Source organism: Kitasatospora sp. NBC_01246, assembly GCF_036226505.1.
Lineage (GTDB): Bacteria > Actinomycetota > Actinomycetes > Streptomycetales > Streptomycetaceae > Kitasatospora.
The window spans coordinates 4,046,487-4,507,859 of record NZ_CP108484.1; the positions used below are offsets into that span (position 1 = coordinate 4,046,487).

The window sequence follows — 461,373 nt, forward strand, 5'->3', positions numbered from 1 at the left end:
AGCAGCCGGGTGCCTTCGCGGACCGCCCGCCCGCCGCCGGCCGTCGTGGCCGGGCGCGCCGGGCGGGCCAGAGCGCGCAGGTGCGCGGCCTCCACGTCGTCCAGCCGCAACACCCGGGCCACCGCGGCCAGTACCGCGTCGGAGGCGCTGCCGCCCCGGCCCTGCTCCAGCCGGACGTAGTAGTCGACGCTGACCCCGGCGAGCTGCGCGACCTCCTCGCGGCGCAGGCCCTGCACCCGGCGGCGGCCGTGCGAGGGCAGGCCCACCTCCTCGGGCTGGATCCGGGCCCGGCGCGAGCGGAGGAAGTCCCCGACGGTGTTCTCCATGCCCGCAGCGTAGCCGCGGCCGCGCGCCGCGAGGGTGGTACGGCCTTACCCAGGAAAGGCGGTACCAGGAACCGCGGTCCCGGGAAAGGCTGTCCCCGGGCTGCGCTTTCCCAGGACATCGGTGGCCCTGGATGGCCCGCCCGGGCCCGCGCAGAGTGGTCCCGTCAGCCCGACCGCAAGGACCACGAAGGCAGGACCTCATGAGCTACGCCGCCCTGGCCACCCGTACCGCCGTCGTCACCGGAGCCGCCAGCGGCATCGGTGAGGCCACCGCCCGCCTGCTCGCCGCGGGCGGCGCCCGGGTCGCCCTGCTGGCCCGCCGCACGGAGCGGCTGGACGCGCTCGCCGCCGAGATCGCCTCGGCCGGCGGCCAGGCGCTCGCCGTCACCACCGACCTCACCGACCAGGCCTCGGTGGACGCCGCCGTCAAGGCCGTCCACGACGCCTACGGCGCGGTCGACCTGGTCGTCAACAACGCGGGCGTGATGCTGCCCAACCCCGTCGCCGACGGCCGGCTCGACGAGTGGACCCGCATGATCGACACCAACCTCACCGGTGTGCTGCGGATCCTGCGCGCCTTCACCGCGGACCTCACCGCGGCCGCCGGCGAGGGCCGCACCGCCGACCTCGTCAACGTCTCCTCCATCGCCTCGCACGTCGTCTTCCCCGACTACGCCGTGTACGGGGCCACCAAGGCCGCCGTCACCCAGCTCTCCGCCGCGCTCCGCACCGAGCTGGGCCCGCGCGACGTCCGGGTCAGCACCGTCGAGCCCGGGCTGACCGACACCGAGCTGGCCGGGCACATCGACAACCCGGCGCTGCGCGAGCAGCTGGGCGGGATGTTCGCCGCGATCCCGGCGATGACCTCCGAGGACATCGCCGACCTGATCGCCTACACCGTCACCCGCCCCCGGCACGTCAACCTCCGCCACCTGGTCGCCCTGCCGACCCGGCAGGCCTGAGCCGTCGGCGGCCCCGCCCGGGTTCCCCCACCGGGCGGCGGGCCGCCGTGGGAGCATGCCAACCGTGGCGATCGTGGCGGGGAGTACGAACAGCGACACCGGCGGTGCCCGGGCGGGCGGCCCGCCCGGGCCCCCCGGTACGCCGGGGCCGGACCGTGCCCCGGGGCAGGCCGGGGTCACCGAGCCCGCCGTCCCCGGACCGACCGCTCTCCCCGAGCAGGCCGCCGCGCCCGGCCCCGCCGGCGCCCCCCGCCACGCCGGCACCCCCGAACGCCCCGGCGCACCCGGGCAGGCCGCCGCGCCCGGCCCCGCCGGTCCCGCGTTCCCGCCGGACCTACCGGCGGCCCGGCCCGGCACGCCCGGCCCCGCCGCCGCCGGCCGGGTCCGCCAGCCGGTGGCGCTGATCCGGCTGCTCGTCGGCCTCGCCACGATCGCGCTGACCCTGCTGCTCGCCGACTACGCCCGCGCCACCACCAGCGGTATCGCCGCCGACGTCGCCCAGGCCGCCCGGCTGGTGCCCCGCCCGCTGTCGGCGCTGGCGGGCGGGCTCTCCACCGCCGCCCTGCTGCTGGTACCGGTCTGGTCGGCGGTCCGCCGGCTGCTCTCGGCGGTGCCCGACCGCCGGCGCATCCTCCAGCACCTCTCGGACGGACTGCTGGCCGCCGTCCTCGCCTACGGCGCCTGCGTCGCCATGGACCTCGGGCTCGACGAGCTCGCCCCCGCCTCGCTGGTCGCCGCCCTCACCCAGCCGCTGCCCGGCGCCGGCCTCGCCCACACCGAACCGGTCTACGGCTACCTCGCCCCCGTCTTCGCCTTCATGACCGCCTCGGCCGCCCGCGAGCACCGGGTCCCCCGGATCGTCCTGTCGGTCTCCGCCCTCGCCGGACTGGCCGCCGGGTACGCCACGCCGACCGCCCTGCTGCTCGGCCTGCTGCTCGGCTGGACGGCCGCGCACGGCACCCTCTACGCCGTCGGCACCCCCGACCCCCGGCCCCGGCCCGCCCAGCTCCTGCAGAGCCTGCGCGAGGCGGGCCTGCGCCCCGTCGCCGCCCACCCCGCCGGGCCGGACCGCTACCTGGTCCGCCAGGAGGCCGGCCGCCCCGACCTCGACGTCCAGCTGCTCGACCGGCAGGCCGTCACCGCCGCCCTGGTCCAGCGCGCCTGGCGCCGGCTACGGCTGCGCACCGCCCCGCACCCCCGCGCGCTGCGCTCGCTGCGCACCGGGCTGGAGCACGAGGCCCTGGTCTCCTACGCCGCCGTCGCCGCCGGCGTCCGCACCCGTCGGATCGCCGCCACCGCCGGGCTCGGCCGGGACAGCGCCCTGGTCGCGTACGAGTACCTGCCCGGCCGCACCCTGGACCAGCTCGCCACCGACGAGCTGACCGACCCGCTGCTCGCCGACGCCTGGTCCCAGCTCGCCCTGCTCCAGCGGCGGGAGATCTCGCACCGGGCCCTCGTCCCCTCCTCGCTCCTGGTCGACCGGGCCGGCGCGGTGCACCTGGTGGACCTCGCGGACGGCGACATCGCGGCGAGCGAGCTGGTGCTGCGCTGCGACATCGCCCAGCTGCTCACCACGCTCGCCCTGCGGGTCGGTGCCGAGCGGTCGGTGCGCAGCGCGGTGGCGGTGCTCGGGCCGGACGCCGTCGGCGCGGCCCTGCCGCTGCTGCAGCCGATCGCCCTGGCCCGCACCACCCGGACCGCGCTCAAGCAGACCTCCCGGGCGCACTGCGCCGCCCTCGCCCCGGCAGCCCCCGGCGCTCCCGGCGCTCCCGGCGCTCCCGGGGCGACCGCCGCCGGCCGGGCGGCCGCGCCCGCGCCGCCCGGCGAGCTGCTGGACGCGATCCGCGCCGAAGTCCTGCGGACCCAGCCGCAGGCACCTGTCCGAGCGGTGAAGGTGGAGCGCCTGCGGCCCCGGACGCTGCTGGCCGTGGGCGGCGGCGTGGTCGCCGGCTGGCTGCTGCTGCCGCAGCTCTTCGCCTCCGAGCAGAACCCGATCGCCGCGCTGGGCGACGCCGACCCGCTCTGGCTGGCCCTCGCCGTGCTGACCGCGGCCGCCAGCCACTTCACCGCCGCGATGGGCTTCGTCGGCTTCGTCCCCGAGCGGCTGGACTTCCGCCACGCCGTGCTCGCCCAGCTGGCCGGCTCCTTCGTCAAGCTGGTCTCGCCGGGCGGCGTCGGCGGGGTCGCCCTGAACACCCGCTTCCTCCAGCGGGCCGGCATCCCGACCGCCCAGGCGCTGTCCAGCGTCGGCGTCGGCCAGCTCTTCGGCCTGGTGCTGCACCTGCTCCAGCTCGGTGCCTTCGTCTACCTGCTGGACCTGGAGCCCGGTGGCTCCGAGCTGGACGCGCTGCCGGCCGTGGTGAGCGGCCTGGCCGGCGCGGCGGTGCTGCTGGCCGGGGTCTCCGCCGTGCCGCCGGCCCGCCGCTGGCTGGCCGCCCGGCTGCGGCCGCTGACCTCCGAGGTGCTGCCCCGACTGCTGGAGCTGCTGCGCAGCCCGGGCCGGCTGGCCGTCGGCGTGACCGGGCAGCTGCTGGTCTCGCTCTGTCTGGTCGCCTGCCTGTACTGCTGCGTCCGGGCGGTCGGCCGGGAGCCTGCCTTCGCCTCGGTCGCGGTGGTCTTCCTGATCGGCAACGCGGTCGGCAACGCGGCGCCGACCCCGGGCGGGGCCGGCGCCGTGGACAGCGCGCTGGTGACGCTGCTGGAGCACACCGCCTCGATGGAGGAGGGCGGCGCGCTGGCGGCCGTCGCGCTCTACCGCCTGCTCACCCTGGTGCTGCCGGTGCTCCCGGGCTGGGCGGCCTTCGCCTGGCTGCAACGGCGCGGGGCGCTGTAGCCGCCGTAGCGGCGGGGAGCGCCCTAAGCGCCGTAGCGGCGGAGCGCTGTGGCGGCGGAGCGCTGTGGCGGCGGGGCGCTGTGGCGCCGGGGCAGTGGCGCCGGGGCAGTGGCGCCGGCAGGGGCGCGGTGCCGCTACTCCCGGTACTCGTCCTCGTCGAGCTCGACGACCCGGCTCTGCTCGGCGACGTCCGCGACCTCGGTGGCCGGATCGGCGCCGAGCGCCCGCCGCTCGGCCAGCTCGTCGTACTCGTCGCCCTCGTCCGCCTCGTCGTCCGGCTCGACCGCCTCGGCGACCTCGTCCAGGTAGTCCTCGTGATTCTGCGGCATGGCGTCCGTCCTTGCTGCTCGGAGGCTCCCACGGGGCCCGTTGGGGTACTGGAAGTATCCGCCGAGGGCCGCCCGGACGCGATGCGCCACCGGGCCTTCGGCGTGTTGTCCGGTCCCGGTCCGCGGCCTGCGGACCGGCCTCCCGCCTGCCCGGCCACCGGCGCGCAAAACGGATGCCCGGCCGCCGGGGGTACGATCAGTGCCGTACCAGCAGGGCTTACCCTCACCCACCCGGTGGCCCCGAAGCCCTTACGAACGACGGGGAAATCATGTCCGGCTCGCACTACTTCACCGGTGCACCCGAGGTCGCCAGCGAGCGCCGTCCGATCACGGTCAGCCTGCCGGACGTCACCCTGGAACTGACCACCGACGCCGGTGTGTTCTCCCGCAGCCGGCTCGACCCGGGCACCCGGATCTTGCTGGAGCACGCGCCGCCGCCCCGGGTCCGCGGCCCGATCCTGGACGTCGGCTGCGGCTACGGCCCGATCGCGCTGACCTGGGCGACCAGGCGCAAGCGGCTGCCGGTCTGGGCGGTGGACGTGAACACCCGCGCGCTGGAGCTGGTCCGGCTCAACGCGGAGGCGCTCGGCCTGGGCAACGTGCAGGCCGCGCTGCCGGAGGACGTCCCCGAGGACCAGCGGTTCGCGGCGATCTACTCCAACCCGCCGATCCGGGTCGGCAAGGGCGAACTGCGCCGGCTGCTGCACCAGTGGCTCGGCCGGCTCACCCCGGACGGCTCGGCGTTCCTGGTGGTCCAGAAGCACCTGGGCTCGGACTCGCTGCAGAAGTGGCTGAACGACCAGGGCTACCCGACCACCCGCGTGACGTCGGTCAACGGGTTCCGGATTCTGGAAGCGCGGCCCCGCCCGGAGGGCGAGGGCCCCGAGAGTGGACGAGGTACGACGTCGTGAAGCAGCTCCGCGGGACCGAACTGAAGCGCTTGCACCGCCAGTGGCGGCGCAGCAACGAGTTCCGGCTCGCGCTGATCCTGGAGAACCTCCAGTCGCCGTTCAACGTCGGCTCGGTCGTCCGGACCGGTGCCGCGATGGGCGCGGAGAAGCTGTACCTGACCGGCGACACCCCGTCGGTCCGCTCCTCCGGCGCCCAGAAGGCCGCGATGGGCACCGACAAGTACCTCAAGGTGGAGCACTTCCCCACCGTCGCCGAGGCCGTCGCCGCCGCCAAGGCGGACGGCTTCAAGGTGGTCGGCCTGGAGCTGGCGGACGAGGCGGTGCCGATGTTCGCCGCCGAGCTGACCCCGGCCGTGGCCTTCGTGCTGGGCCACGAGGACCGCGGCATCACCCCCGACGCGCTCGCGCTCTGCGACCAGGTGGTGTTCGTCCCGCAGCTCGGCCGCGTCGGCTCGCTCAACGTCTCCGCCGCCGCCACGGTGGCCTGCTACGAGGCGCGCCGCCAGGGGTACGCGCTCAGCGGCACCCCGGACGGCAGCGACCCGGGCGGCCTGGACCTCGACGACGAGTGACCCCGGAGTGATCGCCGGGTGAGCCCGGTGGGGCTCACCCGGCGGGGCTCACCCGGCCGGGGCCCTCACACCTCGACCAGCACCTTGCCCCGGTTCGCCTCCCGGTCGACGTAGAGGCTCCGGTAGGCCTTCGGGATCTCGTCGAAGCCCTTGTGCACGGTCTCGTGGTAGCGGATCTCGCCGCGCCGGACCAGCTCGCCGAGGTCCGCGTGCATCGCCGTCAACTGCGGCTCGTCGAACCACTCCTGGGCGAAGATCCCGCGGATGGTGGTGCGCGGGAACATGATGTACGGCAGCAGCCGGGGCCCGGTCAGCTCACCGTTCACCGTGGTCGCCCACTGCCAGCAGACCGCCACCCGGCTGTCCACGTTGAGCATGGTGAACACCGCGTCGGTGACGCTGCCGCCGAGGTTGTCGAAGTAGCGGTCGACCCCGTCCGGGGCGGCGAGCAGCAGCGCCGCGCGGACCTTCTCGGCGTCGTCCGCCTGGTCGTAGAGCACCACGTCGTCGAAGCCGAGCTCCTTCAGGTACGCGGCCTTGCCCGCCGAGGCGGTGGTGCCGACCACCCGGCCGGCGCCCGCGCGCCTGGCCAACTGGCCCACCAGGGTGCCGATCGCGCCGGAGGCACCGCTGATCACCACGGTGTCGCCCGGCCGCACCTCCAGGAACTTCGTCAGCGTGCCCCAGGCCGTCATCCCGGGCGCGCCCATGACGCCGAGCGCCGTGGAGAGCGGCAGCCGCTCGTCGTACCGGGCCGGGTCGAGCCGGCGGTAGGCGGGGAAGAGCATCGGGAAGACGCCGGTCTTCCACAGCTCCTCGACGCCGTTGTGGACGACGTGGCTGCGCCAGCCGCCGAAGCCCTGGACGAGGTCGCCGACCTGGAAGGCCGCCTCCGGACCGGCCTCCAGCACCTCCATGATCGAGTCCGCGCCCATGTGGTGGCCGATCGGCGTCTCCAGCGCGAGGCCGTTCTGGTACGGGTCGACCGAGACGTACCTGGTCCGGAAGAGCATCTCGTCGGGCCGGAGGCTGACGTCGACCTCCTCGACCACCTTCCGGTAGATCCGGTTGACGTCCGGCACCCCGTCGAGGTGCTCGCGGACCACCCACTTCTCGATCTTCATGCCAGGGCCCCTGTCGAAACGGTACTGGTGGACGGGATCTCCTCGACCGGCCCGGTCTGCTGCTTCGGCGGCCGGCCGACGGGGAGGATCAGATGGGTGGGCGGCGGCGCGCTCAGGTCGATCTCGGCGCGGAACTCCCGCCCGTCGTCCCGGCAGATGAACTGCATCACGTGCCGGCCGGCGGCGGCCGCCCGGATCAGGCCGCCGATGGTGGCCCAGACGCCGGAGAGGTAGAAGTCGGAGAGCCCGGGGAGCACCGGACCGTTCTTCTTGATCTCCTCCTCCACCGTCTCGCTGCCCTCGACGAAGGGGTTCCAGCCCGGGAACGTCCCGTCGTAGACCCCGGTGTAGCGGACCTGGGTGAGCGGGGTCGAGACGTCCGCCACCGCGACGGCGCTCTTGAAACCGGGGAAGCGCTCGTCCAGGAAGGCCACGATGCCGTTGCGGACCTTGCGCTTGGCCGCCATGTACTCCCGGCCGTGCTTGACCGGCAGGGTGTGCAGTTCCTCGCCGCGCCGCACCCGGGAGGACTGCTCCGGACCGTCGTGCAGCGCCCGCCAGGGGTCGATGTCGGAGAAGTAGGTGGCGAACACCACGGTGGACTCCCGTGGCGCCAGCTCCGGGTAGTGCCGGGTGCGGAACTGCACGTTCATGCTCGGGCAGCGGATGCCGGTGAGCTCGGCGGCCCGCTGCTCGTCCAGCAGGTAGGTGGTGCACGGGTCGCCCTCCGGGAAGGGCCGGCGCAGGCCCAGGAAGAGCGCGACGTAGCCGGGCGACAACTGACCCGGCTCGTCGATCAGCGAGGTGTAGAGCCTGCGGTAGGTGTCGTTCAGATAGCGGCCCTTGAGCAGCTTCATCACCGTGGTGTGGCCGTCGGCGGCGGAGACCACGATGTCGGAGCGGAACTCCCGCCCGTCGCTCAGCCGGACGCCCACCGCCCGGTCGTCCTCGACCAGGATCTCCTCGACCTTGGCGTTGTACGTCACCTCGCCGCCGAGCTTCCGGTACCGCTGCTCGATCGAGCGGGCCAGCGCGAGCGAACCGCCCTCCGGCACCCCGGCGGCCTGGTTGGCGTGCGAGGCCAGCTGGAAGTAGAAGGGCAGCACCGGGAAGGCCGGGTGCTTCTCGTAGAGGATGAAGTTGAACGCCTCGCGCAGCAGCGGGTCCTGGAAGCGCTGCGAGTAGTCGGTCATCAGGACGGTGATCGACTTCCGGATGGTGTTGAAGTACGGGAGGAAGGAGGCCAGCATCCGCCAGCGCTCGATCCGCCCCATCAGCCCGACCGGCTTGAGGAACGGGTAGACCGCCAGCGCCTTGCGGAACGTCCGGATGCCGTCGCAGAACTCCCGGACCGGCTTCGCGTCGGCCGGCGAGATGCCCAGCAGATGGGCCTCCAGCCGGTCCGGGTCGGAGTAGAAGTGCACCGCCCGGCCGTCCCGGCCGCGGACGATGTTGAACACGTCGAAGTGCCGCATCTCCTTGCCCTGGAGGGCGCCGAGCTCCAACCAGATCTGGTACATCTCGTTGCCCGGCCCGTTGCCGAGCAGCCAGCTGATGCACCAGTCGAAGGTGAAGTCACTGCGGTCCCAGCCGGTGCAGGAGCCGCCGGGGATCTCGTGCATCTCGAAGACCTGGGTGCGGTACCCGTTCATCTGGGCGTAGCACCCGGTGGAGAGGCCGCCGAGGCCTCCGCCCACGATGATCATCGTTTCTCGTCTGCGCGCTGGCGCCTTGTGCCGTGCCAATTCCCTGGCCTTCCTCGTGGTCATGCCGGTGTGCCGAGTGCCGTGTGCCGCGTACTTGTTCGCTGCTCGCTGTGCGCTGCGTGCCGGGCGCTGTGTCACCAGGCGATCGGGAGCGCCTGCAGTCCGTTCACCATCGCGTCCGCCTTCCAGCGCAGTTCGTCCTCGGGGACGGCCAGCCGCAGGCCGGGCAGGCGGTCCAGCACCGTCTCGATCGCCACCTGGAGCTCCAGCCGGGCCAGATGGGCGCCGATGCAGTAGTGCACGCCGTGGCCGAAGCCGATGTGCGGATTGCCCTGGCGGTCCAGCACGAGGCGCTCCGGCTCCTCGAAGACCTCCGGATCGCGGTTGGCCGCGGCGGTGGCGATCATCACCGCGTCACCGGCCCGGATCGTCACCCCGCCCAGCTCGACGTCGGCCGTGGCGTAGCGCGGCAGGCTGAAGCCGGTGAGCAGCGGCACGTACCGCATCAGCTCCTCGACGGCCTTCGGGATCAGTTCGGGCTTCGCCCTAAGGCGGCGCAACTCCTCCGGATTGACAAGGAGTTGGTGGAAGAAGTTGCCGATCTGGTTGGTGGTGGAGACGAAGCCGGCGATCAGCAGGTCACAGGCGATCGAGAGCAGCTCGTCCTCGCTGATCAGCCCCTGCTCGCGGCAGGCCCGGACCAGGACGGTCAGCAGGTCCTCGCCGGGTTCGCGTCCGCGCAGGTCCAGCACGCCGGCCATGTACTCGATGAACGCCTGGCCCTCGACGGCGAGGACCTCGCCGGGGGTGACGGCGGAGAGCACCGTCTCCGCCCACTGCCAGAGCATCCGGTGGTCCTCGGCGGGGATGCCGAGGACCTCGCAGATGATGGTGGTCGGCATCGGGATCGCGAAGTCCTCGACCAGGTCGGCCGGCGCACCCGCCGCGAGCAGGCCGTCGACCAGCTCGTCGGCCAGCTCCCTGGCCCGGACGCGCAGCCGCTCGACCCGTCGGGCGCTGAACTCCTTGGCCACCAGCGAGCGCAGCCGGGTGTGCTCCGGCGGCTCGGTGGAGAACAGCCCGGCGCCGCTGCGGGCGACCGGACGCATCCGGGGCTGGTCGTGGCCCATCGCCTCGGCGAGGCTGAAGCGCGGGTCGGCCAGCACCGTCCGGACGTCCTCGTAGCGGGTGACCAGCCAGGCGCCGTCACCGTAGGGCAGCCGGATCCGGGCCAGCGGCTGCTCGCGCAGCTCGGCGTACCGGGGGTGGAGGTCGAGGCCGAGCGACGCGAACGGGTAGGACAGCGGCGGCTGCTGCCTGAGCATGAGGTGGTCCACCTCTCGTGAGGGACTTCCATGGCCATGGGGGCTACTGGGACTGCCGGGGTGGCGGGCCGGGTCGCCGGACCCGGGCCGCGGGGAGGTGCACGGCTCAGGACGCATCGGCGGTGGCCCCGGCGAGGATCTCCCTGGCCAGCCCGGCGTTGCGCGCGATGTACTCGTGGCCGAGCATCTCGGCGTGGGTACCGAAGCCGCGGAACACCGCCGTACCGGTGGCCGAACTGCCGTGCCAGGCACCGTGCTCGCCGGCCGCGTAGAGGGCCACCTTCACGTCGTCGGAGATCACGCTGACCGGTGCGGCGATCACCCCCAGGTTGGGCGTACGGCTGCAGAACTGCAGGTAGTCCCTGGCCTGTTCGCGGGTCTCCTGGGCGACGATCTCCGAACCGGTGTGCCGCTGCAGGTGCTCGGCCAGCTCCTGCTCGAAGGCCTGGACGTGCTCGTCGCCGAGGGTGAAGAACTCCGGGATCCGGTGCGAGTCCATGATCACCACATTGGGCACCGCCCGGCCGCGCCGCTCCAGCTCCTTGGCGACCTCGAAGGCGAGGTTCCCGCCGAGCGAGTAGCCGAGCAGCGCGCACGGCCCGTCCGGCTGGATGGTGTCGATCAGATCGGCGTAGCGGGTGACCTTGTCGTCCCCCGCGACGTAGTTGAACGCGACCATCCGGTACTCCGGCAGGTGCGCCGCGAACTGCCGGTAGACCAGGCCGTGGCCACCGGCCGGCGGGAAGCAGAAGATGGTCTGCTGCTGCTCCTGGTTGAACCAGAGGTAGGGCTGGGCGCCCTCCAGCCGGCCGGTGATGATGTGCTCCAGCGTCCTGGCCATCCCGTGCAGGGTGGTGACCTTGAACAGCTGGCTGACCGGGATCCTGATGTTGAACTCGCCCTGCAGCCCGTGGATCAGCTCGATCAGCTTGATCGAACTGCCCCCGCACTCGAAGAAGTCGTGCTCCAGGCCGAGCCCCTCGACGCCGAGCAACGCCCGCCAGTGCTCGGCCATCCGGACCTCGTAGAGGGTGACCGGCGGTTCGGCGGCCCGGTCCTCGGCCTCCGCCCGGGGCGCGGGCAGGGCGGCGACGTCCACCTTGCCGTTGGCGGTGAGCGGCAGCGCGGGCAGCTCGGCGAAGTACGTCGGGATCATGAAGGTCGGCAGGTAGCCCGCCAGGTGGCGACGGAGCTCCCGGCGGTCGACCGTCCGCCCGGGGGCGGGGACGCAGTAGGCGCAGAGCACGTTCTCGCCGCTGCGGTCCGGCCGGACGGTCACCACCGCCTGGGCCAGCTCGGGCCACTCGGCGAGCTGGGTCTCGATCTCGCCCAGCTCGATCCGGTGACCGCGCACCTTGATCTGCGAGTCGGCCCGGCCGAGCAGGTGCACCCCGCCGTCGGCGTCCCAGCGGGCGAGGTCGCCGGTACGGTAGAGCCGGACCGGCTCGGTACCGTCGGCCCCGCCGAGCGGCAGGGTGGCGAAGCGGCGCGCGGTCTGCTCCTCGTCGCCGACGTAGCCGAGGGCCACTCCGGAGCCCCCGATCCACAGCTCCGCCGGCACACCCGGCGGGACGGGCCGGCCCTGCTCGTCCAGCAGGTAGAAGGCGCTGTTCGGGAACGGCCGCCCGATCGGGACCATCCGGCTGGGCTCCAGACCGTCCGCCGGGCCCTCGAAGTAGGCGCTGTCGATGGTGGCCTCGGTGAGGCCGTAGGAGTTGATCAGGCGGGTCCGCGGGCCGCACAGCGCGCGCAGCCGCTCGTACTCCTCGACCTTCCAGACGTCCGAGCCGACCACCAGCAGCCGCATGAAGTCCAGCCGCAGGCCGGACCGCTCGCAGTGGCCGATCACGGTCCGGACCACCGCGGGCACGAACTCCCCGGCGTCCACCCGCTCGGTCCGCATCACCTCGTAGAGCCGCGCGGTGTTGAACAGCAGTTCCCGGCCGACCAGCACCAGGGTGGCCCCCGAGCAGAGCGCGCGGACGTAGTCGCCGGTGAAGACGTCGAAGGACGGGCCGGCCATCTGGAGGTGGACCCTGGCGTCGGTGTCCAGCCGGTACTCGGCGCGCCAGGCCTGGTAGGCCGAGGCGAGGTTGCGGTGCGAGACCCGGACGGCCTTGGGCCGGCCGGTGGAGCCGGAGGTGTAGATGACGTACGCGGGGCTGTCGAGGTCCACCGGCTCGTCGGTGAACCCGCCGGCGGAGCCCCCGGACGCCTCGGACCCCGCGGACCCCGCGGACCCCGCGGACCCGCCGGTGGTGCCGGTCCCGCCGGGCTCGTCCGCTCCGGTGAACTCCGCCGGTGCGACGATCCGGACCGGCAGCCCGCCGAGCCGCTCCGGGTCACCGACCAGCAGCCCGGCGCCGGCGTGCTCGATCATGTAAGCCAGCCGGTCGGCCGGGTGCCCCGGATCCAGCGGGAGGTAGGCCGCCCCGGTGCGGAGCACGGCCAGCAGGGCGACGACCAGCTCCGGCGACTTGTCCAGGCAGAGCGCCACCACCGAGCCCGGCCCGGCGCCGAGGGCCCTCAGCCGGGCCGCCGCGCTCCGGGAGCGGCGCGCCAGCTCGCCGTAGTTCAGCCGGGCGGTCGGGCCGGACTCCGCCGGAGCGGCCACCGCCCGGGCGTCCGGATCGGCGGCGGCCGCCCGGAGGATCAGCTCGTGCACCGGCTCCTCGTGGGCCACCCGCCGCTCGGCACCGCTCCACCGCTGGATCACCCGGGCCCGCTCCACCGGACCGAGCAGCTCCAGCCCGGTGGCCGGCTGCTCGGCGCCGGCCCCGGTCAGCCCCTCCAGCAGGTTGGTGTAGTGCCCGGCGAGGCGGGCCATCGTCTCCGGCAGGAAGAGGTCGGTGTTGTACTTGAAGACGCAGTGGAAGCGACGCTCCGCCTCGTCCTCGTAGGCGGACAGTGTGAGGTCGAACTGCCCTTCCTCCTCCGGGAGTTCGATGTACTCCAGGTGATAGCCGTACTTCTCGGTGGCCACCTTGTGGTGCAGCAGGATGAACATCGCCTGGAAGACGGCCGAGCGGCTCGGGTCGTGCTGCAGTCCGAGCTTCTCCACCAGCAGCACGAACGGGTACTCCTGGTTGTCCAGCCCGCCCAGCACGGTGGTGCGCACCTGGGCCAGCAGCTCCGCCACGGTCGGCGCCCCGGCCAGCGAGACGTGCAACGGCAGCGGATTGACGAAGTAGCCGTAGACCGAGCCGAACTCCTCGTCCGTGCGGCCGGTCACCGGGCTGCCGACGATGATGTCGTCCTGGCCCGAATAGGCGTGCAGCAGCAGGTAGTAGGCGCTGAGCAGCACCATGAAGACGGTGACGTTGTGCTCCCGGGCCAGCGCGTGCACCCGGGCGCTGAGCCGCTCGTCCAGCACGAAGAACTCGGAGGCGCCGTTGTGCGTCTGCACCGCCGGGCGCGGCTTGTCGGTGGGCAGGCTGAGGATCGGCACCTCGGCGGGCAGGTGCGAGCGCCAGTAGTCGAGCATCCGCGGCGCCTCGCGGCCGGCCAGGAACTCGTTCTGCCGGTTGAGGAAGTCCAGGTAGCGGGCGGTGACCGGGGGCAGTTCCGGCGCCCGGCCCTGCCGCAGCCCCTCGTAGACGGCGAGCAGTTCCTCGATGAAGGTGAAGGTGGAGATCGCGTCCGAGATGATGTGGTGGACGGCCTTCATGATCACCCACTGCTCCGGCCCGCGCTTGAACAGCCGGAACCGCACCAGCGGATCGCGCTCCAGGTCGTACGGCTTGCGGTACTCGCGGACGATCAGGTCGTGGACCTCCGCCCACTCCAGCCCCTGGACGTCGAAGACCCCGAAGTCCGGCTCGACCTCTGCGCGGACCCGCTGCACGGCGTGGCCGCCGTCCAGCACGAAGTTGGCCCGCAGGCTGGGGTGGCGCCCGACCATCGTCCGGAAGGCGGCGGCCATCAGCTCCGGCTCCAGCTCCACCCGGACCTCGACCGCGCCGCCGATGTTGTAGGCGAAGCCGTCCGGGTTGAGCTGCTTGAGGAACCAGAGCGCCTTCTGGTTATGCGTCAGCGGGTGCTGCGACTCGTCCTCGTACCGCTCGACCTCGGCCGCGCCGGCGCCGGTGCCGTCGTCCTCGATCAGCTCGGCCAGACCGGCGTACAGCTGGGCGACCAGCTCGGTCACCGGGGCGTTGGAGAGCAGCGCCACCACCGGGAGGGCGGTGCCCAGCTCGGTGTTGAGCCGGGCCCGCAGCTCCATCGCGAGCAGCGAGTCCAGTCCGAGCCCGCTCAGGCCGGTACCGGGCTCGATCTGCTCCGCCGGCACCCCGAGCACGGTCGCGGCGAGCGCGACGAAGCGCTCGGTGAGCAGCTCCCGGCGCTCCTCCTCGCCTGCCGCCCGCAGCACCTCCAGCAGGCTGCTCCGCCGCGGCGCCGGCGCGTTCTCCCGGGCTGCGGCGGCCAGACCGGCGACCAGCGGCGGCGGGGCCGGGTACCAGGACAGGAAGAGCGGCCAGTCGATCACGGTGGCGACCAGCAACTGGGCGCGGTCCTGGCCCAGTACCCGCTCCAGCACGGCCATCCCGCTCTCGGGCGCGAGGGAGCTCATGCCGCGGCTGTTGCGGTAGTGCTCGACCAGGCCGAGCTCCTCGATCATGCCGGTCGCCCAGGGGCCCCAGTCCAGGCTGAGGGCGGGCAGGCCGAGGGCGCGGCGGTGGTGCGCCAGCGCGTCCAGGAAGGCGTTCCCGGCCGCGTAGTTGGTCTGGCCGGCGGTGGTCAGCAACGAGGCGATCGAGGCGAACAGCACGAAGTGGTCGAGCGGCTCGCCGGCCAGCTGCCGGTGCAGGGCGAAGGCGCCCAGCACCTTGGGGCCGTGGACGGCGTCGAACACCTCGCGGTCAAGCTCCGCCACCAGGGTGTCGCGGACCTGCCCGGCCAGGTGGAAGACGCCCCGGACGGGTGGCGACTCCAGCGCCCGGTACTCCGCGAGCCAGTCCGCGAGGGCGCGTTCGTCGGTGATGTCCAGCGACACCGGAACGGGCTGGGCGCCGAGCGACTCCAGCTCGCGCAGGAAGGCGACACCGCGACCGGCCCGGCTCTCCGGGTCGAGGCCGCGCCACCGCTCGCGCGGGGGCAGCGGGCTGCGGCCGACCAGGATCAGCCGGCGGGCGCCCCGACGGACCAGGGTGCGGCAGAGCAGCCGGCCGAGGGCGCCGAACGCTCCGGTCACCAGGTAGCTGCCGTCCGCGCGCAGGCTGGGCGGCAGCGGACCGGTCAGCCCTTCGGCGGGGCGCAGCCGGTTGGTCAGCCGGCGCCCGCCGCGCAGCGCGATCTCGTCCTCGTCGGCCAGCGCGAACTCGCGCAGCAGTGCGGCCGCCTCCGCTCCGGCCGGGCCGGCCGGACCGAGGTCGATCAGCTTGCCGGGGTGGCCGGGCAGCTCCTGGTGGCGCAGCACCCGGCCGATCCCCCAGGCGGGCGCGCCGAGCGGCTCGACCGGCTCGTCGGGGGCGGTGGCCTGGGCGGCCCGGGTGACGATGTGCAGTCTGCAGTCGGGCAGTTCGGCGGAGAGCAGGGCGGCCAGCGTGACCAGGCTGTAGGCGCCGGCGCCGGTGTGACCCGCCACCGTGGCGTGGTCGGCGCCCGCCAGCGCGGGCCGGTCGAGGTTCCACAGGTGGACGACGGCGGCCGGATCGGCGGCCCCGGCGGCCCGCCGGTCGGCCAGCAGCCGGCCGAGGTCCGCTGCGGAGCCGGGATCCACGGTGGACTCCCGCCCGTCCGCGGCGGTCCGGTAGCAGCTGCCCGGGCGGACGAGGTGGCAGCTGCCACCGCACCCGGTGATCCGGTCGGCCAGCTCCTCGGCGACGCCGCCGGCATCGGCGAACAGCAGCCAGTGGTCCGGGTGCTCGGCCAGCAGGTCGGGGGCGTCCGAGGCGCCCGGCAGCTCCGACCACGAGGACTCCACCAGCCAGCCGTCGATGGTGGCGAGGCCGACCGCGGTGGAGGCCTTCTCCACGTCGGCGGCCCGGAACCCGGTGATCCCGCCGAGCGGGGTGCCGCTCCCGTCGTAGACGGCGATGTCCCCGACGAGCTCGTCGCCGCCGTCCCGGGTCACCGTGGCGTGTACCCAGAGCGGCTGCTCCCCGACCGGGTCCAGCCGGACCTCGTCGATGGCGAGCGGCAGCTTGATGCCGGTGCCGGTAGGACCGGCCGCCACCAGGAGCTGGGGGGTCAGCAGGGTCTGGAAGAAGGCGTCCATCAGCACCGGGTGCACCTGGTGGCCGGCGCCCTGCCCTGCGATCGCCGCCGTCGGCCGGACGACGGCCAGCGCCTCGCCGGGGCCGATCCAGACCTCGTCGATGCCCTGGAAGGCCGGCCCGTAGTGGTAGCCGAGACCGGCCAGCTCGCGGTAGCAGTCGGGGCCGGCCAGGTGGCGGGCGGCGCGCTCACGGATCGGCTCGGCGTCCAGCCGGTGGCCGGGCCGCCGGCGCTGGCCGGGGCGGACGGTGCCGACGGCGTGGACGGTGCGGTCCGGCCCGGCCCCGCCGGGGCCGTCGGCGTCGCCGTCCGTCCCGGCCGAGCCGGTGGTGACGGCCGTGCCGGTGGTGATCGTGAACGAGCCGTTCTCGGCGGAGAGGGTGAGCTGGACGGCGCGGCTCTCCTCGTCGGGCAGGAAGAGCGCCTTGCGCAGCTCGATCCCGGCCAGCGCCGCGTCCGCCCCGCCGGTCAGCGCGCGGACCGCCTGGACGGCCATCTCCAGGTACCCCGCGGCAGGGAAGAGCACCCGGCCCTGGATCCGGTGGTCCTCCAGGTACGGCAGCACCTCGGCGTCCAGCCGGGCCTCCCAGGCGGGCTCGCCCCCCGCGAGGCGGCGGCCGAGCAGCGGGTGGTCCTGCCGGCCCCGGCGGACCTGCTCCACCGCCCGGGGCTCGACCCAGTGCCGGTCCCGCTTGAACGGGTAGCGCGGCAGCGGGACCGGGCGCCCGGTCGGCTGCAGCACCGACCAGTCGACCTCGACCCCGAGGTTGTGCAGGGCGGCCAGCGAGGCGGTGAACGTGGTCCGCTCGTCCTCCTGGCGGCGGATCGAGGGCAGCGTCCGGACGTCGGGGTGGTCGGCGCCGCCGGGCCGGGCCTCCAGCGTCTCCTGGATCGAGCGGCCCAGCACCGGGTGCGGTCCGACCTCCAGGAAGAGGCTGTACCCGTCGTCCCCGAGCCGCTGCACGGCCTGCTGGAAGCGGACACTGTCGCGGACGTTGTGCCACCAGTAGCCGGCGTCCAGCTCGGTGCCGTGCGCGGTGCCCTCCCGGCCGGTGAGGTAGAGCGGCACCTGGGCGGGGCGGGCCTTGAGGTCGGCGAGCGACTCCAGCAGCTCGTCCTTGATCAACTCCATCCGGGCGCTGTGGTACGGCACTTCGACGGTCAACGGGCGGGCGAAGACCTGCTCCGCGGTGAGCGCGGCGGCCAGCTCGGCGAGCACCGTCTCGTCCCCGGCGAGGGTGAGCGAGGTCGGACTGTTGATCGCGGCCACCGACACCGCGTCACCGTACGGGCGGATCCGGCGGACCGCCTCGGCCTCGGTGAGGGAGACCGCCAGCATGCCGCCGGTACCGGCCAGCCGCTGCTGGAGCCGGCTGCGGTGCACCACCACCTTGACCGCGTCGGCCAGGTCGTAGACCCCGGCCTCGTGGAAGGCGGCCACCTCCCCGGTGCTGTGGCCGACCACGGCGTCCGGACGCACCCCGCGGCTGCGCCAGAGCGCGGCGAGGCCGATCTGGACGGCGAAGTTGGCGGGCTGGGCGAGCCAGGTCTCGGCCATCCGGGAGTGCGCCTCGTCGGCGGCCAGCTCGTCGGTCAGCGACCAGCCGGTGAGCTCGGCGAGGTGCTCGGCGCAGCGCTCGACGGCCTCGCGGTAGACCGGCTCGGTCGCGAAGAGCCGGCGGCCCATCCCCCACCACTGCGGACCCATGCCGGTGAAGACCCAGGCCAGCCGGCGGTGCCGAGCCTCGCGCCGCTGGCCGGTCAGCACCCGGGGGTGCGGTTCGCCCCGCAGGTACGCGGTGAGCGCCTCGTCCAGCGATTCGCGCGAGTCGTAGACCACGGAGAGCCGGGAGTCGAGGTGCTGGCGGCGGTGGGCCAGGGTGTGCCCGAGGTCGGCCGGTCGGGCGGGGGCGCCGCCGCGCGCACCGGCCAGCTCGCCCTGGATACCGGCGGCCAGCTCGGGCAGGGCGGCGGCGTCGCGGGCGGTGAGCGGCAGGACGGTGAGCGGGAGGACGGCCGGGCCCTCCGGCGGCTCGGACGGCTCCTCGGCCGGTGCCGGCTCGGGAGCGGCCTCCAGCAGGACGTGGGCGTTGGTGCCGCCGAAGCCGAAGGAGTTGACCCCGGCCCTGGCCGGGCCCCGGTGGTCCGGCCAGGGGGTCGGCTCGGACGGGATCTCGAACGGCAGGGTGGCAGGGTCGATCGCCGGGTTGAGCCGCTCCAGGTTGATGTGCGGCGGGATCAGGCGGTGCTTCAGCGCCAGCGCCGACTTGATCAGCCCGGCCAGGCCCGAGGCGGACTCGGTGTGCCCGATGTTGGTCTTGACCGAGCCCACGTAGCACCTGTCGCCGGGGCGGCGGCCGACCGCCAGCGCCCGCGCCAGGGCGTTCGCCTCGATCGGGTCGCCGACCGGGGTGGAGGTGCCGTGCGCCTCGACGTACTGGAGGCTGCCGGGCGTGATGCCGGCTTCGGCACAGACCCGCTCGATCAGGCTCACCTGGGCGTCCGGGTTGGGCACCGTGATCCCGTTGGTGCGGCCGTCCTGGTTGACCCCGCTGCCGATGATCACGGCGTGGATCGGGTCGCCGTCGCGCACGGCGTCGGAGAGCCGCTTGAGCGCGACGACCGCGACTCCCTCGGCCCGGACGTAGCCGTCCGCCGAGGCGTCGAAGGTGCGCGAGCGGCCCTCCGGCGAGAGGAAACCGCCCTTGGTCTCGGCGATGGTGTACTGCGGCGCGATGTGCAGCAGGGTGCCGCCGGCCAGCGCGAGGTCGGTCTCGCCGCGCAGCAGGCTCTGGGCGGCGAGGTGGACGGCGACCAGCGAGGAACTGCAGGCGGTGTCCAGCGAGACGCTGGGCCCCCGGAAGTCGAAGCAGTGCGAGATCCGGTTCGACACCATCGTCATCATGGTGCCGGTGGCGGTGTGCGCGGCCAGGGTCTCGAAGGAGAGGTCCGAGAACTGGACGATCTTGTAGTCCAGGGTGAACGCGCCGACGTAGACCCCGACGTCACGCCCCGCCAGCTCACCCGGCTTCTGCCCGCCGTCCTCCAGCGCCTCCCAGGCCACCTCCAGCAGCTTCCGCTGCTGCGGGTCCATGTGGTCGGCCTCCCGGCCGCTGATCCCGAAGAACGCCGGGTCGAACTCGTCGAAGCCGTCGATGTAGCCTCCCCGGCCGCCGACCAGTCGGCCTGGCTTGGCCTTGTCCCGGCTGCCGAGGGTGGCCACGTCGTACCGGCTGCGCGGCGTCGGCGTGATGCAGTCCTTGCCGTCGACCAGGTTCTGCCAGAACGACCGGTGGTCACTGGCACCGCCCGGGAACCGGCAGCCGATCCCGATGATCGCGATCCGCTCCGGTCCGTCGATCCGCTCCGGTCCGTCGGCAGGCCCGGCGGGAGCGGGCACGACGGCGGTCGTGCCCGAAGCGGCGGCGGGCACGGAGGCGGCGGTAGCGGCGGCGGTGGCGTAGCGGGTGTCGGAGGCGGTCGGGGAATCAGAGGGATCGGGAACTGCGGCGAGGCATGAATCCGTCATGGTCGAGTCCTTGTGTCGCTGCGTTCGCGCGCGCGGCACGGGCGTGGGAGCACCGCACGGGCGTGGGGACGGCGGCTGCGGACCGGTTCCAGGCAGGCCGGAGACCGGACCGGCCGAAGGGGACAGGCCGAGGGCCGGCGAGGAGTGCGAGCGGGGAATGGGCGGCGGGCGGTGGGCGCGAAGCAAGGGACTACGGGGTCGCGGGGCAACGCCACCGGAACGGGTTCGGGATCGCAGCGGACAAGAGGAGGCAGCGGTCGGCGAGAAGTCGGAACGGACGGACAGGGGCGCCGGGCGGGCGGACCGGCCGGGCCGGCGGGGCGTCAGGCCGGGAAGTCGTCGGCCTGCACCGGCCTTCGCCAGGGCTGGAGGTGACTGGCGAGCACCTCGCGCGTCCGGGGGAAGTCGGACGGGCGCAGCAGCCCCACCGCGGCCGGCCGACGGCCCGGTTGCCAGGTGAAACTCCCGAAGGCGTGGTCCCAGATCGAGAGGTCGGACCCATAGTGCCCGGCCTCCGCCAGATCGACGCTGTGGTGCAGCCGGTGTTGCTCCGGGCCGGCGAAGACGTGGTTGAGCGCACCGATCCGGACATCGACGTTCGCGTGCACGAAATAGCCCTGGGCGACCACGAACAGGCCCACCACGAACACCGATTCGGCCGAGAACCCCGCCAACGCGAGCGAGAGCTGCACGGCGCCCTGGGTGAGCACCACGTCGACGATGTGGTTGACCCCGTTGTTGGCGACATTGACCTTGTCGGGCACGTGGTGCACCCCGTGCAGGCGCCAGAGCCAGCGATTGGTGTGGCTCCAGCGGTGCATCAGGTAGTTGGCCAGCGAACCGAGCAGCAGCGCCGCCGGGATCTCCGCCCAGAGCGGCAGCACCGGATGCGGCGGCGCCGCCCACCCGACCATGGCCGACACCGGCACCTGCGACAGTGCCCCACCGATCATCGTCAGCACGAAGTAGGCGCCGTACCAGCCCCACTCGCCGACGCTCGGCCGCCATTCCGGTTCGTAGGGGATCAGCCATTCCAGAACCGTCAGATAGCCGATCGTGCCGAGCAGGAAGAACTGGCTCACCCGCCCGAGGTCCCAGCGCCAGCGCAGGGCCGCGACCGCTATCGACACGAGCGTGACCAGCAGGAACGGGTAGGCGACGTGACGCAGCGCGGAGCGCAACCGCTCACCCATGGCTACCCCCTTCGCGAGCCGGCTCGAACGATCACCGAAAGCATTCGTTCCGATACTAACGGTGCACGGAAGGGGATGCGAGGCATTTTTGGAAAGAATCACAAGCGCCGCAATTTGTCAGATAATAGATGGCCAAACGATTCTTCCGCCCGTCATAAAGATCCCGGAAATGCGAACCGCCCGCCCCTCCGGAGAGGGACGGGCGGGCGGACGATCAGTGGCCCACGGCCCAGGTCAACCGAGCCGGGCCGGAAGGTGCCGACCGGCGGCGAATCCGCTGATCGCCGAGATCACCGACAGCGCGTGGTCGTCGAGGAAGAAGTGCCCGCCCGAGAAGGTCCGCACCGAGCAGCCCGCCGTGGTGTGCTCGGCCCACGCCTCCGCCTCCGCCGCGGTGACCTGCGGATCCGCGTCCCCGGTCAGCACCAGGACGGGCTGCCCGATGCGGTCCCGGCCGGGCCGGCTGCGGTACGTCTCGGCGGCCTTGTAGTCGCTGCGGACCGACGGCAGCACCATCTCCAGGAACTCCGGGTCCCGCAGCATCAACGGATCCGTACCGCTCAACCGCTCCAGGGACCGGATCAGCGCCCGGTCGTCCGACCGGTGCACGTCCTGCGCCGTGTCCCGCGGCCGCGACGGCGCCCGCCGCCCGGAGACCACCACCCCCTGCAACGCCATCCCGGCCCGCTCCATCCGGACCGCCACCTCGAACGCCACCGACGCCCCGAGGCTGTGCCCGAACAGCGTGAACGGCCGGTCCGCCCACACCAGCAACTCCCGCACCACGTGGTCCGCGAGCGCGTGCACGTCCTCGACACAGGCCTCCCCGGCCCGGTCCTGCCGCCCCGGGTACTGCACCGCGAGCACGTCCACCGAGGTGGGCATCGCCCGCGCCACCGGCAGGAAGTACCCCGCCGACCCCCCGGCGTGCGGAAAGCAGACCAACTGCGCCGGTGCGGCGGGCGCCGGCTGGAACCGCCGGATCCAGAGACTGCTCCGCTCCGGCGCTGCTGCGTACCGTGGCATTCCCATCCCCTCCCCCTCCCCGGGGCCACCCACGACGGCCCACCCTGGCTGCCATTCAAGCCCCGCCGCCCCACCACGACCAGATGCCCGTCCCCCCTCTCGCACCCCCACCCCACCCCTACCCACCCCCTACCGCCACCCCGGGACAACGCGAAGGGCCCGGTCGCTCCAAGCGACCGGGCCCCACCGCAACGTTCACCCGTGGCCATCCGAACCCACGCCCGGCCGCCGGCCGACACCTCCGACCCGGGACCACAGCACACCCGATCGCGGGCATCCGCCGACGCGAGGGCATCCGCCTACGCAAAAGCCCCAGGTCACGGCGAGTGAGTCCTGGGGCTTCTACAGAGCCGCCTATGGGATTCGAACCCATGACCTACGCATTACGAGTGCGTTGCTCTGGCCAACTGAGCTAAGGCGGCACCGTTGCCGCACGTGGTGGCAACGCGGGCCAGTCTACACAGGTTCGCGGGTGATCCGTAACGGGGTTCCGCGGCGGTGGATCAGGCGGAGGAGACGGCCAGTTTGGCGGCGAAGCCCGCGAAGAGGACGGCGACGCCGCTGGTGAGGCCGGCGGAGAGGCGCTTGCGGCGGCGGAAGGCGGTGGCGAGGGTGGTGCCCGCGAAGATCAGCATGGAGAGGTAGAGCAGGCTGAAGGTCTGCAGGATGCCGCCGAGCAGGGCGAAGGAGAGGGCCGGCTGTCCGTAGGACGGGTCCACGAACTGGGTGAAGAAGGAGAGCAGGAAGAGGATCGCCTTCGGGTTCAGCAGGCTGATCACCAGGGCGCGGCGGAACGGGCGCTCGGTGGAGTCCGGGACGGCGGCCGCAGCGGTGTCGGGGGCGGCCGCGGCGGCGCGGTGCTCGCGCCAGAGCTGGCGGGCGGCGCGGAGCATGCCGACGCCGATCCAGAGCAGGTAGGCGGCGCCGCCGAACTTCACCACGGCGAAGACCGCGGGGTTGGCCTCCAGCAGCGAGGCGGCGCCCAGCGAGGTGAGGCTGATCAGGGTGAAGTCACCGACGAAGACGCCGGCGGCGGCGGTGTAACCGGTCCGGACGCCCTTGCGGGCGGCGACGGACAGCACGTACAGGGAGTTGGGGCCGGGGAGGAGGATGATCACGAGGGCGCCGAGGATGTACGTCGCCAGGTCGTTGACTCCGAGCACGGTGGGCTCCGGTGGGGGTGGCAGGGGCTGCGGGGCGCTCATCGTAACGTCGCACCGGTCGGCGGTTGAAGCCGAAATTACCCGCCGCTCCTCTCCCCCTCTACGCGCCGCAGCGCTTGCCCTGCTCCGGCGCCGGACCGCCCAGCAGGTACGCGTTGACCGCCCCGTCGACGCACTCGTCGTGCCGTCCGTACGCGGTGTGGCCGTCGCCGTCGAAGGTCAGCAGCCGCCCGGACTCCAGCTGCCCGGCGAGGGACCGCGCCCAGGCGTACGGGGTGGCCGGATCGCGGGTGGTGCCGATGACCACGATCGGAGCGGCGCCGGCGGCCCGGACGGTGTGCGCGGCGCCGGTGGCCCGGACCGGCCAGTAGCTGCAGGTCAGCGCCATCCAGGCCATGTCGCGGCCGAACCGGGGCGAGGTCCGCTCGAAGTCCGGCACGGCCCGCTGGACGTCGGCCGGGCCGGTGAACGGCGCGGGCAGGTCCAGGCAGTTCACCGCCATGTTGGCGAACATGAGGTTCGGGTACGAGCCGTCCGGACCGCGTTCGTAGTACGAGTCCGACAGCTTGAGCAGGCCGGTGCCGTCACCGGCCTTGGCATCGGCGAGCGAGGTGCGCAGCTTGGGCCAGAGGAAGTCGGCGTACATGGCCTGGATGACGCCGGTCGTCGCCTGGGACTCGGTGAGCCGGCGGGCGCCGTCGACGGTGGTCAGCGGCTTGGCGTCGATGGCCGCGAACAGGGCGCTGAGCTGCTCGCCCGCCTGCTGCTCGGTGCGGCCGAGCGGGCAGTCCTCGCGCTTGACGCAGTCCTTGGCGAAGGCCGCCCAGGCGGTTTCGAAGCCGCCGGCCTGGGTGCGGTTGCCGCTGATCGAGTCGAGTGACGGGTCCATCGCGCCGTCCAGCACGATCCGGCCGGTCCGGCCGGGGAAGAGACCGGCGTAGGTCGCGCCGAGGAAGGTGCCGTAGGACTTGCCCACGTAGTTGAGCCGTTCGTCGCCGAGCAGCGCCCGCAGGACGTCCATGTCGCGGGCCGCCTCGACGGTGCCGAGGTGGCCGAGCCGGTCGCCGGCCTGCTGCCGGCAGCCCTCCGCGAACTCCCGGTCCGCGGCCACCAGGGCGTCGATCTCGGCCTGGTCGTCGGGGGTGATGTCGGCGGCGGTGTACGCGTCCATCCGCTCCCCGGTCAGACAGGTCACCGGGCTGCTTCGGCCGACGCCGCGCGGGTCGAGCCCGACCAGGTCGTACCGGGCGCGCACGGCACTGTCGTAGCTCTTCGCGACGGCCTCCACGTACTCGATCGCCGAGCCGCCGGGGCCGCCGGGGTTGAGCAGCAGCGACCCGAGCCGGCCGCCGGCCGCGCCGGGGGCCCCGCCCTGGTCCGGGTCCGCCGGGACGGCGACGGCCCGGACCGCCGAGAGGGTGAGGTCGCCGCCGCCCGGGCGGTCGTAGTCCAGCGGCACCGTGAAGGTGGTGCACTCGAAGCCGTCGTCGCAGGGATGCCAGGCGGGCCGCTGGCCGTAGTACGGCGCCAGCGCGGCGGGAAAGGCGGCCGGGAGCGGCTCCAGCGGTGTGACACCGGGACGGGCGTCGGCCGCCGCCGGCCCCCCGGAGGCGAGGGACCCGGACGGGGCGGCGCCGGGCGCGGTGGTGTCCGAGGAGGCCGCCCCGGGGGTGGACGAGGAGGAGCTGCACCCGCCGACCAACAACCCCGCGACCGCCAGTGCCGCGGCCACCACTCGCGCCCGCATGCCCCGCTCCGACCTCATCCGGTCCCTCTCAGGTGCTGGGGCGCGGCCGCTGCCGGCGCCCTGGGTACCGCGAAGCGTAGCCTTCGCGGACACCCTGGTCAGGACGCCTTCGCCAGCGTCTCGGCCAGGTACTGGACCGCCTGGCGGACCAGCCGCAGCCGCTCCCGGTCGGCCGTGTAGTCCTGCACGTTCTCGGAGATCCGGACGTCGGCACGGGCTGACGCGCCGGCGCCGCCGTGCAGCGCGGTCTGCAGCTTGCGGGCCGCGTCCAGGCCCGCGGCGTCGGCCTTGGCGGCGGCCAGGAGCAGCTTCGGGGCGGCGTTGGCGGGGGCCTCGGCCCCCGTGCGGGTCAGCGCGACGGTGTCGTACCGGCCGGAGACCGCGGCGGCCGCGCCGTACAGGTCGGGGCGGGCCAGCCCGGCGGCCACCGCGCAGGGCGCGCCCGCCTCGACGCCCAGCGTGCCCCAGGAGGCCGGACCGGGCGGCAGGGTGCGGAAGGTGGCCGCGATGGTGGTGCGCAGCGCGGCGTCGTCGGCGATGGCCTGGGGGGCGGCGGCGACCAGCTCGCACGGGTGCGCGGTGCCGTTCGGCGCCTCGGGGGCCACCAGGATGAACGGGCGGGCCTTGCCGGTCTGGACGGCGGAGCCGAGGCCCTCGAAGACGTCCGGGACTTCGGTGTCGGCGGTCATCCGGGGAGTGGCCGCGTGCATCACGACCACCGGGAAGCGGGCGTTCGGGTCCTTGGCGTACTGGGCGGGCAGCCAGACCCGGACGTTGCGGGGGTGGCCGTCCGGGCCGGGGACGGCGGACTGCAGCAGCTCGCCGCCGCCCGGGTGGCCGACGCTGTCGAACCGGCTGGCGGCCGGCGCGGGGGCGGGGGCTGGAGCAGGAGCGGGCGCGGGCGCGGGCGCGACAGCCGGGGCGACCGGAGCGGGTGCCTCGTCGGCGGGCGGCGCGGCCTGCCGGCTCCCGCCCTGGCCCGTGCTGTCGGCGGTGAGCTCCGCGGAGTCGGACCGCGAGGCCGGTCCGCCGAAGGTGCCGAAGGTGCCCAGGGCCGTCAACACGGTCAGTGCCGTCACGCAGATGCCGCAGACCATCGCGCCGGCCGCGCGCAGCAGCATCGGCCGCTGATCACCGGTCAGCTCGTAGGTCTCGGCGGACCGCAGGTCGCGCCAGCGCAGCAGGGCGCCTCGGGCGAGCCAGATCCCGCCCGAGGCGGCTGCCAGCAGGGGGACGACGAGGAGCGAACGGACCATGGGACGCACCGCCTCGGGAGGAGGGCCGGACGACCGGTGGGGGCCGGTGCCGGACGGGACGCGACGGCCCCGGCGTCGGGGCGCAGTCGGCCCCAGCGTGCAGGGCGATCCGGCCGTCACACGCAGGTGTCCCCGGCGCGTACGGCCCGTTCACTCGAAGGTGGGACACCCGGGTAGCGCGGGAGGCCCTACCGGCGGCCCCCGGCGGTCCTACCGGTGACGGCCCCGCCCCGGGCCGCCATCCGCGTCCGCCGACTCAGCCCGCGCGCAGGGCGACGGTCATCGCCTCGACGGCGAGCAGCGGGTCGACGTTGCGGTCCAGCGCCTGCCGGCAGGCGAGCACCGCCTCGATCCGCCGCAGCGTGCCCTCCGGCGGGCCAGCCTGGGCGACGCGGTTCAGGGCCTGCCGCTGGTCCTCGTTGGAGAGCGCGCCGGTGGAGCCCAGCTGGAGGGCGAGCACGTCCCGGTAGAAGCTCAGCAGGTCGAGCAGGGCGACGCCGAGCGTCTCCCGGCGGGTCCGGGTGGCCCGGCTCTTCTGCCGCTTCTCCAGTTCCTTGACCGCGCCGGCCATGCCCCGCGGAGCCTTGCTGCCCTCGGCCGCGCCGTACGCGGCCCTGAGGTCGCCGGTCTCCTTGGCGTCCTGGGTCTCGGCGAGCGCCTCGGCATCGGCCTTCGCCGTGTCGACCAGCCGCTGGGCGGCGGCCAGGCAACCACCGATGTCACCGACCTCCAGCGGGATCCGCAGCACGTCCGTGCGCCGGGTGCGGGCCTGGTCGTCGACGGCCAGCCGACGGGAGCGCTCGATGTCCCCCTGGCCGGCGAGCGCGGCCATCCGGGCCGTCGTGGGGTCGACACCGTCGCGGTTCACCAGCATGTCGGCGACGGCCTCGGCGGCGGGCTGGCGCAGCACCAGCAGCCGGCAGCGCGAGCGGATGGTGGGCAGGACGTCCTGCACGGAGGGCGCGCAGAGCAGCCAGACGGTGCGCGGGGAGGGCTCCTCCACTCCCTTGAGCAGGGCGTTGGCGGCGGCCTCGGTGAGCCGGTGGGCGGCGTCGACCAGGATCACCGACCAGCGGCCGCCGGTCGGGTAGCTGGACGCCCGCAGTACGAGGGCGCGCATGTCGCCGACGCCGATCGACAGGCCGTCGGTGCGCACGTACTTCACGTCCGCGTGGCTGCCCGCGAGCACGGTGTGGCAGCCGTCGCAGAACCCGCAGCCGGGCGTACCGCCGAGCGCGAGATCCGGGCTGGTGCACTGGAGGGCGGCGGCGAAGGCGCGGGCCGCAGTGATCTGGCCGGCTCCGGGGGGACCGGTGAACAGCCAGGCGTGCGTCATCAGCGAGGCGTTGCCGCCCGGCTCCGGCGCGGCCCCGCGACCGGCGGCGGCCGTCGCCCAGGCCGCCCGGGCCGCGGCGCTCAGCTGCTCGACCACCCGCTCCTGGCCCACCAGGTCGTCCCAGACGGCCACTGCTGCTCCCAAGCTCGGTACGGACTGCGCCGGCGTCCGTCACCCGGGCGGCGGACGGCGCCCCGGGCACGGTTTCCCGGAGTCGAGCATACGTGCCCGGTACGACGGTGGGCGGTGCCGCCGGAGCACCGCCCCGGCCGCACCGCCCACCGTCCTTCAGGCCCCTGCCCCGCCCCGGCCGAGTCGGCCCACCAGGCCGAGTGGGCCACGTGGACCGCGTGGGCCGCGTGGGACCGCGCGGGCCGGGACCGAGTCAGCTCCGGCGCCCCCAGCGCCGGCCCTTGCCCTTGCCGTCGCCCCGGTCGTCCGACCCGCCTTGGGCGTCCGTCCTGCCACGGCCCTCCGGCCCGCCGGGGCCGGCCGGAGGAGCGGCCGCGCCACCGCGCGGGTCCTGCGGCGCCGGGTCGGCGGGGCCGCCCTGCTCCCAGCGGGCCCACTCGTCGCGCGAGCCCAGCAGGGTGTCGGTGAGGCTCGGCAGGTCGTCCATCGGCGTCTCCTCGGCCCAGGAGGGCCGGGGGCGCGGTTCGGCGGCGGGCTGCTCCTCCACCGCCGGGAGCTCGCGGGTGCTGTCGACCGGCGTCTCCCGTCCGGCCGGTCCGGCCGGACGGGTCGGCTCGACCCGCGGCAGCACCTCGGTCCGGTCCGCCGGACGGGTCGGCTCCACCCGCGGCAGCACCTCCGTCCGGTCGGCGTGGTCGCGCCGCCCGGCACCCGACCGGTCGGGGTCCGCCGAAGGGACTCGGGGCAGCACCGCCGTCTCGTCCGCCGGAGCGGTGGGGACGACCGGCAGCTTCGCCGTCGCGTCGGCCTCCGGAGCCCGGGACGCGGAAGCGCCACCGGCCCCCGCGGCGCCGGCCGCCTCGGCCGCCCGGACGGCCGCCCGGCGGTCCCGCTCGGAGATCTCCTGGGTCGCGTCCTCGGGCTCCGGCACGATCCGCAGCTCGGTGGTCACGTCGTCGGCCGGCGGAGCGGGCCGGTCCGCCCGGTCCGCCGCGCTCTCGGCGGCGGCAGCGGCCGCGGCGAGCGCGGCGGCCTGCGCCAGCCGGGCCTCCTCGGCCCGCTGCAGCGCCTCCTCCGCGCGCCGGCGCTGCTCCTCGCGCTGCAGCTCACGCTGCCGCTGGAGCTCCGCCTGGGCGGCCGCCTCCTCGGCGAGCCGCCGGCGCTCGGCGGCCTCGGCGGCGAGCCGGGCCTCCTCAGCCGCACGCTGCCTGGCCTCCTCCTCGGCCCGCCGGCGGGCTTCCTCCTCCGCCTTGCGCCGGGCCTCCTCGGCCGCCTTGCGCGCCGCCTCGGCGGCGACCCGCTCGGCCTCCTCCTTGGCCAGCCGCACCTTCTCCGCCTGTTCGGCGCGGAGCTGCTCCAGCAGCTCCAACCGCTTGCGCTCCGCCTCCGCCTCGGCCGCGCGCCGGCGGGCCTCCTCGGCGGCGCGGCGCTCGGCCTCCTCGCGGGCCAGCCGCTCCTGCTCGACCCGGGCGGCCTTCTCCTGCTCGGAGAGCGGCAGCTCGCGGTCGAGCCGGTGGCGGATCGCGGTGGTGACGAAGCCGGGCTGCTGGCTGCCGTCCACGACCAGGTACCGGGCCGGGTCGGCGGCGGCCAGCGAGAGGAAGCCGGACCGGACCCGCTGGTGGAACTCGGTCGGCTCGGACTCCAGCCGGTCCAGCGCCTCGGTGAACCGCTCCCGGGCCCTGGTCGGGTCGACGTCGAGGACGACGGTCAGGTCGGGCACCAGCCCGCCGGTCGCCCAGCGCGAGATCCGGGCCACCTCGGTGGCGGCCAGGTCGCGCCCGGCGCCCTGGTAGGCGATCGAGGAGTCCATGTAGCGGTCGGTGATGACCACCGCGCCGCGGGCCAGCGCCGGGCGGATGACGTTCTCGACGTGCTCGGCCCGGTCGGCGGCGTAGATCAGCGCCTCGGCGCGATGCGACAGACCGGTGTTGCCGACGTCCAGGACGAGGCCGCGCAGCCGCTGCCCGACCGGGCTGCCGCCGGGCTCACGGGTGAGCACCACCTCGTGGCCCTTGCCCCGGATCCACTCGGCGAGCGCCCGGGCCTGGGTGGACTTGCCGGCGCCGTCGCCGCCCTCCAGGGCGATGAAGAAGCCGGTACCGGTGGTGCGGTGCGGGGCCGGACCGGCGGCGCCGCGCACGGCGTCGACGAGGTCCCGGCCGAACGGGGCGGTGCCCCGCCGGTCGTCGGTCTTGAGCAGCACGACGGCCGCGAGCACCAGCGTCAGCAGCCCGGCGGTGGCCACCGCGAGGGCCGCGCCGCCGTGGATGAAGGTGAACGAGCCGGGCTCGACCGTGCCGTACTCGACCTCGCCGTAGGCCGCGGCGATCAGCGGGACGACGATCAGCGCGCCGCCCACCACGGCCCGCAGCACCGCGTACAGGTGCTCGTCGACCTTCGGGAGCCGCGCCTCCTCGACCTCCTGGGCGAGCAGCGAGCGCCCGGCCGAGACGACGATCCCGGCGGCCAGGCCGGCCAGCACGGTCAGCAGCAGCACCAGGACGAAGTCCAGCACCAGGCCGGCCAGGATCAGCGCGACGCCCTCGGTCAGCAGCGCCAGTGCGAGCAGCCGGCGGCGGGAGAGCGCGGGCAGGGTGGCCCGGGTGAGCCGGGAGCCGAGCGCCGGGGTGCCGACGGCGGCGAGCACCAGCAGGCCGTAGCCGATCGGCCCGGCCCGGTGCTCGGCGGCGGTCAGCAGCGCGAGCGCCGCGACGCCCGCCATCGAGGCGAAGGCGGCGGCGACCGAGAAGGTGAAGTAGGGGGCGGCGCCGGTGCGGCCCTTGCTCAGCGCGGGGCCGGGCGTGGCGTCGGTCGGCGCGCGCAGGCTCCGCAGCGGGGAGTGCGGAGGGGCCACCGTCGGACCGCCGGGCAGCTGCTGGAGGTACGCCCGGACGGCCGAGACCGTGAACAGGGCGGCCGCGCCGAGCGCCGCGAAGGTGGTCTGGTGGACGCGCAGCCAGTCCGAGCCGAGGGCCGCGAAGACGTTGTTGACCAGGGTGAGCGCGACCAGCGCGGCTGCCGCGAGCGGCACGGTGGCCCAGCCGGTGCGGCGGTCCAGCGTCCGCACGCTCTCCAGGTTGGCCGCGGACGGACGCTGCTCCCCGGGGGGCGCGAAGGGGTTGGCCGGCGGCAGCAGGCCGGGTACGGCGGCACCCTTGGCGATCGCCCAGACCCGCTCGGCCGCACCGGTCACGAAGACGGTGGCGAGCAGTACGTAGGTCGCGGCGGCGGAGGGCCCGGCGTCGGAGCCCAGCCAGACGATCCACCAGGGCGCGACGCCGATCAGCACGGCCCGCAGCGCGTCGGCGCCGAGCAGCGTCCAGCGCCGGTCCAGGCGGCCGCTGAGCAGCCCGTGCACCGGGCCGAGCAGGGCGGCGCCGACCAGCAGGGTGGCGGCCAGCCGGGCCGCGAAGACCGCGGCGACGGCGAAGGCGAGGCTGCGCGGCAGGTCGCCGAACTGCCCGCCGAGGGCGGCCGCGATCACCGTCAGCGCGAGCAGCACCAGCAGCCCGAGCCGGTCGGCGGTGCCGCCGATCAGCTGGGTGGTCCAGAGGCGGCGGTAGGGGCGCAGCCGCAACAGTGCCCGGGCGCGCTCACCGGGGGTTCCGGCGGGCGCGACCTCCGGCAGGTCGGGCGTGCCGGCTCTGGCGGCACCGCCGGTGCCGGGGGTGGGCTGCTCCTCGCTCGTCATACGGTCAGCGTAGCGGTCGGCACCGGTCGGAAAAGAGGGGTGCGGGCTTCCGGATGCCCGTCATTGCAGGGTTGTGACGCGCCGCGCACACGCTCGCCACCCCGCGCCGGAGGTGCTCGCGCACCGCGCCGCGCACCGGTCGTCCACAGACCTCGGGCCCGCGCCTCCGAAGAGGGCGCGGGCCCGGTGCCGCTGGTGGAGGGTCAGCCCTCGTCGACGGCGGCGGTCTTGCTCGCGGCGGCCTTCTTGGTCGCCGTCTTCTTCGCGGCGGCCTTGGTCGTCGTCTTCTTGGCCGTGGTCTTGGCCGCGGCCGTCTTGGTGGTGGTGGTCTTCTTGGCGGCGGTCTTCTTGGCCGCCGCCTTCTTCGCCGGGGCCTTCTTGGCCGTCTTCTTCACCGGCCCGCGGGCCCGCTTCTCCGCCAGCAGCTCGTAGCCGCGTTCGGGAGTGATGGTCTCGACCTCGTCGTCCTTGCGCAGCGTCGCGTTGGTCTCGCCGTCGGTGACGTACGGGCCGAACCGGCCGTCCTTGACCACCACCGGACGCTCGCTGACCGGGTCGGTGCCCAGCTCCTTGAGCGGCGGCGCGGCCGCGGCCCGGCCGCGCTGCTTGGGCTGGGCGTAGATGGCCAGGGCCTCCTCCAGGGTGACCGTGAACATCTGCTCCTCGCTGGTGAGCGAGCGGGAGTCGGTGCCGCGCTTGAGGTACGGCCCGTAGCGGCCGTTCTGCGCGGTGATCTCCACGCCCTCCTGGTCGAGACCGACCACGCGCGGCAGGGACAGCAGCTTCAGCGCGTCGTCGAGCGTGACGGTGTCCAGCGACATCGACTGGAGCAGCGACGCGGTCCGCGGCTTCACGGCGTTCTTGCCGGTCTTCGGCGTGCCCTCGGGCAGGATCTCGGTCACGTAGGGGCCGTACCGGCCGTCCTTGGCGACCAGCTGGTTGCCGCTGACCGGGTCCTGGCCGAGCTCGAAGTCGCCGCTGGGCTTGGCCAGCAGCTCCTCGGCCAGCTCGACGGTGAGCTCGTCCGGCGGCAGCTCGTCCGGGATGTCGGCGCGCCGGCCGGGCTCGCCCTCCACGGTGGAGGCGCGCTCGACGTACGGGCCGTAACGGCCGACCCGCAGGGTGAGGTCGTCGCTGATCCGGAACGAGCTGATCTCCCGGGCGTCGATCGCGCCGAGGTCGGTGACCAGTTCCTTCAGACCGCCCAGGTGGTCGCCGTCGCCGTTGCCGGCCTCGGCGGCGCCGCCGGTGGCGTGGCCCTCGCCCTCACCGAAGTAGAAGCGCTTCAGCCACGGCACGGACTGCGCCTCGCCCGCGGCGATGCGGTCGAGGTCGTCCTCCATCCGCGCGGTGAAGTCGTAGTCGACCAGCCGGCCGAAGTGCTTCTCCAGCAGGTTGACCACGGCGAAGGAGAGGAACGACGGCACCAGTGCCGTCCCCTTCTTGAAGACGTAGCGGCGCCCGATGATGGTGTCGATGATCGAGGCGTAGGTGGACGGGCGGCCGATCTCCCGGTCCTCCAGCTCCTTGACCAGCGAGGCCTCGGTGTAGCGGGCCGGCGGCTTGGTGGCGTGGCCCTCCGGGGTGAGCTGCTCGGCGGACAGCGGGTCGCCCTCGGTCACCTGCGGCAGCCGGCGCTCGCGGTCGTCCAGCTCGGCGTTCGGGTCGTCGGCGCCCTCGACGTAGGCCTTGAGGAAGCCGTGGAAGGTGATGATCTTGCCCGAGGCGGAGAACTCGGCGTCCCGGCCGTCCGCGGAACGGCCGCCGACCTTCACGGTCACCGACTGACCGACCGCGTCCTTCATCTGGGAGGCGACGGTGCGCATCCAGATCAGCTCGTAGAGCCGGAAGTCGTCGCCGCTCAGGCCGGTCTCGGCCGGGGTGCGGAAGCGGTCGCCGGAGGGGCGGACGGCCTCGTGCGCCTCCTGGGCGTTCTTGACCTTGCTGGCGTACGTGCGCGGCGCGTCCGGCAGGTAGTCGGCCCCGTAGAGCTGGGTGACCTGCGCCCGGGCGGCCGAGATCGCGGTCTCCGACAGCGTGGTGGAGTCGGTACGCATATAGGTGATGAAGCCGTTCTCGTACAGCTTCTGGGCCACCTGCATGGTCCGCTTGGCACCGAAGCCCAGCTTGCGGCTGGCCTCCTGCTGGAGCGTGGTGGTGCGGAACGGCGCGTACGGCGAGCGGCGGTACGGCTTGGACTCGACGCTGCGGACACCGAACGAGGTCTGCTCCAGGGCGGCGGCCAGCGCGCGGGCGGCCTGCTCGTCCAGGTGCAGGGTGTTGACGCTGCCGGCCTTCAGCCGGCCGTCCGAACCGAAGTCGCGGCCGCTGGCGATCCGCTTGCCGTCGACGGCCGAGAGCCGGGCGCCGAAGGTCTCCGGGTTGGCGGCGTCGGCCGGGGTGCGGCCGGTGCCGAAGGTGGCGACCAGGTCCCAGTAGGAGGCGCTGCGGAAGGCGATCCGCTCGCGCTCCCGCTCGACCACCAGGCGGGTCGCGACGGACTGGACGCGGCCGGCCGACAGCTTCGGCATGACCTTCTTCCAGAGCACCGGCGAGACCTCGAAGCCGTAGAGGCGGTCGAGGATGCGGCGGGTCTCCTGGGCGTCGACCAGGCGCTGGTTCAGCTCGCGCGGGTTGGCCACCGCCTCCTGGATCGCGGTCTTGGTGATCTCGTGGAACACCATCCGGTGCACCGGCACCTTGGGCTTCAGGACCTGCTGGAGGTGCCACGCGATGGCCTCGCCCTCGCGGTCCTCATCAGTGGCGAGGAAGAGTTCGTCGGACTCGGCCAGCAGCGACTTCAACTTGCTGACCTGGGACTTCTTGTCCGCGTTCACCACGTAGATGGGCGCGAAGTCGTGGTCGACATCGACGCCGAGGCGGCGCACCTCGCCGGTGTACTTGTCCGGGACCTCGGCCGCTGTGCTGGGCAGGTCCCGGATGTGCCCGACGCTCGCCTCGACGATGTAGCCGGGGCCAAGGTAGCCCTTGATCGTCTTCGCCTTGGCCGGCGACTCGACAATGACGAGTCGCTGTCCGTGCGCGGTCTCGCTGCTCGGGGACACCTTCGCTCTTCTCTCCCGGTCGTTACGTGAGCTGGTCGGCGCCGGCAGCACAGGCTGCGCTCCGCCCGACCCCTCCACCGTCCCGGGGGCGCCGCTGCACGACGACCCCACCAGCGGAGTGTGACCGTACCCCGGCCACCCTTGTCAAACGGAAGGATCCTGCTTTTTCACCGGCAAGGCCGACCGACGCCACTCGAACGGTAACCCGATGATGGAGGATCGCGCCCCGTGGAGGGGGGCTTCGGCGGGTTTCGAAGGATGGAATGACGGATTTCAAAATCTGTCAACGGAAAATCGACACCTCGCGGCGGGCGGAGCGGCGGTGGGACGGGGCTCAGCCCGCGAGGCCGGCGGCGATCAGTGCCGCCCCCGCGGCCACGCAGCCGGTGCCGAGCGAGGTCCAGAGCAGATCGGCCACCGCCGCCCGGCCGGTTTCCGCCGCCGCCAGGACCGCGCGGCTCGGCCGCCGAGGATCGTAGGAGATACGGACGGACGCGCCGGGCGCGAAGCGGGCCGGCCGGCGCAGCGGGGTGTGGCCGCGCGGGCGGGTGATCACCAGCTCGGCGCATCGTCCCGGGCCGGCGGCGCCCGTCACGGCCGGCGCGGAGAAGGAGAGCAGCGGTGCGCTGTCCAGCTCACCGTGGGCGTCGGCCTCGGCGACCACCGTGGCCACCGCCGGCACGCCACGGCGTCGCACCAGGTGGCGAAGGCGCACTTCGGACGCGCACCAGAGCAGCAGTGCGCCGCCGAAGAGCGCGAGCACCGCGCCGCCCGCCGTGGCCGTCGTCGTGTCCACCTCTTGCCCCCAGCTCTGTCCACAGCCTGTGGACAGAGCTTCACAGTCCGGGGCCAACGCGGGACAGCCGTTCGGCGACCGGCGGGCGAACCAGGAGGCACCGGGAGATGAACCGGCAGGGGCTCGAGCCGGCCCGTTCGGACCGAATCGGGTCATGGCGGACCGAGCCGTGGCGGACCGTCGGACCGCGCCGGGCCGTGCCGGGTCACGGCAGGCCGTTTCGAGCCACGGCAGGTCGCGGCGGGGCCGCCTTCGGGCTTCGACGCGAGCCGAACGAACGAGGGCACCGGCGGGTGGCGGACGGACACCGGGTGTCGGCCGCGGGTGGGCGGCCGACCGGGCGCCGGGGGGCGGCGGACCCGCAGGGCGGCCGGCCTCCGGGGCAGCGGGGCAGCAGGCCCGCGGGGCAGCTCCGGGGCCGTTACTCGACCGGTCGGATGAACCCCTGCTCGGTGAGGAGCCGCAACGACTCCGGCACCCGGTCCCGCAGGACCACCCGGTCCTCGCCGAGCAGCTGCGCGATGGCGTCCACGATCTCGCCGGCCGACAGCGTCCCGTCGCAGACCCCGGCGAACCCGGCTCCCACCGTGTCCACCTTGGTGGCCCGCCGCATGCCGCGGTTGTGGCGCAGGATCACGTGCTCCGGGTCCTCCGCCCCGGGTGCGCCGACCTGCTCCTGGACCACCTCGTCGGCCAGCACGTACCGGGCCGCGAGCAGCCCCGCGTCGTCATGCGTGCGCAGGTAGTCCTGCCGGTCGAACCACTCCTCGATGTGCGGGCCGAGCGGCTGCTCGACCGGGTGCGGCCACTCCTCCACCCGGACGGTCGGCCGCTCGGCGCCGCTCGCCCGCAGCGTGATCCAGCCGAAGCCGATGCCCTCGACCCGGCCCGCCTCGAAGGCATCCAGCCACTCGCCGTACCGGGCCTGGTAGTCACCGCCGGCGCCGCGGTGGTCACCGCCGTCGCGCAGCCACAACTCGGCGTACTGGGCGACGTCCTGGACCTCCCGCTGGACGACCCAGGCGTCCAGGCCGGTGCCCGCCACCCAGCCGGCCAGCCGGTCATGCCAGTCCTCGCCCTTGACGTGCTGCCAGTTCGCGAGCAACTGGCAGTAGCCGCCCGGCTCCAGGTGCGCGGCGGCGGAGCGGACCAGGCTGCGGCAGAGGTCGTCGCCGGCCATGCCGCCGTCGCGGTAGGTGAAGCGGCCGGTGGGCGAGATCACGAACGGCGGGTTGGAGACGATCAGGTCGAACTTCCGCTCCCCGACCGGCTCGAAGAGGCTGCCGGCGGCGGCGTCGGTGTTGTCGAAGCCGGAGAGCGCGAGCGTCAGCTCGGTGAACCTCAGCGCCCGCGGATTGAGGTCGGTGGCGGTGACCCGCTGCGCGTGCCGGGCGGCGTGCAGGGCCTGCACCCCGGAGCCCGAGCCGAGGTCCAGGGCGGCCCGGACCGGGCGGCGCACCGTGATGTTGGCCAGCGTCGTGGAGGCGCCCCCCACCCCGAGCACCAGGTCCTTGCGGGCCACGCCGTGCGCGGTCTCGCCGGAGCCGATCCCGCCCGCGCCGCCGACCGCGCAGCCCAGGTCGGAGACCACCCAGGCGTCCGAACTGGGCAGACCGGAGACCTCGTTGGCATACGGGCGGACGTCCACGGTGGCGCGCACCTGGTCCCCGTCCGCGCGCAGCCAGCCGTCGGTCAGACAGTCCTCGACCGGCAGCGCGGCGGCGGCCGCCTGGTACGGCACGGGCTGCTGCAGCAGGAACAGCCGCACCAGCGTCTCCAGCGGGCTGCCGCCACGGGTGGCGCGCAGCGCCGGGACGGCCTCGCTGCGCGCCAGCGCCGCGTAGCCGGTGGGCCCGAGCAGGTCGAGGCAGCCGTCGGCGGTGTACGCGGCGGCGAGCAGCGCCTCACGGAACTTGGGGAGGCGGGTCGGGTCGAGAACGGGGCTACTGATCACCCCGCCATTGTCCCCCCGGCCGCCGGGCCCGCTTCCCCGCCGGGGCCGCTTCCCCGCCCGGGCCGGGGCCGGGCCGCCGACCCGCCCGCGCCGAGCACGGCCGGGCGGGACCGGCTCCGGACGGGATCGGCTCCGGACCGGTCGGGTCAGCTCGCCGAGGGCGCGGGGCTGGACGCGGCGGGGGCGGGCGGGGCCGAGGTCGCGGCCGGGTCCGTCGCGGCCTGGCTGCCCGCCGGGCTCGCGCCGTCGGTCGCGCCGGGCGCGGGGGTGCCGGTGCTGCCGCCGGCCGTCGGCGTCCCGCTCGCTCCGGCGGTCGGCGCCGCGGCGGCCGAGCCTGGCTTGCAGCCCTCCTGCTTGGCCATCGCGGCACCGAGGTCGCCGCGCTGCAGCTTGGCCTGTGCCTGGGTGGAGAGCGAGGCCAGCTTCTGCACCTGGTCGGCGACGCTGCGCAGCCCGTCGGCGAACTTCGCCTGTTCGTCGTTCGGCAGCGCGTCCAGCTTCTTCTGGACGTCGAGGTACAGGTCGGCCGCCTTGTTGAGCTCGGAGACGGTGTCCTTCTGGAGGTTCCCGCCCTCGTCGACCTTGGGCGCACCGGCGGAGTCGATGGCGGCGGCGATCTCCTGGTTGGTCTTGGCCAGCCGCCCGATGTCGGCGGAGAGGCGCTTCTGCAGATCGGCCGGGGCCTCACCGGTCTTCACCTGGCCGGTGTCCGCCAGAGCGGTCTGCGCCTGGGCGATCGGGTCCTTGGCCGCGCCGCAGACGTTCGCCGCCCAGGACTCCAGCTGCTTGCTGTTGTCGTCGCCGCAGCCGACGGCGCCGAACGCCAGCAGCGCGCCGAGCGCGGGTACGGCCAGCAGTCGCTTGTTCACCGGGAGAAGCCCTTTCGGTTTCGGTCGTCGAACTGCGAACCTACACGGCCGCCACCCGGCCCCCGGTTCCCGCCCGTACCGGCTCCGATCGGTCTCCCCGGCCTGGATCGGTCGCTCCCCTCCTTCGGACGGCTTTCCCCGGCCTCGGGGCCCTCACGGCGGGAGGCGTACCGGGCCCGGGCGCACCGGCCCCGGGATATGGACTCAGGCCGACCGAACCCAGGCCGACCCGAAGCCAGGCCGACCGAAGCCAGGCGGACCTGGTTCAGGCCCGCTCGACCCTGACCGGGTCGTTCGGGCGGACGGTGCGCAGCACTTCGGGATCCCCGTCCAGGGAGCCGAGGATGTTGCAGGGGCTGGCCAGCCGGCACTCGCCGTCCCGGGAGATCGGCGTCGGCCCGAAGGGCAGCGCGAGGCTGTCACCGTCCGTCCAGAACGCCACGGTGCCCGGCTCGACGACCTGCCGGGCGTCGTCCTCCCTGGGCACGCTGACCGGCGTCCCGAAGTACACCTCCTCGCCCCAGGTACTGGCCGACGAGCTGATCGGCAACGCACCCCAGAGCGCCTGGGCGGTGGGGGTGGCCGTGAGCGTGGCGAGCGCCTGACCGGACCGGCGGGCCACAGGATGCGAATCCGCATGGGTTCCCTCTTCTACGACCTTCTACGACAGACCCGATCACCGATCGGGGCCGGTCGTGCCGAGAGCAGGGAACCGCTGGATTCAACAGTTTGTCAATGCACTCCCGCCAGGTGGACTCCCCGGCTGCGGCCGTGGCGTGGCGCGAGGGACGTGTGCGGCAACCGGTCGGCCGTCACGACGGCGACGCGGCCGCAACGGCGCGCGAGCGACCACGACAGCGGCCACCGCCGTAGTCGGCGGGCAGCAGGAACCGGCCGGACGGGAGGGCCCGGTCGGCCGTCGGCAGTCGCCGGTCAGAGTGCCATCGCGTCGACCGAGACCGGCCAGCTCATCCGGATCAGGCCACCGCTCGCTCCGCTGGTGACCTCCAGCTCCTCCACCAGTCCGGTGATCACGGCGAGACCCAGGGTGTCCTCGTCCGGATCGCCTTCGGCAGCACCCGGGGCCGGCACGGTGGCGGGGCCCGCCTCGTCCTCGACCTCGATGAGGAAACGCTTCTCCTGGTCCGTGAGAGCGACCCTGACCGCACCGGTGATGCCACCGCGCTGGTGCAGGCCGACCGCACGGGAGCACGCCTCGCCCACGGCGAGCCGGACCTCGTCGAGCACCGACTCGTCGACCCCGGCTCGTCTTGCCACAGCCGCGGCGACCAGCCGGGCCGTACGGACATGCTCGGGAAGCGCGCTGAATCGAAGTTCGACGGTTGCCATCTCTCCCCCTCGGGGTGTCCGGCCGAGACCGGGCATGCGGGCCCCTGCGAACCGGTCCCACCGGCTCCGGGGCGGGCCCGGACGGGCCGGGGCCACACGGGGCCCCGGCACGCCGGACACGTGGATCGGACGGGTCGACACGAGGCCGACCCGGCCTGGTCAGTCGGTCGAGTTGACCGCGTCGTCCACCGAGGTGTGGATCGGGAAGACCTTGGTCAGGCCGGTGATACGGAAGATCTTCAGAATGCGCTCCTGGTTGCACACCAGGCGCAGCGAGCCCTCATGGGCCCGCACTCGCTTCAGACCGCCCACCAGCACACCCAGACCGGTCGAGTCGAGGAAGTCCACGCCCTCCATGTCGACGACGAGGTGGTAGTTGCCGTCGTTGACGAGCTCGACCAACTGCTCACGCAGCTTCGGGGCGGTGTACACATCGATCTCGCCGCCAACCTCGACGACCGTGCGATCGCCGACTGTACGGGTCGACAGGGACAGGTCCACGGAACCTCCAGCACCTTGCCTTGCTACGTCATTGCGATCTTCGGCCGGACGGCCGTCACCGCATGGTCGCGTACCCCGGACGCGCCCAATCACGCGTGGCGAGCCTCAGCGCTGCGACCCCCGGCCGTACGGCCGTCACGGCCACATTCAACCACCTGCGACCATGACCGCACGATGGCTTACGACGATTCTCCGTCACGCCGGTGACACACTGGGTCCTCATGCCGCCCCGTCACAGCCTGCCCGAGGCACTGCTCACGACCCTGTCCACCACCCGGGGGCGGTCGGACCGGCTCACCCATACGGAGCACCTTCCCGCCCGACCAGCACGTTATTCACCCTGGCCCGACTCGATCCGACCCGAGATCGTCGCCTCCGCCCGGGAGCTGGGCGTGGAACGTCCTTGGGCCCATCAGGCAGAAGCGATGAACCTGGCCAAAAGCGGCCATACTGTGGTGATCGCCACAGGAACCGCCTCGGGCAAGTCACTCGGCTATCTGGCGCCGGTGCTCAGCGACCTGCTGGACGGGACCGAGGCCCGCAACGGCCGTGGCGCCACCGCGCTCTACCTGGCCCCGACGAAGGCGCTCGCCGCCGACCAGCGGCGACGGGCCGCCGAACTCGCCCCGCCCAGGGTCCGGCCCGCCCTCTACGACGGCGACACCCCGCCCGAGGAACGCGAGTGGGTCCGCCAGTACGCCTCCTACGTGCTCACCAATCCCGACATGCTGCACCGCGGCATCCTGCCCGCGCACGCGCGCTGGTCCTCCTTCCTCAAGACGCTGCGCTACGTGGTGGTCGACGAGTGCCACAGCTACCGGGGCGTGTTCGGCTCGCACGTCGCCCAGGTGCTGCGCCGACTGCGCCGGATCTGTGCCCGGTACGGCTCCTCCCCGACCTTCCTGCTCGCCTCGGCCACCACCGCCGACCCGGGCGCCACCGCCCGGCTGCTCACCGGGCTGCCCGCCGAAGCCGTCACCGAGGACGCCTCGCCGCGCGGTCCGATGGTGTTCGGGCTCTGGGAACCGCCGCTCACCGAGAACGTCGGCGAGCACGGGGCCCCGGTCCGCAGGACGGCCACCGCCGAGGCCGCCCACCTGCTGACCGACCTCGTCGAACGGCAGACCCGCACCGTCGTGTTCGTCCGCTCCCGCCGGGCGGCCGAACTCGTCGCGCTCCAGGCCCAGGACCAGCTCGGCCGACCGCTCGCCGACCGGGTCGCCGCCTACCGCGGCGGCTACCTCGCCGACGAGCGCCGGGCCCTCGAACGCGATCTGCAGTCCGGCCGGCTGCTCGGCGTCGCCTCCACCTCCGCTCTCGAACTGGGCGTCGACATCTCGGGTCTGGACGCCGTCCTGATGGCCGGGTACCCCGGCACCCGGGCCTCGCTCTGGCAGCAGGCCGGGCGGGCCGGACGCGAGGCCCAGGGCGCCCTGGCCGTCCTGATCGCCCGCGACGACCCGCTGGACACCTACCTGGTGCACCACCCGGAGGCGCTCTTCGCCACGCCCGTCGAAGCCACCGTGCTCGACCCCGACAATCCGCACGTCCTCGCCCCGCACCTGTGCGCGGCGGCCGCCGAACTCCCACTCACGGACAGCGACCTGGACCTGTTCGGCCCCTCCGCGGGCCCGCTGCTGCCCGTCCTGGAGCGGCGCGGGCTGCTCCGCCGCCGCGGTGGCGGTTGGTACTGGACCCGCCGCGAACGCGCCGCCGACGCCGTCGACCTGCGTGGCAGCGGTGGCAGCCCGGTGCAGATCGTCGAGGCCCCGACCGGCCGGCTGCTGGGCACCGTGGACGCCTCCGCCGCCCACACCACCGTCCACACCGGGGCCGTCCACATCCACCGGGGACGCAGCTACCTCGTCCGGGACTTCGACCTGGACAGCTCCGTCGCCCTGGTCGAGCCGGCCGACCCGCCGTACACGACGGCCGCCCGGGACATCACCTCCATCTCGGTGCTCTCCACCGACACCTCCCTCGCCTGGGGCGAGGGCCGGCTCAGCTTCGGTTCGGTGGAGGTCGTCAACCAGGTGGTCGGCTACCTCCGCAAACGGATCTCCACCGGGGAGATCATGGGCGAGACCAAACTCGACCTGCCGCCCCGGACCCTGCGGACCCGGGCGGTCTGGTGGTCCGTCACCGAGGACCAGCTGCTCGACGCGGACATCCCGCTCGACCAGTTGCCCGGGGCCGCCCACGCCGCCGAACACGCCTCCATCGGCCTGCTGCCGCTCTTCGCCACCTGCGACCGCTGGGACATCGGCGGTGTCTCGGTGCCGCTGCACCCCGACACCGAGCTGCCGACGGTCTTCGTCTACGACGGCCACGCGGGCGGGGCCGGGTTCGCCGAACGCGGCTTCCAGCGCGCCGTCCAGTGGCTGACGGCCACCCGGGAGGCGATCGCCGCCTGCGAGTGCGAACGCGGCTGCCCGTCCTGCGTGCAGTCGCCCAAGTGCGGCAACGGCAACGAACCGCTGGACAAGGCGGCCGCCGTCCGACTGCTGGACATCCTGCTCGCCGGAGCACCGGTGGCCGACGGGGCCGGGGCCCCAAGCGGGGACGGAGACGGGGACGGGGACCGAGACGGGGACGGGGGCCGGACGCCTCACGAGCCTCAGGGCGACGGCGGCCCGGAGGCCGGGGCCGGGGCGGCCGAGCCGTCCGCCGGGGGCTCATGAGCCGCCTGCCGTCGCACCGACGCCCTCGTCCGCGGCAGCAGCCGTAACAGCAGCCGCGGCACGGATCGGCCCGGCTCGGGAACGGGCCCGCGCCGGCCCGATCGGCAGATCCACCGGAAGGCGGCCGATCAACACCTCCGCCACCACCTCGACGGCGTCCGCCTCCCGGTCCACCGTGCAGGACACCAGGGCGGCCGCCTGTGCCCGTGCGATCCCGGCGGCCCGGGCGCACCCGCCGTCCAGGTCCAGCAGCAGCCGGTCGGCCGCCGCGAGGGCCGCCAGGTCGGCGGCGGACTCGGCGCGGTGGCGGGCGCCCACCACCGCGCCGACCGAGAGGACCGCGGCGAACGTCGTGCAGCCGAGCACCGCGAACGCGACCAGCCAGACCGTCGCGGATCCGCCGTCGGTCGGGCGCCCGACCGCCGCACGGGCGCCCCGGGCCCTGGCCACCCTGCCCATCACGGCCGCCCCAGGGGTCAGGAGGGCCATGGACCCGCACCCCCGCCGCCCGTCAGGGTGTCCTCCCGCGCCGCCACCGCGGCCGCGCCGAGCCGTACCGAGAGCAGGCCGGCGAGCCGGCCCGGGGCCGCCGAGGGCGCGTCCACCGTGACCCGAACCGTGTCCGCCTCGACGGCCACCCGCACAGCCGCCCCGGGCGGGGCCGCCGCCTGGGCGATCGCGGCAGCGTCCACCTCGCCACGTGCGGCCGCCCGGGCGCCCACCCGCGCCGCGTCGACGCAGCGGATCTGCGCGGCCGCCGCGAGCACTCCCCAGATCAGCATCACGGCGAGCAGGACCAGGGCCGGCATCGCCACCGCCGTCTCGGCGGTGACGAAGCCCGCGTCCCGGCGACGGAGCCGGGTCACCCCGGCTGCCCCGGACGTCCTGGCTGCCCCGAATGCCCCGGGAGGCCTGCCGGCCCACCGGCCGTCACGACGCATGGAGCGCCCGGGTGATGACCTCGGTCAGCGCTTCGACGATGGCCGTGCTGGTCACCACCTTGTACAGGACGGCGGCCAGCGCGCACGCGGCGACCGTGCCCACGGCGTATTCGGCGGTGGTCATTCCGGCGTCCGACCTGCCCCGGGCGCGAGCTGCCCGTCGGATCCGGACGGCCGCCCAGCGACTCCGCCGGCGACACACCCCGAGCAGGCGCCGGTACGGTCGGCCGTTGTCGGCGGGCCGGTGCGCGATCAATGCAGTCATGGACTCTCTCCTTGGGTTCCTTGCCGCTCAGGACCGACTCGCGGCCCGGGCGGTGCTTCGAGTTCGACAGCGGAGGTTTTGAGGTCGTCGATTCAGATCGACCGGGCGAAGCCGGCGGTGAGCCCCATGACCACCGGGACGACGCTGATCAGTACGAACGCGGGGAGGAAGCAGAGCCCCAGCGGCGCCGTGGCGAGCACGCCGGCACGGCGGACGCTGGCGTGCGCCGTGCGGGCGGCGGCGGTCCGACGGGCCTGCGCCAGCCCGACCAGCGGCCCGGCCGCCGGGGTTCCGCTCAGACTCGTCCGGATCAGGCAGCGCGCCAGCGGCGCCAGGGCCGGGTGCTCCTCACCCAATCGTCTCCAGCAGAGCTCCGGCGGTGCCCCCAGAGCCAGTTCGGCCGCGATCGTCACCAACCGTGGCCCCATCGGCGCGGCGACGCTCCGGCCGACCGCCGCCACCGCCGCGGCGGGCGAGGCGGCCGACCCGAGGCAGGCCGCGAGCAGCTCCGCGGCGAACGGGAGTTGCCGGGCGAGCTGTTCCTCCTCCCACGCGGACCGCCGCTCCGCCGGGGACCGCGCCCTGGTCAGCCACCGGTGCAGACCGACGGCCAGCAGCACGCCCGTCCCCAGGCCTGGCCCACCGCCGAGCACGGCGGCCGCGGCCGCCCCGGCGCAGGCCGCCACCGCGGCCCGTCGCGCACGCCCCATCGCGGCGATGCCCGGTGCGGCGATGCCCGGTGCGGCGGACCCGGCGCGCCGGAGGTGGCCCTCTCCCCCGCCGGCCGGCCGCCCGGCCCAGGTCGGCCGACGCCCCCGCGCCGTGGGCCGGCCCGGCCGACGGGGCCGGGAGCGAGCACTGGACCGGAAGCCGCCGGAACGGAGCAGCGCGACCGCCCTCCGGCGGCCGGTCCGTCCCCTCGACCACCGCCGCAGGAACAGCGCTCCCGCTCCCAGCCCTGCCAGGAGGGCGAGCCGCTCGGTACCGGGCGTCACGCCGAAGCCGCCTCGGCACGGAACGAACCGCTCGGGCGACCGGGCCGGGCCCGCGTGCGGGAGATGCCGCACCGCCACCCACCGTCCGGCCGGTCGCCGACTGCGCCGCCGCCTCCGGGCTCGGCCGCGACCCCGGACCCGACCGTGGCCCCGGCGGCCGTCCCTCCGTCGCCCAGCGGACCCTCCAGGGCGCCCCGGGAGGCAGCCCGGACGATCCGGGCCGTCCAGGCCGCGCCGAGCCCCTCCAGCGCCGCTCCGCCCGCCAGGCAGGCGAGCCCGGCCGGAGTGTGCAGCAGGACGGTCAGCGGCCGGGCCCCGAGCGCCGCGCCGAGCAGCAGCCCGGCGACGGGCAGCGCCGCCAGGACGGCGATCGTCGTCCTCGGCGCGGCCAGCTCGGCCGCGATCTCCTCCGCCAGCGCCCGTTCGGCCCGCAGTGCCTCGGCGACCCCGTCCAGCCCGGCGGCCAGCCCCGCGCCGCCGTCGGACGTGACGCGCCAGCAGGCGGCGATCGCGGTCGCCCCGCGGCCACCCGGCAACTCCGCCAGCGACTCGAAGGCACCGGGCACATCTCCGCCGTACCGGCCGGCCGCGAGCCGGGCCACCGGCTCCAGGCCGATCCGGTGCAGGGCCTCGTCATCCTCGGCGATTCGCGTGGTCACCAGGTGGAGCGCCTGCTCGGGCGTGGCGCCGCTGCGCAACTCCCCGGCCAGTGCCGCGCAGAGGTCCACCACTGCGGCGGCCCGCCGACCGGCCTCCGCCTCCACCGCGCGACGCCGCCGTCGGCGCCGCAAGGGAAGGAAGGCCAAGCCCGCGACCAGCACCGGCACGGGCGAAGCCGTCACCTGGGCGACTCCCAGCCCGCCGGGCAGGAGGAGCAACTCCGGCGTCAGCCACTCCGGCCGTCGCGGCCGCGCGGCCGAACCGGATCCGACCGCCTCGGGGCTCGACCAGGGCCACCGCCACCGGGGCATCGGCACGCCATCGCTCCCACCCCCTCCCCCACCCGTCCCACCGACGAACAGGAGCCTGGACCGCCTGACTCCCACCACCTGGCGCTGGAGAGCGCTCCACCCCACCGTGGCCACCACACAGAGCATCGCCACCCAGCACAGCTCGACCTGATCTCTCGTCATCCCGCTCACTCCTTTCGCCGTTCACCCTTGCCGCGCCACAACCCCAGCAGCCCGGCCGCACCCACCGCGCACCCGCAGACCAGCAGGCCGAACGCCACCTCGACCGCCCCCGGGATCACGACGGTCCGCCCGCGAGCGCCGCGCCCACCGCCACCCCGCGGGCCGCGAGCAGCCGCAGAAGCCGCTCCCGGCCGGCTCCGGGCACGGTGGCCCCGCCCGCCGTGAACGCCACCGCCGCAGTCGTGACGGCCAGCCCGTCGCGGTCACCGGACAGCGTGTGGATCTCGGCGACCCGGCGCCTCCCGGAGGCCGGATCCCGCACCAGGTGCACCACCACGTCCAGCGCCGCCCGGAGTTGGCTGTGCAGCGCCGCCCGGTCCAGCCCCGCGAGCGAGCCGAGCGCCTCCAGCCTGACCGGGACGTCCGCCGCGGCGTTCGCGTGCACAGTGCCGCAGCCACCTTCGTGTCCGGTGTTCAAGGCGGCCAGCAGGTCGGATACTTCGGCTCCGCGCACCTCCCCCACCACCAGTCGGTCGGGCCGCATCCGCAACGCCTGGCGGACCAGATCCCGCAGGGTCAGCTCACCGAGGCCCTCCTGGTTGGGCGGTCGGCTCTGCAGCCGGACCACATGCGGATGGGCCGGTCGCAGCTCGGCGGAGTCCTCGACGACGACGATGCGCTCGCCGGGCCCGGCCAGCCCGAGCAACGCCGCCAACAGCGTGGTCTTGCCCGTGCCGGTTCCGCCGCTGATCAGCAGGGAGAGCCGGGCCCGCAGGATGCCTGCCAGCAGTTCGGCCCCGGCGGCGGGAAGCGCGCCACCGGCCACCAACTCGTCGAGCGTGAAAGGGCGGGGCCGGCAGACCCGCAGCGAGATGTGGGTGCACCCGGCCGCGATCGGCGGCAGCACCGCGTGCAACCGGGTGCCGTCCGGCAAGCGGGCGTCCACCCAGGGCCGCGCGTCGTCGAGCCTGCGCCCGGCCGCCGTGGCGAGCCGGTGGGCCAGCCGACGGACCGCTTCGGCGTCGGCGAAGCGGACACCGGTGGCCCTGCGCAGACCGCCGCCCCGGTCGACCCAGACCTCGTCCGGCCCGTTGACGAGTACGTCCGTGACATCGGGCGCCGACAGCAGCCGGTCCAGCGGGCCCGCACCCACCAGCTCGGCGCGCAGCGAGCGCACGGTGTCGAGGACTTCGTCTCCGCCGAGCGGCGGCCGGGTCGCCCGGAGCGCCGCCGCGACGGACCCGGCGGTCGGCGCGGCGCCCGACTCGGCCAACCTGAGCCGCACCGCGTCGACCAGCGCCGCCGTCCGCTCCTCCCGAGCCGTCCGCCCGTAGGGGGGCGGCTCGGGCCGCCGGCCGGACTCCGCCGGCCCGGCCGCCGTCACCACGCTTCGCAGCGGCCGGCGCTCCCGCGCACCGAGGCTCCGCCCGGTGGCGTTCGCCCTTCCCGTACCTCCGAGACGAACCATCAGTACACACCTCCGCCCACCGCCGGCACCGGCGGCAGCACCTCGTCCAGGAAGGTCTCGCAGAAACGCGCCAGCGGGCCCTCCGTACGGATCCCCGGCGGTACGCCCTGCTCGGCGTCGGCGGCCAGCCCGGGCTCCGGCTCCAACTCCCCCGCCAGGTGGAGCCGCAGCCCCTGCGCGATCCGGTGGGCCGGGAGCCCGAAGGGCCGCAGCGGGCGCACCACGGCCCGTACGTCGTGGAGCCGCATCCGGACGGATGCCGCGACCCGGTCGGCGGCCGCGACCGCGCGCAGTTCGGCCGGCACCACCAGGAGTGCCAGGTCGGACTGCTCCAGCGCCTGGCCGGCGGCCGGGTCGAGCCGGCGCGGCACGTCGACCACGACCAGCCCGCCCCTGCGCCGGGCGGCGGCCAGCACGCTGCGCATGGCTTCGGGCGGCACGGCGAGCGTGTCGCCGCGGTCCCAGGACAGGCAGGAGAGCGAGGTCAGCCGTTTGAGCACCGGAAGCGCCTTCGCGAGTTCGGCGCCGCTGACCCGGCCCCGCGAACCGGCCAGGTCGGGCCAGCGCAGGCCGCCGGCCGTCTCACCGCCGAGCAGGATGTCGAGGCCGCCGCCCAGCGGATCGCCGTCGACGAGCATGGTCCGCCGGCCCGTGCGGGCGGCCGTGACCGCGAGCGCGCAGGCCAGGGTGGAGGCACCGGCCCCACCCCGGCCGCCGAGGACGGCGACGGTGAGCGCCGAGGTGCCGATGCCCTCGGTGGCGTCCGCGATCCGGTCGAGCAGCCAGGCCTCGGCGTCCGGCAGGAACAGCACGTGCTCGGCGCCGAGTTGGACGGCCCTGACCCAGATGCCCGGGTCGTCCAGGTCCAGCCCGAGCAGCAGTACCCCGGTGCGGCGGGGGAGCCCGGCACAGCGCTCGGCCTGGTCGTCCCCGACGAGTACGAGCGGTGTGCTCTCCCAGAGCCCGCGCGTCGGCGGGGCACCCCGGATCAGCTGCGGCTCGGTACCTGCGGCCGCGCACAGCCGCAGCAGGTGCTCGGCCAGGCCGTCGTCCTCGGTGACGACGAGCGGGCCGGTGGTCGCCGGGCCGTCCGCGGCGGCGTGGTCGGTGAGTGGTGTCGACATGACGGTCTCCCCTGTACGGCGCCCGTACCGCTCGCGCTGAGCGGTACGGGCGCGCATCCGGATGGACGCGGCGGGCGACCGCGCGGCCGGCCCCATGGGGCCCGACCGGCAACCGCTGCCGTGCATCACGGTGGGGGGTGATCCGGATTCCGTCAGCCCCGTTCCGATTCCCTGTGGACAACTCGGGGCTGTGGATAACTTCGTTCACTCGGACAGGGGGCTATTGAGCAATGAATTGACGAAACGGGCTCACCGAGAAGAGTCGGAACATCACGCCGAGGCTGATCGGCCCGGCCTCCACCGAGGCCTCCCGAACACGCTCCGGGGTTCTTCGCGCGCTCTTCGAAGCATCCCGAGGGTGTCTTCGTAGGCAGGGGGCCCGGCGCACGGCAACCCGAGCAACTGGCTACCGAGAGTGATGAAAGCGGACCGGTACACCCTCGATCCGACACCCCTTGTAGATCGCCACCGGGCCGGGCGCGGAATCCTCCGCAGCAGCCGTTCAAGCCCTGAAAATGGCCCCGGACGTGCGACGACCCCCGCCGGGGGGGAGAGCGGGGGTCGTCTATCCACAGCCCGACTCGGGGGGGAGGAGCCGGACCGGGTTAGCACGGTCGCGAACGATCCGTGACTTCCATGGTGTACCCGAGCGGCCAGAAACACAAACCCGCGCGGCCATGAGTACGCCGAATGGCGGGCTGTTTTCCAGCGCCCTCTATCCTCGGTTCCCGTGGACACCACCGAGAACGCCGACGAGTACGCCGACGAGTCCCCGGACTCCACCGCCGAGACTGCCGAGATCGCCGAGACCATCGAGACCGCGGAGGCCGCGGAGTCCGCCGGGACGACCGGGACGACCGGGACCGCGGCGTCCTCGAAGTCCTCGGCGGCCACCGGGACCAAGGGGGCGGCTGTCGAGAACAGCGACAACCCCGCGGCGGACGGGAAGGCGGCGGAGGGGGAGCGCGGGAACTCCGGCGCCGTCCCGGATTCCGCGGCGGCCGAGCAGGACGGCGCCACCGCGGCCGAGGAGCCCGGCGCTCCCGCGGCGGCCGGCCTGCCTGTCACCCGCACGCGCCCGACAGGCCCCAGGACTGCCGCCTTCTTCGACCTCGACAAGACCATCATCGCCAAGTCGAGCGCCCTGGCCTTCAGCCGGCCCTTCTACCAGGGCGGTCTGATCAACCGTCGGGCCGTCCTGCGCAGTGCTTACGCCCAGTTCGTCTTCCTGGTCGGCGGCGCGGACCACGACCAGATGGAGAAGATGCGCGAGTACCTCTCCGCGCTCACCCGGGGCTGGAACGTCCAGCAGGTCCGCGAGATCGTCGCCGAGACCCTGCACAACCTCATCGACCCGATCATCTACGACGAGGCCGCCTCGCTGATCGAGCAGCACCATGCCGCCGGGCGCGACGTGGTCATCGTCAGCAGCTCCGGCTCCGAGGTGGTCGAGCCGATCGGCGCACTTCTCGGCGCGGACCACGTGATCGCCACCCGGCTGAAGATCGAGGACGGCCGGTACACCGGCGAGATCGACTACTACGCCTATGCCGAGAACAAGGCCGCCGCCATCCGGGAGTTGGCCGAGGTCGAGGGGTACGACCTCGCCCAGTGCTACGCCTACAGCGACTCCTCGACGGACCTGCCGCTGTTGGAGGCCGTGGGCCACCCGTCCGCCGTCAACCCGGACCGGGCACTGCGCAAGGAGGCGGTGGCCCGCGAGTGGCCGGTGCTGGTCTTCGACCGTCCGGTGGAACTGCGGCGCCGGCTCCCGGAATTCTCCGCGCCGAGCGGCTCGGTACTGACGGCGGTGGCGTTCGGCGCCGCGGCACTGACCGCCGGTGTGATCTGGTACGTGGCGCGCCGCCGCCGTCCGGCGGCCTGAGGGCGCGTGGCCGGCGGCCGGCGCACCGGGTGGGCTGACACTCGGCCCGTGCGCCGGGCGCCTGCCGCTCGCGCCGTCCCGGCCTGCCGAAAGCAGCTCCCCCAAAGAGGTACTTACCCAGGCCCTTCGGATAGAACGGGCAAAAGCCGAAGACTTCTCGATTCGGGTTCCCCTTTCCCCCGAAACGCGATACAAAGGAAGCACGGCCCGCGAGACCCGGTACAGGACCGAAGAGGTCAAACCGACAACGCAGTTCAGGCCCCACGGACCGCACGTACAGATAGTCGAGCACCCACATGCAGCCGACCCGCTGTCGGGCCGCCGCACCAGACGAACGGGCAGGATCCCCGTCTGATGGGCACTTCCGGTGCATGCATGGTCACCCGGCACCTGTACCAGCGGCGGCACCCAGGCAGGATCGGGTGCCGCCGCATCCTCGCTCTCACCGCCCGACGAACCGCCCGCGTCGCCGAAGCCGGCCGACCCCGCCGGGTCCGGCCGGGCGCGCGCCCGGCCGGACCGCGCCCCCGGACCGGTCAGACCATGCCGCGCTGCATCGCCTCGCAGACCGCCGTGCTCTCCCGCACGCCCAGCCGCAACGCCCGGCCGCAGTGGCCGATCCAGGCCGCCAGGCCGTCCGGTGTGCCCGCCAGGTAGCCGGCCAGCGCGCGCCGGTAGGTGTCCGTGCCGAGTTCCGCGAAACCGACCTCGGCCGGGCAGATCGACTTCGGGTCGAGCCCCTCGGCGATCAGGACGATCCGCTGCGCGGCGCGCGCGATCACACCGTTGTATGAGCCGAACGGACGCAGCGCCAACAGCTCCCCGTGCACCACCGAGGCCACCACCAGGGCCGGCGTCCCGACGCCCTGGCCCTCGGCGCGGGCGATCAGCAGCCGGGAGAGCTGGTCCAGCCGGGCGGCGACCTCCTCGGCCCCGGGCGCCGGTGGCGGTTCGACCGCCGGCCCGGCCGGAGCCGCCTCCACCTCGACGCTCTCCACCGGCTTGAGTTCCAGCGGGAACAGGTCTTCCACACCCTCCCCGGCCCGCCTCGGCCGACCCGCCGCGGGGTCGGCGTCCCCGACCGCCAGCAGGTGCAGCCGGGCCAGCACCTGGAGCGGCGAGTGCCGCCAGACGCTCAGCAGCTGACCGGCCTCGGCCGCGATCCGCAGCGCGGCGCCGACGGTGCGGGACTCCTCGTCGGCGCTGAAGTCGCTGCGGCGCCGGACCTCCTCCAGCGGCCAGTCCGCCCCGGCCAGCGCCGCCGAGGCGCGGGCCCCGCGCAGCGCGGCTTCGGAGGTGACCTCGGCCGCGCGGCGGCGCATCACCCGGTGGCCGTAGAGCCGGTCGACGGCCTTGCGCACCTCGGCCACCGCGTCGGGCACCCCGGGGAGCTGGGCCAGCGGGGCGAGGGGATCTGTTCCTGTGCTCACCTACCCGAGAGTAATGAACGAGGGCCCCCTCCCGGAACAGCAACCCCGCATCACCCGTTCGAGGCAATCCTCACTTCCCTCCGCCGGTGAACCCGAAACCACGGATAGCATGGCCACTATCGGAGACGATAACGATTTCCAATTCAGGAAATCGTCGGCCTCGGCGCAGTGCGGACGCGACCCGGAAGGGACGCGCGGAGCGGCCCGGCAGAGGCCCCGAGCAGGCGGCCCCGAGATCGGGCCCCAGAGCGAGAGCGGGAGTCCCAGTTGAAGATCGCCTTCGTCGGCAAGGGCGGCAGCGGCAAGACCACGCTGTCCTCGCTGTTCATCCGCCACCTGGCCGCCGCGGGGCGCCCGGTCATCGCCGTCGACGCCGACATCAACCAGCACCTCGGCCCCGCGCTCGGCCTGACGGACGCTCAGGCGGCGGAGCTGCCGTCGCTCGGCGCCCACCTGCCGGAGATCAAGGAGTACCTGCGCGGCGACAATCCGCTGATCCGGTCCGCCGAGGAGATGATCAAGACCACGCCGCCCGGCCGCGGTTCGCGCCTGCTGCGGATCGTCGAGGAGAACCCGGTGTACGCGGCCTGCGCCCGTCCGATCGCGCTCGACGAGGGGTCCGTACGACTGCTGGCCACCGGCGCCTTCACGGAGGAGGACCTCGGGGTGGCCTGCTACCACTCCAAGGTCGGCGCGGTCGAGCTGCTGCTCAACCACCTGGTGGACGGCCGGGACGAGTACCTGGTCACCGATATGACGGCGGGCTCGGACTCGTTCGCCTCCGGGCTGTTCACCCGCTTCGACCTGACCTTCCTGGTGGCCGAGCCGACCCGCAAGGGCGTCTCGGTGTACCGCCAGTACAAGGACTACGCCCGGGACTTCGGCGTCCGGCTGCGCGTGGTCGGCAACAAGGTGCAGAGCGCCGAGGACCTGGAGTTCCTGCGCGCCGAGGTCGGCGACGACCTGCTGACCACCTTCGGGCAGTCCGACTGGGTGCGCCGGCTGGAGCGCGGCGCCGAGCCTCCGCTGCGCGCCCTGGAGCCGGGCAACCGCGCCGTGCTGGAGCAGCTGCGCGCCGAGGCCGACGCCGCTCACGAGCGGCGGGACGCCCTCCGCTACACCGAGCAGGCCGTCCTCTTCCACCTCCGCAACGCGGAGAGCTGGGCCAACGCCAAGGTCGGCATCGACCTCGCCACCCAGGTGGACGGCGACTTCGTGCTCGGCGGCCAGCGGCCCGCCCCGGCGGGCGCCCACGCCTGAAGGCTGATCCCGCCCCACCCTCGGACGCCGCGCCGGAGCGCGTCCCGGTCGCACGCCCGCCCCGCCGCCGCCCATGGGCCATGGCTTCCCCCGCCCCCGGGGAAGCCACGGCCCATTTGCGCGTGTTCGACGCCGCCACGGGCGCCACCAGCAGATTTCCGTCCGTTCGAACACCACCCAATGGGGTGAATCAAGGGCGCTGGACCTACCGCCCGAGATGACGCTGTGCAAAGCTTTCATTACCCTCGGTTTACCGAGTCTTGATGGTCCTCTCTGCGGCCTGGTCCTCCCCGGCTTCTTCGAGGCCCCTTGATGGTCCACGGCCCGGCCGGTGACACCCGCAATCCCCGCCGCGCCCCACGCCATCCCGCCACACCGTCGCGACCCACGACAGCCGATCCGACTCCCCGAGCCCCCACAACCGGACTCACCACCGGACCTGACTGCGTTCGTTCCCCCGGACAGACGGGAAGACAATGACCCTCGACATCTCCAGCGCACCCATCGCCTCCGACACCAAGGACCACGCCCCGCCCGGACCGCCCTCTCGCGGTCACTGGGCGCAGGACCTCTCCGCCTCCCTGGTGGTCTTCCTGATCGCGGTGCCGTTCTCCCTCGGCATCGCCCTGGCCACCGGCGCCCCGCTCACCGCCGGGCTCGCCGCGGCCGCCGTCGGCGGCATCGTGGTCGGCTTCTTCGGCGGCACTCCCCTCCAGGTCAGCGGCCCCTCCGCCGCGCTGACCGTGATCACCGCCGGGCTGATCACCCAGTACGGCTGGCAGGCCACCTGCGCCATCACGCTCGCCGCCGGGCTGCTCCAGCTCCTGCTCGGCGTCCGCCGGGTGGCCCGGACGGCGCTCGCCGTCTCGCCCGCCATCGTGCACGGCATGCTGGCCGGCGTCGGCCTCACCATCGCCATCGCCCAGTTGCACGTCGTCCTCGGGGGATCCCCGCAGAGCTCCGCACTGGCCAATCTGCGCGCGCTGCCGAGCCAGTTGGCGGGCCCGCACCCGTCCGCGCTGGTCGTCGGCACGGTCACCGCCGCCGTCCTGCTCGGCTGGCCCAGGCTCGGCCGACTCCCCGGCAGGGCCGGGGCGTTCGGTGCCCGGCTGACCAAGGTGCCGGGCCCGCTGGTCGCCGTCGGCGCCGCCACCGCGCTCGCGATTGCCCTCGGGCTGCAGCTCGCCCGGGTCGAACTGCCCGCCTGGGAGCCGCACGACCTCGTCCCCGACCTGCCGCACGGGCCGATCGCCGCGATCCTGGCCGCCGTGCTGACCGTCACCGCCGTGGCGAGCGTCGAGTCGCTGCTCTCCGCCGTCGCCATCGACCGGATGGCCCACCGCACGGGGGACCTCGACCGCGAGCTGCGGGGCCAGGGCCTCGCCAACGTGATCAGCGGCCTGCTCGGCGGGCTGCCGATCGCCGGCGGCGCGGTGCGCAGCACGGCCAACGTCCGGGCCGGCGCACAGACCAGGTGGTCCTCGATCCTGCACGGCGTCTGGGTGCTCGCGGCCGCGCTGGCGCTCACCGGCGGGCTCCGCCGGATCCCGCTCGCCGCGCTGGCCGCGCTCGTGCTGGTGGTCGGCCTGCAGATGGTCAGCTTCGCGCACATCCGCAAGGTGCACCGGCACCGCGAGTTCCCGGTCTACCTCGCCACCGTGCTCGGCGTGGTGCTGCTCGGCGTCCTGCCCGGGGTGGCGCTGGGCGCCGCGACGGCCGTCCTGCTCGCGCTCTACCGCCTGACCCGCGCCCATGTGGACGTCCTGGCCGGCCCCGACGGCTCCTTCACGGTGCAGACGCACGGGCCGCTCACCTTCACCGCCGTGCCCCGGCTGAGCCGCGCGCTGGCCGGCATCCCCGCCGCCGCCGACGTGGCGGTCGTCCACGACGGCTCCTTCCTGGACCACGCCGCGTACGAGACGCTGCACAGCTGGCGGACGGGCCGCCAGGCGGCCGGCGGCCAGGTGTCCATGGTGACGCGGCGCCAGGACGACGAGGTCCTCGATCCCGACGGCACCGTCCGGGCGGGCAGTTCCTCCGGCCCGCACCGCTGCCGCGCCTGGACGCCCTGGGTCGGCCACCACTGCATCGACCAGCAGGAGGATCCGCACGGCCGGCTCCTGGACGGCGTCCGGGTGTTCCAGCTGCACACCGCTCCGCTGGTCCGCCCCGAGCTCGCCCGGCTCGCCCGGGAAGGACAGACGCCCTCCCAGCTGTTCCTGACCTGCTCCGACTCGCGCCTGGTCACCAGCATGATCACCAACAGTGGGCCCGGTGACCTGTTCACCGTTCGCAACGTGGGCAACCTCGTACCGGCGCCGTTCGAGCCGGGCGCCGCCGACGACTCGGTGGCCGCCGCGGTGCAGTACGCCGTCGAGGTACTGGAGGTGCGCTCCATCACGATCTGCGGGCACTCCGGCTGCGGGGCCATGAAGGCCCTGCTGGACGGCGTCCACGACCGCCCCGGGCCGCCGACCGCGCTCACCCGCTGGCTGCGCAACGGCCGCGGCTCGCTCGACCGGCTGCGCCGCGTGCCCGCCGAGTTCGCCACCCGCCCGGCGGCCGACGTGGTGGAGCAGCTCTGCATCACCAACGTGGTCCAGCAGCTGGACCAGCTGATGGCGAACCCCGCAGTGGAGCGCCGGGTCGCCGAGGGGAGCCTGCGGCTGGTGGGGATGTACTTCGACTTCGCCACCGCCCAGGCCTACGTGCTCGACCGGGAGAGTGGCCGGTTCAGTCCGGTCGAGGCCCTGGGTGGCACGGCGGGCCCGGCACCCTGCGACACGCGCGGGCGAATGAGTGAAATCGAAGAGGTCTCCGCCGCCGGCGCGGACCTCGCCACGGCAGCCGTCACCGGGGGCGACCCCCGGCTGGCCGCCTGAGAGCCGGGCCCGTGTCCCGCCGGGGCGGACCGGGGCACGGGCCCAGTTCTCCGTACCGCCACCGAGGCTCTCCTCCCTCGGCCTGCCGTTCGACTCTCGGTCAAAGGTCTACACCAATTACCCGGCGCCTCTTGTCAACCGACCACTTCGCCTGGTGAGCTGTGCGCTGGGACACACGGGACAATCCCCACGCACGGGATTGACCCCGATCATGACTCGATGAGGAGTGCGCGTTGAGCAACGAGAGCCTGGCCAACCTGCTCAAGGAGGAGCGGCGCTTCGCCCCGCCGGCAGAGCTCGCCGCAGCCGCCAACGTCACCGCGGCCGCGTACGCGCAGGCCTCCGAGGACCGCCTGGGCTTCTGGGCCGAGCAGGCCCGCCGCCTCACCTGGGCCGTGGAGCCCACCGAGACGCTCGACTGGTCCAACCCGCCGTTCGCCAAGTGGTTCGCGGACGGCAAGCTCAACGTCGCGTACAACTGCGTCGACCGCCACGTCGAGGCGGGCAACGGCGACCGGGTCGCGATCCACTTCGAGGGCGAGCCCGGCGACAGCCGCTCGATCACCTACGCCCAGCTCAAGGACGAGGTCTCGCAGGCCGCCAACGCGCTGCTGGAGCTCGGCGTCGCCAAGGGCGACCGGGTGGCGATCTACCTGCCGATGATCGCCGAGGCGGTCGTCGCGATCCTGGCCTGCGCCCGGATCGGCGCCACCCACTCCGTGGTCTTCGGCGGCTTCTCGGCCGACGCCGTCGCCTCCCGGATCCAGGACGCCCAGGCCAAGCTGGTCATCACCGCCGACGGCGGCTACCGCCGCGGCAAGCCGTCCGCGCTCAAGCCCGCCATCGACGAGGCGCTGACCAAGGCCGACGGCGTCGAGCACGTCCTGGTGATCCGCCGCACCGGCCAGGAGGTCTCCTGGACCGAGGGCCGCGACGTCTGGTGGCACGAGATCACCGGGCGTCAGTCCACCGAGCACACCCCCGAGGCGCACGACGCCGAGCACCCGCTCTTCATCCTCTACACCTCGGGCACCACCGGGAAGCCCAAGGGCATCCTGCACACCTCGGGCGGCTACCTCACCCAGGCCAGCTACACCCACCACGCCGTCTTCGACCTCAAGCCGGAGACCGACGTCTACTGGTGCACCGCCGACATCGGCTGGGTCACCGGACACTCCTACATCGTCTACGGCCCGCTCTCCAACGGCGCCACCCAGGTCATCTACGAGGGCACCCCGGACACCCCCCACCAGGGCCGGTTCTGGGAGATCGTCCAGAAGTACGGCGTGACCATCCTCTACACCGCGCCCACCGCGATCCGCACCTTCATGAAGTGGGGCGACGACATCCCCGCGAAGTTCGACCTCTCCTCGCTGCGGGTGCTGGGCAGCGTCGGCGAGCCGATCAACCCCGAGGCCTGGATCTGGTACCGCGAGCACATCGGCGCCGGCAAGGCCCCCATCGTGGACACCTGGTGGCAGACCGAGACCGGCGCCATGATGATCAGCCCGCTGCCGGGCGTCACCGAGACCAAGCCGGGCTCCGCCCAGCGCGCCCTGCCGGGCATCGCCGCCACCGTCGTCGACGACGAGGCCAACGAGGTCCCCAACGGCTCCGGCGGCTACCTCGTCCTCACCGAGCCGTGGCCGTCCATGCTGCGCACCATCTGGGGCGACGACCAGCGCTACATCGACACCTACTGGTCGCGCTTCCAGGGCCGGTACTTCGCCGGTGACGGCGCCAAGAAGGACGAGGACGGCGACATCTGGCTGCTCGGCCGGGTCGACGACGTCATGCTCGTCTCCGGCCACAACATCTCGACCACCGAGGTCGAGTCGGCCCTGGTCGGCCACCCGGCCGTCGCCGAGTCCGCCGTGGTCGGCGCCGCCGACGCCACCACCGGCCAGGCCATCGTCGCCTTCGTCATCCTGCGCGGCACCGCCACCGACAGCCCCGAACTGGTCGAGGAACTGCGCGCGCACGTCGGCCGCACGCTCGGCCCGATCGCCAAGCCGAAGCAGATCAAGGTCGTCGGCGAGCTGCCGAAGACCCGCTCCGGCAAGATCATGCGCCGCCTGCTGCGCGACATCGCCGAGGGCCGCGACATCGGCGACACCACCACGCTGGCCGACAGCTCGGTGATGAGCCTGATCCAGTCCCAGCTGCCCCCCGCGGGCAGCGAGGGCTGACACCCCGTCGAACGACGCGGTGCCCCGGGCGGTCGTGACCGCCCGGGGCACCGCTGTCCGCTACCGGCGGCGCGGAACCTCCCGCACCTCACGGCGCTTCGCGCGGATCCGCTTCGGCAGGATCACTCCCCCTGCGACCGGCGCTCGGTGACCAGCGTGCGCAGGGTGTCGTACGCGCTCTGGGCGAAGCTCCGGCTGCGCAGCGGCAGCGTGCCGGCCATCACCGCCAGCCCCACCTGCGCACGCGGGCTGAATCCGACGAAGGTGGTGAACCCCCGGGTGACTCCGGCGTGGTAGACCACCTCGTCGTCGAACTCCCGGTCGGTGCCACCCGAAGCAGCAGCCCCCATGGCACCGATACCGTCGGCGACACCACCGACACCACCGACACCACCGACGCCACCACCCGTGACGCCGCGCAGACCGTCACGCAGGTCGTCGCCCGAACCGCCACGTGGGTCGTCGCCCAGCGGGCTGCCGGCCGGTTCGGCCGCCGGGCGGCCCGCTTCCGGAGCCGTCGGGACCGAGCGGTGGTTCCAGCCCAGGCAGATCCGTGCCCCTCCCCGCCGCCGATCCACTCGCGGGCGCCGGACCTCGCCCAGCGCCGTCCGCAGCACCGAAGCGTCGGCCCGGGCGGGCAGCGGGACGGCGTCCAGCGCCAGATGCGCCTGCAGATAGCGGAGCATGTCGTCCGCCGTGGAGCGCAGCGCCGAGGCGCCGGGCAGCGCGGGCAGCCGGAAGGACGGGACGCGCCGGCCGCGCCGGTATCCGGCGGCGTCCTCGCGGCCCGGGCCGCAGGAGGTGTCCACCAGGCCGAGCGGCCCGCAGACCCTGGCCTCCAGCAGGTCCTCGTAGCGCTGCCCGGCCGCGTTGGCCAGCAGCAGTCCGAGCAGCCCGAAGCCGAGGTTCGAGTAGCGCACCTGCGCGCCCGGAGTACCGCGGACCGGGGTGCGGGGCAGCGCCCCGAGCAGGTGGGCCGGGCCGAACGTGGCGTAGGGGCTGGTGAACCACCGGGGGGCCACCGCCGGCAGCAGTCCGACCGGCAGCCGGGGCAGTCCCGAGGTGTGGGTGGCCAGGTGGAGCAGGGTGATCGGTCGCTCGCGCGGGTACCCGGGCGCGGCGCCGGCGGGGAGGTAACGGTCGATCGGGTCGTCGTAGCCGACCTCGCCGCGGGCGGCCATCTCGGCGAGCAGCAGTCCGGTGAAGGTCTTGGTGACGGAGCCGAGCGCGAACCGGGTGTCGGCGCGGACGGGGCGCTCGCTGGAGCGGTCGGAGTGGCCGCGGCAGGCGACGGTCCGTTCATCGCCGCGGATCACCACGACGGCTGAGCCGCTGCCCGGAGCGGCGGCACGGAACAACGGGCGGAGCAGACGACCAAGTTCGGGGCCGGGCTCGGTGGCGGTGGCGGTGGCCGGAGCAGCGGCGGCGACAACGGGGTCGGCGGCGACGGGGGCGTACGTGGAGCCGTTCACCGGTCAGCGCTCCCGCGGAGCGGTCGGTCGGACGGCAGGGGCCAGTAAGAGGGGCGGTCTGGGCATCGTCAGGTCTCCACAGGAGGGCAACGGGGAATCGTGCCACCCGATCGGGTGGCACTGCGATCGACGATAGGGAGGCGTTCACCCGTCTGCATGCGGCCGACTCCATTCGGGTGCCGCGGCCGAGTGCAGCACGGGACACCAAGGCCTACGTCCTGAATTATGACAATGCGGATATCCCACTCCGGTTCCGGCTAGACTGTCAAAGACGCAACAAGATCTCCTCCGGGAATCGGTCGCGTCACAGGGCGCGCCGGGAAGTCTGGTCGGCACTGCACCACAGGTGCATCCGTACACCGTTCCCCCGCCCGAGGAGGTCCCTGCGTGACCGACCAGCAGCCCGTCAACGAGCCGACCCGGCGACGCCAGTTCCTCGGCAGACTTCCCCTCCCCGAGCGGACCTACATCGCCGACGCCCTGCGCACCGAGACCGTCGGTGGCGTGCTGCTGCTGATCGCTGCCGTCGTCGCACTGATCTGGGCCAACGTCTGGCCGGCCGCGTACGAGAGCGTCCTCGACTACACGATCGGGCCGTCCACGCCGCTCCACCTGGACCTCAGCCTGGGTTCCTGGGCCAAGGACGGTCTGCTGACCATCTTCTTCTTCGTCGCCGGCATCGAGCTCAAGCGCGAGTTCGTGGCTGGCGAGCTGCGCAGTCCCAGTGCCGCGATGCTGCCGGTCATAGCCGCGGTCTGCGGCGTCGCCCTGCCCGCGATCATCTTCGCCCTCGCCAACTCCGGCAGTGGCGGCCACCCGGGCGGCTGGGCGATCCCGACCGCGACCGACATCGCCTTCGCACTCGGCGTGCTGGCCGTGGTCGGCACCCATCTGCCCTCCGCGCTGCGGGCCTTCCTGCTCACCCTCGCCGTGGTGGACGACCTGATCGCGATCCTGATCATCGCCGTCTTCTACAGCTCCGGCATCAAGTTCTGGGCGCTGGGGCTGGCCTTCGCCGGCCTGGTCCTGTTCTGGTTCCTGCACCGGCGCGGTGTGCACGGCTGGTACCTGTTCGTCCCGCTCGCCTTCGTGATCTGGGCGCTGATGCACGAGAGCGGCGTGCACGCCACGGTGGCGGGCGTCGCGATGGGCCTGATCCTGCGCTGCCACCGGGTGGGCGACGAGAAGTACTCCCCCGGCGAGCACATCGAGCACCTCGTCCGACCGCTCTCGGCCGGGTTCGCCGTTCCCGTGTTCGCGCTGTTCGCGGCCGGGGTGGCGATCTCCGGGCCGGCCCTCGCCGACGTGTTCACGCAGGCCACCCCGCTCGGGATCGTCCTCGGTCTGCTGGTCGGCAAGACCGTCGGCATCTTCGGCGGCACCTGGCTGGCCGCCCGCTTCACCCGGGCCGAGCTGAATCCGCAGCTCAAGTGGGCCGACATGTTCGCGGTCTCGGTGCTCGCGGGGATCGGCTTCACCGTGTCCCTGCTGATCAGCGAGTTGGCCTTCCCCGACGACGCCGACCTCGCCGACCTCTCCAAGGCCGCCGTGCTGGTGGGCTCGCTGCTCTGCGCGCTGGTCGCCACCGTGCTGCTGAAGCTGCGCAACCGGCACTACCGGGAGCTCTGCGAGGAGGAGGACCGCGACGTGGACGGCGACGGCATCCCCGACGTCTACCAGCAGGACGATCCGGCCTGGCAGGCCCGGGTGGCGGAGGCGGCCCGCCGGTCGGCCGAGAGCGGCCCCGGCGGCACCGGACCGGGACCCGGCTCCGGGCCCGCCCGCTGACGGTCCGCCGACGGGTGCGAGGCGACGGGCGGCCGAAGTCGGTGGCCCCCGGCATCACCCCGGCGGCCCGCCCGGCCCGACGGAACGCGCCCGCCACGGCCGGGCGCGCTCCCCCCGAACGGGACACGTACCCCGGGCGGGGCCCCGGAGTGGTGTGCGACTGACCGGTAGGGGCATGATTCTGAGCTGTCGACAGTCCACAGACGCCGCCGGCCGCCCCGATCCCCGGAGCGGTCCCCGATGACGGCCCCCGGAACGACCGGGAGCCGCACCGCCCGGCGGCGTCGTGCCGCACAGCCGCAGAGGAGAACCGCTGATGCCCGCAGGAGCCGCAGACCCGTCCAGCAACGGCCGGGCGCCCTACGAGGGCGAGCGTTCGGTGGGGCAGCTGTTCGCGGCGGCCACCACCGACCTGTCCGCCCTGGTCCACGACGAGATCGCGCTCGCGAAAGCGGAGCTCCGTGCGGACGTCAAGCGCGGCGTCTCCGGGGGTGTGTCGCTGACGGTCGCCGGCGTGGTGGCGCTGGCCGCGGTGCCGATGCTGAGCGCGGCGGCGGCGTACGGGATCCACGCCCTGGGCCTCTCGCTCGGCTGGTCGTTCCTGATCGTGGCCGGCGCGTACCTGCTGCTGGCGCTGCTGCTCGGGCTGCTGGCGCTGCGTTCGTTCAAGCGGATCGAGAAGCCGCACCGCACCATCGAGGGCGCCCAGAAGACCGCGGACGTGCTCAAGAACGCCCGCCCCCGCCCGGCCACCCAGGAGGAGATCGACCGGGCCCTCGGCCGCATCCCGTAGGCGCCGACCGAAACGCCCCGCGCCCCCGGCCACCTCGCGCTCATCCACCCCGCGCCCGGTGGCCGGGGCGCGTCCGGTGCGGCCCGCTCCGGTCCCGTCCGGTGCGGTCGGGACGCCCCGGGAGCGAGTGCCGACCACGTACCCGGCGCGCCGATGTGACACGCTCTCGGTATGCCGCTCGACCAGAAGCCCGTGCCCGCGCAGCCGTCCGCCAGCTCCGGACCCGACCGCACGCCCGGTCAGGACGGCGTCGACCACGGTCAGGACGCCGCCGAGGAGGCGGTCGAGGCGCCAGGGGCGGGCGAGGACGGCCCCACCGGGGCCGTGCCAGCGGCGCCCTGGGACGTCCGGCAGGCGGGTCCGTGGAAGCACCGCGACCTGGCGGCCAACGGCGCCCGGTTCCACATCGCCGAGCTGGGCGAGGGCCCGCTGGTCCTGCTGGTGCACGGCTGGCCCGAGTACTGGTGGGCCTGGCGCCACCAGCTGACCGCGCTCGCCGAGGCCGGCTACCGGGCCGTCGCGCTGGACCTGCGGGGCATCGGCGGCAGCGACCGCACCCCCCGCGGCTACGACCCGGGCAACCTCGCGCTGGACATCACCGGCGTGATCCGCTCGCTCGGCGAGCGCCGGGCGCACCTGGTGGGCCACGCCTCCGGCGGCACGCTGTCCTGGGTGGCGGCGGTGATGCGGCCGTCGGTGATCCAGAGCCTCACCGTGGTCTCGGCCGCGCACCCCCGGGACCTCCGCCGGGCGCTGCTGACGGACCGCCGCCAGATGGCCGCCTTCGAGCACGTGCTGGGCTTCCAGCGGCCGTGGATACCGGAACGCCGCCTGGTCGCCGACGACGCCGCGCTGGTGGGCCGCTACCTGGACGCCTGGACGGGACCGAACCAGCTGGACCGGACGGCGGTGGCCGCGTACCGGCAGGCGATCCAGATCCCCAGCACCGCGCACTGCTCGATCGAGCCGTACCGCTGGCTGCTGCGGTCGATGGCCCGCCCGGACGGCATCCAGTTCGCCCGCCGGATGAAGAAGCCGATCACCGCGCCCACCCTGCACGTCCAGGGCGCCGCCGACCCGGTGCTGCTGTCGCACACCGCGCTGGGCGGCGGCGAGTACGTGGCCGCTCCGTACCGGTGGCGGCTGCTGCCCGGGATCGGGCACTTCCCGCACGAGGAGGCGCCGGAGCAGTTCACCGCCGAGCTGCTGGACTGGATCGGCCGCCACAAGGACTGAGAGCCTCCGCATCCGGACACGGAAGCGGAGCCCAACTCCCTTCATATTGCGCTCATATGACAAACGCATAGGCCATGTTGACGACACCCCGGGCGGTTATCCCGGCCGACCCAGGGGCATCCATTCCGGTATGACCTGGATGCCCGATCACGGCAGCGCTCCGCGCAGCCGACGCCACAACAGCTCGCAGAGGTCCGGCCACCGCCCCGACTGGGCGGACGACCTGGGTCACGACGGCACCGACCGCCGCCGGAGCACGGCGCAGCGGCAGCTCGGCATCCCGCGCATCCTCGGCCGCCGCGCCCGCTGGGTGGGCGCGCGGCTACGGCGCGAGAGCTGAGCCTCCGCGCCGGGGCGGCGCGAACGAGAACCGGGGCCGGACGCGGCCCGACCCTACCCGACAGTCCGAGCGACCGGCGACCCCGCGGCCGGTCCGGTTCAGCGACCGGACCGGCGCGGCGGTCGGCCCACCCGGGTCAGTTCACCCACGTCGGTGACACCGCGGTGAACCAGAGCAGCACGAAGGTCGCCACCGACATGATCGGCACCAACACCTTCGTCTCGACGCTGTTGCCGCTGCGCTTGATCAGCACCACCTCGTAGCGCTCCTTGTGCGGCCAGAGCAGCGGCGCGCCCTTCTTCGTCAGGCAGTCGCCCAGCAGGTGCGCCAGCGCGCCCAGCGCCACCGCGTACGGCAGCCAGCCGGGGGCGTTCGGCATCCAGCTGTTCATCCCGGCGGTGCCCAGCGCGGCGAGGCCGATGATGGTGATCCACGCCGTCGGGCCGTCGCCCGGCGGGTGCAGCCGCAGGGCGCGGATCGCGAGCGCCAGGAGGAAGAACGTCATGCCCAGGGTGAAGTTCCGGCCCAGGTAGGTGACGCCGGCCCAGGTGCCGCCCCCCATCAGCGCGACGAACAGCAGCGAGTGGGTGGCGTGCCGGTGTCCGCCGGAGATCCAGGCCACGAGGCGGCAGAGCAGCCGGGAGACCGGGCCGAGGAAGTTGGCGATCGTCCCGTCGTGGTGGTCGAGGTCCGGGAGCAGGGCGGCGCCGGCGCAGAGCGCCGTGCCCATCAGGATGTCCGCCGGCTGCAGGGTGGTGTCGAGCAGCAGCGGCGGCAGGAACGGTGCCGAGGCCGCGTACAGCATCGCCCCGCTGACCGCGTGCGAGTGACCCATCATCGGACGCCGCCGACCTCCGCTCGGCCCACCCCGGGACGGCACCCGGTTGAGCCGAACGGGTGAGCGCGGCCGACGCTACCAGCCGGGGCCGACGACGCGGCGGACATCGGACACACCGGTGGCCCACAGCCAGGTCGGGTCGGGCGGGTCGACCAAGTCGGGCGGGGCGGGCCGGCCGAGTCCGCGCGGCCAGGTCGGAGCGGCCGGATCGGATCGGCCAGGTCGGAGCGGCCGGATCGGAGCGGGCAGGTCCTGACCGGCCGACACGAGGGCGACGGCCGGCCGCGTCAGAGCGCGCAGCCCTGGGTGTCCACCCGGGTCGCCGCGGTGCTGCCCTTCTCGGCGTCCTCGCGCACCTCGGCCGCGGTCAGCACGTACCCGGTGTCCGCGCTGTCCAGCGACTTGGCGAAGACCACGCCGAAGACCTGGCCGTCCGGGGTGAGCAGCGGGCCGCCGCTGTTGCCCTGGCGGACCAGCGAGCGCACCGAGTAGACGTCGCGGACGACCTGGCCGCGGTGGTAGATGTCCGGGCCGTTGGCCTGGATCCGGCCGCGGATACGGGCCGGCTGGACGTTGAAGGCGCCGTTCTCGGGGAAGCCGGCCACGATCGCGTTGTCGTTGGTCTTCGCCTCGCCCGCGAAGGAGAGCGCGGGAGCGTTCAGCTTCGGCACGTCCAGGATCGCGATGTCGCGCTGCCAGTCGTAGCGGACGACGGTGGCGTCGTAGAGCTGGCCGACGCCGCCGATCTGCACGGTGGGCTCGTCGACCCCGCCGACCACGTGGGCGTTGGTCATCACCCGGTGCGGCGCGAACACGAAGCCGCTGCCCTCCAGGGTCTTGCTGCAGGCGGTGGCGGTGCCGACCACCTTGACCAGGCTCTGCTTGGCCTTGGCCACGGCCGGGCTGGCGGCCAGCGCCGGATCGGGGGTGTCGACCTGGGTGATCGGCTCGTGCTCGAAGGGGTTGAAGACCTGCGGGAAGCCGTTGCGGGCGAGCACCTTGGAGAAGTCGGAGAACCAGTTCGGCGCGTCCGAGGGCAGCGTGTCCTGGACGCCGCCGAGGATCGCCGAGGTGCGGACCTGCTTGGAGACCGTGGGCAGGGAGGTGCCGGCGAGCGCCGAGCCGATCAGCCAGGCCACCAGCAGCATCGAGATCACGTTGACCACCGCGCCGCCGGCGGCGTCCAGCGCCTTCGCCGGCCGGCGGTCGATGTGGCCGCGCAGCTTCCAGCCGAAGTGGGTGGTGACCGCCTGGCCGACCGCCGCGAGCACGATGACCACCACGACGGCCACCACCGAGGCGGTGGTGCCGGGGCTGAGGTGGTCGAGCAGCAGCGGGAGCAGCTGGACGGCGATCAGGCCGCCGCCGAGGAAGCCGAGGACCGACATCACGCCGACCACGAAGCCCTGCCGGTAGCCCGACACGGCGAATCCCACGGCGGCGGCGATCAGCAGCAGATCCAGGACGTTCACTCCGACACCCTCCCACGGCGGGCGCCGGGGCCACACAGTCGGGCGTTCACGTGGTCCTGGCGTCGCCGCTCAGCAGCGCACGGGAGCGGTCGCGGTCACCCTGCACCAGCGCCAGCGCCTCGTCCGAGAGGTCGACGATCCGGGTCTGGTCCCAGGGCAGCTCCAGGCCGCTGTGGTGCAGCACCCGGTCGATCACCCCGGCGGTGAAGCCCCAGACCAGCCGGCCGCCGACCGCGAAGGCCGGCCCCAGGTGTCCGGACGGGTGGCGCAGCCGGACCCGGTTGGCCGGGTCGGTCAGCTCGGCGATCGGCACCCGGAACACCGCGCCGGTCTCGCCCGCGTCCACCGGACGGACCGGTGACTCTTCGCGCCACCAGCCGAGCACGGGGGTGACCACGAAGCGGCTGACCGGGATGTAGAGGGCGGGCAGGACGGCGAAGACCTGCACCCCGGCCGGGTCCAGGCCGGTCTCCTCCCAGGCCTCCCGCAGCGCCGCCGCCACCGGGCCGGAGCCCTCGGGGTCGCCGTCCTCCGGGTCCAGCGCGCCCCCGGGGAAGGAGGGCTGCCCGGCGTGCGAGCGCAGCGACCGGGCCCGTTCGATCAGCAGCACGTCGGGGCCGGTCCCGCCCTCGCCGAAGAGCATCAGGACGGCCGCGGCGCGACCGCCCTCGGCGGGCGGCAGGAAGCGGCTCAGCTGCTCGGGCAGGACCCGCTCGGCGGCGTCCCGGACCGGCTCCAGCCAGGACGGCAGGCCGTCCCGCTCGATCCGTCCCGGCAGGGCCTGCCCGGGCCCCCGGTCGTGGCCGTGCGCCGTCACTCGGCCACCGCCAGGTCCGCGACCTTGCCCTGGTGGGCGACGGCGTCGGCCCGCGCCGCCGCCTCGCCCGGGTAGTCCGCGGGCGGCCTCAGCCGCTGGCCGGGGTGGCCGCCCATCTCGTACTTGAGCAGCTTCTTCGCCTTCTCCGGATCCGTCTCGCCCTCCCCGTAGGAGGGGCAGAGCGGCGCGATCGGGCAGGCCCCGCAGGCCGGCTTCTGGGAGTGGCAGATCCGCCGCCCGTGGAAGACCACCCGGTGCGAGAGCATCGTCCACTCCGACTTCGGGAAGATCTCCGCGACGGCCGCCTCGACCTTGACCGGATCCTCCTCCGCCGTCCACCCGAACCGCCGGGCCAGCCGCCCGAAGTGGGTGTCCACGGTGATCCCGGGCACGCCGAACGCGTTGCCGAGCACCACGTTCGCCGTCTTGCGCCCCACCCCGGGGAGGGTGACCAGGTCGGCCAGCCGGCCCGGGACCTCGCCGCCGAACTCGTCCCGCAGCGCGATCGAGAGCCCGATCAGCGACTTCGCCTTGTTGCGGAAGAACCCGGTCGGCCGGATGACCTCCTCCAGCTCCTCCGGCACCGCCGCCGCCATGTCCTCCGGCGTCGGGTACTTCGCGAACAGCGCGGGCGTCGTCTGGTTCACCCGCAGGTCCGTCGTCTGCGCCGACAGCACGGTGGCCACCAGCAGCTCGAACGGGTTGTCGAAGTCCAGCTCAGGGTGCGCGTAGGGGTACAGCTCCGCCAGTTCCCGGTTGATCCTCCGGGCCCGCCGCACCATCGCCAGCTGCGACTCCGGCTTCCTCGGCTTCACAGCCACCTTCACCGCCGGCTTGGCTGCGGCCTTCCGGACCTTGCTCTCTGCCATGCAGGAAGGCTACGCCGAACAGCCCTGACCCCGCGGGCGATCAGCCATCGACGCGGGGCCGCGGACGATCAGCCATCGACGCAGGGCCGCGGACGGTTCGGACGCCCCCTGCGCGGCGCCCGGTCAGGACGGCCCGCAGGGCTGGTCCGCCGGCGTGCGCGGCGCCGGCGACGCCGTGGGCGCGGGAGGCACCGCGGGCCCCGCCGGTGCGGCCGCCACGGCCGGTGCGGCGCGGCGGTCGCGGCGGGCGGGGGCGAGGGCGCCGAGCATCACCACGGCCGTCACGGCGAAGGCGGACGGGTAGCCCAGCGGACCGGCGAGGACGCCGAAGGCCACCGCGCCGACGCCCATCCCCGCGTCGAAGGCGACGTTCCACAACGCGGTGACGGCGCCGAAGCCGGCCTTGGAGACTCTCGCGTACATCATGGTCAGGGTGGCGTTCTGGGCCGCGCCGAAGCCGATGCCGAACACCGCCGCGCCGGCCACCACGGCGACCGCGCTGCCGGTCAGCGCGATCAGCAGGGTGCCCGCGGCGCAGAGCAGCAGCGCGGGCAGCACGAGCCGCTCCGGTCCGTGCCGGTCGCCGTACCGGCCCGCCGCCCAGCGGGCCGCCGTCGCCGAGGCCGGCTGGACGAACAGGGCCACCGCGGCGAGGCCCGCGGACCCGGCCGGGACGGCCAGCGGCAGGAAGGTCACGATGATCCCGGCGGCCAGCGCGGTGGCGCCGAAGACCACGGTCGGGCGGCGAAGCCCGGCCGACCGGAAGCCGGCCACCACCCCCACCGCCGGCTCGGCGGACGGTTCGCGGTCCGGCAGCCCGGGGACGGCGGCGATCGCGGCCAGCGCCACGGCGCCGGCGGTCACGGCCACCGGGGTGTACCCCACGTGGGCCGCCAGCCAGACGCCCAGCGGCAGGCCCAGCAGCGAGGGCACGCCCGAGACCACGCCGACCAGCGCCAGCCCCTCACCGCGCCGCTCGGCCGGGATCAGGGCCGCCGTCAGCGCGCCGCCGGCGACGATGGTGAAGGCGAAGCCCAGCCCGCGCACCAGGCAGACCGCCGTGATCCAGACGAGGCCGCCGTCGACGGCGGTCAGCACCAGCGCGGGCGCCCCGAGCAGCAACAGGCCGACCGCCAGCACCGAGCGGTAGCCGAAGCGGACCACCAGCCGGGGCGTGGCCAGTTCGCCCAGGACGGTCGTCAGCATCAGCGCGCCGGTCGCGAGCCCGGCCGCGTTGCCGCCCCCGGTGGACTCCTCGGCGTAGAGCGGGACGACGGAGAGCAGCAGGTTGAACCCGGTCGAAGCGCCGAGGATCGACACGAAGCGCAGCAGCAGCGGCCGGGTGACCAGCCGGGGGCGGGTGCCGGGCGCGGTCCGGGAGGGTGCCGTCGAGGTCATATGACGGACCGTAGGCCCGAACCGGCCCGTTCGTAAGATCCGTATCGGCCGCTCCGGACGGCCGCCACCATCGCGGTCAGGGGCAGCCGACGACCTGGCCGGCCCAGGAGAGGCCGCCGCCGAAACCGAGCAGCAGGGTGGGGGTGCCCGCGGGCACCTCGCCGCGCTCGACCAGCTTGGACAGCGCGAGCGGGACGGAGGCGGCCGAGGTGTTGCCGGACTCGACGACGTCGCGGGCGACCACCGCGCCGGGCACGCCGAGCCGGTCCACCACCGCCTCGATGATGCGCAGGTTGGCCTGGTGGGTGACCACCGCGCCGAGGTCCGCGGGGGTGATCCCGGCCCGCCGGCAGGCCTCCTCGGCGATCGGGGCCAGCGCGGTGGTGGCCCAGCGGTAGACGGTCTGGCCCTCCTGACGGAACTTCGGCTGCCAGCCGTCGTCCAGCCGGACGGCGTGGCCCCGGGTCGGGTCGGAGCCCCAGACCACCGGCCCGACGCCCCGACCGGTCGGATCGTGGCTGAGGACCGCCGCACCGGCGCCGTCGCCGAGCAGGACGCAGCTGGAGCGGTCCGTCCAGTCGGTGACGTCGCTCATCCGCTCGGCGCCGATCACCAGTGCGTGCCGGGCGGCCCCGGCCCGGACGGCGTGGTCGGCGGTGGCCAGCGCGGTGCAGAAGCCCGCGCAGCCGTTGTTGACGTCGAAGCCGACGGCCGAGGGGATGCCCAGCCGGCCGGCGACCTGGGTGGCGATGCTCGGGCAGCGGTCCCTGGCCGAGCAGGTGGCGACCACCACCATGTCGATCTCCTCCGGCGCCAGGCCCGCCGAGGCGAGGGCCTTGCCGGCGGCGGCGGAGGCGAGGTCGGTGACGGACTCCGTGTCGGCGATGCGCCGGGTGACGATGCCGGTGCGCTGCCGGATCCATGCGTCGCTGGTGTCGACCAGTTGGGCGAGGTCGTCGTTGGTGAGGACTCGGGCGGGCTGGTGGTGGCCCAGGGCCGCGATCCGGGATCCCGACATGTCTGCTCCTCCGTGAGGGGGTGTCACGCCGGGACTATAGCGTCCGAACGATCGGACTCTAAAGGCCCGGGGCTGGCTACACTGGCCCGGTGAGCCCGAGAAGATCCGTCGCCGACGCCCGCCGGACCCGCACCGCGATCCTGCGCCGGGGGCTGGACCTCGCCTCGGTCGAGGGCCTGGAGGGGCTGACCATCGGCCGACTCGCCACCGACCTGTCGATGAGCAAGTCCGGCGTCCTCGGCCACTTCGGCACCAAGGAGACCCTGCAGCTCGCCGTGGTCGACGAGGCCGTCGCCCTGTTCGTCCGCGAGGTGGTGCAGCGCGCGGCGGCCGCCGGCGCGGAGCCCGGGCTGCCGCGGCTGCTCGTCCAGTGCGAGGCCTGGGTCTCCTACCTGGAGCGCGACCTGCTGCCCGGCGGGTGCTTCTTCACCGCCGTGACCTCCGAGTTCGACGACCGGGAGCGCGGGCCGGTCCGGTCGGCGGTGGCCGCCCGGAACGCCGTCTGGCAGCGCGAGCTGCGCCGGCAGACCGAGCTGGCGATCGCCGCCGGTCAGCTGCCCGCCGAGCCGGACGCCGAGCAGGTGGTCTTCGAACTGACCGGGCAGGTCCTGGCGCTCAACCACGCCCGCCGGCTCTACCGGGACGCGGCCGCGGCCGCCCGCACCCGGCGGGCGATGCAGCGCCTGCTCGGGCTGCCCGCCGCGGTCGACGGGCCGCCCGAGCTGGCCCCGCTCCCGGAGCCGGACGACCACTGAGGCCGCCCGGCCCGGGCCACCGGCACCTCCCCTGTGCGTGCCGGTGAGCTCCTGCCGGTCAGCGCCGGTACAGCGCGTCCAGCTCCCCGTAGCCCAGCGCGCCGGGCGCCCCGGTCACGGCGCCCGTACCGAGCAGTTCGGCGGCGGCGCGGTGGGCGGCGCTGTACGCGGCCTCGGCCAGCCCGGTGCCGACGCTGATCCGCCGGACGCCGGTGGCGGCGAGCTCGGCGACCGTCGGCCCGCCCGGCCCCGTCATCGCGTTCACCGGCAGCGGGGACGCGGCGCAGAGCCGGGCCAGCACGTCGAGGTCCAGCAGGCCGGGGACGAAGAGGCCGTCCGCACCCGCCCGCGCGTACGCCGCCGCGCGAACCAGCACCTCGTCCAGCCGGCCCTCCTCCGGGCCGATCCCGAACAGGAAGACGTCCGTCCGGGCGTTGACCAGCAGCTCGGGCAGGCCCGCCGCCGCGGCCGCCGCCCGGGCGGCGGCCAGCCGCGCGGCCTGCTCGGCCACCGGGAAGAGCGGGCCGCCGGCCGCCGCCGAGTCCTCCAGGTTGATCCCGGCCGCGCTGGCCCCGACCAGCGCCCGCACCGTTTCGGCCACCTCGGCGGGGGCCGCCCCGTAGCCGCCCTCGGCGTCGACCGTGACCGGCAGGTCGACGACGGAGGCGATCCGGCGGGCGGCCTCGGCCATGTCCGCCCGGCCGAGCTGCTGGCCGTCGCCGCGACCGAGCGACCAGGAGACGCCGCCGCTGGTGGTGGCGATCGCCGCGGCTCCGGCGGAGGCGATCACGGCGGCGCTGCCGGCGTCCCAGGCGTTCGGCAGGACGAGCACCCCGTCGGCCACGAGCGCCCGCAGCCGCAGGGCCCGCTCGCGAAGCTCGGGGGTGGGGGTGCCGGTGGACTGGGAGGCGGACATACGGGGTCACCGTCTTTCGGGCCGTGGACTCGTGGACTCATGGACTCATGGACTTGTCAGGACCGGATCCTGCGCCCCCGGCCGCCCGCGCTCCACTGATTAAGCCGGAGCCGAATCCTGGCGGCCCGCGACCGCCCCGACCTCCTCATGGACCTCGGCGCCCCCGTCCCGGGCGTCCCCGCGCACCGGACCGCGCGCGTCCCGGCTGACCTGCGAACACCGCGAGAACACCGCGCCGGACCCGGACACCGGCCGCACGCGTCGCCGGCACCGCCCGCCACGCCGCTCCGCGCGCCCGCACGAGCCGCCCGCAGGCCGCTCCGGCGGTACGAATGGCCCCGCGCAGCACACCTCGGCGCACCCCCTCCTCATATGATCGGAGCGACATGCGCCATGCTTGGTGATGCAGAGCACTGTACGGAACTTGCGCCGACCGGCTTGATCGCCGGGCGGCCGAGAAGGAGGAAGCACGTGGACGACGTTCTGCGGCGCGCCGCACTCTTCGCGGCACTCGACGACGAACAGGCCGGCGAGCTGCGCGCTTCCATGACCGAGGTGACCCTCGCCCGCGGTGAGTCGCTGTTCCACGAGGGCGACCCGGGCGACCGGCTGTACGTCGTCGCCGAGGGCAAGGTCAAGCTGCACCGCGCCTCGCCGGACGGCCGCGAGAACATGCTCGCCGTCCTCGGCCCCAGCGAGATGATCGGCGAACTGTCGCTCTTCGACCCGGGCCCGCGCACCGCCACCGCGAGCGCGCTGACCGAGGTCAAGCTGCTGGGCCTCGGCCACGGCGACCTCCAGCCCTGGCTGCACGCCCGCCCCGAGGTCTCGATCGCGCTCCTGCGCGCCATCGCCCGCCGGCTGCGCCGGACCAACGACGTGATGTCCGACCTGGTCTTCTCCGACGTGCCCGGGCGCGTCGCCAAGGCCCTGCTGGACCTCTCGCGCCGCTTCGGCGTGCAGTCCGACGAAGGCATCCACGTCGCCCACGACCTCACCCAGGAGGAGCTGGCCCAGCTGGTCGGCGCCTCCCGCGAGACGGTCAACAAGGCGCTCGCCGACTTCGCCGGCCGCGGCTGGCTGAAGCTGGAGGCCCGCGCCGTGGTCCTGATGGACGTCGAGCGGCTCTCCCGCCGCTCGCGCTGACCCGGCCGGCCGGAGCTCCGCTCCGGCCCGCCCGGCGCGCCGTCGGTCCCACCGACGACGAGGGCCCGTCCACCGATGCGGTGGACGGGCCCTCGCGCGTGTCCGGTGCGGCTCCGGGCGGTCGGCCCGGCCGGCGGTCAGATCAGCCCGTGGTCCTCCAGGTACTGGAGCTGGGCCCGGACCGACAGCTCGGCCGCGGGCCAGAGCGCGCGGTCCACGTCCGCGTAGACCCGGGCCACCACCTCGTCCGCCGTCCGGCAGCCGGCCTCGACCGCGGTCTCCACCTGGGCGAGCCGCCCGGCCCGGTGCGCCAGGTAGTACTCGACGGCGCCGAGCGCGTCCGCGAGCACCGGCCCGTGGCCGGGCAGCACCGTGCGCACGCCGTGCTCGGTCGCCATGTTCTGCAGGTGGCGCAGCGAGTCCAGGTAGTCGCCGAGCCTGCCGTCGGGGTGGGCCACCATCGTGGTGCCCCGGCCGAGGACGGTGTCGCCGGTGAGGACCGCGCCGTCGGCCGGCAGGTGGAAGGTCAGCGAGTCCGAGGTGTGCCCGGGGGTGGCGACCACCCGCAGGTCGAGGCCGCCGATCTCCAGCCGCTGGCCGTGCGTCAGGCCCTCGGAGCCGAGCCGGTACGCCGGGTCCAGGGCGCGGACGTCGGTACCGGTCAGCTCGGCGAACCGCGCGGCGCCCTCGGAGTGGTCGGCGTGGCCGTGGGTGAGCAGGGTGAGCGCGACGCGCTTGCCCTGCTGCTCGACGGTGTCGATCACCCGGCGCAGGTGCCCCTCGTGCAGCGGGCCCGGGTCGACGACCACCGCGAGGTCCGAGCCGGGCTCGGAGAGCAGCCAGGTGTTGGTGCCGTCCAGCGTCATCGGCGACGGGTTGGGCGCCAGCACGCAGACTGCCCGGGGGGTGGCCTCGCCGCCGATGCCGGCGGCGGGGTCACCCGGGAGGATTCCGCTCACCGGCCGCTCCCGCCGAGTCGGCCGCCCTCGCAGGTCCGCTCGAGCACGCGTCCGGGCAGTGTCCGGACGAGGGCGCGCAGCCCCGGTATGCCGTCGTCGACGAGCGCGCCCTCGCAGGCGAGCGGGCGGGGGGTCAGGCTGCGGGCGGGCATCTCGCGCGCCGTCCGGCGAGCCACGTCGTTGTGGGTCATCGGGCGTCGATCCTTCCTCGGGCGGTGTCGGTTCATCGGATGTATCGGTTCATCGGCTCGGAGGGTCGGGAGGCCGGGGATCCGGGGGCCGGGCCCCGGGTGCCCCGAGTCCGGGACATCAGCGGTCTTCGGGAAAGTCTCCATCGATGGTCAGCTCTTCATACCCCGACCATCGAACCGTCATTCGATCCCCCCGGACCTCGGCGGTGCCGAGGATCGGCTGCAGCGAACGCCCCGCCGCGGCCTCCAGCGCCTGCGCGGCGCTGCGCACCGGCAGCAGCTCCCGCAGCACGGTCACGGTGGGCGGCAGCATCCCGAACACGCCGTCCTCGTGGCCCCGGACGGCCTCGGCCGGAGAGAGCCAGGCGACCCGGTCGGCCTCGCCGACCTCCAGCGCGGCCCGCTGACCGGGCGGCAGGGCCGCGACGAAGAACCAGGTGTCGTACCGGCGCTCCTCGAACGCCGGGGTGACCCAGCGGGCCCAGCCGGCCAGCAGGTCGCTGCGGAGCAGCAGGCCGTGCTCACGGAGGAAGTCGGCGAAGGAGAACTCGTGGGCCTCCAGGGCGGCGCGCTCCGCGCTCCAGTCCCGGGGTTCGGCGGTGCTGTCGGCGTCCGGGCCGGCCAGCAGGACGCCAGCCTCCTCGAAGGTCTCACGGACGGCGGCGCAGACCACCGCCTGCGCGGTCCGGGCGTCCACACCGAGCCGCTCGGCCCACTCCTGCGGGCCGGGCCCGGCCCAGCCGAGCTCGGCCTCGGCGTCGCGCGGGTCCACCCCGCCACCTGGATAGGCGTACATGCCCGCCGCGAACGCCATCGAGCTGCGCCTGCGCAGCAGATAGGCCTCCGGCCCGGTCGCCGTGTCCCTCAGCAGCACCACGGTGGCGGAGGGCCGGGGCTCCGGCGGGATCACCTCGCCGGACTCGACCGCCCGGATCCGGGCAGGCCAGCCGGGCGGCATCGGGAGCGTCGTTGCTCGCTGGTCCATGCCCGGATGCTAAGCGCACGAGGGCGGGGTTGGACAGGGCCGACCCCACCCTCGTGATCGGTCTCAGGCCTTGACCCGGACCTGCAGCTCGACCTCGACCGGGGCGTCCAGCGGCAGGACGGTGACGCCGACCGCGCTGCGGGCGTGCACACCGGCCTCGCCGAGCACCTGGCCGAGCAGCTCGCTGGCGCCGTTGATGACGCCGGGCTGGCCGGTGAAGTCGGCGGCGGAGGCGACGAAGCCGACCACCTTCACGACCCGCTCGATCAGGTCCAGGTCACCGACCACCGACTTCACCGCGGCCAGCGCGTTGAGCGCGCAGATCTGCGCGAGCTCCTTGGCCTCCTCCGGGGTGACCTCGGCGCCGACCTTGCCGGTGGTCGGCAGCTTGCCGCCCACCATCGGCAGCTGGCCGGAGGTGAAGACGAACTCGCCCGAGCGCAGGGCCGGCACGTAGGCGGCGACCGGCGCGGCCACCGGCGGCAGGGTCAGACCGAGCTCGGCGAGCTTCTCCTCGACCTTGCTCATGCGTTCTTCTCCCGCTTGAAGTAGGCCACCAGCTGCTCCGGGTTCGGGCCGGGCACGACCTGGACGAGCTCCCAGCCGTCCTCGCCGAAGTTGTCCAGGATCTGCTTGGTGGCGTGCACGAGCAGGGGCGCCGTCATGTATTCCCACTTGGTCATGGCCAGACTCTAGACGAGCGGCGGGGGCGAACGGGGCGGCCTGCGGACCGGCGTGTGAGGTGGCCCACAATCCGGGCATGATTCAGGCCCGGCCTCCCCGATGCTCCCGGCATCCGGCGCGGTCCCTGGTTACCCTCGCGGGAGGGCACCTGCGCGGTGGCGGCCCTCGGAACGGCCCTCGGCCCTCGGAGACGGACGGAGACGGAGCGTGGCACGCACCCCCGGCCAGGCGGCCCGGCGTGATCCCGACTGGGAGGGCGTCCGGCTGCACGTGGTCAGCGGCAAGGGCGGCACCGGGAAGACCAGCCTCGCCGCGGCGTTGGCGCTGGCCCTCGCGGCCGAGGGGCGGCGGACGCTGCTGATCGAAGTGGAGGGCCGGCAGGGGATCGCCGAACTGTTCGGGATCGCCGCACTGCCGTACGAGGAACGCCGGATCGCGTCCGTCACGCGCGCCCAGCTGGGGCTGCCCGGCAGGGGCGGCGCCGGGTCCGGCAGCGGCGAGGTGTACGCGCTGGCCATCGACACCGAGCAGGCGCTGCTGGAGTACCTCGACATGTTCTACAAGCTCGGACGGGCCGGGAAGGCGCTCCAGAAGGTCGGCTTCGTCGACTTCGCCACCACCGTCGCCCCCGGCGTCCGGGACGTGCTGCTCACCGGCAAGGCCTGCGAGGCGGCCCGGCGCAAGGCACCGGACGGGCGCCGCACGTACGACGCGGTGGTGATGGACGCGCCGCCGACCGGCCGGCTCACCCGCTTCCTGAACGTGAACTCCGAGGTGGCCGGACTGGCCCGGTTCGGGCCGATCCACACCCAGGCACAGGCCGTGATGCGAGTGCTGAAGTCGCCGGAGACCGCAGTGCACCTGGTCACCCTGCTGGAGGAGATGCCGGTGCAGGAGACCGTGGACGGCTTCACCGAGCTGCGCGAGGCCGGCCTCCCGGTCGGCGGGGTGATGGTGAACATGGTCCGGCCGCCGGTGCTGGACGCGGCGGCCGTGGCCGCGGTGGACGGGGACCACCGCGAGGAGGTCGCGCTGGCCCTCGGCGAGGCGGGCCTCGGCGGGCGCTCGCGCAAGCCGGAGACCGTCCGGGCGGCGGTCGACCCGCTGCTCGACCCGCTGCTGGAACAGGCCCGGGAGCACGCCGAGCGGGTGGAGCTGGAGCGCGAGCAGCGCGCCGACCTGCAGCAGCTGAAGCTCCCGAGCTACGAACTCCCGCTGCTGGGCGAGGGTGTGGACCTCGCCGGGCTGTACCGGCTGGCGGGCGAACTGAAGCGTCAGGGGGCGGCGTGAGCGGGAACGGGAGTGCGAGCGGGATTGCTGGCGGGAGTGCTAGCGGGAACGGGAGTGCGAGCGGCGGTGCGAGCGGGAACGGTGGGCAGGACGGGCAGGGCGTGGGTGACAAGCACGGCGCGGGCAGCGGGCAGGACACCGGCACCGAGCGGGGCAGCCACCTCGACATGGACCGGCTGATCGACGACCCGGGGACCAGGATCATCGTCTGCTGCGGCTCGGGCGGCGTCGGCAAGACCACCACCGCCGCGGCGCTCGGACTGCGGGCGGCCGAGCGCGGCCGCAAGGTCGTCGTACTGACCATCGACCCGGCCCGCCGGCTGGCCCAGTCGATGGGCCTGACCGAGCTCGACAACACCCCCCGCGTCGTCAAGGGCGTCACGGGCGAGGGCGAGCTCCAGGCCATGATGCTCGACATGAAGCGGACCTTCGACGAGGTCGTGCTGGCCCACGCCGAGCCCGAGCGGGCCCGGGCGATCATGGAGAACCCGTTCTACCAGTCCCTGTCGGCCGGCTTCGCGGGTACGCAGGAGTACATGGCGATGGAGAAGCTCGGCCAGCTCCGCGCTGCCGAGGAGTGGGACCTCATCATCGTCGACACCCCGCCGTCCCGCTCCGCGCTGGACTTCCTGGACGCGCCGAACCGGCTCGGGTCCTTCCTCGACGGCAAGGTGATCCGGATCCTGACCGCCCCGGCCAAGGTCGGCGGACGCAGCGCGATGAAGTTCCTCAACGTCGGGATGGGCCTGCTCACCGGCACCCTGGGCAAGATCTTCGGCGCCCAGCTGCTGACCGACGTACAGACCTTCGTCAGTGCGATGGACTCGATGTTCGGCGGCTTCCGCGAGCGCGCCGACCGGACGTACCAGCTGCTCAAGGCGCCGGGGACGGCGTTCCTGGTGGTGGCCGCGCCGGAGCGGGACGCGCTGCGCGAGGCGGCCTACTTCGTCGACCGGCTGGCCGCCGACCGGATGCCGCTGGCCGGGCTGGTCCTCAACCGGGTGCACCGCACGGGCGCCCCGCAGCTCACCGCCGAACGTGCGCTGGCGGCGGCCGAGGCCCTGGAGGAGAACGGCTCGGAGCACACGTCACCCGAGGCGGAGCTGCTCGCGGCCGGACTGCTGCGGCTGCACGCCGAGCGGATGCAGATCATGTCGCGGGAGCGCCGCACCCGTGACCGCTTCGTCTCGGTCTACCCGGACGTGCCGATCGTCGAGGTCGCCGCGCTGCCCGGGGACGTGCACGACCTGGACGGGCTGCGCGCGATCGGCGACCGCCTCAGCGGCGCCGTGTAGCGCTCCGGCACCGGCCCCCGCGACGCCGCTCCCCCGTGGCGTCGCTCCCGGACCGTTGCCGTCCAGCTCGTGAACCGCCGTCGGGTGGCTGTCGCGCCCGTCGGCTCCGTGACCTGCCGGCCCCCGTGGGGCGCCGGCGCCGTACCCGGCCGTGCGGGCCGCTCAGCACCGTGCTGGCCGCTCAGCGCCGGGTGGGCCGCTCAGCACCAGGCAGGTCGCTCAGCCCGCCTGGGCGTAGTCCGTCAGTATCACACCGGTGGCGAGGGACTCCTCGTACTCGGTGCGGGCCGTCTCCAGCAGCCGCCGCCACGACATCACGGTCGGCCGCCGGCGCAGCAGCGCCCGCCGCTCGCGCTCCGTCATCCCGCCCCAGACCCCGAACTCCACCCGGTTGTCCAGTGCGTCCGCCAGGCACTCCGTGCGAACGGGACACCCGCTGCACACCGCCTTGGCGCGGTTCTGCGCCGCCCCCTGGACGAACAGTTCGTCCGGATCACTAGTGCGGCAGGCGGCCTGCGCACTCCAGTCGTCTACCCAGCCCATGCCGGCGCCGTCCTCTCCCGAATCGAGGCTCCCCCACGGCGGCAACGGCATATTCACCGTTGCCAGTTGAGGACGTTACGGAAGAACGACAGCTTGCAACAGCCCCTTCGGGCTCAATCTCGAATGACCCGATCGGACTATGGGTATCGGTCAGCTCACTCGTTGGAGTGATCGCAGGTCGCAAGCCTTGCCAAGAAACCCGGGGGAACTCTCGCCACGCGAGCCGTTACGGAGAGCCACCAAAAGGAGGTGGACAGCTGCCAACAGCTGCCTCAAAAACCGGCCAGAGAGGGGCAATTCGGGCAATCCTCATCACTCACAAGAGTGAGTGACGTTGACGCACCGAAGCTGTCGCAAGCTTGTGACAAGCCTAGGCGAACACCTGCCCCTATGTACGGGATTCGGCGACGTAGGGTTCTCCCCATGGCACCGAAGCGCCCCCAGGCACCCCAGCCCCCAGGCAACCCCGGAGCTCCGAGCGGCCGGCGCCGCGGGTCACCGCTCGACTTCGCGGGACACGGAGTGAAGTTCCTGGGCGTCAGCGTGCTCTCCGGAGTACTGCTGGCCGGCATGGCCCTGCCCGCCGTCGGCGCGCTCGGGCTGACCGCCAAGAGCACGGCGGAGAGCTTCGACGACATCCCCGACGACTTCAAGACCCCGCCGCTGACGCAGGCCACGCAGATCTTCGACGCCAAGGGCGGGCTGATCGCCAAGGTCTACGAGCGCGACCGCACGGTCCTCACGGCGGACCAGATGTCCCCCTACATGCGCCAGGCGCAGGTCGACATCGAGGACGCGCGCTTCTACGAGCACGGCGCCGTCGACCTCAAGGGCGTGCTGCGCGCGGTCAGCAAGAACGCGGAGAGCGGCACCGCCTCCCAGGGCGCCTCGACGCTGACCCAGCAGTACGTGAAGAACGTCAACGTGGAGAAGGCCGGCGACGACCAGGCCGCCGTCCTGGACGCGCAGCGCAAGACGCTCGGGCGCAAGGTCCAGGAGCTGAAGGTCGCGATCAAGTTGGAGGAGGACCTGACCAAGGACCAGATCCTCACCAACTACCTCAACATCACCTTCTACGGCCACCAGGCCTACGGGGTCGAGGCCGCGGCCCAGCGCTACTTCAGCAAGAACAACAAGGACCTCACCGTCGCCGAGGCCGCCACGCTGGCCGGCATGGTGCAGAACCCGTCGCAGTACGACCCGGTGCGCTACCCCGAGAACACGGTGAAGCGCCGGAACGTGGTGCTCGACAAGATGGTCGAGAACAAGCACCTCACCGCGGACCAGGCCAAGGAGGCCAAGGCCGCGCCGCTGGGTCTGAAGTACAAGGACCCGCAGAACGGCTGCATCACCGCCCAGGCGGGCATGGGCTTCTTCTGCGACTACGTCCGGCACGTGGTCAAGCAGGACCCGGCGTTCGGCAAGAGCGTCGCGGACCGGAAGAAGTTCTGGGACCAGGGCGGACTGAACATCTACACCACCCTGGACCCGGACAAGCAGGCCGCCGCCCAGAACGCGGTGACCTCCAAGGTCAAGGTCACCGACTCGGTGTCGGCCGCCGCGACCATGATGGAGCCGGGCAGCGGCAAGATCCTGGCGATGGCCCAGACCCGCCCCTACGGCCTGGACCCCAACAAGAACCAGACCGTCGTCAACCTCAACGTCGACGCGGCGATGGGCGGCGGCAACGGCTTCCAGACCGGATCGACCTTCAAGCCGATCCTGGCCGCGGCCGCGCTGGAGTCGGGGATGTCCCCCACCCAGCCGTTCCCGTCCGAGAACAAGATCGACTACCCGTCGATGTCCACCTGCGCGGGCACCTGGAAGAACACCGACAAGCCCAAGGCGACGGTGAAGAACGAGTCCACCTCCGAGGTAGGCCCGTACGAGCTCAAGCAGGCCATGGCACTGTCGGTGAACACCTACTTCGTGCAGATGGAGCAGCAGGTCGGCCTCTGCGCGATGAAGCAGATGGCCAACAAGCTCGGCATCACCCAGTCCGCGAAGGGCGACGCGTTCCAGGAGGTGCCCTCGATGGTCCTCGGCACCCAGGAGCTCTCGCCGCTGACCATGGCGAACGTCTACGCGACCTTCGCCGCGCGCGGCAAGTACTGCACCCCGATCGCGATCAACAAGATCAGCACGGTCGACGGGAAGGACGTCAAGGTCCCGCAGTCCACCTGCAGCCAGGCCTTCTCCGAGCAGACCGCGGACGCCCTCAACACCGTCCTGCTCAACGTGACCGAGAAGGGCACCGCGGCCGCCCTCGGCCTGGAGGACGGCCGCCAGATCGCCGGCAAGACCGGTACCACCGACGAGAAGAAGGCCGCCTGGTTCAGCGGCTACACCCCGTCCCTCGCCACCTCGGTCTGGCTCGGCGGCCCGGCCGGCGGCGTGAAGATGAAGAACATCACCATCGGCGGCAAGTACTTCCCCGAGGTCTTCGGCGCCGACGGCCCCGGCCCGATCTGGCAGCTGGCGATGAACCAGGCGCTCAAGGGCTCGCCGAAGGACCAGATCCAGACCATCAACATCCCGGACCCGGCGCCCAAGCCCGACCCGAACGCGACCGCGCCGGCCACGCCGCCGGCGGGCGACGCCGCCGCGGCCGGTGGCGGCACCCCGGGCGGGAACCCCGGCGGCCAGCCGGGCGGCAACCCCGGCGGCGCCACCAACGCCGGCGGGATGATCGGCGGCGGCTTCACCTTCCCGCCGGGGATCATCGGCGGCGGGAACGGCAATGGCAACGGGAACGGGAACGGCGGCCGGCACTGACCGGCCCGCACTGACCGGCCCGCACTGACCGGCCGACAGCCTGGGACACCGAGAGGGGCGCCCTCCGAGCGATCTGCTCGGAGGGCGCCCCTCTTGTTGGTGCGGGTGGTGCGGCGGCGTCTTCGCGCGGCGCGTCCGTGCGGCGCGTCGCGGGGGCCGTGTCCGTGCGGCGCGTGCGCCGTGTCGCCGGCGCCCGCCCGGCCGGTCGGCCGTCGGGGCCGTCGAGGCCGTCGAGGCCGTCAGCCGGTGAGGCCGTCAGCCGGTGAGCGCGGCCTTGACCGCGGCGGCGACGCGGCCGCCCTCGGCCAGGCCGTCCACCTTCGGCTTCACCAGCTTCATCACGGCGCCCATGCCCTGCGGGCCGGTCGCGCCGCTCTCCGCGACGGCGGCGGCCACGATCGCCGTCAGCTCCTCGTCGGACAGCTGCTTGGGCAGGTACCCCGCCAGCAACTCCCCCTCGGCCCGCTCCCGCGCGGCCTGCTCCGTCCGGTCGGCGGCGTCGAACGCCTCGGCCGCCTCCCGGCGCTTCTTCGCCTCGCGAGCCAGCACCTTCAGCACCTCGGCGTCCGAGAGCTCCCGCTTCTCCTTGCCGGCCACCTCCTCGCTGGTGATGGCGGAGAGCGTCAGCCGGATGGTGGCCGAGCGCAGCTCGTCCCGGTCCCGGATCGCGGCCGTGAGGTCCTGGTGCAACTGCTCCTTGAGCGTGGTCATGGCCCAGAGTCTCCCACCTGCGGCGATCGGCTGCCCGCCATTAACGCCGGAGCATCGGCGGTGGAGCGCGCACGGGCCGCGGTCGCGGGAGACTCCTCGCACCTCATGGTAACTCTTTATAGTGGTTACATGACTGACGAACGGGCGACCGGACTGGTGCTGCACACTCCCGGAGGTGCGCGCTACCTCTTCGACCCCGGCGCGCTCTGCCTGGAGCTCCTCACCACCGGCGGCCCGGGCGACTACGCCCGGTACGAGGTGCTGCACCGCCCCGAGGACCTCACCCGGTGGCTGGAGCTGTCCCGGCTGGAACTCCCCGAGGAGGGCGTCCGCGTCGACGTGGGGCAGCTGACCGCCACCCGGACCCTGCGGGACGCGCTCTGGCGCCTCGCGGCGGCCCGGGCACACGGCGAGGCGGGCGCCGGGGCGGACTACGCCGTACTCAACCGCGCCGCCGCCCACCCGCCGCTCGTCCCGCAGATCGGCCCGGACGGCGCGGCCGCCGCCCCGCTGCCGGCCGACGGCGACCAGGTCCTCTCCGCCCTCGCCCGTGACGCCATCACCCTGCTCACCGGCCCCTACGCGGACCGGGTCCGGGAGTGCGGCGGCCACAACTGCCGCCTGATCTTCGTCGACACCTCGCGGCCCGGCCGACGGCGCTGGTGCTCGATGGAGCACTGCGGCAACCTGCACAAGGTCCGCGCCCTCCGGGCCCGACGCGACGAGGCCGAGCGGACGGACCCCGCCACCGGGTCGGCCTGACCGGCCGGGGCCGACCGGGGCGGCGGCACGGTCCGGCGCAGGTGGCGGCACGGGCATTCGGACCACAGCGGCGTGTCCTCCCCGGCCCACCGGACGTTCACCGGCTGATCCACCGTCTGAGAGCATGGAGCGATGCGACCGCTGTACTCCGTCCCCCTCGGAATCGCCGCCACCGGCGCCGCCTGCCTCGCCTACTCCGCCGGGTACGAGGTCCGTTCCTTCCGGCTCCGCCGGGTCGAGGTCCCCGTCCTGCCCAAGGGCGCCCGCCCCCTCCGGGTACTGCAGGTCTCGGACATCCACATGGTGAGCGGCCAGGGCAAGAAGCAGCGCTGGCTGCAGAGCCTCGCCGGACTCCGGCCCGACCTGGTGGTCAACACCGGCGACAACCTCTCCGACCCGCTCGGCGTCCCCGCCACGCTCGACGCGCTCGGGCCACTGATGGACTTCCCCGGGGTCTACGTCTTCGGCTCGAACGACTACTACGGCCCGGCCCGCAAGAACCCGGCCCGCTACCTCCAGGCGATGCGCAGCGGCGCCCACGGGATGAACAACCCCGACGGCACCGCGCGGCGCGGCATCACCGGCGCCGTGCACAACCCGTGGGAGAAGCTGCGCGACGGCTTCGACGCGGCCGGCTGGCTCGACCTCACCAACACCCGCGGCCGGCTGAACATCGGCGGCCTCGACCTCGAGTTCACCGGCCTGGACGACCCGCACATCCGCCGCGACCGCTACAGCGAGGTCACCGGCGGCCCGTCCGCCGACGCCGACCTCTCGCTGGGCATCGTGCACGCGCCCTACCTGCGCGTCCTGGACGCCTTCACCGCCGACCGCTACCCGCTGATCCTGGCCGGCCACACCCACGGCGGCCAGCTCTGCGTCCCCTTCTACGGCGCCCTGGTCACCAACTGCGACATCGACTCCAAGCGGGTCAAGGGCCTCTCCACCCACCAGGCCGGCGGCCGCCGCGCCTTCCTCCACGTCTCGGCCGGCTGCGGCACCAACCGCTACACCCCCGTCCGCTTCGCCTGCCCGCCCGAGGCCACCCTCCTCACCCTCACCCCCTCCCGCTGACCTGCGGCGGAGCCCCCCGGGGAATCGGATTTCGTCTCTCGGCAAGCGTCCGGTAGAGTTCTACTCGTTGCGAAGGAGACGGAGCAACAAACCGCAGGACCGGGGTGTGGCGCAGCTTGGTAGCGCGCTTCGTTCGGGACGAAGAGGCCGTGGGTTCAAATCCCGCCACCCCGACCCAGTAAGACCAGCTCAGGGCCGGTCTCCCGCAAGGGAGACCGGCCCTGACTGGCTTTCCGGGGTCTCTCTGGAGAAATCCTGGAGAAGATCTTGGAATCCGTCTCCAGAACTGCGCCTACTGGCGGCCCCTCAGCAGAGCGTCCAGCGCAGCCACCGGCGAGCCGGATCCCATCGCCCGGCGCTTCTCCAACGCCTCCTCCCACATCTCAGTGAGCGCGGCCATGAGCGACTTCCGCATCCCCGAAGTGATGTGGTCGTAGCGGGCCTGCACCGAACCGTCCTCGTGCCCCATCCGCTCGTCCATGAGCTTCGGTGGCGTCCCCGCTTCCCGCATCAGGGTCTTGTGCGTGTGCCGCAGCCCGTGCGGCGTCAGCCCCGGCGCGATCGGCAGCCAGCACATTTCCGATCGCCCCGCCGCTCCGCGCCCGCGCGCCGGAATGCCCGGCCACGGGTCGGCGACCAGCGGCACCGGGTGGGCATCGTGTCGGCCTCGCCTGGGGTAGACGCCCGTGGCCGCCGGCTGGAACAGCCACGTGGCGAACCCCGAGCGCCGCCAGTGCGCCGCCAGCTCCCCCGACGCCGCGTTTCGGACGTAGCCGAGTTCGGAGATGGCCGCCAACACCTTGAGCCGGGTCGGGTCCGCCACGGCATGGGGGCGGTTGAGCACGTTGGAGACCGTGCCGGTCGAGACCCCGGAGCGGCGGGCAACATCGACAAGCTTCGCCCCCGGGCGGCTCGCGGACCCGTTGGCGGCGCCGTGGCCGCTGAAGGCGTAGGTCAGACCGTGGCACCCGCAGGGCTTCGGCCGGGCGCGGGCGATGTGCCCGGCGACCAGTGCGCCGAGGAACCCGGGGCTGTCGATGTCCCGGTAGGAGTCATCCTTGGGCGGGCAACGGTGCAGCTCCCCCGAGTCCAGCTCGTAAAGCTGCCACTCGATCCGGATGCCCTTGGCCCGGACGAACTCAGTCTCAAGGCCGACGATCTCGCCCCAGCGCATGCCCGTGTAGCCCTTGAGGACGAGCGCGACGAACTCGTCGTCCCGGCCGGACAGCAGCGCGGCCCGCTCCGCGAGCAGCAGGATCCCCAGTGCCGTGGTGACCACCTTCTCCGGCCCCCGGTTGCGGGCACGGCCGGCCCGCTTGCCCCGGCCGCGCCGCTTGGTCGCCGGATTGGAGTCCCGCAGACCCTCTTCCACCGCGTCGGCGAGGATCAGATGCAGTGTCGCCCGCCACGTCTTGACGCTGGTCGCCGCATACGGAACCGCCCGTTCGCGCTTCTCCCACGCCGCGATGTCCGTCTTCAGGATGTCCGCAATCGCGACGTCCTCGAACGCGGGGAGCAGGTGCTCCTCAATGTGCCGCCGGTAGTTCTGCATGGTCGAGGCCGCCAGATCCTGGGCTTCGTACCAGCGGCTGGCGTAGGCCCCGAAGGTGATCCGCTCCGGTTTCGGCTCCAGTGCCGCCGCCTTCAGCCCCGCAAGCAGCTTCGCTTCCTCGGCATCAGCGGCCTTCTTCGCGGCGGCCTTGGTACGGAAGCGGATGGCGTCGCCGCTGTCGTCGCGCACCGTGGAGTACTTCCCGGGCGCGGCCTTGTACCGGCCCCGCCAGTAGGTCCCGAGGTTCTCGGCGTATCCCAACTTGCTCTCCCTGCGGACGGCGTGCCGCCCGGCGCAATCGCCGGGCGGCACGCGGTGGGGTGATCAGGCGGCGTCCTGCTGCTGGTGAAGCGCGGCCCGGCGCGGCACCCGCGCGCGCAGACGCACTGGGTCCTCAACCGGCTGCGGGGGCCGGGTCGGCTTGCTTGGGGCAGGCTCGGTCCCGGCGGGGCGGGGCGCCGGCGCCAGGACCGGGCGGCTCTCGTAGAGCCGAAGGATCTCTGCGAACTGCTCGGCCGTGAAGCGGTACGACCGGCCGGGCTTGGTGAACGGAATGCGGCCGCGTCGGGCCTGCTCCTTCACCCACCACTCGGACACATCGAGGGCTTTGGCGATGTCGGCCGGATGGAGGAGGGTCGGCAGCGCGCCCCGGTTCTGGGCCAAGGTCAAGCCTCCAGATCGTCGGTGCGAAGCAGGGGCAGGGGCTCGCCCCCGCCCCCCTTCTCAGGGATCCGCTACTGCCGCTACTGCCGCTACCTCCCTGGTCAGAGGCATGTTTTCGGTAGCGGATTCGGTAGCGGTAGCGGATTGGTGCCGCTCCCGGCGGGTGGCCGGGAGCGGCGGACGGCCTACAGCTGGGCGGCGGCCGGGGCGGCGGGTAGCGGATCGGTATCCGCTACCTCGGGCGTATCCGCTACCGGAAACAGGGCCCTGACCTGCGCGGTAGCGGCAGTAGCGGCAGTAGCGGATCCCTGGGGAGCAGGGGGACGGCAGTACCGCAGCCACGCATCGGCGAGGTCGGAGGCGTAATACCCCTTCGCCGAACTCTTCGAGCCGGTCTTGATGTTGCGGGGCTTGATCGGGTCGTTGTCGGCGGTGACGTAGTCGCCGAGCATGCGGGCGAGGGCGCGGGCGGTGATGGGCTTGCCGTCGAGATCGGCCCACGGGGCGTCGTCCAGCTCGGCGAGCCTGCCCAGGAGTTCGGCGCTGAGCATGCGCTCGGCGCCGTCGAAGATGTCGCGCAGGTCCGACAGGAGGCGGATGCCGACGGAGCCCTTGTCGTTGGCCTTGGCGGCGGTGACGAGCTGGACGCAGGCGGCGCGGGCGCGCTCGGGCCAGTGCCCGCCGGCCGCGTCGGCGACGGCGAGCAGGGGCTCCCACACGTCGGCGGGCCGGTCGGTGACACCGTCGGGCATCTCGGGGAGGCTGTCCTGAAGGGTGCCCCGGACGGAGTCGGCCCAGGCGGCGAGCCGCTTGCGCAGGGCGTGCCCCTCGGGGGCGGTGGTCCGCTCACGGAAGGGCTCCACCTCTTCGTTGGGTGCCCGGCGGCGCATCCGGATGATGATCGAGCGGCTCATGATGGTGTCGGGCAGGTCCCCGAGGCCGCCCATGGCGAGAGCGGCGTAGACGGGGAACGCCTGGACCGTCTGGGTGCTGCCGTCGCCGACACAGCGGTGGACGACGCCGGAGCGACGGTGGCCGGAGTTGATGAGGCCGCGCAGGTCCTCGTTGCCGCCTGCCTTCGGCCCGAAGGTGGTGTCCACCTCGTCGAACAGCACGGTGGGCCGGGCATCGGGGTCGCACACGGACCGGAACAGGGCGGCCGGGGAGACATCGGTGGTGAACATCGACCGGGGGGTGAGGGTGTCGATGATCTCCAGCGCGCGGGTCTTGCCGGAGCCGGGCTCCGGGGAGAGGAACGCGATGCGCGGGGTGGACTCGAAGACGTCGAGGAGGTGGGTGTGGGCGTCCCACAGGACGACGGCGGTGTAGGCGGCCTCGCTGGGGAAGACGTTGAAGCGGCGGTGGAAGGCTTCGACGGCGTCGAGCACGGTGGCGCCCTCCTCGGGGCCCGGCTGGCCGGGGGTCTCATTGCTCTTAAGGGGGGAGCTGGGGGGCGTCATGCGGCGTCTCCGGCCGGGTTGTTGGCGATGGACCAGTTCAGGGCGTTGGTGATGGTCGCGTCGGCCTCGCGTGCGGTGAGGCCGGCCTGCTCTGCCGCCCCCTTAAGAGCGTTCTCGACCTCGGTGCGGCCGAGCTTGCCGTTGGCGACGAAGCGGCCCAGCGCGCGGGCCGCTCGGGTGAGGGTCCAGTTGCGGGTTCCCTCGGGGGCGTTGGCGACATTGGCCGTTTCGTTGTGCAGGGCGGCGTCCACGTAGGCGGGCCGGGTTCCGGGGGTGCGCTGGCAGGCCCGGAGCACCGGGGCGGCGGGCCTCGGTGCAGGGGTGAGGAGGCGTGCGATCCAGTCGGGCAGCGGCGCCGGGGCGGTGTCGAGGACGACGTCGTAGCGGCGGTCGGCGACACTGCTGCCTGCGGCGACGACGTAGCCGCCGCTGGCCCGGGTGTCGATCAGCCAGCCCAGTCCGGAGCCGTGCTGACCGGCGGTGTTGCGCAGGGCCGACCCGGTGGGGGCGGTGAAGTAGAGGTGGAGACCACCGCTGGGGGTGGCAACGGTGTAGGTGTCGGAGGGGAACGGTTGCTCGTTGCGCTCGCACAGCGCGGTGAGGACGTCGTATCCGCCCGTGATCCACGGGGCTTCGGCCCACTGCGCAGGCACTGCGGAGCCGGGCTTGTAGGTGTCGAGGTCGACGACGACCAGCCCGGACGGCCCGGTGGCCAGGCCGATCCCGTAGGGCCCGTGCGACCAGGTGCGGCGCACGGTGTCGGGGTCGAGGGTTGCGCGCTGCTCCCAGCCCCGGTGGCCGGCGGTGCAACTGCCGGTGCGGGGGCATGCGGTGGCGGCGTGCAGAGCGGGACGCTTGGTGCGGGGCACCAACGGGAAGACGTGCCAGTCGCGTTCGACGGCGGCGAGGGCGGCGGTGAGCAGGGGGTTGCCGGTCACGGCGAATCCCTTCGGCAGGTCGGGCCCGGGGCCGCATAGGGCGGCCCCGGGACGGCAGAGCGGGCTAGAACAGGGAGTCGGCGGGCCCGGTGGCGCCCCGGCCGGTCTTGGCGGCGGTGCGGCGGGTGGAGTCGTGGCAGGCCGGGCACCACGCGGCCAGTTCCCGCTTGGGCAGGGCGGCGGCGCGGTGCGCGGGCAGCAGCAGGCCGTCGGGGTCGGCCGGGGCGGCGAGCAGGCGGACGGGGCCGGCATTGTGGCGGGCGTAGCCGCCGTGCCGGACGGGGCAGCGGCCGCCGTCCTTGGCGTGGGTCTTGCCGCAGGTGCCGCGGCACTGGCAGCGTCCGGCCGCGGCCGAGAGGACGGCCTGCCACAGGCCGGTGGTGTCGCCGAGCGGCGGGATGCGGCCGCTCACAGGCCCTCCCGGGCGGGTCGGCTGTGCGCGGGGCACAGGTCCCTGCGGCCGCGCCGGGTCCAGCCCCGTGCGGCCAGCCAGGCGCGCAGGGCGTCGAACGTCGGCGCGGGGAGGGGGCTGCCCCACTCGGTGTCGCAATCCGGGGCGTCGCAGTTCAGCACCCGGTAGGTGAACCCGCTCATGCCGCCACCGCCCGGGCCGCGGCCTGGTGGCCGATGAGTTCGGTGTAGGCCGGGGGGATGGCTTCGCGCAGGCCGTCGCGGGTGGCCCAGGGCATGCCCATCACCGTCTCGGAGCGGGCGAGGGGGACGTTGGAGAAGTTGCCGACGACGTGCATGAACTCGCCGTCGGCGACGGGGCGGCCCATCTTCGCGAGCGGCGCCGCGTGCACGGGGTGCTGGGGCGGGGTGATGGTGAGGCCGCCGCCGGTCTCGAAGAGGCGGTGGCGGTAGGTGCGCAGGCGGAACGCGGCCCCGCACAGCATCACCGGGTCCTGCAGTTCGGGTGCGGCTTCTTCGACGTTCTCGATCACCCACGGCTGCCCGGTGGACTGCATGGCGGTGCGGGTGGGGGCGATCAGGTCCGGGTGCTCGCGGCCCCGGATCTTCTGGCAGCGGGTGTAGCGCTGGCAGGGCGGGGATGCGTGCAGGAGGGCGAAGAGGTGCCCGTACTCGGTGATGAAGGAGACGGCGTCGGCCTGGACGAACGCGAGTGGGTTCCTGGGCTGCGGGGCGTTGTCGAGACTGAGGACGCGGTATCCGGCAAGGTGGTAGCCCATGCCGGCGCCGCCCTGGCACCCGTAGGTATCCAGGACGGTGAGGCCGTTCCAGCGGCGGGCGGGCAGCCAGGCGGCGGGCGGGCGGGCCGCCCGGAACAGGTCGGCCAGGGCGGCGGGGGTGCTCACCGGGCACCGCCGAGCAGGTCGTCCACCAGCGGCGACAGGTGGGCGTTGGCGTGGGCGGCAAGTGCGGCGATGACGTGCTTGGCCTCGTGGGTGAGGGTGCGTCCGGGCCTGGCGGCGGTGGGCCGCAGCAGGATGCCGTCCGGGATCGGGACGAGCAGGGTGGCTGCGACCAGGACCGCCGGGCGGTCGGTGCGCTCGGGGCTGATCAGCACGGGCCACGGCTCGTCGTGGCGGCCCCACGGGTCGCGCTCCCAGTCCCGGGCACGCAGGCGGTCGCCGGGGCGGCGGGCGAGGTCGCTGTGCCGCAGGCCGACCTTGGCGCAGAACCCGGCGTTGCCGTGATGGTCGCGGTAGACGTCGAGGGGGTAGACGTCGGGGCGCACGGCGACGTACCCGGGGGCCATCACCGGGACGGTGGCCGTGCGCCACGCGGCGATCGCGAACTCCACCGGGTGGAGCGGCTGCCCGCCCTCGTGGAAGTCGTCGGCGTGCTGGGCGAGGTAGGCGCCGTAGCGGGAGCGGCCGTCGCTGGCCTGCTCCCGGTCGCGGATGTCGTCCACGATCGCGAGCGTGGAGCGGTCGAACTCGGGCATGCTGGTCCCATCTCTGAGAAGGGGATGCACAGCCCCGCACCGGCCGTTTCTCTGCCAAGATTCGGCGGCTGGTGTGGGGCTTTGTGCTGGGCGGGAGCGGGTCTGTCCGGTCCCCCGCACCGTCCGGGTCCCGGCCGCTGGCTGCGGCGGGTTCGGGCGGAACGGCCGGTCGGGCAGGTCGGTCAGTGGTGCGGGCCGTCGCAGTACGAGTCCTCGCAGGAGCAGCCGTCGCACTCGGTGCAGATGTCGTCGGAACAGTCCTGGCACAGCTCGTGGCCGGGGCAGTCCTCCTCGGCGCATTCGTCGCAGAAGTGACCAGGGCAGCCCCAGTCGTCGCATTCGTCGCAGTAAGACACGGTGATCTCCAGGGGTCAGCGGTTGCGGTTGGTGACGTTGACGTGCACGTTCACGGCGCCCTGCCCGGTCCGGCCGCCTCCGCCGCTGCTGTTCTTGAGCAGGTAGACGACGCCGAGGGCGGCGACGAGCAGGCCGAGACCGGTCGTGGCGGCGGCGAGGGTCTGGAGCAGGAAGCCGACGCCGAGCCCGGCGCCGCCGATGCCGATGCCGCCGGCGAGCAGGCGGGCGGGCCACGGGTCGCGCGCAGGGGCGGCGGGCAGGTACTGCGGCAGCGGGGCGGGGGCGTGGACGGTGGGCAGGACCGGGTGCTGGGCGGGGACGGGCAGCGGGGCGCCGGGGTGGTAGAGCACGGGCGGGGCGGTGAGCGGGGCGGGGTGGGCGTAGTAGGGGGTGCCGTCCGGGGTGTAGAGCACCGGGGCGGCGTAGGGCTGCGGGGTGGTGGTGTGGTCCACGGTGCTTCTCCTGTCGGCGGTGCTGGCGGGTGGTCAGTGGATGGTGGAGACGTAGTTGGCGAGGGCGGTGAGGCCGTCGTTGACGGGGTCGGCGAGGCCGGTGCCGGCGACGGTGAAGCCGGACATCCACACCAGGACGGCGCTGCCGGCGCTGACGCGCTGGGCGCGGACGAGCAGGACGGTGATGACGCCGAACAGCAGGGCGGCGGAGACGGAGACGATCACGGCGAGGGGTCCTTCCGGGTGCCCCGGGGAGTGGTTCCGGGGGCGTGGTCGATCGGGAGTGGAGGGGGTGTCAGGAGCGTCAGGGAGGGGTGTCAGACGCGTCTGACACCCCTCGCGCGCACGCGTTACCTGGGGAAATGGGCCTGTCGGCGTCAGGTGTGTCTGACGCGTCAGACGCGTCGGGGCCGGGCCGGGGTGGTCAGGCGGCAGCGTGGTGGAGCGGGACGATCCGGTAGCGGCCGGCGTCGCCGGTCTCGGCGAGGCGGCCGTTGGCGACCATGTCGGAGACCTGTCCGGACACCCAGCTGCGGGTGCGGTGGAAGCGGTCGCAGTGCTCCATGAAGTCGGCCGGGCCAACCTCGGTGAGGCCGGCGGCCTCGAACTCGGCGAGGATCTCGGCCATGATGCGCTGGGCCTCGGACTTGCCGACCTTGGCGCGCGGCGGGATCTCCGGCGGGGCGATCTGCACCACCCCCTCCACCGCCGGGAGTTCGGCCTCCGGGTCGATCCACCCGTCGGCGCCGTCGGCGGTGAGGTCGTAGTCGTAGTCCACGGCGCCGGTCTCCTGCTCGTAGATGCTGTCGTCCTCGCCGTCCACGGCGGGCAGGGCGGGGAGCGGGTGGCGGGTGCGCTGGGTGAAGGCGGGGCCGACCGCGTTGGCGGCGGCCTTGGCGGTGACCGGGTCGCAGGCGGCACGGATGCCGGCGAACTCGGCGACGGCCCGCGTCATGTCGTCGACCGGGGTGAGGTAGGCGCGGCCCGGGGTGGCCCACACGCCCTCGGGGATGCCGTTGGCGACCAGGTAGGAGTAGCCGGGCCTCTTGTCCCGCCATGCCTGCGGCGCCGCCCCGGCGTCGAGCGCTTCGTCCGGCAGGGCGAACATGGCGTCGCGGTCGTCGCGCAGGCCGAACACCCACGACGAGCCGAGGGAGGCGCGGGTGTCGGTGCTGATCTGGGAGCCGGAGGCGCGCTGGAGCGAGACGACCAGGGTGATGCCGGCGGAGCGTGCTTCCTGGGCGATGCCGGTGAAGACGTCGTCGTCGGTCTCGCGGATGGTCTTGGCGGCCTCCTCGAACCATGCGAGCAGGTACGGCATGCCCGGGGACCCGTCGGCCTGCGTCTCGGCGCAGGCCGGTTCCCACTGCTTGTAGCCGTACCGGGCGAGCCAGGACGTACGGGCGGGGATGACGGCGCGCAGGGCGGTGATCATGGCCTTGGTGTCGTCCACGGTCAGCGCGGCCCAGTCGATCGCGGGCAGCAGCGGGCCGAGGGTCTGCTCCGCCTTGGCCGGGTCGGACGCCCACACGATCACGTCCCGGCGGGTGACGGCCTCGGTGAGGGCGGTCAGTCCGCCCTCGGACTTGCCCGATCCGGTCATCCCCATGATCAGCAGGTGCATGGCGTTGCGCCCGGCCTGCGGGTCGCCGGGGAAGAACATGGCCATCCAGCCGCCGTCCTCGTAGATGCCGAGGTGGACGGGGTCGGCGATCGACCCGCCGGGGTGTGAGGGCCCGGGGTAGGGGACACCGGCCTTGAGCAGGTCGTTCGGCACGACGGTGAGCGTCGCCCGGGAGGAGTCGTCCGCGTCCGGGGTGAGGCGCACGGCGTTCTTCGCGACCTTCAGCGCCCCGGCGAGGCGGGGCAGGGCCTTGGACACGTCGTCGGGCGTCAGCTCCCCGCCGGGCAGCTGGAGCCCGAAGACCGCCTTGTTGGGCTGGACCTCAGCCGAGGTGACCATGGTCTTGGCCAGTCCGACCTTTTCCAGCAGGCCGCCGTCGGTGCTGGCCGGGGTGCCGTCGGCGTTGACCCGCAGCAGCTGCCGCACGTTCCAGCTGCCGGCGAGGGCGGCGCCCCCTATGAAATACAGGCCCGGCAGGGGACCGGCGAGCGGCCCGGCGAGGGAAGCCGCGGTGAACCACGACGTGCCGGCCGCGACCGTGATCGCGGAGTGGAGACGGCGCTGCGGGCTGGTGTTCTTCCCCGCCCACCAGGTCGCCGAGGTGAGGCCAAGAGAGGCGAGGGTGAGGCCGACGGCGCCGGCCGCCGACGACCCCCACGCCATGGTGGCGGGGACGGAGAGGATGCCGGTGCCGGCGGTGACGAGCCACGGCGGCAGGTAGGGCTTGACCCGGTGAAGCAGGTACTCGCCGACGCCGCCGGAGTGCTGGTTGGGGTCGAGCTGGAGATAGCCGATCTGGCCGCCGTCGAGCTGGACGGCGGGCTGCTGCTGGCGTGGCACGGTGCCTCCCTGAAGGCCGAGGTGTGGGGGGGAGGGCCCGGTGCTGGGGCGGGAGCGCGCACAGCTCACCCGGCCGGGAGGCGGGCGAGGGGAACGCGCCCCTCGCCCCGGACAGCCGGGCTGGGAGGGGTCAGCCGCCGAAGTCGAACTTGCGGCGCGGGGCCTGGCGGGGGCGGGCGACGCGCGAGATCTCCGGGTCGAACTCGCGCTGGAAGCTCGCGTAGGTGCGGGCGATCTCGGCGGCGCAGTCCTTCGCGTCGTCGGCGGCCTTCTTGAAGTGCTTCGAGACCCGGCGGGCACGCGCCTGCGCGCCGAACGGCCGACCGTCCGCGTCCGGGACCTCCTTGAGCACCGCGTTCAGGATCTCGTGCGCCATCGACAGCTCGAAGCAGATCTGCATCAGCGCCGAGCGCCCGCGCTCGCAGAACGCGCGCACGTCCGCGTTGGTGAAGAACTCCGGGTCACCGAGCGGCGAGTAGCCGCCCCGCCCGGCGCCCGTGCCACCGCCGGGGCCCTGCTGCTGTCCGCCGCGCGGCCCGGCGCCGATGCCGCCGCCCGCACCGGGGCCCGGGCCCGGGCTGCCGGGAGCGCCCTGCCCGCCCCACCCGCCGCTGCTGCGGGTGCGGTTGTAGGTGAAGTGGTAGGAGTTGCCCCCCGGGCCGGCGCCGGCCGGGCCGGGGTTCCCGGCCGGCTGACGGGAGCCGGACGGGCCGCTCGCCGGACCGGCGGGGCCGGAGCGACGCGGCGGCGGGAACGGACTGTCGAAGCTGGGAGTGCTCATCTGTGCTTCTCCTTAGGGGAGTTCAGTCCGAGAGGGCGGTGCCGGCGGGCGTGATCGGGATGGCGGCGAGGGCCTTTCGGCGCCGCGACCAGAACGCCTGGACGGTCGCGGTGCCGACGAGCCACGCGGCGGCGAGCGGGCCGTTCCACGGTCCGAACCACACCGCCAGCGCCAACCAGGCGAGGCCGGCCGACCAGGCGGTGCCGGAGCTGGTGCGGGCACGGTTCTTCCGGCGGACCGCCGCGCTCGGGTGGCGGCGCGCCATGAACAGCCGTCCGGCGGGCAGCAGCACGGCCGGGACGGCGAAGGCGAACGCGACGGCCGGGACGGCGGACAGTGCACCGGCCGCCCCGAACACGCCGACCCCGGCCCAGAGGGGCGCCCACGCGACGCGGCGGCGCCACAGCGCCCGGCCGGTCGCGCCGGCCACCCGGCCGGCCAGGGAAGGACGGTGGGGGACGACCAGGACGACCGGGGCGGCACCCCGGCCGAGGTCGACCACATGCGCGGTGGGCCGGTGGCCGCGACGCTGTCCGCGCTGCTGCGGGATCACGATCTTCGTGGTGCGGGGGCGAGCCATGACGGACCTCCGGGTCGGTCAGATGGAAGCGATGAGGGCGGCGGCCGTCTCCCAACCGTGGTGCCACGCCTGGTCCAGCGCGTAGGCGCCGTTCATGCCGTGGTCGGCGAGCCGCACGAACCGCCCCTTGCCGGTGGCGTCCGCGAGGCGCCGCAGGGGCTCGCGCCGGTCGGCGACGTAGTGCGTGGTCGCGGAGAGGGCGAGGCCGGCGGCGACCGGACCGGGCCGCAGGCGGATGCCGAGCAGCTGGGCGCCGCCGAGCAGCACGCCGGCCTGGACGGCGGTGTAGGCGGCGACGTGGGACGCGCAGGCCCGGCGGCCGGCCTCCCCGCGCTGGCCCTTGGTGGTGGCCTGGTGGTCGCTCTGGACCCAGTGGTCCGCCACGTCCGCCGCCGACCGCAGCAGGGCGTAGGCGGCGGCGAAGCGGGCCGCACGGATGCTGGTCATGCTGGCTCCGTTCATGGTCAGCGGTTCTGCTGGAGGAGGGAGCCGATCAGCTCGGGGTGGTTGGTGGCGCCGATCGAGCGGCCGGCGGTGGTGAACAGGTGCCACCAGTGGGCGGTGCCGTCGTCGTTGCTGGTGTGGGCGCAGGTGAAGCCGTGGAGGGGGAAGACGTCCACGACGCGGGTCTGGGCGAGCTCCGGCGGCGGGGCCGGGATGTGGTTGGCGCTCATAGCGGTCTCCTTGGGGTTCAGGCTGCGAGGGCGGTGGTGCCGGCGCAGGCCAGGCAGGTGCCGAGGTGTGCGGGGAGCACGTAGCCGGCGTCGTGCCCGCAGGCGGGGCAGGTGCGGCGGGCCCGGTTGGCCTTTTCGAGGGCGGCAGCCCGGGCGGGGGTCATCGGCCGCACCGGGCGGGCCAGCGTGATCCGGTAGAGGCATGCGAGCCGGGCACCCCCGTAGCGGGAGCGCCACATGACCTGCGCGGCGACGTCCTGGCCTCCGGGGCGAAGACCCTTCGCCCGCAGCTGGCGGCGGGTGAAGAGGCCACGCGGCGCCATGCGCCACGGGTAGGTGGGCATGCCGCCGTGCCGGTCGCCGGACGGGTCCCAGTGCCTCGGGCGGCTCATGCGGCGACCGCCCCGGCGTCACCGTCGTCCTGCTCGCCGAGCCGCTTGTAGACGGCGCTCACGTAGGCCGGGGATCGGGTGGCGCGGCGGGCGGCCTCGCGCTGCGGGACGCGCTGGCGCCAGCACTCTTCGATCACGCGGGCGGCTTCGGCCCCGTCCAGCCGCTCCGGCTCCGGCGGGTCGGTGTCCACCCGGTCGGTGTCGGCGTTCACCTCCTGCTCGGGGGTGAACGGTTCGGGCTCCGGGGTGTTCACCGGGTCCGGCTCGTCGGTGTACACCGGGCCGTCGACCACGTCCTCGGCGGTCGTCGGGACCGGGTCGGCGGTCGGCCCGGCGGGGTCGGCCGGGGCGGGGTGAACGGGCTCGGGCGCCGGGTGAACGGGGCCGGTGTTCACCGCGTTCACCGGAGCCGCCGGGAGCGCTTCCCGCGCGCCCGCAAGGGGGCCGGAGGGCAGCGCCCCGGCGGGCGGCGGGGGCGGGGTGAACGGCACGGCCGGGAGGGTGAACAGCGGCGCGTTCACCACCTGCCGGGCCGCCTTCGGGACGCGCGCCGGGCGGGCGGCGAGCGGCGGTTGGGGCCGGTTCGCGAGTCGGGCGAGGGCCCGGCGGTAGGCCGGTCCGGCCTCCGCGACGAGCAGCAGCAGAAGCGGCGGGATCAGGTGGATCACGACGCCGACCAGGTCTTTTTCCAGGGCTGCGGCCCCGATGTTGAGCCACACTGTGGCGAGGCCGGTCACCCACCGGAAGACGGCCGGCCAGCGCCCGGCGCTCACGCCAAAGCGGGACAGGGTGCTGTCCGCCTGAAGGCTCAGGATGAAGCACCCGTCCCCGGCGACCGCCATGACCGGACCGGTCCCGTACCCGGGTGAATGGGCGTCGATGAACGGAGCGGCGGTGGACATGCTCACCGCGACCACCGCCCCCGTCAGCACCCACGTACCGGCACTGATCACCCGCGACGTACGGCGGATCTGCGCCTCGGTGGGCACCTCGGTGAGCGCCGGGTGAACGGGCACGGTGTTCACCCGGCGACCCCGGCGTTCACCCGGGCCCGGGCCCGGGCCGCCCGCCGCAGCAGGGGCCGACGCTCGTGCTCGTTCAGACCGCCGAAGATCCCGGCCGGCTCCCGGCGGTCCAGCGCGTCCGCCAGGCACATCGCGCGGACCGGGCACCCGGCACAGATCATCTTCGCGCGGCGCTCGGCCCACTCGGCGGCGGGCCCGATCTCCTCGGGGTCCGGGTAGAACAGGTCGGTGTCGACCCCCTTGCACGCGGCGCCGCGCAGGCCACCGTCGGCCGCCGGGCGAATCTCGGCAAGCGCGGTGGCCGCCGGGCGGGCCGTCAGGTGCGGGGTGCGGGTCGCGGCCCCGTTCAGGAGGCTGTGGAGCTGTGCCATCACGCGGCCGCCTTCCACGTCTCGGCCCGGCGGCGGGCGGCGGTGCGCATCAGCGCGGAAGCGAAGCGGGCGGCCGGCGGGTCCAGGTCCCGCAGGATGTCCCGCGCGGCGTCCAGCCGGATCCGCCGCTGCTCGGCGGTCTCCGCCTCCGAGCCGGTGAACAGTTCGGCGTCGATGCCGAAGCCGAGCGCAAGTTCCGCGAACTCGTCCGGCGTCGCCGCATCCTGGCCTGCGACAATCAGTTTCATGGGTCGTGTTCCTCTACTCAGGACGGCCCTGAGCGGTCCCGGTGTTGCAGCACCGGGACCGCAGCCGTGAAAGGGGATCGGGTGCTCAACGAGCAGCCGCGAAACCCGGCGTGCCGCACCGCTGGTGAAGCGAGCGGTGCGGCACGCCGGAAATCGTGAACGCTGGTGGAGCAGCCTCACCGGCCGGCGCAGGCCCGGCGAGGCGACCTATGTCTCACGCGGATGATCAAGCGCATCGGGCACCTCCTTCGGTTCGAACGGTCAAGGGACACACACTGCAAGGGGGCCACTCATGCCCCACTCTCCGGCCGTTGCTCGCGGTCGCCGGGCCACCTCGCCAGTCAGGGCCGGACCTAGCCGGACCCCTACCCCCTGGCCTTTGCGGAGATTGCAGCGTCCTCCGCCTAAGCATTTGTGCAGGTCAGAGAAGCGAGAAACCCACCCCTTTTAGTGCTTAGGGGGGCTTTCGCTCTTGCCTGATACCCAAGGTAGGCAGCACCTGCCTGGGCGTCAAGTCCCCCTCGCGGTATCCTTGCCTCGCCCCCCTAGGCAGTGAAGGGATGACCATGCACGAGGAACTGGAGCGGGTGGCCAACGTCGCCGTCCCGATCGAACGGGCCAAGGCGGCAATCTCGCTGATGGCGGACTATCAGAACCGGGTCGTCGAGCTGTCCCGCGTCCGGCGTGAGGCCATCGAAGAGGCATCGGCGTCGGGCATGTCGCAGACGGAGATCGCCGCCCTGCTTGGCGTCAGTCGTGGGCGTGTCGGTCAGCTCGCGTCCGCCGGCCCCGCCCCGGAGCGCGCGTTCTTCGGCTTGGGCCCGATGACGGTGGCACTCGGCGGCAAGTACGAGGCCGGTAAGTCGCAGGACGAGAACCCCAGCGAGGTCGTGACCAGGGAAGACCTCAGCAACTACGAACACCTGCGCAAGCTATTCGCCAGCCTGAAGCTGGACTCAGACTCGGAGGTGATCGCGCCGTCCGGCATCGTGAACCTGAACCGCGACCACCTGGTGGTTGTCTGCGGGCCACGGTTGTCGCCGATCGTGGCCCAGGTGCTCGAAGGGGATGACAACCTGCGCTTCCGCAAGGACAGCGCCTGGCACCTCGTGGACCTGCGTACCGAAACCGAGTACCGCTCGCCGCTGGATGAGGACGGAACGGCCGGGGATGTCGGCTACCTGGCCCGGTTGCCCCGACTCGACGGCAAGGGCACGTTCCTTTACATCGCTGGCATCCACGCGATCGGCGCGAACGGCGTCGTCCACTTCCTGGAGAACCACCTGGGCGAGCTGTACCGAGAGGTGAGGACGAAGCGCTTCTCGACGCTCATCTCGTGCCGTTACGACCCGAAGACCCTGGAAGTCTTGGAGAGCAACAGGGTTACTCCGATCTACCCACACGAGGCCTGACATGCGCGTCTCTCTTGCCACCGGTCCCGGCGGTCCGGGGGCCAACGAGGACTGGGTGGGTGCTACCCCGTCGCTGGCCATAGTCCTGGACGGGCTCAGCACGGTCGGACTCGACACCGGCTGCAAGCATGGCGTTCCCTGGTACGTCGCCCACCTCGGTGGCCAGCTGATGGCCGCACTGGCGGACACCGAACGCCCGCTGACCGATGGGCTGGCCCAAGCCCTGGAGCAGGTGGCGGCGCTTCACTCCACCTGCGACCTAGCCAACCCCGGGACCCCGTCAGCGACGGTATCGATCCTCCGGGCCGCCGGTGAGCAGTTCGACTACCTGGTGCTCGCCGACTCGCCCATCGTCTTTGAGCGGAACGGCGAGTACCTGTTGAAGACGGATCTACGGGTGGACGCCGTAGTACCGGAGCTGCGGGCAGAGACCGGGCGCTTCGCCACCGGAACGCCGGAGCACACGGAGAGCGTGCGTCGGATGGTCACGGCGCAGAGGCTCACGCGCAACACGGCGGGCGGCTACTGGGTAGCAGCGTCCAACGGGGAGGCGGCCGGGTACGCGGTCACGGGGGCGGTGCCGACCGCCGGTGTCAGCGCGGTCGCGGTTATGTCGGACGGCGCTTCCAACCTGGTGACCGACTATGGTGCGGCTTCTTGGTCGGAGGTCTTCGCGACCCTAAGGACGGGCGGTGCCGATGGGCTGATTTCCGCCGTGCGTGAGGTCGAGGCCACCGACCCGGATGGCGTCCGCTGGCCGCGCTACAAGCGAGGCGACGACGCGGCGGTAGCGTTCTGTCAGATCTCGTGAGCGTGAGCCAGTTATGGGCCAGCGGCGCCGGAGGGTTCGAAGTGGGAGTGCTTCGTCCAAGGTAGGAGGGACTTACTCACCGCGAGGCGGCTCTGATCTTGAAAACTGTCGTGGCCTCTGGTTGCTGCTGGCTGGGCAGTTGCCCAGCCAGCAGCGTTCCGTCAGGAGGACGATTCCACTGCGTCCTCTCCGGTCCTCAGTAGCTCGCGGAGCTGAGCCGGTGTCGGCCACGGCGCCTGGCGATGGATCATGCGGTGACAGTTGGAGCAGATGAGGGCGAGGTCGGAGAGCCGGGTGGTGCTCTCCCCGGCCACGTGGAGGGGCACGATGTGGTGGCACTCGATGTAGCCGGCACCGCGTTCCCCGTACACCGCCCCAAAGTTGAAGGTGCAGACCTCGCAGGCGAGGCTTCCACCTGCCTTTAGCACCGCTTTGATCTTCTGCCCCTTCAGCTTGCCATCCCGCTCCCGGCGCAGGTGCTCGCGTGCGATCACGCGGCCTTCCCTGGCTTCGAACTCTTCCGTGTCGGCGTCGTCTGCGGAGACCGGGACGAAACCAGGCTCTGCGACCAGACCGCGGATTCGCCGGGCGACTTCGAGCATCCCGGTCTCATCATCGAGGAACGCCTTGATGACCTCGTGGTCGTTCTTGGCAGCGTTGGTCGGCTTGCCGGCGTAGCCGGGCCGGTTGGTGGCGAGGTCGTACGTCTTGCGGGCCACGCTGTTGGGGCTGCGGAATGCCTCGCCGCGGGGCGCGGCGGCATGCGCGGTCATCGTCTGCAGCAGGGCTGACAGGGTGCGGACGTCCTCGTGCTCGGCGGGCAGTCCCCGCCAGTCGTTCTGCACCACGAGCGCGCAGGCCAGCACGGCTTCGTCCCAGGTCCATGCCGGGTTACGGACCTGCTTGACCGTGAAGCCCACGGCCTTCAGCCATGCGGCAGCACCGGTTCTGCCGCCGGAGAACTCCTTGTGCAACAGGGCCCGGCCGTACTCGTATTTGTGGGCCACGCCGGCCACGGCCTTCGAGTGGTACTCGCGGCCGTCGACCACTAGCACGTAGTCCAGTGCCTTGCCGTACCCGTATTCGGCGAGGAACGGCTCCTCCCCCTTCGCGTTGCACTCGGCAACCGCGCGGAGGACCGACTCGCGGCTCAGCTTCCCCTTCTGCATGAGCGGATCGTACGGGCGCCGACTGACGTCGCGAAGCGGATATTCCGGGGTCAGCTCTTCGGCACCACCGGGGCAGGCACAGGCGGATCGCTCTGCTCGTCCCCGCGGGCCAGGACCCAGGATGCGCCGCCGATGACGGCGACCGGGCGCCCGTCGGGTGTATCCGGCGCGGGGACGACCCGGGCCGAGATGAACTGGCCCTTCAACGGGACATCGAGCCCGAGGCTCACGGCAACCTCAGGATCGCGGTCCTGGTGGCCCAGTACCAGGATGCCCTTCGGCCTGAGGTAGTCACGCGCGCCGCCGTTGGCGCGGGCCCGCTTCAGGGGGTCGTCCAGGCCATGGCCCACGGTCTCAAGCGTCACACGCCTGACGACCTCCCCCTGGAACAGTTCGAAGAGCTTGTTGATCCGCGCCTGTCCAGCCGGCCCGTGCTTGCCGGGGGCACCCATGATCTGGGTGCGTACGCTGTCGCTCATGCCGAGGAGCTGGTTGGGTTCGAGCTGGTTCTCGCCACCCCACAGCCAGGTGATCGCCTGCACGCCCGCGGCGTTGAGCTTCCGCTTGCTGTCGCGGTTCGTGCTCGTCCTCAGGTGTTCCTCGGACGCCCGGACCAGACCCGCCTGCCAGGTGCTCTTCTTTTCGCTGTCGCTGGCCGTAATGACCAGGCAGAGGCACCCTACGAGTTCGGGGCCTATCTCCCACCCGCCCAGTGCGTTGGCGTACTTGCAGTCGACCTCGATGCCCTCGATGAGGTAGTCGGCCTTCTCCCCCTCTTCGAGACGCAAGTCCTTGTAGAGGTTGATCTCAAGAAGCGTCCCGAGATGGGTCTTCTCCGTCTTGTGCAGCTGCTTGTAGCTCCACCGGCCCATCCGGCGCCCGTCCAGGAGCTGGTCGATCGTCGACCGGATCACACCCGCGGTCCGCCTGCCGTCCGGGTCCAGCGCGTACAGGGCGGCTTGGACAGCGGCAACGTCCGGATCGTCCACAGGGGAATCATCGAAACCGAAGAGAGGCAGGGTCATGCCCGGGAGTGTAGCCAGCCCCGCCCACAGCCCGGCAGGAGGTGGTCAGGAGCTGTCCTGCGGTCCGGCAGCAGGGTCCGCTCTGGAGAAATCCTGGAGATGATCTTGGATTCGAGACCTCCCGTGGGCGACCCAACCCAACGTAGACCGATGCGCTGACCTGCACCGATAGATCAATTCCCAGGTGGGCGATCTTCCAGGGCCTAATTCGGGACGAAGAGGCCGTGGGTTCAAATCCCGCCACCCCGACCCAGTAGTACAAGGCAAGGGCCCTACCGGAGAGATCCAGTAGGGCCCTTCCTCGTTGTGCGTGACCAACTGCGTGACTATGGCTCAGGACCCTGCGCGAACAGATCGTCCATGACGACGGCGCCGGTCTGGATCACTGGGCGGATCTGCTTCCGGTAGACCTCTTCGGTCACCGCAGTGCTGGAGTGGCCGACCAGCCGGGAGATCTCCTCCAGGGGTACGCCCTTGTCCGACAGTAGGGACACGAAGCTGTGCCGCAGCTCACGTGGCGTCCAGTCGGCGGCGGTGACGCCCTCGGCCTTGGCGATGGCGGTACGGAACGCCCGGCGGACGTGGGACGGGTCCAGCTCGGTGCCCACGGCAGAGTGGAAGACGAGGTTGTTCTCCTCCCACTTGTCGCCGGCCGCGAGGCGGTCCCAGCCCTGATCGACCCAGTGGTCCCAGAGCGCTTCGACGCACCGGGCCGGGAGCGCGAGCGTGCGGCGGGACTTCTGAGTCTTGGTGTCGCCGCCGGCTCGGACCGAGCGCCACACGGCGATGTGCGGCGGGATCGGCGGGTTCGCGCCGGGCTGGCCCTTCAGGAACACGTGGTCCCAGGTCAGTGCCCGCAGTTCCTCGGTGCGCGCTCCGGTGAGCAGGGACACGACGACGTAGGCGTACATCGAGGTCTTCTCCGCCGACTTCAGCACGGCCTCGGCCTGAGCGAACGTCAGCGCCTTGGACGGCCGTCCGGGCTGGCCGGTGGGGACGGAGCACAGCTCCACGACGTTGCGCTTCACCTTGTCCCGGGCCATGGCGCGCTTGACAGCCCGGTTCAGGCAGGAGTGGAGGCCCTGCAAGGTGCGGGTGCTCAGGGTCTTGGCCTTGGTGGCCAACCAGCGGTCCACATCCTCGGCGCTGAGGTCCCGGAGCTTGCGGGCGCCGAGTGCCGGAATCACGTGGGTACGGCTCAGGATGGTGCAGGTATCCAGGGTCTTCTGATCCCGGCCGGCGAGGCCGTATGTCAGCCAGTCGTTGACCGCGTTCTCCACCGTGTAGTTGGTGGGCGCGATGGCGAGACCGTCCTCGTGGTCCCGAAGGACTTCCTTCAGCTTGTTCTTGGCCTCGGTCTTGGTCTTGCCGCTGCCGCGCTTCACGATGCGCTTGCCGCTCGGGTCGTAGCCGAGACTGGCCGTGGCAATCCAGCGCTGCCGCTTCTCGTCCCAGTGGAGACCGCCGTCCCCCCTGCTGCGACGGGTGGTCACTGCTTCCCCCCTGCTTCGCGCTCCAGCAGCGCAACGTAGTCAGTGATGGCGGACGCCGGAATGCGGCGGGAACGGCCCTCGCAGACCGTGCGCAGGCGCCCCGTGCGGATCAGGTCGTAGATGACGGTTCGACTCATGCTCAAGACGTTCATGGCGTCGGCCACGCGGTAGAGAACCGGACCGGTGAATGCCTCACCCTCGGAGCGCCTGTGCGGACGACGGATCATGGTCATCGCTGCGTCAGCCATGTGTCGGTTCTCCTTCCGTTCCAGCTGCGGGTTGTAGTGCGGCGGTGAGCCAGGTCTCGCCGGGGGTGAGGCCGGTGCCGGCGAAGGCCCAGTGGGCGAGGACGAGGGTGGTCTCCTCGGTGGGCGGGGTGTCGGGGCCGTGGATCTGTTCGAGGGTCTGGGCGCGGCGCCAGGCGGCGCGGGCGGTGCGGAGTGCGCCGAGGGTGGTGGAGTACTTGCGGGTCTTGGTGGAGAAGTGGCCCCGGAAGCCGAGCATGTGGGCCCAGGCGCGGAGGCGGAGTTCTGCCAGTTCGGGGTCGGCACCGAGGTCCCAGCAGGTGCGGATGAGCCGGCGGGCGTGGTCGGGGATGTCGAGGTGGCCGATCTCGGCAAGGAACCGCACGGGGCGGTCGAGAGAGCCGGTGGCGGTCTCGGCGCCCTTGGTCGCGTACTTGGCGATGTAGGCGGCGACGGCCCGTTCGGTGATCTGGACCGGGCCGGTGAAGTCGGCGCTGCGGATGGTGCGGATGTCGAGCTGGGTGCCGAAGGCGAAGCGGTGCTCCCGGCTGCTGAGGAGCGGGCCGGGGATTTCGGTGCGGCGGGCGGCGGCGCGGATCGCGTCGGTGAGCAGTTCGGCCGACGCCCAGGACGGCGGGAGGGTGTCGCCGCCCTCGGGGCCGTCCAGGCGGATCACGGCGTGGAAGTGGATTGCACCGCGCTTCTGGTACTCGGCGACCTTGCCGAAGGAGATCCGGGCGAAGTCCTTGAACTCCCGCTGTGTCAGTCCGGCGCGCTTGGCAACTTCGCGGCGCAGGTGGATGGAGAAGCGGGCCCAGATCTTCCCGGCATGGGCGTTCCAGAGAACCGCGGCTTCGTAGTCGTAGGTGTCGGGGTTGATGGGCGAGCCGAGGGCCGGGGCATCGGCGGGGTGGGTGGTGCCGCAGCGGCAGGGGCCGGCGGTGGGACGGTTGTGGACGGGGCCGAAGCTGGGGGCGGTGAAGGTGGCGAAGACCCGGGGGTGCGTGGCGACGGCTTCCGGGGTGCCCTTGCCGCCGATGAGCCCGGCGGTTATCAGGTGGTAGGTGTCGCGGCGGTAGGTCTCTGCGCAGGACGGGCAGCGGGTGACGCGCCGGTTGCCGCAGCGGAGCAGGAGGTTGCCCGCGGGCAGTTCGGCGGACTCCAGGTGGTGCAGGACCTGGCCGGTGCTTTCGTTGATCTCGGTGCGCCAACCGTCGAGGCGGATGGGAGTGGTGCAGCCGGCGAGGCCGGAGAGCTGTCGCATGAGGGCGGGCATGGTGCCGAGTTGGGCGATGGCGAGCAGGTCCGCGGCCGGGGGCGCGGTAGTGGTGGGCATCAGGCGGCCACCACCGTGCGGCCGGCGAGGTAAGCGGCGGCGATGTGGGCGGTGTAGGCCGGGGGGATCGCTTCGCGCAGGCCATCACGGCTAGCCCAGGGCATGCCCATCACGTCACGGGCAAGGGGGACGTTCGAGAAGTTGCCGACGATGTGCATGAACTCCCCGTCGCCAACGGGGCGGCCCATCTTGGCGTTGGGTGCGAGGTGGCGTGGGTGATGGCGGGCGGGGACAGCGAACGAGGTCTCGAAGAGACGGTGCCGGTAGGTGCGCAGGCCGAACATGGATCCGCACAGCTCCACCGGGCTGAGAAGCGGGGCGCCGGGGACGTTCTCGATCACGTAGGGACGGCCAAGGGCAGTCAGCAGCTCACGCAGCGGGGCGACGAGGTCGGGGTGCTGGTTTCCCCGGATCTTCTGGGCGTTGGTGTAGCGCTGGCAGGGTGGGGAGGCGTGGACCAGGTCGAATCCGGCGCCGTACTCGGCGAGGTAGGCCAGGGCGTCGCCCTGGTGGAAGGCGAAGGGGTAGCGGGGCTGCGGGGCGAGGTCGACGCCGGTGACGTCGAACCCGGCGAGGTGGTAGCCCATGGCGGCGCCGCCCTGGCAGCAGAAGAGGTCCAGGACGCGCAAGCCGTTCGCGGGGCGGGCGGGAAGCTGGGAGAACACGGGGACACCTCCGGTGGAGCCCCGGAACCAGCAGGCGGCGGTTCCGGGGCTGGGCTGTCAGGACGGCTTGACCAACTTGGAGTGCTTCTCGATCCACTCCTCGGCGCACACCTTGTGGACGGGCTTGCCGAGGTCCGAGCGGAGGTTGGTGGGCTTGTCGCAGATGCCGCAGGGGGCGGGCTTCTTGGCCCAGTGGCGGGAGTGGCGCCAGTCGAGGGGAGCCATGTCAGACGGCCTGCACGGCGCTGGCCAGCGGGCGGGTGGCGGTGCCGGTGCCGTGGCAGGTGCGGCAGTTGACCCGGACGGTGGCGCGGGAACCGTCACGCAGACGCAGACCGGTGGCGATGGCCACGGCGGCGAAGCCGGAGCAGTCGGGGCAGATCCGGGGCTGGGCGTGGCTGTGCTGGGGCATGATGAAGGTCTCCTTCGTGGGCTTCGGTTCGGGGAGGGGTTGCGGTCTCCGGGGCGGCGGGATGCTTGGCGGTGTCGAGCCGCCCCGGAGACCGGTCTTGCTAGCGGCGGCGGGAGGTCCGGCCGTCGGGCTTGTGGGAGTACATGTCGCGGTCGGCGGCGGCGAGCGCGTCCGTGAGCGAGGGCACCGGCAGTTCTGCGAGATGACAGTGGCCGATGGAGGCGCCCACCGGGGGCAGGCCGTCGAGGTGCGACACCGGCTTTAGGAGAGCCGTGCTCAGGGCTTCCAGGCGCTCGGCGGTGGCGTCCAGGACGACGGCGGCGAATTCGTCTCCGCCGAGGCGGGCGGCGAGGCCTTGGGACCCGCACCAAGCGGAGATCCGGGCGGCGGTGGCCGCGAGGACGGTGTCGCCGGCGGCGTGGCCGTGGGTGTCGTTGACAGCCTTGAAGTCGTCCAGGTCGATGAGCAGGACCGTGGTGCGGGCCGGGTGGGAGCGGATCAGGTGCTCGGCGCGGATGGTGAAGCCGTCGCGGGTGTGCAGGCCGGTGAGCGGGTCGCGGCGGGCGATGGCGAGGCGGCGGTAGAGCCAGGTGCTGTGGGTGCTCCAGCCGACCAGGGGGACGCCGGCGGCGGCGAGGATCGGGGCGAGGTCCATCGTGCGAGTCCTTCCGGGCGATTCCGGGCACCGGGGTGACTGACGGGTTCAAGTCCCGTCACTCACTCCGAGTGCGGTGAGGGTTGCGGGCCCCGGGGCGGCGGGATGCTTGGCGGTGTCGGGCCACCCCGGGGACCGGTCAGAGACCGAGGGAGAGTGCGCGGGCCGAGGCTCGGTCGAGCAGCTGGTGAATGTCGGCCTGGCGGGTGGCGGGGCGGTCGTTGTACTCGTCCGGGGAGCGCACGGGGCGGCCGGTGGAGTGCAGGACCTCCATGAGCTGGACCCGCGCGGTCTGGACGGTCAGCGGAGTGCCGTACCCGTGGGCGAGGACGGCAGCCTGAGCGCCGAGGAGGCAGACCCGGCCGGCGGTGTCCCACATGGCTCCCTGGAGCCAGCCGAAGGTGCTGATGTAGCGGGACGCGAGCCGCAGGTGATCGGCGGCGGTCACCGGAACCGGGCGGGCCGGGCGGTGAGCGAGGCGGTCGAGCAGCGTCGGGCGGGGCAGCGGGTGACCGGCGTTCCAGAGCTGCACCGTGGAGCCGAGCGGCGAGAGGTACGGGACCGGGACACGTGCCGGGGCGGGCAGGGAGGCGAGGTATGCCTCGATCTCCGCGACCAGGCCGGAGGCGTCCGGGGTGAGGACGAGCGGCGGAGGGAAGCCGAGCGCGGTGACGGTCGTCATGGCGGGGCTCACTTGGGGTTGACGGCGGTGACGCCGGTGCGGGTGGTCTCCTCGATGACCGGGGCGAGGAAGGTCCCGGCGAGGTAGAAGCCGAAGAGGGCGATCAGGGCGGCGACCCAGAGGCGGATGCCGAGGAGCTTGATGGCGGTCCAGACGCCGGCGCCGAGGACGACGACCAGGGGCAGGGTGACGTTCATGGGTTCGGTCTCCTGTCAGCGGACGGTGCAGCGGTGGGTACGGGCGGCGATCTCGGCGGCCGGGCGGGAGTCGTAGTCGGCGGAGAAGCCGCAGCGCGGGGCGGTGCAGACGGCGGTGTGCTTCTCACGGCCGCGGCCGTCGTAGTAGGTGGCGACCTGCACGGGGCCGATACGGATGCTGTTGCGCGGGCGGATCGGGCGGGGCATGGCGGGACCTCCGGTCGGACGAGCTGGGCGGTGATGGCCGCGGCGAGTTCGGGCGGGACACCGAGCCGGGCACGAAGGGTGTCGGGGTCGATCGGCGTGCCGGTGCGGGCCTGGTGATCGTCGGCGACCTTGCGGGCGTGGTCGACCAGGGCGGCCGGGACCGAGACGGCCGCGACCGGGGTGGACAGAGGCGGCATGGGCGGGTTCGGCGGGGGTGGAGCAGGAGGCAGGGCCGGCGTGGTTTCGGGGGCTTCGACGGCCTCCGGCCCGGGCCCGATGGTCGGGGCGACCGACGGTGCAGCCGGCTCCGGCTCGTAGACCGGCGGTTCGGGCGCGGGATCGGGGCGATTGCCGGTGGTGGCGTGGGCCAGCAGCGTGCCGCCGAAGAAGGCGAGGGCGGGCCAGCCGGCGACGAGGATGCGGAGCCAGGCCGGAACGGCGCCCAGGTCGAGGAGCCCGGCGGTGGCCACGTTGGCGCCGAGGGAGGCCGCCAGGGCGATGGCGAACCAGGTCCAGGCGGCTGGAGCCGGGGTGCCGGCGGCGCGCAGGGTCCGCATACGGTGCCAGGCGGCGACGAGGAGAAGGTCGACGGAGACCGGGTAGGCCCAGGCCTTCCAACCGTTCTGTCCGGCCGCGGCGGCGAGGTCGTGGAGGTGGGCGAAGGACAGGGCGCCGGCGATGGCGGCTTGCACGAGTACGGCGTCCGGGCGGGGAAGGCGCATCAGTCGGTCCTCCTTCCTGGGGTAGGGCCGGAACCGGGTGGGTCGGGGGTTCTCCCCGGCCCCGGCGGTCGGGTGGCTACTCGGCGGCCGCGCCGGTACCGAGGCAGGTGGGGCAGAGAACTTCGACCTCTCCGGCCGGGCGGGACCTCTTGCCCCGACCGACGGTGTGGGTTTCGCGCACCCAGCCCTCACCGGCGCAACCGGGGCACTTGGGTCGGGCGGGCACTCGGCGCTTGCGGGTAGTGGGCACAGGCCGTCCTTCGGTGTCGGTGATCAGATGGGTCGGCCGTCGCAGGTGCGGTAGTCACCGTCCGGCGCCCGGTCGATGCCGTAGCACTCGTCTCCGTGGGTGTCGGGCTCGGTGTCCTGCTGCTCGCCGCCGTTCTGCGGGTCGCTCACGGGTCTTCCTTCCAGGGCTGGTTCGGGCATGGCGGGGTAGGGACGTGGCGCGTGGCGGTCGCGCCGACCGGAGTGGGAGACGGGTCAGCCGGTGACGGTTCGGGGCTTGACCAGCGACGGGCCGTCGGGGGCCGGGGCCTGGACCGGCACGACCGGACGGAAGGCCGCGAGGGTGGGCAGGTCGGGTGTCAGGTGGGCGGTCTCCTGGCAGACGCGGGCCGCGTCGGCGAGGGACAGGTACGGGGTGCGGATGCGGGACCAGCCGCCGGAGGAGTCACCGGCCACCGCCGTCCCGGGCATCTCGGGGGCGATCGAGGTCGCGGCGAAGACCGCTTCGGGGGCGATGTCGCCGAGGCCCATTTCGGCGGTCGGCCGGTCGTTGACGCGGTGCACGACCCGGCCGGTGAGCTGGGCGCGGAGCATCGTGGCGCCCTTGCCCAGCTCGGAGCCGAACCGCTGGCCGCACACCTCCAGGAAGATCCCGGCGGCGCGGCCCAGCTGGGCGAGGCGGATCAGCTGGGTGACCATGTGGTCCCGGCGGTCCTCGTCCTTGCGGGTGGCGACGAGGAACAGCTCCGCGACCTCGTCCACGATCAGGACCAGCGGCACCGGGCGAGCCTCCGCCGGCAGGCCCCAGATGTCCGAGGTGATCTCGTGGTTCGGGACCGAACCGGGTACGCCCTGGTGGGAGCGGATCAGGTCGTACCGTGCGTCCATCTCGGCGATCAGGCTGTCCAGCAGCGCACTGGCTTGCACCGGGTCGGTGGCGAGCGCGGACAGCCGCGGGGCGAACGGTGCCTGTTCGACGCCGAGCTTGCAGTCGATCCCCACCAGCGCGACCCGGCGTCGGGCGAGGCCGGTCACCAGGTTTCGCATGTAGACGGACTTGCCGGTCAGTGTCGTACCCAGGGTCAGGCAGTGCGGGACAACCCGGTAGTCACGGACGAAAGCCGTACCGTCGTCCCGCAGCGCCACCGGGACGAGCAGTTCACCGGACGGCGGCCGGCGCGGCATGCGTACCTTGCGAAGCACGTCGTAGCCGGTCATCCGCAGTTCCACCACACCGGGCTTCACCACGGACACGTGCACGGCGTGCACACCCCAGGCGTGCCGGAGGCGTTCGGCCGAGGCTGCCACGTCCGCCGGTTCCTGGCCGGGCGCCAGCCGCAGCCGGACCCGCAGGCCGGTGGAGGTCGGCCGGACCCGGCGGATCCGCGGCGGTACCGGGCGGATCTCCCGACGGCTGGTCGCCCGGGTGACCAGCACGCGCAACCGGGACGGCGCCACCGTCAGCCCACAGGCATCCATCGTGCTGTTGTAGGTCGCGGAGAACCGAACCGCCGTGACCGGCAGACCGACCACCGACCAGTACACCGCCGGCGCCTTGACCCGGGCGTACGCCGCACCACCGGCGACGGCCACCACCGGCCCGCTCATCTCGGTGAGCGTCAGTAGCTGCGACACCGCACTCAGCCCTTCGTCGCGGCCGGCACGAGGGACGTGATGGCCGCGGCGCGGAACGAGATGCCGTGCCGCTTCTGACCGTTGAACTCGTTCTCCCAGTCACGAGCCTTGAGCCCGGTCACCGCCACCGGCATGCCCACGGCCAGGCCGTCCGAGATACCGGTCGCCGGCACGGTCACGGTGTAGAGGTTGGCTTCGCCCTCGTCGGCGACCGTCAGGCCCACGGTCAGCAGCCGAGCCCCCGTCTCGCGGTCCGTCGCGATCTCGCCGGTCTGCTTGTTCACCAGCTTCGGGGACGGCGGGACCACCACGAACACGAAGGCGGTCGAGAGGTCGATCTTGAACACGGCCACAGTGAATCTCCTCTAGCGGAGCTAAGCTCATGCACTCATGTACATGAGCTGATGGATAGAAGAGTGCCTGACTCCTGTACATGAGTCAACCCGCCGCGAGAAGGAATCTTGCGGCGGGCTGAGGAAGTTGAGCGAGCGTCAGTCGCGGGCGGCGAAGCGGTAGTCCAGAACGAACTGGTCAGCGGCCATGATCGTGTCGCAGACTTCCACCACGCGGCCGGCATCCGTGATCGCGTCCCGGACGAGATGGATCACCGGGGAACCCGGGCTCAGGGCGAGCGCGGCCGTCTCGGCCTTTGTAGCAAGCCGAGCGCGGACCGTCTCAACGAACTCGGCCAGGGTGTGACCGTGCTCCTCCAGACGGGCGTAGATCCCACCGCCGCCGGGGTTCTCGGCGAAGGTCTCCGGGATGTCCTTGACCACATCCCAGGGGAGGTAGGACGTCGCCTCCTCGGTCGGCGTTCCGTCGCGGAAGTACCGCCGCTTGCGGGCCAACACCTTGGACCCGGCGGGGACATTCAGACGCTCCGCGATTTCTGCAGGAGCGTCTACGGGGCCGACGAAGAGCACGTTCACGGACGGCTTGCCGCCGGACTGCTCGGCTTCGGCCAGGTACGCCGCCTTGCCGGCGAGCCGGTGGGCTCGGCGGAACCGGTCCGAGGACTTCCGCTGCACCGGGGGCCGTGACCGGACGAAGGAGCCGCGGCCGTGGTGGGTCTCGATCAGCTGTGTCGTCCGCAGCTCCGCGACTGCCTTGCGGACGGTGCCGGAGGCCACGCCGTACCGCTCCATGAGTTCGGCTTCGCTGGGGATCGCCGCGCCGGGAGGCAGGACCCCGGATCGGATCTGGGACGCCAGGTCGTCCGCGATCTGCTGGTACTTCGCCTTCGCCGTCGATGCGGCCTCGCCACTCGCCATGGGGATGAAAGGTCTCCTATTCTCCTGTACATGAGTACCAACACCCCACTTCAGCCGTCAACGCCGCTCCACTCCGTGTCGGTGGCCGGCGCGGTCGTGCGCGAGGACGGCCGAGTGCTGGCCATCCGCCGCGCCGACAACGGCACCTGGGAGCCGCCCGGCGGCGTGCTGGAACTCTCGGAGACGGTCGAGGACGGCGTGCGCCGCGAGGTGTACGAGGAGACCGGCATCAAGGTCTCGGTGGAACGGCTCACCGGCGTGTACAAGAACGTGAACCGGGGCGTCGTCGCCCTGGTCTTCCGGTGCCACCCCGAGGGCGGAAGCGAGCAGCTCTCCGACGAGTCGACGGCGGTGGCATGGCTGACCCCGGAGGAGGTCACCGACCGGATGGGTGAGGTCTACGCCGTCCGCTTGCTCGACGCTCTCCAGGGCGAAGCAGCGCCGCACGTCCGCACGCACGACGGCCGGGCACTCATCGACTTGCCGCGGGCGAGCTGACCCGGCTGACACTCCAGCGGAGTTGGGCGAAGCCGGACGGATCGAGGGGTGCGTAAAAACCTTCTCTACGGGTTCAAGGGCGCGCGCAGCGCGCCGAGGCGCTGGCCTTGCCGCTCGCCCCGCCCCCTGTCTTCGCCCGGGGCGGGCGGCGGCCGGCCGCGCCAGGCGTCGGACCGGAGGGGATGGGGTGCAGGCCACTACCGGCCGTGGCTGATGACGGGCGGCTCCACGGTTTTACCCACCTGCCAGGACCGGGACCCTCGTCGAGCAAGACCGGGGGGCCACTCGGCCAAATTGCGGTCAGGCCCAAAAGCCCTGACCGAGTCGCAACAGCTTACGGCCCCCCGATCATGCTCGACCCCAGACCAGACAGGACACCGGCCAAAACCGCTCCGCCGCCCGAGTGAACAGGCTCAGCCGGCCAGGGATCCCCATGAGCCGCCCGCCAGCTCCTCACGCAGTGCATCATGACTACAGATGACTACAGACAACTACAGATAGACTCTGTAGCTGCAAGACGGACGCGAGCAGGGAGCTTCAGATGGACTCGGCGGAACTCCACGCCCTGCTAGATGATCTTCGCCAGCTCGGCGGAGACCACAGCACGTGCGAGGTAAAGAAGTCCCAGGGCGGAATGCCCGTGACGATGTGGGAGAGCATCAGCGCGCTAGCAAACGCCCAGGGCGGCTGGGTGATTCTCGGCGTAGATGAAAAGAACGACTTCAGAATTGTTGGCGTCAACGACCCTTCCACAATCGAAGCACAGCTGGGTGGAATCTGCTCCGAGCTCGAACCCCCAATTCGCGCCGAGATTGTCACCGTCCAGGTCGATGGGAAATCGGTAGTCACCAGTTATATCCCTGCAATTCCGCGCGAGCAGCGCCCTTGCCACAAGAAGAATCTTGGCCCGTATGCAGGATCCAGAATCCGAGTAGCTGACGGAGATCGCAAGTTTACCGACTACGAGGTCTCGGTACTGCTATCGAATCGCAGCGAGCCGCGCCATGACGTTTCTCCCGTTATTGACGCATCCCCCGACGATCTCAATGCGGATCTCATCGCCAGCTATCTTCGAAGAATCCGTGAGACAAAAGGAGACATCTTCAGGAGAGTCGACGACGAGCGCGCGCTAACGATGCTCAATGTCCTAACTCGCCATGATGGAAATGTCGTCCCGACGCTCGCGGGACTACTTACGTTTGCCGACTACCCGCAAACCCACGAGCCACAATTGGATCTGACTTTCGTTTCCTACCCCGCGAATGACCCCGGCATTCCGGGGCCAGCCGGAGAAAGGTTCACCGAAAATCGATCTATCGACGGTCCGATCCCCTTGATGGTAACGGAGTGCATCCGGGTCTTGAAGCGCAATATGAAGCGCCGAAGCATCGTCACGGGAATCTACCGGGTCGATGAATGGGAGTATCCGGAGGAGGTCCTCAGGGAGGCCCTGGTGAATGCACTGGTCCACCGGGACTACTCCGAGCATTCACGTGGCATGCAGGTTCAGGTCGAGATGTATCCAGATCGACTAGTCATCAGGAACCCCGGCGGGCTTTATGGCCCGGTAGAGGTCAGCTCGCTCGGAACTAGCACGATCTCTTCTTCTCGCAACAAGGCTCTGCTCAAGATCCTCGAAGATACGCCCTATGGTGATGGCCACATGGTTTGCGAAAATCGCGGCAGCGGGATCGCAAGGATGCGCATTGCGCTAGCAGCTGCATGGATGGAACAGCCGAACTTCATCGATGACGTCGCCTCCTTCACAGCAGAGTTTCCGAATCACACCCTGCTGGACGAGGAAGCACTTGCCTGGCTGCAAGAACTCGACGGCAATCCACTGACGCGGTCCCAGATGACGGCACTAGTGATGATGCGCAACGGTGCAACCATGACCAATAGCTCCTACAGGGCCGCCACTGGAATCCAAGACAGCCGAGTGGCAAGCCGCGAGCTCAAGGAGCTAGTTGACAGGGAGATCATCGTTCAGCTCGGCACTCGCGGCGGGGCCACCTATAAGCTGCGTACAGACGATGATGAACCTCAAATGGACGAGCTCGACCTGATCAGTAGGGAACCGTCGAGCGCCAGCTCCATCGAGAACGCGATTATGATTGATGCGCCGATCTCCGACCTCCAACAGAGAGTCCTGGATGCGATGGGGACTGCGGACGTAGCGCGCTCCGAGATCGAGCAGGCTACGGGTCTTGCGCAGCATCAAGTAATCAGTGCCCTTCAGACCCTTCGTGGTCGTGGTCGTGTCGTGATGCTAGGTCAGCCCCGGTCCAGGCATGTCCGGTGGCGAGCAGTCTCCGTCACGCCGGCCGAGTAGGCGCGCTGCCCTGAGTGTCTAACTGCGCTACAACGGCCCCGGACTCCGGCGGACAATCACGGATGCCTGGAGCCTGTGTGCACAGGTCAGCGGCAGCCCGGCCCCAGGTCAGACTGGTATCCAGGTTGCTTCGGGACGAAGAGGCCGTGGGTTCAAATCCCGCCACCCCGACCCAGTAACACCAGCTCAGGGCCGGTGACCCGTAAGGGTCACCGGCCCTGACTGCTTTTTCCGGGGGCTGGAGAGGCCGCCGGCCGGGGCGACTCCCGGTGGGCGGTGGCTGACCCGCCCTCAGGAGTGGAATCGAGGGCGGGACTCCCGTGACGTGCGCCACGGACGGGGTGGCCGTCGAGTGGATCGTCGCCGTGGGTGCGGGGCCGGGTGGGCCCGTTCGTTCTCCGTGGCGGTGGTGATCTGCTCGACGGCGCCGGCCGCGCGGGTCAGTGGGTGGGGGCGTCGGGGTGGGGGACGACGGTGACGACGGTGGAGCAGGAGGTGGCGCCGTCGGGGCCCTGGTGGAGGGTCACGCCGATGCGGTCGCGGCCGGCCGGGTCGCGGGCCAGGCGGGCGGCCTCGACCAGGCAGGGCTCGTCGAGTTCGACGTAGCTGGTGAAGACGCACTCCATGGCGACCGCCAGGACGGGGGCCGGGGAGCAGAGGGCCTGGGCGGCCTGGCGGCAGGCGTCGAGGAGCAGGGCGCCGGGCGCGTGGTCGACGGGGTGGTCGAAGTACACCGGGTGGGAGGTGTCGACCCGCAGCTGCCAGCGCCGGGCGTGGTCGGTGGCGGAGAGGGCGACGTCCTGCGAGGTGGTGGCATCGGGTCTCGCGGTGCGTATCGGGGGCCCGGGCGGCACGGCGCGTGCCATCGCCGTGGCGGCGTCGGCGTGGTCCCCGCGCAGCCGCCGGTAGATGGCGGGGGCCTGGACGGTGAAGCGGGTCTGGGCGGTGGCGAGCGGCTCGCCGGCCCGGCTCACCATGTAGGAGAGGGTGAGGGCGCAGACCCGGTTGCCGCGGCGGACCACGTCCTGGCAGACCACGTCCAGCTGGACCTCGTCGCCGTCCCGCTCGGCGGGGCGGTCGGCCAGGAGCAGCTCGGGGACCAGTGCGAAGCTGAACCGGTCCCAGACGAGGTGGTGCCCGAGCGGGACGTCGAAGGCGGCGTGGGAGAGCAGCGGGAAGCTCTGCCGGACCGTCTCGACCAGCAGCATCGGGTCGTAGAGCCCGCTGTCGGCGCGATCGCGGGGCCAGCGGGCGGTCACCCGGTAGGCGTCCGGACCGGTGGCCTCCCAGCCGGTCAGCAGCACTTCTTCGGCCGCGCGCTTGTGGACGAGTTCCTTGGGCACGGTGGTCGCAGCAGTCATGGTGCTGCCGTGGTCTGTGCGATACATGTGTGCACTCCCCCAGAATGGCCACTGGCGTGGTTGGTGGAGCCTCCGTTGTGTACGCCGGGCCCCGCTGCAAATAACGTAGAGGTCGTTCTTTTTGTTTGTCGAGGAGTTTGGAGCCACTGTGACGCGAGCGAAGCAGGACCGAGCCGTACGCACCCGCGGGACGATCCTGAGGGCCGCCGCACAGGTCTTCGACGAGTACGGTTTCAGCGGCTCAAGCGTCAATAAGATCATCACACAGGCGGGCACCACCCAAGGCGCAATGTACTTCCACTTCCGGTCGAAGGAGGAACTGGCCAAGGCGGTGATGGACGAGCAGGCCGCCGACCTGGAACTGCCGGACCGGCCGGCCGGTCTGCGTCAGCTCCTCGACCTCAACCTGTACCTGGCCGACGAGCTGCGGGAGAACGTGCTGCTGCGCGCGGGCGTCACGCTCGCCGTCGAGCAGGGCCAGCTCGGCCTGCGGGACGTCCGGCCGTACGAGATGTGGGCCGAGCAGTTCTGCGCCGAGCTGGAGGAGGCCCGCAAGGCCGGTGAGCTGCTGCCCGACGTCGACTCGGCGGAGTTCTCCCAGGTCCTGGTCGGGGCCTACACCGGCACCCAGGTCATGTCCCACCTGCGCAGCAACCGCGCCGACCTGCCGGAGCGGATCGCCCGGCTCTGGTGGTACCTGCTGCCCGGGATCGCGACCGCGCCGGTCGTGAAGACCCTGCGGGGCGTCCTCGCGGAGCGCGGGCACCGGGCGTGACGCGCATCCTGCTGACCGGGGCCGGCGGCTTCATCGGCTCCGCGGTGCTCGCCGCGCTGCGCGCCCGGCCGGAGACCGGCGTGATCCGGGCCGTCGCCCGCTCCGCCGCGCCGCCCGGGACGGTCCGGGTCGCGGCGGACCTCACCGACCCGGCGACCCTGCGCGGCGCGGCCGACGGCGCCGACGTCCTGGTCCACCTCGCCGCCGCCGTCTCCGGTGACGAGGACGCCTGCGCGGCGGTCAACGTGCTCGGCACCCGGGCGCTGCTCGCGGAGGCCGCCCGGGCGGGCGTGGGGCGGATCCTCCACCTCTCCACCACCGCCGTGTACGGCCCCGGCCCGCACCGGGGCATCGACGTGGACGGGGTGACGCCGGCGCCCGTCTCGGCGGCCAGCCGGACCAGACTGATCGGGGAGCGCGCGGCGCTCGACGCCGGCGCGGTGGTGCTGCGCGCGCCGCTGGTGCTGGGTGCCGGGGACCGCTGGGTCGTGCCCTGCCTGGCCGAACTCACCCGGCGGGTGCCGGCCCGGTGGGACGGCGGCGCGGCCCTGCTCTCGCTGGTCGCGGTGGAGGACCTGGCCCGGCTAGTCGCCGGGCTGGCGCTCGGGCCGGAACGGCCACCGAGCGGGGTCCACCACGCCGGCCACCCCGAACCCGTCCGCAGCGGCGCCCTGTTGGACGCCCTGGCCGAGCACGGGGTACTGCCGCCGACCCCCGGTCAGGACTGGCCCTGGGAGCGCTGCCTGGCCGAACTGCGGCGGGTGCCCGGGGTGTTCAGCGAGCGGCAGTTCGCGCTGCTGGCCCAGGACCACTGGTACCGCAGCACGGAGATCTGGCGGTCGACCGGCACCGATCCCGGGCCGGGACCGCTGCACCGGCTCGCCGCGGCCGCGCCCTGGTACCGGGACCACCTCGCGCGGACGGACGCCACGGCCACCGAACGGAGTTCCGAGGGAGTTGCCAAAGCTGCAAGCGGATGACGGCCGAGCGGTGTGTATGCGGCCCGCTCCGCGTAGCGTCGGGACTCCGTCGGATCGGCTCGGACCGACGCAGGGGTCCCGGCCTTCCGCCCGCCCCGCTCCGTCTGCTCGAAGGAGCCACTCCCGCTCATGCGGTTCGTCAGTCCCCCGCTCCAGGCCGTGGAGCCGGTGCCGACGCTCGGCCGGTGCGCCAGAGCAGCCCTCCCCGACGGCGGTGGGCGATGAAACAGGAACGCGCCCAGCACACCCGACGGGCCCTGCTGCGGGCCGCCGCGGGCGAGTTCGACCAGCACGGCTATGCCGGCACCTCGCTCTCCCGGGTCAGCCGGGCGGCCGGGGTCACGATGGGCGCGCTGACCTTCCACTTCCCCACCAAGGCCAGCCTGGCGGACGCCGTCCGCGCGGACGCCGTCGAGCTCACCCGGGCCGCCCTCGGGGGCCCGGCGGAGGGCGGCATAACGGCGGAGGACGGGGCCCCGGCGGGTGTCGCGAGAACGGACGGCGGCCCTCCGGCCCGCGACAGCCCCGGCGGGGCCGACAGCGCCCCGTCGGGCTGCGGCACCGGCGAGGTGGCGCGGCTGACCGACGTGCTCACCCGGCTGCTCCAGGACGAGCCCAGCGTCAGCGCGGCGGCCAGACTGGCCTGGGAGCAGCCCGGCTCGGCCGACAACTGGTACGCCAGCTGGATCCCCGTCCTGCGAGGGCACCTGACGCGGCACCGGCCGGGCGTCCCCGGACTTCGGGCCGACGGGTCGAACGGCCCCGGGCCGCAGGACTCTGCGGCACAGCACGACCTCGCAGCCCAGGGCCCCGCAGCACAGGGCCCCGCAACACAGGGCCTCGCAGCACAGGGCGACCCCGACGGACAGCGCCCCGCAGCACAGCGCACCCCCCACGGGCAGGGTCCCGGGGACCGGATGGCCCCGGCGGCGGCCGCCGATGCGCAGGACCTCGAAATCCTGGTGCACTGCCTCGTGGTGGGCTCGGAGGCCCTGCGGCGCGGCGTCGTGCCGGTGGGCGGGGCGACCGCCCCCACCGGGGACGAGCTCCGGCAGCGGCTCCGCAGGCTCTGGCACCGCACGCTGGCCGGCCCCTCGGCCTGACGCCGTCCCTCCGTATGCGCCCCGCGGCCGGGCTGGACACCAGCGCGGTACCGGCGCGGTACCGGCGCAGGAGCAGCGCACCCCCATGCTCCGCGCCCTGCGATGGCAGGTGTGCGCCGGGGCGCACACACCCCGGCATACGAACTTGTCAGAATCGTGCCAGCGCTCACCTCGACCCCCAAAACAAAGCGATCGTTCGCTATTCTTCCCGGGACGGCACTCACGGCACCTCACGATCCCGGGGAGCTCACATGGACGCGCAACACCTGCCGCCGGCCGGCGAAGCATCGGTCTCCCGGTTCGCCGAGCAGGTCTTCGCCCACCTGCCCCGGATAGACCAACGCCGCTGGGCCCACGCCTATCTACGCGGCCTGCTCGCCGCACCGGGCCGCAAGTCGTTGTCGAACATGGCCACCAGCCTGACCACGAGCCGGACCGCCGCGCTCTCGCTGCAGCAGTTCATCAACGGCAGCCCGTGGGACTGGCGGCCGGCCCGCCGCACCCTGGCTCGCCTCACCGCCACCGGCCCGCGCCCGGTACGGGCCTGGACGGCCACCCTGGCGGTCATCCCCAAGCGGGGCGACCAGGCGGTCGGCGTCCACCGCCGCTTCGTCCCGGAGTTCGGCCGCACCATCAAGTGCCAGGCCGCGGCCGGGATGTTCATCGCCACCGACCGGCACGCCGTACCGGTCGACTGGTCGCTGCTGCTCGACGCCGACTGGACGGAGGACCGGGACCGCCGGGTCCGCGCCCGGATCCCGGACTCCGTCACCCCGCGTCCGGCCGACCGGACGGTGCTCGACATGGTCGACCGGCTGGCCGCCCACCTCCCCGTCGCCCCGCTGGTCGCGGACCTCACGGTGGTCGACGACCTGCCGCCGCTGATGTCGGCGCTCGCCCGCCGGGGCGTCCCGTACCTGCTGGAGGCCCGGCCGCACCAGGCCGTCCGCCCCGTCCTACAGGCCACCACCGGGCGGTTCGGCCGGATCCAGCAGGACGCCGTGCCGGTCGAGTCGCTCCTCCCGCGCCAGCGGCCGCGCACGCCCGGCACCCCGCAGCCGACGCTGCGCTGCGTCCCGGTCCTGACGCCCGGCGTCCAGGGCGCGCCCGTCCACCGGCTCTGGGTGCAGGACGCCCGCGGCGGCAGGGACCGGCGGTACTGGCTGACCAACCTCAGCGAGGACGCTCCCGCCGTGCTCGCCCTGCTCGGCACCGTAGCGACCACCCGGGACGCCGTGGACCGGCTGGGCGCCGACTTCGGCCTGCTGGACTTCTCGGGCCGTTCCTACCTCGGCTGGCACCACCACATGACGATGATCTCGGCCGCGTACGCGCTCGGCCACGACCGGCCGGACCTGACCGGGACGCCGACTCGCGAGGTGTTCCGCACCTCCGCCTGACCCCCGCCCGACCGCCGCCCACCCGGGGCCGGCCGCCCGCGCGGCAGCGGGCCGGCCCCGGGAGCGCCGGCGCCCTACGCCACCAGCGCCGCGGCCTCCGCCTCCCGGGCCGCCGCGACCATGCCCGCCAGGGCGGCCCGGCTCGCCCCGAGGACCAGCAACTGCCGGTCGAGCGCCGCCAGCCGGTCTTCGAGCACCTCCAGCACGCACGAGTCCACCGTGTTCTCACCGCTCACACAGGGCAGCACATCGCGGATGGCACTGGTCGAGAGCCCCGCGCCCAGCAGGGCCCGGATCCGGCGCACGACCCCCGGCGCGTCGGCGCCGTACCGGCGGTGGCCGCCGTCGCGCCGGCTGCTCTCCAGCAGACCCTGCTCCTCGTAGTACCGCAGCAGGCGGACGCTGACCCCGGTCTGCGCCGACAGTTCACCGATCCGCATGTGACCCTCCGAACGCGCGGCCGCGCATCGCCCACCGACGGTGATTGTAACGCCGAAGGGAACACCCGGTCGGGCGCGGAGCGAGTCACCGACTCCGCTGCACCACGCATGATTTGACGAACCGTCGGACCCATGGGGGGGTTGGCGGCCGGACAGCGGAGAGGACCGGGTGGCCGGGACGGGCACCGCTCTCCGTCCCGGTCGCCCGGCCCACCGTTCGCGCCTGCGCCGATCCGTCAGCCGAGGATCCGGAACACCGAATCCGCCTGCCCCGCGTACGCGTTGCTCAGCGCGAAGGTCCGGCTGCTGGGGCGGAAGATCCCCACCGGCTCCGCGTTGCCGAGCCGGGAGCGGCAGCGCCGACGAGTTGCCGGCACGTCGGCCGTCGCCGGCCCGTGGGGGCAGCGTCAGAGGAGGTCCGGGAGGTCGGTGCGGGCGGTGACGCCGAGCTTGGGGTAGGCCTTGTAGAGGTGGTGGCCGACCGTGCGCGGGCTGAGGAAGAGCTGGGCCGCGATGTCGCGGTTGGTGAGCCCCCGCGCCGCCAGCCGGACGATCTGCAGTTCCTGCGGGGTGAGGGTGGCCAGGGGCCCCACCGGGGCGTCGGCGGGGGCCGGGGCGCCGGCTCCGGTGGCGGTGAGTTCGGTGCGGGCGCGGTCGGCCCACGGGTGGGCGGCGAGCAGTTCGAAGGTCTCCAGGGCGGCGCGCAGGTGCGGGCGGGCGTCCGTGCGTCGGCGTTCGCGGCGCAGCCACTCGCCGTAGAGCAGCGCGGTGCGGGCCTGCTCGAAGGGGCGATGGGTGCCGTCGTGGAGGTCGAGGGCCGCGCGGTAGGCGGACTCGGCGAGTTCGTCCGGCCCGAGCAGTGCCTGGCAGCGCAGCCGCAGCGCCTCGGCCCACGGCACGGCGGTGGCGCCGGCCCAGCGGGCGAAGCGCTCGTACGGTTCGGCGGCCCGCTCCGGGGTGCCCAGCCGGACGGCGGCCTCGACCAGGTCGGGGACGGCCCGGGTGGCGCCCACGTGGTGGCGGTAGGGGCCGGTGGTGAGCGCCTGGAGGCGCTCGGCGGCGTCGGCGGCGCGGCCCCGGCCGAGGTCGAGCAGGGCGAGCGCCCACTGGGCCCAGGGCTCCCCGGGCGCGGGCGCGGGTTCGCCGCCGCCGGGCCCCGTCCCGGTGTTGGTATGGGTGAGCGCCGTCGCCGTCCGCGCGGTCGCGGTGAGCGCGGCGCACTCCTGCTCCGCGCCGCGCAGCGCGGCCAGGAAGCCGAGCAGGGCGCTGAGTTGGCTGACCCACTGGTGCTGGCCGGTGTCCCGGGCCAGGGCCAGGGCCTCGGTGGCGGTGACCTCGGCGTCGCGGTGCCGCCCGTGGAACAGCTCCGCCTCGGCGAGGAAGAACTGCAGCGTGGGCAGCACCCCGACGGTGCCCTTGGCCCGGGCCTCGGCGACGAGTTCGGCGCCGAGTTCCACCGTTTCGGCGTCCCGGCCGAGGACCAGCGTCACCCCGCAGAGCTGGACCAGGTCGCTCGGCGTCTCGGCGCCCGCCCGACGGGCCGCCGCCGCGGTGTCGCGGGCGGCCGGCAGCGGCGGGGCCGGGCGGCCCAGCGCGGGCAGGACGGCCGCCGACAGGTGGCGGGCGAGCGGGGTGAGCGGATCCCCCTCCGCCAGCGGGAGCGCGGCGAGCCGGTCGAGCACGGCGACCACCGGCTCCTCGCCGGCGTACCAGGCCGCGTGGAAGGCCTGGAGCAGCATCCGGGCGGCGTGCGGCGCCTCGATGTCCGTACCGGCCGCGTCCAGCAGCAGCCGGTAGGCCGCCGGGTAGGAGCCGCGCCAGAAGTGCGCGGTGGCCCGGACCTGGTCCAGCAGGGCGTGCGCGAAGACGCTGTCCGTCCGGACTCCGGCCTGCTCGGCGAGCGCCTCGGCCTGTGCCAGCTTGCCCTCCTCGGTGGCGGCCTCGGCCGCCAGCACCAGGCGCCGGGTGGCGCCGTCGCGGTCGGGGGTGAGCCGGGCGGCGCGCTCGTACGCGGCGGCGGCGCCGCCGTGCGCGCCCCTGGTCTCCGCGCTGACGGCGGTGCGCTCCAGGGCGTCGGCGAGGTCGGCGTCGGGCGCGGTGGCGGCGAGGGCCAGGTGCCAGGTCCGGCGGTCGCCGTTCTCCAGGGCTCCGCCGATGGCCCGGTGGACCGTCAGACGCTGTTGTGTCGGCGCGCGTTGCAGGATTGCGGCGCGCAGCAGCGGGTGCCGGAACGCGAGGCGGCGGTCGGCGCCCAGGGCGACCAGGCCCGCCTCCTCGGCGGGGGCGAGGTGGTCGGCGCCCACGCCGAGGGCGGCCGCGGCCGCCAGCACGACGTCGAGGTCACCGTTCTCCTCGGCGGCGGCGACCAGCAGCAGGGTCTGGGTGGCCGGCGGCAGACCGGTGACCTGGCCGTGGAAGGCGATCTGCAGACGGCTGGTGAGCGCCAGCCCGCCGGAGGCCGCCCCCGCCCGGTCGGCGGCGGATCCCTCGACCGGGACGGGCAGTTCGGTGAGCGCCAGCGGGTTGCCCGCGGACTCGGCGAGCATCCTGCGGCGGACGTCGCCGGTCAGCGCCGACGCGGTGCGGGAGTCGAGCAGCAGGGCGGCGGCGGGCTCGGCGAGCCCGGCCAGCCGGAGTTCGGGCAGGCCGGTCGGCGGCAGACCGTCGCCGGAGGTGCCGGAGGCGCCCGCGTCCCGGGTGGCGAGCAGGAGGGCGACGCCCTCCGCCTGGAGCCTGCGGGCGGCGAGCAGCAGGGCGTCCAGCGAGGCCCGGTCCAGCCACTGCACATCGTCGACGACACACAACAGGGGCTGGTCGGAGGCGAGTTCGGCGAGCAGGCCGAGCGTCGCGAGACCGGTGAGCAGCCGGTCGCCGCCCGGCTGCGCCGGTGCGGCGGCGTCCCCCAGGCCGAACGCGCCCTCCAGGGAACGCCGTTGCGGGCCAGGCAGGGCGGCGAGCCGGTCCAGCCCGGAGGCGAGCAGCAGACTGAGCCCGGCGAAAGGGAGTTCGGCCTCGTACTCGACGCCGGTCGCCCGGATCACCCGGAACGCGCCGCCGCCCGCCGCCACCGCGTACTCCAGCAGCGCGGTCTTGCCGATCCCCGGCTCGCCGCGCAGCACCAGCACCCCGCTGCGGCCCGCCTTCGCGCCGTCGAGCAGCGCGTCGACGACGGCCTGCTCCTGTTCCCGCCCGTAGAGCATCCCCATCCTCCGACCCTACTGGCGTGGCCTACCTACGGCCCCGGCGGTGCGCCCGCTCCCCTACCCATCCGTGACGGATTCGCCGACCGGGCGTCGTCCGTACCTTCATGAGCAGCGGGAACGACCCGCCGAACCACCCAGCAGGACACGGGAGAAGACGATGAACGACATTCAGGTGACCGACCTCCACCGGCTCGCCGAGCGCTACCTCGCCGCCTGGAACGAGACCGACCCGGCCGCCCGCCGCAAGCTGGTCGACGAGGCGTGGGCCGAGGACGGCAGCTACACCGACCCGCTGGCCGCCGTCACCGGCCGGGACGGCGTCGACGCCCTGATCGGCGCGGCCCAGGCGCAGTTCCCCGGCCTGGAGTTCACCCTCGGTCCGGTCGACGCGCACCACGACATCGCCCGGTTCACCTGGAACCTCGGACCGGCGGGCGGGGAGGCGCTGGTGGTCGGGTTCGACGTGCTGGTCGCCGGTCCGAACGGCCGGATCGCCTCGGTGTACGGCTTCCTGGACCGCGTCCCGGGCGCCTGAGCCGCCGGAGGAGGCAACGGGGGCGGGCGACGCACCCGCCCCCTCGCCCGGCCGACCCCGTGCGCACCCACGCCCGACCCCCGCCCCGCTCCCGAAACCGCTCCCGACTCCGCCGAGGAGAGCCCGCGATGAGCACCGCCCCGCCCACGCGTACCGACCTGCTTACGAGCACCGCCCCGCCCACCCGCACCGCCCTGCTTACGAGCACCGCCCCGCCCACCCGCACCGCCCTGCCCACGAGCCCGGTCACGGTCACGGCCGGGGCTGCGGCCGGGGCCGCGGCGCCCGCCACCCGGGGCCTGCTGCCGGTCGTCCTGACCGCCACCTTCATGACCGCCCTCGACGTCTTCGTGGTGAACGTCGCCGTCCCGTCCGTCCAGGCCGACCTGGGCGCCGGCCCAGCCGCCGTCCAGTGGGTGATCGCCGGTTTCGCCCTGGCGCTGGCCGCCGGGCTGATCACCGCCGGCCGGCTGGGCGACCGCTACGGGCGGCGCCGGGTGTTCGCCCTCGGCCTGGCCCTGTTCACGCTCGCCTCGGCCGGCTGCGGCCTGGCCCCGACCGCCGCCGCCCTGGTCGGCGCCCGGATCGCGCAGGGGCTGGCGGCGGCGCTGATGGGCCCGCAGGTGCTGGCCATCCTGCGCACCGCGTTCAGCGGTGCGGCGCAGGCCCGGGCGTTCGCGATGTACGGGCTGACGATGGGCGTGGGCGCGGTGTTCGGCCAGCTGATCGGCGGCGCGCTGATCCGCGCGGACCTCTTCGGCCTGGACTGGCGCAGCTGCTTCCTGCTCAACCTGCCGGTCGGCCTGGTCGCGCTGGGCCTGGTCCGCCGCTGCTTGCCGGAGTCCCGCGCCCCGCACCGCCCCGGGCTGGACCCGGTGGGCGTCCTGCTCGTCACCGTCGCGCTGACCGGCCTGGTGCTGCCGCTGATCCAGGGCCGCGAGGCCGGCTGGCCGCTCTGGACCTGGCTCTGCCTGGGCGCCGCCCTCGCCCTGCTCGCCGGCTTCGCCGTCCACCAGCACCGGCACACCGGGACGCCGCTGGTCGACACCGGTCTCTTCCGGAGCCGGGCCTTCGCCGCCGGGCTGCTCGCCCAACTCGCCTTCTGGCTCGGCCAGGCGTCGTTCTTCCTGGTGCTCGCCCTGCACCTGCAGCAGGGCCGCGGCCTGGACGCCCTCGGCTCCGGCCTGGTCTTCACCGCGATCGGCGCCGGCTACCTGCTCACCTCCACCACGGCGCACCGCGTCGCCGCCCGCCTCGGCCGCCAGGCGATCGCGCTCGGCGGGCTGCTGATGGCCGGCGGGCTGGGCCTGCTCGGCCTCGCCGTCCACGCCGGTGGGACGACCGGCGGCGTCTGGTGGCTGGCGCCGGGCCTGTTCGTGGACGGTCTCGGGATGGGGCTGGTGATAGCTCCGGTGACCAGCGTCGTGCTGGCCTCGGTCGAGCCCCGGCTGGTCGGGTCGGCCGCGGGGCTGTTGGCCACCGTGCAGCAGGTCGCCGGGGCGCTCGGGATCGCGCTGATCGGGATCGTCCACTACGGCGCCGGCGACCCGGTCACCGCCCTGGAGCGCAGCGTCGCCGCGCTGGCGGTGCTGGAGTTGCTGCTGGTGGGCCTGGTGCAGCTGCTGCCCCGCCGGACGCCCTGAGGGGAGCGCGGCAGGGCGGGTGGACCGGTCCCGGTCCACCCGCCCGTTCCGTTCACTCCCCCCGATCGGGTTGGATGGGTGGATGAGCGAGGAGAAGAGCGCCGTACCGGCGTGGGAGCAGCGGTTCAGGGCAGCCAGGGTTTCCCTCCCGGACTGGGCGGAGGACGCCCCCGACCGGTCGCTGTACGTGTCCAACGCGACCGGTACCTACGAGGTGTACGCCTGGGACCGCGCCACCGACACCCACCGGCAGGTCACCGACCGGCCGAACGGCACCACCGACGCCGAGCTGTCGCCCGACGGCGCGTGGATCTGGTGGTTCGACGACAACGACGGCGACGAGTTCGGGATCTGGCGCCGCCAGCCGTTCGCCGGCCGCCCGGAGGACGGCGCCGGCTCTCCCGACGAGGAGGCCGTGCCCGGCCTGGCCGCCTCCTACTCCGCGGGCCTCGCCCTCGGCCGGGACGGCACGGTGGTGGTCGGCCGCTCCACCGACGAGCACGGCACCACCCTCCACCTGCGCCGCCCGGGCGCGGCCGAGGCGGTGGAGATCTACCGCCACGAGGAGTACGGCGGCATCGGCGACCTCAGCTACGACAGCACGCTGCTCGCCATCGACCACACCGAGCACGGCGACGCGATGCACTCGGCGCTGCGGGTCGTCCGGCTCGCCGACGGCGCGACCGTCGCCGAGCTGGACGAGGTCACCGGGCACCCGGAGCCGCGCGGCATCGCCTGCCTCGGCTTCGCACCGGTCGACGGCGACACCCGGCTGCTGGTCGCCCACCAGCGCACCGGCCGCTGGGAGCCGATGATCTGGGACGTGGCCACGGGGGCCGAGACCGCGCTGGCGCTCCGCGACGAGCAGGGCCGCGAGCTGCCCGGCGACGTCTCCGCCCAGTGGCGCCCCGACGCCCGCGCGCTGCTGGTCGAGCACGAGTACGAGGCACGCAGCGAGCTGTTCTCGTACGCCCTCGACACCGGGGTACTGACCCGGCTGGAGACCCCGCGCGGCACCGTCGGCGGCGCGACCGCCCGCCCGGACGGCACGGTGGAGTTCCTCTGGTCCTCCGCCGCCGAGCCGTCCGCCGTCCGGTCCACCGCCGGCACGGTCGTCCTGCGGGCGCCGGGCCCGGTGCCGCCGGGCTCGGTACCGGTCGAGGACGTCTGGGTGGACGGCCCGGGCGGCCGGGTGCACGCGCTGGTCCAGCGCCCGGTCGGCGACGGCCCGTTCCCGACCGTCTTCGACGTCCACGGCGGGCCGACCCACCACGACAGCGACTCCTTCGCCGCCGGCCCGGCCGCCTGGCTGGACCACGGCTTCGCGGTGGTCCGGGTCAACTACCGCGGCTCCACCGGCTACGGCCAGGCCTGGACGGACGCGCTGCACGAGCGGGTCGGCCTGATCGAGCTGGAGGACATCGCCGCCGTCCGCGCCTGGGCGGTCGCGAGCGGGCTCGCCGACCCGGAGCGGCTGGTGCTCACCGGCGGCTCGTGGGGCGGCTACCTCACCCTGCTCGGCCTCGGCGTGCAGCCGGAGAACTGGACCCTCGGCGTCGCCGCCGTCCCGGTCGCCGACTACCTGACGGCGTACGACGACGAGATGGAGGCGCTGAAGTCCTTGGACCGCACGCTCTTCGGCGGCACACCGACCGAGGTGCCCGAGCGCTGGACCGCCTCCTCGCCGCTGACCTACGTCGAGCGGGTCCGGGTGCCGGTCTACATCAGCGCCGGGGTGAACGACCCGCGCTGCCCGATCCGGCAGATCGAGAACTACGTGGAGCGGCTGGAGCAGCTGGGCCGGCCGCACGAGGTCTACCGGTACGACGCCGGGCACGGCTCGCTGGTGGTGGAGGAGCGGATCAAGCAGCTGCGGCTGGAGATCGACTTCGTCCGGCGGCACCTGGGCGCGGGGAGCGCCGGGGCGGGTCAGGGCGAGCCGAGCGACGGGGGCAAGGGGTGAGACGTCGGCTGACGCTCATGGGGGTGGGGGTGGCCGGGGCGCTCGCGCTCACCGGCTGCTCGGGTCAGGACGGCAGCGACGCGGCCTGCCCGCCGCCGCTGCCGCCGTCCAGCCGGCCGACGGCGACCGCCACGGCGACGGCCACCGCGACGACGGCCGCGGCCGGGGCGGCGGGGGGCCCGGCCGTCCGGGCGGTCTTCCGCGCGGCCGACGTCGCGGTGGGCGTGTCAGGTGCATCGGGTGCCTCAGGTGCGTCAGGTGCGTCAGGTGCGTCAGGTGCGTCAGGTGCGGACGTCACGGACGTCACGCGGGCCGACGCCGGTGACGGGGCGGTCGTGCTCGCCTCGTCCAAGTCGTCCGGGTCGAAGTCGTCCGGGTCCAAGGGGTCGAAGAGCTCCAAGAGCGGGCGCAGCACCCGCCACCACACCGACCACTACGACTCGGACGACGACAGCGGCAGCGGGAGCGGGAGCGGCGGCAGCCGGTGCGGCAACCCGCCCCCGACGGTCTCGCCGTCCTCGACCCCGTCCGGCACACCCTGGTCCCCGCCCGCGGCGACCCCGCACCCGACGCCGGCCGTGCCGACGGCGCCCGTTCTGCCGTCCAAGCCGGCCGTCCCGCCGGCGAAGCCCTCACGCTGAGCCCGGCGTCCGGAGCGCTCAGCCCCGCGTCCGGCGAGCTGGGTCCGGAGGGCTGAGCCCGGCGTCCGGAGCGCCGAACCCGCCCCGGGCGGCCGCTCGCACCCCGGCCGGGGCTACTCCAGGACCGGGTCCAGCCCGAGGGCCCGGTCCTGCTCGGCCTCCGCCTCGCGTCGCACCAGGCGGAACCACATGAAGACGACGAAGCCGCCGAAGACGAACCACTCCAGGGTGTACCCGAGGTTCTGGAACGCCCGGAGGCTGAGGCCGTCGCCGCCCTGCGGCTGCACGGTCGGCACCGGGGTCAGCCCCGCCGGCACGGTGTCCGAGGACACCCAGCCGTCGTACCAGCCGTCGTAGGAGAGCTTGTTGACGAGCGAGGCCTTGTTGATCGTGCCGAGCTGTCCGGTCGGGAGCCCGCCGGCCACGGCGCCGCCGCTGCCGCTGCTCTCGCCGGCCTGCAACCGCCCGGCCACCGTGACCTCGCCGGCCGGCGGCAGCGCCGTGGCGGCCGCGTCCTCGGCGGGCGTGCCCGGCGCCCAGCCGCGAACCACCGCGACGATCCGGCCGTCGTCGGTGCGCAGCGGGGTGAGCACGTAGTAGCCCTGCTTGCCGTCCAGCACCCGGTTGGGCACGAGCAGCTGGTGTTCCTGGTCGAAGGTCCCGGACACCGTCACGGCCCGGCCGACGGTGTCGGTGGTGACCTGCGGCCGGTCGGGGCCGAGCAGTTCGCCGAGCGGCGCGGCCGTGCCGGCGTCGTCCACCGCCTTGCTGATCTCCTGGTGCGAGGAGACCTTGTCCTCGAACCGGCCGAGCTGCCAGGAGCCGAGCCAGACGCACACCGCCACGGCCGCGACGGCCAGCGCGGTGCCGCTCAGCCAGCGCGGAGTGAGGAGGAACCGGTACACACCCCCCACGGTAACCAGTCCTCACACCCCGCCCGACCACAGGGGCCCCCGCCACGCCCGCCCGGACCGGGGCCGGGCACCGCGGCCGGGGCCCGCCCGAGCGGGCCGGCACCCGGCGGCGGGGTCAGTCGGAGGACGGCGAGGTGGACGGCGCCGAGGTCCCGGTCGGGGCGGGCGCCACGACGGCCTGCGGCGCCGTGCGGTAGACCGTGCCCGAGCAGGCCCCCGGCAGGACGACGGAGGCGGCGCTCGGGCTGCCCGGCGCCGGGGTGTGCGCGAGGGTGACGCCGGCCGGCGGCGCGGTGGGGCCGGAGGTCGGGGTGGCCGAGGGGCTCGGCGCCGTGGTCGGGCCCGCCGTCGGGGTGGCGGATGCCGGGGGCGCCCCGGTCGGTGCCGCCGAGGCTCCGATCGCCGGGGCGACGGCGCCCGTGCCGGAGCCCGCGGCCGAGCCGCCCGGTCCGCCGGACCGCAACGCCTGGGCGCCGCCCGAACCGGAGCTGCCCGGACCGCTCTGGCCGGCCGTCGCACTGGGCGAGACGCCGCCCGCGGTCCGGCAGCCGCCGCCGTCCGGCACCCAGCCGAAGTCCACCCGGTAGGCGGCCTGCGGTGCAAGGAGCAACCCGGGGCCGTCGCCGCCGCCCGGTCGCGGGGCGGGCAGGTCGGTCGCCGGATCGTCCGCCGTGTGGTCGGTCACCCGGATCCGGGACTGGTCCGTCCCGGTGGCCCCGGTCACCGCGACCGAGCCCGGCCCGCCGAGCCGGCAGGTGTGCGCGGAGGTGTTGACCACCGTGAAGTACCCGTAGATCCGCCCGTCGCCGTCGGCCGCGCCGACCCTGGCCGTCCCCTGCCCGAGGTCGCCCCGGAGGCAGAGCGGTACGGGCGCGTCGTCGCCCCCGCCGGTGCTGGAGGCGCTGGGCCGGGCGGACGCGCCCGCCCCGGCGTCGGCGCTGCTGGCTCCCGGGCGCGGCGGTGTGCTCGCCGAGCCGGACGGGCTGCCGGCGCCCGGTGAACCACTGGCCTCGGGGTGCGGCAGCGCGTTCGGGCCCGCGGCGTCGGTGCCGGCCGTACCCTCGACGGTGGCCGAGGGCGTCGCGCCGGACGCGCCGGGGGTGCCGGGGCCGCCGGAGAGTCCGAGGTGGTCGTCGTCGTGCAGGGCCGGCAGGCCGATCGCCACCGCGACCGCCAGTGCGGCGGCCGCCGTCCAGGCGCCGCGCCGGGCGGCCCGCCGCCGGGGTACCGCACGGCGGATCCGGTGCAGTCCGGCGGGGTCGGGCTGCACCTCGGCCACGGCGCGCTGCAGCAGCACGCGGACCAGCAGCTCGTCGGTGTCGAGCCCGTCGGTGGGCGGCCCGTCGGTGGGCGGCACGTCGGGCTTCGGGGCGAGCGCGTCGGGGCCCAGCGCCTTCGGACCGAATGCGTCAGGACCGAATGCGTCAGGACCGGGTGCGTCAGGACCGGGCGTCTTCGGACCGGGCGCCTTCGGACCGCGCATGTCAGGGCCGTCCGCTCTCGGGCCCTTCGCCGTCGGGCCGTTCCCGTCCGGGCCACCGCCCGTACCGATCCGGTCGTCAGCCATGCCCGGCCTCCATCTGGACCCGCAGCGCGGCGATCCCTCGCGAGCCGTAGGCCTTCACCGAGCCGAGCGAGATGCCCAAGGTATCCGCGACCTGTGCCTCCGTCATGTCCACGAAGTAACGGAGCACCAGAACCTCCCGCTGACGACGTTGCAGACCACGCAGCGCGGCCTTCAACTGGTCGCGCTCCAGCGCATCGTAGGCTCCTTCTTCTGCACTGGCCATGTCAGGCATCGGCTTCGGCAGCAGCCGCAGGCCGAGGATCCGCCGTCGCAGCGTGGAGCGGGACAGGTTGACCACGGTCTGCCGCAGGTAGGCGAGCGTCTTCTCCGGCTCGCGCACCCTGCGGCGTGCCGAATGCACCCGGATGAACGCCTCCTGGACCACATCCTCGCAGGTCGAGAGGTCGTCGAGGAGCAGCGCCGCCAGCCGCAACAGGGAGCGGTAGTGGGCCTGGTACGTCTCGGTGAGCAGGTCCTCGCTGGTACCCGCGCCGGTACCGGCGCCGGAGCCCGCCGTGCCGGGTGCGACCGCCGTCATCTGGCTGTCTTCCGGCCTATCCGCAGGTCGCTGGGCACGCGGCGAGAACGTCATCACGGCCGCTGCCGAGATGCCCGCCCCTGCCCCCACCATCACGTTCGCCACGCCCGTTGGACACTCGATCCCCTGTCATGGTTGCCCCAGCCCACGGAACATTCTCGCGTACGGGCGGCGGCCCGCTCCAGGGGATTCCGGCGGATTGGGCAAGTGACCTCCGAAGGACCGCAGAAGGCGCACGGAATCTCACGACGTCTCACGGTTCTCGCCGCTTTCGGAGCCCGTCCGGTCCCGCCCCGGTCCCGCTCCGATCCTTGGAGCCTTACGGAGGGACACGATCCATTCCCGTCCCCGGCCCCTACCGGTCTCACGGTCGGTTCCGTTCCGACGGTTCATCCGGCCCCCGCGTCGTCCGACGCCACCCGGCCCCCGCCCGTCAGGAGCCTCGCGCCCCGCCCCGGCCCACGGCGCGTCAGACGAGGAGTTCGCCCGCCACCAGCTCGGCGATCTGCAGGGCGTTGAGCGCCGCGCCCTTGCGCAGGTTGTCACCGCAGAGGAACAGGTCCAGCGCCGCCGGGTCGTCCAGCGCCCGCCGCACCCGCCCGACCCAGACCGGATCGGTGCCGACCACGTCGTTCGGGGTGGGGAACTCGCCGGCCGCCGGATCGTCGTACAGCACCACGCCGGGGGCGTCACGGAGGATCTGCTGGGCGTGCTCCTGGGTGACCTCGCGCTCGAAGACCGCGTGCACGGCCAGCGCGTGGGTGCGCACCACCGGGATGCGGACGCAGGTCGCGGAGACCCGCAGGGCCGGCAGGCCGAGGATCTTACGCGACTCGTCGCGGAGCTTCAGCTCCTCGGACGACCAGCCGCCGTCCATCAGCGCGCCCGCCCAGGGCACCGCGTTGAGCGCCAGCGGGGCGGCGAACGGGCCGTTGTCGGCGATCACGGCACGCAGGTCGCCGGTCTGCTCGCCGACCTCGGTGCCCGCCACCAGCGCGACCTGGGCGCGCAGCGCGTCCACCCCGGAGCGGCCCTCACCGGAGGCCGCCTGGTAGGAGGCGACCACCAGTTCGCTGAGCCCGTACTCGGCGTGCAGCGCGCCGATCGCGGCGATCATCGCCAGCGTGGAGCAGTTGGGACCGGCCACGATGCCGCGCGGCCGCATCCTGGCCGCCGCCGCGTTGACCTCGGGGACGACCAGCGGGACGTCCCCGTCCATCCGGAAAGCGCCGGAGTTGTCGACCACCACGACGCCCTTGGCGGCGGCGATCGGTGCCCACCGGGCGGAGACCTCGTCGGGCACGTCGAACAGCGCGACGTCGATCCCCTCGAAGGCCTCCTCGGTGAGCGGGAGCACCTCGACGGACTCCCCGCGCACGGTCAGCTTGCGGCCGGCCGAGCGCGGGGAGGCGACGAGGCGCACCTCGCCCCAGATGTCCTGACGGAGGGAGAGCAGGCCGAGCAGCACCTCGCCGACCGCGCCGGTGGCGCCGACGACGGCGAGGTTCGGCCGGCGGGTCATCGCCCGGTGCCTCCGTAGACGACCGCCTCGTCCGACTCGCTGTCCAGCCCGAAGGCGCTGTGGACGGCGCGCACGGCCTCGTTGACGTCGTCGGCCCGGGTGACGACCGAGATGCGGATCTCCGAGGTGGAGATCAGCTCGATGTTGACGCCGGCCTCGGAGAGCGCCTCGAAGAAGGTCGCGGTGACCCCCGGGTTGGAGCGCATGCCGGCGCCGACCAGGGAGATCTTGCCGATCGCGTCGTCGTAGCGCAGCGACTCGTAGCCGATGCCCTCCTTGACCCGGCCGAGCGCGTCGATGGCCTTCTGGCCCTCGGTCTTCGGCAGCGTGAAGGAGATGTCGGTCAGCCCGGTCGCGGCGGCCGAGACGTTCTGCACCACCATGTCGATGTTGACCTCGGCGTCGGCGATGGCGCGGAAGATGCGCGCCGCCTCCCCCGGCTTGTCCGGCACGCCGACGACCGTGACCTTGGCCTCGGAAGTGTCGTGGGCGACTCCGGAGATGATGGCCTGCTCCATCTCGCCCCCTTCGGGCTGGTTCGGGTTGTCGTTGCTGACGATCGTCCCGGGAAGACCCGAGAAGGACGAGCGTACGTGAATCGGGATGTTGTAGCGCCGCGCGTACTCCACGCAGCGGTCGAGCAGCACCTTGGAGCCGGACGAGGCCAGCTCCAGCATGTCCTCGTAGGCGATCCAGTCGATCTTGCGGGCCTTCTTCACCACGCGCGGGTCGGCGGTGAACACGCCGTCCACGTCGGTGTAGATCTCGCAGACCTCGGCCCGGAGGGCCGCGGCGAGGGCGACGGCGGTGGTGTCCGAGCCCCCGCGACCGAGCGTGGTGATGTCCTTGCCGGTCTGCGAGACGCCCTGGAAACCGGCCACGATCGCGATGTTGCCCTCGTCCAGGGCGGTGCGGATGCGGCCCGGCGTCACGTCGATGATGCGCGCCTTGTTGTGGACGGAGTCGGTGATGACACCGGCCTGGCTGCCCGTGAAGGACTGGGCCTCGTGACCCAGGGATTTGATCGCCATGGCCAGCAGCGCCATGGAGATGCGCTCTCCAGCGGTCAGCAGCATGTCGAACTCACGGCCGGCAGGGAGGGGTGACACCTGCTCCGCGAGTTCGATGAGCTCGTCCGTCGTGTCGCCCATCGCGGACACCACGACGACGACCTCATGGCCGGCCTTCTTGGCGTCAACGATTCGACGGGCCACGCGCTTGATGCCCTCGGCATCCGCAACGGATGAGCCGCCGTACTTCTGCACGACAAGGCCCACGTGCGCTCCTCGACTTGTGTCGTTTCCGGGGGCTCTGGGCCCCCGCACCCCCGGGTGGCGGGGGTTGTGCGGTCCGCGCCAGTCTACCGAGCGGGGGTGCCGCGACTGCCGCTTTCCACATGATGAGACGCCCGTTTCAGCAGGTGGGCGGCGGTTCGGAGGTGGCGACCGGCAGGTCTGCGGGCTTTCCGGTGCGGCCCCGGAGAATCGGCGGACGAACGGACGGCGGCCCCGGGGTTTTCCCTTCCACCGGAATCCCTGAGGCGTCCGTCACAGTCCGTTCCCGCCCGTTCCCGCCTCCGGGGCTGCCCGTCACCGTGCGCCTGTGCTGCCCGCACTGCTCGTGCCGCCCGTCGTACGGCTGCCCGGTCTGCTACCGGCCCAGGCCCAGCTCGGCCGCCATCAGGTCGCCGGCCTGCTGCTCCAGCTGCTCGTCGGTGAGCCCGTCGTCGTCGGTGTCCGCACCGTCCGGCACCGCCCCGATCGGGCTGTCCAGCCGGACGTGGGCGATCAGCGACTGCAGCGCCCGCAGCACCGCCGAGCAGGTCGTGCCCCAGTTGGAGAGGTACGAGAACTGCCACCACCAGAGCGCCTCGCTGACCCGCCCCTCGCGGTAGTGGGTGAGCCCGTGCTGGAGCTCGCTGACCACGCCGGCCAGGTCGTCCGAGATCCGGAAGGCGTTCGGCTTCTCCGGCGGCCCGTACGGGTCGAAGACCTCGTGGTAGACGTCGATCGGCGCGAGGAGCACGGCCAGCCGCTCGCGCAGCTGCTCGCTGTCAGGCTCCGGACCGGTGTCGGGCTCGAAGCGGTCCTCCGGGACGACGTCCTCGATCGCGCCGAGCCGACCGCCGGCCAGCAGCAGCTGCGAGACCTCCAGGAGGAGCAGCGAGACGGCGCTGCCGGGCTCGTCGCCCTTGGCGACCTCGGTGACGGCGAGTACGAAGCTCTCCACCGAGTCCGCGATCTGCACCGCGAAGTCGTCCGGCTCCGAGCCGTGCGCATGGACGTGCGGGGCGGGCCGGTCCTGCTGCGGGCCTGCCTGATGGGGCGTGTGGGGCTGCTGGTTGATCGTCCGGTCAGACATCGAGCAGTCGTCTCCCTTCGAAGGCGCGGCCGAGGGTCACTTCGTCCGCGTACTCCAGATCCCCGCCGACGGGCAGACCGCTCGCCAGCCGGGTCACCTTCAGGCCCATCGGCTTGCAGAGCCGGGCCAGATAGGTGGCGGTCGCCTCCCCCTCCAGGTTGGGGTCGGTGGCCAGGATCAGCTCGGTGACCGTGCCGTCCGCGAGGCGCGCCAGCAGCTCGCGGATCCGCAGGTCGTCCGGGCCGACGCCCTCGATCGGGCTGATCGCGCCGCCCAGTACGTGGTACCGGCCGCGGAACTCGCGGGTGCGCTCGATCGCGACGACGTCCTTGGGCTCCTCGACCACGCAGATCACCGCGAGGTCGCGGCGCGGGTCGAGACAGACCCGGCACTGCTCGGCCTCCGCGACATTGCCGCAGGTCGCGCAGAACCGGACCTTGTCCTTGACCTCCAGCAACGAGTGCGCCAGCCGTCGGACGTCGGTGGGGTCTGCCTGCAGGATGTGGAAGGCGATCCGCTGCGCGCTCTTGGGCCCGACGCCGGGCAGCCTGCCCAGTTCGTCGATCAGGTCCTGAACCACGCCCTCGTACACGTCGCGCCTTCCCTCAGGGGTCTGTGGTGCACCGGTTGCCCGATGTCCCGGTGCCATCATCCAACGAATCGGGCGCCGGGCACACCGCCCGACGCCCTACTCCCGCATAAATCACACAGGTCTGTTATCCGAACTTCAGACCTTCATGACTTCGGTCTTTCCGCCCCGATTCGGCCATCCGACCAGGTCAGAACGGCAGACCGGGGATTCCGCCGCCGCCCAGGCCCTGGGTCAGCGGGCCCATCCGCTCGGCCTGCAGCTTCTGCGCCGCCTGGTTGGCGTCCCGGACGGCCGCGAGGATCAGGTCGGCCAGGGTCTCGGTGTCCTCCGGGTCGACGGCGGCCGGCGCGATGGCCAGGGCCACCAGCTCACCGGCGCCGGTCACGGTGGCCTCGACCAGGCCACCGCCCGCCGAACCGTTCACCTTCGTCTCGGCCAGCTCCTGCTGCGCCTGGGCGAGGTCCTGCTGCATCTTCTGCGCCTGCTTGAGCAGCTGCTGCATGTTGGGCTGGCCACCACCGGGGAACACGGCTCACTCCTTGCGTTCTGCGTCCGTCGTGCTTCGCTTCGTCCTGGTACGCCTGCGCCGACCGCGCCGCCGGCCGTGCCTGCCCGGCGTCGCGCGGACGTCGCCGCGTCGTCGCACCGAGCCTACGTGCTACCGGTGCCGGTCGTCCGATCGGTCACCGGCCGGGTCCCGATCGGGCCGCCGACTCGCCGGCCGCCCCCTGCCAGCGCGCCGCCCGTCCGCCGGTCAGTTCCCGCCGTGGCGGATCTCCTGCAGCACCGTCGCGCCCAGCTCGCGGATGATCAGCTCCTGGCCGGAGAACGTCTCCTCCTTGAGCTCCGGGTCGTCCTCCTCCGGGATGTCGTCCTCCAGCGCGACCGACTGCGCCGGGCGCCCGGCCGGCGGCGCCGACGGGGCCTGCACCGGCGGAGGTACCGGCGCGGGCGGCATCGCGGGGGGCGTGGCCATCGGCGCGGGCGCCGGTACGGGCGCCGGGGCGGCGGCCTGAACCGCAGGCGCGGGCGCCGCCGGACGCGCCGGTGGGGCGCCCCAGCCGCCGGTGGAACCACCGGGGCTGCCCGGGTTGCCGGAGCCGCTGCCGCCGGGATTCCCGCCCCCGGCGCCGCCGGTCCCGCCGGAGCCGCCCGACGGGTCGATGATGCACTCGATCCGCCAGTCCACACCGAGCGCGTCCGCCAGCGCCTGGCGCAGTACGTCGTCGCTGTTGCTGCTGACGAAGCTGTCCCGCGCGCCCGCGTTGATGAAGGACACCTGGAGCACGCTGCCGTCGAACCCGGCCACCTGGCCGTTCTGGCTGAGCAGGATCCAGGTGAAGCGGCGGCGGTTCTTCACCGCCTCCAGGATCTGCGGCCACATCTGCCGGACCTGCCCGGCCCCCTGCTGGGCGGCGCCCGACGGCTGCCCGCCGCCGGCCGCGGCGGCCGGAGCGGGGGCGGGCGCGGCCACCGGGGCGGCCTGGACGGGCGCGGGAGCCTGCTGCACGGGCGGCGCCGCCACCGGGGCGGGCGCACCCCCGCCCGGGGAGAAGCTGCGCGGGATCGGCCACGCACCCGGCGCGGGCGCTGCCGGAGCGGCGGCCTCCTGCGCCGGGGCCGCGGGCGCTGCCGGCGCCTGCACCGGGACGGCCTCCGCCTGGGGGGCCTGTACGGCGGGAGCCTGCAGGGCAGGCGCGTGCATCACAGGGGTCTGCATCGGGGTCTGCATCGGGGGCTGCATGGCGGGAGCCTGCATGGCGGGAGTTTGCATGGCGGGAGCCTGCATCGGGGCCGCGAAGCCGCCGGTGGCCGCCCGGCGCTCCAGCTTGTCCAGCCGCGCCTGCAACGACAGCTCGTCGCTGTACGCGCCCGGCAGCATCACCCGGGCGCAGATCAGCTCCAGCTGCAGCCGGGGCGCCGCGTTCCCGCGCATCTCGGTCAGCCCGGTGTTGACGATGTCCGCGGCCCGGCTGAGCTCGGCCGCGCCGAACGCGTCCGCCTGCGCCTGCATCACCGCGACCCGGTCCGCCGGGGCGTCGATCAGCCCCTTCTCCCCGGCGTCCGGCACCGTGGCCAGGATCACCAGGTCCCGGAGCCGCTCCAGCAGGTCCGTCACGAACCGGCGCGGGTCGTGCCCGCCCTCGACCACCCGGTCGATCACCTGGAACACCGTCGCGCCGTCCTGCCCCGCGAAGGCGTCCACCACCTCGTCCAACAGCGCGGAGTCCGTGTACCCGAGCAGCGCGGTGGCCATCTGGTAGGTCACACCGCCCTCGGTCGCACCCGCGAGCAGCTGGTCCATCACCGACATCGAGTCACGCACCGACCCGGCCCCGGCCCGGACCACCAGCGGGAAGACGGAGTCCTCCACCTGGATCTGCTCCCGGCCGCAGACCTCCGCCAGGTAGTCGCGCAGCGTGCCGGGCGGCACCAGCCGGAACGGGTAGTGGTGCGTCCGGGAGCGGATCGTCCCGATCACCTTCTCCGGCTCCGTGGTCGCGAAGATGAACTTGAGGTGCTCCGGCGGCTCCTCCACCACCTTCAGCAGCGCGTTGAAGCCGGCCGAGGTCACCATGTGCGCCTCGTCCAGGATGAAGATCTTGTACCTGCTGTGCACCGGCGCGAAGAACGCGCGCTCCCGCAGCTCACGGGCATCGTCCACACCACCGTGCGAGGCGGCGTCGATCTCGATGACGTCGATCGAACCGGGCCCGCCCGTCGCCAGGTCACGGCAGGACTGGCACTCACCGCACGGCGTCGGCGTCGGCCCCTGCGCGCAGTTCAGGCAGCGGGCCAGGATGCGCGCGCTCGTCGTCTTCCCGCAGCCGCGCGGGCCGCTGAACAGGTAGGCGTGGTTGACCCTGTTGTTGCGCAGGGCCTGCTGGAGCGGAGCGGTCACGTGCTCCTGCCCGATGACCTCGGCGAAAGTCTCGGGGCGATAGCGGCGGTACAGGGCTAGGGACACACCACCGACGATATCGGGACGAGCCGACAAACGCGTCGCCCCTCAACGGCCCCCGCCCGCCCCCGGGAACGCAAAGACCCCCCGCGCACCCGCCAGAGCCCTCCTACCCTTGCTGCCTTCCGGCCCTGGGGGGGTTCAGAGAGATAACGCCACACGAGGGGCTGACACCCACAGTACCGGATCAGGGCCCCCGTCCTCCACCACCCACCCTCCCCACCCCCGCTCCGCGATCCGCAGGCCACACCCCCGGACCACCCTCGACATACGTGGTCGCAACCACCCCCGAACATGTACTAAGCTCTCCCACGGAGGATTCGCCTAGAGGCCTAGGGCGCACGCTTGGAAAGCGTGTTGGGGGCAACCCCTCACGAGTTCGAATCTCGTATCCTCCGCCTCTGCCAGCCATGGCAGCACGAAGGCCCGGACCGCTCAAGCGGCCCGGGCCTTCGTCGTTCCGTGGTTGCGGTTTTGGTTGCAGTCGCCGAGACCCGCCATGTTTCCTCTTCTGGGCGAGCCGCCCAGCTAGAAGAACAGGAGTTGTCCGCCCGTGTCCTCCCCCACCCCGACCGAGACCTCCTCGCGTCCTGCCCGTGTTCTGCTGGTGGAGGACGACGATCTGATGCGCCGCGCCTTCAGCACCGCGCTGGAGCGCTACGGCTACGAGATGACGGCCGCCGCGGACGGCCTCACCGGCCTGGAGCTGTTCCGCGACGAGCCGTTCGACCTGCTGATCCTGGACGTGATGCTGCCCGGCCTGGACGGGATCGGCCTGTGCCGCCGGGTCCGGGAGACCAGCCTCGTGCCGGTGCTGATGATGTCCGCGCGCGGCGACGGGCTGGACGTGGTCGCCGGGCTGGAGGCCGGGGCGGACGACTACGTGGTCAAGCCGGTGGACACGTACGTGCTGGTGGCCCGCATCCGCTCGCTCCTGAGGCGGGCGACGTACGCGCCCGCTCCGGAGCCCCCGTCCACAGGACCGGCGGGCGACGTGTTGGTGTTCGGGGACCTGGCCGTCGACACCGCCGGCATGGAGGTGTCCGTCGGCGGGCAGCCGGTGGCGCTGACCCCGACCGAGCTCAAGCTGCTGCTGGAGTTCGCCGCCCACCCGGGGGTGGTGCTGGAGCGGCACACCCTGCTGCGCAACGTCTGGGACTACGGCTGGGATGGCGACAGCCGGGTCGTCGACCTGTGCGTGCAGCGGCTGCGCCGCAAGCTCGGCCGGGACCGGATCGAGACCGTGCGCGGCTTCGGCTACAAGCTCAGGCGCTGAACATGCCGCGTACATTCCTTCGGCGCTGGGCCTCACTGCGATGGAAGATCGCCGCACTGGCCGCTGCCACCGCCTGCCTGGTCGCGGTGGCGGTCGGAGTGCTGGTGCACCTGTGGACCGCGCAGGACGTCCGGAGCCGGGCCGAGGCACGGGCCTTCAACGCGGTGTACTCGGCCATGGACGTCTACCGGCGCACGGGCACCCTGGCGGACGGGGCCGAGCTCGACCCGGCCGAGCTGCCCGTCGGCCTGCGCCACCCCGCCGACGGCGAGCGGCACACCGCCTACGACGGGCTGGTCGAGGGGAACGTCGGCCCGAGCTACTGGGCCGCCCAGCGGACCGGCGGGCCGGGCAGCCCTGTGCTGGCCGTACGGGTCAACCTGGGCCCGGAGCTGTCCGATGTGCCCCGGCTGGACGTGGCCATGGCCGGCGCCTCGCTGCTCGCCCTCGCGCTCGCCGTACCACTGGCCGGGTACGGCGCCTCACTGCTCGCCCGTCGGCTGGGGCGGGTCGCCGAAACGGCGGGGCGGATCTCCGCCGGTGACCTCGACGCCCGCACCGGGCCGGCCAAGGGCGGCGACGAGGTCGCGGAGATCGCGGCGACGGTGGATGCCATGGCCGACAGCCTCAGCCAACGCCTTCGCGCCGAAAGGCAGTTCACGGCGGACGTGGCGCACGAGCTGCGCACCCCGGTGGGCGGGCTGCTGGCTGCCGTCGACCTGCTCCCGGAGGGCGAGACGGAGGACCTGATCCGGCGCCGGGTGCGGGACCTGCGAGGGCTGGTCGAGGACCTGCTGGAGGTCTCCCGCCTGGATGCCGGGGCCGAGCAGCCCTTGCGGGCCCGGGTGCCGCTGGGCGACGTCGTCCGGGAGGCGGTGGCGCGTACCGGGTTCACGGCCGAGGTCTCCGTCCGGGACGCGGCGTCGGTGGAGACCGACCCCCGACGGCTGGAGCGGATCGTCGGGAACCTGGTGGTGAACGCCCACCGGCACGGGGCCGCCCCGGTGCTGGTCCGCGTCGAGGGCCGCACGGTCGTCGTACGCGACCACGGCCGCGGCTTCCCCGCAGATCTGCTGCGGGAGGGCCCGCGCCGTTTCCGGACGGGGGCCGCCGAGCGGGGCACCGGGCACGGTCTGGGGCTGACCATCGCGGCGGGGCAGGCGCGGGTGCTGGGCGCGGAGTTGAGCTTCGCCAACGCGAACGACACAGGGGCGGACGACGCCGGGGCTGTGGTCACGCTGCGGCTGCCGGGCTGAGCGATCCGGCCGCTACCGGACTGCTGCGAAGCGGAGCGGGCGTTGATAGGCGGTGGCGACGGCGACCGATACGTTGCCCCGACACCCTTCGAAGTGCAGTCGTTCCGCACCGATGAAGAGGAGACCACCATGAGCAACTCCGACACCGCAGCCGTTGTGCGGCCGAGCCGCGGCGAGGTCGCCCTGGTCAGGGGAGCGTGGGGCGTGGGCACCCTCACCGTGGTCGCCTCCGTGCTGTTGATCGTCGGTGCCTTCGCGGCGGACTCGGCGGCGGGGGAGACGGGACAGCCAGCCGGGGTCCTCGGCGCGATCGGGCTGTTCGTCGGCGGGACGATCCTGGCGGTCGGCCTGCTGGCCCGGTCGGTCGTGGCAAGGTCCGGGCGCCAGTAGGCGCATGGCGGAACAGGCCCCCTCGGCGAAGACCCGCCGAGGGGTCCTGCCCTCGTCGCAGGTGCTACAGAACCGCCGCACAGTGGATCGGGCACTGATACACGGCGGGCCAGGACGCCGATACATCGGTTGGAGACCCTTCGGAGTGCAGTGATCCGCACTTCGGACAGGAGCCCCAACGTGACCGCCAACGCCCTCGCCCCGCAAACGACACCGGGGATCGCCGCCGCCACCACCGACCTGACCAAGGTCTACGGCAGCGGCGACACCCGGGTCACCGCCCTGAACGGGGTCAGCGTCGCCTTCCGGGAGGGCGAGTTCACCGCGATCATGGGCCCGTCCGGCTGCGGCAAGTCCACCCTGATGCACTGCGCGGCCGGGCTGGATACCCCCACCTCGGGTTCGGTGCGGATCGGGACGACGGAGCTGGGCGGCCTAGGGGACCGGCAGCTCACCCAACTGCGGCGCGACCGGGTCGGGTTCATCTTCCAGGCGTTCAACCTGCTGCCCACGCTGACCGCGCTGGAGAACATCACGCTCCCGCTGGCGCTGGCCGGACGCAAGCCCGATCAGCAGTGGCTGGACCGGGTGGTGGCCATGGTCGGGCTCTCCGACCGGCTCGGCCACCGCCCGGCCGAGCTGTCCGGCGGGCAGCAGCAGCGCGTCGCGGTCGCCCGGGCGCTGGTGGCTCGCCCCGCGATCGTGTTCGGCGACGAGCCGACCGGCAACCTCGACTCCCGGGCCGGCGCCGAGGTGCTCGGCTTCCTGCGGGACTCCGTGAGGGAGTTGGGGCAGACGGTGGTCATGGTCACCCACGACCCGGTCGCCGCCGGATATGCGGACCGGGTGGTGTTCCTGGCCGACGGGCGGCTGGTCGACGAGATGGGGAACCCGACGCCGGACCGGGTGCTGGACGCCATGCGGCGCTTCTCCGGCGGGAACCCGCAGTACCCCGCCTTCGCCTGAGTCCGCGCCCCTTCAACTCCTCGAAAGCTGCTCATGCTGACCACAGCCTTGCGCAACGTGCTGGCGCACAAGGCGCGCCTGCTGATGACCGTCCTCGCGGTCTGCCTCGGTGTCGCCTTCGTCTCCGGCACCCTCGTCTTCGCGGACTCCACCGCCGCCGCCTACCGGGCCTCCGCGTCAAGGAACTTCGCCGACATCGCGGCGAGCGTCACCGCGAAGGAGTCGCCATCCGACCCTGACCGGCCGAGCGTGCTGACGGACGCGCTCGCGCGCCGGCTCGCCGACGTACCCGGGGTGGCGGCGGTGCATCCGTCGGTCGACGGCAGCGCCGTGCTGAAAGCCGCTGACGGCACGCCGCTTCGGGTCAAGCAGGGGACGAACCTCGCGGCCGCGTACGACCCGGCGCGATACCCGTTGGTCGAGGGCCGCGCGCCGGCCGCCGGGGGCGAGATCGCCGTCGACCGGGGCACGGCGACGGCCGGCGGCTTCCACCTGGGCGACAGGGTCACTCTGGCCACGGACGGTCCCGCGCTCACCGCCCGGCTGGTCGGCATCGCGACCACCCAGGACACCCGGGTCACCGCCGGTGGCACGCTCACCCTCCTCGACCGGGCGACGGCGCAGAAGCTGTTCTCAACTTCCGGGAGCTACACCAGCATTGACGTGTCCGCCAATCCTGGGACCAGTCAGTACGAGCTGGCGCAGCGGATCGAGGGCATGCTCCCGGCCGACCAGGCCGAGGTCACCACCGGGCAGGCTCAGGCCGAGCAACAGGCCATCTACGTAAGCACGTTGACCCGCGGCTACCAGAAGATGCCGATGGTCTTCGCCGGCGTGGCGCTGTTCATCGGTTCGTTCCTGGTGATCAACACCTTCACCATGCTGGTCGCCCGGCGGACCCGGGAGATCGCGCTGCTCCGGGCGGTCGGCGCGACCCGGCGTCAGGTGGTGCGCTCGCTGCTGGCCGAAGCCGTGGTGGTCGGCGTCGTCGCGTCCGTGCTGGGGTTCGTCCTCGGACTCGGCATCGCCTCCGTGATGCCCGAGCTGCTGAGCACCGACGGTAACCGGCTGCCGAGCGGCCCGCTGGAGATCGGGATCCGGTCGATCGCGGCGGCGCTGTTCGTCGGGGTGGGGGTGACGGTCCTGGCCGCCTGGCTGCCAGCGCGCCGGGCCGCGCGGATCGCCCCGGTCGAGGCGCTGCGCTCGGTGACCCGGCCCGCTGAGCGCTCGCGGCTGCGGACGGCCGCCGGGCTGGGGATGCTGCTGCTCGGCGTCGGCCTGCTGGTCTCGCTCGCGGGCTCGGCCGAGGACGCCTCGGAGGAGAACCTGCGCAGCGCGATGCTCGGCTGCGGTGTCCTGGTGGTGGCCCTGATCCTGCTGTCGCCGGTGGTCGCGCCGCCGGTGATCCGGCTGACGGGCCGCCTCTCCCGCCGCTTCGGCATCGCCGGCCGCCTCGCCCAGCAGAACGCGCTGCGCGACCCCCGGCGTACGGCGGCGACCGCCGCGACGCTTCTGATCAGCACGGCGCTGGTCAGCGGCCTCGCCACCATCGGCGCCTCGACCGGGCAGGCGCTGGACCGGCAGACGGCGGACGGACTCGGGGCCGACTACGTGATCAGCACCGGCAGCACCATGACTGGCATAGACCCGGCGGCCGTCCAGCGGGTGGCCACCACGCCCGGCGTGCGGACGGCGAGCGAGGTCGCGGACTCCACGGCGGTCATCGGCGGCAAGGTTCGGGAAATCTCCGGCGTCGACCCCGGCTCCGTCGGCCAGAGCATGAAGCTCGACTTCGTCAGCGGTTCGCTCAAGGACCTCGGACCCGGCCGGATCGCCGTCTCCAGCAGCGTCGCCCGGGAGGCCGGGGTGCGTGCCGGTGGCCAGATCAACGCCCAGACGGGACGGCGCGAGGGGTTCACCCAGTACACCGTGGTGGGCGTCTATCGGGACAACCCCACCGCTCGGGACGCGGTCGGCACCCGCGAGGAGGTGCAGCGCAACAGCTTCAAGCCCGGCTCCGTCCAGCGAATCCTGGTGCGGGGAGACGGCGTCTCCGAGGGCGCGCTGCGCACGGCGGTGAGCGACAACCCGCTGCTGAAGGTCCAGGACCGGGCCGCGCTGGTGCGCGAGGCCGCCGGGACGATGGGCGACCTGCTCGCCCTGATGTACGGTCTGCTCGCGATCGGCGTCGTGATCTCCGCGCTCGGCATCGTGAACACCCTCGCCATGTCGGTCACCGAGCGGACCCGGGAGATCGGTGCGCTGCGGGCCCTCGGCATGGACCGCCCCGGCATCCGCCGGATGATCCGCCTGGAAGCCGTGACGGTCGCCGCGTTCGGCACCCTGCTCGGCCTGGCGGGCGGGCTGTTCGGCTCCTGGGCCGTCGGCGCGCTGGCCGGCGGCGCGCTGGAGCAGTACGCCCTGGTGCTGCCCTGGGGGACGCTCGCCCTCGTCTGCCTGCTCTCCCTGGCGATCGGCGCACTGGCAGCAGCCGTCCCGGCGCGCCGGGCAGCCGCCCTCAGCCCGCTGGAAGCCGTCGCGGAGGCATAACCGGCGAGCCCGGGCTCGGGCGGACGCTGTTGAAAATAGGACGAGGACGCGTTGGGCCATCCCCCACGAGTTCGACTCCCACAGCCACCCTCTCCGCCCACGGCGGTGGGCGTTTGGCCCGCGCAGCATGCCTGCCCGGGCCAAACGCCCACCGTTCTTGCGCTGCCCCGCCTACCAGTCGCTGGCGTCACCGTACTTGCCCGGACTCTGGGCCCGGTCGACCGCTTGGGCCATCGCCTCGGCGTATCCGTCAGCAACCGCGTCCGAGCCCACCCGGTGGCGAGCCACGGCGAGACTCAGTCCGACGCCTCCGAATTCGACTCCGCGGCGGTGGCGGCTCCGGAACCCGGTCCGGGCTCCTCCGGGTGTTGCGGACATGCTCAACGCGCCCATAACGTGAGTGACCGTTGATCCATTCACGTGGAGAGGCTCGCCTTGATGATCCGTCATGTCAGAACTGCGGCGCGAGCGATAGTCGCAGCCGGCCTGCTCATCACCGGCACGCTCGTCGGCGCATCGCCGGCGGCGGCAGCTGCGGCACCGACGACCCTGAGCGCGTCCGAGTACACCCTCACCGCGAACTACCACCAGTTCGACACGCTCAACTCGGCCCTCGTCACGGCGCTGGGGACGTCTGCCGTGCACACGGTGATGGAGAACGCGAACCACGACCGGCAGGCGCTCCCCGCGTCCTTCTCCGTCGGCGGCCTGTCCACCGGCTTCCGGTTCGACGACGGCGACAACTCCGACTGCCAGAGCTTCCCGCAGGGCATCACGACGAGCCGGGACGCCGTGGGGACCGCGGACAGCGGCAACTACGACGGCCATCAGCTCGTGCTGGTGAGCTGGTACACCAAGGACGGCTGCGGCGGCGCCCAGCAGCGCAGTCGGATCACCCTGGTCGACTGGGACGCCACCTACCCCAACACCTACCGCAAGATCCTCCTGGTGGAGCCGACCGGCACCGCGGCGGCGCCGGACTTCAAGGACATCCCGATCCACGCCGGCGGCGTCTCGTGGAACGGCGACTACCTCTACGTCGCCGACACCGGGCGCGGCATGCGCGTCTTCGACATGCGCAAGATCCTCAATACCGACTCCGGTGGCACCGCCGACCAGATCGGCCGCCAGTCCGAGACTGTCTACTACGCCCACAACTACGCCTACGTGCTGCCTCAGATCGGTACGGTCACGTCGCAGACGACCTCCGGCAACAACCTGGTGTGGTCGTCGGTCTCCCTCGACCGGGTCAGCAAGTCGATCGTGATGACGGAGTACACCTGCCAGTCGGGCTGCACCGACTACCCCAACCGCCCGCCCAGGGCCGTCCGCTTCCCGTTCGCGACCGGGGCGACGACGTTCGCCGCGACGACGACCGCCAGTCAGGCCCTCCAATTGCCCTGGTACAACCTCAACGGCGTGGCTTCCCACAACGGCCGGTGGTGGTTCAACTCCTCGGGGCAGAAGAAGCTCTACTACTGGACCCCGGCCGCGGGCCCCTCCACCTTCGCCTGGGTGGGCGGCGGCGAGAGCCTCTCCTACTGGGAGGACACCACCAACCCCGACCTGCTGTGGTCGCTGCAGGAGACCACGGGCGGACGCAACGTCTTCGCGGTCACCCAGGCCACCTACGGCGGCGGCTGAGCACAGGACCTGTGTCCGCGTACGCGACCACCGCGGCCCGCAGGGTCGACCCTCCCGCCCGCGTCCTCCCGCGCTGGCGCCCAGGACCCCAGCAAGCCGCGTGGTCTCGGTTCTGCTCTCGTTCAGCACCAGGAGACGTGCGCGGACCGCGGTGGACTTCCCCGGAGAGAATGGGAAAGCGTGTTGGGGGCAACCCCTCACGAGTTCGAATCCCGTATCCTCCGCCTTGATCGACGGCCCGGACCGCATCGCGGTCCGGGCCGTCGTCGTTCATCGTGTCCTCCGCCCCGCCGCCGCGGTGAGGGGACGAAGGGCCCCGACCGCTGTGCGGTCGGGGCCCTCGTCATGTCGCGGCTACCGTCGTCCACCGGCGGACTGGCCCGGGAATTGACCCATGGAATGGGTGGTGGAGTGCACCATATGAGCGGTCTCTGGGGGACCTAGATTCGTTGGTGTGAGCAGCACGAGGCGCCCGGAGGTGTGGGTGGCGGCCGTGCTGTCGTTCTTCCGGCCCCCTACTCGAAAGCAGGCTTCGCCATGCCTTCGTCCAGCCCCGCGCCCACGTCCGCGCGTCTCGGTCTCACGCTGGCGCTGCTCGCGTTCGCCCAGCTGATCATCTCGATCGACTACAACATCGTGTACGTCGCCCTGCCGGACATCGGCTCCTCGCTCGGCTTCTCGCCGCAGAGCCTGCAGTGGGTGGTCAGCGGATACGCCGTCGCGTTCGGCGGGTTCCTGCTGCTCGGCGGGCGGGCGAGCGACCTGTTCGGGCCGCGCCGGATGTTCGCGCTCGGGCTCGCGCTGTACGCCGGGGCCTCCCTGCTCGGCGGGCTCGCGACCGGGCCCGGCCTGCTCGTCGCCGCGCGGGCGGTCCAGGGGGCCGGGGGCGCGTTCCTCTTCCCCGCCACGCTCACCCTGGTGTCCACGAGCTTCGCCGAAGGCCGGGACCGCAACCGGGCGTTCGCCGTCTGGGGCACCGCCGGCGGCAGCGGGATGATCCTCGGGTCGCTGCTCGGGGGCGTCCTGACGGAGTCGTTCGGCTGGGCCTCGGTGTTCTTCGTCAACGTCCCGCTGGCGGGCGCCGCCGCCCTGCTGGCCTTCGTGCTGATCGCTCCCGACCTGCCCCGCGCCGCCGGCCGCTCGTTCGACCTGGCCGGTGCGGCCACCTCGACCGTCGGCAGTACCGCCCTGGTCTTCGCGCTCGTCCAGGGCCCGGAGGCCGGCTGGACCTCCGCGGTCGTGCTGACCGCCACGGCGGTGGGCGCCGCCCTGGTCGCGGCCTTCGTCGCGATCGAGCGCCGCAGTGCCGATCCGCTGCTGCCGCTGCGCCTGCTCGGCAACCGGAACCTGGCGACCGGCACCCTGGTGACCTTCCTCTACATGGCGACGTTCGGCACCCTGCTGTACTTCCTCACCGTGTACTTCCAGACCGTGCACGGCTACGACGCGCTGAGCACCGGCCTCGCCTTCCTCGTCCCGATGGCCGCCATCGCCGTGGGGTCGCAGACCGCCGGGCGGCTGGCGACCCGGTTCGGCATCCGTCCCGTCCTCGTCGCGGCCCTGCTCCTCGGCGGTGGGGGTGCCGTGCTCGTCGGGGCCACCATGTCCACCGGCGGCTCGTACGGGACACTCGTCCCCGGGCTGGTCGTTCTGGGCCTCGGCCAGGGTGCCGGGTACACCCTGATGTTCGGCGCTGCCGCGCTCGGGGTCCCGGCGCGGGAGCAGGGCATCGCCTCGGGTGTCGCCTCCACGAGCCAGCAGGTCGGCGGGGCGGTCGGCCTCGCGCTCCTGGTGGCCGTCGCCAACTCCCCCGTCGCCGAGGGACTTTCGGGCGACGCACTGCGCGCCGCCAGTGCCGACGGGCTGCGTACCGCGGTGTACCTGGCCGCGGCCGGGATCGCGCTCACCGCGCTCGTGGCGCTGCGGTTGGAGAAGCCGGCGACGGCACCGAAGGCAACCGGGGCAGCGGCCGCCGGCCCGACCCCCGTCGTGCACGTCTGACCTCCATAGGAGCAGCACCTCCGGCACCTCTGACGGACACCCCGGTACTTCGCGCGGTGCCGCCCTCCCGGGGCGGCACCGCGCGTTTCCGCCCTCCGGCCAGGCACGCCGGACGAGCCCGGCGCTCCGGTCGCACCGGGCAACGCAGTGGCCCGGATCACAGGAACGCTTGCCGGGCGGGCGAAATGGAGGGACCCGCGCAGTGGTTGACACCTGAACATCGCACCCGCCGTCCGACCACGAGGGAACCCCATGACCAGCACCGCGTCCTCCGCCTCCCGTGCGGCCGAGCTGCTCGCGCGGCCCGTCGAGCTGAACGGGCTGACCGTCCCCAACCGCATCGTGATGGCGCCGATGACGCGCCAGTTCTCGCCGGGCGGCGTGCCCGGCGAGGACGTACGGGCGTACTACGCCCGGCGGGCCGCCGCCGGGGTGGGGCTGATCCTCACCGAGGGGACGTACATCGGCCACGAGTCGGCCGGGCAGAGCGACCGGGTGCCCCGCTTCCACGGGGAGGAGCAGCTGGCGGGGTGGGCCGAGGTCGCCGCGGCCGTGCACGCGGCGGGCGGCACGATCATGCCGCAGCTGTGGCACATCGGCATGGTGCGCAAGCAGGGCGAGCCGCCGTTCGCCGACGCCCCCGCCATAGGCCCCTCCGGCCTTCGGATCGACGGTACCGAGGGCACCGGCAGGGCGATGACCAGGAGCGACCTGGACGACGTCATCGGCGCCTTCGCCGAGGCCGCCGCGGCCGCCGAGCGGATCGGCTTCGACGGCATCGAGCTGCACGGCGCCCACGGCTACCTGCTCGACCAGTTCCTCTGGGCGGGGACGAACCGGCGGACGGACGCCTACGGCGGCGACCCGGTCGCCCGGACGAAGTTCGCGGCCGAGATCGTGGCCGCCGTCCGGGAGGTGGTGTCGCCGGAGTTCCCGGTGGTCTTCCGCTACTCGCAGTGGAAGCAGGAGGCCTACGAGGCCAGGCTCGCGGAGAGCCCGGAGGAGCTGGCGGACATCCTGACCCCGCTCGCCGAGGCCGGCGTCGACGTCTTCCACGCCTCCACCCGCCGCTACTGGCTGCCGGAGTTCGAGGGCTCGGACCTGAACCTGGCGGGCTGGACCAGGAAGCTCACCGGGCGGCCCGCGATCACCGTCGGCTCGGTCGGCCTCGACGGCGACGTCATCCGCAGCTTCGCGGGTGAGGGCGCCACCGTGCAGGGCATCGACAACCTCCTCGACCGTCTGGAGCGCGACGAGTTCGACCTGGTCGCCGTCGGCCGGGCGCTGCTCCAGGACCCGCAGTGGGCGGCGAAGGTCCTCGCCGGCCGCTTCGACGAGCTGAAGCCGTACGACGTGTCGGCCCTGGCGACGCTGAGCTGACGTCCAGTCATGCCCCGTGCCCGCCGCCCGCCGCCCGCGCCGGCGGCGGGTGGCGGGCACGGCCGTGGCGGCCGCCGGCCTCACGCGGCGCGGGCGGTGCGCCGGTAACTGCCGGGCGGCTGCCCGTACTCGCGCTTGAAGGCCTTGGCGAAGGCGTACTCGGAGCCGTAGCCGGTCCGGGCGGCGACGGTGGTCAGCGGGGCCTCGGACTCGCGCAGCAGGGTCGCCGCCGTGGTCAGGCGCCAGCGGGTCAGATAGGCCATCGGCGGTTCGCCGACGAGCGTGCTGAAGCGGCGGGCGAAGGCCGCGCGCGAGAGTCCGGCCCGGTCGGCCAGCGACTCGACGGTCCACGGCGCCGCGGGGGCCTCGTGGATGGCGGTCAGCGCCGGGGCGACGGCGGAGTCGCCGAGCGCGGCGGCCCAGCCGGCGGCCGCCGCGGGGGGCTGGTCCTCGAACCAGGCGCGCAGGATGTAGAGGAGCAGCGAGTCGATCAGGGCGGGGACGATCCCGGCCGAACCGATCCGCGGCTTCTCCAGCTCGGTGCCGAGGAGTTGGACCGCCGCGCTGAGCTCGGGGTGGCGGCCGTGCCGGGTGGGCAGGTGGATGACCGCCGGCAGCTGGCGGACCAGCGGGTGCGGACGCCCCTGGTCGAGGTGGTAGTTGCCGCACAGCAGGTTGGTGCGGGGGCCGTCGCCGCCCAGGGTGACCATGCCGATCGGTGAACCCGGCCGGTACTGGTCGGGCCGCTCGGTCTCGGCCGGGGTGGCGGGGTGGTCGGCGAGGATGTGGCCGCGGCCGTCGCGCAGGAAGACCACGTCGCCGGGGCTGAGCGCGATCGGCTCCGCGCCGGGCGCGTCCTCCAGCGGGACCAGCCAGCACGTCCCGTACAGCACCACGTGGAACCCGGCCCCGGCGACCGGGGGGAGGCGCAGGCCCCAGGGGGCGCGGCCCTCGGTGCGTACGGAGGTGGGCTGCCCCGTCCGCATCGAGCTCAGCGCCTCGGTCAGGATGTCCAACGCCTTCCCCCCGCTTCCCCGTTCGTCCGACGTGTCCGGCCCATCCGGCCCATCCCGAATATCCGGCACGTCCGGCCCTCCACTGTAGGACCGCGCTCAGGCGACGGTGAGGACGACCTTGCCCTGCACCCGGCCGGACCCGACCAGCTCGTGGGCCTTGGCGGCCTCGTCGAGCGGAAAGGTCTCGCTGACGTGCGGGCGGACGCGGCCCGCGTCGACGAGTGCGGCGATGGCCTCCAGCGAGGCGTAGTCGGGCTCGACCGAGATGCCCGCGAAGTGCCGGCCGGCGGCCTCGATCCGGGCGGCGAGCTCCTGGTTCCAGTGCTCCATGATGCTGACCAGGGTGCCGCCGGGGCGCAGGACGGCCAGGGCGCGGTCGCCCTCGGAGGAGGAGTCGAAGACGACGTCGACGTCGCGGACCGCCTCGGTGTAGTCGGTGGTCCGGTAGTCGATCACCTCGTCGGCGCCCAGGCCGCGAACGAACGCGTGCTTGGCCTCGCTCGCCAGGGCGATCACATGGGCTCCCCGGGCCTTGGCGATCTGCACGGCGAAGTGACCGACGCCACCGGCCGCGCGGTGGATCAGCACCCGCCGGCCCTCGGTCACCCCGGCCGCGTCGACCAGGCCCTGCCAGGCGGTCAGGGCGGCGAGCGGGAGGGCGGCGGCGTGCACGTGGTCGATCGTCGCGGGCTTGCGGGCCACCTGACGCGAGGGGACGGCGATGTACTCGGCGTACCCGGTGGCGGCGCGGGGGAAGAACGGCATGCCGTACACCTCGTCGCCCGCCTTGAACCGGGCGCCCGGGCCGGCCTCCTCGACGACGCCCGAGATGTCCCAGCCGACACCGAACGGCGGCTCGCCCAGCAGCGGGTAGGCCCCCGACCGGACGGCCACGTCGACCGGGTTGACCCCGCTCGCGTGGACCCGGACGAGGACCTCGCCGCCGAGCGGGGCGGGGCGGTCGATCTCGACGGTCTCCAGGACCTCGGGGCCGCCGAAGGACTGCTGGGTGACTGCGCGCATGGGAGGACTGCCTTCCTGGCTCGCCCGGCCCTCGTGCGGACCGGTTCTCGTTGTCCCCAACCCTAGGAAGGTCCGACGAGCCGATGAATATCCTTCAGTCTTCGGAAGATGTCCCAGCGTCTCTCGCGGCGGGCGCTCCGCTCCACGGCGCCCGGATCAGCCCGCGGCTGGTGAGACCACAGCAATTGACCCGCCATCATGCTGCTGGAATGCACTGCTCCACCGGTCTTCCGAATCGCTAGATTCATGGTCATGACGAACGCCGCCGCAGCCGCGCCGACCACCACGCCCACCGCCGCCCCCCACACCCCCGGCACCCCCGCCGCCCGGTCTCCCCGGATCAACTTCGCCAAGGCCGCCCCGGCCGCCTTCAAGGCCCTGATCGGCTTCGACGCCGCCGCCCGCGAGGGCCTCGACCCGGCGCTCGTCGAGCTGGTCCAGATCCGCGCCTCGCAGCTCAACGGCTGCGCGTACTGCCTGCACCTGCACACCTCGGACGCCCGCAAGGCCGGCGAGACCGAGGAGCGGCTGCACCTGGTCGCCGTCTGGCGGGACGCCGCGCACTTCTTCACCGCGCAGGAGCAGGCCGCCCTCGCGCTGACCGAGGCCGTCACGCTGATCGGCCAGGCCGGCCTGCCCGACGACGTCTACGCCCGGGCCGCCGCGCAGTTCACCGAGGAGGAGCTGGCCCGGCTGCTGGCCCTGGTCCTCACCATCAACACCTGGAACCGGATCGCGCTCAGCACCGCCAAGGTCCCCGGTACCGACGAGCGGGCGGCGCACTGACCGCCCCGTCGCGGCGAGCGGCCGTCGACCCGAGGGCCCGGCCCCACCCCCGCCGGGGCCGGGCCCTCGGCCGCACCCGGCCCGGTGACCGGGCGGAACGGGCGGCACCTGGCTCAGAGGTGCCCGAGGACGGAGCGGACGGCCTGCTCGACGGCCGCGCGCGACTCGTCCGTCGGGTCGACGGTGTCGAACCCGTGGTGGCCGTGCGGGACGTCGATCACCTGGAGGTCCGTGCCCCGTGCCTCGGCGGCGGCCACGAACTCCTCGACCGTCGCGGCGATCTCCGTGACCTCCAGGCCCACCCGGGTCAGGACGACGGGCAGCCGCCCGGCCCCGGCCAGCGCGTCCACCGGGCGGAACCGGCTGTCCACGCCCTGCCAGCCGGGCAGCGGCGCGAGGATCGGGTAGGTCACGGCGAGGCAGCGCAGCCAGGACGGGGGCGCGGAGAGCCAGTCCGCCGAGAGCGGGCCGCCGCCGGAGAAGAACCAGAGGGCGATGCGGTCGCCGTCGACGCGCGGGTCGGCGCGGAGCAGTTCGACGGCCTCGGCGACGTCCGCCGCGGCGAGCGGGTAGTCGGCGAGCGAGTGCAGGCGGTGGTCCAGGGTCGCGCCGATCACGCCCTGGCTCGCCGCGTACCGGCCGTAGCCGACGTAGGTCGTCCAGTCCCGTGGGGTGGGCCGCACGGTCTCGGGGACGGGGCCGCCGTGGACGAACAGCACCGCCGGACGCGGTGCGGCGGCCGTGTCAGCCGCACCGGCCGCACCGGCCGCACCGGCCAGGTTGGCGCCGGCCGCATCGACCGGGTTGGCACCGGCCGCATCGGCCGGGTTGGCGCCGGCCGCACCGGCGCCGTCCGGGTCCGCCGGCAGGTAGAGGTCGACCCGGCCGATCCGCTCGCGGGTCTGCTCGGGCACGTCCAGCACGAACGGGCGCAGGTAGCCCGGCAGTTCCTGGGCGGGCGCCGCCGCCAGCCGGTGCCCCTCGCCGGCCGCGGCGCCGAGCAGGAGCTCGGCCAGCTCGTCCGGACGGGAGAGCATCGGCCAGTGGCCGGTGTCCAGGTCGAAGAAGCTCACCCGGGGGTCGGCGAGGGCCTTGAACTGCGGCATGCCCAGCGTCATCAGGCCCTCCAGCTTGGCGATGCTCATCCCGCTCTCCGTGCAGAAGATGCCGGAGGTCGGCACGGTGGCGAGGGCCCCCGAGAGCCTGAGCGGCTGGGTGAAGGTGGCGCTCGGCTGCGGCGAGGCGAGACCGGTCAGCCGGGCCAGCGCCTCCTCCGAGAGCCCGGCGGTGCTGCCCCAGCGCTGCCACCCGTCGGCGGCCGGCGGGTCGATCCACCCGGTCCCGCCGTCCCGGTCCGCCGGGTCGAGCAGCCGCCGGCGGACCTCCTCGTCCGGGACCAGCTGAACGGCGGCGTCACCGTCCTGGGGCAGGCCGGCGTCCAGGTAGACGATCCGGGCGATCCGCTCCGGGCGCCGGTCGGCCGCGCCCAGCACGGGGTGGATGCCGTAGTCGTGGCCAACGATCACCAGCTCCGTCCCCTCCACCCCGTCGATCAGCCGCACCACGTCCTCGATGTGCGTCTCCAGCCCGGTGTCCGGACCGCCCGCCTCGCGGCGCTCCCCCAGCCCGGTGAGCGTCGCCGGGTACACCTCGGCCCCGGACTCCTCCAGCCTGGCGGCCACCTCCCGCCACACCTCTCCACCGGTGAAGGGCCCCGACACCAGCACGAACGCCGTCATGATCGTCTCCTTGCGCGGATCGTCCCCGCAGGCGGCCCGCCGGCCGCCCGCGCACACCGGTACGGTAGGAACTCCCCCTGAGGGAGGTTCAAGCCTTGCTGTCGTCAGACGTCATGTGGAGCATCGGCGAACTCGCGGAGCAGGCGAGCGTCACGGTCAAGACCGTCCGGTACTACTCGGACCGCGGCCTGCTGCCCGAAGCCGGCCGCAGCTCCGGCGGCCACCGCCGGTACGGCCCGGAGGCGCTCGACCGGCTCCGGCTGATCCGCTCCCTGCGCGCGCTCGACCTGCCCGTCCCGGAGGTCGGCCGGGCCCTGGAGGACGAGTCGGCACTGGAGGGCGCCGTCGCCCGGCAGTTGCGCGAGCTCGGGTCCCAGCTGGCCGCCCTGCGCTGGCGCGAGGCCGCCCTCCAGCTGCTCCAGGACTGCACCGCCGCCGAGCGCGCCGACCGGCTGCGTCTGATCGGCGCGGTGACCAGTCCGCCCGACACCACCGTGCTGGCCCGCTTCTGGCGCCGGGTGCTGCCCCCGCGGCTGCCCGCCCCGTTGCTCACGGCGGTCGTCGACGCGGCCGTCCCGCAGCTCCCCGACGATCCGACCCCGGCCCAGGTACTGACCTTCGCCCGGCTGCACGCGCTCACCGCCCCCGGCCGGCTCAGCATCGACGTCTGCCGGCCCGACCTCCGCGAGCCCGACGAGGACTACCGGCCGGCGGTGCTCTACCAGGGCCTCGGCACGGCGTACGAGCTGGCGGCGGCGGAGATGGCGGACGGGGCGGGGCGGCCCGGCGAGGCGCTGGACTGCTTCGTCGCCGCGCACGCCGACTCGCGCGGGCTGCGCGACACCCCGGAGTTCCGCCGCCGGCTCGGGTACGTCCTCGACCAGACCGCCGACCCGGTGATCCTCCGCTACTGGCAGCTCGCCGCGGAGCTCGCCACCCCGGTCGGCGGCCCGCCCGCCGTCACGGCCGGCGCCGCCCACGAATGGCTCCGCGCCGGGCTGGGCACCACCGCGCCGGGCGCCTCCATCCCGGGCACCACCGCGCCGGGCACCACCGCGCCGGGCACCACCACGCCGGGCGCCTTCACCCCGGATGTCCGACGCCCCGAAGCCGCCTGAGCGCCCGCCGCCCTCGCAGCCCCCGCTCCGGCGCAGCCCTCAGGGCCGAGGCCCTCAGCCCATCGTCTTCGCCCCGTCCAGCGACTCCCGGATGATGTCCGCGTGCCCGGCGTGCTGCGCGGTCTCCGCGATGATGTGCAGCAGCACCCGGCGCACCGACCAGCCGGCGCCCGGCTCGAACCACGGCGCCTCCGGCAGCGGGTGGACGAGGTCCAGATCGGGCAGCGTCGAGACCAGCTCGTCCGTCTCGCGCGCCACCCGTTCGTACGCGGCGAGCAGGCCCGCCAGCGTCTCGCCGTCCGTCATCCGGAACTGGCCCTCCCAGTCGATCGAGCCCCGTTCCATCGCCTCCGCACCGCCGACCGCGAACCGCGACCAGCGTTCCTCGACGCCCATGACGTGCTTGATCAGACCACCCAGGCACAGCTCGCTCGCCGTGGTGCGCCGGGCGGCCTGCTCGTCGTCGAGGTCACGCACGGTGTACCGGAGGAAGCCGCGGTGCTTGTCCAGCGTCTGGAGCAGGTCGGCACGCTCGCCGCCCGCCGGTGCGCCGGCAGCCATCAGGCGTCCGCCATGGTCGGCATGGGCCCGGAGGTCGTGCCCAGGTCGATGACGCCGAAGGCCGCGCCCTGCGGGTCACCGACGGCGGCGAACCGGCCGAACGGGCTGTCCATCGGCCCGAAGAACAGCTGTCCGCCGTGCTCGGTCACCTTGGCGATGGCGGCGTCGCAGTCGTCCACCGAGAAGTAGACGCTCACGTACGAGGGCGCCTCGGGGGGCATGTCGTCCGGTCCGACCTTCATCCGGCCGAGCGCGGGCCGGTCGGCGACCTGGAAGATCTTGTAGTCGACCTGGTCGGTGTCGATCCGCTTGGTGCTGTAGGGGAAGACCGCGGGGAAGAAGGCGTCGGCCTTGCCCGGCTCACGCGTGAGCACCTCGGCCCAGGTGTACGAACCCGGCTCGTTCTGCTTCTCGAAGCCCTCGTGGCTGCCGGCCTGCCAGACGCCGAAGGTGACGCCGCCCGGGTCCTTGGCGATCGCCATCGAACCGAAGTCGCCGACCTGCATCGGCTCCATCAGCACCTCGCCGCCCGCGGCGCGGATCTTCTCGACGGTCGCGGCGGTGTCCGGCGAGGCGAGGTACAGGCACCAGGCCGACGGCACGTCGTCCCCGGGCATCGGCGGGACGACGGCGGCCACCGCCTTGCCGTCCGAGTACGCCGTCGTGTAGTTGCCGAACTCCGACGCGCTCTCGCCGAAGGTCCAGCCCAGCACCGACCCGTAGAAGGCCTTGGCGCCGTCCAGATCCTTGAACATGGCGTCGGCCCAACAGGGTGTGCCCTCAGGTAGCACGGTCATGATCCTGCCCTCCATGTAACGGTTTGCCCCGATTCGTCACAGTAGCCAGTCCCCCGTCGGACCGCGCCCCGAGTACCCGCACCGCGCTGCCCGTGCCCTCCGCACCCGCCCTCCCCGGCCCCTGCCCTTCCCGGCATCCCCGGCCTCCCCGGCCGGACACGGCGACGGCCCGCCGGAGCACCCCGGCGGGCCGTCGCGAGAACCGGTCACCGCTACACGTCGGCCGCACCCGCCGGAAGGGTCACCGGAAGGGCCGCCGCGAAGGCGAACCGCGACGCCGCCGTCCCCAGTCCGGGCGCGCCGAACGGGAGCGCGCCCCCGGCACCGACCGGGGCGCCCTCCGGCACGGCCGTGGCCGGGGCACCCACGCCGTCGGCCGGCACCTCCGCCGCCGGCGCCGCGTCCGCCTTCGGCACCTCATGGGCCGCCGGCCCGGCCGGGAGCTCGGCCGCCCTGCCATCCGCCCCCGACCCGCGCCCGAAGTGCCGCCGAAGGTCCGCCTCGCCGTACCGGTGGCAGTCCCGGTGCCAGACGTGGATGCCCGCGAGCCAGTTCTCCAGCTCCTTGACGTACCCGTCCAGCAGTTCCCGGGCCTCCGACTCCAGCCCGAAGTCGTCGTACAGCACCGGGAACTCGTTCTGCGCCACGTGCTCGAACTGCCGCAGCCGCGAGTGCATCAGGTCGTCGACGATGCCGACGGCCGAGGGGTAGTCGCAGTTGAAGAAGTTCTGCACCACCAGGACGGCGTTGTGCACCTCACCCTCGTACTCGACCTCCTTCTGGTACGAGAAGAGGTCGTTCATCATGCACGCGTAGTCGGCGGCCGCGCTCTCCAGCGAGCGCATCGGCCCGCTCTCGTAGATCTCCGGCGGGACGGCCTGGCCGTGCGCCAGCCGGCACAGGCTCATGGTGAGGTCGGAGCCGAAGGTCTTCCGGCGCATCTCGATGTAGTCCACCGGGTCGGGGATCCGGTGCTGCGCCTGGTTGTTGAGCTCCCAGACCCAGCTCAGGGTCATGTCCTCGATCGCGGCGCGGAACTTCCGCCGGGCGTCCGGCGTCATCGGGGCGCTGGTCCGCTCCCAGAGGTCGGCCAGGCCCCGCTCCAGGGCGTTGACCGGCACCGGCGCCGGGCTGTCGTCGACGGGCATGAACGTCGAGAAGCGCTCGGTGAGCAGCTTGGCGCCGACCAGGTCGCGGGTCCGCCCGTAGACCACCGGGTAGTAGTCGTCGCCGTAGGTCCCCCACGTCAACCACGCCGAGGTGAGGTCGAGTTGCTCGGGGGTGGCGTCCGGGTGGATGCCGGCCGAGCAGAGCGGGAAGTCGTAGTCGGCGAGCTTCTCGGCCGTCCAGATGCCCGAGCCCGGTACGCCCGGCTGCGCCTCCAGCATGCCCATCCGGGCGGCCCACGCCACGGTGTTGAGCCGGGAGGCGTCCAGGTGCGGGCTGAGTTCGACGGTGTACGGGAGCCTGAACTCCGGCAGCCTGGAGGCCCCGACCCGCTGGAACGGCACATGGCCGTGCGAGCGCGCCCGCCGCACCGCCGGGTCGACGCCACCGGGCGAACCGGGCGTCCCGTTCAGCGTGTTCACCCCACTCAGCGAGCCCAACTCACCCAAGCCGCCGGGAAGTCCGCGCCCCGACCCGGCCCGCAGCACGTCCAGCGCCGACGTCCCGACCCCGCCGATCGCGTACTGGTCCCACCAACGGGCCGGCGCGGCGGACGCGCCGCCGCCGTTCATGTACCGGCTGGACCGCATGTGCCACTCGTGGCCGCCCGACTGCCAGTCCTGCAGGCCCTTGACGTACGCCATCACCCGCGCGACCCCCGCCGGGTCCAGCCCGGTCTCGGTGAACAGCCAGGGCAGCTCGGCGAACACGGTGTTCTCGAATTGCTGGAGCCGCGAGGTGAGCAGGTCGTTGACGGCGTCCGCGGCTTCCTGCGTCGTGCAGCCCAGGAAGGTCTCCAGCACGAGGATGCCGTTGCTCAGCTCGCCCTCGTCCTCGACCTCCCGCTGGTAGGAGAAGATGTCGTTGCGCAGGTGGACGCCGTCCGAGAAGGCGTCCATCAGCACCCGCAGCGGCCGCGAACCCGAAACCTCCTTCGGCACTTCGGCGTTGGCGGCGTACTCGATCAGACCGGCCGACCAGGGCGCGCCGCCGACCTTGCGGCGCATCTCGATGTACTCGACCGGGTTGGCGATCCGGCCGGCGTTGATGTTGGCGAGTTCCCAGAGCGACTCGTTGAGCAGGTTCCGGGTGCTCTCGGCGAACCGGATCCGCCAGTCCTCCCCCATCGAGGGCACCGTGCGCCGCCACAGATCGGCCAGGCCCGCCTCGACCGGGTTGGTGGGCTCGGGCACCGGGGTCGCCGGGTCGGCCGGCATGAACAGCGGCAGCCGGTCCAGATAGGCCTTGCCGCCCTCGCGGTCGTTGCTGCGCTTGAAGATCTCCAGGAAGTGGTCGTCGAAGAAGAAGACCCACACGTACCAGTCGGTGACCAGCGACAACGCCTCGGCAGAGGCGTCCGGGTGGGTGTACGCGCAGAGCAGGCCGTAGTCGTGCGCCTCCAGATCGGCCTGGTCCCAGATGCCCGACCCCTCCAGCATCCCCATCTCCCGGGCCCACGCGGTGGAGTGGGCCCGGGCGCCTTCGAGATGGGGATTCAGGCGCGCCGGGTGCGGCACGTAGAAGGAGGGCAGTTCGAACGGCTGAGTCACCGGGCGAGCCTTTCTGGACGCGTCGAGGAGGCCGACCGGCCCGGCGGAGCGGAGCCGGTCGGTCCGCTGCCCCACGACCCGGTCGGCTCAGCATTACCCCTCGCCGACGATCTCCACCGGACAACCGCAACAGTCGTATGAGATAACCCACTTCCCCCGAACACCCGCCCGATAGAACGCACGCTTCTCGTTCACCTGTGCGGACGGAACAACCCGGCGCCCACCCTCGGGGCGAGCCGTTCTGCGGAAAAGGATGTTGACGGCGGGTCACCGATCCGGACGGATTACCCGGGCCATTCCGACCGCGCGACGATACGCCAACGAACTACCCAAGCGGGCCAAGGGCGGCCAACTCAAGCAATCCGTTCCGACGGGCGTGTTGACCCGCTCCCCTCATCCCCCGTCCACCAGACTGGGCGACGATCCGAGTCTCCACGATCCGAGGAGGGCCTGCCCATGAACGTCACCGTCCGGCTCGCGCAGCAGCCCGAGGCCGACGACCTGCTCGGGCGCAGCGCGCTCGCCGCGCTCGTCGGGATGCTTCTCGACCAGCAGGTGCCCATGGAGTGGGCGTTCACCGGCCCGCTCACCATCGCGCAGCGTCTGGGCCGGGACGACCTGGACGCGCACGAGATCGCCGTCCACAACCCCGAGGCGTTCGTCGCCCTGCTCTCCGAGAAGCCGGCCGTGCACCGCTACCCGGCCGCGATGGCCAAGCGGGTGCAGCAGCTCTGCCAGTTCGTGGTGGCGCAGTACGACGGCGACGCGGCAGCGCTCTGGCGCGACGTCGCGACCGGCCGGGAGCTGCTCAGCCGCCTCAACGCCCTGCCCGGCTTCGGGAAGCAGAAGTCGCAGATCTTCCTCGCGCTGCTCGGCAAGCAGTACGGCGTGCGGCCCGAGGGCTGGCGCGAGGCGGCGGGCCTGTACGGCGAGGAGGGGGCCTACCGGTCGGTCGCGGACATCACCGGCCCGGAGTCGCTGGAAAAGGTGCGCGCCCACAAGCAGGAGGTGAAGCGCGCCGCCAAGGAGGCCAAGACCGCCAAGGTCTGATGACCGATCACTCCGGCTGCCCGGCACTCCCGAGGAGTGCCGGGCAGCGGCGCGTGGCGCCCGCGCCGGCGTCCGCCCCGAAAACGGGTTGCCCGCCCAGCCCCGCCGGGTGAGGCTCGACGGATGACCGAGACCGACAGCCAGGACAGCCCCGGCGTGCGTTCCCTCTTCTCCGGCGACGGCCGGCTGACCACGATCCCCCGCAAGGCGGCCCGCCGCGAGCAGCTGCTCGCCCACCTCGCCGGCACTCTCTTCGAACCGGGCCGCTCCTACAGCGAGCGCGAGGTCAACGAGACGCTGCGGGCGGTGCACGACGACTACCCGGCCCTGCGCCGCTTCCTGGTCGAGGCCGGCCACCTGGCGCGTCCCCAGGACGGCAGCAGCTACCGCCGCGCCGCCTGAACCCCGCCCCCGGGGAGGCGAGGGCCTCAGCGCACCCGCCGGTACGCGTACCGCCCGCGGATCCTCCGGGCGAAGTACCGTCCGTGGCTCTCCGCCGCCATCAGCTCCCGGTGCACCCGCCCGGGGACCGCGTCGTACCGGTAGACGCTCCCGCCGGTGAACTCCAGCTCCAGTACCCGCCGCGCCGCGTCGTAGCCGACCGAGCGCAGCGCCGAGGAGTCCACCGCCAGCCGCTCCATGCTCCCAGTGTGCGCGCGAGGGCCCCGGCCGCGCATCGCGGCCGGGGCCCTCCACCCACCGTCAGACGAGGACGGGCTCCTGCTCCTGCTCCCGCTCGGGCTCGTCGGCAGAGGACGCGGAGGAGGTACCGGTGGCGACCGCCGCCTTCCGCCTCGGCAGCGCGAACATCAGCAGGAACACCGCCGCCAGCACCGCGACGACCCACCACATCGCGTGGACGAAGGCCCCGCCGAACGCCGTCCCGACCGCCTCGGGGGCGACCACGTCGTCCATCGCCCCGAAGAACGCCACCGACACCAGCCCCAGCCCCAGCGCCGTCCCGAGCTGGTTCACCGTGTTGATCAGGCCCGACGCCGAACCGGCGTGCTCACGCGGCACCTCGGCCAGCACCGCGTCGGTGATCGGCGCCACGATCAGGCCCATTCCCAGGCCCATCACCACCAGCGGCAGCGCCATCTGCCAGGACGTGATCGCCGTGCCGTACCGGTCGGCCTCCCAGATGTAGGTCAGCGCGCCGACCGCCATCACCAGCGCGCCGGCCTGGAGCACCTTGCGTCCGAAGCGCGGCACCAGCTGCTGGACCGAGAGTCCGGCCGCCACCGAGACCGCGATCGAGAAGGGGATGCCCGTGGTCCCGGCCTTGAGCGGGCTCCAGCCCAGCCCGATCTGCATGTAGAGCGTCCAGACCAGGAAGAAGATCCCGGTGACCACGCCGAAGGTCAGCTGGACGCCGATGCCGGCCGCGAAGCTCTTCACCCGGAACAGCGACAGCTCGACCAGCGGCGAACCGTCCCGCCGCGTCTTCACCTTCTCGTACGCGACGAACAGGGCGAACACCGGCAGGCTGCCGGCCATCGAGAGGTGGCCCCAGAGCGGCCAGCCGGCCTCCCGGCCGTGGGTGAGCGGGTAGAGCAGCATCAGCAGGCCGACGCTGGCCAGCAGCACGCCCACGAGGTCCAGCTTGAGCGCCTTCTCCGCCCGCGACTCGCCGATGAACGCCCGGCCGAGCAGCAGCCCGGCGATGCCGACCGGCAGGTTGATCAGGAAGATCGGCCGCCAGGCCAGCCCGAAGAGGTCCCACTCCGTCAGCAGCGCGCCGATCAGCGGCCCGGAGACGGCGCCCAGACCGACCACCGCGCCGAACAGGCCGAACACCTTGCCGCGCTCCTCCGCCGGGAAGGAGGCGTGGATGATCGACAGCACCTGCGGCACCATCAGCGCCGCCGTCCCGCCCTGGAGGATCCGGGTCGCGACCAGCATCTCGGCGCCGGTCGCCAGACCGCAGAGCGCCGAGGCGACGGTGAAGCCGCCGATTCCGATCAGGAACAGTCGCTTCCGGCCGTAGATGTCGCCCAGTCGACCGCCGGTGATCAGCCCGATCGCGAAGGCCAGGGCGTAGCCGCCGGTCACCCACTGGACGGCACTGAACGAGGCGCCGGTGTCCTCCTGGATGCTGGGGATGGCGATGTTCACGATGGTGACGTCCACCAGGTCCATGAACGAGGCCGTCATCACGATCGCCAGCGCGATCCACCTCCGCCGGTCGGACACCACACCGGAGCCCGCTCCGGAGCCCTCCCCGGAATCCGCTGTCATCGTCTTCTCCTCTACCTCGCTCTTCGGCACGTCTGCGACAGTAGAGAGGATGTAGGTCAGCTCTTGTCCTCGTTGTCCGGCATCCTGGGTGCCATGACGGACACTCCGGCGCGGCTGCTGAACCTGCTCTCCCTCCTCCAGACCCCGCGCGAGTGGCCGGGCAGCGAACTGGCCGAACGCCTCCAGGTCAGCTCCCGGACGATCCGCCGCGACATCGACCGGCTGCGCGCCCTGGGGTACCCGGTCGAGGCGACGATGGGCGCGATCGGCGGCTACCGGCTGGTGGCCGGGACGGCGATGCCGCCGCTGCTGCTGGACGACGAGGAGGCGGTGGCCATCGCGGTGGGCCTGCGGGCGGCCGCCGGGCACGCCGTGGTCGGCATCGAGGAGGCGTCCGTCCGGGCGCTCGGCAAACTGCTCCAGGTGCTGCCGGGGCGCCTGCGCCACCGGGTCGGCGCGCTGAACACGGCCACCGTGCCGCTGCTCACCGGCGACGGACCGACCGTCGACCCCGAGGACCTCACCGTGCTCGCGGGCGCCGTCACCAACCGGGAGCGGCTGCGCTTCCACTACCGGGCGGGTGACGGCGCCGAGACCCGGCGCCAGGTCGAGCCCAACCGCCTGGTCTCGACCGGTCGGCGCTGGTACCTGGTCGGCTACGACCTCGACCGCGACGACTGGCGGCTCTTCCGGGTGGACCGGATCAGCGAGCCCTTCCCGACCGGCGCCCGCTTCACTCCGCGCGAACTCCCCGCCGAGGACGCGGCCGCGTACGTGGCGAGCAAGCTCCGCCGGCCGGCGGCCACCCACACCCTGGTGGCGACGCTGCACATGCCCGCCTCCGAGGTGGAGAGCTGGATCAGCCGCGCCGCCGACACCACGGTCGAGCCGGTCGACGACCGGAGCTGCCGGCTCCGCTCGCGGTCCGACTCGCTGGGGTACCTGGCGATGCGGCTCCTCATGCTGGGCTGCGAGTTCGAGGTCCACGAGCCCCCGGAGATGAACGCCCACCTGCGCGCCCTCGCCGCCCGCGCCGCCCGGGCCGCCGACAGCGGGGGTCCGGTCCACCCCGCCGCCGACAGTGGGGGTCCGGTCCACCCCGCCGTAGACAGCGGGGGTCCGGTCCGCCCGACCGCCGACAGCGGGGGTCCGGTCCGCCCCTGAGCCGCCCGCGCTACGCCGCCACCCGGTACCAGGCGTCCCCCGAACGGAACCGGAGCACGCCGTCCCGCCCGTAGGCCCGCTCCCGGTCCAGCTCCCCGGGCAGCCGGAGCCGGCGCCGCCCGGTCTCCTTCCACTCCTTGCCGACCAGCAGGCACCGGACCAGCTCACCCGCGTGCGTCAGGAAGATCCCCTGCCGACCGCCGACGGCGAAGCCGAGCGGCAGCCGGACCGGGGACCGCCGACTCACGGACCCCCCGGCCGGGTCGATCCGGGTCAGGTAACTCGCCGTACTGCCCGGGTACCAGGCCAGCCAGACGGCGCGGCCCTCGGTCGCCCCGGCCAGGCCCTCCAGCGGGTAGCCGGGCAGTTCGTCCCGCCCCGGTCGCCAGACCATCCGCCCGGCCGGGTCCGCCCCGACCAGACCGGGGTGGGCCATCGGGTGGTCCCCGTAGATGCCCTCGTCCCCGAAGGCCATCCAGATCCGGCCGTCCCGGTCGGCGACCAGCGTCCGGATGTCGTCGCCGAGCACCAGCTCGTGGGAGGGCTCGCCGTCGGGCCCGAACACGACCGCGTTGGGCGCCCATCCGCCCGGCTCCTCGTCGGCCCGGTAGCTCGCCACCAGCAGCCGGCCACCGGGCAGCAGCGCCAGGTGGTCCGGGTCGACGGCGAGCCCGCGCAGCGCCGTCCGCCGCTCCCCCTCCGGTGTCACCGTCACCAACTCGGCGTCCGGGGGCGGGTCGGGGCACGTCCGGCCGGAGGCGCCGGACGGCTTCTCCCCGGGCACCAGCAGCACGACCAGTTCGCCGTCCGGTCCGACCGTCCAGCCGGAGGCCCGGCGGCCCGCCCCGGCATCGTGCTCGGGCAGCCGCCAGACCTCCACCGGTTCGTTCATCCAACGAGGATCTCAGACCCCGTACTCGGCGGTGATCACCGCACGGGCCAGCGTGTGGAAGGTGATGTGGAAGCCGATCTGGGCCGCCGGCGTCTCCGGGGTGACGTCCAGCGCGTCCACGTCCAGCGCGTGCACGGCGAAGGCGTACCGGTGCGGGGCGCCGGGCGGCGGGGCCGCGCCGTCGTACTTGTTGCCGGGGAAGTCGTTGCGGCCGTGGAACGAGGCCGCCCCGGGCAGGTCCGCGTCGGACGAACCGGCGCCGCGCGCCAGGCCGGCGGTGTCACCGGGCAGGTTGAGGGCGAGCCAGTGCCACCAGCCGGAGCCGGTCGGGGCGTCCGGGTCGTAGCAGGTGACGGCGACGGACCGGGTGCCCTCCGGCAGGCCCGACCAGGCCAGCTGCGGCGACAGGTTGCCGCCCGCGTGGACGAACTCCTCGGCCAGCTTGCCGCCTTCGGCGAGGTCATCACTGGTCAGCTCGAAGGACGGCACCTGCGGCAGGAACTCGTAGGGCAGCGGCGGACGAACGCTCATGAAACGGTCACCTCTCGACAAGCCAGGACAGCCCGGACCAGGCTGAATGACGCGATTCACTGTAGTGGGGTGCCACCGTTCACGGGCCCCCTCTACAGTCGGGTCATGGCTTCCACACCCGCCCGACTGCTGGCCGACTCCCGACGAGCCCTCCTCACCATGGTCGGCCTGCTCGCCGTCATCTGGCTGGTGCAGTTGGTGAACTGGATGGACGACTACGGCCTCACCTACGAACACGGCCTGATGCCGCGCCGGCTCGACGAGCTGCCGGACGTGTTCGCCATGCCGCTGCTGCACTTCAGTTGGGAGCACATCGAGGCCAACTCCTGGCCGCTGTTCGCCTTCGGCTTCCTCTCCGCCTACCGGGGCATGAAGCGGTTCCTCTGGGCGACCCTGATGATCGTCGTGGTCGGCGGCCTCACCGTCTGGCTGTGCGAGCGCCCCGAGACGGTCACCGCCGGGGCCAGCGGCCTGGTCTACGGCTACTTCGGCTACCTGGTGCTGCGCGGCGTGCTCGACCGCAACCTGCTGGACGCGGTGATCGCCGTCGTCGTCGCGGCGGTGTACTCCTACCTCCTGATCGGCGTCCTGCCGGTGACCCAGGGGGTCAGCTGGCTGGGCCACCTCGGCGGTCTGATCGGCGGGCTCACCGCCGCCTGGCTGCTCCGCAACCGCGGACCGAAGACGGCCGCCGCCCCGGCGTCCGAGCCCGCCGCCGGCCCCCGGTCCGCCCTGCACAAGGAGCTGGACGACCTCGGCCTCTGAGCGCCGGAGGAGCAAGCCAGGAGCACGCCAGGAGCACGGCGAGGGGCCCCGCGAGCGCGCCGCCGGCCAGGTATAGACCAATCCCGGACCTGCGACTAGCGTGGGAGAGCCCTGCCCTCTGCCTTCTGCCTTCTGCCTTCTGCCTTCTGCCTTCTGCCTTCTGCCCTCTGCCCTCTGCCCTCTCCCCCCTGCCCCCTGCTCCGGAGCCGCACCGTGGAGTCGTCCGTCCTCGCCTTCGCCACCGACCTGCTGGACGAGGGCACCGACACCTTCTTCGGCAACCTCGCCGACCGGGCCGGGGTCGGCGGCGTCACCCTCGCCTCGGTCTACCACGAGGCCCGGGACGTCTTCCCGCACAACCCGCGCCAGGTGATCCGCTACCTGGAGCCGGGCGCCGCCTACTTCCGCCCCGACCCGGCGCGCTGGGCCGGGCGGCGGCTGCGGCCCACCCCCTCCACCGCGATCGGCGACCGCGACCCCTTCGCCGAGGCCGCCGCCGAGGCGCGGCGCCGCGGGATGAAGCTGCACGCCTGGACGGTGTTCTGCCACAACGACCGGCTCGGCTTCGACCACCCCGACTGCGCCCCCGCCAACGCCTTCGGCGACCGCCACCTCACCGAACTCTGCCCGGCCGCCCCGGAGGTCCGCGAGTACGCGGTGACGCTGGTCGCCGAGCTGGCCCGGTACGGCGTGGACGCGATCCGCGCCGAGTCGCTGCACTTCCACGGGCTGCGCCACGGCTACCACCACGAGCGCTACTTCGAGGAGCTGGGCCCGGTCGCCGAGGCGCTGCTCGGGATCTGCTTCTGCGAGCACTGCCGCGCCGCCGCCGTCCGGGCGGGCGTCCCGGCCGACGAGGTGGCGGCGACCGTCCGCGCCGAGCTGCGCCGCCGGCTGGCCGACGACACGGCCGCCGCCGAGCCCGCCGCCCTCGACGAGCTGGCCGACGGCGCCCTGGCGGCCTACGTCGACGCCTCCGCCGCGACCGTGACCTCACTCGCCGCCGAGGTGGCCGAGGAGGCGCGACGGCACGGCATGCGGCTGAGCTTCATGGACGGCGGCGGCCCGGGCCGGGGCTGGCTCGCCGGCATCGATCTGCCCGCGCTCGCCGGGGTCGCCGACCAGATCGAGACGCTCGGCTACGCGCGGACCCCGGAGGCCGTCCGGGAGAAGATCGCCGCGTTCGCCCTGCACGGCGTCCGCCCGCGCGACATGGCGGTGATCCTGCGCCCGATGGCCTCGGACTGCGACGGCCCGGCCAACCTCGCCGCCAAGATCGCCACACTCCGTGAGCTCGGCGTGCCGGAGGTCGAGTTCTACCACTACGGCCTGATGCGGCTCTCCTCGCTGGACCGGATCGGCACCGCGCTCACCGGCTGAGCGGAGCCGGGCCGAGCCCAGCCGGGCCGGGCCGGGCCGGGCCGGTCGACCACACTCCCGGCACCACGGCCCGGCTCACCGCCGCCGCCGGGACGTCCCGAACAGGCTGCGCGAGATCTCCCGCCCGAGCTGCGTCCCGGCCGAGCGGGCGAAGGACTTGAGCGTCGGGTTGCTCAGCAGCGACCCGAGCAGCCCACCACCGTCCCCGGCCCCTTCCCCCGACCCCGCCTCGGACCTCCGACGCGGTTCGGGCGCCGGCCGCGGCGCGGCGGGCTCCCCGGCCGGCACCGACTCCGGCACCGACTCCGGGACCGGCTCGGGCACCGGTGCCGGCTCCGGCCGCGCCGCCCGGGCGGCCAGCTTCTCGTAGGCCGACTCCCGGTCGATCGCGTCCCGGTAGCGGGCCGCCAGCGGCGAGGCGTCCACCGCCGCCCGCAGCGCGGCCGGTTCGACCGGACCCATCAGCGACCGCGGCGCCCGCAGCCTGGTCGCCGCCACCGGCGTCGGCGCGCCCCGCTCGGAGAGCACCGTGACCACCGCCTCGCCGGTGCCGAGCGAGGTCAGCACCTCGCTCAGGTCGTACGAGGACCGGGGGAAGGTCGAGACCGTCGCCTTGAGCGCCTTGGCGTCGTCCGGGGTGAAGGCGCGCAGCGCGTGCTGCACCCGGTTGCCCAGCTGGGCGAGCACCTCGGCCGGGACGTCCTTCGGCGTCTGGGTGACGAAGAAGATCCCGACGCCCTTGGAGCGGATCAGCCGGACGGTCTGGGTGATCGCCTCCCGGAACGCCTTGGAGGCCCCGTTGAAGAGCAGGTGCGCCTCGTCGAAGAAGAACACCAGCTTGGGCTTGTCGAGGTCCCCCACCTCGGGCAGCTCCTGGTAGAGGTCGGCCAGCAGCCACATCAGGAAGGTGGAGAAGAGCCGCGGCCGGTCCTGCACCGCGGGCAGTTCCAGCGCCGAGACGAGGCCCCGCCCGTCCGGGGCGGTCCGCAGCAGCTCGGCGGTGTCGAACTCCGGCTCTCCGAAGAACGCCCCGGCGCCCTCGTTCTCCAGCATGGTGAGCGAGCGCAGGATCACTCCTGCGGTGGCGGCCGACAGCCCGCCGATGCCCTTCAGCTCCTCCTTGCCCTCGGGCGAGGTGAGGAAGGTGATGACGGCGGTGAGGTCCTTGAGGTCGTACAGCTCCAGGCCGTTGCGGTCGGCGTAGTGGAAGACCAGCCCGAGCGAGGACTCCTGGGTCTCGTTCAGGTCGAGCACCTTGGCGAGCAGCAGCGGGCCGAAGCTGGTGACGGTGGCTCGGATCGGAATGCCCGTGCCCAGGCCGCCCAAGGCGTAGAACTCGGTCGGGCAGCCCTGCGCCGACCAGTCCTGGCCGACCTCGGCGGCCCGGGCGGCGGTCCGCTCGCCGGGTGCGCCGGGCGCGGAGATCCCGGAGACGTCGCCCTTGATGTCGGCCAGGAACACCGGCACCCCCTGGGCGGAGAGCTGTTCGGCGATCAGCTGGAGGGTCTTGGTCTTGCCGGTGCCGGTGGCGCCCGCGACCAGCCCGTGCCGGTTGAGCACCCCGAGCGGGATGCGCACCTGGGCGTCCCGGTAGGCGGTGCCGTCCAGCAGCACCGCCCCGAGGTCGAGGGCGGGCCCGGCGAAGGCGTACCCCTCGGCGATCTCCCGCACCGCGGGCGGGACGACTTCCGGGACGACCTCGGTGCCGGAGGGGGCGGACGGCGGCTCGGCGGTGGACATCGGTGCACACTCCAGGGCACGACTGAGGGGCGACGTTCACGACATTTCCCATGAAACAGCCGCAATCGTCCGCCCGCAGCTCGCGCCGGTGCGCGTGGCGCGGTCGCGGCTGCTGCGCCATCCGCCGCCCAAACGGTAGGCTTTCCGTGTGATCTTCAAGCGCATCGGCAATGGGCGGCCGTACCCGGATCACGGCCGGACCAGCACCCGCCAGTGGGCGGACGTCGCCCCGCGTCCGGTGCGGCTGGACCAGCTGGTGACCACCAAGGGCCAACTCGACCTGGAGACCCTCCTCGCGGAGGACTCCACCTTCTACGGCGATCTCTTCGCCCACGTCGTGAAGTGGCACGGCGACCTCTACCTGGAGGACGGGCTGCACCGCGCCGTACGCGCCGCGCTCCAGCAGCGCCAGGTGCTGCACGCCCGCGTCCTCGAAATGGAGTGACGGGCCCGTCCCGCACCCCGCGACCCGTGTGGACACCGCCCTCCGGCCACCTCCGGAGGGCGGTCCGCGCATGCACCGGTACCCCCGTTCGGGTGCCGGCGTACTCCAGATGATGATCATTTAGTACCTTCGCAGCCGTCCGGCACTAATCTGCTGACTACGGCCGCAGTCCGTGGCGTACGCCGCCCACCCAGGCCGTTTCCGTCACCCGATCCCCGCCCTGGCACGAGGGGGAGACAAACCGTGAGCATGTTGACTCCCCAAGGCCTGAAGGGGAAGCAGTACCGCGTCACCGGCAACAGCTATCCACGGCTGGGCCGGCCGCCGAAGAAGAGCCGCAAGGTCCTCGCCCTGATCGGCTCACTGCTCGCCCTGGCCCTGATCGGCCTCGGCGGCGTGCAGCTCTGGGACATCTTCACCGGCAAGGGCAAGAACGCCTCCGCCCAGGCCTGCGCGTCGCCCTCGGGCAAACCGCTGGCCGCCCCCACCCCGGACGGCTCGGCCCCGCCCTCCGGCGCCCCCACCGATCCGAACGCCATCCCGCAGCCGGCCTCGATCACGGTGAACGTCTACAACGCCACCGCCAAGTCCGGGCTGGCCGCGCGGACCGCCGAGGAGCTAAAGAAGCGCGGCTTCACCATCGGCAAGGTCGGCAACGCGCCCGCCGAGCTGGACAAGAAGGTGCCCGGCACCGCCCAGGTGGTCGCCGGCCCGGCCGGCGCCGGGGCGTCCACCCTGCTCGGCTCCCAGATCGCCGGGGCCCTCACCACGGCGGACGCCCGGACCGACACCACCGTCGACTTCGTGATCGGCGACAGCTACAACGCCCTGCTGGACGAGACCCAGGCCGCCGCCGCGCTGGCCCTGGCTACCAAACCCACCCCGACCCCGAGCACCACCGGCAGCTGCTGAGCCGGCCCCCGGGCACAACGGAGCCCCCCGGCACCGCCGGGGGGCTCCGTTCGTCCGTTCGTGGCGCGCGGGCTCAGCCCGCGGTGCCGTACAGGCGGTCGCCCGCGTCGCCGAGGCCCGGGACGATGTAGCCGTTCTCGTTCAGCCGCTCGTCGACGGCGGCGGTCACCACGGTGACGGGCAGCCCGGCAAGTTCCTTCTCCATCACCGCGACGCCCTCGGGCGCGGCCAGCAGCACCACGGCGGTGACGTCGGTGGCGCCCCGCTCGATCAGCATCCTGATCGCGGCGACCAGCGTGCCGCCGGTGGCCAGCATCGGGTCGAGCACGTAGACCTGGCGGCCGGAGAGGTCGTCCGGCATCCGGGTGGCGTAGGTGGAGGCCTCCAGGGTCTCCTCGTTGCGCACCATGCCGAGGAAGCCCACCTCGGCGGTCGGCAGCAGCCGGGTCATCCCGTCCAGCATGCCCAGGCCGGCCCGCAGGATCGGGACGACCAGCGGCCGGGGGTAGCTCAGCCGGGTGCCGGTGGTGACCGCCACGGGGGTGGTGATCTCCACCTCCTCGGTGCGGACGTCCCTCGTCGCCTCGTACGCGAGGAGGGTCACCAGCTCGTCGGTCAGGCGACGGAAGGTCGGCGAGTCGGTGCGCTCGTCGCGCAGGGTGGAGAGCTTGTGGGCGACCAGGGGGTGGTCGACGACGTGGATCCGCATACGTCGAGGTTAGCCCGGCCCCGGACGCCCGTACGCCACCCGGTGGCCCACCGGGCCGGCGCCGCGTCCCGGCGCGGAGCCGACCGGGGTCACCCAGCGATGACGCGCCGTGACGCACCGCGAATGTCGGGGCGGAACGTCCTCCTGTGGTATCAATCCGGCCGATCTGGGAAAGTCAGGTCCTATGACGAGCAACCCGAAGAACGGGGACGGCTCGGCGGACGGGTCCACGGGCCCGTCGGGCGGGCGCTCGGGCCTGCCCCCGGACCACCCGGAGACCGAGGCGGAGCGCCGCAAACGGCGGACGGTGTTCCTGCGCGAACTCGCCGAGGCGCGCGAACTGCGGGAGCGGGTCCAGCCCCGGCGCACCAAGGAGCGCCGGATGCGCGAAGCGATGCGGATGCGAACCTTCCGGTTCTGACGGGCCCGCGGCGCGCCCACCGGGATTCGACGGCGCGCACCCGGCGCACCCGGCGCCCGTTCACCGGCTCCGGGCCGGCCCTTCCGACACGACCTGCAAAGACGCGCTGCCGAACACTCCCCGCAAAGCCGGGCTTTCTGTCACGATTCCGAGGGGACGGTCCGAACAGCGGGCCGCCTCTGGCGCGGGGGCGGCCAGATTCCGCGTTGCCCGGAGCGCCGAGCCGAGACCGATGATCTTGGGAGTGTCCCTGGTGGCGTACTTCGCTGCAGTGCTTGCTCGCACCGAGGACGGGTGGGATGTGAGCGAGACGGAACTCGACGACGTCGAAACCCTGGCGGACCTGGCCGATCTGGCCCGCGAAGCCGCCCAGGACGACGACAGCGTCCTGGTCTTCATCGAACAGGAGGACGTCTGGTTCGCCATCGTCCGGGTCGACGGTGAGGAGGACCCGCGGATCTTCGTGTCGGACGGCGCCGCCGCCGCCCGCAGCAGCTACGGCTCCGTCCTCACCGACGAGCTGGTCGACCAGGCCGGCGAGAGCGAGTTCGGCGACCTCGACAACCTGGTCGCCGAGCTGGAGGACGAGGAGGCGCAGGCCTCGGCCGGGCAGGAGGACGAGGACGGCGACGCGGACGCCCGCGGCGGCGTCCCGGTCGGCCCGCTCGGCGACGCCCACCTGCTCACCGAGTTCGGCCTGCCGTCCGAGGAGCTGCTCGCCCTCAGCGGCGAGGGCGCGGTGCCGGGCGACGCCCTGGAGGAGATCGCCGAGGCCCTCGGCTGCGGCGAGGTCCTGGAGGCCGTCCGGTAACGGGCCGGTGCCCCTCGCCGAATGCCGGACACTGGATGCCATGCCGTCCGCGTCCACCCGCCAGATAGCCCCGCTCCCCGCCCCCGTCCGCCCCGACCCGGTCCGCGACCGCTGGGCGGCGCCGATGCGCCTCGCCATCGCCGAGGCCGCCCTGGCGCCGGCCACCGGGGACGTCCCGGTCGGGGCGCTCGTCCTGGGCCCGGACGGCGAGGTGATCGGACGCGGCCACAACGCGCGCGAGGCGGTCGGCGACCCGACCGCCCACGCCGAGGTGGTCGCCGTCCGGGAGGCCGCAGCCGCGCTCGGGGAGTGGCGGCTCGTCGGCTGCACCCTCGTCGTCACCCTGGAGCCCTGCACCATGTGCGCGGGCGCCCTCGTGCTCTCCCGGATCGACCGGGTGGTCTACGGCGCCCTCGACGAGAAGGCCGGCGCCGCCGGCTCGCTCTTCGACGTGATGCGCGACCGCCGGCTCAACCACCGCCCCGAGGTGATCCCGGGCGTCCTCGCCGACGAGTGCGGCGAGCAGCTCCGCGCGTTCTTCGAGAACCACCGCTGAACGCGGCCGCCGGCCGCCGTCCCGATACGGATTTCGTGACCTCGCCACCCGTCCGGTAGAGTTCCCCTCGGTAGCGTGTCCGAGCGGCCAAAGGAGCACGCCTCGAAAGCGTGTGTGGGGGCAACTTCACCGTGGGTTCGAATCCCACCGCTACCGCCAGCAGCACGAGGGCCCCGACCGGAGACGGTCGGGGCCCTCGTCGTTCCCGCGCACCCTCGGGCGCGGAAGGGCTCCGCACCCGGGGCCGATGACCACCAACGCCCGGCGAGTACGGAGCCTGGAGGGGGAGCGGCTCGGGGGACCAACCGCTCCCCCGGCGGAGTCCCACAACCGGCGCCGCGTCGGGGGGAAGTCGCGGCGACCGGTCCCACAGCGGGGAGCTCCGGATCCACATGCCGGGGGATTCCTGCCAGATCCGCGGCACACCACCCATCCTGCGCGACGGTCCGCCCCCGGGCACCCGGAGAAAGGCCCCACTCCCGGGGACCTTCGTCCCGCCGGGTGAACGCGTCGCACACTTGATGGGCCGTCCGGTGGATAAGCTGCGCTCTGCAGAGGGCCGCTCGGGGACCGAATGGCGGCGGCCCACAGCAGGGAGGAAGGTCACCGGATGGCGCAGGCGAAGAAGATCGGCATGGTCCTCCTGCTCATCTTCGTGCTCTACACGATCATCACCTCGCCCGCCCGCGCGGCCGAGCTGGTCCAGCTGGGGTTCGAGGGCATCTCGAACGCCGCCAAAGCGGTCGGCACCTTCATGACCGGGCTGGTGAAGTAGCGGACCAGGGGGCGGTCCTCCGGCCCCGGCTGCTCCGGCTACGGTGTGCGGGACCCTCAGTCCCCCGTCCGCGAGGAGCGGCATCGTGATCCGGCACCTGGTCCTGTTCAAGCTCAACGAAGGCGTCAGCAAGGACGACGAGCGGGCGCTCGCCGGCGCCGAGGCCTTCGAGGCGCTCGGCCCGGTCATCCCCGAGCTGCGCGAGTGGGAGTGCGGCTGGAACACCACCGAGCGCGACATCGCCCACGACTACGCGATCAACAGCCTGGTCGAGGACCGTGCGGCGCTGCAGGCCTACCTCACCCACCCGGCCCACCAGGCCGCGGCCGGTCAGTGGCGGGAGTTCGCCACCTGGGTGATCGCCGACATCGAGGTCTGACCCCGGGCCGTCCCCCGGACGGCCGCAGGCGCCCCGCCCGGGGGCCGGGCGGGGCGCCTTGCGCTGTCCGGAAACCGCCCCCGGCCCCGCGCCACCCCGGGGGCCGGGTGGCGCACCGGCGCAGCACCAACACACCTCCCCTCGGTACTTGCCCGACCTGCGCCCGGCTTGTGATGCTATGACCGGTTTTGCCGGACACGGCGAGGTGGTGAATCGAGCCGCGACACCCGATCCGCAAGTCCCACCGTTTGTCGACTTTGGGAGGGGTGACGTGTCCGTGCGGACACCAGGGAGTGCGCCGGACACCGGCACCGGCCAAGCCGCCGGGCAGATCACCGCGGAGACCGTCGTCCAGGCCGTCGTCCAGACCGCCGGACCGACCACCGCCCAGGCCCCGATGCAGGCCCCGGCCCAGGCCCCGGCCCCGGCGCAGGCGCAGGCGCAGGCGCAGGCGCAGGCCGCCGCACCGGACGCCGGTCGCCCGGCGCCCCCGCCCGGGGACGAGGTCCTGGCCACCGTCATCGGCCCGGCCGGCGAGCTCCGCCCGGACGGCCTGCGCGGCCCCGGCGGCCGCCCGGTGGTGGACGTCCGGACGCTCACCCGGGTGCTGTTCGAGCGGCTCGCCGAACTGCCCCCGGACGCCCCCGAGCGGGAGCGGGTCCGGGCGGCGCTGATCGAGGTCAACATCCCGCTGGTGCGCTACGCGGCCACCCGCTTCCGCAGCCGCAGCGAGCCGATGGAGGACGTCGTCCAGGTCGGCACGATCGGCCTGATCAACGCGATCGACCGGTTCGACCCGAACCGCGGCGTGCAGTTCCCGACCTACGCGCTGCCGACCATCCTGGGCGAGATCAAGCGCTACTTCCGCGACAACGTCCGCACCATGCACGTCCCGCGCCGGCTCCAGGAGCTCTGGGTCCAGGTCAGCGGCGCGATGGAGGAGCTGACGGTGGTGCACGGACGGGCCCCCAAGGTGCCCGAGATCGCCGCCAGCCTGCGCATCCCGGAGGAGGACGTCCGGGCCTGCCTGGACGCCGGCCGGGCCTACAACGCGGCCTCCCTGGAGGCGGCCCAGGAGCACGAGGGCGGGCTCGCCCTGCTGGACCGGCTCGGCTACGAGGACTCGGCGCTGGCCGAGGTCGAGCACCGGGACATGGTCCGCCACCTGCTGGTCCAGCTGCCCGAGCGGGAGCGGCGGATCGTCATGCTGCGGTTCTTCGCCAATCTGACGCAGTCCCAGATCAGCACCGAGCTGGGAATGTCGCAGATGCACGTCTCGCGCCTGCTCTCGCGGATCCTGACCAGGCTTCGGACCGGCAATTCCTGGGAAGACTGACCTTCACAATCCCGGACAGAACACCGCGAACCACTGGGCCCGCCCGGGATTGCTGCGCGTTACCGCCGCGTGACGTCTTGCGACCTTCGGGTTTGCCGGGGACCGTGTTCCGGTATGCAGGGGGAGGGCGTCCTCGGGAACCACCGCGCGACGGAATCCGTTCAACTGTCAGTCACAAGGGGGTGGGTGCATGTCCGGAGACCTGGGCACTGCGGAGATCCACGCTGGTCAGGCCCATGGCACCGCGGTCGCCGTCGACCGGATCCCGCTCCAGCGGGGCCCGGACGCACCGTCCGTCGCCGAGATCGACCCCGCGGAGGCCGCCGCCGCCGCGCCGCAGGCGCCGCCGGGCCCCGGGCTGGACACCCGGACGCTCTCGCGCTCGCTCTTCCAGCGGCTCGCCGCCCTGGAGGCCGACAGCGCCGAGCACACCTACGTCCGTGACACCCTGATCGAGCTCAACCTGCCGCTGGTCCGGTACGCCTCCGCGCGCTTCCGCAGCCGCAACGAGCCGATGGAGGACATCGTCCAGGTCGGCACGATCGGCCTGATCAAGGCGATCGACCGGTTCGACCCGAACCGCGGGGTGGAGTTCCCCACCTTCGCGATGCCGACGGTGGTCGGCGAGATCAAGCGCTTCTTCCGGGACACCAGCTGGTCGGTCCGGGTGCCCCGGCGACTGCAGGAGCTGCGGCTGGCGCTCACCAAGGCCGGTGACGACCTGGCCCAGAAGCTGGACCGCTCCCCCACCGTCGCCGAGCTGGCCGTCTGCCTCGGCGTCAGCGAGGAGGACGTGGTCGAGGGGCTCGCGGTGGGCAACGCCTACACCGCCAGCTCCCTGGACTCCAGCCCCGGCGAGGAGGACGGCGACGGCCCGCTGGCCGAGCGGCTCGGCTACGAGGACCTCGCGCTGGAAGGCGTGGAGTACCGCGAGTCGCTGAAGCCGCTGCTGGCCAAGCTCCCGCCGCGCGAGCGCCGGATCATCATGCTGCGGTTCTTCGGCAACCTCACCCAGTCGCAGATCGGCGAGGAGATCGGCATCTCCCAGATGCACGTCTCCCGACTGCTGACCAGGACCCTCACACAGCTGCGCGAGGGCCTGATCAGCGAGGGGTGAGCCGGGGCCCGGGCCGGGCCGGGGCGACTCAGGGTACGAGCAGGTTGGCCCGCAGGCCCGCCAGCACGGCGTCGTCCAGGCCCAGGCCGTCCCGCCAGAACGACGCGAAGTCGGGCCAGCCGGCCTCGACCTCCTCGAAGGCCGCCTCCAGGTAGTCACGCTCCGCCCGGAACACCGGGAGCAGCAGCTCCGGCTCCTGCATCAGGCCGCGGGTGCCGAAGCTGTCCACGATGGTCTCGACGATCGCGGCGGAGCGCTCGTTGGTGAGCAGGTAGTCGGCGAAGACCGTCTCGCGGTCCACCCCGAGGGCGGTGAGCAGGACGGCCGCCGTCCACCCGGTGCGGTCCTTGCCGGCCGAACAGTGGAACAGCAGCGGCGCGCCGTCCGGCGCGGCCAGCAGGCGCAGCACGGTGGCGAACCGCTCGCGGGCCACCGGGTCGGTCACGAACCACCGGTAGAGGCCGGTCATCATCGCGGCGGCCCGGCCGTCACCGAGCAGGGCGCGCTGCTTCTCCGGGCTGCGGTCGGCCAGGGCGTCGCGCAACGCGACGTAGATGTCGAAATCCGCGGCGAAGACCGGCAGGTGGTGCAGGGTCACGCCGTCCGGGGCGGTGCGCTCGACGGTGATGGGCGCGGCGGACAGCTCAGCGGCCGCGATCACGGCCACCGGCAGGCCGCGGACCCGGTCGGGGCCGGCCTCGCGGACCTCGTCGAGGCTGCGGAGGTCGACGACCTGGCGCAGGCCGAGCGCCGCGAGCAGGTCGAGGTCCTCGTCGGTGAGGCGGTTGAGGCCGTCGCTGCGCAGCACGGCGCCGTGCTTCAGCACCCGTCCGTCGGCCGTCCGGTAGCCACCGAGATCGCGGGCGTTGACGGCGCCCCGCAGGCCGAGGCTCCGGGCCTGCTGGGCGGCTTCCGGAGCGGGCTCCAGGACCTCTTCCCGGGCACCGTCCCGGTCGCCCTCCACCGACGTCCCCACGGCATTCCGCAGGGCCTCGATTGCGGCGGTCTCGGTCTGCTGCTCGGTCACGCGGCGGCCTCCATTGGATATTCGAGCGGTGCCGTGGCACAACCCGACGCGATATTGCATGAACCTGCCCGACGGAACAGGGGGATGTGCAAGAGTGTCATGCGCAACGCCGCCAGTGTAGGGCGCGGCATACATGTCATCACCGCACGGTCGGTGACCAGCGGTAACGCTCCGGCGCCGTTTTTAATTCTCAATTCATTATTTGCGCAACAGGCGCTCTTCCGGTCACAATCAGCGCCTTCATGGCATCGCCATGAACGTTGGTAACAGATTCGCTGCACTCCTGCCCATTTGGTCCCAATCGGTGCGGAGTCTCCACCAGGATGGGCGCCGGGCAGCCTGCTGCCCGCGAACAGCGACCGGGCAGGCGAGCGTCGAGCAGCGAAAGCGCCCTGCCCAGGGGAGGAACACACATGGGTCGAGCGACCCGAAGAGTTGCCGCCTGCGCGGCAGCAGTCCTGCTGGCCGGCGGCCTGCAGTCATCCCTCGCACACGGTGCCACCGCAGCACCCAGGATCGACCTCACGGTCCTGGTGATCAGCGACGGCGGCCCCGCCTCGGCGGCCATCGCGGCCGAGCTGAAGAGCCAGGGCACCCCGTACAAGTTGGTCGACCTCAACGACGCCGGACGCCCGGTGATCAATGCGGCCTTCCTCAGCGACAGCCTCAACGGCCAGCCGCGCGGCAAGTTCCAGGGCATCGTGCTGCCCAACGACAACCCGTTCGCGGCCGGCTCCGCCGAGATGGCCGCGATCGCCGCCTACGAGGCGGCGTTCGGCGTGCGCCAGGTCGACGCGTACACCTACGCCAGGCCGGAGGTCGGCCTGAACTACGCCGCCGACCCGGGTTACATGGGCAGCCTCGACGGCTTCCAGGGCCAGGTCTCCACGGCCGGTCTCGCGGGTCCGTTCGGCTACCTCAAGGGCAGCGTCCCGTTCGAGGACAACGACCCGGCGGTCGGCGAGAGCTACGGCTTCCTCGCCACCCCGCTGACCACCCTGCCGGCCGGTGCGAGCTTCACCCCGCTGGTCGAGACGACCATCCCGGGCACCACCACCAAGGGCTCGCTGGTCGGCGAGTACAGCCACGACGGCCGCAAGGAGCTGGTCGTCACCTTCGTCTACAACCAGTACCAGCAGCAGTACCGCCTGCTGGCGCGCGGCATAGTCGACTGGATAACCCAGGGCGTCCACCTCGGCTACGACCGCAACTACTTCGCGGCCCACGTGGACGACGTCTTCCTGGCGGACGACCGCTGGGACACCGTGCTGAAGTGCACCCCCGGTGACGTCACCTGCCCGCCCGGCACCCCGGAGACGGCCGACCCGATCCGGATGACGGTCGCCGACGCGCAGTACGCCAAGCAGTGGCAGACCGCCAACAACTTCACCATGGACATGGTGTTCAACGGCGGCGGCAGCGAGGACTGGAAGGCCGACCACTCCGTCACCACCGACCCGGTGGTGGACCAGATGGTCGCCGACCAGACCAGCTACCGGTGGGTCAACCACACCTACACCCACCCGTACCTGGGCTGCCTCCAGGACGTCTCGGTGGTGCCGTGGAAGTGCACCAAGGACACCGCCGGCAACACCGTCTGGGTCGACCAGGCCACCATCACGTCCCAGATCAAGAACAACATCGACTGGGCCGCGGCGCGCAACCTGCACATCGACAAGACCGAGCTGGTCACCGGTGAGCACTCGGGCCTGCTGACCGCTCCGCAGGAGACCAGCGACAACCCGTACCTGGCTCCCTCGCTGGTCGCCAACGGCGTGAAGTGGACGGCCAGCGACGCCTCCCGCGAGACCGGCCAGCGGGCCGTCGGCTCGTCGGTGCTGACCGTGCCGCGGTACCCGATGAACGTCTTCTACAACGCCGCCACGGCGAAGGAGGAGACGGACGAGTACAACTGGATCTACACCAGCGTGGCCAACGGCGGCAGCGGGGTCTGCGAGAACAACGCCAACTCCACCTGCCTGCCGACGCCGCTGGACGTGAACACCGGCTACCAGTCGTACATCGTGCCGCTGGAGGCCCGGATCGACCTCGGCCACGTGCTGAGCAACGACCCGCGACCGCACTTCATCCACCAGTCGAACCTGTCCGAGGACCGGATCGTCTACCCGGTGCTGGAGAAGATCCTCTCCACCTACCGCGCGCTGCACGCCGACAACGCGCCGATCGTGAACCTGGCGCAGAAGGACCTCGGCGCCGAGTTCCAGCGCCGCGCGGCCTGGAACGCGGCGCTCACCGCCGGCCAGGTCACCGCCTACCGGGTCGGCGACACCGTCACGGTGAGCGCTCCGGCCGGCGTCCAGGTGCAGGCCACCATGCCGACCGGCACCACCCAGAAGCTCGCGATCGGCTCGGGTGCGTTCGGCACCGCCTACGCCGGTACGCTGTCCGGCTGGGTGAAGCCCGGAGCGCTCCAGAGCAGCGTCCAGCTCAAGCTGGCCGCGGCGGTCACCCCGGCGGCTCCGGCCGCCGCGCCGAACACCGCCAAGACGCTGACCGCTCCGGCTCCGGCCGACAAGAAGGTCGTGCCCCAGGGCACCGCCGACGCCGTCCCGGCCGGCCCGGGCGACACCGCCCGGACCGACGCCCCGACGCTGGTCCCCGGTAGCGGGGTCCCGGTGCCGGGCAAGGGCGTCACGGCCGGCAAGAGCAGCACCAAGGGCAACGCCAAGGGCGGCGCCCAGACCGGCAAGGCCTCCGGGGGGAAGGCCGACCCGACCAAGAAGACCGCCGGCCAGTCCGGCACCCGCTAACAGGTGACACCGGTGGTGGGACGGGCGACGGCCCGCCCCACCACCGGCCACCGGGCCCGGCCGTCGAGGCCGGCCGCTTGACGCAAGGACAGGAGGGGGGACAGGAATGCGCGTCACCCTGCTCACCGAGGGGACGTACCCGCACCAGCACGGCGGCGTGAGCGTCTGGTGCGACCAGCTCGTCCAGGGCATGCCGGACGTCGACTTCGACGTCATCGCCGTCACCGGGACCGGCCACGAACCGCTGGCCTGGGAGCTGCCCGCCAACGTGCGGTCCGTCACGACCGCACCGCTCTGGGGCCCTGCCGCCGACGGCAGAGCACCCCGCGGCCGCGAGATGCGCCGCTTCCTCAACGCGTACGAGCGCTTCCTGCACTCCATCCTGGACCCCGTCTACACCACCCACTTCGGCACCGAGCTGTACGGCTTCGCCGACCTCGCCCGGCGCGGGCTGCTCAGCCCGGCGCTGCGCAGCGAGCGCGCCCTGCGCACCCTCCAGCACGTCTGGACCCGCGACTACCTCTCCACCGGCGTCTCCCGGCCCACCCTGCACGACGCGCTCAACGCCACCGACCTGCTGGAGCACGCGCTGCGCCCGCTGTCGGTCGAGCCGCCCCAGGACGGCGTCGCGCACGCGGCGAGCGGCGGCCTCGCCACCCTGCCCGGACTGATCGCCTCGCAGCAGTACGGCGTACCGTTTCTCCTCACCGAGCACGGCATCTACCTGCGCGAGCGCTACCTCGGCTACCGCACCGGCCCCTACCGCTGGCCGGTCAAGGCGCTGCTGCTGGGCTTCTACCGGATGCTCGCCGAGGAGAGCTACCGGCGGGCCGCGCTGGTCACTCCCGGCAACCGGTACAACCGGCGCTGGGAGGAGCGCGGCGGCACGCCGTCCGCGCACATCCGCACCGTCTACAACGGCGTGGACCCGGCGGCCTTCCCGCCCGCCGGGCCGGAGCCCGAGACGCCCACCCTCAGCTGGGCCGGCCGGGTCGACCCGATCAAGGACCTGGAGACGCTGATCCGCGCCTTCGCGATCGTCCGCGACGAGATACCCGACGCGCGGCTGCGGCTGTTCGGCGGCACGCCCAAGGGCGGCGAGGCCTACCGCGACCGCTGCATAGCCCTGGCCGCCGAGCTCGGCGTCGCCGACTCGGTGGCCTTCGAAGGCCGCGTCGCGGACATCACCGACGCGTACGCGGCGGGGAACGTGGTGATGCTCTCCAGCATCAGCGAGGGCTTCCCGTTCACCCTGATCGAAGCGATGTCCTGCGGCCGCTCCACGGTCTCGACCGACGTGGGCGGCGTGCGCGAGGCCGTCGGCGACACCGGTCTGGTCGTCCCGCCGCGCGAACCCGAACCGATGGCGGCCGCCGCCGTCGAGCTGCTGCGCGACCCGGAGCGCCGGGCCCGGCTCGGCGAGCAGGCCCGGCTGCGGGTGATCGAGCAGTTCACGCTCCGCCAGAACATCGACGGCTTCCGCGGCATCTACACCGAGCTGCTGGGCACCTCCCGCTGGCTGCCGAACGGCGTCGTCGCCGTCACCGACGGCGCGTCCGACGCGGACTGGGACGACCCGGTGCCCCTCGAAGCGGCTGCCGAGCGAAGCGAGGTGGGCGCGTGAACGACCGCAGGGAGCGAACCATCACAAGCTGCGCGTCCCGCGAAGCGGCCGCCGAGCGAAGCGAGGTGGGCGCATGAGCGGCCCGCTCCGCCTGGTGCCCGACGAGGCCGGCCCCGACTGGGCCGAGCAGACCGTACAGCTGCGCACCCTCCCGAGGGGGCGCCGCCGGCCCGTACTGCCCGCGCAGCGGCCCGTCCCCGAGCCCGAGGAGCAGCTGGAACTCTCCCCGGACCCGCTGGACGAGCTCGCCGAGCGGCTCGCCGACGTCTGCGCCGACGCCGTCCACCCCTACGAGATCGCGGCCTTCCTGGAGTCCGACGGCCTCTCCGACGAGCAGGCCGGGCTGCTGTACGGCCGCCCCGACGCGTTCACCGTCGCCGAGGAGCTGTTCGAGAAGGTCGAGCGCCGCTACCCGGGCCCGAGCTCCGAGTTCGCCAACCCCTGGCGGGCCGACCCCTGGCGGTGCGTCGTGCGCGGCCTGGTGTTCGCCCTGCCCGGCCTCGGCTACCTGCTCGGCGCCAACCTGTTCGCGGCCACCCGGATGCGCTTCGGCCTCCCCTCGGGGATGCTCGCGCTCTCCGTCGCCACCCTGGTCAGCTGGTCGTGGAACCAGGCGCTGGCGCACCGCTCGTACGCCTGGCTGGGCCGCGGCCGGCGGCGTGCGGCCGGCGTCTGCCTGGCGGTCGGCGCACCGCTGGGCGCACTGGTCGCCGCCGTCGCCGGGTACGTGATCGGCGGTCCGCTCGGTGCGCTCTGCTTCGCCGCCGGGCAGTCCGGCTACCTGGCGGCGGCCACCGTCCTGCTGGTGCTCGGGCGGGAGAAGTTCCTGCTGGTGGCACTGGCACCGTCGGCGATCGGGGCCGGCGTGGTGCTGGCCGTGGACGTGCCGCAACTCGTCCGGACGGTCGTGCTGCTGGCCTCGCTCGCGCTCGCGGTGGGCCTGGCCGGCCGGGAGATCGTCCGCTGTCTGCGCAGCGAGCAGGACACCACGGTGCTCGGGCTCCCGCTCCGCAAGGAGGTGCCGCACCTGCTGTTCGGCCTGGCCGTCGGCACCCTGACCATGATCGCCGGCCTCGGCACGACCGTCCACCAGGCGGTCCGCACCGGGGCCGCGGAAGGCGCGTCCGCCAGCCCGACGGGGCCGGCCATGATCGCGCTGACGCTCAGCCTCGGGCTCGCCGAGTGGCTGCTGTTCCGCTACCGGGCGATGGCCGTGGCCGGGCTGCGGACCAGCCACACCCCGGCCGCGTTCGCCCGCCGCACCGCCGGCGTGCTGCTCGGCTGCCTGTTCATCTACCTCACCACCGTGGCCGCGCTGGACGCCGCCGCCACCGTGCTCTGGCCCGGCGCCCCGGCGCTCGGGGTCCCGGAGCTCGGTGCGCTGCTGCTGCTCGGCGGCTCCCTCTGGCTGGCGCTGCTGCTGAACGCCTTCGGGTTCAGCTGGAGCACCGCCCTGATCTGTCTGGCAGCCGCGGGCGCCGAGTGCGCCGGACTGCTGACCGGTGTCGACCCGACCGTCCTGCAGCTGATCGGCTGCGGGGCCGCGGCCGCGGTCCTCACCGCCATCGCCGGGCCCGTGCTCGGCCGCACCACCAGGCACCGCTGAACCACCCCAGTGCTGGGTCACCACCGTTCCGCGCCCAGCCGTCCCCACCCGTACCAGAGCAGAAAGCGATCTACCGGATGAGCAACGTCGCCGTTACCGGAGCCGAGGGCTTCATCGGCTCCCACCTCGTCGAGACCCTGGTCGCGGACGGCCATCAGGTCCGCGCCATGGTGCAGTACAACTCCTTCTCCTCCTTCGGATGGCTGGAGACCCTCCCCAAGGAGGTGCTGGACTCCGTCGAGATCGTCCTCGGCGACGTCCGGGACCCGGGCTCCGTCACCGGCCTGGTCAAGGGCACCGAGGCGGTCTACCACCTGGCCGCCCTGATCGCGATCCCGTACTCCTACCGGGCTCCGCACTCCTACGTCGACACCAACGTCACCGGCACCCTCAACGTGCTGGAGGCGGTGCGCCACCTCGACGTGCCGCGCCTGGTGCACACCTCCACCAGCGAGACCTACGGGACCGCGCAGACCGTGCCGATCACCGAGGACCACCCGATCAACACCCAGTCCCCGTACGCCGCCTCCAAGGCCGGCGGGGACCGGCTCGCCGACAGCTACTACGCGAGCTTCGAGACCCCGGTCGTCACGCTGCGCCCGTTCAACACCTTCGGCCCGCGCCAGTCGATGCGCGCCGTCATCCCCACCGTGATCGCCCAGGTGGCCGCCGGCGAGCGCGAGATCACCCTGGGCGACCTGCGCCCGACCCGTGACTTCACCTTCGTGAAGGACACCGCCAACGCCTTCCGCACGGTCGGCACCGCCCCGGCCGAGACCGTGGTCGGCAGGACCTTCAACGCCGGCACCGGCGGCGAGATCTCGGTCGGCGACCTGGTCGTCCTGATCGGCAAGCTGATGGGCGCCGACCTCACGGTGAAGGAGGACGAGCAGCGCATCCGTCCGGCCAACTCCGAGGTGATGCGCCTGGTCGCCGACGCGACCCGGCTGCGCACGGCCACCGGCTGGGCCCCGGAGTTCTCCCTGGAGCAGGGCCTTGAGCAGACCATCGAGTTCTTCCGTGACCCCGCCAACCTGGCGCGCTACAAGACCGACATCTACAACGTCTGACCTGCCGCACCTCACTGGCAGCACCGGCAACCACAAGGCTCCTGTCGCACCATACTTCCGTGGGGGAAACACCATGCACGCAGTGATCCTGGCCGGTGGCAAGGGCGTTCGCCTTCGTCCCTACACCACCGCCCTCCCCAAGCCGCTCGTCCCGATCGGCGACCAGCACGCGATCCTGGAGATCGTGATGCGCCAGCTCGCCGCGGCGGGCTTCACCTCCGTCACCCTGGCCATCGGCCACCTCGGCCACATCATCCGCGCCTACGTCGGCAACGGCTCCCAGTGGGGGCTCAGGGTCGGCTACGCCGTCGAGGACAGCCCGCTCGGCACCATGGGCCCGCTGCTCACCATGCAGGACCGGCTGCCCGAGCACTTCCTGGTGATGAACGGCGACATCCTCACCGACCTGGACTTCGCCGGGGTGCTCAAGCACCACGAGTCCTCCGGGGCGCCGCTCACCATCGCCACCTACGCCCGCCAGGTCAAGATCGACTTCGGTGTGCTGACCACCGAGTCCGGCTCGATCACCGGCTTCCAGGAGAAGCCGACCATCGACTACCGGGTCTCGATGGGTGTCTACGGCGTGTCGCGCTCGGCGCTCGCCGCCTACACCCCGGGCCTGCCGCTGGGCTTCGACGAGCTGGTGCTCGACCTGCTCGCCGCGCAGACCCCGCCGGCCGCCTACGAGTTCGGCGGCTACTGGCTCGACATCGGCCGCCCGGACGACTACGACCGGGCCAACGCCGAGTTCGCGCTCAACCGCTCGGTGCTGCTCCCCGGCGAGCCCGAGGGCCTGTACGCCGTGCCGAACAGCCCGGGAGCGGCGGTCCCGGCCGCCCGCACCGCGGCGGACGCCGCCGACGGGCAGCCGACGGCCTCGGCCGCGACGGGCCCCGAGAACGACGGACGGGCCGCGTGAGAATCCTGCTGCTCGGCGTGGACGGCTTCCTCGGCCGGCACGCCGCCACCGTCCTGCGGTCACTGCCCGGAGCCACCGTGCTGACCGCCGGGCGGCGGCCCGACCACGACCTGCGCCTGGACCTCGCCACCGCGCAGGCCGGTCCGCTCGGCGAGGAACTGGCCGCGCTCGCCCCGGACGCGGTGGTGAACTTCGCCGGCGCGGTGTCCGGCAGCGCGGTCACGCTCGCCGAGGTCAACGCGCGCGGCCCGGCCGTGCTCTGCGAGGCCCTGGCCCAGGGCGCGCCGAAGGCCCGGCTGGTGCACATCGGCTCGGCCGGCGAGTACGGCGTCTGCGAGCCCGGCAGCTCCCTCGCCGAGGACGCCGACGCCCGCCCGGTCGGCGTCTACGGCGCGACCAAGCTGGCCGGCTCCCTCGCGGTGGCCGGCTCGCCGCTGGACGCCGTGGTGCTGCGGGTGTTCAACCCGGTCGGACCGGGCGCACCGGCCGGCTCGCTGCCTGGCCGGCTCGCCGCCGAGCTGCGCCGGGCCGCGCCGCAGGGCGCCGACGGCGTGGTGCAGGTCGGGGACCTCTCGGCCCACCGCGACTTCGTCGACGCCCGGGACGTCGCCCGCGCGGTCGGCCTGGCCGTCGCCGCCGAGCACCCGCTGCCCCGGGTGCTCAACCTCGCCTCCGGGCGGGCGAAGCCGGTCCGGGCGATCGCGGACGGCCTGGCCGCCGCGGCCGGGTTCACCGGCCGGATCGACGAGAGCGGCGCCGGCTCCGAGCGCTCGGCCGCCGTCTCCTGGCAGCAGGCCGAGGTCTCGGCGGCCGCCCGGGAGCTCGGCTGGCACCCGGAGACGGACCTCGCCGACACCCTGCGCGACCTCTGGCTCAGCACCGATCCCCTGGTCACCGGATGACCGGCGCGAGCCCTGTCGACGGCCGCCTGCTGGTGCCGCTGTACGTCCACCCCGCAGTGGACCCGGCGGCCTGGCAGGCGGTCGCCGCCGCCGACCCGGGCCGGATCGCCGCCGTCGTGCTGAACCTGGCCGACGGCCCCGGCGCCGTCCCCGACAACGTCTTCGCCGAGGCCGCCGACGAGCTGCGCAAGGCGGGCCTCCCGCTGCTCGGCTACGCCGACACCGACTACGGCCGACGACCCCACGCCGCCGTGGTCGACGACATCCTGACGTACCGTCAGCGACACGGCATCACCGGCGTCTACCTCGACCAGGTCGCCACCCACCCGGGTGCGCTGGCGCACTACCGGCGGCTCGCCACCGCGGCCCGCGCCGCCGGTTGCGCGACCGTGGTGTTCGGCCACGGCGACCACCCCGATCCCGGCTACGCCGAGGTCGGACTCGCCGACCTGCTCGTCACCTTCGAGGGGGACTGGGAGGCGTACCGCGCGATGACCCTGCCGGTCTGGACCGGCCGGCACGCCGCCGCCCGGTTCTGCCACCTGGTGTACGACGTCCCCGCCGAGGAGGCCGGGGAGGCCGCCGCGCTGATCACCGCCCGCCGGGCCGGCGTCGGCTGCGCGGTCCCGGGCGCCGGGGAGAACCCCTGGAGCACCCTGCCGCATGCCCTGGCCGTCACCGAACCGACCTGACCCCACCCGGAGTTCGAGTACCGTGACCCGTCCCACCCGGCCCCTGCTGGCCGCCCTCGCCCTGACCACCGCCCTGGTGCTGACCTCGTGCAGCAGCTCGGGCCAGGAGGACGAGGACGACACCTCGGCCGACGCCACCGGCTCCCAGCCGCCCGCGGCCACCGCCGCACCCGTCCCGGGCACCCCGTCCGCACCCGCGACGACCGACCCCGGGACACCGAGCGCCCCCGGCACACCCGGCACCCCGGCGCCCGCGACCACCCCGGGCACGCCGAGCGACCCGGGAACACCGGGCACGCCGCCGGCCCCGGGCACCCCCTCGGTGCCCGGCACCCCGGGCACGCCGGCGCAGCCCGCCGGCGCCCGCTGGCAGCCCACCCCCGGCCTCGCCTGGCAGTGGCAACTCGGCGGCGGGGTCGACCAGTCGGTGGACGTCCCGGTCTACGACGTGGACGGCTTCGAGACCGACGCCGCCGTGGTCGCGGCCCTGCACGCCAAGGGCCGGAAGGTGATCTGCTACATCAACGCCGGCTCCTGGGAGGACTTCCGCCCCGACGCCGCCGCCTTCACCAAGGCCCTCCAGGGCTCCGGCAACGGCTGGAAGGGCGAGAAGTGGTTCGACATCCGCAAGCTGGACCAGCTGAAGCCGCTGATGGCGGCCCGATTCGACATGTGCCGGAGCAAGGGCTTCGACGCCGTCGAACCGGACACCATCGAGGCCTACAACCAGAACAGCGGCTTCCCGCTGACCGCCGAGGACCAGCTGCGGTACAACCGCATGCTGGCCTCGCTCGCCCATGAGCGCGGCATGGCGATCGGCCTGAAGAACGACCTGGACCAGATCCCCGCCCTGCTGCCCGACTTCGACTTCGCCGTGAACGAGGAGTGCGCGCAGTTCGACGAGTGCGCCCGGCTCTCGCCCTTCATCCAGGCGGGCAAGGCGGTCTTCCACGTCGAGTACAAGCTCGGCACGGAGAAGTTCTGTGCCCGGACCAAGTCGCTGGGCCTCAGCTCTATGCAGAAGAAGTTGGAGCTGGACGCCTGGCGGAAGCCCTGCTGAGGCCCCGTCGGGGCAGCAGGGCGTACCGGCCCGCCAGGCACTCCGTCGGACGGATTACTTGACAGCCAGCCAGATGACGGCGCCCACCACGACCAGCGCGACGACGGCGATCACGGCGATCAGACCGGTCCGGTTGCCGCCGCTGCTGCTGCCATAGGTGGAGACGGAGCCCGGAGCCTGGGGTGCCGGGGTCTCGTCGACGAACGCCCGGAACATCTGGGTGTTGCCGGCGGGGTCGTAGTCGTTGTCAGCCATGGCACGGACTCTAACGAATCCGCCGACCCCGCCGACACCCCGGACCCTCCTCCGGCGCCCCGCCCCGGCCGCCCGCCCGCCCGGCCGGGCGGGCGGGCGGGCGGGCGGCCGGGGCGGGGCGAGTACGACAGGCACGTGAACTCTGCCGCGACCACGGAATGCCGGTCCGGGCGATCCGGTTGACTCGAGTCATGACCGGAATCCACAGTGACGCCCCCGGCCGGGTCCGGCTCGGCACCTCCGACCTCGCCGTCCACCCCCTCTCCCTGGGCGGCAACGTCTTCGGCTGGACGGCCGACGAACAGCAGTCGTTCGCCGTCCTGGACGCCTACACCGCCGCCGGCGGCAACTTCGTCGACACCGCCGACACCTACTCCTCCTGGGTGCCCGGCAACACCGGCGGCGAGTCCGAGAGCATCATCGGCGACTGGCTGCGCAGCCGCGGCAACCGCGACGACCTGGTGATCGCCACCAAGGTCGGCCTCCACCCCGAGGCGCGCGGCCTGAGCGCGGCCACCATCAAGTCCTCGGTCGAGGGCTCACTGCGCCGGCTCGGCATCGAGCACATCGACCTCTACTACACCCACCAGGACGACGACACCCCGGTGGAGGAGTTCATCACCGCGCTGGACGACCTGGTGAAGGAGGGCAAGGTCCGCGAGATCGCCGCCTCCAACATCGGCGCCGAGCGGCTCGCCGAGGCGCTGGCCTTCTCCGAGCGCGAGGGCCTGGCCGCGTACGTCGCCGTCCAGCCGCACTACAACCTGGTCTCCCGCGCCACCTTCGAGGGCCCGCTCGCCGACGTGGTCGCCGCGCACGGCCTGGCCACGGTGCCCTACTACGCCCTAGCCTCCGGCTTCCTGACCGGCAAGTACCGCCTCGGCGGCGGTGAGGTGGCCAGCGCCCGCTCCGAGGGCGCCTCCCGCTACCTGGCCGACCCGCGCGGCACCAAGGTGCTGGAGGCGCTGGACACCGTCGCCGCCGAGCACGAGGCGGAAATCGCCACGGTGGCCCTGGCCTGGCTGACCACCCGCCCGACGGTCGCCGCGCCGATCGCCAGCGCCCGTCGGGTCGAGCAGCTGCCGCCGCTGCTGGCCGCCGCCTCGCTGCGCCTCACCCCGGAGCAGCTCGCCCTGCTGGACGCCGCCTCCGCCTGACCCCGGCGCGCGGCGGCCCCCGGCGGAATCGATCCGCTCGGGGGCCGCCGCGCCGGACGCGCCGTTACGGGCGCCCGAAATGGGTCGGGTAGAAGCCGCTGCTGAGGGTGGAGACCCGCACCGTCTTCCCCGGCCGGGGCGCCTCGACGAACTTCCCGCCGCCGAGGTAGATCCCCACGTGGTGGATCCCGGAAGCCCGGCCGCTGTCCGACCAGAACAGCAGGTCACCGCGGTGCAGCTGTCCGGCGGTGATCGGGGTGGTGGCCGCGTACTGGTCGTCCGCCACCCGCGGCAGGCTGATGCCGCTGCGCCGGTAGGCCTGCTGGACCAGCCCCGAGCAGTCGAAGCCCGACGGGCCGTCACCGCCCCAGACGTAGGGCTTGCCGAGCTGGGCGAGTGCGTAGTCGATCGCCGACTGCGTGCTGCGGGAGGACGGCCCGCTCCCGGCGGCCGGCCGGTCGGGCGCCGGGTCCGACCCGCCGCCGGTCCCGCCGGTGCGGCTGAGGTAGATGTCGTAGTGGCTGGTGTACCGCCACTCGCCGCTGCCGTTCTTGAACCAGTACTTCGAGCCGTCCCAGCCCTGCCGCAGACCCGAGGACGACCCGCTCGACGACCCGCTCGACGAGGTGGGCGCCGGCGTGGACGCGGCGCCGTTGGAGACGGCCGCCTTGCCGGATCCCCCGGATCCCCCGGACGCGCCGGTCGCGCCGGTACGGGCGGCGTAGACGTCGTAGTGGCCGGTCCAACGCCAGGCGCCGTTCGCGGCCTTGAACCAGTACTTCGAGCCGTCCCAGCCCTGCTTGCCGGGCGCGGCGTGCGCGGACCCGGCACCGGCCGTCAGACCGACCACACCGGCTCCCGCCAGCACGGTGGTGGCCAGGCAGGTGGTCCGCACGGCGCGGTGTATTCGCGCGCCACCGGACGTCCCGGCCGCCGGGCGGGCGGTGCGCGGCCGGGCCGCGCAGTTCGGGCAGCCGCAGCCCGCCACGGCGGGGATGCTGCCGAGCGTCTCCTCGAAACCGATCAGCGCGGCGCCGGCACCGGCGAACTCCGCCTCGAACTCGGCTTCGAACTCGGCCTCGACGTCGGTCTCGAAACCGCTCTCCGTGCCGATGGCTATCCTCATGCCGGTCGTCCTTCCTTCCGCCCGGCCCGGGCGGCCGGGGACGGTACCGAAGCGGCCACTCCGGCCGGGGCGACGAAGGCGACCAGCAACTGCTCCATCAGAGCGCTGCGGGCGGCCTCGTCCAGCTCGTGCGCGGTCGCGCGCTCCAGCCGGCGGACGGCGAGCGCCGCCGCCTCGACCGCGTCGTCCACCAGCACCGTGCGCAGGCCCGCGTCCAGGTCGGCCAGCCGGCGCCGGCGCATCGACTCGGCGACCTCGGGCGCGTAGTCCAGCGCGAGCGGCTGCGCCGAGTAGACCTCCAGCCCGGCCGGGGCGACCTCGGCGGCCAGCGCCCTGGTCAGCTCGTCGGCGAACCACTGGCCGTCGCGCAGCGCCGGGCCGGGGGCCGCGTTGCTGTCGCACGGCAGCATGGACGCCGTCCGGGTCAGCACCGCCTGCACCTGCTCGCGCAGGTAGTGCTCGTGGTCCTCGATCGCCAGCAGCGCCCGGGCGGTGTCCTTGACCCGCCAGACGATCAGCAGCCGCACGACGATCGGCGTACCGGTCCGGTCGACCACCTTGACCGGCTCGCTGCGCCAGTGCCGCAGCCGCACGTCCACCCGGCGCCGGCGCAGCAGCGGGTTGACCCAGACCAGACCGGTGCGCCGGACGGTGCCGCGGTAGCGGCCCCAGCGGCTGAGCACCCGGGTCTCACCGCCCGCGTTGGCCAGCAGCCCGGCCAGCGCGAGGACGATCAGCAGACCGGCCGCGCTGACCGCGATGCCGGACCGCACCGTCACCTCCACCCCGCCGGTGGCTCGCGCGGCGGCACCGCGCAGATCGGGCAGCGCCTCCCAGGACGGGATGACGCCGTCGTTCAGCAGGACCAGCACGACGGCGGTCACCCCCGCCAGCAGCGCCAGCAGCGCGATCCAGCCGGGCAGCACCGCGGCTCCGTGCTCGCGCAGCGCCTGGTCGGCGCGCGGGGGCCGGCGGGAGGTGGTCGCGGTGACCGCGCCGGCCGGGGTGGCCTCCGGCAGCTCCACCGCCTCCAGGACCGCCGTCTCCAGCGGGTCGCGCAGGTCGACCGGCGTGACCGCCGGACCGGGGACGACCGCCAGCGGCGTGGTCGCCGGCCCGTTGTCGACGGGTTTGCCCGTCTTGGGCGCCCTCGCCATCGGGCTGGAGCCGGAGGCGGAACGTTCCCGCAGGGTCGGCGGCAACGCCTTGGGCAGATTGTCGGGTCGCTGCGAAGAATCGCGGGTGACGTCCATGCACGGATCCTCGGGTTCGGTGTGTCGCGCAACGGGCGGCCCGGATCTGACGGGCAGTGCCAGAGTCAGGCTAAGTTCATACGTCATCAAATGCGACATTTGCGATAGAGCGTGTCGACATTTACTGACGAATCATCCGTAGCCGATCTGACGCGCAGGCACATGAGCGGATGGTCGGAGCGGTTCAGCGTCGTCGGGCGCCGGGGCCTCGGGCGAGGACCCGGCGGGTGATCAGGCCGACCCCGGTGAGCAGCAGCAGGAGACCTGCGAGCCCAGCGCGCCAGCCCTCCGACCGGGAGTGGTCGGACGCGGGCTGCGCCTGCGTCGCCCCGCTCTCCGGGGAGGGCTCCGCGGACTGCTCGGCCGGGGGTGCGGCCAGGGCCCGGGAGGTCTCGGGCGAGACCTGCCCGGCGGGCACCGCCGGCGCGACCCCGGCGGTCGGGGTGGCGGCGGCGGCGGCTGTGGGGACGGCCGCGGTGGGGGCGGTCGACGGGGCGGCCGAAGTGGCTGGAGTTGCCGAAGCGGCCGGTGAGGTCGGCGTCGCCGGGGCTGCCGGGATGGCCGTGCCGGTCGCACCGGAGGCGGACGCCCCGGCACTCGGGCTCGGGGCCGGTCCGGCGCTCGGGCCCGCACTCGCACTGGCCGGGGGCACCGTCCCGGCGGCGGGCGGGACGACGATCGGCAGCAACCCGGGCAGGACGGGCTCCGGGACGGCCTCGGCGGCGGGGGCGGTCGGGGCAGCGGGGACGGACGGGCTCGGCGGGGCGGGCACCGACGGCGAGACCGTCGGCACGGGCACGGCGGGGGCCGTCGCCGCAGGCCGGTCGGCCGACGGCGAGACGGCGGGCCCGGGCGGTGTGGGAGCCGCCGCCGGAGCCGGAGCCGCCGCGGACGCGGACGGCGCCACCACGGCGGGCGCGGAGGACGGCACCACCGGCGACGGCACCGCGACCGCCGGCCCCGACGCCAAGGGAACGGACGGCGAGGGAACGGACGGCGAGGGAACAGATGGTGAGGGAGCGGACGGTGACGGCGCGCCGGGCCCCGGAACCGCCGGGGCGGTCGCCGCCGCCGCAGGAGCGGACGCCGGTGCCGAGGGCGACGGCGAGGCCACCGAAGGGGACGGCGAAGGGGACGGCGTCCCCGGCGCGGGCGGGACGGCCGCCGCGACCCGGACGGTGACCGCGTCCGCCGCCGTCCCGTTGCCCGCCAGGTCGGTCGCCGTGACGACCAGCCACTGCTCGCCGTCCGTCAGGTCACGGTTGGCCGCGCAGGTCCAGCTGCCGTCGACGGCGGCGGTGACACCGCAGGCCACGATCCGCTCCGCCGAGGCCGAGCTGCCGGCCCGGGCGGTGACGATCACCCGGGCCCCGGGCTCGGCCCGGCCGCCCAGCTTCGGGCGCGCCACCCGGACCGTCTCGCCCGCCGCCGGCGTGGTCAGCACCGGCCGGTCCGGCGGCACGGTGTCGACGACCAGCGTGAAGACCTGGCCCGGCGTCCGGTTCCCGGCGGCGTCGACGGCGTTCGGCGTCAGCTGGTGGCGCCCGTCCGGCAGGTTCTCCACCGGCAGGCAGGACCACCCGCCGTCGGACCGCACCGCCGTACTGCACAGCTCGCCGCCCGTACCGCCGCCGGCGCCGCCTCGTGCCCCGGCCGGCCGGTCGGTGACCGAGACGGTGCTGCCCGGCTCCCCCGTGCCGGTCAGCTGGAGGCCGGGGTCGTTGGTGTACTCGGGGAGGGTGAGCACGGGAGCCGTGGGCGGGGCGGTCTTCACGGTGATCCGGACCGGATCGCCCCGCAGCACCAGCCCGCCACTGGTGGTCTCGACCGGGGTGAGGGTGTGCGCGCCCGCGGTCAGCGGCCCGCTCGGCCGGCAGGACCAGTCGCCGCCCTTCTCGACCCGGGTCTTGCAGACCACCGCGTCCCCGTCGCGCACCTCGACCGTCGCTCCGGCCACCGCCCCCTCACCGCGCACCTGCGGGCGGGCGTCCGCGACGACGGTGCCGTCGACCGGGGTGGCGATCTCCGGCCGGGCGGCGCCGACCGTCAACCTGATCCGCTGGTCCGAGACCTGCCCTGAGTCGGCGAAGCCGCCGGCCGACACCAACTGGGCCGCGTCGCGGCCGATCCGCAGCCGGGCCCAGGTCTCCCCCGACGACGCGTTGGCGGGGACGGTCCACTCCAGGGTCGCGCTGTCCGCCGTGGCCGGGACCTCGGTCTGCACCCGCTCGGCGGGGTCGAACCGGCCGTTGCGGTCGAAGTCGATCCAGCCGGCCAGGGTGGCGGGGGCGCCGCCCACCGCGACCGGGACGGTGACCCGGTAGTACCGGCCGATCGCGGCCTCGGCCGGGTAGCCGACGGCCGGGTCGCCGCCCTGGTACTCGCCGCGCCCGGGCTGGAGCCGGGGCGGTGCCGGGCTGGAGAAGACGCTGCGCCGGCCGGCGCCGTGGTCGAGCTGGACCACCGGCTCGCCTGCCGCGTCCGTGCTCCCGGCCGGGGTGGCGGGCGGCACCAGCGGGGTCGTGCCGGTGGTGGCGGCCCGCCGGCCGAGCCGGGCGGCGCCGCCGGCGTCCGCTCCGAGGAAGAGGTCGGAGAGCAGGTGGGAGGCGTTGTCGTAGCCCTGCGGGGCGGTGCCGACGCCCTCGTCCAGGGTGACGGTGTAGGCCTGGAGGAGCGGCGCCGGCGCGGGCGCGGCGGTGGAGTCGGCCCGGGCGGTGGAGCGCTGCTCGACCCGGAAGACGGCGGTGCGGAAGGTCCCGGCCAGCTCCAGGCTGCCCTCGGCGGCGGATCCGGCCTCGGCCTCGGCGGCGGCGCCCGCCCCGGCGGGGGCCAGGCTGTTGCCGTCGACCGTCCAGCCCGGCCAGTCGGTCCGGTTGACCAGGGCGGGTGCGCCCGGTGAGCCACCGGTGAGCGACAGACGCGAGACGGTGCTGGTGGCCCCGCCCTTTCCGGTGGCGACGGCGGAGAGTCCACTCACGTGCAGGCGGGGATTGCGGACCGGCCGGGAAAAGGCGATGCCGAGTGTTCCGACCGTGCGCCAGGAACCGTCCGTCTGCGGACGGTTGTCGGTGATCCGGAAGGTCTGCGCGGGATCTCCGGGCCGCAGTCCGTCCGTATAGAGGGCGGCCGCCCGACCGCCGCCGAACCGCTCGGCCAATTCCCCCGGCTCGGCCGCGACGTCGAATCCCGGGGCGGCGGAGAAATCGATGTGGACGGTGAGGCCGGAGGGAAGGACGGCGCTCCGGTCCCCCGACCAGGTGTCGGGGGACTGCTGGGCGGCGGAGGTGGGCGGGTTCCAGCCGATCAGCAGTGCGGCCGCCAGAGCCGCCGAGGCACCGGCCGCCACCAGACGCGGCCGCCGCATTCCTCCCGTCCGGTACGCGGGCCGGGCCGGGGCCGGGGCGGACAGGGCGGCATCGCGGGGGAACTGTCGGCTCATCCGGCTCTCCTTCGGTATCGGCTGCCGGGGTGGCCGGGCAGTCTGGGCACAAGATCTGACAAAACGGAATCACGATCCTGGGCCGGTCATACTGCGACACCTGCGCTATCGGCCGGGTCCCACCCGTTCGGCGGTCATCCGACCGACAGGAAAGGATGTACCCGAAGGGAATGGATTTCATCCATTAGCGGCGTATCGCGGGGAATCCGGGGGATTCCGATCGGGTGCCGCGGACCGGTACCTGACCGTGCGTCGAGCGCTCCCGTTGCGCACCACCGGTGCGAACGATCAGCGCGAACGCCCGGTGCGAACGATCGGTGCGAACGACCGGTGCGCCCGGCGGAGCCGGCGCCCGCACCTATCCACGCCGCCAGCGACTTCGCGACCGTTCGACCACGGGGCCGGCTTCGCCGAGGGGCTCCACCGGCAGCCGTCCGAGCCCGGCCGTGGCGCCCTCGGCCCGGCCGCCCGGAAGCCGGAACCCGGAGCCCACAGTCCGGCCGCGGCGGACGGCCGGGCGGTTCGGAGCCGGGCCGAGCGCCCGGGCCGCGCGGGACCGACGGCCGACACGCGCCCGGAAACGGAGAAGCCCCCGGCCGGTGGCCGGGGGCTTCTCGCTGGTGCGCTCAGCAGGATTCGAACCTGCAACCTCTTGATCCGTAGTCAAGTGCTCTATCCGTTGAGCTATGAGCGCAAGTGCCGGGCGGAACCCGGTCTTGCGAAGGTTTGGTGCGCTCAGCAGGATTCGAACCTGCAACCTCTTGATCCGTAGTCAAGTGCTCTATCCGTTGAGCTATGAGCGCTCGCCCTGGTGAACGTGCCAGCGGGGCGTTGCGGGGACAACATTACATGACCTGCGACGCGGGGCGAAATCGATTGATCCGGGCCCCGGAACGACCGGGCGGCGGCCCGATCCCCCGGCCCTCCGCGACCGGGCGCGCTCGGCGTCCGGCCCGGCCCCGACCGGGCCCCGGACATGCGAGAAGCCCCGCCGACGTGATCGTCGACGGGGCTCCCGACTGGCGGAGGCTGAGGGATTTGAACCCTCGATGGGCTTTAAGACCCAAACCGCATTAGCAGTGCGGCGCCATAGACCGGACTAGGCGAAGCCTCCCCACATGGATCGCGCCCGCGTGGCGGACTCGCTCCGTGTGCCAGTGATGATGCCACAACCCGAGGGCCCGGCACCAACCACCGCCAACGTTACTAGGCGGGTCGTCCCCGCCGCAAAGAAGAATGAGATACTGCCTTCTCCGGAGGAGCTGCCCTGAGCCGAGGAGACCTGTCGACGTGAGCAGCAGGCCGATCCGAGGCGCTGCTCGCCTCGCCGCCATACTCGACGCCCTGCCCGACGCGTTGTTGCTGGTGAACAGCAACGGCACGGTCGTCGATGCCAACAGCGCAGCGGTCCAGGCGCTCCAGACACCCGGCACCTCACTGGTCGGCATGGGCGTACTGGACCTGCTGCCGGAGTTCGACCCGAGCCGGATCCCCGGCTCGATGCGGCCGAAACCGCGCGAGGACGACGCCCTCGACCGCCCGGTCCGGATGACCGCCCGCCGTACCGACGGCAGCACGTTCCCGGTCGAGGTCTCGGGCAACGACTTCGCCGACGACGGCGCGAGCGAGGGGCGGGGCTACGCGCTCTCCCCGCTCGTCCCCTACGACCCGTACCGCGAGGGCTCCCGGCCCTCCGGCAGCGACCTGCTCCTGCTGCTGGTCCGCGACCTCTCCAGCCGGCTCGGCGTCGAGGCGGAGCTGCGCCGTCAGCACAAGCAGACCGAGATGATCCTGCGGGCCGCCGCCGAGGGCGTGCTGGGCGTGGACCTCGAAGGCCGCTGCGTGCTGGTCAACCCGGCTGCCGCGCACATCCTGGAGTACCGGGCGAGCGAGCTGGGCGGGCGCGAGCTGCACCCGCTGATCCAGCACTCCCGGGCCGACGGCACCCCGCTGGCGCTGGAGGAGTCCGCGCTGCTGGACACCCTGACCTCCGGGCGCAAGCACCGGGTGCGCGGCACCGTGCTCTGGCGCAAGGACGGCCGTCCGGTCACCGTCGACCTCACCACCGCCCCGGTGCGCGACGGCGACCAGCTCGTCGGCGCGGTGATGACCTTCACCGACCGCAGCCGCGAGCTGGCCCTCGTCGCCCGCAACGAACACCTCACCGCCGTCCTGGAGAGCGAGCTGGGCGGCGCCCTGACCGCGCTGCACCGGCGGATCGACGCGCTCGCCGCCGACCCGGCCGGCCAGCTCTGGCCGGAGGCCAACTGGACGCTGCGACGGCTGGCCGACGAGTGCCGGCGGTTCGGCAAGCTGATCGACGGCGTCCTGGCCCACCAGCGCTCCGAGGCCGAGAACGCGGCCGGCGGCCCGGCCGACGACAAGGACGGCGCGAAGCCCGCCGCCGACCGGGTGCCGGTCGGCCTGGACAAGGTGATCCGCAAGGCCGTCGAGCACGCGGGCGAGCTGGTCGGCGCGGGTCGGGTGCGGTTCTCCGTGCACGCCGCCGCCGTCGAGGTGATCGCCGACCGGGAGCGGCTCGCCCAGGCGCTGGCCCACCTGGTCGCCGACGTCAGCGGGGTGGCGCTCTCGCTCGACGCCCCGCCCGCCGTCGGCTCCCCCGGACTGAACCCCGCCGGGACGGCCGCGCCGGCCCCGGCCGACGGCGACGCCCCGATGGTGGTGCTCGCGGCCGCCCAGCGCGGCGACGTCGCCCGGGTGGAGATCCGCGGCCCCGGACGCGGCGGCAGCCCCGTCCACCTGCCGATAGCCCGCACGGTGGTCGAGCGCCACGGCGGCGTGCTCCAGCCGCACGAGCTGCCCGGCAAGGCCGGCACCACGTACGTCGTCGAGCTGCCGCTGGACCCGGTCGCGGCGAAGGCCGCCGCCGAACGCGCCTCGGCCGAGGGCCGGTCGGACCGGCCCAAGGAGGGCGACAGCGCGGTGCTGCCCGACCTGCCGGGCATCCCGCAGCTGCCCGCGGCCCGGCGCCCCGAGGACGACACCGAGAAGGCAGCGGCCGACGGCCCGGCACCCGCCGGGGCGTCCGACCCGGCCCCCGGACCGGAGCAGGCCGTGAACGAGGAGCCGGCGCAGCCGCCGGTGGCCGAGCGGCGCGGGCGCCGGGGCCGGCCGGCGGCCGAACCCGAGGCCGTGCCCGAGGCCGACGCGGCGGCCGCCGCCGACCGTTGGCCGAACGCCCCGGCACGGGTCGAGCGGGCCGTCCCCGAGCAGTGGAACGGCACCGGCAACGACCCCGCCTACGGGCGCCAGGGCGTGGGCGCCACCACCGCCCAGCCGAGCGACCCGTGGGGCAAGGACGACGGCCGGTCCGGCACGGCGTACGCGGTGCCGGTCGACGGCCTCCCGGAGGAGCCCGCCGCGGCCGCTCCGGCGGCGCCGCGCGGCCCGTTCGCGCTCGGGCCCGGCACCGCACCCGCCGACCCCGCCCCTCCGGCTCCGGCCGACACCCCCGCCGCCGGTACGCCGGCCGGCGGCACCCCGGCGACCGGCGTACCGGTCGGCCCGGCCGAGGGCGTTCCGGCCGAGGGCATTCCGGCCGGAGCCGAGGCCTTCGGCCGGCCAGGCGCGGAGGGCGACGGCGCGGAGGCGCCGAAGCCGTCCCGGCGGCGCCGCGCGCTGCCGGCCAACGAGGACTCGTCGGGCGGGTTCGCGCTGCCCGGCATGCCCGAGTCCGCCCCGGTCTACCCCGGGCTGGAGCACGCGCTGCCCGCCGGTCCCGCGCCGGCCCCGCCCCAGCCGCCCGCCGCCCCACCCACCGGCCGGCGCCGCCGGCTGGCCGTTCCGCCCGGCCCCGACACCGACACCGAGGCGCGGGAGGCCGCCGCGCAGCCGCCGTCGGCGCACGGATCGGCCGAGGGCGCTCCCGGCGCCCTGGAGCTCGCCCGGCCCGCGCTGCCCGCCGCCGGCTCGGACGGACCGGCCACGACCGGCCCGGACGGCCCGCAGCCGGTCGGCACCGGCCTGGCCGAGCTCGCTCCGCCACGCCCGCTCGGCGCCCCCGGTGCTCCGGGCGGCTCCGGTACGGGCGTTCCGGCCGGAGCGGCCGAGGCCTTCCAGGCCGCCCCGGCGGCGCCGGCCGCCGCACCGCAGCTGCCCGCCGCGCCCGAGGCCAGGACGGCGCCGCGCCCGATGGCCGAACTGCCCGCCGCCGGTCACGACGACCCCGTCGAGCACCCCGCACGCCCCGTCCCGGCCGGGGACGGCGGCCCGCGCCGGCTGCTGGTCTGGCCAGAGCCCGACCCGGCCACCCGGCAGGCCCTCCAGGACCGCGGCTACCGGCCGGTGATCGTCCGCTCCCGCGAGGAGGTGGACGCCCAGATCGCCGGCTTCCCCGCCGCGCTCTTCGTCGACCCGCTGACCGGCCCGATCACCCGGACCGCCCTGCAGTCGCTGCGCACCGCCGCCCTCAACAGCAGGGTCCCGGTCCTGGTCACCGCGGGCCTCGGCCAGGCCACCCGGGACGCCGCGTACGGCGCCGACCCCGCCGTGCTGCTGCGCGCCCTCGCCCCCCGGGACGGCGAGAACCACGCCCCCCGGGTGCTGCTGGTCGAGGGCGATCCGGACATCGCCGCCGCCATGATCAGCAGCCTGGAGCGGCGCGGCATGCACGTCGAGCACGCGGTGGACGAGACCGACGCCGTCGCCCGCGCCAGCAGCGTGCAGCCGAACCTGGTGGTGATGGACCTCTTCCAGATCCGCCGCCGCCGGGTCGGCCTGCTGGACTGGCTGCGCACCAACGACCGGCTGCACCGCACCCCGCTGGTCGTCTACACCTCGGTCGACCTCGACCCGCGCGAACTGCCCCGGCTGCGCACCGGCGAGACGGTGCTGTTCCTCGCCGAGCGCTCCACCAGTGCCGACGTCCAGTCCCGGATCGTCGACCTGCTCGGGCGGATCGGCGCGATGGGCGAGGCGGGCGTCGCGGCCGCCGGCTGACACGACCGGGGGCCGGCCACCCGTGGTGGCCGGCCCCCGGGCCCGGCTGTTCCCGCCGCTGTCCGCTACTCCTTGCCGAGCACCGTGACGTCCAGCTCGTCGGCCGCGTAGCCGGCCCGGATGACCTTCTTGTCGAACTTGCCGACCGAGGTCTTCGGCACCGCGTCGACGATCGCCCAGCGCTCCGGCAGCTGCCAGGAGGCGATCCGCTCGGCCAGGAACGCGCGCAGCTCCCGCAGTCCGGCCGTGGCGCCCGGCCGCAGCACCACGGTGGCCAGCGGGCGCTCGCCCCACTTCTCGTCCGGGACGGCGACCACGGCGGCCTCGGCCACCTCCGGGTGGGCCATCAGATGGTTCTCCAGGTCCACCGAGGAGATCCACTCGCCGCCGGACTTGATGACGTCCTTGGCGCGGTCGGTCAGGGTCAGGTAGCCGTCCGGGGTGATGGTGCCGACATCGCCGGTGCGCAGCCAGCCGTCCTCGGAGAACTTGTCGTCGGGGCGCTCCGGGTCGTGGCCGGCGCCGCCGTAGTACGCGCCGGCGATCCACGGCCCGCGCACCTCCAACTCGCCCGCCGAGACGCCGTCGTGCGGCATCCGCTCGCCGCCCGGACCGGTCAGCCGGGCCTCGACGGAGGCCGGGAAGACGCCCTGGGTGACCCGGTACGGCCACTCCTCCTCGGGGGTGAGGCCGCCGGGGGCCTGGGCGAAGGCGCCGAGCGGCGAGGTCTCGGTCATCCCCCAGGCGTGCACGACCCGGATGCCGTGCCGCTCATCGAAGGCCTTCATCAGGGCGGGCGGGCAGGCGGAGCCGCCGATGACCACCATGCGCAGGCTGGAGGTGTCGTAGTCGCCCGCGTCCAGCTCGTCGAGCAGACCGCTCCAGATCGTCGGCACCGCGGCGCTGACGGTGGGCCGCACCCGGGCGATCATCTCGGCCAGCGGCTTCGGCTGGAGGAAGCGGTCCGGCATCAGCATGCCGGCACCGGACATGAAGGCGCCGTGCGGGATGCCCCAGGCGTTGACGTGGAACATCGGGACGACCGGCAGCGCGATGTCGCGCGGGGTGAAGGCGAAGTTGTCGCCGGTGTTGACCTGGAGGGCGTGCAGGTAGACCGAGCGGTGGCTGTAGAGCACGCCCTTCGGGTCACCGGTGGTGCCGGAGGTGTAGCAGAGCACGGCTGCCTGGCGCTCGTCGATGTCGGTCCGCCACGGGAACGTGGTGGGCCGTCCGGCGATCAGGTCCTCGTAGTCGTGCACGGCGCCGGTGAAGCCGGCCAGCACGGACCGGTCGCCGGGGCCGCTGACCACGATGTGCTTGAGGGTGGGGGCGAGTTCCGGCAGGACGGCCGCCAACAGCGGGAGCACGGTGCCGTTGACGATGATCACGCGGTCGGCGGCGTGGTTGACGATGAACGACAGCTGGCCCGGCGGGAGCCGCAGGTTGAGCGTGTGCAGCACCGCTCCCATGGACGGCGCCGCGAGGTACGCCTCCAGGTGCTCGGCGTTGTTCCACATCAGCGTGGCCACCCGGTCGTCCCCGGTCACCCCGAGCTCGTCCCGCAGCGCGTGGGCGAGCCGCGCGGCGCGCGCGCCGACCTCCGCGTACGTCCGGACGACCGGGCCGGTGCCGTCCCAGGTCGTGACGGTCGACCGCCCGTGGATGGTCGACCCGTGCTCCAGGATCCTGGCGACGGTGAGCGGGATGTCCTGCATCGTGCTGAACACGGGTCCTCCTTGACCGGGCGGCACTGCGGCGGCGACTGCGACGGTCACCGGGCGGCTACTGGGCGGTAATAGCGGCAGTCGAGCCCGATTGTGCCTCTCCACCTGCCCGCTGTCAGCATTCCGGCGCCGTTGCACGGGTCACGGATTCGCCGCGTCGGCCGGGGGCGGGGCCTCGGGCCGCGTCGGCCGGGGGCGAGGTCCTCGGGCCGTGCCCGCCGCCCGTGACGCTACGGGGCCAGTCCGTCCCGCTCGAGCTCGCGGGCCAGGGCCGCCAGGTCGTCGAAGGTCCGCAGCAGGACGGCCCGCCGCTCCTCCTTGTGCCCGGGCGCGGGCTCCAGCCCGTCGATGCTCTGCTCCCAGACCGCCATGAAGTCCGCCTTCCAGCCCTCGATCGTGGCCGCGGCGGGCAGACCGGCGCCGACGTAGTGGCGGGAGGCGATCAGGTGGAGCAGTTCGAGGTTGCACGGGACGGCCGTGCCCCAGTACTCGTCCGCCTCCAGCTCGACCCGGTCACCGGCCATCGCCTGCTCGACCTCGCCGATCAGCCGGGCCGTGAACTCGCCGAGGTGATCGGCGGCCGCGTCGCTGTCGAAGTTGCCGCTGCCCCAGGTGCCCATGAGTCCTCCGTGATCGGGTCGATCGGTCAGCCCTGTTGTAGCGGGCCGCACTGACACTGCCGCGGCCGGTCGCACCGACAGCGGCACGCGATACTGGGCGGCATGAGCGACAGTCATGACGATCGCCGGGTACAGCCCGAGCCGGCCGGGTTCCGCGTGCCGTGCCCGTGCTGTTCCGACGGGGTGCGGACGCGGGCGCGGCTGGGCGTCCGGGCCGACCGCTCGGGTACCGGGCACATCCCGGAGACCTGCCGGGACTGCGACGGGCGCGGCTGGCTCTCCCTCGGCCTCCGGGACTGAGGCGCGCCCGCCGGCCCGAGCCGCGGAACCGCACCGGGTGGCCGGGCGGGGCCGGCGGGTGAGCCGTACCCGCGCGGGCGGGCGAGGGCAGCGACCGGTCAGACCTGCCGGTCGGGGCGGTACAGGCGGACGCAGACCCCGGGGTCCGGCAGGTAGGCCGGGTCCAGGACGTACCCCTGCTCGGCGGCGACCCGCAGGACGTGCTGGGCGCCCGCGCCGCGATAGGTCGCGAGGTTGACCCGGATCCGCCGGGGCGCCTCGGCGCCCTTGCCGTTGCCCGGGCAGACCTCGCGCGCGACGATGCGGCGGACGTGGCGGTCCCAGGCGGCGGCGCTGCCGGTGAACTCCGCCCGGAAGGCGCGCGGCCCGACCGCCCAGCGGGCGCCCCAGCGGTCCCAGTAGTCGGGCTCGGGGTGCTTCACCCAGAAGGCCAGCAGGCTGAGCACCCCGCAGACGGGGACGTAGGCGATCTGCAGCACGAGCATGAACGGCAGCAGGAACGCGGACCGGCCCGGCCGGGCGCCCCACGGCGTGCCCGGGGCGGCCGGCGGATCCTGCGGGCCGGGTGCGGACACCCGGGGCGGGGCGGGGTACCGGCGGCTCAGCCGGACACGCGCCAGGTCGCCGCCGGCGGGCACGCCCTGCCAGCCGTAGCGCTCCGCGAGCCGGACCACCCCGGCCGCGCCCAGGCCCCGGTAGAGGCGGACCGCCAGCTTGACCCCGACGGTGCGGCCGAAGTCGGCCCCGACGTCGCCGTCACCGGCGGCGTACCCCGCCTCGGCGAGCCGGATCCGGCGCTCCAGGATCGGGCCGACGTACCGCTCCCAGTCCTCCGGGCGGCCGGTGAGCTCGGCCTTGAGGCGGCGCGGTGGGACGAAGGTGCGGTTGACCTTCAGCCAGGAGTCGGACTCGGGGCCGGACGGGCCGCTGGCACCGGTCCAGAGCAGGATCGCGAACAGGGCGACCAGGGCGGCGATCCAGACCGGTGCGTAGATCCACTGGAGGGTGAACTGCAGCAGCACGGAGATCCGGCTGCGGCGCGGCCGGGGGCCGGGGAAGCCGCCGTCGAAGGACGCGGCGGCGGGTGCGGCGAGCCCGGCGGGCGCTGGTTGCGGTGGGAGCGGCTGGGCGTACGGGTTCGGCCCGGCGTACGGCTGGGGCTGGGGCTGGGGGTACGGCTGGGGCTGGGCGTACGGGTTCGGGCCGGTGTACGGGCCGCTCTGCGGGTACGGCCCTGGCGGTGGGATCGCGCCCTGCCCACCGGCTCCGGCGTAGTGCCCCTGACCCTCCGACATGCCCGTCCCCCTCCGTGCGGCCGATCGACGGGACACCCTATCCGGCCCGGGTGCCCGGCCCGTCAGCCCGCCAGCGGCGCGTCCACCTGGTTGCGGTCGACGGTGAGCGTGGCGCCGCCGTACGTCTCCGTCACGTTGCCCCGGTACTGGTGGACGCGCTGGCGGTCGGCCCAGAGGTCGGAGGTGAGGGCGCCACTGTCGGCGGTGTCCGCGTGGTCGTCCCAGCGGGCGTACCAGAGCGTGTCGGGCAGCGGGGAGCTGCCCGCGCGGGCGGCCGCGGCGAGGTCGGCGACGCCGGAGTCGAGGCTGGAGTAGAAGCCGGACCGGTAGCCGACCGCGTGCAGCCCCTGGGTCCAGCCGAGCGCGAAGTCGACGACGGCCTGGCCACAGGCCGGGTCCTGCATCGGGTACGCCTCGATGTCCAGGAACACCGGGCTGCCCTTGCCGAGTCCGACGGCCGTGAGGCTGCGGACCGCCTCGGCCGCTTCGGCCCGCCCCTGCTGGGCCGCGCGGGCCGGGTCGATCCGCTGCGGCTTGCCCTTGAGCTCACTGCACGGCGCCTGCAGCCCGACGTGGACGGGGAGGAAGCGCCAGCCCATCGCCCGCGCCTGGCGGACCCAGTCGGCGGTGAGCCCCGGCTGGGCGCAGCCGCGCTGGGACCCGCTGGTGTAGATGCCGACCGCGCCGTAGGGGGAGGTGCCGTGCCAGGCCCGGAGGGTGTCGAGCGGGGGTGCGGTGCAGGCGTCGAAGGCCGCGCCGCTGTAGAGGTCGCGGACCCGCTGGGCGGGCGGGCCGGACCGGTCGGGCAGGACGGTGGCCCGGATGCGGGGTGCCGCGGCGGCCACCGGAGCGGTCGCCCCGGCGCTCACGCCTGCCCCGTCGATCGCGAGCAGGAGCACGAGGGAGGCGGCGGCCAGGGCCGCGGGGCGGAGATAGCGCACCCCGCCTTGATACTGACGGGCCATCGGACGAATAGGGCAACCGCGCCGCACGCTCCGGCGAAGCTCACCCTTTCGGACGCACCCGTCCGCATCCGTCCGCATTTTGGTAACGAGCTTGCCCCCAAGTCACTCCTTACGGCAAACTCGCTACTATGCCCACGTCCCACACCGGCCAAACCACCTCCCCGACGCCGGCCGCCGCCGTCGCCGAGGCCCTTGCCATGCCGCCCGCCCCCAAGGGCGAGCCCGCCGGCGAGCGCGGTGGTTGGCGACGAGGCGGGGCCCCGGGCCAAGGGCTGTCACCGGGCAGGCGACCCGCCGAGCCGTCCGGCCGGCGGTACTCGAAGCTCGTGCGGCGCCCGGAGCGAATCCCGGCGCCGTTCCTGTGTCTGGCCGCGATGTTCCTGGTGCAGCTCGGCATCGCGCTGTCCAAGCCGCTCTTCGACCCGCTCGGGGTGAGCGGCACGACCTTCCTGCGGCTCGGGTTCGCGGCAGTGATCCTGCTCGCCGTCACCCGCCCCAGGCTGCGGGGCCGGCGGCCGCGCGACCTCGCCGCCGCCGGTCTGCTCGGGGTGGCGTCCGCCGGGATGACGCTGCTCTTCGCCGGAGCGATCGACCGGCTGCCGATGGGCACCGCCGCGACGATCGAGTTCCTCGGCCCGCTCGCGGTCGCGCTGATCTTCGCCCGCCGGGCCAGCCATCTGGTCTGGGCGCTGCTCGCGGCCGGCGGAGTGGCCCTGCTGACGCTGCTCGGCGAGGGCGGCGGCGGATCGTCGCTCGACCCGGTCGGCCTGGCCTACGCCTTCGGCGCGGCCGCCTGCTACGCGGCGTACATCCTGTTCACGGACAAGGTCGGCGCCGCGTTCCAGGGGTTCCAGGGGCTGGCGGTGTCGATGACGGTCGGCGCCCTGACCCTGGCGCCGTTCGGGCTCGGCCAGGCCTGGGACGGGCTGACCGCGCCCGGCGCCTCGCCGTTGACCCTGCTGCTCGCGGTGGCCGGGGTCTCGCTGCTGCTGCCGGTGATCCCGTACGCGCTGGAGATGACCGCGCTGCGACGGATGCCGCAGCGGGTGTTCAGCGTCCTGGTCAGCCTGGAGCCGGCGGTCAGCGCGCTGGTCGGGCTGGTGGTGCTGGGCCAGCTGCTCGGCGCGGTGCAGCTGGCCGGTATCGGCTGCGTGGTGGCCGCCAGCGTGGGGGCCACGCTCACCGGGCGGCGATGACGGGGGCGGAGTGACGGGGGGCGGAGTGACGGGGGCGGCGATGACGGGGGCGGAGTGACGGGGCAGCCTCCTGCACGGAGGGGGCCCCGTCGGGCAGCCGTTACGGCCAGAGCAGGGTCCGCGACCACTCCGGGGTTCGGACCGGGCCCGTCCGGGTGTAGCGCAGCCGGACGTGGCGGCGGTTGGCGTCGCCCTGCCAGTACTCCACCTCGTGCGCCCAGAGCGTGTAGACGGCATGCCCGGCCGCGACGGTGTCAGGAGTCGTCTCCAGCCGGCGGCGGGCGACCGCCTCCGCCTCGTCGTACTCGGCCAGCGAGGCCAGCGGCTCACTCTGCCGGCCGACCAGCGCACCGACCCGGGCGGCCGGGGAGCGGGTGGCGAACTCGGCGGCCGCGACCTGGTCGGCGGCCCGCTCGACCGTGCCGCGGACCCGGACCTGACGGCCCAGCGGCGGCCAGTAGAGGGTGAGCGCGGCGGCCGGGTGATCGGCGAGCTGGCGGCCCTTGGGGCTGTCCGCGGCGGCCGAGAAGACCCAGCCGGTGCCGGAGGCGTCGACATCGCGCAGCACCAGCACCCGGGCGTCCGGCAGACCGTCGGCGTCCACCGTGGAGAGCGTAGCCACCTGCGGGTCCAGCACACCGGCCGCGAGCGCGGTCGCCAGCCACTCGGCGAAGAGCAGGCCGGGCTCGGCCGGTGCCGACTCGGCGTCGAAGGACGGCAGCGGGCGGGCCATCGGCGGGCGGCCGAGCAACAGCTCGGGTACGGACCTGGGCGCGGGCCTCGACTCGGGCCTCGATTCCGATCCCGGGGCAGGCCTGGCCTCGCCCGGGCCGCTCAGGCCCTCCTCCTCCGCTGCCATCGCGCCCTTCCTTCCGGTTGCCGCGGACGCAGCCCCTCGCCGGCGGGGCCGTCGGGGCCCCGGGCGCGAGGTGCGCTGTCGGAGCGCAACCGTACCGCCGACGGGTGACCGCTCGGTGCGCGCCCTCGTCGGGAGCGGGCGTAGGGCCCGGCGCGAGCCGGCCGCAGGCGGCTTCCGGCGCGCGTGGGTGGCGGCCGCGCTCCGTCCGGGGCTCCGGGGCGCGGCGCTCCGGGCACGGCGCTCCGGGGCCGCGCCTTTCGGGGCCGCGCCTTCCGGGCTGGGTGCGTGAACGCACTCGTGGGCGGTGCCGATCGACGGCACCGCCCACGAGGCCGGTTTGCGGTGACCCTTTCCGCTACCCGGTTCCCTGCATCGAGGTGTCTCACTTCGAGCCCCACCGCGAGCGCTCGACCCACTCGCGGTCACCCACCTCCGGCGCCCCCGCCGGCGGTGGCACCCGTTCCCGTCAGTTGAAGACCGGTGCAAAGACGATGTTGAAGTTCTTGTTGGACTGACCGGCCAGGATGGTGCCCGAGTTGTCCTTCACCGCGAGGGTGTTGGCCTGGTTCGAGGCACCGGACCCGGTCGCCGTCTGCTGGGTGGACACGTAATTGCCGTCGACGGAGCCGAAGACGTTGCCCGTGCCGACGTTGGACACCACCCCACTGTTGGAACCGTCGTTGGCCAGCGCGCCGTTGTCGGCGGCGGCGGCGCCGGCGCCCGCCAGCAGCAGACCGGCCGCGAGCGGGGCCGCGACCAGAAGACCGGCCAGCCGGCGGTGGCGAGTGCGAACCATGAGAGCCTCCAAGAAAGCTGTAAATCGTGCATTGTGTGCGGGAGTTCGTCGGCCAGACGAACTCCTGCGGGCTGCGACGCCGAGAGACAGACTTCCGCAACAAATCGACAAAGCACCACCTAGCGCCCCCGTTTTCGCCCGTTAGCGTGATATCCAGGGCGACGGTGAATAACGAGCGCTCCAGCGGACAGTGCGCCGACACACCGGCACTCACCTGGTATTTCGCCCGAACGGTGGCGCCTGGCACGACGTTTGGGAGCGGCGCGCGGGGAGCACACGAAGAACCAGGCGCACCACCCTGGCGCACGACATAGGCGAACGCGCCCCCTTTGCGGAGAGCCACTCGACCTTGTCGATACATCCAGCCATCCTGCGACTATTCCACCATCCTACTTAGCCCATGGGAATGCGGCGGCCGAAGGCCCTGGAAAGACGCTCAGGGCTGATTATCAGACCGCCTTGCCGGGGTTGAGGATGCCCAGCGGATCGAAGACCGCCTTCAGCTGCTGCTGCAGTTCCAGCGCCACCGGCCCCAGCTCGCGTGCCAGCCACTCCCGCTTCAGCAGCCCGACCCCGTGCTCCCCGGTGATCGTGCCGCCCAACTCCAGTCCCAGCGCCATGATCTCGTCGAAGGAACGCTGCGCCCGGGCCGACTCCTCCGGATCGTCCGCGTCGAAGATGACGATCGGATGGGTGTTGCCGTCGCCCGCGTGGCTGACCACCCCGATGGTCAGCGCGTGCCGCTCGGCGATCGCGGCGACGCCGTTCAGCATCTCGGCCAGCCGCGAGCGCGGCACCGCCACGTCGTCGATCATCGTGGTCCCCAGCCGGTCCATCGCGGGCAGGGCCAGCCGGCGTGCCTGCAGCAGCAGTTCGGACTCCGCCTGGTCCTCGGCCGGCACCACCTCTGTCGCGCCCGCCGCCCGGCAGATCTCGCCCACCACCGCGAGCTCGGCCGCCGGGTCCGGCCCGTCGAAGGCCACCAGCAGCAGGGCCTGGGTCGACTCCGGCAGCCCCATCTGCCCCAGCTCGTTGACCGCCCGCACGGAGACCGTGTCCATCAGCTCCATCAGCGACGGCGTGAGGCCGCGCGCCATCACCTCGCAGACCGCCGCGCCCGCCGTGTCCGCGTTCGGGAACTCCGCGGCCAGCGCCAACTGCGGTGCCGGAGCGGGCCGCAACGCCACCACGGCGCCCACCACCACGCCCAGCGTGCCCTCCGAACCGACCAGCAGCCTGGTCAGGTCGTAGCCCGCCACCCCCTTGGTCGTCCGACGACCGGTGGACAGCAGCCGCCCGTCCGCCAGCACCACGTCGAGGCCCAGCACGTACTCACTGGTGACGCCGTACTTGACGCAGCAGAGCCCGCCCGCGCCGGTGCCGATGTTGCCCCCGATGGTGCAGGACTCCCAGCTGGACGGGTCCGGCGGGTAGGCCAGCCCCACCTCTCCGGCCGCCCTGGACAGTTCCGCGTTCACCACGCCCGGCTCCACCACCGCGATCCGGTTCACCGGATCGACCTCCAGGATGCGGTTCATCTTCACCATCGACAGCACGATGCAGCCGTCCACCGCGTTGGCCGCGCCGGAGAGCCCGGTCCGGGCGCCCTGCGGCACCACCGGTACGCGCAGCTCGGTGGCGGTCCGCAGGACGTGCTGCACCTGCTCGACCGTCTCCGGGAAGACCACCACGGCGGGGTTGCCGGCCGCGCAGAAGCCCGCCATGTCGTGGCTGTAGGCGGCCATCACGTCCGGGTCCACCACCAGGGCCCCACCCGGGAGTCCCGTCGCCAGTCGGTCCGTCAGATCACTCATCGCCGCCTCCGATCGCCGTCCGGCACACGCCGCCCCGGCCTCACGCCGCCGGTCGTACGCGGTCGCGCCGCACGCCGCCGAGTCGTGGGAGATCGAGCCGTACGCCGCCCATCGCCTCTGCCCGCACTCTGCCCCGCCACCGCACGACCGGCAAGTACGCCGCTCCGGCCCGCCCCTGTCCGGTTCTCGGCCCTCGGTCCACGAAGCGACGGCGCGGGCCGCGGCTCAGACCCGGCGCAGTGCGGGGGACGCCCAGGCCGCCAGCCCCGCCCCGCCGGCGGCGAGCGCGCAGAGCGTCGTCGGCCACCTGGCGCCGGCCACCTCGGCGAGGAGACCGAGCAGTCCGGTGGACAGCACCAGCGCCGCACTCTGGACCAGCGTCAACAGGGCCTGGACCCGACCGAGATGGCCGACCGGGGCACCGCGGAGCACCAGCGGTCCGAGGTGGCAGGCGAACAGCCCCGACCCCGCCCCGGCCAGCACGCTGCCCGCCACCGCCGTGGCCGGTGCGGACGCCCAGGCCAGCACCGCGGTCCCCACCGAGGCCACGCAGAGCCCGGCCGCCGCCCCGGCTCCTGCCCTGCGCAGGCCGCCCCGCCAGGAGACCAGCCCCGCCACCGCGAGCACGCCGGCCCCCTGTCCACCGGCGGACAGCCCGGCCGACCAGGCGCCCCAGCCGTGGGCCCGGGCGAGCAGCGGCGCGAGGAGCGGGACCACCGGCAGCAGCGCCCCGGCCGCGGCGCCGGTGAGCAGCAGCGCGGCGCGCAGCAGCGGATCCGCCAGGGCCAGCCGGACCCCGGCCGCCGCCTCAAGCAGCAGCCCCGGCGCGGACGGTCCGCGCCCCGCCGCCTCCCGGTCGGTCGGCCGCGCCGCCGCCGGCTCCACCGGCCGGATCCTCAGCAGCACCAGGAGGAGCACCCCGAAACTCGCCGCGTCCACCAGGGCCGCCCCCGGCAGGCCGCCCGCCGCGACCAGGACACCGCCGAGCGGTGCGCCCAGCAGGGCGGCGGTCTGCCCGCCGGCCTGCCGCAGCGCGAGGGCCCGCGGCAGCTGCGCCGCGCCCACCAGACGGCAGGGCATCGATCCGCTCGCCGGGAGGTAGAACGCGTCGACGGTGCCGATCACGGCAGCCGCCAGGAGCAGCAGCCGGAGCGGCGCGCCCCAGACAGCCGCGGCGGCCGCGAGGGCCAGGGCGGCGACCAGCATCACCGCGTCCCCGGCGAGCATCACCCGGCGGGCACCGAACCGGTCCGCCACCGCGCCGCCCAGCAGGACCAGGACGGTGCGGGGCAGCGTGATCGCGGTCAGCACCAGACCTGCCGCGCCCCCGCCGTGCGCGGAGGCCGCCCAGCCCAGGGCGAGGTACAGCGCGGCGTCGCCGAGCAGACCGGCCTGGGTCCCGGCCAGCCAGAGCAGGTACGGGCCCGGGAGCGCGGCCCGGGCGGGAGGGCCGGCGGGCCTGGTGCCGGTGTCCGTCGCGGGTGGGTCGGCGGGCGTGGTGCCGGTGTCGGTGGCGGGTGGGTCGGCGGGCGTGGTGCCGGTGTCCGTCGCGGGTGGGTCGGCGGGCGTGGTGCCGGTGTCGGTGGCGGGTGGGTCGGCGGGCGTGGTGCCGGTGTCCGTGGCGGGTGGGTCGGCGGGCGTGGTGCCGGTGTCGGTGGCCATGGCCGCCGACCGTAGGGGCCTCGACCAGGTCGAGGGCAAGGCCGCCGACGGCCCCGCCGCGCCCGCTCCCGCGCCTGCTCCCCCTCCCCTTCCCTCCGCGCCTGACTAGAGGCGGACCACCGGCTCCTGGAACTCCGTCACCCAGTCCGCCGGCGCGTCCGGGCACTCCAGGTACAGCTCCCGCGCGTAGCCCGTGGAGCGGTAGCCGTTCTCGTCGATGAACCGGGCCAGCGTCTGGAAGGCGCCCAGCGCGTCTTCCATCGACCCCCGGTGCACGATGGTCGCCGCCTCCGGAATCTCCGGCAGGTCGACCACCTCGAAGCCGTGCTCCGCAGCGCCGGAGACCGTCGCCCCGACCGGCACCGCCACCCGGATCAGCACCGCGCCGTCCCCCTCCGGGATGTCCTCGTAGCGGGCCACGGACGGCCCGGCCTCCGCCACTCCGGCCTCCGCCAGCCGTCGGCAGAGCTCCTGGAACAGCGGCCCGATCACCGGTCCGATGTCCTCCGGCTCGTAGCCGGCCGCGACGGCGGTCAGCTCCGCCACCCGGACCGACGGCACCCGCTTCACCACGACATCCTGTGCAGGCATGGTTCCCTCGCTCTCGATCGTCCGGAGCCTCGCCTCGACCCGGGCCAGCCGCTGGGCGTCCGCAGCCATCGCGGCGGCCAGTTCGGCCTGCCGCAGCCGCAGCATCCCGCGCAGCTCGGCCGCGTCCACTCGCTCGTCCAGGACGGCCCGCACCTGCTGCAGGGTGAAGCCGAGGTCCTTGAGGGCGATGACGCGGTTGAGCCGGGCGAGCTGAGCGGCCTCGTAGGAGCGGTAGCCGCTGACCGGGTCGACCCGGGCCGGGTGCAGCAGCCCGATCGCGTCGTAGTGGCGCAGCATCCGGACCGACACCCGGCCGTGCTTGGCGAAGTCTCCGATGTTGAACATGATGCCTCCAGTGCAGAGCCTCACACCGTGTCATGGTCAAGCACCGGCGCCCACGGCCGGGTCGGGCACCCCGGCCCGTCCGTCCGCCCGTCCGCGCTTCCGTCCGACCGCCCGTCAGTCCGTCACGTCGAACCCCCGCCGCTGCCCCAGCTCCCGCAGACTCCGCTGACCGGGGATGCCGTTGGCGTCCGAGCCCGCGTAGCCGAGGCTGCGCTGGAAGGCCGCGTACGCCTGCACCGTCGTGCTGCCCAGCGAGCCGTCCACCCAGCGCTGCTCCAGGAACCCCTCGTCGACCAGCGCCTGTTCGACGATCCGGACCTCGCCGCCGTAGGTCTGGTGGCCCTGCTCGGCGCCCGGGTCGGTCCGGGCCGCCGCGACGACGTGGGCCAGCGAGACGCGGCGCGGCGAGGGCAGCCGGCCGAGCAGCCGGCGCAGCGACTGCTCGCCCGGGACGCCGTCCGCGTCACTGCCCGAGTACCCCAGACTGCGCTGGTAGTCCTGGTAGTTGAGGGTGTCGGCGTCCCGCCAGTCCTCGTCCGGACCGGCCGTGTAGTGCGCACCGTGCCCGGCCGCCACCAGCGCCTCGCCCACCTCGCGGACCTGCGGCCCGTGCGCGCCGTAGCCGTACTCCAGGCCGTTGATCGTCACCCGCCGGCGGACCGGCGCGGTGTCGGACCGGGGCGGCGGCAACGGACCGCCGCCCGCGGCGGCGGCGATCCCGGGCAGCACGACGTCGTAGAACTGCCGCACCCGGGCGTCCCCGGGGCACGACGTACCGCCGTCCGACCACTCCGGGAAGAGCCGGTGGAAGCCGAAGCCCGGGTCGTTCGCGCTCCGGCAGGCCCGCACCGGGATCCCGTGCCGCCCGTGCAGCCAGACGCCGAGCGCGACGAGGGCGGCGACCTGCGCGTCCGTCCACGGATCGGTGTTCTGGTCGTTGCTGGCCGACTCGACGCTCACCGCCCCCGTGCCGTCCGCCCTGCGGTTCGCCCCCATGTTGGCGTCCGCCCGGGTCTCCGTCCCGATGAACTGGCCCACACTGCCGTCGTATCCGACCCCGAAGTGCGACTCCAGATTGGTCGAGTCCCGCCAGTACTCGTAGATTCGGCGCGGCGCCCACGGCGCCGCGATGCTGTGGAAGATCACCTGCGTCGGCACGATCGCCGGCTGGTCGTCCGACTCGGGCTGAAGCTCCAGCTTCTCAGCGCCGGGGTACCAGGCCATCAGTCTCTCCTCGCCGGGCCCAGGGCAGTCCGCCCCTTACGCCCGACACACGAACCCCTCACCCCCTCACGAGCACACCCCCACCCCAAACCCCCCGTTCAGGTGAATTCCACCCCCGGAAACGCAGAAGGCGGGTGCCGACTCGACGTCGGCACCCGCCCTGAGCAGGTGGTTCTCCAACCAGCGGAGAGCGTGGGATTCGAACCCACGGTGCGGGGTCACCGCACGACAGTTTTCAAGACTGTTCCCTTAGGCCGCTCGGGCAGCTCTCCAGGCGGAGGTCAGCCTAACGGGTCCGGCGGGGTTCGGTGCACCGGTTTCGGGGTGGGGGTCAGTCGCCCACGCGCTCGGCGAGGGTGACCTTGGTGGTGCTGGTCTGGCCGTTGCGGGTGTACTCGACGTCGACGGTCTCGCCGGGCTTGTGCGTCCAGATCTTGCTGACCAGGGCCGGGCCGTTCTCGATCGGGCTGCCGCCGAGCTTGGTGATGACGTCGCCGGGCTTGAGGCCGGCCTTGTCGGCGGCGCCGCCGGGGGTGACGGCCGGGGTGCCCTGGATGTCGCGGGTCTGGATCTGCGCGCCGTCGCCCTTGTAGTCGTCGTTGCGCAGGACGTCCAGCTTGGCGTAGACCGGCTTGCCGGTCTTGATCAGCGTCTCGGCGACCCACTTGGCCTGGTTGATCGGGATGGCGAAGCCCAGGCCGATGCTGCCGGCCCGGCCGTTGGCCGAGGCGTTGGACTGGATCGCCGAGTTGATGCCCATCACCGCGCCGCCGGCGTCCAGCAGCGGGCCGCCGGAGTTGCCGGGGTTGATGGAGGCGTCGGTCTGCAGCGCGTTCATGTACGAGGACTGCGCGCCGGTCTCGTCGCCGGAGGCGACCGGGCGGTCCTTGGCGCTGATGATGCCGGTGGTGACGGTGGACTCCAGGCCGTACGGCGCGCCGATGGCGATCGTGGAGTCACCGACGTTGACCTTGTCGGAGTCGGCCAGCGGAAGCGGCGTCAGCTTGTCCTTGGGCGGGTTGTCGAGCTTCACCACGGCGACGTCGTAGCCCTCGGCGCGGCCGAGCACCGAGGCGCTGTAGGAGGTGCCGTCGGCGAACTTGACGGTCAGTTTGCCGCCGTTGGAGGCGGGCGCGACGACGTGGTTGTTGGTGAGGATGTGGCCCTCGGTGTCGAAGACGAAACCGGTACCGGTGCCCGACTCGCCGTTGCCCTGCGCCTTGATGGTGACGACGCTGGGCAGCGCCTTCTGCGCGATGCCGGCCACCGAGCCGGGGGCGGGCTCGTTCTTCTGGGTGCTGGCCTGGACGGTGGTGCTCCGGTGGTCGTCCGCGGCGCTGATGCCGTTGTCGTTGCGGTCCGCGACGGCGACGCCGAGCGCCCCGCCCGCCACACCGGCGACCAGGGCGACGGCGGCGATCAGCGCGATCAGGCCGCCGCGCTTCTTGCGCGGGCCGCCGGGCCCGGGGGTGCCGGGGTACTCGGCCGGGTAGCCGAGCGGTCCACCGGGGTAGCCCGGGCCGCCGGGGGCGGCGGGGCCACCGGGCGGGGCCTCGTGGCCGCCCCAGCCGCCGAGCGGCTGGCCGGCGCCGAAGGGGTGGTGCGGCGCCGGCGCGGCCGGAGCGCCGTACGGGTCGTGGGACGCCGCCGCGACCGGGGCGCCCGGTGTGGCGTACGGGTTGGTGACCGGCGCGGCCACCGGGGCGGCCGGCGCGGCCGGGGCCGGCGGCAGGACGGGCGGAGGTGCGTCGATGTACCCGGCCTCGGCGGCCGGAGCCGCCACCGGCTCGGCGGGCACGGCGGGCGCCGGGTCCGGGGCGCCGACCTTGCTGAACGCCAGCGTCGGCGTGAACCCGCCGGACGGGGGCGCGGCCGGAGCGGCGGGCGCTCCGGCGACGGTGTCCGTCACGGTCCGGTCCGCCTCGGGCGCCGCCTGGACGGGACCGGGCGCCACCTGCGCCCGACCGTCAGGAGCGGGACCCACTACCCCCTGGCCGTCGGAGGGCTGCTCCCCCTGTGGCCCGGTGGACCCAACCTCGCGCTCGGTGCTCACGGACGACCTCCATAGCTGACAGGACCAACAACCATAGTTTTTCGCACACTCGATTCGATTGCCGTAAGGACCCCTCTGAAGAAGTCATAAGAATCCTTAGCCCGGCCCGACAACGGCCCCCACGCAGGCCCCCGCGACGGCCACCCGGGACCCCGTGCGAGGCCGCCCCGCGGCGTCCCGCGATGCGGACCGCCGGACGCCTGGCCTTGGCGTTCACCCCCGGGCCGGTTAGCCTGTCGCTCCAAACTGACACGCGGGAGCTTGGACCCACCAGGCTGAGAGTGCGCCGGTCGACCGTACGCCACGAGCTCCGTGGACGGACCGTCGAGGGGGCGCAGACCGCCGGAACCTGTCCGGGTAATGCCGGCGTAGGGAGTATCGGCCATGCCGCCTGCTTCGCCATCCTCTTCTTCGGGCGCGCCCGCGTCCAAGGGTTTCCCCGAATCGTCCGCGACCGATCCCTGCGACGCCACCGGCGGGGCGGCCGGTTCCACCGGAGCGGGCACCGCCGTCCTGGACCGTCCGGACCGGGCGGACCGGGTCGAGGCCCCGTTCGTCCTCGACACCGAGCCGCCGCGCACGCTCCGCTTCCGGGACCACTTCGCGCTCTGGATGAACCTCGGCGTCAGCCTGATCGGCTTCACCACCGCCGCCACCGTGCTCGGCGCACCCGGCAGCGAGCTGTCGCTGGCCGCCGCGGTCACCGCGATCGTGGTCGGCACCGTGGTCGGCACCGCGATGCTCGGCGTGGCCGCGCTGATCGGGGCCCGGACCGGCGCGCCGGCGATGGCCAACCTGCGCGGACTGTTCGGGACGAAGCTCTCCTACGTGCCGACGGTGCTGAACATCGTCCAGTGCATCGGCTGGGGGGTGTACGAGCTGCTGGTCATCGCGATGGGCGCGCAGACGGTGGCGCACACCGACGGCTACCGCTGGCTCTTCGTCGTCCTGGCGGGCGCGGTGACCACCGCGCTGACCATCTGGCCGCTCGGCGCGATCGCGGTGCTGCGCCGCTTCGTCGCCGCGGCGGTCGCGGTGGCGATGGTCTACTTCACCGTCCAGCTGGGCCGGGGCGGCGTGTCCGACCCGGGCGCGGGCAACTGGCACGGCTTCCTCCGGGCCACCGACGCGATGATCGCGGTGTCGATCTCCTTCGTCCCGCTGGCCGCCGACTACACCCGGCACTCCCGCACCGCCCGCTCCGCGTTCTGGGGCAGCTTCTCCGGCTACACCGTGGCCCAGGTCTGGTGCTACGTGCTCGGCCTGTTCGCGCTGCTGCAGGCCGACGGCGACGCCTCCCGGATCTTCGACTCGTTCCTGGGCGTCTGGGCCGGCTGGTTCTTCCTGCTGGTGCTGGTGCTGCGCGAGACCGACCAGTCCTTCGCCAACGTGTACTCGACCGCGATGTCGGTCCACAACCTGCTGCCGAAGGTGGACCGCCGGGTGCTGACCGGCGCGACCGGCCTGCTGATCACCGTGCTGGCGCTGCAGATCACCGAGTTCACCGACTCCTACTACGCCTTCCTCGGTCTGATCGGCTCGGTGTTCGTGCCGATGTTCGCGGTGCTGGCGGTCGACTACTTCCTCGGCGCCGGCCGGCGCGGCTGGAACCTCGCCGCCGACGCCCCGTCCCGCTGGCTGATGCTGCTGCCCTGGGCGCTCGGCTTCGCCGTCTACCAGCTGATCGCGCCGACCGCGATCGCCGGCTGGTGGACGGACTTCTGGACCTCCGTGCAGGAGGCCCTGCACTTCACGCCCCAGGAGTGGACCTCGGCGTCCCTGTTCGGCTTCCTGGTGCCGGCCCTGGTCACCTGGGCGCTCACCCCGCTCACCCGCCGGACCCCCGCCGCCTGACGCCCGCGGGCCCGGCCGGGCCCGCGGCAGCGCGCCGGGAAGGGCGGACGACGAGGCGCGCGGGCGAAGACGGCCCCGCAGGTTGGGGCCGTCTTCGCCCGGGTGTCACTTCCGCCGCCTATCGTGGACGGCGTGACCAGCCCTGACCTCTCCCCGGCGGCGGCGCGCACCGCGCGGCCCGTCCAGGTGATCGCCCACCGCGGTTCCTCGCACGCCCTGCCCGAGCACACGCTCGCGGCCTACCGCCGGGCGCTCGACGAGGGCGCGGACGCGGTCGAGTGCGACGTCCGGGTGACGGCCGACGGGCATCTGGTCTGCGTGCACGACCGCCGGATCGGCCGGGTCTCGGACGGCCGCGGCACGGTCTCCTCGATGACGCTGGCCGAGCTGGAGGCGCACGACTTCGGCGCCTGGAAGACGGGGGAGCCGAGCGCGGACCCGGACCTGCGCGGCGTCCTGCGGCTGGAGAGCCTGCTGGAGCTGGTCACCGACTGCGGGCGCCCGGTGGACCTGGCGATCGAGACCAAGCACCCGGTCCGTTTCCGGGGCCGGGTGGAGTCCGAGCTGCTGCGGATGCTCGACCGGTTCAAGATCGGCGGGGCGCCGGAGGGCGACCGCCCGCAGGCCCGGATCATGAGCTTCTCCTCGCTGGCGCTGACCAGGGTGGCCGCCGCCGCGCCGGAGTACCCGCGGGTCTTCCTGTTCGAGCGGACGCTGCCCCTGCAGGGCCGGCTGCGCCCGGGCGCCTCGCTGCCCGGCGGGGCCCGGATCGCCGGCCCGGGCATCGACCTGGTGCGGGCCCGGCCCCGGCTGGTGACCCGGCTGCGGGAGCTCGGCCACCAGGTGCACGTCTGGACCGTGGACGAGCCGGCCGACGTCGAGCTCTGCCTGGAGCTCGGGGTCTCGGGGATCATCACCAACCGCCCGGCGGAGGTCCTGGCCCAGCTCGGCCGCTGAACCGGTCCGCCGCGGAACGCCGTCCCTCGCGCCCCACGGGTTTCTCCGGTTATTTCCGGCGCCCGAGACCCGGTGGCCACGCACCCCGCTCCGGAATCACCCGGCACTTCCGCCCCGGCGGACCGCGATCGCTTGGGTAGGGCTCAAACCTTCATCCGCCGTTTTCTGACGGAAATCATGCGTTCTCACGACAGAGGGTGAGCGGGGAATCACCTGCAGCGCACCGTGCGTCGCCCGGCTTGAAATGTCCGCGCGGGATCGCCGTACGGTCGTTTCCGACCCATTACCAAGGGGCATCCATCCCTCGGCATACGCTGAAGGAGGTCCGGGGGTGGCGTTGATGGTGGCGCGTGAAGTGCCGACTTCATCGACCATGGCAGTGCCGCACGGCCCATCGAGTGTCGGGGTCGCACGGCGCCGACTGCGTCGAGATCTACGTGACCGGGAGATACCGGAACCGGTCATCGATGATGTTGTTCTGATCCTTTCCGAACTGCTGAGCAATGCATGTCGTTACGCACGGCCGCTCGGCCCGCTGCCCGTGCTCGGACGCAGCGCCCGGGCCGAGATCGTCGACCAGATCCTCGTCGGCGTTCCCTCCGGTCCGGCCGAGCCGGCCGAGCCGGCCGGCGCTCCCGCGACGGGCGGCCCGGCCGTCCACGCCAGGAGCCGGGACGCGGGACAGGCCCGGCCGCAGGCCCACCCGGACGAGGGCGAGGGCAACGGCGGGGTGCTGGTCCGCTGGCAGCTGCACGCGGACGGGGTCCTCACCCTGGAGGTGACGGACGGCGGCGCGCAGACCCGGCCGTCCCCCGCCAGTCCGTCGCTGACCTCGCGCGGCGGCCGCGGGCTGAGCATCGTCGACCAGCTGTCCAGCGACTGGGGCGTGCGCGACGCGCCCGGCGAGGTCACGGTCTGGGCCGCCCTGCCCGCCCGGGCCCGGCACGCCCGGCGCACCGGCGGTGACGCCCGCAGCGCCTGAGCGTCGCCCGCGGCCGTCGGAGCGGGGCCCGGTGGGGCCTCCGCCGGGGCGCCGCCCACGGCGGTCCGGGCGTCGCCCCCACGGGGTGCTCCCCGCCCCGGCGCGTGCCCACGGGCCGGGGGAACGTCAGTAGGCTGCCCGGAGCACACCGAAACCGCCACCGGGAGAGCCGCACCATGGGCAAGAAGGCCGCCAAGAAGGCGCCGCAGCGCAGCCAGTCCACCACCGCCGTCACGGGCGAGATCCCCGTGGTCGGGGCCCGCGAGAACTGCCCCTGCGGTTCGGGCCGCCGGTACAAGGCCTGCCACGGCCGGGAGGCCTCGCACGCCGTGCAGGAGCTGGTGCACCGCCCGTTCGAGGGGCTGTCCGGCGAGGCCGACTGGGTGGCGCTGCGCGAGCTGGTCCCGGCCGCGACCGTGCCGCTGACGCTGGCCGCCGGGGTGGCCGAGGCCGCCAACGGCGACGTCCCGTCCGTGACCCTGGCCACCGTGCTGCCGCTGGCCTGGCCGGCGCTGCGCCGCCAGGACGGTTCGATCCTGCTCGGCCTGCAGACCCAGTCCGCCTCCGGCGACCTGAGCCGTGACCTGGCGGACGCCCTGGAGCTGGCGCTGGCCGCCGAGCCCGGCTCGCCCGTCCCGGCCCGCCGGACCGTGCCGGGCGGCCGCCGCCTGCAGGACCTGCTGGACACCACGGCCGAGTTCACGCCCGCCGTGCACACCGGCTTCGAGTTCTGGCTGGAGGACGCCGAGACCGCCACCGGCGAGGTGGCCGCCTCCCTGGAGCGCGCCAACGCCTCGGCGATCCCGACCGAGAAGCTCACCGGCGTGGACTCCGCGTACTGGTGCGGCACCCCGGACAAGAACCACCTGCGCTGGGTGATGACCGTGCCGGAGGAGGAGCTGCTGGACGCGCTGGCCCGGCTCACCGCCGCCGACCTGTCCTCGCTCGGCCCGGACACCCGGTTGGTCGGCTCCTTCCGTGCGCACGGCCTGACCGTCCCGGTCTGGGACCTGCCGCTCGCCATGACCGCCACCGACTGCGAGAAGCCGGCCGCGGAGTTCGCCGAGCGGCTCGCCGCGACGCTGGCCGACCCGGCGCCGCTGACCGGCGAGGAGCGGCGGGCCCGCGCCAACCTGGTGAACCGTCAGGTCACTTTGAACTAAAGGGGACTCGGATCCGGGTGATACGCGTCACATTGGCCGCCGGTACGGCAATTTCCGGGCGGGCAGGGGCTCTTGGAAATTGGCGCGGGCGCGGATCCTTGTTACTGTCTAAAGAGTCCGGTCGCTGGTGCATCCCCCGTCGCCAGCGGCCGGATCTTTTGTTTTCCGGCCCCGGCCCGCTCCGACGGGTGGACCGTGCCCGATCAGTACCCCGGCCGATCGGCCCGCCGGCCCGGCCGCGACCGACGCACCGGCCCCCGCCGCACCGGCCACGGGGGCCGAGCGACAGGGGCCGGACGAGGCGCGGAAGCCCCGTCAGTACGCCGAGCGCCCGCTGTCCAGCTGGACCGTCGCCTCGACCAACTCCCCCAGCAGCGGCCCGACCTCGGGCAGCCACACACCGCCGTCGGCCGCCGGACGCGGCGGCAGCACCCAGCGCACCCCGCCGCCCGAGCCGCCGCCCGGCGGCAGCGCCAGGAAGCCGCCCGAGCCGTGGTAGCGCAACGACCCCGGAACCCAAGGAAGTTGGGCGAGCATCTCGCCGAGCGCCTCCAGCGAGTAGGGGGCGACGAGCATCGCGTAGCGGCCGGGCATCGACAGGACCGGGCCGAGCGGCAGCCGCAGCGCCGCGAGGTAGGCGAGCGCCCGGGCACCGGCCGCCGCGGGCAGGCTGACCGCCGAGACCGTCCCGCCGGTCGCCGCGAGCACCGGTGCGTCCGGACTCTGCCGCTCCCACCACCACCGCACCATCCGGGCGTCGGTGGTGGCCGCCAGCAGCGACGGGTCGTGCGGGTGGGCTCCGGGGACGGAGCAGTCCGCGTCCCCGCACGAACAGTGGCCGCCGACCAGCAGCGTGCCGGGCACCACCGGCCAGCGGTGGTCGACCGCGGCGGCCAGGGCCGCGGCCAACCGGACGGAACGGACTGTCGACCGGCTCCTTGAGTTCTCGCGCATGGCGCTCGTTCCTTTCCGTGACCGCTCGGGTCGCTCCGGCCCCGCCGGCCGGCGGCCGGGGAAACGCCGCACGGGCCCGTACCGGGCCGGTGGGCTTGGCGAACGGCGTGGCGGGGATGGAGCACGGTGTGGAGCACGACATGAAAGAGCCGCGATGCGAACAGCCCTTGGAACGAGAATCCCGTATGCGACCGGATGGACGCCGCCCGGGCGCGGTTGGTTCCACCGTACGAGTGAGTGACTTCCGGCCGACCCGGCCGACGGGCGGCGAAAGCATACGATCCGGACGGCCGCGAGAGCCGTCCTGACGGTTCTGCCCGTTCTCCGGCGCTCCATGCCCGCGGGCTCGGCAGGGGCGCGCACGAACGGAGCGGGCCCCGGCCGGGCCCGGCGGGACGGAGAACCGGCCACCCGCGTCGTCATGGATCTGGACATGCCCCGAATGGCCTGTGTAGAAGTGGTGGCATTGCTGTCGATCAATGACGAGTAGTAGCGAATCGAGGCGAATCACGCCCTTTGGCCGTGCTCGCTCCCATCGGCCGTACCTGGGGGATCCGCATGACACGTACCACCGCGTCAGGAGTGGCGGCATGACTGAGTCCCACCCGTCGTCGACGGCCTCCGAGCCGGGCGATCCCCGTCGCCCCCGCGGGCTCTCGGTGCTCGACCATCCGGGCTTCCCCACGCCCCCCGCCGGACCGGCCGGGCAGCCGGGCTGCGCGGCCGACGAGCCGCCGGCCCGTACCGAACCGGCCGGCGGTACCGAACCGCCCGGCGCCCCGGAGGCCCGCCCGGCACCCCCGGCCGGGCTGCAGGACCGTTTGGCCGGACGGCTGTCCGATTTCACCAGCCTCCACGAGCACTCCGAGCGGCTGGCCCGCGCCCGCGGCCTGACGGCCACCCTGGAGGCCGTGCTGGCCTCCGGCGCCGCGCTGCTCGGCGCCGACCGCGCCCTGCTGGTCACCGCGCTGCCCGGCGGCGGCCCCAGCCAGCCGGTCGGGTACGGGCTCGACCGCGCCAGCCTCGGCGCGCTGGAGACGGTGCCCACCGAGCAGAGCCCGCTCGCCCGGCTGCTGCGCGAGCACGACCGGCCCGACCGGCTGCAGTCGCGCGACCTCGCCACCGACCCCGCGATCGGCGCCCGGCTGCGCGAGCTCGCCGGCCACCTCCGCCTCGGCGGCTGCCACGGGCTGCCGCTCGCCACCGCGGAGGACGGCCCGCTGGCCGCCGTCCTCTGGTTCTACGACGAGCCCGCCGAGCCCACCGAGCGCCAGTGCGAGCTCGTCCGCCGGTACTGCGACGTCGCCGCCCCGCTGCTGGCCAAGGAACTCGAAGCGGACCGGGTCCGGCGCACCACCGAGGCGCTCTGCCGCGGCCTGCTCCCGGACCGCCTCCCGCAGCCCGCCGGCCTGCGGCTGGCCGCCCGGCTCGTCCCGGCCGGGCTGGACCGCTCGGCCGGCAGCGACTGGTACGACGCCATCCCGCTGCCGGACGGCACCGTCGGCCTGACCGTCGGCAGCGTCTCCGGCGACGGTCCGGGCGCCGGCCCCTGCTCCGCCCCCGGCGCGGCCGCCGCGATGGGCCGGGTCCGGGCCGCGCTGCGGGCGTACGCCGTCCTGGAGGGCGAGGACCCGGTCTCCGTCCTGGGGGACCTGGAGCTGCTGCTCAAGACCACCGAGCCGGCCCGCAGCGCCACCGCCCTCTACGCCTGGATCGAGCCGGACGAGCGCCGGATCACCCTGGCCGGGGCCGGGCACTGCCCGCCGGTGCTGGTCACCCGGCAGGGCGCCGAGTTCGTGGAGACCTCGCTCTCCGCGCCGCTCGGCATGCTCTCCTGCTGGGAGGCGCCGGGCGTCGAGCTGACCGCCGGGCGCGGCGACACCCTGGTGCTCTACACCGAGGGCCTGGCCCGCCGCTGCGGCCCGACCCTGCACGCCGGACAGGCCAACCTGCGCCGGGCCGCCGCCGACGCCCCGCGCGACGTGCGGATCGACCCGGACCGGCTCTGCGCCCACCTGCTGGCCGTCTGCGCGACCCGGGAGGCCGGGCCCGCCACCGACGACCTGATGGTGCTGGCCGCGCGCTTCGAGTAGCCGGCGGCGCCCGTGCCGCGGCCCCGCGGCGGGGCTTCCCGGGCCGAGGCCGCCGGAGGCCGGGCGGCCGGGCGTCCGTACCATGGACGCACGGCCGCCCACGTGTGTCGCGATCCGACGCCCCCCGGCCCTTCGCCCGGGGGACCCCCATGGGCGGCACCCGCGCAAGGAGGCGACGTACGTGACCGAGGACCGCACCCCGGCAGTGGCCGAGAACCCCGAGGCCGCCGGCGGCGAGGAGCCGCAGGAGTTCAAGGGCCGCAAGAACGGCCTGTACTCGGAGGTCTCCGACGAGCTCGCCGCCTCGATGAAGTCCGGCTGGGCCGACACCGAGCTGCACGGCCTCACCCCGGTCGCCCAGGCCCCGTACGCCGCCGAGCGCCGCGCCCGGCTCTCCGCCGCCTTCCCCGGCGAGCGCCTGGTCGTGCCGGCCGGCACCCTGCGGGTCCGGGCCAACGACACCGACTACAACTTCCGCGCCGCCAGCGAGTACGTGCACCTCACCGGCGACCAGACCGAGGACGCGGTGCTGGTCGCCGAGCCCACCGGCGCGGCCGGCCACGACTTCGGCCTCTACCTGCTGCCGCGCTCCGACCGCGAGAACGGCGAGTTCTGGCTGGACGGCTACGGCGAGCTGTGGGTCGGCCGCCGCCACAGCCTCACCGAGCAGGAGCAGCTGCTCGGCCTGCCGGTCCGCGACGTCCGCAAGGCCGCCGAGGAGCTGGCCGGGCGCGCCAAGGCCGACGCCGTGCCGACCCGGATCGTGCGCGGCTACGACGCCGGTCTGGAGTCCGCGCTCGCCGAGGTGCTGGACGCCGACAAGGACGCCGGGCTCAAGGAGTTCCTGAGCGGCCTGCGACTGGTCAAGGACGAGTGGGAGATCGGCGAGCTGCGGGCCGCCTGCACCGCCACCGTCAACGGCTTCACCGACGTGGTGCGCGAGCTCGGCCAGGCCGTCGCCACCTCCGAGCGCTGGATCGAGGGCACCTTCTGGCGCCGCGCCCGGGTCGAGGGCAACGACGTCGGCTACGGCTCCATCTGCGCCGCCGGCCCGCACGCGACCACCCTGCACTGGGTGCGCAACGACGGCGAGGTCCGCCCGGGCGAGCTGCTGCTGCTGGACGCCGGCGTGGAGACGCACAGCCTCTACACCGCCGACGTGACCCGCACGCTGCCGATCGACGGCCGGTTCAACGAGCTCCAGCGCAAGATCTACCAGGCGGTGTACGACGCCCAGGAGGCCGGCATCGCGGCGGTGAAGCCCGGTGCCCGGTTCCGTGACTTCCACGACGCCTCGCAGCGCGTGCTGGCCGAGCGCCTGCTCGCCTGGGGCCTGCTGGACGCCTCGGTGTACGACCTGGAGAAGGTGCTGGAGCTGGGCCTGCAGCGCCGCTGGACCCTGCACGGCACCGGCCACATGCTCGGCCTGGACGTCCACGACTGCGCTCACTCCCGCACCGAGGAGCACGTCGACGCGCTGCTGGTGCCCGGCATGGTGCTCACCGTCGAGCCCGGCCTGTACTTCCAGCAGGACGACCTGACCGTGCCCGAGGAGTACCGGGGCATCGGCGTCCGGATCGAGGACGACATCCTGGTCACCGCCGACGGCAACGAGAACCTCTCGGCGGGCCTGCCCCGCCGCGCCGAGGACGTCGAGGCGTGGATGGCCTCGCTGGCCTGAGCCCGACCGGCACGCCACGGGCCCGGCTCCCCGGTGGGGGCCGGGCCCGTGGCGCGCGCGCTACTTGGCGACCACCCGGACCGGGACGGTGCGGGTCCCGATGACGGTGGGCGGCCCCTGCTCGGGGGTCACCAGCGCGCTGACGGTCACCGGCATGACTCCGGCGCCGTCCTGGGCCGTCAGCTTCATCCGGTACCTGATGGTGAAGGCGTTCCCCGGCGCCAGCGGGCCGGCGTCGTCGAAGACCGGCTTGCCCGCCGCCGGCGGGGCGATGGTCAGGGCCTTCCACGATCCCGCGCCGTTCGCGCGCTCCAGGGTTCCGGTCACGGCGCCCTTGCTCCCGGCGTAGGACTCCGCGACCAGCTGGGGCACCACCTGGGCGTAGCTGGTCCGACCGGTGTTCTTGAAGGTCACGACGAACTCCACCGGAGTGCCGTCGTTCGGGAGCTGCTGACCCGTGGTGAGCCCCTCCACGGTGACGCTGATGTCGTTCTGGCCCGCCGCCGAGGGTGCCTGACGGCCGCTGAGGTCGATGGTGTCGAGGATCGACACCAGACCCGGCTGGTAGTCCGGCTTGAGACCGTTCGCCGTGATGAACACCTGATCGTCCTTCAGGCCCCACATCTGGGCCGTGAAGTCCTCCCCGGGCTTGCAGGTGACCTGCCACTGCGTCTTCGAGATCGCCCGCCCGGCCACGATGTCACGGCTCTTGGCCGGCTCGCCGATCTTCGTGTAGGGCGCGGTGGGGACGTAGGGGTGTCCCCAGACCGGGCAGCTGGGCTGGTGGCTGAAGCCGGACGAGGCGTCCAGGTCGAACGCCGTCGGCCAGATCGCGTGCTCGGCCTCGTCGGCGGTGTTGTACGCGGTGATCAGCACGCCGTAGGGCTCACAGGCCTCCTGGGTCCAACCCGGCTGGGCACCCGTGGGCGCGCCCGGGCTCAGGACGCACAGACTGGTCCCCGCCGGGTCCGGCGGCACGACCCGCCAACCCGCCGGCACCTTGAACTTCACGCCCCGGAACGTGTACGGGGTCGCGGCCGTGGTGGGTGGGGCGGTGCTGCTCTGGGTGCTGCGCGGGGTGGCGGCGCCGCCCGGGGCGGCCGGCTCGCCGGTGCCCGTGGGGTCGGCCGCCGGGGCGGAGGTCTCGGTGCCGGCCGCCGTCGGAGTGTCGGCGGGGGTCGGCTCCACGGTCGGGACCGCGCTGGGGCTCGGGCTCGCGGAGGCCGTGACGGTGGCCGCCGGGCCGGGATCGCCCCGGTCGGCCACCGTGTCGCCGCGGAAGCCGAGCACGCCGAACGCCATCGCGGCGGCCAGGCCGAACAGCGGCACGGCGGCGAGGTAGACGGGCTTGAGCCGGCGCAGCCGCCGGCTCGGCGGCGCGGCCGGGCGCAGGTCGTGTGCGGTGATCCGCATCGCTCTGGCGTTCATCGCCTCGCGGAGCAGCCGTTCCATCGGGGTGTCGTCCGGCCCGTCACCGTCACCGCCGGTCCGGCGGGGAAGCTTCTCGGTCATCGAACCTTCTCCAGATGCTTTTCCAAGGCGTCCAAGGCCCGGCTGGCGGTGGACTTCACAGCGCCCCGGGAGAGCCCCAGGGTTTCCGCTATCTGTGCTTCGGACATGTCCGACCAGTAGCGCAGCACCAGCAGCTCGCGCTGGCGGGAGGTCAGCTCCCGCAGGGCGACCAGGACGCGGCGGTGCTCGTCGTTGAGCACCGCGTGCTCCTCGGCCGACGGCGCGTCGGCCTCGTGCGGGGGGACGTACTCGCGGGCGGTCTTGCGGCGGCGCAGCATCGACCGGGCGCCGTTGACCACGCTGGTGCGCAGGTATCCGAGGGCGTTGTCCAGGTCGTCCAGCTGCTCGCCGTGGCGCTGGTAGAGCTGGGTGAAGGCCTCCTGCACGACGTCCTCGGCGAGGTCCTGGTGGTCGACCAGCAGGACGGCCATCCGCACCAGGCCCAGCCGGTGCGCGTGGTAGAGGCCGGTCAGGGTGGGGCGTTCCTCCGCCTCCTGCTTGCGCCCGCCGCGCAGCAGCCGCAGCCCCGACCGGCGCTGCACCGCCTCCTGCTCGGAGCTCGACGGGGCGCCGTCCGACGAGGCGTCCCGGGGAGCCGCCGCCCCGCCCGCCTCCCGCGCGCCGAAGAGCAGTCCGACCAGCCCGGCGCGGAGGAAGCCGCCGCTCCTCCCGCCTCCCACGATCGGCCCGATGGCCATGGACATCCGCGTTCTGCTTTCCCCCAGGGACGGTTTCCGGCGTGGACCGGACCGTCATGACACATGATCAAGATCGTGATCGGCGGGAATCCTGCCATCACCTCGACCGCCGGCAGAACCCGCCCCCCACTGGTGATGGACGTGCGAGGAGGGCGGAGGTTGCAGGTGACTTCGCAGAAGTTTTCGATCTGGCCGGAACGGCTACACTCACCCGCATCCCGCCACCGCCGCCCAGTCCGAGGGGACCTCATGGCCGACCAGCAGACCACCGGCCCGGTGGCCGTCGCGATCGGACGGCGGCCGGAGCCGGTGCACGATGTCGCGGTGTACGCCTTCGACGGCATGACGCCGTTCGAACTCGGGGTGGTGGTCGAGGTGTTCGGGCTGGCGCGGCCCGAGCTCAGCGGCCTGCTGGCCGCCCCCTGGTACGGGCTCAAGGTCTGCGCCGACCGGCCGGACACCGCGCTGCGGTCGGTCGGCGGCTTCTCGCTGACGGCGCACCACGGCCTGGACGACCTCGCCGCCGCCGACACCGTGGTGGTCCCCGGGGTCCCGAACGCCTTCAGCGGCGAGGTCTCCCCCGGGCTGGTCGCCGCGCTGCGCACGGCGCACGAGCGCGGTGCGCGGATCGTCTCGATCTGCTCCGGCGCCTTCGCACTGGCCGCCGCCGGTCTGCTGGACGGCCGCGAGGCCACCACCCACTGGCGGTACGCCGAACTGCTCCAGCGCCGCCACCCGTCGGTCCGGGTCAATCCGGACGTGCTGTACGTGGACAGCGGCTCCGTCCTGACCAGCGCGGGCAGCGCCGCCGGGATCGACCTCTGCCTCCACCTGGTCCGCCGGGACCACGGTGCCAAGGTGGCCAACAGCGTGGCCCGCCGCTTCGTGGTGCCGCCGCACCGGGACGGCGGGCAGGCCCAGTTCATCGAGGCGGCGGTCCGGCCGGTCGACGAGGAGGACGACGGGATCGCCCGTTCCATGCAGTGGGCGCTGGACCACCTGTCCGCCCCGCTGACGATCTCCCTGCTGGCCCGGGCCGCCCGGATGTCCGACCGCTCGTACCTGCGGCACTTCACCGCCCGCAACGGCACCAGCCCGATGCGCTGGGTGATCAGCCAGCGCGTCGCGGCCAGCCTGCCGCTGCTCGAATCGCCGGACGGGTCGGTGGAGGAGATCGCCACCGCCGTCGGCTTCGAGAGTGCCGCGACCTTCCGGCACCACTTCGGCCGGGTGATGCGCACCTCCCCGACCGCCTACCGGCGCGGTTTCGGACGCGGCGTGGCCTGAAGCCGGGCGTGGCCCGGGCCAGGACACGGCCCGGGCCTGCGCGTGGCCCGGGCCGGCGGCCCTACGCCTGCTCTCCGGTGCGGAAGGCCGCGTTGGCGAGCATCGCGTCGTGCAGCCACTGGGCGAGGCCCGGGGCGAGCTCCTCGTAGGTGGCGGTGAACCGCGGGTCCGCGACGTACATCCCGGCGATACCCCGGTGGATCTCGAAGGTGCAGTCGTAGAAGTTGTCGCAGATGTGCTGCCGGTGGACCTCGGCGAGGTCCATGGCCGGACCGCCGTCGGCCGGTTCGCCGGCGGTGAAGGCCGCCACCAGACGGGCGTTGAGCGCGTCCGTCTCGGCCTTGATCCGCTGCCAGTCGCCCTTGTCGTAACCACCGGTGCGGCGCTGGGACTGCGCCCAGGCGTCGGTGTCGCCCCAGCGCTGCTCGGCCTCGGCCTCCCACTCCTCCCGGTAGGACTCGCCGAAGACCTCGAACTTCTCCTCCGGGGTCAGCTGGATTCCCATCTTCTGTGCCTCCATGGCGTGTTCGACGGCCGCGGCCAGGTCCTGGAGGTGGCTGATGCGGTCGGTCAGCAGTCGGTGCTGGCGCCGCAGGTGCTCGCTCGGGCTGACCGAGCGGTCGTCCAGGATGGCCGCGATCTCTTCCAGGGGGAACCCGAGTTCGCGGTAGAACAGGATCTGCTGCAGCCGGTCGAGGTCGGTGTCCTGGTACCGGCGGTAGCCGGCCGGGGTACGCCCCTGCGGGGCGAGCAGTCCGATCTCGTCGTAGTGGTGCAGGGTGCGGACGGTGACCTTGGCGATCTCCGCCACGGCACCGACCGAGTAGCCGCCGCTCATCCGGGCGCTCCCTTCTCGTTGGCCACGACTCTCCCGCCTCCCGTTGCGTGAGGGTCAAGCCCAGTCTTCCGGCGCGGCGGCGCGGGGGCGGCCCGCGCCGCGACGCCCGCCCCGCCCGGCCCGTCCCGTCCTGCCACGCCCGTCCGGTCACGTCGCGCCACGCCCGCCCCGCCCGGCCCGGTCCGCCCCGGGGGCCGTCGGCCCCGTGCGAGTCTCCGAGCGGACGGCCCCGGACGGGCCCCGGCTTGGACGAAGCCGCCTATTGCCGGGCCGGACGGCAGCCGCCAGCATGGCGCCATGACCACCACCGCTGCGCCCCTGGTACGACGGCTGGCCGCGGAGGCGGTCGGCACGGCCGCGCTGGCCGCCGTCGTGGTCGGCTCGGGCATCCAGGCCGCCGCGCTGAGCCAGGACGGCGGGGTCCGGTTCCTGGCCAACGTCGGTGCCTCCGCGCTGGCCCTGGCCGTCCTGATCGAGCTGTTCGGCCCGCTCTCCGGCGGGCACTTCAACCCGCTGGTGACGGCCGGCGCGTGGTGGGCCGGCCGGCGCGACGGCAGCGGGCCGACGCTGCCCGAACTCGGCGGGTACGCCGCCGCGCAGCTGGCCGGCGCGGTCGCCGGGACGGGCCTCGCCAACGCGATGTTCGGGCGGCCGTTCGTCGAGCCCTCCGGACACGGCCGGGACGGCGGAGCGCTCTGGCTCGGCGAGGCGGTGGCCACCGGGACGCTGCTGCTGGTGGTCGCCGGGCTGAGCGGCAGCGGACGCGGCCGCCTGGTGCCGGGGGCGGTCGGTCTCTGGGTCGCGGCGGCCTGCTGGGCCACCTCCTCCGGCGGGTTCGCCAATCCGGCGGTGACCCTGGGGCGGGCGCTGACCGACAGCTACACCGGGATCGCGCCCGGCTCCGTCCCCGGCTTCCTGCTCGCCCAACTGGCCGGGGCGGTGGCCGCGCTGGCACTGGGCGCGGTGCTGTTCACCGGCTCCGGACCGGTCCGGAGCCGGTCCGTGCCGGACGACGCGCGGGAGCTGGTCGCGGGCCGGTCCGCCGCGACCGGCTGAACCGTCGGCCGGCACCCGAGCACCCACCGCCGTTCAGCCCGCGGCACCACCGCCGTTCAGCCCGCGGCCCCCGCGGGCACGCGCTCGCGGCGCCGGGCGGCCCTGCCCCGGGTGTCTCCCCCGGGGCGCGGCCGGCGGCCCCGCCGGGTGGGCCAGAGCAGCACGTACGCGGCCGACAGCACCACGAAGGCCAGCCGGACGAAGCCGCGCGCCGAGTCGGACGGGATCAGCAGCGTGCCGCCGTACAGCGCGGCCAGCGCGATCCAGCTCCACCACGGCACCAGCCGCTGCTGGCCGACCGCGTCCCAGAGCAGGGTGCCGAGCAGGATCGAGGCCGTGTAGTAGGTGTAGACGCTGGGGTCGAACAGGATCCGGGCGTCCGCGCCCAGCAGGACGACGGCCGGCCACCGGCCGCGCCACACCGCGATGCTGCCCAGCGCGAGGCCCAGGCCGAACTGCAGCGGCCGGTCCCACCACGGCGTGGTCGGGTCGGTCACCCCGAACCACCGCAGCGCCGAGGCCGGCTGGTTGGGGATGGTGAACTTGGCGGCCGCCACCGTGTCCAGGTCGCCCAGGTAGAACGGCAGCCAGGCGACGGCCACCAGCCCGGCGAACCACAGCGCCGTGCGCAGCCAGGCCGGCCGGGGCAGCGCCAGGATCAGCGGGGCGAAGGCCAGCGCCCAGGGCTTGGAGTCCACCGCCAGCGCCAGGTAGACGGCGACCTGGACGGCCCGGCCCCGGCTGAGCGCGTGCGCGGCGAGGGTGGTGAAGAAGAGCGCCAGCACGTCGTCCAGGTGCGCGAAGCGGACCGAGACCTCCACCCACATCGGGATGAACGCCAGCCCGGCGACCAGCAGCCGCTGCTGCAGCCGGCGGTGGTTGGTGCCGGTGCCCAGGTAGTACCAGGCGGCGGTGCGGCCGACCAGGACGAGCATCACCAGGCCGAGCCCGGACATCGCGGCCTCGGCCACCAGCTGGCCGGTGTGCGCGGGGAACGGGCTGAAGAGCCGGGCGACGGCCAGGCTGACCGGACCGATCTGCAGTTCGGGGTGGTGGGCGTAGAGCGCGAGCCCGCCGTCGGTCTGGCCGCTGAAGAGCAGCTCCTCGCCCTGACGCAGGTAGTGCCAGGAGAAGCCGCCGCTGGGCTCGACCAGCAGGAACCAGAGGACCGTCCAGGCGACCAGCAGGACGTGGTGTCTGCGCACCGGCAGACCGGCGATCCGGCCGGTGGCGGCCTCGTAGTCGGTGGTGGACCGTGCCGACCGTGCTCCCCGCACCCCTGTACCTCTCCCGCGCCGAGCCCCCCTTCGGCCGGTCATCCTATGTGACCCGACGGAAGCGACCGCGCCCCTCGGGTGTCCCTGGCAGGACACCCGAGGGGCGCGGTCGTCGGCCGGGCCGGGCGGACCCGGCGGTGCCGGGGCCCGGCGGGCTGGATGCCCGGGCTCGGCCCGGGCCGGGGTCAGCCCTGCTGGGCGGCCTTGCGGCGGCGGAGCAGCACGAGGGTGCCGGCGCCGACCGCGAGGACGGCGCCACCGGCGATGGCGATGCCGGTGGTGTCGTCACCGCCACCGGTCTGGGCCAGTGCCTTGTCGGCGTTGTCGGCCGCGTTCTTGGCCTTGGCGACGGCGGCCGGGGTGAGCTTCGGCGGCGTCACGGTCGGCACGGTCACCGGGAAGTCGATCGGCTCCTGGGCGCCGGTGCCGCCGGTGGACGGGGCGGAGGTGGTCGCACCGGTCGGCTGCGCGCTCGTCGAGGACGACGGGCTGGCCGACGCCGACGGGCTGGTCGACGCCGAGGTGGTGGCGGTGGGCGTCGCGGTGGGGGTGGCCGTGGCGGTCGCGGTGGGCGTGGCCGTGGCGGTCGCCGTGGGCGTCGCCGTAGCGGTCGTGGTGGGCGTCGCGGTGGCGGTGGCCGAGGGCGAGTGGCTGGGCGAGTGGCTCGGCGACTGGCTCGGCGAGTGGCTGGGCGACGGGCTGCCGGTCGGCTTGCCGGTGGTCTGGCTGGCGGTCGGGCTCGGCTTGCCGCCCCCGGCCTTGATGGTGAAGCCGGCGCCGGTGATGCCGTCGCAGCTGAAGTGGCCGTTGCCGACGGGCTCGTGGGACTGGTCGTCGAGCTGCTCGGAGAAGACGACCGGCACCACGCCGGCCTTGCCGAGCGGGGCGTCCTTGGTGAACGAGGCGCGGACCTTGATGGAGACGTCCTTGCCGCGGTTCACCGCGAGCATCGCGTCGTCGGAGTCGGCCCCGCCGAGCAGGATGAGCACCGCGTCGTCGTCGGAGTCCCCGCCGCCGGGGGCGACCGAGCCGGGCAGCCAGGCGCCGCCGGGCAGCTGGTACTCGACCTTGAGGTCGCCGGCCTCCAGGCTGCCCGCGCGGTTCTTGAACTTGAGCAGCGGGTAGAACACGAAGTCGTGCCGGGTCGAGTTGTCGATCCGGAAGGTGAACTCCCGGGCGTCGCCGCCCGCGATGAAGGTGTCCGGCACCCCGCGCACGGAGAGGTCCAGGCTCTGGCGCGAGGACTTGTCGGCCTGCGGTGCCGCGGTGGCGGACGGGGAGCCGGTGGTGCCGACGGCGACGGCGCCCTGGGCACCGGCCAGCACCATCGAAGAGGCGAGGGCGGCGGCGCCGGCGAGGGCGAAGCTGCGACGTATGGACATGGGCAAGGAAGACCTCACGGATGAGTCCGGGCGTGGCCCGGGAGCGCGGAAGGACTGGGTTGTCCGAACTGTGGTCCCCCCACGAAGCTGAAAGTCCGACGGAGACTACCGAAAGATCCAGCCAGATCGTAAGGCGGGTGCCACCCTTCGTGCACCACCCTGACCGGATACTGTCCGATTGGCCCAACTCCGTCACTCGGTAAGGCTTTTGTGCCATACCGTCAGATGACCGCAGGGTGACCGGTACACGTCCGGAACACCGCGTCCGACGACGCCGCACTGGCGGGAAACCGCCGTCGGGCGGCCATGCTCCCACGGACCGCCGCCGGGGCCGGCCGGCCGGGCCTCCCCGCCCTCGTCGGAGAGGGCCGGCCGGTGGGTGGGCGTCAGCCCGCGAAGAAGGACTTGGCGGCGACCAGCGCCCGCTCGTCGTTCAGCACGTCGCCCGGCCGGGTGCCGTTGCCGAGCAGCGCGCCGCCCCAGCGCATGCCCATGTAGTCGGCGCAGAGCCGCAGGGTGGCGATCAGCGGATCCGCCTTGTCCGGCTCGGTGGCCAGGGCGGTGACGGCCCAGATGGTGCCGCCGGAGAGCCGGGCGCGGAAGTCCGCCCCGGGCGCCCGCAGCCAGGCGGACCAGTGGTCGAGGTAGAGCTTGGCGCTGGTCGGCAGCGAGTACCAGTACACCGGGGCGACGAAGACCAGGTCGGTCGCGGCCAGGGTGGCGTCCAGCAGGGTGCGTTCGTGGCCGGCCGGCTCGGGGAAGCCGCCGTCCTCACTGTGCCGGCGGTCCTCGAAGGGGGGCAGCGGGTGCTCGCTCAGCCGCAGCCACCGCTGCTCGGCACCGGGCGGCAGACTCGCCCCCGCGGCCAGCCGGGCCAGCTGTTCGGAGTTGCCGTCCGGGCGCGAACTGGCGTTCAGGAAGAGGAACGAACGCGGCGCAGCGGCGCCGGCGGTGTGCTCGGACATCAGGACCCCCGTGCGGATGGCGACAGAAGGCCCGAGCGTACGACAGCCCTCCGACGGGCCCGGCGGCGACTACTCCGGCAGGCCCGCCCGGCGGCGGGCGACGGCCGCGACGGCCGCCCAGTCCTTCTCGCCGTCACCGTGCGCCAGGGCGTCGAGGAAGGCGTCCCGCAGCACGCTGCCGAAGGGCAGCGGCACGTGCGCCGCGGCGCCGGCGGTCAGCGCGAGATCGACGTCCTTGAGACCCAGCGGCAGCTTGAAACCGGCCGGTTCGTACCGGCGCTCGGCGACCATCGCCCCGTAACCGGAGTAGACCGGCCCGGGGAAGAGCGTGGCGGTGAGCATCTCGACCAGATCGGTCGGGCGGACGCCGTTGGCCTCGGCCAGGCTGCACGCCTCGGCCATCGACTCGATCGCGCAGGCCAGCAGGAAGTTCGCGCTGATCTTGGCGGTGTTGGCCTGGCGCGGGTGCTCGCCGAAGTGCCACGTCCGCCGCCCCATCGCGGCGAGCAGCGGTTCGGCCAGGGCGAGCGCCTCCGGGGCCCCGGCGGCCAGGATGTTCAGCTCGCCGGCCGCCGCCACCGGGGGCCGGCCGAGGACCGGCGCGGCGACGTAGCCGATGCCGTGCTCGGCGTGCAGGGCCTCGGCCCGCTCCGCGAGCGCCACCGAGACCGTGGCCATGTTGACGTGCAGGGTGGCCCGGGCGCCGGCCAGCAGGGCCGGATCGAGCAGCAGCCGCTCGAACGCGGCGTCGTCGGCGAGCATGGAGACCACCGCCTCGGCGGCGAACGCACCGGCCGGCCCGTCGGCCGCCTCGGCGCCCCGGTCGACCAGCGCGGCCACCGGCCCGGGCGAGCGGTTCCAGACCCGCACCCGGTACCCGGCCCGCAGCAGGCTGGCAGCCATGCCCTGCCCCATCGCGCCGAGCCCCACGAAGCCGACCGTCGTCACTGCCATCGCCCACTCCCGTCGTCGCCGCCCGGCGGACCGCGCCACAGACCGCCGGGCCGGAGCCACCGGTACGGCGAACCGGGCACGTCGAAGCGGGCGGGCCGGTCCGACGGAGCCGTCGGACCACGATCCATGCCGCCCCGACTGTACGTCAGCCCACCGCCCCGGCCGTGCTCAGGCGCACGCGTGCTCCGGCAGCCGGGCCCGGCCCGACTCCAGTTCGGCGACGACCCGGTGGCGCAGCAGTTCGTACTGGGCCTGGAGCCGGCCCGGGCGCTGCGGGCGGGCGACCGGCCGGCCGGGGCCGACCCGCTCGTCGGGGCCGAACTGCTCGCGGGTGAGGTCGATCTCGAAGCCGGTCGCGAACCGGTTCCACCAGTGCAGGTCCGTCCGGACACCGCCGACGTGCACCTCGCCCATCATGAGCTCGCCGCCGAGCAGGTCGTGCAGGACCATCGCGGTGACCCCGCACTGGCCGCGGGCGGGATTGTCCGGATGCCAGTGGGCCAGGTCCTCGGGCGCACAGGTGTCGACACCCCAGGAGGAGCGGATCGCACGTTCGATGTCGTTGAGGGTCCACGCCGTCATAGCGGGAAGCCTGCCACGCCCCACTGACAGCGGCACAGGCTTTTCAGTGGGCCACCCCGTGTTCTGCGGTGACCTTCTCGATCTTCACCCGTACGAGCAGCTCGCCGGGGACGCCGTTACGGGCGCCGTACTGCTCGGCGAGTTCCTCGCCCATGTACCGGGCGGCGATCCGGGTGGCCCAGTCGCGCACCTCGGGCAGATCGTCGCTCAGCCGGGCGGTGCCCTGGACGAGGGCGTAGGAGAAGGGCGGCCGGTCGTCGTCCACGCAGAGCATCACCCGGCCGTCGCGGGCCAGCGTGCGGCCCTTCACCGTGCCGGCGCCGGTGTTGAACACGATCTCGTCGCCGTCCAGCAGGAACCAGACCGGCGCGACGTGCGGGCGGCCGTCGGCCCGGGTGGTGGCGATCTTGGCGGTACGGGTGCCGGCGGCGAGGAAGGCGCGCCACTCGGTCTCGGTCATGTGAGGCATGCGCCCATCCTGGCCGCTGCGGCGCTCCGGCGCACCGGGTTCCCGGAGTGACCGGGTTCCCGGGCTCCCGGGGTGACCGGGGCGGATGCGCTGGGCGCGGGCGGGCGGGCGGCGGCGCAGCGGCGGGCGGGCGGCGGCGCAGCGGCGGGCGGGCGGCGCGCGGGCATGCCGGCGCACCGGAGCGGTCGGGGGTCCGCTCCGGTGCACCGCGTCGCCGGCGGGCGCCCACGCGCCCGCCGGGCGCTACTTGCCGAGCGCCGCGACGCCCGCCTGGGCGAACTGCTCGTCCAGGTCGCCGCTGGGCGCGCCCGCGACGCCGATGCCCGCGATCGGCGCGCCCTTGGCCTGCACCGGGGCGCCGCCGGCCAGGAACAGCGTGCCCGGGATGTCCTTGAGGTTCGGCGCCTGCGCCAGCCGCTTGGCCAGCTCGGAGGTCGGCGCGTTCCAGGAGACCGCCGTGAACGCCTTGCGCTCGGCGGACTCCGGCGACTGCGGGCCGGCGCCGTCACCCTTGAGCAGCACCCGGGTGATGCCGTCGCGGTCCACCACCGCGACCGTGACGTGCTGACCGGCCTTGGTGGCCGCGTCCAGGGTGGCCTGGGCGGCCTTGGTGGCGGCCTCGATGGTCAGGCCGGTGGTCTGGGTGAGGTTCTTGTTCTGGGTGTCGGCCTTCACCGCGGCGGCGGCGGCCGGGGCCTCGGTGGTGTCCGCACTGGCCGAGACGGCGCCGACGGTGGCGGCGGCCAGCGCGGCGGCGGCGACGGTACCGGTCAGCACACGGGTACGCAGGGAGGTCTTCTTCATGGTCGGGCTCCTCGTCGGATCGGTCGGTGCCACGGCCGGGATCTGGGGGCCAGGTCGGGCTCGGCGGCTTCGGTACCGATCCTCCGGCCGCCGGGCCCCCGGGCACATCGACGGTCCGGCGGCCGCTCGCGCGCAGGATGGAGGACGGTCCCGTCAACCGATCGGCTGATGCGCGGCCCGGTCGGACGGGTCACCATCGAGGGATCGGACCAGGTCAGCGCGGTGGGCCGGAGTGCCGACCGCAGAGAGCCGCCCGCAGAGGGGCGACCGCAGAGTGGAAGGAGCCGCCCCGTGCCGCAGGACCGTCCCGCCGGCGGCGAACCGGCCACCGGTGCCACCGCCCCGGCCCCCGCGGGCCCGGCGGCAGCCCCCGACCCGGCGAACCCGCCCGACCCGGCGGACCTTTCCGGCCCCGGGGCCGACAATCCGGACGACGGCCGGCTGGCCGTCCTGCTCGACTCCGCCTTCCTGCTGCTGCTCGCCACCTCGCTCAGCCGCTACCTCAGCCACCACCCCGGCAACCCCCGCATCCCCTGGGTGATCGGCCTCGGCCTCGCCCTGGCCGTCGCCCAGCCGGTCGGCTCCTGGCTGGCCCACCGCCGCCCGCCCGCCCCCGGGCGCCGGCGCAGGCTCTGGCCGCTGGCCCTGGTGGTCGCCCTCTGGGTCGTCCTGGTGCTGGTCGCGCCGAGCTTCGCCTGGTGCGCCGTCCCGCTGGTCTACACCGCCCTGCGCACGCTGCCCGCCCGGGCAGCGATCCCGCTGGTGGCCGCGCTGACCCTGCTGGTGGTGATCGGCGAGGTCCGGCTGCCGGGCGGGGTGGACGCCAACCTGGTGCTGCTGCCGCCGGCCGTGGCGGCGCTCGCCACCGCCGTCTTCCTGTACATGGAACGGCAGGCCGAGCGGCAGCGGGCGCTGATCGCGGACCTCGTACGCACCCGGCGAGAACTCGCCGCCACCGAGCGCCGGGAGGGCACTCTGGCCGAGCGCGAACGGCTGGCCATGGAGATCCACGACACCCTGGCGCAGGGGCTGTCCAGCCAGCAGATGCTGCTGCAGGCCGCCGACCGCACCTGGGAGGCCGATCCGGCGACCGCCCGCGCCCATGTCCGGACCGCCGCCGAGGTGGCGGCCCGCAACCTCGCGGAGGCCCGCCGCTTCGTCCACGACCTCGCGCCCGCCGAACTCGCCGACGGGCGCACCCTCGACCAGGCGCTGCGCTCGCTCGCCGAGCGGGAGTCCGCCGAGAGCGGGCTGCCGGTCCGGTTCCACCTGGACGGCGCCCCGGTGCCGCTGCCCGCCGCCGCGCAGTCCGCGCTGCTGCGGATCGCCCAGGGCGCGCTGGCCAACGTCCGGGAGCACGCCGGGGCCTCGGCCGCCGCGCTGACCCTGTCCTTCCTCGGCGACCAGGCCGTCCTGGACGTCGCCGACGACGGCCGGGGGTTCCGGCCCGCCCGGCCGGGCGGCGGCTCCGGCGCGCCGGAGCCCGGCAGCGGCGGGCGCGGGCACGGTCTGCCCGCGATGCGGGCGCGGCTGCGCCAGCTCGGTGGCACGCTGACCGTCGAGAGCACCCCCGGCGAGGGCACCGTCGTCTCCGCCGCGATCCCGCTGGAGCCCCGACGAACCCCCCTGGAGCCCCGATGAGCACCGCCCCCTCGACCCCGCCGGTGCGGCTGCTGGTCTGCGACGACCACGCCGTGGTCCGGGCCGGCCTGCTGGCGCTGCTGGCCAGCGCCGGTGACATCGAGGTGGTCGGCGAGGCGAGCACCGGCGAGGAGGCGGTCGCCCTGGCCGGTGCGCTGGCGCCGCAGGTCGTGCTGATGGACCTCCAGCTCGGCGAGGGCATCGACGGCGTCGAGGCCACCCGGCGGATCACCGCCGCACCGGGCGCGCCGCACGTCCTGGTCCTCACCACCTACGACACCGACGCCGACATCACCCGGGCGATCGGGGCGGGCGCCACCGGCTACCTGCTGAAGGCCGAGCGGCCCGAGGAGCTGTTCGCGGCGGTGCACGCGGCCGCGCGCGGGCGGACCGTGCTGTCGCCGCCGGTCGCCTCCCGGGTGATGGCTCAGATGCGTTCCCCCGTACCGCAGTTGACCGAGCGCGAGCAGGAGATCCTGGCCCAGCTCGGACAGGGGCTCGGCAACCGGGAGATCGCGCGGGCGCTGTTCATCAGCGAAGCCACCGTGAAGACCCATCTGGGCCGGATCTACGACAAGTTGGGCGTGGACACCCGGGCCGGCGCGGTGGCCGTGGCCAAGGAGCGCCGGTTGCTGCGCTGAGCGCCCGGCCGGTGCCACTGCGTGCCCGCCCCGCCCCGGAGTGTCGGATTCCGCGCCCCCGGGAGCCACGCCCCCGAGTGTCGGATTCCGGGCCCCCGGGAGCCACGCCCCCGAGTGTCGGATTCCGCGCCCCCGGGAGCCACGCCCCCGAGTGTCGGATTCCGGGCCCCGGGAGCCACGCCCCGACCCGCCGTTCGCCCGGACGGGTGAGGCCGGAGACCCGTGACCACCCTCCTCCGACACCGTTTCCTTACGTACCCGGAGCACCCGCGCCGGAGTCGGCACGCCCCGGCACCCGGCCGATGACGGCGCACCGTCCACCTGCGTCCCACCCTCGGCCCGCCCTCGGGCCACCCTCGGGCCACCCGAACACGCCCGCCGGAATGTGGATGTTTCGTGGAACTCTCTATTGACAAACCAACCACTCGGTTTGTTAGCGTGGAGATCAACGACGCCTCCGGTGGTGGGGCCTCGCCGGGGTCTGTGCGAACCATCCTCGCCGGAGGGTGGCTGCCAGGGGGGTGCGGCGGGGGACCGGAGAGTCGGGGGGTACGGCGCGCCGATGCCGTGTGCGGAGAAGGCGCGGAGCGAGTCCGGGGGGACTCGCTCCGCGCCTTCTCAACACCCACCGGCCCAGGTCAGCCCAGGGCGCTCCAGAACGGACAGCGGATCTCCGGCAGTGCCGCCGATCCGCCCACCGCGTACGGGACTTCGGGACCGCCGGGCGCGCACCGCACCGGCTCCGAACGGGCCACCCCCGGCGAGGTCGCGGTCAGCCGGGCCTCGCCCAGGACACCGAACTCCAGCGCCAGCCGGTAGCCGTCCGGCGTGACCGCCGCGACTCCGGGCAGCTCGCGACAGGCGTTCACCGAGGTGATGGTCCAGCCGCGCCGCCGCCACCCCGCCTCCACCATGGCCGGTAACTCGCCCCGCCGGGCGCCCGAGATGATCGTGACGATGTCCCGGCCGCGGCCGACGTACCACTGGACACCGCCGTCGGCCGGTCCGCAGCCGGGCGGCGGCAGCCGCGCACCCGCGCGGGGTGCGGCGTACCGCCAGGACAGCGCCGGCCGGACGGCGTCCAGCGTCCGCTGCAACAGCCACTCACAGCGTTCGCCGGCGGCCACCTGGTCCACGACCGTCCGCGCGGGCCGCGCGAACGGCCCGGCGGGCTCCGGGCACCGGGGACCGGCCGGGTTCTCGACGTTCACTTCGGTTCCACTTCCACCTGACTGCACCGGGCCCTCCGCGCTTCTCCCGGTGTTCGGCCCGGGAAGGGATTGCGTCACTCCGTGGACGGCGCGCCGAACCGGCACAGTTCCCCGCCCCGCCCGACACACCGGACCGGCCCGGTCGACCGCCCTGCCCGGCCGCGCCGAACCGACACCGGACACCTCGTGGTCTTCGAGCAGTCCGAGGCCTTCACCACCACGGTCCGCACCTCCTCGCCGCCGCGTGACCCGGCAGTGACGTGCGTCACATTCACGGCCGCCGTCGTCACATTCCCGGCGCCCGATCCGCTCAGAGGGTGTCGCGAACGAACGCCACCCCTCACAGACAGGAGGCAGCCGCAGATGAAGCTCACCATCCTCGCCGCCACCGGCGGCATCGGACGACACCTGCTCACCCAGGCCGTCGCGGCCGGCCACGACGTCACCGTCGTGGTCCGCACCCCGGCCAGGCTGGCCGACCCGGCCGGGAGCGGCCGCGCCCCGGCCGGCGTCCGGGTCGTCCGCGCCGATCTGGCCGTCGCCGAACCGGCCGAACTGCAGTCCGCGGTCGCCGGCTCGGACGCCGTCCTCTCCGGCCTCGGCGCCCGCTCCAGCGCCGAGGCCGGTGTCGCCTGGCGCGGCACCCGGGCGGTCATCACCGCGATGCGCGAGGTGGGCGCCCGGCGCCTGATCGTGGTCAGCGCGGCCCCGATCGGCGCCGTCCCCTCCCCCGCCCGCCCGCGGCCGCCCCGGCACGACCCGGGCGACGGCTTCTTCATGCGCCACCTCGCCGCCCCGCTCACCCGGGCGGCCCTGCGCACGCACTACGCCGACCTGGCCCGGATGGAGGACGAGATCCGCGCCGGCGGGCTGGACTGGACGATCGTCCGCCCGCCCCGGCTCACCGACCGTCCGCTCACCCGGGACTACCGGACGGCGTACGGGCGCAACCTCCGCCGCGGCCTGTCGGTCGCCCGCGCCGATGTCGCCCACTGCATGCTCGGCCTGGTCGACCGGCCCGATTCGGTCCACCGGACCGTCGGCATCGCCGACTGACCGGGGCCCCACCCCTGTTCCCGACCCATCGTCAGACCCCCCGGCCGAACTCCGCCGACCGCTCCGGCCGGCGGGGCCCACGACGGATTGCGACGGCGCGCCCGATGAACGACAACGACTCCCTGGCCCGGCGGTTCGAGCAGCACCGCCCCCATCTGCGGTCGGTGGCCTACCGGATGCTCGGCTCCCTGAGCGAGGCCGAGGACGCCGTCCAGGAGACCTGGTTCCGGCTCAGCCGCTCCGACGCCTCCCGCGTCGACAACCTGCCCGGCTGGCTGACCACCGTCGTAGGCCGGGTCTGCCTGGACCTGCTCCGCTCCCGCACCGCCCGGCGCGAGGCCCCGCTGGACACCCATGTGCCCGACCCGGTGATCACCCGCGCGGACACCGCCGACCCCGAACAGGCCGCGCTGCTGGCCGACTCGGTGGGCCTGGCCATGCTGGTGGTGCTGGACACCCTGCCGCCGGCCGAACGGCTCGCCTTCGTCCTGCACGACATGTTCGCGGTGCCGTTCGAGGAGCTCGCCCCGATCGTCGACCGCACCCCGGCCGCCACCCGCCAGCTCGCCAGCCGGGCCCGCCGCCGGGTCCGGGGCGCGGCCGCCCCGGAGACCGACCTCACCCGCCAGCGGGTCGTCGTCGACGCCTTCCTCGCGGCCTCCCGCAGCGGTGACTTCGACGCCCTGGTCGCCCTGCTCGACCCGGACATCACCCTGCGCGCCGATGTCGGCGCCACCGGGGCCGGTGGCTTCCCCGGCATCCAGCACCTCGTCCACGGCGCGCCCGCCGTCGCCCGGCAGGCGCTGCTCTTCCGCGGCCTGGCACCCTTCGCCCGCCCGGCCCTGATCAACGGCGCGCTCGGCCTGGTCACCGCCCCCGACGGGCGGCTCTTCTCCGTCCTGGCGCTGACCGTCGTGAACGACCGCATCACCGAGATCAACCTGCTCGCCGACCCCGACCGCCTTCGTGACCTCCCCGTCCCGCCGCTCTGAGCGGGGCCACCGGAGGAAGAGCAGGAGCAGGAGAAGCAGCAGGAGAAGCAGCACACTTCACCGTCGCCCGCAAGACCCGTGACAGAACGTCCGATAATCGATCCTGCCGGGAACAGGAGCTGATCGGTCGTCAGTTCACGGAGAGAGCGGGCCCACTCGTACCGCCAGCCCCGTTCGACCCGAATGAACGACCAGGAGACGATCGTGCGCATACTCTTCACCGGCCCGGCCGCGCCCAGCCACCTCTTCCCGATGGTGCCGACCGCGCAGGCCCTGCGCGCAGCCGGACACGAGGTCCTGTTCGCCAGCCCGAAGCCGATGGACCAGCTCCGGCAGGCCGGCTTCCCGATAGCCGAGATCGGCGACGGCCGGCCACTCCGGGAGGCCTTCGAGGAGGCCACCGGCGAGGAGGCCCGGTACTCCAGGCCGGACCTGGACCAGGACCAGATCTTCGACATGGCCGCCGCCGCCTTCGCCCACGCCTCCCGCTCCACCGTGGACGACCTGCTCGCCGTCGCCGGCGCGTGGGAGCCCGACCTGCTGATCCACGACTCCTGCCTGGCCTCCGCCCAGTTGGTCGCGGCCAAGCTCAAGATCCCGGCGGCGCTCCAGAACTTCGGCCTCACCTCCGGCCTCGACCTGGCCGGCCGGCTGGCCACCCACTTCACCGATGTCTACGAGGCGCACGGCGTGGCCGGCCCCGCCGAGACCACCCCGCTGGACATCGTCCCGGCCTCGCTCGGCGGCGACGGGGGCGGTCTGCGGATGCGCTACCTCCCCTACAACGGCGGCGGTGTCGTCCCCGGCGACCTGCTGCGCCGCGGCACCCGGCCGAGGGTCGCCGTCACCCTGGGCACCGTGGTCGCCGAGATGGACGGCGTGCACGCCATCAGCCGGCTGATCGAGGCCGCCGCCGGGGTCGACGCCGAGTTCCTGCTCGCCGTCGGCGAGGCCGACCTCAGCCACCTCGGTCCGCTCCCGGCCAACGTCCGCCCGCTGCCCTGGGTCCCGCTCGCGGAGCTGCTGCGCGTCTGCGACGCCGTGGTCCACCACGGCGGCTCCGGCAGCACGCTCACCGGTCTGCAGGCCGGCGTGCCCCAGCTGCTCCTCCCCCAGGGCGCCGACAACTTCGCCGTCGCCGACATCCTCACCGCCACCGGAGCCGCCCTGCGCTCGGCCTCGGCCGACGTCGACACCGCCCTGCTCACCCGCCTCGTCGAGGACCCGGCGCTGCGCGACGCCGCCGCCCGCCTCCGGGCCGACAACGAGGCCCTCCCCACCCCGGCCGCCCTCGTCCCCGACATCGAGGCCCTCGCCGCCGCCCCGCGCTGACCCGGCCCACCCCGCAGGGACGCCGCAGCCGCAGGTCGGGTGACCTGCGGCTGCGGCGTTCCCGGGCGTCCCCGAAGGTCCCGCCGGACCGGGCGTCCGCTCAGGCCGACCACTCGCGGCCGCCCGCTCAGGCCGCCCGCTCCCCGGCCCGCAGCGCGACCCGGGCCGGGAGCCAGGTGCCCACCGCGGCGAGCGCGGCCGCGCCGGCGACGACGATCACGAGCTGCCCCACCGGCACGGCGACCCCGGCCGTCCCCCGGGTGATGCCCCGGGCGTAGGTGGTGAGCACCGCGAAGGCGATCCCGAGTCCGAGCACGGTGGCGATCACGACGGAGGCCGCGGTCTCCCAGCCGAGCATCCGGCGGACCTGGCGGCGGGTGGTCCCGATCAGCCGCAGCGCGGTGAACTCCTGGCGGCGGTCGGTGATGCCCATCGCGAGGGTGTTGAGGACGGCGATCGCCACGAAGGCGATGATCAGGCCGAGCGTGACGTAGCCGATCTGGGCGCTCACCCGGTTGCCCGCGGACTGCGCGGCGGCGCGGTCCAGGACGCCGATGCCGGGCTCGGCCCGCAGCGCCGAGGCCAGCGCCTCCCGGGAGACCCCCTCGCCCCGGACCAGCAGGTTGTCGTCGAGCGGGACGTCGACGTGCGCGGCGACCGGGCCGTGCGCCAGCGTCAGGTCACCGAAGCCCAGGCCCCGGGCGTACAGGGCGACGACGGTGACCTCGGCCGGGGTGCCGTCGGCGAGGGTGAGCCGGACCCGCTGGCCGAGCCGGTAGCCCAGCCCGTCCGCGGCCGCCGCCGTGCCGTCGGCCAGCGCGCCGAGATCGCCCGCGGTCACCGCGAGGTCCAGGGTGTCGGTCAGCCGCTCGGGCGTGACCGCCTGCACGCTGCGCCTGGTCAGGCCGTCGCGGACCTGGGTGTGCAGCACCCGGGTCACCGTCCGCACGCCGGGGACGGCGGCGACCGAGGCGGCGGCGGAGGCGGGGACGCGCGGCCCGACCACGAAGTCGGCGACGCTGCCGCGGTCGCGCTGCGCACCCGCAGCGCCGTCCACGGTGGTCTGGGTGAACAGGATGGTGCAGGCCATCGCGACCAGCAGGGTCAGCGGCGTGACCACCGAGGCCAGCCGGTGCGCGGCGGCCCGCAGGTTGTGGGCGGCGAGGTAGCCGCCGACCCGGGACGCCCGCAGCGGCAGGCCCAGCACCGCGACCCCGGCCCGGGCCACCAGCGGGCCGAGCAGGGACAGCGCCGTGCACCAGAGCAGGACGGCGACGAAGCAGGCCGGGGTGGAGGCCTGGTCCGAGTGCAGCACGGTGAGCACGGCGGTGAGCACGACGGAGCCCGCGGCCGCGACGACGCCGAGGACGATCCGCGCCCAGCCCGGCCGGGGCGGCTTGATCTCGGCCTCGCCGAGGGCCTCCACCGGCTTGATCGCGGTGGCCCGCCGGGCCGAGATCCGGGCGGCGCCCCAGCCGGCCAGCAGGGTGGCGCCGGCGGCGGCGATCGCGGGGAACGGGGAGAGCACCACGGGGAGGTTCGCGGGGATCACGTCCAGGGCGACGAACCGGTCCCGGAGCCAACTGCCCAGCGGCAGGCCGGCGGCGGCGCCCAGCACCCCGGCGGCCAGCCCCACCGCGAGCGCCTCGCCGCCGATCATCTTGCGGACCTGTCGCCCGGTCGCGGCGACGGCGCGCAGCACCGCGATCTCGCGCTGGCGCTGCTGGATCGAGAGGCCGAAGGTGCCGACCACGACCAGCAGGGCGACCAGCAGGGAGGTGCCGCCCAGCACACCGCCCATGCTGACCAGTCGGACCTGGGCGTTGGCGGCGTCGGGGAACTCCACCGGTCCGCGGTCGTCGCCGGTCCGGGCGAGGGCGACCGAGGCGACCTGCGTACCGGTGGTGGTGGCGGTCCCGGCTGGGGTGCTCCGGAGCAGGGCCGCGACGTCGGCGGCGGCCGACGGCGCCGCCGGGAACACGCCGATCGCACTGAACAGGCCGTCGTGGCCGGCCAGCTGCCGGGCCCGCTCGGGGGCGAAGAACACCCCGGCCTGGGCGTCGAAGACCTGGGCGGTGACGCCGACGACCCGCACGGTCAGCGTCTCCCCGGCGGTGCGGGCCCGCACGGTGGAGCCGACGGCGAGGTGGGTCCGGGCGGCCGTGCCGGCGTCCAGCACGACCTCGTCGGCGGCCGACGGCGCGGCCCCCGAGGCCAGGGTCAGGCCGGCCAGCGGCGCGGACTCCCAGCCGTGGCCCCAGGAGTTCGCCGTGGGGCCGCCGGGCAGCAGCACCGGGAACGTCACCTCGGTGCTGACGGACCGCACCGAGGGCAGCGCCGCGATCCGGTCGGCGAGCGCGGCGGGCACCCAGGCCCGGCCGGCGATCGGCTTGGCCTTCTCCTTGACCTTCCCCTTGCCCTTGTTCTGGACCTGGTGGACGTTCTGGTCCCCGGCGACCACGATCGGCGCGGCCGCGTAGCGCTCCGGCCGGACGCCGCCGAGCAGCCCGGTGGCCAGCAGCGTCCCGCAGCCGCAGACCAGCGCGGCGGCGCAGAACAGGGCGACGAAGGCCCCGGCGAATCCGGCCTTGCGGTGCCGGAGGGTGGCTACGGCGAAGCTGAACATCATCGGTTCCACGCTCCCAGGCGGATCATGCGGTCGGCGACCTTGGCGGCGGTCGGCGCGGACATCGTGTCGGCGACCCGGCCGTCGGCCAGGAAGAGCACCTCGTCGGCGTAGGAGGCGGCGACCGGGTCGTGGGTGACCATGACGATGGTCTGGCCGAGCTCCTCGACGGTCTGCCGGAGCAGGGTCAGGACTTCGCGGGCGGTCATGGTGTCCAGGGCGCCGGTGGGCTCGTCGGCGAAGAGCACCTCGGGGTCCGAGATCAGCGCCCGGGCGATGGCGACGCGCTGCTGCTGGCCGCCGGAGAGCTGGCCCGGGCGGTGTCCGGTCCGCTCCCGCAGCCCCACCCGCCCGACCAGCGCGGACAGCCTGGCGGCGTCGGCACGGCGGCCCGCCAGGCGCAGCGGCAGCGTGATGTTCTGCTCGACGGTCAGCGACGGGACGAGGTTGAACGACTGGAACACGAACCCCGCGCGCTCCCGGCGCAGTTCGGTCAGCTTGGTCTCGCTGAGCCGCGACAGGTCGGTGTCCCCCAGCCGGACCGTCCCGGAGCTCGGCCGGTCCAGCCCGGCCGCGCAGTGCAGGAAGGTGCTCTTGCCCGAACCGGAGGGCCCCATCACCGCGGTGAAGCCGCCCTTAGGCAGCCGCACCGTCACCTCGCGCAGCGCGGCGACCGCGCTCCGCCCCTTGCCGTACACCTTGCTCACAGCTTCCAACGTGATCGCTTCGCTCATGCCTCCAGCCTGCCGAGCCGCGAACTCCCGGCCCAGGGAACGGATCACGAGCGACCCGTGACATCGTCACGGGTAGGGTCGTCGCATGATCAGACTCCTGCTGGCGGAGGACCAGCACGTGGTGCGCGGCGCGCTGGTGGCACTGCTGGAGCTGGAGCCCGACCTGGAGGTCGTCGCCCAGGCCGGATCGGCCGACGACGTGGTGCCGCGCGCCCTCGTCGCCCTGCCCGACGTCGCGGTGCTCGACATCGAGATGCCCGGGCGCACCGACGGTCTCCAGGCAGCCGCGGCACTGAAGGAGAAGGTGCCGAACTGCCGTACCCTGATGCTCACTTCGAACGGCCGCCCCGGACTGCTCCGCCGCGCCCTGGACGCCAAGGTCGACGGCTTCCTGCTGAAGACCGCCCCGCCGGAGGAACTGGTGGCGGCGATCCGCCAGGTGGCCGGCGGCGGCCGGGTGCTCGACCGGGGGCTCGCCGTCGCGGCCTGGGACCTCGCGGACAACCCGCTGACACCGCGGGAGAACGACGTCCTGCGGGAGCTGGCCGAGGGCGCCGAGCCCCCGGAGATCGCGGCGCGCTTGCACCTGTCGACGGGGACGGTCCGCAATGTGCTGACCGCGGTGGTCGGCAAGCTCAACGCCCGCAACCGGACCGACGCGGTACGCATCGCGCGTGAGGCGGGCTGGCTGTAGCCGCCGCGCCCGCCCGCCCCCGGCGCTCCGGGCGTCAGCCCGCGGTGAACGCCCCACGCAGCAACGGCCTCAGCCCGCGGGCACCTCGGCGCGCAGCAGGTACCAGCCGTCGTCCGGACCGGCCGCCAGGGTGCCGCCGATCGCGGCGAGGCGGACGGTCAGCCCGCCGATCCCGGAGCCGGGCGCGCTGACGCCGTCCGGCGCCCCGTCGTTCTCCACCTCCAGCCGCACCGCGTCCCCGGTCACCGAGGTGGCGATGCGCGCGTGGCGGGCGGCGCTGTGCCGCAGGATGTTGGTGACCGCCTCCCGGAGGACCACGCTCAGCACGGCGCCGGCCGCCGGCGGCACCGGGACGTCGTCGACCTCCACCGTGATCGCCGCCGCCTCCAGCACCCCGGCGGCCGAGGCGAGTTCGGCCTCGAAGGACAACCGGGGGCTGTCGCTCACCACCGTCCGCAGTTCGGTCTCGCCGCGTTCGGCCAGCCGCACGATGTCCCGCAGCTCGGCCCGGCCGCGGTCGGCGTCCGTGACCGCCAGCCGCCGGGCCAGCTCGGCCTTGAGCAGGATCGCGGTCAGTCCGTGGCCGAGCAGGTCGTGCAGGTCACGGGCGGCGCGCAGGCGCTCGGTCACCACCGCGGCACGGGCCAGCCCCGCCCCCGCCCGCTGGAGCTCCCGCACCAGCCGGGCCAGCCGCAGGACGCCGTAGACCACGACGCAGGTGATCAGGGCGTCGACGACGGCGAGCAGCACGGGCACCGGCCCGCCGCCGGTGAGCACACCGCCGGCCACCGCCGCCGCGACGGCGAGGGCCGCGCCGGCCCGGAGCGGCAGGGCGAACAGCAGCGCACCCGCGAGGATGCCGACCGCGCCGATCCAGTTCCGCCCGGACCAGGGCAGCGGAACGAGGGCGATCACCGCCGAGGCGAGCAGCACGAGCCGGGCGTGGCGCGGCGAGTCCCGGGTCGCGAAGCGGATCTGGAGCAGGCAGAAGACCAGCAGACAGGGTGCCCCGAGCGCGAGCAGCGGCACCGGGACGAGCAGCACGGCCTTGACGAAGAAGGTGCCCAGGACGAGGAGGTACAGGCCGAGCACGGTCCGCAGCTCGGGCGGGTCGGCCGCGTCCGCCGGCGCGGGCGTGGCCGCGACCGCCGCCTCGACGGCGAAGCGCCCGTCCGGCTCCAGACCGGCCGTCAGCCGACCGCCGACCTCGCGGACCCGGTCGGCGAGGCCGTCGAGCAGATCGGCGCCGAGCGCGGCCGTCGGCACGCCGTCACTGACCACCCGCAGCACCACCTGCCCGGCCCGCTCCCCGGTGACGATCTCGCACCGCCGCGCGTCACCGACCCGCACCACCGCCGTGACCGCCTCACGCAGCACCGCCGCCAGCACCGTCCCGGCCGGCCCGAGCGGCTCCGAGTGCCCGACCCGCAGGTCCGCGGTGATGCCCGCGGACGCCAGCAGCGCCCGGGCGCTCGCCGCCTCGGGGGCCAGCGACAGGCTGCGCAGCTCCGCCGCCGTGGCCCGGGTCGCCGCCAAGGTCCGCCGCGCCGCGCCGATGAGGTCCGCCAGGACGCCCGGATCGTCCCGGAGCGCCAGATCGCGGACCTCCTTCAACCCCTCGGCGAGCCCGCTCCGCAGCCCGGTCGCGATCCGCAGCCGCTCGGCGGTCACCGCGGCCGCCGCCAGCGTGAGCCGGGCCGCGTGCACCCGCGCCGCGAACAGCGCGAGCGTGGTGACGGCGTACAGCATCACGCCGCCGATCGCGACGATGAGCGTCATGTCGACGGCGTCCCGCACACTGCCCGACCGCACCAGCTCGATCAGGGCCGCGGAGGCGCCGAACAGCGGCACCAGCACCCGGCGCCGTTCCAGCAGCAACGAGGCGGCCGGGAGACAGAGCAACCCGACCGACACCCCGAACCCCAGCACCGCGACATACCCGACGGCCAGCTCCACCGCCGTCCCGACCGCCGGCGGCACCACCCCCAGCACCCGCCGCACCGCCGACGAACTGTGCCGCAGCTGCACCACCACCAGCACGACGCACGCCACGACCACGGCCACCCCGGCCCCCGGTTCCCCCGGAACCCGCGCCAGCCCCTTCAACAGGTGCACCGAAGCCACCGCGGCAGCCGCCGCCCCCACCAGCCCCCGCGCCGGCCACCCCGCCCGCGCCCCCACATCCACCCCCGCCACCCGGCGCATGCTACGCGGAACCCGATCAAGCGGCGCCCCGGACCCCACCCCCGAATCCGCCCCGAAAAACAGCGAAACCGCAGATCCGAAGACCTGCGGTTTCGCCATGAAGAGCGGGCGACGAGAATCGAACTCGCGCTATAAGCTTGGGAATCTCACCGACTTGATCATCCTCAAAGCAGCTCCGACGTGCGGATTCAGCGCTCCTTCGCTGCCTCCTCCGGCACCCCGTGAGGCCCTCGGCTGACCGGGACTTACCCCACGTCACCGCCCCTTGGGGCACGGTAGAGACACGTCAGGAGCCTGGTGCAAGCTGGTCGGGGCTGGTTGCCGATGGCGCCTCAACGAACGGAGGTAGCCCGGTGGTTGGTGTCAGACGAGACTCGACAGGTCCCAGCACACCGAGATCGTCTCGGATTGCGTCGAGAAGCTTCTCGTAGCGCTCGTTCATGGCAGCGACCATCCCGTTCAGCCCATCCTGATTGATGGGACCGACCGTGAACGCTTCCACCGCATACATCTGGGCGAGAAGAGATCGGTATGCCTCTCGGAGCTGGTCAGACCCCAAGATCTCAAGAAGGGCCCAGGCATTGCCCACCTGGTCAGAGGCTTCCCCCCAGTCAAAGGCGCGAAGCCGGCGCCTGGACTCCTCGATCTCATCCGCTGTGTCGTAGGGCCATGGATTACCCCAACCACGCAGATTCCGTACCCATGGGTCGAGTTTACTGAGCAAGTCCACGGAGCCCTGGCGCCTCTCCAGCACCCACCGCCGCGCATCTTCGCGGGCCCAGCGCTCCCTTTCCTCCGCTCTGCTGTTGTGCCGCTGCGCCTCGGCCTGTGCTCGCTCGTACTCAATGCGCAGCTGCTCGCGCCGATCTGAACGCCACTGATTGAACAACAGGCTGAGGCCAGTAACCGCAGCGCCAATCAGATATCCCCATGCCGCATTCACCCCGCTAGTGTGCACGAGCCACGCGGGCGGTGGAGCGGTTTTGGCCGGTGTCCTGTCTGGTCTGGGTCCGAGCATGATCGGGGGGCCGTAAGCTGCTGCGACTCGGTCAGGGCTTCTGGGCCTGACCGCAATTTGGCCGAGTGGCCCCCCGGTCTTGCTCGGTGCGGGTCCCGGTCCTGACAGGTGGGTAAAACCGTGGAGCCGTCCGCCCCCAGCCCCGGCGGGTTTGTCCTTAGGTCGTCCGTCCGCCCTGGCGCGGCCGGCCGCCGCCGTCGCGGGGCGCAGACAGGAGCGGAGGCGAGCGGCGGGCCAGCGCCGCGAGCGCAGCGAGCCTTGACTTAGTAGCGAAACTCATAACACCCACTCCCTCTCTTCCTTCCCTGCCCCTCTCCACCCGCTGGGCTTCGGGCAGAGCTCGCACGCGCACCGGCTACCGGCCTGACCTCAACCGCTCCCGGTGCCCGAGTCAGGTCGCATGAGTACGGCGGTGGCATCGTCGTGGCACTTGCTGCGGGGCCATCGACGCCGCTGCGGATCGGAGCGTTCGAGATTTCGCGTGTACTCGATGAGGCCGTGCGGCCCGTCGACATCGAGCTTGCGGAGAAGGTCCGGCCAGCCCAAGACACCGAAGTCATCTACTGCGCGGGCGGCTCCGTCGGTGAGGATTGCTGCCGTGTGAAGCTCGGACAGTGACACAGCTCCCGTCAGACTCTGCTCGGCGGCTCCGGGCTCTGTGGAAGCGACCCAGTAGCCATCGACGGTGTTCATGACCTCTCGCTGAGCCCATGCCAGGGCTACGCGCCTCTTCCCCTCCTGCAGGTGCGCCAACTCTGCTTGCAGAGCGACGCGTTGCCGATCGGTAACACTGGAGACGCGATGATCCGCGTGCACCTCTATCCCCGTTGAAAGACTGAGAGCGACAGTCGAGTCCGCGAGCGTAAGCCACTCGAAGGTTCCCCCCCGTACCCGGGCAACGACCACCGTTGCCGAGGGCGTCATGGGGTTCGCCAAGTCGCATGTGCCCGCATGGAGTCGAGCGGTTGAAGCGATCGCGTCGGCCAGGCACTCGGTTAGGCTCGCCGGCCGTTCCGCGGCTTGCATGAAGATGGCCGCCCCGAGGTTCCTGACGAACCAGGGCACCCCGTGCACGCAGCCGGTCTCGACAGCACTTGGCAGGCCAGCTCCGTCGAGCACGATGACGGTCTCCGCACTGGCTATGACGAAGTCCTCATTCGCCCGGCCCGGATTCGGGGCAGAGGCCGTCGCTATCAGCAACTCAGGCCGCCTCGTGGCGGAGCACATCCGTCAGAGCCTGGGTCGCAAGCACCCGCTTGGTACCTACCTCGAAGTCGCAGCCGATGACCATGGAGAACGGCTCGCTCCCGACTTCGCCGTATAGCTCAGCGACGTTCTCGGAGAGGTAGCGAGCCACGCCCAGCGACCCGACTGCATGAACGCCGGCGACGAGCAGGAAGGTCCCGGCACCGTCCGGTCGGGGCAGCCGCCCAAGGTAGGCCACGTCCGCCGGCCGGGGCGCCTCCGGGTCGTCCGTCGGCGACGTGATCGTCTGACCACTCTCACGGTCGATCAACGCCCACCGGCCGTCAGCCAGGGTCTCGAAGGACAGACGCGGGTCACCTGCAAGAGCTGCTGCGGTGATGGGCGACGTCTTCGGTCCGCAGACGACCACCAGCCCATCGCGGTTCAGGTCGATCGCCCCAGTGGTGGGGATGTACTCAAGCTCACCGTCGAGCTGAAGACGGTGGGCCAGGTTGATCAGTTGCTGCCCGGTGGCGCTGTCCTCAACGGCAACGTAGTCGCGCTCGCCCGGTCGCTGAGGCACTGCGACCGCTACCCGGTCGACACCAAGGAATGCGCGCTCCGCCGGCGGGCCCGCATCCTTGAGCTGAGCAACCCTCGCGCGGCTCACGCCCATCAGCTTCGCCACCTCGGCCATGGAGAGGCCGTTCTGCCGGAGCCAGGCGATGCTTTCCTTCCGCATCCGGGACGTCTCGACCACCGCCGCTTGCAACTCTTCCATGAGCTGAACAGCTTCTTTGACGCGGACGCGGTGGTCCTTGATGGCCGCGACACGGCTGACTTCACTGATCACGACCAGGTGCCTCCCATTCCACGTGAGGGATCCATGGACTCAATGCTAAGGGGGGCTTGACACCCTGACCAGTCGGGTGCACTCTACTGATAAGCCCCCCTTAGCAAGCGGAGGGCCCGCACCCTAGGTGGTAAGTCCCCCTTAACGGGGCGGACCGCCGAACACGCCGCCAGCTCAACCCCCGGCGGACCCATCTCTTCCTCGGGCTGCCGAACGCCGCCAGCAAATGCAGCGGGGACGACGCTCAACCGCCAAGCCGCGCGTCGTCCCCTTCGCCCCTCTTCCAAGGGAGCCTCCATCATGCCTGCTGCCACCTTCGCCGGTCTCCCCGTCGCACTCGTTCACTGCCTGTGTGGCGGGACTGGTCGCATCCCGGTCCCTGCGAAGTACCGGGCCGCGTTGGGAGCCGTCGTGTCCTGCTCGCTCCACTCCGTCCCCGCACCGGCCGCCGACGTGTGCCCGGCCTGCTCGGGGACGCTGCGGGTTGTGGACTCGGACGGCACACTGTCCGGCACGATCGGTGTCCTGGTCCCGTGTGACTGCGTAGGCCACCTGTACGGCCAGTACGGTGCCTGCCCGTGCCACGTCGACGTCTGGAACGAGAACGACGGCAACACCGGCTGGGAGCCGATCCCGCTGGAGGAGTTCACCGACGACGGCCCGTACTTCCGCCCCTGCACCGAGCACACCCCCAACATGGACTCCGTCCTGGCGGTGGCCGCGTGACCCACGCGCCCGCTCTCCCCGGTGAGGCGTCCCGGCTCGCGGTCGCGGACCTGGCCCGGCTCGCCTCCCGGGGAGACCTCCCCCGCCTGGCCGACCAGTTACGCCGCACCGGCGGCTGCGCCAACCCGATCCACCTCAAGGGCTTCCGCACCCTGGTCCACGCCCCCACCGGTGCCGTGTGGAACCGCTACTCCACCGATCACGAACCCGGTGGACGGCTCAAGGTCGCGTGTGGGAACCGGCGGGCCTCCCGCTGCCCCTCCTGCGCCCGCACCTACTCCGCCGACACCTTCCACCTCATCCGCGCCGGACTCGCCGGCGACGAGAGCAAGGGGGTGGCGACCTCGGTCCGTTCCCACCCCCGCGTGTTCGCCACGTTGACGGCGCCCAGCTTTGGCCCGGTCCACAACCGACCCGACACCGGGGCCTGCCGTTGCGGCCACGCCCACCCCAAGGACTCACCTCTCCTGGGCACTCCGCTCGACCCGGAGCGCTACGACTACGCGCACGCCGTGCTCTGGAACAACCACGCCCCCGATCTGTGGCGACGCTTCACTATCTACCTGTTCCGCACCATGGCGAAAATGGCCGGGCTCTACCAGTGGCAGTTCAAGGAGCAAGCGAAGATCTCGTTCGGCAAGGTCGCCGAGTACCAGCGACGCGGCGCCATCCACTTCCACGCCGTCATCCGGATCGACGGACCCGACGGACCCGACACACCCCCGCCGCCGTGGGCCACCCTCGCGCTCCTGGACGCCGCCATCCGCGCCGCCGCCCGCCGCGCCGGCGTCCCTCTGGCCGCCGCCGGTGACCGCCCGGCCCGCGTCCTCCAGTGGGGTGAGCAGGTGGACGTGCGCCCAATCGGCGCCTTTGCCTCCGGCGAGATCTCGGAGCGGGCCGTGGCTTCGTATGTGGCGAAGTACGCGACCAAGAGCGCGGAGACGACGGAGACGGTGGACCGCCGCATCCTGGAGCGTCACGAACTCGACCGCCACGACCTGCCCGCGCACCCCCGGCGGCTGATCGAAGCCTGCTGGGACCTCGACAAGCTCTACCCCGGCCGCCTGCTCGCCCACTGGTCACACATGCTCGGCTTCCGGGGCCACTTCTCCTCCAAGTCCCCCACCTACTCGACCACCCTCGGCGCCCTCCGCCAGGTCCGCGCCGACTACCGCGCCGAACAAGCCCGCGCCGACCTGCGGGACCGGCTCCTCACCGCCGGCCTCCCGGACCTGGACGACCTCCCCGACGCCGAAACCCTGGTCCTCGCCCACTGGGCGTTCGCCGGCGCCGGGAACTCCCCGGGCGAATCCATGCTCGCCGCCACCATCGCCCGGGACCTGCACGCACGACACACCACCGACCGACAGGAGATGCGCGCACAACTCGCGCGAGAAGAGGGGGACTTCGCATGGACCGCCTGCTGACCGTCAAGGAGGCCGCCGAACGGCTCGGCACCTGGGAGACCAGCGGAGAGCGTTTCCCGCGCCGTCTGGTCGCCGAACGCCGGATCGCCTTCGTCAAGGTCGGCCGCCACGTCCGCATCCCGGAGACGGCGCTCGCCGACTACGTGGCCGCCAACACCGTCCAGCCGCGCACCCGGAGCCGTCGACTGCGGGCGGTGGCCTAAGTGGCGAGCAAGCGACGGCAGTTCGGCCGCATCCGCAAGCTCCCGTCCGGCCGCTACCAGGCGCGCTACCTCGACCCGACCGGCATCCTTCGGCCAGCGCCGGAGACATTCGAGAGCAAGGCCGATGCGGACGACTGGCTGGCCGAGATGCAGACCGCCATCCGCAAGAAGGACTGGCGCGCCCCGGACGCCGGGGCGATCAACTTCACCGAGTACGCCGAGGCGTGGATTACCGAGCGCGGTCTCATGCCGACCACGGAGGAGCTGTACCGGCGACTGCTGCGGCTGCACCTCGTGCCCACCTTCGGAGAGCGGGACTTGGACGAGATCACGCCGCCCCGCGTCCGGACCTGGCGTACCGGGCTGCTGGCAACGGGCAAGAGCACGACCACGGCGAAGGCGTATCGGCTGCTCAAGGCCATCATGGCCACGGCTACCGACGACGAACTGATCCGCCGCAACCCGTGCCGGATCAAGGGGGCGGGCAAGGAGTCGGCCGAAGAGCGCGGAATCGCCACCGTCGAACAGGTCTATGAGCTGGCCGAACTGGTCGGATCTCGCTGGCGCTTGATGGTCCTGCTCGGCGCCTTCACGACGCTCCGCCCCGAGGAACTGGCCGAGCTGCGACGGTCGGACTTCGACCTGGTGGCCAGTACGGTCCGGATCCGCCTCGCGGCCCCCGAGCTGAACACCGGCCGGCGGGCCCTCGGCGAGACCAAGACCGAGGCGGGCAAGCGGACCATCACCATCCCGGCGGCCGTGCTCCCGGACGTACGGATCCACCTGGAGCTGTTCGCCGAGAAGGAGATGCATGGGCTCGTCTTCGTCGGCGAGAAGGGCGCCCCGTTCCGCCGAACCAGCTTCGGCCGGATCTGGCGGAAGGCTCGCGCTAAGGCGGGCATGCCGGGCTTCCGCTTCTACGACCTCCGCCACACCGGCAACACCATGGCCGCCACCACGGGGGCCAGCCTCAAGGAGCTGATGGCTCGCATGGGGCATGCTTCCATCCGGGCGGCGCTGATCTACCAGCACGCAACCAGCGAGCGGGACAAGAAGATCGCCGACGGCATGGACGCGGAGATCACCCGTCGACTTGGCCGGGGCACACCCCTGCCGGCAGAGGGATAGGGCACGCCGGGGGCACACGATCCCGAAATTGGTCCAGACAACAAAGAAACCCCAGGTCGCTCACCTGGGGTTTCTCTATGGAGCGGGCGACGAGAATCGAACTCGCGCTATAAGCTTGGGAAGCTCATGTTCTACCATTAAACTACGCCCGCCTGATGAGCCGTCAGAGACCGCTCGATCTGCGCCCACTGTACCCCATCCGTGACGCCCGTTGCACAGGTGGCCCGGGGTCGTGGCGGAGCCGCCCGGGGCGGGGGTGGAGGCGTACTGTGTGGGCCGCGTGAGAGTGCTCCGGCGGGTGGGTTCCGGGGCGGCGAGCCATCCTGCGGAATGTCCGGAACATCCCCTAATGTGACGCTGTCCCGACGGCTCGGCCGTTCGGGGTGCGATGAGTACGGGTGAGTACCGGGGTAAGGATGGGAAGGGGACCGATGGAGCAGCGCGCCGTCGTTCGTTGTGCCGAGGGGCACCTGTTCAGCACCACCACGTTCCCGATGCAGAACCTCGGGCCGGGCCGGCTGGGGCCCGGGCGGCTGATCCGCTGCCCGCAGTGCGGACGGATGCGCAGTTCGGTGCTGGCCGACGTACGGGAGCTGTCCGCGCCGCAACTGGCCCGGGCGATGCGGCTGGAGGCCGCGGAGTTCCTCGCCTGAGGGCGGGTACCAGGACGGACGGGGCCCCGGACGATTCGTCCGGGGCCCCGTCGTGCACGTAACCTCGGAGCGTGCTGCTCTCTGACAAGGACATTCGGGCCGAGATCGACAAGGGCCGGGTCGTGATCGACCCGTTCGACCCCGCGATGATCCAGCCGTCCAGTATCGATGTGCGACTGGACCGCTTCTTCCGGGTGTTCGAGAACCACCGGTATCCCCACATCGACCCCTCCGAGGAGCAGCCGGACCTGACCCGGCTGGTCGAGCCGGAGGGCGACGACGCGTTCATCCTGCACCCCGGCGAGTTCGTGCTGGCGTCGACCTACGAGGTCATCTCGCTGCCGGACGACGTGGCCTCGCGGCTGGAGGGCAAGTCCAGCCTGGGCCGTCTCGGCCTGCTGACGCACTCCACGGCCGGCTTCATCGACCCCGGCTTCAGCGGGCACGTCACGCTGGAGCTGTCGAACGTCGCGACGCTGCCGATCAAGCTCTACCCGGGGATGAAGATCGGGCAGCTCTGCCTGTTCCGCCTCTCCTCGCCGTCGGAGCACCCGTACGGCTCGGCGCGGTACGGCTCGCGCTACCAGGGCCAGCGCGGCCCGACGCCGTCCCGGTCCTACCTGAACTTCCACCGCACGGACATCTGAGCCCGGACGGTCCCGAGCACACCGAGCGCACGCACAGCGGGCGGCCACCCCTCCGTCGAGGGGTGGCCGCCCGCGGCGTTCCCGGTGGTGCTCAGACCCGCTCGGGGCGGGTGACGGCGACCAGCTCGGTGCCGTCCTCGGAGAGCCGCAGCTCGGTGCGGAGCGCCGCCAGCTCGCCGAGGTGGTGCAGGTGCGTGCCGCCGCAGAAGATCTGCGCGGCGCCCTCGGGCAGCTCGCAGTGCCACTGGCGGCGGGCGGTCAGCTCGGGGCCGGGGACGTCGATGCGGACCGGCGCGTCGGCCGCGACCCAGGCGGCCAGCTGCCGGTTGACCGCCTCGGTGAGGTCGGGCAGGGCGTCGGCGAGGGCCGGGAACTCCTCGGTCGCCTCGGCGGTGAAGCCCTTCTTGCGCAGCGACTTGCCGAGCCGGTAGGTGTCGGTGCTCGCCTCGGTGTCCATCACGGAGCTCGCCATCGCGAGGCTGTCGAAGTCCGGGTTGCCGAAGGCGTCGGCGCGGCCCGGGTCCTTGCGCCAGCGCGGCGCGAGGGCCGCGTTCAGGGCGAGCGCGAGCAGGTGGCAGCCGCTGTGCGAGGCGCAGAGGGCGGCGCGCCGGCCCGGGTCGACGGCGAGCGTCGCGGTCTTGCCGACGAGGCCGTCCGGGGCCCCCTCGACCACGTGCAGGACCAGCCAGGACCACTCCTCGTCACCGCGCCGGACCGGGATGTCGGCGCCGACCAGCGGCGCGCCGCCGTCCGGGCCCACCGCACCGGTCAGGCAGTCGACGACGGCCAGTTCGGTGCCGTCCACGGTCAGGGTGCCGAGGTCGGCCGGCTGGTCGGGCCAGGTGTGGTCGAGCGGGTGGAACGGCGTCGCCGCGGTGACGACCGCGTGGCGGCCGCCGTCCAGCGGGTGCACCGCGAGCACCGGGGACTCGCCGGTCACCGCCCCGGCCGGGAAGCTGACGTGGGTGGTGGGGAGGGTCATGCCTGGCTCCGTGCGCGTGAGGGTGGTGGACGTGAGGGTGGTGGAAGCGGAACGGGCCCCGCAGGCGGGGCCCGTCGACCATTCTCCCCCGGGCCCGCGCCGCGCGTTCCCCGGTTCCTCGGCCGGGAACGGACCGGCCGACCGGCTCCGGACGGGCAGGCCGACCGGCTCCGGACGGGCAGGCCGACCGACCGGGAACGGGCGGGCCGACCGACCCCGGAACGGACCGGCCGGCCAGCCCCGGAGCGGACAGGTCGACCGGCCCAGGGGGACAGCCAGGGTGGACGGGGGGCTGATCAGCCCAGGGTGGGCAGCTTGATCAGCACCAGCAGCGCCAGCAGCTGGAGCGCGGCGGCGCCGGCCGCCTTGCCCCACGGCAGGTCGTGCACCCGGCGGACCATCGTGGTCAGCAGCACGGCGCAGAACAGCCAGGTGGCCCAGCCGACGACCTGGACGACGAGGTTGTCGGACGGCAGCACGAGCGCCAGCAGCAGCCGGGGCGCGTCCGTCGTCCAGCCGATCAGCACGGCGAGGCCGACCGTCGACTTCCACGGGCCGTCCCCGCCGAACTGGCGGGCCAGCGCGTAGGTGACCGCGCCGAGCGTGGCGCCGGCCACGGTGAAGCCGATCGCGGCGACGACCATCGCGGTGAGCGCGCTGGTGAAGGTCGAGTTGACCACGTCGTCGTGGGTCAGGCCGATGCCCAGCACGGCCAGCGCGCCGTACAGCAGCGAGACGGTGAGCGCGGGCAGCCAGACCTGGTGGTCGCGGGTGCGGTCGAAGGTGGCCGTCGGGTTGCGGAAGATCCCGATCAGCAGCTCGCGCCAGCGCGGGCGCGGGCCGGTGGCGTGCGGGGCGGCCTGGCCGCCGGCCCGGTACACCGCGACGTTGTCCGGCTGACCGTCCTGGCCGTAGCCGTAGGCCTGGTCGTAGCCCTGGTCGTGCCCTTGGTCGTAGCCCTGGCCATAACCCTGCTCGTAGCCCTGCTCGTACCCCTGCGGGTACGGCTGCTGCCCGTACTCCGCCGGGTACCCCTGCTGCGGGTACGGCTCGCCCGCGTACGGGTCGCCGCCGGTCGGGAAGGCCCGGGTGTGCCCGGGCTGGTCGGCCGCGTACGGGTCGTACCCGCCGGCCTGGGGACCGCCCTGCCCGCCGGGGGACGGCGCCCCCGGCCGCGGTGCCGTTCCCCGGTGCGGAGCGGTGAAGTACTCCGGACCGTCCGCCTGCCCGTACCCCCCGGGCGCCCCCGCCGAGGGGGGAGGAGCCGACCACCCGCCACGGGGGTCGGCGCCCTGACCGCTGTCGTATCGATTACCAGCCACGCTCCGAAGGTACCCGTCCGGCCGACTCCGTGTCGGTCGGGCACCGAGCCGGAGCCGGTTTGCAGCGAGCCTGTGACGACGGCGCCCCGGGGGGCCCGGGGCGCCGTGTCGGGCGGGTCCTACCGCTGCGCGCTCACGGCCGGCGCGTGCACCGCCGCGGCCGCCGAGGCACCGGCCGGGCAGCCGCCCGGGCCGGCCGAGGTGCGGACGGCGCCGACCGGCAGCAGCGTGCCGCAGGCCACCCGGATGCCGTTCGGCAGCTCGTTGTCCGACTCGACGATCGCGCCGTCGCCGATCACCGCGCCGTCGAGCGCCGTCCGGTCGCCGACGGTCGCGTACGCGCCCACGATCGAGTCCTTGACCAGGGTGTCCGGGCCGATGGACGCGCCGGGCAGGATCACGCTGCCCTCGACGATCGCGCCGGCCTCGATCACCGCGCCCGCGGAGACCACGGTCCCGCCGCTCAGCACGGCGCCGGGGTGCACGGTGGCACCGGGCAGCAGCAGGGCGTCACCGGTGGGGCCGGGGACGGCCGGGGAGTCGACCTTGCCGAGGACCAGGTCGGCCGAGCCGCGGACGAAGGCCGCCGGCGTCCCGAGGTCCAGCCAGTACGAGGTGTCGACCACACCGCGCAGCAGCGCGCCGGTGGCCAGCAGCTCGGGGAAGGTCTCGCGCTCGACGGAGACCTCGCGCCCGGCCGGGATCCGGTCGATCACCGAGCGGGTGAAGACGTAGCAGCCGGCGTTGATCTGGTCGGTGACGATCTGCTCGGGCGTCTCCGGCTTCTCCAGGAACTCCAGCACCCGCCCGTCCTCGTCGGTCGGGACGAGCCCGAAGGCGCGCGGGTCCTCGACCCGGGTGAGGTGCAGCGTGACGTCGGCCCCGGCGGCCACGTGGCCGTCGCGCAGGGCCGCGATGTCGACGCCGGACAGGATGTCCCCGTTGAAGATCAGGACCGGCTCGTCGGGGCCGCAGGTCAGCCCGGAGGCCGCGTTGCGGATCGCGCCACCGGTGCCGAGCGGCTCCCGCTCGGTCAGGTAGACCAGCTCGATGCCGTACGGCGTCCCGTCCTGGAAGTGGTCCTCGAAGACCTCGGCCAGGTAGGAGGTGGCGAGCACCACGCGGGTCACCCCGGCCGCGGCCGCGCGGGCCAGCTGGTGCGCGATGAACGGGACGCCCGCCACGGGCAGCATGGGCTTGGGGGTGTGGGTGGTCAGCGGACGCAGTCGCGTGCCCTTACCACCGACCAGCATGATCGCCTCGGTCATGGTCTGCGCTGTTCCCCTTGTGGTCTCCGCGGCCCGGCCCGGCGGGCCGATACCTCCGTCAGTGGTCTGGAAACCCGTCCGGACGGCCGGCACGGGTCGACCGGCACAGAGCCGGTCCGGCGCCTACTGTATTTCCTTCCGACCCGGGCCCGGTCGGGCGGGCGGGCGGTTGGCGTCCCGCCCACCGCGCGGCGCTCCGGAGAACGCCGCGCCAAGTCCGGTGGAAAACCGGGTGCGAGCCGCACCGGAGCCCGGCGAAAAGCCCGGCCCGGCGGGCGCTCGTCGCACCCACCGGGCCGGGCAGTTGTAGCAGAACTGTCGAACAGCCGGGCGGTCGTGGCCCGGGCCGGCCGCCCTCGGGCCGGAGGCACCGGGCCGACCGTCACCGGTCAGGCGTCGACGGTCTCCGCCGGCTCCGCCGGCTCGGCCGGCGGCAGTGCCTTCACCGAGTCGAGCAGCAGCTGGGCGACGTCGACCACCTTCAGGTGCTCCTTGGCCGCGCCCTCGTTCTTCTTCCCGTTGACCGAGTCGGAGAGCATCACCAGGCAGAACGGGCAGGCGGTGGAGACGATGTCGGGGTTGAGCGACAGCGCCTCGTCCACGCGCTCGGTGTTGATCCGCTTGCCGATGCGCTCCTCCATCCACATCCGCGCGCCACCGGCGCCGCAGCAGAAGCCGCGCTCCTTGTGGCGGTGCATCTCCTGCTGGCGCAGACCGGGGACCTTGTCCATGATCTCGCGCGGCGGGCTGTAGACCTTGTTGTGCCGGCCCAGGTAGCAGGGGTCGTGGTAGGTGATCAGGCCCTCGACCGGGTTCACCGGGACGAGCTTGCCCTCGTCGATCAGGTGCTGCAGCAGCTGGGTGTGGTGGATGACCTCGAAGTGGCCGCCCAGCTGCGGGTACTCGTTGGCGATGGTGTTGAAGCAGTGCGGGCAGGTGGCGACGATCCGCTTCTTCGGAGCGTCCTCCAGCGCCGCGTTCAGGGTCTCGACGTTCTGCGCGCCGAGCATCTGGAAGAGGAACTCGTTGCCCAGGCGGCGGGCGGAGTCACCGGTGCAGGACTCCTCCTTCCCGAGGATCGCGAACTGCACGCCGGCGGTGTGCAGCAGCTCCGCGAAGGCCTTGGTGGTCTTCTTGGCGCGGTCCTCCAGGGCGCCGGCGCAGCCGACCCAGTAGAGGTACTCGACCTCGGCGGGGTCGATGTCCTCACCGATCACCGGCACCTCGATGCCGGTCTCCTTCTTCAGCTCCTTGACCCAGTCCAGGCGGGCCTTGGTGGCCATGCCCCACGGGTTGCCCTTGTTCTCCAGGTTCTTGAGCATCGTCCCGGCCTCGGTCGGGAAGGAGCTCTCGATCATCACCTGGTAGCGGCGCATGTCGACGATGTGGTCGATGTGCTCGATGTCCACCGGGCACTGCTCGACGCAGGCGCCGCAGGTGGTGCAGGACCAGAGCACGTCGGGGTCGATGACCCCGCCCTCCTCGGCGGTGCCGATCAGCGGGCGCTCGGCCTCGGCGAGCGCCTCGGCGGGCACACCGGCCAGCTGCTCGGCGGTGGCGCGCTCCTCGCCCTCCATGTCCTTGCCGCCGCCGGCGAGCAGGTACGGCGCCTTGGCGAAGGCGTGCTCGCGCAGGCTCATGATCAGCAGCTTGGGCGAGAGCGGCTTGCCGGTGTTCCAGGCGGGGCACTGCGACTGGCAGCGGCCGCACTCGGTGCAGGTGGAGAAGTCGAGGATGCCCTTCCAGGAGAAGTGCTCGACCTGGGAGACGCCGAAGACGGCGTCGTCGGCCGGGTCCTCGAAGTCGATCGGGGCGCCGCCGCTGGTCATCGGCCGCAGGGCGCCGAGCGCGGTGCCGCCGTCCTCCTCGCGCTTGAAGTAGATGTTGAAGAACGCGAGGAAGCGGTGCCAGGCCACGCCCATCGAGGGGTTGATGCCGATGGTGATCGCCCACGCGAAGGAGATGCAGATCTTCAGCATCGCGAAGAGGTAGATCAGGTTCTCCAGCGTGCCGTGCGCCAGGCCCTTGAAGGCCAGCACCAGCGGGTAGGAGATCAGGTACTTCGCCTCGTACGAGCCGACGTTCTCCAGCGCGCCCTCCAGGCCGCGCAGGATCATGATGCAGAGGCCGATGCCGAGGATCGTGTACTCGACGTAGAAGGCCTGCCAGGCGATCGAGCCGGCGAACCGGGACTTGCGGCCGGACCGCGACGGCAGGCTGAGCAGCCGGATCACGATCAGGGTCGCGATGCCCAGCGTGGTCAGCGTGCCGACCAGCTCGGTGAAGAGCTCGTACGGCAGCCAGCCGCCGAGCACCGGCAGCACGAACTCGGCGTCGAACAGCTGGAAGAAGGCGGTCAGCAGGGTGAGGCCGAGGGTGAAGAAGCCCACCGCGACGAACCAGTGCGCGATGCCGACGACGCCCCAGCGGTTCATCCTGGTGTGGCCGACGAACTCGACCGCCACGGTCTTCACCCGCTGGGCGGGCACGCCGAATCTGGTGGGGTCGGACTGACCCGTCCGCACCACCCTGAAGATGTACATCGCCGCACGGGCGGCGAGCGCGGTGCCGATCACAAACGTGACCAGCGAGATGACGATCGCTGCTAGCTGCATCGGCTCTCCGTCTCCTGCGGCTTCCTGGTGAGAGTTTCTACGCGTGCGAGTGTACTCGTCGGTAACTTGCCGGGCCGACGGCCCGGACATTACCGCCCGTCAACACTCCTCCAGAAGATGCTCAAGGTATGGCGGCAGTCACGCGAGCCCGGCGCACCACGCCTTCCGGCGGGTCGGCGCGATTTTCGGCTCAGCAAAGTTGAGCCGCTGGGACTCATAGCTGTTGACGCCCTCCGCCGAGTCGTGCATCCTTGAGCCTGTAAAGCTCAACTCTTCCGTGGAGGTACCAACGATGGCACGCGCGGTCGGCATCGACCTCGGTACGACGAACTCGGTCGTCAGCGTCCTTGAGGGTGGCGAACCCACCGTCATCACGAACGCCGAGGGTGCGCGGACCACGCCGTCCGTCGTGGCCTTCGCCAAGAACGGCGAGGTGCTGGTCGGCGAGGTCGCCAAGCGCCAGGCGGTCACCAACGTCGACCGGACCATCCGCTCGGTCAAGCGCCACATGGGCACCGGGTGGAAGATCAACCTGGACGGCAAGGACTTCAACCCCCAGCAGATCAGCGCCTTCGTGCTGCAGAAGCTGAAGCGGGACGCCGAGGCCTACCTGGGCGAGACGGTCACCGACGCCGTCATCACCGTCCCGGCCTACTTCTCCGACTCGGAGCGCCAGGCGACCAAGGAGGCCGGTGAGATCGCGGGCCTCAACGTCCTGCGCATCGTCAACGAGCCCACCGCGGCCGCCCTGGCCTACGGCCTGGACAAGGACGACCAGACCATTCTGGTCTTCGACCTCGGCGGCGGCACCTTCGACGTGTCCCTGCTGGAGATCGGCGACGGGGTCGTCGAGGTGAAGGCCACCAACGGTGACAACCACCTCGGTGGTGACGACTGGGACCAGAAGGTCGTCGACCACCTGGTCAAGGTCTTCCAGGCCGGCCACGGCGTGGACCTGTCCAAGGACAAGATGGCCCTCCAGCGTCTGCGCGAGGCCGCCGAGAAGGCCAAGATCGAGCTGTCCTCGTCCTCCGAGACCTCGATCAACCTGCCCTACATCACGGCCTCCGCCGAGGGCCCGCTGCACCTGGACGAGAAGCTCACCCGCGCCCAGTTCCAGCAGCTCACCTCCGACCTGCTGGAGCGCTGCAAGGTCCCGTTCCACAACGTCATCAAGGACGCCGGCATCGCGCTGTCCGAGATCGACCACGTGGTCCTGGTCGGCGGCTCGACCCGGATGCCCGCCGTCGCCGAGCTCGTCCGCGAGCTGACCGGCGGCAAGGACGCCAACAAGGGCGTCAACCCGGACGAGGTCGTCGCGATCGGCGCCGCGCTCCAGGCCGGTGTCCTCAAGGGCGAGGTCAAGGACGTCCTGCTGCTCGACGTCACCCCGCTGTCCCTCGGCATCGAGACCAAGGGCGGCATCATGACCAAGCTGATCGAGCGCAACACCACGATCCCGACCAAGCGCTCGGAGATCTTCACCACGGCCGAGGACAACCAGCCGTCCGTGCAGATCCAGGTCTACCAGGGCGAGCGCGAGATCGCCGCGTACAACAAGAAGCTCGGCATGTTCGAGCTGACCGGTCTCCCGCCGGCCCCCCGCGGCCTGCCCCAGATCGAGGTCACCTTCGACATCGACGCCAACGGCATCATGCACGTCGGCGCCAAGGACCTCGGCACCGGCAAGGAGCAGAAGATGACCGTCACCGGCGGCTCCGCGCTGCCGAAGGACGACATCGAGCGCATGATGCGCGAGGCCGAGCAGTACGCGGAGGAGGACCACAAGCGCCGCGAGTCGGTCGAGACCCGCAACCAGGCCGAGCAGCTCGTCTACTCGACCGAGAAGTTCATCGCGGACAACGCGGAGAAGCTCCCGGCCGACGTCAAGACCGAGGTCGAGACCGCCATCGGCGAGCTCAAGGAGACCCTGAAGGGCGAGGACATCGCGGCCATCCGCGAGGCCTCCGAGAAGGTCTCCACCACCGCCCAGAAGCTCGGCCAGGCGCTCTACGCCAACGCCGACGCCGCCGGTGCCGCGCCGGCCGGTGACGCCGCCGGCGCCAAGGACGACGACGTCGTCGACGCCGAGATCGTGGACGACGAGAAGCCCAAGGGCGGTGCGGCATGACGGAGAAGCCGCAGGGTGCTGAGCCCGGCGACGACTCCGCCGCCGAGGAGGCCGTGATCGAGGCCGCCGAGGAGGCCGCGGCAGCCGGTGACACCACCGGTGCCGCGGGCGACGCCGCCGCCAAGCAGCTCGCCGAGCGGACCGCCGACCTCCAGCGCCTTCAGGCCGAGTACCAGAACTACCGCAAGCGGGTCGAGCGGGACCGTCTGACGGTCCGCGAGATCGCGGTCTCCAACATCCTGGAGTCCCTGATCCCGGTGCTGGACGACATCGGCCGGGCCCGCGAGCACGGCGAGGTGACGGGCGGCTTCAAGTCCGTCGCCGAGTCGCTGGAGACGGTCGTGGCCAAGCTGGGCCTCCAGCAGTTCGGCAAGGAGGGCGAGCCCTTCGACCCGACCATGCACGAGGCGCTGATGCACAGCTACTCCTCGGACGTCACCGAGGACACCTGCGTCCAGATCCTCCAGCCCGGCTACCGGATCGGCGAGCGGATCATCCGCCCGGCGATGGTGGCGGTCGCGGAGCCCCAGCCGGGCACCCAGACCACCTCCGCGCCGGACGCCGAGTCGGCGAAGTCCGCGGAGTCGGACAAGGCTGACGGTGGCGCGGACAGCTGACACCCCGTGCGCTGCGGAGTCGTACGCCGGCCAGTACGGCGGCCGGCTCCGCAGCGCCGTATCCGTTGACCCGGTTCCCCGCGGCGGGGAGTCCGGTGGATCCGTGGCCGGCGGGCCCACCCGCGCCGGATCCCTACCTGTTGACTCCGGGAGGTGGCGGCAGCCATGAGCGAGCGAGTGGAGAAGGACTACTACAAGGTCCTCGGCCTGCCCAAGGACGCCTCCGCCACCGAGATCAAGAAGACGTACCGCAAGCTGGCGCGCGAGTTCCACCCCGATGCGAACACGGGCGACGCCAAGGCCGAAGAGCGCTTCAAGGACATCTCCGAGGCCTATGACGTCCTGTCGGACGAGAAGCGCCGCAAGGAGTACGACGAGGCACGCACGCTCTTCGCCAACGGCGGCTTCCGCTCCGGCGGGCCCGGCGGGGGCAGCTACAGCTTCGACTTCGGCGACCTCTTCAGCGGCAGCCAGGGCGGCGGCGCCGGCGGCGGCGGGATCGGCGACGTCTTCGGCGGCCTGTTCAACCGCGGCGGCCGGCAGGCCCAGCCGCGGCGCGGCGCGGACGTCGAGACCGAGGTGACGCTCTCCTTCGAGGAGGCGGTGGACGGCGCGACCGTCCCGCTGCGGATGACCAGCCAGGCCGCCTGCCGCACCTGCAGCGGCACCGGCGCCAAGGCCGGCACCACCCCGCGGGTCTGCCCGACCTGCGTCGGCGCCGGCACCGTCAGCCGGGGCCAGGGCGCCTTCGCGCTGTCCGAGCCGTGCCGGGACTGCCGCGGCCGCGGCATGATCGTCGACGACCCGTGCGCCGACTGCCACGGCAGCGGCCGGGCCAGTTCGGCCCGCACCATGCAGGTCCGGATCCCGGCCGGCGTCCAGGACGCCCAGCGCATCCGGCTGAAGGGCAAGGGCGCCCAGGGCGAGCGCGGCGGCCAGTCCGGCGACCTCTACGTCACCGTGCACGTCGACGCGCACCCGGTCTTCGGGCGCAAGGCCGACAACCTGACGGTGACCGTGCCGGTGACCTTCCCCGAAGCCGCTCTGGGCGGCACCATCGAGGTACCGACGCTCAACGGCCCCTCGGTGAAGCTCAGGCTGCCCCCGGGCAGCGCCAACGGCCTCACCCTGCGGGCCCGCGGCAAGGGCGCCACCCGCAAGGACGGCACCCGGGGCGACCTCCTGGTCACCGTGGAGGTCGTGGTGCCCCAGCACGTCACCGGCGACGCGCTGACGGCCCTGGAGCAGTACCGCGAGGCCACCGCCTCCGACGACCCGCGAGCCGCCCTCTTCAAGGCGGCGAAGGGAGCGTGACGACCAGATGACCCCCGACAGCGGCCCGATCGGGCCCGGCATCGGCGAAGGCCTGCCCGGCGGCGCCCCGCGTGCCCGCCGTGCGGCACCGCCGCCGCACTACGTCCTCACCGAGGACACCCCGGTCTACGTGATCTCGGTCGCCGCCGAGCTCTCCGGCCTGCACCCGCAGACCCTGCGCCAGTACGACCGGCTCGGCCTGGTCTGTCCCGACCGCACCGCGGGCCGCGGCCGCCGCTACTCCAGCCGCGACATCCAGCAACTGCGCGAGGTGCAGCGGCTGTCCCAGGACGAGGGCATCAACCTCGCCGGCATCAAGCGGATCATCGAGCTGGAGAACCAGGTCACCGCACTGCAGTCGCGGATCACCGAGCTGGTCGACTCGCTCGAAGGCGCCGCCTCCGCGCTCCAGCAGCGCGAGGCCGCCGTCCACGCCTCCTACCGGCGGGATCTCGTCCCCTACCAGCCGCCGAGCCAGTCCAGCGCACTGGTCGTCTGGCGCCCCAAGCGGTAACCCCGCCACCACGGCACCCGCCGCCGGCTCCCTCCTGATCGGGGGGTGCCGGCGGCTCGGTCGTCTGTGAGAGAGTGCTGGACCGGAGCGTGCCCCTGGCAGGCAGAGCTGTCGGTGGCAGTCCTTACCGGCCGTGACCGCGACCTAGGATGCCTGGTACAACCGACTTTAGAACGTTGACTACTTGTCCGGTCGACGACAGGGAGCCGAAGATGAGTGGGCGAGAGCAGCCCGGTTCCGCAGGTGGCGGATCGCGAATACTGTCTGCCGACGCCCGCTCGCTCTATCTCAGGACCGTCCACGGCAACGGCCGGCTGACAATCGGCGCCGGCCCGGGCGAGACCGCCGCGCTCCGCGAGCTCATGGACCTCGGTCTGCTCATTCCGGACAGTGACGAACCCGGCTCGCTCATCGCGGTCGACCCGGCCCAGCTCTCCTTCAGCCTGAGCTCCGCCTGGCAGCGCCAGGCCCTCGACCTGCTGGCCCGCGCGGTCGCCCTGCCGGCCGATCTCAGCGAATTGGCCGACGCCTTTCACAGCCCCGACCAGTCGGGCGGCCCCATCGAATACGTCCAGGGCAAAGCGCTCATCAATCAGCGCCTCCAGCAATGCATGGCCACCGGGATGACCGAGGGCCTCGCCATGCAGCCGGGCGGCCCCCGCCCGCCCGAGCTGCTCGCCGCGGGAATGGAACGGGACCTCAAGAGCCTGCAGCAGGGCGCTTCGATGCGCACGATCTACAACGCGAGCACCCGATACCACCAGCCCACCCGCGAATACGTGTCCCGGCTGGCGAAGGAGGGTTATCAGTTTCGCACCCTGGACGAGCCCTATGCCCGCCTCATCATTGTCGACCGGCGGCTCGCGGTAATTCCGGTGGGCGATGACGACCTGGCCGCTTTCATCCACGATCCGGCGGTCATCAAATATCTGGTGGAAGAGGTATTCGAGCGGAACTGGGGCCGGGCGCTGGAGTTCGACGGCGACACCACCGTCCCGCAGCAGGTGGTCTCCCGGCTGCGCCAGACGATCATCGACCTGCTTCTTTCCGGTACGAACCATCGGGTCATCGCCCGCAGACTCGGCATCAGCGAGCGCACGCTGGCGCGACATATCGCCGAGATGCGGGAGGACTACAACGTCGATTCCCTGTTCCAGCTGGGCTACGTCCTCGGCCGGGCCGCGCAGCACCGGCCGGAGTGAGGGCCCCGAACGGCGGCGGGCGCCCGCGCCTGGAGCCTTTCGGCACTCGAACGTCCGCTATGACAGGGAGCGGTCAGCCCCAGTTCATGTCATTGGCGACGAGGTAAACGGCGGCCTTGGCGCGGGAATCCCCGGCACCTGCGTCCACCTGCGGCTGCGTACCGTTTGACAGGACGCAGACACCGGCCAAAGCTCCGGCCGCGATGGCAATCGGAAGCACGACCTTGCGCACAAGCCTGGACATACGGGACACCAGCCCACTCCCTTTCCGAAAGTTGCTCTAGCCGAACTAATAGCACTGGAGTCCACATGATGCCGCACGCCGAGTTGTGGTGTCACCTCCCCGTTGTCCCCCGGCGGCGTCATCTCCCTGCCAGGCAGCCAGATGACAGGGCAGAAACCTGGACGCGAGCGTGACCACTGATAGACGATCAGTTCGCCCCCGATGGTCCAGCACCAGGTCAAAAACCTGTTGCTGTACGGTCAATTCTTCCTCACCACAGGGCACTGGATCCACCTGAAGCAGCAACTACTCTCAACGCCTGCCGGCACCGTCCCCCAATCCGGTCGGCCTTCCCCCGGAGTCGACATGACCGAGCCCTACCTGCGTCACCACGACAGCCAGGCCCCCGAGGGCCGGCGTGCACGTGTGTTCCTGGCCGCGCCGCTGATGCGGTTGACCGGCCCGGCGGACAGCGTGGTGACCCTGGCCAGCCGGACGCGGCTGACGACACTTCGCACCACGCTCCTGCGCAGCGGTGCCGCCGTGTACAGCGCCCACCACAGTGACGCCTGGACGATTGCCGGCCGGGCCCCCGAGCCCCGGGTGCCGTCGGACTTCCGGGCGCTGCAGTCCGCCGACCTGGTCTTCGCCTACGTCGGTGCGCCGCTCTCCGCCGGTGTGAGCCTGGAGCTGGGCTGGGCGTCGGCGCTGCGCAAGCCGATCGTCCTGCTGGTGGACGAGGCGATCACGCACAACCCGCTGATCGCCACCATCGAGCAGGTCGCCCCGGTGCTGCCGCTGGTCTTCGACGACACCTGGTCGCAGGAGGCCCTCCACCACACCGTGGAGACCGCCCTCGACTGGGCCGGCATGGCGCTCTCGCTGCGCGAGGGTTTCTGGACCGCCCCCGGCGACCAGTTCAGCATCCCGCGCCAGCAGCCCCCGGTGGTCGGTCCGACCGGCTACTGGCCGACCGGCGCGGCGACCGGCTGACCCCGGCTCACCCATCGGACTCCCCCGGCCGGGCTCCCCGCATCTGCCAGCCGAGCTGGAAGAGCGTCTCCGCGTCGTAGAGCTCGCGCAGGCGCGAGATGTGACCGGCCACCGTCCGCTCGCTCAGCCCCAGCCGGCCGGCGATCGTCCGCTGCGTCAGCCCCTGCGACAGCAGCCGGCCGATCTGGTCGTGCACCGCCGGCTCGGTGGCGCCGGCGGCCAGCGCCGACCAGTTCACCCCCTCCGCCTGGCGCCACTGCTGCTCGAACACGTCCACCAGGAAGGCGACCGTCGCGGAGTCCTCCACCAGGGCCGCGCTGGTGTTGTCCGGCGCGGCCGGGATCAGCGCCACCCTGCGGTCGAAGATCAGCACCCGCCTGAACGGCGCGGCCAGGGTGCGGATCGGGCTGCCGAGCCGGGCCGACGCCGCCGCGTACTCGACCGTCGGCGCGTCGAGGCGGGCGCTCGCCTCGTAGATCGTGCGCATGGTGCCGCCGCGGGCGAGGTAGCGGCGGGTGTGCTCCAGCGCGTCCCGCATGTGGGCGGCCGGCCGGGCTCCGCCGGGCTGGGCCGCCCAGGCCTCGCGGTGGTGCTCGTCGGCGAGCTGTGAGATCAGGTGGCGGATCTGCCCCATGCCGGTGATCCGCCGGGCGCCGCCGGTGCGGTCCTCCCGGCCGGGCGCGGCGTCGTAGGCCTTCGTCAGGTCGTCGATCAGCTCCGGGACGAGCGCAGCCCGGGCCAGCAGGCGCGCCCCCTCCTCGCGCAGCCCGGCCCCGATCCGCTCGCCGACGGCACGCGGGTTCACCACGCTGTACACGCCGTCCGCGTAGCGCGGTGTGAGCAGCCCGACGTCGGTCAGCTGCCGGACCGACCGGGCGTCCTGGGCGCTCACCTCGGCGATCGGCAGCCGGCCGCCCTCGCGCAGGATGGTCCGGTACAGCTCGCGGGCGTCGGCGTCCGGCAGCGGGGCCTCGGTCATCGCGGCCTCAGTCATCGCGGCGTCAGTCATCGCGGCCGCCCCGCATCAGCCAGCCGAGCTGGAACAGGGTCTGCGCGCCGTGGCGCTCGCGCAGCCGGGAGATGTGCGCGGCCACGGTGCGCTCGCTGAGGCCCAGCCGGGTGGCGACGGTGCGCTGGGTGAGGCCCTTGGCGAGCAGTCGGCCGACCCGGTCGGGGGCCTCCTGCGCGACGCCCCGGGCGAGGGTGCCGGCCCAGTCGGTGGGGTCGGCCCGGGCCCAGTCGCGTTCGAAGGCGCCGACCAGGAAGGCGATCGCGGCCGGGTCGGAGATGAAGGCGGCGGTGCTGTGGTCCTCGTTGGCGGAGATCACCGCGACCGAGCGGTCGAAGACGAACAGGCGCTGGAACGGCTCGTCCAGGATCCGGATCTGCGAGCCGTGCCGGGTGACCTCGTCCGCGTAGGCGAGCGCGGCCGGGTCGGAGACCGCGACCGGCTGGTAGACGGTGCGCAGCGAGCAGCCGCGCTGCAGCAGCCGGAGGTCCTGGAGGAGCGCGATCTTCAGGGCGTCGGCCGGGCGGTGGCCCGGCTGGGCGGTGAGGACCTCCGTCCGGCAGTCGGCGACCAGTTGGGAGATGCGCTGGCGGATGTGGACGTGGCCCTCGATGTAGACGGCGCCGCCGGAGCGCTCGGGCGGGCGGGGCATCGCGTCGTACGCCCGGGTGAGGGTGTCCAGCGCGCCGGGCAGGTTCTCGGCGCGGACCAGCAGCCGGGTGGCCTCGCTGCGCAGTTCGGCGCCGAGCCGGTCGCTGACCGAGCGCGGGCTGACGGCGGTGTAGCAGGCGTCCATCGGGTTGGGCATCAGCAGGCCGATGTCGACCAGGAGCCGCAGCGCGGCCCGGTCGGACTCGGGGACGTCGGCGGCGGGGACGCGGCCGCCACGGGCGAGGACGGCCAGGTAGAGCTGCCGGGCCGCCTCGTCGGGCTCACCGCCCGGCGCGCTGGTGCCCGGGGCGGCCGTCGGATCCGCCGTCACCTCGAACACTCCCTGCCGGATGGGTCTCGGATCTGCCTGTGCCGCGCGTGCCCCCCGCACGGGTCGATCGTGGTCGCGGTACCGCGCGCCGCACGCGATCACGGTACTGCCGACCGGCGGACCCCCGGGGACCGGGTGCCGTCGCACACGGGTTTCCCGGGGGTCGCCGGTAGCACGCCAATCCCAGGGCGCTCCCGGCGAGGCGGAGCAGCAACGCCTCGCCGGTTCCGGTCCCGGGGACCATCACCACACATGGCGTCCCGGCCGGCGCTCTTCCCCCCGATATGCAGGTACGGACGTACCTCTCGCATCCAGTATCGAAGAGCAAGTCACCACCATCGGGCTGCGATCGCCCGGACGGCTTGGCGTGTCTCCACCATCACAGCGTGACGGCCGGTGAACAAGTGCCGCCCGACTGCATGTTTTCGCAATTGCAGGAACCTGCACCGTGAATCCGTGGCGGCCCCCGGGCGGACCACCGGGGTCGGGGAAGGAAGGCCAGGTCAGGGCGATGGCGGGGCGGGCGGCGACCGTCCGTTCAGTCGGCTGCGGAGCGGGGCGCTCCGAATCCGGACTGCCCCATCGGGCAGCCTTCGCTGATCCTGCACGATCCCTTCACGGAATCCCCCTCTGCCCTCCGGTCACTCATCGTGACTGCTCTTGCCGCTAACGTGACGGCTCTGCTAGCGGGCCAGCAGCCTGCCGCCGGCCAGCCCGGCCGCGGTGCCGCCGGCCGCCACGGCCCAGGCGGCGGCCAGCAGGACGAAGAGCCCGGCCGCGAGGCCGGTGAACCCGGCGAAACCGGTGTGCCGGGCGAGCGCGGAGGCGCCGGTGACGCAGGTGCCGACCGGGAAGGTGTAGGCCCACCAGGTCATCGTGAAGGGCATCCCGGCCCGGCGGGCCCGCAGGTTGGCCGCGGTGGCGATGACCAGCCAGAGCATCGCGACCCCGAGCACCGCGACCCCGTAGAGCTCGGCGAGGGCGAGCGCCACCGGTGCCAGCTCCGGCGCCACCGGGCGTGCGGCGTCAGCGAGTTGGTGGACGGCCGTGGTGGACTGGCCGAGCGGGCCGAGCACCAGGAAGAGCGACGGGGTGAGCACCAGGGCGGACAGCTTGCTGTGCACCAGCCCGGTGAGTACCACCGGCAGCAGCGCCAGGATGGCCAGCAGCCCGACCCCGAACAGCGCGCAGCAGCCGTACAGCAGGCTCTGCTGCGCGGTGCCGGTCGGCAGGTGCGGGACGAGCGCGGGACCGGTCGCGGAAGCGACCAGCGGCGCGACCACCGGCAGCAGCCAGGTCGGGTTGGCCTCCAGCGGGGAGACGGCGTGCCGGGTGATCATCAGGTAGGGGACGCCGGCCGCGACCGCCAGGGCATAGAGCGTGCCGATGCCCCAGAGCGCCGCGTCCAGCGCGACGGCCGGGCCGGTGCCGATCACCCGCGAGCCGAGGGTGAGGGTGCCCAGGCCGACCGAGAGCATGGCGATCGGCGGGCACCCGTAGAAGACCGCGGTGGCCGGGTTGTCCAGCAGGTGGGCGCGGGCCTCGGCGCGGTACCGGAGGAGGTGGACCACCCGCGCGGGGACGAGCACCAGCAGCGCGACCGCCCCGAGCGCCCACATCAGCTCGCCGAAGCCGATCAGCCCCGGCAGCCGGACGGGCAGCGCGGCCGCGCCGTTGCCGACGATCGCGGTGCCCATCACCGCCGCGTACCAGTTGGGACCGAGCTGGGCGAGGTCGAAGCGGGCGGTGCGGGTGAGCGGTCGGACGCCGGTGAGGATGGCCATGGAACCACCGTGCCGTCCGCCCCCGGCCACCGGTAGCGCCCACCGACCTATGAGGGCATAGCCTGAGTCTATGGCTCTCTCCCCGCACGTCCCCGAGCTCGGCGCCCTGGAACTGCTCCTCACGGTGGCACGACTGGGCAGCGTCGGCCGGGCGGCGGCCGAGCTGGGCGTGAGCCAGCCGACGGCGAGCGCCCGGATCAAGGGCATGGAGCGACAGATCGGCGTCCCCCTGCTGGAACGGTCCCCGCGCGGCTCCCGGCCGACCAAGGCCGGGCTGCTGGTGGTCGAGTGGGCCCGGCACGTGGTCGAGGCGGCGCAGGCGCTGGACGCCGGGATCGACGCGCTGCGCGAGCGGCGGGACGCCCGGCTGGTGGTGGTGGCCAGCCTGACCGTCGCCGAGTACCTGATGCCGGGCTGGCTGCTGGCGCTGCACGACAGCAGCCCGGGCACGGCGGTGATCCTGCGGACGGCCAATTCCTCCGACGTCGCCGGGCACGTGCTGGCCGGCGAGGCCGACCTCGGCTTCGTCGAGGGCCCGTCCACCCCGCCGGGGCTGGCCGGCGCGGTGGTGGCCGCCGACCGGCTGGTGGTCGTGGTGGCGCCCGGCCACCCCTGGGCGCGCCGCCGCTCCCCGGTGACCGGCCCCGAGCTGGCCGCCACCCCGCTGGTGCTGCGCGAGGCCGGGTCGGGCACCCGGGAGGTCCTGGAGATGGCGCTGGCGCCGTTCGGCGGCGCCGCCAAGCCGCGGCTGGAGCTGGCCTCGTCGACCGCGCTGAAGGCGGCGGCGATGACCGGCGCCGGACCGGTCTGCCTGAGCGAGCTGGCGGTGACGGAGGAGCTGGCGACCCGGCGGCTGGTGGCCGTGCCGCTGGCCGAGGGGCTGGACCTGCGGCGGCCGCTGCGCGCGGTATGGCCGGCCGGCCACCGGCCGGGCGGGCCGGCCCGGGAGCTGCTGGTACTGACCCGGCGGACCGGGCCGTCGGTCCGCAGCGGCTGGCAGCCCGCGCCGCGGCTCGACCGGTACACCGTCTCCGGGCACCCCAAGCGTTCATCCGAAGGTTGAGCGGAATAGACTCAACTTAGTGCATGCTGTACTCAGCAGGGCCGGTGGCCGGGGGCCGCCGCCCGTACGAAGCAGTTCGCCATCAGCGAGGAGGACACCCCAGCAGTGGACGCCAGCAAGTTCACCACCAAGACGCAGGACGCCCTGTCCGCCGCGATCCGGCAGGCCGGCGCCGCGGGGAATCCGGACGTCAAGCCGGTGCACATCCTGATCGCCCTGCTGGAGCAGCCCGAGGGCATCGCCGGGCCGCTGCTCAAGGCGGTCGGCGCGGACGCGACCCGGATCGACACCGAGGCCCGCCGGCTGCTGACCGGACTGCCCCGCGCGATGGGCTCCACCGTCGCCGCGCCCCAGCTGGCCCGCGACACGCTGGCCGTGCTCACCGAGGCCGGCAAGCGCGCCGAGGACCTGGACGACCAGTACGTCTCCACCGAGCACCTGATGGTCGGCCTGGCCGCCGAGGGCGGCGCGGTCGCCGACCTGCTCGCCCAGCGGGGCGCCACCGCGAAGGCCCTGCTCGCCGCGTTCAAGGACGTCCGCGGCAGCGGCCGGGTCACCTCCCCCGACCCGGAGGGCACCTACAAGGCCCTGGAGAAGTACGGCACCGACCTCACCCAGGCCGCCAGGGACGGCAAGCTCGACCCGGTCATCGGGCGCGACCAGGAGATCCGCCGGGTCGTCCAGGTGCTCTCCCGGCGCACCAAGAACAACCCGGTGCTGATCGGCGAGCCCGGTGTCGGCAAGACCGCCGTGGTCGAGGGCCTGGCCCAGCGCATCGTGGCCGGTGACGTGCCGGAGTCGCTGCGCGGCAAGCGGCTGGTCGCGCTGGACCTCGGCGCGATGGTCGCCGGCGCCAAGTACCGCGGCGAGTTCGAGGAGCGGCTGAAGGCCGTCCTGAACGACATCAAGCAGAGCGACGGCCAGGTCGTCACCTTCATCGACGAGCTGCACACCATGGTCGGCGCGGGCGCCGGCGGGGACTCCGCGATGGACGCGGGCAACATGCTCAAGCCGATGCTGGCCCGCGGCGAGCTGCGGATGGTCGGCGCCACCACGCTGGACGAGTACCGCGAGCGGATCGAGAAGGACCCGGCCCTGGAGCGCCGGTTCCAGCAGGTGCTGGTCGGCGAGCCCAGCGTGGAGGACTCGATCGCCATCCTGCGCGGACTCAAGGGCCGGTACGAGGCGCACCACAAGGTGCAGATCTCGGACGCCGCCCTGGTCGCCGCCGCCACCCTGTCCAACCGCTACATCACCTCGCGCTTCCTGCCCGACAAGGCGATCGACCTGGTCGACGAGGCGGCCTCCCGGCTCCGGATGGAGATCGACTCCTCCCCCGTCGAGATCGACGAGCTCCAGCGCGCCGTCGACCGGCTGCGGATGGAGGAGCTGGCCCTGGAGAAGGAGTCCGACCCGGCCTCGGTCGACCGGCTGACCCGGCTCCGGCGCGATCTCGCCGACAAGAACGAGCAGTTGAGCGTGCTCACCGCCCGGTGGGAGCAGGAGAAGAAGAGCCTCAACCGGGTCGGCGAGCTGAAGGAGCGGCTCGACGACCTGCACGGCGCCCTCGACCGGGCCCAGCGGGACGGCGACTTCGAGCGCGCCTCCAAGCTGATGTACGCCGAGATCCCGGCCGCCGAGCAGGAGTTGACCGAGGCGCAGGAGGGCGCCGAGGAGCGGGACGCCACCTCCTCCATGGTCAAGGAGGAGGTCGGCCCGGACGACATCGCCGATGTGGTCGCCTCCTGGACGGGCATCCCGGCCGGCCGGCTGCTGGAGGGAGAGAGCTCCAAACTCCTGCGCATGGAGGACGAGTTGGGCCGGCGCCTGATCGGCCAGGCGGAGGCCGTCCAGGCCGTCTCGGACGCGGTGCGGCGCACCCGCTCCGGCATCGCCGACCCGGACCGGCCGACCGGCTCCTTCCTGTTCCTCGGCCCCACCGGCGTCGGCAAGACCGAACTCGCCAAGGCCCTGGCCGACTTCCTCTTCGACGACGAGCGGGCGATGGTCCGGATCGACATGAGCGAGTACGGCGAGAAGCACTCCGTCTCCCGCCTGGTCGGCGCCCCGCCCGGGTACGTCGGCTACGAGGAGGGCGGCCAGCTCACCGAGGCGGTCCGCCGCCGCCCCTACAGCGTGGTGCTGCTGGACGAGGTGGAGAAGGCCCACCCCGAGGTCTTCGACGTCCTGCTCCAGGTGCTGGACGACGGCCGGCTCACCGACGGCCAGGGCCGCACGGTCGACTTCCGCAACGCGATCCTGATCCTCACCTCCAACCTGGGCAGCCAGTTCCTCGTGGACCCGGCCACCCCGGAGGAGATGAAGAAGCGGCTGGTGCTGGACTCGGTGCGGGCCGCGTTCAAGCCCGAGTTCCTCAACCGCCTCGACGACATCGTGGTCTTCGAGCCGCTGGGCACCGCCGAGCTGAGCCGGATCGTCGACCTCCAGGTCGCCCGGCTGGCCGCCCGGCTGGGCGAGCGCCGGCTCACCCTCCACGTCGACGAGGCCGCCCGGGACTGGCTGGCGCTCACCGGCTACGACCCCGCGTACGGCGCCCGGCCGCTGCGCCGCCTGGTGCAGTCCGCGATCGGCGACCAGCTCGCCCGGGCCATCCTCTCGGGCCAGGTGCACGACGGCGACACCGTCCTGGTCGAACGGGCCGAGGAGGGCGACCACCTCACCGTCCGGGCCCGCGGCCCGCTGGAGAAGTAGCGCTGCGCAGCCCCCGCACCGGGCCGCCCCCGCTCCCCGAGGGGGCGGCCCGGTGCCGTGCTCACCCTCGGTGGCCATGGCCCCGACCGGGGGCCCCGGCAAGATCCACAGGTGCCCGCCCGCCGCCCGGGCGCCCCTGTGAGGCAGGCCCAGGATGAGGCAGGATGGGAGGTGGAAGGGCGGCCTCTCATTGCCGGCCACCACGTGCACTGAGGAAGAGGACCCCCATGAGCATCGACCCGTCGTCCATCCCGTCGTTCGGCGTGCCGCAGGGCGGCCAGCCCGGCGGCCAGGGAGGTCGGCCGGCCGGCCCGCCGCCGATCGTCGTCCCGGACCAGGCCCTGGTGACCCAGCTGCTGGACCAGATGCAGCTCAAGCACGTCGTGGACGAGGAGGGCGACCTCACCGCCCCCTGGGAGGGCTTCCGCGTCTACTACATGTTCCGCGGCGAGCAGAAGGAGCTCTTCGCGGTCCGCGCGTTCTACGACCGCGCCTACCCGCTGGAGGACAAGGCCGAGATCCTCGACCTCATCGACGAGTGGAACCGCGAGACCCTCTGGCCCAAGGTCTACACCCACACGCACGAGGACGGCGTGGTCCGCCTGATCGGCGAGGCCCAGATGATCGTCGGCACCGGCGTGAACCTGGACTACTTCGTCACCACCACCGCCAACTGGACCCAGGCCGCCGTCGGCTTCGAGCAGTGGATCGTCGAGCGCCTCGGCCTGCAGAAGGAGATCGAGGGCGAGGAGGGCGAGGGCGAGGCCCCCGAGGGCACCAACGAGGCCTGATCCTCCCGCCACCGCTCCGCTCCGCGGCACGGCCCGCCCCGGCACCCCCGGCGGCGGGCCGTTCTTGTCCCCGGCCACCCGCTGCCCCAGGATGGGGCCGACGACGAGGCGTGAGGAGCCGCAATGGGTACGAGGCCGCTGCTGAACCGACGGCTGGCCGGGATGGGCACGACGATCTTCGCCGAGATGTCCGCCCTCGCCACCGCCACCGGCTCCATCAACCTCGGCCAGGGGTTCCCGGACACCGACGGACCGGCCGAGATCGCCCGGGCCGCCGCCGACGCCGTCCTCGCGGGCCGGGGCAACCAGTACCCGCCCGGCCCCGGCATCCCCGAGCTGCGTAGCGCGATCGCCGAGCACCAGCAGCGCTTCCGCGGCCTCGCCTTCGACCCGGACACCGAGGTGCTCGTCACCGCCGGGGCCACCGAGGCGATCGCCGCCGCCCTGCTGGCGCTGCTGGAGCCGGGCGACGAGGTGATCGCCCTCGAACCCTTCTACGACTCCTACGCCGCCTGCATCGCCATGGCCGGCGCCGTCCGCGTCCCGCTCACCCTGCGTGCCCCGGACTTCCGCCCCGACCTGGAGCGACTGCGCGCGCTGGTCACCCCGCGCACCCGGCTGCTGCTGCTCAACTCCCCGCACAACCCCACCGGCCTGGTGCTCTCCGCCGACGAACTGGCCGCGATCGCCGCCCTCGCCGTCGAGCACGACCTGCTGGTGGTCACCGACGAGGTCTACGAGCACCTGGTGTTCAGCGGCACCCACCACCCGATCGCCGCGCTCCCGGGCATGCGCGAGCGCACCGTGTCGATCTCCTCGGCCGGCAAGACCTTCTCCTTCACCGGCTGGAAGGTCGGCTGGGTCACCGGCTCGGCGCCCCTGGTCGCCGCCGTCCGCACCGCGAAGCAGTACCTGACCTACGTCAGTGCCGGTCCCTTCCAGTACGCCGTCGCCGACGCCCTGCGGCTGCCCGACGACTACTTCGACGGGTTCCGCGCCGATCTGCTGCGCAAGCGGGACCTGCTCGCCGACGGGCTGAGCGCGGCCGGGTTCCGGGTGTTCCGACCGGAGGGCACCTACTTCATCACCACCGACATCACCCCGCTGGGCGAGAAGGACGGCATCGAGTTCTGCCGTGCCCTGCCCGAGCGCTGCGGCGTCGTCGCGATCCCCAACGTCGTCTTCTACGACGACACCGAGGCCGGCCGCTCGCTGGTCCGCTTCACCTTCTGCAAGCAGGACGAGGTCCTGGAGGAGGCGGTCAGTCGACTCGGTCGGCTCTGACCATCGGATGGGACGCGTCGCACGTCCTGACGAATAGTCAATTGCTCCGCCGGGAGCGACGATTGCCCCCGGCCGAGGTTCGCCGGGCCCGCCCCGGTCCTTCGTGTGCCCCGTGCGCCGGGCGCGGTGGGGACCGGGGCGTGCGCGCGTCATGAGTGGCGTGCGAGCAGCGCGCACGGCGCGCGAACCGGGGCGAGGGGCGCGCGCTGTGCAAAGTCGCACACCGGCTCGATCAGAGCGGGGAAGCCGGGGTGCTCGAAACGGTGAATGCTTGACAAAGTTGGGTAAATCACCGACGGACCCGGCGTATTCATGCTTCTCTGCTGCTGAATCTCCAGCCGGAATCCTTCCTTCCACGGTCGGCCGCGCCCTGGACCGCACAGCCACGAACAGCCTCGCCTTTGCCCAGGCCTACTCGCTGCTGCACGGCGGGCGCGCACGGAGCTGAAACGCGGAGCCGAGCATGCTCACCACACTGCAGACCTCCTACACGGACACCCGCGCCGGTGACCTGGCCTGGTGCCTGGGCGGCGACCCGCTGCCCGCTCTCGCAGTCCGCGACCTGAGACTCGCCAACGCCGGGCGCCCCGGGCCGCCCGGCACCCTCCAGCTGCGGCTGCTGGGCGCCTCGCACCAGGTGGTGATCGCCGCCGGGCCCGGCAGATGCCTGGAGACCGTCGCCTGCCTGCCCGGCCGCCGGACCCCACTGCCGGCCCGGGTGGCCAAACAGGTGGACGGCTGGGAGTACGAGTTCGCGGCCCGGATCGAGGCGCTGCCGCCGCACGACTTCGCCGCTCGCGCCCAGGAGTTGCTGGCCCTGGTCGAGGGCCACCCCCGCGGCCTGGCCGGCGTCTTCCCGGGCGACCCGAGCGCCTTCACCGCGCTGGTCACCCAGGGCGCCGCGGACCGGCTGCTCTGGCGCACCTGGCACGCCTATCCGCAGGAGGGCCAGCTGGTCTGTACGCGGTCCTCCCTGGTGGCGACCCGGTGAGCACGGCCGCCGATCCCGATGGGGTCATAGGTCCGCACATCGGCCTTCATTCGTACGCAGGAACGATTCGTCAACCTGTCGTATCGCACTGTCCGTCGAATGGACGCAGCCATCCGTACCGAACGTCGCCTAGCGTTTGTTCGTGATCAACCATCCGGCCGGTCCACCCGCACAGCCGGGACTCGACCTCGACAACGGCAGCCCACCCCGGCCCGGGCGGAGCCTGACCCCTCTGCCCGCCCGCCGCAGGGCCCGGCTGCGCGCCCACCCCGCGCTCTCCCGGCTCACCGTCCTGCTGGCGGCGTTCGTCTGCGCCGCCTGCGGACTCGTCTACGAGCTCGAACTCGTCGCGCTCGGCAGCTATCTGCTCGGGGACTCGGTCACCCAAACCTCCGTCGTGCTCTCCGTCATGGTGTTCGCGATGGGGCTGGGCTCGCTGCTCGCCAAACGGTTCACCCGCCGCCCGGCCACCGCCTTCGCGCTGGTCGAGTGCGCGCTCGCGCTCACCGGCGGGCTCTCCGTCCTCGCCCTGTACTCCTGCTGGGCCTGGATCGGCCGGTACCAGGCCGCGATGATCGCCCTGACCTGTCTGATCGGGGTCCTGATCGGCGCCGAGATCCCGCTGCTGATGACGCTCGTCCAGCGGATCCGCCGGGAGGACGCCGGGCGGGCCGCGGCCGACCTCTTCGCCGCCGACTACGTGGGCGCGCTGATCGGCGGCCTCGCCTTCCCGTTCCTGATCCTGCCGCTCTTCGGCCCCGGCACCGGCGCCCTGGTCACCGGCGCCGTCAACGCCGTCGCCGGGGCCGCGGTGGTGCTCTGGCTGTTCCGCGAGGAGCCCCCGCCCCGCACCCGGCTGCTGCTCTGGGGCGGCTGCGCCCTCGTCCTCGCCCTGCTCGCCGCGGCCGCCGTCTGGTCCGGGGCGATCGAACGCGCCGCCCGGCAGGCCCTGTACGGCGGGCAGGTCCGGTACGCCGCCCACACCCGGTACCAGGAGATCGTGCTCACCGGCCCCGCCGAGGGCCCGCTGCGGCTGTACCTGGACGGGCGGCTCGCGGTCTGCGGTCCGGACGAATACCGGGGCAGCGAGGCCCTGGTCCACCCCGCGATGGCGGCCGGGCCGGACGCCCGGGTGCTGCTGCTCGGCGGCGGTGACGGCCTCGCCGTGCGGGAGGTGCTGCGGCACGGCGGCGTCCGCTCGGTGCTGGTGGTCGACGCCGACCCGGCCCTCGCCCGGCTGGCCCGGACCGACCCGGGCCTGGCCGCGCTCTCCGGCCACTCCCTGGACGACCCCCGGGTGCGGACCGCCGCCGCGGACCCGCTGGAGTGGCTGCGCGGCGTGCACCCGGGCGAGGCGTCCTTCGACGTGGTGCTCGCCGACCTGCCCGGCCCCGCCGACAGCGGGACGGTGAAGTTCCACTCACAGGAGTTCTACGGCCTCGCCACCCGGCTGCTCGCGCCCGGCGGGCGGCTCGCCGTCCGGGCGGACGACGAGCCGAACGGCCTCTGGCAGGTCGAGTCCGGCCTGCGGGCCGCCGGGCTGCGAACCGTCCCGTACGCCGTCCGGGGCGGCCCCGCCGCGAGCTGCCGGCCCGGCTCACCGGACAGCCAGGCCTTCCTGCTGGCCGCCGCCGCCCAGCCCCCGCTCACCCTCGCCCCGGACGCCCCGCCGCCGCGCGCGTTCACCGCGGACGCCCTGCGGGCCGCCGCGGCCCACCTGACCGCCCTCCGCCCGGCCCGCCCACCGGCCGCGCTGACCCTGCTGGGGCCGCGCTGACGGACGCCCGGGGCGGAGCGGGCGGAACCGGGCGGGGCGGGCGGAGCGGACGGAACCGGGCGGAGGGCGGCCACGAGCGGTCGGCGGAGGGCCGGGTGCGGCCGGTCGGGGACGTCCCGACGGCAGGTAGGGGCCACTGCGCGGACCACCGCGGGTTCGGTCGGTAGGCTCCGTGACATGGAGCATGAGGTTGTCGTCCCGATGCCGGCCGAGCTGGTCCGGCAGGCCCTGCAGGATCCGGCTCTGCTGGCCCGTTGCGTCCCCGGGCTGAGCACCGAGCCGGCCGCTGTCGGCAGCGGGTCCGCCGAGGAGATCGGCGGGCGGCTGAAGCTGCGGATCGGCACCTCCACCATCACCTACAAGGGCGTGCTGTCACTGATCGAGGGCCGCGAAGGCGTCCTCACCGTGTTCGCCGAGGGCGAGGAGGTGCGCGGCAGCGGCGAGGCCACGGCCACCCTCCGGGTCGCCACCGCCGACGGCACCGCGGCCGGGACCACGCTGATCCGCTTCGTCGGCGACCTGAGCGCCACCGGCCGGCTCACCGAGTTCGACGGCGAGACCCTCGCCGGCGCCGGCCGCCGCCTGCTCGACCGCTTCGCCGCCGCCCTCGCCTCCCCCGACGCGGAGGCGGAGGCGGACGTCGACGCGGAGGCGGCGGACGCCGAGGTCGAGGCGGAAGCCGAGGTCGAGGCGGAAGCCGAGGTGGAAACCGCCGTGGAGGCGGCGGACGCCGATGTCGAGACGGACGTCGACGCGGAGGCGGCGGACGTCGAGGTCGAGGCGGAAGCCGAGGTCGAGGCGGAAGCCGAGGTCGAGGCGGAAGCCGAGGTGGAAACCGCCGTGGACGCGGCGGACGCCGATGTCGAGACGGACGTCGAGGCGGAAGCCGAGGACGCCGAGGAGGCGGCCACCGCCGAGGACACCGACGTCGAGGCAGAGACCGAGGACGAGGCGGACACCGACGTCGAGGACGAGGACGAGGCGGAGGACGACGAGGAGCCCACCGCCACCGTGCTCTTCCTGGACGACCACCAGGACAACCCCGGCGACGACCTCGACGACGACCTCTCCGACCTCATCGCCTTCTCCGACGCCGACGCCGAGCGCTTCGGCCTCCCGATCGGTGGCGACCGCGAGGAGGACGACCGTGAGGAGGCCGCCGACGTCGACGGCCCCGCCGCCGAGGCCGGGGACGGCGTCGGCACCGAGCTCCCCGCCGATCTGCCCTTCGGCTACGAGCAGGAGCCGGTGCTCGGCGGCCCGGTCCGCCGCAGCATCGTCGGCCGCTCCGCCGAGGAGGTCGACCACGCCCCGCCGCGCGGCCCGTACGCCCCCGCCCTGCCGGCCCGCAGCGCGCGGGCCCGGGCGGCGTCCCGCTGGGGCGGCGAGGCCGGCGGCATCGTGGTGCCGGGACCGGGCGGCCGCAGCGCGGTGCCGTGGATGATCGGCGGCGGCGTGGCCCTGATCGGCGGCGCCGTGGTCCTGGCCAGGGCCCTGCGCCGACGCTAGAAGGCCGGACAAGCCCTAGACTGAACGCTCATGAGCAACGACCGCGACGCCCTGCTGGCACAGATCAAGGACAAGGCCGTCGTGCACGGCAAGGTCACCCTTTCCTCCGGCAAGGAGGCCGACTACTACGTCGACCTGCGCCGGATCACGCTGGACGCCCAGGCCGCCCCGCTGGTGGGCCGGGTGATGCTGGACGCGACCGAGCACCTGGAGTACGACGCCGTCGGCGGCCTGACGCTCGGCGCCGACCCGGTGGCCGCCGCGATGCTGCACGCCGCCGCCGCACGCGGCCGCGAGCTGGACGCGTTCGTGGTCCGCAAGGCGGGCAAGGCGCACGGTCTGCAGCGCCGGATCGAGGGCCCCGAGGTCAAGGGCCGCCGGGTGCTGGCCGTCGAGGACACCTCCACCACCGGCGGGTCGGTGCTGACCGCCGTCGAGGCGCTGCGCGAGGCGGGTGCCGAGGTGGTCGGCGTCGCGGTGATCGTGGAGCGGGGCGGCGCCGCCGCGGTCGAGGCCACCGGCCTGCCGTACGTGACCGCGTACGACCTGGCCGACCTGGGCCTCTGACCCGCGCGCGCCGGTAGCCCGGCGGAACGGCGGCACAGCGGAAACGGCCGGGGCCGGGTCCTGTTTCACGTGAAACAGGACCCGGCCCCGGCCGTTCGTCGTGGGGCGCTCAGCCGCGGCGGTGGCGCCCGGCACCCGCCTGGGCGGTCTCGGCGTCGGCGGCCTCGGCACCGCCGGCCTTCTTCTTCCGGCGCTCGCGCACCACCTCGACGAGGATCGGCGACACCGAGAGCAGCACGATCAGCAGCACCGCGGGGATCAGGTACTTGTCGATCACCGGGGCGAGCGCGTCACCGAAGAAGTAGCCGATCAGCAGCATGGACTCGGTCCACAGCACGCCGCCGATCACGTTCCAGAGGAAGAACGTCCGGGCCGGCATCTCCAGGGTGCCCGCGACCGGGTTCAGGAAGGTCCGGACGATCGGCATGAAGCGGGCCAGCACCACGGCCTTGCCGGGCCCGAACTTGTTGAAGTACTCCTCCGCCTTCAGCACGTACTCGCGCCGGAAGATCTTCGACTCCGGCTTGTCGAACATCTTCGGTCCGACCTTCACCCCGATCAGGTGCCCGAGCTGGGCACCCGCGACGGCAGCCAGTGGGGCCCCGATCAGCAGGGCCGCGATCGGCAGCTTCGTGCCCTCCCCGAGCACCGACGACGCGGCGTTCGAGGAGGCGACCCCGGCGATGATCAGCAGTGAGTCGCCCGGGAAGAAGAACCCGACCAGCAGGCCGGTCTCGGCGAAGATGATCGCGATCAGCCCGATGGCACCGAGGGACGAGATCAGTGATTTGGCGTCGAGCAAGTTGACGGCCAGCTGGTTGTAGTCCACGGGCGCAGGATAGCGGGCCCGTCTTGACGCGGGCTTCCGCCCAGGGGGCGAGACGGTGGTCATCCCTTCGTCGCACGTGCGCGGCCGTCCCGACAGGCGGGCCACATGGTGGCGCCGGGGCCCGGGATGGGAAGATGGCTCCCGGCGTCCGGACCGCGGTCGCAACACCCTCATTGTCGTACCGCGGTGGCCGCCTCGAACCTTGGTACTGGTGGCCGCCCCGCAGAGCCGCGCGTCGGCCCCGGTACCCCGGAGTCGTAACAGGCGTACACAGCGTCGGACAGCACCGTCCGTACGCCGCAACCCGACAGGAGCGGATTCGCATGCCCATCGCAACTCCCGAGGTCTACAACGAGATGCTCGACCGGGCCAAGGCGGGCAAGTTCGCCTACCCGGCCATCAACGTCACCTCGTCCCAGACCCTGCACGCCGCGCTGCGCGGCTTCGCCGAGGCCGAGAGCGACGGCATCATCCAGATCTCGACCGGTGGTGCGGAGTTCCTGGGGGGTCAGCACAACAAGGACATGGTGACCGGCGCCGTCGCGCTCGCCGAGTTCGCGCACGTGGTCGCCGCCAAGTACGACATCACCGTCGCGCTGCACACCGACCACTGCCCCAAGGACAAGCTGGACGGCTACGTCCGCCCGCTGCTGGCGATCTCCGCCGAGCGCGTGGCCAAGGGCCTCAACCCGCTGTTCCAGTCGCACATGTGGGACGGCTCCGCCGAGACCCTGAACGACAACCTGTCCATCGCCGAGGAGCTGCTGGCCCAGGCCGTCGCCGCCAAGATCATCCTTGAGGTCGAGATCACCCCGACCGGCGGCGAGGAGGACGGTGTCACGCACGAGATCAACGACGAGCTGTACACCACCGTCAACGACGCGGTCCGCACCGCCGAGGCGCTGGGCCTGGGCGAGAAGGGCCGCTACCTGCTGGCCGCCTCGTTCGGCAACGTGCACGGCGTCTACAAGCCGGGCAACGTCGTCCTGAAGCCGGAGCTGCTGCGCGAGCTGCAGGACGCGATCGGCAAGCAGTACGGCAAGACCGACCCGTTCGACTTCGTCTTCCACGGCGGCTCGGGCTCCACCGCCGAGGAGATCGCCACCGCGCTGGAGAACGGCGTCGTGAAGATGAACCTGGACACCGACACCCAGTACGCCTTCACCCGCCCGGTCGTGGACCACATGTTCCGCAACTACGACGGTGTGCTGAAGGTCGACGGCGAGGTCGGCAAGAAGAACACCTACGACCCGCGCACCTGGGGCAAGCTGGCCGAGGCCGGCATGGCCGCCCGCGTGCTGGAGGCCGCCCAGCAGCTGCGCTCGGCCGGCACCCGCCTGAAGTAAGGCACCCGCCCGAAGCAGGGCACCCGCCCGACACGAGGCACCACCGGAGTCCCGGCGCTTTCCCCGGGCCGGTCCCCGGCTCATGGCCCCCAGTGGTTCACTGGGGGCCATGAGCATTCACCAGAACCTCCTCGGGGGTCCGCCCCCGACGCACCTCCCCGCCGAGCCCGCTCCTCTGGAGCTGCTGGCCGGCGGCGCCTCCCCGGCCGAGGTCGCGGCGAAGTACCCGACCTCCTCGCTGGCCTGGGCTCAGCTCGCCGACGACGCCTTCGCCGCCGGCCGCACCGTCGAGTCCTACGCGTACGCCCGCACCGGCTACCACCGCGGGCTGGACTCGCTGCGCCGGGCGGGCTGGAAGGGCCACGGCCCGGTGCCGTGGGAGCACGAGCCGAACCGCGGCTTCCTGCGGGCGCTGCACGGCCTCGGCCGGGCCGCCGCCGCCATCGACGAGAAGGATGAGGCCGAGCGCTGCGCCCAGTTCCTCCGGGACAGCTCGCCGACCGCCGCCGCCACGCTGGGCTGACCCGCCCGCCCCCAGGCAGCGCCCCGGGCCGACCCGCCCGGACCGGCCGCCCCCGTACGCGCCCTCCGGCCCGTACGGGGGCGGCCGCATGCCGGGACGCGCATCCGGTGCGTGGACAGCCGTCGGGTCTCCGTGTCAGGGTGGTCCGTGCGAGGGGGGCGCACAGAGGTTCGAACGGCTTTGGCGACCCCACAGGTCCGACAGGAAGCCCAGACGTGCCCGCAGCCAGACCCGACCGACGCCGCTCCCGCGCGCGCAGCTCCGGCGCGGCCGGCGAACGCACCGGCGGCTCCCGCACCGGCCGCCCCCGCGCCACCGGTGCCCGTCGCAGGCGCCGCCGGATCCGCCCCGGCATGATCACCGCGCTGGTGGCGGCGCTGGCCGTCCTCGGCGGGGCACTGCTCATGCTCGACCGCCCCGACCCGCGACCGACCACCGGGCCGACCGCGCAGGGCCGGATCGCCCCGCCCGAGGCGAGCACCCCGCCCGCCGCCGCGCCCGCTGCCCCGGCGCCCACCCCGACACTGACCCCGACCCCGCCACCGGCTCCCGGTCCGACGCCCGGACCGGCCTCGCCGGGCACCCCGGACCCGGGCCCGGCCCAGGGCGCGGGCACCTTCACCGTCGCCCCGGGCGCGGCCGCGGCGGTCGGCAAGGGCACCGTCCGCCGCTACCGGGTCGAGGTCGAGGACGGCATCGGGATCGACCCGGCCGCGGCCGCCGCCCAGGTCCAGCGCATCCTCGCCGACCCCCGGGGCTGGACCAACGACCGCAGGAACGGCTTCCAGCTGGTGTCGAGCGGTGCCTACGACTTCACCGTGAAGATCGCGTCGCCGGCCGCCGTGGACCGGATCTGCGGGGCCGCCGGACTGGACACCCACGGCGAGGTGAACTGCAACGTCGGCAACCAGGTGCTGGTCAACGTCAAGCGCTGGAACACCGGTTCACCCCAGTTCAGCGGACCGATCGACGAGTACCGGGCACTGATCGTCAACCACGAGGTCGGCCACCGGATCGGCCACGGGCACGAGACCTGCCCGGGCAAGGGCAAGCCGGCGCCCGCGATGATGCAGCAGATCTACGGCCTCAAGGGCTGCGAACCCAACGCCTGGCCGTACTCGGCGGACGGCAGCTACCTCAGCGGCCCGTCGGTGCTCTGAGCCGAGGGCCTGGGCCGCGGATCCTGGCCGAGCGCCCGGAGAGCGCGCTCGACCGGAGCCCGACCAGAGCCCGACCGCATCGGAACGGATCCGATACCCGTTCACCGACCCACCGGTACAAGGCCGTTCTAGGCTGATCGCATGACCGCAGACCGCACCGCAGCAGGGCGCCGCCGCCTCCTCACCGTGGCCGGCACCGCCGGGATCCTCCTCGGCACGGCCGCCTGTTCCTCCTCCGGAGGCGTCACCGGCACCGGCAGCCTCTCCTACGACCACGTCCGGTCGACCGCCCAGGGGCTCGCCGGGACCGGCCCGTGCCCGTTCGGTCTGGACCTCCCGGCGGCGCTGAAGGAGGCCGGGATCGACCGCCCGGTGACCCCCGGGTCCAAGGGCGAGCCGGCGGTCACCGCCGACCTCGGCAACGGCAGGCCGGCCGAGCCCTGGCCCTCCGGCTTCTCCGCGCCGCCCTCGATGGCCTCGGTCCCGGCCACTCCCCCGACCGCCTGGGTGACCTGCGCCTACACGGTCGGCTCGGCCCCGGTCCAGATCGACCTGCTGGCCGTCCCGGAGAACGGGGTCGCGATCAACATGATGCTGCCGTACATCCAGAAGGCCGGGGGCATCGGCGTCGACCAGCTGACCCGGTTCGCCGAAGCGCAGCCGACGGCCGGCCAGACCAAGCTCACCCCGGGCGCGGAGTCGGTGGGCGTCGCCCGGGTCGCGGCCAACGGCAAGGGCGACATCGCGCTCACCCTCTCCCAGAGCTCCTCGGACGCCGGGCCGGAGCAGGCCCTGACCGGGGAGGCGCTCCGCAAGGCCACCGAGCGGCTCGCCGCCCAGCTGCGCCCGTAGGGGCCGCCCAACCGGTCCTTGGCGTCCTACCCGAGGACCGGCAGATGGGCCCGCAGGTCGCTGCGCTCACCGCTGGCCGAGAGCGCGGCGGCCTCCACCGCGGCGTCCCAGTCCGTCCGGCCGGTGGCGAGCCGGATCCAGGTCAGCGGGTCGGTCTCGACCACGTTCGGCGGGGTGCCCCGGGTGTGCCGGGGGCCCTCGACGGCCTGCACCACGGCGTACGGCGGGATCCGCAGCTCGACCGCGCCGCCGGGCGCCTGGTCGGCGAGGGCGTCGGCCAGCAGCCGGGTGACGGCGGCCAGCGCCTGCCGGGCGTGCGGGAAGGCCGCCGTGCCCACCGCGTCGGCCAGGTCGTCGGCGTGCACCACCGTCTCCACCAGCCTGGTCACCAGCATGTCGGTGAGCGTCATCGAGCCCAGCCGGATCTCGAACCGCCGGCCCGGGTCGGCCGTGCCGGCGTCCGCCAGGACGGCGAGCAGCCCGTCGGCCGCCCGCCCGAAGGCCTCCGCCACCGAGGCCGGGTCGCCGCCGTACTCCCCCGCCGCCCGCGTCCTGGCCTGCTCGTCCAGCAGCGGGGCGAGCGTACCGACCCGCCGCACCCACCGCGGCAGGTCCAGCGGCGGCCGGCCCTCCAGCGGGTCGTCCAGGTGCGCGGGCACCCAGTCGACCTGGACGCCGAGGTGGGCGATCAGCTCGCGCACCGTCCACGTGCCCAGCCGGGTGGGCCGGGCGAGCAGGTCGGCGGCGTCCGGGCGGGCGCAGAGCGCCCGGACGGTGTCGCGCAGCGCTGTGGTCTGCTCCACCAGCGCGGCCTGGACCTTGGCGGGCTGGTACGTACGGGACTTGGCGGGCATGCGCCCCAACATACGCCGAGGGGCGGACGGTTCCGTGGAACCGTCCGCCCCTCGAAGCACGCGGATCAGGCGAGCAGGGCCTCGATGACGCCGGTGTGGGCGTCCTTCAGCTCGGCCAGCGAGACGGTGAACTGGCCCTGGACGTCCAGGACATCACCGTCGACCACACCGATCCGGGTGGCCGGCAGGCCACGCGCGGTGCACATGTCGTTGAACCGGAGCTCCTCGCTGCGCGGCACCGCGACGACCGCGCGGCCGGCCGACTCGGAGAACAGGAACACGAACGGGTCCTGGCCCTCGGGCACGATGATCCGGGCGCCGTGGCCGCCCTTGAGGCAGCTCTCCACGAGGGCCTGGCCCAGGCCGCCGTCGGAGAGGTCGTGCGCGGCGTCGATCATGCCGTCGCGCGAGGCGGCGATCAGGATGTCGCCGAGCAGCTTCTCGCGGTCCAGGTCGACCTTGGGCGGCAGGCCGCCGAGGTGGTCGTGGACCACCTGCGTCCAGGCCGAGCCACCCAGCTCGTCCTCGGTGTCACCGAGCAGGTAGAGCAGCTGGCCCTCCTCGGCGAAGCCGATCGGGGTGCGGCGGGTGACGTCGTCGATCACGCCGAGCACCGCGACCACGGGGGTCGGGTGGATGGCGGTCTCGCCGGTCTGGTTGTACAGCGAGACGTTGCCGCCGGTGACCGGGGTGCCGAGCGCCAGGCAGGCGTCGGCCAGGCCGCGGGTGGCCTCGGCGAACTGCCACATCACGTCCGGGTCCTCGGGGGAGCCGAAGTTGAGGCAGTCGGAGATCGCGAGCGGCTTGGCACCGCCGGCGGCGACGTTGCGGTACGCCTCGGCGAGGGCCAGCTGGGCGCCGGTGTACGGGTCCAGCTTGGTGTAGCGGCCGTTGCCGTCGGTGGCGACCGAGACGCCGAGGTTGGTCTCCTCGTCGATCCGGATCATGCCGGAGTCCTCGGGCACCGAGAGGACGGTGTTGCCGAGCACGTAGCGGTCGTACTGGTCGGTGATCCAGGACTTGGAGGCCTGGTTCGGGCTGCCGGCGACCTTCAGCAGGTCGGCCTTCAGGCCCTCGCCGGTGGTCGGGCGGGCGAGCCGCTCGGCACTCGGGGCGTCGGCCTGCAGCGCGTCCTGCCAGCTCGGGCGGGCGTACGGGCGCTGGTAGGTCGGGCCCTCGTGGGCGACGGTGCGCGGCGGCACGTCGACCACCAGCTCGCCGTGCCAGAAGATCTCCAGCCGCTCGCCCTCCGTCACCTCACCGATGACGGTGGCGATGACGTCCCACTTCTCGCAGATCTCCAGGAAGCGGTCGACCTTGCCGGGCTCGACGATGGCGCACATGCGCTCCTGCGACTCGCTCATGAGGATCTCCTCCGGCGAGAGCGTCTTGTCGCGCAGCGGCACGGTGTCGAGCTCGATCCGCATGCCGCCCGAACCGGCCGAGGCCAGCTCGGAGGTGGCGCAGGAGAGACCGGCGCCGCCGAGGTCCTGGATGCCCTTGACGAGCTTCTCGGAGAAGATCTCCAGGGTGCACTCGATGAGGAGCTTCTCCTGGAACGGGTCGCCGACCTGGACGGCCGGGCGCTTGGCGGGCCCGGTCGCGTCGAAGGTCTCCGAGGCGAGCACCGAGACGCCGCCGATGCCGTCGCCACCGGTGCGGGCTCCGTACAGGATGACCTTGTTGCCGGCGCCGGAGGCCTGCGCGAGGTGGATGTCCTCGTGCTTCATCACGCCCACGCAGAGCGCGTTGACCAGCGGGTTGCCCTGGTAGCAGGAGTCGAAGACGACCTCGCCGCCGATGTTGGGCAGGCCCAGGCAGTTGCCGTAGCCGCCGATGCCCGCGACGATCCCGGGCAGCACGCGCCGGGTGTCCGGGTGGTCGGCGGCGCCGAACCGCAGCGGGTCCATCACGGCGACCGGGCGGGCGCCCATCGCGAGGATGTCGCGCACGATGCCGCCGATGCCGGTGGCCGCGCCCTGGTACGGCTCGATGTACGAGGGGTGGTTGTGCGACTCGACCTTGAAGGTGACCGCGTAGCCCTGGCCGACGTCGACCACACCGGCGTTCTCGCCGATGCCGACGAGCATCGCGTCGTTCGGCGGAACCTTCTCGCCGAACTGCTTCAGGTGCACCTTGGAGCTCTTGTAGGAGCAGTGCTCCGACCACATGACCGAGTACATCGCGAGCTCGGCGCCGGTCGGACGGCGGCCGAGGATCTCGCGGATGCGGGCGTACTCGTCCTCCTTGAGGCCGAGTTCGGACCACGGCTGGGCGGAGTCCGGGGTCTGCTCGGCGTTCTTGACGGTGTCGAGGCTCATCAGGCGTTCACCAGCTGCTTCAGGACGGAAGTGAAGAAGCCCAGGCCCTCGGTGCTCGGACCGGTGAGCGGCTCCACGGCGTGCTCCGGGTGCGGCATCAGACCGACGACATTGCCGGCGGCGTTGGTGATGCCGGCGATGTCGCGGTACGAACCGTTCGGGTTGACGTCGACGTAGCGGGCGACCACCCGGCCCTCGGCCTCCAGCGCGTCCAGGACGTGCTCGTCGGCGACGAACCGGCCCTCGCCGTTCTTCAGCGGGACGACGATTTCCTGGCCGGCCGAGTAATCCCGGGTCCAGGCGGTGCCGGCGTTCTCGATCCGCAGCTTCTGGTCGCGGCAGACGAAGTGCAGCGAGTCGTTGCGGGTGAGCGCGCCGGGCAGCAGGTGCGATTCGCACAGCACCTGGAAGCCGTTGCAGATACCGAGAACCGGCATTCCCAGCTTCGCCTGCTCGATGATGGTGTCCATCACCGGCGAGAAGCGGGAGATGGCGCCGCAGCGCAGATAGTCGCCGTAACTGAATCCGCCGGGCAGGACGACGGCGTCGACCTGGTGGAGATCCTTGTCACGGTGCCAGAGGGCGACCGGCTCCGCGCCGGCCAGGCGGACAGCGCGCTGGGCGTCGCGGTCGTCGAGGGAACCAGGGAAAGTGACGACGCCGACTCGGGTGGTCACTTGCCCTCCTCCTCGACGCGGACGGTGAAGTCCTCGATCACGGTGTTGGCGAGAAAGGTCTCGGCTGCTTCGCGGATACGGGCGAGCGCGGCGTCGTCGACCGGGCCCTCCAGCTCCAGCTCGAAGCGCTTGCCCTGGCGGACGTCGGCGATCCCGGCGAATCCGAGACGGGGCAGTGCGCGTTGCACCGCCTGTCCCTGGGGGTCGAGGATCTCCGGCTTGAGCATGACGTCGACTACGACGCGTGCCACTGGCACTCCCGGTGGTGTCTTCGTGAAGGCGGGGGAACTCCAGACTACCGGGGGTTTCGGGCGACTTTGCTGGCCGGGGAGGGTGACGCGCGTAGACCCACGACCCTTACGCCACAAGGGCTCCGACTCCCCGACACCCCCCGGCGGGCACCCCTTTTCGCCGGATTCGACGGCCCGAGCGAGAACGGCCGAAGAGCACCCGAATACCGGCACTCCGGACAGATCGGCCAGCCGAGTGCACCGGGTATCCGGCACCCGCCGAAGACACGTGAATATACGGAAAAGAAAGCCGGACTCTTCGATTTCGACCCGCTTCGGGTGCAGAATAGGGCCACCTGTCGCGGCAAGTGCTGCGTATCCGGCACGCCATCGGGCCTGCCCGTATGCGCTTGCGCGAGTGGTGCACATCAGGCCACGGGAGCGCACCCCGCGCCCTTCGGCCGAATTGCCCGAGAGGATTGACACCCATGGCTCAGCGTGTAGTCGTCACGCTCTCCGACGACCTGGACGGCGGCGCAGCCGCGGAAACCGTCCACTTCGGCGTCGACGGGAAGTCGTACGAGATCGACCTGTCCCTGGACAACGCGGAAAAGCTGCGGGAGGCCCTCGCTCCGTTCGTCGCGGCCGGCCGCCGCCAGAGCCGTACCGGTAAGTCCTTCCGCCGCACCGCGCTCACCCCGGACCCGGCCGCCGTGCGCGCCTGGGCCCAGTCGCGCGGCATGGAGCTGCCCGCCCGGGGGCGCATCCCCAAGCACGTGTACGAGGCGTTCGCCGAGGCGAACTGACCCCGCCGGACCCGGTCGTCCCACCTGCCCCGAAAGGGTGGGGCGACCACCCCGACCGATGGGGTAGAGTATTCCTCGTCGCCGCAACGGAGAGATCCGAAGAGGCGGCCGGTGCCCCACCAGGCACCGTGCGGACGTGGCTCAGTTGGTAGAGCATCACCTTGCCAAGGTGAGGGTCGCGAGTTCGAATCTCGTCGTCCGCTCGCAGTGCGCGAGCACAGCACAACTCAATATCTTGACCTGCGGACGTGGCTCAGTTGGTAGAGCATCACCTTGCCAAGGTGAGGGTCGCGAGTTCGAATCTCGTCGTCCGCTCCAGTACGAAGGGCCCCCTCGATCGAGGGGGCCCTTCGGCATTCCCCTCGGTCGTGCCGGACCCCGCCCGAGCAGCCGTCCCCGCATTCCCGGCCCGCCCCGCCGCCGGACCGCCGATGACATTTGTCACCGCCGACCCGTGGATCCGCACCGCCTTCTCATGAGAGCCCGCACTGCCCGGGGCGCCCCGGCGGCGGAAGGCTTGAGCCATGGAAACGAGCCAGCCGCACACCGCGAGCGACCCTGTGATCGAGGTCACCGACCTCCACCGCCACTACGGCTCCGGCGCCACCGGCTTCCACGCGGTGCGCGGGGTCGACCTGACCGTCGGCCGTGGTGAGCTCTTCGCGCTGCTCGGTACCAACGGGGCCGGCAAGACCTCCGCCATGGAGCTGATCGAGGGCCTCGCCGCCCCCACCGCCGGTGCGGTCCGGGTGCTCGGCCACGACCCCCACCGCGAGCGCGCCGCGCTCCGCCCCCGGATCGGCATCATGCTCCAGGAGGGCGGCTTCCCCGGCGACCTCACCGTCGCCGAGACCGGCCGCAGCTGGGCCGGGATGACCAGCGGCTCCCGCCCGCTGGAGGAGGCGCTGGAGCTGGTCGGCCTCGCCGACCGCCGGGGCGTCCGGGTCAAGCAGCTCTCCGGCGGCGAGCGGCGCCGGCTCGACCTCGCGATGGCCCTGCTCGGCCGGCCCGAGGTGCTCTTCCTGGACGAGCCGAGCACCGGCCTCGATCCCGAGGCCCGGGCCGCCGTCTGGCGGCTGGTCCGCGACCTGCGCGCCCAGGGCACCACCGTGCTGCTCACCACGCACTACCTGGAGGAGGCCGAGGAGCTGGCCGACCGCCTGGCGATCATGCACCGCGGCCGGATCGTCACCACCGGCACCGTCGCCGAGGTCATCGCCGGCCGGCCCGCCCGGATCTCCTTCGAGCTCCCGGAGTTCACCGGAGCCTCGCTCCCGCCGCTGACCGGGGCCACCCTGGTCGCGGACGGCCGCCGGATCACCGTGCAGACCGGGCAGCTCCAGGCCACCCTCACCGACCTGCTCGGCTGGGCCGCCCGGCACGGCATCGCGCTCGACGCCCTCGACGCCCGCAGCGCCTCGCTGGAGGAGGCCTTCCTCGCCATCGCCTCCGAGGCCGCGCACCAGCCCCCGGCCGACGCCCCGGCCGCCCCCACCACCCTCCGCCGCCTGATGGGACTCTCCCGATGACCACCGCCACCGCCCGTCCCGCCGCCGGCCCGCGGACCACCGCCGTCCGCCGACTGCTCGCCCTCGGCCGGGCCGAGGCCACCCTGCTGCTGCGCAACCGGACCGCGATGTTCACGGCCCTGCTGCTGCCGCTGATGCTCATCGGCGCCCTGCGGGGCGTGCTCGAACAGCAGGCCGAGACCCACCCCGGCCTCGACGTCGACTCGCTGCTGGTCAACGGGGCGATCGGGATGGTGCTCGCCTTCGTCGTCTACTACAACCTGACCGGCGCCTACGTGGCCCGCCGCGGCGAGCTGGTGCTCAAGCGGCTGCGCACCGGCGAGGCGCGGGACGTCGAGATCCTGGCCGGCACCGCGGTGCCCTCGGTCGCCCTGGCCCTGCTGATGTGCCTCGTGGTCGCCGTCGGCGGCGGCGTCGCCCTGGACCTCAGCGCGCCGGTCAACCCGCTGCTGATGGCCGCCGGGCTGGTCCTGGTGATCGGGACCCTGATGGCGCTGGCCGCCGTCTCCAGCGCCTTCACCAGGACGGTCGAGAGCGCCGGCATCACCACCATGCCGGTCCTGCTGGTCTCCCAGTTCGGTTCCGGCCTGTTCATCCCGCTGGAGGTCATGCCCGACCGGATGGCCGACGTCTGCCGGCTGCTGCCGACCACCCCGGCCTTCCAGCTGATCCGCCTCGGCTGGTTCGGCACCGACGGCTCCGCCGCCGCCACCGGCTTCGCCGGCACCTGGGCCCCCGCCGCCCCGCACCTGGTCACCGGCATGGTCTGGCTCGCCCTGGCCGCCTGGGGCGCCGTCCGCTGGTTCCGCTGGGAGCCCCGCCGCTGACCGGAACCGGCCCGCCCCGGCACCCGCTCCCCACCTGATAGGAAGGGCACGGCACGATCATGATCGAAGGGGGAGCGGGAGAGATGAGCGTCCTGACGCCGAGACGGCGCTGGAAGGGGTCCAGCAAACCCCAGCGCACCGAGCTCTACCTCCGCTGGTCGCTCTACTTCATCCCGCTGATCCTGCTCCCGATGATCGTGCTGGCCATCGCCGCCCCCACCGGCCGGGAGGACACCCGCGGCAGCGCCCAGGTCTGCGTGGTCGTCGGCCTGGCCACCACCCTGCTGACCCTGCGGGCCCTGCGCACCTCGCTCGACCACTACCTGAACCGGCCGACCGACCACCTGCGCCGGCTCCTCACCCTCGGCGTCGTGACGATCGCCGGCTCCTGGGCGGTCCTGCTGCTCGGCCCGGCCGACGGCGGACCGGACAGCCCGGGCGCGCCGCCGTTCACCGTCGTGGTCGTCTCCCTCCTGCTGGCCGCCGCCTTCTGCCCGGTGAGCGTCGGCCTGCCGGTGCGCCGGGCCTGCCTCACCGGGGTGACGGCCCAGCTCCTGGTCGCCCCCGCGGCCCTGCTCGCCGGGCTCGACGGCGCGACCACGGCCGGTCTGCTGGTCGGCAACCTGATCGCGCTCACCTTCATCGGGTCCAGCTGCCGCAGCTTCGCCTGGCTGCAGTCCGTGGTCTGGGAGCTGGACGCCGCCCGCGAGGCCCAGTCCAGGCTGGCGGTGGCCGAGGAGCGGCTGCGGTTCTCCCGGGACCTGCACGACGTGATGGGCCGCAACCTCACCACCATCGCGCTGAAGAGCGAACTCGCCGCCCAACTGGCCCGCCGCGGCCGGCCGGAGGCCGCCGACCAGATGGCCGAGGTGCAGCGGATCGCCCAGGAGTCCCAGCGCGAGGTCCGCGACGTCGTCCGCGGCTACCGCACGGCGGACCTGCACGCCGAGGCGATCGGCGCCCGCGCCGTGCTGCGCGCCGCCGACGTGGCCTGCGAGATCGACCTGGGCGAGGAGCCGCACGAACTGCCGCTGCCGGTGCAGTCGGTGCTCGGCTGGGTGATCCGCGAGGCCACCACCAACACGCTGCGCCACAGCGAGGCCGCGCACTGCTCGATCCGGCTGCGCCGCGAGGACGGCCGGGTGGTGCTGGAGCTGGAGAATGACGGGGTGCCGGCCGTGCCGATCCCGTCCCAGGGCAGCGGGACGGGCCTGCACGGGCTGCGCGAGCGCCTCGCCGCCCACGACGGCGAGCTGACCCTCCCGGAGGCCGGGCCGGGCCGGTTCCGGGTGCTCGCCAGCGTCCCGCTCCGGCCCCCGTCCGCCACCGCACCGCTCCCGTCCGGAAGAAGGCCCCGATGACCGAGACCGATCCCGTGCGCGTGCTGCTCGCGGACGACGAGCACCTGATCCGGGGGGCGCTGGCCGCGCTGCTCTCCCTGGAGGACGACATCACCGTGGTCGCCCAGGCCGCCTCCGGCCCGGAGGCGGTGGCGATGGCGCAGGCGCACCGCCCGGACATCGCGGTGCTGGACCTCCAGATGCCCGGGCTGGACGGTATCGAGGTGGCCACCGAACTGCGCCGGCTGCTGCCGGACTGCCGCTCCATGATCGTCACCGGGCACGGCCGACCCGGCTACCTGAAGCGGGCGCTGGAGGTCGGCGTGCGCGGCTTCCTGCCGAAGACCGTCTCGGCGGCGGACCTCGCCGGAATCATCCGCACGGTGCGCGCGGGCGGCCGCTACGTGGACCCGGAGCTGGCGGCGGACGCGATCAGCGCGGGCGAGACCCCGCTGACCCCGCGCGAGACGGACGTCCTCGAACTGGCCGCCGACGGCACCTCGATCGCCGGGATCGCCGAGCGCGCGGCACTCTCCCAGGGCACCGTCCGCAACTACCTCTCCTCGGCCGCCGGCAAGCTGGGCGCCGAGAACCGCCACGCGGCGGTGCGGATCGCGCGCGAGCACGGCTGGATCTGAGGACCCGGCCGTGCCCGCGCGGACAGGTACCCCCTAGGCCCAGGAGGTACTGGTCAGCCGCTCGTAGACCTCGATGTACTTGGCCCTGGTCTGCTCGACGACCTCGGCCGGGAGCTCCGGCGGCGGCAGCTCACTGGCGCGGTCCCAGCCGGAGGCCGGCGAGACCAGCCAGTCGCGGATGAGCTGCTTGTCGAAGGACGGCTGCGAGCGGCCGGGCTGCCAGTCGTCGGCGGGCCAGAAGCGGGAGGAGTCCGGGGTGAGCACCTCGTCGCCGATCACCAGCTCGCCGTCGGCCAGGCCGAACTCGAACTTGGTGTCCGCCAGGATGATGCCGCGCGACCGGGCGATGTCCCGGGCCCGGGCGTAGACGTCCAGGGTGGTGCGGCGCAGCTGGGAGGCGAGTTCCGCGCCGATCCGGCGGGCGGTCTCCTCGTAGGAGACGTTCTCGTCGTGCTCGCCGACGTCGGCCTTGAGGGCGGGGGTGTAGATCGGGGCGGGCAGCTCGGAGCTGTTCACCAGGCCCTCGGGCAGCGCGATGCCGCAGACCGTGCGGTCCGCCTCGTACTCCGTCAGGCCGGAGCCGGCCAGGTAGCCGCGGGCCACGCACTCGACCGGGATCATCTCCAGGCTGCGGCAGACCAGCGTGCGGCCCTTCCAGTCGGCGGGGGCGCCCGCCGGGACCTCGGTGGAGATCACGTGGTTGGGCACGATGTCGGCGATCCGCTCGAACCACCACAGCGAGAGCTGGGTGAGGATGCGGCCCTTGTCGGGGATCTCGTTGGGCAGGACCCAGTCGTGCGCCGACATGCGGTCGCTGGCGACCATCACGAGGTCGCCCGACTCGGCGCGGTAGAGGTCGCGCACCTTGCCGGTGTGCAGGTGGACCAGGCCGGGCACCTGGACCGGCTCGGGCTTGGTGACAAATCCGCTCAAGGTCGTCTCAGTCCTCAGGGGTCGTTCGCGGGCGTGCGGCGCGAAAGGGGAGGTCAGTGGACCCGAGTCTGTCACGAACGCCCGTCGGGGCCCCGGCCGGGCGCCCTCAGGCGTTCTTGCAGAGGCGGTCCAGCAGGTTGGCGGTGGCCCGCTGGATCCGCTCGTCGGTGAGGCCGGGCCGGTCCAGCGCGGGCGACCACGCGAACGTCCCGGCGGCGAAGACGTACGCGCCGCTCGGCGCCCGGTACAGCGAGGTCTCCTGGTACCGGGTGCGGCCGGCGAGGTCCCGGTACGGGGAGTGCGCGAGCAGCACCCGCTCGGTGTGCCGGGGCAGCGCCACCTTGGGGTAGTACCGGTCGGCCTCGCCGGCGACCAGCCCGGGCAGCTCGTCGCCCTCCTGGACGCCGGTGCCGTCCCAGAGCCAGTGCGCGGTGTGCCGGGCGACCAGCGGGACGGGGGAGGCGACCCGGCCGGAGTACTGCAGACCGAGCAGGTGCTGCTCCGGTTCGCCGGCGTCCCGCCAGAGCGCGCTGGCGGCGCCGCCCACCCCGGTGGCCGGGCTGCCGGGCTCGACCTTCTGCCGCTTGCGGCAGTTGAGCAGCCGGTTGGGCTCGCCGGACGGCGCGGGGCTCAGCTCGACCCGCCAGTACATGGTGTTGGCGGAGAGGAAGACCAGCGAGGTGCCGCCGTCGCGGGCCCGCTCGACCGTCCGGCGCATCGGCTCCGACCAGTACTCGTCGTGGCCGGGGAAGACCAGCGCCCGGTGCCGGGCCGGGTCGACCAGGCCGGCGTGCAGGTCGGTGGCGGTGGCGTAGGAGAGGTCGTAGCCGTAGCGCTCGGCCCAGCGGATGAAGTCGTAGGCGTGGCCGACGTGCAGCGGCAGGCCCGCGGTGGCGTGCGGGCGGTCGAAGGAGACGGTGACGGCCGCGTCCCGCTCGCCGACCAGCCGGCCCCGGTCGTCCCAGGCGTGGTACAGGCTGGCGCCGCTGCGGCCGTCCTCGGGGAAGAGGTTGTAGGCCTGCCAGGTCACGTCCGGGATCACCAGGAGCAGCTCGGCGGCGTGCGCCTGGTCCTCGAAGTCCCGCACGGTGAACGGGATGTGGCTGCGGTGCAGCATGTCCGCGGTGGTCAGGACGGCGACGTAGGCGCCGGGGCGCCAGTGGGTCGGGATCTGCAGCCGCCAGGAGTGCCACCAGTGGTGGCAGGAGACCGTCCGCCCGGCCACCAGCGGGGCCGGCTGGGCCAGTCCGGCGATCAGCGGGCTGGACGTCATGTGGTGCGCACCGTCGCCGCTGTAGTGGCCGATCCGGTAGACGTCGACGGTGAACTCGCGGGGCGGGTTGACGGTGACCCGGAAGTCCACCGAGCCGCCGGGGCGGACCACGCCCGCCGAGGCGAACCCCTTGATCTGCTGCACCACGTCGTTGGCCCCCTGCGGGGTGCCGACCGGCGGCTTCGGTCTGGCACCGCCGGCCAGCGGCTGCTGGCCCGGTGCGTCCACCGAGACGTACCAGGGGACGGCGCCCTCGGCCCCGGCCAGGTACTGGTCCGGGCTGCGGAGCCAGGGCAGCGGGCCCTGGCCGAAGGGGTCGGAGACGCTGTACGCGTGCGTTCCGGACTCCCAGCGGCGGTTGAGTTCCGTCCCCACGCGCCCCTCCCACAAGGTGCACCCTCCGCCGGTCGGCATGTGCCTCCCGGATGTGCGTGCGGTCAAATACACCACAGAGTGCTGGCGCTGCGTCACCCATCGGTAGCAACTGGTGTCCGGGAATCTTCCGGTCCGCCGGTGGAGGGGCTCCGGCCTGCGAAGACCTGCCGTCGGGGACCGGCCCGGGGGCGCGAGCCCCGGTACCGAGCGCCCTCCGGGCTCAGAGTCGGACCGGCTTCTCCAGCCGGACGTCGGCGGCGTCCAGCCAGGCCCGCAGCGGGCCGTCCTGGCCCTGCTCGACGGCCTGGGCGATCGGCCCGGCCAGATCGGTGCGGCGCACCCCGCCGATCAGCAGCACCGGCCCGTCCAGCCAGTCCAGGCCCGGGGTGGCCCCGGCGGTGTCGACGGCGGCGCAGCAGACCATCGCGGTGACGTGGTCGACCAGCAGGTCCCGCCCGGTGCGGACGGGTTCGAGCAGCGGGGCGGGCGCCGTGGTCCGGGCCAGCTCGGCGGTGAGCGCGGCCGCCAGCTGCTCGCCGCCGCCCTCGGCGAGCCGGCCGAGCAGCCTGGTCACCGTCGGGGCGCCGGGGCGGGCCTGCGGGGCCAGCCGGTCCAGCGCGGACTGCAGCGCGGTGGCGCGGGCCCGCCAGCCGGCGTCCACCACCTCGGCCGGGTAGTCGGTCCACTCGACCTCGCGCCAGGCGCCGGAGGCGGGGCGGCCGAAGAACAGCTCGGCGGCGAGCAGCGAGACCGCCTCGTCCACCGTGCCCGGCTCCTCCAGCAGGTCGCAGGCGGGGCGGTCGCCGAGGCGGCTGCCGTACCCGTCGGCCAGCCGGTCGCGCCGGGACAGCTCGGTGAGCGCGGCGACCACCCCGGCGTTGAGGTGCGCGGGGTGCCGGCCGAGCCGCCAGGCGGGCAGCGCGACCCGGGTGAGCAGCCGGTCCCAGCCGGCGTAGGCCAGGCCGACCTGCTCCTGGGCGGCGATCCGCAGGCCGTAGTCGACCGCCCGGGCCTGCTCGGAGGCCCAGCCGGCGACGGCCCGCTCCAGCTCGGCGGAGTGCGCCCGGCAGGCGCGGAGCAGCCGGCGGGTGATCCGGTCGGTCAGCGCGGCCGGGCCGCGGCGCCCGCGCGGGGCGGTGGGCGCGGGGGCGCCGACCACGCCGGGCCCGGGGGCGGCGTCCAGGCTGGCGTCCAGACCGCGCAGGAAGCGGCGGGCGGCGGCGATGTCCGGGTCGGCGGCGGCCCCGGTACCGGCCACCACCGGGGCGAGCAGGGCACGCAGCTCGCCGGCCCGCATCCACCAGAGGAACGGCGAGCCGATCACCAGCACCGGCGCGGGCGGGTCCTGCTCGTGGCGCGACGAGTGGCGCGACGAGCGGCCGGTGCCGGCCGGTCGGCCCGGCGGGACGTCCTCCAGCCAGCTGTCGCAGTCCGGGGTGAGGGCGATCGCCGAGGGCGCGGGGACCGCCAGCCGGTCGGCCAGCTCGTCGATCAGCCGGTACAGCTCGGGGGCCTGGGCCCGGTCGAGCGGGACGACCGGGGTCTGCGGCGGGACGGCCCTGCGGTGGGCGCGGGCGGCCAGGCCCGCGACCAGCAGGGTGGCGGCGGCCACCGCGCAGACCACCCAGCGGACGGCGTCCCAGGCGGCGGCGTCGGCTGAGCCTGGCGCACCGAGCCGGCCGGTGAACCGGCCCGCGAGCAGGACCACCGCCGCGGCGGCGGGCAGTACGGCGGTGGCCAGGGCGATCCCCCGGACCCGCAGGACCGCTTGGGCGTGAGCGCGCGCGGTGTCGACAGCGGCCATACGGTGCGGCACCCCCTTCGGAGCCCTCGGGCACCCGGCGACGGGGCCCTGAGCCGACTCGAAACGATCAGTTCCGACCGGGAATCGGCGGCGTCCGATCCCGGTAGTACATGCTGCGTGGCGCTTCTGACATTCTTGACGCCCTTGTCCGGGTGGGTGTTCCGGATCGCCCCGGTTTCCACTCGTCCCGGTGACGGTGCCCGGATTCCGGACGACCGCGCCGCGCGCCGTGCAATGCGGCCCGGGCGCGCCGGTCCGGCCGGACGCCGTCCAGCATCCCCCCGCGCGACCGCCGCTACCCGGTGCGGCCGCGCACGACGCGGCCCCCGGGACCGCGGACCAGCGCACCATAAGGCCGGACGGCCGGTTGCGTCAGCCGGATGCGGCCGCTGTCACTCGATGGGCTGGATTCCGGCCGCCGAACGGTGCGGCGGCCCCGGAACCGCTCCCGTGCCACCCGGCCCGGAAACGCCGCGGGGCGCTGCGTCCATGGGGGTTGTTTCCCCTCGGACGCAGCGCCCCGGAACGCGGCGAAAAGCCCTGCTACTGGGCGGCCTTGAGCGCGATGTCGGTGCGGTGCTGACCACCCTTGAGGCTGATCCGGTCGACCGCCGCGTACGCCCGGCCGCGCGCCTCGGCGAGGTCGACGCCGGTGGCGGTGACGGAGAGGACCCGGCCACCGGCGCTGAGCACCCGGCCGTCCTCGTCCGCCGCGGTGCCGGCGTGCAGGACGAACGCGGTGCCGTCGGCGGCCTCGGCCTCCGCCAGGCCCTCGATCACGTCGCCGGTGCGCGGCGCCGCCGGGTAGCCCTCGGAGGCGATCACCACGGTGACGGCGGCGCCGTCGTCCCAGCGCAGCGGCTCCAGCTGGTCCAGCGCGCCGGTGGCCGCGCCGTGCAGGACGGCCGCCAGCGGCGTGCGCAGGCGGGCCAGCACGACCTGGGTCTCCGGGTCGCCGAAGCGGGCGTTGAACTCGATCACCCGGGTGCCGCGCGAGGTCAGCGCCAGGCCGGCGTAGAGCAGGCCGGAGAACTCGGTGCCCCGGCGGCGCAGCTCGTCCACGGTGGGCTGCAGGACGGTCTCCAGGACCTCCTCGACCAGGCCCTCGGGCGCCCACGGCAGCGGCGAGTAGGCGCCCATGCCGCCGGTGTTCGGGCCCTCGTCGCCGTCCAGAGCGCGCTTGAAGTCCTGCGCGGGCTGGAGCGGGAGGACGGTGGTGCCGTCGGTGATCGCGAACAGCGAGACCTCGGGGCCGTCCAGGTACTCCTCGATGACCACGCGCTCGCAGGAGGCGGCGTGGGCCAGCGCGGCCTCGCGGTCGGAGGTGACCACGACGCCCTTGCCGGCGGCCAGGCCGTCGTCCTTGACCACGTACGGCGCGCCGAAGGCGTCCAGCGCCTCGGCGGCCTCGGCGGGGGTGGTGCAGAGGTAGGAGCGGGCGGTGGGCACCCCGGCGGCGGCCATGACGTCCTTGGCGAACGCCTTGGAGCCCTCCAGCCGGGCGGCCTCGCCGGACGGGCCGAAGACCGGGATGCCGGCCGCGCGCACGGCGTCGGCGACGCCCGCGACGAGCGGGGCCTCCGGGCCGACCACGACCAGGTCGGCGTCGAGCCGCCGGGCGAGCGCAGCGACCTGCGCACCGTCCAGCTGGTCGACGGGGTGGACCGTCGCCACCTGCGCGATCCCGGCGTTACCCGGGGCACAGTGCAGCTCGGTGACGGCGGAATCTTGGGACAGGGAGCGGCACAGGGCGTGTTCGCGGGCGCCGCCGCCGATGACGAGGACCTTCACGGTTGGCAAGGGTAGTCGGTGGCCGGTTCGCGCCGCCCTCCGGTCCCGTCGGAACCTCCAGGCGGAGCCGTCCGTACGCCGCCGGTCTCGGAGGATCATCCAAGCCGGGACGGGGCCGGTGCACCCGGGGTGCCCGGGTCAGGACAGCGGGTCACCGGGGGCTCGCTCGGACGGGTGAAATCTCGCCGACCGCCGCAACCCCCTCACCTCGGCATCCGGGCTCCGAATCCGGTAACGATCATTGGTGAAGCGCCCCCACGGTCAGCCATTTGGCGGTAAGAAGTGCTGATGGACAACCGCCGGCCACCGGCCGGTACGCCGTCCCGGGGCACCCACACTCGCCCGGGGGCGCCGTGTGTTCCGATCCGTCGTCCGGCGTTTCACGGCCCATCAGGTCGATGACTCGTCAGGAGGACGCGTCGGAGGACGCGATGTCAGACCCAGCAGTCCGCCCGCCACAGGGAGCCCCACAGGTGAGCCAGCCGGAAATGCAGCCCGAGGAGAGTGCCTGGGGCAAGGAGATCGGCGAGGAGGACCCGCCCCCCGCCGCCGTCGCGCCCCGGGCCGACACGCGTCGCCGGGCCGATCTGAGCGCCCGCCAGTTCCCTCTCGGGGACTGGGGCGAGCCCGCCGAGCGGCTGGAGGAGCTCTACCGCTGGTCCGAGGAGCGGGCGGTCGAGGCTATCGACTGGTACCGCCGGGACCGGGTCTGGAAGCGCCGCTGGGCACGTCTGCTGAGGTTCGGCACGGCCGGCTTCGTGGTGGGCGGCGTCACCGCGCCGCTGGTGGACCTCACCGGCACCGTCGCGAACGCCACCAGCTGGGGCTACGTCGGCCTGGCGCTCGCCGCGGCCTGCTACGGCGCCGACCGGGCGTTCGGGCTGACCTCCGGCTGGATGCGGGACGTCTCCACCGCGCAGGCGCTGCAACGCCGCCTGGAGGCCTTCCAGTTCGACTGGGCGTCGGAGTGCGTGCGGGAGGTGCTCGGCCCCACCGAGGGCACCGCGGGCGAGGCGGCCGAACGCTGCCTCGGGGTGCTGCGGCGGTTCTGCGAGGACGTCTCGGACATGGTCCGCACCGAGACCTCGGAGTGGATGCTGGAGTTCCGCGCGGGCATGACCCAGCTGCCCACCCAGGCCTCCGGCAGCTGGGGCGGCCGCAGCGAGTCGGGGATCGGCGCCCAGGTGCGGATCCTGCCCCCGCCGGGCACCCGGCCCACCATGCCGCGCCAGCGGCCGCCGGAGGGCCCGCTGCGGTAGCGGGGACGGCGCGCGGAGGCCTTCGAGTCCCGGACGCTCGCGGACTCGGACGTTCTTCGCGGGCCCGGACGTTCGCGGGCCCGCAGACCGACGGGCCCGCGGAGCCGGGTGGCTCGCGGGCCCGTCTGCTCAGGCGAAGACGATCATCGAGCCCTGGGTGAGGCTGCGGGTGGCCGCCGCGTACAGGCCCGCCCAGGCGTGCCGCTCCCGGGCGAAGGGGTGCAGGTCGTCCAGCGGCGGGCCGAACGGCTGCTCCAGGCCGGTCGGGCCGAGCGGCCGGGTCGGGTCCGGCGGGTCGGCCGGGTCGATGTCCAGCGCCGGGGCGATGGCCTGGAGTTCGCGCAGCAGCCCGTGGCTGGAGCCCAGCGGACCGCCGGAGGCGAGCAGCGCGTCGTCCACCAGCGGAGCCGCGAACTCGATCGGCACGTAGGCCCCGGCGTGGTCGAAGTGCCAGACCAGGTGCGAGTGTTCCGCGCTGCTCTCGAACATCTCCAGCAGCTGCTCGTAGTCGCCGCCGAGGGCGTCCACCGGCGTGATGTCCAGGCCGGTCAGGCCCAGCAGGTAGGCGCGGCGCAGGAAGTGCAGCGAGTCGTAGTCGAAGGCGGCTATCGGCTCGACCGCCCCGCTTATCCCCGGGACGAACTGGTAGACCGGCACCTCGGGCAGCCCGTGCGCGGTCAACACGGCGTTGTACAGCGCGAGATCGTCCCGGAAGGGGTTGTCGGGGCTGTGGCTCAGCACGTCCACGAGCGGGACGAGCCAGAGGTCGCAGGCCATGGGCCGGCTCTTCCTCTCCGGGCGGCGGAGTCGCCCGCGCGAGCGGGTGACGGATGGGCGGGTCGGGGTCCGGACGGTCGGTACGGGGACCGCCCGGGGCGACGACCGCCCACCCTACCGGCCCGGCGCGCGGTGCGGGCCGGGCCGCCCCTCGGACAGTTGGCCGGCCGACGGGTCGGCCGGCCGGCGGCCGAAGCGCCCGTACGGCACCGAACGCGGCTGCGGCACCAGGCCGAGGCCCAGCCCCAGCTCGCGGCCGAGCTCCCGGCCCAGCTCCCGTTCGCGGCCGCGGCCGCCCTCCGCCGCCCGCTGCGGCTCCGGCCTGCGGCCCGCCTCCGGACCCGCCGACACCGGCGAAGGGACCGAAGGGACGGAAGGAACGGAAGACCTGCCGGCCGGCACCGGTGAGGCAGCCGGTCCGGACGGCCCCGGCCCACCCGACCGGGCGGCCGGCGGCGCGGCCACCGGCGCCGCGTCGAGCCCGGCGGTCAGCAGCGGCAGCACCCCCACCGACTCCTCCGACTCCCCGGTCAGCCCGGCCAGCGCCCGCACGGTGAACAGGTTGTACTCGCAGACGATCCGGTGCGCGCCCGCGAGGTCCTCCCGCTCGATCGCCTCGACCAGCTCGACGTGGCGGTCCCAGCAGAACCCGCCCAGCGTCGGCATCGCCCGCAGGTACGGCGCGGCGAACATCCAGGACTGCACCCGGAGCCAGTCCAGGTAGTCCCCGATCCGGCGGTTGCCGAGCAGGCCGGCGACCTCCTGCCAGAACCGGCGGTCGCAGCCCACCATGACGTCCAGGTTGCCCGCCCGGACCGCACCGACCGCCGCGTCCGCCCGGCGGCGCAGCGAGGGCAGCCGGGCGGCGTCCGGTGTCGCCGGGCGGACCGCGAGCTGGCGGAAGCAGCTGTCGGTGAGCAGCACCCGGGACTCGAAGATCTCCAGGAAGTCGGCCCAGCCGAACTCGGGCACCGTGAAGCCGCGGTGGTGCTCGGCCCGGAGCAGCCCCTGCGCGCCGAGGTCCACCAGCGCCTCGCGGGCCGGGGTCGCGGAGACGCCGTACAGCTCGGCGATCTCCTTGACGGTGAAGTTGCGGCCGGCCGCCAGCCGGCCGGCCATCATCTCCTCGCGCAGCGCGCCGGCGATCTGCTCGCGCAGGCTGTTGCGCTGGATCACGGTGCTGGTGTCGCCTGCGCCGGTGCCGTACATGCGCGCGACCTCCTCGGGCAGGCTCGACGGTCTGCCTCGGGACAGGCCGGCTGAAGAACGGCGGGTAACACGACGAAGGCTCATCTTCTCAAAAATGCCGCCGCCCCGTACAAGCCTCCCGTATGCCCCGGAAAGCCCCGCTCACCCGGCCGGGGGCGTCACCGCTGGACGGGGGCCGGGATGCCCAGCAACCGGTCCCGGTGGACCGGGAACTCGGCGCGGGCCTTGCCCACCTCCGCGGGGTCGAAGTCCACGGTCAGCACCTCCTCGCCGGCGCCCGCCTCGGCCAGCACCCGGCCCCACGGGTCCACCACGATGCTGTGGCCGGCCTGCTCGACCCCGCCGTGCGTCCCGGCGGTGTTGCAGGCCAGGACGTAGGCCTGCTCCTCGACCGCGCGGGCCCGGCTCAGCAGCGTCCAGTGCTCGCGCCGCCGCGCCGGCCAGGCCGCCGGCACCACCATCAGCTGGGCGCCCGCGTCCAGCAGCGCCCGGAACAGCTCGGGGAACCGCAGGTCGTAGCAGGTCGCCAGGCCGAGCGTGGCGAAGTCGGTGGCGGCGGTGACGATCTCCTGCCCGGCACCCATCACCACCGCCTCGCCGCTGTCGAAGCCGAAGCGGTGGATCTTGCGGTAGGTGTGCACGAGCTCGCCGTCCGGGGCGAACAGCAGCGAGGTGTTGTAGATCGGCCCGTCCGGGTCGCGCTCGACGATCGACCCGGCGTGCAGCCAGACCCCGGCCGCCTTCGCGGCGGCGGCCATCGCGTCCGAGGTGGGCCCGTCCAGCGCCTCGGCGCCGTCCGACCAGAGGTCGTACGCGAAACCGCCCAGCGCCCACAGCTCCGGCAGGACCACCAGGTCGGCCCCCTGCTGGGCACGGACCAGGGCCGCCGCGCGGGCCCGCCGCTCGGCGGGCGGCTCGGCGTCGGAGACCGCGAGTTGGATCAATGAAGCGCGCACAGTACCACCGTCCACGGCAAGAGTCCTACGATCGTCACTCGAAAGCGCTGCCCTGTTCTCACCCGGCAGCGTAACGTGCGGTTAGCGTGTGCGCCCGGAAGCCGGACTTTCCCGTCCGACCCGAAAACAGGGCGCGCGTGGCAAGGCAGCTGACGGAGGGCCGGAGATTCCCGTGACGGACAACCAGACCGTGCAGGCTTACACCGAGGCGTGGACGCAGTCCATCGAATCGATATCGGAGCTGGTGGCCCCTCTCCCGGAGGGCTCCTGGAACCGGGCCACCGAGTGCCCCGGCTGGTCGGTCCGGGACATCGTCTCGCACGTCATCGCCGTCGAGTCCGAGCTGCTCGGCGACCCCCGCCCGATCCACTCGCTCCCCCGCGACCTGCGCCACGTCACCACCGAGTTCGCCCGCTACATCGAGCTGCCGGTCGACAAGCGCCGCTGCCACACCGCGCTGGAGATGACCGGCGAGCTGGAGTACACGATCATCCGCCGCTCGCGGGCGCTGCGCAACGCCCGGCAGACCCCGTCCGAGCCGGTCCGCTTCCCGGGCGGCCCGCTCAGCCGCGACCTGCCGTACCACGAGCTGCTGCGCCACCGGGCCTTCGACGTCTGGGTGCACGAGCAGGACCTCCGCCGGGCCCTCGCGGTGCCGGGCAACCTCGCCTCCCCGGCCGCGCTGCTCGCCCGGGACGTGCTGCTGGAGTCGCTGCCCAAGGCCGTCGCCCACCGGGCCGGCGCCCCGGCCGGGACGGCCCTGGTGCTGGACGTCACCGGCCCGGTCGAGTTCCTGCGCACCGTCCGGGTCGACGCCGCCGGCCGCGGCACGGTCGACGAGTCGATCAGCCTCGCCCCCGACGTGCAGCTCACGATGGACTGGGAGACGTACGTCCGGCTCGCCTGCGGCCGCGGCCGCCCGGGCCCGGTCACCGTCGAGGGCGACCAGGAGCTGGCCTCGCGGGTGCTGGCCAACTTCGCCGTCACGGTCTGACGACCCGGCGCGGCCCGCACGGCCCCGGCCGCGCCGGCCGTGCCGAACGGCCGGTTGTCGGAGGCGGGCCGTCAGACGCCCGCCGCCGCGCCCCGCTCCCGCTCGGCGACCTTGCGCCGCAGCCGCAGGATCATCAGGGTGCCCGCCGCGAGCGGCACGTAGAGCCAGCAGAAGGCCCAGCGGAAGGCGTCGGCGGAGTAGCCGCCGGTGCCGGCCGGGGTGAGGGCGTCCAGGAGGACGCCGATGCCGAACAGGGTGATCATCGTGCCGATGAAGCCCCCCATGTTGACGATCCCGGAGGCGGTGCCGAGCCGCTCCACGGGGTTGCGCGCACGGGCGTAGTCCAGACCGACCAGCGAGGCCGGGCCGTTGCTGCCCATCACCAGGATGATCCCGACCAGCAGCCAGAGCGGTGGGTGCCCGCCCGGCCAGGCCAGCACCAGCGCCCAGCCGAGCGCGGTGGCGGCGATCACGGTGAGCACGATCGGCATCCGGGCCCGGGCGGTGCGCGAGAGCACCCGGCCGAAGAGGAGGCCGAAGGACATGTTGGCGAGCACCAGCAGGGTCAGCAGCCCGCCCGCCGCGGTGCGCGACATGCCCTGGGCCTCCACCAGGTAGGGCATCCCCCAGAGCAGGCCGAAGGCGTTGCCGGGGAACTGGGTGGTGAAGTGCACCCAGAGGCCGAGCCTGGTGCCGGGCTCCGACCACGCCAGCCGGACCTGCCGGCCCACGCCCGGCCGGAGCGGCGCGCCCCCCGGCCCGACGCCCCCCGGCCCGGCGGCCGCGGCCCGCTGCGGCGCGCCCGCCGGAGCCTCCCGCAGGAAGAGCGCGACCAGCGCGAACACCGCCACTCCGAGCAGCGCGATCGCGGTGAAGGTCGGGGTCCAGCCCTCCCGGTGCAGGGCGTCGGCGAGGACGACGGTGGTGACCAGGTTCCCGCCCATCCCGGCGAGACCGGTCAGCTGGGCGACGAACGGGTTCTTCGCGGCCGGGAACCAGCGCGCGGCGATCCGCAGCACGCTGATGAAGGTCATCGCGTCACCGCAGCCGAGCACCGCCCGGGAGGCCAGCGCCGGCCCGAAGGAGGAGGAGAACGCGAAGGCGAGCTGCCCGGCGCTCAGCAGCAGGACGCCGAGCAGCAGCACCCGGCGCGGGCCGAACCGGTCGACCAGCAGGCCGACCGGTATCTGCATCGCCGCGTAGACCAGCACCTGGAGGATCGAGAAGGTGGAGAGCGCGGAGGCGCCGATCGCGAAGCGGTCGGCGGCGTCCAGCCCGGCCACCCCGAGACTGGTCCGGTGGATCACCGCGAGGACGTACACGCTGACGCCGATGGACCAGGCCAGCCAGGCGGCCCGGCCGCCGGGCGGCGCCGGGATCCCGGTGGCCGGGGGCACGAGGGCCGCCGGGGGCACGGGGGCCGCCGGGGGCGTCGGCCCGGCGGTGGCCGGGGGAGCGGGAACGGACAGGGGGCGGGCTGAACTGGCGGGCTCCACGGACATAGTGTCCCCAGATTAGTCATCCCATCATTCGACCCTCGGTCCGGGGCGGGGCGGGCCCGGCTCAGCCGGTGACCGTCCAGGAGACCGTCCTGGTCATGTAGCGGTCGCGGAAGGCCTCGTCCCGGACCCAGTCGGTGGTGTCCCGGACGGTGGCCGTGACGGTGGCGCTCTGCCCCGGGAACAGGTTCAGCGCGGCGGTGTCCAGCCAGCTGCGGTCCGGCGCCTGCGGCTCCACCGCGGCGCCGTCCACCTTCCAGTCCACCTGCAGCGCGCGGGTCCCGACCAGCGGCAGCGGCCGGACCTCCAGCCGGGGGCGGCCGGTCACCTCGCCCGGGGCGGGCACGGGTGTGTCGGTCGGCCGGATCCGGCGGTAGATCTCCTCGATGATCGCCTCCCGCGAGGGCAGGTTGTAGGCCCCGCCGAGGGTGCGCATCACCGAGTCCTGGGTGGGCCGGTAGATCCCGTTGGCGCTGCGGTAGGCGCCGATCGTGCCGCCGCCGTCCGGGGACTCCGCGCCCAGCCAGCGCCACCACTTGGTCTGCTTGCGGCGCATGTCGTCGGCGTTCTCGGTGGCGAGGTTGGGGTAGTCGGCGTCGTCCGGCGCGCTGTCGTACTCGTCACCGAGGTCGCCCACGGTGTGCCCTATCTCGTGCTGGATGATCCGCCCCGCGTCCGGGCTGCCGCCGGCCAGGGTCGTCACCCCGGTGCCGCCGGCACCCCCGTACTCGCTGGAGTTGGCCAGCGCGATCAGGTACTGCGGGCCGTCGCCCTCGCCGGCGTAGCGCGCGGTGGCGGCCTCGTCGGCGCAGAGCAGCCGGGCGGTGCCCTCGCACCAGAAGTGCATGCCGAGCGGGGTCCCGGGGTTGCGGCCCCGGCTCTCGGTCTCGGCGATGCCGGAGTCCGCCGAGACGACCTCGACCCGCCTTATGTTGAAGAACCCCTGGTAGCTGCGGAACGGCTCGATCTCCATCAGTGCCCGCCAGGCCCGGTCGGCCTGGGCGCGGAAGAGCTCCTGCTCGTCCGCGCTGTAGCCGTCGCCGAGCAGCACCAGCGTGATCCGGTTCGCCGGGTCCCCGGTCCGCCTTATGTCGACGGTCGGGGCGGCGCCGGCCGCGCGGAGGTCGGCCCGCCGGGCGGTGTGCGGCGGCACCGCCCGGTCGGCGGGGGCACCCGGCCCGATCACCCCGAAGGGCGAGGGACCGGCCAGCTCCAGGGCGGCGGGCAGTACGGCGGTGGACACCAGCACGAGCGCGGCCAGACTCCGGACGAGCCGGCCAGGGTTGCCAGGCGGCATACGGGTGCGTCCTCGGGGATCCGGTCACCCGGCGTCGCCCGGGTGGTGGACGCGAAGACGTACCCGGACCGGCGTGTCACCCTCACCGTCCGGCGAAAATGTCACCGCCCTGGCCGAACGACCCGAATCACCCCGGTCATACCTATGAGTCCGATCAGGTGGATGATTCGGGTGGCCCGTGACCCACCAGCGCCACCTCCGGCGGAGCCGGCCCACTCCGTGGCCCCCGGCCGAGCACTCCACCGGCCGAGCACACCACCGGCCTGGGGCGCCCCAGCCGCGCAACGCCTCAGCCGCGCCGCTTCGGCCCCGCCCGGAGCACCAGATGGGTGCCCAGCCCGAGCAGCAGCCCCCAGAACGCCGAGCCGATGCCGAGCAGGCTCATCCCGGAGGCCGAGGCCAGGAAGGTCACCACCGCCGCGTCCCGACCGCCCTCGTCGGCGACGGCCGCGGCCAGGCTGCCCTGGAGCGAGGCCAGCAGGGCGACCCCGGCGATCACCGCGATCAGCTCTTTCGGCAGACCGGTGAACAGGCTCACCAGCAGCCCACCGAAACTGCCCACCAGCACGTAGAGCAGACCCGCCGACATCCCGGCGACGTAGCGGCGCCGCGGATCGGGGTGGCTCTCCGGCCCGGCGCAGATCGCCGCGGTGATCGCGGCCAGGTTCACCCCGGGCGAGCCGAACGGCGCCAGCAGGACGGAGACCCCGCCGGTGGCCCCGATCAGCAGCCGGTCGTCCGGCTGGTAGCCGAAGGCCCGCATCACCCCCAGGCCGGGGGCGTTCTGCGAGGCCAGCGCCACGATGGTGAGCGGCAGCGCCAGCCCCACCATGGCCGGCCCGGAGAAGGCCGGCACGGTGAACACCGGCACGGTCGGCCCGCCGGACCCGAGGTGCACCGGCAGCCCGACGGTGACCGCCGCCAGCACCCCGCCGGCCAGCAGCGCGACCGGTACGGCGTACCGCGGCGCCAGCCGCTTCGCCAGCAGGAAGGCCGCGAAGCTGCCGAGCACCAGGACGGGCGCGCCGTGGACGGCGCCGAAGATGCCGGCGCCGAAGGAGAACAGGATGCCCGCCAGCATCGCGTTGACGATCCCGGCCGGGATCGCGGCGATCAGCCGGCCGAACAGCCCGGTGACACCGAACAGGGTCACCAGCGCCCCGCTCACGAGGAAGGCGCCGACCGCCTCCCGGTAGGGGTACGCGCCGAGGCTGGTGACCAGCAGCGCGGCGCCCGGCGTGGACCAGGCGGTGATCACCGGCGTCCTGGTCCACCAGCTGAGCAGCAGACCGGGCAGCCCGCTGCCGATGGCCACCGCCCAGATCCAGGAGGCCGTGTGCGCCTCGTCCAGCCGCCCGGCCGAGGCCGCCGCGAGCACCACCACGAGCGGGCCGGAGAACGACACCGCGATGCACACCAGCCCGGCCAGGAGGGCGGGGAGGGAGACGTCCCGCCGCAGCGAGCGGCGCTCCTCGGGGTCGGTCCGACTGTCCGCCGAACGGGTTATCAGCTCCTCTGCCATGGCGGCAGTATCGCGGAGCGGGCACCGGCGGCGGGCCTTTCGAAGAATCCCGGAGGACTTCCGGATCCACCCGCAACCTCCGGCGGGGCCGCGCGTCCTTGGAAGTGGAGGGCTGGAGAGCGAGCCGGGAAGCGCCGGGGGGCGCTACCGGCCGACGGGGGCAGGACCGGCCACCTCCACCCACCATCGGCTTCATGACTGCGGGGAGTCACGTCGTGCGCATGCCTGTTTTCTCCACTTATGCGAAGAATGCCCGCCCGCGCTCCACCCGCCGCCGGCTCGCGAGCGTCGCCGTCGCCGTCGTCCTCGCCGGCTCCGTGCACCTGCTCGCCACCGAGACCGCCTCGGCCCACGGGCCCGGCCCCGGCACGTCGGCCGTCTGGCAGGTGTCCGGACCGCCCGCCCCGACGGCGACCCTCGGCGCTCCCGGGGCCGCCGTCGGCGCGCCCGCCTTCGGCCCCACCGCCGGCGGGCCGACCGGCATGCCGGAGCAGGCCCCGACCGGCACCGCCGTCGGGATCCTGACGGCCGGTCTCGGCGCCGTGCTGCTCGTGCTCGGCCTGGGCGTCCGGTACGCCGGGCGCCGGCTGCGCGCCGCGCGCTAAGGCTCGTCCGGTGTCCGGTGTCCGGTGTCCGGAAAGGCCGAAGGGCCCTGCTCCGCACTGTCGTGCGGAGCAGGGCCCTTCCTCGGTCCGGCCGGTCAGCCCCAGGTGATCAGGCGCTTGGGGTACTCCAGCAGCGCGGCGACATCGGCCAGCACCCTGGAGCCCAGCTCGCCGTCCACCAGGCGGTGGTCGAAGGAGAGGGCCAGCGTGGTGACCTGGCGCGGCACCACCTTGCCCTTGTGCACCCACGGCAGCTCCCGGACCGCGCCGAAGGCGAGGATCGCGGCCTCGCCCGGGTTGAGGATCGGGGTGCCGGTGTCGACGCCGAAGACGCCGACGTTGGTGATGGTGACGGTGCCGCCCTGCATGTCGTTCGGCGAGGTCTTGCCCAGCCGGGCGGTGTCGATCAGCTCGCCGAGCGCGGCCGCCAGACCGGACAGCGTGCGGCCGCCCGCGTCCTTGATGTTGGGGACGATCAGGCCGCGCGGGGTGGCCGCGGCGATGCCGAGGTTCACCTGGCCCCTGATGACGATCTCCTGGGCCGCCTCGTCCCACTGGGCGTTGATCTCGGGGTGCCGCTTGATCGCGGTCAGCAGCGCCTTGGCGACCAGCAGCAGCGGGCTGACCCGGATGTCCCGGCCCAGCTCGCCGCTCTCCTTGAGCCGGCGGACGAACTTCATCGTGCGGGTGACGTCGACCTGGACGAACTCGGTGACGTGCGGGGCGGTGAAGGCCGAGGCCACCATCGCCTGCGCGGTCGCCTTGCGGACGCCCTTGATCGGCACCCGGACGTCCCCGGTGCCGGCGGTCGCCACGACCACCGGCTCCACCGGTGCCACCGCGGCCGGTTCGGCCGGGGGCGCCGTGACGGCGGCCGCCGCGGCGGCGTGCGCGTGCACGTCCTCGCGGGTGACCACGCCGTCCGGGCCGGTCGGTGTGACGGCCCGCAGGTCGACGCCGAGGTCCTTGGCGAGCTTGCGCACCGGCGGCTTGGCCAACGGCCGGTCACCGGTGGGCTGGGCCGGTACCACCGGCGCGGCGGCCACCGGCGCGGCAGCCACCGGAGCGGCGGCCACCGAGGCCGGCGCGGGAGCGGCCGGAGCCGGGGCGACCACGGTGGTCGTGGTGGTCCGGCGGGCCCGGCGCTGGGTACCGCCGGTCCGCGGACCGTAGCCGACCAGCACCTCGCGCCGGGCCGGCTCGGCCTCGGCGGGAGCGGCCACCGGGGCGACCGGGGCGGCCGCGGCCGGAGCGGCGGCGCCCGCCTCCCCCGCCACCGCGACCGAGATGATCACGGTGCCGACGTCGACCGTCGCGCCCTCGGGGAAGAACAGCCGCTCCACCACCCCGTTGAACGGGATCGGCAGCTCCACGGCGGCCTTGGCGGTCTCCACCTCGCAGACGACCTGGCCGTCCGTCACGGTGTCACCGGGCTTCACGGACCAGCTGAGGATCTCGGCCTCGGTGAGGCCCTCGCCCACGTCGGGCATCTTGAACTCGCGGAGCGAGCGAACTTCGGTGGTCATCTTCGCTCCCCGGTTCAGTACGCGAGCGCGCGGTCGACGGCGTCGAGCACGCGGTCCAGGTCCGGCAGGAAGGCTTCCTCGACCCGGGACGGCGGGTACGGCGCGTGGTAGCCGCCGACCCGCAGGATCGGCGCCTCCAGGTGGTAGAAGCACCGCTCCGTCAGCCGGGCGGCCAGCTCGGCGCCCATGCCCAGGAAGACCGGCGCCTCGTGCACCACGATGCCGCGGCCGGTCCGCTTGACCGACTCCTCCAGGGCGGCGAAGTCCACCGGGGAGAGCGAGCGCAGGTCGACGACCTCCAGCCGGCGGCCGTCCTCCTCGGCGGCCGCGGCGGCCTCCAGGCAGACCTTGACCATCGGGCCGTAGGCGATCAGCGTCGCGTCCGTGCCGGGGCGCACGATCCGGGCGTCGTACAGGCCCAGGTCGGCGGCGTCGCCGACCTCGCCCTTGTCCCAGTAGCGGCGCTTGGGCTCCAGGAAGATCACCGGGTCGTCCGACTCGATGGCCTGGCGCAGCATCCAGTGCGCGTCGTGCGCGCTGGACGGCGAGACCACCCGCAGACCGGCGGTGTGCGCGAAGTACGCCTCGTGCGACTCGCTGTGGTGCTCGACCGCGCCGATGCCGCCCGCGTACGGGATGCGGATGGTGACCGGCATCTTGACGTGCCCGAGCGCGCGGGCGTGCATCTTGGCCAGCTGGGAGACGATCTGGTCGAAGGCCGGGTAGACGAACCCGTCGAACTGGATCTCCACCACCGGGCGGTAGCCGCGCAGCGCGAGGCCGATCGCGGTGCCGACGATGCCGGACTCGGCGAGCGGGGAGTCGATCACCCGGCTGTCGCCGAAGTCCTTCTGCAGGCCGTCGGTGATCCGGAAGACGCCACCGAGCTTGCCGATGTCCTCGCCCATCAGGAGCGTCTTCGGGTCGTTCTCCAGCGACTTGCGCAGCGCCTCGTTGAGCGCCTTCGCGATGCTGAGCTGAGCGGCCATCAGAGGTTCTCCCCCGCCTCGAAGGAGGCCGCGTACTCGACGTACTCGGCCCGTTCCTCATCGACCAGTGTGTGCGGCTCGGCGTAGACGTGATCGAAGATCAGGGTCGGGTCCGGGTCCGGCATGGTGCGCACGCCCTCGCGCACCCGCAGCCCCAGCTGCTCGCTCTCGGCCTCGATCGAGGCGAAGAACTCCTCCTCGGCCAGGCCCTCCTTCTCCAGGAGCGCCCGGAGCCGGGTGATCGGGTCCTTGGCCTTCCAGGCCTCGGTCTCCTCGGAGGGGCGGTAGCGGGTGGGGTCGTCGGAGGTGGTGTGCGCGCCCATCCGGTAGGTGAACGCCTCGATCAGCACCGGACCGTTGCCGCTGCGGGCGTGGTCGAGCGCCCAGCGGGTGACCGCCAGGCAGGCCAGCACGTCGTTGCCGTCGACCCGGACGCCGGGGAAGCCGAAGCCGGAGGCGCGGCGGTACAGCGGGATCTTGGTCTGGGTGGTGGTGGGCTCGGAGATCGCCCACTGGTTGTTCTGGCAGAAGAAGACCACCGGGGCGTTGTAGACCGAGGCGAAGGTGAAGGCCTCGTTGACGTCGCCCTGGCTGGAGGCGCCGTCGCCGAAGTAGGCGATCACCGCGTCGTCCGCGCCGTCCTTGGTGATGCCCATCGCGTAGCCGGTGGCGTGCAGGGTCTGCGCGCCGATCACGATGGTGTACAGGTGGAAGTTCTTCTCGTTCGGGTCCCAGCCGCCGTGGTTCACGCCGCGGAACATGCCGAGCAGGTTCAGCGGGTCCACGTCGCGGCACCAGGCCACGCCGTGCTCGCGGTAGGTGGGGAAGGCGTAGTCACCGGTGCGCATGGCCCGCCCGGAGCCGACCTGGGCGGCCTCCTGGCCGAGCAGCGAGGCCCACAGGCCCAGCTCGCCCTGACGCTGCAGCGCGGTGGCCTCGGCGTCGAACCGGCGCACCAGCACCAGGTCGCGGTAGAGGGCGCGCAGCTCGTCCGGGGTGGTGGTGAGCGGGTAGTCCGGGTGCTCGATCCGCTCGCCTTCCGGGGTGAGCAGCTGTACGAGCTCCGGCTGGGTGTCCGTACCCGTGGCGCGGAGGGTGTCAGGGACGCCGGGGGCCGCCTTCTTGCGGGCCCTCGCCGTGCTTTTGACGGTCACGTTCACTCCTCGGTCTGTCCGGCCGCCCGGGGTCGCCGGTGACCGGTCCGGTCACCGCCTCGCGGGGCGCGCGTGGGTGTGCGCACCGACTGCAAGGCAGGTGGTGATCCTGTTCCGACGGCGTCCCTCACGAGAACGTTACCCAGCGGCAGCCCTTGGCGCGCTTGCGCTAGGACGTCCTACTTGTTCAGGGCCTACAACTGCGGGTGTGGCGCAGCTCTCAATTCGGTCGCCTTCAGGACACCTGCGCACGTTATCCGGGCGGAGCCCCGTTCGTAAGGGGGTTACCGGCATCGCTTTCGACTGATCTGGCCGGATAGCGTTCCGGGGGCGGTGCGGGCAATAGGTCGCTCCTGCGCCGATATGGGAGGCTTTACACGTGACTGATAACGGACAGATCAGGGTATTTCTGCTCGACGATCACGAGGTGGTCCGGCGGGGCGTCCACGATCTCCTCTCGGTCGAGGACGACATCGAGGTGGTCGGCGAGGCCGGGACGGCCGCCGAGGCGATCACCCGGATCGCCGCCGTGCACCCCGACGTCGCGGTCCTCGACGTCCGGCTGCCGGACGGGAACGGCGTCGAGGTCTGCCGGGAGGTCCGCTCCCGACTGCCGGAGATCAAGTGCCTGATGCTGACCTCGTTCTCGGACGACGAGGCGCTGTTCGACTCGATCATGGCGGGCGCCTCCGGCTACGTCCTGAAGGCGATCCGCGGCACCGACCTGATCACCGCCGTCCGGGACGTCGCGGCCGGCAAGTCGCTGCTCGACCCGGTGGCCACCAGCCGGGTGCTGGCCCGGCTGCGCGACGGCGGCGAGAAGGAGGACGAGCGACTGTCCCAGCTCACCAAGCAGGAGCGGCGGATCCTCGATCTGATCGGCGAGGGGATGACCAACCGTCAGATCGGCAACGAGCTGCACCTGGCCGAGAAAACGGTCAAGAACTACGTCTCCAGTCTGCTCGCCAAGATGGGCATGGAGCGGCGCACCCAGGCGGCCGCCTTCGTGGCACGGCACCAGGCCGACCAGCAGCACTGAGAGCGCCGGGAATCACAGTTCTGACGGTTTGTCAAGGACCCCCGCCAGGGGGCCCTAACCTCAGCCTGTGACTTTCAGCCAGACCCTCGCCTGTGCCCCGGCCCGCCCCGATCTCACCGCACCCCCGATAGGGACCCTCAGCCCGCCCGTTCCCCACCTCGTCCTGGCCGAGGTCCTGCGCCGCTACCGGGTGGGGCGGCTGCTCACCGCCGAGCCGGTCGCCGAGGGCCTGTTGAACCGGGGCTACCGGGTCACCACCGAGGCCGGGACGTACTTCCTGAAGTGCTACGTCGACGCCGCCACCGCGCACCGCGAATCGATCGCCGGGCACCACCGCGCGATGGCCGCGCTGGAGACCCTCGGACTGCCCGTCGCTCCCCCGCTGGCGTGTGCCGAACGCTCCGGCACGGTGGCCTCCTTCGGCAGCCGGCTGTTCGCGCTCTTCCCCTGGGTGGATGGCCGGCACCGGCACGGCAGCGATCTCTCCCTGACGCAGTGCGGCGCGCTCGGAGCGCTGCTCGGCCGGCTGCACGGCGCGCTCGACGACGTCTGCGCCCCCCTCGCCCAACCCGCCGGCTACCACAGTGCCGACCCGCTGGACAGCGCCCGGCTGGCCCGCGAACTCCGGCTCAGCGCCCGCGAGCAGCGCCCGTACGGCGCGCTGGACGCGCTGGTCGAGCGGCGCCTCACCGAACGGCTCGACCTGCTCGCCGAGTACGCCCACCGCCGGCCCGTCCCGCAGGCCGCCCCGCCCACCGGCTGGACGCACGGCGACTTCCACGGGCTCAACCTGCTGCACGCGGGCGACCGGATCGCGGCCGTCCTGGACTGGGACAAGCTCGGCCCGCAGCCGCGCGCCGAGGAGGCCGTCCGGTCGGCCACCCTGGTCTTCAACGACCGGACGTCGGGCGCGCTCGACCTCGTCCGGGTCCGGACCTACTCGCAGGCGTACCGGGCCACCGGGGCGGCCACCGCGGAACACCTGGCGGCGGCCGTCCACCGGGTCTGGTGGGAGCGGCTCAACGACTTCTGGATGCTCCAGTGGCGCTACCAGCGGGCCGACCACCGGGCCGACCCGCTCTACCCCGCCTCGGCCGGCCAGCTGGCATGGTGGTGCCAGGAGTACGAGCAGGTCCTGGACGCCTTCGCCAACTGACCGTCACCGGTCGGCGCCGCCGGTCAGCCGCCGGCCCCGGGCGCGGTGGTCGGGGCCCCCGTCGGCTGGGTGGCCGGCTTGGTCGGCGGCGGCTGGGTGCCCGTCGCGCCGTTGGTCGGCGTCCCGCTCGCGCCGCCGGTCGGCGTCCCGGTGCCCCCGCCGGTCGGCGTGCCGGTGGACGACGGGGTCGTCGACGACGACGGCTTGGTACCGGTGGGCGTCGGGGTCATGCTCGGCGAGTGCTTGGGCACGGTCGCCGGCGGGCTCTGGTTGTTGTTGTTGTTCGTGTCGGTCGGCTGGTTCGGCTTCCGGCTGGTCTGGCTGGGCGCCACCGTGGTCGGGGAGATCCCCCCACCGGTGGGCGTACCGGCGTCGGAGGAGGAGACCACCGAGACGGACGGGGCGGGCGTCTGGCCGGGGTCCTTCGTCCCGCCGCCACCACCGCTGAGCGCGAGCGCGATCCCGACACCGGACGCGACGAACACCGCCGCGGCGCCGGCCACCCAGGCCCATGGCCCGCGCCGCCGGCGGCGGTCGTCGTCCCCGTCGCCGCCGTCGCCGCCCGGGCCGCCGTGACCGCCGTCGTACGAGCCGCCGTCGTACGAGCCGCCGCCGTACGGGCCGCCGGCCCCGGGGTAGGGCGAGGACGGCGTGTGCGGGCCGCCGGGCACCTGGTACGGGAGCACCGTCGTCGAATCGCTCGGGCCGCCCAGGCCGAACGGCGCGGTGACGGCCGTCTCGCCGTCCGCCCCGGGCATCGGGGTGGCACCGCTGTGCCCCTGGCCGGCCGCCGCCAGCCCGGCCGCCGCGGCACCCGTCGCCCAGGCCCCGCCGTGCATCTCGCGCAGGGCGTGCTGGAGGTGGGCGCGGAACTCGTCGGCGTCCTGGAAGCGGTCGTCCGGGTTCTTGGCGAGCGAGCGCAGCACCAGCGGGTCGAGCGCCGCCGGGACCCGCGCGTTGACCTGCGCCGGCGGCACCGGCGGGTCCTGCACGTGCTGGTAGACCACCGAGAGCGGGGTGTCGCCGGTGAACGGCGGGCGCAGCGTGAGCAGCTCGTAGAGCATGCAGCCGGCCGCGTACAGGTCGGAGCGGTGGTCGACCGGCTTGCCGAGGGCCTGCTCGGGCGAGAGGTACTGCGGGGTGCCCATGACCATGCCGGTCTGGGTCATGGTGCTGGCGGTGCCGGTCAGCGCGCGGGCGATGCCGAAGTCCATCACCTTGACCGCGCCGGTGGTGGTGATGATGACGTTGGCGGGCTTGATGTCCCGGTGCACGATGCCGTGCCGGTGGCTGTAGGCGAGCGCCTCCAGCACCCCGGCGATGATGATGAGCGCCTGGTCGACCGGCGGCTCCTCCTCGTCCACCAGCAGCTCGCGGACGGTCCGGCCCTCGACCAGCTCCATCACGATGTAGGGCGTCGACTCGTCGCCGACGTACTCCTCGCCGGTGTCGTAGACCGCGACGATCGAGTGGTGGTTGAGCGCCGCGACGGCGTGCGCCTCGCGGGTGAAGCGCAGCCGGGCGATGTCGTCCTGGGCGAGTTCGGGGCGCAGCAGCTTGACGGCGACGGTCCGGCCGAGCCGGACGTCCTGGGCGGCGAACACCTCGGCCATGCCGCCGCGGCCGAGCCGGTGGGTCAGCCGGTAGCGGCCGTCACCCACCGTGCCGAGCGGGGCCGCGGTGCCGCGGCCGGGGGTCTGCGGGCCGCCGCCGTACGGCGGGAGTGCGGAGGTGGCGGCGCTGTCGCTGCCGGGCTCGGGCATCCTCCGGGCCCCGCCGGTCGAACCGGCCGCCCGGGCACCCTCGTCGTCGTCCGGCCGCTGCGTCTGTGCCATCGCTCCTCGCCCCGGGCCTTCGCTCGGATCGCGGTGCCCTGTCGCTTCGTGTCCCCGAACGCTACCGCCTCCGGACTTCCCCCGTAGCACGCCCGATCCGGGCGCACCGCGTCAGAGCAGGCCATTCCGGTCGGGCAGGCCGTCCAGGTGCAGGACGGTCGCGGGCCGCTCGACGGACCGGGAGGTGCTGGTCTTCTCCGCCTTGGTCACCACGATGGCGATGATGATGATCGCGAGGACGATCACGCCGATGATGATGCCGACGATCACGAGCGCGGTGGAGCAGCCGCCGCTGTTCGACGCGGGGGCCGGCTGGAACTGCGTCGGCATCGGCATCGGCTGGGGCGGCGGGGTGTGCGCCTGCGGCGGGAAGTGCTGCGGGGCCTGGAAGGCCGGCGGCGGGGTCTGGTACTGCTGCGGGAAGGGCTGCGGCGTCTGCGGGTGCTGCGGCGGCGGGGTCTGGAAGGCCGGCGGCGGCGTCCGGTACTGCTGCTGGAACGGCGGCGGGGTCTGCGGGGCCTGCGGCCCGGCGTGCACCGAGCGCGGACCGTCGGTGATCACCAGCGGCGAGCTCGCGGCCAGCTGGTTGCCGTTGCCGCCGCCCTTCTCCGCCGCGATCAGCCGCTCCGCCTCGTCGCGCATCGCCGCCGCGCTCGGGAAGCGGTGCGCCGGGTCCTTGCGCAGCGCCTGGGCGACGAAGGCGTCCACCGCCGGGCTGACCGCCCGGTTGACGGTGGACGGCGCCGAGGGCTCCTCCTGGACGTGCTTGTAGGCGATCGAGAACGCCGAGTCGCCGTCGAAGACCAGCTGCCCGGTGAGCATCTCGAAGAGCATCACGCCGACCGAGTAGAGGTCGGACCGGGCGTCCACCGGCTTGCCGAGCGCCTGCTCGGGCGAGAGGTACTGCGGGGTGCCGACCACCATGCCGGTCTGGGTCATCGAGGTGACCCCGGACTCCAGCGCACGGGCGATGCCGAAGTCCATCACCTTGATGTTGCCCTTGCGGTCGAACATCACGTTGCCGGGCTTGATGTCGCGGTGGACCAGCCCCTGGTCGTGCGAGGCCTCCAGCGCGTTCAGCACGCCGACGGTGACCCGCAGCGCCTCCTCGGTGGGCATCGCGCCGTACTGCGCGACCGCGTCGTTGATCGCCTCGCGCAGGCCCTTGCCGTCGACCAGCTGCATCACGATGTACGGGGTGGTGGAGCCGTCGGCGGCGACGTCCTCGCCGCTGTCGTAGACGGTGACGATGTTGGCGTGTTCCAGCCGGGCCACGGCCTGCGCCTCGCGCCGGAACCGCTCCTTGAAGGACTCGTCCCGGCCGAGCTCGGCGTGCATGCTCTTCAGCGCGACCGAGCGGCCGAGCACGTTGTCGTAGGCGAGGTGCACGGAGGCCATGCCGCCCTCGCCCAGCACCCGCTGCAGCACGTACCTGCCGTTGCCCAGGGAGTGGCCCTCGACCGCCGCGTTGCCGTGCTCGCTCATGGTCCTCTGCTCCCCCTCGGCGCGGTCGTGCCGCCGCAACCGTGACGTTCGGTCTCGTCCGTGCGTGGTCGGGCCCGGTTTGGTGGCCCACCCGACCCCTGTCGCGGCGCTCGCCCGGCCTGCGACAGGGGCTCAGGGTATCGGCTCACGGCGACAGTGATCGGCGCAGGGCCGACACTGTGTCCGAGCCGCGACCCACTACCGGACGGTAGTGGGTCGGTCGTGCGTTCGGCACCGGATCGTGGCGGTACGTCCGATACCGGGCGGCCGCCACGGGGTCCGCGGCGCCGACCGGAGCGGCTGCGCCGGGCCGGTGGCGGGCCTACAGGTACGGGCCGGAGCGGATGCCGCGGCCCTCGCCGGGCTCGTCGTCCTCCTGCTCGGCGCCGTGCAGACCCGGCGGCAGTGCCCGCCGCATCTGCTCCAACTGCGCCCGGGCGGCCATCTGCTGGGCGAAGAGCGCGGTCTGGATGCCGTGGAACAGCCCCTCCAGCCAGCCCACCAGCTGCGCCTGCGCGATCCGCAGTTCGGCCTCGGTCGGGATGGTGTCCTCGGTGAACGGCAGCGAGAGCCGCTCCAGCTCCGCGACCAGCTCGGGCGCCAGGCCGAGCTCCAGCTCCTTGATGGAGCTGGCGTGGATGTCCTTCAGCCGGACCCGGCTGGCCTCGTCGAGAGGAGCCGCCCGGACCTCCTCCAGCAGCTGCTTGATCATGCTGCCGATCCGCATGACCTTGGCCGGCTGCTCCACCATCTCGGTCACCGGGAGCTCGCGCGGCCCTTCACCGTCGTCGTGCGTCGAGCCGGCGAACCCCTGGCCCACGGGCAGCCCGTCCGGTCCGACGATCAGCACCTTCTGGCCGTCCTGCGACTGCCCGCCCATGGCCTGGTACAGGTCCTGCGGCGAGCGCTCGTTCATCGGATTCGTCATGAACAACATTCTTCCTCACTGGGGTTGGCCGAGTGGAACCCCCGACCGCACCGCCGCCCCGCACCACGGTCACCGGTCACCGGCACCGCGGTCACCGCACCCGCTTCCGCTGACGACGCTACGCCCCCGCACGGCGGCCCGGCATCCGTACGGATACTCAGGTCGCGCGGGGGCGCGGCGCCGGCGGCCGCGGCTCAGCCCTTGCGCAGGCGCAGCCCGATCAGCCCGAGGCCGCAGCCGATCAGGCCGAGGCCGGCGCCCAGCGGCAGCTGGAGCGTGGAGGCGTCGCGCCAGCGGGCGGGCAGCACGGCCGGGACGGCCCCGGCGGCCTGCTGGGTCGCTCCGGCCGCCACCGTGGCGCCGTCCGGCACGGCGTCCTCGGCCGGTGCGGCGCCGTCCGGCGTGCCGGGGTCCGCGTCCGGGACGGCCTGCGTGGCCTCGACGGACTGCTCCGGCCCCCGCTCCGACCGGTCGGGCACCCGCTCGGCACGCTCGGGGGCCGAGGCCGGGCGGTGCCGGTGACCGGCCCGGGGGCCGACGGGCGCCGGGCCGGGCCGCGGGTGCCCGCCCTGGTGCGACGGCGGCGCGGCGGCCGCCGAGAGGGCGGCCGGGGGCGGCGGGGTGGCGGCCGGGGCCGGCGGCGTGCTCGGGGGCGCGGCCGCCGACGGCTCCGCCGAGGGTGCGGCGGAGGGCGGGGGCGAGGCCTCGGGGGACGCCGGACCGGCGTCGGCGGAGGGCGAACCGGACCACCCGGGGCCACCGGGCTGCGGTCCGTCCGCCGCCGGAGCGCCGGGCTCGGAGGCGGTGGACGGCTCGGACGGCTCTGACGGCTCGGCGGGCACGGTGGGGACGGTGGGCGGGTCCGACGCGGCGGGCCCGGCGACCGCCTCCCACGGGCCGGACGGCCGCTGCGGACCGGCGGCCGCCGCCGGGGGCACGACGGTCAGCGGCAGGGCGAGGCCGAGCACCGCCATCGTCAGCAGCCGCCGCACCCGGTGGTCGCCCCGATCACGGGGGGTGCCGGTACCGGCCCGGCCCCGGGTGCGGGTACGGCCGTGGGGCGGCGCGGCGGGCAGCGGCCCGAGGAGCGCGTTCGAGGGGGTCGAAGGTGCGGCCACGGTCGAGGTCCTTCCGACGGCCGACCGCGCACGGGCGGGGTCGGCGGCGGGACAGCTCCGGACCAGCGTCACACAATCCGACATTCCGGGCATTTCGAACGGCTGTGCACCAACCGCCCCGCCCGGCCACCGACTCCCCGGGCCCGCGGCCCCGCCCCGCCTCAGGCCCGCAGCACGACCTTGCCGACCTGATCGCCGGCCTCCAGCGCCCGGTGCCCGTCGGCCGCCGCGGTCAGCGGCAGCACCCGGTCGATCACCGGCCGCACCAGGCCCTGCTCGACCAGCGGCCAGACGTGCTCGCGCACCGCCGCCACGATCGCGGCCTTCTCCGCCAGCGGCCGCCCGCGCAGATTGGTCGCGATCACCGCGCCGCGCTTGCGCAGCAGCGTGTTCAGGTTGATCTCGCCCTGCACGCCGCCCTGCAGCCCGATGATCACCAGTCGGCCGTTGACCGCCAGCGCGTCGACGTTGCGCTGCAGGTACGCGGCGCCCATCAGGTCCAGGATCACGTCCGCCCCGGCGCCGCCGGTGGCCTCCCTGAGCACCTCGACGAAGTCCTGCTCGCGGTAGTTGATCGTGATGTCGGCGCCGAGCTCGGCGCACCGGGCCAGCTTCTCCGCGCTGCCCGCCGTCACCGCCACCCGGGCGCCGACCGCCTTGGCCAGCTGGATCGCCATCGTGCCGATCCCGCTCGCCCCGCCGTGCAGCAGCACCGTCTCCCCCGGGCGCAGGTGCGCGACCAGGAAGACGTTCGACCACACCGTCGAGGCGACCTCCGGCAGCGCGGCGGCCTGCTCCAGGTCGAGCCCCTTGGGCACCGGCAGCAGCTGCCCCGCCGGCACCGCGACCCGCTGCGCGTAGCCGCCGCCCGCCAGCAGCGCGCAGACCTCGTCGCCGACCGCCCAGCCGGCCACGCCGGCCCCCAGGGCGACGATCCGGCCCGAGCACTCCAGGCCCGGGTAGGGCGGGCTGCCGGGGGGCGGGTTGTAGAAGCCCTGGCGCTGGAGCAGGTCGGCCCGGTTCACGGCGGTCGCCGCCACCTCGACCAGGACCTCGCCGTCACCGGGCACCGGGTCCGGCACCTCGGCCCAGACCAGCGCGTCGGGACCGCCGGGTTCGGGAATCGTCATCGCATGCATGACCCGAAGCTACTGCGTCCTGACGGGGCGGCGGGGGCGCCCCGCGCAGTCCGCGGGAGCGCCGACCGAACCCGGTCCGCGCTTCCGGCCGGCCCGCCGGGAGCGCCCCTGTTCAGCCAGCCAGCCCGGCCAGCACCTCGGCGCCCGGCAGGGCCGCCAGCGCCCGGCCCGGCAGGATCAGCTTGCCCCGCCGCCGCCCGCTGCCCACCAGGACGTACGGCGCCCGGGCCACCGCCTCGTCGATCAGCAGCGGCCAGTCGGCGGGCAGCCCGACCGGCGTGATGCCGCCGTACTCCATCCCGGTCAGCTCGACCGCCGCCTCCATCGGCGCGAACGAGGCCTTGCGCGCCTCCAGGCGCTTGCGAACGGCCCGGTTGACGTCCACCCGGGTGTGGGCGAGCGCCAGGCAGGCGGCCCGCGTGGTCTCCCCGCCGCGCTTGGCGGCCACCACCACGCAGTTCGCCGAGGCCTCCAGCGGCACCCCGTAGGTCTCGCAGAACACCGCGGTGTCCGCCTTCTCCGGGTCGGTGTCCACGTAGAGCACGGAGCGCGCGGCCTCCCGGTCCGCCCAGGCCGCGAGGGCGTCGGCCACCGGCCCGGCCAGCAGGTCGCGGACGTTGAGGGCCGGCGCGACGGTCTCGAACGTGCCGAAGGGGAGCTGCGGTTGATCGTTCATGACACGAACTGTAGCCACCGGCGGATCACTTGATGACGATCACCCGGTCGGTGAGCTGGAGCACCTGGGCCTCCGGCTCGGTGTAGTTGAGCACCCGGCGGCCGCGGACCACCGCCACCACGAGGTCCTCGCACTCGCGCGGGCCGTGCCCGGCCTCGGCCCGGGTCACCGGGCGCTCGATCACGTCCAGGCCGTTGCCGTAGGTGAGCAGGTCCTCCATCACCGCGCCGGCGTGCGGGCTGAGCATCGACATGCCGAGCAGCCGGCCCGCCGAACTGGAGCTGGTCACCACCACGTCGGCGCCGCTCTGCCGCAGCAGCGGGGCGTTCTCGTCCTCCCGCACGGCCGCGACCACGGTGGCCGCCTTGGTCAGCTGACGCGCGGTCAGCGTGATCAGGACGGCGGTGTCGTCCCGCTCCGGCGCCACCACCACCCGCGCGGCCGCGGGCAGTCCGGCGCGCAGCAGGGTGTCGGTCCGGGTGGCGTCGCCGACCACTCCCACCAGGCCGTGCTGAGCGGCCTGGTCGATCACCTTGCGCTGCGGGTCGACCACCACGATCTCCTCCTTGCGCACCCCCTGGCCGAGCAGGGTGTCGACGGCGCTGCGCCCCTTGGTGCCGTAGCCGATCACGACGGTGTGCTCGCGCACGGTGGACCTCCAGCGGTTCAACCGCCACTGCTGACGGGTGCGTTCGGTGAGCACTTCGAGCGTGGTGCCGACCAGGATGATCAGGAAGACCACGCGCAGCGGGGTGATCACGAAGATGTTGGTGAGCCGGGCGCTGTCGCTGAACGGCGTGATGTCGCCGTACCCGGTGGTGGAGAGCGTGACGGTGGCGTAGTACGCCGCGTCGAGGAAGCTCACGCCGCCGCCGGCGTTGTCGTTGTAGCCGGCCCGGTCCAGCCAGACGATCACGGTGGTGGCCACCAGCACGCCGAGGGCCACCAGCAGCCGTGAACCGACCTGCTGGAAGGCGGGCGCGGTCCGCCGGGCGGGCAGCACGATGCCGGCGTCCGCCCACGGCTCGGTGCCGGGGGTCACCGGGCGCAGCGGCGACTCACGGCGGCGGGCACTCACGGGACCTCCAGGAGTTCGACGGTGGCGCCCTGCGCCGCGCCGCCGGGCGGCACCACGGCGAGCGCCTCGGCCCGGGCCAGGCCGCGCAGCATCGCCGGGCCGTCGAAGGCCAGTGGGACGACGCCGTGCGCGGTGCGGCGCACCGGCAGCAGCCGGGTGTCCGCGGGATGGCCGGCGAGGTCCACGGCGGCGAGCGCGAGCGCCGGCTCGCCGGCGGACCGGCCGCCCCGGGCGTGCAGCAGCGGCAGCGCGAGGGTGACGACGCCGGCCACCGCGGCCAGCGGGTTGCCCGGCAGGCCCACCAGGTGGCGACCGCCCGGGAGTTCAGCAAGCAGCATGGGGTGGCCGGGGCGGACGGCGACGCCGTCCACCAGCAGCCGGGCGCCGGCCTCGGTCAGAGCCCGGTGCAGGAAGTCGACCGGACCGGCGGCCGTGCCGCCGGTGGTGACCACCACGTCGGCGGTGGAGTGCCGGACGGCGTCCCGGAGCAGGCCGAAGTCGTCCCGGACGGCCCGCGGCTCACCCACCTCGGCACCGGCCGCCCGGAGCCAGGGCGGCAGCAGCGGGCCGAGCGCGTCCCGGACCAGGCCGGGCCGCGGGACCCCGGCGCAGAGCAGTTCGTCACCGAGGACGAGGAGTTCGACGACCGGGCGGCGGCGGACCGCCAGCCCGTCGTGGCCGCAGGCCGCCGCGAGGCCCAGCACGGCCGGGCCGACCGGGGTGCCGGCGGCCAGCAGCGCCTCGCCCCGGCGGCACTCCTGACCGCGCGGGCGGACGTCCTGGCCGGTGGTCAGCGAGCCCGGGCTCCGGTCGTGCAGCAGGGCGCCGATCCGCTCGCCGTGCTCGCGCCGGAGCACCGCGGTGGCACCGGGCGGCAGCTGGGCGCCGGTCGCGATCTCGGCGGCCGCGCCGTCCTCCAGCGGCGGCACGCCCGACTGCCCGGCCAGTATCCGCCCGGCGACCCGCCAGGGGCCCGGCCCGGCGACGGCCCAGCCGTCCATCGCCGAGGTGTCGAAGGCCGGCAGGTCGGTGAGGGCGGTGAGCGGCTCGGCCAGGGTCCGGCCGAGCGCCTCGGCCAGGTCCAGGCGCTGCGGCGGGAGCGGGTGCAGACCGGCCCTGCGGGCGGCCGCCCGGGCCTGCGGCCAGGTCAGCGGGCCGGCGGCGGAGCGTCCACCGGGCACCGCGGCCTCCTCGACCGTGCTCACGGGTGCTCCGGCCCGGCCGCCGCCGTCCAGCGCTCGGCGAGTTCGGCGATGCGCCGGGACGCCTCGGTGACGGCCTCCGGGCCGCCGCCGCGCTGCGCGGCCGCGTAGCCGACCAGGAAGGCGGTCAGCGGCGCGGCGGGCCGGGCCACCCCGTGCGCGACCACCCGGGCGAGGTCGAGCAGTCCGGGGACGTCGACGTCCAGGTCGATCCCCAGCTCGGCCCGGACCTCGGCCATCCAGTCATCCAGCGTGCGCTCCATGAGCCCCATGCTGCCTGATCGGCGGTTTCCCCGGGATGTTTCCCCGATGAGGGCCGCGCGTCGTCTCCCGCACGGGGGCCGCCGGCCCCCGTGAACCGGCCGGCCGGGGCCCCACGAGAGGGGGCGGCGGGCGTCAGCGGGAGCGGTCCCGTTCCCGGGCCAGCTCCAGCTCCTCCCAGGTGTCGCAGTCGTGGCTCACGTCGTCGGTGTCGGCCAGCCGCAGGGTGCGCAGGCCGCCGGTCAGCCGGCGCAGCGGCAGCCCGGCCGGGTCCCCGGCGGCGGCCAGCGCGGCGCGCAGGGCGGCGGTGCGGTAGGCGGCGGCGAGCGGCTGGTCGCGGCCGGCGGCGTCGACCAGGACGACCGCCCCGGTCTCCGGCCCCGCCCCGACGAGGGCCCCGGTCAGCCGGCCGACGGTCCGCGCGTCCAGGAACGGCAGGTCGGCGGCGAGCAGCAGCACCACCTCGGCCGTCACCTCGGCCAGACCGGCCGCGACGGCCGCCACCGGTCCGCCGCCGGGCGGCCGCTCGCGGGTCCAGCGGATCCCGGTCCGGGCGGTGGGCCGGGCCGGGCCGACCACCACGGTGGTCCGGGCACCGGCGGCGGCGGCGAGCACCCGGTCGAGCAGGGCCGTCCCGCCGACGGTCAGCCCGGGTTTGTCCGCTCCCCCGAGCCGGCGGGCGGCGCCCCCCGCGGGCACGATCACGTCGTACGGCGTCATGCCGCCAGTATCCGCGCCGCGGCGCCCGGTCCGCCCCGGCTCAGTCCTCGGGGTCCTCGTCGACCAGTTCGGCGTCGACGATCCCGTCCTCGTCCGGCAGGGGGCGGGGGCGGGGGCGGGCGAGGTTGGCGGCGACGCTCAGCTCCAGGATGGCCGGCAGGGTCAGCTCCCCGTACCGCTCGCCCACCGCGGCGACCAGCGCCTCCGCGTCGTCCGGGTGTGCGGCCAGCAGCCGGTCGAAGTCCTGGAGGTACTCACCGGTGAAGGCGAGCACCCGGCCCGCGTCGTCGTCCTGCTCGGGCGCCCGGTGCCCGGCGATCACGCGGTCGGCGCCGAGTTCGGCGATCCGGCCGAGGTTGCGCACCCACGCGGTGCGCTGTTCCGGGGTGGTGTCGGCCGTCCAGACGTGGGTGCCGTTGTAGACGAAGTCACCGGCGAGCACGGTGCGGATGCTGGGCACGTGGACCACCGTGGACCCCTCGCAGTCGCCCTGGCCGAACAGCAGCACCGGAATCACCTGGCGGTCGACCATCAGCGGCTGGGGCAGCAGCGGCGCGGGCACCAGCGGGTGGTCGGGGATGTCGTCGCCGTACACCGGCTTCCACTGGGCGACCTTGGCGGCCGCGGTGCGCAGGATGCCGTCCACCACCGGCGGCGCGGCCAGCAGCTGCGCCTCCGGGAAGAGCTTCAGCACCTCCTCGGCACCGAAGTAGTGGTCGGGGTGCTGGTGGGTGATCACGATGGCCAGCAGCCGTCGGTTCTTGCCGGCCACCCACTCGGCCAGCTCGCGGCCGGCGCTGCGGGTGAGCTGGGCGTCGACCAGGATCGCGGTCCGCTCGCCGAGGACCAGGGTCGAGGTGGCGAAGAAGGCCGACTCGGGACCGGTGAACACGGCGATCTCCAGCGGCCGGACACCGGCCGTCCCGGCCGCGTCCGCCCCGTCCGCCCCGGCCCGGTCGCCGTCCGCGGCGCCCGCGCGTTCCGCGGCGGCGCTCCCCTCGGGCGAGGACGACGTCACTGGCTGCTCCCTCCGGTCGGCGCTCGGACTCCCTGCGCCCTACAGCATGGGAGCACGGCCCGCCGATTGCGCGGAAGGCGCGCCCGGCGGGGCACGCCTTCCGCGCGGGGTACGGCGCCGTCAGGCGGCCGAGGCCTTCGCCAGGCGCGCCGCGTCCTCCAGCGCCCGGGCCTTGGAGTCGGCGGCGTGCTGCACGAAGTCCGCCATCGCCGGCACCGTCGCCGCCAGGGTGAACTCGGGGACGATGAACTCGACCTCCAGCCCGAGCATCCCGGTCAGCACCTTCTCCAGGTAGGTGGTGACGAACTCGTAGGGCTCGCGCGGGGCGCCGGGCGCGTAGGAGCCGCCGCGGGCCGCGACCACCGTCACCGGGGTCCCGGCCGCCGAGGGGGTGTCCCCCGCCGTGCGGCCCATCAGGATCACCTGGTCCAGCCAGGCCTTGAGGCTGGACGGGATCGTGAAGTTGTACATCGGGGTGCCGATCACGATCGCGTCGGCCCGCTCCAGCTCCGCCATCAGCTCCTCGCGCAGCGCGAAGGCCGCCGCCTGCTCGGCGCTGCGTCCCTCCGCGGGGGTGAAGGCCGCGGAGATGCCGTGGGCGTCCAGGTGCGGCACCGGCAGGGCGGCGAGGTCGCGGTGGATCACCGTGCCGTCGGGGTGCTGGGCCTGCCAGGCGGCCCGGTAGGCGGCCGAGACCTCGCGGGAGACCGAGCCGTCGGTGAACGCGGACGAGTCGATGTGCAGCAGAGTGGGCATGGCGAACCTCCATCAAAGTAAGCAGCTGCTCTTTCCGCCGCAGCTATCGGTACCGTAGCAGCTTACTTTTCTGCAGTCACTAGTGGACAGACCGGTACGCTGTACCCATGGCCCAGCAAGAGGTGACCGAGCAGGTCCACGCCACCCCCGGGGAACACGGGGCGGCGGTGGTCGCCTGCACCGGCACGGAGATCGCGCTGACCCGGGTGTTCACCCTGCTCGGCAAGCGCTGGACCGGCCTGATCGTGGCCACGCTCACCAACAACGGGCCCGGCTACTTCTCCGAACTGCGCCGGGCCGTCCCCGGCATCAGCGAACGCATGCTCTCCGACCGCCTCACCGAACTGGCCGAGGCCGGGCTCGTACTGCGCCAGGTCGACGAGGGCCCGCCGCTGCGCGTCAGCTACCGGCTCACCGAGGCGGGCGCCGCGCTGCGCCCGGCCCTGACCGAGCTGGCCGTCTGGGCCGACCGGTACCTGCCGGACAGCGCCCTCAAGCAGCCCGGCTCCTGCTGACCCGCCCGCGCCGCACCCCGCCCGCCCCGCCGGACGGGCCCACCCCGGACAGCACGAAGCGCCCGGGCCCGCCTGTTCTCACAGGCGGGCCCGGGCGCGGTCGGTCTCTTCGGCCGCCGGTCAGCCCTTCGCGCGGGCGGTCAGCCCTTCGCGCGGGCGGTCAGCTTGGCGACCCGGTCGGCGACACCCCAGGAGGTGACGCGCCAGAGCGCCTCCAGCACGATGTGGCGGCTCATCTTGGAGGCACCCAGCTCGCGCTCCACGAAGGTGATCGGCACCTCGGCCACCTTGAACCCGGCCTTCACCGTGCGCCAGGCCAGGTCGACCTGGAAGCAGTAGCCGGCCGAGGCGACCTCGTCCATGCCCAGGCCGAGCAGGGTCTCCTTGCGGAAGGCCCGGTAGCCGCCGGTGACGTCCCGGATCGGCACGTTCAGCATCAGCCGCGAGTACGTCGAGCCGCCGCGCGAGAGCAGCAGGCGCGACTTCGGCCAGTTCACCACCCGGCCGCCCGGCACCCAGCGCGAGCCGAGCACCAGGTCGGCGCCGCGCAGCGCGCCCAGCAGCCGGTCGAGCTCCTCGGGCTGGTGCGAGCCGTCCGCGTCCATCTCGACCAGGACGTCGTAGCCGTTGTCGATGCCCCAGCGGAAGCCCGCCAGGTAGGCGGCGCCCAGCCCCTCCTTGCCCCGACGGTGCATGACCTGCACGTTCGGGTCCTCGGCGGCCAGCTTGTCGGCCAGCTCGCCGGTCCCGTCAGGGCTGTTGTCATCGGCGACCAGGACATGGGCCTCGGGCACGGCCGCACGGACCCGTCCGACGATCCGCTCGACGTTCTCCGCTTCGTTGAACGTCGGGATGATCACCAGCACCCTGCCGAGATCAGCAAAACTCTGCTGGTTCACGGTCACGTACAAACCTCTCGGCCGGTGGCGGGAAGTGCCAGTCACCGTTGCCCGCACTCTGAGACGCAGTCCCCGTCGGCATCCCGCCGACCTGGAAACCACTGTGGAAATTACTGCGTCCTGGCATCCTACTACCGCGTCCTCGAACAGCCGGTACGGCTCTGGCACTCCCGGCCGACCCCGGCCGTTTCCCTTCCGACGGCACCGGTCGGCTAGGGTCGATGCCCAGCCTTTGCCCGGACCACACGCCCGCCGGGCCGTCTCCCGGCGATCCGGCACACCAGGCACAGCAGCAGAGGAGCAGGACCGCGCGCATGGACAGGCTCGTCAACACTGTCCGCCCGTACGCCTGGGGGTCGCACACCGCGCTCCCCGAGCTGCTCGGGCAGGAACCGACCGGGGAACCGCAGGCCGAGCTGTGGATGGGGGCCCACCCCGGAGCGCCCTCCCGCGCCGACCGGGGCGACGGGCTCCGCCCGCTGGACGAGCTCATCGCCGCCGACCCCGAGGGCGAGCTGGGCGCCGCCACCGTGGCCCGGTTCGGCCCCGCCCTGCCGTTCCTGTTCAAGGTCCTGGCCGCCGGCATCCCGCTCTCCATCCAGGCGCACCCCACCCTGGACCAGGCCCGCGCCGGGTACGCCGCCGAGAACGCCCTGGGCGTGCCGCTCGACGCCCCGCACCGCAGCTACCGGGACGCCAACCACAAGCCCGAACTCATCTGCGCGCTCGACGAGTTCGACGGTCTCTGCGGCTTCCGGACACCGGCCGGGGCGGCCGCCCTGATGGCCGGGCTGCGGGTGCCGGCGCTCGACCCGCTGATCGCGCTGCTCGGCGCCGAGGACGAGGCCGAGGCCCTGCGCGCCACACTGGCCGCCATCCTCACCATGGACGAGGCCACGGCCGCCGCGACCGTCCGGGAGACCGCCGACGCGGTGGACAAGGCCGCCGCCGGCGACCCCGACGGCCCCTACGCGCTCTACGGCCGGATCACCCGCGAGTTCCCCGGCGACCGCGGCCTGATCGGCGGCCTGCTGCTCAACGCCGTCCGGCTCCGGCCCGGCCAGGCGCTCTACCTCGGCGCGGGCGTGCCGCACGCCTATCTGCACGGCGTCTGCGTCGAGCTGCAGGCCAACTCCGACAACGTCCTGCGGGCCGGGCTGACGCCCAAGCACATCGATGTGCCGGAGCTGCTGAAGGTGGTGGACTTCACCCCCGGAGCACCGGAGCTGCTGCTGCCGACCGCCGTCGACACCACCCCCGGGGAGGAGCTCTTCCCCGTCCCGATCGACGAGTTCCGGCTCTCCCGCTTCGTGCTGACCGGCCGGGAGCGCGAACTCGACGGCCGCGCCCCGCAGATCCTGCTCTGCACCGCCGGCCGGGCCCGGCTCACCGCCGCCGACGGCACCGTGCTGGACCTCGCCCGCGGCGGGTCGGTCTTCCTCCCCGCGACCGGCACCGCCACCCGCCTCGACGGCGACGACGCCACCGTCTTCCGCGCCACCGTGACGCTCTGACGCCCCGCCACCCCAGCGCGCCGTCGCGAGCCGGCGACGCGAAGGGCCCGTACCCCACCGGGTACGGGCCCTTCGCACGGCCGGAGCGGCGCGGTCAGTCCCGCGTCATGTCCACGAAGCGCGAGTAGTGGCCCTGGAAGGCCACCGTGATGGTGGCGGTCGGACCGTTACGGTGCTTGGCGACGATCAGGTCGGCCTCGCCGGCGCGCGGGGACTCCTTCTCGTAGGCGTCCTCGCGGTGGAGCAGGATGACCATGTCGGCGTCCTGCTCGATCGAGCCGGACTCACGCAGGTCGGAGACCATCGGCCGCTTGTCGGTGCGCTGTTCGGGACCACGGTTCAGCTGGGAGAGCGCGATCACCGGCACCTCCAGCTCCTTGGCCAGCAGCTTGAGGTTTCGCGACATGTCCGAGACCTCCTGCTGGCGGTTCTCGGCCCGGCGGGAGCCGCCGGACTGCATCAGCTGGAGGTAGTCGATGACGACCAGCTTGATGTCGTTGCGCTGCTTGAGCCGGCGGCACTTGGCGCGGATCTCCATCATCGACAGGTTCGGCGAGTCGTCGATGAACAGCGGCGCCTCGCTGACGTCCGGCATCCGCCGGGCGACCCGCGTCCAGTCGTCGTCCGTCATGTTCCCCGAGCGCATGTGGTGCAGCGCCACCCGGGCCTCCGCCGAGAGCAGACGCATGGCGATCTCGTTGCGCCCCATTTCGAGCGAGAAGATCACGCTCGGCAACTTGTGCTGGATCGAGCAGGCCCGCGCAAAATCCAACGCTAGGGTCGATTTCCCCATGGCCGGACGGGCCGCGATGACGATCATCTGGCCGGGGTGCAGGCCGTTGGTGAGCTGGTCGAAGTCGGCGAAGCCGGTCGGGACGCCGGACATCTGGCCGTTGCGGGAGCCGATCGCCTCGATCTCGTCGAGGGCGCCCTCCATGATGTCGGAGAGCGGCGCGTAGTCCTCGTTGGTCCGCTGCTCGGTGACGGCGTAGATCTCCGCCTGGGCCGCGTTGACGATCTCGTCGACGTCGCCCTCGGCGGCGTAGCCCATGCCCGCGATCCGGGTGCCGGCCTCGACCAGCCGGCGCAGCACCGCCCGCTCGTGGACGATCTCGGCGTAGTACTCGGCGTTGGCGGCGGTCGGGACGGAGTTGACCAGGGTGTGCAGGTAGCCGGGGCCGCCGACCCGGACGAGCTCGCCGCGCTTGGTCAGCTCGCCGGCCACGGTGATCGGGTCGGCCGGCTCGCCGCGGGCGTAGAGGTCGAGGATGGCGCCGTGGATCAGCTCGTGCGCGGGCCGGTAGTAGTCGGCCGGCTTCAGCACCTCGACCACGTCGGCGATGGCGTCCTTGGACAGCAGCATGCCGCCGAGGACGGACTGCTCGGCGGCGAGGTCCTGCGGGGGCACCCGCTCGAAGCCGTCGGCCGCGGAGCGCTCGTCCTCGTCGTCCTGGCGCCGCTTGCCCCCGTCGCGCTGGAAGCCGCCCGAGCCCTTGCCGCCCTTCTGGAAGCCGCCGGAGCCGGAGCCCGAACCCTGGCCGCCCTGGCCGCGCCCGCGCGCGACCGGCAGCCGGTCGCCGGGACCGTCCGGGAAGGGGGCGTCGGCGAAGGCACCGACCGGGAACGGGTCGTCCGCGGTCTGCCAGTCCTCCTCCGGCGGCGGGGCGTCGTGGTCGTCGTACTGGGGGCCGGTCACGCGTGTTCCCCGATCAGCGAGTGGTGCGAGTTGGAGCGGGCCTTGCCGGTGGCTGGGTGGAGCGGAGCCGCGCCCCTCTTTCTACCTCCACCGCACTGACAAATCGGACGCCGGGGCGGGTGGGAGTGTCGGGCGGAGAGCCCACGCTAAGGCGCCGGAAGCCCTTCAGCCAAGGCGGTTATCCACAGGGGGTGTGGACGAGCGGCCAGAGGCTGTGGAGAAGTACCGCAAACCTGTGGACGCCCCTGTGGAAAGCCCTGTGGATAACCGGACCATCGATCCACTGTCAACCCGATGACCTGGGATTACCTCGTTCGAGGGCTGTGCATGAGAAATTCTTCACACGCAGCCGAGTGGCCATGGACACACCGCACCGCGGACTCGTCGCTCAGGATTTCGAGTAACACTCCAAACCGGCTGGCGGTCATTACCTGTGGATGAGTAGCCTTGACCCCATGACCGCCCCCACCACCGACCGCCGCCGGCACGACCGGGAGATCCTCGCCCTGGCCGTCCCGGCCTTCGGCGCCCTGGTCGCCGAGCCGCTGTTCCTGCTGGCCGACTCGGCCATCGTGGGCCACCTCGGCACCCCCCAGCTGGCCGGTGTGGGTGTCGCCTCGGCCGCGCTCACCACCGCCACCGGGGTCTTCGTCTTCCTCGCCTACGCCACCACCGCCGCGGTCGCCCGCCGGATCGGTGCCGGCGACCGCCGGGCCGCCATCCAGCAGGGCATCGACGGCATCTGGCTCGCCCTCGCGCTGTCGCTCGGCGTGGTCGCCCTGGCCTTGCTGCTGGCGCCCTGGGCGGCCGACCTGCTGGGCGCCTCGGCCACCGCCGCGCCCTACGCCGTGACGTATCTGCGGATCAGCGCGCTCGGCATCCCCGCGATGCTGATGGTGATGGCCGCCACGGGCGTGCTGCGCGGCCTCCAGGACACCCGCACCCCGCTGCTGGTGGCGGTCGCGGGCTTCGCCGCCAACATCGGCCTGAACGTCGGCCTGGTGTACGGCGCCGGGCTGGGGGTGGCCGGCTCCGCCTGGGGCACCGTGCTGGCCCAGACCGGGATGGCCGCCGCCTACCTGGTCGTGGTGGTCCGCGGGGCCCGCCGGGAGCGCGCCTCGCTGCGGCCGGACGCGGCGGGCATCCGGGCCTGCGCCCGGGCCGGCGGACCGCTGATGGTCCGCACGCTGAGCCTGCGCGCCATCCTGATGATCGCCACCGCGGTCGCCGCCGGGCTCGGCGACGACGCGATAGCCGCGCACCAGGTCGCCATGACGGTCTTCCTCTTCATCGCCTTCGCCCTGGACGCCATCGCCATCGCCGGGCAGGCGATCATCGGCCGCCACCTGGGCGCCGCGGACGTCGCCGGGGCGCGGGCGGCCACCCGGCGGATGATCGAGTGGGGCATCGGCTCCGGACTGCTGCTCGGCCTGCTGGTGGTGGCGGCCCGGCCGCTGTACGTCCCGCTGTTCACGCCCGACCCGGCGGTGCAGGCCCAGCTGAACACCGTGCTGCTGCTGCTCGCCCTCTGCCAGCCGGTCTCCGGCCTGGTCTACGTCCTGGACGGGGTGCTGATGGGCGCCGGCGACGGCCCGTACCTGGCCTGGGCGATGCTGGCCACGCTGGCGGTCTTCGCCCCGGTGGCCCTCGCGGTGCCGGCCCTCGGCGCCGGACTGGCCGGGCTCTGGTGGGCGATGAACCTGTTCATGCTGGTCCGCGCGGCGTTCCTGGCCCGGCGCGCCCTGAGCGGCAAGTGGCTGGTCACCGGCGCGGTGCGGGCCTGAGCCAGGGCCCCGGTGCGGCGCCGGGCCCCGGGAACGACCGAGGGCCGGCCACCCCCCGGAAGGGGTGACCGGCCCTCGGGCCACAGCTACGGAGCTCAGGCAGCGACGACGGCGACGTCGAGGTTGGCCTGGACGTCGGAGTGCAGCTTGACCGAGACCTTGTGGGTGCCCACGGTCTTGATCGGCGAGGCGATCGCGACGGCGCGCTTGTCCACGGCCGGGCCGCCGGCGGCCTTGATGGCCTCCACGACGTCGGCCTGGGTCACCGAACCGAACAGACGGCCGGCCTCGCCCGAGCGAACGGCCAGCTTGACCTGGACGCCTTCGAGCTTGCCCTTGACCTCGTTGGCGGCCTCAAGGGTCTGGATCTCGTGGATCTTGCGGGCGCGACGGATGGCGTCGACGTCCTTCTGGCCGCCCTTGGTCCAGCGGATGGCGAAGCCACGCGGGACCAGGTAGTTGCGGGCGTAGCCGTCCTTGACCTCGACGACCTCGCCGGCGGAGCCGAGACCCGGCACCTCGTGCGTGAGGATGATCTTCATTACTTGGTCACCCTCTCTTAGCGCGCGGTGCTGGTGTAGGGCAGCAGCGCCATCTCACGGCTGTTCTTCACGGCCGTGGCGACGTCACGCTGGTGCTGGGTGCAGTTGCCGGTGACCCGGCGGGCACGGATCTTGCCGCGGTCGGAGATGAACTTCCGCAGCAGGTTCGTGTCCTTGTAGTCAACGTAGTTGACCTTGTCCTTGCAGAAGACGCAAACCTTCTTCTTCGGCTTGCGAGCAGGCGGCTTCGCCATTGTGTGCTCCATTTGGGGTTCACGGCCCGGCAGGCGTCTCACGACGCCGGCGCCGGGCCGCACGAAATCTGTCAGCTCTTAGAACGGGGGCTCTTCCGAGAAGCCGCCACCGGACGGAGCGCCCCAGCTGCCGCCACTCTGGTTGCTGTTGCCACCAGAGGGAGCGCTGGACGCCCACGGGTCGTCGGACGGGCCGGACTGGCCACCGGAGTTTCCACCCCAGTTGCCGCCCTGCTGGCCGCCACCGCCGCCCCAGTTACCGCCGCCCTGGCCGCCGCCGCCCTGCTGGCCGCCGCCGAAGCCGCCGCCGCCGGGAGCGCCGGACCGGTTGGCCCGGGTGACCTTCGCGGTCGCCGAACGCAGGCTCGGGCCCACCTCGTCGACCTCGACCTCGAAGACCGTCCGCTTCTCGCCTTCCTTGGTCTCGTAAGACCGCTGGCGCAGTCGGCCCTGCACGATGACGCGCATGCCGCGCTGCAGCGACTCGGCGACGTTCTCCGCCGGCTGCCGCCAGACGTTGCACGTGAGGAAGAGGCTCTCGCCGTCCTTCCACTCGTTCGTCTGACGGTCGAAGGTGCGGGGAGTGGACGCGATGCGGAACTTCGCGACCGCCGCACCCGACGGGGTGAAGCGCAGCTCGGGGTCGTCGACGAGATTGCCGACGAGGGTGATGACGGTCTCGCCTGCCATGGTGGTGATGACCTCTCCGGAAGAGTTCCGTTCACCGCTGTTTCACGTGAAACAGCGGACGCGAGCTACCCGAGGCCCGAGGGCCTCAGAGGTGGCTCAGTGGGTGTCCGGGCGCAGGACCTTGGTCCGCAGAACCGACTCGCTCAGGCCAAGCTGGCGGTCGAGCTCCTTGACGACCTCAGGCGTGGCCTTGAGGTCGATGACCGAGTAGATGCCCTCGGACTGCTTGTTGATCTCGTAAGCCAGACGGCGACGACCCCAGGTGTCGACCTTCTCCACCTTGCCGCCGCCGTTGCGGACGACAGTGAGGAAGTTCTCGATCAGGGGGGAGACAGCGCGCTCCTCGACCGAGGGGTCGAGGATGACCATCAGCTCGTAGTGACGCATGTGTAACCCACCTCCTTTGGACTCAGCGGCCACGGTCTCTCCGTGGCAGGAGGGTTGTGCAGCGTCGGCACCGGAGTCAGTGACGACACCGGCCCACCGTAGTGGTCCGGTCCGACACTCGACCCCCGTCCACCCGGAAGAGGGCGCAAGGGGGCACAACTACACCAGTGCAGACGGCACAGCCTACCCGCACCCGGACGGCCGAACAAAATGCATAGGGGTTGTGATCCGCGCCCCAACCACCGCAATCTGGACGGAACGGGTTTCCTGCTCGTTCGTCTCTCCGCCAGGAGGTGGGACACATGGCCCAGACCTTCCACCGGTTCCCCGCCCTCACCCTGAACACCGACGGCAACCGGCACCCCCGCGAGAACACCCTGGTCGGCATCACCCTGCTGTTGGGCGCGCTGGCCTTCACGACGTCGTTCTTCCACAACCTCCATCTGCTGAGTTCGTGGACCGGACTCCTCGGCATCGTCACCGGCCTCTGGGGGCAGTTCGTCTCCGTCACCACGGCCGAGCGCTTCGTCCTGGTCATCAGCCTCACCGCCTCGGCCTTCGGCTTCTACCTGGGCGTGGCCCACGGCGGCCTCTGGGGCTAGCCCCCGCGAACGCCCCGCCCGTCCCGACCGTCCAGACCTGCCCCGACCCACCCAGACCCGCCCAGACCACCCCGAGCCCTCCGGCGCCGCCGGAACTCTCGGCGCCCCCGTCACGTACCTCATCAGTGAGACAGGTAGGTGACGGGGGCGCCGCCACGCCCGCAGCCGTGGGCGCCGGTGCCCCGGACGATAGGGTCAGCCCGAGAACCTGGGGCCGCCCGCAGCCCGACCGACGAGGAGCACCGAGCATGAGCCTGCGCCTGAGGACGATCACCCGCGAGGAGCACCTCGCCTTCATCAGGAGCCGCGCCTCTGCCAGCCACATGCAGGTGCCGTCCTGGGGCGACGTGAAGGCGGAGTGGCGTTCGGAGTCGATCGGCTGGATCGACGAGTCCAACCAGATCGTCGGCGCCGGGCTGGTGCTCTACCGCCAGCTGCCGAAGGTCAAGCGCTACCTGGCGTACCTGCCCGAGGGCCCGGTGATCGACTGGTTCGACCGCGACATCGAGCGCTGGCTCTCCCCGATGCTGGCGCACCTCAAGTCGCAGGGCGCCTTCTCGGTGAAGATGGGCCCGCCGGTGGTGATCCGCCGGTGGAACGCGCCGACCATCAAGGAGGCCATCGCCGCCAAGCAGGCCAAGCGCCTGCGCGACATCGAGGCCGACTGGTACGAGCCGCGCGCCTTCGAGGTGGCCGACCGGCTCCGCAAGGCCGGCTGGCTACAGGGCGAGGACGGCGGCGCCGGCTTCGGCGACGTCCAGCCGCGCTACGTCTTCCAGGTGCCGCTGGCCAACCGCTCGCTGGACGACATCCAGAAGGGCTTCAACCAGCTCTGGCGCCGCAACATCAAGAAGGCCGAGAAGAGCGGCGTCGAGGTGGTCCAGGGCGGCTACGACGAGCTGCCGATCTTCCACCAGCTGTACCTGGTGACCGCCGAGCGCGACCGCTTCACCCCGCGCCCGCTGGCCTACTTCCAGCGCATGTGGAAGGCCCTCACCTCCGAGGACCCGAACCGCATGCGGCTCTACATCGCCTACCACGAGGGCGAGCCGCTGGCCGCGACCACGATGCTCGTGGTCGGCGAGCACGTCTGGTACTCCTACGGTGCCTCGGCCAACCACAAGCGCGAGGTCAAGCCGTCCAACGCGATCCAGTGGCGGATGATGCGCGACTCGTACGCGCTCGGCGGCGGGGTGTACGACCTGCGCGGCATCAGCGACACGCTGGACGAGAACGACCACCTGTTCGGCCTGATCCAGTTCAAGGTCGGCACCGGCGGCCAGGCCGCCGAGTACCTCGGCGAGTGGGACTTCCCGCTCAACAAGCTGCTGCACAAGGCGCTCGACCTCTACATGTCGCGCCGCTGAGCCGCTTGCCCGCCGTGCCCAACACCCCCTGGGAGATGACCCGATGACGCTGTCGCTCTACCTCGACACCGAACGCTGGCGCACCCACCAGCGCTCCGTCCTGGCCGAGTTCCCCGGCCTGGTGCCGGTGGCGAAGGGCAACGGCTACGGCCTGGGCAACCACCGGCTCGCCGAGGAGGCGACCCTGCTCGGCACCGGCGTGATGGCCGTCGGCACCGCCTACGAGGCGGCCGACGCGGCCGACTGGTACGGCGGCGAGCTGCTGGTGCTCACCCCGTACCGGGTCGGCGAGGAGGTGCTGCCGCTGCCGCACGCCCGGGTGATCCGGACGGTGGCGAGCCTGGACGGGCTGCGCGCGCTGCACGGCGCCCGGGTGGTGGTGGAGTGCATGACCACCATGCGCCGGCACGGGGTGAGCGCGGCCGACCTGCCGGCGGTCGCCGCCGAGCTGGACGGCGTCTCGTTCGAGGGCCTGGCGCTGCACCTGCCGATGGACCGGCCGGACGGCTCCGACCCGGTGGACGAGGTCGCGCACTGGGTGGACACCGCCCGGGCGGCCGGCATCCCCGTGCACACCGTGTTCGTCAGCCACCTCGGCGCGGCCGGCATGGAGAAGCTGGCCCAGCGCTACCCCGGCACCGTCTTCCGCGCCCGGATCGGCACCCGGCTCTGGCTCGGCGACCACGGCGCGCTGGAGGTCCGGGCCACGGTGCTGGACGTCACCCCGGTCGCGAAGGGCGACCGCTACGGCTACCGCCAGCACCCGGCGCCCACCGACGGCCACCTGCTGGTGGTCGCCGGCGGCACCGCGCACGGCATCGGCCTGGAGGCGCCCAAGTACGTCCAGGGCATGTCCTCGCGGGCCAAGGGCATCGCCCGGGCCGGTCTGGCGACGGTCAACAAGACCAAGTCGCCGTTCAACTGGGCCGGCAAGCAGCTCTGGTTCGCCGAGCCGCCGCACATGCAGGTCTCGCTGCTCCTGCTGGACAACGAGACCAAGCCGCCGGTGGTCGGCGACGAACTCGTCCTTCAGGTCCGGCACACCACCACGCACTTCGACCGCGTGGTGGACCGCTAGAGCACGCGGCCGGGAACCCGTCCGGGCGGACGGGCTACCGGCCCGCCCTACGGCTTGGCGCTGCCGGCGGTCTCCGGCGCGTGCGGCTCGTCGTCGAGCCACAGCTCGGGGCCGGCCGGCGCGTAGCCGGCGTAGCTCGCCGCCTCCCGCAGCTGTCGGGCGGTGCCGACCACGAAGACGTCCGGGGCGTGGTCGAGCACCCCGCCGGACGGGTCGTCGGTGCCGTCCCAGCGCACCGGGTCGCGGTCGGGCAGCAGGATGTCGCGGATGACCATGCCGCACAGGTACAGCGTGCCGAGCAGGTGCAGCACGATGGCGAAGTGGTACCAGGACTCGCCGATCCCGTGCTGCTTGGGCCCGGTGACGAAGCCCAGGTGGGACCAGATGCCCAGGGTGTAGAGCACCTCGCAGGCCTGCCAGATCAGGAAGTCCCGCCAGCGCGGCCGGGCCAGCACCGCCAGCGGCAGCAGCCAGAGCGCGTACTGCGGCGAGTAGACCTTGTTGACCAGGATGAACGCGGCCACCACCAGGAAGGCCAGCTGGGCGAAGCGCGGGCGGCGGGGCGCCGAGAGGGCCAGCCAGGCGATCCCCAGGCAGGAGAGCACCATCAGGATCCCGATGAAGAGGTCGAGGTTGGCCAGGCCGACGCCGCGGCTCTGCATCAGGATCAGCCAGAACGAGCCGTAGTCCTCGGTGCGGTGCTCGCTGAAGACGTAGAAGGTCGACCAGCCCCGCCAGTTGGCGAGCATGATCGGCAGGTTGACCAGCAGCCAGGCACCGACCGCGCCGCCGAGCATCGCCCGGAACTCGCGCCAGCGCCCGGCCCGCCAGCAGAGCAGCAGCAGCGGACCGATCAGCAGCAGCGGGTAGAGCTTGGCGGCGGTGGCCAGGCCGATGAAGACACCGGCCCAGACCGGCCGCGAACCGGACCACCAGGCCATCGCGACGGCGGCCAGCGCGACCGCCAGCAGGTCCCAGTTGACGGTGGCGTTCAGCAGCAGGCAGGGCGCCAGCGCGAACATCAGCGCGTCCCACGGGCGGCGCCGGTGGGTGCGGGAGAGCGCGACCACGGCGACCACCGCGCAGGCCATCAGCAGGCCCGCGTTGATCGCCCAGAACCACTGCTCCTGCTGCTGGCTCGAGCCGCCGCCGGGCGTGAGCCAGGCCGCGATCTGCATGAAGAACCCGGTCAGCACCGGGTACTCCAGGTACTGCAGATCGCCCGAGGTGCCCGGGATCCGGTCCACGTAGGGGTGCAGGCCGGCCGCGAAGCCGCGCCCGGAGAACAGGTGCGGGATGTCGCTGTAACAGGCGTGGATGTACTGCGGCGACCCCGGTTGGAACCAGGCGGCGTCGTAGCAGGGCAGCTTCTGCGCCATGCCCAGCACCGAGACCACGATCACCACCAGCGCCAGGAAGCGCGCCGGGATCCACCAGGAGACGCCCAGCAGCGCGCGGCGGCCGGGCGGGCCGCCGAACACCTCGCTGCCGGCCGCGGCCACCGGGTCCTCGTCCGCCGGGACGACCACGGTGTTGGCGGGCGGGGCGACCGTGGCGGGCGGCGCGACCTTCGCGGGCGCCGCCGGAGCCGGCCCGGAATCCTCGATGGGCCCGATGTGGCCGACGGGTTCGTCACGATCGCTCGACGTCATGCCGGACATCCTGCCGCACCTCTCCCGGCTGGACGAGGAGGCCCCCTGAGCGGCCCGGGGCCGATCCGGCGATTCATGGCCAAATGACGAGAATGCCGGTGCCGGCGGGACGGGGCAGGGCAGGGCAGCGCGGGACGGGGCAGGGCAGCGCGGGGCAGGGCAGGGCAGCGCCGCGCGCCCCGGCCGGGAACGACGGAACGGCGGTGGCGGACCTCCGAGGAGGTCCGCCACCGCCGTTCGCACGTCTCGCGCCGCTCGGCGCCGGGCGTCAGGGCGCCGCCGCGCCCTGCTGGGCACCACCCGTCGGACTGGGCGACATGGTCGGCTTGGTCGGCTTGGTGCTGCTGGGCGCGGGCCCGGTCGACGCGGTCGACGACGTCGGCTGCGGGGTGGTGCAGAGCCCCGGGATGAGGCAGGTGGGCGAGGATCCGCCACCGCCGTTGCCGCCACCGCCGGTCGGCGGCTGGGTCTTGGTCGGCGCCTGGGTCGGCACCGTGCCCGGGCAGTCCACGCCGGGCACACAGGCCGGCTGGGTGTTGGTGGGCTGCGTCGGCTGCTGCGCGCCCGGGTCCGGCGCGGTGGGCGCCGTGGTCTCGGTCATCGTCGGCGAGGACGAGGGCGAGGCCGTGCTCGGGGCCCCGGAGGAGTCCACCTGGGTGCCGACCGGCTGCGGCGTCGGGAAGTCCATCTTCTTCTCGTTGGCCAGGGCGGCCTTCATGTACCGGGTGAAGATGTCGGTCGGGGTGTCACCACCGTGCACCGAGTCCTTGCCGCCGGTGCCGTTGAGCGACAGGCGCTCGTGCTTGGTCGGGTCCTCGCGCCACATCGCGACGCTGGTGGCCAGCTGCGGGGTGTAGCCGACCCACCAGGCCGACTTGTTCTCGTCGGTGGTACCGGTCTTGCCGGCCACCGGGCGGCCCAGCGCGTTGCTCTTGGAGCCGGTACCGTTCTTCGCCACGTTCACCAGCACGTCGGTGACGTTGTCCGCGACGGCCGGCTCCAGCGCCTGCTTGAGCTCGGGCTTGCTGAAGCCCGGCCGCGCCGTGCCCTTCACCTCGACCTTGGTCACCGAGTACGGGTCGGCCTGCTTGCCGCTGGCCGCCAGGGTCGCGTACGCGTCGGCCATCCGGATCGGGCTCACGGTGGAGGTGCCGAGCGCGAAGGTCGGGGTCTTGGGGTCGGCGAAGCTCTCCTTGCGCACGCCCATCGCCTCGGCGATGTTGGCCACGTTCTGGCCGCCGACGTCCTGGTTGAGCTGGACGAACGGGACGTTGAAGGAGTTCTGCATGGCCGCCCGCAGCGAGACGTAGCCGCGCTTGCCGGCGTCCTCGTTCTTCTGCCGGTACGGCTTGCCGTCGTCACCGATCACCAGCGAGCCGTCCGGCTTGCGGATCTCGGACAGGTCGTCCGAGAGGTAGCGGCTGTCGGCGTTGATCCGCTTCGGCTGGCCCTTGTCGTCCTTCGCGGTCTGCACCCCGACCTGCATCGCGGCGGCCAGCACGAAGGGCTTGAAGGTCGAGCCGACCTGGACGCCCTTGGCGTCCGCGTTGTTGTCGAAGTGCTGGTTCTCCACGCCGTCGCCGCCGTATATGGCGACGATCGCACCGTCGCCGGGGCGGACGCTGGCCGCGCCGAACTGGACGAAGTTGTCCTTCTCGGGCCGCTTCTGGACGTTGAGCGTCTCGCCCTTGACGTCGTCCACGGCCTTCTTGAGGGCGTCGACCTTGTCCTTCTCGAAGGTCGTGTAGATCTTGTAGCCGCCCTTGTCGATCGACTGCTGGGTGATCGTCGGGTCCTTGGACATCATGAACTTGTTCGCGGTGTCGACCAGGTAGCTGATCTCGCCGTTCATGTTGGTCGGCGGCTTGCGCGGGATCGGCTCGGGGAACGCGGTGCACTTGGCCCGCTCCTCCGCCGTGGCGTTCTTGGTGGTGACCATCCGGTTCAGGATCCAGGTCCAGCGCTCCACGGCGCGGTCCTTGTTCGCCGGAATGGTGGGGTCGTACAGTGCGGCGCCCTTGAGCAGACCGGCCAGCATGGCGCTCTGGCAGATGTCGAGGTCCTTGGCGTCGATGCCGTAGTACGCCTGGGAGGCCGCCTGGATGCCGGTGGCCCCGCGGCCGAACCAGCTGACGTTCAGGTAGTCCCGCAGGATGTCGTTCTTCTCGGTCTCCTGATTGACCTTCAGGGTGATGAAGAACTCGCGCACCTTGCGGCTGAGCGTCTGGTCCTGGCTCAGGTAGGCGTTCTTGACGTACTGCTGGGTGATCGTCGAGGCGCCCTGGGTCTCGCCGCCGGTCGCCATGTTGTACACGGCGCGCATCATGCCCACGGGGTCGATGCCGCTGTCGGTGCGGAAGGTGGCGTTCTCCGCGGCGATGACGGCGTTCTGCACGTTGGGGCTGATGTCGGCGAGTTCGACGATCTGCCGGTTGGTCTCGCCCTTGCGGGCCATCTCCGAGCCGTCGGCCCAGTAGTAGATGTTGTTCTGGTCGTTCACCAGGTCGTGGATCTGCGGGACGGTGGTGGACGCGTAGGCGTACCAGACCCCGCCCACGCAGGTCGCGAAGAAGACCAGGAAGCCGGTGAGCCACTGCTTCCACGACGGCAGCCAGCGACGGACGCCCTGCTTGCCGAAGCGCGGGTAGTCGATGAACCGCTTCTTGCCGGGCTTGCCGGGCTTGCCGGGCTTGCCACCGCGGTCATCCGCACCGGTCGCCGCCGCGCCGCCGCCGCGCTTGCCGCCCCTCTGGGCCGCCTTGCGCATCTCGGCCCGGGTCATCCGGGGCTGCTGCGCGGTCTCCCGGACACCCGCCGGACGCCGGCGGCCGGGACCGTCCGGGCCGGGCCCGTCCTGTCCCGCGCCGCCCGGGCGGCCGTTGTCACCCGGGGGCTGCCCGCCACCGTCGGCAGACCTCCGCCGTCGTTCGCTCATGTTCCAGCTACTCCTCGCCAGGCGGTCGAGCCTGAAGGCAGGGTTCACGTCCGATGCCCGCAACCGCCCTAACCCCGGAGGTGGTCCTCGTGCACACGCGACAGCGTACGCAGCCGAGAACCGCACCTAATCGGGCATCAGGTATCAATGCCCGCAAAACGACGGCAGATCATTACATGCCCGTTGCCAAGCACACCTGCGCGTCGCCTTGTGATCACATTCACGCGTGCCCCCCTTGCTCGACCGGGGACCCAGGTTTACTGTTCTCGATATATCGAGCCGATACATCGGCACGGCATACCGCCGGAGACGGCGGGCCAGGATCCGGCCTGGAGGAAGGAGGACGACGGCATTGGGCAGGCGCTCAGGAGTGCTGGAGTTCGCCGTTCTCGGCCTGCTCCACGACGCCCCGATGCACGGGTACGAGCTGCGCAAGCGGCTCAACGTCCTACTCGGAACGTTGCGCGCGTTCTCCTACGGAACGCTCTATCCGTGTCTGAAGAGCCTGGTGGCCCAAGGCTTCCTCGTCGAGGACAACCCGGACGACGAGTACGTCCCGGCCACCGCGCTCAACGGCAAGCGGTCCAAGATCGTCTACCGGCTCTCCCCCGAGGGCAAGGAGCGCTTCGAGGAGCTGCTGGCCGACTCCGGCCCCGACGCGTGGGAGGACGAGCACTTCGGTGTCCACTTCGCGTTCTTCGGCCAGACCGACCGGGCCGTGCGGATGCGCGTCCTGGAGGGTCGCCGCAGCCGGCTGGAGGAGCGCCTCGAACGGATGCGCAACTCGCTCGCCCGGGCCCGCGAGCGGTTCGACGACTACACCGTCGAGCTGCAGCGGCACGGCCTGGAGTCGGTGGAGCGCGAGGTCCGGTGGCTCAACGAGCTGATCGAGACCGAGCGGGCCAACCGCAGTGGCCGGACCGGACCGCTCACCGGCGGGCCGAGCACCGCAGGATCCGACAAGACTTCGGACGGCCGTGGCCAGGAGGCCGGATCCCCGGATCCGCCCGGGCCACCGTACGACCGCCCGGGGCGCTCCGACCAGGAGCGCTGACACCGCGTCCGCCCTGTGCCGCGCGGTAGGAGTGGGCGCCTCGCGCCCGTCAGGCATTCATCGAAAACGCAGGACGAGCGCCGCCGAGCACCGGCGGCCCTCATGAGATCACAGGGAGCAACCGGAATGGGTTCGGTTCGCGTAGCCATCGTGGGCGTGGGCAACTGCGCCGCGTCGCTGGTGCAGGGTGTCGAGTACTACAAGGACGCCGACCCGGCCGGCAAGGTCCCCGGCCTGATGCACGTCCAGTTCGGTGAGTACCACGTCCGTGACGTGGAGTTCGTCGCCGCCTTCGACGTCGACGCCAAGAAGGTCGGCTTCGACCTGGCCGACGCCATCGGCAGCAGCGAGAACAACACCATCAAGATCTGCGACGTGCCGCCGACCGGTGTCACCGTCCAGCGCGGCCACACCCTCGACGGCCTCGGTAAGTACTACCGGGAGACCATCGAGGAGTCCGACGAGGCCCCGGTCGACGTCGTCCAGGTCCTCAAGGACCAGCAGGTCGACGTTCTCGTCTGCTACCTGCCCGTCGGTTCGGAGCACGCGGCGAAGTTCTACGCCCAGTGCGCCATCGACGCCAAGGTCGCCTTCGTGAACGCCCTCCCGGTGTTCATCGCGGGCACCAAGGAGTGGGCGGACAAGTTCACCGAGGCCGGCGTGCCGATCGTCGGTGACGACATCAAGTCCCAGGTCGGCGCCACCATCACGCACCGCGTGATGGCCAAGCTGTTCGAGGACCGCGGTGTCGTGCTCGAGCGCACCATGCAGCTGAACGTCGGCGGCAACATGGACTTCAAGAACATGCTCGAGCGTGAGCGCCTGGAGTCCAAGAAGATCTCGAAGACGCAGGCCGTCACCTCGCAGATCCGGGACCGCGAGCTGGGCGCCAACAACGTCCACATCGGCCCGTCCGACTACGTGGCGTGGCTCGACGACCGCAAGTGGGCCTACGTCCGCCTTGAGGGTCGCGCGTTCGGCGACGTCCCGCTGAACCTCGAGTACAAGCTCGAGGTCTGGGACTCCCCGAACTCCGCCGGTGTCATCATCGACGCCGTGCGCGCCGCGAAGATCGCCAAGGACCGCGGCATCGGCGGCCCGATCCTCTCCGCGTCCTCGTACTTCATGAAGTCCCCGCCGGTCCAGTACTTCGACGACGAGGCCCGCGAGAACGTCGAGAAGTTCATCAAGGGCGAGGTCGAGCGCTGAGCTCGATGACGATCCCGATCGTCGGGCGCCCGGGTTCCGGGCGCTGAGCACAGGACACGCGCTGAACGGGTCCACGGTCCGCCGTGGGCCCGTTCACCGTTTTCCGGCGAATGTTTCACGTGAAACACGGACCGGTTCCATGGCAGTCTGGGCGGGTGGCGATCACGGACAACGGCAGCACCGACCAGACCGCGCACCGCGCCACGCTCCTCGGCCTGCTCCGCGGGCGAGATTTCCGCCGGCTGCTGACCGCCCGGGTGCTCTCCCAGCTCTCCGACGGCGTCTTCCAGGTCTCGCTCGCCGCCTACGTGGTGTTCTCCCCGGAGAAGCAGTCCTCCCCCGCCGACATCGCCTCGGTGCTGGCCGTGATGCTGCTGCCGTTCTCCGTGATCGGCCCGTTCGCCGGCGTGCTGCTGGACCGCTGGCGCCGCCGTCAGGTGCTGTTCTACGGCAACCTGGCCCGGTTCGGGCTCGGCCTGGTCACCGGCGGCCTGCTCCTGGTCGAGGCCCCGACCGCGCTGTTCTTCGCCTCCGCGCTGCTGGTCACCGCGCTCAACCGGTTCATCCTGGCGGGCCTGTCCGCGGCGCTGCCCCGGGTCGTCCCGCAGGACCAGCTGGTGACCGCCAACGCGCTCTCCCCCACTCTGGGCACGGTCGCCGCGGCCTCCGGCGGAGGCCTGGGCTTCCTGCTGCACCAGGTGCTGACCCCCGGGCCGAGGGCCGACGCGGCGCTGGTCACCGTCGCCGCGCTGCTCTACCTGTCGGCCGCGCTGGCGGCCCGCCGGATGGACCGGGACCTGCTGGGGCCCGAGCACCGCACCGACCGACCGCCGCTGGGCCGGGCGCTGGTGCTGGCCGCCCGCGACCTGGGCGCGGCCGTCACCCATCTGGTCCGGGACTGCCGGCCCGCGGTGCACGCCCTCGCCGCCGTCACCGCGGCCCGGTTCTGCTACGGCGTGCTGATCGTCGTCCTGGTGATGCTCGCGCGCTACACCTTCAACGACCCGAGTGACAGCGCCGCCGGGCTGGTCACCCTGGGCCAGGCGGTCGGCCTCTCCGCCGCCGGCTTCTTCCTCGCCGCGGTGATCAGCCCGTGGTGCACCCGCCGGCTCGGGCTGGGCGGCTGGATGACGCTCTGCCTGGCGGCTCCGGTGGTCTTCGTGCCCGCGCTCGGCCTGGGCTTCTCCCTGGTGCCGTGCCTGATCGCGGCGCTGCTGCTCGGCGTGGTCACCCAGGGCACCAAGATCTGCGCCGACACCGTCGTCCAGGAGTCGGTCGAGGACGACTACCGCGGCCGCGTCTTCGCCATCTACGACGTGCTGTTCAACGTCGCCTTCGTGGCCGCCGCCGCGGTGACCGCGCTGGTGCTGCCGCTCTCCGGCCGCTCGGTCGGGGTGGTCGTGGGAGTCTCCCTGGTCTACGCGCTCGCCGCCGTGTTCTATCTGCGGGCGGCCCGGCGGACCGGACCGCTCCCCGGCGACCGGGTGTCCTGAGACCGCGCACCCTCGGAACCTGCCCCGTCCGGGTGAGTCGCTAAGGTACGTCAGATCTGTCGGAGCGACAGCACTCTGTCTCGGGGGAGAACCTGATGAGCACACCGCCCGGTCCGTACGGACCGCCGCCCCAGTACGGCTATCCGCAGCCCCCCGGGCCGGGCGTTCCACCCCAGGGCGGACCGCCGTACGGTGCTCCGCCTCCGCAGTACGGCCCGCCCCAGCCGGCGCCCGCCGGCTACGGACAGCCGCCGGCCTACGGCTACCCGGCCGCGCCGCCGGCCGCCCCGGCCGCCCCCGGGTACGGGCAACCCCCGTACGGTCCGCCACCCGGCGGCCAGGCCCCGTACGGCCAGCAGCCGCCGTACGGGCAACCGCCCGCCGAGCCGGCGCGCAAGACCGGGACCAAGGCCAAGCTGAAGGCCGGCGTCGCCGTGGTCGGTGGCGCCGCGCTGGTCGTCGGCTACTTCGTCAGCGGCCCGAGCGTCAGCAGCGCCAAGGCCGGCGACTGCGTCAAGGCCAGCGGCTCGCGCAGCGTCGACATCGTCAAGTGCACCGACAGCAAGGCCAATTACAAGGTGCTGGCCACGTTCGACAGCACCGACACCAGCCGCTGCAGGCAGACCGTCGGAACGACCAGCACCGTCTCGGGCAAGAGCGGGCGGCGCTAGAACAAGAAGCGCTACGTGCTCTGCCTCGGTCCGCTCACCACCGGTGTGCCGCCGGTCAAGAAGTCCTGACCCCTTCTCCTCACCGCTCACCTTCCACGGGGGACCCTTTGTCCGTTCCACCTCCCCAGATGCCGTACGGCGCCCCGCCGCCGGCCGACGCCAACCCCTACGCGGCCGGCAATCCGTACGGCGCCCAGCCGCCGCCCGCGGCCCCGCCCGGCTACGGCTACCCCGCCGCGCCGCCGCCGGCCGCACCCGGGTACGGAGTGCCCGCACAGCCCGCACCGCCCGGTTACGGCTACCCGCAGCAGCAGGCCGGGTACGCACAGCAGGCGCCCCAGGGCGGACCGGTCTGCCGGTTCTGCGGCGGCTTCCCCGCCGTGGAGACCACCGTCCGCGGGCACCAGGGCATCATCATCGTCATGCGGTTCCTGAAGCAGCCGGGGCCGTTCTGCCGCACCTGCGGCACCGCGGTGGTCCGCGACATGTCCGCCCGCACCCTGGTCCAGGGCTGGTGGGGCTACCTGTCCTCGATCATCACGCCGATCACCCTGCTGCGGAACCTGGCCGCGCACAACAAGATCAAGGACCTGCCGCCGCCCGCCCCCGGCACCCACGGCCCGCAGCTCGACCCGGGCGTCCCGCTGACCAAGCGGCCGCACATGCTGATGCTGCTGCTGCCGATCCTCTCGATCACGTCGTTCGTCATCCTGATCACCACCGGCGCGCTGCTCGGCGCGAACCACCGCAGCGCCACGCCGTACCACCCGATCGTGCTGCCGCCGCCGGCCACGGTGTCCATGCCCCCGATGCCGTCCTTCTCGCTGCCGCCGATCCCGGAGATCACCACGCCGGGCGCGGCGAAGCCGTCCTCCCCGGCCGGGGCCTCCTCGGTGCCCAGCGACATCGACCGGGCCAAGGCCGGCGACTGCCTGCGCAACGAGAACGGGACGGGCGCCACCCACGACCCCAACCCGCGGATCACGATGCTCGCCTGCTCCGACTCGCGGGCCCAGTACAAGGTGCTGCGCAAGATCCTCGCCTCCAGCGACGACAAGGCGTGCGACAACGTGCCGAACTCGGACAGCAGCTACACCCGCGAGGCGTCCACCGCGGCGCTGAGCTACGTCCTCTGCCTCCAGGGGATCAACGGCTGACGGCCCACCGCCACGACGCGGGAGGGGTGGTCCGGGGAGTCCCCGGGCCACCCCTCCCGCGTGCCGCGCCCTGCTCAGCCCTGCTGGGCCGCCCACCAGGCACGGAGGGCGGCGACCGCCTCCTCGTGCTCCAGCGGGCCGTGCTCCAGACGCAGTTCGAGCATGTGCTTGTACGCCTTGCCGACCTGCGGACCCGGCTTGAGGTCGAGCAGCTCCATGATCTGGTTGCCGTCCAGCGCGGGGCGGACGGCGTCCAGCTCCTCCTGGGCCTTCAGCTCGGTGATCCGCTCCTCCAGCCCGTCGTACGTCCGGGAGAGCGCCGCCGCCTTCTTCCGGTTGCGGGTGGTGCAGTCGGAGCGGGTCAGCTTGTGCAGGCGCTCCAGCAGCGGCCCGGCGTCGGTGACGTAGCGGCGCACCGCCGAGTCGGTCCACTCGCCGCCGCCGTAGCCGTGGAAGCGCAGGTGCAGCTCGACCAGGCGCGAGACGTCCTCGGTGAGCTCCTTGGAGTACTTGAGCTCACGCATCCGCTTGCGGGTCATCTTGGCGCCGACCACCTCGTGGTGGTGGAAGGAGACCCGACCGTCGGACTCGAAGCGCCGGGTCCGCGGCTTGCCGATGTCGTGCAGCAGCGCGGCGAGGCGCAGCGTGAGGTCGGGGCCGTCCTGCTCCAGGTCGATGGCCTGCTCCAGGACGGTCAGCGAGTGCTCGTAGACGTCCTTGTGCCGGTGGTGCTCGTCCCGCTCCAGCTTCAGCGCCGGCAGCTCGGGCAGCACGTGGTCGGCCAGACCGGTGTCGACGAGCAGCCGCAGGCCCTTCACCGGGTGGGCGGCGACCAGCAGCTTGTTGAGCTCGGCCTGGACCCGCTCGGCGGAGACGATGGTGATCCGCTCGGCCATCGCGGTCATCGCGGCGACCACCTCGGGGGCCGGCTCGAAGTCCAGCTGGGCGGCGAAGCGGGCGGCCCGCATCATCCGCAGCGGGTCGTCGGAGAAGGACTCCTCCGGGGTGGCGGGGGTGCGCAGCACCCGGGCCTCCAGGTCGTCCAGACCGCGGTGCGGGTCGACGAAGCCGCGGTCGGGCAGGTCGACGGCCATCGCGTTGACGGTGAAGTCACGGCGGACGAGGTCCTGCTCGATGGTGTCGCCGTAGGTGACCTCGGGCTTGCGCGAGGTGCGGTCGTACGCCTCGGAGCGGTACGTGGTGATCTCGATCAGGAAGGAGCCCTGCGGGGTGTCCTTGCGGGCGCCGACGGTGCCGAAGGCGATGCCGACGTCCCAGACGGCGTCCGCCCAGCCCTTCACCAGCTTCAGGACCTCGTGCGGACGGGCGTCGGTGGTGAAGTCCAGGTCGTTGCCGAGGCGGCCGAGCAGCGCGTCCCGGACCGAGCCGCCGACCAGCGCGAGCCGGTGCCCGGCGGCCTGGAAGCGGCGGGCGATCTCGTCGGCGACCGGGGACACCCGGAGCAGTTCCTGCAGCCCCCGGGTCTGCGCCTCGCTCAGCCCTGGGACGGCCTGGGTGGCGATGCTGGAATGATGGGCGCCGGACTCGTGGGCGGTGGGCTCATTGGCAGTGGACACGGCTCACAAGGGTACGTGGCCCGGCGGCCCCGCTGCCCGCGCGTTTTCCGGTGCTCACCCCAAGGCCCGCAACACTGCACCACCCGCTGCATCGTTACCATGCCGGGTGGAGCGAGTCTCGGGCACCGGCGAGGAGCCGCGGTGCCGCGCGCCGGCACGGCCGACCGGACCGTCGGGCGGACGCGTTCCTCACCACCGATCAACCGATCCACCGATCCACGGCCGGTCCTCTCCGGCCGGCGGGACATCCGCAGCAGTACAGCATCAAGCAGCGAGCAATCGAGAACGGCGAGGGCGAAGCGCGTGGGCGAGCCGGCACGGCACTCGGGCCTGGAGGCGGACGGACACCCTGGGCGGGCCTGCGAACGCACCGGAGGTGCCGCCGACGGGCGGGGCCCGGGGCGCCGCCCGGCGCGTGCCGTCCGGCGGCTGGCGGCCGTCCTCGGCGCCGCGCTGGCGCTGCTCCCGGCCGTGCCGGCCGGGGCGACCGGGGCGACCGGGGCGTCGCCTGCGGGGGGCGTCCGTCCGGCGGCCGGGACGGCGGTCTCCGCCGAGTACCCGGTGGTGATGACCATCGACGGCGTGAACAAGCCGGTGGCCGTCCAGAACGGCACCGTGACGATCACCGGGCAGGTCACCAACGCCGGTCAGTCGGTACTGAAGTCGGCCCACGCCGCGGTGCGCAAGCCCTGGCAGGGCCGGCCGCTGACCACCCGCAGCGATCTGACCGTGACCGCCGGGCGGACCAACCCGGTCGGCGCGGACGGCGTCGACCTGGACAGCCCCCAGTACGCGCTGAACGAGCTGGGCCCGGGCCAGAGCCAGCCGTTCACGCTGAGCGTCGCGGTGGCCGACCTCCAGCTGTCCGGCGGTGAAGGCGTCTACGAGCTCGCCGTGGACGTCTGGGGCTCGACCGGCGACAACCAGCACGACCGCCCGCTGGGCATCGCCCGCACCTTCCTGCCCTACACCCCGTCCACGGCCGAGGCGCAGCCCTCCAAGCTCACCACCGTCTGGCCGCTGGTCCACGCCCCGGTGCTGGCCGCGCAGACGATGTCCGACAACGACCAGAGCATCCCGGTGCTGCGCGACGACAGCCTGGCGGCGGAGTTCGCGCCGGGCGGCCGGCTCTACGAGCTGGTGGAGACCGGCGCCACACTGCCGAACCTGACCTGGGTGGTCGACCCGGACCTGCTGGACACCGCGTTCGCGATGACCAAGCAGTACCGGGTGCAGAAGCCCGACACGGAGAAGAAGGCGGCGAAGGAGGACAACACCGTCGCGGGCAGCGGCTCGGCGGCCGCCACGGCCTGGTTGGAGAAGCTGCGGGCCGCCGTGGCGAAGGCGGGCAGCCAGGTGGTGTCGCTGCCGTACGCCGATCCGGACCTCGCCTCGATCGCGCACAACGCCGCCGAGCTCCCGGGGGTGGACGCCGCGCTCGGCAAGGCCGCCACGGCGGGCCGGCTGACCGTCGAGGGCCGGCTGGCGGTGGACACCCGCTCGGACGTGGCCTGGCCCTACCAGGGCTACCTGGACCAGCAGATCGCGGGGATGGCCCAGCGCACCGGCAGTTCCCTGGTGCTGGTGAACGGCGCGAGCCTGCCGGAGCCGGACGCGTTGAAGTACACCCCGACCGCCGTGCGCCCGATCGGCAGCGGACAGAACGCGGTGGTGGCCGACGAGACCGTCTCCGCGCTGTTCGACCGGGACCTGAACACGCCGCAGGAGCAGACCCTGGCGGTCCAGCGCTTCCTCGCCGAGACCTTCGTGATCTCCCGGCAGGAGCCGCAGAACCCGCGCGGTCTGCTGGTGATGCCGCCGCGCGACCTGACCGCAGGCACCGCCAAGGCGCTCGCCACCGCCGTGCTGGCGGCGCAGGCCGGCAGGTGGGTGGATCCGGTCAAGCTGGACACGCTCGCCCAGGCCGCGGCCGATCCGAAGGCCAACACCGCCGTCCCGGCGGCCACCGACTACCCGTCGCAGGCCCGGGCCTCGGAGCTGCCGTCCTCGGCGCTGACCGACACCATCAGGATCCAGAGCGATCTGGACACCCTGATGCGCGTGCTCACCCTGCCCCAGCGGGTGCGCGGCCCGTTCAGCGCCGCGATGGTCCGCTCGATGTCGACCGAGTGGCGGGCGCAGGCGCCGGAGGGCTCCGTCTACCGGGACGGCGTGGCGGGCTACCTCAGCGAGCTGACCAGGGCGGTGTACGTCCCGAAGAAGAACGTCATCACCTTCGCCGGTGACACCGGGGTGCTCCAGGTGAGCGTGCGCAACGACCTCACCCAGCCGGTCACCAACCTCAAGCTGGTGCTGCTCCCGAGCCAGGCCAACCGGCTCAAGATCCGGCCCGCCGAGGAGCTGGTGCTGCCCGCTTCGCAGAGCGTCACCCTGCGATTCCCGGCCGAGGCCCAGAACAACGGGCCGGTGTCCGTGACCGCCCAGCTCTGGACCACGGGGCCGAACCCGCAGAAGTACGGCAAGGAGCAGGTCTTCACCGTGGAGGTCACCTCGGTGACCAACGGGGTGCTGTACGTCTTCGGCGGCGGTCTGGTGCTGCTCCTGCTGGCGGCCCTGCGGTTCTTCCGCCAGCGCAAGCGCCGTGCGGAGGGCGACGGCGACGAGCCGTACGGTGACGCGCCGCTGGGCGACCACCCGCTCGACGACGCCCCGGCGGCCGCCGGCGGGGCAGCCGAGCGGCCGGCCCGGCCCGAGGGGGCGGCGGACCGGGCGGAGCCCGCGGCGGCGGACGGGGACGGCCCGCAGGGGCCGGAGCGTGGAGGAGCCGCGCAGACACCGCGCGGCAGCACCGCAGATGGCCGGGATCGGACCACCAGTGATGAGAAGGTTGGTCCTTGACACCGCCGATACCCGCCCGTTTTCTCCGGGGCGGCCTCCCCCACGACATCGAAGAGGTGACATGACCGGGCGCAGCGAGGAGCGGCCGCCGGGCCGCGGTGAGGGCCGGCCGGGTGCCGAGTCGCCGTCCGGCGACTGGTACGTGGCCGACACCTACGCCCAGGACCCGTACGCGGCCGACGCGTACCAGGGTCCCCAGGACGGCCAGGACCCGTACGGTCTGCGGGCCGCCCGGCCGGCCGAGCCGCAGCCGCCGGTCGCCGCGTACGACGTGCCGCCGCAGCTGCCGCCGCAGAACGGCGGCTACCCGACGCCGGTCCCCCCGGCGACGTTCGCCCCGCCCGTCCCGCCGGTGCAGCCCGGTTGGGACACCCCGGTGCAGCAGGGCGCGGCCCATCAGGGCGCGGCCGAGCAGCCGGTGGCGGCCTGGCAGCAGAGCGCGCCCGACTGGGAGCAGCCGGCTCCGGTGGGCGGCCAGTGGGGCGGCCAGGAGCAGCGGCACCAGCAGCAGTGGCAGCCCGGCCCGGCGCACTCGGCCTGGGACTCCGAGAGCACCGAGTACGTGGGCGTGGACGGCCTGTTCGGCGGCCGGTCCACCGAGGCCGCGGCCCAGCAGCCCCCGGCTCCGCAGCCGTCGGCTCCCCCGATGACGGCCCAGCCGCCGGTCGGACCGGCGCCGTTCCCGTCCTCCGCGCCGTTCCCCCCGGCCGACGCGTACCACGGGAACCCGGGCCACCCCGGTCCACAGGGCTACCGCAACGGTCCGGAGGGGCAGCGCCCGTTCGTGCCGCCGATCGAGTTCGACCCGCCGCTCTCCGAGGAGGAGGCCACCATGCAGGTGGCGGCGGTCCAGCTGCCGCCCGCGGTGGAGCCGCTGGAGGAGCTGGCCGCCGAGGCGCCCGCCGCACCGGCCCCCGCCCCCGCCACCGGCGGCGGCGGCAAGGTGTCGAGCCTGCTGAACTCCAGCGCCATCATGGCGGCCGGCACGCTCGTCTCCCGCGGCACCGGCTTCCTGCGCACCATGGTGATCGCCGCCGCGATCGGCCTGGGCGTGATGGGTGACTCCTACAACGCGGCGAACACCCTGCCCACCCTGCTCTACATCCTGATCGGCGGCGGCGCCCTGAACGCCGTCTTCGTGCCGCAGCTGGTCCGCAGCATGAAGAACGACGCGGACGGCGGCACGGCCTACGCGAACCGGCTGCTCACCCTGGTGATGGTGGGCCTGGCCGGGGTGACCTTCGTGGCCGTGCTGGGCGCTCCGCTGCTGGTGCAGCTGATCGCGCACCCCCTCATGGGCAACGCCGCGAGCGCCGACACCACGGTGGCCCTGGCCCGGTACTGCCTGCCGACCATCTTCTTCATGGGCGTCCACGTGGTGATGGGGCAGATCCTCAACGCCCGCGGCCGCTTCGGCGCGATGATGTGGACCCCGGTCCTGAACAACATCGTGGTGATCTTCACCTTCTCCGCCTACCTCTGGGTCTACGGCGGCGCCGGCACCACCCAGGTCAGCCCGGAGACGATCTCCCCCGAGGGCGTCCGGCTGCTCGGGATCGGCACCCTGGTCGGCCTCGCCGTCCAGGCGCTGTCGATGGTCCCGTACCTGCGGGCGGCCGGCTTCCACTACCGGCCGCGCTTCGACTGGCGCGGCCACGGCCTGGGCAAGGCCGCCCGGCTCGCCAAGTGGACCTTCTTCTTCGTGCTGGCCAACCAGGCCGGCTACCTGGTCATCACCCAGCTCGCCACCTCGGCCGGGGACTCCGCCGCGAAGGGCGGCCACGGCGGTGTGGGTCTCGTCGCCTTCTCCAACGCCCTGCTGATCTGGCAGCTGCCGCAGGCCGTCATCGTCGTCTCGATCATGAGCGCGGTGCTCCCCCGGCTCTCCCGGGCCGCCGCCGACGAGGACGCCGGCGCGGTGCGCGACGACCTCTCGCACGGGCTGCGCAGCACCGCGGTGGCGGTCGTCCCGGCCGCGTTCCTGTTCCTCTCGCTCGGCCCGGCGATCGGCCGCGCGATCTACGCGGTGGGCGGCAACGACGTCGCCCTGGACAACGCCACCAACGTCGGTCTGATGCTCTCCGCCTTCGCCCTGGGCCTGATCCCGTACTCGGCGCAGTACGTGATGCTGCGCGGCTTCTACGCGTACGAGGACACCCGGACGCCGTTCTCCAACACCGTCTGGGTGGCGGCCTGCCAGGCCGTGTTCTCCCTGGTCTGCTGGATCGTCCTGCCGTCCGAGTGGGTCGTGACGGGCATGGCGTTCGGGTACGGTCTCGCGTACGCCGTCGGAGTGACGGTGGCGGTGCCCAAGCTGAAGAAGAAGATCGGCGGCCTGGACACCAAGCGGATCGGCAAGACCTACACCCGGCTGATCACCGCCTGTGTGCCGGCCACCCTGGTCGGGCTGGGCGTCAGCCTGGCGGTCCAGCAGGTCATCGACGGCTGGACCGGCAGTGTGCTGACCATCGTCCTGGCCGGCGGCGTCCAGCTGGCCGTCTTCGTGCTGATCGCGAAGAAGCTGCGGATCGAGGAGCTGAACGCCATGCTGGGCATGGTGCGCGGCCGACTGGGTCGCTGACCCTTCGTACCAACCGGTCCGTCCAGACGGCGCCCTGACCGGGCGTCAACCGGACGGACCGGACTCTCCGCCCCCACGGGCGGGTGCTGGGCCGCCGTCGGTGTCCGGGATCGCCCGGGACCGAGCCGGCGGCCCAGTGTCGGATCTGCACCACATCTCTCCACCGGCACGCAACCGCGGGTACCTTTCAGCGGTCGTACTCGGTGGAGAAGAGTGGGCACAATTGTCCTGGAGCACAGGGCCTCGGCCCGAGCGCTCCAGCGACTCTCTCAGGCCGGGGCGACACAAGGGGAGGCAGGACCACGGTGGCTGATGGCACCAAGGCGGTCGTCGACACGTCAGCGGCTGACGGGGCGGCGGACGAAGCCGCACTGGCCGCGGCGATCGACGAGCTCGCCGAGACGGCCCCGTCCACCACGTCCGGCGAGGACGCCGAGGGCGCCGACGAGGACCGGGCGAAGCCCGCGCGCCCCGCCGGCGAGGAGACCTCGGAGATCACCGCGCCGCTCTCCGCCGACGAGATCCGCGCCGAGCTCGCCGCCCGCGAGGCCGGGCCCAAGCCGGCCGCGGCGCCCGCCGGCCGGCCCTCCGGGCGCCCCCCGCAGGACCCGCAGCCGACCCACGACCCCCGTGACACCGCCACCCTCCCGCGGACCCTGCCCGCCCCGCTGCGGCACAGCGGCGACAAGGTCGGCCACCGGTACCGGCTGGAGGAGTGCATCTCCCACACCGAGACCTTCAGCAGCTGGCGGGCGGTCGACGAGAAGCTGCGCCGGGCCGTCGGCGTCCACCTGATGGCCTCCGGTCACCAGCGCGCCCGGGCGGTGCTGGCGGCCGCCAAGTCGGCCGCGCTGCTCGGCGACCCGCGCTTCGTCCAGGTCCTGGACGCCGTCCAGGAGGGCGAGCTGGTCTACGTCGTGCGGGAGTGGCTGCCGCACGCCTCCGACCTCGCCAAGCTGCTCGTCACCGGCCCGATGGAGCCGCACGAGGCCTACCAGATGGTCCGCCAGGTCACCGACGCGGTGGCCGCCGCCCACCGGCGCGGCCAGGCGCATCTGCGGCTCACCCCGCGCTGCGTGCTGCGCACCGACAGCGGCCAGTACCGGATCAACGGCATCGCCGTCGACGCCGCCCTGCGCGGTCTGCCCGCCGAGGGCGCCGACGAGGACGCCGAGCGCACCGACACCCGTGCCATCGGCGCCCTGCTGTTCGCCGCGCTCACCCACCGCTGGCCGTTCCCGGAGGACCGCTACGACCTCCAGGGCCTGCCGAAGGACCTCCGCGACGTCCCGCCGGACCAGGTCCGGGCAGGCGTCCACAAGGGCCTGTCCGAGCTGGCCGCGCGCGCCCTGTTCGACCAGCCGCCGCACCACGCGGAGCCGATCTCCTCCCCGGAGGAGCTGGCCAGGGCGATCGCGCTGATGCCGCGGATCCGCCCGCCCGAGCCGGAGCTGCCCGCCTTCACCCCGCCGCCCCGGCACACCACCCACGCACTGCCCACCGCGCCCAACCCGACCCGGGTGGTGGCCGCCCCCGGCGCCGGACCGGCGCCCGCCCCGGCCCGTCCGGCCCCGGTCCGGCGCACCCGCCGCCGGCTGCGCCGGGCGCTCAAGGTGACGGCCTGGACGGTGGCCCTCGGCGCGATCGGCGTCGCCTCCTGGCAGCTGGTGGACCACCTGCGCAACCCCGGGACCTCCGTGGCCGCCGCCGACCCCTCGCCCTCCGGGACGTCGCCGACCGCGCACACCGCCCCGCACCCGCCGGTGCCGATCCAGATCAAGGACGCCCAGGCGTTCAGCCCGTCGGGCGAGAACAAGTACTCCCCGGCCAAGGCCTTCGACGGCGACCCCGGCACGTCCTGGGTCAGCTCCTGGTACAACGACCAGCTGGGCCCCAAGCCCGCCCTCCGGGACGGCATCGGCCTGCTGCTCGACCTCGGTTCCCCGCAGGCCGTCAGCTCGGTCAGCGCGCAGTTCGTCGGCAGCACCACGGCGGAGTTGCGGATCCCCGGCCCGCAGGCGGCCGGCGACCCGGCCAGGGCACAGCCGGGCGACTTCACGGCGGTCGGCAAGCAGAGCGGCACCACGCTCGACTACGCCCTGGAGAAACCGGTCACCACCCGCTACCTCTTGCTCTGGATGACCAGCCTGCCGAAGGATACGGACGGCAAGTACAAGGCCTACGTCTCCGAGGTCAAGGTCTCCGGCTGACCGGAGCCCGACCGGACGGGCACGGCAGGACGCCGCGCCCCGCCCGACGGGGGCGGGGCGGCAGGACACGGAACGGGCGAGGGGTGGCAGTGGCGGACGGGGCCGACCGGACGGACGACGACGCGGCGCTGCTCGCCCGGCACGTCGCCGGCGACCGGGCCGCCTTCGGCCTGCTGGTCGACCGCCACCGCGACCGGCTCTGGGCGGTCGCCCTGCGCACCCTGGGCGACCGCGAGGAGGCCGCCGACGCCCTCCAGGACGCGCTGGTCTCCGCCTTCCGCGCCGCCCACACCTTCCAGGGCCGCTCGGCCGTCACCACCTGGCTGCACCGGATCGTCGTCAACGCCTGCCTGGACCGCGCCCGGCGCACCGCCGCGCGGCGCACCAAGCCGCTCGACGACGACCCGCAACGCCTCGACGCCATGGTCGGCTCCGCCGAACCGGCCGACTCCCCGGTGGTCCGCGCCGAGCTGCACCGGGAGGTGGCGGCGGCGCTCGGCGAGCTGGCGCCCGAGCAGCGGGCCGCGCTGGTCCTGGTCGACATGCAGGGCTACCCGGTCGCCGAGGCGGCCGAGCTGCTGGGCGTGCCGGTCGGCACGGTGAAGAGCCGCTGCGCCCGCGGCCGGGCCCGTCTGCTGCCCCTGGTGCGGCACCTGCGCGAGGGCCGCGGCGCCGATGTTCCACGTGCAGCCGATGTTCCACGTGCAGCTGATGTTTCACGTGAAACGGGGCCCTCGGGAGCAGCCTCCCCGGACGGCGCCGGACCGTCGGGAACCGCCCCGGGCGGCCGCGCGGCGCCCCCGGGGAACCCGCCCGGGGCCAGGACCGTCAGAGGAACAGGCCCCGACACCGGTCGGCCCATTCTGGAAGGAGACGCGAGCACGCGATGACGGCCCCCCTCTCCTCCCCCGACCCCGTCGGAGCGCACCCCTCCGTCGACGAGCTCGCCGACCTCGCCGAGGAACTGGTCGAACCCGCGGCCGCCGAGGCGCTGCGGGCGCACCTGGCCGGCTGCGCCGACTGCCGCGAGACCGCCGAGGCGCTCGCCGAGCTCGCCACCCTGCTGGCCGGGGCACCGGCCCCGGTGATGCCCGCCGACATCGCGGCGCGGCTGGACGCGGCCCTCGCGGCCGCGGCGGCCGACGCCGACGCGGCCGACCCCGGTACGCCCCCCGCCACGGCTCCCGAAGGCCCCCACACGGGCACCGGGGCCCCCTCCCGGTCCATGGACCCGGCCGCCGCCCCGCGCCCTGCCACAGCCCCCCTCGGGCCGCCCCGACGGCCGGCCAAGGCGAACTCCGCCACCGGTCCGGGCCGCCACCGCCCGCGCCGCCGACGGGCCGCGGTCCTGCTCGGCGCCGCGGCCGCGCTGCTCGCGGTCGGCCTCGGCAGCTCGCTGCTGCTGCGGCCGGCCGAGCGGCAGACGGCGGACACCGCCTCCGCCCGGGCCGCCGCGACGGCTCCCTCGGCCGGCCCCGAGGCGCAGCTCTCGACCGGCGGCACCGCGTACCAGGACGACCGGCTCGCGGCCCAGGTGCAGCAACTGCTCGCCCGTAGCGGCGCGACCCCCGACGGCCGGGCCGAGACGTCCGGGTCCGCCGCGCCACCGGCCGACGGCGGACCGGGGCTGGGCCCGGGCGCGACCCGCAAGCCCTCCGCCTCGTCCGCGCCGGCACCCACCGACGGCGGACCGGGCCTCGGCCAGGGCGGCAGCGCCCCGGCCTGCCCGGCCCCCGCCGACGGACCGCTGCTGGCCTCCGAGCGCGGCAGCTACGCCGGTGACCCGGCCGAGCTGCTGGTGTACGGGGTGGCGGGCAGGGCCGACCGGGTCGACGTCTACCTCCGCGCGCCGGACTGCGGCCCGGTGCTGCTGCACCGCACCGTCCCGGCCCCCTGACCGGCGCGCCGACCGGCGCCCCGCGGCAGGACCGCCGAGGCGCACCCGTGGGCTGCGGGCACGCCGGGAGACCGGCCCCGGCCGCCCGCCGCGCCCGCACCGTTCCCGTGCGATCCACGCCGGGTGCGGCCCGGCACTCCCACACTGCGGGCGCCTGGTGCCGATCGGCCTGGGAATGCGAGAGACTGGTCAGTCGTTGTCCCGGGCGGCGGAGCAGGACCGCCCTCCCCGCCCTAGCGCGGGTCGCGATGCGAACCAGGAGATGCAGTGAGCGACGTCCGTAACGTGATCATCATCGGTTCCGGCCCGGCCGGCTACACGGCTGCGCTCTACACCGCCCGTGCCGCCCTCAAGCCCCTCGTCTTCGAGGGCGCCGTCACCGCCGGTGGCGCGCTGATGAACACCACCGAGGTCGAGAACTTCCCCGGCTTCCGGGACGGCATCATGGGCCCCGAGCTGATGGACAACATGCGCGCCCAGGCCGAGCGCTTCGGCGCCGAGCTGATCCCGGACGACATCGTGGCCGTCGACCTCACGGGCGACATCAAGACCGTGACGGACTCCGAGGGCAACGTCCACCGGGCCCGCGCCGTGATCGTCACCACCGGCTCGCAGCACCGCAAGCTCGACCTGCCGAACGAGGACAAGCTCTCCGGTCGCGGCGTCTCGTGGTGCGCCACCTGCGACGGCTTCTTCTTCCGCGACCAGGACATCGCCGTGGTCGGCGGCGGTGACACCGCCCTGGAGGAGGCCACCTTCCTCTCCCGCTTCGCCCGCAGCGTCACGATCATCCACCGCCGGGACACCCTGCGCGCCTCCAAGGCGATGCAGGAGCGCGCCTTCGCCGACGAGAAGATCCGCTTCGAGTGGGACAGCGCGGTCGAGGCGATCCACGGCGACCCGAAGCTGAGCGGCGCCACCCTGCGGGACACCACCACCGGCGAGACCCGCGAGCTGGCCGTCACCGGTCTGTTCATCGCCATCGGCCACGACCCGCGCACCGACCTCTTCAAGGGTCAGCTGGAGCTGGACGCCGAGGGCTACCTGAAGGTCGAGGCCCCCTCGACCCGGACCAACATCCCGGGCGTCTTCGGTGCCGGCGACGTCGTCGACCACACCTACCGCCAGGCCATCACCGCCTCCGGCACCGGCTGCTCCGCCGCGCTGGACGCCGAGCGCTACCTGGCCTCGCTCGCCGACCTGGAGGCCGCGGCCGCCACCGTGGCGGTCTGAGCACCCCCCACCGACCCACCCCGGGTGGGGGTGTTCCACGTGAAACACCCCCACCCCGCCGGGCAGAAACAGAACGGGCCCGCCCGTTGTTCTCCTGGCAGCACCCCCTCCGCACCACCCCGAGGAGTTCCCGTGGCCGGCGCCACCACTACCGTCACCGATGCGACGTTCAAGGCCGACGTCCTGGACAGCGACAAGCCCGTCCTGGTCGACTTCTGGGCCACCTGGTGCGGCCCGTGCCGCCAGGTCGCCCCGATCCTGGACGAGATCGCGGCTGAGCACTCCGACAAGCTGACCATCGCCAAGCTCGACGTCGATGCCAACCAGCAGACGGCCGCCCAGTACAACGTCATCTCGATCCCGACGCTGATCGTCTACAAGGGCGGCGAGCCGGTGAAGTCCATCACCGGTGCCCGTCCGAAGGCCGCGCTGCTGCGCGAGCTGGCCGACTTCCTCTAGGCCGTCGGCCCAGGGCCCCCGGGCCCGGTCCGGCCGACACACCGCGATGGCGGCGCCCCCAGCCCGGGGGCGCCGCCATCGTCGTTCCCGGCTGCCCGGTTCCCCCCGGACAGCGCGGCTCAGAACGGTCGCAGCGCGGGCTCCTTCCGGCCTCCGCCCAGCAGCCGCTCCAGCGCGCCCTCGACATCACCGCGCCAGGACAGCGTGGTGCGTGCCTCCAGCCGCAGCCGCGGGTAGCGGTGGTGCGGCCGGACCGTCTTGAAGCCGACCGCCAGCAGATGATCCGCCGGCAGGACACAGCTCGGCGACTGCCGGCCGACCGCGCCGAAGGCCTCGATCGCCCGGACCCCGCGCCCCATCAGGTCCTTGGCCACCGTCTGCACCAGCACCCGGCCGAGCCCCTGCCGCTGGTAGCCCGGGAGCACGCGGCTGATCATCAGCTGAACGGCGTCCGGCGAGACGGGACTGGTCGGGAAGGACTGCGACCGCGGCACGTACGCCGGCGGGGCGTAGAGCACGAAACCGGCGGGGTCGTCGTCCACGTAGACGACCCGGCCGCAGGAACCCCACTCCAGCAGCACCGCGGAGATCCAGCCCTCCTTCTCCTCCTCCGACTTCCCGGATTCGACGGCCGCCCGGCCGGTGACCGGATCCAGCTCCCAGAACACGCAGGAGCGGCAGGTCGTCGGCAGGTCCTTGAGGTTGTCCAGCGTCAGCGGAACGATCCGGCGTCCCATGCCCCGCACCTCCTCGTCCACTCCACAGTCGAGCATTCCCCCTGAACGCCGATGGGTGCATGTTTCACGTGAAACAGCCGCTCACGTGGAACATGCACCCGTCGAGATCCGTGGTCGGCCCCGGCTCAGCCCTGCGACAGCCGCAGCCCGTCCTCACCCGGCGCCAGGCTGTCCAGGATCCGGTTGAGGTCCTCCACCGAGCCGAACTCCAGGACGACCTTGCCCTTGCCCAGCTTGCCGCCGCGCTGCGAGACCTCCACCTTGACCCGGGTGTCGAAGCGGTCCGAGAGCCGGCTCGCCAGGTCGTTGAAGGCCGGCGAGAGCAGCTTGCCCGCCTGCGGTCCGATCGAGCGCTTGGGCTTCGGCTCCTGGCCGCTCATCAGCATGACGAGCTCCTCGGTGGTCCGCACCGAGAGCCCCTCCGCGATGATCCGCTTGGCCAGCTCCTCCTGGCCCTCGGCGTCCGGCACCCCGAGCACCGCCCGGGCGTGCCCGGCGGTCAGCGTCCCGGCCGCCACCCGCCGCTGCACACCCGGCGAGAGCTTCAGCAGCCGCAGGGTGTTGGACACGTGCGAGCGCGAGCGGCCGATCCGGTCCGCCAGCTCGTCGTGCGTGCAGGAGAAGTCCCGCAGCAGCTGGTCGTAGGCGGCCGCCTCCTCCAGCGCGTTGAGCTCCGCCCGGTGGAGGTTCTCCAGCAGGGCGTCCAGCAGCAGCTTGTCGTCCTCGGTGGCCCGGACGATCGCCGGGATCTGCTCCAGGCCCGCCTCCCGGGAGGCCCGCCAGCGCCGCTCGCCCATGATGAGCTCGAAGCGCTCGGGCGCGACCTGGCGCACCACCACCGGCTGGAGCAGGCCCACCTCCTTGATGGAGGCGACCAGCTCGGCCAGCTTGTCCTCGTCGAAGACCTCGCGCGGCTGACGCGGGTTCGGCGTGATCGAGTCCAGCGGCAGCTCGGCGAACCGGGCGCCGGGCACCTGTGCCAGCTCCGGTGCGGCGGCCGCCTGCTCCCGCTCGGCCTGCTCCCGCAGGCTCTCGGCGGCCGCCTTGGCCGCCAGCGTTCCCCGCCCGGTCGGCAGCAGCGGCACCGCGCCCGGCGAGACCGTTCCGGGGGACACCACCGTGGCCGCCGAGGCCTGCGTCGCCGCGCCGTCGGCCGCCGGTGCGGCGGGTCCGATCAGCGCTCCGAGCCCTCGTCCCAGACCCCTGCGACCACTCACCGATTGCCCTCCGTCGTGCCGTGCTGTGCCATCGGGGCGTGCTGCCCCGGCTCGCTGCCCTGCTGCTGACCCGCCCGCTGCTGACCGACCAGCGTGCCGCCGGTTCCGATGCCCGGCGCCCGCATCGCCAGCTCGCGGGCGGCCTCCAGGTAGGAGAGCGCGCCGGTCGAACCCGGGTCGTAGGTGATCACCGTCTGACCGTAACTGGGCGCCTCGGAGATCCGGACCGAGCGCGGGATCGCGGTCTGCAGCACCTCCTGCTGGAAGTGCGTCCGGACCTCCTCGGCCACCTGGGCGGCCAGCCTGGTCCGGGCGTCGTACATGGTGAGCAGGATGGTGGAGACGTGCAGCGTGGGGTTGAGGTGCGCGCGGACCAGCTCGACGTTGCGCAGCAGCTGGCCGAGGCCCTCCAGCGCGTAGTACTCGCACTGGATCGGGATCAGCACCTCCTGGCCGGCCACCAGCGCGTTGACCGTCAGCAGGCCGAGCGAGGGCGGGCAGTCGATCAGGATGTAGTCCAGCGGCTGCTCGTAGGCGGCGATGGCGCGCTGCAGCCGGCTCTCCCGGGCGACCAGCGAGACCAGTTCGATCTCCGCGCCGGCCAGGTCGATGGTGGCGGGGACGCAGAAGAGCCCCTCGACGTCCACCACCGGCTGCACCACGTCGGCCAGCGGCTTGCCCTCCACCAGCACGTCGTAGATCGACGGCACCTCGGCGTGGTGGTCGATGCCGAGCGCCGTGGAGGCGTTGCCCTGCGGATCGAGGTCCACCACCAGCACGCGCAGTCCGTGCATGGCGAGCGAGGCCGCCATGTTGACGGTGCTGGTGGTCTTGCCCACCCCGCCCTTCTGGTTGGCCACCACGATCACCCGGGTCGCGACAGGTCGGGGAAGACCCTCGCCCGCTCGGCCGATCGCCTGTACCGCAGCCTGGGCAGCCCGTGCGATGGGCGTGTCATCGATCTGGTCGATGGTCTCCGAGTCCTGCATGGGGGTCAGTGTTTCACGTGAAACCGGAGCGGCAACAGTCGCCGCCCGGCTGCGACTGAGGATTCCGGAAAGCAGGGAGCGACGTTTCACGTGAAGCACCATGCCCGCAATGTCGGAATTCTGACGGTGCGACACTCCGGTGGCCGGGAGTCACCCGGTCGGCCGCCCGCCGGTCGCTCCGGCGTCACCGGGCCCGCCGCCGGCTCCTTCGGCGCGGGCCCGGGTGCCGGAGACGACGACCGCGCGGCCGGAACGCCGAACGGGCGGGTGGTCCGAAGACCACCCGCCCGTTCCCGCTCCCGCCCGCTCAGCGGCTGCGGCGCCGTCCGCCCCGGCTCCGCTCACCGGTGCGCGGGGCCCCGGCGTTGCGCCCGGCCCGGGCCGCCCGGGCCCGCCGGGTCGCCGCCTTGACCCCGCCGGGGCTCTCCCCCGCCTTCACCTGGATCACCCGGGTCGAGGTCTCCAGCGTGCCCTCGCCCACCGAGATGACCGTCCACTCGACCGCGCCCAGCTTGGCCAGCCCGGCCCGCGAGTCGGCCAGCTCCTGCTCGGCGCTGTCCCCCTTGAGCGCCAGCATCTGGCCGTGCGGGCGCAGCAGCGGCATGCCCCAGCCGGCGAGCCGGTCCAGCGGTGCCACCGCCCGGGCGGTCACCACGTCCACCGCGAGCTTGCCGACCATCTCCTCGGCCCGCCCGCGCAGCACGGTGACGTTCTCCAGGCCGAGCTCACGGACCACCTCCTCCAGGAAGGTGGTGCGGCGCAGCAGCGGCTCCAGCAGCGTCACCGAGACGTCCGGGCGCGCCAGCGCGACGGGGATGCCGGGCAGCCCGGCCCCGGAGCCGACGTCGCACAGGGTCGACCCGGGCGGCAGCAGCTCGGCGAGCACCGCGCAGTTCAGCACGTGGCGGTCCCAGAGCCGGGGCACCTCGCGAGGGCCGATCAGTCCGCGCTGGACTCCCGCGGTGGCCAGCAGCTCGGTGTAGCGGACCGCCGCCTCGTAGCGGTCACCGAAGACCTCCCGAGCCACGGCCGGGGCGGCGGCCAGCCCCTCGGCCGCCGCGCCTTCGGCGCCCGGGCCCTCAGCGGCCGAACTACCGGCACCCGCCGCCGGATCCCCGGCTGCCGCGCTCTCCGTGTCCATCTCGACCTCTCCGCTCCCCGGATCCACCGACCCGCTCTCCGCACTGTTTCACGTGAAACATCTTTCGCCGGGCCACGCCCCGCGAAGGGACGACGACCCCGCCCGCACGAGGCGGACGGGGTCGAGTCCTCTGAAGGTCACCGGTCGCCGAAGCGGCCGGTCATCGACTTCCCCGGTGTCAGGCCGGCAACACGACCACGCACCGCTGGGGCTCTTCGCCCTCCGACTCACTGCGCAGACCGGCCGCGGCCACGGCGTCGTGGACGACCTTGCGCTCGAAGGGCGTCATGGCCCGCAGCTTGACCTGCTCCCCCGAGCTCTTGACCTGCTCCGCGGCCTGGGCCCCGAGCTCGGCCAGCTCGGTGCGCTTGCGGGCGCGGAAGCCGGCAATGTCCAGCATGAGGCGGCTGCGCTCGCCGGTCTCCCGGTGGACAGCCAACCGGGTCAGCTCCTGCAGGGCCTCCAGCACCTCGCCGTCCTGGCCGACCAGGCGCTGCAGGGCGCGGTCATTGCCGTCGCCGACGATGGACACCAGGGCGCGGTCGCCCTCGACGTCCATGTCGATGTCCCCATCGAGGTCGGCGATGTCGAGCAGACCCTCCAGGTAGTCCGCCGCGATGTCGCCCTCCTGCTCCAGGCGGGAGACGAGGCTCTCGTCGGCGCTGGAAGCGGCCTCGACCTCGACGGCGGAGGTGGTGCCTTCCGTCACTGATGGACTCCTTCGGGGATGGGCCCGGATGGTGGGCCGGGAACGAGGTTCAGAGGGCCGCTGGGACGGTCCGGGGCCGGTCGGGTCAGGACTTCTTCTTCGGCCGCTGGCCGCCCTGCCCACCGCGCTTCGGCTGCTGCCGGCCGCCCTGCCGGGCCGGGCCGGACTTGGCCCCGGAGGGCCTGGTCGCGGTCGGCTTGGCACCGGCGGACTCGGCCGCGGCCTCGGACTCCTCGGCCGGGGCCGGGGCGTCCTTGGTGAGGCTGGCCGTCGGGGCGGCACCGGTGTGCTGGCGCTGCGACTTGGTCTGCTTGCGCGGCTGCTGGCGGCGCACCTGCACCGCGTCCTCGACGACGGCCTCGGCGGACGCGGCCGTCTTCTTCGGGGGCAGCATGCCCCAGAGGGCGCCCTTGATCTCCGAGCCGTCCGGGTTGAGGCGGCCGTTCTTCTTCAGCCGGACCTGGCGCTCGTCCCAGGCCTTGCTGCCGGGCGTCGGGTTGTTCCGGATGACGATCAGCTGCTGGCCCATCGACCAGACGTTGGTGGTCAGCCAGTAGACCAGCACACCGACGGGGAAGTTGATGCCCATCACGGCGAACATGATCGGGAAGACGTACATCAGCATCTTCTGCTGCTGCATGAACGGCGTCTTGATCGTGAGGTCGACGTTCTTGGTCATCAGCTGGCGCTGCGTGATGAACTGCGACAGCGACATCAGGATGATCATCACCGCGGTGACGATCTTGACGCTGACCTCGCTGCTGCCGAGGAAGGTCGCCGACAGCGGGGCGCCGAAGATGTGCGCCTGGCCGGCGCTGGTCAGCAGGTCGCCGTGGATGACGCCGATCGGCTCGCTCTTGGCCACCTTGGCGAGCACGCCGTAGAGGGCGGTGAAGAACGGCGCCTGCACGATGATGGGAAGGCAGCTGGAGAACGGGTTGGTACCCGCCTCCTTGTACAGCTTCATCATCTCTTCGGACTGGCGCTGCTTGTCGTTCTTGTAGCGCTCCTGGATGGCCTTCATCTTCGGCTGGATCGCCTGCATGGCCCGGGTCGCCTTGATCTGCTTCACGAAGAGCGGGATCAGGCAGATCCGGATGACGACCACCATCGAGGCGATGGCAAGACCCCAGGCCCAGCCACCGTTCGGGTCGAAGACGTGGCTGTACAGCGAGTGGAACTGGACGATGATCCAGGACACCGCTGTGTACAGGGGGTTCAGGAAGGAGAAGGTCACCGGTCAGGCTCCTTGGACATTGGGATCGGCCCCACGGGACCAATGGTCGCCGGGCCCTCTGGGTCCGGACCGGCGGGGGGCGCGGCCACCGGCTGATCGGCGGCGGACCCGCGGTTCAGCAGGTCACGCAGCCGGCGGTGCCACACCGGGTGCTTGCGCGGCGGAACATGATCGACCCCGCCGGGCGTCCACGGATTGCAGCGCAGGATGCGCCACACGGTCAGGCCGCCGCCCTTGACCGCCCCGTGCACCTTCACGGCCTCGAAGCCGTAGTGCGAGCAGGAGGGGTAATAGCGGCAGACCGGGCCGAGCAGCGGGCTGATGGTCCACTGGTAGACCCTGATCAGACCCATCAGCAGGTACTTCATCGACCTGCTCCCGTCGGCGCCGTCACGGCGGGCTCCGCCTTCAGCAGCCGCTTGAGCGCCGCGTCCAGGTCGCGTTCCAGGTCCTGGTACGAGGCGGACGCGGCCTGGGGCAGCGCACGCACCACTATCAGGCTACCGGCGGGCAGCCCGGAGAGACGATCACGGACGAGGTGGCGCAGTCGGCGCTTGACCAGGTTACGGACGACCGCCGGACCGACGGCCTTGCTCACGACGAAACCCGCACGCGCCGAAGGAGTCCCCTCGGCGACGTGCGGGCGGGAGTCGCTGGCCCGGTCGGCCTGCCCCGTGAGGTCGCCGTCTCTGCTGAGATGGACGACCAGTAGGGGCCGGCCGGCCCGGCGACCGCGTTTCACCGCGGTCGCGAAGTCCTGGCGCCGCCGCAGCCGATTCTCGGAGGGCAGCACAACAGACTCTGGCGCGGATCAGGCGGAGATGGCGCTGCGGCCCTTGCCACGGCGGGCGGCCAGGATGGCACGGCCGGCGCGGGTACGCATACGCAGCCGGAAGCCGTGGGTCTTCGCGCGGCGACGGTTGTTCGGCTGGAAGGTGCGCTTGCTCACTCGGGGGCTCCTGAGGTGAATCGTAGGATGACGGGAAGTCGCTTGGCCGTCACCGTGCGTCCGCGTGATCTCCCCTGATACGGAAATCCGACCCGTCCTCCCAGTTCGGCTGGGGTTCAGGGCAATCCACGGCGCCCGTGCTGCGCGCCTTATGGAGCGGGTGGACCCGCGGACATGCGGCAGCGGCCATCGACAACTCGACCTGGTTACGGTACGCGGGACGGGGCGCGAGGGTCAAACCAGCCCTTCACGACGGACGCCCCGGGCCGCGCTCACGGCCCCCGTCGCCCACAGCCTGTGGACAACGACTTGATCCGGCTCTGTTCGCTGACTACCGTTGCAGGACTTGTCTGGTTTTGTTCTTCGTCAACGGACACAGATCCACAGTCTCTTGATCCACCACCCCTGCTGGAGCCGCGGGGAACCGAGAAAGCGTGCACCAGTGGCTGATGTCAACAGCGACCTCGTCCCGGTCTGGGCGAGAGTCGTCGAGCGGCTGGTCAGCGACCCGGACGTCGGGGAGATGGACAAGCAGTGGGTGCAGCGCACCCAGCCGATGTGGATGATGCACGACACCGCCCTGCTGGCGACCCCCAACGAGCGGGCCAAGCAGGTGCTGGAGGGGCGACTGCTGCCCCAGCTGACCGAGGCGCTCAGCCGCGAACTCAGCCGCCCGGTCCGGATCGCGGTGATGGTCGACGCCAACGCCGTCCCCACCACCCCCGCGCCCGCGCAGGACGAGCCGCCGGCCGGCGAGCCGTACCAGCGCGACGACGGCGGCGACTACGGGCACCAGGGTTACGAGCGCCGCTACGACTCCGAGTCCGGCTACGAGCACGACCGGTACGACGACGGCGGCGGCTACCAGGAGCACCAGGCCCCGGCGTACGGCTCGGGCCGGCCGCCGGGCGGCGGCTACGGCGCCCCGCCGCAGAACCAGCCCTGGGAGAGCCACCAGAGCCACCAGAGCCACCAGGGTCACCAGGGTCACCAGGGCTATCCCGAGCACGGTTCCGGCTACCCCGAGCAGGAGCCGCCCGCCCAGCGCCCGGCTCCCCGCCCGGCGCACGGCCCCTCGTCGACCACCCAGGGCGACCTCTTCGGCGGCGCCTACGGCCCCGGCCCCGGCGAGCACCCGCGGACCGGCGGTGCCCGGCGCGGTCCCGGCGGGCGCCCGGCCCCCGGCCGGCCCGCGGAGAAGCCCGGCCCCGAGCGCGCCACCGACCGCCCGGCCGTCCCCGGCGTGCCGGCCCCGCCCGGCGCTCCCCCGGCCGGCGGCTCCCGCAAGGACGAGCCCGCGGCCCGGCTGAACCCCAAGTACCTCTTCGACACCTTCGTCATCGGCGCGAGCAACCGCTTCGCGCACGCGGCGGCGGTGGCCGTCGCCGAGGCCCCGGCCAAGGCGTACAACCCGCTCTTCATCTACGGCGAGTCCGGGCTGGGCAAGACCCACCTGCTGCACGCCATCGGGCACTACTCCCGCAGCCTCTTCCCGGGCACCCGGGTGCGCTACGTGTCGTCGGAGGAGTTCACCAACGAGTTCATCAACTCGATCCGGGACGGCAAGGCGGACGCGTTCCGCAAGCGGTACCGGGACATGGACATCCTGCTCGTGGACGACGTGCAGTTCCTGGCGAGCAAGGAGTCCACGCAGGAGGAGTTCTTCCACACCTTCAACACCCTGCACAACGCGAACAAGCAGATCGTCCTCTCGTCCGACCGGCCGCCCAAACAGCTGATCACGCTGGAGGACCGGCTGCGCAACCGCTTCGAGTGGGGGTTGATCACCGACGTCACCCCGCCGGAGCTGGAGACCCGGATCGCGATCCTGCGCAAGAAGGCGATCCAGGAGCAACTCAACGCCCCGGCGGACGTCTTGGAGTTCATCGCGTCCAGGATCACCCGCAACATCCGGGAGTTGGAGGGCGCCCTGATCCGGGTCACCGCCTTCGCCAACCTCAACCGGGCGCCGGTGGACCTGGAGTTGGCCGGCATCGTCCTCAAGGACCTCATCCCCGGCGGGGACGAGGACGCCGGACCGGAGATCACCGCGCAGGTCATCATGCAGCAGACCGCCGCCTACTTCGGGTTGGGCGTGGACGACCTCTGCGGATCCTCCCGCAGCCGGGTGCTGGTGACGGCGCGCCAGATCGCCATGTACCTCTGCCGGGAGCTGACCGACCTCTCGTTGCCGAAGATCGGCGCGCAGTTCGGCGGCCGCGACCACACCACGGTGATGCACGCCGACCGCAAGATCCGGTCGCTGATGGCCGAGCGGCGCTCGATCTACAACCAGGTCACCGAACTGACCAACCGCATCAAGAGCTAGCCGGACCGGCCGGACGGGCCGTCCACACCCCTGCGAGGGCGTCAGGAGCGATCCTGACGCCCTTTCGGCATATCCGGAGGTGTGCGTCGCCGATCGGCTGGGCAGGAATGCCCCGACGGACGCTCCGCCAGTCCGCCGCCCGCGCCGAACATCTGACCGGTAATTCGAACACCCCGGGCGCGCAGGGCCGTTGTCCACAGGCGGAGCCGGTTCTCCACCGTCCACAGGCCACCGGCCCCCGAGTTATCCAGAATTCCTCCACAGGCCGCGCGCCGCTACGCTCTTCCGCGCAGGTCAGGTGCCTGTGGACTTGTGCACAACGGTTGTCCACAGGCTGTGGACAATTGGCGGGCCGTCAGTGGGCCATTCGAGTTGTCCACCGGTTGTCCCCAGGGTGGCGGCGGTTATCCCCAGGTTGTCCACAGCCGCGTCCACAGTTCGACAACCGTGGGCCTGCGTTCATGCCCTGGTGTGAAAGGCGTCACGAAATGTTGACCGGCCCCCGTGGATAACCGGGCCCGGATCTGGGGACGGCGCTGGGGATAACCTGTGGATACCCAACGTGCCCTGTGGGTAACGCTCCGCTGTCCACAGCGGGCCCTGTTCGTCCACAGCCGCCGTCCACACCTCCTGTGGACAAAAAACCGGGCCTGACCTGCACGAACAGGGTTATCCACGGTTTCCACAGGCCCTACTACTACCACTACACCTATAGACCAGTTGAAGGGCTTGAAAGCAGGTGGGGGCGAAATCTGTGGACAACCGCTCCCCGACATCTGTTCGGCCTGCTTCCGCCCGTCTGCCCCGTCTGTCGGTGGAGTACGTCAGACTGTCCTCTGCGACTGGATGCGGAGTGGCAGAGCTCGGCGGCCCACCGCACCGACGACCAAGATCAGACCAACCAGACTTTGCGAGCGGGAGCGCTCGATCCAGGAGGCGGTTACCGGTGAAGTTCCGGGTGGAGCGTGACGTCCTCGCGGAGGCGGTGGCCTGGGCTGCCCGCAGCCTCCCGGCACGGCCGCCGGTGCCGGTGCTGGCCGGCCTGCTGCTGACGGCGCAGGAGGGCAGCCTGGCGCTGTCCGGCTTCGACTACGAGGTCTCGGCCCGGGTCGAGCTGGAGGCGGACGTCGAGGAGGCCGGCACCGTGCTGGTCTCCGGCCGGCTGCTGAACGACATCTCGCGCAACCTTCCCAACAGGCCTGTGGAGATCTCCACCGACGGCCAGCGGGTCAGCGTGGTCTGCGGCAGCTCCCGGTTCACCCTCCCCACCCTGCCGGTGGACGAGTACCCGGCCCTGCCCCAGATGCCGACCGCGACCGGCACCGTCTCCGGTGACGTGTTCGCCTCGGCGGTCAGCCAGGCCGCGGTGGCCGCCGGCCGCGACGACACCCTCCCGGTGCTCACCGGTGTGCGGGTCGAGATCGAGGGCGACCGGATCACCCTGGCCGCCACCGACCGCTACCGCTTCGCCGTCCGCGAGCTGCTGTGGAAGCCCGAGCAGCCGGACATCTCGGCGGTCGCGCTGGTCCCCGCCAAGACGCTGCAGGACATCGCCAAGTCCCTGGGCAGCGGCGACACCGTCTCGATCGCGCTGTCCTCGGGCGGCGCGGGCGAGGGCCTGATCGGCTTCGAGGGCGCCGGCCGCCGGACCACCACCCGGCTGCTGGAGGGCGAGTTCCCCAAGTTCCGCAGTCTCTTCCCGACGGAGTTCAGCGCCGTCGCCGCGATCCAGACCCAGCCCTTCCTTGAGGCGCTCAAGCGCGTCTCGCTGGTCGCCGAGCGCAACACCCCGGTCCGGCTCAACTTCGAGCAGGGCGTGCTGACGCTGGAGGCCGGTTCGGGCGACGACGCCCAGGCCACCGAGCGGATCGACGCGGACCTGGAGGGCGACGACATCTCGATCGCCTTCAACCCGGGCTACCTGGAGGAGGGCCTCAAGGCCATCGACTCCGCCTACGCCCAGCTGAGCTTCACCACGCCGACCAAGCCGGCGCTGCTCAGCGGCAAGGCCTCGGTGGACACCGAGGCCGACGAGGCCTACCAGTACCTGATCATGCCGGTCCGCCTCTCCGGCTGACCGACCGCCCGGGGCGGCTCCGGCCGCCCCGCCGGTGTCACGAGCGCGCGTCGCCCGGGCTGTCCACAGCCCGGGCGTCCAGCCTGTGGAAGGCCTCCCCCGGTCGGCCCGACCACGGGGAGGCCCTCGCGCTTCAGCGCGTAGGCTCAGGGCAGCGCGGCAACGGCGCCGCAGGCAGGCACGTCACCCCAGGTAAGGACTTGGTCATGGAGCTCGGCCTCATCGGTCTCGGCAAGATGGGCGGCAACATGCGCGAGCGGATCCGCCGCGCCGGCCACACCGTCATCGGTTACGACCGCAACCCCGACATCTCCGATGTCGAGAGCCTCCAGGAGCTCGTGACCAAGCTCCAGGGCCCGCGCGTGGTCTGGGTCATGGTTCCGGCCGGGGCCGCCACCCAGGCGACCGTGGACGAGCTCGCCGAGCTGCTCTCCCCCGGCGACGTGGTCGTGGACGGCGGGAACTCCCGCTGGACGGACGACATCAAGCACGCCGAGTCGCTGGCCGCCAAGGGCATCGGCTTCGTCGACTGCGGCGTCTCCGGCGGCGTCTGGGGCCTGGAGAACGGCTACGCGCTGATGTACGGCGGCGACGCCGAGCACGTCGCCAAGGCGAAGCCGGTCTTCGACGCCCTCAAGCCCGAGGGCGACTTCGGCTCGGTGCACGCGGGCGCGGTCGGCGCCGGCCACTTCGCCAAGATGGTCCACAACGGCATCGAGTACGCGATGATGCAGGCCTTCGCCGAGGGCTGGGAGCTGCTGGAGGCGGCCCCCGAGGTCACCGACGTGCGCGAGGTCTTCCGCAGCTGGCAGGAGGGCACGGTCATCCGCTCCTGGCTGCTGGACCTCGCCGTTCGCGCGCTGGACGACGACGAGCACCTGGCCAAGCTCAAGGGCTGGGCCGCCGACTCCGGCGAGGGCCGCTGGACGGTCGAGGCCGCGATCGACCACGCCGTGCCGCTGCCGGCGATCACCGCCTCGCTCTTCGCCCGGTTCGCCTCCCGCCAGGACGACTCGCCGCAGATGAAGATGATCGCCGCGCTGCGCAACCAGTTCGGCGGCCACGCGGTCGAGTCGAAGTAGTCCGCCCCACCCGGGACGTCCACAGAAGGCGAGCGCAGTCCACAGCCATGCACGTCGCGCATCTGTCGCTCGCCGACTTCCGTTCCTACGCCCGGGCCGAGGTTCCCCTCGACCCGGGCGTGACGGCGTTCGTCGGACCCAACGGCCAGGGCAAGACCAACCTGGTCGAGGCGATCGGCTACATCGCCACCCTCGGCAGCCACCGGGTGGCAACCGACGCCCCGCTGATCCGGCTCGGCGCCGAGCGGGCGGTGATCCGCACCTCGGTGGTGGCCGGGAGCCGCAGCACCCTGGTCGAACTGGAGATCACCCCGGGCAAGGCCAACCGCGCCCGGATCAACCGCTCCGACAACGTCCGGCCCAGGGACGTCCTGGGCCTGCTGCGCACCGTGCTGTTCGCCCCCGAGGACCTCAGCCTGGTCAAGGGCGACCCGGGCGAGCGCCGGCGCTTCCTGGACGAGCTGCTGACCGCCCGGGCGCCCCGGCTGGCCGGCGTCCGGCAGGACTACGAGCGGGTGCTGAAGCAGCGCAACGCCCTGCTGAAGACCGCCGCGATGGCCCGCCGCTCCGGCGGCGGCAAGGGCGCGGACCTCTCCACCCTGGAGGTCTGGGACGGCCACCTGGCACGTGCCGGAGCCGAGCTGACCGCCTTCCGGATCCAGCTGGTCGCCTCCCTGCAACCGCTGGTGACGGCCGCGTACGGGCAGCTCGCGCCCGCCGGCGGCGAGACCGTGCTGGAGTACCGCAGCTCCTTCGAGGGCGAGCTGCCGACCAGCCGCGAGCAGGCCGAGGAGCAGCTGCTCCAGGCCCTGCGGGCGGCCCGCAAGCAGGAGGTCGAGCGCGGTCTGACGCTGGTCGGGCCGCACCGCGACGAGCTGGGCCTGCGGCTCGGACCGCTGCCGGCCAAGGGCTACGCCAGCCACGGCGAGTCCTGGTCGTTCGCGCTGGCGCTGCGGCTGGCCTCCTACGAGCTGCTGCGCGCCGACGGCGGCGAACCGGTGCTGATCCTCGACGACGTCTTCGCCGAGCTGGACGCCACCCGCCGCGACCGGCTGGCCGAGCTGGTCGCCGGCGGCGAGCAGGTCCTGGTCACCGCGGCGGTCGCGGAGGACGTGCCGAAGGCCCTGGCCGGGGCCCGGTACTCGGTGGCCGACGGCGCGGTCCGCCGGGTCGACGCCTGACGGACGGCGGCCGCGCGCCCCGTTCCTCCACCGCACCTCCACACCTGCCGCCCCTTCGACCCGCCGTCCGGCGTGCCCCCGTCCCCGTCCGCTCCCGTACGCTGGACGGCTCACCGGCGCGTAGCCGCGACCGTTGTCCACAGGCTGGGGAAAGGAGATCGCCATGAGCGATCCGACCGGGAAGACCCCTCAGCCGGGTGCCCTCCCACTGACCGCCCTCCCGCTCACCGCCCTCCCACCGGCCGCCGACCAGCCGGAGGCCGGGCAGCCGGGCGGCCCGGCACCGACCGGCGCCGACCTGGCCCGCTCGGCGCTGCGGGCGGCCCGGGCGCAGGCCCGCCAGCGGGGCGAGCAGGTCCGGGAGAAGCGCGAGGCGAAGCGGTACGGGCTGCGCAGCGGGGCGCGCTCGGACGGCCGTGACCCGGTGCCGCTGGGGGCGGCGCTGAACCGGCTGCTGACCGAGCGCGGGTGGGAGTCCTCGGCGGCGGTCGGCGGGGTGATGGGCCGTTGGGCGCAGATCGTCGGCCCCGACATCTCGGCGCACTGCGAGCCCACCTCCTACGACGACGCGGCCGCGGTGCTCACCGTGCAGTGCGACTCCACCGCCTGGGCCACTCAACTGCGGTGGCTGGCAAGGCAGTTGGTGGCCCGTCTGAATCACGAGCTCGGCCGCGGCACGGTCAAGACGATCAAGGTGCTGGGGCCGGCCGCGCCGGTCCGCGGCTACGGCCGGCTGCGCGCGCCGGGGAGCAAGGGACCGGGCGACACCTGGGGGTGACCGCGGGCGCCCGCGGTCGAGCGGACCGGAATCTTCCGGAACCCCTGACGGCCCTTCCAGGCGCTCTGTGCCCCCGGGGCGAGTATCGGGACATGTGCAGAGGGGATTCAGGGCGGCGTATCTGCCCTCAGGGGCTGCCAAAAGCCCATCTCTGTCAGTCCTACCGGTAGACTGAGAGCCAAACACTGTTGCTAGTGGCAACCGAGTCGAAACGCCGTGGTCGCACGCTCGCCCGCACGGGGCGGGGATGCGGCCCGTGCTGTGCCAGAGAGGGCGCTTCGTGGCCGATTCCGGCAACCCCAGCCAGACCCCAGACCAGACCGAGCAGGCGGCCGAGAGCACCTACACCGGAAGCAACATCCAGGTGCTGGAGGGCCTCGACGCCGTCCGCAAGCGCCCCGGCATGTACATCGGCTCGACCGGTGAGCGTGGCCTGCATCACCTGGTGCAGGAGGTCGTGGACAACTCCGTCGACGAGGCGATGGCCGGGTACGCCGACACCATCGACGTCACGCTCCTCGCCGACGGCGCGGTCCGCGTCGTCGACAACGGCCGAGGCATCCCGGTGGACATCGTCCCCGGCCAGGAGAAGCCGGCCGTCGAGGTCGTGCTCACCGTCCTGCACGCGGGCGGCAAGTTCGGCGGCGGCGGCTACGCCGTCTCCGGCGGCCTGCACGGCGTCGGCGTCTCGGTGGTGAACGCCCTGTCCACCCGTCTCGCGGTGGAGATCCACCGGGACGGGCACCTCTGGACCCAGGAATACAAGATGGGCGCGCCGACCGCCGCCCTGGTGAAGGGCGAGCCGACCGAGCGGACCGGCACCACCGTCACGTTCTGGGCCGACCCGGACATCTTCGAGACCACGGTCTACTCCTTCGAGACGCTCTCCCGGCGCTTCCAGGAGATGGCGTTCCTCAACAAGGGCCTGACCATCTCGCTGACCGACGAGCGGCCGGAGCACGCGGACGAGGAGGGCAACCCGCTCTCCGTCACGTACCGGTACGACGGCGGCATCGCCGACTTCGTCGCCCACCTCAACTCCCGCAAGGGCGACGTGATCCACCCCTCGGTGATCGACTTCGAGGCGGAGGACAAGGAGAAGACGATCTCCGTGGAGGTCGCGATGCAGTGGAACTCCTCGTACACCGAGGGGGTCTACTCGTTCGCCAACACCATCCACACCCACGGCGGCGGCACCCACGAAGAGGGCTTCCGCGCGGCGCTGACCGGCCTGGTCAACCGCTACGCGCGGGACAAGAAGCTGCTCCGCGAGAAGGACGACAACCTCTCCGGCGAGGACATCCGCGAGGGTCTGACCGCGATCATCTCGGTCAAGCTCGGCGAGCCGCAGTTCGAGGGCCAGACCAAGGACAAGCTGGGCAACACCGAGGCGAAGACCTTCGTCCAGCGGGTGGTCCACGAGCAGCTGAACGACTGGCTGGACCGCAACCCGAACGAGGCCTCGGACATCATCCGCAAGTCCATCCAGGCCGCCACCGCGCGCGTGGCCGCCCGGAAGGCGCGGGACCTGACCCGCCGCAAGGGCCTGCTGGAGTCCGCCTCGCTGCCCGGCAAGCTGAGCGACTGCCAGTCCAAGGACCCGGCCGAGTGCGAGATCTTCATCGTCGAGGGCGACTCCGCCGGCGGCTCCGCCAAGCAGGGCCGTGACCCGCGCATCCAGGCGATCCTCCCGATCCGCGGCAAGATCCTGAACGTCGAGAAGGCCCGGATCGACAAGGTGCTGCAGAACACCGAGGTCCAGGCGCTGATCTCGGCCTTCGGCTGCGGCATCCAGGAGGACTACGACGAGTCCAAGCTGCGCTATCACAAGATCGTCCTGATGGCGGACGCCGACGTCGACGGGCAGCACATCCGCACCCTGCTGCTCACCCTGCTGTTCCGCTTCATGCGGCCGCTGGTCGAGTCCGGCTACGTCTACCTCGCGATGCCCCCGCTGTACAAGATCAAGTGGGGCAAGGACGACTTCGACTACGTGTACTCCGACCGCGAGCGCGACGCCACCATCGCGGCGGGCGTCGCGGCCGGTCGCCGGCTGCCCAAGGACGACGCGATCCAGCGCTTCAAGGGTCTCGGCGAGATGAACGCCGAGGAACTGCGGGTGACCACCATGGACCAGGCCCACCGCCTGCTCCAGCAGATCACCCTGGAGGACGCGGCCCGCGCCGACGACCTCTTCTCCGTCCTGATGGGCGAGGACGTCGAGGCCCGCCGCTCCTTCATCCAGCGCAACGCCAAGGACGTCCGCTTCCTGGACGTGTGACGGGGCCCGCCCCTGCCAGCACAGTCCAGTCACGCGTGAAAGGAAACTGACCACCAGTGGTCGACGACAACCGTCCCGACGGCGAGCAGCCGGACGCCAGCACCGCCACCGACACCTTCGTGTCCCGGGTCGAGCCGATCGAGCTCGAGACCGAGATGCAGCGCTCGTACCTCGACTACGCGATGAGCGTGATCGTCAGCCGTGCGCTGCCCGAGGTCCGCGACGGCCTCAAGCCGGTGCACCGGCGCGTGCTCTACGCCATGTACGACGGCGGGTACCGCCCCGAGAAGGGCTACTACAAGTGCGCCCGCGTCGTCGGCGACGTCATGGGCAACTACCACCCGCACGGTGACACCTCGATCTACGACACCGTGGTCCGCCTGGCCCAGCCGTGGTCGCTGCGGATGCCGCTGGTGGACGGCAACGGCAACTTCGGCTCGCCGGGCAACGACCCGGCCGCGGCCATGCGCTACACCGAGTGCAAGCTGATGCCGCTGGCCATGGAGATGATGCGCGACATCGACGAGGAGACCGTCGACTTCGCCGCCAACTACGACGGCCGCTCGCAGGAGCCCACCGTCCTGCCCGCGCGCATCCCCAACCTGCTGGTCAACGGTGCCACCGGCATCGCGGTCGGCATGGCCACCAACATCCCGCCGCACAACCTGCGCGAGGTCGCCTCCGGCGCGCTCTGGGCGCTGGAGCACCCGGAGGCCTCCAACGAGGAGCTGCTGGAGGCCCTGATCGAGCGGATCAAGGGCCCGGACTTCCCGACCGGCGCGCTGATCGTCGGCCGCCGCGGGATCGAGGAGGCGTACCGCACCGGGCGCGGCTCGATCACCATGCGCGCGGTGGTCGAGGTCGAGGAGATCCAGGGCCGCCAGTGCCTGGTGATCACCGAGCTGCCCTACCAGGTCAACCCGGACAACCTCGCGCTGAAGATCGCCGACCTGGTCAAGGACGGCAAGGTCGCCGGCATCGCCGACGTCCGCGACGAGTCCTCCTCGCGCACCGGCCAGCGCCTGGTCATCGTGCTCAAGCGGGACGCCGTCGCCAAGGTCGTGCTGAACAACCTCTACAAGCACACCGACCTGCAGACCAACTTCGGCGCCAACATGCTGGCGCTGGTCGACGGCGTGCCGCGCACGCTCTCGCTCGACGCCTTCATCCGGCACTGGGTCAACCACCAGGTCGACGTCATCGTCCGGCGCACCACCTTCCGGCTGCGCAAGGCCGAGGAGCGGGCGCACATCCTGCGCGCCCTGCTGCGCGCCCTGGACATGATCGACGAGGTCATCGCGCTGATCCGGGCCTCGGCCAGCGCCGACGCCGCCCGCAGCGGCCTGATGGAGCTGCTCGCCATCGACGAGCTCCAGGCCAACGCGATCCTGGAGATGCAGCTGCGCCGCCTGGCCGCCCTGGAGCGCCAGCGGATCATGGACGAGCACGACGAGCTGCAGCGCAAGATCGACGAGTACAACGCGATCCTGGCCTCCCCGGGCCGTCAGCGCGAGATCATCTCCGAGGAGCTGACCGCGATCGTCGAGAAGTACGGCGACGAGCGGCGCTCCACCCTGATCCCCTCCGACGGCGACCTCTCCATCGAGGACCTCATCGCCGAGGAGGACATCGTCGTCACGATCACCCGTGGCGGCTACGTCAAGCGGACCCGCTCCGACCTCTACCGCTCGCAGAAGCGCGGCGGCAAGGGCGTGCGCGGTGCGCAGCTCAAGCAGGACGACATCGTCGACCACTTCTTCGTGACGACGACCCACAACTGGATCCTGTTCTTCACCAACAAGGGCCGGGTCTACCGGGCCAAGGGCTACGAGCTGCCGGACGCCGGCCGGGACGCCCGCGGCCAGCACGTGGCCAACCTGCTGGCCTTCCAGCCGGAGGAGCACATCACCCAGGTGATGGCGGTGCGCACCTACGAGGACAAGCCGTACCTCGTGCTCGCCACCCGGGCCGGTCTGGTGAAGAAGTCCGCGCTCAAGGACTACGACTCGCCCCGCTCCGGCGGCCTGATCGCGATCAACCTGCGCCAGGACGAGGAGGGCCGGGACGACGAGCTGATCGGCGCCGAGCTGGTCTCCGCCGAGGACGACCTGCTGCTGGTCTCCCGCAAGGCCCAGTCGATCCGCTTCACCGCGACCGACGACGCGCTGCGGCCCACCGGCCGCGCCACCTCCGGCGTCAAGGGCATGTCCTTCCGCGAGGACGACGAACTGCTGTCGATGAACGTGGTCCGGCCGGGGACGTACGTCTTCACCGCCACCGACGGTGGCTACGCCAAGCGCACCGGGGTGGACGAGTACCGTGTCCAGGGGCGCGGCGGTTTCGGCACCAAGGCGGCGAAGATCGTCGAGGGCCGCGGATCGCTGGTCGGCGCCCTGGTGGTGGACGACAGCGACGAGATCATGGCGATCACCCTCTCGGGCGGGGTGATCCGCACGAGGGTTTCCGAGGTTCGTGAAACCGGACGTGACACCATGGGCGTCCAACTGATCAACCTCGGAAAGCGCGACGCGGTGGTGGGCATGGCCCGCAACGCGGAGGCCGAGGGCGAGGAGCTGTTGGAGGACGAGGCGTCCGACGCCGAGTCCACCGAGGTGGCCGAGGGTACGGAGACGGTGGCGGGCGGCGAGGAAGCCCAGGCCTGACCCCTACCGCGCAGGCCGGTGCCGTTGCGTCCGAACACGGGCGCGGCGGCGCCGGCCGCCGACCAGTTCCGGGCAATCCCGCCGGGTGCTGGATGACGAGTGACGACGCAGGGCGGCGCCGCCGCCCTGGTGGGAAGTGCGGGAGGACCAGTGAGTGGAGCCACGGGTGCTGCGGGAGGAGCCACCGGCGGCCGTCCGGGCGCAGCACAGGGCGGCGGGGGCTACGGGGTGCCGCAGCCGCCGGCCGAGCACCCCGCCGCGTCCACCTCGCTGATGCCACCGGTCGGTGCGGCGGGTCAGGGCGGGGCGACGTACGGCGGGCAGCCGACCCCTCCGCCGCCGGGAGCGCCGGCGCCGGGCGGTAGCGGGTTCTCGCAGCCGACCACGTACGCCAAGGGGCAGCCGACGCCGCCCCGGGGCACCCGGGTGGGCGGCAACACCCCGCCCGGCGGGACGCCCGTCCCGGGCGGCGCCCCGCGCCGGCCCGGCGCGGCGCCGGCCGTCGGGGGCGCCGGCCTCGGCCGGACCCGCAAGGCCCGGCTGCGGATCACCAAGGCCGACCCGTGGTCGGTGATGAAGGTGAGCTTCCTGCTGTCGCTGGCGGTCGGGATCATCATCATCGTGGCGGCGGCCGTCCTGTGGATGACGCTGGACTCGCTCGGGGTCTTCGACTCGCTCGGCAAGACCCTCAAGGAGGTCACCGCCGGCGAGGCGCCCAACAGCGGCATCAACCTGATGGACTACGTCGGGTTCGGCAAGGTGATGACCTTCACCTCGCTGATCGCGGTGGTCGACGTCGTGCTGCTGACCGCGCTCTCCACGCTCTCGGCGTTCATCTACAACGCGGCCGCCGGCTTCACCGGTGGCATCGAGCTGACCCTGGCCGAGGAGGACTGACCCCGGCCGCGCCGGACCGGGTCTGACCCCCGGTCACATCGTCGTCCGCGGACGGAATGTGCGGGCCCCGACGGCTGTTGCAGCCTTCGGGGCCCGTCGGCATTTCGGGTGACAGCCGGTCCCCGCGGCGTGCCGCCCGGTCGGGCGTCCGCCGCGGTGGGATTAGCTGGACGCGCTCGTGCCGAGTCACCGAGTGCCGCAGGCCCGCCCCCCGGTCCGACCGGCCGGGGCGGGTACGGCTGTGCAGGTACGGCTGGACGGAGGCGCGCGATGGCTCAGCTCGCAAGGCAACTGGTCGAGGCCCTGGAAGGGCTGCTGGGGGTCCCGGTACCGCTGCGGGTGCAGGTGTGGGACGGCAGTGCCGCCGGGCCGCCGGGGGCGCCCACGGTGGTGCTGCGCAACCGGCGGGCGCTGCGCCGGCTGCTCTGGCAGCCGGGTGAGCTGGGCCTGGCCCGGGCCTACGTGTCGGGGGACCTGGAGCTCGCCCCGGGCGCCGACCTCTACGAGGTGCTGACGGTCGTCGCGCACCTCGCCGAGCGCCCCGAGATCCGGCAGCTGGCGCTGGGCCCCGGCGACGTGGTCGGCCCCCGGGGCCGCCGGGTGCTGGGGGCGCTGCTCCGGGCGGGTGCGCTCGGCCCGCAGCCCGCCCCGCCGCCGGAGGAGGCCGGGTCCGTCCGGGGCCGGGTGCACAGCCGCAGCCGGGACCGCGCGGCGATCAGCCACCACTACGACGTCGGCAACGACTTCTACGGGCTCGTCCTGGGCTCCTCGATGGTGTACTCCTGCGCCTACTGGGAGCCGGCCGCCAAGAGCCTGGAGGCCGCCCAGGAGGCCAAGCTCGACCTGATCTGCCGCAAGCTCGGCCTGCGGCCGGGGATGCGCCTGCTGGACGTCGGCTGCGGCTGGGGCTCGCTGGTGCTGCACGCCGCGCGGCACTACGGCGTCACGGCGGTCGGCGTCTCCATCTCCGAGGAGCAGGTCGCGCTCGCCCGCCGACGGGTCGAGGAGGCCGGCCTGGCCGACCGGATCGAGATCCGGCTGCAGGACTACCGGGAGATCCCGGACGGCCCGTTCGACGCCATCTCCAGCGTCGGCATGGCCGAGCACGTCGGCTCCGAGCAGTACCGGGTCTACGCCGACGGCCTGTACGGCCTGCTGGTGCCCGGTGGCCGGCTGCTCAACCACCAGATCGCCCGCCGCCCGGACCACCCGGGCGAGCCGCACCGCCCCAGCCCGTTCATCGACCGCTACGTCTTCCCGGACGGCGAGCTCTCCCCGGTCGGTTCCACCGTGGCCCGGCTGGAGGAGGCCGGCTTCGAGGTCCGCGACGTGGAGTCGCTGCGCGAGCACTACGGGCTGACGCTGCGCGAGTGGGTGGCCAACCTGGAGGCGCACTGGACGGAGGCGGTCCGCCTGGTCGGCCGCGGCCGGGCCCGGGTCTGGCGGCTGTACATGGCGGCCTCGGCGCTCGCCTTCGAGGAGAACCGGATCGGGATCAACCAGATCCTCGCCGTGCGCACCGGTCCCGAGGGGGCGGCCCACCTCCCGGCCACCCGTGAGGAGTGGCTGCTCCGCCGCCCCACCGCTTCCCACCAGCGGACTGCCGCCGGGGCCGGTGCCGATCAGGATTTGGGAGATCGGCCGTCGGTCCGCTAATCTTTCAGTGCGGCAAGGGCCTATAGCTCAGACGGTTAGAGCGCTTCCCTGATAAGGAAGAGGCCACAGGTTCAAGTCCTGTTAGGCCCACCACCGCGAAGGGCCCGGAGCGATCTCGCTCCGGGCCCTTCGGCGTTTTCGTGCCCGGACCGGGGAACCACGGGCCCGCCCCGGGGGTTGTCCGGGGGAGGGCGGGTGGAGGGATGGTGGCGGTATGGCGCTGTTCTGGGCGATGAGCATTCCCGGACTGGTCTGCGCGCTGGTCGTGCTGGCCTTCGTCGATCAACTGGCGCTGCGGGCGCGCCGGGCCCGCTGGATCCCCTGGCGGGGGACGGGCCGTGAGGGGCAGATCTCGTCGACCGGCTTCGAGCAGCTGCACGCCCAGTTCGCGGCGGGCAAGCAGCACGAGCTGGACGAGCGGCGCAGCACGCTGATGCTGCGCGACGAGGAGGGGGAGGGGGCTCCGCCGCGGACCAGGGTGGACCTCGCCTCCGGTACCGCCGTGGTGGTCACGCCGCCCCGCCGGTGACCGGTCCGGGTCGGTCCGGAGGGCGTCCTGGGGCCGCTCACCGGCAGGCCGACCGTACGACAGGAGGTGTGGCGTCAATCCTCCGGCCGGACGGGTCGGTTGGCGGCAGCGGTGGCTGGTCACGATTGGGACACCGGTGTGTATCATCGGCCGCAAGGGCAGTCTGGCACCCGGCAGCCCGTTCGTGCTCGTAAGAACCCATGGACTCGTCGGCCCGGCCAATCCGGTCGGCGCACGGCTGTTGAGTCCGATACGCAAGAAGGACGAGGTCCCGCGGTGAAGAAGCTTCTCCTGGTCGCCCTGGTCGCCCTCGGCGGCTTCTTTGTCTACCGTCAGGTCCAGGCGGACCGCGCCGAGCAGGACCTGTGGACCGAGGCCACCGACCCGGTCCCGGCCGGTCGCTGAGGCCCCGGACGATCTGACGATCGACGATCTTCGGAGACGCCGCAGCGCGTCTCCCCGGTCGGTCGGTCCGGTCGGACGACCGGGCCGACCGGCTCTTCCGGCACCGGCCGGGCACCAGTGCGGGGACGGGGCGTGGGATTCGCGCCGGGACCCGGTACGCTAGTGCCCGGCGGTACACGCGGTGCCGTCGAGGGGCTTTAGCTCAGTTGGTAGAGCGCTGCCTTTGCAAGGCAGATGTCAGGAGTTCGAGTCTCCTAAGCTCCACAGACGAACAGCCGATCGGCCGCTGACCTGAATCCGGGTCAGCGGCCGATCGGCGTTCTGCGGGGGTGCGGGCCGGTCAGTGCGGCTTGCGCGGGTCGTGCGGCTTGGGCCGGTCCTCGTCGTGGTCGGGCCCGTCGGGGGTGGACGAGCCGGGTTCGACGGCGCCGGACTCGGTCGGGACGTCCGGCGCGGCCGCCGTCTCGGCCGTGGAGCCGTTCACCGGGCTGGTGGTGGCCGCGTCGACGGTGCCGTCCGCGGTGCCGGCGCTCGTGGCGTGCGAGCCGCCGGGGCGCGGGGCGGCCGCGGCCTCGGCCGGGCCGGGCGCCGGGGTGGGGGTTCCGGTCGTGGGCTCGACGAGCCACTCCGGGTCGCCCTGGTGCCGCCACCACTGCCAGACCAGGATGCCGCTGCCGATGGCGACGGCGCCCGCCACGGCGAGGCCGGTGGCCCAGCCGTTGCGGTGCTCCTTCCTGGCGTTGCGGGCGGCGAGGTCGCTGATCTCGGCCGAGGTGACGTGGCCCTGCAGCGCGGTCAGCGCGGCGGCGCCGCGGGTCTGCGCCTCCAGCGCGACGGGCGTGACGGTGGCGCGGGCCTCCTCGACCGCGTGGGCGACCTTGGGGACCACGGTGGAGCGGGCCTGGTCGGCGGCGCGGATCGCGGAGAGCCGGGCCGCCAGGGCGGTCTCCTGGGCCCGGTGGAGGGCCTTGAGGGTGTTCTTCTGGGCTTCCGGGGGAAGGCTGGCGAAGGCATGCTCGAACTGCGGGGCGATGTGCTTGGCGTACTGGACACGGGCGCTGTGCGCTGCCTGGGAGGCCTTCGGCCCGACGGCGTCCACAGCGGGCCCCAGCCGCTGCTTCGCGCCGTCCGCGAGGTGCACCGCGGTTTCCTTGGCGGTGGCGGCGTAGGGCGCGAGAGTTTCCCGGGTCTTGCCGGCCGTCTCACGTGCTGAGTCCAAACGGGTCACGAGTCTCTCCTCCTGGTGGCGTCCTATATGCACTTATCCACCTAAATGCTGATCATGCATGTTGATTTGTCTGAGAGCACTCCGGAGTGGGCCGTACGCGGGGTGCGGCGGGTCGCCCGGTCCGGCGTCCGGGGCCCGGATCCGGCCGGTGGAGATCGCTCGGCGCCGACCCGCCGCAGTACGCTGACGATCCCGGTGCCACCCGTACGGCGGGTGCCGGCGGGACCGCGCCGCCGACGTACGAGAAGGGGTTACCGCTGATGCTCCCGGACGAGTCCAGGCCGCCGACGGACGAGGACCCGCGGCCGGGCGGCGGGTCCGGGGCGTCCCGCTGCTACCGGCACCCGGAGCAGGAGACCGGTATCGGCTGCTCCCGGTGCGGCCGGCCGATCTGCCCGAAATGCATGGTGAACGCCTCGGTGGGCTTCCACTGTCCGGATTGCGTCAGCGGGGACAACCGGCAGGTGCGGCAGGCGACCACGCGGTTCGGCGGCAAGCCGGCCGCCGACGGCGCGCTGGTCACCAAGGTCCTGCTCGGACTCAACCTGGCGGTCTTCCTGCTGGCCGCCTACGTGCTGGAGCCGTGGCTGGCCGAGGACCTCTCGCTGTTCAGCGTCGGCCCGCAGATCACCGGCTTCCCGTACGGCGTGGCGGCCGGGCCGGACCAGTGGTACCGGCTGCTGACCGCGACCTTCCTGCACGTCGCGCCGTGGCACATCGCCACCAACATGGTGATGCTCTGGGTGATCGGTCCCTCGCTGGAGGCGGCGCTCGGCCGGATCCGCTTCCTGGCCGTCTACCTGCTGTCCGGCCTGGCCGGCAGTGCGTTCGCCTTCCTGCTGGCCGGCGGCTTCATGAACTCGCTGGGGGCGTCCGGCGCCATCTTCGGCCTGCTCGGCGCGACCGTGGTGATGTACAAGCAGACCAGGACGCCGCTGGGACCGGTGATCGCGCTGCTGGTCTTCAACCTGATCGTCACCTTCTCGGTGTCCGGCATCGACTGGCGGGCGCACATCGGCGGGCTGGTCGCCGGCACGCTGACCGCGATCGGGCTGATGTACGCCCCGCGGGAGCGCCGGACGGTCGTCCAGGCACTGACGGTGGCGGGGGTGGCCGGGCTGGTGCTGCTGATGGTCCTCGTCGGGACGGCCCGCTACGGCGGGTGACCGTTCCGGACGTTTGTCCACAGCGCGTGGGGGGTTGTGCACAGCCGGTGCGCCAGCCGGGCTGTGGACTGTTGTTCTACGCGTGTCCCGCTGTGCGTATTCGGCATTCGGGGGACCGCGCGCACCGGTGCGGACCGCGCGCCGGACGCGAGTTATCCACAGGCCGGGGAGACTTTTCCCCAGTGTGGATAACCATGTGGATAAGCGTGATAAGCGGGATAACCGCCGTCCGGTGTCAGGACACACCGAGGCGCCGCCCCGCACGACGCTGCCGGGGCGGCGGAGCGGACGCTCAGGGCCTGGGCCCCGGCGTCACTTCCACTGGGTGGAGACGCCGAATCCCGCCGCGATGAAGCCGAAGCCCACCAGGATGTTCCAGTTGGCCCAGCTCTCGACCGGCCAGGTGCCACTGGTCACGTAATAGGTGACGATCCAGACCAGACCGACCAGGAACAGTGCCAGCATCAGAGGGGCTACCCAGCTTCGGCCCGAGCTGATCTTCACCGTTGCCACCGTCGGCGGGGTGTAATCGGACTTCTTGCGGAGTCGAGACTTCGGCACGAGGAGCTCTCCTGTCGATGCGCTGTGAGACCGCGCAGGGGTTCAGCGGGTGGGGCGGCTGGTGGGTGGCGGCTGTGGAGAACGTTAGGGGAACCGGTCCCGCACATGCCACCGGCGTCCGTTAGCGTAGTGGCTCGGCGGGTCTGAAGGAGATAAGGGTACGGTGCCTAATTTGTCGATTCCTCCTCGGCCTGCCCGCTCTCGCGCCGCCGGCATCCGAATTGTCGGCCGTGCCCTGACCTGCGCCGTCTTCGCGCTCGCCGGCCTGCTCTTCTACATCAGCGCGCAGACCGCCCGCGGGACCGATCTGCGGACCGACAACTCGCTGCTGAGCCTCGGCGACGTGATACGCCAGCGCAGCTCGCAGAACCAGCAGTCCCAGGAGCAGCTCGCCGACCTCCAGGCGCGTTCCCAGGCGCTCACCGGCCAGCAGGGGCGCAGCCCCGCGGACGCCGCCCGGCTGACCGCCCTCCAGCAGGCCGCCGCCCTGGAACCGCTGCAGGGGCCCGGACTGACCGTCACCCTCAACGACGCGCCGCCGAACGCCACCGCGCGCATCCCCGGGGTGCCCGAGCCCGGCGTCAACGACCTCGTCATCCACCAGCAGGACATCCAGGCGGTGGTCAACGCGCTCTGGCGGGGCGGCGCCGAGGGCGTCCAGGTGATGGACCAGCGGCTGATCGCCACCAGCGCGGTCCGCTGCGTGGGCAACACCCTGCTGCTCCAGGGCCGGGTCTACTCGCCGCCGTACGTGGTCAAGGCGGTGGGGCGCACGGACGCGCTGCGGTCCGCGGTGGACGCCGACCCGACGATCCGCAACTACCTGCAGTACGTGCAGGCGTACGGGCTGGGCTGGAAGGTGCAGGAGAGCGGCGAGCTCAGCGTGCCCGGCTACTCCGGGACGGTCGACCTGGGTTCGGCCGGGGGACAGTGACGGCCGGCCGGTGACCACCGGTCCGGGCGCCGCTCCGGCCCGCCGCCGCGACCCGCCGGGCGGGCCGCCGGAGCACAACGGGCGGGCGCTGCCGGGGACCGCTCCGGCCCGCCGCCGCGACCCGCCGGGCGGGCCGCCGGAGCACAACGGGCGGGCGCTGCCGGGGAAGGGCGCCTCACGCGCCCGGATCACGGGTCTACTCTTGACCCCAGTCTGTTGCGTCGAGGGAGCACCATGTACGGCTGGATCTGGCGACACCTTCCGGGGCACCCCCTGGTCCGGGCCCTCATCTCGCTGCTCCTCGTCCTGGGGGTGGTCTACCTCCTGTTCACCTACGTCTTCCCGTGGGCGGAACCGCTGCTCCCCTTCGGCGACGTCACAGTGGACGGCGACGGCGGCGCCGCCGGCTGAGCCCGGCGGCCCTGCTCCTCCTCCCAGTCCCCGCAGCCCACGGAGATAGCGCGCGAATGACCCCCCAGCTGACCTCGCCCCGCATCCTGGTCGTCGACAACTACGACAGCTTCGTCTTCAACCTGGTCCAGTACCTCTACCAGCTCGGCGCCACCTGCGAGGTGGTGCGCAACGACGAGGTGACGGTCGAGCACGCGGTGCGCCGCGCGGGCGCGGAGGGCTTCGACGGGGTGTTGCTCTCCCCCGGCCCCGGTGCGCCCGAGGAGGCCGGGGTCTGCATCGAGATGGTCCACCACTGCGCGCGGACCGGGCTGCCGGTCTTCGGCGTCTGCCTGGGCCTGCAGTCGATCGCGGTCGCGTACGGCGCGGTGGTCGGCCGGGCGCCCGAGCTGCTGCACGGCAAGACCTCGCTGGTGGAGCACGAGGACGGCGGCGTCTTCGAGGGCCTGCCCTCGCCGCTCACCGCGACCCGGTACCACTCGCTGGCGGTCGAGCCGGCCACCGTGCCGGACGAGCTGGTGGTGACCGCCCGGACCGAGAGCGGCGTGATCATGGGGCTGCGCCACCGCGAGCTGCTGGTCGAGGGCGTCCAGTTCCACCCGGAGTCGGTCCTCACCGAGGGCGGGCACCGGATGCTCGCCAACTGGCTGGCCGAGTGCGGCGATCCGCAGGCCGTCGGCCGTTCGGCCGGGCTCGCCCCGGTGATCGGCCGGGGCTGAGCGGCATGACCGCGGTGCGTCCGGAGGGGCGATACCAGGCGGGCGCGGATCCGCACGGGGCCGGGGCGCCCGGCCCGGGCGGCCGGCACCGGCAGCCTGCCCCGCAGTACGGCGGCCGGGGCCAGCAACCGCCGGAGAGCCAGTACCAGCAGTACGACCCCTACGGTGCGCAGCCGCTCGGACCGGGCGACCCGGAGCACGGTGGTGCCGAGGACGGCTGGAGCGTCTACGAGCAGGCCGGACAGGCCGCTCCGGGCGACCCGGCCCACCCGGGGCAGCCCGAGTACCCCTGGCTGGCCGACCAGACCCTCCAGCTGCGGCTCCCGGCCCTCGCCGACGACGGCACGCCCCCGCCGCTCGGCGGCCGGGCCGAACGCCGTCGTGCCGCGCAGGGCCGGATCTCGGTGCGCTCGGGCGGCGGGCGCCGCCGGGCGGCCGACGGCGCGGCCACGGGCCGGGCGCGGCCCAAGGAGTCGCCGGCCGTCGTGGTCGCCCGCCTCGTCGGCGAGCTGTGCATCACGCTCGGCCTGGTGATGCTGCTCTTCGTCTCCTACCAGCTCTGGTGGACCAACGTGCAGGCCGACGCGGCCGCCGACGGTGCCCGCAACCAGCTGGAGCAGCAGTTCGACGCGGCCCAGCCGGCACCCGGCGCGGCCGGGCAGCCCGCGCCGGACCCGGCGAAGCCGGAGACCTTCGAGCCCGGCAAGGGCTTCGCGATCATCCACCTGCCGAAGCTGGGTCTCAAGTTCCCGATCGCCGAGGGCACGTCCAAGTCGGCGGTGCTCGACAAGGGCCTGGTCGGGCACTACGCCGGGACGGGCATGCCGGCCGACAAGGCGGGCAACTTCGCGCTGGCCGCGCACCGCAACACCCACGGCGAGCCGTTCCGGCACATCAACCAGCTCGGCAAGGGCGACAAGATCGTGGTGGAGACCGCCACCGCGTACTACACGTACGAGATCACCGGCGGCATCCCGGAGACCCCGCCGTCCAACGTGAGCGTGATCAAGCCGGTGCCCAACGGCTCCGGGTACACCCAGGCGGGCCGCTACATCACCCTGACCACCTGCACACCGGAGTTCAGTTCCAAGGCTCGCCTGATCCTCTTTGGCAAGATGATCGAGGAGCGGCCGCGGAGCCAGGGCAAGCCGCCCGGCCTCACGGTCGGCTAGGGCCTGCCGGACAAACCCCGGCGGGCCGCGGCGGACGGCCGCCGCACCGGATGGACAGCACGCGAAGGGGAGTACGAGTGACCCAGGACGAGACGGCGCAGGCAGGCCCGCCGCCCGCGCCCGCCCGTCGGCGACGGGGCCGGGCGCTGGCCGCGCTCGGCGTCCTCGGCGAACTGCTGATCACCCTGGGGCTGGTGCTCGGTCTCTTCGTCTCCTACTCGCTCTGGTGGACCAACGTGGAGGCCGACGCCGCCGCGGCGCAGGCGGGTGACCGGCTGCGCGGCGCCTGGGCGGCGGGGCCGACCAACGCTCCCCCGGCCGCCCCCGGCGCCCCGAGCCCCACCGCCGCGCCCGGCACCGGCACCGGCCCGGCCCCCGTGGCGGGCGACGGGATCGGCTTCCTGCACGTGCCCGCGATGGGCCGGGGCTACCAGGTGCTGATCCGGATGGGCACCGACGCCGACACCCTGGCCGAGGGCGTCGCCGGGGTGTACGAGCAGCCCTACCGGGCCGCGATGCCCTGGGACGCCACCGGGAACTTCGCGCTGGCCGCCCACCGGGACGGCCACGGGGCGAAGTTCCACGACCTCGACGCCGTCCACCGGGGCGCCGCGATCGTCGTCGAGACCAGGGACAAGTGGTACGTCTACCGGGTCGACAGCACCCTGGCGGAGACCTCCAAGTACGACACCGGCATCGTCGCCCCCGTCCCCAAGGGCTCGGGCTACCAGGCGCCCGGACGGTACATCACCCTGACGACCTGTACGCCGGTCTACACCTCGCGCTACCGGATGGCCGTCTGGGGCAGCCTGGTGCGGGTGGACGACATGGACGCCGCGCGCACCCCGCCGACCGAGCTGAGGTCCTGACCCGGGCACGGCCAAGCTACCGGGCCGGACCGGAAAGCCCGAGGGCCCGTCGCAGCACCTGCGACGGGCCCTCGGGCGTTCCCGGCGTCAGAGCCAGGGGAACCAGGGGTTAGGGGTTGCCCCCTTTGGTGTTGGAGGGTGACGGGTTGGCGGGGTCGCCCCCTTTGGTCGGCTCGGGCGGCTTCACCATCAGGGTGACCGACTGCCCCGGGTCCAGCTGGGTCCCGGCGCCCGGCATCGAGTTGGTGACCGTGCCGTTCGGGTCCTGCGAGCCGAGCAGGGTGTAGCCCAGGCCCTGCTTCTGCAGCTGCGCGATCGCGTCCTTGACCGGGACGTTCTGCAGCGGCGGGACGGTGGCCTTGTCCGGCGCCTTGAAGATCGTCAGGGTGATCTTCGAGTTGGCCGCGGCCTTGGTGTTCGGCTGGAGCGACTGCGACGCGACGGTGTTGACCTTGGTCGGGTCGTTGGTCGGCGTCGTCTTCGAGGCGTCGACCTGGAAGCCCGCGCCCTCCAGGGTGGCCTGCGCGGCCTCCTTCTGCTGGCCGACCACACCGGGGACGGAGACCTTGGCCTTGCCCTGCGAGACGGTGAGCTTGATCTGCGCGGTCGGGTCGCCGGCCGCGTTGGCCGCCGGGTCCTGGGCGATGACCGTCTCCGTCGGAGCGGTGTCGTCGTCCTTGTACTCGGGCTGCGCGATGTTGGTGAAGCCGGCGTCGTTGAGCGCCTTGACCGCCTGGTCCTTGGTCAGGCCGACCACCTTGGGCACGGTCGCCTTGGCCGGACCGGAGGAGAGCTGCACCGTGATCGTGGCGGCCTCCGCGACCTGGCCGCCGGCCGCCGGGGTCTGGGTGCAGACCTGGTCCTTCTTGACGTTGGTGTCCGGGCAGGCCACCTTCTCGCCCTCGGTCACCACCAGCTTGGGGCCGCTCTGCGCGGCGAGGGTCTTGGCCTCGGCCAGCGTCTTGCCCACCAGGCTCGGCGCGACGACCTTGGCGGGCTCCTTCTTGTCGCCGCCCTTGTTGCCGAACATCGCCTGGGCGACGAAGAAGGTGCCGACCAGGACCAGCACGGCGGCGACCGCCAGCACGATCCAGGAGGTGTTGCTCTTCTTCGGCGGCTGCTCGCCGCGCCGGCCCCCGCCGCGGCCGTAGCCGTCGTCGTAGCCGTCGTTCCCGCCGCCGCCCGGGGCACCGGCGTAGGTCTGCCCGTAGCCGTCGTCCTGGTAGCCGGGCTGCTGGCCGTAGCCGGCCTGCGGGAGCATCGTGGTCGGCCCGCCGCCGGGCTGCTGCGGCAGCACGTTGGTCTGGCCGTACGGGTCGTGCTGCTGCGGGTAGCCGTTCTGGTCGTAGCCGTACCCGGCCGCGCCGCCCATCCCGTAGGCGGCGGCCTGCTGGGCGGCGGCCACCGGGAGGCCGTCGAGGAAGCGCTCGATGTCGTCGCGCATCTCGTCGGCGCTCTGGTACCGGTAGTCGCGGTCCTTGGCGAGCGCCTTCAGCACGATCGCGTCGATCTCGGGGCGCACTTCGGGATCGAACACGGACGGCGGCTGCGCCTCCTCCCGGACGTGCTGGTAGGCCACCGCGACCGGCGAGTCGCCGACGAACGGCGGCCGCACGGTCAGCAGCTCGTACAGCAGGCAGCCGGTGGAGTAGAGGTCCGAGCGGGCGTCGACCTGCTCGCCCTTGGCCTGCTCGGGGGAGAGGTACTGGGCGGTCCCGATGACGGCGGAGGTCTGCGTCATGGTCATCCCGGCGTCGCCCATGGCCCGGGCGATGCCGAAGTCCATGACCTTGACGTTGCCCTGCCGCGTCAGCATCACGTTGGCGGGCTTGATGTCGCGGTGCACGATGCCGGCCCGGTGCGAGTACTCCAGGGCCTGGAGGATGCCGATGGTCATCTCCAGCGAGCGCTCCGGCAGCAGCCGGCGGCCGGAGTGCAGCAGCTCCCGCAGCGTGGACCCCTCGACGTACTCCATCACGATGTACGGGATGGAGATGCCGTCGATGTAGTCCTCGCCGGTGTCGTACACGGCGACGATCGCGGGGTGGTTCAGTGACGCCGCGGACTGCGCCTCACGGCGGAAGCGGGCCTGGAAGGACGGATCACGGGCCATGTCGGCCCGGAGCGTCTTCACAGCGACGGAACGGCCGAGCCGGGTGTCATGGGCGAGGTACACCTCGGCCATGCCGCCGCGTCCGAGGACGCCGCCGAGCTCGTACCTGCCGCCTAGGCGACGAGGCTCTTCCATAGTTCCGACCCTCTCCCTCACCCGCCGGTGAGGTTGTGACGTAGGTGTCCCCGCACGCTCCGAGTGACGCCGGCGCGGGCCCGGGTGGTTCTGCGATCAGGACCCTTCGACGCTTCGCGGGCGGCAACGGGCACACCCGCTGCTGCGGATACGCTACCGGTCGCACTGCGCCGGACCGGAGTCGGCCGTGGGCCGATACCAGACCGGTATCCGTTCGGCGGGGCCGATCGTGACATTCGACGCACCCGTGACGGCCGCTCCCTACTTGCCGAGGGCGGCCTGCATCACCGCCTTGGCGATGGGTGCGGCGAGCCGGCCGCCGCTGATCCCGTCACGGTTGTTGGAGCCGTCCTCGACCACCACCGCGACCGCGACGGACTGGCCGTCGGGGGTCTTGGCGTAGGAGGTGAACCAGGCGAACGGCAGCCCGGCGTTGTCCTCGCCGTGCTGCGCGGTGCCGGTCTTGCCGCCGACCGTCAGGCCCGGGATCTTGGCGTTCTTGCCGGTGCCGTTGTCGACCACCGAGACCATCAGGTCCTGGAGCTTCTGCGCGGTCTCCGGGCTCATCGCCTGGGAGTACTGCTTCTCGGTGTGCTTGGAGATGGTGGTCAGCGAGGCCGAGCGCTCCTGGTCGACCAGGTACGGCTGCATCAGCGAGCCGTTGTTGGCGATCGCGGCCGAGACCATGGCCATCTGGAGCGGGGTGGCCCGGGTGTCGTGCTGGCCGATGGAGTCCAGCGCCACGCCGTCCGGGGTGGAGTTGGTCGGAAAGACGCTCTTCTCGGACCGGACCGGGGTGTCCACGGTGCTGTTGAAGCCGAACTTCTCGGCCTGCGCCCGCATCTTCTCCTTGCCGAGCTCGGTGCCGATCTTGCCGTAGACGGTGTTGCAGGACCAGTCCATGGCGACCTTGACCGTGGCGTTCTCGCAGGGCTCGTTGTCGCTCTCGTTCCTCAGCTCGGTCTTGGTGCCCGGCAGGATGTACGGCTTAGGCGTCTGGGTCTGGTCGTCGACGCTCTGGAACACGCCGTTCTCGAACGCCGCCGCCGCGGTGACCAGCTTGAACGTCGAACCGGGCGGGTACGTCTCGCGCAGGGCGCGGTTGAGCATCGGCTTGTTCGGGTCCGCGTTGAGGTCCACCCAGGCCTTGGAGTCGCCGGACTCGCTGCCCGCGAAGGCGCCGGGGTCGTAGGACGGGGTGGAGACCAGCGCCAGGATCGCGCCGGTGCGCGGGTCGAGCGCGACCACCGCGCCCTTCTTGTTGCCGAGGCCGTCGAAGGCGGCCTTCTGGGCCTTGGAGTTGATCGTCGTGACGACGTCCCCGCCCTTCTTCGGCTCCCCGGTCAGCATGTCCAGGGTGTTCCGGAAGAACAGCCGGTCGTCGCTGCCGGAGAGGATGCCGTCCTCCAGCTGCTCCAGCTGGCTGGCGCCGAAGGACTGCGAGGAGTACCCGGTCACCGGCGCGTACATCGCGCCGTCGACCCAGGAGCGCTTGTACTTGTAGCGCAGGCCGTTGACGAAGTCGGACTGGGTGACCGGCTTGCCGTCGACGATGATGTTGCCCCGCGGGTGGGCGTACCGGTCGTACACCTGCCGCTTGTTGTTCTTGTTGGTGGCCCAGGCCTCGGCCTGGACGCCCTGCACCCAGTTGGTGCGCACCATCAGGGCCAGGATCAGGACCAGGCAGAAGATCGAGACCCGGCGGATCGGCTTGTTCACGAGGCTGCTCCCCCCTGGAGCTCGGTGGCCGGGGCCGGTTCCACCCCGGGGCGGCGGGCGCTGTCGCTGATCTTCAGCAGGATCGCGATCAGGGCCCAGTTGGCGACCACCGAGGACCCGCCCTGGGCGAGGAACGGCATGGTCATACCGGTCAGCGGGATCAGGCCGGTGACGCCGCCGGCGACCACGAAGACCTGGAGCGCCATGGCCGAGGAGAGGCCGACGGCGAACAGCTTGCCGAACGGGTCCCGGGCCGCGATGGCGGTGCGCAGGCCGCGCTGCACCAGCAGGGCGTAGAGCATGAAGATCGCCATGATGCCGGTGAGCCCGAGTTCCTCGCCGAACGAGCCGAGGATGAAGTCGCTCTTGGCGGCGAAGTCGATCAGCCAGGAGCGGCCCTGGCCGAGGCCCGAGCCGGTCACCCCGCCGGAGCCCAGCGCCATCAGCGACTGGCCGATCTGTTCCGTCGAGCCCTGGGGCGGTTTGGGCGTGAAGGCGGCCATCGGGTCGAGCCAGGCGTCGATCCGGGTCTTCACGTGGCTGGCGGTGGAGGCGACCGCGACGGCGCCGCCGACGGACATCAGCAGGCCGAAGACGATCCAGCTGGTGCGCTCGGTGGCGACGTACAGCATCACCACGAAGAGGCCGAAGTACAGGAAGGACGAGCCCAGGTCGTTCTCGAAGATCAGGATCAGCAGGCTGAGCAGCCAGATCACGATGATCGGGCCGAGGTCGCGGCCGCGCGGCAGGTAGAGGCCCATGAAGCGGCGGCTGGCCAGGGCCAGGGCGTCCCGCTTGACCATCAGGTAGCCGGCGAAGAACACGGTCAGGATGATCTTGGCGAACTCACCGGGCTGGATCGAGAAGGCGCCCATCCGGATCCAGATCTTGGCGCCGAAGTCCTCCTTGCGGGCCGGGAAGAAGGCCGGCGCCGCGAGCAGCACCAGGGCCGCCGCCATCGAGATGTAGGTGTAGCGCTGGAGGACCCGGTGGTCCTTCAGGAAGATCATCACGAAGATGAAGAACGCCACCCCGAGGCCCGACCACATCAGCTGGTTGGCCGCCGCGGGGTAGTTGTTGTGCAGCAGCTTCCCGGCCTTGTCGAGCCGCCAGATCATCACCACGCCGAGCCCGTTGAGCAGGGTGGCGATCGGCAGCATCAGCGGGTCCGCGTAGGGCGCGAAGCGGCGCATCAGCAGGTGCGCGACCAGTGCCAGCGCCCCCATGCCGAGGCCGTAGCCGAGCATGCCGGCCGGTAGCGAGTCGTCCATCGCGAGGCCCACGTTGGCGTACGCGAGGACCGGCAGCAGCACCGCGAACGCCAGCATGGCCAGCTCGGTGTTGCGTCGGTTGGGCGCGCCCTGCGGGGAGATGGTGGTGTTGCCCCGGCGCCGGGAGGAGGCGCGGTCGGCCGGTACGCCGCCGGACCGGCGGTCGCCGGAGCGGTTGTCGGCGCCGTTGCTGAGGTCGAAGGTGCTCACGTGGTGACCGCTCCCTGACGGCCGGCAGGCCCGCTCGGGGCGGGCCTATGTCGGGTCGCGGCCGTCACGGCTTCGGGCAGGAGTCGGCCTTCTGCCGCTCCTCGTCCGTCAGACCGGGCAGGTCGCCCTGCGACCCGGTGGCCGGGGCGGCGGCGCTCTGGCTCGGGGCGGCCGTGGTCGGGGTGGGGGTCGGGGTGGCCGAGGCCGTGGGGGTGGCCGGAGCCGCCCGGCCGGGCACGGAGGGCGACGGCGCGGGCGCGGTGGCCGTCCGGAACCCGATGTGCGCCACGGCGGGCGTGGTGCCCGGCTGACCGGCCGGCGCGGTGCCCGGCAGCGCCGGGTTGGCCGCGGCGGCCGCCCGGGCGTCGGAGACCTTGTGGCAGAACGTCGCCTGCTCGCCCAGCTTCTTCACCTTGTCGTCGGCGTCGCCGAGGCTGCTGGCCGAGATGGTGTTGGTGACGTGGGTGCGCTGGTCCTGCGGCAGGTACTTGAGCTCGATGTCCTTGTACGTGGTGTGCACCGAGGACAGGCTCAGCCCGGCGAGGCTCTGGTTGACGCCCTGGTAGACCGCGACGTGGTCGCCGTCGACGCCGACGTAGTACTGGTCCTGGGTCCACTGGTAGCCGAAGAAGCCGACGCCGCCCAGCACGCCCAGGGCGACCAGGGCCGCCAGCGAGAGCTTGAGCGCCTTGCCCTTGCGCTTCGGCAGCGCCTCGTCGTCGAAGTCCTCGGTGCCGTACACCGGGGGCTCGCCGGCCGCGTAGCCCTCGTAGCCCTCGGCCGGGCCGAAGCCGGCCGGGGCGGCGCCGTAGCCGCCGTCGTAGCCCTCGGCGGGGCCGAAGGCGCCCTGCGGGGAGCGGCCGAGACCGGCCGCCCGGCCGGCCGGGGTGTCCCGGATCGACTGGTCGGCGACGGTCGAGGACGGCGGGGTCTCGGCGACCGCGCCGACGACCACCGGGACGTCGTTGAACTGACCGCTCAGGGTGTCCGTGGCACCGACGTCGAGGACGTCCGCCACGATGCAGGTGATGTTGTCCGGACCGCCGCCGCGCAGGGCGAGCTGGATCAGCTCCTGCACGGTCTGCTCGGGGGAGTAGAAGCTCCCGAGGGTGTCCTGGAGGGTCTGGTGGCTGACCGGGCCGGAGAGGCCGTCGGAGCAGATCAGGTAGCGGTCGCCGGCCCGGACCTCGCGGATCGACAGGTCGGGCTCGACCTGGCCGCGGCCGTCCAGCGCCCGCATCAGCAGCGAGCGCTGCGGGTGGGTCTCGGCCTCCTCCGGCGTGATCCGGCCCTCGTCGACCAGGCGCTGCACCCAGGTGTGGTCCTGGGTGATCTGCACCAGCGCGCCGTCACGCAGCAGGTAGGCGCGGGAGTCGCCGACGTGCACCAGACCCATCCGCTGGCCCGTCCAGAGCATCGCGGTGAGGGTGCAGCCCATGCCTTCCAGCTGCGGGTCCTCCTCGACCATCTGCCGGAGGCGGTCGTTGGCGCCCTGGACGGCGTCACCGAGCAGGGTCAGCAGGTCGGCGCCGGGCACGTCCTCGTCCAGCCGGACGATCGAGCCGAGCACCTCGGAGGAAGCGACCTCGCCGGCCGCGGCCCCGCCCATGCCGTCGGCCACGGCGAGCAGCCGCGGCCCGGCGTAGCCGGAGTCCTCGTTCCCCTCCCGGATCAGCCCCTTGTGGGAGCCGGCGGCGAAGCGCAGCACCAGGGTCATGCGACCTGAGCCCCCCTCTGGGTCATGGACGGGATGCTGTCCCTCATGCGCTACTACTTCCGCAGTTCGATGACGGTCCTGCCGATACGGATCGGCATGCCCGGCTGGAGCGGGGTCGGCGCGGTCAGGCGCTGCCGGTCCAGATAGGTGCCGTTGGTGGAGCCTAGATCCTCGACCGTCCACTGCCCAGTCTGATCCGGATAGATCCTGGCATGCCGGGAGGACGCGTAGTCGTCGTCCAGCACGATGGTGGAGTCGTGCGCGCGGCCCAGCGTGATGGTCTGGCCCTGCAGCGCCACGGTCGTACCGGCCAGCGAGCCCTGCACCACGACCAGCTGGGTCGGGGCGCCGCGGCGCCGGCCGCCGCCTCCGCCCTGGGTCTGGGCGGCCGGGGCGGGCTGGCCCTGCGGGGCCCGCCCGGGCGCGGCCGCGGCGGGGGCCGCCGTGGCGGCGGCCGCGGTCGCGGCACCGCCCCGGCGGGAGGAACGCGGGTTCACCTTCGTGCCGAAGAGGTCACTGCGGATCACCTGGACCGCGACGATGACGAAGAGCCACAGCACGGCGAGGAAACCCAGCCGCATGACCGTCAGGGTCAGTTCTGACATGGCCGGCCCGCCCGTGAGTGAGCGAAGCGAGCGAACAAATCGGACACTACCCTTCGACCTGTCGGTAGACGATGGTGGTGGAACCCACGACGATTCGCGAGCCGTCGCGGAGCGTAGCGCGCTGGGTGTGCTGTCCGTCCACCACGATGCCGTTGGTGGACCCGAGGTCGAGCACCATCGAGGGCGTGCCGGGCCGGATCTCGGCGTGCTTGCGGGAGACCCCGGGGTCGTCGATCCGCACGTCGGCCTCGGTGGAGCGGCCGAGCACGCAGGCGTTCCCGGTGATCTGGTGGCGGGAGCCGTTGACCTCGATCCAGCGCCGGACGGCGGTGCCGTGGCCGGCGCCGGGGAACGGGCGGACGTTGCCGCCCGCGGGCGGGCCGGCGGGCATGGCGGGGGGTGCGGCCGGCGGCGGGGGCGCGCTGTAGGGAGCGGCGCCCTGCTGCTGCCACGGTGCGCCGGGGGCCGGGGCGGCCGGCGGCCGGCCGTAGCCGCCCCCCTGGGTGGGGTGCGCCGGGGCCTGCTGCTGCGGCTGCTCCTCGGCGGCCAGCGTGCGGCTGCGCACCCGGTAGAGCCCGGTGTCCAGATCGTCGGCCTTCTCCAGGTTCACCTGGAGCGGCCCCATGAAGGAGTACCGCTGGGCCTCGGCGTACTCGCGGACCATCCCGGCCAGCTCGGTGCCCAGCTGACCGGAGTAGGGGCTGAGCCGCTCGAAGTCGTGCGGGCTGAGCTCGACGATGAAGTCGTTGGGCACGACGGTCCGGTCGCGGTTCCAGATGCTCGCGTTGTTGTCGCACTCGCGCTGCAGCGCACCGGCGATCTCGACGGGCTGGACCTCGGATTTGAACACCTTGGCGAAGGTGCCGTTGACGAGACCCTCAAGTCGCTGCTCGAACTTCTTCAGCACTCCCATTGGGGCACCCCCTTCCAGGGTTCGTTCGCCTGCCCGCGACCGGATCCCGGGGAGCCGGTCGCGCCTACTTGCGGTACTTCCGTACTGATCGTATCCACGCCGGGGCCATCCATACGGTTCCCGGACCGCGTGGTGACCGGGGGTGGGCTCGGACACACAGGGTGACGCATGGCGGCGGCAGCATGCCAGGGCTACCCGTCGAAACGTGCCCTCATCCCTCGCTCGGCTGTTCGTCCGGGCATCCGTTCGGATGCGCTCGGCCGTCCCGGGAAACGGATTCGGAGGCGGCCCGCAGGTCGTGCTACTGTTTTCCACGTCGGAAGGGGCGCCCGCAAGGGAGCCGGACCGAAGAGCCGCGAAGACCACATGGTACCGAGCGGATCGGCTGGTCGGCTGGCAACCACGACAAACACCCATGCGCGGGTGGCGGAATAGGCAGACGCGCTGGATTCAGGTTCCAGTGCCCGAAAGGGCGTGGGGGTTCAACTCCCCCCTCGCGCACAGTGAAGCCCCGCAGATCTTCGGATCTGCGGGGCTTTCTCGTGTTCGGGGCGTGCCCGGGGCCGCGGAGCCGGCGCGGGCGGGGTCACTCCCGGCCGGCGGGCAGGTCGGCCCGTACCGCGAAGCCGCCGTCGGGGGTGGTGCCGGCGGTGAGCGTGCCGCCGAGCAGCTGGGCCCGCTCCCGCAGCCCGACCAGGCCGTGGCCGCCGCCCGGCAGGGTCTCGGCCGGGCGGACCGGCGGGGCGTCGTTGCGGACCTCGACCCGGAGCCGGCGGCCCGCCGCCCGCACGTAGACGTGGACGGTGGCCTGCGGGGCGTACTTGGTGATGTTGGTGAGCGCCTCCTGGACCGTCCGGTAGGCGGCCCGCTCGACCGCCTCGGGCCAGGGGTGGTCCCCCGGGGACAGCTCGGCCACGGCCGCCAGGCCGCTCTCCTCGATCAGCCGGGGGAGGTCGGCCAGCCGCGGCTGCGGGGCGAGCGGGGTGTCCGGGCGGGAGCCGGCGGCCCGCAGCACGCCGACCATCTGCCGCAGCTCATCCAGGGTGCGCACGGAGAGCTCCCGGATCGTCCGGGCGGTGGCCGCGGCGGCCGGGTCCGCGGTGCTGACCTGCAGCGCGCCGGCCTGGATGCTGATCAGGCTGACCTGGTGCGAGACCACGTCGTGCATCTCCCGGGCGAGCCGGGCCCGCTCGCTGACCAGGACCCGCTCGGCGAGCAGCCGGTTCTCCCGGGCCCGGCCCCGGGTCAGTTCGTCCAGCCGGGCCGCCAGCTCCCGGCGGGTGCGCGAGAGCAGACCGGTGGCGGCCGGGCCGGCGGCCAGCATCACCGACTGGATGGCGTAGAGCGCGGTCTCCCGGCTCGGTTCGAGGGACTGCTCGGAGAGCGGCCAGTGGAAGAACTCCACCAGGGCGAAGAGGGTCGCGCAGGGGACCACCACCCGGGGCACCGGACGCTCGGCGGCCACCGTGTACACGGCGGTGATCGGGGCGAGCCAGATGTCGGCGAGGTAGCTGCCCGGCATGGTGAGCAGCAGCACGGTGACCGGGAAGCGCCGGCGCCAGGGCAGCACCGCGGCGGCGAGCAGCGAGAGCAGCACCTGCCACCAGGCCGAGCCGCGGGCCACCAGGGCGGCGTCCATCAGCGAGTAGAGGGCCGGCAGCAGCAGCATCAACCAGGGCGCGGTCAGCCAGGCCGGCAGGCGTCTGGCGGGGGGCAGCTCGCTCGTGGTCATGCCCCGTCGCCGGGTTTCGGCCGGACCAGGCCGGCCCGGTGGGCGACGACCGCCGCCTGCACCCGGTTGGCGGCGCCGAGCTTGCCGAGGATCGCGCTGATGTGGTCCTTCACCGTGCCGGTGCCCAGGAAGAGCCGGTCGGCGATCTCGGCGTTGGACAGCCCCTCGCCGAGCAGCGCCAGGACGTCGAGTTCGCGGCTGGTGAGGGTGCGGGCCAGCGAGGTGGCCTCGGCGTCCGGGCCGCCGCCGTCCACGTAGCCGCCGATCACGGTGCGGGTGACGGTCGGGGAGAGGATGCTGCCGCCGGCCGCGATCACCCGGACGGCGTGGACCAGCTGGTCCGGGGCGGTGTCCTTGAGCAGGAAGCCGGCCGCGCCGGCGCGCAGCGCGGTGCCGATGTACTCGTCGGTGTCGAAGGTGGTGAGCATCGCCACCGCCGGCGGGTCGGGCAGGGCGCGCAGCCGGCGCAGCACCGAGATGCCGTCGAGGTCGGGCATCCGGATGTCGAGCAGCACCACGTGCGGGCGCAGGCGCTGGACGAAGTCCTCGGCCCGGCCACCGGAGCAGTCGCCGACCACCTCCAGGTCGGGGGCGGAGCCGACGATGAGGCCGAGGCCGGAGCGGACCAGGATCTCGTCGTCCACGATCAGCACGCGGGTGGTGGTGATGGTCCCTCCTCGGTTCGGGCGGCCGGGACCGGCCGGTCCGCTCGCTGCGGTGTGCTTGAGCATTTCGAGACTAGGGCCAGTGGGGGCGGGGTGCCGAACGCCGCCGCTGGGTGGACACCCCCGCCGTTCGGCGGGGGGCGGAATCGGCTACCGGGTTCACGTCATCCTCACCCGGGGTGCGGAACGATGGAGTCGGCTGCCCCTCACCGGTTTCCGGTCATGGCCAGGGTCGCCGGTCAGTCCGTCGGGCGCACGGATGCCCGGTGCCGGCCTGTGTGCGGATGCGCCCCACCATCTGATCGTTTGGAATTGAGCTGTGTCGTCCACTGTGAAGCCGGAGCCGTCCGCCGCGTCCACCGGCCCCCGGCCCGCCGGCCTGCTGGAGCGCTGGCGCCCGAGGGCCGCCGCGGCCACCGTCTGGTACCTGCGGCTGATCGCCCTGCTGAACCTCGTGACGGTGCTGCTGGTGCCGTTCCGGGACCAGGTCGAGACGCACAACGAGGGCGAGTACTTCACCCCCTACCTGATGACGGCCGGGCTGAGCACCGCGGTGCTGTCGGTCTTCCTGGCGATCGCGATGCGTCGGCGCAAGCGGGCCGCGTGGATCTTCAACATCGCGCTGGCGGGGCTGTTCGCGTTCCTCTACCTGGCCGCCATGGCGCTGCCCGACGAGCGCTTCAACCGGCACCCGCTCAACTACATCTCCACCGTGCTGACCTGTGCGTTCGTGCTGGCGCTGCTGGTCGGGCGGAAGGAGTTCACCTCCAAGGGCGACAGCTCCAACCCGAAGACCGCGGCGGCCACCTTCGTCGGCGGCCTGGCCTTCGGCGGGGTGGTCGGCGCGCTGCTGGTCTGGGCGAACAACGGCGCCCAGGGCGCCGGATTCTGGGACCTCTTCCGCTACTCGGTCGGCCGGATGATCACCATCACGCCCTCCGAGCACCTGCGCTCCGTGATCTCCGCGCCCACCTGGGTCAACGCCGTCATCAACGCGATGGGCGGGGTGCTCTTCCTGCTGGTGCTCTACGTGGCGTTCCGCAGCCCCAAGGACAAGGAGCTGCTGACCCCGGAGGACGAGGAGCGGCTGCGCGGCCTGCTGGAGAAGCAGGGCGACCGGGACTCGCTGGGCTACTTCGCGCTGCGCCGGGACAAGGCGGTGGTCTTCTCCCCCAGCGGCAAGGCGGCGGTGACCTACCGGGTGGTCGGCGGGGTCTCGCTGGCCTCGGGCGACCCGATCGGGGACCCGGAGGCCTGGCCCGGCGCGATCGACGCCTGGCTGGCCGAGGCCCGCGAGCACGCCTGGGCGCCGGCCGTGATGGGTGCCTCCGAGGAGGCCGGGGTGATCTACGCCCGGCACGGGCTGGACGCGCTGGAGCTCGGTGACGAGGCGATCGTCGAGCTGGACGAGTTCTCGCTGGACGGCCGGGCGATGCGGGTGGTCCGCCAGGCCTACAACCGGGTCAAGCGGGCCGGGTACACCGTGCGGATCCGCCGCCACGAGTCCATCCCCGAGTGCGAGATGGCCCAGCTGGTGGCCAAGGCCGACCAGTGGCGCGACGGCGCGACCGAGCGCGGCTTCTCGATGGCCCTCGGCCGCCTCGGCGACCCGGGCGACGGGCGCTGCGTGATGCTGGAGTGCCACGACGGGGACGGCGAGCTGAAGGCGCTGCTGAGCTTCGTGCCGTGGGGCGCGGACGGGCTCTCGCTGGACCTGATGCGCCGGGCCCGGGACACCGAGAACGGCCTGATGGAGTTCATGGTGATCGAACTCCTGCAGCGCGCCGGGGAGGTCCAGCTGGCCCGGGTGTCGTTGAACTTCGCGATGTTCCGTTCCGTTTTCGAGCGGGGATCGCGCCTCGGCGCGGGGCCGGTGCTCCGGCTCTGGCGCTCGGTGCTGGGCTTCTTCTCGCGCTGGTGGCAGATCGAATCGCTGTACCGGGCCAACGCCAAGTACCGGCCGATCTGGGAACCGCGCTATCTGCTGTTCGAGAAGAGCAGCGAGATTCCGCGCATCGGCATCGCCAGCGCGCGCGCCGAGGGCTTCATCACCGCGCCGAGCCTGCCCGCCCTGTTCCGTCGCCGGCACGCGGGGAGCGCCGGCACGGCGCCCCGCCCGCCGGCGGCCGCGCGGGACGGGAAGGGGTAACCCCTCCGCCGGGGGGCGGAGGGGTCCGGTCGTCCGGATGGGGGGAGCTACCGGGGTTTCTCTCCCCCCAGAGGATGAGGCCGCTCCACTTTTATGCCGATGTGGATTCATTAACCGGCTTCTAATGTTGGAGTGGTCGAGAAGGCGTTCGCGGCTTCGGGGATTTGGAGAGACGGTTGTGATTTACAGGACCCACGCGGGGGGCGTGCGAAAGGGGCCGCTGGCTATTGCCGGTGCGGCCGCTGTCGCCGAGTGGGGGACGTTGTTCGGGACGGTCCGGGACCGGCTGGTGGCGAAGAAGTTCGCCGCCGTTCCGCTGTCGACGGCGGCGACCGCGCTGATCCTGCTGTTCAGCATCGTGCAGCACCTGCCGGGCGGCGAGCGGTTCGTCACCCGGATCGGGGTGGTGAAGGCGGCGCTGCCGCTGGACGTCTCGCTGCTGCGCACACCGCTCTCGCTGTACGTGCCGGCGCTGGACCTGCCGGTCTGGGGGGCGCTGGCCCAGGTGTTCGTGGTCTTCGGGATCGCCGAGATCGTGCTCGGACGGCGGCTCACCCTGGTGGTGGCCTACGCCTGCACGCTGGCCGGGACGCTGTTCGCCCGGGTCGGTGTGGCGATCGGTCCGGACCACATGTTCGGCTTCCCGAAGTGGGTGGCGTACGTCCGGGACACCGGTCCCTCGGCGGCGGTGGTGGCGCTGGCGATCTGCATCGCGTTCCGCTGCCGGGCCTGGTTCACGGCCGGTGTGGTGGTCGCGCTGATGGTCGGTGAAGCGGTCGTGCTGCCGAACCTGGCGGGCCTGGAGCACGTCGTCGCGGTGGTCACCGCGCTGCTGATCGCCGTCTCGGTGGAGGTGTTCGGGGACTTCTGGCCGCGGGTGCTGGCCGGGGTCGGCGCGGCGGCCTCGGTGGCCGCGGCCGCCTCGATCGAGGTGGCCACGGAGGCCCGGCGCCGGCGGTCGGCGGGCGCGGCGATCCCCTAGGGGACGGCCCGGGGGCCGGTGCGGGGCGTCACGGAGCTGTCCGGCGGGGCCGGTCGGCCGGGCGCGGGCGGGGGCCCGCACCCGGCGCTCAGCCGGGGGGCGGTAGCGGCAGTTCGAACCAGACCACCTTGCCGACCGCCTTGCGGGCGGTGCCCCAGCGCTCGGCGAGCTTGGTGACCAGCGTCAGGCCGCGGCCGGTCTCGCCGAGCTGTTCGGCGGGCTCCAGCGACGGCAGGTTGTGGTTGTCGTCGCTGACCTCGACCAGCAGCTTGTCCACCCGGATCAGCTGGAGCTGGACGCGGTCCCGGGCGACCCGGACGGCGTTCGTCACCAGTTCGCTGACCAGCAGCTCGGTGGTGTCGCGGAGCCCCTCCAGGTGCCAGCCGGTCAGCTGCTCGCGCACCAGCGCGCGGGCCCGGCCGACCTCGCGGTGGTCCACGGTGAGGTCCCAGGTGGCCACCTCGGTCGGCGCGACGCCGTCGAAGCGGGCCACCAGCAGGGCGACGTCGTCCTTGCGGTCGTCCGAGTGCAGCCGGTCCAGGACGACGTCGCAGGCCTCCTCGGGGCTGCGCTGCGGGTCGATCAGATTGCCGCAGAGCGCGGCCAGCCCGGTACCTATGTCGCCGCCCCTGACCTCGACCAGGCCGTCGGTGCAGAGCACCAGCATCGAGCCGTCCGAGACGTCGATGGTCTTGGCGACGAACGGCACCCCGCCGACGCCGATCGGCGCGCCGGCCGGGATCTCCAGCAGCTCGCCGGTGCCGTCCGGGTGCACCAGCACCGGCGGGACGTGGCCGGCGCTGGCCAGCTCGCAGGTCCGGTTGATCGGGTCGTAGACCGCGTACAGGCAGGTGGCCAGATGGTCGTCGCCGAGCTTCTGGGCCAGGTTGTCCAGGTGGCGCAGCAGCTGGCCGGGCGGCAGGTCCAGGGCGGCGAGGGTCTGCATCGCGGTGCGGAAGCGGCCCATCGCGGCGGCCGAGTGCAGGCCGTGGCCCATCACGTCGCCGACCACCAGGGCGACCCGGCTGCCGGGCAGCTGGATCGCGTCGAACCAGTCCCCGCCGACCTCGGCCTTGGAGTCGCCCGGCAGGTAGCGGTGGGCGATCTGCACGCCGGGGATCTGCGGCGGGCGGGTCGGGATCATCGAACGCTGCAGGACGGTGGCGACCTTGGACTCGGCGCGGTGCAGCCGGGCGTTGTCCAGCGAGAGCGCGGCGCGGGCGGCCAGCTCCTTGAGGGTGGCGGCGTCGCCCTCGTCGAAGGGGGCGCGGTCGGGCAGCCGGAGCAGCTTGAGGATGCCGAGCACGGTGCCCCGGGCGGAGAGCGGCACGACCAGCATCGAGCGGCCGGAGACCACCGGGGCGAGCCGGACACCGCCCAGCGCGGCGGCGTAGTCGACCGCGACGTCCTCGCTGATCACCGGGACCAGGACCGGCTGGTTCAGCTGGAGGGCCATCCCGGGCGGGGTGTGCCGGGGCATCGCGACCAGCGAGCCCTCGGCGAGGACGTGGTCCCACTGGCCGGTCGAGTCGTTGTTGGCCAGGGCGACCCGGCGCAGCATGGTGTCGTCGTCCGGCCGGGCCTCGGGCAGCTCGGAGTCGGAGATCAGGCCGTCCACCAGGTCGACGCAGGCGAAGTCGGCGACCCGGGGGACGAGCACCTGGCAGAGCTCGCGCGCGGTGAAGCCGAGGTCCAGGGTGGTGCCGACCTTGCCGCCGACCTCGCCCAGCAGGGCCAGTTGTTCCCCGGCCTGGCCGTTGGTCAGGAACGGGGAGAGCCGACCGCCCGACGAGTTGGCGCCCGACGCGGCGCCCGTGCCGCACGGTGCCTCGGCGGGGGAGGGGACGGCGCCGGGCGGGGCCTGGTCACCGCGGTGGACCAGATGCCCGGGGGCGGACGACTCGACGGCGGCCTGCTCGATGGTGGCGCCTCCTCTGGGCGGGGCGGGGACGGCCGGGGCGGACGCCGAGGCCGCGCCCGCGGCGCCGGCGGGCCGGGCGGCCGGGGCGGCGGCCTCGCGCTGGACGGGCAGTGGACCGGCCGGCCACGCCGGCCGGGGGCGGGCTGCTCGGGCTGCGGGGGCGGGCCGAGCCGGGCGGCCCGCTGCTGGGCGGTCGGGTAGCGGCGGCCGATGCCCGCGGCAGCGTGCGCGGTGCCGGCCTGCGGATCGGCCGGCAGTACGGGGAGCACGGTGCCGGCGTCCAGCCGCAGGGCGGGCAGACCGGCCCGGGCGAGCGCGTCGAGCAGTGCGGCCGGGCGGTCGCCGGAGCCGGCCGGCAGCAGCCGGGCGAGCGGCTCGGGCACCGGGCGGCCGGGCGCGGTCAGGGCGGCGGTGAGCCGGTGGAAGCCGCCCCGGGCGGCGGGGGTGGCGGCGAACGGCAGCAGGCGCTCGCCGAGCGCGAGCCGCGGCCCGGTGGAGCGCAGCGGGCGGGCGTCGGCGGCCAGGGCCAGCAGCCCGCCGGTCCGGCCGGCCAGCGGATAGGCCCACCAGAGCACGTCGCGCAGGTGCTCCTCGCGGTCGACGACCGGCATCTGCCCGGCCCACGGACGGCCGCCGGAGGTCAGCTCGGCCAGGGTGTCCAGCGCGTCGCGGCGGTGCCGGACGGCGGGGGCGGCGGCCGGGCCGGGGACGCTGCGCGGCTCGACGGCCGGCAGCAGGCCGGAGGCGGGGCGGTCGTGGGTGACGTCGGCGCGGTGCCCGAACAACTCCTCGGCGGACCTGCTCCACTGCGCGATCCGGCCCGTCCGGTCGACCAGGACGAGGGCGAGCCGGACCAGCGCGACCACCCCTGAGGGCTGGTCGCCCGGTAAGGCCCCGGACCCGGCCGTGCCGGCCGCCGGACGCGGTGTTGAGTTGGGCTCGTCCACCATGGATTCGGTCTGCTCCCGCCTGGCCGCCACGCCTGGAGGTGGCCGTCTCTCTGGAGGAGGCACGCTGTGCGTACCAGCGAAGCACGGACCGGGCCGGGCTCGATAGCGAAACGGGGAGATTCATCAGTATCAGTTGAGCGGGTACGGGGTGCGCCGCCGGCCGCGCTCCTCGTCCACCCGGGAGGAGCAGCGCGCACGGAGGTAGGGTGGCAGGCCGGGCCGCCCCGCGGGGCGGGCGTGCCGCTCCCGGTACGGCGGAGGGCACGGCAGCAGGACGAGCCGGCAGGACGAGACAGAGGCGAGACGTGACCGCGCAGAGCCCCGCCCGTTGGACGGATCCGGAGCAGCAGGAGCTGGAGGAGCGGGTCGCCGCCGCCGAACTCGCCTGGCTGACCATGGACGTCGACACGCAGACGCTGCGGGTCGAGATCGACAACTTCGCGCTGATCCACCATCAGCTGCTCGGCCCGCTCTACGCCCGGCTGGACGAGCTGGACGCGCTGATCGCCGAGACGGTGGCCACCCGGACCGGGCATCCCGAGGACCTCCGGCGGGCCGCCGAGGCGCGCCTGCGGGTGGACGAACTCCCCGACCTGGACGCGCTGTTCGACAGCGTGCAGGAGCAGGACGCGGCCACCGCGCCGCCGGCCGCGCCGGCCCGGGTGCGGCCCGGCCGGGACGCCCAGCGGGTCTACCGCGAGCTCGTCCGCCGCGCCCACCCCGACCTGACCACCGACCCGGCCGAGCAGCTGCGCCGGGCGGCCTTCATCGCCCGGGTCAACGAGGCCTACGCGTACGGCGACACCGAGGCCCTGGAGGGCCTGGCCGCCGAGTGGTCCACCGCCCCCGAGGCGGCGCCCGCGGTGGACGCCCCGGACCGGCTCGGCTGGCTGCGCCGGCGGCTGGAGTGGCTCACCGCCAAGATCGCCGAGACCGCCACCGAGCAGGTCAGGCTGGAGAACACCGCGATGGGCCAGCTGCTCGCGCTCGCCCCGCAGGATCCGGACGGGCTGCTGGAGGAGCTCGCCGACCAGTTGCTGGCCAAGGCCGCGGCCCAGCAGGCCGAGCTGGAACGGCTGCTCGGCGGGCAGCCGGTGGGAGACAATGGGGCCCACCGGACCGAGCCCCAGGAGAGTCAGACGATGTTCCCGCAGATCCCCACCGCCGAAGCCGCCGCCGTCCCCGCCGAGGCCGCCCTGCTGGACGTCCGCGAGCAGGACGAGTGGGACGCCGGCCACGTGGACGGCGCGCTGCACATCCCGATGGGCCAGGTGATCGCCCGCCTCGCCGAGCTGCCGGACGAGCGGCTCTACGTGCTCTGCCGGGTCGGCGGGCGCTCCGCGCAGGTCGTCCAGTACCTGGTGCAGAACGGCCGGGACGCGGTCAACGTGGACGGCGGGATGTACGCGTGGGAGTCGGCCGGGCGCCCGATGGTGAGCAGCGACGGCCGGGACGCCTTCGTCCTCTAGTCCGTCCTCCGGGGGCGCGGTGCGGCCGCCTCCCCCGCCGCCGCCGGGACCGCCGGCGCCCGGGTAGGGCAGGATGGGCGCTCGACCGAGCCGGGACGGGACCGGCGGCGTACGTCCGGCAGGGTGGGACCCCTCCCGGCCGGAGGCTGGGGAGACGATGCCATGGCCGGGACCGAGGACACCGGGGCGCCGCCCGCCGGGCGGCCCTGGTCGGGGCCGGCCCTGGCCGTGCTCGGGGTGGCCGGCGCGGTGCTGGTCGCGGGCACCGGGCTCTTCCTCGCCGCGGTGTTCCTGCACGTGGCCCCGGCCAACTCGGCCTCCCGGGAGTACCGGGAGCAGGTCGACGGCCTGGTGTACCCGGAGTTCGAGCAGAACTGGAAGCTGTTCGCCCCCAACCCGCTCCAGCAGAACGTCAGTCTGGACGCCCGGGTGCGCACGGTCGCGGACGGCGGTGCGACCAGGACCCACGACTGGACCGGGCTGACCGCCCGGGACGTCGCGGCGATCCGCGGCAACCCCGCGCCCAGCCACGCCGACCAGAACCTGCTCCGCCGGGCCTGGGACTTCTACGAGGGCTCGCACAGCGCGCAGGACGACTCGCTGACCAACCCGCGCGGCAAGCTGGCCGAGCAGTACCTGAAGCGGATCGCGCTGCAGCGGATCGGCCGGAGCGTCGACGGCGAGCGGATCCTGCAGATCGAGTTCCGGGTGACGGCCGCCACCGTCCCGCCGCCGGACTGGAGCGGGGAGGCCGCGCCGCCCGCCCCGAAGGTCCGCGAGCTGCCGTGGTGGCCGGTGGGCGACGAGGACTTCCGGGGGCTCGGGTGAGCGACGTGCCCCCGACGGTCGGGCCGGAGCTGCTCGACGCGATCCCCCGGCAGCCGCGGCCGGAGGCGCCGGCGCTCCCGGCCCCCGGACGGCCCGGTGCGGGCTCCCGCGCCGCCCTCGGGCGGGCCCTCGCGGCCTTCACCGGTCAGGCGCTCGGGCGCCACCAGGCGGCCGCGGTGCGGATCGGCTTCGGCCTGGTCTGGCTGGCCTTCCTGCTGCGCGAGTGGCCCCACCGACGGGTGCTCTACGGCGACACCTCGCCGTGGTCGCTCGACCTGGCCGAGCGGCTGCTGGCGGACAACGGCGCGCTGACGGTGCTGCCGTGGTTCGGCGGGCGGCTCTGGTTCGAGCTGGTCTACCACCTGGCGGTGCTGGCCGCCCTCGCCGTCCTGCTGGGCTGGCGGACCAGGGCGAGCACGGTGCTGTTCCTGGTCACCGTGCTGTCGCTGCAGAACCGCAACGTCTTCCTCGGCGACGGCGGCGACAACGTCGTCCACCTGATGGCCGTCTACCTGGTCTTCACCCGCTGCGCGGGGGTCTGGTCGCTGGACGCCCGGCGGCCGGCCGCCGGGCGGAGCGGGGTGCTGCTCTGGGCGGTGCTGGGGGCGGTGCTGCTGGTCTGCCAGCTCGGCGACTTCTCCGGGGACAGCCTGACCTGGACGGCCGCGACCTTCCCGCACGTCGGCTGGGCGCCGGTGTTCTGGGGCCTGTGGGCGGTGGCCGGGCTCTGGTGGCTGCTCGGGCGGCTGCGGCCGGACGGCGAGCCGCGCGCGGTGCTGGACGCGCTGGCGAACATGGTGCACAACTGCGCGATGCTGGTGATCGCCGCCGAGGTGGTGCTGATCTACGCCACGGCCGGCTGGTACAAGGTGCAGGGCTCGCGCTGGCAGGACGGCACCGCGCTCTACTACCCCTTGCACCTGGACTACTTCACGCCCTGGCCGGGGCTGTCCGGGCTGGTCGGCTCGGCCCTGCTGCCGGTCTTCCTGGTCTCCTACGGGACGGTGCTGCTCCAGGTGGCGTTCCCGTTCACGCTGGTCGACCGGCGGATCAAGAACGTGCTGCTGGCGGTGATGATGGCCGAACACCTGGGAATCGCGGTGCTGCTGGGGCTGCCGGTGTTCTCGCTGGCGATGGTCGCGGCGGACGCGGTCTTCCTGCCGACCGGGGTGCTGTGCTGGGCCGCCGCGCGCGTCGGCGGTCTGGCGGTACGGTCCCGGAGCCTGGTGGCGCGTGCCGGGAGCCTCCGCTCCCGGACGGAGCCGCTCCCCTAAGCTGACCGCTATGTCCTGGTTTGCCGCACTCCGAGACACCGCGCGGACCGGACTGACCCTGGACCGGGCGCTCACCGACCCCAAACGCGCGGCCCGCGGGGCCGTCGCCGTCGCCCTGGTGCTCTTCCCGACCCTGGCCCTGGGCGGGCCCCGGCTCGCCACCTCGGCCGCGATGGGCGCGTTCATCGCCGGGACGGCCACCTTCCAGCGCAGCTTCCGCCCCCGGCCCACGCTCGCCGTCGCGGCCGGGATCGGTCTCGGCACCAGTACCTTCCTCGGGTACCTGGCGGCCGGGGTGTACGGGGCGTTCCCGGTGCTGCTCGCGGTCTGGTCCTTCGGGGCGGGCCTCGCCTGGGCGATCGGGCCGACCGCCGGGGTGGTCGCCGCCAACACCCTCTCGGTCATGCTGGTCGTGGTCCAGCTCCCGGTCAGCGTGCCCGCCGCGCTCGGCCACGGGCTGGTCTGCGCCCTCGGCGGCGTCGTCCAGGCGGCCGTCATCACGTTCTGGCCGATCGGCAGCTGGACCGCCCAGCGCGAGGCGCTCGCCGACACCTACGCCGAACTCGCCGACTACGCCCGGCGGCTGCGCCAGGACCCGACGGCGCACGTCGACCCGGCGCCGTTCATGACGGCCCGGCACGCGGCCGCGCTGACGCCCTGGCAGGACCGCCGCCGGCCGCCCGAGCTGCGCGGGCTGCGCGGCATCGCCGAGCGGGTCCGCCCGACCCTGGCCGCGATCGCCGACCCCAAGGTCGGCGCCCCCGAGGAGGGACCCGAGCGGGACCGGGCCCGGGCCGTGCTGGCCGCCGCCGCCGAGGCGATGGACGCGCTGGCGCGGGCCGTCCGCACCGGTGATCCGCTGCAGCTGCCCCGCTCCGCACCGGCGCTCACGCTGGCCGCCCCGGCCGACGGGCCGGAGCTGCAGGGCGCCAGCCGACGGGCCGCCCGCCGGCTGGCCGGGCTGCTGCGCAAGGCCGCGGACGCCCTGGAGCGCGGCGACGAGGACACCATCAGCACGCCGGTGGTCGGCGCCGGCGGGGCGCTGCTCAAACCGCCGCTCTCCCGGATGCTGCCGGTCGCCCTGCGAGCGGTGCGGCGCCAGCTCCAGCCGCACTCGGCGGTGTTCCAGCACGCCGTCCGGCTCACCGCGGTCGTGGTGCTCGCCTACCTGCTCGCCCGGCTGCTCGGCTTCGAGCACGGCTACTGGGCCCCGATGACCGCCGCCATGGTGATGCGGCCCGACTTCGCGCAGACCTACAGCCGGGGCGTGGCCCGGCTGGCCGGGACGATGGTCGGCGTCGCGGTCTCCACCCTGGTGGTGCAGCTGGCCCACCCCGGCGAGTGGGTGCTGGCCGCGCTCGCGGTGCTCTGCATCGGCGGCGCGTACCTCACCCTTCGCACCGGCTACGCGCTGATGACGGTCTGCATCTCCTCGTACGTCGTCTTCCTGCTCGGCCTCCAGGAGGGGAACCCGCTGGTCACCGCCTTCGAGCGGGTCGGACTGACCTTCCTCGGCGGCTCCGTCGCGCTGCTCGCCTACGCGCTCTTCCCCACCTGGCAGACCGCCCGGCTCGGCGAGCGGCTGGCCGAGTGGCTGGCCGCCGCCGGGCGCTACGCGGCCGCGGTGCTCGCCGTCTACGAGGACCCGGGCGCCCCGCGCGGGCGGGAGGTCCGCTCGGCGCTGCTGGACTCCCGGGAGGCCCGGTCCGAGCTGCTCCAGGCGATGCAGCGGGCCGACGCCGAGCCCGGCCGGCACGCCTCCGGGCTGCCCGGGGTGAGCCGCCGCCAGCTGGACCGGGCCCGGGCGGCGGTCGGCCACCTGGGCCGGGTCGCCGTGCTGCTGGAGGCCCACCTGCCCACCGCCGACGCCGACCCGGTGCCGGGCGCCGCCGAGTTCGCCGAGGAACTGCGGCTGGCCACCGCGCTCGCGGCGGCCGCGCTGCTCACCGACCGCCCGGTGGAGTTCGACGCCGTGCGGGAGGCGCAGCGCGGGCTGGAGGACCGGCTGGCGCAGGCGCCGGCGAGCGTCCAGCGCGATGTCGTCCGGACCAGCAGCCGGCTGCTGCTCCAGGCGCTGAAGGACCTGGAGCGCGCGCTGCGCGGGGGCGCCTCGGCCACCCCGGCGCAGCGCGCGCAGGAGTCCACGGCGCGGTAGCCGCGGGCGGTCGGGCGGTGGCCGTCCGGCCGGTCGGCGGGCCGGCGGGCACGCTGCGGGCACGTCGTGGAGCCGCCGGTCGGAGCGGCCGGTCGGAGCGGCGTGGGGGGCCGGGCACCGGCGGGCCTCGGCCGGCGGTCGGCCGCCCAGGCGAGGGCGGTGGGGCGGGGGTGGCAGAGTGGGCGTCATGGACGACGAGCGGGTGCGGGAGTGGCGGGCGGGCGCGGCGGCGCCGGACACGGTGCTGTTGGACGGGTTCCACACGCTCAAGCACGCGCTGCGCTTCGGCGGGGACGTCCGGCAGGTGCTGACCGCCGACCGGGCCGCGCTGCTGGCGCTCGCCGCCGAGCTGGCCGAGGACGTCGCCCCCGCGGTGGCCGCCCTGGCCGTGGAGCTGCCGGAGGCGGCGCTGCGGACGCTGGTGCCGAGGCTGCACCCCACCGGGGTGATCGCGCTGGCCGGGCGCCCGACCAGCGCGGCCAACCTGGCGGCCCTCGGCCGGCGGCCCCGGACGGCGCCGGTCGTGCTGCTGGAGAATCCGCGCAACCTGGGCAACGTGGGCGCGGTGATCCGGCTGGCGGCCGGTTTCGGCGCCACCGGTGTGGTGACCACGGGGGACCTGGACCCCTGGCACCCGAACGTGGTGCGGGGCAGCGCCGGCCTGCACTTCGCCACCGCCGTCGAGCGGCTGGCGCTGCCCGAGCTGCCCGCCGGCCCGTTGTACGTGCTGGACCCGGAGGGCTCGGACATCCGGACGGTGGCCCTGCCGGACGACGCGCTGCTGGCCTTCGGTACCGAGCGGCACGGGGTCTCGGCGGAGCTGAAGGCGCGGGCGGACCGGCTGGTCGCGGTGCCGATGCAGCCCGGCGTCTCCAGCTTCAACCTGGCGACCAGCGTGGCGATGGGTCTCTTCCACTGGATGTCGGGCCGCCCGCCCGGTCTTCCGCTGTAGGGCGGGCACCGGGAGGGCTACGGCGCGAACAGCCGGTGCCAGGTGTCCGGCCCGGGGTAGCCGTCCGCCTCGGCGCCGCTCCACCCCTGGGCGAGCTGGAAGGCCTGGACGGCCAGCCGGTCGGCCTCGCCCCAGCGCGGGCCGGGGCCCTCGGTGTAGAACCGGCCGAAGCCCCTGCGGACCAGCTGCTCGCCGAGCCGCGTCACGGACGCGTTGTCGGCGCCCGGGGCGAACCGGTCGCCGCCCGGGAAGGCGGGCACCGCGGTGTCGCCGCCGGGGGCGACCGGGGGCGGGGGGAGCCGGGTGGCGGCGGCGGGGATGTCGCGGCCCTTGTGGGCGACCAGGTAGTTCCAGGTGTCCTTGCCGGGCAGGCCGTCGGCCTCGCTGCCGCGCCAGCCCTGGGCGAGCTGGAAGGCCTCGGTGGCCTTCCGGTCGGCCTCGCCCCAGCGCGGCCCGGGGCCCTCGGTGTAGAACCGGCCGCCCCCGCGCTCGACCAGCATCCGGCCGAGCTCGGTGACGTGGGCGTTGTTCGCCCCGGGGCCGAACTTGTCGGCGCCCGGGAAGGCGGTCGACGCAGAGCCGGCGCCGTCGTTGCTGCTGCCGCTGGTGGAGAGCGCCTTGGCGCGGTACGGGAGGTACGAGGCGGAGTTGCTCCAGTAGGCGTACGGGGTGTCCCGCCGGGTGGTGCCGGGGGAGGTCTGCTCGTACGCCAGGTAGCGGGTGCGGGAGGAGTCCGTCCAGCCGCCGAAGAGGGTCACGTGCGAGCCGGCCTGCGGGTTGGCCGGGTTGTTGTAGATCAGGATGTCGCCGGGCTGGAGGTCCGCCTTGGTGATCCGGTCGGCGAAGTCGGGCAGTGTCCAGGTGGTCTGACTGCTGTCCAGGCCCCAGGCCATCGAGACGAAGCCGGAGCAGTCCTGGCGGTAGCCGTCGGACCAGAAGCGGCTCATGCTGTACGGGACCTTCTGGGCGAGCCAGCTCTGCGCCCGCTCGACGATCGCGGCCCTGGTGAGCGGCTCCGCGGTGGCCCGCGGGGCGGCGGGGGAACGGGCGCCCGGCTCCTCGCCGTAGAGGCCGCTCACCCCGCCCTGCGGGGTGGTGGGCGGCTGGGCGGCGCTGGCGCCGCCGGGGGTCGGCGCGGGGGCCGCCGCGGCCCCGGCCGCCCCGCCGCCCAGGGCGGTGCCGACCGCGGCCACCAGGACGGCGGCGCGGCGGCGGACGCTCCGGGCCGCGGCGTGCCCGCCCTCGTGCACCGGCGCGGCGTGCCGCCGGGCCCGGCTGCGGGCCCGGCAGCCCCCGCATATGCAGTCCTCGTCCGGTTCGACCTCGTCGAATTCCAGCAACGGGGCCGGTTGCTCGGTGGGGGTCATTCTCCGCCTCTTTCCCGGTCAGTCCTGATGGCACGACAGGAGGGACGTGCCCAGGCCGGTATCGCGTGCTGTCCGACCAAACTCCCAAACCGGACGGGTGCTCGGCGCGGCAGGGTGAGCCGCCCGGGTGACGGAGGGTCGGCGGTCCGGGCGTGGCGCGGGGGAACGGCTGGCGGTGGCACGGCGGCCGCTCCGACGGGCGGTCAGCTCCCGGCGGTGGTGGCCGGACGGGTGCGGGCCGCCCGGCGGCGGTCAGGCGGCGGCGGGCGGGTTGGCCGGGGAGTACTCGGGGCCGGTCCAGGTCAGCGGGGTGGCGTCGGCCAGTTCGACGACGCCGGTGACGGTGAGGTCGACCACCCGCTCGGCCCCCGGCAGACCGGCCGCCGCCGCGTCGGACCAGTCGGTCCGGGCCTCGCCGGTGATCAGCAGCGCCCCGCCGGTCTCGAAGTCGGGCAGCAGCAGTCCGGCGCGCGGGTCGAGTTCCAGGTTGCCCAGCGTCATGAACATGCTGTTGCCGGCGTACTCGGGCCAGCGCAGCCGGTCCGGGCCGACGGCGCGCAGGAAGCCGGGGTTGCCGCCCCGGTGCGAGGCGTCCACCCGGCCGTCCGGACCGGCGGTGGCGATGAAGAAGGTGTCGGCGGTGGCCGCGGCCAGCCGCTGGGCGGTGGTGAGCACCGCGCCGGCGGCCACCACGTGCGGGACGCCGGCCGACGGCTGCTCCAGCGGGCTGCGGCGCTGGATGTACTTGGGGCAGTTGGCGTAGACCTGGTCGGCGGTGATCACCAGGCCGCCGCGGCCGTCCGGCGCGGAGCGGCCGTTGAGCCGCATCCGCCGCCGGCCGGCCGGGTCCAGGGCGATGGTGCCGACCTCGGCGGGCCCGGCGAGGACGGCGGCCAGCGGGTCCTCGGCGGCGGGCCGGGCCGCCACCGCGAGGGTCCGCTCGTCGGGTGCGCGCAGGAAGCCGGGGCCGCCGGTGAGCTGGGTCGCCCAGAGCCGGCCGGCGGCGTCGGCGGCGCCGACCACCAGCACCCGCCGCTCCGCCAGGAACCGGGCGGCCACGGCCGGGATGGTGCGGCCGATCGCGCGGCCCGAGTGGTCGGCCCGCTCGGTGCGGCCGGCCCGGGCCTGCACCGCGCGCTCGCCCGGGTGGTACGGCGTGCTGCTGCTGTCCGTCATGGCGGCTGCCTCCCGATCCGGCCGGGCGGCCTAGAAGAACCCGCAGGTGGGGGCCGTGCCGGTGGGGGCGGTGGCGCCGGTCGCGTCCACGCCCTGCGGGGTGAAGATCTCCAGCCGGATGCCGTCCGGGTCGGTGAAGAAGATCCCGCCGGAGGCCGCGCCCTCACTGTGCGGGACGACGCCGTCGTGGGCGAACCCGGCGCCCAGCTCGCGCAGCAGCCGCTCGGCCGCGCGGACCTCGTCGAGGCTGTCGACCTGGAAGGAGAGGTGGTGCAGGCCGGGCGCCGCGGTGGCGAAGGCGCCCGCGCTCTGCTGCCAGAGGGTGATCACCAGCCGGCCGTCGCGGCCGAGGAAGGCGAAGCGGCGCTCGGGGTCGGTGCCCTCCTTCACCAGCTCCAGGCCGAGGACGCTGCGGTAGAACGCCGTCGAGCGGTCGAGGTCGGTGACGTTCAGGCCGATGTGGCCGGTCTGCAGGGTGCTGGTGGCGGTGCTGGACATGGCTGATCACTCCCGTGGCCGGGGCGCCCGGAGGCGCCCGCTCCCTAACCTGTACAAGAGACGGTAGTGGTTAGCCTGATGTCCCGTCAACCAGTACTGGCATCGGTAGTGGTTAGGTAGGTCTCGGCGAGCCGGTCCTGGAAGGCCTCGGCGGTGAACAGGTAGTCCTGGCTGCCGGCCGACTCCAGCGCGTACGCCGCCAGCACGCAGCCGATCCGGGCCGAGGCGTCGTCCGGCAGGCCGTCGGCCCGGCCCGCCAGGAAGCCCGCCCGGAACGCGCCGCCCGCGCCGGCGCCGTCCGGCAGCCGGGAGATCGGGGCGGCCGGGACGGCCAGCGAGGGCTCGTCCGGGTAGTCGATCCAGACGCCCTCCGGGCCGAGGGTGGTGACCCAGCTGCCGACCCGCCGCAGCACCTCCTCGGCGGTCCAGCCGGTGTGCTCCAGCAGCAGGCCGCGCTCGCGCCGGTTGGTGACCAGGCAGTCGGCGCCGGTCAGCACGGCCTCGGCGCCGGCCGTGCCCAGTTCCTCCGTCCGGCCGGCCACGTCCACCAGGTACGGCAGGCCGAGGCGCCGGCACTCGGCGGCGCGGGCGGCCATCACCTCCGCCGCGGCGGGGCCGAGGAAGACCAGCCCGACGCCCTCCGTCCAGCCCGGCGGGCCCGGGCTGACGTCCTCGGCCAGCGCCCCGGGGTGGAAGGAGGTGATCCGGTTGCGGTCGGCGTCGGTGGTGCTGGTGTAGCGGGCGGTGGCCAGCTCGGTCGAGACCCGGACCAGGGAGGTGTCCACCCCGGCCTCGGTCAGCCGGTCCCGGTAGTCGCCGAAGTCCCGGCCGGCCGCGCCCAGCAGCAGCGGTCGGCGGCCGAGGCGGCCGAGCCCGTAGGCGACGTTGGCGGCCACGCCGCCGTAGCGCACCTCCAGGTCGTCGACCAGGAAGGAGAGCGACAGGTGCTTGAGCTGGGCGGGCAGCAACTGGTGGGTGAAACGGCCGGGGAAGGTCATCAGGTTGTCGATGACGATCGGGCCGGTGACCGCGATTCTCATGGGGATACCTGCCTCACCGTGGAGGGTCCGGAGTGACGTGGCCGGAGCGGCCGGAGCGGAGCGGAGGGGGCGGACGACGGCGGCGGGACGGGCCGGTCCGGCGCTCGTCGGGCAAGCCCTAGAGGGCCCAGAGGACCCAGCCGAGGAGCAGCAGGTTGGCGGTGCCCTGGGCGACGGCGCTGGCCAGCGCCGAGCCCGTCCAGGCGCGGCAGACGCCGAGTGCGAGGCCCATGGTGAAGACGGACGGCAGGACCCCGGTGATCACCCGGGTGTCGAACGGGTTGAGGCCGTAGTCGCCGAGGTGGACCAGCGCCCAGGCGGCCGAGGTGGCGGCGATCGCCACCACCGGACCCCGGCCGCGCTCCACCGCGTGGTACAGCACGCCCCGGTAGCAGACCTCCTCGACCAGCGGCACCAGGACGCCCATGCAGACCACCATGGCCAGGCCCGCGACCACGGGGGCGCCCGGTGCCAGCTGCCGGAACAGCTCCGGGATCAGCGACGTCCAGTTGCCCCCGCCCCGCCCGAAGGCGGCGCGGGTGGCGAAGACGGTGTCGGCGTAGGCGAGCACCACCAGCGCGGTGCCGGCCGCCGCGGGCCCGAACCGGAAGCGGCGCAGCCCGGCGGCGGCACGGTCCGGCCGGTCCAGCACGGTCAGGACCAGCGCGCTCAGGCCCACCGACAGGACCATCAGCGGGATCGCGAACGCTCCGGCGATCCGGACCGAGGCCAGCACCGCGAACAGCAGCGCGGCCGAGGCGACGGGCGTGGCGCGGTGGCGGTCGCGCAGGCGGTGCAGGGTGCGAGCCCGTCCGGTGGCGGCGGGCTCGGGGGGCGCGGGCGCCGCCACCGGACGGTTCGCGGTCATCGCGGGCCCGCCTCCGCCACCGCGGGGGCGCGGCGCAGCGAGGGGAGCCACCAGTTGTAGCGGCGGAACAGCAGCAGCGTGGCCGGGACGAAGAGCATCCGGATCAGGGTGGCGTCCAGCAGGACGGCCAGGCCGAGGCCGGCGCCGTACTCCTGGAGCATCACCGTGGAGGAGAGCACCATCGTGCCGAGGCTGCCGGCCATCACCAGGCCCGCCGCGTTGATCACCCGGCCGGTGTCGACCACCGCGCCGATGGTGGCGCTCTCCTGGTCGGCCCCGCCGCGCACCAGGTCGCGGACCCGGGTGACCAGGAAGATCTCGTAGTCCATGCCGAGCCCCATCATCAGGACGGTGAGGAAGATCGGCAGGTCGTCGATGATCGCCCGGTCGAGCCAGAAGTGGAAGATCAGCACGGTGATGCCGATCGCCCAGACGTTGCTCATCATGATCGTGAGGATCAGCCGGACCGGGATCAGCAGCGAGCGCAGGGCCACCACCAGCATCACGAACACGCCGACCGAGACCAGCCCGATCATCTGCCAGAAGCTGGCGTTGAGCGCGTTGCCGTACTGGCGGTCGACCTGGGTGGCGCCGCCGACCTGGAGCGCCCCGACGTCCTTCGCGCCCTCGGTGACGTCCTGGATCCGGTCCACGGTGGCGACCGCGGCCTCGGAGTAGGGCGGGTCGGCGAGTTCGACCACGATCCGCAGCGCGCCGTCGTCGGCCAGGTAGTCCCGCCGTACGTCCGCGGTCAGCGCGTCGACCTGGTCGGCCGGCAGCGGGCTGCCGAACGGCCTGGTCACCGCGGAGACCCGGGCGACGCCGGGGACGGCGGCCAGTCGGTCGGTGAGCGCCGTCACCGAGCCGAGGCCGCTCGCGGTGAGCCGGTGGGTGGCCGGGTCGACCACGCCGGCGGGCGGCCGGGTGACCACCAGGGTGGGCAGCACGGCCGCGTCGCCCCACTTCTCGGCGACCAGCTCGAAGCCGGCCTTGGAGTCGGTGGCCGGGCTGAGCGCCACCGGGTCGGCGGTCGAGCGGTGCTGGGCGGTGATCACCGCGAACGGCACCGTGATCACGGCGAACACCAGCACGATCGCCACCTTGCGGCGACGCGCCAGGTCGGCGGCCCTGGCCAGGTGCCGGCCCAGGGCGCTCTCGTGCTCCAGATCGCTGAGCGGGCGCCAGCCGAGCGCGAAGAACCGGTCGCCGAGCAGCACCAGCAGAGCCGGCGTCAGGGTGAGCGCGGCGAGCAGCACGATCGGGATGCCGATCAGCCCGCCGTAGCCGAGCGGCGGGATCCAGTCCACCGGGGAGAGCAGGGTGGCCCCGAAGGCGAGGACCACGGCCACCGCCGCGAGCAGCATGGACTCGCCCGCGTGCGCGGTGGCGTGCACCGCCGCCTCCTTGGGCGGGCGGCCGGCCAGCCGTTCCTGCCGGTAGCGCGAGGAGAGCAGCATGCTGTAGTCGACGCCCGCGCCCAGCATCACGAAGTTCATGATCGTGATGGTGAACTGGGTGAGCGTCACGCCGTGGCCGAGCGCGAACAGCGCCGCCTGGCTGACCGTCATGGCCAGCCCGATCGCGGCCACGGTCAGCACGGCGGGCACCACGGCGCGGAAGAACAGCAGCAGCACCACGAAGATGATCGCGTAGGCGACCGTCTCCATCAGGGCGTTGTCGTCCTCGGCCTTCTTGTAGGTGTCCTTGATCAGGGCGAGCTCGCCGGTCACGTGGGCGTCGACGTCCGGGCCGGCGCCGACGGCGCGCAGCGAGCCGTCGATGGCCGAGCGCAGCCAGTCCACGTCCGGATCGTGCCCGGCCTGTTTGGCGAAGCTGACCGTCACCAGGGCCGCCCGGCCGTCCTCGGCGAGCAGGCGGTTCACGGCGTCGGCGGGCACCGGCACCGGGAAGGAGCGCCAGTCGGTGGCGGCCGCGAAGCCCGCGGCGAGACCGGGCAGCGCCGCGTCGTCGGCGGCCACCCCCCGCTGCGCCAGGTCGGCGAGGCCGGCCGGGACCTGGCCGGCCGCCACCGCCGCGTCCACCGCCTGCCGGCGGCCCTCCGGGGAGGTGCCGGCCCCCGCGGCGGTGAGGTCGCGGTCCACCTGGGTGCGCAGTTGGCGCAGGTACTCGGTGGTGGAGTCCCGGTAGAGGGTGTACGCCGAGACGGACTGCCGCACCTCGCCGGTGCGCTCCTTCCCGGCGATCCGGCCGTCCAGCTCGGCCAGCAGCTTGCGCAGTTGCTCGCCCCGGACGTCCGGGGCGCCGATCGCGACGATCGACTCGCGCTGCGAGCGGTCGGGGAAGGACTGCTCGACGAGCTGGTCGGCCCGGGCACTGCTGGTGCCCGGGACGACCTTGGAGGCGCCCTGTTTGGTCAGGACGTCGTTCAGCTGCGAGGCGAACGGGAAGCAGACCGCGATGACCACGGCCCAGACGGCGAGCACGGTCTTCGGGCGGGCGGTGAGCACCCCGGCGAGGCGCAGCAGGCGGCGTTGCACCGCGCCGTGGGTGGTCTCCGGTGGTGCGGGGGTGACGGTCGTGGTCATGCGCTGCCGACTCCCTCGCGGTGGCGCCCGCCCGGGCCGGTGCCGGCCGAGGGGGTGCTGGGGCTGGTGCCGGTGACCACCGCGAAGGTGTGCCGCAGCTCCAGTGTGCCGTTCCTGGCCACGTGTTCGGCCAGGCCGGCGCGGATCAGCTCCAGCGCGTGGTCCTCGCGGCGGTGGTCGACGGCGTCCTTGAAGCCGGCCGCCGCGCCGGAGCGCTGGACCCACTCCAGGGCCGCCTCCGGGGTGTCGGCGGGCAGTACCTGGTGGCCGTCGCGCTGGACGTCGACGGTCAGGCCGGCCTTGGTGAACCAGCGGGCCACCGTGGCGGCGTCCTTCGGCAGGTTCACCCGGACCAGACCGGTGAGCAGCGACGGGTCCGCGGCGAAGACCTTCTCCAGCTGGGTGATCAGGGTCTTGAGCGCGTCGCCGCGGGTCTCGATCACCACCACCCGGCCGCCGGGCCGCAGGACTCTCCTGATCTGCTCCAGCAGCTTGACCGGCTTGCTGTAGCAGATCGCCCAGCCGACCACGACGAGGTCCGCCGAGGCGGTCGGGCGGGGGCGCAGGAACTCCTCCATGTCGCCCTCCTGGAGGGAGACGTCGAGCTCCGGCGCGCGCAGGGTGTCGGGGAGGATCTTGGCCTGCGCCACGGCCAGCATGCCGGGGGACTTGTCCACCGCGTGCACCGAGCCGCGGCCCTCCAGCCGGCGGACGATCTCGTGGGTCAGGTGTCCGGTGCCACAGGCGAGTTCGAGGACGTCATCGCCCGGGCGGATCTCCACCTCGTTCAGCGCGGCGACCGAGTGCACCCCCATCACCGGGCTGAAGTAGCTGTCGTAGCTGGAACTCGCGGCGTCGTAGTCGGGCGTGGTGTCGGCGTGGGTGCGGCTCAGGGTGAGGCGCAGGGCACGCGCGGCGAGTCCGAGGCGACTCATGGCTGGCTCCTTCTGATGTGGTCGGATTCCGAGGGCTGCGAGGCCGGTGCCGCGCAGGCGAGGAGCAGGAGGCCGGCCAGGCCGGCCAGGGTGCCGAGGACGCCGGCGGACACCGAGGGGGCGGTGGCCCCGGCGGCGACGCCCGCGACCAGGGCGAACACCGCCGGGGCCACCACGGGCGCCCGGCCGGCGGCGGGGCGGTCCGGGCCGAGCGCCACCGCGACGGTCAGTGCGGCGACGGCGGTGACCACGGCCGCGAGGACGGGGCTCGCGGTGGTGGCCGAGGCGGGCAGGGCGGCGCCGAGCAGCAGCAGCCCGGCCGCCGGGGCCCGGTGGGGCGGGCCCGGCAGCAGGGCGGCCGCGGTCCGGCGCCGCGGCAGGGCGGCCGCCAGGGTGAGCGCGGCGCCGATCGCGGCGGCGGCGCACCAGGGCCAGTCGGGCGCGCCGCCGCCGGCCGGGGGCAGGCCGGCGCCGAGGACGGCACCGGCCGCGCCGCCGGCCAGCGCGGCGATCGTCGGGGGGCCGGGCACCAGGGGCGCCCCGGGGCCGGCCGGCGGGCCGCCCGGTGCGCCCGCCCGGCTGCCCCGTGCGGGGTCCGGCGTCCGGTTCACGGCCGGGCGGCGGACGAGTCGGCGAGCTCCGCGAGCTCGGCCAGCTCGTCGGTGGCGTCCGGCTCGCCGTCGCGCAGGAACATGGCCGTCTCGTCGCTGAGCGCGTCCAGCACCCGGTTCAGGTGCTCGGTGGTGTGGGTGGCCATCAGGCTGAGCCGCAGTCGGGGCGAGGCGGCCGGCGGCACCACCGGGTTGGTGTAGACGCCCTTGTCGATGAGCCGGCGCCAGAGCAGCAGGGTGTCGACGACCCCGCGGGTGCGCAGCGGGATCACCGGGGTGCTGCTCTCACCCGGGCTGATGCCGAGGGAGAGCAGGCCGGCCCGCAGGTGGTCGGCGTTCTGCTGGGCCCGCTCGGGGCGCCAGGGCTCCTCGCGCAGGATCCGCAGCGCGGTCAGCGCGGCGGCCATGCTGGCCGGGGTCGCGGAGGCGCTGAAGATCAGGCTGCGGGCGTGGTGCTTGATGTAGTGGATGACGTCGTCGTCGCCGACGACGGCTCCGCCGAGCGAGGCCAGGGACTTGCTGAAGGTGACCGTGATGAGGTCGACCCGGTCGGTGAGGCCGAAGTGGGAGCAGGTGCCCCGGCCCTGGTCGAGGACGCCGAGGCCGTGCGCGTCGTCGACGATCAGCCGGGCCCCGTGGCGCTCGCAGACCTCGACGATCTCCGGCAGGGCGCAGAGGTCGCCCTCCATCGAGTAGACGCCGTCGACCACGACCAGCTTGCCGGCCTGGGCCGGGACGGCGGCCAGGCCGCGGTCCAGCGCGCGGGCGTCGTTGTGCCGGAAGCGCCGGTGCTTGGCGCCGCTGAGCAGGCAGCCGTCGACGATGGAGGCGTGCGCGTCGCGGTCGGCGAAGACGACGTCGCCGCGGCCGGCCAGGGCGCTGATCGTGCCGAGGTTGGCCTGGTAGCCCGTGGAGAGCACGGCCGCCGCGGGCTTGCCGTAGAAGTCGGCGAGTTCGCTCTCCAACTGGTCGTGCAGGTCGAGGTTCCCGTTGAGGAAGCGGGATCCGGTGCAGGACGGGCCGTACCGGTCGAGCGCGTCGGCGGCCGCCTTTCTGACCCGGGGATCGGAGGTCAGACCCAGATAGTTGTTGGAGCCGCACATCACTAGCTCACGGTCACCCAGGGTGACCGTGGTGCCTTCGTGGCCGGTGAGCGGGAGGAAGTAGGGATAGATCCCGGCCGCCATGGCATCCCGGGCAGCACGGTAGTCGGATACCTTGGAGAAAATGTCCACCAGATTCCCTCGAATTCGATGATCGGCGTATTCGACGCATCGGTTCACGCGAATTTTGACCCTGGTTTGAACGGAATACCCGCCGCTTGGGCATGGCCGGGCCGGCCGCATCGGACGGGGCCGTGCGGAAGCCTGCCCCGGTGCGGTGCGCGTCGTTGCGCAGCGGCCCCGGGCGTGGTCGTCGAAGCACGACCGGGCATGGCGGATGAGCCGACGGTGTGTTGAGGCGGCGCGAACAGCCTACGCCTCAGCCTTGTTGACGTGTTGTCAGCTAGTGCTCGTGGGCTGCCGGCCTGCGCGGACATCGTCGAATCCGTATGTCTCGCATGATCCCCCGTGGATGTCGAACAGCGTTCCCCCTGGCGCGGAGAAAAATCCCGGCGCCGCTTCTTCGATCATCGTGCGCATGAATCTTGAGGTGGCCGGGCGGGGATCCCCGGGATCTCGCCTGTTTTCGGCCGAGGAAACGTAAGCACGCTCCATTCCGGGCTGTCAACACCCGTCTCTTTCGGGCCGCTTGGAATTACCGGCGAGTCACATCGGTTCTGCTAGGGTGGGCGCCGACCGTCTGGACGGTCCGTGACACGGAGAGAGGGACGGAACGGTGCGTGATCATCTGCTCGACGCTGTCGAGCGGCTGCTGGTGCGGGGAGGTCTGGACGCGGTGCGGCTGGACGCGGTGGCCGTCGAGGCCGGCGTCAGCAAGGGCGGGCTGCTGCACCACTTCCCCAACAAGCGGGCGCTCGTCCAGGGGGTCGTCGAGCGGCTGGCGGACCGGTTCGAGGCCGTACTGCCCGGGCCGCAGGCGCCTCCCGGCGCCTTCGCGCTCGCCTGGTTGGAGGCGAGCATCCCGGAGGAGTCACCGGCCGGGGACACCAGCGGGGCGGACCAGGTGCCGGTGGCGCTGCTCGCCGCGGCCGGCGGTCCGGAACTGCTCGACGTGCTGCGGTCCCGCTACGAGCGCTGGCAGCGGCGGCTCGTCGAGGACGGCCTGGACCCGGCCGTGGCCACCCTCGTGCGGATGGCCGTGGACGGCTGGTGGTCGGCCCGCCTGCTCGACCTCAGCCCGCCGCACGACGGGCTGCACCGTGAGTTGCGCAAGCTGCTGGTCGACCTCGCCGGCGGCAGAAGCTAGGTCATCCGAAACGAGACGGGGGACGGACATGACGGCGTACCTGCTGGTGGGAGCGGCCATCGCGGCCGAGGTGACGGCGACACTGGCCCTGCGGGCCTCGCACGGACTGACCAGGCTCGCGCCCAGCGTGGTGGTCGCGATCGGCTACGTCGCCGCGTTCGTGCTGCTGGCCCAGGCGCTGAAGTCGTTGAACGTGGGCCCGGTGTACGCCGTCTGGTCCGGGCTCGGCACGGTCGGGGCGCTGGTCGGCGGCGCGGTCGTGTTCGGCGAGCCGGTCAAACCGGCCTCGCTGATCGGGGCCGTGCTGGTGGTCGGCGGGGTCGCGGTGATGTACCTCGGCGGCGGGCTGAGCCACGAGTGAGCTCCTGACCCGGGGCGCCGCCCGGCGCCCCGCCGCGGGGTGCGCCCCGCTACTCCCACTCCCAGCGGATGCCGACGTGGCCGGGCTGCTGGTCGGGGGCGAGCACGTGGGCGCTGGCCGAGGCACCGATCCACAGCTGCTCGCGGCGGCGGTCGACGTCCTCGCCCGGAGCGCGGTCGTAGCGCTCGCAGTGGACGGGCACGGCCGCCGGGTCGAAGTGCACCTGGAGCACGTACTCGCGCACCGGGATGGCGAACCGGCGGCTGTACTCCATGGTCGGGCCGCCGGGCGGGATCTCCACCTCGTACTCGAAGACCGTGCTGTCCCCGTGGCCGAGCGGGCGGTCCAGCATCAGCTCGCCGACCACCAGGCCGGCCTTGGGCCTGCGGCGGACCCGGCCGAGGCGGCCGTGCCGGACCGAGGTGATCTCGGGGCAGCCGGTGGCCTCCTCGTCGGCCTTGTGCACCACCAGGCAGCGGCCGACGCCGCCGACGGTGGCGCGGACCACCTGGCGCATCCGCAGCAGGTTGCCGCGGCGCTCGGCGTCGACGTAGTACGAGTCGTGGATGGAGAGCCGCTCCAGCTCGCCGACCGGCGGGGCGTCCAGCTCGGCGAAGACCTCGGCGATCTGCTGCTCGCCCGGCCAGACGTCCTCCAGCCGCAGGTGCGCGGTGTTGGCGGCGGCGGCCCAGCGGCCCCGCGGGCGCGGCGGGCCGAGCAGGGCGGAGAGGGTGGAGTGCGGCAGGCCGAGCAGTTCCTCCAGCAGGTGGACGGCGCGCAGTGAACTGGCCCGCTCGGGCTGGCTGCGGCCGCGCCGCCAGTAACTCAGCGTGGTCACGCTGACCCTGACCCCGCGTTGGGCGAGAGCGGCGCGGATCCGGTCGAGGCTCAGGCCGCTGGCCTCGATGGCCAGGTGCAGGGTGTCGGCGAAGCCCCCGGCGGGGGCGGGCCGGCCGGTGCCCGGGGCGGCGGCGGGTGTGGTGGCGGTCGCGGCGGGGGGCACGGCGGCGGGTGCGGGCGCGCCGGGGCGCGGTCCGACCAGCCGGAGCCGGGCGTCCTGGGGGTGTTGTGAGCCCATGCGGTTACCTTCCCCAGCAAGCGGGTTCGGCGCGGTCGGTCCGGCGCCGGAGGGCGCCGTGAACGGCTTCACCGAGCTGTGGGGAACCCTATGCACGGTCGAGAGGCTACGTCATCAGTCGTGCGTATGACAGTGGTCACGAGGGGTGGGCCACAGGGTTATCGATCTTGAAACAGAACGGAAACACGCCGTCGGGGCGGTCCCGGTGCGGACCGCCCCGACAGCGTGGGGTCGCGGAGGTGATCAGGAGACGCTGAGCGCGGCGTCGTCGATCACGAAGCTGGTCTTGAGCGAGGCGTCCTCGGTGCCGGTGAACTTGACCGCCACCGTCTGGCCCGCGAAGGCCGACAGGTCGAAGGACTTCTGGACGAAGCCGGTGGCCGCGTTGGCGTTGGACAGGGTGGCCAGCGTGGTCGAGCCGGCCTGGACGGTCAGCTTGTCGTACGCGGTGGAGCCGGACTCGGCGGTGTCGACGTGCACCCAGAAGGAGAGCGTGGCCTTGCAGCCGGCCGGGATCGACACGGTCTGCGCCAGGGTGTCGGTGTGGGCGCTGCCGTAGCCGTCCAGCCAGGCCTTCCAGGAGCCGGCGTGCGCGGCCTCGCCGGAGGCGTTGTCGACGACGCCGGTGGACGCCGTCCACGGCGCGGCGGTGCCGGTCTCGAAGCCGCCGTTGCCGATCAGCTGGGCCGCGGTGCAGCCGCCGGTGGGCGGCGTGGTGGTGCCGCCGAGCAGCGCCGCGTCCAGGGCGTCGGCGATCGGGCTGCCCCAGCCGGTGACCTGGTCGTAGCCGGCCTTGGTGGAGAAGTCCTGGTTCTTGCCGGTGGTCACGTCGTGGAACGTGGTGCCGTAGCCGCTGCCGTTGGCGACGGCGTACAGCCGCGGGCTGGCCTCACCGAGGACGGGCTGCCCGGCCGCCTTGGCCTTCTGGTTGAACTGCGCCGCGTAGCCGGACCAGAGCGGGGCGGCCGCGCTGGTGCCGCCGTAGACCTGCCAGCCGCCGGCGGTGTAGATGGCGAAGCCGCTGGCCGGGTCGGCGTTGGAGGAGACGTCCGGGACGGTGCGCATGGTGCCGCTCACCCCGGTGCCGGTCTGCCAGCTCGGCTTGGCGAAGACGGTGGAGACGCCGCCGCCGGCGGTGCTCCAGGCGCTCTCGGAGGAGTAGGCGCTGCCGGAGACCTTGAGGTTGGTCCCGCCGACGCCGGTCTGGTGCGGGCTGGACGCGGGGAAGTCGACCGCCTTGACGGAGGAGCCGCTGGTGGAGCGGGTGCAGTCGCGCGAGCCGTCGTCGCCGGAGGCCGAGAAGATCGAGATGCCCTGGGCGGCGGCCTGCTTGAAGGAGTTGTCGACCGCCGTCATGGAGGAGGCGGTGGTGTCGGGCTCGCAGGAGCCCCAGGAGATGGAGATGACCGAGACCCGGTTGTCCGCGACGATCTTGGCGGCCATGTCGATCTCGCCCTGGTCGCTGTTGGGGGCCTCGTAGACCAGCTGGGTCGCCTTGGGGGCGACGCCGCGCACGATCTCGCTGTCCAGCTCGACCTCGCCCTGGCCCTCGCCGGGGGAGGAGTCGTAGTTGGCGCCGTCCACCGACACGGTGGAGACGGCCGGGCCGGTGAGCCCGTACTGGCTGTCGTAGGTCTTCAGGTTGTTGGAGCTGTAGCCGTCGAACTCCCAGAGCGCGACGCTGACGCCGGTGCCGTCGGCGCCGGTCTTGTTCAGGTTGTACGCGCCGTCGTACTGGCTCGGGCCGAAGCCGCTGGGGGCGGCGGTGACCGCGTTCGGTGCGGCCGGCGTGGACGGCTTCACGTTGCGGGTGGTGCGGACGGTGTGGTTGTTCAGGCCGGATATGCCCTGCACCACGCCGGCGAGGTCGGCCGGCACGGAGGCCGCCGCGTCGTTGGCGAAGAAGGTGCGCTGCTGCTGCGGGTCCAGGTAGGCGCTCTCGTGGGTGCCGAAGGCCTTGGCGATCTGCTCGGCGGTGCCGTGCGCGTCGACCACCTGGCGGTTGTCGCTGACGGCGGAGACGGTCAGGCCCTGGGCGGTCAGATAGCCGCGGACCTGGTCGACGGCGGCCTGGGTCGGGCCGAACCGGTCGGTGAACTGCTGCGGCGTCAGGTGGGTGCCGAACTCGGGGGCGCCGGGGGTGGCGATCGCGGCGAGGAAGCGGTCCAGCTCGGCGGTGTCGCGCAGCTTCAGGCTGACCGCGACGGAGAGCTGCTGCTCGGCGGGGACATCGCCCTTCTTCTCGGAACGGGCCACCGCGGGGGTCACGGTGTTCGGCAGCGAGACGCGCGGCGCGGCGGCGTTGGGGGCCGGGGCGGCCTGCGCGGCGGTCACGCCGAGCGAGACCGCGGACAGCGGCAGGACGGCGAGTGCCGCGACGAGGGCGAGGGAGCGAGGGCGCACGGAATCCTCCTCTGGCCGGCATGTGGGGGCCGGCAGGGGCCAGGGCGTCTCTGGGGTGAAACGCTGGCTAGAACATGACAGAGCGGTTCCGGGAATTGGCTTATGGTCAAGCAATTCGTTGCTAAAGAACAGTCAACTGTGGAGAACGGAATGGAGGAGTCTTCATACAGTTAACGGCCGGAATTCACGCTCCGGACCGCCCCGATTCGGCGGCCGCGGGCGACGTAGAATCGGGTACCGGGCGAGACCGAGGGAGTACCCGATGACCGACCGGACGGCAGACCCGCGCGACCCCCGCCCGCTGACCGGCGAGCCGCTCGCGCTCGACCTGCTCAACACGCGGTGGGCGGGCAGCCCGGTGAACGACCTGCTGGACCGGCCGGACGGCTTCGGGGTCTGGCTCTCCTCCGCCGGGCTGGCGGACCGCTGCGAGGCCGACGACGCGGGGCTCGTGGCGCTGCGGCAGGCCCGGGAGGCGCTCGCCGCGGCGGTCCGGGACCTGGACGCCCGGGGTGAGGTGACGGCGCCCGCGGCGGCCGGTCTGAACGAGGTGCTGCGGCACGGGCGGCTGCGGCGCGAGCTCGGTCCGGCGGGGCCGGCGGCGCACGTCGAGGTGGACGGGCCGCAGTGGCTGGCGGCCTGGCTGGCGGTCGACGACTTCCTCGACCTGCTCGCCCGGGGCACCCTCCGGATCAAGAAATGTGCCCACGAGGCCTGCATTCTGCACTTCTTCGACACATCGCAGAACGGCCGCCGGCGGTGGTGCTCGATGGCGGTGTGCGGAAACCGCGCGAAAGCGGCACGGCATTACGAGAAGGCGCGCGCCTAAGGCCGGCGTGCGGGGGCGGTGAACCGCCCCCGCACGCGGTCCTCAGCCCTGGTCGGGGGCGCCGAGCCACTGGGCCAGCGCGGCGCGGACCTCGCCCTGGCCCGGGTCGACGGCGGCCCAGGCGGCGTAGCCGTCGGGGCGGACCAGCAGCACGGTGTCACGCAGCTTGCCGTGCGGGTCGGCCGGCGCGACGGTCTGCAGCCGGCCCGCCCACGGCTCGGCGGCGGGCAGCTGGTCATTGCTGACCAGCACGAACGTGCCCGCGCGCAGTGCCTCGTAGAGCCGCTCGGGCGCGGCCGGCCCGTCCTCCCGGGCCTCCTCCAGGGCGGTCAGCCGCAGGTCCGGCACGCGCCGGCCGGCCAGCGGGTGGGCGTCCTTCGGCGCCGCGTAGCGGATGCCGATCCCGGACACCGTCCGGGCGCCGCGCTCGGCGACCACGTCCAGGTGGTCGGCCAGCGTGGTGAGGGCGCCGCGCAGCACCCGGGTGGGAGCGGACTGGGCGAGGGCGAGCCGGATCAGCGCGCCGGAGGTGCGCAGCACCGACTTGCCGACCGGGTGCCGCTCGGTCTGGTAGGTGTCCAGCAGGGCGTCGGTGGCGTGGCCGCGGACGGCGGCGACGAGCTTCCAGGAGAGGTTGGCGGCGTCCTGGAGGCCGGTGTTCATGCCCTGGCCGCCGGCCGGGGAGTGGCAGTGCGCCGCGTCGCCGGCCAGGAAGACCCGGCCGGAGCGGTAGTTCGGCACCTGCCGCTCGTCGCTGTGGAAGGTGGAGCTCCACCGGGCGTCGTGCAGCCCGTAGTCCTCGCCGAGGGCGGTGCGGGTCATCTCGGCGATCCGCTCCAGCGAGGGCGGGGCGCCGTCCGCGTGCTGCTCGGCGCGGTCCCAGGCGATGACCCGGTACCAGCCGTCGCCGAACGGCGCGAGGAAGGCGAAGCCGCCCTCGCCGGCGCCGACGGTCAGCAACTCGTCGGGCGCGCGGTCCAGCCGGACGTCGGCCAGGACGACGGAGTTGACCACCGACTCGCCGGGGAAGGGGATGCCGAGCAGGTCGCGGACGGTGGAGTGGACGCCGTCGGTGCCGACCACGTAGGCGGCCCGGTGGGTCTCGGTGGTGCCGTCCGCGGGCGCCTCCCCGCTGCGGGCGCGGGGGCGGGTCTCGACGGTGACGCCCTCGGCGTCCTGCCGCAGCCCGACCACCTCGGCGCCGCGCAGGAGGGTCGCGCCGGCCTTCAGCGCGCGCTCCTGGAGGAGGCGTTCGGTGTGGTACTGCGGGGTGATCAGGACGAACGGGAAGCGGCTCGGCAGGGCGGCGAGGTCGACCCGGAGCCGGTCGAAGAGCCGCAGCGAGCTGAGCGGGCGGCCGGTGGCGATCAGGTCGTCGGCCAGGCCCCGGGCGTCCAGCAGCTCCAGGCTGCGGGCGTGCACCGCGAAGGCCCGGGTGAGGTTGGACTCGGTGTCGCGCTTCTCCAGGACGGTGACCCGGATCCCGGCAGTGGCGAGGTCCCCGGCCAGCAGCAGGCCGGTCGGTCCGGCCCCGACGATCAGGACGTCGGTGACGGTCTGCTTCGCGGTCATGTGTCAGCTCCCGGTGCTCGGACGGAGGTTGGACGCCGGTCCGGGCGCCCTCCCGGCCTCCATCATCGCTGGCGCGGGCGGGGCTGTGAATTCCCGCGGGACGGAACCGGGCCCCGGCGTGGCACCGCCGGGGCCCGGAACCGGATCGGCTCAGCTGTGGCGGCGGATCTCCACGGTGCGGAACCGGTTGGCGACGAAGGCGCCGTCGCAGTAGGCGGCGTTGGCGGCCGGGTTGGCGCCGGTGCCGTGCAGGTCGGAGAAGGCGGCGGTCTGGTTGGCGTACACGCCGCCGGTGAGGTTGAGCGAGAGCGAGACGCCGGAGTCGAGCGCGGCCTCGACCAGCGCGGCCTCGACCTCGGACGAGGTGGTGTAGCCGGAGGCGGTCATCGCGCCCTGGGTCCGGACGGTGTCGCGCAGCAGCTCGACCGCGGCGGCGGTGGACTCCACCGCGACGGCGAAGGAGACCGGGCCGAAGCACTCGTCGCGCAGGACCGCGCGGTCGTCCGGCTTGTCGGCGTCCAGCTTGACCAGCGCTGGCGTGCGGATTGTCGCGGCGGGGAACTCCGTGGAGGTCACCACCCGCGGGGCGAGGGCGAGTTCGCCGTACTCGCCGCCGGCCGCGGCCACCGAGCGCTGCAGCACACCGGGGTTGACCACGGCGCCGAGCACGGCCGTGGCGCGGGCGTCGTCGGAGAGCAGGCCCTCGATCGCGCTTGCGAGGTCGGTGACCACCTCGTCGTAGGACTTGGCGCCCTGGTCGGTGTCGATGCCGGTGCGCGGGATCAGCAGGTTCTGCGGGGTGGTGCACATCTGGCCGCTGTAGAGCGAGAGCGAGAAGGCCAGGTTGCCCAGCATGCCCCGGTAGTCGTCGGTGGAGTCGACGACCACGGTGTTCACGCCGGCCTTCTCGGTGTACACCTCGGCCTGGCGCGCGTTCTCCTCCAGCCAGTCGCCGAAGGCGGTCGAGCCGGTGTAGTCGATCAGCTTGACCTCGGGGCGGACGGCGAGCGTCTGGGCGACGGTGCCGCCCTCGTGCTCGGCGGCCAGGCAGACCAGGTTCGGGTCGAAGCCGGCCTCGGCGAGCACCTCGCGGGCGGTCCGCACGGTCAGCGCGAGCGGCAGCACGGCGCGCGGGTGCGGCTTGACCAGCACCGGGTTGCCGGTGGCCAGCGAGGCGAACAGACCGGGGTAGCCGTTCCAGGTGGGGAAGGTGTTGCAGCCGATCAGCAGCGCGAGGCCGCGCGGGACGACGGTGAACTCCTTGGTCATCACCAGCGGGTCGCGCTTGCCCTGCGGCTTGGTCCAGCCGGCGCTGGCGGGCAGCCGGGTCTGCTCGGCGTAGGCGTAGGTGACCGCCTCCAGACCGCGGTCCTGGGCGTGCGGGCCGCCGGCCTGGAAGGCCATGCCGTAGGCCTGGCCGGTGGTGTGCATCACCGCGTGCGCGAACTCGTGCGAGCGCGCGTTGATCCGGGCCAGGATCTCCAGGCAGACGGCGGCGCGGGTGAGCGGGGTCGCGGCGGCCCAGCCGGGCCGGGCCGCGAGCAGCGCGGCGATCAGCGTGTCCGCGTCGGCGTGCGGGTAGCCGATGCCCATCTCGACGCCGTACGGGGACGCCTCGCCGCCGATCAGGTCGCCGTCGGCCGGGTGGCCGTCGAGGGCGAACGGGAGGTTCAGCAGCGCCTCGAAGGCGGCCTTGCCGTCCGCGGCGCCGCTCTCGCCGTAGGCCTTCGGGAACTCGGGGTAGGGCGACCAGTAGTCGCGGGACGCGGCGGCGGCGAGCGCGGCGTCCAGGGTGGCCTGGTGGCGTTCGACCAGCTCGGCGACGAGGGGGTGGGTGACCGCTGCGGACATGGTGTGCGCTCCTCAGAGGGGAGGACGGGACACGTCACAGAGTAACCGAACGATCGGTCGGCTCAAGAGGGTGTGCGGGTCGGATCCGGAGAACGCGCGGGGGCGCGTCCGCAGCGGACGCGCCCCCGGGGCGGAGCGGGGTACCGGTCTACGGGATGCCGAGCTCGAAGATGACGTACCCGGCGTACCAGCCGGAGGCGATCGCGCCGGTGCCGAGCACCGTCGCCAGCACCGGCCAGCTCAGCTTGCGCATGGCCACCGCCAGGGCGATCAGCAGCGGGAAGGCCGGGAGCAGGTAGCGCGAGGTGTTGCCGAAGATCCCCAGGCTGCCCAGCACCGAGACGATGGTGGCCAGCGTGTAGGCGGTCAGCACCAGCGGCGGACGCAGCCGGACCAGCAGCACGATCAGCACCGGCAGGGTCAGCACGATCAGGGTGGCCAGCAGGTCGGTCACCGGCCAGGCGAACGGGTAGTCCGAACGGCCCAGCAGGACGCCGCGGATCGCCTCGAAGGTGCCGTGGCCGAAATCGAAGTAGTGCAGCCAGGCATCGTGCTGGAGCTTGAAGTAGCCGCCCCACTCGCCCGTCCGCCAGCCCACCCAGCCGACGTAGCCGAGCAGGCCGAGCGGGGCCAGCAGCATCGCGGCCACCGGGCGGGCGACGCCGCTCCCCCGCCGGTACAGCTCGACCAGCGCGGCCAGGCCGACGGCGCCGATCAGGGCCGCCGAGGTCGGCCGGTTGAGGCCGGCGACCAGCGTGATCACACCGGCGGCGATCCACTGCCCGGTCATCACGCAGTAGCAGGCCCAGGCCGCCAGCGCGACGAACAGCGAGTCGGAGTAGAGCGCCCACTCGGCGCCGGAGCCCGGGGCGATCGCCCAGAGCCCGGCCGCGATCACGCCCGCGCGCGGGCCGGCCAGCTGGTCCACCACCGCGTAGATCCCGGCCGCGGCGAACAGCGAGGCCACCACCGAGACCAGCATCCCGGCGCCGTACAGGCCGAGCCCGGTGCCGTCCGAGACCAGCCGCATCAGCCCCGGGTAGAGCGGGAAGAAGGCGGCCGAGTTCTGCTCGACGGTGAAGCCGGGGAGGCCGCCCGGGACGGGGACCAGCGCGGGGTGGTAGCCGAACTGGGCGATCTGCTGGTACCACCAGCCGTCCCAGCTGGCCAGCACGTCCCAGGGGTTCGCGCCGCCGCCGAACCGCGGGTGCTTCTTGACGTAGTCGCCCGAGAAGGAGAGCAGCTTCATGAAGACGGTGAAGCCGATCAGCTTGAGCACCGCGTAGCACCACACGGCCGGCCCGAAGCGCAGGACCAGGGCGCGGCCGCGCTCGCGCCAGTCGGCCCGCGCCGCGTCCCCCGGCTCCTCGCTGCGCTGCTCGGGCACGTCGGAGGCGACTGCCGGTATTGCGCTCATGAGACTGGACCCCACCCTGCTGGCCGTGGACGCTGGTCCGCAGATTCTAGGCCGTCGGCCGCGCTGTTGGTGCGGACCAATGGACCCGGGCGCATCGGGCGCAGCGGGGCCGGGGATACTCGGAGGATGGCCGATCACACCACGCGTACCGCCTACACCGTGGAGTCGCTGCTCGCGGTGACCGTCGACGTCTTCAACGAGCGCGGCTACGACGGCACCTCGATGGAGGACCTCTCCCGGGCGGCCGGGATCTCCAAGTCCTCGATCTACCACCACGTCCGCGGCAAGGAGGAACTGCTCCGGCTGGCCGTCGGGCGGGCCCTGGACGGGCTCTTCGGCATCCTCGCCGAACCGGGCGCGGTCGAGGGCCCCGCGGTGGAGCGGCTGGAGCACGTGGTCCGGCGCACCGCGGAGGTGCTGCTCACCGAGCTGCCGTACGTCACCCTGCTGCTGCGGGTGCGGGGCAACACCGTGACCGAGCAGTGGGCGCTGGAGCGCCGCCGGGACTTCGACCACCAGGTGGCCGAGCTGCTGAGGGCCGCCGTCGCGGACGGCTCGCTGCGGGCGGACGTCGAGCCGCGGCTGGCCACCCGGCTGCTCTTCGGCATGATCAACTCGATCGTGGAGTGGTACCGGCCCGGCGTGAAGGCGGCCGACGGCGTCGCGGACGCGGTGGTCCACCTGGCCTTCGACGGCCTCCGCGCCCGGTAGCACCGGGAGGGGCCGGGGCCGGAAGGTACCGCGCCAAAGGGCCACCCACCCGTCCCGAAAGGGCACCCGGCTCGGCCCTCATCGGGCCCGGGGACGCTCCACCGGTCCCCCAAGGGTCACCCCGCCCCGGCACTACCCGGGCCCAGGGGACGCCCGCCGGGCCCTCAACGGTCGCCCCGCCCGGGCACTACCCCGTCCCAGGGGACGCCCGCCTGGCCCCCAACGGTCGCCCCGGCCCAGTGCGCCCCGGAGGCGAGCGGGCGAGGACACTGAGCGCCGACCGTCGGCGCCGGGTCGAAGCGCCCCGGAGGCGAGCGGGCGCCCAATCAAAGGGGCGGCACCTGGTCGGTCTCCTCGAAGACCAGCATGGTGCGGGTGCCGAGCACCTGGGGGATGGACTGGATGCTGCCCAGCACCAGTTCGCGCAGCGCGTGGTTGTCGGCGGTGTGCACCAGCAGCAGCACGTCGAAGTCTCCGCCCACCAGCGCGATGTGCGCGACGCCGGGCAGCTCCAGCAGCTGCTCGCGAACCGTCCGCCAGGAGTTCTGCACGATCTTCAGGGTGACGTAGGCGGATGCGCCCTGACCTGCCTTTTCGTGGTCCACGCGGGCGGTGAAGCCGCGAATGACGCCGTCCTCGACCATCCTGGATATCCGGGCGTACGCATTCGCCCGGGACACGTGCACCCGCTCGGCCACCGAGCGGATCGAGGCGCGACCGTCCTGCTGCAGCAGCCGCAGGATCGCCCGGTCGACACGGTCGAGTCTGGACGTCTGTTCAGCCGACATGACCCCCCACCCCCACGGATTGGACGCACTGCCACCAGTCGACCGCCACCCGGGCCGATTGTCCACCACCTTGTCACGCTTCTGGTCAAGATGAACAGACGACCGAACAATCGGTAGGGAGCCCCCGCTACCCCTGGAGGTGCCCGAGATGACCGTTCTCGATCACAGACACCACACGGCGGTGCCCGGTTGGCTGCCCGGGGCGACCGCCCCGCGCAGCGACCCGGCCCCGCTGCTTCCGGACGCCTCACCGGTCCGCGTGCTCGGCACCCCCGAGCTGGAGAAGTACGACCCCGCGCTGCTGCGCGAGCTGTACCGCCGCCTGGTGGTCGGCCGCCGCTACAACCAGCAGGCCACCACCCTCACCAAGCAGGGCCGGCTGGCCGTCTACCCGGCGTCCACCGGCCAGGAGGCCTGCCAGGTCGCCGCCGCGCTGGCGCTCGGCGAGCAGGACTGGCTCTTCCCGAGCTACCGCGACACCCTCGCGGTGGTCTCCCGCGGCGTCGACCCGCTGGAGGCGCTGACCCTGCTGCGCGGCAACGCCCACACCGGCTACGACCCGCTGGCCACCCGGACGGCGCCGCTCTGCACCCCGCTGGCCACCCAGGCCCCGCACGCCGTCGGCCTCGCGCACGCCGCCCGGCTCGGCGGCGACCCGGTGGTCGCGCTGGCGCTGCTCGGCGACGGCGGCACCAGCGAGGGCGACTTCCACGAGGCGCTGAACTTCGCCGCGGTGCTGAACGCCCCGGTGGTCTTCCTGGTCCAGAACAACGGGTACGCGATCTCCGTCCCGCTTACCGCGCAGTCCGCCGCGCCGACGCTCGCCCACAAGGCGGTCGGCTACGGGATACCGGGCCGGCTGGTGGACGGCAACGACGCACCCGCCGTGCACAGCGTGCTGACCGAGGCGGTCGAGCGGGCCCGGACCGGTGGCGGCCCGACCCTGGTCGAGGCGCTCACCTACCGCGTCGAGGCGCACACCAACGCCGACGACGCCACCCGCTACCGGGACGACACCGAGGTGGCGGCCTGGCGGGAGCACGACCCGGTCCTGCTGATGGAGCGGCACCTGCGCCGGATCGGCCTGCTGGACGACGCCCTGGTGCAGGAGTCGGCCGAGGAGGCGGAGGCTCTGGCGGCCCGGATGCGGGCCGAGTTCCACGCCGACGCCGAGCTGGACCCGATGGCGCTGTTCGCCCATGTGTACGCCGAGCCGACCCCGCAACTGCGGGAGCAGGCAGCCCAGTTGTCCGCCGAGCTGGCCGCCGAGGCCGAGGTGCAGCACCCATGAGCAACACCGCCCAACCGTCGCCCGCCGCCACCCTCGGCCGGCCCCCCGCGCGACCTGCCCCGGCCGGTCCGCGCACCGCCACCATGGCGCAGGCGCTCAACTCCGCGCTGCGGGACGCCCTGCGCGCGGACCCGGCCGTGCACGTGCTCGGCGAGGACGTCGGCGCGCTCGGCGGCGTCTTCCGGATCACCGACGGCCTGACCGCCGAGTTCGGCGCCGACCGCTGCCTGGACACCCCGCTGGCCGAGGCCGGCATCCTCGGCACCGCGATCGGCATGGCGATGTACGGGCTGCGCCCGGTGGTCGAGATGCAGTTCGACGCCTTCGCCTACCCGGCGCTGGAGCAGCTGTTCTCGCACGTCGCCAAGATGCGCAACCGCACGGCCGGGCGGCTGCCGCTGCCGATCACCGTGCGCATCCCGTACGGCGGCGGCATCGGCGGGGTCGAGCACCACAGCGACGCCTCCGAGGCCTACTACACCAGCACCCCCGGGCTGCACGTGGTCACCCCGGCGACGGTGGCGGACGCCTACGGGCTGCTGCGGGCCTCGATCGCCTCGGACGACCCGGTGGTCTTCCTGGAGCCCAAGCGGCTCTACTGGGGCAAGGCGGAGTTCGACCCGGCGGCGCCGGTCGAGCCGATCGGACGGGCCGTCCTGCGGCGGACCGGGACGTCGGCGGTGCTGATCACCTACGGCCCGTCGCTGCCGGTCTGCCTGGAGGCGGCCGAGGCGGCCAAGGCCGAGGGCTGGGACCTCGCGGTGCTCGATCTGCGCACCCTGGTCCCGTTCGACGACGAGACGGTCTGCCGGGTGGTGCGCTCGCTCGGCCGGGCCGTGGTGGTGCACGAGGCGACCGGCTTCGGCGGCACCGGTGCGGAGATCGCCGCCCGGGTGACCGAGCGCTGCTTCCACCACCTGGCGGCCCCGGTGCTGCGGGTCACCGGCTTCGACATCCCGTACCCGCCGCCGATGCTGGAGCACCACCACCTCCCCGGGGTGGACCGGATCCTGGACGCGGTCGCCCGGCTGCAGTGGGAGGCCTGAGGATGATGCCGGTCGTACGCGAGTTCACGCTGCCCGACCTCGGTGAGGGGCTCACCGGGGCGGAGGTGGTGCGCTGGATGGTCGAGGTCGGTGAGGTGATCGCCGTGGACCAGCCGGTGGTGGAGGTGGAGACCGCCAAGGCGGTGGTCGAGGTGCCCTGCCCGTACGGCGGGGTGGTCACCGCCCGGTACGGCGAGCCGGGCGAGGAGGTGGCGGTCGGCGCGGCGCTGGTGACGGTCGCGGTGTCGCCCGCCGCGGGCGCGCCGTCCCCGTCCGCCGAGGTGGAGCGTCCGCTGGTCGGGTACGGGGTCGCGGAGCCGGACAAGGGCGGCCGGCGCCGCCGGGTCGGGGCTCCGGCCACCGCTCCGGCGCCTGTTCCGGCGCCTGTTCTGGCGGCTGCTCCGACGGCCGTCGCCGCGCCGGTGGCCGTGGTGGCGCCCGCCGCTCCGCCGGTCGTGGCCGTGGCCGTCGCGCCGGTGGTGGTGCCGGTGATCTCGCCGCTGGTCCGGCGGTCGGCTCGGGAGCACGGGATCGATCTGGCGGCACTGACCGGCAGCGGGCCGGACGGTCTGATCATGCGCGCGGACGTCGAACGGGCGATCGCGGCGCTGGCCCCCGGTGGTGCGCCGGCGGCGGTGCCGGTGTCCAACGGGGCGACCGCGCCGGCCGGGGCCGAGGTGGTGCCGCTGCGCGGTCTGCGCAGGGCGGTGGCCGAGAAGCTCACCCGCAGTCACCGGGAGATCCCGGCGGCGACCTGCTGGGTCGACGCGGACGCCACCGAACTGATGGCGCTGCGAAGGCAGTTGAATGCCACGCCCGGGCCGAAGGTGAGCGTGCTGGCGCTGCTCGCCCGGATCTGCACGGTGGCGCTGGCCCGCTTCCCCGAACTCAACTCCAGTGTCACCGAGGACGGTTCGGGCATCCTTCGGCACTCCGCGGTGCACCTTGGCTTCGCCGCCCAGGGCGAGCGGGGCCTGGTCGTTCCGGTGGTGCGCGACGCCCAGCGGCTGAGCACCGAGCAACTCGGTGCCGAACTGGCGCGGTTGACCGAGTCGGCCAGGACCGGGGCGCTCACCCCGGCCGAGCTCACGGGTGGGACCTTCACCCTGAACAACTACGGGGTGTTCGGGGTGGACGGCTCCACCCCGATCCTCAACCATCCCGAGGCGGCGATGCTCGGGGTGGGCCGGATCGTCGCCAAACCCTGGGTTCACCAGGGCGGGTTGGCGGTGCGCGAGGTGACCCAGCTGTCGTTCACCTTCGACCACCGGGTCTGCGACGGCGGTACCGCGGGCGGGTTCCTGCGGTTCGTCGCGGACTGCGTCGAGCAACCGGGCATGCTGCTGCGGCAGTTGTGACCGGCGTCCGGGCGGTCGCCTTGGGTGGCCGCCCGGACACCCAGGGCGACCGCAGATCGAGCGAGAGTAGCGCGTACGGGGGGCGGGTGTCCGGCCTTCGCGCGATTTGTCGGATGAGCACTTCGGGCGTGCCACGCTGCCTAGGCGTCAGCAGGAACAAGCCAGGTGGTGGCACAGGCCGGCCGGAGGCGAAACGATTCTCTTGGGTACTCGAAACGTTGCGGTGAAGTCACGCAGAACTCTCCTGGTCCGCACCGGACACGGCTCGGCGGGAGCTGCCGCCGTCCCGGGGATGCCGGACTCCGGCCCGGAGCCGGCCCCGGACACCGTGCCGACCGCGGCGGCGGCCGTCCCGCCGATGCCGCTGGACCCGCCGGACCTCCCGCCGGTCTCCGCCGCCCCGGTGCCGGTGGCTCCGCCCGTCCCGGCCCCCGCCGCGGCGCCGCGGGTGGCGATCCCCGACCCGCCGGCCCGGCCGCCCGCGATCCCGGCGCCGTCGACGCCCGCCGGGCCGCCGGTGCCCGCGATCGAGCCGCTGTTCACCCGGGCCCCCGGCCTCAACTGGACCGCCGTGGGCGGCGATCCCGCCCGGCCGCCGGTCGCGGCCGTGGCCGGCGGGGCGACCGCACCCGAGCCGGTGCCCGCCGCCGTGTCCGGCCCCGGTCCCGCCGTGTCCGGCCCCGGGTCCGCCGCCGCGCAGCAGCCGCCTACCGCCCGGGACATCGAGCTGATCCGGGCCAGCCTGGCCGTGGTCGAGCCGGTCGCCGACCGGGCCACCGCGCACTTCTACGCGCTGATCTTCCTGCACCACCCCGAGGTCCGCGCGCTCTTCCCGGCCGCCATGGACGTCCAGCGCGACCGGCTCTTCCGCGCGCTGCTGATGGCCGCCCGCAGCGCCGGCGACCCGGAGGGCCTGCGCGGCTACCTGAGCGCCCTGGGGCGCGGCCACCGCCGGTACGGCACCCTGACCGGTCACTACGGACCGGTGGGGGAGTGCCTGGTGGCGGCGCTGGCCCGGTACTCGGGCAGCCGCTGGGACGCCGAGACCGAGCTGGCCTGGCGGCGGGTCTACCGGCTGGTCTCCTCGATCATGATCGAGGCCGCCGAGGATGACGCCCGTACCTCGCCGCCCTGGTGGCAGGCCGAGGTGGTCGGGCACGAGCTGCGCACCCCGGACGTCGCGGTGCTCACCCTCCGCCCCGACCAGGCCTATCCGTATCGGGCCGGCCAGTACACCAGTCTGGAGACGCCCTGGTGGCCGCGGGTCTGGCGGTACTTCTCGTTCGCCTCCGCGCCCCGGCCGGACGGTCTGCTGACCCTCCACGTCAAGGCCGTCCAGGCGGGCTGGGTGAGCAACGCGCTGGTGCACCGGGCCGCACCGGGCTCGGTGCTGCGGCTGGGCCCGGCGGCGGGCACGATGACCGTCGACCACACGTCCGGGGCGGACCTGCTCTGCCTCGGCGGCGGCACCGGGATCGCCCCGATCAAGGCGCTGGTGGAGGAGGTGGCCGAGTACGGCGCGGCGGGCCGCGCGGTGGACGTCTTCTACGGGGCCCGGCGGGCCGCCGAACTCTACGAGCTGGCGGCGCTGCGCGCGCTGGCCGAGCGCCACCGCTGGCTGTCGGTGCACCCGGTGCTGTCCGGGCCGGGGCCGCAGGCCGGTGGTCCGGTGCCGGGCGGCGGAATGCTCACCGGTGAACTGCCCGAGGTGGTCGGCCGGTTCGGACCGTGGGCGGACCGGGAGGCCTTTCTGGGCGGGCCGGCCGCGATGGTGCGGCGCGGCGCCGGGGTGCTGCTGCGGGCCGGGGTGGCGCCCGAGCGGATCCGGCACGACCTGGTCGGCGATCTGGCGGCGGGCTGAGCCGGGAGCCGGACCGCCCGGCTCCGGCTCCGGCTCCTGCCCTGGGCCCCGGGCCCGTCAGTCGAAGTCGGGGGCGAGCAGGGCCCGGACGCCCTCGATGTTGGCCGCCAGGTACGCCCGCAGGCTGGGCGGGACGACGTTGACCGAGGTGACGCCCTCCCGGGTGAAGGGCACCCGGACCACCTCGTACTCGCCGTTGGGCTCGTCCACCTCCGGCCCGTGCCGGCGGTCGAGGTCCATCGACGCGAGTCGGCAGACGAAGAAGTGCTGGACCTTGACCCCGTGCGGGTGGAGCAGCGTGCCGTCGTCGTGGTGGGTGTGGCTGATGGTGTCGACGAAGGCGGGGACGAGGTCCACGACCTTGCCGCCGAGCTCCTCGTCCACCTCGCGGTGCAGGGCGTCGGTGACCGTGCGGTCCTCGCTCTCGACCCCGCCGCCGGGGGTGATCCAGTACGGGTGCGGGGAGCCGGGCCGGGTGCGTTTGATCAGCACGATCGAGGCCGGTCCATGGGGATCGGCCGGGTCCAGCTCCAGCAGGATCGCCCGCGCGGTGCGTTTGACGACGGGTCGGGGCGGGGTGCGCATGGCCACCTCCGGGGCTGGAGCGTTGTGCGGGAGTCTCCCGCACGCCGACCGGCCCGAAACTCGTACCTGCTCGGGTGCGTCCGTTCGGGGCGTGTTCACAGCGCCGATGGATCTTGGATAGCCAAGGTGAATGTTCACGTGATCTTCAAAATATCGAACTGATCTCCACCGTTACCTTCAATCCAAAGGAATTTGTCGATCGAACGGTCGGAGAGTGATTGCAGCCGCGCCCGGCCTGTGCTGCGATGAGCGACCAGCCACCCGGCCGGGCAGAACGAGAGGTACTGGCGCCATGCAGCACAGCACAGTCCAGGGTCACCTGGTGATGAGCCTCGTGGTCTCCACCGAGCTCTCCTTCCGCCTCGTGGTCGAGCTGGAGTACGACCCCGCCGACCCGTTCGCGGTCCGCCTCACCTTCCACCTGCCCGGCGACGCCCCGGTCACCTGGGTCTTCGCCCGGGAGCTGCTGTTCGACGGGGTCGCCCGGCCGACGGGCGAGGGCGACGTGCACGTCCACCCGGTCGGCGAGGAGCTCTCGGAGGTCTGCGTCGTGCTGCGCTCCCCCGAAGGACATGCCCGGTTGCGCGCCTGCGCGGCGCCGCTGACCGCCTTCCTCGCGCGGACCGACCGGCTGGTGCCGAGGGGCCGGGAGCTGACCGGCGGGGAGATCGACGCGCAGCTCGCCGACATCCTCGGAGGCTGCGAGCGGTGACCGGTCGCCCGCCGGCGACGGTGGGACGAAGGGGCCCGTCCCCCTGCGGAACCGGGTGCGGGCCCCTTTCGCGTGCCCGGGCACGCGGACGGCGGCGCGTCGCTCAGTCGTCGTCGCCGAGCGCCAGGTTGAGGCCCCAGGAGACCAGGCTGATGATGAGCGCGCCGAACAGCGCCGCCCAGAAGCCGTCGACGTGGAAGTCCAGGTCGAGCTTGTCCGAGGCCCAGGAGGTCAGCCAGAGCATCAGGGCGTTGATGACGAAGGTGATCAGGCCCAGGGTGAGGATGAACAGCGGCAGCGAGAACAGCTTGACCACGGGCTTGATCAGCCAGTTGACCACGCCGAAGATCAGTGCGACGGCGATCACCGTCAGGGTCTTGCTCTGCCAGTCGTCGCCGGTCAGCGTGATCCCGGAGACGATCCAGGCGGCCACCCAGATGGCGGCCGCGTTGATAAGTGTCTTGATGACGAAACCCTTCATGGGGCCAGCGTCCCAGGCCGGTCGGGGCGGGGGAAGCGCCCGACCGGCATGTTTGGTGTTGAATGCCCCCTGGACCCGGGCCAAGGACGAGGAGGGGCACCCCCGATGAAGCTGTTCCGGCTGGACGAACTCGACGCCGAGCGCGCCGCCAACGACGGTGCCTATCTGCGCTTCCTGCGCGAGCCGCGGATGTCCGCCGGGCTCTACGCGCTCTCCCCCGGCGCCACCGACCCGCAGACCGCGCACGCCCAGGACGAGATCTACCAGGTGGTCAGCGGCCGGGCCGAGTTGACCGTCGGGAACGAGACCACCACGGTGGCCCGCGGCACCGTGGTCTACGTCCCGGCGGGAGTGCCGCACCGGTTCCACCACGTCACCGAGGAGTTGCGGGTCCTGGTGGTGTTCTCCCCGCCGGAGGACTGACGGCCGGGGCCCGCGGCGGTCCGGCTAGGGTCGGGGCATGAGCCTGAGCCTGACGGAAGAACTCTGGGCGGCGATCGAGCCGGTCTACGCCGAGATCCTCGACCACCCCTTCATCGGCGGCCTCACCGACGGCACCCTGCCGCGCGAGGCGTTCCGCCATTTCGTCGTCCAGGACTCGCACTACCTGCGCGACTACGCCCGTGCGCTCGCCGTCTGCGCCGCCAAGGCGCCCGGCGAGGAGGACGTGCGGGCCTTCGCGGACGACGCGGTCGGCGCGCTGGCGGCCGAGCAGGGCATGCACGCGGAGTTCATGACGGCCTTCGGCGCCGACGCCGAACAGGCCGCCGCCGAGCCGGTGCTGCCCACCACCCGGGCCTACACCAGCTACCTGCTGGCCACGGTGTACGGCGGCTCCTTCGCGGAGGCGGTCGGCGCCGTGCTGCCCTGCTACTGGATCTACGCCCGGGTCGGCGACCGGCTGCTGGCCGAGGGCTCCCCCGACCCGCTGTACGCCAAGTGGATCGCCACCTACGGCGACGAGGCCTTCCAGTCCGTGGTGCGCCGCGTCCTCGCGCTGGCCGACCGGCTCGGCGAGGAGATCTCCCCGGCCGAACGCCGCCGGGTGGTGGAGCACTTCACCACCACCTCGCGGTACGAGTGGATGTTCTGGGACGCCGCCTGGCGCGGCGAGACCTGGCCGGTCTGACACCCTCCGGGGCCGGCGTCCGGGCCGTTCCCCCGAGCCTTTCCGGGGCCTTTCCGGGTGCCCTTTCGGGCGTCCTCCCCCGGGTCTCCCCGGGGGCCGGAGTAGGGGTGATCTCCGGGTTCTCTCCGGGCCATCGGCCCTCGTTCCGACCCGTGCGTCACCGTACGATCGAAGTATCGAAGCAAGCGGGATGCGGCACCGGACGGCAGCCGGCCCGAGGGGAGAGAAGGAACGGACATGGCTGAGTTCTGGAAGTCGCTGCCCTCGTGGGTGCGCAATATCGTCGTTCCGGTGCTGGTGCTGATCCTGGCCTGGAACATCATCGGGTTCGTCTTCGGCGTGGTGGGCGCGCTGCTGAGCTTGGTCATCAAGCTGCTGGTGGTGGTGGGGATCGCGGCCGCCGTGGTGATCCTGGTGAAGAAGGCCGCCAGGAGCTGAGCCGCCGGTCCCGGACGCCCGTACCCCCTCGGGGGTGCGGGCGTCAGTCGTCGGCGGACGCGCCCCGGGCGGCGGCGGTGGCCCGGTCGAGCAGCAGGACGGTGTCGAGGTCCCAGAGCGGCCGCCAGTGCTGGGTCCGGGACCGGCCGAGGTCGAGGGTGACGCCGGTGGCGAGCTGGTCGACCGCGTACGGGGTCAGCCCGGGGACGCGGCCGGTCCGGGCGGCCAGCCGGGCGAGCGGCGTCGGCACGTGGCCGATCCGGGCCCGCACGCCGTGCGCGGCGAGCACCCGGCGGACGGCGTCGTCGCGCCGGTAGTGCCGGTCGTCGGCGATGTTGTACGCGCCGGGCGTCCAGGCGCGGCCGCCGGTCAGGCCCAGGGCGGCCAGGCAGGCGTCGGCGAGGTTCTGCACGGCGGTCAGGCTGATCCGGACGTCGCCGCCGGGGAGCAGCAGCAGTCCGTGCCGCACCCGTGCCAGCAGTTGGGGCGCGAGGTGCGGATCGCCCGGCCCGTAGACGGCGCGTGGGCGAAGGACGACGGCGCCCGCCTCCAACGCGAGCCGTTCGGCGGCCGCCTTGGTGCGCCCGTAGGCGTTGAGGTGGCCGCCCTCGGTGGGGTGGTGCTCCATGATCCAGGAGCGGCCGATCCGGGGGTCGTAGACGCTGGCGCTGCTCACCTGGACCACCGGACGGCCGGCGGCGGCGCGCAGCAGCCGTGCGGTACCGGTGACGTTCACGGCGTACTGCCCGGCCTCGCCGGCGGAGCCCCGGGGGAGGTCGGCGACGGCCGCGGCGCAGTGCACCACCAGGTCGGCGCCGGCCAGGTCGGGGTCGCCGGTGGTGGCGTCCCAGTGGACGTGGCGGCCGACCGGGCCGGGGGACCGGCCGTAGCAGAGCACGTCGAGGCCCAGCGCGGCGGCGGCGAGGGCGACGTGCGAGCCGCAGAAGCCGCCGGCGCCGGTCACGGCTATCCGCATCGGGACTCCTCAAGCCGCTCGGGTGTCGTGGGACGGGCCGCCCCGGGCTCCGGTGCGCGCCGGACGGTGAGCTCCGCGTAGCCCGGGAGCGCGGACCGCCGGTCGACCCGGGCCCGGACGACCACCGGGCGGTGCGGGGCCAGCGCGAGCAGCACGTCCGTGAGCAGGGCCCGGGCGAGGCCGGCGCCCGGGCAGGCGTGCGGGCCGGCGCCGAAGACGGCCTGGGTGGCGGCCGGGCCGGGGGCCGGTCCGGTCCGGTGGGCCCCGGCGGCGTGCCGGGCGACCAGGACCAGGCGGTCGCCGGCCCGGACGGGGCAGCCGGCCAGCGTGGCGTCGGCGGCGGTGACCCGGGGGAGCAGTGGCGAGGGCGCGGTCAGCCGGAGGAGTTCGGCGGCCAGGCCGGGGGCCGTCCCGGCGTCCACCCCGGTCCAGAGGCCGGCGTCGGCGCACCAGGCGGCGGCCCGGGGCAGGGCGGCGACGGTGGTGGTGACGGCGGCGACGGTGAGCATCGCGTCGAGCGGGTCCGGGAGCAGCGCGGTGAGGTCGGCCGCCCTGGCGGCGGCGGTGGCTCCGGCCCTCCGGCGGCCGGGCAGCCGAGGGCCGGGCAGGTGGTCCCGGGCGGTGGCCGCGGCGACGGCGGCGCAGGCCTGGGCGAGGGTGCGCGGGTCGGCGCCGGAGCCGGTCAGCGCGGCCGCCGTCACTCCGGCCAACTCCTCTGCCAGGGTGACGAGTTCGAGTGAACTGGTGGCCAGTTCGGGGACGCGTTCGGCGAGCACGGCCTGCCAGTGCGGGCGGATCCGGTCGAGTGCTCCGGTGCCGAGGTCGGCCGCCACCGCCCGTCGCGCGGCGCGGTGCCGGGCGCCCTCCTGGTCGAACAGCAGCCCCCCGCCGGTGAGTCGGGCGGCGGCCCCACCGGTGGTGCCGGCCGCCGTGCGGTCGAGCGGGACGCGGGTGAGCGCCTCGCGGTAGGCCTCGGTGCCGTGGACCAGGACGGTACGGCCGAGCCGGACGACCGGGCGGCGGCGGGTGAGGCAGAGCAGCGCGAACAGCACGGGGTGGCTGCGCAGGTAGACCCGGCGGTCGCGGCGGCGCGCGGCCCGGTCGGCGGCGGGTGCGTGGGCGGCGGGTGCGTGGGTGGGCGTGGGGCCGGGCGTCGGGGTGGGTGCGCGGGCGGGCGCGGGGGCGGGTGCGCGGCCGGTGCCGCGGTCGGTGGTCATGCGGACAGCTCCCGGGCGCAGTGGGCGGCGGCCGCCGCCCGGTCGGGCTTGCGGGAGCGCCCGGCCAGCGGGACCTCCCCGAACAGCACGGCGTCCGGGCGGGCGCCGCCCATCCGGTCGAGCGGGCCTCTCAGGGCGGCGCGCAGCCGCCGCGGATCGGCGCCGGGACGCGGCTGGACGAGGGCCACCAGCCGTTCGTCGCCCGGCGCGCCGGCGGCCGGGACCCCGACCAGGACGGCGAGTTCGACGTCCGGCAGGTGCAGCGCGGGCTCGTACAGACCCGGGTAGATGTTCTCGGCCCGGCGCAGCACCATGTCCTTCAGCCGGCCGGCGAGCACGATCCGCCCGTCCGGGGCGAGGGTGGCCCGGTCGCCGGTGCGGACCCAGGGGTCGGGTTCCTCGCCGAGGTAGCGGTGCCGGGCGCCCGGGCCGGTGAGCAGGAGCTCGCCCTCCGGGGTGAGGCCGGTGCGCACCCCGGGCAGCGGTGCGCCGACCAGGTCCCCGGGCCCGGTGTGGGCGCTCTTCCCGGCCTCTTCGACGGCGGCGGCCGGGAACAGCTCGGTGAGCGCGTACACGCCCCAGGCCTGGTCGGCGCCGGCCTGCTTGACCCGGCGCAGCAGGGCGGCGTCGGCGGGCGCGGAGCCGGTCCAGACCCGGCCGTGGAAGCGGGCCCCGGCGCCGAGCGCGGCGCGCAGGGCGGGCGGGGTGAGGTAGGTCTGGGCCGGTGCCAGCCGGGCGAGTTGGCCGGCCAGCGCCCGCGGGCGCCGGGCCGGCAGGGCGACGGCGGCGCCGGCCGCCAGCGCGGGCACCAGGACGAAGAAGGTGCCGCCGAGCACGGTGCTGCCCGGGCGGGGGTCGACCAGGTCGGTGACGGTGCGCAGACCGGCCGCCAGGCCTTCGCGGGTGTGCACGACGGCGCGCGGGCGGGCGGTGGTGCCGGAGGTGAAGACGATCACCGCGTCGGTGTCCGCGCCGCCGTCGCGGGGCGCGGGCGCGGCGCCGCCGGTGACCGCGAGCCGGGGGGCGCAGCCGGGCAGCCGGCGGCCCAGGGTGGCGACCGGGCCGAGCGCCGACAGCCGGGGCAGTGCTAGGTCGGCGCGGCGGGCCAGCGGCCCGGCCCAGCCCGCCACCGCCTGGGCGGCGGCGTCGGCGAGCACGAGGTCCGGCCGGGCCAGGGCGAGCCGGGCGGCCAGCACGTCCGGCCCGGCGGTCGGGTCGAGGACGGCGGCGCGCAGGCCGAGCCGGTGGGCGGCGAGCAGGACGGCGAGCGCCCGGGGGCCGGGGCGGACGGCGACGCCGAGGGTGGCGCCGGGGCCGAGGCCGCGGGCGTGCAGGGCGGCGGCGTAGCGGTCGGCCAGGTCGGCGAGTTCGCCGCGGCGGATCAGGACCCTGGTGCCGCCGGTGCGGCCGCGGCCCAGGACGGCGGGCCGGTCGGGGTGGACGGTGCGCAGGGCGTGGGCGAGCCGGTCGAGCACGGGGCCCTCCTCGACGGGGTTGCGGTGGTCGGTTCTCCGGGCGCTCGGTTCCGGGGGTGCGCGGTCAGCGGGTGCGCGGTTCCCCGGGCGTGCGGCCGGCTCAGCGGACGTCGACCGAGCGCCGGCCGGCGCCGCGCTCCAGGTACCAGCGGGCGGTGCCGACCACGCCGTAGGCGCGGATCCGCCGGGTGGAGTTCTGCACCACCATGTCGCGGCGGTGGACGATCGCGGTGGTGTGGCGGCGCACCCGGTTGATGAACATCCGGTCGGTGGGCGACGGCCGGCGCGGCATCCCGCCGACGGCCCGGTACAGCTCCGCGGTGATCGCCATGTTGTTGCCGGCGTGCATCCGGTACGGCGTGAGGTAGCCGTGCCGGCGGCGGTGCGCGGGCCGGATCCGGCCGAAGAGGGCGCCGAGCGCGACCAGCACCAGGAACACCGCGCGCCCGGCCGGCCCGTGCTCGTCCCGGCGGGCGGTCACCCGGCCGCAGACCAGCCCGCCGCAGGCGCGCATCCCGGCCCGGGCGGCCGCCGTCCAGCCGGGTTCGGGCAGGCAGTCGGCATCGGTGCGGGCCAGCAGGGTGGCGCCGTGCGCGATGGCGTACCGGAAGCCGGTGTCGATCGCCGAGCCGACGCCCTTCTCCGGCTCGACCAGCACCTCGACCGGGAACGGCGCCCGGGCGGCGAAGGCCCGGACCTTCGCCACGGTGGCGTCGCTGGAGCCGTTGTCGGCGACCAGCAGGGTGAACGCGCGGTCGTGCTGGGCGGCCAGGGCGGCCAGGGTGTGCTCGATCCTGGCCTCCTCCTGGTAGGCCGGCACGACCACCCAGAGGTCCGTCCCGGTGCTCATGACGCCTCCCAGACCATCGTCATCAGGCTGACGCCGCCGCCGAGGCCGATCAGCAGTACCTTGTCCCCCGGGTTCAACTCCGGGGTTATTCGTTCGAGTTGGATGCCCAGGGTGGCGCTGGCGACATTGCCCAGCTCCGGCACGGTGAGGACCAGCTTCTCCGCGGGCACGCCGGTGAGCTCGACGAAGCGCTCCAGGTAGGGGACGGTCACCTGGTGCACCAGCACCCGCGCGTAGTGGTCCCAGCCGAGGCCGGTACGGGCCGCGACCCTGGTCAGGATGGCGCCGCCGATCTGCTCGAAGACGCCGCGCAACTCCTTTCCGCCGCCCCGGAAGTAGCTGTACTCGTCGCCGCGCGGGTGGCGCGAGCCACCGCCGGGGATGCCGCCGGCCGCCCAGTGCTCGGAGGCCGTCTCGGTCTCGATGTCCAGGATGCCGCCGCGCTCGACCGCCTCGACGACCACGGCCGCGCCGGCGTCGCCGAAGGTGTACCCGGCGAAGCCGTCCCGGAAGTCCTCCTGACCGGCCGGATCGCGGCGCATCGCCCGGCTCGGCGTCTCGCCGGTGACCACCAGGGCGCGCCGGGCGCGGCCCGCCAGGATCATCGCGCGGGCCAGGTCGATGCCGTTGAGGAAGCTGTTGCAGGCGTTGCTGACGTCCAGCGCGTGGGCCCGGGAACCGAGTTCGGCCTGGACGAGGTGGGCGGTGGCGGGCTCGCAGACGTCCCGGGTGGCGGAGGCGTACAGCAGCAGGTCGAGGTCGAGCGGGTCCAGTCCGCGGGCCGCCAGGGCGCGCCGGGCGGCGCCGACCGCCAGCGTGGAGGCGTACTCGCCCTCGGCCGCGAAGTGCCGGGTGACGATCCCGGTCGCCTTCTCGAACATCCGCTCCGGCAGCCGGAGCCGACCGCCGGCGGTGACCTCGTCCTGGAGCTGCTGGGAGGTCAGGCGGTGGGCGGGGAGGTGGGCTCCGACGGCGGTGATGCCGATCCGCGCGGTGGCTGGAGGGTGCATGCCCCCATGCTCCGGCCGGCGCCGCCGCGCCCACCTGAGTACGGGTACTCAGGTGGGCGCGGGCGGCTACTCGACCGGGCCGGGAGCCGTCACTCCTCGACCCGGATCTGCTGGACGGGCACCGCGACGGCCGCGCCGCCCGCGGCCGTCCCGGCCGCCGCCGGTACGGCGGCTCCGCCCGGCGCCGCGGTGTCCGGCGCCGGACCGGGCTGCCCCGGCCCGTGCAGGGTGGTGAGCAGTTGGCGGGCCAGGCCGAGGCCGGTCCCGCCCATGGTGAGCGCCTTGGCGAACAGCTCGCCCACCCCGTCGGCGCCGTTGAGCAGCACCATGTGCTCGACGTTGCCGAAGGACTGCGCGGCGGCCAGCACGATGTCCGGCCACTTCTCCGCCAACTCCTGTGCCACCACGGCGTCCTGGTTCTCGGCGAGGGCGGCGGCCCGGGCCTGGATGCCGGCGGCCTTGGCGAGCCCGATCGCCTTGGCGGCCTCCGCGTCCGCCAGCCCGCGGGCCTCGGTGGCCGCGGCCTCGGCCTGCCCGGTGGCCCTGGTCGCCTCGGCCTCGGCCAGGGCGCGCAGCCTGGTGGCGTCCGCCGCGGCCTGGGCCGCGATCCTGACCTGGCCGGCCTCGGCGGCCGCCTTCAGCTCGGTCTCCTGGGCCTGGGCCTGCGCCGCCGAGATCCGCGCGTCGCGGTCGG

393 protein-coding genes, 14 tRNA genes, 1 other RNA gene and 5 pseudogenes (2 of these 413 running past the window's edge) are annotated in these 461,373 nt (G+C 73.5%); 178 read left to right on the forward strand and 235 right to left on the reverse strand.

Features of this window, described 5'->3' with window-relative positions; all coding sequences use genetic code 11:
• Positions 1-326, reverse strand: partial view of a helix-turn-helix transcriptional regulator gene (locus tag OG618_RS17790; protein WP_329488473.1) — the 5' end (the start) only. The gene continues 517 nt to the left of window position 1, outside the view; the window shows 326 of its 843 coding nt (coding positions 1-326); the start codon lies at positions 324-326; the stop codon falls past the left edge of the window.
• Positions 327-526: 200 nt separating this feature from the next.
• Between OG618_RS17790 and OG618_RS17795 the strand changes: the two genes are divergently transcribed.
• Together OG618_RS17795 and OG618_RS17800 are read left to right on the forward strand one after the other, a co-directional pair.
• Entirely contained in the window at positions 527-1,288 is a 762-nt protein-coding gene (locus tag OG618_RS17795; protein ID WP_329488474.1) for an SDR family oxidoreductase, read from the forward strand.
• Positions 1,289-1,352: 64 nt separating this feature from the next.
• Positions 1,353-4,121 (forward strand): lysylphosphatidylglycerol synthase transmembrane domain-containing protein, encoded by a 2,769-nt coding sequence (locus OG618_RS17800; RefSeq protein WP_329488476.1) that lies wholly within the window; start codon positions 1,353-1,355, stop codon positions 4,119-4,121.
• Between the two features lie 134 nt (positions 4,122-4,255).
• Here the strand turns inward: OG618_RS17800 and OG618_RS17805 are convergent, their stop codons facing one another.
• Positions 4,256-4,450 (reverse strand): hypothetical protein, encoded by a 195-nt coding sequence (locus OG618_RS17805; protein WP_329488477.1) that lies wholly within the window; start codon positions 4,448-4,450, stop codon positions 4,256-4,258.
• Between the two features lie 269 nt (positions 4,451-4,719).
• On the opposite strand from OG618_RS17805, the gene OG618_RS17810 reads away from it, so the two are divergent.
• Both OG618_RS17810 and OG618_RS17815 read left to right on the forward strand, forming a co-directional pair.
• Complete coding sequence (locus OG618_RS17810; RefSeq protein WP_329488478.1) at positions 4,720-5,361, forward strand: class I SAM-dependent methyltransferase; 642 nt, start codon at positions 4,720-4,722, stop codon at positions 5,359-5,361.
• The gene (locus tag OG618_RS17815) at positions 5,358-5,933 is read left to right on the forward strand and encodes a TrmH family RNA methyltransferase (protein ID WP_329488480.1); all 576 of its coding nucleotides are present in this window, start codon (positions 5,358-5,360) and stop codon (positions 5,931-5,933) included. The genes OG618_RS17810 and OG618_RS17815 overlap by 4 nt, the downstream gene beginning before the upstream one ends.
• Before the next feature lie 65 nt (positions 5,934-5,998).
• Here OG618_RS17815 and OG618_RS17820 read toward each other — a convergent pair whose 3' ends face one another.
• The 19 genes and pseudogenes from OG618_RS17820 to bldG form a co-directional block, all read right to left on the reverse strand.
• The gene (locus tag OG618_RS17820; RefSeq protein WP_329488481.1) at positions 5,999-7,057 is read right to left on the reverse strand and encodes an MDR family NADP-dependent oxidoreductase; all 1,059 of its coding nucleotides are present in this window, start codon (positions 7,055-7,057) and stop codon (positions 5,999-6,001) included.
• Positions 7,054-8,763, reverse strand: a complete 1,710-nt coding sequence (locus OG618_RS17825) for a phytoene desaturase family protein (protein ID WP_329488482.1) — start codon at positions 8,761-8,763, stop codon at positions 7,054-7,056. Before OG618_RS17825 ends, OG618_RS17820 begins: the two co-directional genes overlap by 4 nt.
• Before the next feature lie 134 nt (positions 8,764-8,897).
• Positions 8,898-10,088, reverse strand: a complete 1,191-nt coding sequence (locus tag OG618_RS17830) for a cytochrome P450 (protein ID WP_329488483.1) — start codon at positions 10,086-10,088, stop codon at positions 8,898-8,900.
• A 106-nt stretch (positions 10,089-10,194) separates the two neighbouring features.
• Positions 10,195-19,833, reverse strand: a complete 9,639-nt coding sequence (locus OG618_RS17835; RefSeq protein ID WP_329488484.1) for a non-ribosomal peptide synthetase/type I polyketide synthase — start codon at positions 19,831-19,833, stop codon at positions 10,195-10,197.
• A 323-nt stretch (positions 19,834-20,156) separates the two neighbouring features.
• A complete protein-coding gene (locus tag OG618_RS17840) occupies positions 20,157-21,026 on the reverse strand; it encodes a sterol desaturase family protein (RefSeq protein ID WP_329488486.1) in 870 nt (289 codons plus the stop codon).
• Positions 21,027-21,260: 234 nt separating this feature from the next.
• Positions 21,261-22,052 (reverse strand): thioesterase II family protein, encoded by a 792-nt coding sequence (locus OG618_RS17845; RefSeq protein ID WP_329488487.1) that lies wholly within the window; start codon positions 22,050-22,052, stop codon positions 21,261-21,263.
• A 348-nt stretch (positions 22,053-22,400) separates the two neighbouring features.
• Positions 22,401-22,474 (reverse strand) — tRNA-Thr (locus OG618_RS17850).
• An 81-nt stretch (positions 22,475-22,555) separates the two neighbouring features.
• Positions 22,556-23,215: a leucine efflux protein LeuE gene (gene leuE / locus OG618_RS17855; RefSeq protein WP_329488488.1), complete on the reverse strand. Its 660-nt coding sequence runs from the start codon at positions 23,213-23,215 to the stop codon at positions 22,556-22,558.
• A 100-nt stretch (positions 23,216-23,315) separates the two neighbouring features.
• Positions 23,316-24,962, reverse strand: coding sequence for an alpha/beta hydrolase (locus OG618_RS17860; protein ID WP_329488489.1), 1,647 nt, complete (start codon positions 24,960-24,962; stop codon positions 23,316-23,318).
• 98 nt (positions 24,963-25,060) lie between these two features.
• Positions 25,061-26,218, reverse strand: coding sequence for a hypothetical protein (locus OG618_RS17865; protein WP_329488490.1), 1,158 nt, complete (start codon positions 26,216-26,218; stop codon positions 25,061-25,063).
• A 256-nt stretch (positions 26,219-26,474) separates the two neighbouring features.
• A complete protein-coding gene (locus OG618_RS17870) occupies positions 26,475-27,686 on the reverse strand; it encodes a DNA polymerase III subunit delta' (RefSeq protein ID WP_329492156.1) in 1,212 nt (403 codons plus the stop codon).
• A gap of 253 nt (positions 27,687-27,939) precedes the next feature.
• Entirely contained in the window at positions 27,940-31,380 is a 3,441-nt protein-coding gene (gene tmk / locus OG618_RS17875) for a dTMP kinase (RefSeq protein WP_329488491.1), read from the reverse strand.
• Positions 31,381-31,583: 203 nt separating this feature from the next.
• Positions 31,584-34,445 (reverse strand): type I DNA topoisomerase, encoded by a 2,862-nt coding sequence (gene topA, locus OG618_RS17880; RefSeq protein WP_329488493.1) that lies wholly within the window; start codon positions 34,443-34,445, stop codon positions 31,584-31,586.
• Between the two features lie 334 nt (positions 34,446-34,779).
• Positions 34,780-35,241 (reverse strand): DUF3592 domain-containing protein, encoded by a 462-nt coding sequence (locus OG618_RS17885; protein WP_329488494.1) that lies wholly within the window; start codon positions 35,239-35,241, stop codon positions 34,780-34,782.
• 421 nt (positions 35,242-35,662) lie between these two features.
• The gene (locus OG618_RS17890) at positions 35,663-37,195 is read right to left on the reverse strand and encodes a DUF7059 domain-containing protein (protein ID WP_329488495.1); all 1,533 of its coding nucleotides are present in this window, start codon (positions 37,193-37,195) and stop codon (positions 35,663-35,665) included.
• A 146-nt stretch (positions 37,196-37,341) separates the two neighbouring features.
• On the reverse strand, positions 37,342-38,064 hold the full coding sequence (locus OG618_RS17895) for a hypothetical protein (RefSeq protein WP_329488496.1): 723 nt from the start codon (positions 38,062-38,064) through the stop codon (positions 37,342-37,344).
• 265 nt (positions 38,065-38,329) lie between these two features.
• Positions 38,330-38,703, reverse strand: a pseudogene (locus OG618_RS17900) (cyclophilin-like fold protein).
• A gap of 294 nt (positions 38,704-38,997) precedes the next feature.
• A complete protein-coding gene (locus tag OG618_RS17905; RefSeq protein WP_329488498.1) occupies positions 38,998-39,414 on the reverse strand; it encodes an ATP-binding protein in 417 nt (138 codons plus the stop codon).
• A gap of 159 nt (positions 39,415-39,573) precedes the next feature.
• Complete coding sequence (gene bldG / locus OG618_RS17910) at positions 39,574-39,915, reverse strand: anti-sigma factor antagonist BldG (protein ID WP_148644090.1); 342 nt, start codon at positions 39,913-39,915, stop codon at positions 39,574-39,576.
• Between the two features lie 221 nt (positions 39,916-40,136).
• Here bldG and OG618_RS17915 point away from each other — a divergent pair, with 221 nt between their 5' ends.
• Positions 40,137-42,596, forward strand: coding sequence for a DEAD/DEAH box helicase (locus OG618_RS17915; RefSeq protein ID WP_329488499.1), 2,460 nt, complete (start codon positions 40,137-40,139; stop codon positions 42,594-42,596).
• Here OG618_RS17915 and OG618_RS17920 read toward each other — a convergent pair.
• The 7 genes from OG618_RS17920 to ssd all read right to left on the reverse strand — a co-directional run bounded on the left by OG618_RS17920 (position 42,591) and on the right by ssd (position 48,522).
• Entirely contained in the window at positions 42,591-43,085 is a 495-nt protein-coding gene (locus OG618_RS17920; RefSeq protein ID WP_329488500.1) for an Rv3654c family TadE-like protein, read from the reverse strand. The genes OG618_RS17915 and OG618_RS17920 overlap by 6 nt on opposite strands.
• A complete protein-coding gene (locus tag OG618_RS17925) occupies positions 43,073-43,462 on the reverse strand; it encodes a TadE family type IV pilus minor pilin (RefSeq protein WP_329488501.1) in 390 nt (129 codons plus the stop codon). Before OG618_RS17925 ends, OG618_RS17920 begins: the two co-directional genes overlap by 13 nt.
• 64 nt (positions 43,463-43,526) lie before the next feature.
• Positions 43,527-43,661, reverse strand: coding sequence for a DUF4244 domain-containing protein (locus tag OG618_RS17930; protein WP_396485931.1), 135 nt, complete (start codon positions 43,659-43,661; stop codon positions 43,527-43,529).
• 233 nt (positions 43,662-43,894) lie between these two features.
• Positions 43,895-44,512: a type II secretion system F family protein gene (locus OG618_RS17935; protein ID WP_329488502.1), complete on the reverse strand. Its 618-nt coding sequence runs from the start codon at positions 44,510-44,512 to the stop codon at positions 43,895-43,897.
• A 281-nt stretch (positions 44,513-44,793) separates the two neighbouring features.
• Entirely contained in the window at positions 44,794-45,639 is an 846-nt protein-coding gene (locus OG618_RS17940; protein WP_329488503.1) for a type II secretion system F family protein, read from the reverse strand.
• A gap of 406 nt (positions 45,640-46,045) precedes the next feature.
• Entirely contained in the window at positions 46,046-47,398 is a 1,353-nt protein-coding gene (locus tag OG618_RS17945) for a TadA family conjugal transfer-associated ATPase (RefSeq protein ID WP_329488505.1), read from the reverse strand.
• On the reverse strand, positions 47,398-48,522 hold the full coding sequence (gene ssd, locus OG618_RS17950; RefSeq protein ID WP_329488506.1) for a septum site-determining protein Ssd: 1,125 nt from the start codon (positions 48,520-48,522) through the stop codon (positions 47,398-47,400). The genes OG618_RS17945 and ssd overlap by 1 nt, the downstream gene beginning before the upstream one ends.
• Before the next feature lie 1,057 nt (positions 48,523-49,579).
• On the opposite strand from ssd, the gene OG618_RS17955 reads away from it, so the two are divergent.
• On the forward strand, positions 49,580-50,407 hold the full coding sequence (locus OG618_RS17955; protein ID WP_329492158.1) for an HAD family hydrolase: 828 nt from the start codon (positions 49,580-49,582) through the stop codon (positions 50,405-50,407).
• Between the two features lie 536 nt (positions 50,408-50,943).
• On the opposite strand, the gene OG618_RS17960 is transcribed toward OG618_RS17955, so the two are convergent.
• Positions 50,944-51,837 carry an oxidoreductase gene (locus OG618_RS17960; protein ID WP_329488507.1) on the reverse strand — a complete coding sequence of 298 codons (894 nt, stop codon included), beginning with the start codon at positions 51,835-51,837 and terminating at the stop codon, positions 50,944-50,946.
• Between the two features lie 267 nt (positions 51,838-52,104).
• Here OG618_RS17960 and OG618_RS17965 point away from each other — a divergent pair, with 267 nt between their 5' ends.
• The 3 genes from OG618_RS17965 to acs all read left to right on the forward strand — a co-directional run bounded on the left by OG618_RS17965 (position 52,105) and on the right by acs (position 58,168).
• Positions 52,105-53,097, forward strand: a complete 993-nt coding sequence (locus OG618_RS17965) for an ATP-binding protein (protein WP_329488508.1) — start codon at positions 52,105-52,107, stop codon at positions 53,095-53,097.
• Positions 53,098-53,573: 476 nt separating this feature from the next.
• Positions 53,574-55,979 carry a SulP family inorganic anion transporter gene (locus tag OG618_RS17970; protein ID WP_329488509.1) on the forward strand — a complete coding sequence of 802 codons (2,406 nt, stop codon included), beginning with the start codon at positions 53,574-53,576 and terminating at the stop codon, positions 55,977-55,979.
• 233 nt (positions 55,980-56,212) lie between these two features.
• The gene (acs, locus tag OG618_RS17975) at positions 56,213-58,168 is read left to right on the forward strand and encodes an acetate--CoA ligase (protein WP_329488510.1); all 1,956 of its coding nucleotides are present in this window, start codon (positions 56,213-56,215) and stop codon (positions 58,166-58,168) included.
• A 122-nt stretch (positions 58,169-58,290) separates the two neighbouring features.
• Here the strand turns inward: acs and OG618_RS17980 are convergent, their stop codons facing one another.
• Positions 58,291-59,640: a serine hydrolase domain-containing protein gene (locus tag OG618_RS17980; protein ID WP_329488511.1), complete on the reverse strand. Its 1,350-nt coding sequence runs from the start codon at positions 59,638-59,640 to the stop codon at positions 58,291-58,293.
• A gap of 387 nt (positions 59,641-60,027) precedes the next feature.
• On the opposite strand from OG618_RS17980, the gene nhaA reads away from it, so the two are divergent.
• The 4 genes from nhaA (at position 60,028) to OG618_RS18000 (ending at position 63,797) form a co-directional block, all read left to right on the forward strand.
• Positions 60,028-61,428, forward strand: coding sequence for a Na+/H+ antiporter NhaA (nhaA, locus tag OG618_RS17985; protein ID WP_329488512.1), 1,401 nt, complete (start codon positions 60,028-60,030; stop codon positions 61,426-61,428).
• 316 nt (positions 61,429-61,744) lie between these two features.
• Complete coding sequence (locus tag OG618_RS17990; protein ID WP_329488513.1) at positions 61,745-62,221, forward strand: phage holin family protein; 477 nt, start codon at positions 61,745-61,747, stop codon at positions 62,219-62,221.
• A 171-nt stretch (positions 62,222-62,392) separates the two neighbouring features.
• Entirely contained in the window at positions 62,393-63,457 is a 1,065-nt protein-coding gene (locus tag OG618_RS17995; protein ID WP_329488514.1) for an alpha/beta fold hydrolase, read from the forward strand.
• Between the two features lie 130 nt (positions 63,458-63,587).
• Entirely contained in the window at positions 63,588-63,797 is a 210-nt protein-coding gene (locus OG618_RS18000) for a hypothetical protein (RefSeq protein WP_329488515.1), read from the forward strand.
• 136 nt (positions 63,798-63,933) lie between these two features.
• Here OG618_RS18000 and OG618_RS18005 read toward each other — a convergent pair whose 3' ends face one another.
• The 6 genes from OG618_RS18005 to OG618_RS18030 form a co-directional block, all read right to left on the reverse strand.
• Complete coding sequence (locus OG618_RS18005) at positions 63,934-64,635, reverse strand: metal-dependent hydrolase (protein ID WP_329488517.1); 702 nt, start codon at positions 64,633-64,635, stop codon at positions 63,934-63,936.
• Positions 64,636-64,922: 287 nt separating this feature from the next.
• Positions 64,923-66,107 (reverse strand): MarP family serine protease, encoded by a 1,185-nt coding sequence (locus OG618_RS18010; RefSeq protein ID WP_329488518.1) that lies wholly within the window; start codon positions 66,105-66,107, stop codon positions 64,923-64,925.
• Positions 66,108-66,153: 46 nt separating this feature from the next.
• Positions 66,154-66,924 (reverse strand): NUDIX hydrolase, encoded by a 771-nt coding sequence (locus OG618_RS18015; protein ID WP_329488519.1) that lies wholly within the window; start codon positions 66,922-66,924, stop codon positions 66,154-66,156.
• On the reverse strand, positions 66,921-67,793 hold the full coding sequence (gene nth, locus OG618_RS18020; RefSeq protein WP_329488520.1) for an endonuclease III: 873 nt from the start codon (positions 67,791-67,793) through the stop codon (positions 66,921-66,923). Before nth ends, OG618_RS18015 begins: the two co-directional genes overlap by 4 nt.
• Before the next feature lie 123 nt (positions 67,794-67,916).
• Positions 67,917-69,191 (reverse strand): MFS transporter, encoded by a 1,275-nt coding sequence (locus tag OG618_RS18025; protein WP_329488521.1) that lies wholly within the window; start codon positions 69,189-69,191, stop codon positions 67,917-67,919.
• A gap of 76 nt (positions 69,192-69,267) precedes the next feature.
• Positions 69,268-70,209 carry a beta-ketoacyl-ACP synthase III gene (locus OG618_RS18030; RefSeq protein ID WP_329488523.1) on the reverse strand — a complete coding sequence of 314 codons (942 nt, stop codon included), beginning with the start codon at positions 70,207-70,209 and terminating at the stop codon, positions 69,268-69,270.
• An 89-nt stretch (positions 70,210-70,298) separates the two neighbouring features.
• Between OG618_RS18030 and OG618_RS18035 the strand changes: the two genes are divergently transcribed.
• Positions 70,299-70,964, forward strand: a complete 666-nt coding sequence (locus OG618_RS18035; protein WP_329488524.1) for a TetR/AcrR family transcriptional regulator — start codon at positions 70,299-70,301, stop codon at positions 70,962-70,964.
• A gap of 58 nt (positions 70,965-71,022) precedes the next feature.
• Here OG618_RS18035 and OG618_RS18040 read toward each other — a convergent pair whose 3' ends face one another.
• A complete protein-coding gene (locus tag OG618_RS18040) occupies positions 71,023-71,880 on the reverse strand; it encodes an isocitrate lyase/PEP mutase family protein (protein WP_329488525.1) in 858 nt (285 codons plus the stop codon).
• A gap of 471 nt (positions 71,881-72,351) precedes the next feature.
• Here OG618_RS18040 and OG618_RS18045 point away from each other — a divergent pair, with 471 nt between their 5' ends.
• Entirely contained in the window at positions 72,352-73,026 is a 675-nt protein-coding gene (locus OG618_RS18045; RefSeq protein ID WP_030392646.1) for a Crp/Fnr family transcriptional regulator, read from the forward strand.
• Between the two features lie 137 nt (positions 73,027-73,163).
• Here OG618_RS18045 and OG618_RS18050 read toward each other — a convergent pair whose 3' ends face one another.
• From OG618_RS18050 to OG618_RS18070, 5 genes are all read right to left on the reverse strand, one after another.
• The gene (locus OG618_RS18050; RefSeq protein ID WP_329488526.1) at positions 73,164-73,985 is read right to left on the reverse strand and encodes an MBL fold metallo-hydrolase; all 822 of its coding nucleotides are present in this window, start codon (positions 73,983-73,985) and stop codon (positions 73,164-73,166) included.
• On the reverse strand, positions 73,982-74,176 hold the full coding sequence (locus OG618_RS18055) for a hypothetical protein (protein WP_329488527.1): 195 nt from the start codon (positions 74,174-74,176) through the stop codon (positions 73,982-73,984). The genes OG618_RS18050 and OG618_RS18055 overlap by 4 nt, the downstream gene beginning before the upstream one ends.
• Before the next feature lie 118 nt (positions 74,177-74,294).
• The gene (locus OG618_RS18060; RefSeq protein ID WP_329488528.1) at positions 74,295-75,161 is read right to left on the reverse strand and encodes an NUDIX hydrolase; all 867 of its coding nucleotides are present in this window, start codon (positions 75,159-75,161) and stop codon (positions 74,295-74,297) included.
• Positions 75,162-75,224: 63 nt separating this feature from the next.
• Positions 75,225-75,689 (reverse strand): RidA family protein, encoded by a 465-nt coding sequence (locus tag OG618_RS18065; protein ID WP_329488529.1) that lies wholly within the window; start codon positions 75,687-75,689, stop codon positions 75,225-75,227.
• Positions 75,686-75,844, reverse strand: a complete 159-nt coding sequence (locus OG618_RS18070) for a DUF4177 domain-containing protein (RefSeq protein WP_094743074.1) — start codon at positions 75,842-75,844, stop codon at positions 75,686-75,688. The genes OG618_RS18065 and OG618_RS18070 overlap by 4 nt, the downstream gene beginning before the upstream one ends.
• Before the next feature lie 208 nt (positions 75,845-76,052).
• Here OG618_RS18070 and OG618_RS18075 point away from each other — a divergent pair, with 208 nt between their 5' ends.
• The gene (locus tag OG618_RS18075; protein ID WP_329488532.1) at positions 76,053-77,135 is read left to right on the forward strand and encodes an ArsA-related P-loop ATPase; all 1,083 of its coding nucleotides are present in this window, start codon (positions 76,053-76,055) and stop codon (positions 77,133-77,135) included.
• A gap of 167 nt (positions 77,136-77,302) precedes the next feature.
• Positions 77,303-78,430, forward strand: a complete 1,128-nt coding sequence (locus OG618_RS18080; RefSeq protein WP_329492159.1) for an ArsA family ATPase — start codon at positions 77,303-77,305, stop codon at positions 78,428-78,430.
• Between the two features lie 219 nt (positions 78,431-78,649).
• Here the strand turns inward: OG618_RS18080 and OG618_RS18085 are convergent, their stop codons facing one another.
• Positions 78,650-78,973, reverse strand: a complete 324-nt coding sequence (locus OG618_RS18085; protein WP_033333275.1) for a WhiB family transcriptional regulator — start codon at positions 78,971-78,973, stop codon at positions 78,650-78,652.
• 522 nt (positions 78,974-79,495) lie between these two features.
• Between OG618_RS18085 and OG618_RS18090 the strand changes: the two genes are divergently transcribed.
• Complete coding sequence (locus OG618_RS18090; protein ID WP_329488534.1) at positions 79,496-81,748, forward strand: transglycosylase domain-containing protein; 2,253 nt, start codon at positions 79,496-79,498, stop codon at positions 81,746-81,748.
• 255 nt (positions 81,749-82,003) lie between these two features.
• Here the strand turns inward: OG618_RS18090 and OG618_RS18095 are convergent, their stop codons facing one another.
• Positions 82,004-82,459 carry a GatB/YqeY domain-containing protein gene (locus OG618_RS18095; protein ID WP_329488535.1) on the reverse strand — a complete coding sequence of 152 codons (456 nt, stop codon included), beginning with the start codon at positions 82,457-82,459 and terminating at the stop codon, positions 82,004-82,006.
• Between the two features lie 129 nt (positions 82,460-82,588).
• Here OG618_RS18095 and OG618_RS18100 point away from each other — a divergent pair, with 129 nt between their 5' ends.
• From OG618_RS18100 to OG618_RS18110, 3 genes are all read left to right on the forward strand, one after another.
• Positions 82,589-83,221: a CGNR zinc finger domain-containing protein gene (locus OG618_RS18100; RefSeq protein WP_329488536.1), complete on the forward strand. Its 633-nt coding sequence runs from the start codon at positions 82,589-82,591 to the stop codon at positions 83,219-83,221.
• Between the two features lie 132 nt (positions 83,222-83,353).
• Positions 83,354-84,295, forward strand: coding sequence for a metallophosphoesterase (locus OG618_RS18105; RefSeq protein WP_329488537.1), 942 nt, complete (start codon positions 83,354-83,356; stop codon positions 84,293-84,295).
• 100 nt (positions 84,296-84,395) lie between these two features.
• A tRNA-Pro gene (locus tag OG618_RS18110) sits at positions 84,396-84,469 on the forward strand.
• A gap of 118 nt (positions 84,470-84,587) precedes the next feature.
• Here the strand turns inward: OG618_RS18110 and OG618_RS18115 are convergent.
• The 20 genes from OG618_RS18115 to OG618_RS18210 all read right to left on the reverse strand — a co-directional run bounded on the left by OG618_RS18115 (position 84,588) and on the right by OG618_RS18210 (position 98,161).
• Positions 84,588-86,108, reverse strand: a complete 1,521-nt coding sequence (locus tag OG618_RS18115; RefSeq protein WP_329488538.1) for a LacI family DNA-binding transcriptional regulator — start codon at positions 86,106-86,108, stop codon at positions 84,588-84,590.
• Between the two features lie 63 nt (positions 86,109-86,171).
• Positions 86,172-86,516 carry a helix-turn-helix domain-containing protein gene (locus OG618_RS18120; protein ID WP_329488540.1) on the reverse strand — a complete coding sequence of 115 codons (345 nt, stop codon included), beginning with the start codon at positions 86,514-86,516 and terminating at the stop codon, positions 86,172-86,174.
• Positions 86,517-86,695: 179 nt separating this feature from the next.
• A complete protein-coding gene (locus OG618_RS18125; protein WP_329488541.1) occupies positions 86,696-87,970 on the reverse strand; it encodes a DUF3631 domain-containing protein in 1,275 nt (424 codons plus the stop codon).
• A complete protein-coding gene (locus tag OG618_RS18130) occupies positions 87,967-88,908 on the reverse strand; it encodes a bifunctional DNA primase/polymerase (RefSeq protein ID WP_329488543.1) in 942 nt (313 codons plus the stop codon). The genes OG618_RS18125 and OG618_RS18130 overlap by 4 nt, the downstream gene beginning before the upstream one ends.
• Positions 88,909-88,972: 64 nt before the next feature.
• Positions 88,973-89,320, reverse strand: coding sequence for a hypothetical protein (locus OG618_RS18135; RefSeq protein WP_329488545.1), 348 nt, complete (start codon positions 89,318-89,320; stop codon positions 88,973-88,975).
• Positions 89,317-89,502 carry a hypothetical protein gene (locus tag OG618_RS18140; RefSeq protein WP_329488546.1) on the reverse strand — a complete coding sequence of 62 codons (186 nt, stop codon included), beginning with the start codon at positions 89,500-89,502 and terminating at the stop codon, positions 89,317-89,319. Before OG618_RS18140 ends, OG618_RS18135 begins: the two co-directional genes overlap by 4 nt.
• On the reverse strand, positions 89,499-90,224 hold the full coding sequence (locus OG618_RS18145; protein ID WP_442906815.1) for an SAM-dependent methyltransferase: 726 nt from the start codon (positions 90,222-90,224) through the stop codon (positions 89,499-89,501). The genes OG618_RS18140 and OG618_RS18145 overlap by 4 nt, the downstream gene beginning before the upstream one ends.
• Positions 90,221-90,817 carry a hypothetical protein gene (locus tag OG618_RS18150; protein ID WP_329488547.1) on the reverse strand — a complete coding sequence of 199 codons (597 nt, stop codon included), beginning with the start codon at positions 90,815-90,817 and terminating at the stop codon, positions 90,221-90,223. Before OG618_RS18150 ends, OG618_RS18145 begins: the two co-directional genes overlap by 4 nt.
• Positions 90,818-90,999: 182 nt before the next feature.
• Positions 91,000-91,173 carry a hypothetical protein gene (locus tag OG618_RS18155; protein WP_329488549.1) on the reverse strand — a complete coding sequence of 58 codons (174 nt, stop codon included), beginning with the start codon at positions 91,171-91,173 and terminating at the stop codon, positions 91,000-91,002.
• A 15-nt stretch (positions 91,174-91,188) separates the two neighbouring features.
• Positions 91,189-91,626, reverse strand: coding sequence for a hypothetical protein (locus tag OG618_RS18160; protein ID WP_329488551.1), 438 nt, complete (start codon positions 91,624-91,626; stop codon positions 91,189-91,191).
• 33 nt (positions 91,627-91,659) lie between these two features.
• Positions 91,660-91,851, reverse strand: coding sequence for a hypothetical protein (locus OG618_RS18165; RefSeq protein WP_329488552.1), 192 nt, complete (start codon positions 91,849-91,851; stop codon positions 91,660-91,662).
• Positions 91,852-92,050: 199 nt separating this feature from the next.
• Positions 92,051-94,090 (reverse strand): plasmid transfer protein TraB, encoded by a 2,040-nt coding sequence (traB, locus tag OG618_RS18170; RefSeq protein WP_329488554.1) that lies wholly within the window; start codon positions 94,088-94,090, stop codon positions 92,051-92,053.
• 130 nt (positions 94,091-94,220) lie between these two features.
• The gene (gene traA / locus OG618_RS18175; RefSeq protein WP_329488555.1) at positions 94,221-94,871 is read right to left on the reverse strand and encodes a plasmid transfer protein TraA; all 651 of its coding nucleotides are present in this window, start codon (positions 94,869-94,871) and stop codon (positions 94,221-94,223) included.
• A 22-nt stretch (positions 94,872-94,893) separates the two neighbouring features.
• Entirely contained in the window at positions 94,894-95,451 is a 558-nt protein-coding gene (locus tag OG618_RS18180) for a hypothetical protein (RefSeq protein WP_329488556.1), read from the reverse strand.
• An 18-nt stretch (positions 95,452-95,469) separates the two neighbouring features.
• Positions 95,470-95,898 (reverse strand): hypothetical protein, encoded by a 429-nt coding sequence (locus tag OG618_RS18185; RefSeq protein ID WP_329488557.1) that lies wholly within the window; start codon positions 95,896-95,898, stop codon positions 95,470-95,472.
• Positions 95,899-95,915: 17 nt separating this feature from the next.
• A complete protein-coding gene (locus tag OG618_RS18190; protein WP_329488558.1) occupies positions 95,916-96,125 on the reverse strand; it encodes a hypothetical protein in 210 nt (69 codons plus the stop codon).
• 17 nt (positions 96,126-96,142) lie between these two features.
• Positions 96,143-96,517, reverse strand: a complete 375-nt coding sequence (locus tag OG618_RS18195) for an RRQRL motif-containing zinc-binding protein (protein ID WP_329488559.1) — start codon at positions 96,515-96,517, stop codon at positions 96,143-96,145.
• A complete protein-coding gene (locus tag OG618_RS18200) occupies positions 96,514-97,533 on the reverse strand; it encodes a hypothetical protein (RefSeq protein WP_329488560.1) in 1,020 nt (339 codons plus the stop codon). Before OG618_RS18200 ends, OG618_RS18195 begins: the two co-directional genes overlap by 4 nt.
• Before the next feature lie 5 nt (positions 97,534-97,538).
• Positions 97,539-97,913, reverse strand: a complete 375-nt coding sequence (locus tag OG618_RS18205) for a WhiB family transcriptional regulator (RefSeq protein WP_329488561.1) — start codon at positions 97,911-97,913, stop codon at positions 97,539-97,541.
• Complete coding sequence (locus tag OG618_RS18210) at positions 97,913-98,161, reverse strand: hypothetical protein (protein ID WP_329488562.1); 249 nt, start codon at positions 98,159-98,161, stop codon at positions 97,913-97,915. The genes OG618_RS18205 and OG618_RS18210 overlap by 1 nt, the downstream gene beginning before the upstream one ends.
• 566 nt (positions 98,162-98,727) lie before the next feature.
• On the opposite strand from OG618_RS18210, the gene OG618_RS18215 reads away from it, so the two are divergent.
• Together OG618_RS18215 and OG618_RS18220 are read left to right on the forward strand one after the other, a co-directional pair.
• A complete protein-coding gene (locus tag OG618_RS18215; protein ID WP_329488563.1) occupies positions 98,728-99,573 on the forward strand; it encodes a sigma-70 family RNA polymerase sigma factor in 846 nt (281 codons plus the stop codon).
• Between the two features lies 1 nt (position 99,574).
• On the forward strand, positions 99,575-100,384 hold the full coding sequence (locus OG618_RS18220; protein ID WP_329488564.1) for a protein phosphatase 2C domain-containing protein: 810 nt from the start codon (positions 99,575-99,577) through the stop codon (positions 100,382-100,384).
• A gap of 161 nt (positions 100,385-100,545) precedes the next feature.
• On the opposite strand, the gene OG618_RS18225 is transcribed toward OG618_RS18220, so the two are convergent.
• The 17 genes and pseudogenes from OG618_RS18225 to OG618_RS18305 all read right to left on the reverse strand — a co-directional run bounded on the left by OG618_RS18225 (position 100,546) and on the right by OG618_RS18305 (position 112,326).
• A complete protein-coding gene (locus tag OG618_RS18225) occupies positions 100,546-101,553 on the reverse strand; it encodes an HNH endonuclease (RefSeq protein WP_329488566.1) in 1,008 nt (335 codons plus the stop codon).
• 50 nt (positions 101,554-101,603) lie between these two features.
• The gene (locus OG618_RS18230) at positions 101,604-102,578 is read right to left on the reverse strand and encodes a NaeI family type II restriction endonuclease (protein ID WP_329488567.1); all 975 of its coding nucleotides are present in this window, start codon (positions 102,576-102,578) and stop codon (positions 101,604-101,606) included.
• 326 nt (positions 102,579-102,904) lie between these two features.
• Positions 102,905-104,071 carry a tyrosine-type recombinase/integrase gene (locus OG618_RS18235; protein ID WP_329488568.1) on the reverse strand — a complete coding sequence of 389 codons (1,167 nt, stop codon included), beginning with the start codon at positions 104,069-104,071 and terminating at the stop codon, positions 102,905-102,907.
• Positions 104,068-104,319 (reverse strand): helix-turn-helix domain-containing protein, encoded by a 252-nt coding sequence (locus OG618_RS18240; protein WP_329488569.1) that lies wholly within the window; start codon positions 104,317-104,319, stop codon positions 104,068-104,070. The genes OG618_RS18235 and OG618_RS18240 overlap by 4 nt, the downstream gene beginning before the upstream one ends.
• On the reverse strand, positions 104,312-105,652 hold the full coding sequence (locus OG618_RS18245; protein WP_329488570.1) for a replication initiator: 1,341 nt from the start codon (positions 105,650-105,652) through the stop codon (positions 104,312-104,314). Before OG618_RS18245 ends, OG618_RS18240 begins: the two co-directional genes overlap by 8 nt.
• On the reverse strand, positions 105,652-106,317 hold the full coding sequence (locus OG618_RS18250) for an SAM-dependent methyltransferase (RefSeq protein WP_442906816.1): 666 nt from the start codon (positions 106,315-106,317) through the stop codon (positions 105,652-105,654). The genes OG618_RS18245 and OG618_RS18250 overlap by 1 nt, the downstream gene beginning before the upstream one ends.
• Before the next feature lie 57 nt (positions 106,318-106,374).
• Positions 106,375-106,542, reverse strand: a complete 168-nt coding sequence (locus OG618_RS18255; protein ID WP_329488572.1) for a hypothetical protein — start codon at positions 106,540-106,542, stop codon at positions 106,375-106,377.
• 1 nt (position 106,543) lies between these two features.
• Positions 106,544-106,729 (reverse strand): hypothetical protein, encoded by a 186-nt coding sequence (locus OG618_RS18260; protein ID WP_329488573.1) that lies wholly within the window; start codon positions 106,727-106,729, stop codon positions 106,544-106,546.
• A gap of 100 nt (positions 106,730-106,829) precedes the next feature.
• On the reverse strand, positions 106,830-107,384 hold the full coding sequence (locus OG618_RS18265) for a GGDEF domain-containing protein (RefSeq protein ID WP_329488575.1): 555 nt from the start codon (positions 107,382-107,384) through the stop codon (positions 106,830-106,832).
• 139 nt (positions 107,385-107,523) lie between these two features.
• A complete protein-coding gene (locus tag OG618_RS18270; RefSeq protein WP_329488576.1) occupies positions 107,524-108,066 on the reverse strand; it encodes a DUF6197 family protein in 543 nt (180 codons plus the stop codon).
• Positions 108,067-108,074: 8 nt separating this feature from the next.
• A complete protein-coding gene (locus OG618_RS18275) occupies positions 108,075-108,263 on the reverse strand; it encodes a hypothetical protein (protein ID WP_329488577.1) in 189 nt (62 codons plus the stop codon).
• A 15-nt stretch (positions 108,264-108,278) separates the two neighbouring features.
• Complete coding sequence (locus OG618_RS18280) at positions 108,279-108,470, reverse strand: mobile element transfer protein (protein WP_329488579.1); 192 nt, start codon at positions 108,468-108,470, stop codon at positions 108,279-108,281.
• Between the two features lie 20 nt (positions 108,471-108,490).
• Positions 108,491-109,192 (reverse strand): annotated as a pseudogene (locus OG618_RS18285) (DUF2637 domain-containing protein); the annotation flags it as partial.
• Positions 109,193-109,465: 273 nt separating this feature from the next.
• Entirely contained in the window at positions 109,466-109,591 is a 126-nt protein-coding gene (locus OG618_RS18290) for a hypothetical protein (protein ID WP_329488580.1), read from the reverse strand.
• Between the two features lie 84 nt (positions 109,592-109,675).
• Positions 109,676-111,055 (reverse strand): FtsK/SpoIIIE domain-containing protein, encoded by a 1,380-nt coding sequence (locus tag OG618_RS18295; RefSeq protein WP_329488582.1) that lies wholly within the window; start codon positions 111,053-111,055, stop codon positions 109,676-109,678.
• A 5-nt stretch (positions 111,056-111,060) separates the two neighbouring features.
• Entirely contained in the window at positions 111,061-111,408 is a 348-nt protein-coding gene (locus OG618_RS18300; protein ID WP_329488583.1) for an SCO3933 family regulatory protein, read from the reverse strand.
• Positions 111,409-111,546: 138 nt separating this feature from the next.
• Positions 111,547-112,326 (reverse strand): GntR family transcriptional regulator, encoded by a 780-nt coding sequence (locus OG618_RS18305; protein ID WP_329488584.1) that lies wholly within the window; start codon positions 112,324-112,326, stop codon positions 111,547-111,549.
• An 18-nt stretch (positions 112,327-112,344) separates the two neighbouring features.
• Between OG618_RS18305 and OG618_RS18310 the strand changes: the two genes are divergently transcribed.
• Together OG618_RS18310 and OG618_RS18315 are read left to right on the forward strand one after the other, a co-directional pair.
• Positions 112,345-112,824 (forward strand): NUDIX hydrolase, encoded by a 480-nt coding sequence (locus OG618_RS18310; protein WP_329492162.1) that lies wholly within the window; start codon positions 112,345-112,347, stop codon positions 112,822-112,824.
• A 541-nt stretch (positions 112,825-113,365) separates the two neighbouring features.
• On the forward strand, positions 113,366-115,156 hold the full coding sequence (locus tag OG618_RS18315) for an ATP-binding protein (RefSeq protein WP_329488586.1): 1,791 nt from the start codon (positions 113,366-113,368) through the stop codon (positions 115,154-115,156).
• Positions 115,157-115,596: 440 nt separating this feature from the next.
• On the opposite strand, the gene OG618_RS18320 is transcribed toward OG618_RS18315, so the two are convergent.
• Complete coding sequence (locus tag OG618_RS18320; RefSeq protein ID WP_329488587.1) at positions 115,597-116,544, reverse strand: ScbA/BarX family gamma-butyrolactone biosynthesis protein; 948 nt, start codon at positions 116,542-116,544, stop codon at positions 115,597-115,599.
• Between the two features lie 121 nt (positions 116,545-116,665).
• Between OG618_RS18320 and OG618_RS18325 the strand changes: the two genes are divergently transcribed.
• The 4 genes from OG618_RS18325 (at position 116,666) to OG618_RS18340 (ending at position 120,775) form a co-directional block, all read left to right on the forward strand.
• Positions 116,666-117,292 carry a ScbR family autoregulator-binding transcription factor gene (locus tag OG618_RS18325; protein ID WP_329488588.1) on the forward strand — a complete coding sequence of 209 codons (627 nt, stop codon included), beginning with the start codon at positions 116,666-116,668 and terminating at the stop codon, positions 117,290-117,292.
• Entirely contained in the window at positions 117,289-118,272 is a 984-nt protein-coding gene (locus OG618_RS18330) for an NAD-dependent epimerase/dehydratase family protein (RefSeq protein WP_329488590.1), read from the forward strand. The genes OG618_RS18325 and OG618_RS18330 overlap by 4 nt, the downstream gene beginning before the upstream one ends.
• A gap of 221 nt (positions 118,273-118,493) precedes the next feature.
• Entirely contained in the window at positions 118,494-119,375 is an 882-nt protein-coding gene (locus OG618_RS18335) for a TetR family transcriptional regulator (RefSeq protein ID WP_329488591.1), read from the forward strand.
• Between the two features lie 251 nt (positions 119,376-119,626).
• Positions 119,627-120,775, forward strand: a complete 1,149-nt coding sequence (locus tag OG618_RS18340; RefSeq protein WP_329488592.1) for an IS701 family transposase — start codon at positions 119,627-119,629, stop codon at positions 120,773-120,775.
• A gap of 74 nt (positions 120,776-120,849) precedes the next feature.
• Here OG618_RS18340 and OG618_RS18345 read toward each other — a convergent pair whose 3' ends face one another.
• Positions 120,850-121,215 carry a MerR family transcriptional regulator gene (locus OG618_RS18345; protein WP_329488594.1) on the reverse strand — a complete coding sequence of 122 codons (366 nt, stop codon included), beginning with the start codon at positions 121,213-121,215 and terminating at the stop codon, positions 120,850-120,852.
• Positions 121,216-121,622: 407 nt separating this feature from the next.
• Entirely contained in the window at positions 121,623-124,421 is a 2,799-nt protein-coding gene (locus OG618_RS18350; RefSeq protein ID WP_329488595.1) for a helix-turn-helix transcriptional regulator, read from the reverse strand.
• A 154-nt stretch (positions 124,422-124,575) separates the two neighbouring features.
• Here OG618_RS18350 and OG618_RS18355 point away from each other — a divergent pair, with 154 nt between their 5' ends.
• The 4 genes from OG618_RS18355 to OG618_RS18370 all read left to right on the forward strand — a co-directional run bounded on the left by OG618_RS18355 (position 124,576) and on the right by OG618_RS18370 (position 129,200).
• Positions 124,576-124,953 (forward strand): nuclear transport factor 2 family protein, encoded by a 378-nt coding sequence (locus OG618_RS18355; RefSeq protein WP_329488596.1) that lies wholly within the window; start codon positions 124,576-124,578, stop codon positions 124,951-124,953.
• 128 nt (positions 124,954-125,081) lie between these two features.
• Entirely contained in the window at positions 125,082-126,596 is a 1,515-nt protein-coding gene (locus OG618_RS18360; protein WP_329488597.1) for an MFS transporter, read from the forward strand.
• A gap of 82 nt (positions 126,597-126,678) precedes the next feature.
• The gene (locus OG618_RS18365; RefSeq protein ID WP_329488598.1) at positions 126,679-128,559 is read left to right on the forward strand and encodes a S9 family peptidase; all 1,881 of its coding nucleotides are present in this window, start codon (positions 126,679-126,681) and stop codon (positions 128,557-128,559) included.
• The gene (locus OG618_RS18370; RefSeq protein ID WP_329488599.1) at positions 128,556-129,200 is read left to right on the forward strand and encodes a hypothetical protein; all 645 of its coding nucleotides are present in this window, start codon (positions 128,556-128,558) and stop codon (positions 129,198-129,200) included. Before OG618_RS18365 ends, OG618_RS18370 begins: the two co-directional genes overlap by 4 nt.
• Positions 129,201-129,313: 113 nt before the next feature.
• Here OG618_RS18370 and OG618_RS18375 read toward each other — a convergent pair whose 3' ends face one another.
• The 10 genes from OG618_RS18375 to ffs all read right to left on the reverse strand — a co-directional run bounded on the left by OG618_RS18375 (position 129,314) and on the right by ffs (position 139,828).
• On the reverse strand, positions 129,314-130,105 hold the full coding sequence (locus tag OG618_RS18375) for an SURF1 family protein (RefSeq protein ID WP_329488601.1): 792 nt from the start codon (positions 130,103-130,105) through the stop codon (positions 129,314-129,316).
• 124 nt (positions 130,106-130,229) lie between these two features.
• On the reverse strand, positions 130,230-131,471 hold the full coding sequence (locus OG618_RS18380; protein WP_329488602.1) for a hypothetical protein: 1,242 nt from the start codon (positions 131,469-131,471) through the stop codon (positions 130,230-130,232).
• A 202-nt stretch (positions 131,472-131,673) separates the two neighbouring features.
• Complete coding sequence (locus OG618_RS18385) at positions 131,674-132,312, reverse strand: SigE family RNA polymerase sigma factor (RefSeq protein ID WP_442906946.1); 639 nt, start codon at positions 132,310-132,312, stop codon at positions 131,674-131,676.
• A 376-nt stretch (positions 132,313-132,688) separates the two neighbouring features.
• Entirely contained in the window at positions 132,689-133,741 is a 1,053-nt protein-coding gene (locus OG618_RS18390) for an aspartate-semialdehyde dehydrogenase (protein WP_329488603.1), read from the reverse strand.
• Positions 133,738-135,018, reverse strand: coding sequence for an aspartate kinase (locus tag OG618_RS18395; RefSeq protein WP_329488605.1), 1,281 nt, complete (start codon positions 135,016-135,018; stop codon positions 133,738-133,740). The genes OG618_RS18390 and OG618_RS18395 overlap by 4 nt, the downstream gene beginning before the upstream one ends.
• 373 nt (positions 135,019-135,391) lie before the next feature.
• A complete protein-coding gene (locus tag OG618_RS18400; protein ID WP_329488607.1) occupies positions 135,392-136,102 on the reverse strand; it encodes a DUF5063 domain-containing protein in 711 nt (236 codons plus the stop codon).
• A complete protein-coding gene (recR, locus tag OG618_RS18405; protein ID WP_329488609.1) occupies positions 136,095-136,694 on the reverse strand; it encodes a recombination mediator RecR in 600 nt (199 codons plus the stop codon). The genes OG618_RS18400 and recR overlap by 8 nt, the downstream gene beginning before the upstream one ends.
• Before the next feature lie 187 nt (positions 136,695-136,881).
• Positions 136,882-137,223 carry a YbaB/EbfC family nucleoid-associated protein gene (locus OG618_RS18410; protein WP_329488611.1) on the reverse strand — a complete coding sequence of 114 codons (342 nt, stop codon included), beginning with the start codon at positions 137,221-137,223 and terminating at the stop codon, positions 136,882-136,884.
• A gap of 225 nt (positions 137,224-137,448) precedes the next feature.
• On the reverse strand, positions 137,449-139,662 hold the full coding sequence (locus tag OG618_RS18415; protein ID WP_329488613.1) for a DNA polymerase III subunit gamma and tau: 2,214 nt from the start codon (positions 139,660-139,662) through the stop codon (positions 137,449-137,451).
• A gap of 69 nt (positions 139,663-139,731) precedes the next feature.
• An RNA gene (gene ffs / locus OG618_RS18420) (signal recognition particle sRNA small type) lies at positions 139,732-139,828 on the reverse strand.
• A 141-nt stretch (positions 139,829-139,969) separates the two neighbouring features.
• Here ffs and OG618_RS18425 point away from each other — a divergent pair.
• The 9 genes from OG618_RS18425 (at position 139,970) to OG618_RS18465 (ending at position 151,119) form a co-directional block, all read left to right on the forward strand.
• A tRNA-Ser gene (locus OG618_RS18425) sits at positions 139,970-140,054 on the forward strand.
• A gap of 155 nt (positions 140,055-140,209) precedes the next feature.
• Positions 140,210-140,932 carry a two-component system response regulator CseB gene (gene cseB, locus OG618_RS18430; RefSeq protein ID WP_329488614.1) on the forward strand — a complete coding sequence of 241 codons (723 nt, stop codon included), beginning with the start codon at positions 140,210-140,212 and terminating at the stop codon, positions 140,930-140,932.
• A gap of 2 nt (positions 140,933-140,934) precedes the next feature.
• Positions 140,935-142,188: a sensor histidine kinase gene (locus OG618_RS18435; protein ID WP_329488615.1), complete on the forward strand. Its 1,254-nt coding sequence runs from the start codon at positions 140,935-140,937 to the stop codon at positions 142,186-142,188.
• A 129-nt stretch (positions 142,189-142,317) separates the two neighbouring features.
• Positions 142,318-142,578, forward strand: a complete 261-nt coding sequence (locus OG618_RS18440; protein ID WP_329488616.1) for a hypothetical protein — start codon at positions 142,318-142,320, stop codon at positions 142,576-142,578.
• Positions 142,579-142,758: 180 nt separating this feature from the next.
• Positions 142,759-143,544 (forward strand): ABC transporter ATP-binding protein, encoded by a 786-nt coding sequence (locus OG618_RS18445; RefSeq protein ID WP_329488617.1) that lies wholly within the window; start codon positions 142,759-142,761, stop codon positions 143,542-143,544.
• A 33-nt stretch (positions 143,545-143,577) separates the two neighbouring features.
• On the forward strand, positions 143,578-146,094 hold the full coding sequence (locus OG618_RS18450; RefSeq protein ID WP_329488618.1) for an ABC transporter permease: 2,517 nt from the start codon (positions 143,578-143,580) through the stop codon (positions 146,092-146,094).
• Between the two features lie 438 nt (positions 146,095-146,532).
• Positions 146,533-147,738, forward strand: coding sequence for a hypothetical protein (locus OG618_RS18455; protein WP_329488619.1), 1,206 nt, complete (start codon positions 146,533-146,535; stop codon positions 147,736-147,738).
• 537 nt (positions 147,739-148,275) lie between these two features.
• Positions 148,276-149,739: an MFS transporter gene (locus OG618_RS18460; RefSeq protein WP_329488620.1), complete on the forward strand. Its 1,464-nt coding sequence runs from the start codon at positions 148,276-148,278 to the stop codon at positions 149,737-149,739.
• A gap of 252 nt (positions 149,740-149,991) precedes the next feature.
• Positions 149,992-151,119, forward strand: a complete 1,128-nt coding sequence (locus tag OG618_RS18465) for an NADH:flavin oxidoreductase (protein WP_329488621.1) — start codon at positions 149,992-149,994, stop codon at positions 151,117-151,119.
• Between the two features lie 80 nt (positions 151,120-151,199).
• On the opposite strand, the gene OG618_RS18470 is transcribed toward OG618_RS18465, so the two are convergent.
• Positions 151,200-152,135 (reverse strand): AraC family transcriptional regulator, encoded by a 936-nt coding sequence (locus tag OG618_RS18470; RefSeq protein WP_329488622.1) that lies wholly within the window; start codon positions 152,133-152,135, stop codon positions 151,200-151,202.
• Positions 152,136-152,231: 96 nt separating this feature from the next.
• Positions 152,232-153,158 (reverse strand): NADP-dependent oxidoreductase, encoded by a 927-nt coding sequence (locus tag OG618_RS18475; protein ID WP_329488623.1) that lies wholly within the window; start codon positions 153,156-153,158, stop codon positions 152,232-152,234.
• Between the two features lie 246 nt (positions 153,159-153,404).
• Here OG618_RS18475 and OG618_RS18480 point away from each other — a divergent pair, with 246 nt between their 5' ends.
• On the forward strand, positions 153,405-153,944 hold the full coding sequence (locus tag OG618_RS18480; protein ID WP_442906817.1) for a carboxymuconolactone decarboxylase family protein: 540 nt from the start codon (positions 153,405-153,407) through the stop codon (positions 153,942-153,944).
• Between the two features lie 113 nt (positions 153,945-154,057).
• Here the strand turns inward: OG618_RS18480 and OG618_RS18485 are convergent, their stop codons facing one another.
• Complete coding sequence (locus tag OG618_RS18485; protein WP_329488625.1) at positions 154,058-155,683, reverse strand: alpha/beta hydrolase; 1,626 nt, start codon at positions 155,681-155,683, stop codon at positions 154,058-154,060.
• Between the two features lie 98 nt (positions 155,684-155,781).
• Between OG618_RS18485 and OG618_RS18490 the strand changes: the two genes are divergently transcribed.
• Positions 155,782-156,801 carry a helix-turn-helix domain-containing protein gene (locus OG618_RS18490; RefSeq protein ID WP_442906947.1) on the forward strand — a complete coding sequence of 340 codons (1,020 nt, stop codon included), beginning with the start codon at positions 155,782-155,784 and terminating at the stop codon, positions 156,799-156,801.
• A gap of 54 nt (positions 156,802-156,855) precedes the next feature.
• Here OG618_RS18490 and OG618_RS18495 read toward each other — a convergent pair whose 3' ends face one another.
• From OG618_RS18495 to OG618_RS18505, 3 genes are all read right to left on the reverse strand, one after another.
• On the reverse strand, positions 156,856-157,362 hold the full coding sequence (locus tag OG618_RS18495; protein WP_329488626.1) for a DinB family protein: 507 nt from the start codon (positions 157,360-157,362) through the stop codon (positions 156,856-156,858).
• On the reverse strand, positions 157,362-158,159 hold the full coding sequence (locus tag OG618_RS18500; RefSeq protein WP_329488627.1) for a VOC family protein: 798 nt from the start codon (positions 158,157-158,159) through the stop codon (positions 157,362-157,364). Before OG618_RS18500 ends, OG618_RS18495 begins: the two co-directional genes overlap by 1 nt.
• 212 nt (positions 158,160-158,371) lie before the next feature.
• The gene (locus OG618_RS18505; protein WP_329488628.1) at positions 158,372-160,876 is read right to left on the reverse strand and encodes a terpene synthase family protein; all 2,505 of its coding nucleotides are present in this window, start codon (positions 160,874-160,876) and stop codon (positions 158,372-158,374) included.
• 456 nt (positions 160,877-161,332) lie between these two features.
• Between OG618_RS18505 and OG618_RS18510 the strand changes: the two genes are divergently transcribed.
• The gene (locus OG618_RS18510; RefSeq protein ID WP_329488629.1) at positions 161,333-161,926 is read left to right on the forward strand and encodes an HhH-GPD-type base excision DNA repair protein; all 594 of its coding nucleotides are present in this window, start codon (positions 161,333-161,335) and stop codon (positions 161,924-161,926) included.
• A 123-nt stretch (positions 161,927-162,049) separates the two neighbouring features.
• Entirely contained in the window at positions 162,050-162,328 is a 279-nt protein-coding gene (locus OG618_RS18515) for a DUF2087 domain-containing protein (RefSeq protein WP_329488630.1), read from the forward strand.
• A gap of 26 nt (positions 162,329-162,354) precedes the next feature.
• Here the strand turns inward: OG618_RS18515 and OG618_RS18520 are convergent, their stop codons facing one another.
• Both OG618_RS18520 and OG618_RS18525 read right to left on the reverse strand, forming a co-directional pair.
• Positions 162,355-162,567, reverse strand: coding sequence for a KTSC domain-containing protein (locus tag OG618_RS18520; protein WP_329488631.1), 213 nt, complete (start codon positions 162,565-162,567; stop codon positions 162,355-162,357).
• Between the two features lie 61 nt (positions 162,568-162,628).
• On the reverse strand, positions 162,629-164,164 hold the full coding sequence (locus OG618_RS18525) for an MFS transporter (protein WP_329488632.1): 1,536 nt from the start codon (positions 164,162-164,164) through the stop codon (positions 162,629-162,631).
• 93 nt (positions 164,165-164,257) lie between these two features.
• Between OG618_RS18525 and OG618_RS18530 the strand changes: the two genes are divergently transcribed.
• A complete protein-coding gene (locus tag OG618_RS18530) occupies positions 164,258-165,328 on the forward strand; it encodes a helix-turn-helix transcriptional regulator (protein WP_329488633.1) in 1,071 nt (356 codons plus the stop codon).
• Between the two features lie 10 nt (positions 165,329-165,338).
• Here OG618_RS18530 and OG618_RS18535 read toward each other — a convergent pair whose 3' ends face one another.
• Both OG618_RS18535 and OG618_RS18540 read right to left on the reverse strand, forming a co-directional pair.
• Complete coding sequence (locus tag OG618_RS18535; RefSeq protein WP_329488634.1) at positions 165,339-166,220, reverse strand: hypothetical protein; 882 nt, start codon at positions 166,218-166,220, stop codon at positions 165,339-165,341.
• A 12-nt stretch (positions 166,221-166,232) separates the two neighbouring features.
• Entirely contained in the window at positions 166,233-166,751 is a 519-nt protein-coding gene (locus OG618_RS18540; RefSeq protein WP_329488635.1) for a YbhB/YbcL family Raf kinase inhibitor-like protein, read from the reverse strand.
• A gap of 105 nt (positions 166,752-166,856) precedes the next feature.
• On the opposite strand from OG618_RS18540, the gene OG618_RS18545 reads away from it, so the two are divergent.
• Both OG618_RS18545 and OG618_RS18550 read left to right on the forward strand, forming a co-directional pair.
• Complete coding sequence (locus OG618_RS18545; protein WP_329488636.1) at positions 166,857-167,516, forward strand: rhomboid family intramembrane serine protease; 660 nt, start codon at positions 166,857-166,859, stop codon at positions 167,514-167,516.
• Positions 167,517-167,729: 213 nt separating this feature from the next.
• The gene (locus OG618_RS18550; RefSeq protein WP_329488637.1) at positions 167,730-168,896 is read left to right on the forward strand and encodes a hypothetical protein; all 1,167 of its coding nucleotides are present in this window, start codon (positions 167,730-167,732) and stop codon (positions 168,894-168,896) included.
• Between the two features lie 75 nt (positions 168,897-168,971).
• Here the strand turns inward: OG618_RS18550 and OG618_RS18555 are convergent, their stop codons facing one another.
• On the reverse strand, positions 168,972-170,636 hold the full coding sequence (locus OG618_RS18555; RefSeq protein WP_329488638.1) for a helicase HerA-like domain-containing protein: 1,665 nt from the start codon (positions 170,634-170,636) through the stop codon (positions 168,972-168,974).
• Between the two features lie 148 nt (positions 170,637-170,784).
• On the opposite strand from OG618_RS18555, the gene OG618_RS18560 reads away from it, so the two are divergent.
• On the forward strand, positions 170,785-171,081 hold the full coding sequence (locus tag OG618_RS18560; protein WP_030061387.1) for a type II toxin-antitoxin system VapB family antitoxin: 297 nt from the start codon (positions 170,785-170,787) through the stop codon (positions 171,079-171,081).
• A gap of 249 nt (positions 171,082-171,330) precedes the next feature.
• On the forward strand, positions 171,331-171,993 hold the full coding sequence (locus tag OG618_RS18565) for a LytR C-terminal domain-containing protein (RefSeq protein ID WP_329488639.1): 663 nt from the start codon (positions 171,331-171,333) through the stop codon (positions 171,991-171,993).
• Between the two features lie 73 nt (positions 171,994-172,066).
• On the opposite strand, the gene upp is transcribed toward OG618_RS18565, so the two are convergent.
• Positions 172,067-172,702, reverse strand: coding sequence for a uracil phosphoribosyltransferase (upp, locus tag OG618_RS18570; RefSeq protein ID WP_329488640.1), 636 nt, complete (start codon positions 172,700-172,702; stop codon positions 172,067-172,069).
• A 184-nt stretch (positions 172,703-172,886) separates the two neighbouring features.
• Between upp and OG618_RS18575 the strand changes: the two genes are divergently transcribed.
• From OG618_RS18575 to OG618_RS18610, 8 genes are all read left to right on the forward strand, one after another.
• Positions 172,887-173,123, forward strand: coding sequence for a hypothetical protein (locus OG618_RS18575; RefSeq protein ID WP_329488641.1), 237 nt, complete (start codon positions 172,887-172,889; stop codon positions 173,121-173,123).
• A gap of 232 nt (positions 173,124-173,355) precedes the next feature.
• The gene (locus OG618_RS18580; RefSeq protein WP_329488642.1) at positions 173,356-173,934 is read left to right on the forward strand and encodes a tRNA adenosine deaminase-associated protein; all 579 of its coding nucleotides are present in this window, start codon (positions 173,356-173,358) and stop codon (positions 173,932-173,934) included.
• A 40-nt stretch (positions 173,935-173,974) separates the two neighbouring features.
• Positions 173,975-174,490, forward strand: coding sequence for a tRNA adenosine(34) deaminase TadA (gene tadA / locus OG618_RS18585; protein ID WP_329488643.1), 516 nt, complete (start codon positions 173,975-173,977; stop codon positions 174,488-174,490).
• A 69-nt stretch (positions 174,491-174,559) separates the two neighbouring features.
• Positions 174,560-174,649, forward strand: a tRNA-Ser gene (locus OG618_RS18590).
• A 451-nt stretch (positions 174,650-175,100) separates the two neighbouring features.
• A complete protein-coding gene (locus OG618_RS18595; protein ID WP_199926184.1) occupies positions 175,101-175,265 on the forward strand; it encodes a hypothetical protein in 165 nt (54 codons plus the stop codon).
• 85 nt (positions 175,266-175,350) lie between these two features.
• The gene (locus OG618_RS18600; RefSeq protein ID WP_329488644.1) at positions 175,351-175,644 is read left to right on the forward strand and encodes a Dabb family protein; all 294 of its coding nucleotides are present in this window, start codon (positions 175,351-175,353) and stop codon (positions 175,642-175,644) included.
• A 397-nt stretch (positions 175,645-176,041) separates the two neighbouring features.
• The gene (locus OG618_RS18605) at positions 176,042-176,980 is read left to right on the forward strand and encodes an RNA polymerase sigma factor SigF (protein ID WP_329492165.1); all 939 of its coding nucleotides are present in this window, start codon (positions 176,042-176,044) and stop codon (positions 176,978-176,980) included.
• 190 nt (positions 176,981-177,170) lie between these two features.
• Positions 177,171-178,097, forward strand: coding sequence for an RNA polymerase sigma factor SigF (locus OG618_RS18610; RefSeq protein WP_329488645.1), 927 nt, complete (start codon positions 177,171-177,173; stop codon positions 178,095-178,097).
• Between the two features lie 28 nt (positions 178,098-178,125).
• Here OG618_RS18610 and OG618_RS18615 read toward each other — a convergent pair whose 3' ends face one another.
• The gene (locus tag OG618_RS18615) at positions 178,126-179,124 is read right to left on the reverse strand and encodes a tyrosine-protein phosphatase (RefSeq protein WP_329488646.1); all 999 of its coding nucleotides are present in this window, start codon (positions 179,122-179,124) and stop codon (positions 178,126-178,128) included.
• 413 nt (positions 179,125-179,537) lie between these two features.
• Here OG618_RS18615 and OG618_RS18620 point away from each other — a divergent pair, with 413 nt between their 5' ends.
• The 8 genes and pseudogenes from OG618_RS18620 to OG618_RS18655 all read left to right on the forward strand — a co-directional run bounded on the left by OG618_RS18620 (position 179,538) and on the right by OG618_RS18655 (position 189,768).
• Entirely contained in the window at positions 179,538-181,895 is a 2,358-nt protein-coding gene (locus OG618_RS18620) for a hypothetical protein (protein ID WP_329488647.1), read from the forward strand.
• Positions 181,896-182,001: 106 nt separating this feature from the next.
• Positions 182,002-183,519, forward strand: a complete 1,518-nt coding sequence (pelF, locus tag OG618_RS18625; protein WP_329488648.1) for a GT4 family glycosyltransferase PelF — start codon at positions 182,002-182,004, stop codon at positions 183,517-183,519.
• 73 nt (positions 183,520-183,592) lie between these two features.
• Positions 183,593-185,125, forward strand: coding sequence for a hypothetical protein (locus OG618_RS18630; protein WP_329488649.1), 1,533 nt, complete (start codon positions 183,593-183,595; stop codon positions 185,123-185,125).
• A gap of 77 nt (positions 185,126-185,202) precedes the next feature.
• Entirely contained in the window at positions 185,203-186,195 is a 993-nt protein-coding gene (locus tag OG618_RS18635) for an SDR family NAD(P)-dependent oxidoreductase (RefSeq protein WP_329488650.1), read from the forward strand.
• A gap of 73 nt (positions 186,196-186,268) precedes the next feature.
• Positions 186,269-186,976, forward strand: a pseudogene (locus tag OG618_RS18640) (nucleotidyltransferase family protein); the annotation flags it as partial.
• 134 nt (positions 186,977-187,110) lie between these two features.
• Positions 187,111-188,016 (forward strand): NAD-dependent epimerase/dehydratase family protein, encoded by a 906-nt coding sequence (locus tag OG618_RS18645; protein WP_329488651.1) that lies wholly within the window; start codon positions 187,111-187,113, stop codon positions 188,014-188,016.
• Positions 188,013-188,708, forward strand: coding sequence for a spherulation-specific family 4 protein (locus OG618_RS18650; RefSeq protein WP_329488652.1), 696 nt, complete (start codon positions 188,013-188,015; stop codon positions 188,706-188,708). Before OG618_RS18645 ends, OG618_RS18650 begins: the two co-directional genes overlap by 4 nt.
• Positions 188,709-188,730: 22 nt before the next feature.
• Positions 188,731-189,768, forward strand: a complete 1,038-nt coding sequence (locus OG618_RS18655) for an endo alpha-1,4 polygalactosaminidase (protein WP_442906818.1) — start codon at positions 188,731-188,733, stop codon at positions 189,766-189,768.
• A gap of 54 nt (positions 189,769-189,822) precedes the next feature.
• Here the strand turns inward: OG618_RS18655 and OG618_RS18660 are convergent, their stop codons facing one another.
• Positions 189,823-190,023 carry a hypothetical protein gene (locus OG618_RS18660; protein WP_329488653.1) on the reverse strand — a complete coding sequence of 67 codons (201 nt, stop codon included), beginning with the start codon at positions 190,021-190,023 and terminating at the stop codon, positions 189,823-189,825.
• 191 nt (positions 190,024-190,214) lie between these two features.
• Between OG618_RS18660 and OG618_RS18665 the strand changes: the two genes are divergently transcribed.
• Complete coding sequence (locus OG618_RS18665) at positions 190,215-191,180, forward strand: aldo/keto reductase (protein ID WP_329488654.1); 966 nt, start codon at positions 190,215-190,217, stop codon at positions 191,178-191,180.
• Between the two features lie 64 nt (positions 191,181-191,244).
• Here the strand turns inward: OG618_RS18665 and OG618_RS18670 are convergent, their stop codons facing one another.
• The 6 genes from OG618_RS18670 to OG618_RS18695 form a co-directional block, all read right to left on the reverse strand.
• Positions 191,245-192,306, reverse strand: coding sequence for a C40 family peptidase (locus tag OG618_RS18670; protein WP_329488655.1), 1,062 nt, complete (start codon positions 192,304-192,306; stop codon positions 191,245-191,247).
• Positions 192,303-193,559 carry an SPFH domain-containing protein gene (locus tag OG618_RS18675; RefSeq protein ID WP_329488656.1) on the reverse strand — a complete coding sequence of 419 codons (1,257 nt, stop codon included), beginning with the start codon at positions 193,557-193,559 and terminating at the stop codon, positions 192,303-192,305. The genes OG618_RS18670 and OG618_RS18675 overlap by 4 nt, the downstream gene beginning before the upstream one ends.
• Positions 193,560-193,743: 184 nt before the next feature.
• Positions 193,744-196,998: an Ig-like domain-containing protein gene (locus OG618_RS18680; protein ID WP_329488657.1), complete on the reverse strand. Its 3,255-nt coding sequence runs from the start codon at positions 196,996-196,998 to the stop codon at positions 193,744-193,746.
• Between the two features lie 618 nt (positions 196,999-197,616).
• Positions 197,617-197,692, reverse strand: a tRNA-Arg gene (locus OG618_RS18685).
• A 33-nt stretch (positions 197,693-197,725) separates the two neighbouring features.
• Positions 197,726-197,801 (reverse strand) — tRNA-Arg (locus OG618_RS18690).
• 217 nt (positions 197,802-198,018) lie between these two features.
• A tRNA-Ser gene (locus OG618_RS18695) sits at positions 198,019-198,112 on the reverse strand.
• A 176-nt stretch (positions 198,113-198,288) separates the two neighbouring features.
• On the opposite strand from OG618_RS18695, the gene OG618_RS18700 reads away from it, so the two are divergent.
• Positions 198,289-201,957: a hybrid sensor histidine kinase/response regulator gene (locus OG618_RS18700; RefSeq protein ID WP_329488658.1), complete on the forward strand. Its 3,669-nt coding sequence runs from the start codon at positions 198,289-198,291 to the stop codon at positions 201,955-201,957.
• 65 nt (positions 201,958-202,022) lie between these two features.
• On the opposite strand, the gene OG618_RS18705 is transcribed toward OG618_RS18700, so the two are convergent.
• A complete protein-coding gene (locus tag OG618_RS18705) occupies positions 202,023-203,684 on the reverse strand; it encodes a long-chain fatty acid--CoA ligase (protein ID WP_329488659.1) in 1,662 nt (553 codons plus the stop codon).
• Between the two features lie 227 nt (positions 203,685-203,911).
• Positions 203,912-204,301, reverse strand: coding sequence for a DUF4259 domain-containing protein (locus tag OG618_RS18710; protein ID WP_329488660.1), 390 nt, complete (start codon positions 204,299-204,301; stop codon positions 203,912-203,914).
• A gap of 102 nt (positions 204,302-204,403) precedes the next feature.
• Here OG618_RS18710 and OG618_RS18715 point away from each other — a divergent pair, with 102 nt between their 5' ends.
• The gene (locus OG618_RS18715) at positions 204,404-204,601 is read left to right on the forward strand and encodes a hypothetical protein (RefSeq protein WP_329488661.1); all 198 of its coding nucleotides are present in this window, start codon (positions 204,404-204,406) and stop codon (positions 204,599-204,601) included.
• A gap of 98 nt (positions 204,602-204,699) precedes the next feature.
• On the opposite strand, the gene OG618_RS18720 is transcribed toward OG618_RS18715, so the two are convergent.
• Both OG618_RS18720 and OG618_RS18725 read right to left on the reverse strand, forming a co-directional pair.
• Entirely contained in the window at positions 204,700-205,896 is a 1,197-nt protein-coding gene (locus tag OG618_RS18720; protein WP_329488662.1) for a hypothetical protein, read from the reverse strand.
• Between the two features lie 62 nt (positions 205,897-205,958).
• Complete coding sequence (locus OG618_RS18725) at positions 205,959-206,837, reverse strand: DUF1906 domain-containing protein (protein ID WP_329488663.1); 879 nt, start codon at positions 206,835-206,837, stop codon at positions 205,959-205,961.
• A gap of 152 nt (positions 206,838-206,989) precedes the next feature.
• On the opposite strand from OG618_RS18725, the gene OG618_RS18730 reads away from it, so the two are divergent.
• Complete coding sequence (locus tag OG618_RS18730) at positions 206,990-208,057, forward strand: EamA family transporter (protein ID WP_329488664.1); 1,068 nt, start codon at positions 206,990-206,992, stop codon at positions 208,055-208,057.
• A 100-nt stretch (positions 208,058-208,157) separates the two neighbouring features.
• On the opposite strand, the gene OG618_RS18735 is transcribed toward OG618_RS18730, so the two are convergent.
• From OG618_RS18735 to OG618_RS18770, 8 genes are all read right to left on the reverse strand, one after another.
• Positions 208,158-208,916 (reverse strand): pyridoxine/pyridoxamine 5'-phosphate oxidase, encoded by a 759-nt coding sequence (locus OG618_RS18735; RefSeq protein ID WP_329488665.1) that lies wholly within the window; start codon positions 208,914-208,916, stop codon positions 208,158-208,160.
• A 466-nt stretch (positions 208,917-209,382) separates the two neighbouring features.
• On the reverse strand, positions 209,383-209,712 hold the full coding sequence (locus OG618_RS18740) for a hypothetical protein (RefSeq protein ID WP_329488666.1): 330 nt from the start codon (positions 209,710-209,712) through the stop codon (positions 209,383-209,385).
• A 449-nt stretch (positions 209,713-210,161) separates the two neighbouring features.
• Positions 210,162-211,526, reverse strand: a complete 1,365-nt coding sequence (locus OG618_RS18745) for an FAD-binding oxidoreductase (protein ID WP_329488667.1) — start codon at positions 211,524-211,526, stop codon at positions 210,162-210,164.
• Between the two features lie 225 nt (positions 211,527-211,751).
• The gene (locus OG618_RS18750; protein ID WP_329488668.1) at positions 211,752-213,188 is read right to left on the reverse strand and encodes an MFS transporter; all 1,437 of its coding nucleotides are present in this window, start codon (positions 213,186-213,188) and stop codon (positions 211,752-211,754) included.
• A 105-nt stretch (positions 213,189-213,293) separates the two neighbouring features.
• The gene (locus OG618_RS18755) at positions 213,294-214,124 is read right to left on the reverse strand and encodes a MerR family transcriptional regulator (RefSeq protein WP_329488669.1); all 831 of its coding nucleotides are present in this window, start codon (positions 214,122-214,124) and stop codon (positions 213,294-213,296) included.
• A gap of 114 nt (positions 214,125-214,238) precedes the next feature.
• Positions 214,239-215,348 (reverse strand): peptidoglycan-binding protein, encoded by a 1,110-nt coding sequence (locus tag OG618_RS18760; RefSeq protein WP_329488670.1) that lies wholly within the window; start codon positions 215,346-215,348, stop codon positions 214,239-214,241.
• Positions 215,349-215,532: 184 nt separating this feature from the next.
• A tRNA-Ser gene (locus tag OG618_RS18765) sits at positions 215,533-215,620 on the reverse strand.
• 59 nt (positions 215,621-215,679) lie between these two features.
• A complete protein-coding gene (locus OG618_RS18770) occupies positions 215,680-217,257 on the reverse strand; it encodes a S1C family serine protease (RefSeq protein ID WP_329488671.1) in 1,578 nt (525 codons plus the stop codon).
• Positions 217,258-217,785: 528 nt separating this feature from the next.
• Between OG618_RS18770 and OG618_RS18775 the strand changes: the two genes are divergently transcribed.
• From OG618_RS18775 to OG618_RS18790, 4 genes are all read left to right on the forward strand, one after another.
• Positions 217,786-219,255 (forward strand): purine-cytosine permease family protein, encoded by a 1,470-nt coding sequence (locus tag OG618_RS18775; protein ID WP_329488672.1) that lies wholly within the window; start codon positions 217,786-217,788, stop codon positions 219,253-219,255.
• Between the two features lie 132 nt (positions 219,256-219,387).
• A complete protein-coding gene (locus OG618_RS18780) occupies positions 219,388-220,212 on the forward strand; it encodes a glycerophosphodiester phosphodiesterase family protein (protein WP_329488673.1) in 825 nt (274 codons plus the stop codon).
• A 373-nt stretch (positions 220,213-220,585) separates the two neighbouring features.
• The gene (locus OG618_RS18785; RefSeq protein WP_442906948.1) at positions 220,586-221,194 is read left to right on the forward strand and encodes an ATP-binding protein; all 609 of its coding nucleotides are present in this window, start codon (positions 220,586-220,588) and stop codon (positions 221,192-221,194) included.
• A 176-nt stretch (positions 221,195-221,370) separates the two neighbouring features.
• Complete coding sequence (locus OG618_RS18790; protein ID WP_329488675.1) at positions 221,371-222,357, forward strand: DUF5926 family protein; 987 nt, start codon at positions 221,371-221,373, stop codon at positions 222,355-222,357.
• A 315-nt stretch (positions 222,358-222,672) separates the two neighbouring features.
• Here OG618_RS18790 and OG618_RS18795 read toward each other — a convergent pair whose 3' ends face one another.
• Positions 222,673-223,311, reverse strand: a complete 639-nt coding sequence (locus OG618_RS18795) for a bifunctional DNA primase/polymerase (protein WP_329488676.1) — start codon at positions 223,309-223,311, stop codon at positions 222,673-222,675.
• A 590-nt stretch (positions 223,312-223,901) separates the two neighbouring features.
• Between OG618_RS18795 and OG618_RS18800 the strand changes: the two genes are divergently transcribed.
• The gene (locus tag OG618_RS18800) at positions 223,902-225,404 is read left to right on the forward strand and encodes a PP2C family protein-serine/threonine phosphatase (protein WP_329488677.1); all 1,503 of its coding nucleotides are present in this window, start codon (positions 223,902-223,904) and stop codon (positions 225,402-225,404) included.
• A gap of 181 nt (positions 225,405-225,585) precedes the next feature.
• The gene (locus OG618_RS18805) at positions 225,586-227,085 is read left to right on the forward strand and encodes an aminopeptidase P family protein (protein WP_329488678.1); all 1,500 of its coding nucleotides are present in this window, start codon (positions 225,586-225,588) and stop codon (positions 227,083-227,085) included.
• 60 nt (positions 227,086-227,145) lie between these two features.
• Here OG618_RS18805 and OG618_RS18810 read toward each other — a convergent pair whose 3' ends face one another.
• The gene (locus OG618_RS18810; protein ID WP_329488679.1) at positions 227,146-228,597 is read right to left on the reverse strand and encodes a hypothetical protein; all 1,452 of its coding nucleotides are present in this window, start codon (positions 228,595-228,597) and stop codon (positions 227,146-227,148) included.
• Complete coding sequence (locus OG618_RS18815; protein WP_329488680.1) at positions 228,594-229,301, reverse strand: RNA polymerase sigma factor; 708 nt, start codon at positions 229,299-229,301, stop codon at positions 228,594-228,596. The genes OG618_RS18810 and OG618_RS18815 overlap by 4 nt, the downstream gene beginning before the upstream one ends.
• A gap of 243 nt (positions 229,302-229,544) precedes the next feature.
• Between OG618_RS18815 and OG618_RS18820 the strand changes: the two genes are divergently transcribed.
• Entirely contained in the window at positions 229,545-230,582 is a 1,038-nt protein-coding gene (locus OG618_RS18820) for a helix-turn-helix domain-containing protein (protein ID WP_329488681.1), read from the forward strand.
• 61 nt (positions 230,583-230,643) lie between these two features.
• Here the strand turns inward: OG618_RS18820 and OG618_RS18825 are convergent, their stop codons facing one another.
• Positions 230,644-231,420: a MerR family transcriptional regulator gene (locus OG618_RS18825; RefSeq protein ID WP_329488682.1), complete on the reverse strand. Its 777-nt coding sequence runs from the start codon at positions 231,418-231,420 to the stop codon at positions 230,644-230,646.
• A 297-nt stretch (positions 231,421-231,717) separates the two neighbouring features.
• Here OG618_RS18825 and OG618_RS18830 point away from each other — a divergent pair, with 297 nt between their 5' ends.
• Entirely contained in the window at positions 231,718-232,476 is a 759-nt protein-coding gene (locus tag OG618_RS18830) for an aquaporin (RefSeq protein WP_329488683.1), read from the forward strand.
• 56 nt (positions 232,477-232,532) lie between these two features.
• Here the strand turns inward: OG618_RS18830 and OG618_RS18835 are convergent, their stop codons facing one another.
• The 7 genes from OG618_RS18835 to OG618_RS18865 form a co-directional block, all read right to left on the reverse strand.
• A complete protein-coding gene (locus OG618_RS18835; protein ID WP_329492167.1) occupies positions 232,533-233,687 on the reverse strand; it encodes a hypothetical protein in 1,155 nt (384 codons plus the stop codon).
• Between the two features lie 251 nt (positions 233,688-233,938).
• Positions 233,939-235,135, reverse strand: coding sequence for an LPXTG cell wall anchor domain-containing protein (locus OG618_RS18840; protein ID WP_329488684.1), 1,197 nt, complete (start codon positions 235,133-235,135; stop codon positions 233,939-233,941).
• 386 nt (positions 235,136-235,521) lie between these two features.
• Positions 235,522-236,100: a flavodoxin family protein gene (locus tag OG618_RS18845; RefSeq protein ID WP_329488685.1), complete on the reverse strand. Its 579-nt coding sequence runs from the start codon at positions 236,098-236,100 to the stop codon at positions 235,522-235,524.
• 69 nt (positions 236,101-236,169) lie between these two features.
• Positions 236,170-237,054, reverse strand: a complete 885-nt coding sequence (locus OG618_RS18850) for an NAD(P)-dependent oxidoreductase (protein ID WP_329488686.1) — start codon at positions 237,052-237,054, stop codon at positions 236,170-236,172.
• Positions 237,055-237,222: 168 nt separating this feature from the next.
• Positions 237,223-237,636: a YunG family protein gene (locus OG618_RS18855; protein WP_329488687.1), complete on the reverse strand. Its 414-nt coding sequence runs from the start codon at positions 237,634-237,636 to the stop codon at positions 237,223-237,225.
• Positions 237,637-237,679: 43 nt separating this feature from the next.
• Positions 237,680-238,096, reverse strand: coding sequence for a PPOX class F420-dependent oxidoreductase (locus OG618_RS18860; protein ID WP_329492168.1), 417 nt, complete (start codon positions 238,094-238,096; stop codon positions 237,680-237,682).
• Between the two features lie 252 nt (positions 238,097-238,348).
• Entirely contained in the window at positions 238,349-238,909 is a 561-nt protein-coding gene (locus tag OG618_RS18865; RefSeq protein ID WP_329488688.1) for a GlcG/HbpS family heme-binding protein, read from the reverse strand.
• A gap of 291 nt (positions 238,910-239,200) precedes the next feature.
• Here OG618_RS18865 and OG618_RS18870 point away from each other — a divergent pair, with 291 nt between their 5' ends.
• Both OG618_RS18870 and OG618_RS18875 read left to right on the forward strand, forming a co-directional pair.
• Positions 239,201-240,550: a sensor histidine kinase gene (locus OG618_RS18870; RefSeq protein WP_442906819.1), complete on the forward strand. Its 1,350-nt coding sequence runs from the start codon at positions 239,201-239,203 to the stop codon at positions 240,548-240,550.
• A complete protein-coding gene (locus tag OG618_RS18875) occupies positions 240,547-241,191 on the forward strand; it encodes a response regulator transcription factor (protein ID WP_329488690.1) in 645 nt (214 codons plus the stop codon). Before OG618_RS18870 ends, OG618_RS18875 begins: the two co-directional genes overlap by 4 nt.
• Positions 241,192-241,829: 638 nt before the next feature.
• On the opposite strand, the gene OG618_RS18880 is transcribed toward OG618_RS18875, so the two are convergent.
• Positions 241,830-242,402 carry a hypothetical protein gene (locus OG618_RS18880; RefSeq protein ID WP_329488691.1) on the reverse strand — a complete coding sequence of 191 codons (573 nt, stop codon included), beginning with the start codon at positions 242,400-242,402 and terminating at the stop codon, positions 241,830-241,832.
• 363 nt (positions 242,403-242,765) lie between these two features.
• Between OG618_RS18880 and OG618_RS18885 the strand changes: the two genes are divergently transcribed.
• The 3 genes from OG618_RS18885 (at position 242,766) to OG618_RS18895 (ending at position 245,782) form a co-directional block, all read left to right on the forward strand.
• Positions 242,766-243,458, forward strand: coding sequence for an NAD(P)-dependent oxidoreductase (locus OG618_RS18885; protein WP_329488692.1), 693 nt, complete (start codon positions 242,766-242,768; stop codon positions 243,456-243,458).
• 104 nt (positions 243,459-243,562) lie between these two features.
• The gene (gene sigJ / locus OG618_RS18890; RefSeq protein ID WP_329488694.1) at positions 243,563-244,450 is read left to right on the forward strand and encodes an RNA polymerase sigma factor SigJ; all 888 of its coding nucleotides are present in this window, start codon (positions 243,563-243,565) and stop codon (positions 244,448-244,450) included.
• A 204-nt stretch (positions 244,451-244,654) separates the two neighbouring features.
• Entirely contained in the window at positions 244,655-245,782 is a 1,128-nt protein-coding gene (locus OG618_RS18895; RefSeq protein WP_329488695.1) for a nucleotide disphospho-sugar-binding domain-containing protein, read from the forward strand.
• 127 nt (positions 245,783-245,909) lie between these two features.
• On the opposite strand, the gene OG618_RS18900 is transcribed toward OG618_RS18895, so the two are convergent.
• Positions 245,910-248,411: an FtsX-like permease family protein gene (locus OG618_RS18900; RefSeq protein WP_329488696.1), complete on the reverse strand. Its 2,502-nt coding sequence runs from the start codon at positions 248,409-248,411 to the stop codon at positions 245,910-245,912.
• Positions 248,408-249,142, reverse strand: coding sequence for an ABC transporter ATP-binding protein (locus OG618_RS18905; protein WP_329488697.1), 735 nt, complete (start codon positions 249,140-249,142; stop codon positions 248,408-248,410). The genes OG618_RS18900 and OG618_RS18905 overlap by 4 nt, the downstream gene beginning before the upstream one ends.
• An 85-nt stretch (positions 249,143-249,227) precedes the next feature.
• On the opposite strand from OG618_RS18905, the gene OG618_RS18910 reads away from it, so the two are divergent.
• Positions 249,228-249,836, forward strand: coding sequence for a response regulator transcription factor (locus OG618_RS18910; protein WP_329488698.1), 609 nt, complete (start codon positions 249,228-249,230; stop codon positions 249,834-249,836).
• A gap of 69 nt (positions 249,837-249,905) precedes the next feature.
• Here the strand turns inward: OG618_RS18910 and OG618_RS18915 are convergent, their stop codons facing one another.
• The 4 genes from OG618_RS18915 to OG618_RS18930 all read right to left on the reverse strand — a co-directional run bounded on the left by OG618_RS18915 (position 249,906) and on the right by OG618_RS18930 (position 255,097).
• Positions 249,906-251,951: a histidine kinase gene (locus OG618_RS18915; protein WP_329488699.1), complete on the reverse strand. Its 2,046-nt coding sequence runs from the start codon at positions 251,949-251,951 to the stop codon at positions 249,906-249,908.
• Between the two features lie 376 nt (positions 251,952-252,327).
• Positions 252,328-252,984 carry a hypothetical protein gene (locus OG618_RS18920; RefSeq protein WP_329488700.1) on the reverse strand — a complete coding sequence of 219 codons (657 nt, stop codon included), beginning with the start codon at positions 252,982-252,984 and terminating at the stop codon, positions 252,328-252,330.
• A gap of 444 nt (positions 252,985-253,428) precedes the next feature.
• Entirely contained in the window at positions 253,429-254,259 is an 831-nt protein-coding gene (locus OG618_RS18925) for an integrase (RefSeq protein WP_329488701.1), read from the reverse strand.
• Position 254,260: 1 nt separating this feature from the next.
• A complete protein-coding gene (locus OG618_RS18930) occupies positions 254,261-255,097 on the reverse strand; it encodes a sigma-70 family RNA polymerase sigma factor (protein ID WP_329488702.1) in 837 nt (278 codons plus the stop codon).
• A 411-nt stretch (positions 255,098-255,508) separates the two neighbouring features.
• On the opposite strand from OG618_RS18930, the gene OG618_RS18935 reads away from it, so the two are divergent.
• The 4 genes from OG618_RS18935 to OG618_RS18950 are packed head-to-tail and all read left to right on the forward strand — an operon-like array spanning position 255,509 to position 258,581.
• Positions 255,509-255,823: a hypothetical protein gene (locus tag OG618_RS18935; protein WP_329488703.1), complete on the forward strand. Its 315-nt coding sequence runs from the start codon at positions 255,509-255,511 to the stop codon at positions 255,821-255,823.
• Positions 255,820-257,250 (forward strand): replication initiator protein RepSA, encoded by a 1,431-nt coding sequence (gene repSA, locus OG618_RS18940; protein ID WP_329488704.1) that lies wholly within the window; start codon positions 255,820-255,822, stop codon positions 257,248-257,250. Before OG618_RS18935 ends, repSA begins: the two co-directional genes overlap by 4 nt.
• Positions 257,235-257,453 (forward strand): excisionase family DNA-binding protein, encoded by a 219-nt coding sequence (locus OG618_RS18945; RefSeq protein ID WP_329488705.1) that lies wholly within the window; start codon positions 257,235-257,237, stop codon positions 257,451-257,453. The genes repSA and OG618_RS18945 overlap by 16 nt, the downstream gene beginning before the upstream one ends.
• Positions 257,454-258,581, forward strand: coding sequence for a tyrosine-type recombinase/integrase (locus OG618_RS18950; RefSeq protein WP_329488706.1), 1,128 nt, complete (start codon positions 257,454-257,456; stop codon positions 258,579-258,581).
• Positions 258,582-258,659: 78 nt separating this feature from the next.
• Here the strand turns inward: OG618_RS18950 and OG618_RS18955 are convergent.
• Positions 258,660-258,733, reverse strand: a tRNA-Gly gene (locus OG618_RS18955).
• 279 nt (positions 258,734-259,012) lie between these two features.
• Here OG618_RS18955 and OG618_RS18960 point away from each other — a divergent pair.
• Both OG618_RS18960 and dcd read left to right on the forward strand, forming a co-directional pair.
• Positions 259,013-259,234 (forward strand): hypothetical protein, encoded by a 222-nt coding sequence (locus OG618_RS18960; RefSeq protein ID WP_329488707.1) that lies wholly within the window; start codon positions 259,013-259,015, stop codon positions 259,232-259,234.
• Between the two features lie 71 nt (positions 259,235-259,305).
• Positions 259,306-259,881 carry a dCTP deaminase gene (dcd, locus tag OG618_RS18965; RefSeq protein WP_329488708.1) on the forward strand — a complete coding sequence of 192 codons (576 nt, stop codon included), beginning with the start codon at positions 259,306-259,308 and terminating at the stop codon, positions 259,879-259,881.
• Between the two features lie 91 nt (positions 259,882-259,972).
• Here dcd and OG618_RS18970 read toward each other — a convergent pair whose 3' ends face one another.
• The 4 genes and pseudogenes from OG618_RS18970 to OG618_RS18985 all read right to left on the reverse strand — a co-directional run bounded on the left by OG618_RS18970 (position 259,973) and on the right by OG618_RS18985 (position 266,068).
• Positions 259,973-260,863 (reverse strand): metal-dependent hydrolase, encoded by an 891-nt coding sequence (locus OG618_RS18970; protein ID WP_329488709.1) that lies wholly within the window; start codon positions 260,861-260,863, stop codon positions 259,973-259,975.
• 296 nt (positions 260,864-261,159) lie between these two features.
• Positions 261,160-262,185 (reverse strand): YIP1 family protein, encoded by a 1,026-nt coding sequence (locus OG618_RS18975; RefSeq protein WP_329488710.1) that lies wholly within the window; start codon positions 262,183-262,185, stop codon positions 261,160-261,162.
• 194 nt (positions 262,186-262,379) lie between these two features.
• Positions 262,380-263,453: pseudogene (locus OG618_RS18980) on the reverse strand (sugar phosphate nucleotidyltransferase); the annotation flags it as partial.
• A gap of 389 nt (positions 263,454-263,842) precedes the next feature.
• Complete coding sequence (locus OG618_RS18985; RefSeq protein ID WP_329488711.1) at positions 263,843-266,068, reverse strand: (Fe-S)-binding protein; 2,226 nt, start codon at positions 266,066-266,068, stop codon at positions 263,843-263,845.
• 292 nt (positions 266,069-266,360) lie between these two features.
• On the opposite strand from OG618_RS18985, the gene dnaK reads away from it, so the two are divergent.
• The 5 genes from dnaK to OG618_RS19010 all read left to right on the forward strand — a co-directional run bounded on the left by dnaK (position 266,361) and on the right by OG618_RS19010 (position 271,846).
• Complete coding sequence (dnaK, locus tag OG618_RS18990; RefSeq protein ID WP_329488712.1) at positions 266,361-268,199, forward strand: molecular chaperone DnaK; 1,839 nt, start codon at positions 266,361-266,363, stop codon at positions 268,197-268,199.
• Positions 268,196-268,816, forward strand: coding sequence for a nucleotide exchange factor GrpE (gene grpE / locus OG618_RS18995; protein ID WP_329488713.1), 621 nt, complete (start codon positions 268,196-268,198; stop codon positions 268,814-268,816). Before dnaK ends, grpE begins: the two co-directional genes overlap by 4 nt.
• Positions 268,817-268,981: 165 nt before the next feature.
• Positions 268,982-270,130: a molecular chaperone DnaJ gene (dnaJ, locus tag OG618_RS19000; protein ID WP_329488714.1), complete on the forward strand. Its 1,149-nt coding sequence runs from the start codon at positions 268,982-268,984 to the stop codon at positions 270,128-270,130.
• A 7-nt stretch (positions 270,131-270,137) separates the two neighbouring features.
• The gene (locus OG618_RS19005) at positions 270,138-270,644 is read left to right on the forward strand and encodes a heat shock protein transcriptional repressor HspR (protein WP_329488715.1); all 507 of its coding nucleotides are present in this window, start codon (positions 270,138-270,140) and stop codon (positions 270,642-270,644) included.
• Between the two features lie 212 nt (positions 270,645-270,856).
• The gene (locus OG618_RS19010; protein ID WP_329488716.1) at positions 270,857-271,846 is read left to right on the forward strand and encodes a helix-turn-helix domain-containing protein; all 990 of its coding nucleotides are present in this window, start codon (positions 270,857-270,859) and stop codon (positions 271,844-271,846) included.
• 73 nt (positions 271,847-271,919) lie between these two features.
• Here OG618_RS19010 and OG618_RS19015 read toward each other — a convergent pair whose 3' ends face one another.
• Positions 271,920-272,099, reverse strand: coding sequence for a hypothetical protein (locus OG618_RS19015; protein WP_329488717.1), 180 nt, complete (start codon positions 272,097-272,099; stop codon positions 271,920-271,922).
• A 336-nt stretch (positions 272,100-272,435) separates the two neighbouring features.
• On the opposite strand from OG618_RS19015, the gene OG618_RS19020 reads away from it, so the two are divergent.
• A complete protein-coding gene (locus OG618_RS19020) occupies positions 272,436-273,062 on the forward strand; it encodes a hypothetical protein (RefSeq protein WP_329488718.1) in 627 nt (208 codons plus the stop codon).
• Between the two features lie 7 nt (positions 273,063-273,069).
• On the opposite strand, the gene OG618_RS19025 is transcribed toward OG618_RS19020, so the two are convergent.
• The 3 genes from OG618_RS19025 to OG618_RS19035 form a co-directional block, all read right to left on the reverse strand.
• Positions 273,070-274,056 (reverse strand): helix-turn-helix transcriptional regulator, encoded by a 987-nt coding sequence (locus OG618_RS19025; RefSeq protein ID WP_329488719.1) that lies wholly within the window; start codon positions 274,054-274,056, stop codon positions 273,070-273,072.
• 7 nt (positions 274,057-274,063) lie between these two features.
• A complete protein-coding gene (locus OG618_RS19030) occupies positions 274,064-275,053 on the reverse strand; it encodes a LuxR C-terminal-related transcriptional regulator (protein WP_329488720.1) in 990 nt (329 codons plus the stop codon).
• Positions 275,054-275,736: 683 nt separating this feature from the next.
• Positions 275,737-276,837, reverse strand: coding sequence for a TDT family transporter (locus OG618_RS19035; protein ID WP_329488721.1), 1,101 nt, complete (start codon positions 276,835-276,837; stop codon positions 275,737-275,739).
• 70 nt (positions 276,838-276,907) lie between these two features.
• Between OG618_RS19035 and OG618_RS19040 the strand changes: the two genes are divergently transcribed.
• The 8 genes from OG618_RS19040 (at position 276,908) to pyrE (ending at position 287,531) form a co-directional block, all read left to right on the forward strand.
• Positions 276,908-277,900, forward strand: coding sequence for a LysR family transcriptional regulator (locus OG618_RS19040; RefSeq protein WP_329488722.1), 993 nt, complete (start codon positions 276,908-276,910; stop codon positions 277,898-277,900).
• Between the two features lie 105 nt (positions 277,901-278,005).
• Positions 278,006-280,612: an ATP-dependent chaperone ClpB gene (clpB, locus tag OG618_RS19045; protein ID WP_329488723.1), complete on the forward strand. Its 2,607-nt coding sequence runs from the start codon at positions 278,006-278,008 to the stop codon at positions 280,610-280,612.
• Positions 280,613-280,839: 227 nt separating this feature from the next.
• Complete coding sequence (locus OG618_RS19050; RefSeq protein ID WP_329488724.1) at positions 280,840-281,403, forward strand: YbjN domain-containing protein; 564 nt, start codon at positions 280,840-280,842, stop codon at positions 281,401-281,403.
• A gap of 123 nt (positions 281,404-281,526) precedes the next feature.
• Complete coding sequence (locus OG618_RS19055; protein WP_329488725.1) at positions 281,527-282,687, forward strand: pyridoxal phosphate-dependent aminotransferase; 1,161 nt, start codon at positions 281,527-281,529, stop codon at positions 282,685-282,687.
• 463 nt (positions 282,688-283,150) lie between these two features.
• Positions 283,151-283,678 carry a DUF2617 family protein gene (locus tag OG618_RS19060; RefSeq protein WP_329488726.1) on the forward strand — a complete coding sequence of 176 codons (528 nt, stop codon included), beginning with the start codon at positions 283,151-283,153 and terminating at the stop codon, positions 283,676-283,678.
• A 142-nt stretch (positions 283,679-283,820) separates the two neighbouring features.
• Complete coding sequence (locus OG618_RS19065) at positions 283,821-285,455, forward strand: polyamine aminopropyltransferase (RefSeq protein WP_442906822.1); 1,635 nt, start codon at positions 283,821-283,823, stop codon at positions 285,453-285,455.
• A gap of 177 nt (positions 285,456-285,632) precedes the next feature.
• Positions 285,633-286,964, forward strand: a complete 1,332-nt coding sequence (locus OG618_RS19070; protein WP_329488727.1) for an SRPBCC domain-containing protein — start codon at positions 285,633-285,635, stop codon at positions 286,962-286,964.
• A gap of 30 nt (positions 286,965-286,994) precedes the next feature.
• Positions 286,995-287,531, forward strand: coding sequence for an orotate phosphoribosyltransferase (pyrE, locus tag OG618_RS19075; RefSeq protein WP_329488728.1), 537 nt, complete (start codon positions 286,995-286,997; stop codon positions 287,529-287,531).
• A 109-nt stretch (positions 287,532-287,640) separates the two neighbouring features.
• Here the strand turns inward: pyrE and OG618_RS19080 are convergent, their stop codons facing one another.
• A complete protein-coding gene (locus tag OG618_RS19080) occupies positions 287,641-288,360 on the reverse strand; it encodes a DedA family protein (RefSeq protein ID WP_329488729.1) in 720 nt (239 codons plus the stop codon).
• 323 nt (positions 288,361-288,683) lie between these two features.
• Between OG618_RS19080 and fbaA the strand changes: the two genes are divergently transcribed.
• From fbaA to OG618_RS19100, 4 genes are all read left to right on the forward strand, one after another.
• Positions 288,684-289,706: a class II fructose-bisphosphate aldolase gene (gene fbaA, locus OG618_RS19085; RefSeq protein WP_329488730.1), complete on the forward strand. Its 1,023-nt coding sequence runs from the start codon at positions 288,684-288,686 to the stop codon at positions 289,704-289,706.
• A 109-nt stretch (positions 289,707-289,815) separates the two neighbouring features.
• A complete protein-coding gene (locus tag OG618_RS19090; RefSeq protein ID WP_329488731.1) occupies positions 289,816-290,229 on the forward strand; it encodes a DUF3151 domain-containing protein in 414 nt (137 codons plus the stop codon).
• A 215-nt stretch (positions 290,230-290,444) separates the two neighbouring features.
• On the forward strand, positions 290,445-291,389 hold the full coding sequence (locus OG618_RS19095; RefSeq protein ID WP_329488732.1) for a DUF3152 domain-containing protein: 945 nt from the start codon (positions 290,445-290,447) through the stop codon (positions 291,387-291,389).
• Positions 291,390-291,530: 141 nt separating this feature from the next.
• Entirely contained in the window at positions 291,531-292,241 is a 711-nt protein-coding gene (locus OG618_RS19100) for a hypothetical protein (protein ID WP_329488733.1), read from the forward strand.
• A 26-nt stretch (positions 292,242-292,267) separates the two neighbouring features.
• On the opposite strand, the gene OG618_RS19105 is transcribed toward OG618_RS19100, so the two are convergent.
• The 4 genes from OG618_RS19105 to purS all read right to left on the reverse strand — a co-directional run bounded on the left by OG618_RS19105 (position 292,268) and on the right by purS (position 296,344).
• Entirely contained in the window at positions 292,268-293,095 is an 828-nt protein-coding gene (locus OG618_RS19105; protein ID WP_329488734.1) for a sterol carrier family protein, read from the reverse strand.
• Positions 293,096-293,160: 65 nt separating this feature from the next.
• Entirely contained in the window at positions 293,161-295,416 is a 2,256-nt protein-coding gene (purL, locus tag OG618_RS19110; protein ID WP_329488735.1) for a phosphoribosylformylglycinamidine synthase subunit PurL, read from the reverse strand.
• Positions 295,416-296,093, reverse strand: a complete 678-nt coding sequence (gene purQ, locus OG618_RS19115; protein ID WP_329488736.1) for a phosphoribosylformylglycinamidine synthase subunit PurQ — start codon at positions 296,091-296,093, stop codon at positions 295,416-295,418. Before purQ ends, purL begins: the two co-directional genes overlap by 1 nt.
• Complete coding sequence (gene purS, locus OG618_RS19120; RefSeq protein WP_033250393.1) at positions 296,090-296,344, reverse strand: phosphoribosylformylglycinamidine synthase subunit PurS; 255 nt, start codon at positions 296,342-296,344, stop codon at positions 296,090-296,092. The genes purQ and purS overlap by 4 nt, the downstream gene beginning before the upstream one ends.
• A gap of 467 nt (positions 296,345-296,811) precedes the next feature.
• On the opposite strand from purS, the gene OG618_RS19125 reads away from it, so the two are divergent.
• The 7 genes from OG618_RS19125 (at position 296,812) to OG618_RS19155 (ending at position 301,463) form a co-directional block, all read left to right on the forward strand.
• Positions 296,812-297,129, forward strand: coding sequence for a histone-like nucleoid-structuring protein Lsr2 (locus tag OG618_RS19125; protein ID WP_238860361.1), 318 nt, complete (start codon positions 296,812-296,814; stop codon positions 297,127-297,129).
• A 130-nt stretch (positions 297,130-297,259) separates the two neighbouring features.
• Positions 297,260-297,332: transfer RNA gene (locus tag OG618_RS19130), tRNA-Gly, on the forward strand.
• A gap of 39 nt (positions 297,333-297,371) precedes the next feature.
• A tRNA-Gly gene (locus OG618_RS19135) sits at positions 297,372-297,447 on the forward strand.
• Positions 297,448-297,653: 206 nt separating this feature from the next.
• Entirely contained in the window at positions 297,654-298,658 is a 1,005-nt protein-coding gene (locus tag OG618_RS19140) for an ABC transporter ATP-binding protein (protein WP_329488737.1), read from the forward strand.
• Positions 298,655-299,485, forward strand: coding sequence for an ABC transporter permease (locus tag OG618_RS19145; protein ID WP_329488738.1), 831 nt, complete (start codon positions 298,655-298,657; stop codon positions 299,483-299,485). The genes OG618_RS19140 and OG618_RS19145 overlap by 4 nt, the downstream gene beginning before the upstream one ends.
• A gap of 83 nt (positions 299,486-299,568) precedes the next feature.
• Complete coding sequence (locus OG618_RS19150; protein WP_329488739.1) at positions 299,569-300,846, forward strand: sensor histidine kinase; 1,278 nt, start codon at positions 299,569-299,571, stop codon at positions 300,844-300,846.
• Positions 300,843-301,463, forward strand: coding sequence for a response regulator transcription factor (locus OG618_RS19155; protein ID WP_329488741.1), 621 nt, complete (start codon positions 300,843-300,845; stop codon positions 301,461-301,463). The genes OG618_RS19150 and OG618_RS19155 overlap by 4 nt, the downstream gene beginning before the upstream one ends.
• Positions 301,464-301,496: 33 nt before the next feature.
• On the opposite strand, the gene OG618_RS19160 is transcribed toward OG618_RS19155, so the two are convergent.
• From OG618_RS19160 to purD, 4 genes are all read right to left on the reverse strand, one after another.
• Entirely contained in the window at positions 301,497-302,396 is a 900-nt protein-coding gene (locus OG618_RS19160; RefSeq protein WP_329488742.1) for a phosphoribosylaminoimidazolesuccinocarboxamide synthase, read from the reverse strand.
• A gap of 106 nt (positions 302,397-302,502) precedes the next feature.
• Complete coding sequence (locus OG618_RS19165) at positions 302,503-304,044, reverse strand: N,N-dimethylformamidase beta subunit family domain-containing protein (protein WP_329488743.1); 1,542 nt, start codon at positions 304,042-304,044, stop codon at positions 302,503-302,505.
• Between the two features lie 220 nt (positions 304,045-304,264).
• Entirely contained in the window at positions 304,265-305,848 is a 1,584-nt protein-coding gene (locus OG618_RS19170; protein ID WP_329488744.1) for a hypothetical protein, read from the reverse strand.
• Between the two features lie 543 nt (positions 305,849-306,391).
• Complete coding sequence (gene purD / locus OG618_RS19175) at positions 306,392-307,639, reverse strand: phosphoribosylamine--glycine ligase (RefSeq protein WP_329488745.1); 1,248 nt, start codon at positions 307,637-307,639, stop codon at positions 306,392-306,394.
• A gap of 473 nt (positions 307,640-308,112) precedes the next feature.
• On the opposite strand from purD, the gene OG618_RS19180 reads away from it, so the two are divergent.
• Positions 308,113-308,898, forward strand: a complete 786-nt coding sequence (locus tag OG618_RS19180) for an SLATT domain-containing protein (RefSeq protein ID WP_380388881.1) — start codon at positions 308,113-308,115, stop codon at positions 308,896-308,898.
• A gap of 129 nt (positions 308,899-309,027) precedes the next feature.
• Here OG618_RS19180 and OG618_RS19185 read toward each other — a convergent pair whose 3' ends face one another.
• The 3 genes from OG618_RS19185 to OG618_RS19195 form a co-directional block, all read right to left on the reverse strand.
• A complete protein-coding gene (locus OG618_RS19185; protein WP_329488746.1) occupies positions 309,028-309,675 on the reverse strand; it encodes a hypothetical protein in 648 nt (215 codons plus the stop codon).
• Positions 309,676-309,789: 114 nt separating this feature from the next.
• Positions 309,790-310,884, reverse strand: a complete 1,095-nt coding sequence (locus OG618_RS19190) for a GntR family transcriptional regulator (RefSeq protein WP_329488747.1) — start codon at positions 310,882-310,884, stop codon at positions 309,790-309,792.
• A 158-nt stretch (positions 310,885-311,042) separates the two neighbouring features.
• The gene (locus OG618_RS19195) at positions 311,043-311,840 is read right to left on the reverse strand and encodes a carbon-nitrogen family hydrolase (protein WP_329488748.1); all 798 of its coding nucleotides are present in this window, start codon (positions 311,838-311,840) and stop codon (positions 311,043-311,045) included.
• A gap of 172 nt (positions 311,841-312,012) precedes the next feature.
• On the opposite strand from OG618_RS19195, the gene OG618_RS19200 reads away from it, so the two are divergent.
• Positions 312,013-312,834, forward strand: a complete 822-nt coding sequence (locus tag OG618_RS19200) for a maleylpyruvate isomerase family mycothiol-dependent enzyme (RefSeq protein WP_329488749.1) — start codon at positions 312,013-312,015, stop codon at positions 312,832-312,834.
• A 71-nt stretch (positions 312,835-312,905) separates the two neighbouring features.
• Here the strand turns inward: OG618_RS19200 and OG618_RS19205 are convergent, their stop codons facing one another.
• The 3 genes from OG618_RS19205 to OG618_RS19215 all read right to left on the reverse strand — a co-directional run bounded on the left by OG618_RS19205 (position 312,906) and on the right by OG618_RS19215 (position 317,152).
• Positions 312,906-314,336, reverse strand: coding sequence for an MFS transporter (locus tag OG618_RS19205; RefSeq protein WP_442906823.1), 1,431 nt, complete (start codon positions 314,334-314,336; stop codon positions 312,906-312,908).
• 61 nt (positions 314,337-314,397) lie between these two features.
• Complete coding sequence (locus OG618_RS19210; RefSeq protein ID WP_329488750.1) at positions 314,398-315,630, reverse strand: M64 family metallopeptidase; 1,233 nt, start codon at positions 315,628-315,630, stop codon at positions 314,398-314,400.
• 289 nt (positions 315,631-315,919) lie between these two features.
• Positions 315,920-317,152, reverse strand: a complete 1,233-nt coding sequence (locus tag OG618_RS19215; RefSeq protein WP_329488751.1) for a benzoate/H(+) symporter BenE family transporter — start codon at positions 317,150-317,152, stop codon at positions 315,920-315,922.
• A gap of 215 nt (positions 317,153-317,367) precedes the next feature.
• Here OG618_RS19215 and OG618_RS19220 point away from each other — a divergent pair, with 215 nt between their 5' ends.
• On the forward strand, positions 317,368-317,757 hold the full coding sequence (locus OG618_RS19220; protein ID WP_329488752.1) for a hypothetical protein: 390 nt from the start codon (positions 317,368-317,370) through the stop codon (positions 317,755-317,757).
• Between the two features lie 95 nt (positions 317,758-317,852).
• Here the strand turns inward: OG618_RS19220 and OG618_RS19225 are convergent, their stop codons facing one another.
• From OG618_RS19225 to pdhA (OG618_RS19235), 3 genes are read right to left on the reverse strand one after another with little or no spacing between them, the layout of a single operon-like run.
• The gene (locus OG618_RS19225; RefSeq protein ID WP_329488753.1) at positions 317,853-319,283 is read right to left on the reverse strand and encodes a dihydrolipoamide acetyltransferase family protein; all 1,431 of its coding nucleotides are present in this window, start codon (positions 319,281-319,283) and stop codon (positions 317,853-317,855) included.
• A gap of 14 nt (positions 319,284-319,297) precedes the next feature.
• Positions 319,298-320,272 (reverse strand): alpha-ketoacid dehydrogenase subunit beta, encoded by a 975-nt coding sequence (locus OG618_RS19230; protein ID WP_329488754.1) that lies wholly within the window; start codon positions 320,270-320,272, stop codon positions 319,298-319,300.
• A complete protein-coding gene (gene pdhA / locus OG618_RS19235) occupies positions 320,272-321,426 on the reverse strand; it encodes a pyruvate dehydrogenase (acetyl-transferring) E1 component subunit alpha (protein WP_442906824.1) in 1,155 nt (384 codons plus the stop codon). Before pdhA (OG618_RS19235) ends, OG618_RS19230 begins: the two co-directional genes overlap by 1 nt.
• Positions 321,427-321,805: 379 nt before the next feature.
• On the opposite strand from pdhA (OG618_RS19235), the gene OG618_RS19240 reads away from it, so the two are divergent.
• The gene (locus tag OG618_RS19240; RefSeq protein WP_329488756.1) at positions 321,806-322,465 is read left to right on the forward strand and encodes a response regulator transcription factor; all 660 of its coding nucleotides are present in this window, start codon (positions 321,806-321,808) and stop codon (positions 322,463-322,465) included.
• A gap of 67 nt (positions 322,466-322,532) precedes the next feature.
• Positions 322,533-323,621, forward strand: a complete 1,089-nt coding sequence (locus OG618_RS19245) for a phosphotransferase (RefSeq protein ID WP_329488757.1) — start codon at positions 322,533-322,535, stop codon at positions 323,619-323,621.
• A 23-nt stretch (positions 323,622-323,644) separates the two neighbouring features.
• Here the strand turns inward: OG618_RS19245 and OG618_RS19250 are convergent, their stop codons facing one another.
• The 11 genes and pseudogenes from OG618_RS19250 to OG618_RS19305 all read right to left on the reverse strand — a co-directional run bounded on the left by OG618_RS19250 (position 323,645) and on the right by OG618_RS19305 (position 335,837).
• Positions 323,645-325,384: a protein kinase domain-containing protein gene (locus tag OG618_RS19250; RefSeq protein WP_442906949.1), complete on the reverse strand. Its 1,740-nt coding sequence runs from the start codon at positions 325,382-325,384 to the stop codon at positions 323,645-323,647.
• Positions 325,385-325,567: 183 nt separating this feature from the next.
• Positions 325,568-326,941 carry a protein kinase domain-containing protein gene (locus OG618_RS19255; RefSeq protein WP_329488759.1) on the reverse strand — a complete coding sequence of 458 codons (1,374 nt, stop codon included), beginning with the start codon at positions 326,939-326,941 and terminating at the stop codon, positions 325,568-325,570.
• 322 nt (positions 326,942-327,263) lie between these two features.
• Positions 327,264-327,869 (reverse strand): bacterial proteasome activator family protein, encoded by a 606-nt coding sequence (locus tag OG618_RS19260; protein WP_380388862.1) that lies wholly within the window; start codon positions 327,867-327,869, stop codon positions 327,264-327,266.
• 194 nt (positions 327,870-328,063) lie between these two features.
• A complete protein-coding gene (locus OG618_RS19265) occupies positions 328,064-328,987 on the reverse strand; it encodes a hypothetical protein (RefSeq protein ID WP_329488760.1) in 924 nt (307 codons plus the stop codon).
• A gap of 161 nt (positions 328,988-329,148) precedes the next feature.
• Entirely contained in the window at positions 329,149-330,126 is a 978-nt protein-coding gene (locus OG618_RS19270) for an NAD(P)H-quinone oxidoreductase (RefSeq protein WP_329488761.1), read from the reverse strand.
• A gap of 112 nt (positions 330,127-330,238) precedes the next feature.
• Positions 330,239-330,802 (reverse strand): YbaK/EbsC family protein, encoded by a 564-nt coding sequence (locus OG618_RS19275; RefSeq protein WP_329488762.1) that lies wholly within the window; start codon positions 330,800-330,802, stop codon positions 330,239-330,241.
• Positions 330,803-330,827: 25 nt separating this feature from the next.
• Positions 330,828-331,880, reverse strand: coding sequence for a potassium channel family protein (locus OG618_RS19280; RefSeq protein ID WP_329488763.1), 1,053 nt, complete (start codon positions 331,878-331,880; stop codon positions 330,828-330,830).
• Positions 331,877-333,085 (reverse strand): molybdopterin molybdotransferase MoeA, encoded by a 1,209-nt coding sequence (locus OG618_RS19285; protein WP_329488764.1) that lies wholly within the window; start codon positions 333,083-333,085, stop codon positions 331,877-331,879. The genes OG618_RS19280 and OG618_RS19285 overlap by 4 nt, the downstream gene beginning before the upstream one ends.
• Positions 333,082-334,063: pseudogene (locus tag OG618_RS38040) on the reverse strand (DUF6457 domain-containing protein). Before OG618_RS38040 ends, OG618_RS19285 begins: the two are co-directional and overlap by 4 nt.
• Positions 334,064-334,103: 40 nt before the next feature.
• Complete coding sequence (locus tag OG618_RS19300) at positions 334,104-335,081, reverse strand: MBL fold metallo-hydrolase (protein ID WP_329488766.1); 978 nt, start codon at positions 335,079-335,081, stop codon at positions 334,104-334,106.
• A gap of 120 nt (positions 335,082-335,201) precedes the next feature.
• Positions 335,202-335,837 carry an FMN-dependent NADH-azoreductase gene (locus OG618_RS19305; RefSeq protein ID WP_329488767.1) on the reverse strand — a complete coding sequence of 212 codons (636 nt, stop codon included), beginning with the start codon at positions 335,835-335,837 and terminating at the stop codon, positions 335,202-335,204.
• Positions 335,838-335,944: 107 nt separating this feature from the next.
• On the opposite strand from OG618_RS19305, the gene OG618_RS19310 reads away from it, so the two are divergent.
• On the forward strand, positions 335,945-336,352 hold the full coding sequence (locus tag OG618_RS19310) for a winged helix-turn-helix transcriptional regulator (RefSeq protein ID WP_329488768.1): 408 nt from the start codon (positions 335,945-335,947) through the stop codon (positions 336,350-336,352).
• A gap of 140 nt (positions 336,353-336,492) precedes the next feature.
• Here OG618_RS19310 and OG618_RS19315 read toward each other — a convergent pair whose 3' ends face one another.
• Entirely contained in the window at positions 336,493-337,257 is a 765-nt protein-coding gene (locus OG618_RS19315; protein ID WP_329488769.1) for a polyprenol monophosphomannose synthase, read from the reverse strand.
• 308 nt (positions 337,258-337,565) lie between these two features.
• On the opposite strand from OG618_RS19315, the gene manA reads away from it, so the two are divergent.
• Positions 337,566-338,765, forward strand: coding sequence for a mannose-6-phosphate isomerase, class I (gene manA / locus OG618_RS19320; RefSeq protein ID WP_329488770.1), 1,200 nt, complete (start codon positions 337,566-337,568; stop codon positions 338,763-338,765).
• A gap of 94 nt (positions 338,766-338,859) precedes the next feature.
• Here the strand turns inward: manA and dnaB are convergent, their stop codons facing one another.
• On the reverse strand, positions 338,860-340,335 hold the full coding sequence (gene dnaB, locus OG618_RS19325; protein ID WP_329492174.1) for a replicative DNA helicase: 1,476 nt from the start codon (positions 340,333-340,335) through the stop codon (positions 338,860-338,862).
• 581 nt (positions 340,336-340,916) lie between these two features.
• Between dnaB and OG618_RS19330 the strand changes: the two genes are divergently transcribed.
• A complete protein-coding gene (locus tag OG618_RS19330) occupies positions 340,917-342,245 on the forward strand; it encodes an MATE family efflux transporter (RefSeq protein ID WP_329488771.1) in 1,329 nt (442 codons plus the stop codon).
• 95 nt (positions 342,246-342,340) lie between these two features.
• Here the strand turns inward: OG618_RS19330 and rplI are convergent, their stop codons facing one another.
• The 4 genes from rplI to rpsF form a co-directional block, all read right to left on the reverse strand.
• The gene (rplI, locus tag OG618_RS19335) at positions 342,341-342,787 is read right to left on the reverse strand and encodes a 50S ribosomal protein L9 (protein ID WP_329488772.1); all 447 of its coding nucleotides are present in this window, start codon (positions 342,785-342,787) and stop codon (positions 342,341-342,343) included.
• Positions 342,788-342,804: 17 nt separating this feature from the next.
• Complete coding sequence (gene rpsR / locus OG618_RS19340) at positions 342,805-343,041, reverse strand: 30S ribosomal protein S18 (protein ID WP_030304537.1); 237 nt, start codon at positions 343,039-343,041, stop codon at positions 342,805-342,807.
• A 78-nt stretch (positions 343,042-343,119) separates the two neighbouring features.
• Positions 343,120-343,731, reverse strand: coding sequence for a single-stranded DNA-binding protein (locus tag OG618_RS19345; RefSeq protein ID WP_329488773.1), 612 nt, complete (start codon positions 343,729-343,731; stop codon positions 343,120-343,122).
• Between the two features lie 96 nt (positions 343,732-343,827).
• Positions 343,828-344,118, reverse strand: coding sequence for a 30S ribosomal protein S6 (rpsF, locus tag OG618_RS19350; RefSeq protein ID WP_329488774.1), 291 nt, complete (start codon positions 344,116-344,118; stop codon positions 343,828-343,830).
• 302 nt (positions 344,119-344,420) lie between these two features.
• On the opposite strand from rpsF, the gene OG618_RS19355 reads away from it, so the two are divergent.
• The 3 genes from OG618_RS19355 to OG618_RS19365 all read left to right on the forward strand — a co-directional run bounded on the left by OG618_RS19355 (position 344,421) and on the right by OG618_RS19365 (position 347,165).
• A complete protein-coding gene (locus tag OG618_RS19355) occupies positions 344,421-344,720 on the forward strand; it encodes a hypothetical protein (protein WP_329488775.1) in 300 nt (99 codons plus the stop codon).
• A 248-nt stretch (positions 344,721-344,968) separates the two neighbouring features.
• Positions 344,969-346,087, forward strand: a complete 1,119-nt coding sequence (locus OG618_RS19360) for a lipid II:glycine glycyltransferase FemX (RefSeq protein ID WP_329488776.1) — start codon at positions 344,969-344,971, stop codon at positions 346,085-346,087.
• Between the two features lie 43 nt (positions 346,088-346,130).
• Positions 346,131-347,165 (forward strand): alanine racemase, encoded by a 1,035-nt coding sequence (locus tag OG618_RS19365; RefSeq protein WP_329488777.1) that lies wholly within the window; start codon positions 346,131-346,133, stop codon positions 347,163-347,165.
• Positions 347,166-347,212: 47 nt separating this feature from the next.
• Here OG618_RS19365 and OG618_RS19370 read toward each other — a convergent pair whose 3' ends face one another.
• Both OG618_RS19370 and OG618_RS19375 read right to left on the reverse strand, forming a co-directional pair.
• Positions 347,213-348,817 (reverse strand): glycosyltransferase family 87 protein, encoded by a 1,605-nt coding sequence (locus OG618_RS19370; protein WP_329488778.1) that lies wholly within the window; start codon positions 348,815-348,817, stop codon positions 347,213-347,215.
• A gap of 268 nt (positions 348,818-349,085) precedes the next feature.
• Complete coding sequence (locus OG618_RS19375) at positions 349,086-351,752, reverse strand: transglycosylase domain-containing protein (RefSeq protein ID WP_329488779.1); 2,667 nt, start codon at positions 351,750-351,752, stop codon at positions 349,086-349,088.
• A gap of 352 nt (positions 351,753-352,104) precedes the next feature.
• On the opposite strand from OG618_RS19375, the gene OG618_RS19380 reads away from it, so the two are divergent.
• The 5 genes from OG618_RS19380 (at position 352,105) to OG618_RS19400 (ending at position 357,336) form a co-directional block, all read left to right on the forward strand.
• On the forward strand, positions 352,105-352,806 hold the full coding sequence (locus OG618_RS19380) for a PadR family transcriptional regulator (RefSeq protein ID WP_329488780.1): 702 nt from the start codon (positions 352,105-352,107) through the stop codon (positions 352,804-352,806).
• Between the two features lie 126 nt (positions 352,807-352,932).
• The gene (locus tag OG618_RS19385) at positions 352,933-354,015 is read left to right on the forward strand and encodes an inositol-3-phosphate synthase (protein ID WP_329488781.1); all 1,083 of its coding nucleotides are present in this window, start codon (positions 352,933-352,935) and stop codon (positions 354,013-354,015) included.
• Between the two features lie 155 nt (positions 354,016-354,170).
• Positions 354,171-355,508, forward strand: coding sequence for an MFS transporter (locus OG618_RS19390; protein WP_329488782.1), 1,338 nt, complete (start codon positions 354,171-354,173; stop codon positions 355,506-355,508).
• Between the two features lie 95 nt (positions 355,509-355,603).
• Complete coding sequence (locus tag OG618_RS19395; protein ID WP_329488783.1) at positions 355,604-356,179, forward strand: LppU/SCO3897 family protein; 576 nt, start codon at positions 355,604-355,606, stop codon at positions 356,177-356,179.
• 128 nt (positions 356,180-356,307) lie between these two features.
• Positions 356,308-357,336 (forward strand): LppU/SCO3897 family protein, encoded by a 1,029-nt coding sequence (locus OG618_RS19400; protein WP_329488784.1) that lies wholly within the window; start codon positions 356,308-356,310, stop codon positions 357,334-357,336.
• A gap of 74 nt (positions 357,337-357,410) precedes the next feature.
• Here OG618_RS19400 and OG618_RS19405 read toward each other — a convergent pair whose 3' ends face one another.
• A complete protein-coding gene (locus tag OG618_RS19405; protein WP_396486185.1) occupies positions 357,411-358,859 on the reverse strand; it encodes a CCA tRNA nucleotidyltransferase in 1,449 nt (482 codons plus the stop codon).
• Between the two features lie 357 nt (positions 358,860-359,216).
• Between OG618_RS19405 and OG618_RS19410 the strand changes: the two genes are divergently transcribed.
• The 7 genes from OG618_RS19410 to trxA all read left to right on the forward strand — a co-directional run bounded on the left by OG618_RS19410 (position 359,217) and on the right by trxA (position 370,152).
• Positions 359,217-361,772 (forward strand): DUF6049 family protein, encoded by a 2,556-nt coding sequence (locus tag OG618_RS19410; RefSeq protein WP_329488785.1) that lies wholly within the window; start codon positions 359,217-359,219, stop codon positions 361,770-361,772.
• Positions 361,773-361,833: 61 nt separating this feature from the next.
• Complete coding sequence (gene murJ, locus OG618_RS19415) at positions 361,834-364,353, forward strand: murein biosynthesis integral membrane protein MurJ (RefSeq protein ID WP_329488786.1); 2,520 nt, start codon at positions 361,834-361,836, stop codon at positions 364,351-364,353.
• 305 nt (positions 364,354-364,658) lie between these two features.
• Positions 364,659-366,563: a protein kinase family protein gene (locus OG618_RS19420; protein WP_329488787.1), complete on the forward strand. Its 1,905-nt coding sequence runs from the start codon at positions 364,659-364,661 to the stop codon at positions 366,561-366,563.
• A gap of 89 nt (positions 366,564-366,652) precedes the next feature.
• The gene (sigM, locus tag OG618_RS19425) at positions 366,653-367,453 is read left to right on the forward strand and encodes an RNA polymerase sigma factor SigM (protein ID WP_329492176.1); all 801 of its coding nucleotides are present in this window, start codon (positions 366,653-366,655) and stop codon (positions 367,451-367,453) included.
• On the forward strand, positions 367,450-368,460 hold the full coding sequence (locus OG618_RS19430) for a zf-HC2 domain-containing protein (RefSeq protein WP_329488788.1): 1,011 nt from the start codon (positions 367,450-367,452) through the stop codon (positions 368,458-368,460). The genes sigM and OG618_RS19430 overlap by 4 nt, the downstream gene beginning before the upstream one ends.
• A gap of 267 nt (positions 368,461-368,727) precedes the next feature.
• A complete protein-coding gene (gene trxB / locus OG618_RS19435; RefSeq protein WP_329488789.1) occupies positions 368,728-369,693 on the forward strand; it encodes a thioredoxin-disulfide reductase in 966 nt (321 codons plus the stop codon).
• A gap of 132 nt (positions 369,694-369,825) precedes the next feature.
• Positions 369,826-370,152, forward strand: coding sequence for a thioredoxin (gene trxA, locus OG618_RS19440; RefSeq protein WP_329488790.1), 327 nt, complete (start codon positions 369,826-369,828; stop codon positions 370,150-370,152).
• A 119-nt stretch (positions 370,153-370,271) separates the two neighbouring features.
• Here trxA and OG618_RS19445 read toward each other — a convergent pair whose 3' ends face one another.
• The 9 genes from OG618_RS19445 to rpmH all read right to left on the reverse strand — a co-directional run bounded on the left by OG618_RS19445 (position 370,272) and on the right by rpmH (position 377,131).
• Positions 370,272-370,889, reverse strand: coding sequence for a GNAT family N-acetyltransferase (locus tag OG618_RS19445; protein ID WP_329488791.1), 618 nt, complete (start codon positions 370,887-370,889; stop codon positions 370,272-370,274).
• A 125-nt stretch (positions 370,890-371,014) separates the two neighbouring features.
• On the reverse strand, positions 371,015-372,106 hold the full coding sequence (locus OG618_RS19450; RefSeq protein ID WP_329488792.1) for a ParB/RepB/Spo0J family partition protein: 1,092 nt from the start codon (positions 372,104-372,106) through the stop codon (positions 371,015-371,017).
• A complete protein-coding gene (locus OG618_RS19455) occupies positions 372,103-373,095 on the reverse strand; it encodes a ParA family protein (protein WP_329488793.1) in 993 nt (330 codons plus the stop codon). The genes OG618_RS19450 and OG618_RS19455 overlap by 4 nt, the downstream gene beginning before the upstream one ends.
• Before the next feature lie 307 nt (positions 373,096-373,402).
• Positions 373,403-374,236 (reverse strand): 16S rRNA (guanine(527)-N(7))-methyltransferase RsmG, encoded by an 834-nt coding sequence (gene rsmG / locus OG618_RS19460; RefSeq protein WP_329488795.1) that lies wholly within the window; start codon positions 374,234-374,236, stop codon positions 373,403-373,405.
• A gap of 178 nt (positions 374,237-374,414) precedes the next feature.
• The gene (locus tag OG618_RS19465) at positions 374,415-374,945 is read right to left on the reverse strand and encodes a Jag family protein (RefSeq protein WP_329488796.1); all 531 of its coding nucleotides are present in this window, start codon (positions 374,943-374,945) and stop codon (positions 374,415-374,417) included.
• 85 nt (positions 374,946-375,030) lie between these two features.
• Complete coding sequence (gene yidC, locus OG618_RS19470; RefSeq protein ID WP_329488797.1) at positions 375,031-376,182, reverse strand: membrane protein insertase YidC; 1,152 nt, start codon at positions 376,180-376,182, stop codon at positions 375,031-375,033.
• Positions 376,179-376,550 (reverse strand): membrane protein insertion efficiency factor YidD, encoded by a 372-nt coding sequence (gene yidD / locus OG618_RS19475; protein WP_329488798.1) that lies wholly within the window; start codon positions 376,548-376,550, stop codon positions 376,179-376,181. The genes yidC and yidD overlap by 4 nt, the downstream gene beginning before the upstream one ends.
• A complete protein-coding gene (gene rnpA / locus OG618_RS19480) occupies positions 376,547-376,975 on the reverse strand; it encodes a ribonuclease P protein component (RefSeq protein WP_329488799.1) in 429 nt (142 codons plus the stop codon). The genes yidD and rnpA overlap by 4 nt, the downstream gene beginning before the upstream one ends.
• 18 nt (positions 376,976-376,993) lie before the next feature.
• Positions 376,994-377,131 carry a 50S ribosomal protein L34 gene (gene rpmH, locus OG618_RS19485; protein ID WP_148643823.1) on the reverse strand — a complete coding sequence of 46 codons (138 nt, stop codon included), beginning with the start codon at positions 377,129-377,131 and terminating at the stop codon, positions 376,994-376,996.
• A 442-nt stretch (positions 377,132-377,573) separates the two neighbouring features.
• Here rpmH and dnaA point away from each other — a divergent pair, with 442 nt between their 5' ends.
• The 13 genes from dnaA (at position 377,574) to OG618_RS19550 (ending at position 393,273) form a co-directional block, all read left to right on the forward strand.
• Positions 377,574-379,460, forward strand: coding sequence for a chromosomal replication initiator protein DnaA (dnaA, locus tag OG618_RS19490; protein WP_329488800.1), 1,887 nt, complete (start codon positions 377,574-377,576; stop codon positions 379,458-379,460).
• Between the two features lie 946 nt (positions 379,461-380,406).
• Positions 380,407-381,537: a DNA polymerase III subunit beta gene (gene dnaN, locus OG618_RS19495; RefSeq protein ID WP_329488801.1), complete on the forward strand. Its 1,131-nt coding sequence runs from the start codon at positions 380,407-380,409 to the stop codon at positions 381,535-381,537.
• 206 nt (positions 381,538-381,743) lie between these two features.
• A complete protein-coding gene (gene gnd / locus OG618_RS19500) occupies positions 381,744-382,619 on the forward strand; it encodes a phosphogluconate dehydrogenase (NAD(+)-dependent, decarboxylating) (RefSeq protein ID WP_329488802.1) in 876 nt (291 codons plus the stop codon).
• Between the two features lie 47 nt (positions 382,620-382,666).
• Positions 382,667-383,800, forward strand: a complete 1,134-nt coding sequence (gene recF / locus OG618_RS19505; protein ID WP_329488803.1) for a DNA replication/repair protein RecF — start codon at positions 382,667-382,669, stop codon at positions 383,798-383,800.
• Positions 383,801-383,963: 163 nt separating this feature from the next.
• Entirely contained in the window at positions 383,964-384,578 is a 615-nt protein-coding gene (locus OG618_RS19510; protein ID WP_329488804.1) for a DUF721 domain-containing protein, read from the forward strand.
• A 256-nt stretch (positions 384,579-384,834) separates the two neighbouring features.
• Positions 384,835-386,859 carry a DNA topoisomerase (ATP-hydrolyzing) subunit B gene (gyrB, locus tag OG618_RS19515; RefSeq protein ID WP_329488805.1) on the forward strand — a complete coding sequence of 675 codons (2,025 nt, stop codon included), beginning with the start codon at positions 384,835-384,837 and terminating at the stop codon, positions 386,857-386,859.
• 56 nt (positions 386,860-386,915) lie between these two features.
• Complete coding sequence (gyrA, locus tag OG618_RS19520; RefSeq protein ID WP_380387630.1) at positions 386,916-389,522, forward strand: DNA gyrase subunit A; 2,607 nt, start codon at positions 386,916-386,918, stop codon at positions 389,520-389,522.
• A 150-nt stretch (positions 389,523-389,672) separates the two neighbouring features.
• The gene (locus tag OG618_RS19525) at positions 389,673-390,419 is read left to right on the forward strand and encodes a DUF3566 domain-containing protein (protein ID WP_329488806.1); all 747 of its coding nucleotides are present in this window, start codon (positions 389,673-389,675) and stop codon (positions 390,417-390,419) included.
• A 270-nt stretch (positions 390,420-390,689) separates the two neighbouring features.
• Complete coding sequence (locus OG618_RS19530; RefSeq protein ID WP_329488807.1) at positions 390,690-392,075, forward strand: cyclopropane-fatty-acyl-phospholipid synthase family protein; 1,386 nt, start codon at positions 390,690-390,692, stop codon at positions 392,073-392,075.
• A gap of 16 nt (positions 392,076-392,091) precedes the next feature.
• Positions 392,092-392,168 (forward strand) — tRNA-Ile (locus OG618_RS19535).
• A gap of 121 nt (positions 392,169-392,289) precedes the next feature.
• Positions 392,290-392,604, forward strand: coding sequence for a DUF6191 domain-containing protein (locus OG618_RS19540; protein ID WP_329488808.1), 315 nt, complete (start codon positions 392,290-392,292; stop codon positions 392,602-392,604).
• A 276-nt stretch (positions 392,605-392,880) separates the two neighbouring features.
• Positions 392,881-393,009 carry a DLW-39 family protein gene (locus OG618_RS19545; protein ID WP_014137031.1) on the forward strand — a complete coding sequence of 43 codons (129 nt, stop codon included), beginning with the start codon at positions 392,881-392,883 and terminating at the stop codon, positions 393,007-393,009.
• 191 nt (positions 393,010-393,200) lie between these two features.
• Positions 393,201-393,273 (forward strand) — tRNA-Ala (locus tag OG618_RS19550).
• A 76-nt stretch (positions 393,274-393,349) separates the two neighbouring features.
• Here the strand turns inward: OG618_RS19550 and OG618_RS19555 are convergent.
• Positions 393,350-394,237 (reverse strand): DUF5324 family protein, encoded by an 888-nt coding sequence (locus OG618_RS19555; protein ID WP_329488809.1) that lies wholly within the window; start codon positions 394,235-394,237, stop codon positions 393,350-393,352.
• Between the two features lie 260 nt (positions 394,238-394,497).
• Between OG618_RS19555 and OG618_RS19560 the strand changes: the two genes are divergently transcribed.
• Positions 394,498-395,403, forward strand: a complete 906-nt coding sequence (locus OG618_RS19560; RefSeq protein ID WP_442906826.1) for a rhomboid family intramembrane serine protease — start codon at positions 394,498-394,500, stop codon at positions 395,401-395,403.
• A 312-nt stretch (positions 395,404-395,715) separates the two neighbouring features.
• Here OG618_RS19560 and crgA read toward each other — a convergent pair whose 3' ends face one another.
• Positions 395,716-395,964 carry a cell division protein CrgA gene (crgA, locus tag OG618_RS19565; RefSeq protein WP_329488811.1) on the reverse strand — a complete coding sequence of 83 codons (249 nt, stop codon included), beginning with the start codon at positions 395,962-395,964 and terminating at the stop codon, positions 395,716-395,718.
• A 172-nt stretch (positions 395,965-396,136) separates the two neighbouring features.
• Between crgA and OG618_RS19570 the strand changes: the two genes are divergently transcribed.
• The 5 genes from OG618_RS19570 (at position 396,137) to OG618_RS19590 (ending at position 400,069) form a co-directional block, all read left to right on the forward strand.
• Positions 396,137-396,898, forward strand: a complete 762-nt coding sequence (locus OG618_RS19570; RefSeq protein WP_329488813.1) for a DUF881 domain-containing protein — start codon at positions 396,137-396,139, stop codon at positions 396,896-396,898.
• 234 nt (positions 396,899-397,132) lie between these two features.
• Positions 397,133-397,309, forward strand: coding sequence for a hypothetical protein (locus OG618_RS19575; RefSeq protein WP_329488814.1), 177 nt, complete (start codon positions 397,133-397,135; stop codon positions 397,307-397,309).
• A gap of 56 nt (positions 397,310-397,365) precedes the next feature.
• Complete coding sequence (locus OG618_RS19580) at positions 397,366-398,028, forward strand: aminodeoxychorismate/anthranilate synthase component II (RefSeq protein WP_329488815.1); 663 nt, start codon at positions 397,366-397,368, stop codon at positions 398,026-398,028.
• A 5-nt stretch (positions 398,029-398,033) separates the two neighbouring features.
• Positions 398,034-399,200: a class E sortase gene (locus OG618_RS19585; protein WP_329488816.1), complete on the forward strand. Its 1,167-nt coding sequence runs from the start codon at positions 398,034-398,036 to the stop codon at positions 399,198-399,200.
• A 50-nt stretch (positions 399,201-399,250) separates the two neighbouring features.
• On the forward strand, positions 399,251-400,069 hold the full coding sequence (locus OG618_RS19590) for a class E sortase (RefSeq protein WP_442906827.1): 819 nt from the start codon (positions 399,251-399,253) through the stop codon (positions 400,067-400,069).
• Between the two features lie 109 nt (positions 400,070-400,178).
• On the opposite strand, the gene pknB is transcribed toward OG618_RS19590, so the two are convergent.
• The 6 genes from pknB to OG618_RS19620 all read right to left on the reverse strand — a co-directional run bounded on the left by pknB (position 400,179) and on the right by OG618_RS19620 (position 408,752).
• Positions 400,179-402,317, reverse strand: coding sequence for a Stk1 family PASTA domain-containing Ser/Thr kinase (gene pknB, locus OG618_RS19595; protein ID WP_329488818.1), 2,139 nt, complete (start codon positions 402,315-402,317; stop codon positions 400,179-400,181).
• Positions 402,318-402,578: 261 nt separating this feature from the next.
• Entirely contained in the window at positions 402,579-404,036 is a 1,458-nt protein-coding gene (locus tag OG618_RS19600) for a peptidoglycan D,D-transpeptidase FtsI family protein (protein ID WP_329488819.1), read from the reverse strand.
• On the reverse strand, positions 404,033-405,409 hold the full coding sequence (locus OG618_RS19605; protein ID WP_329492179.1) for an FtsW/RodA/SpoVE family cell cycle protein: 1,377 nt from the start codon (positions 405,407-405,409) through the stop codon (positions 404,033-404,035). The genes OG618_RS19600 and OG618_RS19605 overlap by 4 nt, the downstream gene beginning before the upstream one ends.
• A gap of 172 nt (positions 405,410-405,581) precedes the next feature.
• Positions 405,582-407,234: a PP2C family protein-serine/threonine phosphatase gene (locus OG618_RS19610; RefSeq protein ID WP_329488820.1), complete on the reverse strand. Its 1,653-nt coding sequence runs from the start codon at positions 407,232-407,234 to the stop codon at positions 405,582-405,584.
• Positions 407,235-407,287: 53 nt separating this feature from the next.
• Positions 407,288-407,839 carry an FHA domain-containing protein FhaB/FipA gene (locus OG618_RS19615; RefSeq protein WP_329488821.1) on the reverse strand — a complete coding sequence of 184 codons (552 nt, stop codon included), beginning with the start codon at positions 407,837-407,839 and terminating at the stop codon, positions 407,288-407,290.
• A 46-nt stretch (positions 407,840-407,885) separates the two neighbouring features.
• Positions 407,886-408,752, reverse strand: coding sequence for a DUF3662 and FHA domain-containing protein (locus OG618_RS19620; protein ID WP_329488822.1), 867 nt, complete (start codon positions 408,750-408,752; stop codon positions 407,886-407,888).
• Positions 408,753-409,169: 417 nt separating this feature from the next.
• Between OG618_RS19620 and OG618_RS19625 the strand changes: the two genes are divergently transcribed.
• Positions 409,170-409,253 (forward strand) — tRNA-Leu (locus tag OG618_RS19625).
• Positions 409,254-409,338: 85 nt separating this feature from the next.
• Here OG618_RS19625 and OG618_RS19630 read toward each other — a convergent pair.
• Both OG618_RS19630 and OG618_RS19635 read right to left on the reverse strand, forming a co-directional pair.
• Positions 409,339-410,484 carry a sensor histidine kinase gene (locus OG618_RS19630; protein WP_329488823.1) on the reverse strand — a complete coding sequence of 382 codons (1,146 nt, stop codon included), beginning with the start codon at positions 410,482-410,484 and terminating at the stop codon, positions 409,339-409,341.
• Positions 410,481-411,215, reverse strand: a complete 735-nt coding sequence (locus OG618_RS19635) for a response regulator (protein WP_380391954.1) — start codon at positions 411,213-411,215, stop codon at positions 410,481-410,483. The genes OG618_RS19630 and OG618_RS19635 overlap by 4 nt, the downstream gene beginning before the upstream one ends.
• A gap of 253 nt (positions 411,216-411,468) precedes the next feature.
• Between OG618_RS19635 and OG618_RS19640 the strand changes: the two genes are divergently transcribed.
• Together OG618_RS19640 and OG618_RS19645 are read left to right on the forward strand one after the other, a co-directional pair.
• The gene (locus tag OG618_RS19640; RefSeq protein ID WP_442906828.1) at positions 411,469-413,298 is read left to right on the forward strand and encodes a phosphatidylglycerol lysyltransferase domain-containing protein; all 1,830 of its coding nucleotides are present in this window, start codon (positions 411,469-411,471) and stop codon (positions 413,296-413,298) included.
• Between the two features lie 205 nt (positions 413,299-413,503).
• Complete coding sequence (locus tag OG618_RS19645; protein ID WP_329488824.1) at positions 413,504-414,280, forward strand: hypothetical protein; 777 nt, start codon at positions 413,504-413,506, stop codon at positions 414,278-414,280.
• Between the two features lie 88 nt (positions 414,281-414,368).
• On the opposite strand, the gene OG618_RS19650 is transcribed toward OG618_RS19645, so the two are convergent.
• Positions 414,369-415,940 (reverse strand): ATP-binding SpoIIE family protein phosphatase, encoded by a 1,572-nt coding sequence (locus tag OG618_RS19650; RefSeq protein ID WP_329488825.1) that lies wholly within the window; start codon positions 415,938-415,940, stop codon positions 414,369-414,371.
• Between the two features lie 101 nt (positions 415,941-416,041).
• On the reverse strand, positions 416,042-417,151 hold the full coding sequence (locus OG618_RS19655) for a hypothetical protein (RefSeq protein WP_329488826.1): 1,110 nt from the start codon (positions 417,149-417,151) through the stop codon (positions 416,042-416,044).
• A 305-nt stretch (positions 417,152-417,456) separates the two neighbouring features.
• Here OG618_RS19655 and OG618_RS19660 point away from each other — a divergent pair, with 305 nt between their 5' ends.
• From OG618_RS19660 to OG618_RS19680, 5 genes are all read left to right on the forward strand, one after another.
• Positions 417,457-418,620 (forward strand): rhodanese-like domain-containing protein, encoded by a 1,164-nt coding sequence (locus OG618_RS19660; RefSeq protein WP_329488827.1) that lies wholly within the window; start codon positions 417,457-417,459, stop codon positions 418,618-418,620.
• Between the two features lie 162 nt (positions 418,621-418,782).
• Positions 418,783-419,448, forward strand: a complete 666-nt coding sequence (locus OG618_RS19665) for a DUF5819 family protein (RefSeq protein WP_329488828.1) — start codon at positions 418,783-418,785, stop codon at positions 419,446-419,448.
• Complete coding sequence (locus OG618_RS19670) at positions 419,445-420,722, forward strand: HTTM domain-containing protein (RefSeq protein ID WP_329488829.1); 1,278 nt, start codon at positions 419,445-419,447, stop codon at positions 420,720-420,722. The genes OG618_RS19665 and OG618_RS19670 overlap by 4 nt, the downstream gene beginning before the upstream one ends.
• Positions 420,723-420,732: 10 nt before the next feature.
• Complete coding sequence (locus tag OG618_RS19675) at positions 420,733-422,877, forward strand: FUSC family protein (RefSeq protein WP_329488830.1); 2,145 nt, start codon at positions 420,733-420,735, stop codon at positions 422,875-422,877.
• A 187-nt stretch (positions 422,878-423,064) separates the two neighbouring features.
• Complete coding sequence (locus OG618_RS19680; RefSeq protein WP_329488831.1) at positions 423,065-423,829, forward strand: TrmH family RNA methyltransferase; 765 nt, start codon at positions 423,065-423,067, stop codon at positions 423,827-423,829.
• A 17-nt stretch (positions 423,830-423,846) separates the two neighbouring features.
• On the opposite strand, the gene OG618_RS19685 is transcribed toward OG618_RS19680, so the two are convergent.
• The 9 genes from OG618_RS19685 to OG618_RS19725 all read right to left on the reverse strand — a co-directional run bounded on the left by OG618_RS19685 (position 423,847) and on the right by OG618_RS19725 (position 434,057).
• Positions 423,847-425,196 (reverse strand): peptidoglycan-binding protein, encoded by a 1,350-nt coding sequence (locus OG618_RS19685; RefSeq protein WP_329488832.1) that lies wholly within the window; start codon positions 425,194-425,196, stop codon positions 423,847-423,849.
• Positions 425,197-425,448: 252 nt separating this feature from the next.
• On the reverse strand, positions 425,449-426,372 hold the full coding sequence (locus tag OG618_RS19690; RefSeq protein ID WP_329488833.1) for a pyridoxamine 5'-phosphate oxidase family protein: 924 nt from the start codon (positions 426,370-426,372) through the stop codon (positions 425,449-425,451).
• Between the two features lie 30 nt (positions 426,373-426,402).
• Positions 426,403-426,870, reverse strand: coding sequence for a VOC family protein (locus OG618_RS19695; protein WP_329488834.1), 468 nt, complete (start codon positions 426,868-426,870; stop codon positions 426,403-426,405).
• 86 nt (positions 426,871-426,956) lie between these two features.
• Positions 426,957-427,910 carry a PfkB family carbohydrate kinase gene (locus tag OG618_RS19700; RefSeq protein WP_329488835.1) on the reverse strand — a complete coding sequence of 318 codons (954 nt, stop codon included), beginning with the start codon at positions 427,908-427,910 and terminating at the stop codon, positions 426,957-426,959.
• A gap of 118 nt (positions 427,911-428,028) precedes the next feature.
• On the reverse strand, positions 428,029-428,778 hold the full coding sequence (locus OG618_RS19705) for a CPBP family intramembrane glutamic endopeptidase (protein WP_329488836.1): 750 nt from the start codon (positions 428,776-428,778) through the stop codon (positions 428,029-428,031).
• Complete coding sequence (locus OG618_RS19710) at positions 428,775-431,324, reverse strand: MMPL family transporter (RefSeq protein ID WP_329488837.1); 2,550 nt, start codon at positions 431,322-431,324, stop codon at positions 428,775-428,777. The genes OG618_RS19705 and OG618_RS19710 overlap by 4 nt, the downstream gene beginning before the upstream one ends.
• Positions 431,321-432,259, reverse strand: a complete 939-nt coding sequence (locus tag OG618_RS19715) for a class I SAM-dependent methyltransferase (protein ID WP_329488838.1) — start codon at positions 432,257-432,259, stop codon at positions 431,321-431,323. Before OG618_RS19715 ends, OG618_RS19710 begins: the two co-directional genes overlap by 4 nt.
• Complete coding sequence (locus OG618_RS19720; RefSeq protein WP_329488839.1) at positions 432,256-432,789, reverse strand: hypothetical protein; 534 nt, start codon at positions 432,787-432,789, stop codon at positions 432,256-432,258. Before OG618_RS19720 ends, OG618_RS19715 begins: the two co-directional genes overlap by 4 nt.
• A 77-nt stretch (positions 432,790-432,866) precedes the next feature.
• Positions 432,867-434,057, reverse strand: a complete 1,191-nt coding sequence (locus tag OG618_RS19725; protein ID WP_329488840.1) for an aminotransferase class I/II-fold pyridoxal phosphate-dependent enzyme — start codon at positions 434,055-434,057, stop codon at positions 432,867-432,869.
• Positions 434,058-434,709: 652 nt separating this feature from the next.
• On the opposite strand from OG618_RS19725, the gene OG618_RS19730 reads away from it, so the two are divergent.
• A complete protein-coding gene (locus OG618_RS19730; protein ID WP_329488841.1) occupies positions 434,710-435,240 on the forward strand; it encodes a TetR/AcrR family transcriptional regulator in 531 nt (176 codons plus the stop codon).
• A 28-nt stretch (positions 435,241-435,268) separates the two neighbouring features.
• A complete protein-coding gene (locus OG618_RS19735) occupies positions 435,269-435,601 on the forward strand; it encodes a DMT family transporter (protein WP_442906829.1) in 333 nt (110 codons plus the stop codon).
• 49 nt (positions 435,602-435,650) lie between these two features.
• Here the strand turns inward: OG618_RS19735 and OG618_RS19740 are convergent, their stop codons facing one another.
• Both OG618_RS19740 and OG618_RS19745 read right to left on the reverse strand, forming a co-directional pair.
• Complete coding sequence (locus OG618_RS19740; protein WP_329488843.1) at positions 435,651-436,679, reverse strand: hypothetical protein; 1,029 nt, start codon at positions 436,677-436,679, stop codon at positions 435,651-435,653.
• Positions 436,680-436,922: 243 nt separating this feature from the next.
• A complete protein-coding gene (locus tag OG618_RS19745) occupies positions 436,923-439,082 on the reverse strand; it encodes a protease pro-enzyme activation domain-containing protein (RefSeq protein ID WP_329488844.1) in 2,160 nt (719 codons plus the stop codon).
• A 262-nt stretch (positions 439,083-439,344) separates the two neighbouring features.
• Here OG618_RS19745 and OG618_RS19750 point away from each other — a divergent pair, with 262 nt between their 5' ends.
• Positions 439,345-439,911 carry a CGNR zinc finger domain-containing protein gene (locus OG618_RS19750; protein WP_329488845.1) on the forward strand — a complete coding sequence of 189 codons (567 nt, stop codon included), beginning with the start codon at positions 439,345-439,347 and terminating at the stop codon, positions 439,909-439,911.
• 42 nt (positions 439,912-439,953) lie between these two features.
• Here OG618_RS19750 and OG618_RS19755 read toward each other — a convergent pair whose 3' ends face one another.
• The 3 genes from OG618_RS19755 to OG618_RS19765 all read right to left on the reverse strand — a co-directional run bounded on the left by OG618_RS19755 (position 439,954) and on the right by OG618_RS19765 (position 444,751).
• A complete protein-coding gene (locus tag OG618_RS19755; RefSeq protein WP_329488846.1) occupies positions 439,954-441,483 on the reverse strand; it encodes an FAD-dependent monooxygenase in 1,530 nt (509 codons plus the stop codon).
• Positions 441,484-441,633: 150 nt separating this feature from the next.
• Positions 441,634-443,334 (reverse strand): phenylacetic acid degradation protein PaaN, encoded by a 1,701-nt coding sequence (gene paaN / locus OG618_RS19760; protein WP_329488847.1) that lies wholly within the window; start codon positions 443,332-443,334, stop codon positions 441,634-441,636.
• A gap of 148 nt (positions 443,335-443,482) precedes the next feature.
• Positions 443,483-444,751 (reverse strand): hypothetical protein, encoded by a 1,269-nt coding sequence (locus OG618_RS19765; RefSeq protein ID WP_329488848.1) that lies wholly within the window; start codon positions 444,749-444,751, stop codon positions 443,483-443,485.
• Between the two features lie 126 nt (positions 444,752-444,877).
• On the opposite strand from OG618_RS19765, the gene OG618_RS19770 reads away from it, so the two are divergent.
• Positions 444,878-445,462: a TetR/AcrR family transcriptional regulator gene (locus OG618_RS19770; RefSeq protein ID WP_329488849.1), complete on the forward strand. Its 585-nt coding sequence runs from the start codon at positions 444,878-444,880 to the stop codon at positions 445,460-445,462.
• A gap of 326 nt (positions 445,463-445,788) precedes the next feature.
• On the opposite strand, the gene OG618_RS19775 is transcribed toward OG618_RS19770, so the two are convergent.
• Complete coding sequence (locus OG618_RS19775) at positions 445,789-446,250, reverse strand: Lrp/AsnC family transcriptional regulator (protein WP_329488850.1); 462 nt, start codon at positions 446,248-446,250, stop codon at positions 445,789-445,791.
• Positions 446,251-446,398: 148 nt separating this feature from the next.
• Here OG618_RS19775 and pdhA (OG618_RS19780) point away from each other — a divergent pair, with 148 nt between their 5' ends.
• From pdhA (OG618_RS19780) to OG618_RS19795, 4 genes are all read left to right on the forward strand, one after another.
• Positions 446,399-447,541 carry a pyruvate dehydrogenase (acetyl-transferring) E1 component subunit alpha gene (gene pdhA, locus OG618_RS19780; protein ID WP_329488851.1) on the forward strand — a complete coding sequence of 381 codons (1,143 nt, stop codon included), beginning with the start codon at positions 446,399-446,401 and terminating at the stop codon, positions 447,539-447,541.
• Between the two features lie 83 nt (positions 447,542-447,624).
• On the forward strand, positions 447,625-448,587 hold the full coding sequence (locus tag OG618_RS19785; RefSeq protein ID WP_329492182.1) for an alpha-ketoacid dehydrogenase subunit beta: 963 nt from the start codon (positions 447,625-447,627) through the stop codon (positions 448,585-448,587).
• Between the two features lie 5 nt (positions 448,588-448,592).
• On the forward strand, positions 448,593-449,945 hold the full coding sequence (locus tag OG618_RS19790) for a dihydrolipoamide acetyltransferase family protein (protein WP_329492183.1): 1,353 nt from the start codon (positions 448,593-448,595) through the stop codon (positions 449,943-449,945).
• A 223-nt stretch (positions 449,946-450,168) separates the two neighbouring features.
• A complete protein-coding gene (locus OG618_RS19795) occupies positions 450,169-451,806 on the forward strand; it encodes a globin domain-containing protein (RefSeq protein ID WP_329488852.1) in 1,638 nt (545 codons plus the stop codon).
• A 57-nt stretch (positions 451,807-451,863) separates the two neighbouring features.
• Here OG618_RS19795 and OG618_RS19800 read toward each other — a convergent pair whose 3' ends face one another.
• Positions 451,864-452,391 (reverse strand): NUDIX hydrolase, encoded by a 528-nt coding sequence (locus OG618_RS19800; RefSeq protein WP_329488853.1) that lies wholly within the window; start codon positions 452,389-452,391, stop codon positions 451,864-451,866.
• Positions 452,392-452,683: 292 nt separating this feature from the next.
• On the opposite strand from OG618_RS19800, the gene OG618_RS19805 reads away from it, so the two are divergent.
• On the forward strand, positions 452,684-453,103 hold the full coding sequence (locus OG618_RS19805) for an SsgA family sporulation/cell division regulator (RefSeq protein WP_329488854.1): 420 nt from the start codon (positions 452,684-452,686) through the stop codon (positions 453,101-453,103).
• Positions 453,104-453,206: 103 nt separating this feature from the next.
• Here OG618_RS19805 and OG618_RS19810 read toward each other — a convergent pair whose 3' ends face one another.
• Complete coding sequence (locus tag OG618_RS19810) at positions 453,207-453,584, reverse strand: phage holin family protein (protein WP_329488855.1); 378 nt, start codon at positions 453,582-453,584, stop codon at positions 453,207-453,209.
• Between the two features lie 105 nt (positions 453,585-453,689).
• Between OG618_RS19810 and OG618_RS19815 the strand changes: the two genes are divergently transcribed.
• From OG618_RS19815 to OG618_RS19825, 3 genes are all read left to right on the forward strand, one after another.
• On the forward strand, positions 453,690-454,007 hold the full coding sequence (locus OG618_RS19815; RefSeq protein WP_329488856.1) for a cupin domain-containing protein: 318 nt from the start codon (positions 453,690-453,692) through the stop codon (positions 454,005-454,007).
• 37 nt (positions 454,008-454,044) lie between these two features.
• Positions 454,045-454,713 (forward strand): thiaminase II, encoded by a 669-nt coding sequence (gene tenA, locus OG618_RS19820; RefSeq protein WP_329488857.1) that lies wholly within the window; start codon positions 454,045-454,047, stop codon positions 454,711-454,713.
• 237 nt (positions 454,714-454,950) lie between these two features.
• Positions 454,951-455,151 (forward strand): DUF5326 family protein, encoded by a 201-nt coding sequence (locus tag OG618_RS19825; RefSeq protein WP_329488858.1) that lies wholly within the window; start codon positions 454,951-454,953, stop codon positions 455,149-455,151.
• A 43-nt stretch (positions 455,152-455,194) separates the two neighbouring features.
• Here OG618_RS19825 and OG618_RS19830 read toward each other — a convergent pair whose 3' ends face one another.
• The 6 genes from OG618_RS19830 to OG618_RS19855 all read right to left on the reverse strand — a co-directional run.
• Positions 455,195-456,127: an NAD-dependent epimerase/dehydratase family protein gene (locus OG618_RS19830; RefSeq protein WP_329488859.1), complete on the reverse strand. Its 933-nt coding sequence runs from the start codon at positions 456,125-456,127 to the stop codon at positions 455,195-455,197.
• Positions 456,118-457,344 carry a cytochrome P450 gene (locus OG618_RS19835; RefSeq protein ID WP_329488860.1) on the reverse strand — a complete coding sequence of 409 codons (1,227 nt, stop codon included), beginning with the start codon at positions 457,342-457,344 and terminating at the stop codon, positions 456,118-456,120. The genes OG618_RS19830 and OG618_RS19835 overlap by 10 nt, the downstream gene beginning before the upstream one ends.
• Positions 457,341-458,819: a class I adenylate-forming enzyme family protein gene (locus tag OG618_RS19840; protein WP_329488861.1), complete on the reverse strand. Its 1,479-nt coding sequence runs from the start codon at positions 458,817-458,819 to the stop codon at positions 457,341-457,343. The genes OG618_RS19835 and OG618_RS19840 overlap by 4 nt, the downstream gene beginning before the upstream one ends.
• A 100-nt stretch (positions 458,820-458,919) precedes the next feature.
• A complete protein-coding gene (locus tag OG618_RS19845) occupies positions 458,920-459,669 on the reverse strand; it encodes a glycosyltransferase family 2 protein (protein ID WP_329488862.1) in 750 nt (249 codons plus the stop codon).
• The gene (locus tag OG618_RS19850; protein WP_329488863.1) at positions 459,666-460,679 is read right to left on the reverse strand and encodes a 3-oxoacyl-ACP synthase III family protein; all 1,014 of its coding nucleotides are present in this window, start codon (positions 460,677-460,679) and stop codon (positions 459,666-459,668) included. The genes OG618_RS19845 and OG618_RS19850 overlap by 4 nt, the downstream gene beginning before the upstream one ends.
• An 89-nt stretch (positions 460,680-460,768) precedes the next feature.
• Positions 460,769-461,373, reverse strand: partial view of an SPFH domain-containing protein gene (locus OG618_RS19855; protein ID WP_329488865.1) — the 3' portion only. 913 nt of this gene lie beyond the right edge of the window; the window shows 605 of its 1,518 coding nt (coding positions 914-1,518); its start codon lies beyond the right edge, outside the window; its stop codon occupies positions 460,769-460,771.

Bases quoted from the DNA above. Each gene is read 5' to 3' on its own strand.
- OG618_RS18845 (WP_329488685.1), bottom strand. From the start codon at position 236,100: ATGTCCGAGCACACCGCCGGCGCCGCTGCGCCGCGTTCGTTCCTCTTC.
- OG618_RS17805 (WP_329488477.1), bottom strand. From the start codon at position 4,450: ATGCCGCAGAATCACGAGGACTACCTGGACGAGGTCGCCGAGGCGGTC.
- OG618_RS17820 (WP_329488481.1), bottom strand. From the start codon at position 7,057: ATGAAGATCGAGAAGTGGGTGGTCCGCGAGCACCTCGACGGGGTGCCG.
- OG618_RS18320 (WP_329488587.1), bottom strand. From the start codon at position 116,544: ATGTATCGCACAGACCACGGCAGCACCATGACTGCTGCGACCACCGTG.
- OG618_RS18025 (WP_329488521.1), bottom strand. From the start codon at position 69,191: ATGACCTCGACGGCACCCTCCCGGACCGCGCCCGGCACCCGCCCCCGG.
- OG618_RS18820 (WP_329488681.1), top strand. From the start codon at position 229,545: ATGGCCGACCAGCAGACCACCGGCCCGGTGGCCGTCGCGATCGGACGG.
- OG618_RS18730 (WP_329488664.1), top strand. From the start codon at position 206,990: ATGCCCACGTCCCACACCGGCCAAACCACCTCCCCGACGCCGGCCGCC.
- OG618_RS17810 (WP_329488478.1), top strand. From the start codon at position 4,720: ATGTCCGGCTCGCACTACTTCACCGGTGCACCCGAGGTCGCCAGCGAG.
- OG618_RS18565 (WP_329488639.1), top strand. From the start codon at position 171,331: ATGTTGACTCCCCAAGGCCTGAAGGGGAAGCAGTACCGCGTCACCGGC.
- OG618_RS18535 (WP_329488634.1), bottom strand. From the start codon at position 166,220: ATGAACGAACCGGTGGAGGTCTGGCGGCTGCCCGAGCACGATGCCGGG.
- OG618_RS18000 (WP_329488515.1), top strand. From the start codon at position 63,588: ATGACCTGGATGCCCGATCACGGCAGCGCTCCGCGCAGCCGACGCCAC.
- OG618_RS19020 (WP_329488718.1), top strand. From the start codon at position 272,436: ATGACCGAGCCCTACCTGCGTCACCACGACAGCCAGGCCCCCGAGGGC.
- OG618_RS19400 (WP_329488784.1), top strand. From the start codon at position 356,308: ATGCCGTACGGCGCCCCGCCGCCGGCCGACGCCAACCCCTACGCGGCC.
- OG618_RS18255 (WP_329488572.1), bottom strand. From the start codon at position 106,542: ATGGCTCCCCTCGACTGGCGCCACTCCCGCCACTGGGCCAAGAAGCCC.
- nth (WP_329488520.1), bottom strand. From the start codon at position 67,793: ATGGCAGAGAGCAAGGTCCGGAAGGCCGCAGCCAAGCCGGCGGTGAAG.
- OG618_RS18755 (WP_329488669.1), bottom strand. From the start codon at position 214,124: ATGTTCAACATCGGAGACTTCGCCAAGCACGGCCGGGTGTCGGTCCGG.
- OG618_RS18810 (WP_329488679.1), bottom strand. From the start codon at position 228,597: ATGACCGAGAAGCTTCCCCGCCGGACCGGCGGTGACGGTGACGGGCCG.
- OG618_RS17990 (WP_329488513.1), top strand. From the start codon at position 61,745: ATGCCCGCAGGAGCCGCAGACCCGTCCAGCAACGGCCGGGCGCCCTAC.
- OG618_RS19275 (WP_329488762.1), bottom strand. From the start codon at position 330,802: ATGAACGATCAACCGCAGCTCCCCTTCGGCACGTTCGAGACCGTCGCG.
- OG618_RS18365 (WP_329488598.1), top strand. From the start codon at position 126,679: ATGAGCGAGGAGAAGAGCGCCGTACCGGCGTGGGAGCAGCGGTTCAGG.
- OG618_RS17915 (WP_329488499.1), top strand. From the start codon at position 40,137: ATGCCGCCCCGTCACAGCCTGCCCGAGGCACTGCTCACGACCCTGTCC.
- OG618_RS18830 (WP_329488683.1), top strand. From the start codon at position 231,718: ATGACCACCACCGCTGCGCCCCTGGTACGACGGCTGGCCGCGGAGGCG.
- OG618_RS19770 (WP_329488849.1), top strand. From the start codon at position 444,878: ATGGCCGATCACACCACGCGTACCGCCTACACCGTGGAGTCGCTGCTC.
- OG618_RS18230 (WP_329488567.1), bottom strand. From the start codon at position 102,578: ATGACCCTGCCTCTCTTCGGTTTCGATGATTCCCCTGTGGACGATCCG.
- OG618_RS18515 (WP_329488630.1), top strand. From the start codon at position 162,050: ATGACCGAGACCGACAGCCAGGACAGCCCCGGCGTGCGTTCCCTCTTC.
- OG618_RS18635 (WP_329488650.1), top strand. From the start codon at position 185,203: ATGAGCAACGTCGCCGTTACCGGAGCCGAGGGCTTCATCGGCTCCCAC.
- OG618_RS19665 (WP_329488828.1), top strand. From the start codon at position 418,783: ATGGCCGGGACCGAGGACACCGGGGCGCCGCCCGCCGGGCGGCCCTGG.
- sigJ (WP_329488694.1), top strand. From the start codon at position 243,563: ATGAACGACAACGACTCCCTGGCCCGGCGGTTCGAGCAGCACCGCCCC.
- OG618_RS18650 (WP_329488652.1), top strand. From the start codon at position 188,013: ATGACCGGCGCGAGCCCTGTCGACGGCCGCCTGCTGGTGCCGCTGTAC.
- OG618_RS19360 (WP_329488776.1), top strand. From the start codon at position 344,969: ATGAGCCTGCGCCTGAGGACGATCACCCGCGAGGAGCACCTCGCCTTC.
- OG618_RS18760 (WP_329488670.1), bottom strand. From the start codon at position 215,348: ATGGCCTGGTACCCCGGCGCTGAGAAGCTGGAGCTTCAGCCCGAGTCG.
- OG618_RS19230 (WP_329488754.1), bottom strand. From the start codon at position 320,272: ATGGCCGCTCAGCTCAGCATCGCGAAGGCGCTCAACGAGGCGCTGCGC.
- OG618_RS19090 (WP_329488731.1), top strand. From the start codon at position 289,816: ATGAGCATTCACCAGAACCTCCTCGGGGGTCCGCCCCCGACGCACCTC.
- OG618_RS18595 (WP_199926184.1), top strand. From the start codon at position 175,101: ATGGCGCAGGCGAAGAAGATCGGCATGGTCCTCCTGCTCATCTTCGTG.
- OG618_RS18140 (WP_329488546.1), bottom strand. From the start codon at position 89,502: ATGAGCGGGTTCACCTACCGGGTGCTGAACTGCGACGCCCCGGATTGC.
- traA (WP_329488555.1), bottom strand. From the start codon at position 94,871: ATGAGCACTCCCAGCTTCGACAGTCCGTTCCCGCCGCCGCGTCGCTCC.
- OG618_RS19255 (WP_329488759.1), bottom strand. From the start codon at position 326,941: ATGAGCGAGCACGGCAACGCGGCGGTCGAGGGCCACTCCCTGGGCAAC.
- OG618_RS18390 (WP_329488603.1), bottom strand. From the start codon at position 133,741: ATGACCCGCCGGCCGAACCTCGCCGTCGTCGGCGCCACCGGCGCGGTC.
- OG618_RS18785 (WP_442906948.1), top strand. From the start codon at position 220,586: ATGGCAGTGCCGCACGGCCCATCGAGTGTCGGGGTCGCACGGCGCCGA.
- OG618_RS17840 (WP_329488486.1), bottom strand. From the start codon at position 21,026: ATGGGTGAGCGGTTGCGCTCCGCGCTGCGTCACGTCGCCTACCCGTTC.
- OG618_RS18315 (WP_329488586.1), top strand. From the start codon at position 113,366: ATGGACTCGGCGGAACTCCACGCCCTGCTAGATGATCTTCGCCAGCTC.
- OG618_RS18850 (WP_329488686.1), bottom strand. From the start codon at position 237,054: ATGGCAGTGACGACGGTCGGCTTCGTGGGGCTCGGCGCGATGGGGCAG.
- OG618_RS19055 (WP_329488725.1), top strand. From the start codon at position 281,527: ATGGGTACGAGGCCGCTGCTGAACCGACGGCTGGCCGGGATGGGCACG.
- OG618_RS19635 (WP_380391954.1), bottom strand. From the start codon at position 411,215: ATGCTCAAGCACACCGCAGCGAGCGGACCGGCCGGTCCCGGCCGCCCG.
- OG618_RS19695 (WP_329488834.1), bottom strand. From the start codon at position 426,870: ATGTCCAGCACCGCCACCAGCACCCTGCAGACCGGCCACATCGGCCTG.
- OG618_RS19725 (WP_329488840.1), bottom strand. From the start codon at position 434,057: ATGGCGGCCGGGATCTATCCCTACTTCCTCCCGCTCACCGGCCACGAA.
- OG618_RS17860 (WP_329488489.1), bottom strand. From the start codon at position 24,962: ATGCGGGCGCGAGTGGTGGCCGCGGCACTGGCGGTCGCGGGGTTGTTG.
- OG618_RS19395 (WP_329488783.1), top strand. From the start codon at position 355,604: ATGAGCACACCGCCCGGTCCGTACGGACCGCCGCCCCAGTACGGCTAT.
- OG618_RS19010 (WP_329488716.1), top strand. From the start codon at position 270,857: ATGAGTGGGCGAGAGCAGCCCGGTTCCGCAGGTGGCGGATCGCGAATA.
- OG618_RS19830 (WP_329488859.1), bottom strand. From the start codon at position 456,127: ATGCGGATAGCCGTGACCGGCGCCGGCGGCTTCTGCGGCTCGCACGTC.
- OG618_RS19385 (WP_329488781.1), top strand. From the start codon at position 352,933: ATGGGTTCGGTTCGCGTAGCCATCGTGGGCGTGGGCAACTGCGCCGCG.
- OG618_RS19225 (WP_329488753.1), bottom strand. From the start codon at position 319,283: ATGACCACCGAAGTTCGCTCGCTCCGCGAGTTCAAGATGCCCGACGTG.
- OG618_RS19690 (WP_329488833.1), bottom strand. From the start codon at position 426,372: ATGACGGACAGCAGCAGCACGCCGTACCACCCGGGCGAGCGCGCGGTG.
- OG618_RS18865 (WP_329488688.1), bottom strand. From the start codon at position 238,909: ATGAAGAAGACCTCCCTGCGTACCCGTGTGCTGACCGGTACCGTCGCC.
- OG618_RS18345 (WP_329488594.1), bottom strand. From the start codon at position 121,215: ATGCGGATCGGTGAACTGTCGGCGCAGACCGGGGTCAGCGTCCGCCTG.
- OG618_RS18665 (WP_329488654.1), top strand. From the start codon at position 190,215: ATGACCGGAATCCACAGTGACGCCCCCGGCCGGGTCCGGCTCGGCACC.
- OG618_RS18825 (WP_329488682.1), bottom strand. From the start codon at position 231,420: ATGAGCGGCGGCTACTCGGTCGGTGCCGTGGCGGAGATCGCCAAGGTC.
- OG618_RS18005 (WP_329488517.1), bottom strand. From the start codon at position 64,635: ATGATGGGTCACTCGCACGCGGTCAGCGGGGCGATGCTGTACGCGGCC.
- OG618_RS19610 (WP_329488820.1), bottom strand. From the start codon at position 407,234: ATGACCCTGGTGCTGCGCTTCGCCGCCGGCTCCCACAAGGGGCTGATC.
- OG618_RS19125 (WP_238860361.1), top strand. From the start codon at position 296,812: ATGGCTCAGCGTGTAGTCGTCACGCTCTCCGACGACCTGGACGGCGGC.
- OG618_RS18735 (WP_329488665.1), bottom strand. From the start codon at position 208,916: ATGGCAGCGGAGGAGGAGGGCCTGAGCGGCCCGGGCGAGGCCAGGCCT.
- OG618_RS19155 (WP_329488741.1), top strand. From the start codon at position 300,843: ATGACCGAGACCGATCCCGTGCGCGTGCTGCTCGCGGACGACGAGCAC.
- OG618_RS17935 (WP_329488502.1), bottom strand. From the start codon at position 44,512: ATGGGGCGTGCGCGACGGGCCGCGGTGGCGGCCTGCGCCGGGGCGGCC.
- OG618_RS19510 (WP_329488804.1), top strand. From the start codon at position 383,964: ATGAGCGATCCGACCGGGAAGACCCCTCAGCCGGGTGCCCTCCCACTG.
- OG618_RS19845 (WP_329488862.1), bottom strand. From the start codon at position 459,669: ATGAGCACCGGGACGGACCTCTGGGTGGTCGTGCCGGCCTACCAGGAG.
- OG618_RS19685 (WP_329488832.1), bottom strand. From the start codon at position 425,196: ATGACCCCCACCGAGCAACCGGCCCCGTTGCTGGAATTCGACGAGGTC.
- OG618_RS18100 (WP_329488536.1), top strand. From the start codon at position 82,589: ATGACTGACGAACGGGCGACCGGACTGGTGCTGCACACTCCCGGAGGT.
- OG618_RS18335 (WP_329488591.1), top strand. From the start codon at position 118,494: ATGAAACAGGAACGCGCCCAGCACACCCGACGGGCCCTGCTGCGGGCC.
- OG618_RS19735 (WP_442906829.1), top strand. From the start codon at position 435,269: ATGACGGCGTACCTGCTGGTGGGAGCGGCCATCGCGGCCGAGGTGACG.
- OG618_RS18070 (WP_094743074.1), bottom strand. From the start codon at position 75,844: ATGACCAAGTGGGAATACATGACGGCGCCCCTGCTCGTGCACGCCACC.
- OG618_RS18150 (WP_329488547.1), bottom strand. From the start codon at position 90,817: ATGCCCGAGTTCGACCGCTCCACGCTCGCGATCGTGGACGACATCCGC.
- tmk (WP_329488491.1), bottom strand. From the start codon at position 31,380: ATGACGAGCGAGGAGCAGCCCACCCCCGGCACCGGCGGTGCCGCCAGA.
- OG618_RS18945 (WP_329488705.1), top strand. From the start codon at position 257,235: ATGGACCGCCTGCTGACCGTCAAGGAGGCCGCCGAACGGCTCGGCACC.
- pknB (WP_329488818.1), bottom strand. From the start codon at position 402,317: ATGGAAGAGCCTCGTCGCCTAGGCGGCAGGTACGAGCTCGGCGGCGTC.
- OG618_RS18530 (WP_329488633.1), top strand. From the start codon at position 164,258: ATGACGGACACTCCGGCGCGGCTGCTGAACCTGCTCTCCCTCCTCCAG.
- pelF (WP_329488648.1), top strand. From the start codon at position 182,002: ATGCGCGTCACCCTGCTCACCGAGGGGACGTACCCGCACCAGCACGGC.
- OG618_RS18185 (WP_329488557.1), bottom strand. From the start codon at position 95,898: ATGACCAGCATCCGTGCGGCCCGCTTCGCCGCCGCCTACGCCCTGCTG.
- OG618_RS18775 (WP_329488672.1), top strand. From the start codon at position 217,786: ATGCCGCCTGCTTCGCCATCCTCTTCTTCGGGCGCGCCCGCGTCCAAG.
- OG618_RS18260 (WP_329488573.1), bottom strand. From the start codon at position 106,729: ATGCCCCAGCACAGCCACGCCCAGCCCCGGATCTGCCCCGACTGCTCC.
- OG618_RS19800 (WP_329488853.1), bottom strand. From the start codon at position 452,391: ATGCGCACCCCGCCCCGACCCGTCGTCAAACGCACCGCGCGGGCGATC.
- OG618_RS18440 (WP_329488616.1), top strand. From the start codon at position 142,318: ATGAGCAACTCCGACACCGCAGCCGTTGTGCGGCCGAGCCGCGGCGAG.
- OG618_RS19810 (WP_329488855.1), bottom strand. From the start codon at position 453,584: ATGAAGGGTTTCGTCATCAAGACACTTATCAACGCGGCCGCCATCTGG.
- OG618_RS19655 (WP_329488826.1), bottom strand. From the start codon at position 417,151: ATGGTGGACGAGCCCAACTCAACACCGCGTCCGGCGGCCGGCACGGCC.
- OG618_RS18610 (WP_329488645.1), top strand. From the start codon at position 177,171: ATGTCCGGAGACCTGGGCACTGCGGAGATCCACGCTGGTCAGGCCCAT.
- upp (WP_329488640.1), bottom strand. From the start codon at position 172,702: ATGCGGATCCACGTCGTCGACCACCCCCTGGTCGCCCACAAGCTCTCC.
- OG618_RS18205 (WP_329488561.1), bottom strand. From the start codon at position 97,913: ATGGCACAGCTCCACAGCCTCCTGAACGGGGCCGCGACCCGCACCCCG.
- OG618_RS17995 (WP_329488514.1), top strand. From the start codon at position 62,393: ATGCCGCTCGACCAGAAGCCCGTGCCCGCGCAGCCGTCCGCCAGCTCC.
- OG618_RS19700 (WP_329488835.1), bottom strand. From the start codon at position 427,910: ATGAGAATCGCGGTCACCGGCCCGATCGTCATCGACAACCTGATGACC.
- OG618_RS19250 (WP_442906949.1), bottom strand. From the start codon at position 325,384: ATGCCCGAGCCCGGCAGCGACAGCGCCGCCACCTCCGCACTCCCGCCG.
- OG618_RS18900 (WP_329488696.1), bottom strand. From the start codon at position 248,411: ATGATGTTCAGCTTCGCCGTAGCCACCCTCCGGCACCGCAAGGCCGGA.
- OG618_RS18030 (WP_329488523.1), bottom strand. From the start codon at position 70,209: ATGTCGGGATCCCGGATCGCGGCCCTGGGCCACCACCAGCCCGCCCGA.
- OG618_RS19805 (WP_329488854.1), top strand. From the start codon at position 452,684: ATGCAGCACAGCACAGTCCAGGGTCACCTGGTGATGAGCCTCGTGGTC.
- OG618_RS18480 (WP_442906817.1), top strand. From the start codon at position 153,405: ATGGTCATGACGAACGCCGCCGCAGCCGCGCCGACCACCACGCCCACC.
- yidD (WP_329488798.1), bottom strand. From the start codon at position 376,550: ATGAAGTACCTGCTGATGGGTCTGATCAGGGTCTACCAGTGGACCATC.
- OG618_RS18510 (WP_329488629.1), top strand. From the start codon at position 161,333: ATGAACGTCACCGTCCGGCTCGCGCAGCAGCCCGAGGCCGACGACCTG.
- OG618_RS19825 (WP_329488858.1), top strand. From the start codon at position 454,951: ATGGCTGAGTTCTGGAAGTCGCTGCCCTCGTGGGTGCGCAATATCGTC.
- OG618_RS18125 (WP_329488541.1), bottom strand. From the start codon at position 87,970: ATGACGCCCCCCAGCTCCCCCCTTAAGAGCAATGAGACCCCCGGCCAG.
- OG618_RS19530 (WP_329488807.1), top strand. From the start codon at position 390,690: ATGGCTCAGCTCGCAAGGCAACTGGTCGAGGCCCTGGAAGGGCTGCTG.
- OG618_RS18620 (WP_329488647.1), top strand. From the start codon at position 179,538: ATGGGTCGAGCGACCCGAAGAGTTGCCGCCTGCGCGGCAGCAGTCCTG.
- OG618_RS19365 (WP_329488777.1), top strand. From the start codon at position 346,131: ATGACGCTGTCGCTCTACCTCGACACCGAACGCTGGCGCACCCACCAG.
- OG618_RS19190 (WP_329488747.1), bottom strand. From the start codon at position 310,884: ATGTACGGCACCGGCGCAGGCGACACCAGCACCGTGATCCAGCGCAAC.
- OG618_RS18795 (WP_329488676.1), bottom strand. From the start codon at position 223,311: ATGCGCGAGAACTCAAGGAGCCGGTCGACAGTCCGTTCCGTCCGGTTG.
- OG618_RS18270 (WP_329488576.1), bottom strand. From the start codon at position 108,066: ATGACGACCGTCACCGCGCTCGGCTTCCCTCCGCCGCTCGTCCTCACC.
- OG618_RS18525 (WP_329488632.1), bottom strand. From the start codon at position 164,164: ATGACAGCGGATTCCGGGGAGGGCTCCGGAGCGGGCTCCGGTGTGGTG.
- OG618_RS18465 (WP_329488621.1), top strand. From the start codon at position 149,992: ATGACCAGCACCGCGTCCTCCGCCTCCCGTGCGGCCGAGCTGCTCGCG.
- OG618_RS18210 (WP_329488562.1), bottom strand. From the start codon at position 98,161: ATGAAACTGATTGTCGCAGGCCAGGATGCGGCGACGCCGGACGAGTTC.
- OG618_RS19355 (WP_329488775.1), top strand. From the start codon at position 344,421: ATGGCCCAGACCTTCCACCGGTTCCCCGCCCTCACCCTGAACACCGAC.
- OG618_RS19615 (WP_329488821.1), bottom strand. From the start codon at position 407,839: ATGTCAGAACTGACCCTGACGGTCATGCGGCTGGGTTTCCTCGCCGTG.
- OG618_RS18670 (WP_329488655.1), bottom strand. From the start codon at position 192,306: ATGAGGATAGCCATCGGCACGGAGAGCGGTTTCGAGACCGACGTCGAG.
- OG618_RS19370 (WP_329488778.1), bottom strand. From the start codon at position 348,817: ATGACGTCGAGCGATCGTGACGAACCCGTCGGCCACATCGGGCCCATC.
- OG618_RS18500 (WP_329488627.1), bottom strand. From the start codon at position 158,159: ATGACCGTGCTACCTGAGGGCACACCCTGTTGGGCCGACGCCATGTTC.
- OG618_RS18040 (WP_329488525.1), bottom strand. From the start codon at position 71,880: ATGTCCGCCTCCCAGTCCACCGGCACCCCCACCCCCGAGCTTCGCGAG.
- OG618_RS19215 (WP_329488751.1), bottom strand. From the start codon at position 317,152: ATGGCAGAGGAGCTGATAACCCGTTCGGCGGACAGTCGGACCGACCCC.
- OG618_RS17865 (WP_329488490.1), bottom strand. From the start codon at position 26,218: ATGGTCCGTTCGCTCCTCGTCGTCCCCCTGCTGGCAGCCGCCTCGGGC.
- OG618_RS19150 (WP_329488739.1), top strand. From the start codon at position 299,569: ATGAGCGTCCTGACGCCGAGACGGCGCTGGAAGGGGTCCAGCAAACCC.
- dnaK (WP_329488712.1), top strand. From the start codon at position 266,361: ATGGCACGCGCGGTCGGCATCGACCTCGGTACGACGAACTCGGTCGTC.
- OG618_RS18970 (WP_329488709.1), bottom strand. From the start codon at position 260,863: ATGACCCTCCCCACCACCCACGTCAGCTTCCCGGCCGGGGCGGTGACC.
- OG618_RS18875 (WP_329488690.1), top strand. From the start codon at position 240,547: ATGAGCACCGCCCCCTCGACCCCGCCGGTGCGGCTGCTGGTCTGCGAC.
- OG618_RS19445 (WP_329488791.1), bottom strand. From the start codon at position 370,889: ATGGGACGCCGGATCGTTCCGCTGACGCTGGACAACCTCAAGGACCTG.
- OG618_RS19305 (WP_329488767.1), bottom strand. From the start codon at position 335,837: ATGCCCACTCTGCTGCACATCGACTCGTCCGCGTTCACCGACGGCTCG.
- OG618_RS18910 (WP_329488698.1), top strand. From the start codon at position 249,228: ATGATCAGACTCCTGCTGGCGGAGGACCAGCACGTGGTGCGCGGCGCG.
- OG618_RS19765 (WP_329488848.1), bottom strand. From the start codon at position 444,751: ATGAGCGCAATACCGGCAGTCGCCTCCGACGTGCCCGAGCAGCGCAGC.
- OG618_RS18790 (WP_329488675.1), top strand. From the start codon at position 221,371: ATGGGCAAGAAGGCCGCCAAGAAGGCGCCGCAGCGCAGCCAGTCCACC.
- recF (WP_329488803.1), top strand. From the start codon at position 382,667: ATGCACGTCGCGCATCTGTCGCTCGCCGACTTCCGTTCCTACGCCCGG.
- OG618_RS19705 (WP_329488836.1), bottom strand. From the start codon at position 428,778: ATGACCGCGAACCGTCCGGTGGCGGCGCCCGCGCCCCCCGAGCCCGCC.
- OG618_RS19060 (WP_329488726.1), top strand. From the start codon at position 283,151: ATGCTCACCACACTGCAGACCTCCTACACGGACACCCGCGCCGGTGAC.
- OG618_RS19575 (WP_329488814.1), top strand. From the start codon at position 397,133: ATGTACGGCTGGATCTGGCGACACCTTCCGGGGCACCCCCTGGTCCGG.
- OG618_RS18520 (WP_329488631.1), bottom strand. From the start codon at position 162,567: ATGGAGCGGCTGGCGGTGGACTCCTCGGCGCTGCGCTCGGTCGGCTAC.
- OG618_RS19755 (WP_329488846.1), bottom strand. From the start codon at position 441,483: ATGACCGCGAAGCAGACCGTCACCGACGTCCTGATCGTCGGGGCCGGA.
- OG618_RS18630 (WP_329488649.1), top strand. From the start codon at position 183,593: ATGAGCGGCCCGCTCCGCCTGGTGCCCGACGAGGCCGGCCCCGACTGG.
- ssd (WP_329488506.1), bottom strand. From the start codon at position 48,522: ATGTCGACACCACTCACCGACCACGCCGCCGCGGACGGCCCGGCGACC.
- OG618_RS18855 (WP_329488687.1), bottom strand. From the start codon at position 237,636: ATGACGGCGTGGACCCTCAACGACATCGAACGTGCGATCCGCTCCTCC.
- OG618_RS18085 (WP_033333275.1), bottom strand. From the start codon at position 78,973: ATGGGCTGGGTAGACGACTGGAGTGCGCAGGCCGCCTGCCGCACTAGT.
- OG618_RS19585 (WP_329488816.1), top strand. From the start codon at position 398,034: ATGACCGCGGTGCGTCCGGAGGGGCGATACCAGGCGGGCGCGGATCCG.
- OG618_RS19145 (WP_329488738.1), top strand. From the start codon at position 298,655: ATGACCACCGCCACCGCCCGTCCCGCCGCCGGCCCGCGGACCACCGCC.
- OG618_RS19835 (WP_329488860.1), bottom strand. From the start codon at position 457,344: ATGACCACCGACCGCGGCACCGGCCGCGCACCCGCCCCCGCGCCCGCC.
- OG618_RS18225 (WP_329488566.1), bottom strand. From the start codon at position 101,553: ATGCAGAAGGGGAAGCTGAGCCGCGAGTCGGTCCTCCGCGCGGTTGCC.
- OG618_RS18265 (WP_329488575.1), bottom strand. From the start codon at position 107,384: ATGGACCTCGCCCCGATCCTCGCCGCCGCCGGCGTCCCCCTGGTCGGC.
- OG618_RS19750 (WP_329488845.1), top strand. From the start codon at position 439,345: ATGACCGACCGGACGGCAGACCCGCGCGACCCCCGCCCGCTGACCGGC.
- OG618_RS18450 (WP_329488618.1), top strand. From the start codon at position 143,578: ATGCTGACCACAGCCTTGCGCAACGTGCTGGCGCACAAGGCGCGCCTG.
- OG618_RS18485 (WP_329488625.1), bottom strand. From the start codon at position 155,683: ATGACGGCGTTCGTGCTGGTGTCGGGGCCCTTCACCGGTGGAGAGGTG.
- OG618_RS18400 (WP_329488607.1), bottom strand. From the start codon at position 136,102: ATGTCTGACCGGACGATCAACCAGCAGCCCCACACGCCCCATCAGGCA.
- grpE (WP_329488713.1), top strand. From the start codon at position 268,196: ATGACGGAGAAGCCGCAGGGTGCTGAGCCCGGCGACGACTCCGCCGCC.
- OG618_RS19560 (WP_442906826.1), top strand. From the start codon at position 394,498: ATGCTCCCGGACGAGTCCAGGCCGCCGACGGACGAGGACCCGCGGCCG.
- OG618_RS18575 (WP_329488641.1), top strand. From the start codon at position 172,887: ATGACGAGCAACCCGAAGAACGGGGACGGCTCGGCGGACGGGTCCACG.
- OG618_RS18660 (WP_329488653.1), bottom strand. From the start codon at position 190,023: ATGGCTGACAACGACTACGACCCCGCCGGCAACACCCAGATGTTCCGG.
- OG618_RS19710 (WP_329488837.1), bottom strand. From the start codon at position 431,324: ATGACCACGACCGTCACCCCCGCACCACCGGAGACCACCCACGGCGCG.
- OG618_RS19330 (WP_329488771.1), top strand. From the start codon at position 340,917: ATGACCGCCCCCACCACCGACCGCCGCCGGCACGACCGGGAGATCCTC.
- manA (WP_329488770.1), top strand. From the start codon at position 337,566: ATGGACAGGCTCGTCAACACTGTCCGCCCGTACGCCTGGGGGTCGCAC.
- OG618_RS19680 (WP_329488831.1), top strand. From the start codon at position 423,065: ATGGACGACGAGCGGGTGCGGGAGTGGCGGGCGGGCGCGGCGGCGCCG.
- OG618_RS17970 (WP_329488509.1), top strand. From the start codon at position 53,574: ATGACCCTCGACATCTCCAGCGCACCCATCGCCTCCGACACCAAGGAC.
- OG618_RS19205 (WP_442906823.1), bottom strand. From the start codon at position 314,336: ATGTCCGTGGAGCCCGCCAGTTCAGCCCGCCCCCTGTCCGTTCCCGCT.
- OG618_RS17945 (WP_329488505.1), bottom strand. From the start codon at position 47,398: ATGGTTCGTCTCGGAGGTACGGGAAGGGCGAACGCCACCGGGCGGAGC.
- OG618_RS19260 (WP_380388862.1), bottom strand. From the start codon at position 327,869: ATGACGAATCCGATGAACGAGCGCTCGCCGCAGGACCTGTACCAGGCC.
- OG618_RS18240 (WP_329488569.1), bottom strand. From the start codon at position 104,319: ATGGCTGACGCAGCGATGACCATGATCCGTCGTCCGCACAGGCGCTCC.
- OG618_RS19050 (WP_329488724.1), top strand. From the start codon at position 280,840: ATGAGCATCGACCCGTCGTCCATCCCGTCGTTCGGCGTGCCGCAGGGC.
- OG618_RS17930 (WP_396485931.1), bottom strand. From the start codon at position 43,661: ATGACCACCGCCGAATACGCCGTGGGCACGGTCGCCGCGTGCGCGCTG.
- OG618_RS19070 (WP_329488727.1), top strand. From the start codon at position 285,633: ATGGAGCATGAGGTTGTCGTCCCGATGCCGGCCGAGCTGGTCCGGCAG.
- OG618_RS19715 (WP_329488838.1), bottom strand. From the start codon at position 432,259: ATGAGTCGCCTCGGACTCGCCGCGCGTGCCCTGCGCCTCACCCTGAGC.
- OG618_RS18710 (WP_329488660.1), bottom strand. From the start codon at position 204,301: ATGGGCACCTGGGGCAGCGGCAACTTCGACAGCGACGCGGCCGCCGAT.
- OG618_RS18245 (WP_329488570.1), bottom strand. From the start codon at position 105,652: ATGCCCACCACTACCGCGCCCCCGGCCGCGGACCTGCTCGCCATCGCC.
- murJ (WP_329488786.1), top strand. From the start codon at position 361,834: ATGACCGGGCGCAGCGAGGAGCGGCCGCCGGGCCGCGGTGAGGGCCGG.
- OG618_RS19850 (WP_329488863.1), bottom strand. From the start codon at position 460,679: ATGCACCCTCCAGCCACCGCGCGGATCGGCATCACCGCCGTCGGAGCC.
- OG618_RS17825 (WP_329488482.1), bottom strand. From the start codon at position 8,763: ATGATCATCGTGGGCGGAGGCCTCGGCGGCCTCTCCACCGGGTGCTAC.
- OG618_RS18340 (WP_329488592.1), top strand. From the start codon at position 119,627: ATGGACGCGCAACACCTGCCGCCGGCCGGCGAAGCATCGGTCTCCCGG.
- OG618_RS19630 (WP_329488823.1), bottom strand. From the start codon at position 410,484: ATGACCACGAGCGAGCTGCCCCCCGCCAGACGCCTGCCGGCCTGGCTG.
- OG618_RS18905 (WP_329488697.1), bottom strand. From the start codon at position 249,142: ATGAGCGAAGCGATCACGTTGGAAGCTGTGAGCAAGGTGTACGGCAAG.
- OG618_RS19620 (WP_329488822.1), bottom strand. From the start codon at position 408,752: ATGGGAGTGCTGAAGAAGTTCGAGCAGCGACTTGAGGGTCTCGTCAAC.
- OG618_RS18815 (WP_329488680.1), bottom strand. From the start codon at position 229,301: ATGTCCATGGCCATCGGGCCGATCGTGGGAGGCGGGAGGAGCGGCGGC.
- OG618_RS19675 (WP_329488830.1), top strand. From the start codon at position 420,733: ATGTCCTGGTTTGCCGCACTCCGAGACACCGCGCGGACCGGACTGACC.
- OG618_RS18580 (WP_329488642.1), top strand. From the start codon at position 173,356: ATGATCTTGGGAGTGTCCCTGGTGGCGTACTTCGCTGCAGTGCTTGCT.
- OG618_RS17835 (WP_329488484.1), bottom strand. From the start codon at position 19,833: ATGACGGATTCATGCCTCGCCGCAGTTCCCGATCCCTCTGATTCCCCG.
- OG618_RS18095 (WP_329488535.1), bottom strand. From the start codon at position 82,459: ATGACCACGCTCAAGGAGCAGTTGCACCAGGACCTCACGGCCGCGATC.
- OG618_RS19170 (WP_329488744.1), bottom strand. From the start codon at position 305,848: ATGGCCGCTGTCGACACCGCGCGCGCTCACGCCCAAGCGGTCCTGCGG.
- OG618_RS18355 (WP_329488596.1), top strand. From the start codon at position 124,576: ATGAACGACATTCAGGTGACCGACCTCCACCGGCTCGCCGAGCGCTAC.
- OG618_RS18605 (WP_329492165.1), top strand. From the start codon at position 176,042: ATGCAGGCCCCGGCCCAGGCCCCGGCCCCGGCGCAGGCGCAGGCGCAG.
- OG618_RS17795 (WP_329488474.1), top strand. From the start codon at position 527: ATGAGCTACGCCGCCCTGGCCACCCGTACCGCCGTCGTCACCGGAGCC.
- OG618_RS19590 (WP_442906827.1), top strand. From the start codon at position 399,251: ATGGACAGCACGCGAAGGGGAGTACGAGTGACCCAGGACGAGACGGCG.
- pdhA (WP_329488851.1), top strand. From the start codon at position 446,399: ATGACCGTTCTCGATCACAGACACCACACGGCGGTGCCCGGTTGGCTG.
- pyrE (WP_329488728.1), top strand. From the start codon at position 286,995: ATGAGCAACGACCGCGACGCCCTGCTGGCACAGATCAAGGACAAGGCC.
- OG618_RS18455 (WP_329488619.1), top strand. From the start codon at position 146,533: ATGATCCGTCATGTCAGAACTGCGGCGCGAGCGATAGTCGCAGCCGGC.
- OG618_RS19270 (WP_329488761.1), bottom strand. From the start codon at position 330,126: ATGCATGCGATGACGATTCCCGAACCCGGCGGTCCCGACGCGCTGGTC.
- OG618_RS19025 (WP_329488719.1), bottom strand. From the start codon at position 274,056: ATGACTGAGGCCGCGATGACCGAGGCCCCGCTGCCGGACGCCGACGCC.
- OG618_RS18740 (WP_329488666.1), bottom strand. From the start codon at position 209,712: ATGGTTCGCACTCGCCACCGCCGGCTGGCCGGTCTTCTGGTCGCGGCC.
- OG618_RS19040 (WP_329488722.1), top strand. From the start codon at position 276,908: ATGGCTCTCTCCCCGCACGTCCCCGAGCTCGGCGCCCTGGAACTGCTC.
- OG618_RS19185 (WP_329488746.1), bottom strand. From the start codon at position 309,675: ATGGCCTGCGACCTCTGGCTCGTCCCGCTCGTGGACGTGCTGAGCCAC.
- OG618_RS18215 (WP_329488563.1), top strand. From the start codon at position 98,728: ATGCACGAGGAACTGGAGCGGGTGGCCAACGTCGCCGTCCCGATCGAA.
- OG618_RS19210 (WP_329488750.1), bottom strand. From the start codon at position 315,630: ATGCCGCCTGGCAACCCTGGCCGGCTCGTCCGGAGTCTGGCCGCGCTC.
- OG618_RS19345 (WP_329488773.1), bottom strand. From the start codon at position 343,731: ATGGCAGGCGAGACCGTCATCACCCTCGTCGGCAATCTCGTCGACGAC.
- OG618_RS17845 (WP_329488487.1), bottom strand. From the start codon at position 22,052: ATGCCACGGTACGCAGCAGCGCCGGAGCGGAGCAGTCTCTGGATCCGG.
- OG618_RS18885 (WP_329488692.1), top strand. From the start codon at position 242,766: ATGAAGCTCACCATCCTCGCCGCCACCGGCGGCATCGGACGACACCTG.
- OG618_RS18385 (WP_442906946.1), bottom strand. From the start codon at position 132,312: ATGGTGGGGGCAGGGGCGGGCATCTCGGCAGCGGCCGTGATGACGTTC.
- OG618_RS18360 (WP_329488597.1), top strand. From the start codon at position 125,082: ATGAGCACCGCCCCGCCCACGCGTACCGACCTGCTTACGAGCACCGCC.
- OG618_RS19310 (WP_329488768.1), top strand. From the start codon at position 335,945: ATGGCCCAGCAAGAGGTGACCGAGCAGGTCCACGCCACCCCCGGGGAA.
- rsmG (WP_329488795.1), bottom strand. From the start codon at position 374,236: ATGGACACGGAGAGCGCGGCAGCCGGGGATCCGGCGGCGGGTGCCGGT.
- OG618_RS18800 (WP_329488677.1), top strand. From the start codon at position 223,902: ATGACTGAGTCCCACCCGTCGTCGACGGCCTCCGAGCCGGGCGATCCC.
- OG618_RS19375 (WP_329488779.1), bottom strand. From the start codon at position 351,752: ATGAGCGAACGACGGCGGAGGTCTGCCGACGGTGGCGGGCAGCCCCCG.
- OG618_RS18280 (WP_329488579.1), bottom strand. From the start codon at position 108,470: ATGCCCCGCCCGATCCGCCCGCGCAACAGCATCCGTATCGGCCCCGTG.
- OG618_RS18720 (WP_329488662.1), bottom strand. From the start codon at position 205,896: ATGTCGGAGGGTCAGGGGCACTACGCCGGAGCCGGTGGGCAGGGCGCG.
- OG618_RS18540 (WP_329488635.1), bottom strand. From the start codon at position 166,751: ATGAGCGTTCGTCCGCCGCTGCCCTACGAGTTCCTGCCGCAGGTGCCG.
- OG618_RS19455 (WP_329488793.1), bottom strand. From the start codon at position 373,095: ATGCAGGACTCGGAGACCATCGACCAGATCGATGACACGCCCATCGCA.
- OG618_RS18750 (WP_329488668.1), bottom strand. From the start codon at position 213,188: ATGGCCACCGACACCGGCACCACGCCCGCCGACCCACCCGCCACGGAC.
- OG618_RS18060 (WP_329488528.1), bottom strand. From the start codon at position 75,161: ATGGACCAGCGAGCAACGACGCTCCCGATGCCGCCCGGCTGGCCTGCC.
- OG618_RS17920 (WP_329488500.1), bottom strand. From the start codon at position 43,085: ATGGCCCTCCTGACCCCTGGGGCGGCCGTGATGGGCAGGGTGGCCAGG.
- OG618_RS19035 (WP_329488721.1), bottom strand. From the start codon at position 276,837: ATGGCCATCCTCACCGGCGTCCGACCGCTCACCCGCACCGCCCGCTTC.
- rpsR (WP_030304537.1), bottom strand. From the start codon at position 343,041: ATGGCGAAGCCGCCTGCTCGCAAGCCGAAGAAGAAGGTTTGCGTCTTC.
- OG618_RS19100 (WP_329488733.1), top strand. From the start codon at position 291,531: ATGACCGCAGACCGCACCGCAGCAGGGCGCCGCCGCCTCCTCACCGTG.
- OG618_RS19580 (WP_329488815.1), top strand. From the start codon at position 397,366: ATGACCCCCCAGCTGACCTCGCCCCGCATCCTGGTCGTCGACAACTAC.
- OG618_RS18680 (WP_329488657.1), bottom strand. From the start codon at position 196,998: ATGAGCCGACAGTTCCCCCGCGATGCCGCCCTGTCCGCCCCGGCCCCG.
- OG618_RS18985 (WP_329488711.1), bottom strand. From the start codon at position 266,068: ATGCAGCTAGCAGCGATCGTCATCTCGCTGGTCACGTTTGTGATCGGC.
- OG618_RS18460 (WP_329488620.1), top strand. From the start codon at position 148,276: ATGCCTTCGTCCAGCCCCGCGCCCACGTCCGCGCGTCTCGGTCTCACG.
- OG618_RS18840 (WP_329488684.1), bottom strand. From the start codon at position 235,135: ATGTCCATACGTCGCAGCTTCGCCCTCGCCGGCGCCGCCGCCCTCGCC.
- OG618_RS18275 (WP_329488577.1), bottom strand. From the start codon at position 108,263: ATGAACGTCACCCTGCCCCTGGTCGTCGTCCTCGGCGCCGGCGTCTGG.
- OG618_RS18080 (WP_329492159.1), top strand. From the start codon at position 77,303: ATGGACCGGCTGATCGACGACCCGGGGACCAGGATCATCGTCTGCTGC.
- OG618_RS18190 (WP_329488558.1), bottom strand. From the start codon at position 96,125: ATGAGCGCCAACCACATCCCGGCCCCGCCGCCGGAGCTCGCCCAGACC.
- gnd (WP_329488802.1), top strand. From the start codon at position 381,744: ATGGAGCTCGGCCTCATCGGTCTCGGCAAGATGGGCGGCAACATGCGC.
- rplI (WP_329488772.1), bottom strand. From the start codon at position 342,787: ATGAAGATCATCCTCACGCACGAGGTGCCGGGTCTCGGCTCCGCCGGC.
- OG618_RS18195 (WP_329488559.1), bottom strand. From the start codon at position 96,517: ATGAGCCGCCCGAGGCACTGGGACCCGTCCGGCGACCGGCACGGCGGC.
- tadA (WP_329488643.1), top strand. From the start codon at position 173,975: ATGCCGTCCGCGTCCACCCGCCAGATAGCCCCGCTCCCCGCCCCCGTC.
- OG618_RS19105 (WP_329488734.1), bottom strand. From the start codon at position 293,095: ATGCCCGCCAAGTCCCGTACGTACCAGCCCGCCAAGGTCCAGGCCGCG.
- OG618_RS18715 (WP_329488661.1), top strand. From the start codon at position 204,404: ATGAGCGACAGTCATGACGATCGCCGGGTACAGCCCGAGCCGGCCGGG.
- OG618_RS18055 (WP_329488527.1), bottom strand. From the start codon at position 74,176: ATGACCCACAACGACGTGGCTCGCCGGACGGCGCGCGAGATGCCCGCC.
- paaN (WP_329488847.1), bottom strand. From the start codon at position 443,334: ATGTCCGCAGCGGTCACCCACCCCCTCGTCGCCGAGCTGGTCGAACGC.
- OG618_RS18435 (WP_329488615.1), top strand. From the start codon at position 140,935: ATGCCGCGTACATTCCTTCGGCGCTGGGCCTCACTGCGATGGAAGATC.
- OG618_RS18555 (WP_329488638.1), bottom strand. From the start codon at position 170,636: ATGTCCACCGCCGAGCCGCCGTCCGCCCCCTCCGGCACCGAGGTCGTC.
- OG618_RS18545 (WP_329488636.1), top strand. From the start codon at position 166,857: ATGGCTTCCACACCCGCCCGACTGCTGGCCGACTCCCGACGAGCCCTC.
- OG618_RS18350 (WP_329488595.1), bottom strand. From the start codon at position 124,421: ATGGGGATGCTCTACGGGCGGGAACAGGAGCAGGCCGTCGTCGACGCG.
- OG618_RS19740 (WP_329488843.1), bottom strand. From the start codon at position 436,679: ATGGGCTCACAACACCCCCAGGACGCCCGGCTCCGGCTGGTCGGACCG.
- OG618_RS19140 (WP_329488737.1), top strand. From the start codon at position 297,654: ATGGAAACGAGCCAGCCGCACACCGCGAGCGACCCTGTGATCGAGGTC.
- OG618_RS19775 (WP_329488850.1), bottom strand. From the start codon at position 446,250: ATGTCGGCTGAACAGACGTCCAGACTCGACCGTGTCGACCGGGCGATC.
- rpsF (WP_329488774.1), bottom strand. From the start codon at position 344,118: ATGCGTCACTACGAGCTGATGGTCATCCTCGACCCCTCGGTCGAGGAG.
- OG618_RS18180 (WP_329488556.1), bottom strand. From the start codon at position 95,451: ATGGCTCGCCCCCGCACCACGAAGATCGTGATCCCGCAGCAGCGCGGA.
- tenA (WP_329488857.1), top strand. From the start codon at position 454,045: ATGAGCCTGAGCCTGACGGAAGAACTCTGGGCGGCGATCGAGCCGGTC.
- OG618_RS19005 (WP_329488715.1), top strand. From the start codon at position 270,138: ATGACCCCCGACAGCGGCCCGATCGGGCCCGGCATCGGCGAAGGCCTG.
- OG618_RS17830 (WP_329488483.1), bottom strand. From the start codon at position 10,088: ATGCTCAGGCAGCAGCCGCCGCTGTCCTACCCGTTCGCGTCGCTCGGC.
- OG618_RS17905 (WP_329488498.1), bottom strand. From the start codon at position 39,414: ATGGCAACCGTCGAACTTCGATTCAGCGCGCTTCCCGAGCATGTCCGT.
- OG618_RS18960 (WP_329488707.1), top strand. From the start codon at position 259,013: ATGGAGCAGCGCGCCGTCGTTCGTTGTGCCGAGGGGCACCTGTTCAGC.
- OG618_RS18860 (WP_329492168.1), bottom strand. From the start codon at position 238,096: ATGACCGAGACCGAGTGGCGCGCCTTCCTCGCCGCCGGCACCCGTACC.
- fbaA (WP_329488730.1), top strand. From the start codon at position 288,684: ATGCCCATCGCAACTCCCGAGGTCTACAACGAGATGCTCGACCGGGCC.
- dnaJ (WP_329488714.1), top strand. From the start codon at position 268,982: ATGAGCGAGCGAGTGGAGAAGGACTACTACAAGGTCCTCGGCCTGCCC.
- OG618_RS18495 (WP_329488626.1), bottom strand. From the start codon at position 157,362: ATGGCTGCCGGCGCACCGGCGGGCGGCGAGCGTGCCGACCTGCTCCAG.
- OG618_RS18220 (WP_329488564.1), top strand. From the start codon at position 99,575: ATGCGCGTCTCTCTTGCCACCGGTCCCGGCGGTCCGGGGGCCAACGAG.
- OG618_RS18305 (WP_329488584.1), bottom strand. From the start codon at position 112,326: ATGGCGAGTGGCGAGGCCGCATCGACGGCGAAGGCGAAGTACCAGCAG.
- OG618_RS19430 (WP_329488788.1), top strand. From the start codon at position 367,450: ATGACGGCCCCCCTCTCCTCCCCCGACCCCGTCGGAGCGCACCCCTCC.
- OG618_RS18065 (WP_329488529.1), bottom strand. From the start codon at position 75,689: ATGAGCAAGGTCGAGGAGAAGCTCGCCGAGCTCGGTCTGACCCTGCCG.
- purL (WP_329488735.1), bottom strand. From the start codon at position 295,416: ATGAGCCTCGACACCGTCAAGAACGCCGAGCAGACCCCGGACTCCGCC.
- OG618_RS19785 (WP_329492182.1), top strand. From the start codon at position 447,625: ATGGCGCAGGCGCTCAACTCCGCGCTGCGGGACGCCCTGCGCGCGGAC.
- OG618_RS18105 (WP_329488537.1), top strand. From the start codon at position 83,354: ATGCGACCGCTGTACTCCGTCCCCCTCGGAATCGCCGCCACCGGCGCC.
- OG618_RS18745 (WP_329488667.1), bottom strand. From the start codon at position 211,526: ATGAGTGATCTGACGGACCGACTGGCGACGGGACTCCCGGGTGGGGCC.
- OG618_RS19790 (WP_329492183.1), top strand. From the start codon at position 448,593: ATGCCGGTCGTACGCGAGTTCACGCTGCCCGACCTCGGTGAGGGGCTC.
- OG618_RS18675 (WP_329488656.1), bottom strand. From the start codon at position 193,559: ATGGACGTCACCCGCGATTCTTCGCAGCGACCCGACAATCTGCCCAAG.
- OG618_RS19540 (WP_329488808.1), top strand. From the start codon at position 392,290: ATGGCGCTGTTCTGGGCGATGAGCATTCCCGGACTGGTCTGCGCGCTG.
- OG618_RS18475 (WP_329488623.1), bottom strand. From the start codon at position 153,158: ATGCGCGCAGTCACCCAGCAGTCCTTCGGCGGCCCCGAGGTCCTGGAG.
- OG618_RS19815 (WP_329488856.1), top strand. From the start codon at position 453,690: ATGAAGCTGTTCCGGCTGGACGAACTCGACGCCGAGCGCGCCGCCAAC.